Here is a 375,709-nt window from a genome sequence, read left to right as displayed (position 1 = left end):
TCCCGAACTCAGCAGTGAAACGATGCATCGCCGATGGTAGTGTGGGGTTTCCCCATGTGAGAGTAGGTCATCGTCAAGATTAAATTCCGAAACCCCTATCTGCGTATGCAGGTAGGGGTTTTGTTTTGCCTGCAGGAAAGTGGGTGCTCAAACGCTCGGTGCTACACGGCTGCCACAGCCGTCCGACAGTGCTAAGGTTCGACCCTCGCTTTTGCATTTTCCAAGGAAGCCTTTATGCCGGACGCGACGTCCCTCAGTGCTGGTTTTATGGTGGTTCACGGTAACCGTCTGGACGAGTTGCGTAGTCTTGTGGTCAGTTGGATGCGACGCTATCCGCTCGCCCCCTTGGAAAATGAAATCGCCCTGGTGCAGAGCAATGGTATCGCCCAGTGGTTGAAGCTCGCGTTGGCTGAAGACCCGCAAGATGACGATATGGGAGGCTGCGGAATAGCGGCCGCCATCGATGTGCAATTGCCCGGTAGCTTTATGTGGCAGCTCTATCGAATGGTGCTGGGGCGTGATGAAATTCCGGCTAAATCCCTGCTGGATAAAGCCCCGCTGACTTGGCGCCTGATGCGCTTGTTGCCCGAGCTGATTGATCAGCCGCACTTCGAACCCTTGCAACGCTTCCTTACCCACGACACTGATCTACGTAAGCGCTATCAGTTAGCTGAACGCTTGGCGGATCTGTTCGACCAATATCAAGTTTATCGAGCTGATTGGCTGGAAGACTGGGCAGCAGGGCGTCATCAACTGCGCAATGGCAGGGGCGAAGCCAAGGCGCTGACGGCCGCAAATTGCTGGCAGGCTGAGTTGTGGCGCGCGTTGCTGCTGGACGTGGGTGAGCAAGGCATGGCGCAAAGTCGTGCCGGGGTTCACCAACGTTTTATTGAGCGAATCAACAGCCTGGATACAGCTCCCAAAGGATTGCCATCCCGGGTGATCGTTTTCGGCATTTCTTCGTTACCGGCCCAGGCCCTGGAAGCGCTTGCTGGATTGGCGCGTTTCAGTCAGGTTTTGCTTTGCGTACACAACCCATGTCGTCATCATTGGGCCGACATCGTCGCCGATAAAGACCTGTTACGGCACCAATACAAGCGCCAGGCGCGCAAGGCCGGAATGCCCGTAGCGCTTGATCCGCAAACCCTGCATCAACATGCACATCCGTTGCTGGCAGCTTGGGGCAAACAGGGTCGTGACTACATCAATTTGCTCGACAGCTATGACGATCCCAACAGCTATCGCTCGGCTTTTCGTGATGGGCGGATCGATCTGTTCAGCGAAAGCCAGCCGCAGAATATGCTCAACCAATTACAAGACGACATCCTTGAGCTGCGCCCTCTGAATGAGACCCGCGAGCTCTGGCCTGCGGTTGATCTTGCCCAAGACCAGTCGATTCGTTTTCACGTCGCCCACAGCGCCCAGCGTGAAGTCGAAATTCTTCATGACCAACTGCTCGCCCGCTTCAGCGCCGACCCGCAATTGCGCCCTCGCGATGTGATTGTGATGGTCCCGGACATCGACAGTTATGCACCACATATCCGTGCAGTATTCGGCCAACTGGAGCGAGATGACCGACGTTTCGTTCCCTTTACGTTGGCCGACCAAGGCCAGCGAGGCCGCGATCCGCTGCTGATCGCCGTGGAACATCTACTCAAACTGCCCGACAGTCGTTTCCCTGTCAGCGAGATTCTCGATCTGTTGGATGTTCCGGCCTTACGTGCTCGATTCGGCGTAGAGGAGCGCGACCTGCCGACCTTGCATCGCTGGATTGAAGGTGCCGGTATTCGCTGGGGCATAAATGCCGAGCAGCGCGCTGGGCTTGGTCTGCCGGATGAACTGGAGCAAAACAGTTGGCGTTTTGGCCTGCGCAGGATGCTGCTTGGTTATGCCGTAGGCAGCGGAGCGGCTTGTGACGGTATCGAGCCTTACGATGAAATCGGAGGTCTGGACGCAGCGTTGATTGGTCCGTTGGTGGCATTGCTTGATTCGTTGCAGATTGCCCATCAGGAGCTCTCGCTACCTGCGCCGCCGCAGCAATGGGGTGAGCGTCTGCAAGCGTTGGTGCAGTTGTTCTTCCTGGCCAGTAATGAACATGACGACTACCTTTTGGCCCAGCTCGAAGAGTTGCGCGAAAGCTGGTTGGAAACCTGCGAGTCGGTAGGTTTGCAGGATGAGTTACCGCTGACCGTAGTCCGTGAAGCCTGGCTGGCGGGGCTTGACCAGGGCCGCTTATCGCAACGCTTTCTGGCCGGTGCGGTGAATTTTTGTACTTTGATGCCGATGCGTGCCATTCCTTTCAAACTGGTCTGCCTGCTTGGTATGAATGACGGCGACTATCCACGAGCGCAGCCGCCGCTGGACTTCGACCTGATGGGCAGTGATTACCGCCCCGGCGACCGCTCGAGGCGTGAGGATGATCGTTATTTGCTGCTCGAAGCGTTGCTCTCGGCGCGAGATCAGCTCTACATCAGTTGGGTCGGTCGCAGCATTCGCGACAACAGCGAGCGCCCGGCGTCGGTATTGATCGGCCAGTTGCGTGACCATCTGGCCAGCGGTTGGCACCTCTCGAATAGCGATGAACTGCTTCTTGACGCTATGACCCAGGAGCATCCACTGCAACCCTTCAGCGCCCGTTATTTCCACGAAGGTGACGAGCTGTTCAGCTATGCACGTGAGTGGCAGTTACTTCACCAGACACACGATGAAGTCGCTGAGCTTACTGCGCTGGCGGCCTATATTCAGGAAGAACCGCTGAGCCTGAGTCAATTGCAGGATTTTCTGCGAAACCCGGCGCGACATTTCTTCAGCCAACGGCTCAAGGTATTTTTCGAAGCCGCCGAGGTGCCGCTGGCGGATGAGGAACCCTTTGTCCTCGATGCGTTGCAACGCTATAGCCTGAGCGACAGCTTGCTCGAAGCGGCCCTTACCGATCCGGATCAACCCGATCTGGCCTTGGAGGCTCATGCAAAACGCCTACAGGGCAGCGGTCTATTGCCTATGGCCGGGTTTGGTGAGCGTCTGCAACAGGAACTGATCGAGCCATTGCCTGATTTGCTGCAACGCTATCAGCAGTTGTTGGCCTTGTGGCCGACGCCACTCAACAGTGCCTTGCCGGTGAGTCTCGAACAGCACGGTGTCGGCCTGGAAGGTTGGCTCAGTGGTCTGCATCAGCGCAGCGATGGCGGATTGTTGGCTGTCACCACGATTCCCAACAGCATTGGTTCGATCAAGACTCGCAAATGGCATCGGCTGACCCGGCCCTGGGTCAATCATCTGGCGGCTTGTGCGAGCGGGTTGTCGATGACCACCGCGCTGGTGGCCAGTGACGACACTTTGTTGCTGGCTCCCATAGAGCAGAGCGCAGCCCTTCAAGCCTTGGGCGATCTATTGCAGGCCTGGCAATCCGGTATGTGTCAGCCATTGCCGGTAGCGGTGAAGACCGCCTTCGGCTGGCTTGGCCAGACCGATCCGGTCAAAGCCGATGCTGCCGCGCGTAAAGCCTATGAAGGCGACGGTCAGACCACCGACGGAGAGCGTCGCGAAAGCCCGGCCTTGGCTCGGCAATTCCCCGATTACAACGCACTCATCGCTGACGAAACCTTCGCTGATTGGTGCAACGCTCTTTACCGACCATTGCTCGAAGCCCCGTGGCGATCATTGGCCAGCGAGGAGGCTCGCTCATGACAACGAAGACACCTCTAGCGCTGGCTTTCCCCTTGCGCGGCAGTCAACTGATCGAAGCCAGCGCCGGGACCGGCAAAACCTTCACCATCTCTGCACTCTACCTACGTCTGGTGCTTGGCCACGGTGGCGATGCCGCCGGTTTTGGGCGCGAGCTGCTGCCGCCGCAAATTCTGGTGGTGACCTTCACTGATGCCGCGACCAAGGAGCTGCGTGAGCGTATCCGCACTCGTCTGGCCGAAGCTGCGCGGTTCTTCCGCGACGAAACGTCGGCACCGGATGACCTGATCGTCGAGTTGCGCGAGCAGTACAGCCCTGAGCAATGGTCAGGGTGCGCCAATCGCCTGGATATCGCCGCTCAATGGATGGACGAAGCAGCCGTTTCGACGATCCACAGTTGGTGTCAGCGCATGTTGCGCGAGCACGCCTTCGACAGCGGCAGCCTGTTTACCCAGACCCTCGAAACCGATCACAGCGATTTGCTCGGTGAAGTGCTGCGCGATTACTGGCGGCTGTTTTGCTACCCGATGCAAGGTGATGCGCTGAGCTGGGTGCGCGCCAACTGGGGCGGGCCGGCCGCTTTGTTGCCGCGAGTGCGAGCCTTGTTCGCCAGCGAGCGAGGCCATGATGACGGCAAAGATCCTGCCGAGCTGATTACCGCTTGCCTGCAAGAACGGCGCGAGGCCCTTTTGCAACTCAAGACCCCTTGGCTGCAGTGGGCGGCCGAGCTGCGGGATATCTGCCTGCAAGCTGTTGTTAACAAGACCGTCGATGGACGCAAGATGCAGGCGCGTTACTTCGAACCCTGGTTCGAAAAAATCAGCGCCTGGGCCGAGGACGAATCCCAGGAGCAACTGGATATCGGCACTGGCTTCAGTCGCCTGACACCGGATGGCATGGCCGAAGCCTGGAAAGGCCAAGCGCCGAGTCATCCGGGACTGGACGCCATGCCCGGTCTGAAAGCCAGTCTGGATGCCTTGCCAACCCCGGATGCTGCCGTCCTGCAACATGCTGCGCAGTGGGTCGGTACGCGCTTCGAAGAAGAAAAGCGTCGCCGCGCCGAGATGGGCTTCGACGACATGTTGCTGCGGCTCGACGCGGCGCTGCAAGCCGATGGCGGTGAGCGTCTGGCGACCTTGATCCGCGAGCAGTTCCCTGTTGCGTTGATCGATGAGTTTCAGGACACCGATCCGGTGCAGTATCGGATTTTCGAGAGCATTTACCGCATCGAAGACAACAATCCCGAATGCGGTCTGTTCCTGATCGGCGACCCGAAACAGGCGATTTACGCCTTCCGGGGCGCCGATATCTACACCTATTTACGCGCGCGTCAGGCCACCAGTGGACGTCTGCATACGCTGGGCACCAACTTCCGCTCCAGCCATGGAATGGTCAACGCGGTGAACCATGTGTTCGAGCGCGCTGAGTCCCGTGAACTTGGGCGTGGTGCGTTTCTGTTCCGCGAAAAGAACGGCGAGAACCCTGTGCCGTTTCTGCCCGTTGCTTCTCAGGGACGCAAAGAAGTTTTGCAGATCGATGGTCAGCCGCTGCCTGCGCTGAATATCTGGCAGTTGTCCGCCGAACAGCCATTGTCGGGCGTTGTTTACCGGCAACAACTGGCGGGTGCCTGCGCCAGTGAAATTGTCGCGCTGCTTAATGGTGGTCAGCAGGGCCGGGCGGGTTTTGTTCGTGACGGTAAGGCGTTGCGAGGCCTGCTCCCGGCTGATATCGCGATTCTGGTCCGTGACGGCAAAGAGGCCCAGGCGGTACGCGGTGAGCTGTCCGCCCGTGGGGTACGCAGCGTCTACCTATCGGACAAGGACTCGGTGTTCGCCGCTCAGGAGGCGCATGACCTGCTGGCCTGGCTGAAGGCTTGCGCCGAGCCGGATGTCGAGCGGCCATTACGTGCCGCACTGGCCTGTATCACGCTGAACCTGCCACTGGCCGAACTGGAGCGCCTAAATCAGGACGAGCTGGCCTGGGAAGCACGGGTCATGCAGTTCCGTGGTTATCGGGCGATCTGGCGTAGCCAGGGCGTGTTGCCGATGTTGCGTCGTCTGCTGCATGACTTCCAGTTGCCTCAGGCGTTGATTGCTCGCAGCGATGGCGAGCGAGTGCTGACCAATTTGCTGCACCTGTCCGAACTGCTGCAGCAAGCCGCCGCTGAACTGGATGGTGAACAAGCCTTGATCCGGCATTTGTCCGAACATCTGGCGTTGTCCGGTCAGGCGGGTGAAGAACAGATTCTGCGACTGGAAAGTGATGAGCAATTGGTGAAAGTGGTGACCATCCACAAGTCCAAAGGCCTTGAATACCCGCTGGTGTTTCTGCCGTTCATCTGCTCGGCAAAACCGGTGGATGGCAGTCGCCTGCCGCTGCATTACCACGACGCCTTGGGCAAGGCGCAGGTGTCGTTGAAGCCCACCGCCGAGCTGATCGCCCAAGCCGATGAAGAGCGTCTGGCTGAAGACCTACGGTTGCTCTACGTAGCGTTGACCCGTGCGCAACACGCCTGCTGGTTGGGCGTCACCGACCTCAAACGCGGCAATAACAACAGTTCTGTCCTGCATCTATCGGCGCTGGGTTATCTGTTGGGCGGCGGTGCTCTCTTGACCGAGTCGGCTGGCTTGAGTCGCTGGCTGGAAGATTTGCAACAAGGCTGTGAGGCGCTGAACTACAGCGAAATGCCCGCCGCCGGCGAGATCCGTTTCAATCCGCCGCGCAACGAAGCCGTCTTGCTCGCGCCGTTGATTCCCAAACGCAAGGCCGCCGAGAACTGGTGGATCGCCTCGTACAGTGCCTTGCGCATCGGCGAGAGCATGAGTGCCGGTAGCGACGAAGCGCCGGAAAGTCCGCAAGCACAGAAGCTCTTCGACGACGAGCGGCTCGACCCGGATGCACCTCGAGAAGTGCTTGCCAGTGGTGGCGATATTCACCGTTTCCCCCGTGGGCCGAACCCCGGGACCTTTCTCCATGGTCTGCTGGAGTGGGCCGGTAACGAAGGCTTCGCCGCCGATCCGCAAAGCGTCGAAGACGCGATCGCCCGTCGCTGCAATCGCCGTGGTTGGGAAGGCTGGATCGGCACCTTGAACGATTGGTTGCTGCACCTGCTTCAAGCGCCACTGCGCATCGGCGCGGGACAGCCGCCGGTGGTGTTCGAGCAGCTCACCCAGTACCGGGTCGAGATGGAATTCTGGTTCGCCAGCCATAAAGTCGATGTGCTGAAACTCGATGAGCTGGTGCGTCAATACACCCATAACGGCGTTGCCCGGGCGGCGGCCGAACCGGTGTTGCTCAATGGTATGTTCAAGGGTTTTATCGATCTGACGTTCGAGCACGAAGGGCGCTATTACGTCGCCGATTACAAGTCCAACTGGCTGGGCGTCGATGACGCAGCCTATACCGAGCAAGCGATGGAACAGTCGATTCTCGACAACCGCTACGACCTGCAATACGTGTTGTACCTGCTGGCCCTTCATCGCCAACTCAAGGTGCGACTGGCCGATTACGATTACGACCGGCACATGGGCGGGGCGCTTTATCTGTTCTTGCGCGGTACCCGAGCGCCGAGCCAGGGCGTGTATTTCACTCGTCCGCCACGGGAGTTGATCGAGCGACTGGATTGGTTGTTTCAGGGTAAACCGGAGCAACCCAAGGCCGAGCCCGCCTGGGAACAAGGAGTATTGCTATGAGTCGTTCCTTTGCCGATTTACTGCCCACACCGTTGGCCGCCGAAAGCCTGGCCGAGTTGGCACCGCTGAGCCGAGCCGAAGATCTGCTGCTGTTGCTTGAGCGCTGGGTCGAGCGCGGTTGGCTGAGGGCGCTGGACAAAGCCTTTGTGGCCTTCCTTCATGAGCTTGAGCCTCAAGGCGACTCGCTGGTGCTGCTGGCGGCGGCGTTGACCAGTCATCAACTGGGCCACGGCCACGTTTGCCTGGATCTGTTCGAGACACTCAAGGAGCCGGATTTCGCCCTGTCGTTGCCGCCGGAAGGGGATGTGCAGACAAGCTCCATGCTGTTGCCTTCGCAACTGCTCGAAGCGCTGGACGGCGCGCACTGGTGCAAGGTCCTGGCGTCCAGCAGGTTGGTGGCGCTGGCCGCCGATGGTAGTGACGACGCGCAGCAGCGCCCTTTGGTGTTGTCCGGCAAGCGTTTGTACTTGCGTCGTTACTGGGCTTACGAACGGCGCATCGACACCGCGCTGCGCCAGCGGCTAGCGGCCTATGAAGCAACGCCCGATGATCTGCCAGAGCGTTTGAGTGGCTTGTTCGGTGCGGCCAGGAGCGGGGCGCCGATTGATTGGCAGAAACTCGCTTGTGCGCTGGCCACTCGTGGTGCTTTCAGCATCGTTACCGGCGGGCCGGGCACCGGCAAGACCACCACGGTGGTGCGTCTGCTGGCGCTGTTGCAGGCGCCAGCCGTGGAGTCCGGCAAACCGCTCCGAATCCGTCTCGCCGCACCCACCGGCAAGGCCGCCGCACGATTGACCGAATCCATCAGCCAACAGGTTCGTACCTTGGCAGTCGCTGACAATGTGCGGGACAAAATCCCCTCTGAAGTCACCACCGTGCACCGTTTGCTCGGCAGCCGTCCGGGCACCCGCCATTTTCGCCACCACGCGGGTAATCGTTTGCCGCTGGATGTGCTGGTGGTCGACGAAGCCTCGATGATCGACCTGGAGATGATGGCTAACCTGCTCGATGCCTTGCCGGGGCATGCCCGACTGGTGTTGCTCGGCGACAAGGATCAGTTGGCCTCGGTGGAGGCCGGCGCGGTACTTGGTGACTTGTGCCGTGATGCCGAGGCCGGTTGGTACAGCCCGCAGACTCGCGATTGGCTGGAGGCAGTCAGCGGTGAAAGTCTGAGTGCCAGCGGCTTGCAGGAAGATACCGAGGGCGTTCATCCGTTGGCTCAGCAGGTGGTGATGTTGCGCCATTCGCGGCGTTTTGGTGAGGGCAGCGGTATTGGTCAACTGGCGCGCTGGGTCAACCAGCAGCAGGCCGACGAGGCGCGCAAACTGCTGGCCGTTCGCACCCATGCCGATTTGTTCTCGCTGGCGCTCAAGGGTGAGCAGGACCGCGCTCTGGAGCGGCTATTGCTTGAAGGGCACAGCGAGGGTCCGCAGGGCTATCGGCATTACTTGAGTTTGCTGCGCAGTCAGCGACCGGCAGCCGACACAGCGCTCGAGGATCCGCGTTGGACAGAATGGGCGCGCGACGTGCTGCAAGCCTTCGATGCCTTCCAGTTGCTCTGTGCGGTGCGCAAGGGTCCTTGGGGCGTCGATGGCTTGAACCTGCGTATCACCAGCGCGCTGCTCAAGGCCCGGTTGATCGACAGCGATCAGCAATGGTACGAAGGTCGCCCGGTGCTGATGACCCGCAACGATTATGGCCTGGGCTTGATGAATGGCGACATTGGCATCGCCCTGAAACTGCCAGAGCGTGACGGCCCTGATGCGGGTCGCCAGGTACTGCGCGTGGCGTTCCCGCGCAACGATGGCCAAGGCGGTGTGCGTTTTGTATTGCCCAGCCGGCTCAATGACGTGGAAACCGTGTACGCGATGACCGTGCACAAATCCCAGGGTTCCGAGTTCGCCCACACCGCGTTGATCCTTCCGGATGCACTGAATCCGGTACTGACCAAGGAGCTGATCTACACCGGGATTACCCGGGCCAAGGACTGGTTCAGTTTGATTGAGCCAAGGCCAGGTGTTTTCGAAGAGGCCGTGCGGCGCAAGGTCAAACGCTTGAGCGGGTTGATGCTTGAGTTGGGCTGATAGCTGTCAGGGCGAGGAGGCAAGCGCACCCCTGTAGGAGCGAGCTTGCTCGCGAAAAACCTCAAGGCACCGCGGTTATTCAGGCTGAGCGCGTTATCGTTAACGTCCATCGCGAGCAAGCTCGCTCCTACAGGGGGCAGCTCTACACCGCTTTCAGCGTCATTTCGGTCGCAGGCAGGCCCATAAAGCGTCGGACCCGCTCTCCAGTCTGCTCATTGCGTATAGCGTGTGGGCTTGCATCCAGCTGAATATTCCCGCCTTCCATGAAAATTACCCGATCGGAAATCGACATCGCGAAATCCATCTCGTGGGTAACGATCAGCATGGTCATCCCTTCCTTTGCCAAATCGCGGATTACGTTCAATACGTCGCCCACCAGCTCCGGATCGAGGGCCGAAGTCGGTTCGTCGAACAGCATGATCTGTGGCTCCATGGCCAAGGCCCGGGCAATCGCTACCCGTTGTTGCTGGCCGCCGGAAAGCTGATGCGGGTATTTGTGCGCATGTGCCAGTAAACCGACTTTATCCAGCAGCGCATAGGCGCGTTGTTCGCTCAAAACTTTGGGGATGCCGTGGTAGCGCGGCGCCAGGGTGATGTTGTCGATAATGCAGCGATGGGGGAACAGGTTGAAGTTCTGGAAAACCATTCCGATATGCCGCACACCACGACGAATTTGCGCGCTGTTGGGCTTGTCGCCGGCGTTGATGAAGCTTTCGCTGAACAGCATGATCTCACCTTGATCAATGCTCTCAAGGCCGTTGATGGTGCGAATCAACGACGTCTTGCCTGACCCGGACGGTCCGATGATGGAGACCACCTGCCCACTGTTGATCTTCAGCTCGATGCCCTTGAGTACTTCATGGTCGCCGTAGCGTTTATGAATGTCCTGCAAGTGCAGGATGCAGTCCGCACCAGAATTCGATTGGGTGCGAGTCTGAATGACCTGCGAGGAGATGACCGACTTGAGTTCGGCCACGGCGGCATCGTCGAGGGTTTTTGGCTTGCGCTGGTTCAAGTCCAAAGAATGTTCAAGGCGCTGTAACAGCCAACCGAACACGCTGACGATCAGCACGTAATACACCGCCACTGCGGCCAGGGTTTCCATCACCAGGAAGTTTTGCGCGTACAGGCGTTGGCCGACGGTGAGCAGTTCGGTCAGGGAAATCACCGAGATCAGCGACGTCAGTTTCACCACGGTGATGTATTCGTTGATCAGCGTTGGCAAAGAGATACGAAAGGCCTGGGGAATCACGATCAGCCGTTGCAGCCCGATCGTACCAATACCCAAAGCACGTCCGGCTTCTTTCTGGCCCTTGGCGACCGAAATCAGGCCGCCGCGATGGATTTCCGCCATGTACGCCGCTTCAGTCACTACCAAAGCGAGCAGCCCGGAATAGAACGGATTGGACAACACCGAGCCGCTGGCCGGGAACAGCTGCGGTAGGTTGTAAACGAAGACCACTAGCACCAGCAGCGGAATACTGCGAAAAAACCAGATATAAACCGACGCTGGTGTCCTGATCCAGGCTGCGCTGGAGAGTTTGGCCGACGCCAGCAAAAAGCCCAGAAGCATGCCGATGAACCACGCCAGTGCACTGAGTTCAATCACCGTGACACAGGCCTGCCAGAAGCTGGGAAGCGAGAACAGGGTGAAAAAGTAGGACCAATCGAATTGCATAAATACCTCAAGCTGCCTTATGTCGCTGAAATCATGGCGAGCGCTGCATCCGTACCTGGCCCGGCTCGATCACGGGCAAGCCACGCTCCCAAGAGAGACGTGGTTGCCCGCGAAGTTCGTCAGTCGGCTACTGCTTCCAGGTTGTACTTGCTCAGGATCGCTGCGTATTCGCCGCTCTTCTTGCTTTGCGCGAAGGCTTCAAGCAGCGCCTGGTAGGTGGCGTCATTGCCTTTCTTGACGAAGATACCGAGGGTTTGTGGATAGATCAGGTGTTTGGTCGTCACCACCACTCGACCGTTGGTGCGTTCGGCGATCATCTTCGCAGCGCCAGCGATTTCCAACTGGGCCTGGATGTTTTTCGACAGCAGCGCCTGAGTGACTTCTGGTGCGGACGGGTATTCGCTCAGGCTAATGGCGCCCTTGTTGTTCGGCACGCAGTACTCGGCTGAGAGCTTCTGCAATTCGCTGACCCACGTAGTGCCTTGTTCCAACCCGACTTTCAAACCGCAGAGTTCTTCTGGGGTTTGTGGGCTCAGGTCGCTGTCCTTCGGCGTCATGACCGCGGCACCGGTTTTGGCGTAGGCAATGGTCAGGGCCTGGGTCTGGCGCTCCGGGGTGATGTACATGCCGGAGATGATTGCGTCATAGCGCCCGGCATTCAGACCGAGGATCAGGCTAGGGAATTTGGTGTCGACGAACTCGGCCTTCGCTTGCATATGGTTGGCCAGGGAGTGACTGAGTTCAGGGTCGGAACCGACGACGTTTTTCTCGGCATCGTAGGACTCGAAGGGCGGGTAGGTGATTTCCATGCCGATCTTTAACTGGCCCGGTGTCGCGGTGGTTGTGGCAAGGCTGGCAGTGGCGCAGAGCAGGCCGGCGGCAAGCAGGGTCAGGCGCGATGCGGTGTTTTTAGTGATCATGTTCGGTGCCTCAAAAGTAGGGAAGTAGTGGCCGACGACTGGGTTTCAGGAAGGCTGCGCCTGGTTTTTCAAATGTCCGAAGCTCGATGGCTTGCGGGCTTTTTCGGGTAGCTGGATTTCGCCATTTTCTACCCGCTTGCGCAGGTACTGGTATGTCTGCAAGGCCTGGCCGTACATGTGTTCACCAATAGCGATTTGTTCATACTCCTGCTCGGCTTTGGCAAAGCTGGGCAGTGGTTTGATCTGGGTATGGAAGTCGCAGGCGTAGAACAGCGGGAAGGAGTAGCGCTCTTCACTCACTGCGCGCACACGGTGAGCGGTAGCCACGAAAGCGCCCGCGGTCATGACTTCGAGCATGTCGCCGATGTTCACCACGAAAGCGTCTGGAATGGGTGGCGCATCAATCCATTGGCCGAGGTTGTTCATCACCTCCAGCCCCGGCTTGTCAGCCAGCAAAATGGTGAAGCACTCATAGTCGGTGTGCGCACCAATACCAGGTGCATCCTGGACTGCGTCGTCGAAGGGATAGTGGATCAGCCGCAGCTTTGATGGCGGTCGGGTGACCATGCTGTCGAAATAGTCTTCCTCCAGGCCCAATGCCAGGGCGAAGCCACCGAACAGCTGTCGACCGAGGGCGAAGATCGCCGCGTAGTAGGCCTGCACCGCTTCCTTGAAACCGGGTAGCAGCGGCCATTCATTCGGCCCGAGCAGAGGGGTGTTGGCCAGCACCAGAGGGTCGTTTTCCGGGACTTCGAAGCCGATATCGAAGGCTTCTTTGTGATCCGGTTTGCCCTTGGCGTAAACCTCTTCGCCTTCCGGGACAAAACCTTTATGCGACTTCGAGGCACCGATGTAATGCTGCATCTTGGTGTCGAAGGGCTGATCGAAATAGTCCTTGGCGGCCTGGCGCAAGTTGGCGATCAGCTGCGGATCAATGCCGTGGCTGGTGATGTAGAGAAAGCCGACGTCACTGGCAGCCGCCCCGAGCTGCTCAGCGACGGCCAGTCGATGTTCCCGTTCGATGCTGAAAAGGCCGGCGATATCCACCACCGGAATGCTTTTGAAGTTGGCTTGGGCCGGGCTGTTATTGATCTTCTCAGGCATGACGCAAAAACCTCACGGACGGGTTGAGTGGGTAAAACGGTCGAAGTGTTGGCGCTCTGTTTTGGCCATCCAGATATTCAGCGACCACAGGTCGGCGACTGGCACATTGGTGAAGGGCAGGTGATGCAAATAGCCGTCGGCGCCGAACTCTGGCGTCAGGGTGCTGACCTGATAGCCGCGAGCCTGTTGGGAGCGCCAGATGGCTTCCCAGTGCTGTTGATGGAAGGCCAGTTCCCGGGCGTATTCCGGTGCAGCCGGATGGGGAACCTGCGGGCCCTGGTCATAACCGACTCGGGCCTGGATATGGTGCACGCGCTCGACGAAGGCGCTCAGGTCATCCGCCGGGTCATTCAACAAGCGTTCGCAGGTGACGATCCAATGGCTGATATCGCTGGTGAACAATAAGTCGGGCAGCTGCCGGATCAGCTCAAGGGTCAGCCAGGGGTTGAACAGTGAGCGCGAACGGTGGGTTTCGAAGCTGCAGACTTGCCCGTGCTTGCGCGCAAGCGTCATGGCCTGCCCGAAGAACTCCACCTGCTGCGCCAGTGGCCAGCGATCATTACCGGCCAGAACATTGACGAAGCGTGGGTTGAGCTCGGCGGCCCAAGCGAGTTTTTTGTCCAGATCAAGGAGGTGTTCGGCGGGCGGTGCGGATTGTTTCGGCAACACGTCATAGGCGGTAAAAACCGTGCTGATGTACCCGAGTCGATTGGCCCGTAGAAAGGCGCCGAACTCGGCTCGCTCACTGGCTTCCAGCGGCAGGCGGGCCTCCATGCCGTCGAAGCCTGCCTCCAGTAACTCATCGAGTGCCTGAGCCTTGCTCGCGGTATAGCCCCAGAGGGTACGGAATATTTCAAGTTTCATTAGTGAACCTCCACGATTCCTTCAACTACTCAAGGCTCGACGGCGGTACGTGACCGAATCGGGCTGTTATGGCAGTAGTAAAAGGTTTTCATGAGCCGGATCTCTGTGTATCCGTTCTCACTTATATCGCTGTTAATTTTTATTGTTATTACGACCGCTTGCGGTCACAGGTCACGCTGGCATTGATGGTAAGCAGGGTGCGAGGCAGAGAAGAATAGGAAACCTCAAATCGTTACTTCAGGGTTTTCTAAACAAATAGCCGGCTATCAATGAACGCTGTTTCGTGAAGGTTTCACCAGCTGTGCTACCGTTTCCGCATCGCCCTGACGATTGAAGAGAATCCCTGCATGGACGTGGCCGTCTCGACGACAGAACGCAGTGTTGGCTGGAGGCAGTTGCTGCCGTCCGCCATTCTCTGTTGGTTGACCTCCCTCGCTTCTGTCCTGCCAGAAACGCCGATCGGCATGGCGGCCCCATGAGTTTATTCAAGCTCGATAACCGTCCGACCCTGCGCTCGGTCGTTGGTCGCGGGCATTTGATTGTCGCGTTAGTAGCGGTGGCCCTGGCCAGCCTTTCCTTGAGCCTGCTTGGGGGGCTGGCCTTGCGCGTTTATGCCGATCACAACCTGCAATTGATTGCTCGCTCGATCAACTACACCGTGGAAGCCGCAGTGGTGTTCGACGACAAGGTCGCGGCGACTGAAGCGCTGGCGTTGATCGCCTCCATGGAAGAGGTGGCAGACGTGCAGGTTTTCGGTGAGAACGGTCGGTTGCTGGCGCGTTGGCAGCGACCGGCAACCGGGTTGCTCTCTGAGTTGGAAACTCAGATAGCCCAGACCTTTCTGGAAAAGCCGATCAGCCTGCCGATCCTCCATAAGGGCCAGGAAATCGGCAGCATCCTGCTCACCGGTCATGGCGGTAGTCTGTTGCGTTTTTTGCTCAGTGGTCTGGCCGGCATTGTGTTGTGCACGGCCCTGAGTGCTTGGGTTGCCCTGTACCTGGCACGACGTCAGCTTCAAGGAATCACTGGCCCGCTGCGCAGTCTGGCCAGCGTGGCCCACGCCGCGCGTAGCAAACGAGCCTTCGATCAGCGCGTACCGCCAGCCGAGATTGCCGAGCTGAATAATCTGGGTAACGACTTCAATGCCTTGCTCGATGAAATGGAAGCCTGGCAGACGAATCTGCAAAACGAAAACGAAACGCTGGCCCACCAGGCCAGTCATGACAGCCTCACCGGTCTGCCGAATCGGGCGTTTTTCGAGGGCCGGCTGATCCGCGCATTGCGCAGCGCGAACAAACTCGATGAGCGGGTCGCGGTGTTGTTTCTCGACAGTGACCGGTTCAGAGACATCAACGACAATTTTGGTCACTCGGCCGGTGATGCGGTATTGGTTGCCATTGCTACGCGGGTCAGAGCGCAGTTGCGCGAAGATGACTTGATCGCGCGACTGGGCGCAGATGAGTTTGCCGTTCTGCTGACGCCCCTGCACAAGGACGAGGACGCCGAGCGCATTGCCGACAAGATCATTGCCAGCATGGACACTCCGATCCAGGTGCCAGGCAATACCTCAGTCTTAAGCTCACTCAGCATCGGGATTGCCATTTATCCCGATCATGGCGCTACTCCAGGCACTCTGCTCGATGCCGCCGATGCGGCGATGTCTCAAGCCAAATGCCTCGCCCAAGGCGGGCAGCAGACGGCGGGGTCGGAGCATCCTGTCGCACTTGTTCAAACCAGGCGATGAATCCACACCGAAAACCGCCGAGTGTCGATTGTGGTGAGCGCGGATTAATCCGCGAACAGCATCGAGCGGGTTTCCCCCATCAACAAGCGCTGATTCTGCTCGGTCACGCTGCGGATGTAGTCCCACAGCAGGGTAATGCGCTTGAGCTTGCGCAGGTCCTCGCGGCAGTACATCCAGAATTGCCGGGTGATGTTGATTTCTTCTGGCAGCACCGGCAGTAGACGCGGGTCCTGCGCTGCAAGAAAACACGGCAGGATTGCCAACGAGCGCCCCTGTTGGGCGGCGACGTACTGGGCAATCACGCTGGTGCTGCGCAGGTTGGCGCTGGCGCCGGGCAACACGTTGGCCAGGTAAAGCAGCTCCGAGCTGAACGCCAGATCGTCGACATAACTTATGAACTGGTGGTTGACCAAGTCTGCCGGGCGGCGGATTGGTGGGTGTTTGTCGAGGTAGTCCTGGGTCGCGTACAGCTGCAAACGGTAGTCACAGAGTTTGCAGCACACGTACGGGCCGTGCTCCGGGCGTTCCAGAGCGATGACGATATCCGCCTCACGCTTGGACAGGCTGATGAAGTGCGGCAGCGGCAGGATGTCCACCGAGATTGCCGGGTAGGTGTCGACGAAGTGGCTCAGCTGCGGGGTGATAAAGAAGCTGCCGAACCCCTCGGTGCAACCCATGCGAACATGACCCGACAGCGCCACGCCAGAGCCCGAAACCTGCTCGCAGGCCATGTGTAGCGTGCTTTCGATCGACTCGGCGTAACCCAGCAAGCGCTGGCCCTCGGCGGTCAGCACGAAGCCGTTGGTCCGCGACTTTTCGAACAGCAAAGTTCCCAGCGCACCTTCCAGTGAGCTGATGCGCCTCGACACAGTGGTGTAGTCCACCGCCAGGCGTTTGGCGGCCGTGCTGGCCTTGCGTGTACGGGCGACCTCGAGGAAGAACTTCAGGTCGTCCCAGTTCAATGCGCTTAAAGATGTGATGTTTTTTTGCATGTTGGACCGGCTTTTATGTGCGTTCTTATTAGAAGTTTGCACATCTATACTCCAGAAACAGTCCGACAAACAACTCGGGACGCCGCCTCATTTCAAGGCGACAAAACGCCTTGGCTCCCTGCACAGCAACCCACTTCAATAACAAGAAGCCAGGAGACCATCATGAACGCATCTCTCACGCTAGACGAAACCACCTTGCAACGCGTCAAGCTGCTGATCGACGGCGAATGGGTCGAGTCGCAGACCACCGAGTGGCACGACATCGTCAACCCGGCCACCCAGCAAGTGCTGGCCAAAGTTCCGTTCGCTACTGCCTCTGAAGTCGACGCAGCTATCAGTGCCGCCCATCGCGCCTTCCAGACCTGGAAGCTGACGCCGATCGGCGCGCGGATGCGCATCATGCTCAAGCTCCAGGCGTTGATCCGCGAACACTCCAAACGCATTGCCGTAGTGCTCAGCGCCGAGCAGGGCAAAACCATTGCCGATGCCGAAGGCGATATTTTCCGTGGTCTGGAAGTGGTCGAGCACGCGTGCTCCATTGGCAGCCTGCAGATGGGCGAATTCGCCGAGAACGTCGCCGGTGGTGTCGATACTTACACGCTGCGTCAGCCGATCGGCGTCTGTGCCGGGATCACTCCGTTCAACTTCCCTGCGATGATTCCGCTGTGGATGTTCCCGATGGCGATTGCCTGCGGCAACACTTTCGTCCTCAAGCCTTCCGAGCAGGACCCGATGTCGACCATGCTGCTGGTGGAATTGGCGCTGGAAGCCGGGGTTCCGCCGGGCGTGCTCAACGTGGTGCACGGTGGCAAGGATGTGGTGGATGCGCTGTGCACTCACAAAGACATCAAAGCTGTGTCGTTCGTTGGTTCGACTGCGGTCGGTACTCATGTCTACGACCTGGCCGGCAAACATGGCAAACGCGTGCAATCGATGATGGGCGCGAAAAACCACGCGGTGGTGCTGCCCGATGCCAATCGTGAGCAAGCCCTCAACGCTCTGGTCGGTGCCGGTTTCGGTGCGGCTGGCCAACGTTGCATGGCCACCTCTGTCGTGGTGCTGGTGGGCGCAGCCAAGCAATGGCTGCCGGACCTCAAGGCACTGGCGCAGAAGCTCAAAGTGAATGCCGGCAGCGAGCCGGGCACCGATGTCGGCCCGGTGATCTCCAAAAAGGCCAAGGCCCGCGTGCTGGGATTGATCGAAGCGGGCATCAAGGAAGGCGCGAAGCTGGAACTCGACGGCCGCGACGTCAAGGTTCCGGGGTTCGAGCAGGGCAACTTCATTGGCCCGACTCTGTTCTCCGGTGTGACCACCGACATGCAGATCTACACACAGGAAATCTTCGGTCCGGTACTGGTGGTGCTGGAAGTCGATACCCTTGATCAAGCCATCGCTTTGGTCAACAGCAACCCCTTCGGCAACGGCACCGGCCTGTTCACTCAGAGCGGCGCAGCGGCACGTAAATTCCAGAACGAGATCGATGTCGGCCAGGTCGGGATCAACATCCCGATCCCCGTGCCGGTTCCGTTCTTCAGCTTTACCGGTTCCCGTGGCTCCAAGCTTGGTGACCTCGGTCCGTACGGCAAACAAGTGGTTCAGTTCTACACTCAGACCAAGACGGTCACCAGTCGCTGGTTCGACGATGACAGCGTGAACGATGGCGTGAACACCACCATTCACTTGCGCTGATCGAGGAGAAGAACATGAAGATTGCATTTATCGGTCTGGGCAACATGGGCGCGCCGATGGCGCGCAACCTGATCAAGGCCGGCCACGAGCTGAACCTGTTCGACCTGAACCAGACCGTGCTCGCGGAACTGGCTCAGCTGGGTGGCAGCATCAGCGCTTCACCTCGTGAAGCGGCTCAAGGCAGCGAACTGGTCATCACCATGTTGCCGGCCGCCGCCCATGTGCGCAGCGTCTGGCTGGGTGAAGACGGTGTGCTGGCCGGGATCGCCAAGGGTGTGCCTGCGGTGGATTGCAGCACCATCGACCCGCAGACCGCCCGCGATGTGGCGGCCGCTGCGGCCAAGCAAGGCGTGGCGATGGCCGATGCACCGGTCTCCGGCGGCACCGGCGGCGCGCAGGCAGGCACCCTGACTTTCATGGTCGGCGCCACGCCGGAGCTGTTCGCTACTCTGCAGCCAGTGCTGGCGCAAATGGGCCGCAACATCGTGCGTTGCGGTGAAGTCGGCACCGGGCAAATCGCCAAAATCTGCAATAACCTGCTGCTGGGGATTTCCATGGTCGGCGTCAGCGAAGCCATGGCGTTGGGCGACGCACTGGGGATCGACACCCAGGTGCTGGCCGGAGTCATCAACAGTTCGACCGGGCGTTGCTGGAGTTCGGAGATGTACAACCCATGGCCAGGCATCGTCGAAACGGCGCCGGCTTCGCGCGGTTACACCGGCGGTTTCCATGCCGAGCTGATGCTCAAGGATCTGGGGCTGGCCACTGAAGCAGCGCGTCAGGCGCACCAACCGGTGGTGCTCGGCGCAGTGGCCGAGCAGTTGTATCAGGCGATGGGGCAGCGTGGGGAAGGTGGCAAGGACTTCTCGGCAATCATCAACAGCTATCGCAAACCCCAATAAGGGGTTTTCCGAGAGCCCACGTCGGGTGGGCTCTCGGTTTTTTACACTGGACCTGCTACGGGGGAATGCATTGAGCCTGAAATTCCCTAACGTATCGGCATTGATTGATACTGTTTCCTGACGTCGAGCCATTGCCCGACTTGGTTTAGATGCCAGAGTCTTTGGAGACAGCGCATGCGTTGCACACGCACCATCAAACCTCTGTCCTACTTGTTGCTCTCCCTGACAGGTTCCCACCGCACGCTCGCACTTCTGGGTCTGGGATCCGTCATGTGCCTGAGCGTTTTCGCGCCATCCACGGCCTGCGCTGAGTCAATGCCTGGCCATATGGTCTACTTGCGTACGATCGATCCGAGCATTCAGCAGGACATTCGCTATGCCAGTGCTCACAACTTCACGGGGCGCCCGCTCGACGGTTACGCCGCCGCGGAGTGCATCTTGTCGCAAGACGCGGCGAAGGCCATCGCCCGGGTACAAACGGCACTGCGTGCACAGGGTTACGGTTTGAAGGTGTTCGACTGCTATCGACCCAGCCGTGCTGTCGCGGACATGGGGCGCTTCTCGAATGAGCCGGGTGACCCCCTCAAGGTCGAGTTCTACCCGCGCGTGAACAAGACGGACTTCTGGCGTCTGGGTTACGTGGCCCGGGTTTCAAATCACTCGAAGGGGGGCACTGTGGATGTGACGCTCACAGGCCCCGAGGCTTTGCCCGCCGAAATGTGGACGGCCTCGACCGCGCAAGTTGATTGTGCAGCCCCCTATGGCCAGCGGTTACGCGATGGCGCCCTTGATATGGGAACGGGCTTTGACTGCTTCGATGAGCGAGCCCATACCGCCAGCCCGATGATCAGTCCAACGGCCAGGCAGAATCGCCAGCGTCTCACCAACGCCATGCAGAAAGAGGGATTTGTCGGTTACGCGGGCGAATGGTGGCACTTCACCTATATCCGGGATCCTGCGTTGGACAAGGCCCTGGACTTCCCCATTACACCCTTGGAGACCAGCGTTACGGGCCAAGAAGATCATTGATGCCCTCGCGGATTGACTGAATTAAAACGACAATGATGCATATCAAGGGATGATTCACTTTGAAAAGATTATTTAAAATCTGCCCCCTATTGATGCTTCTTTTTTCAAGTCTGGTGCTAGCGCAAGTTCCTGATACCAGTAATCAGTTAATTGTGGTCACAACAAAAAACTGGACTGACTTCAAAGGGACCGCGCAGCGCTATGAACGCCATGGGCAAACGTTTCAGAAGTACGGAGAAGCATTTCCGGTCGTTGTCGGCAAAAGCGGTTTAGCCTGGGGCCGCGGCATCAACCACGACGAACAAGGCCAAGGTCCGGTTAAACGTGAAGGCGATGGAAAAGCACCGGCAGGGATATTCAACATTGGAACGGCTTTTGGTTATGACAGTACGGCCAAAACCAAATTACCTTATACCCCTCTCACTTCGATGACCGAATGCGTGGATGACAGCAACTCCAAACGCTATAACGAGCTTGTCGAGGGGCTGGCTGTCTCAAAGGACTGGACCAGTTCCGAACATATGCGCCGCGATGATGACTTATATCGAAAGGGCATTTTTATCGAACACAATACGCCTGCGTCCCCGGCTTCTGGCTCATGCATCTTCTTCCACATATGGCATGGGCCAACTTCCGCAACGCTTGGCTGCACGGCCATGGATCCAGCGGACATTTCTCATCTGTTCACCTGGCTAGATCCCCGCGAGACTCCTTTGCTGGTGCAAATGCCCGAGGCGGAATACGAGCGCTATCGCGTAAGCTGGAATCTTCCCAAACGTTGAAACAGTCGAATCATGCTGTCTGATGTTGGCCTGCGCCGGAATCGGCAAATATCCGTTAATTGAGGCGGGATGAGGGGCAACGCCAAGTCTGAAAAATTCAAACTTGGCGGGTTGGGGTCGTTAGGGCTGAATTTTTCAACGGCCTGCCAGGGCAAACCCGTCCCCAAAAAGTGGGAACTCAGAATCAGGCGAAAACGAAATACTTGCGCACGGTCTCGACCACTTCCCAGGTGCCTGTCATCCCCGGTTCGATAACGAAAATATCACCCGCCCGCAGATGGATTGGCGCCATGCCGTCCGGGGTGATGACGCAGTAGCCTTCCTGAAAATGGCAGTACTCCCATTTCACATACTCGACTCGCCATTTGCCCGGTGTGCAGATCCAGGTACCCATGATCTTGCTGCCGTCTTCGCTGGTGTAGGCGTTGAGGTTGACGGTGTGCGGGTCGCCTTCGAGCTTTTCCCATTTGCAGGCGTCGAGTACTGGCAATGGGTGGGTATCGCGAAGAACGGTAATCGGTGCGGACATGATAACTCCGGGCGTTAAGGGAGAACTGAAGTCGCACCCTATAGCGCTTGGCGAGGTGTCAGTTGTCTGTACTCGACACTGAGGTATCCAGAAGCGCAGCGGCCGGCGTGCATTCACGCAACGCTCGGAGGATGAAAGCAGACTTTTGAACGGGCTGTTTTTTTCGTTGAAATTTCCACTCAGTAAAAGCCTGATTATTAGCAATATGTGCGAAATATTTGGGCGTTTCCGGAGGTTTTCGCAAGAATATTCACAGGGTTCACTCGTATCATTCACTTCGGAACAGGCCAAGAGCTTTGCAATGAAAAAAACAATGTTGTGGTGGGATATCAGCCCGCCCTTGAGCGCCGCTACACCCACCTGGCCGGGTGACACACCTTTTCAGGAGGAGCGCGTGTGGACGTTTGGGCCGGAGTGTCCGGTGAATGTTGGCCGCATCACTCTGTCTCCTCACACCGGCGCCCATGTCGATGCGCCGCTGCATTACAGCGCTGACGGTGCGGCCATTGGCGATGTGTCGCTCGATGTTTATATCGGTCCCTGCCGGGTGTTGCATTGCCTGGACAGCGGCCAACTGGTGCATCCTGAGCAACTTGACGGTCGCTTGGAAGACCTGCCCGAGCGCGTTCTGCTGCGCACCTATGGACAAGCGCCGCTGACGGCCTGGGATCCGGACTTTACGGCTGTCGCCAAAGAAACCGTCGACCTGCTGGCAAGTCTGGGCGTGCGCTTGATCGGTATCGATACACCGTCGCTGGACCCTCAGCAATCCAAGACCATGGATTCGCACAATGCGGTGGCCCGGCATGGCATGGCCATCCTCGAAGGCATCGTGCTCGATGACGTTCCGGAAGGGGACTATGAACTGATCGCTTTGCCGCTACGTTTTGCCAACCTGGATGCCAGTCCGGTCAGGGCGATTTTGCGTCCACTGGTCCACTGAATAAACCGCAACCGCAACGTGAGGAGCCGACTCAATGAGCCAATGTCCCTATTCACCTGAAAACCAGTCGGCGGAGTGGCATAACGCCGAGCTGAACTTTTCAGACTCCATGAGCTACGGCGACTACCTGGACCTGGGGAAGATTCTCAGCGCTCAGCACCCCTTGTCCCCGGACCATAACGAGATGCTGTTCATCATCCAGCATCAGACGTCCGAGCTGTGGATGAAGCTGATGCTGCACGAGCTCAAGGCTGCTCGCGAACACGTCAGGCTGGGAGAGTTGCCGCCTGCCTTCAAGATGCTGGCTCGGGTCTCGCGGATCTTCGATCAGTTGGTCCATGCCTGGACAGTGCTGGCCACCATGACCCCCACCGAGTACCACGCGATACGGCCGTTTCTGGGGCAGTCATCGGGGTTCCAGTCATTTCAGTACCGTGAGATCGAATTTATTCTGGGCAACAAAAGTGCAACCCTTTTGCGCCCGCATGCGCATCGGCCGGAGCTGTTGGCAGAGCTTGAAAAGGCGATTGCCACACCGTCGCTGTATGACGAAGCGATTCGCTTGCTGGCCAGCGCCGGCCTGACGATCGACCCGCAGCGTTTCGAACGCGACCCGACCAGCCCTACGATGCATGACGCCTCCGTCGAAGCGGCCTGGCGCGAGGTCTATACCGACCCTTCGCGTTATTGGGATCTCTACCAATTGGCAGAAAAGCTGATCGACCTTGAAGATTCGTTCCGTCAGTGGCGCTTCCGCCATGTCACAACGGTTGAGCGGATCATCGGTTTTCAACCGGGAACCGGCGGCACCGAAGGTGTCGGTTACCTGCGCAAAATGCTCGATACCGTGCTGTTCCCGGAATTGTGGCGGGTTCGCTCAACGCTTTGAGCAATGCTGATACGCAAGGCAGCGCTGATCCCTTGTAGCAGCTGCCGAAGGCTGCGTTCGAGCCGGGGTCGCGCTCGACCGAAGTCCTCGCCGTTCGGGCTACTGCTGCTTATCTGAAGAGTTGCGGCGTCAGGATTACGACTGCTGCGCAGCCGGACGCAGCCTGGCGGCAGCTGCTACATAGAGCGCGTCGCACTTGTAAATGCCTCTAACCCGACATACAAAAGCCCCGGCACTCATCGAATGTCGGGGCTTTTTGTCGACTGGCTGAAGGTTATTGAGCGACCGACACCGAGCGAGTCCTGGCTAACCGAATCCGGTAGAAAACGAAGATGATCAATACCCAGGCCGGGATGGCGAAGACCGAGGCGCGTACCCCTGGAATCATCAGCATGACGCAGATGATCATGGCCATGAAGGCCAGGCACAGGTAATTGGTGTAGGGTGACCAGAACGCCTTGAAGCCGGGCACGATGCCGCGTTGGCCCATGGCCTTGCGAAACTTCAGGTGCGTCAGGCTGATCAGCGCCCAGTTGATCATCAGCGAGGCGACCACCAGCGCGAACAGCAACTCGAGCGCTTCATGCGGGGCGACGTAGTTGACCACCACGCACAGCATGGTGACTAACGCCGATACGCCGAGCGCCAGTAACGGCACGCCCTGCTTGTTCAGTTTCATCAGCGCCTTGGGTGCATCGTCCTGTTCGGCCAGGCCGTAGAGCATGCGGCTGTTGCAGTAGACGCCGCTGTTATAGACCGAAAGTGCCGCAGTGAGCACCACAAAATTGAGGATCTGCGCCGCGGTGTTGCTGCCGATCAAGGCGAAGATCTGCACAAACGGACTGCCGCTGTAGGCATCGCCGGAAGCGCCCAGTGTTTGCAGCAGTTGATCCCACGGATACAGCGAAAGCAGCACGGTGAGTGCGCCGACGTAGAAGATCAATACGCGGTAAACCACTTGATTGATCGCCTTGGGAATGACTTTCCTCGGCTCGCTGGCTTCAGCAGCGGTGATGCCGACCAGCTCCAGGCCGCCAAAGGAGAACATGATGAACGCCATCGACATCAGCAAACCGTTGGTGCCGTTGGGGAAGAAACCTCCGTGGCTCCACAGGTTGCTCACCGAAGCCTGCGGGCCACCAGTACCGCTGACCAGCATGTAACAGCCCAGGGCAATCATGCCGATGATCGCCACGACCTTGATGAGGGCGAACCAGAACTCCATCTCGCCAAACACTTTGACGTTCATCGTGTTGATCAGGTTGACCAGCACGAAGAACACTGCCGCGCTGACCCAGGTCGGCACCTCGGGCCACCAGAACTGAACGTACTTGCCAACGGCGGTCAGCTCCGCCATGCCCACCAGCACATACAGCACCCAGTAGTTCCAGCCGGACAGGAAACCGGCAAAGCCGCCCCAGTAGTTGTGGGCAAAGTGGCTGAAGGAACCGGCGACCGGCTCTTCGACAATCATCTCTCCCAGTTGGCGCATGATCAGGAAGGCGATGAACCCGGCAATCGCATAGCCGAGGATCATCGACGGTCCGGCCGACTTGAGTACTCCGGCGGAGCCTAGAAACAGCCCGGTACCAATGGCTCCACCCAATGCGATCAGTTGAATATGACGATTTTTCAACCCCCGCTTGAGCTCGCCTTGTTGCAAGATTTCATCCGCCATCGGGTTCCCTTCTAGTTGTTATGGTCAGGCCTGCTTTGAATACGTCAGGTTATTCAATCGCTGCTCATTTTTGAATGATCAGATATTACTCTCGGTAAATTTTTCGTAATACAGATGAACACTCTCGGGTGCCTGTTCCTGCAACCAGGTCTTGATCGACTCGACCATCGGCGGTGGGCCGCAGACGTACATGTCGACCGCCGCGTCGCGCAGTTCGCTGGTGTCGAAATGCTCGGTGATATAACCGCGCTTTCCCTCCCACGCAGGCGATGGATCGCTGACCACCTCGGTGTAGCGAAACCCCGGAATGCGTTCGGCATAGGCCTTGATGCGCGCGCTTTCGCACAGATCAGCGGCGTCCCGGACACCGTAGTACAAATGCACGGGTTGCTCGCACCCGCGCTCGGCAAGCTCATCGAGCATGCCCAGCAGCGCAGATAGCCCGGTGCCACCGGCGACCAGAATCAGCGGCTTGGCGACATGACGAAGATAGAACGCACCCAGCGGCGCTTCCAGTCCGATTTCGTCGCCCACCCGACAGCGTTCGCGGATGTAGTTGCTCATCACTCCGTCAGGCAGCAGGCGAATCAGGAACTGCAGTTGATTGCTGTTGCTCGGCCGGTTGGCGAACGAGTAGGAACGCTTGCTCTGCGTACCCGGGATCAGCAGCCGGGCGTATTGCCCCGGCAGGAAATCCAGGGGCTGGCCTGCCGTGCCCAAATCCAGATGCAGAATCGCCGTGCTGGCCGAGACCTGCCTGACCTCGGTGACCGTACCGGTGAGTTGGCCGGGACCCGAGGCATTGCACAGGCTGGAGGCGAAGTCGAAGTAAAACGCAGCGTCGGACTTCACTCGGGTCTGGCAGGTAAGCATTTTGCGTTGCTGCAGGTCCTGACTGGAGAGGGCTTCCTCGTCCACATAATCCTGGCTGTAGTCGCCCGATTCGCAGCGGCCCTGGCAGGTTCCACAGACGCCCTCGCGGCAATCCAGGGGAATATTGATGCCGTTGCGCAGGGCGGCGTCGAGCAGTATTTCGTTGGGTTGTACGGGAAAGAACAGCGTTTTGCCGTCGGCAAAGCTGAACGCGACCTTGTGATTCATGCCCCGGTCTCCATGGATTCAGAGGTGGTAGAAATCGAGCACCGAGTTAATGGTGTCGTTGAGCAGCAGGACGTGTTTGCGGGCAATGACCCAGCTGTCTCCGTGAGGCTTGAGACGATAGGTCGCGTTCCCGTAGAACTGCTCGGAAGTGGCCAGGCGATAGAACAGGGTGTGCCAGTTCAGACGCACCTCCAGGTCGCCGCCCTCGAGTTCATCGATGCGCACGTTGTTGATCAGGTGCAGGGTGCGCGGCATTGGAGTCGCGGAAGCGGCTTTGCCGGTGCGCAGGCGGAACACGCGGTCTTCCAGACCCGAACGGTTGGGGTAGTAGATCAGCGACATTTCGCGTTTTGGGTCGCGGGTGTAGACGTGTTCCGAGTCCCATTGCGGCAGGTGGAACTCACTGTGCTCGTCGAACAGCGTGATATAGGCGTCCCAATCCTGGGCGTCGCACAATTCAGACTTGCGATAGAAAAACTGCTCGATCTGGTACTGCAATTGCGGATTCATGTTCACACCTCATGCAGCTTTAGGGATTTCGCTTCCAGGCCATTGAGCAGAAATTTCTGCCAGTTGCTGTGCTGGTTGACGTAAAGCCCTTCGTGGGTGAATTCGGTGCCAGTCATTGCCGGCATGATGCCAATCGACTCGCTGTTGGGTGTGGCGCCGGTCGCCCATTGATGACTGCCGCGAGAAATATCGCTCCAGGGCTCCAGGCGCGCCTGGAAACCACGCTGGGCTTCGCGAAACTCCACCAGGTCATCCGGGGTGCCGAGTCCGGACACGTTGAAGAAGTCTTCGAACTGACGAATCCGGTTCTCGCGATCCGCGTCCGACTCATTCTTGACGCCCAGGCACTGGCTGATGATTTCGGTCTTGTTCCAGGCTATCGGGCGGATGATGCGCAGTTGCGAGCTGATCTGATCGAGGAAAAACAGGCTCGGATAGATGTTCAGGTTGCGCAGGCGATGCATCATCCATTCGGCTTTTTCCTGGCCATGCTCTTCGATCAAACGCGGCATGATCGTGGCGTAACCGGAACGCACCGCCGGGTTGGGCATGTCGCTGAACAACACGCTATGGCCGTTATCGAAGGCGAACCAACCGTCATCGGTATTGGCGTCGCCAGCACCCAGCTTGCTGTAGTCGAGCGTGCCGCTTGAGCGGGTGCCGTTCTCGCTGTTGACCTGCTGGCGGTGTTGCACGGTGGCCACGTAGTTATAGTGGACGGTGCTGACGTGATAGCCGTCGAGGCCGTTTTCGTTCTGCAGTTTCCAGTTGCCGTCGTAGGTGTAGGACGACTTGCCGGGCAGCACTTCCAGCTCACCGGTCGGCGACTGGGCGACCATCATGTCGAAGAACACTTTGGCGTCGCCGAGGAAGTCTTCGAGGCTGTTATCGCCGTGCACGTCCAGGCTGATGAACACAAACCCCTTGTAGCTCTGGATGCGGGCTTTTTTCAGGCCGCGAGTGGCTTTGTCGAAACCTTCCGGGTATTCGCCGGGAGCCTTGACCTTGACCAGGCGCCCGTCACTTTTGTAGCACCAGGCGTGGAACGGGCAGGTGAACGTCGACTGATTGCCCTTGCCGACGCGGGTCAATGTCGTGCCGCGATGTTGGCAGGCATTGATCAACGCGTTGAGCTGACCGTCGCCGTCACGGGTAATGATCATCGGCTGGCGGCCGGCACGCATCGTGATGAAGTCGTGATTATTGGCCAGCTCGCTTTCGTGGCAGGCATAGATCCAGTTCTTTTCGAAGATCAGCTCCATCTCCAGATCGAACAACTGCGGCTCGGTGAAGATGTCCCGGGCGATCCGAAACACGCCGTCTGCCGGACGGAAGTCCAGGCAGCCCTCAATAAACGTTTTCCATTGCTCGACGTTTTTTGCGCCACTCATAATGTGTACCTTTTTTATTCGGGCCAATCGGTACGCTCATTAGAGAGAGTGGGGCGGGCAGGGGTCTATCCGGTTTGTCGGCGAAGGCAGTCCATAAAATTCGATGGCAATTGGTGAGCCAATGGACATTCGGTGGTGCGCTGATCCCGTAGCAGCTGCCGAAGGCTGCGTCCGGCCGCGCAGCGGTCGTAAAATCGGTATGTAGGGTTTTCCTGAAAGATTGCGGTTGCAGACCTTACAACACGACCGCTGCGCGCTCGAACGCAGCCTTCGGCAGCTGCTACGGGGATTTGTACGGACACGCAAAGGGGTAACACCCTATGTATCGAACTGAGCAGCTACTACTCAAGCCCCTGCACCAGGCGATGAACGGCTGCACCTGTTTGCAGCAATGAGGTACTGTTTTGTGGCGCGTCGAACGCTGTTCGATGGCTTGCGTCAGCTTCAAGACAGGTGCTTTATCCACTTAGTCGATGATTGCTATCCACTGGGTTGGCAGGGTGGTTTTGTGGCGTAGAACTTGCTCTTTTCAAGCCTGATACGCGCCGTCAGAGCGCGCTGAAAAAATACAGCCGTGGGTGCGCCGTGATGAGTAGCAACGCTGATCCGCAGTTTCGCGACATTCGTATCGATCGCTATGACCTCGAGGGTGCGAGGACCTGGATGTCCGGTATCTGTGGGCCGCATCGACTCGTGACCTCGACGCCCGAGCGGATCCGCTTCCATCACAGCGCCAATGTATTCAAGTCGATGGCCACGACCCTGGGCACTATCGAATACGGCACCGACGTCACCGTCGATATCGAAGACGCCGAGCACTTCAGCAGTTACAGCCTGAGTTTGCCCCTGGTGGGTGAGCAGGAGTTGAGCAAGAATGGCACGCTGTTGAAGTCCAACCGCGATCAAGGGGTGATCATTTCTCCGAATGAAAGCCAGGTGCTGGCGATCTCCGGCGATTGTCGCAAAGTCCAGGTGGTGATCACCCGCGCTGCCATGAGTGAGTCTCTGGAAGGCATGCTTCAGCGACCACTGGATGCGCCGTTGCGTTTCGAGTCGGTGATGGATGCGGTCGACGGCGCGTCAGCCTCGTGGTGGCGCATGGCACGTTATTTCATCGCCGAGCTGGAACGCAGCAGTGAACTGTACGAACAGGTGGCCTTCACTCGGGACATTGAAAGTTCATTGATCAAAGGTTTGATCCTCGCCCAGCCGAACAATTATTCCGAAGAGCTTCGGGACGTGTTGGGGGTGAAGCTGCCGCACTACCTGATCAGGGCCAAGCAGCACATTCACGACAACGCCCGCGAAGCGTTGCATCTGGAAGACATCGAAGCTGCGGCCGGGGTCTCGCGTTTCAAATTGTTCGAGGCGTTCAAGAAGTACTTCGCCCTGTCGCCGATGGTCTACCTGAAAAAATACCGGTTGAACGCCGTGCGCCAGGAAATCCTTGAGCACGGCTCGGCGCGCAATATTTCGGAGATCGCCATGGGCTGGGGCTTCACCCACCTCGGGCGTTTTTCCGCCGAGTACCGCAAGTTGTTCGACGAATCCCCGAGCATGACCTTGCAGCGTAACGAAGCCCGGCGTATGCGTGGGCTCTGAATATCCTGGCGTTCAGGGTTGAATCAGCAACTCCTCAATCAGTTGCAGGCAGTGATTGAGGCCTGGCGACTGGTCGGCAACGCGCCGACTGAGAATGATCGGCGAGGTGGCCGTGGCCTCGAGCAACGGTGTGTAGCCGATATCGGCGCGGTGCAGCACCTGCACCGACGCCGGCACCAGCGTCGTGCCCATGCCGGCCGCGACCAGACCGATGGCGGTCTGCAACTCATTGGTCCACTGGGACACCTTGATACTCAGCCCATGGGCATCGAAGAGCGCGATCACATGGTCGGCGTAGCTCGGTCTGGGGTTGCCCGGGTAGAGCACGAAAGGCTCCTTGGCCAACTCGGCAAGGGTCGTCGGCCCGGCCAGCAACGGGTGACCGGCGGGAAGGACGGCGACCAGCCGATCCTCGACCAATACCCGTTGTTGAATCGCCGGATCGTCGATCCGGATGCGGCCGAAGCCGACATCGATCCTGCCGGCTTTGAGCGCTTGGACCTGTTGCAGGGTGGTCATCTCCGACAAGCCCAGTTCCAGTTCCAGGGCGTCGTTGTTGCGCAAGCGGCGAATCAGCTCTGGCAGCATGCCGTACAAGGTCGAAGGGGCAAAACCGATGCCCAGCCAGGTCTTCTCGCCCAGCCCGATGCGACGGGTGTTGTCGCAGACCTTGCCCAATTGTTCGAGCAAAACGTTGGAGTGTTCATAAAAATACCGTCCGGCTTCTGTCAGTCGCAGCGGGCGGCCGCGCTCCAGCAGCACCACGCCCAACTCGTCTTCCAGTTGCTGAATCTGTCGGCTGAGGGGCGGCTGAGCGATATGCAAACGCTCGGCGGCGCGGGTGAAGTTGAGGGTTTCTCCCAGTACCTGGAAATAACGCAGATGGCGAAGCTCCATGGGGACTCCTCAAAGAGAGCGGTTCAGTGTGTTGCATACCCTGAAGGTATGGATCGAGACCAATTCTATATTGGAACGGCTAAAAAATGGGGGGCAGAATCGGGTAAAACAAGCAAAGAACCTGACGGGTATCGACATGCACGCTAGCGCCATTGAATCGATCGAGACGATCATCGTCGATCTTCCGACCATCCGCCCGCACAAGCTGGCGATGCACACGATGCAGAACCAGACCCTGGTGATCATCCGTCTGCGTTGCGCCGACGGTATCGAAGGCATTGGTGAATCCACCACCATCGGTGGCCTAAGCTACGGCAACGAAAGCCCGGACAGCATCAAGACCAATATCGACCGCCATTTCGCACCGCTGTTGATCGGCCAGGATGCCTGCAACATCAACGCGGCCATGCTACGCCTGGATCGCAGCATTCGCGGCAACACCTTCGCCAAATCCGGGATCGAAAGCGCATTGCTCGATGCCCAGGGCAAGCGCCTTGGCCTGCCGGTCAGCGAGTTGCTCGGCGGACGCGTGCGTGATGCCTTGCCGGTGGCCTGGACCCTGGCCAGCGGCAACACTGAAAAAGACATCGCCGAAGCTGAGCAGATGCTCGATCTGCGTCGTCACCGGATCTTCAAGCTGAAGATCGGCGCGGGCGAGGTGAGTCAGGATTTGGCCCATGTTATCGCCATCAAAAAAGCCCTGGGCGATCGCGCCAGCGTTCGGGTCGACGTCAATCAGGCCTGGGATGAAGCCGTTGCTCTGCGGGCCTGTCAGGTGTTGGGCGACAACGGCATCGATTTGATCGAGCAGCCAATCTCGCGCAATAACCGTAGCGGGATGGCCCGGCTCAACCTGTCCAGTCCGGCGCCGATCATGGCCGACGAGTCCATCGAATGTGTCGAGGACGCGTTCAATCTGGCCCGCGAAGGCGCGGCCTCGGTGTTTGCCCTGAAGATCGCCAAGAACGGCGGCCCGCGCGCCGTGTTGCGCACTGCAGCGATTGCCGAAGCGGCGGGGATCGGCCTGTACGGCGGCACCATGCTCGAAGGCGGGATTGGCACGCTGGCGTCGGCTCATGCGTTCCTGACCCTGGGCAAACTGGCGTGGGATACCGAGCTGTTCGGTCCGCTGTTACTGACCGAAGACATCCTTGCCGCGCCACTGGTCTACCGCGATTTTCAGCTGCATGTGTCGAACGAGCCGGGCCTGGGCCTGACCCTCGACGAGGAGCGCCTGGCGTTCTTCCGACGCGACAAATCTTCCCCTATCACTTCACACGCCTGAGGACATCAAGCCATGTTGTTCCACGTAAAAATGACCGTGAACCTGCCGGTCGACATGAATCCCGAGCGCGCCGCCCAGCTCAAGGCTGACGAAAAAGCCCTGGCTCAGCGACTGCAACAGCAAGGCAAATGGCGGCACCTGTGGCGGATCGCCGGTCTCTACGCCAACTACAGCGTATTCGACGTCGACAGCGTGCAGGAGCTGCATGACCTGCTGATGCAACTGCCGCTTTACCCGTACATGGCCATCGAAGTGAATGCACTGTGCCGGCATCCTTCGTCGATTCGCGAAGACGATCGCTAACCTTTGTGCTCTAACCTAATAAATACAAGATGAGGAATAAATCATGTCAGTCAGAATTTCCCACACTGCCAGCGTCCAAAAGTTTCTAGAAGAAGCCAGCGGCAACCTGAATGACGGCGGTAACCCACGGGCCAAAGCGTTGATCTACCGGATCCTGCGCGACTCGGTAAACATCATCGAAGACCTGGAAGTGACCCCGGAAGAGTTCTGGAAAGCGGTCAACTACCTCAACGAACTGGGCAAAAACCAGGAAGCCGGTTTGCTCGTGGCAGGTTTAGGCCTTGAGCATTATCTGGACCTGCTGATGGATGCCGCGGACGAGCAGGCCGGCAAGTCCGGTGGCACGCCACGGACCATCGAAGGGCCGCTGTACGTGGCCGGTGCGCCGCTGTCGAAATACGAAGCGCGTCTCGATGATGGTCTGGATCCGGGCGTCCCGTTGTTCATGCAGGGCCAGGTCCGCGACACCGACGGCAAACCGTTGGCCGGCGCTATCGTCGACGTATGGCAAGCCAATACGGGTGGCACCTATTCCTACTTTGATGGCACGCAATCGGAGTTCAACCTGCGCCGCCGTATCGAGACCGATGCCCAAGGTCACTATCGCTTCCGTAGTATCGTGCCGTCCGGCTACGGCTGCCCGCCGACCGGTCCGACCCAGCAGTTGCTGGATCAATTGGGCCGCCACGGCCAGCGTCCGGCGCATATCCACTTCTTCATCTCGGCGCCTGGCCATCGGCACCTGACCACGCAGATCAACCTGTCCGGTGATCCGTACCTGCACGACGATTTCGCTTACGCGACCCGTGATGAGCTGATCGCCGAGATTCGTTTCAGCGAAGATCAGGAAATGGCCCGCGAGCTGGGCGTCGAAGGGCGTTTCGCGCAGATCGACTTTGACTTCACTGTGCAGTCCGCCGCCGAACCGGTTGAACAGAAACGTATGGAGCGGGTCCGCGCCCTGGAAGACTGACCGTCCATCGCCGCAAAGATCGCAGCCTGCGCCGGAAGTCTCTGGGTAACGCCAGTTTCTCTTAACGGCACTGGCCCATCGCCGCAGCGTCGCGAGATAACTGACCGTTTATCTCGCGATGTTTTTTGCAGTGTTGGCTAGCTTAGAATCACGGCTGAAGAACAATAAGAGTGACCGGTTATGGAAAGTCGTCTGCTGAGCGAGCGCAGCATGGTGTTTGAGCGTGCCGACCCCTACGCGGTGTCCGGTTACGTCAATCAGCATGTCGGTGTGCATTGCATCCACCTGCCCAGATCCTCTAGCCCGCAGGCCAGCCTCAATCATCGCAAGTTCGCCAGCCTGGACCTGTGCCGCATCAGCTACGGCGGCAGTGTTCACGTCACCTCACCGGCACTGGAAACCATCTATCACCTGCAAGTCCTGCTCAGGGGCAATTGCCTGTGGCGCGGGCGTGATCAGGAACACTACCTGGCGCCTGGCGAACTGCTGCTGATCAATCCTGATGACCCGGTCGATCTGACCTATTCCGCCGACTGCGAAAAATTCATTCTAAAAATACCGACCAGTCTGCTGGAGTCGGCCTGTCTGGAGCAGCGCTGGCTACACCCAGGGCCAGGTGTGCGCTTTTTGCAGAATCGCTACACCCTGGGAGAGCTGGAAGGCTTCGTCAATTTGCTGGCTATGGTCTGCATGGAAGCTGAAGCGAGCGAACCCATGCTTCAGGTCCAGGAGCATTACGCGCAGATTGTCGCGAGCAAGATGCTCAGCCTGATGCAAACCAACGTCAGTCGCGCTCACTTGAGCTCCCGGGGCGCTACCTTCGAGCACATCGTCGACTACATCGAGCAGAACCTGAAGCAGGACATCGGCAGTGAGGAGCTGGCATTTCAGGCTCGCATGAGCCTGCGTTCGCTGTACTCCCTGTTCGAGCGCCATGCCAGAACCACACCGAACAACTACATTCGCCTGAAGAAGCTGGAGCGGGTGCATGCCTGTCTCGGCGATGAGACGTGCAACGTGCGCAACGTCACGGAGCTGGCCATGGACTATGGCTTCCTGCACCTGGGACGGTTCTCGCAAAGTTATCGCCAGCAGTTCGGCGAATTGCCGTCGGACACCCTCAAGCGTCGTCACTGAACCCCCTCTGAATCCCCCAATCCCCCTGTGCAGAAAACGGATAGCGATCTGCACTCAGCGGATATTGCCGCCTGCGCCACCTCCCTAGCATGAGCCTTGCCTGAACAAAAACAACGGAGGGCTGTGACCATGTCTTTGCGACCTGAATACCTTCATTCACTGCTTGAAGAAGACCCGGAACAAGGCGTCTACCGCTGCAAGCGAGAGATGTTCACCGACCCGCGGTTGTTCGATCTGGAGATGGAACACATCTTCGAAGGGAATTGGCTGTATCTGGCCCACGAGAGCCAGATCCCCAACAAGAACGATTTTTACACCACCACCATGGGCCGCCAGTCGATCTTTATCGCCCGGAACAAGGACGGCGTGCTCAATGCGTTCATCAACGCCTGCAGCCACCGTGGCGCGATGCTTTGCCGACACAAAACCGGTAACAAGGCGTCCTATACCTGCCCGTTCCATGGCTGGACTTTCAACAACTCCGGCAAGCTGCTCAAGGTCAAGGATCCGTCCGAAGCGGGCTATCCGTCGAGTTTCAACTGCGAAGGCTCCCACGACCTGACCAAGGTCGCGCGGTTCGAGTCCTATCGCGGTTTTCTGTTCGGCAGCCTGAATGCTGACGTGTTGCCGCTGGCCGAGCATCTCGGTGAGTCGGCGAAGATCATCGACATGATCGTCGATCAGTCCGCCGACGGCCTTGAAGTGCTGCGCGGTTCGTCCAGCTACATCTACGAAGGCAACTGGAAACTCACCGCTGAGAACGGCGCCGACGGCTATCACGTCAGCTCCGTGCACTGGAACTACGCAGCCACCCAGAACCAGCGTAAACAGCGCGAGGCCGGCGACTGCAATCCGACCATGAGCGCCGGCAGCTGGGCCAAGCAGGGCGGCGGTTTCTACTCCTTCGACAAGGGTCACATGCTGCTCTGGACCCGCTGGTCCAACCCTGAAGACCGTCCGCTGTACGAGCGTCGCGATGAGTTGGCGAAGGACTTCGGTCAGGCTCGCGCCGACTGGATGATCGAAAACTCGCGCAATCTCTGCCTGTACCCCAACGTCTATTTGATGGACCAGTTCAGCTCGCAGATCCGCATCGCCCGGCCGATCTCGGTGAACCGTACTGAAATCACCATCTATTGCATCGCCCCCAAAGGCGAGAGCGATGACGCCCGCTCCAAGCGCATTCGCCAATACGAAGATTTCTTCAACGTCAGTGGCATGGCCACCCCCGATGACCTGGAAGAATTCCGCTCCTGCCAAGTGGGCTATCAGGGCAGTGCTGGCTGGAACGATATGTCTCGCGGCGCCATGCATTGGGTCGAAGGCGCTGATCCGGCCGCACAGGAAATCGATCTGCATCCACTGCTCAGTGGCGTGCGCACCGAAGACGAAGGTCTGTTCGTGCTGCAGCACAAGTACTGGCAGGAAACCATGCTCAAGGCACTGGCCGCCGAACAGTCGAAAACCATCCCTGTGGAGGCCGTGTGATGAGCATTTCCCATGATGCGGTGCGTGACTTCCTCTACCGCGAAGCGCGTTACCTGGACGACAAGGACTGGGACAACTGGCTGGAACTCTACGCTGGCGACGCGACGTTCTGGATGCCGTCCTGGGACGACAACGACGAACTGACCGAAGACCCGCAGAAAGAAATTTCGCTGATCTGGTACGGCAACCGTGGTGGTCTCGAGGACCGGGTCTTTCGGATCAAGACCGAGCGCTCCAGCGCCAGCGTGCCGGACACCCGGACCTCCCACAACATCAGCAATATCGAGTTGCTGGAAGTCGCCGATGGCCAGTGCAAGGTGCGTTTCAACTGGCACACCCTGAGCTTTCGCTACAAGACCGTGGACAGCTATTTCGGGAGCAGTTTCTACACCCTCGACGTGCGTGGCGAGACCCCACTGATCAAGGCCAAGAAAGTCATCCTGAAGAACGATTACGTCCGTCAGGTCATCGACATCTACCATCTGTGAGGCCGCCGCCATGAGCCATCAAATTGCATTGAATTTCGAAGACGGGGTGACCCGTTTCATCGCCGCAGATGTCGGCGAAACTGTCGCCGACGCAGCCTATCGTCAAGGTATCAACATTCCGCTGGATTGCCGCGACGGCGCCTGCGGTACTTGCAAGTGTTTCGCTGAAGCTGGTCGCTATGATCTGGGCGATGAGTACATCGAAGACGCGCTCAGCGAGGATGAGGCAGCACAGGGCTACGTGCTGACCTGCCAGATGCGCGCGCAAAGCGATTGTGTGGTGCGAGTGCCGGTGTCCTCGGACGTTTGTCGCACCCAGCAGACCAGTTACAACGCCGCCATCAGCCAGATTCGCCAGCTCTCCGACAGCACCCTTTCGCTGTCGATCAAGGGTGAAGCGCTGAGCAAACTGGCGTTCCTGCCGGGGCAATACGTCAATCTGCAAGTGCCCGGCAGCGAGCAAACCCGTGCCTATTCCTTCAGTTCGCTGCAACACGACGGCGAGGTCAGTTTCCTGATCCGCAATGTGCCGGGCGGGCTGATGAGCAGTTTCCTTACGGGATTGGCCAAGGCGGGCGACTCGATCAACCTTGCCGGTCCCTTGGGCTCCTTCTACCTGCGGGAAATCCGTCGGCCGTTGCTGCTGCTGGCGGGCGGGACCGGGTTGGCGCCCTTTACCGCGATGCTTGAACGCATTGCCGAGCAGGGCAGCGAATATCCGTTGCACCTGATCTACGGCGTGACCAACGACCACGATTTGGTGGAACTGGAGCGGTTGCAAGCGTTCGCGGCCAGCATTCCAAACTTCAGCTTCAGCGCCTGCGTTGCCAATCCAGACAGCGGCCATCCGCTCAAGGGCTACGTCACCCAACATATCGAACCCCAGCATCTCAACGCCGGTGATGTCGACGTTTACCTGTGCGGGCCACCGCCGATGGTCGATGGGGTCAGCCGTTACCTGGCCGAACAGGGCATTGCGCCAGCGAACTTCTACTACGAGAAATTCGCTGCCAGCGCGGCCTGAATCCAATCCCATGGTTGAGGAGATGACATGAGCATTTCACGTTTCACCGGCAAGGTTGCATTGATCACCGGCGCAGCCCAGGGCATTGGCCGACGCGTGGCCGAGCGCATGGCTGCCGAAGGTGCGCGACTAGTGGTGGTCGATCGTTCGGAATTGATTTTCGAGTTGCGCGATGAGCTGGCGGCTGGCTGCGAAGTGCTGGCGCTGACCGCCGATCTTGAGCAATACACAGAGTGCAGCCGGGTCATGGCCCAGGCTATCGAGCGCTTCGGTCGGCTGGATATTCTGGTCAACAATGTCGGCGGGACGATCTGGGCCAAGCCGTTCGAGCATTACAAACCAGAAGAGATCATGAGCGAGGTGCAGCGCTCGCTGTTCCCGACACTCTGGTGCTGTCATGCCGCCTTGCCGTACATGCTGGAGCAGGGCAGTGGGGCCATCGTCAACGTGTCGTCGATTGCTACCCGCAGCATCAATCGCGTGCCCTACGGCGCGGCCAAAGGAGGGGTGAACGCGCTGACGGCATGCCTGGCCTTCGAGACCGCCGAACGCGGAATCCGGGTCAATGCCACTGCTCCCGGCGGCACTGAAGCACCGCCCCGACGCATCCCGCGCAACAGTGCCGAGCAATCGCCTCAAGAAAAAATCTGGTACCAGCAGATCGTTTATCAAACCAGCGATAGCAGCCTGATGAAGCGCTACGGCACGGTCGATGAACAGGCTGCGGCGATATTGTTTCTGGCCTCGGACGAGGCGTCCTACATCACCGGTATGACACTGCCGGTGGGTGGTGGTGATCAGGGTTGATCACCTGCAAGCACGGGCTTGAGGCAAAGAAAATCCAATGTAGGAGCGAGCTTGCTCGCGATGCGGGCACCGCGGTATATCTGAATGACCGCGGTGATGCTATCGCGAGCAAGCTCGCTCCTACACTCACTTACGCACAACCAGATCCAGCAACTCCTCCCGCTCCTTGATTTTCTGCAGCACGATTTCCGAGCGGATATCGGTGACGCCAGCGGTGCGATTCAGCTGGTTGACGATGAAATCCGAGAAGTGTTTCAGGTTGCGCGCCTGGACCCGCAGCACATAATTGCTCGCCCCGGTAATCACGTACGCAGTGACCACTTCCGGCCACAATTGCACCTTCTTGATGAAGGTCTCGTGCCAGTCCTCGACGTCCTGTCGCAATGACACGTGGACGATGGCTTCCAGTTCGATTCCCAGCCGTTCGGCGTTCAGCACTGCGCGATAGCCGGTGATGATTCCCTCACTTTCCAGCAGGCGCAAACGGCGTAAACAGGCCGACGGCGAGAGTGCGACTTTCTCCGCCAATTCCTGATTGCTGATACGGCCATCCTGTTGCAGGTGATGCAGGATTCGCAGGTCTGTCGAGTCGAGATTCATGGTTGGAATAAATTCGCGTTTATTTGAGTTGGATTCGAATTTTCTTCGAGATAACTACTATATGGCCGCTTACTTTGCACGAAAATTCTCCAATACTTCGTTCATTATCTCCTCACCGTGAAGGCGCAAACAGCGCCTGAAACACGACTCTCACACCCATGCCAGACCCGACCATCGCGATCTGCCCGGACGGCACGTCATTCAAAAAACAGGACACTCAATGACTACAAAAAACGATTGCCTGGCGCTTGATGCGCAGGACCCTCTGGCTCCTCTGCGTCAGCAGTTTGCGCTCCCCGAAGGCGTGATCTACCTCGACGGCAACTCCTTGGGCGCTCGCCCGGTCGCAGCGCTGGCGCGTGCTCAGGCGGTGATCGCCGAAGAATGGGGTAATGGCCTGATCCGCAGTTGGAACAGCGCCGGCTGGCGCGACTTGCCAGAGCGTCTGGGCAATCGATTGGCGGGGCTGATTGGAGCCGGTGACGGTGAAGTGGTGGTGACCGATACCACCTCGATCAACCTGTTCAAGGTGCTCAGCGCCGCCCTGCGCGTGCAGGCCACACGGGCGCCGACGCGGCGGGTGATCGTCACCGAGACCAGCAACTTCCCGACCGACCTGTATATCGCCGAAGGCTTGGCGGACATGCTGCAGCAGGGCTACACCCTGCGTCTGGTCGACAGTCCCGAAGAGTTGCCGCAAGCGATTGACCAGGACACTGCGGTGGTCATGCTCACCCACGTCAACTACAAGACCGGCTACATGCACGACATGCAGGCCCTGACCGCGTTGAGCCATGAGTGTGGCGCGCTGGCCATCTGGGACCTGGCGCACTCCGCAGGCGCGGTGCCGGTCGACTTGCATCAGGCGGGCGCCGACTATGCCATCGGTTGCACCTACAAGTACCTCAATGGCGGCCCGGGTTCGCAAGCTTTTGTCTGGGTTTCGCCTGAGCTGTGCGATCTGGTTGCGCAACCGCTGTCTGGCTGGTTCGGCCATTCGCGGCAGTTCGCCATGGAGTCTCGCTACGAGCCGAGCAGCGGCATTGCCCGTTATTTGTGCGGCACCCAGCCGATCACCTCATTGGCGATGGTGGAGTGCGGTCTGGATATTTTCGCCCAGACCGACATGGCCAGTTTGCGCACCAAGTCCCTGGCACTGACTGACCTGTTCATCCAACTGGTCGAGCAGCGTTGCGCCGCTCACGAGCTGACCCTGATCACCCCGCGCGAACACGCCAGGCGCGGCAGCCATGTCAGCTTCGAACATCCCGAAGGTTACGCGGTGATCCAGGCCTTGATCGCCCGAGGGGTGATCGGTGACTACCGAGAGCCGCGGATCATGCGGTTCGGCTTCACCCCGCTGTATACGACCTTCACCGAGGTCTGGGATGCGGTGCAGATCCTCGGCGAAATTCTCGATCAGAAAACCTGGTCACAACAGCAGTTCCAGATCCGCCATAGCGTCACGTGACGTCAAGGTTTTGTATCCGTGCAATCACAATAAAAAGGGGCACACATAGTGACCACCTCCGAAAAGGGTTTCGAAGCGATTTCCAATCGTGAACACGGCCTCAGGCGCCAGCTCACATCGGGTCAGATGAGCATGATCGCCATTGGCGGTGCGATTGGCACCGGGCTGTTCATGGGCAGTGCCTACGCCATTGGTTATGCCGGGCCGAGCGTTCTGCTCAGCTATGCCATTGGCGCGATCATCACGCTGCTGTTGATGGGCTGTCTGGCGGAAATGACCGTGGCCCACTCGACCTCCGGCTCGTTCGGCGCCTATGCCGAATTCTATGTCAGCCCACTGGCCGGGTTCCTGGTGCGGTATGCCTATTGGGCGGCGATTGTGTTAGCGGTAGGCACGGAAGTGACGGCGGTCGCGATGTACATGAAGTACTGGTTTGCCAACGTGCCTGAATGGATCTGGATCGTCTCGTTCTCGAGCATCCTGATCGTGCTCAATGCCATCAGCGTGAAGACCTTCGGGACCTTTGAGTACTGGTTCTCGACCATCAAGATCGGTGCGATTGTCGGCTTCATCATCCTCGCGGTGTATGTGGTGTTTGGTTCCGGCAACCCGGATTACGGCGTGCACAACTACACGGCCCACGGCGGCTTCTTCCCCAATGGTCTGCAAGGGATGTGGATTGCGGTGATCGTTTCGATCTTCAGCTACTTGAGCGTGGAGATGATCGCGGTGGCGGCCGGTGAGGCGCAGGACCCGGAGCAGGCGGTGAAAAAGGCCTTTCGCGCGACCATCGTGCGGCTGGTGGTCTTCTACTTGCTGACCCTGGCTCTGATGCTGGCGATTGTGCCGTGGGTTCAGGCCGGCCATGCCCAGAGCCCGTTCGTCACCGTCATGCAGACCATTGGTATTCCCGGTGCGACCGGGGTGATGAACTTCGTGATTCTGATCGCCGCGTTGTCGGCGATGAACAGCCAGCTCTACATCACCACGCGCATGATGTTCAGCCTGTCCCGTGGTGGCTATGCACCCAAGTCCATGGGGGCGTTGAGCAAAACCGGGATTCCGCTCAATGCGTTGCTGCTGTCGAGTTCGGGCATTGCGCTGGCAACGTTGCTGAATGTGGTGTATCCGGAAAGCTCCTTCACCTTGATGATGGCGATCTCCATGTTCGGCGCCATCTTCACCTGGTTCATGATCTTCCTGACCCACTACTGTTTCCGTCGTTACCACGAGCGTAACGGCGAGCGGAAGTTGTCCTTCCGCATGCGCCTGTTCCCCTACACCACGTTGCTGGGGCTGGTGCTGATGGGCGCTGTGATGATCACCACCTACTTCACCGATGCCTTCAAGATGACACTGGTATTTGGTGTGCCTTTCCTACTGATTCTCACGGTCGTCTACTGGATCTTCTTTAGAAAACCCAAGGCTGCCGTGGTGTTGAACCCGTTGCCAAAGGTTTAGAAGGAGGAGGCGCGCACTGCTGGACCGGCGGCTTTCAAAGGTTGCCGAGCCGGCATTGATCCTGAGCAGTTTCGAGGCTGGCTTCGAACGCGACCAGCCCGGCGTGGAGCTGTTGCAGGCCGCCGATTTTGTCCATCAGCTCGCGTTTCTTGTCCGCAATAGCGACTTGAGCAAGCTCCCAGGGAAGTGCCTCGCCTCGGTGTTGTTCAAACATCGCCTGCATTTCCTTGAGCTTGAAGCCCAGTTGCTGGGCGCATTTGATGAACAACAGCAGCTCGACGCTTTGCTGGGTGTAGATCCGGTATTTGCCCTGGCGTGCTGCTTGAGGCAACAAGCCGATGTCCTCGTAATGACGGATGCTCTTGACCGTCGTTCCCGACAGCTGCGCGACTTTGCCGATATACATGAAAAATCCCTTTTATGAATGTCCCTGAATGCGCCAAAAAGGCTGGCGCATTATCCGGGAGATTCAACGGCTGGCGATAGCCTGCGCTTGCTTGAGCCACGTTTCCCGTTGCGGTGCTTTCGAACCGAGAATCGGCCCGAAAGTGAGGGTCTTCGTTGGTTTGATACCGCAGAACTCCAGCGTGGTCTTGCGCATCTGGTGTAGCCCGGGCATGCGGTAGACCCATTGGTAATACCAGGGTGGTGTGTCCATGGTCACCAGCAGATGGGCGGTGCGGCCTTGCAGGAGTTTGTCCGGGAAGGCTTTGCCTTCGCGGTATTTGAAGGCGAAGCCCGGCAGGAAAATCCGGTCGAAAAACCCTTTTAGCAACGCCGGAATGCCACCCCACCAGATTGGATAGATAAACGCCAGATGCTCGGCCCAGGTGATATCCGTCTGGGCTTGCAGCAGATCGGCCTCCAGTGGCTGGATTTGGTTGTAGCCTTCGCGCAAAACCGGGTCGAAGCTCAGTTTGCCCAGGCGCAATTGACGTACCTCGTGCCCGGCACTTTGCGCAGCCTGCACGTAGCTGTCGGTGAGCGCGCTACAGAAGCTGTCGCTAGAAGGGTGGCCGAGAATCACCAGTATTCGTTTGCTCATCAGACTGCTCCTGAACGTGAAGCCCTCAGGGTAAAGTCTGCCCGTAAGGGGAGAGTCAAGATTGCCTCACGCAGTGAGTAGCGCCTCAAGCAGGGTTCGGGCATAACCGGGCAGGCTGTCGAATGAGCGTGCGCACAGCAGCAGTTTTCGCTGCGCCCAGTCTTCCTTCAGCGCGAAGCTCTTGAGCCGCTGATCAACGGCCCTGCGCTGGATCGCGGCCAGCGGCACAATGGCTACGCCAGCGCCGCGAGCGACCATGCGGATCACCCCGTCGAAGCCTTCGGCGCGGATGCGGATTTGCATGCGCACACCCGCGTGCAGCGCCTGTTCTTCCAGGTACACCGCCAGTGCGCTATTGGCGGTCAGACCGACGTAATCGTGAAGCAAAGTGTCGCTGAAACCCGGTGGCCCGCCATCGGCCAAGGGATGATCGGGCGGCATGATCAGCACCAGCGGATCATCGCGAAAGGGCCGGGTCTCAAGGTCGTGGGTGTCCACGGCGTCGGAGACGATGCCAAGGTCGGCCGCGCCCTGACGCAGTGCGTGAGTAATACGCTGGCTTGGCAGTTCTTGCAGGTCAATGTCGAGGTTGGGATGGCTGCGCAAAAAATCCGCGAGCAATTCTGGCAGGTACTCGGTGATTGCCGTGGTGTTGCACAACAACCGCACCTGACCTTTGACCCCCTTGGCGTACTCGGCCAGATCCTGTTGCATGCGTTCGGCCTGTTGCAGCAACACGCGGGCATGTTGGGCCAAGGCCTTGCCGGCCGGAGTGGGACTGACGCCACGGCGTCCGCGTTCGAGAAAGGGCGTGCCCAGCGAAGCTTCCAGCGCCCGAATCCGCGCACTCGCCGCCGCCAGCGACAGATGGCTGCGGGCGGCGCCGGCGGTGATATTGCCGGCGTCGAGGATGTTCAGGTAAAGCCGCAGATCGGTCAGGTCGAAGTGCATGTGGGGGCCTGAAAAGTGGGTTGCTGGTCTGGATTGACTGTGGCGGCTCCTATGTCTCGCGGGCAACCTCGCTCCTACAGGGTTTACGGTGTGCCTGTAGGAGCGAGGCTTGCCCGCGAAGAGGCAGGGACATGTGCCGCAGATCTCTGCGAGATTTAAGGCTCTTGCTGCGCAAGAGGCTGCCTCAGTATATGGCAGATTTTCAAGGTCAATCACGGGGTCCAGAATAGCGCCATGAAGACACTTGTCGCGTTCTACCAAAATCTCGGTCTGGCCTTGTCACTATTGGTCATTGGCACATTTCTGCTGGCTGGCACGATCAAAGGCGTCATCGGCCTTGGCCTGCCGACCATCGCCATGGGCCTGCTCGGTCTGGCTATGGTTCCGGCGCAGGCTGCGGCGCTACTGATCATTCCGGCGACCTTGACCAATGTCTGGCAACTGACCTTCGGTGGCCATTTGCGTTCGTTGATCAAACGGCTGTGGCCGATGCTGCTGGCGATCTTTATCGGCACCGGGTTGGGTACGCTGTGGTTGGGTATCGAGGGCGGGAGTTGGGTGGTGCGGGCGTTGGGCGCGGCATTACTGCTCTATGCCCTGAGCGGTTTGTTCTTGCCGACACTGCGCGTAGACGCCCGTACCGAATGCTGGCTCGGCCCGGTCTGCGGCGTACTGACCGGCATCATCACTTCGGCCACCGGAGTCTTCGTGATTCCGGCTGTGCCGTATCTTCAAGCATTGGGTTTGAACAAGGATGAACTGGTGCAGGCGCTGGGCCTGTCGTTCACCGTTTCCACACTGGCGCTGGCCGCCGGCCTGTTTTGGCGCGGGGCGTTGGGCGGCGGCGAGTTGAGTGCTTCGCTGCTCGCCCTCATGCCGGCCGTGCTGGGTATGTTGCTGGGGCAATGGTTACGCCAGCGAATCAGCGCCGTGCTGTTCAAACGGGTGTTCTTCATTGGCCTTGGATTGCTCGGCGGCCATCTGTTGATCAGCGGCTAGCTGACGATGGGCTGAGCATGTCGATGCGGCGGATATCGAAGTCGCGTTCCAGATAATCCATGCGCTGCTCGAAGAACTGCTTCATGTGCGGCAGATTCGAATGCACGTCCAGATGCGACCGGGATTGCCAGATTTCGTAAAAGATAAACAGCGTCGGGTCCTGTTGGTCGCGCAGCATGTGGTACTCGATGCAACCGGGCTCGGCGCGACTCGGTTCGACATACGCGCGAAACAGCGCTTCGAATGCTTCGGCTTTTTCCGGTCTGGTTTTGGCGTGCAAGATAAAACCGTGCAAGTCGCTCATATAGATCTCCTCAAGTCTGGGTTCGAAAAGTCTACGGCAACAATCAAATGAAGATTCGTGCGTATGGGTCAAATGTATTTTGACGACTTCGGGCTTATTCCTTGAGCGCTCCATCGATACCCTGCCGTCATCAACGTTTAACCTTCTCAATCCAGCGACTTATCCACAGCGCTGCGGATTGGACCCTGATGAGGCCCCCCATGAAAAAAGTACTGTTGCTCAACGGCGGCAAGCAATTCGCCCACTCCGACGGCCGCTACAACTCGACGCTGCATGCCGCCGCGTTGAGCGTGCTGGATCGCGGCGGTGTTGATGTGAAAGTCACCCATATCGACGAGGGCTACGACCTTGCTGAGGAAGTGGCGAAGTTTGTCTGGGCCGACGTGATCATTTATCAGATGCCGGGCTGGTGGATGGGCGCGCCGTGGACCGTCAAAAAGTACATCGACGAAGTCTTCACCGAAGGCCACGGCAGCCTGTATGCCAGCGATGGCCGCACTCGCTCCGATGCTTCGCAAAAGTACGGCAGCGGCGGCCTGTTGCAGGGCAAGCAATACATGCTTTCGTTGACCTGGAACGCCCCGCAGCAAGCCTTCGACGATCCGACTGACTTCTTCGAAGCCAAGGGTGTGGATGCGGTGTATTTCCCGTTCCACAAGGCCAACACCTTCCTCGGCATGACCGGTCTGCCGACTTTCCTCTGTGTTGATGTGATGAAGCGTCCGGCCATCGAAGCCGATGTTGCCCGCTACGAGCAGCACCTGACCGAGGTTTTCAACCTGCCGGCGTAAGCGTTCCTTTTGTGTGACATCCGGCTAATATCGGTGGTTACCGCTGAAAAGATTTTGCTGCGCATTGATGCGACAAAGAGGACACACGTGAAAGCCAGATCCGATGAGTTGCAGATTTTTGTCTGCGTGATTGAGTGCGGTTCGATTTCGGCTGCGGCCGAACAGGTCGGGCAAACACCCTCGGCGGTCAGTCGTACGCTGTCGCGGCTCGAGGCCAAGCTCGACACCACGCTGATCAACCGCACCACGCGGCGCATGGACCTGACCGAAGAGGGCAAGTATTTTTTCGAGCACGCCAAGCGGATTCTCGAACAAATGGATCACCTCGAAGAGCGCTTGTCCTCACGCCAGCAAACGCCGTCAGGTCGTCTGCGAATCAACGCCGCCTCGCCGTTCATGCTTCACGCGATCGTGCCGTACATCAGCGAATTTCGCACGCTGTACCCGGACATCCAGCTGGAGCTCAACAGCAACGATCTGATCATCGATTTGCTGGAACAAAGCACCGATATCGCCATTCGTATCGGGCCGTTGGCGGACTCCACCTTGCATGCCCGTTCGTTGGGTTGCAGCCCGTTGCACATCCTCGCCAGCCCTGAGTACCTGGAGAAACACGGCACGCCGGCCACCGTGGCGGAACTGGCCGGGCATTCGTTGCTGGGTTTCACCCAGACCGAAAGCCTCAATCATTGGCCGTTGCGCCATGCCCAAGGTGATCGCTGGCAGATTCAGCCGGGAATATCCGCGTCCAGTGGTGAAACCTTGCGCCATCTGGCGCTGGAGGGGCAAGGTATTGCGTGCCTGTCGCACTTCATGACCATTGATGACATCAAGGCCGGTCGCTTGACGGTGGTGTTGGCCGAAGCCAATAGCGGTTATCGCCAACCGATCAACGCGGTGTACTACCGTAACTCGCAGCTGGCGTTGCGCATTCAGTGCTTCCTCGACTTCATTCAGAGCAAGCTGGCGGCCTATGCCATGACGGTGTTTGAAGGCTGATTCGTGATCTCTGCGCAAGACTGGCCGATGCCGATGCCGAGTGGGGTTATGAAATGGCCAACTACGGCCTGGGCTCCAATAGCCGGGTTCGCGGCAAACATGCCCGTGAATTGCTCGGCTGGGCGCCTAAGCGTACGCCGGTGGTGGAGTGGATTCGCAACGAGATGGTGTGAGGCGTTCGCTCAAAACCGCGGTGAGGCCATCGCGAGCAAGCCCGCTCCCACAGGTATTGCGCTGTCCTTGTGGGAGCGGGCTTGCTCGCGAAGCGGTTTCAATTGCGCCGCTGAAACAACGGGCTAACCCCCAATCAATGCTCCATCAACCGCTCAATTCCGTCCGGCTTGTCATGCACGCCAAAGCGATCCACCAGGGTCGCGCTCGCTTCATTCAATCCCAGCACTTCAACCTCGGCGCCAGCGCTGCGCAACTTGAGCACCACCTTGTCCAACGCAGCGACGGCAGTGATGTCCCAGAAGTGCGCGTGGGTCAGGTCGATGCAGACTTTGGGCAGGGTTTCCTTGAGGTCGAACGCGGCACTGAATTTGTCGGCGGAGCTGAAGAACACCTGGCCGATCACCTTGTAAATGCGCTGATTGTTCGCCGCATCGAGCTGTGATTCCACCTTCAGGTAATGCCCCATCTTGTTGGCGAAAAACATCGCCGCCAGCAACACCCCGGCCAACACGCCATAAGCCAGATTATGAGTGCCAACCACCACGGCGACGGTGACCATCATCACGATATTGGTCGAGAGCGGATAGCGCTTGAAGTTGCGCAGCGAGTCCCAGCTGAAGGTGCCGATGGAAACCATGATCATCACCGCCACCAGCGCGGCCATCGGAATGCGGCTGACCCAGTCACTGAGAAAAACCACCATGAATAACAACCCGACGCCGGCAATCAAGGTTGACAATCGCGTGCGGCCGCCGGATTTCACGTTGATCACCGATTGACCAATCATGGCGCAACCTCCCATGCCGCCGAGTAAACCTGTGGCGATATTGGCCAGGCCCTGGCCTTTGCATTCGCGGTTTTTGTCGCTCGGGGTATCGGTCATTTCATCGACGATGGTCGCGGTCATCATCGACTCCAGCAGACCGACCACCGCCATGGCTGCCGAGTACGGGAAGATGATCTTCAGCGTCTCAAGGTTCAGCGGCACCTCAGGCCAGAGGAAAATCGGCAAGGTGTCCGGCAGCGCGCCCATATCGCCGACGGTGCGGATATCCAGCCCCAGCCACATCGCTACGCCGGTCAGCACCAGAATGCACACCAACGGCGAAGGGATGACCTTGCCGATCTTCGGCACATGAGGGAACAGGTAGATGATCCCAAGGCCGGCGGCGGTCATCGCGTAGACATGCCAGGTGACATTGGTCAGTTCCGGCAATTGCGCCATGAAAATCAGAATCGCCAGCGCGTTGACGAAACCGGTGACCACTGAGCGCGAAACGAAGCGCATCAGCGAACCAAGTTTGAGAAACCCGGCGACGATTTGCAGTGCGCCGCACAGCAGCGTGGCCGCCAGCAGATATTGCAAGCCGTGATCTTTGACCAACGTCACCATCAACAACGCCATGGCGCCCGTTGCGGCGGAAATCATCCCCGGCCGACCACCGGCGAACGCGATCACTACCGCCATACTGAATGAGGCATACAGACCAATTTTTGGATCGACCCCGGCAATGATCGAAAAGGCGATAGCTTCGGGGATCAGCGCGAGGGCGACCACCAGACCCGCCAGCACGTCGGCGCGGATGTTGGAAAACCAGTGTTGTTTAACGGTTGAGAGCATCGAGGTGTCCAGGGCCGAGCGAGGGAGTGCGCAGATTTTTTCAGTAACAAATGCGTGGAGGCGGGAGTTTACGGGAGTGAGTCGGGGCGTGCGACCGGGCGTGAATCGCAATGCACAGGCTTCTTTGTTCGACGCAGTATTTCAGGTCTCAGTCGCTCGAAAAAACGGCTCGGTCTGCCCCCTCGCCCATATGGGGAGAGGGCTAGGGTGAGGGGGCGATTTGATGACTGATCGCACACATTCAGTTCAATCGTTCAAGGCCCAACCAGACTTTCCAGCTCCTGCGCCCGAGTCTTGGTCATTTCCAGGATGCAAGAACTTGCGTTGAGGCTATCGATGGTTCCACCCGTCAGTGTGCTGATAAACCCGTAATTGACGTCGCGTTACTTGATCCACGTCCGCTGGACGGTCTGCAGTCTAAGCCAACCCCCCCAATCCCGCGTTCGGCCGCCCAGTCAATTCCATGTAAGAACACCTGCCGGCGGAAAACCCGTTGGAACGTCAGTTCATCGACCGCGAACCGCGCACTAAACTGCCGAGTTGCGCTGTAACCATGGCGACCATTCTGCTGCCGGTGGTCTGAACCGGATTCTGGTGGACGCAGGCGTGACCGATCAGATCGTCGGCTTGGCCCACGAATTCCATCTGTCGCCGCTGCTGATGGGCTGGCTGTTCGCCGCATTGATGTGCTTGCCACCGAGCTGGCGCTGGCTCAGCCTGAAGACAACCAAGAGCGTTTGCGCAGGATTACACTGGCGCTGGACCACTACCGCGGCGGCGCTGATTGCCTGCCGCTGGGAGACTGAAATGAAGTACGACACGCTGATCCGCAATGCCCTGGTCATCGACGGCACTAACACGCCGGGTTACCTCGCCGACGTGGCGATTCTGGATGGCCGCATTCAACGCATCGGTGACCTGAACGGTGCTTGCGCTGACGAGGAAATCGACGCGACCGGGCGAGTATTGGCGCCGGGGTTTATCGACGTGCACACCCACGACGACACCGTGGTGATCCGTCAGCCGCAGATGCTGCCCAAGCTCAGCCAGGGCGTGACCACGGTGATCGTCGGCAACTGCGGGATCAGCGCCTCGCCGGTCAGTTTACGCGGCGAGCCGCCGGATCCGATGAGCCTGCTGGGTGCCGCCAGCGCTTTCGTCTACCCGAGTTTCAGCGACTACCGCGCCGCGGTCGAAGCGGCCAACCCGACCCTGAACGTGGCGGCACTGGTGGGTCATACCGCGTTGCGCAGCAATCACCTGGACGACCTCTATCGTACCGCCACACCCGGCGAAATCAGCGCTATGCGTGAGCAACTGCGCGAGAGTCTGGAGGCGGGCGCCTTGGGCTTATCCACAGGACTGGCCTATGCGAGTGCCTTTTCGGCCGAGACCGATGAGGTGTTGCAACTGGCCGAAGAGCTGACGGATTTTGGTGCGGTCTACACCACTCATTTGCGCAGCGAATTCGAACCGGTGCTGGAGGCCATGGACGAAGCATTCCAGATCGGCCGTCACGCCAAAGCCCCGGTGATTATCTCCCACCTCAAGTGCGCCGGTGCCGGCAACTGGGGCCGCAGCCCGCAACTTCTCGCATCCCTGGAACGCGCGGCGCTGAGCCATCCGGTGGGCTGTGATTGTTATCCTTATGCGGCGAGCTCTTCGACCCTGGACCTCAAACAAGTCACCGACGCTTTTCGCATCACCATCACCTGGTCGACACCCCATCCTGAAGTGGGCGGCCGTGACCTGATGGACATCGCCGCCGAATGGGGCATGCCGCTGCTGGACGCGGCCCGTCGCCTGCAACCGGCCGGTGCGGTGTATTACGGCATGGACGAGACTGATGTGCGGCGCATCCTGTCGCACCCGTTATCGATGATCGGCTCCGACGGTTTGCCAGAAGACCCATTCCCGCATCCGCGTTTGTGGGGGGCTTTCCCGCGGGTGCTCGGGCATTTCAGTCGCGATGTGGGGCTGTTCCCACTGCACACCGCCGTGCACAAAATGACCGGGCTTTCGGCTGCACGATTCGGCCTGGCCGAGCGTGGCGAAATCCGCGAAGGGCATTGGGCGGATCTGGTGTTGTTTGATCCTGTGCGGGTGCGTGATGTGGCCGACTTCAGCGACCCGCAGCGGGCGGCTGAGGGGATTGATGGCGTATGGGTTAACGGCGTGCGCAGTTATGTGGATGGCCAGGCGACTGGGCGCAGGGAAGGGAAGTTTTTGGCGCGGGAAGGGGATTTGCGGTTGGGGTTTCATTGAGGAATTTGATCGTTCCCACTGCGTGGGAACGATCATTTACCCGCGATCAGGTCAAACCCGGAAATGGCTGACCATCATCTGCAATTGGTTGCCCAACCGCGCCAGTTCAATGCTCGACGCAGCGGTTTCGTCGCTGGCGGCGGCGGTCTGTTCGGACACGTCGCGTACGTTGATGATGCTGCGGCTAATCTCTTCGGCCACGGCGCTTTGTTGCTCGGCGGCAGCGGCGATCTGCTGGTTCATCGACTGGATGTTCGACACCGTGCGGGTGATGTTTTCCAGCGAGGTGCCGGCCTTGCGGGTCAGCTCGACGCTGCTGTCCGTCAGGCTGCGGCTGTTGTTCATCACCACAGCTACTTGCTTGGTACCGTTCTGTAAGCCAGCGATTAGTCCTTCGATTTCTTCGGTGGACTTTTGCGTGCGCTGAGCCAGGCCACGGACTTCATCGGCGACCACCGCGAAACCACGACCGGCTTCACCGGCGCGGGCGGCTTCGATGGCCGCGTTGAGCGCCAGTAGGTTGGTCTGTTCGGCCACGGCTTTGATCACGTCCATGACGCTGCCGATCTTGTCGCTTTCCTGTTGCAGCACGTTCATGGCGTCGGTCGAGCGCTCAACTTCAGTGGCCAGGCGTTCGATCTGCGCGATCGCTTCAGCGACCACTTTGTCACCTTCGCGGGCCTGGCCGTCAGCGTCGGCGGCGGCTTGTGAGGCGTGCTCGGCGTTGCGCGCGACTTCCTGCACGGTGGCGGTCATTTCGTGCATGGCGGTGGCGACCTGATCGGTCTCAATCTTCTGACTGTTAACCCCCGCGCAGGTTTGTTCGGTGACGGCCGACAGCTCTTCGGCGGCGCTGGCGATTTGCGTGACGCCATCGCGAATGCCGCTGATCAGGTCGCGCAGGGTCACGCCCATTCGCGCAATGCCTTGCTGCAACACACCGAGCTCGTCGCGACGGGTGACGCGCACGTCCAGGGTCAGGTCGCCCGAGGCGATGCGCTCGACCACGGCCAGGGTTTCGCGCAGCGGGCGGGTAATCTGCCGGGTGATGATCACGGCGGCCAGAATGCCGACCAGCAACGCCAGCAAGGTGCTGATCAGTTGCAGGCTACGGGCTTGGGCGCTTTCGGCATCGCGGCGGTCCAGCTGGATCTGGTACAGCTCATCGCTGCGGGCAACGATGTCATTGCCTTGCTCGGTCATTTCCTTGCGGGCCTGAACGGCATCGCTGTTAGCGGCTTTATAGGCCAGCAGCGCGCTGCGGTAGCTGGTCATGGCGCTTTCCAACTGACGCAGGGCGTCCTGCTGGGTGCTGCTGAAATGCACGTTGAGATCGTTCAAACCGGCGATGGCTGCGTTCAGTTGGGCGACGGCTTTTTGTTCGGTTTCAGCGTTGGTATTACCGGTGTAGCCGAGTACTTCGTAGCGGGCGAGCTGGAACTCTTCCTTGGCCTGGGTGATGGCCTGGAACTGCTCGAAACGTTGGTCGCTCAATGGCATTTGCTGCACACGGGTGTTGATCGAGGTGATCAGCGTGTTGGCGGTTTCGGCGTTGTCGCCCATGGCCTGGCGAGCGGCGTTGCCGGCGCGGTAGGCGCTGCGCATTTTGTTCAGCGATTGCTGGTAAGCGCCGATGGTCGCGCTCTGCTGTTTGAGCAGCTTGAGGTTTTCCGGGCTCTTGAAACTATTGAGCAGGGATTGTTGCTGGGCAACGAACCCGTCGAGGGTGGTTTGCACATTCTGCGCGGCGGTCTCGTCGCCGTCGGTCAGCATGTACTGCAAACGGCTGACACGCAGTTTGGTCAAACCAGCGTTCAGCTGGGTGATGTCGCTCATCCAGTTGCTGCGATCGATCAGGCTGCCAAGGCTGGTCCAGCCTGTCAGGGCCAGGACCGTGGTGAGCGCCAGTACCAGGCCGAAGCCCAGGCCCAGTTTCAGGTTGACACTGATATTGCCGAACCAGCTATTCATTGAAATTCCTCCAGGAACAGTGCGAGTGTTGGTCGTCAGTTGGCTGGAAGGTTGTTGTTTTTTGAGCCAGCAAGGTTTTGTCGCAGTGATGTATCGGCAGCAAAAGCGAGAGCTGAAACGGTTTTTGTCCTGTCTTCATTGGCGATGACGGCGTGCTGTCTCTATTGCGTGCTACGCATAACCACCTGCAGAGATCCTTAAGGGTTCAAGGAGCGCCTATGGTTGCTCTGTCACGGCGGATAGGGGGCGATAGTTATCGGTGAATAGACGTACTCACCTTTTAATATTTCTTTCACATTCATTTCACCGGGGCCCGATGTCACGCCCTCTATGGTCTTCGGTTGCTTGGGCGCCCGGATCACGGCTCGCTCGTTTTCAGTAGCGCAGTTGCCAAGGGTGCTTTGTACGTTTGGCACGGCTCGCTTATCGATTATTCACCACAGGGGCAGCCTGATCGCGGAACCAAGACTTGGTCGTGGTCGCGATAGGCGCTTACTTGGCTTGAGTGGCACTATGAAATATAGAAATGTTGCCGTCGTACTGTTGTCCGTGCTGTTTGTTATTGCGCTGACTGTTTTTCTTTTTAGACCTGCGTCAATACCCGATCTGGCCCATGGCAACGCCTCTGGGGTAGCGCAACTAAGGGCGGATTGGACCAAGGGCGAGATGATTGTTCTGGTTCGTCACGTTGAGCGTTGTGATCACTCCAGCGCCACTTGCCTTGGCAGTGCCGATGGTATTACCGAACGCGGCCGCGACGTCGCCGTCGCTCTAGGTTCGCAATTTGAACATTTGGGTCTGGACAAGGCTGATATCTATCACAGCCCTTCGACCCGCACGGCGCAGACGTCTTCCTTCATGTTCAATAAGCTCAGCGTGGCCCAGGATTGGCTGATCAACTGCAAAGGTCGCATGTTGAACGATGCCCTGAGCCATAAGGTTGCCGGCCGGAATCTGATTCTGGTGACGCACAGCGAGTGCATGTCGCAACTTGAAAAAGACATGAAGTTTGCGTCACCGACGCCGGGCTATGGCGCATCGCTGTTTATTTCAACTGCGGGGGCTACTGGAAAGCCTCAGATGCTCGGGATTATTGACGCGTCCGACTGGCATTCAGTTGTTACCAACTAACGAGATAGGTTTGTCTCTCCAACCGGTCCGTTGGCTGACGCTCCAAGGCAGGCATCGGATGGCAGGCTGGACGGGTTGGTGAACACCGTCTTTTGTCTGCGTGCCAGGATTTCTTTGTTGAACTGGGTGATGTTAATTGGCTACTAATGCCGTTAGAGTACGCCGGGCTTGAGAAATGAATCCCGAGCTATTCGCCATGGAGTTTCCCCTTGAAGTACGCAAGCAAAGTCGTCGCCTCTCTGTTATTTGCCCTGGCCGTCAGCGGTTGCACGGGCACCGCGATGAAAACCCAGCACCTGGATAGCAGCCAATACACCGTAGTCGGCCACAGCGAAGCGAAAGCCACCGGTCTTCTGTTGTTTGGCGTCATCCCGATTCGGCAGAACGACCGTTTTGTCCGCGCGCAGAATGCTGCGATCGAAGCCAAGGGCGGCGATGCGATGATCAATACTCAGGTTCAGGAAAACTGGTTCTGGGCTTGGGTCCTGACCGGTTACACCACTACGATTTCCGGTGATGTGGTCAAGCTCAAGAACGTTCAGTGATGGATTGATTCGCCAGGAAAAGCGCGTTTGATTCTGGCGAAATCTAAAAAAAACGGCACCTGATGAAGGTGCCGTTTTTTTTGCCTGCAGTTAGCGTGGGGCTGTCGGACTATTGCCCAACGAAATAATAATCCTGTTTCCCCACCTGCATTTTTTTCAGCACTTTCAAGGGGGCTGCTGGTTCAGTATTACTGGCCATGAGCGCCACATGATTAGGTGATACCGTGAGAAATTCACTCAGCTCAGCTTCGGTCTCCAACCCCTTGAGTCGGCTTTGGGTATAAAACACGCTGGCTCCGGCCGTGCGTTCATTGGCCTGGTACAGCGCGACGTCTTGCCCGTTGGCCTGCATTGTTTGAATTTGCGTGGTCAGCGGCAGGAAGGACAATTTGCGGTCTGCGTGGGGCGCAGCCCATTGCGCGGCCGCCAGGTAGATGCAAATCACCAGGCTCAGCACGCCAACCACCAGGCCTTTGCGGTGCCGGGCAAGCTTGCCGATAAACGTCGTAGCGCTGGTGTGTCCGCGCAGACGCTCGTACAGCACCGAACCATACTCGGCCGCCAGCACGGCAGCGGCGGGCGTCAGCGACATCAGGTACACCGTGCGTTTGCTGGACGCGAAGCACAGCAAGGTGAACTGCGCGAGCATCCAAAGGGTGAAAAACAACAGGTAACGATTTTGCATCAAGCTTTTGCGGAAATGCCAAAGGCCCAGGTACACCAGAATGTTCCATGGCAGAAAGGCCTCTGGCAGCTTGGCCAGATAGTAGTAGAACGGTTCGTAGTGTCCGGCCAATTCAAACGAGCCGCCGAAGCGCCCGATGCTGTTGGTCCACAAGACTTCCCCCAGCGCCTGCAAACCGCCTCTCTGGTAGAGCATGTAAAGCCAGATCGCCAAGGGGATCAGACCGATTAAGGTCATTAGGCCCGGGCGTAACCAGTCCGAGAGCTTGAGGCGTTTCTCGATGAAGCTGTCGGCCACCAGATAGCAGAAGATCACCACCCCCGGCATTGCCAGCCCCAGCACACCTTTACTCAAGGTTGCGATGGCGATGCCCAGTGCGAACAGCAACCAGGTCGCCATGGTCGACTGTTGTTCAGCCTGTCGCCGGTTAGCCTGAAAAAACCCCAACAAGGCCATCGTCACGCCAAGGCTAAGTAGCGCATCCTCACCCACCCCGCGAACATTGCTCCAATAACTGGCCATGGTCGCCAGCATAATGGCCGCGGCCCAGGCCACGGTTGTCGGCCGACCAAACTTGCGCAGCATGGTGTACAGCAACATCACGCTAAACAGCCCGGCGAAGGCCGAGGCCAGCCGCACTGCCCAAGGCGTGCCGCCAAACGCACGGATAGCCCCGGCGTCGATCCAGAGGCTCAGCGGCGGCTTTTCCAAAAAGGGTTCGCCAAATAATCGGGGTGTCACCCAGTCGTTATCCAGATGCATTTCCATTGCAATCCCGGCGACCCGGGCTTCGGTAGAGCCTTGCAGCTGGTGATTGCCAAGGGCAAAAAAGAACAACAGGCAAGTGAGTAGGAATAAGAGTGGGGCAGGTCGAGACATAGGCTTCTGGCTACCAAGGAAAGGAATAGGGCCGAAGAACATTCAGGCATTCGGGAAAGTATACGGGAGGAGTTCTCAACAAAGTGTGAACAACTCGTGTGATGTAGTCGCTCGGCCCGTTGACGCCTATGTTCTCAATGCCTTGCCGGCAACGCCCCAGAGTGAACCTTTTCTGATGATCGCACGCTATGCGATACAACCTCCTGGACCCAGGAAGCGCCCGCGCTGGTTGGGGGGATAAATGGGGAAAGACCACGACTAATTGGGTTTTGACTCGATCATCCAAATCAGAAACGTGGCCTGTACCCAATTTCCATCTTGTTTGGCGAGCTGAGGATACGTCGGCATTAGCTTTCCATCACACCTCACTCAATTCCACGGTGTGCTTGAAGTGATGTTGCCAAATCCTGACCTCCAACCCTTCCGTCCGATTCAGCGACGAACCTACCGTCAACTCCGCAATCAACGTCGGCTGAAGACTCGTATCAAACAGCGCAAACCCAGCCGCCAGGCAGCAGCTCTCCGTCTGAAGGCTACACACGAGCGCGCGGTCCACGTTCAGGCTGTTCAGGTATTCGATAGTTTCAGGGGAGGGCGCGTGGGTACGAACGGGAGTTGATAGCAGCGGCGGCATTTTGTAGATGATCTAACGACTTAAATATTTTTTCAGAATTGTCCGATAGTGGCGGACGTCTTTCCATGAAAAGATTAGATGCTTTTGGTGCTCTCCGGCCTGTTCCTGCGGGCTGACAAAAGAGCGGGAAAGCTGGCAGCAGCGTATGACCGATCTCGAATAGCTGGGCTGGCGCGCGAGGCGGCCATACGGCCTTGACCAAATGATCAGCATAGGAAGTCAGTGTGGAAGACCTTAACGAGAAAATTGCGACGTGTGAGCCGCTAGTGCAGCAGGCATTTCAAGCAGTGCGCCGGTATAGCGAAGCGAAAGGAATGAAGCCGGCCGAGGAAGTCGAACGCCTACGCCTCGATGCGGAATTACTCATGGCCGCAGTGCATGAATATAAACGTCGGGTACTGGGCGGCCCCGTGCAAACACTTCATTAATCGGCCGATACCGCCGACGTCAGCAGGGTTCATGACGCCGAATGCGAGAATTCGATTGCAGTATGGGATCGCAGACGAGGCGCTATCTCACCACGGTGAGGTTGGGCGCCACCAGGGTGGAGCCGAAACTGTCGCGGATAGTCTGGCTGAAGTAGCGGTAAGCCTCGCCATTGATGTCGGAAATCGCCGACGGCTCGCGGGCGCCGGGCAAGACCTTGATCGTCACTTGCGGGTCATTGACCGCCGCGATGACGTGATCGCGTACGCTCGCAATGCTGTCGCGTGGATGGATGCGCAGGTTGACAACGGCGTCGGCTTGCGACGGCAAGACATTGTCCTTGATGCCGCCACTGACCAGGGTCGGCGAAATCACCGTGCGCAACTGAGCGGCACTGGCGGGCGCTTGCCCCAGACTGCTAGCCACCAGTGGGCCGAGCAACCAGCGGTTGGCGGGCACCAGGCGTAAGGTGAACCCCTGACCTGGGGCGATGCTGTCAAGGAAGCTCGCCGTCGGACCCTCTAAGTCATTGGTAACCTGCGGCCAAACATGGCGTTCTCCCATGACGTGAAAGGTTACGGGCCGACCTTCCAGTAAGGTAACAAGGCAATAAGCATCTGCCTGAACGCTGACTACCTGTCCAAATACACGGCAACCATCAGCTACACCGACTTCTATGGCGGCGACTTCAACACCAATACCGACCGCGACTTCCTCGCGGCCAGCTTAAATGTGAGTTTCTAAGCCCCAATATCTAGGTGAGGTTATGGCAGTTTCTGCCTACCGGCGCAGGTGCGCTTTGGCACTGTCGGTCGAGCGATGCCGGATAACGAAGTCCGCATCGCCGAGAATGGTGAAATATTGTTTCGCAGCCGTGCTCTGATGACAGGCTATTACCTGGAGCCGGAGAAGACGGCCGAGACTCTGCGCGCCGGCTGGCTGCATACCGGCGACAAGGGCGAGATAGACGCTGACGGCTACCTGCGCATCACCGGGCGGGAGAAAGACATCTTCAACACCAGCAAGGGCAAGTACGTGGCGCCGGCGCCGATCGAGGGCGAGATCGCCAAGAGCAACTGGGTCGAGCAGGTCTGCCTGATGGGCAGTGGGATGGACCAGCCGCTGGCGTTGATCGAACTGACGCCGGCCGCCCGTGCCACCGCGCGAGAGAAGGTCGAAAGCGATCTGGAGAACACCCTGCATGAGTTGAATGCTCGACTGGAGCCGCACGAGCGCATCCGCCATTTGCTGTTGATGCGCGAGCCCTGGACGATCGATAGCGGGTGCATGACGCCGACCATGAAGATTCGTCGCAATGTGCTGGAAACGCGTTTCGCCGAGTGCGCCAGCGGCTTGTCAGGTGACCGGCTATTACATTGGGAGTAACCATAGACTGGATAGAGCGAAGTGAACCTGGCTCTGGCTTTGCCAGGTTCGCTAAATCGGCTTTACTCCGTCTACTTCGCAGGCACGAACGCGGTGCCGAATGCAGCCTCGCTATTTTGATCTGGAGCCGCCATGAAAGGCCCGCTGTCTTCACTGAAAATTCTCGATTTCTCCACATTGCTGCCGGGGCCATTCGCCTCGTTGCTGCTGGCTGACATGGGCGCCGAGGTGCTGCGTGTCGAATCGCCAACGCGGGTGGATTTGCTCCGCGTACTGCCGCCGTATGATGGAGGAACCTCGTCCAGTCATGCCTACCTCAACCGCAATAAGCGCAGCATTGCCCTCGATCTCAAACGACAGGAAGCGGTCGAGGTGGTCAAGCAGTTGGTGGTTGAATACGACATCGTCCTCGAACAATTCCGTCCAGGGGTGATGGACAAACTCGGAGTGGGTTATGAGGCGCTCAAAGCGATCAATCCCAGGCTTATCTACGTGTCGATTACCGGCTACGGGCAGACCGGTCCCTACAAGGACCGTGCCGGGCATGACATCAACTACCTGGCCTTGGCCGGTCTCGCCAGCTACACGGGGCGCCGCGAAACCGGGCCACTGCCGTTAGGAATTCAGGCGGCGGACATTGCCGGTGGCTCCTTCCACGGGGTGATGGGACTGCTGGCGGCGGTGATTCAACGCCAGCAGACCGGTGAGGGCCAGCAGGTCGACATCAGCATGACCGACTGCGTCTTCAGCCTGCATGCCATGTCCGGGGCCGGCTACCTGGCGTGTGGCGTGGAGCCGGAGATGGAGAATCAGGCACTGAACGGCGGTAGCTTCTACGACTACTACCGCACGCGCGATGGTCGCTGGTTCTCGGTCGGCAGCCTGGAACCGCAGTTTATGCAGCAGCTTTGCGCAGGCCTTGGCCGTCCAGAACTGGCCGCGGTGGGTTTATCGCCAAAACTGGAAGAGCAACGCGCGCTCAAGCGAGAGATCCAGAGTGAGTTCGAGAAGCGTGACTTTGCCGAGTGGCGCGAGCGTTTCTCGGCGATGGATGCCTGCGTCGAGCCAATGCTGAGCATGTCAGAGGCCGCAGAACACCCTCAGTTAAAAGCCCGGGGGATGGTCACCCAGGTACCCCGTGACGGCCATGCCCCGCAACAGCAGATCGCCTGTCCAATCAAGTTTTCGGGTGGGCTACCGGCGCCACGGCATATAGGCTCACCGCTCGGTGCTCATACCGAAGAGGTCTTGCAGGCGCTAGGTTATTCGGCGGTGCAGATCACGGAGTTGAACGCGGCCAAGGCTATCGGCTGATGTCCAGGGGGTGGACTCCGTTCTTGATAACCAACTCCCACCCGCTGGATTCTGACGGTGATGGCACTGGTCTGGACCCGCGCGCAACTGCTCGTCACCTTCGCCACCAGCCGCCTGCTGCTGGGTGCCGGTTGCGGGCCAGGAACGGCGGTGACCCAGCATGCCTGTTTCACATGGTATGGGCCACGCGAGCAGGTTTTACCGGCGTCGTTGATTCAGGTAACTGACCACATTCCTCAAGAATGGATCGAGGTTGTAGCCACGCTTGCCGATAAAGCGACGATCCGCCGCCGACGCCCGCCTTCTGACATGGTGCTTTGGCTGGTAGTGGCATGGCGTTCTTTAGAGGCGAGCCGATTGTTGAGGTCGCTCGTCGATTGAATATTTGCGCCGAAGGTTTGGCTTATGAAGTTCTCTTGGCGCAAAAGCGGGCTTTCTCAAGCTAGGCAGCGCCTGGGTGATCAACCCGTAGCCTGGTTGTTTCAGAAGTGCGCGAATGTCTGGGGATATGAACGTTATCCGCAGGATGAGTGGTGCCCCCTGCAAATGTTTTCGACGGCCGGTTTTTTAGGGAGTTGAACTGGCGTCCGGAATGACCGGTTGAGTCAACTGATTTTCTATCGTGGCTGTGTCGATTGACGATGGTCAGGTCGTGTGCGACAGAGTAGGCCGTATCTGTGCCTTAGTTCAGATTAGAGCAAGAGACTGGTTAGCTGTCGAGGCCGTTAGCTGGATGGCTCAGGCATCTATAAGCAGTGATGCTACTTTGCGGCTTGGCGCATTTCTGGCGGATTCCCGGGAGGGGGTACACGCTGACACCATCCAGCGTGCCTCTGAACAGCTCTCGAATCCGTTTACCAAGCCCCGAACTGATTGAGGTTTGAGGCCAGCGGGCTGTCAGGTGATACCTGGCAGCCCGTTTTTTTTGCCTGAAGCTCCTGTTGTGCATCGTTGCTCTCGTAGGAGCACGGCTTGCCGGCGATGGGGCCCGCAGATCGCCATTTCCCACGATTGCCTCAGAAACGATCCAGCCTGTACGGCTCGAGCCCCGGCAACGGATGAGAGGGGGTAACGGTCGCAGGTGAAGCCATCTGGGCGATCAGCTCGGCAGTGACTGCGGCCTGTGTCAGGCCCAGGTGCTGGTGGCCGAAGGCAAGCAGTACCTTGCCGTTGCATACCCGATCGATGATCGGCAGGGAGTCCGGCAAGGACGGGCGGAAGCCCATCCAGGGCGTGGCACCCTCAGCGCTCAAGTCGCGGCTGAACAGGCCTTTGCTCAGCCGGTGCAACTGCCAGGCGCGCTCCATGGTCGGGGGGCGCTCCAGGCCGGCGAACTCGACGGTGCCTGCCAACCTCAGCCCATCGGCCATCGGAGTCATGATGAACTTGCGTTCCAGCGAGGTGACCGCGAAAGGCAGCCGCTCGTGTTCATGAGGCAGCATCAGGTGATAGCCGCGCTCGGTATCCAGGGGGACCTTCTTGCCAGTCAGCTTTGCGGTGAGCTTGGCTGAGTGGGCGCCGCAGGCGATCAGTACCTGGCGGGCAGTCAAACTGCCCTGGTCGGTGTGCAGCGAGACGCCGTTCTCATGCAGGTATCCGTCCTGGACCCGTTGCTTGACGAAGCGCACGCCGCAGGCCTTGGCGGCCTCGACCAGTTCGCAGACGACCTTGTAGGGGTCAAGAAAATGCCCCGTGCTCGGAAAGAACAACCCGCCCTGGATCTGCTCACTCAATTGCGGGGTTACGTCGCGGATGGCCTTGGCCTGCCATACATCGACCGGTACTGCTTGTTGACGCATGCGAGCCTGTAGCGCTTCGATCGCCTGGCGCGACTCGGCGCGCTCGAACACCAGCAACGAGCCGTCTTCCTTCATCAGGTTCGGGCGTTCGATCGACTCCAGCAGCCGGTGCCAGGCACCCAGGCTGCTTTCGTTGAGCGCACGTATGCCGGCCACGGTGCGCTGGAAAGGCGCCGGCCGCAGGTTCAACAACAAGCGCGTGAACCAGGGCATGGCGCGGGGCAGGTATTTCCAGTCCAGGCACAGTGGGCCCATCGGGTCCATGAGCATGGCGGGCAAGCGCTTGAGGATCGACATATCGGCGATGGGGAACACCTGCTCGGTCGCCAAATGCCCGGCATTGCCGAACGAGGCACCGTGGCCGGGCTCCTGCTGGTCGATGACCACCACGCGCTGGCCTTGGCGTGCCAGCTGCAGGGCACAGGCAACGCCGATGATACCGGCGCCGACCACGGCAATGTCAGCGGTGTCGTTCGGGTTGCTGGAATTGAAGGCGTTCGACATTTCCTAGGCTTCTCTCTGGCCGTCGAGCAGGCGGCGCAGCAGCAGCGGATTGCTGTGCTTGAGCGCGGCAGGCAACAAGGTATCCGGGAAGTCCTGGTAGCAGACCGGCCGCAGGAAACGCAGGATGGCGGCGGTGCCGACCGAGGTCGTGCGCGTGTCGGAGGTGGCCGGGAAAGGACCGCCATGGACCATGGCATCACACACTTCCACACCGGTTGGCCAACCGTTGACCAGCAGGCGACCGGCCTTGCGCTCCAGGATCGGCAACAACGCCCTGGCGCTTTCCAGGTCGGCGTCATCCAGGTGCAGGGTGATGGTCAGTTGGCCTTCCAGGTGCTCGGTGACCTGGCGGATTTCGTCGTCATTGGCACATTGCACGATCAGCGACGCTGCGCCGAACACTTCGGCTTGCAGGGCCGGGTCGGCGAGGAAATCCTGTGCCTGGGTGACGAACAGCTGGGCCTGGCATTGGTTCGGGGTTTCGCCCCGCAGGCCTGTGGCCGCCGCCTGTGCGTGGGCGTTTTCGGCCAGTGCGCCGACACCGGCCTCATAGGCGCTGAAGATGCCGGGGGTGAGCATGGTTTGCGCGGGGCTGCGCTGGACGAAGTCCGTGGCCACGCTGATGAAACGATCCAGGGCCGGGCCTTGACGGGCAATCACCAGGCCTGGGTTGGTGCAGAACTGGCCGGCACCCTGGGTCAGGGAAGCGACGAAGCCTTGCGCCAGTGCTTCGCCACGGGCTTGCAGCGCCGCTGGGAAGAGCAGTACCGGGTTGATCGAGCTCATTTCCGCATACACCGGGATCGGCTCGGGACGTGCCTGGGCCGCCTTGCACAAGGCCATGCCACCACTGCGCGAGCCGGTGAAGCCTACGGCCTTGATACGCGAGTCGCTGACCAGGGCGATACCCACTTCACGGCCCGAGCCGAACAACAGCGAGAACACGCCTTCAGGCAGACCGCATTTTTCCACGGCGCGGCCTATTGCACGGCCTACCAGTTCGCTGGTGCCGGGGTGAGCGCTGTGGGCCTTGACGACTACCGGGCAACCGGCAGCCAGTGCCGAGGCGGTGTCGCCGCCGGCGACGGAGAAGGCCAACGGGAAATTGCTGGCGCCGAACACGGCCACCGGACCCAGCGGCACCTGACGCTGGCGCAGGTCCGAGCGCGGCAGGGGTTGACGTTCCGGCAGCGCCGAGTCGACCCGTACATCCAGCCATTCGCCGGCACGCACGGTGCGGGCAAAGGTGCGCAGTTGGTGGCAGGTGCGGCCTCGTTCGCCCTGGATACGTGGGCGCGGCAGGCCGGACTCGGCCACGGCGCGGTCGATCAGCTCATCGCCAAGGGCTTCGATTTCATCGGCGATGGTTTCGAGGAATTCGGCGCGTGCCGCCAATGGCGTCTCGCGATAGCGGTCCAAGGCTGCCCATGCCAAGGCGCAGGCCTGATCTACATGCTCAGCGGTACCGCCAAGATAGGCCGGTTCGAGCGGTTGGTCGGTGGCGGGATTGATCGCTCGGATCGCTTCGCGGCTGCCGGTTATGGCTTGGGTGCCGATCAGCATTTGGCCTGTCAGAGTCATGGCGGTTCCTGGAGAAGTAGGGGAGCTCAGCTGCGAGGCTCGGGGACTTCGCAGTTGGGCGTAAATAGGGGCGGCGCGCATCGAGGCGCCGCCGTGCAGGCGGGTGGTGGGCGGAGCGTCAGGCGACGTTCTGCTCTGCCGACCAGTTGGCGTACCACTGGCGGAACAACGCGTACTGGTTCTCGGCGTAATTGCGCTGGGCATCGCTGAGCACATCAGTTTCGTTGAAGTGCAGGGTGTATTCCTTGTCGCCGTTGAGCACCATCAGGTGCTTGTAGTACAGCACCAGGTCGCAGCCTTCGTCGAAGGACGACAGGACGGCCAGGGCAGCTTCCAGCTCACGGGCCAGGCGGCGAGCCTTGGCGTCGCCTTTGGCGGCCTTTTTGCTCAGGGCTACCAGTTGCAGCACTTCGCGCGGCAGGGCGTTGCCGATGCCGGTGATGGCACCAGTGGCGTTGCAGTTGACGAAGCCATGCACCACCTGGGTATCGACACCGACCATCAGGGTGACGTCATCGTCCTGGGAGGTGATGTTCTCGGCGGCGTAGCGCATGTCGGCAGCACCGCCGAATTCCTTGAAGCCGATCAGGTTCGGGTATTCGCGGCGCAGTTCGAAGAACAGGTCGGCGCGGGTGGCGAAGCCGTAGTAAGGGCTGTTGTAGATTACAGCCGGCAGACCAGGGGCGGCCTCCAGGATCGCGGCGAAGTGAGCTTTTTGCGCGGCGGCAGAGGCGCCACGGGACATCACACGCGGGATAACCATCAGGCCCTGGGCGCCAACTTTGGCTGCATGGGCTGCGTGGGAAACCGCTTCGCGGCTGTTGACGGCACCGGTACCGACGATGGTCGGAATGCCTGCGGCCACCAGGCGCGCCACGCCTTCCTGGCGCTGGGCTTCGGTCAGCAGAGGCCAGTCGCCCATGGAGCCGCAGTACACGACGGCGCTCATGCCGATATCGATCAGTTCCAGGCCCTTGGCAACCAGCGCGTCAAAGTCAGGCTGGCGGTCAGCGGTGCAAGGGGTCATCAGGGCAGGCATGCAGCCAGTGAAAATGTTATCGGTCATTGTTGTAACTCCTGGAAAATTTATTTGGGTCTATTGAAGCTATAAGGGGCCGTCTGGACGGCATCCGACGTGGTGGCTCAAATGCCCCACGCGAAGGGATCTTGTTCGTCGATCAGCAGCGTGCTGTCGGCGGTCATGTAGGCGCGGCCAGTAATGAAAGGGCGGATGCGCTCGCCTTCCCATTCGTAGCTGCCGACGAATTGGCTACCGGTGATGCTGGCCTGGACCCAGCGCTCGCCAGCGGCCAGTTTTTCATCGGCCGCCAGGCACGCCAGCTTGGCGCAGGTGCCGGTGCCGCAGGGCGAACGGTCGTAGGCCTTGCCCGGGCACATGACGAAGTTGCGGCTGTTGGCCTGGTCGTCCTCGGCAAACAGCTCGACATGGTCGATCAGGGCGCCGTCTTCGCCGTGGATGCCTTGGGCCTCCAGGGCCTTGAGCATCGCCCAGGTGAATTCGGTCAGGGCTTCGACGTTGTCGAGCTGCAACACCTTGCCGTGGTCGGACACCAGGAAGAACCAGTTGCCGCCCCAGGCGATATCGCCGTACACGCGGCCGTGGCCAGGGACGTCGACCGGCACCTGTTGGCGGTAGCGGTAGGCGGGCACGTTGCGCAGGGTCACCGCGCCATCTTCATGCAGCGTGGCGCTGACCGGGCCCACTGGCGTATCGATCTTGTGAACACCCGGGCTGATGTGCCCCAGGTGGTGCAACGAGGCAACCAGGCCGATGGTGCCGTGACCACACATGCCCAGGTAGCCGGCATTGTTGAAGAAAATCACGCCACAGGTGGCATCCGGCGAGACCGGCTCGCAGTACAGGGCGCCGACCAGCACATCGTTGCCACGGGGCTCCAGCAGGCAGGCACGACGCCATTGGTCATGCTGGTCGCGCAGGGCATCGCGCTTCTCGGCCATGGTATTGCCGGCCAGCTGGGGAAAGCCTTTCATCACCAGGCGAGTAGGTTCGCCGCCGGTGTGAGAATCAATGATATGTACTTGTTTCATAAACCTATCCTTTAGAAGCGCAAAAAGGCTTTGAATCTCGTTATGGCGCGATCGGCAATCCGCTAAGCCAGCAAACCTTCGATGTCCTGCACCAGGCTGCGGTCCAGCCAGACGCCATCACGTTTCGAGCGCTGCCTGGCCGCGAAGCGGCGTTGCGAGGGCAGGCGGGCGCCTTGATCGGTGATCGCGGCGAACAACTGCTCGGCGCGTTGCTGGCTGTGTTCGAGGTCATCGCCAAGAAACCGTTGTGGATCGAAGGCCAGGAGCAGTTCGCCATGGCAGGGCGTCGCACCGACACCGTCATCGAAGGCCAGGGATTCGGCGCTGGTCATGTCACCAATCAGGGCACCTGCCAGCAGTTCGATCATGGCGGCCAGCGCCGAGCCCTTGTGGCCGCCGAAGGTCTGCATGGCCCCTGCCAGCGCCGCGTGAGCGTCAGTCGTCGGTGCGCCCTCGGCATCCAGGGCCCAGCCCAGGGGAATGGGCTGTTGCTGGCGGGCATGCAACTCGATATCGCCACGGGCAATGGCACTGGTGGCGAAATCGAACACGAAGGGCTCTTCCCGGTTTGGCCGGGGCCAGGCAAATGCCAGCGGGTTGGTGCCGAACACGCCTTTGCTGCCGCCTTCAGGCGCGACCCAGGCATGGCTTGGGGTCATTGCCATGCCCACCAGTCCGTGCCTGGCAATGGCTTCGACTTCGGGCCAGAGCGCCGAAAAATGAAAGCAGTTACGGATGACCAGTGCAGCAACGCCTTGCTTTCGCGCTTGTTCGACCAGAACCGGCAGGCCGGTCTGGAAGGCCAGTTGCGAATAGCCCTGATGGGCATCGACCTTCACGATCGATGGTGCCGGTTGGGTCAAGGTTGGCCGTGCCGCCGGGGCGATCTTGCCCGAGCGCAGAGAGCGAACGCACCCCAGGACGCGATAGAGGCCATGGGAGTGGCATTCGTCGCGTTGCCCCTGGGTGATGACATCCGCAATCGCCTGGGCGTGATCCTCGGCCATGCCGTTGTGAGTCAACGCGCGCAGTGCCAGATCGTAGACTTGATCAAGACTGAGATTGATGCGGTTACTCATGCTCTGTTCTCCGTTTGCCCAGCAGTGAAGCGCTGGTTACCTGAATCTCGGGATTAAGCCCGGGCGTGTGCACCAATGGGACGCTGAGTGTGGGCAGGTGCCTGATGGGCCACCTGTTCATCGTCCTCGTCTTCCAGACGGACCAGATGCGCCGGTACACCGGTCGCCGCGCCCCAGAAATAGATACCCATTGCGCAGGCCGCCACGACCAGGGTGTCGAAGGGGTGAGTGAGTACGCCCATGCCACCGAAACTACCGAGCTTGGACAGTACGATGGTCACGGCATAGAAGCCGATCAACCACAAGGAAGAGCGAACTTGCTGGCCCAGATTCAGGTGCTCGGTCGGTACAAAGCGACCACACAGCAGGTACACCACGAACATCACGATCTGCAGGCCAAGCAGCCAGGACACGGTGTCCCAACCCGACCAGTAGACGATCAGCGCGGCGATGACGAACGACAGCGGGCCCAGTACAGCCATCCACTTGACCCGGAACGGGCGCGGCATATCGGGGGCGTTGCGGCGCAGGGCGGCCACGGACACCGGAGCCACGGCGTAGCTGAGCACCAGCGCAGCGGATACGACGTTGATCAGGGCTTCCCAGGAAGGGAAGGGCATGGTCCAGAACACCGACAGGGCGAAGGTCAGCCACAGCGCAGGGCGCGGGATGCCAGACTTTTCGTCGATGCGGGTGAAGACCTTGAAGAAGGTGCCGGTCTTCGCCCAGCCATAGACCACGCGCGGTGTAGCGTTCATATAGATGTTGCCGCAACCACTAGGCGAGATCACCGCATCAGCGACCACCAGGTAGGCCAGCCAACCCACGCCCAGGGCCAGGGCGATATCGCGATAAGGCAGCGCCAGTTCCTTGGAGACACTCGCCCAACCGTTGACCAGCATCTCGGTGGGCACGCCGCCGAGGAAGGCCGTCTGCAACAGCACATAGATAACGGTGGACAGCAGCACAGACAGGATCAGTGCAATCGGAATGGTGCGTTGTGGGTTCTGTACTTCGCTGGCCACCGAGATGATGGGGGTAAGCCCCAGGAAAGCGAAGATCACACCGCCAGCGGAAACTGCCATCTCGATGCCTGACATGCCGAATGGAGCGAAGCCATGGACCTGGAAGTTTGCCGGTTTGAAGAAGGTGAATAGCACACCGATCACCAACAGCGGAACGATGAACTTGAATACGCTGACCAGGTTATTGGCCTTGGCGAAGGTCTTCACACTGCGATAGTTGAGCATGAAGAACAGGCAGAGCAGGCCGAACTGCATCAGCCAGCCAATCACCGTAGGGGAGTTGGAGCCGGCTTGGGTCAGCCCGGGGAACCAGGCGGCAGCATACTGGCGAGAGGCAACCACTTCGATTGCCACCAGGCTGGAGAACGCGATCAGGGTGATGAAGCCCATCAGGTAGCCGAGCAACGGGCCATGGGAGTACACCGGGTAGCGAACCACACCACCGGCCCGTGGCAGCGCCGCGCCCAGTTCACAGTAAACAATGCCCAGCAGCAGCACGGCAAACCCGCCCAGCAGCCAGGAAAAGATGCCCGCCGGCCCCGCGATAGCGGAAACGTGGCTGGCTGCAAACAACCAGCCCGAGCCAAAGATAGCTCCCAGTCCGATAAACGTAAGGTCTATCAATGAAAGTTGTTTTTTAAACTTGCCTTTGCCAGACATGGCGTCGCCTTCTTGTGGGTTATTGGATAGGCAGGAGTGATGTCATTTGAAAACGCTATCGCCGGGATCGCCGTAGATAACGTTGCGGTCACAAACCGCGCACTTGTTAAAAATCCGGTTTTTTGGAATTGGCGCGTCCAGATCGCCAAGAGCCATTCACTTCCATAGGTCGTGGTGTGTAATTACCGACACCTTCCTGGGCCCGGGCTGACGCTTGCTAGTCAAACCGTCAGAGTTTTCTGACGAGGCACGCAAGGGCTCTAGAATGGACTTATCAGCAATTATGAGATTGATGCTTTTCACTGGCGTCGATGACGAAATCAGCACAATTCGAAATTGCCGACGAGTGGGCTCAAGCGTAGACTTTCGCCTATCGGACCCGTGAGAGAGTGAGACTCATGACGCTAAGCGCGTTTGCGATCCTGGCGCAGGGGAGCGACCAGGGTCGTCCTGAAACCATCGAAGAATTGCTAGCAGGTGTGGCTGTTCTATCGCCAATGCTGGATGTGATTCCGAATGCCGCGATCTTTATCAAAGATATCCAGGCGCGTTATGTGATGGCCAATCGCACCCTGGTTCAGCGCTGTGGGTTGAAACAGTTGCAACCGCTGCTCGGAAAAACCAGCGCCGAGGTATTCCCCGCGCAATTGGGCCCCGGTTATACCGAACAGGATCGACGTGTTCTGGAGCAGGGTTTTGTCCTGGAAGACCAGCTGGAACTGCATTTGTACGGCAGTCGAGAGCCCGGTTGGTGCCTGACCCATAAACGGCCGTTGTATAACCGCAACGGCGAAATCATCGGCCTGGCGGGGATTTCGGTTGACCTGCAATCGGCCAGCGACACGCACCCGGCATACCAGCGCTTGGCCGCGGTCGACGAATACATTCGCGCGCATTTCAACCGCCGCGTCACCTTGGGCGAGCTGACGCGTATCGCCGGCATTTCAGTGGCGCAACTGGAGAGGTACTGCAAGCGAGTCTTCCACCTGACGCCACGGCAGATGATCCAGAAGGTTCGCCTGGAGCACGCCCATCGTTTGCTGCATACCGATATGCCCATCACCGAGGTTGCACTGCAGTGCGGCTATACCGACCACAGTGCGTTCACCCGGCAGTTCAAGGGGTTGACCGGTTTTACTCCGCGTCAGTATCGGCAGGCTACTGGGCATTGAGGTTGTAGGTGTTTGACAATATTTGAGGAGTTTTCCTATAGCGTGAATCGCCCCTTATCTCGGCATGACCCCATCATTGCCTGGAATGCGGCGAGCCAAGGTGATACGCCGGGCCTTGCGCGCTTTGGCCACATCCAGCACGTGGCGGGCCAAGGCCTCGCAGGCGGCACGGCGGATGACCCATTCGACGATGGCAACACCTTCGGGCTACATGTGCTCGCGTCCGCTGTAGAGGCCTTCGCTGTTCTCGCGGAGGATAATCCCCCCGACCGATGTGAGATTCCGGGCCAGTTGCGCACCGGACGCAGGTTGGTGTTGAACTGGAGGGCCTGACGCAGCTGCAGGATGGCGCTGCGGTAGCCGGGAACCCGCTAGCCGGTGGGGGGCGAACAATTACGCGAAGGTGCTGTCCGCGCCGGGTCACAAGCCTGCCCTCAGGCCTCCAACCCGAACGGGTCGTCTACGGAATGGCTCGGCTGGGTAAACCAGCGCGGGCCAGTGGCGGTCATGTAGAAATGATCCTCCAGGCGAATGCCGAACTCGCCCGGCACGCAAATCATCGGCTCATTGGAGAAGCACATGCCCTCGGCCAGCGGCGTCTGGTCACCACGCACCAGGTAGGGCCCTTCGTGAATGTCCAGGCCGATGCCATGTCCGGTGCGGTGCGGCAAGCCGGGTAACTGGTAGTCCGGGCCGAGACCGGCGGCTTCCAGGCTAAGCCGCGCGGCGGCATCCACCACCAGGCAGGGTTCGCCCAGGCGCGCGGCGTCGAAGGCGGCCTGCTGGGCGGTCTTTTCCAGGTTCCACATGGCGCGCTGGCGGTCGCTCGGGGTGCCGAACACGTAACTGCGAGTGATATCCGACTGGTAGCCGTGGAGCAGGCAGCCCGTGTCGATCAGTACCATGTCGCCGTCCTTGAGCACCTGCGCGTGCTTCACCCCATGGGGGAAGGCGCTGGCCTCGCCGAACAGCACGATGCAGAAGGTCGAACCCGGCGCGCCCACCTTGCGGTGCGCCTCGCGGATGAATTCGGCAACCTCGGTGGTACTGATGCCTGCGCGCAGGATGCTGGCGGCAGCCTTTTGCACTTCTATGGTCATGTCTTTGGCGCGCTGCATCAGCGCCAATTCTGTAGCGGATTTGTGATAGCGGCACAGGTTTGTCACGCAAGAAGCGTCTACGAACTCCAAGCCCGATCCGAGGCGGCGGATTCCGTCGAACATGAAGAACGCCAGGGACGGGCACAGACCCACGACTGCGTCGGCGGCGATGCCCATTCCAGTGAGCATGTCGAGCAGCAGGCGGTAGGGACTCTCGTGCTCATGCCAACCATGGATAACCCCATCCACCTCGCGGAAGTCGCGAATGGTGCCCTCTTCGAATGCCGGCGCGATATAGGCCAGTGGGCCATTGGCGGGCAGCACGGCGCCGACCATGCGTTCGCTCGGGCTCCACTTCACCCCGGTGAAGTAGCACAGGTTGCTGCCAGCGTTCAGGTAGAGGGCGGCGATGCCCTGCTCGAGCATCAGGCCCTGGGCCTTGGCAATGCGTGACTGGTATTCGTCGAGGCCGATGGGCTTCATGCCCGCGGTCATCTTCGCCAGGCCGGCCAGAGCCTGTTCCGGAGTTTTGCCACCTACACCTACTGTCATCTCGTTCTCCCGAATTATGTTGCAGTGCTCGAAATTTAAGCATGACTTAAATAATCGTCAATGCATATTTTCAGTGTCACTTAATTTCAGTAACGCAAAAAGCCTTTTCTGCAATGCGCCGCCCGCTATACTGGCGCCTTTTAGAGCACGAGCCACGCCAATGACCGTAGAGCAGATCGGGGAACGGCTGCGCCGCTACCGCCGCGCCGCCAACAAGACCCTGAACCAAGTCGCCACTGAATCAGGCCTCACCGCTAGCTTCCTGTCCCAAGCGGAGCGTAACCTCACTGGCGTGTCCATCTCCTCGCTGGCGAGAATCGCAAAATCCTTAGGCATTCCGCTCAACACCCTGTTCGACCAGCCCGCCCAACCCCAGCCCGACTCCCACCAGGGCCAGCGCGTGCGCTATACCATTGGCAGCCAGCCGCTGGTCTATGAGCGCCTGTCCAGCAACTTCCCCGGCAACCTGGTCAATGCGATGAAGATGACTATGGCGGTGGGCTACCAGTCCGAGCTCATCTCCCACGAAGGCGCAGAGTTTACCTATGTGCTCTCCGGGCAAATCGTCTACGCCATCGAAGGCCACAACTACCCGCTCGGCCCCGGGGGCTCGGTGCATTTCGACTCCACCAAGCCGCATTCCATCGCCAACGCTGGCGACGATGTTGCCGAAGTGCTGGTCGTCACCACCATGGGGGGGCTACTCGACGATCACCCCGCGGCCTGACCGGGCGCACCCAAAAAGTAAGCAGCACTGAATTTAAGTTGAAATTGATTTTAGAATGACTTAAGTTTTCCCTCGGCCGGTGGCGGCGCGAGTATCCCCCCCCTTCAGCGCTACCGCCCGAGCCAGGACGTCGGCCTTCGGCTCCCTGTTCGCAAATGACAGGCAGCCTACGGCCCGTAAAGCCGCAGGATCAGGTGCATCCCCCCAGGAATGGACTACCTGATCTGCCGCCCTCAAAATAATAACAATGAGGTTCGCATGCGCAAAAAAACAACGCTCAAGACCATGATCGCCGCCGGCCTGATCCTCGGTTGCGGCTTCACCCACGCCGCCAGCAACCTGGTGTTCTGCTCCGAAGGCAGCCCAGCTGGCTTCGACCCAGGCCAATACACCACGGGGACCGACTTCGACGCCTCAGCCGAAACCGTATTCAACCGGCTCTCGCAGTTCGAACGTGGCGGCACCAAGGTCATCCCGGGCCTTGCAACCAGCTGGGACCTTTCTCCCGATGGCCTGACCTACACCTTCCACCTGCGTGACGGGGTCAAGTTCCACACCACCGACTACTTCAAGCCGACCCGCGACTTCAACGCCGACGACGTGCTGTTCACCTTCAACCGCATGCTCGACAAGAACATGCCGTTCCGCAAGGCCTACCCCACCGAATTTCCCTACTTCACCGACATGGGGATGAACGAAAACATCACCAAGGTCGAAAAAGTCGACGACCATACCGTCAAGTTCACCCTCAACGGTGTCAACGCAGCCTTCATCCAGAACCTGGCCATGAGCTTCGCCTCGATCCAGTCGGCCGAATACGCCGACCAGTTGCTCAAGGAAGGCAAGGCCCAGGACATCAACCAAAAGCCGATCGGCACTGGCCCGTTCGTGTTCAGCAAGTACCAGAAAGACGCCCAGATTCGCTACAAGGGCAACAAGGATTACTGGAAGCCTGAAGACGTGAAGATCGACAATCTGATCTTCGCCATCACCACCGACGCCTCGGTGCGCATGCAAAAGCTGAAAAAGAACGAATGCCAGATCACCGCCTTCCCGCGCCCGGCCGATATCAAGCCGCTGCAGGAAGACAAGAACATCAAGATGCCTAGTCAACCAGGCTTCAACCTTGGCTACATCGCCTACAACTTCACCCGCAAGCCGTTCGACAAGCTCGAAGTACGCCAGGCGCTAGACATGGCGGTAAACAAGAAAGCCATCATCGACGCCGTTTACCAGGGCGCCGGCCAGTTGGCCGTCAACGGCCTGCCGCCGACCCAGTGGTCCTACGACGAGACCATCAAGGACGCCAGCTACAACCCGGAGAAGGCCAAGGAGCTGCTGAAGGCTGCAGGCGTGAAAGAAGGCACAGAAATCACCCTCTGGGCCATGCCGGTACAGCGCCCCTACAACCCCAACGCCAAGCTGATGGCCGAAATGCTCCAGGCCGACTGGGCCAAAATCGGCATCAAGGCCAACATCGTCAGCTACGAATGGGGCGAGTACATCAAGCGCGCCCACGCCGGCGAGCACGACGCCATGCTGATCGGCTTCACTGGCGACAACGGTGACCCGGACAACTGGCTGGGCACCCTCTACAGCTGCGACGCGGTCAACGGCAACAACTTCGCCAAGTGGTGCGATGCCGACTTCGACAAACTGATCAAGGCGGCCAAGGCCACCTCCGATGTGGCCAAGCGTACCGAGCTGTATAAAGAAGCACAGCACCGCTTGAAGGATCAGGCGCCAATGACCCCGATCGCACACTCGACTATCTACCAGCCGATGCGCGCCAGTGTGAAGGACTTCCATATCAGCCCCTTCGGACTCAGCAGCTTCTACGGCGTCTCCAACGAACAGTGAGTGACAGGGGCCGGCCAAGCGGCCCCTTCGCCTTCCTCGAGCTGGCGCCAGACCAGCGAGGACGTTCTCACCTGCCGCAACGAAAAAAATAAAGCGCCACACCGGGAAACGTCGAGCCGCAGCCTTTACCCACGCTTCCTGAACTGCTGAGAACGGCCAGCACGCTGACCGACATTATAAAAAAGATAAGGAGTGACTCGCCCAAATGCTGAGTTTTATTACCCGCCGACTGGGGTTGTTGATCCCCACGTTCTTCGGCATCACCTTGCTGACGTTCGCGTTGATTCGCATGATCCCTGGCGACCCCGTGGAAGTCATGATGGGCGAACGCAGGGTCGATCCCGAAATGCACGCTCAGGCAATGGAACGCCTAGGTCTGAACAAACCCCTGTACGCCCAGTACCTCGATTACATCGGCAAGCTGGCCCACGGCGACCTCGGGGAATCCCTGCGCTCGCGCACCAGCGTGTGGACCGAGTTCACCACCCTGTTCCCCGCCACCCTGGAGCTGGCTTCGGCCGCCATGCTGTTCGCCGCCATCCTCGGGTTACTGGCCGGGGTCATTGCGGCCCTGAAGCGAGGATCGCTGTTCGACCATGGGGTCATGGGTATCTCCCTGGCCGGGTATTCGATGCCGATCTTCTGGTGGGGCCTGATCCTCATCATGTTCTTCTCGGTTTCCCTGGGCTGGACCCCGGTGTCCGGGCGGATCGACCTGCTGTACGACATCGAGCCGCGCACCGGCTTCATGCTCATCGATACGTTGCTGGCCGATGACGTCAGTGCCTTTTTCGATGCCCTGCATCACCTGATCCTGCCGGCCATCGTGCTCGGCACCATCCCGCTGGCGGTGATCGCGCGGATGACCCGTTCGTCGATGCTCGAAGTACTGCGTGAGGACTACATTCGCACCGCCCGCGCCAAAGGCCTGTCGCCATCGCGCGTGGTGTTCGTCCACGGTCTGCGTAACGCGCTGATTCCGGTGCTGACGGTGGTCGGCCTGCAAGTCGGCACCCTGTTGGCCGGTGCGGTCCTGACCGAAACCATCTTCTCCTGGCCGGGCATCGGTAAATGGCTGATCGAAGCCATTGGCGCCCGGGACTATCCGGTGGTGCAAAACGGCATCCTGTTAATCGCCTGCCTGGTGATTCTGGTCAACTTCGTAGTGGACATCCTCTACGGCTTTGCCAACCCACGCATCCGTCATCAGCGCTGAGGTCCATACCAATGAGCACTCCAATTTCCTCAGTAGCCGCCACCGCCTCCGCCGTGGATCAAAGCCTGCTGTACCCGTCGCCGTACAAAGAATTCTGGCAAGCGTTTTCCAAGAACAAAGGCGCCGTCGCCGGCCTGCTGTTCATGCTGCTGGTGATTTTCTGTGCCATCTTCGCCCCGTGGGTCGCGCCGCATAACCCGAGCGAGCAATACCGCGACTTCCTGCTGAGCCCTCCGGCCTGGCTCGAAGGTGGACAGATGCAGTTCCTGCTCGGTACCGATGAGCTGGGCCGCGACTTGCTGTCGCGCCTGATCCAGGGTTCGCGCCTGTCGTTGCTGATCGGCTTGTCGTCGGTGGTCATGTCGCTGATCCCGGGCATCCTGCTGGGTCTGTTAGCCGGGTTCTTCCCGCGCATCCTTGGCCCGACCATCATGCGTCTGATGGACATCATGCTGGCCCTGCCGTCGCTGCTGCTGGCGGTGGCGATCGTCGCCATCCTTGGCCCTGGCCTGATCAACACCGTGATCGCGATCGCCGTGGTGTCCCTGCCGTCCTATGTTCGTCTGACCCGCGCTGCGGTGATGGGCGAGCTGAACCGCGACTATGTGACCGCCGCGCGCTTGGCCGGTGCAACGCTGCCGCGCCTGATGTTCATCACCGTGCTGCCCAACTGCATGGCGCCGCTGATCGTTCAGGCCACCCTGAGCTTCTCCTCGGCGATTCTCGATGCCGCAGCTTTGGGCTTCCTCGGCCTTGGCGTTCAACCGCCAACCCCTGAGTGGGGCACCATGCTGGCTTCGGCTCGCGACTACATCGAACGCGCCTGGTGGGTGGTAAGCCTGCCGGGCCTGACCATTTTGCTCAGCGTGCTGGCAATCAACTTGATGGGCGACGGCCTGCGCGATGCGCTGGACCCGAAACTCAAGAACGCCGCCTGAGGAGATTCAAATGTCACTGTTAGAAATCAAGAATCTCAACGTTCGCTTCGGCGACAAGAACGCCGTTCCGGTGGTCGACGGGCTCGACATTTCCGTGGACAAGGGTGAAGTACTGGCCATCGTTGGCGAGTCGGGTTCGGGTAAATCCGTGACCATGATGGCGCTGATGGGCCTGATCGAACATCCGGGGATCGTCACTGCCGATGCGCTGAATTTCGACGGCAAGAACATGCTCAAGCTCAGCAACCGTCAGCGTCGGCAAATCGTCGGCAAAGACCTGGCCATAGTTTTCCAGGACCCGATGACCGCGCTGAACCCGAGCTACACCGTGGGCTTCCAGATCGAAGAAGTGCTGCGTCTGCACCTCAAATTGTCTAGCAAGGCCGCCCGCAAGCGCGCCATCGAACTGCTGGAAAAGGTCGAAATCCCGGGTGCCGCCAGCCGTATGGATGCTTATCCGCATCAACTGTCGGGCGGTATGAGCCAACGGGTCGCAATCGCCATGGCGATTGCCGGCGAGCCGAAACTGCTGATCGCCGACGAACCGACCACTGCCCTCGACGTAACGATTCAGGCACAGATCATGGACCTGCTCCTGGCATTGCAGAAAGAGCAGAACATGGGCCTGGTGCTGATCACCCACGACCTCGCCGTCGTGGCCGAAACCGCCCAGCGCGTGTGCGTGATGTACGCCGGCCAGGCGGTCGAAGTCGGTCAGGTGCCACAACTGTTCGACATTCCGGCGCACCCGTACAGCGAAGCGCTGCTCAAGGCGATTCCGGAACACAGCCTCGGCGCCACGCGTCTGTCGACCCTGCCGGGCATCGTTCCCGGTCGTTATGACCGTCCGCAAGGTTGCCTGTTGTCGCCGCGCTGCCCGTATGTGCAAGACAGCTGCCGTGCGCAACGTCCGGCCCTCGACCCGAAAAGCAACAGCCTCGCCCGCTGCTTCTACCCGCTGAACCAGGAGGTGGCGTAATGGCCGTCGTACTTACCGCCCGCGACCTCACCCGTCACTACGAAGTGTCCCGTGGCCTGTTCAAGGGCCATGCGACCGTGCGCGCCCTGAACGGTGTGTCGTTCGAACTGGAAGCCGGCAAGACCCTCGCCGTCGTCGGCGAATCGGGTTGCGGCAAATCCACCCTGGCCCGCGCCCTGACGCTGATCGAAGAGCCGTCCTCCGGTTCCTTGAAAATCGCCGGACAGGAAGTCGCCGGTGCTGACAAGGCTCAACGCAAGCAACTGCGCAAAGACGTGCAGATGGTGTTCCAGAGCCCGTACGCCTCGTTGAACCCTCGGCAGAAAGTCGGTGATCAACTCGCCGAACCGTTGCTGATCAACACCAGCCTCAGCGCCTCGGAACGTCGCGAGAAAGTGCAGGCGATGATGAAGCAAGTGGGTTTGCGCCCAGAGCATTATCAGCGTTACCCGCACATGTTCTCTGGCGGTCAGCGCCAACGGATCGCCCTCGCCCGCGCGATGATGCTGCAACCGAAAGTGCTGGTCGCGGACGAACCGACCTCGGCGCTGGACGTGTCGATCCAGGCACAGGTGCTCAACCTGTTCATGGACCTGCAGCAAGAGTTCAACACCGCCTACGTGTTCATCTCCCACAACCTGGCGGTGGTGCAACACGTCGCCGATGACGTGATGGTGATGTACCTCGGCCGCCCGGTGGAAATCGGTCCGAAGAACGACATCTACGAGCGTCCCCTGCACCCGTACACCCAGGCGTTGCTGTCGGCCACCCCGACCATTCACCCGGACCCCAACAATCCGAAAATCAAGATCGTCGGCGAACTGCCTAACCCACTCAACCCGCCGCCGGGCTGCGCTTTCCACAAGCGCTGCCCCTACGCCACCGAGCGCTGCAAGGTGGAGGTGCCGGAGCAGCGCCTGCTGGACGCCCGTCAGGTGGCCTGCCACAACGCGGAAGACATCAACGACTGAGCCACCGGGGTTGACAGGCCGCGTCCTTGTCCACCCCCACGCCAGCCGGCGGACGCCTATTCATGCCTTGCCAAATTCCGCACGTAATGGCTGTCAGCCATTATCCCGGACCGATATAGCTGGCGAAAGAGACGACCAGCGACAGGGAAAGTCTGTAAGAGGATCTGGTGGGCATCTGCTACGAGTGTGTGCTCGACCCCGACGTCTGGTTCAGGCTGCTTCAGCAACTGATGCAGGCCAACGGCCGCCAGCAGAGCGTGCTGCTTTCCTGGGACCAGAGCAAGCAGGATGGTAACCAGTTCGCGGGCAATGAAATGGGAACCAGCGCAGGCTTCCATCACGACAGTACAGAACAAAGCCCTGACGCCCGAGCAGCAGAAAATCCAGGAGCTGGAAGCCCGGATCGCTCGTCTTGAGCGGGAGAAATCCATTTTAAAAAAGGCTACCGCGCTCTTGATGTCGGAAGAACACGAGCGCATGCGCTGATTGATCAGTTATCCGACTGCCAAATACTGCATTCAAAGAGAATGCGTTGACGGAAGTAACCACTGACATCGTGTTTTTCCAGAAAGCCTCTCCTGCTGAAGAAATCGATAAGCGCTGGATAAATGTCGGCGATATACGAGACCGGGAGTCAGGAGAGCCGATCACAATCAACCAGTATTACTTGGATATTTACCCTTCAGCCAGAGCGGTGGCGCACTGTTATTTCACCTGCTGTCCAAGCTGTACGAGCACACCAGCGTGGCCATCACGACCAACCTCAGCTTCTCGGAATGGTCGAGTGTGTTCGGCGACGCCAAGATGACCACTGCGTTGCTGGATCGGCTGACACACCACTGCCACATCGTCGAAACGGGCAACGAGTCCTACCGCTTGCAACACAGCAGCCTGGCCGCCCAGACAAAGATCAAATCACGTGAACGAAAGCGCAAGGACGATGATGGTACAGAGGACGATGAGCCGTCTTGATCTGCACCGGAAATACCCTGCCGCATGCCTACATGCGGTGGGGCTTGATGCATCTGTCACCGGAACACTGCTGCTAAGCTTATCCACAATTGCTGATGCAAAAATCAGCAATCCGCCCTGGGTCAATTTTCAATCGGCAGGGTGGGGGGTCAGTTTTCAATCAGCGCCAACACCCCCGTCAACCGTGGGATGTCCCGGGATGAGGTGGGAAAACGCGGGCAACAAAAAAGCCGTAAAGCGTTGATTTCTCTAGGCTTTACGGCTTTTCTGGGTCTTCCTGGGAAGACAAATTGGTGGGCCGGGGTAAGTTGAATTGATCTTTTATCTTTTTGAATTTATTAATAATTTTATTTTTTTATTTTTTTATTTTTTTCTGGAATACCAACTGGAATACCGTTCGGTCAACGTGCTTCTCTCATCTTTCGTAGGAGCCCTAGGCCGCCGATCTACTAGATCATGCTGAAAGGACGTTGCAGTTGACCAATAGCCATATCGGGTAGAGGCATTGAGGTGAGCCAATCCATAGCATGCCACTCGGCTTGCGGGAAGATCGGCCGGTGGCAATTGGGAGATTGAGTGCAACGAGGGCAGCAGGAAGCCAGTACCTCTCCTCAACACACGCTTGTCTATTGATGCCGGTACCAGGAGCAGAGATATCTCAGCCCCACCTGACTTTCTACAGTCTCGCCCTTTGAAGCTTTGGCTTGGCCGGGGCTGCCTCATCCTGGGGAATGGGGCCAATTCGGCGTCGGCGTCAGCGCCACGTAAACCAAGCGTTCCCAAATTGGGAACATATCCGCTTGACTCAGGCGAGGCCTCGAGGTAGCTTTGTTCCCAAATTGGGAACAAAGCTACGATCATGAGATTGCTAGGCAGAGAAAAACTACCCCCTCTACAGGTTGAAGGCGAACACATCCGCAAATGGATTTGCGTCTGGGTGAGCGAAATTGGCCATGCGAGATGGAAGGTCCCTGGTGAGCTGCTTGAGCAATACCCGAATGCTCTCGTTACTGGCGAGGACACCTTTCTCTTCTCCGTATGCGGATCGAGCACATTTTTAGAATTGAAAGTCGCATTTGCCCAAGGAATTGCTGTTATCACTGCAATAGTGAAGAAATTATGAATACTCTGATCCCGAAAATTATCAAAACAGAGGAACAGTACCTCGAATACTTCAATGAGGTGCATTCGCTAATAATTGCTTCTCCGAAACTGGGTACAGAAGAAAGCGACAGACTTGAATTGCTCTCGATTCTGATTGAGGATTACGAGAAGCAGAAATATCCGGTTGAAGCTCCAGATCCGATTGATGCAATCCTTTTTAGAATGGCTGAGAAAGGATTGAAGCAGGCTGATTTAGTTCCATATTTTGGAACTAGAAGTCGAGTTTCCGAAATACTTGCTCGAAAACGACCGCTTACAGTACCGATGATTCGGGCGCTCGCCGTTGGTCTAGGAATTTCAGCTGATACATTAGTCGGGCTAGACGAGGTTGGTAGCAGCCCAAAAAAAACTAACGTTGATTGGTCTAAGTTTCCGGTAAAGGAGATGGTCGCTAGAGGATGGATAGATAGCATCACGAGCAAGGCGAAAAAAACCGTCGAGGAAATTGTTCAGGGCTTTATAGTAGATATGGGTTTGCAGGAAGGTGGCGCTTCCTTTCGACGCACATTGTCAGGCGACTCGCCTACGCCTACCACGAGTTACGCGCTTTATGCTTGGCTTGCAAGAGTTATTCAAAGGACTAGGGAAATAAAAAGCCAGTTGCCAGCTTATGAGAAGTCGAAAGTTGGAGACGGTTTTATCAAGCAGGTAGTGCAATTTAGTAGGTTCGAGGAAGGGCCAAGATTGGCCATCGAGTTTCTCAAGCAGCATGGCATTGCAGTGGTTATAGAACCGCAGTTAAAAGGGACGATGCTTGATGGAGCAGCTCTAAAAGATTTAGATGGGACGCCCATAATTGCTCTCACGCTTCGCTATGACAGAGTTGATAATTTTTGGTTTACGTTAGTGCATGAGCTGGTTCATGTGTGGAAACATATCGATGATACCAGTGAAGCTATTCTGGATGACTTGGAACATGCGAGTACGGATAAGCGTGAGTCTGAGGCGAATAGAATTGCTAGAGATGCGTTCATACCGCGATCTATATGGAAGCGTACTGATGCGTACTTAAAACCCAGTAAGGAAACTATTGTTGAGCTTGCTAAGGAGCTAAATATACATCCGGCCATAGTCGCAGGGCGTGTTAGGAAAGAAGTAGGGAACTATAATCAGTTTTCAGATCTTATAGGCCAGGGATTGGTCCGAGTTCAACTTGAAAACCTCTGAGGTGTTAATTATGAATACACAGTATTTTCCAATTGTTCGTGCGAAGGCCGGGGAAATGGAAGCTCTCAAGCGTCTGGATGCATCGACCATCGCTCGTTGCACACCTATATTTGAAGTGACCAAGCTGGACGGAACTGATCTCGAACGTGCGCGTAAACGAAGCAGCACGCCTTACGAAGACTATCTTGATAAGCGTGCGCAGAGTATCGCCGCAGTGTTCAAAGGAAAGCACGTGATATTGGACGCTTCTCAGTGGCCTGTTGGCTTTGCCACTGAGGGAGGGGAGCAGGTTTTAAGCTATGTTTGCTCCGCACTAAGTGAGTTAGGCGTCATCGTATGCCCAGTCATTGGTTATGATCGGTGGGAATCGATTGAATACCAAGAAACCATAAAAAATATGGTCTTGCCTGAAAAAGCGTTTTTTTGTATCAGGTTGGATAGCATAGCAATTGAAGATTTTGGTGACTTGGATCACTTAGATGAAATCATTGAAGACATGGTTGCCAGTGCAGGTTTGAATGAAGCGAGTACTCCGGTGCTTGTCGATATTGGTGACGTGACCAGGTTGCCTGTGCAAGAAGTGATGGAAATTGTGGAAACTGCTTATGGGCACATGAAAGGTTTAGGGTTCGATTACATAATCATGAGCGCCAGTTCAATTCCTGACTCAATTGAAAAAGCAGTGAAAGAACGAGACTCTACTGGGCTGGTGCAAAGAAAAGAAATGATTGTGTGGAAAGGCTTTATGTCGGCTAACCCTAGCGCATCATTGTATTTTGGTGATTATGGGATACGGAATCCGCGAGCGTCCGATATCATTGCTACCAATATGAATGTGAAAATCCGGTATACCATAAGTAATGCCTTCTTTATTGCTCGAGGGCACTCGGTACAGGGTGAAGATGGCTATGCTCAGAGTCAAAAACTATCGAGAGTGATTGTCAACTCCGTTCACTACAGAAAGCCTGAGTTTAGCTGGGGTGATTTGAAGATAATGGAATGTAGCTTGGGAGGGATTACTGGTAGCTCCACAAATTGGATATCATTCGATACTAATCATCATATTAAATCGGTAGCGGCCGAGATATTTGAGTTTACGACGCAGCTAGCTGCTATTTCTGCTCGTGTTTAGCTTGTATGTTCCTTGCAGAATCATATGGGTGGAGGAGCTCTTTCAAGCCAGACGGTACTTTCTGGAAAGTGGGTTACCGTCCTGCTAGAACTGACGTCCAGGCGGTCAGCCGCTTGCCAGACGACGGTCTAGAATGGCGTGGGGTAGCACCCTCACGCACCTATTGGTAGACGACTCTCCAATTAACTGCAGCTTACGCGCTACTGTTGACTGAGAAAAGGACGAATCTATGTGTAGTAGTTATAAGTGTTCGATGTTGGGTTCATAACCCCTTCAACACCAAAATCCGTCAGCCCCTTGCTGAGCGCCTGGTAGATGAAATAGAAGCTAGGGAGTTTTAGAAGTTTTTTGCCGTGAATTTTTTGTTTTCTGAATTCGGTGATAATTTCGCCATGGCTAACATTGAACGGGAAGTTGTGGTCGCGGTTATATCCCCAGGCTTTTAACAATTTTCCGCGAATGTTTACTCCCTTATAAACTGCCGTAACCAGCCAGCCATCTAGCTCCTTCAGCTGGTTCTCGTCATTGATTAATGGGTAGAAGCTCATGATGCCCTTGAAGAATATTCGATTGCTCACTCCGTTTATGTAATTTGCAATCATTTGGTCCGTAAGGTCCCCGTAGAGATATCTTCTGATCTCCATAATGGCACTTACGAGATTTTCATCCTTGTTGTTGGCCGGGATTTTCAGAGCTGCGAGCTTTGTCCCTCTCAAAGGTTGAATTAGGTGTTTGTATAAAATGTAGCTGATTTGTCTCTTTATTTTATTTTCGGATGACTTCTTGATTGAAATGTTTTTGGTTGATATGGAATACCCCAGAAAATCTATAAAGTGAGTACTTTCCATTTCGACTTTCATCTTTTGTTCGCAAAGTAACCTTATGCCTTTAGATTTTTCGGAGTTTATGGCTACGCCGGTGTCAAAAGAGAAGTCGTTTATGATTTGAGAGGCTTTGCTGATTCGATCATAGTCTGTTGACCAGATGATGGTGTCGTCGGCATATCTCGCAAATCGCAGGCCTGCCTGCTCAAGTTCGCGGTCTAATCGCCAGCAGACTAGGTTGGCTAGGAATAATGAAATCGATGTGCCTTGGGGAATACCTTTTCCGTCCTCGCCTAAGAAAGATTTTATTATTTGCTTTTCGGGGGTGCTTATTAAAAAGCCGTTATTTGAGAACTGCTCAAATAAATATTTGTGGTCGATGCTGTCGAAGAATTTAGAAAAGTCAAATTCGGCTACATATATTCTAGAGTTTTGAGCTAGTTCAATGCCGATGTCTTGTATTGCAAAGTGAACATTTCTGTCGTTGCGATAGGCATATGAGAATGAACTAAAACGATGTTTATTTTTTCTGATGAGTTGCTCATATATCATTCTGGAGACGGCGGCGTCAGGAATTTGGTAAATAGTTACCGATCGGGTGCCGCCAGAAGATTTTGGGATTTTCTTTATTTCAGGTTTGTTTGGAGTGTAGGTGCCTGCAATGATTTTTTTTGCAATTGAATGCGCGATTTGTTTTTTGTGTTTTCGGACATAGAATGGATTGAATTTTTTGTCTTTGATCCAATATGCAGGCGTCTTTACATCCTTGACTCCTGGGCTGGACAGCCGTCTGCTCTTCCTCTCATGTTCCAGATGAAGTGCATTGTGATAGGCGTGTTGCCTGTCGGTAAGTTTTAGTCCTTCGAAATCTATAAGGTCAATTAACTTTTTTTCCAGACTCATGACTTTTCTCCATAAAAAAGCCCGACCGAAGTCGGGCTGTCCACGGGCGCAACCACGTAAAAGTAAGTCGCTAGATTCGTTGGCAATAAGCTTTATCTCGCCAACGTCCATCTCTCTAGGTGCATCCCAGAGTACAAGGGCACCCGCTCGCCTCCTGAAGGCATCCCAAGATTCGAGCACCACATTGAGATTCCGTCAAGTCATTTTGACATCATTAGAGCGTTTTGGCTGGAGCCGCTTGGGATGTTTGGCGGGCGCCATCCCAACAATAATCATTTACCTAACCGTTTCCGGATCAATTGGGCGGTAAGTCGATAGTAGTATCGGGTCGCCTCAGAACGATGCCTCAGGTGGTGAACTAGGAACCAGCACACATGCTTGTGCTGCCAGGTCCAGGGGGTATCGTGGTGCCATCTCTGTCGGATGGCCGCTTGCATGATTAGAGCTTGCCGCAGGTGTCGTTGCTGTGTGGCCATCGAGCCAGTCAGGACACCCCTCAGGAACAAAGACATATCAAACGGTCGGCTCATGACCGGCCGCCAATGTATGCGGACACCACATCGATTCTATGGTGTCCGAGCTCATAGCTGATCTGCAGACGCGCCTGTCGATCCAGTTCACGGTCGATGCGATAGCAGTGCCCACCATTGACCGGTGCAGCGTGTCCGGTAAGTTGTTCGTAGCGTTCGCAGGCGAACGAAGCTCGAAGCTCGTGTAACCCTTTCATGCCGTACTCATGGAGGATATCTCGGGCTGGCCGCACGACTTGTCTTAGAAAAGCAGCGTAGCTTTCGTCTCGAGCCAGTATATTGCGGCTACCACTTGGGGAGACGCTTACTGCTAATTGCAGTGCTGCCTTTGCCTCCGCCGTGATGTCGATCCAACGGGGCGCAAAGGCACCTGAGCGGCCACCCTTGGTTCCGTCCTGGATGTTGATGCGGCCCAGCCGGTGGGCCTCGCGTTGCAAGCGCGGTAGGTCAGCGAGAATAGCTTCGCGCAGACGCATTCCGGTCTCTCTTGCCAACAACGCAATCGCGGCTACACGCCCATAGTGGCACTCCGTGAGTTCCTGCATCACACGTTGCACTTGCTGACGATCCTGGCCGTCTGGTGCGCTGGCGCGAAGGGTTGAGCGATGCCGTCCCAAAGCCTGGCTCGGACTTGCGATCCTCACGTCCTGATCACCGCGTAGCGCCGCGAGGGCGCGGTTGACGCTGCTCAGGCGGTTCTGCGCAGTAGCGATGCCGAGTTCGCCTTGCTGGATCTGCTGGCGCAGATATGTGGCGTAGTCTTGCAGCGTCTGTCGATCAATCTGGCGCGCATCGTTGTAACCGGGGCCGTCCTCTGACCGACACCAACGCACGAACGCTTGCCAGCGATCGCTATGCGCTTTGACCGTGGCGAAGTGGCCGCCGCCGAACAGATCCTTGAGCGCTTGTGGGCCGGCGTAACTCAGCTGGCGGCCATAGCCAAAGTTGCGACCCTCACGCCGACCGACCAGGGCCATCGTCATCTCCGTTTTCGTTCGTTTGCAGAAAGAGCAGCAAGGCTTTCCAGTGGGGACTGAGCCTGTCCACCTGCTGCCAGTGTGTAGGACGGATCAGAAGGGCATTCTCGTGGTGCAGCAGCAGTGCCCCTTCCTCGCGCAGCTGTTCGAGCAGCAAGGCGATGTGGGCAGGATCAAGTGGTGGTGTGGCGACAGCGGCGACAGTGGCGACAACCCGCGTGGTTTCTGGCCTGGCGCGTGGCGACAAGGTGGCGACAGAGGCGGCGACACGCCGCGATTCAGGTTGCGAATGATGCTGCGCTTGGTAGCGGCGCACCGCGTCATTGAGGCGGAACATGGCGTACCTCGAATGTGGTGCCGTCGCGGCTGGTCAGCCAGCGAGAAGTGATCAGTTCGACGAATAAAATGGCGGTATGGCGGCTGCTTTTGCGGGCAAAGCGAGGGCCGTTGCGACTGACGTCGCGGACTGTGAACTGGCTCCAACCTTTCTGCACCAGCCAGCGCAGCAGCCGATCCGCCTCTTCGCGTCGGCTATTGACCGGCTCCTGTTCGGTCAGGCGCTGGATCTCAGCCAGGTAATAATCCATCAGCGTGGAGGCGCGCTGGATGTGTGCTTCCTCCAAGACACTGGCCTCCTCAACCAAGGCCAGCACACCTGCGATACGCAGTACATTCGCCGCCGCTTTGCCTGCGACAGGCTGGATGCCGGCCAGTTCACCAAACTCACCAGACTGACATTCGATGGTGTCGTGAATATCGATCCAGACTCGGCGGGCACGGGCCGTCAGCTCCAGTGTGGCGGGATTGAGTGATCCATCCTGGTGAAGTGACCAGGGCTTTTGCAGCAGGGCGGTGATCCGCTGTTGGTAGCGCTGGACCTTGGCATCTCGGGTCAGGTCGATTGCCTTGTAGAGCCGCTGGCCGGCCAGGCGCTCGGGCCAACTGATCAGGCAACGGCCGAGGATGCCTTGACCATTGATTACCGGGTCTTTGAACAACTGGTTGGCCAGATAGGGCTGTAGCATCAGATGCAGGCTGAGGCGGCGGTCATAGGCACGCAGGCTTTCTCCGGCCATGGAGCGCGCCCGGTCGATCGGGCTGCCATCCCATAGGGTCGATAAGGTGGTAATCGCCTTGAGCAGGTTCTCTTTGCTCATGGTGCTGCTGCCCAAGAACTGGCCCCCTTCATCATTGAACAACCCCATGCTGGGTAAGCCCTGGCACAGGCTTTTGACCAGAGCCTCAATAGTCGGCTCGGCGATGATCAGTCTCGGTGGTACCGGCTCTGATAGCTCATTGTTTTCCGCTTCCGCGTGTTTCTTTGAGGTCTTGGGTTTGGCCATGATGCTGGTGGCTGTGCGGTAGGCTTTGAGCTTTTCCGCATACAGGGTCCACTGCTGTCGTTCCCAGTTGCGCGCCGCCTTCAGTGCCAGCTGATCCACCGCGCTTTTGCGATCACCCGAGGACGCCACCGTCAGTAGGTAAAGGGACAGCGGATAGGTTCGGCCGTCGAGTTGAACATTGGCATGAGCCTGGCTCACCAGGGCAGCGCTGGCCAGCACCGATTGTGCCGCCATGGCGCAAGGTACGCCGATCACCTCGGCCAGTCGTTCGACTGCAGGGCTCAACAATTCTCCCAATGCTTCGACCGGGTAGGGCAGTGGCGCCTGTTGGTATTCCAGCAACGGTTGTGGTGGCTCGAACGCTTCGCATGATTGCATCGCAATTCTCCTGGGATTATCGACGTCGTCCTCACTCGTCCCGCCACGGTTGTTGAGTGTTATCAGGGATCAAGGCCCCTGCGACCTGTGAGGTTTGTCCACTCACGCGGGACTGACGGCTCTTTACTACCGGGAGCTTGGGCATTTCATGATCTGGCCTCCTGAACACCGATAGCGGTGGGCGGGTGGAGGCTGCACGGGCTGACGAGACCGGTGCCGCGAGATCCTGAGTCAGGTGAAGGCAGTGATGCGATGATCGGGGCATGCCTGACTGTCAGTCAGGTGCAGTCCATTCCGTGGGCTGCGGCACCATCATCTGCATCGCTGTTGCTGGTGACATCGGTGTTTGTCACGCCGATTGTCACGAGGGGGAATGCCGCAAAGCCCCATGCGAGCAGGGCTGCAGCAGTGTGAGATGCGCCCGTCTCTTTCCAGACGAAAGAGACGGGCGCGAGTTGGCGCATTAATGAGCCAAGCGGTGGAGTTGCTGCAGGGCAGCGAAGTGGAGAGCAGATGCCTCGGAGGGCATTGATGTGTAATAGGCATCCATCACAGCCAAGGCTGTAACCGTGCGAGCTGCCGGACGCTTATCGCACTTGGGGAGAACCACCCACCATGGGGCGTAGCTTTTTAGGTTCGGGCTACCTCTAAGGGTTGCTGTCGATGACAGCGGCTTGCGCATTCACTCGTACACCTGCGAACAAAAGTGGTCAAGCCTTTAACCGATGTCGGTTATAAAGTGGCGACTGTCGCCACTTTTGTCGCCACACTCCAGGCCAGGCAGGGCGTGGCTTGTCGCCGGTGTCGCCGCTGTCGCCATGAAAAGGTCATCTAGCTAAGGACGATAATCGTGAGTAGTGGGGGATGCGCGATTAACTGTTCGTTATCTTTTTAAATGTGAGCCCCTGCGCATGGGAATGCAGAGCCTTCCCATGCGCAGGGGCTTGGTTGGAGGAGCGCAGTCATGCTGAACGTTACGGATTACGAAGTTGTCGCCATCCGGTGCGATGGCCAGCAGATCGATTCGCCCGCCCGGTGCTTTATTGGCAGCCGATCAGCATCCATTCATTCGACAGCAGTTGGGGTGTACATGACGATCATGTCTTCCCGCAACTGCTCGCTTGGCAGAATGGTTTCCTGCAATAGGTCGGCGTTAGCCCAACGCTCCAGACTTCGGTTTTGATTGGCATTCCCTGTTTCCTGGCGCGGGGTGGTCAGAGCTGTCCGCTGCCACAGACGCGAATCTCAATTAGCAAAAAAACTACAATAGTATTTACTTAAATTTCGCATTTTGACTGGATAAATTCAAAGACTGGACGGAAGGGTTCGAAGCAGTCAGCATCCAATGTAGGTACGAAATTCTTAGCAAAAGATACCTTGTCACCAATGAATTCAATTATTTCACCGCCGCCTGAAGTTTCCTTTTTATGGAACCACTGATCAGGTAGGTCTTCCTTGTAGAAAAGCAGCTCAATGGACAGGTGAGAGTCCACACCTTTGCCCCACGGTTTTCCCTTTGGGTCGAGAACTTGCCGTTTCAGTATTTCAATATTAGGGACTGGCAACAGCAAAGCATAATGAGATTTACACTTGAGCTGCTTTGACAAACCTTTGTGGGGGTCAGTAACTAGGTCACATTCCTTTTTGAGACCATTCCAATCATCATAAGCCTCATCAAAATCGAAAAGAGCAAACATGATTCGGCCGGGGAAGTTTTTTTCAAGTTCCTCACGTGAAAATAAATTTCTCAGAAATATTCTGTCGAAAGCATTCTGAATTCCAAAGCTGCACTTCTGTGCTGGGTACAACTTCATCCATGCGGTTTCCAGAATCATTTCATCGGTTATGCCCTCGGTAAACAGAACCGCGCCTGTTGTACTTTTCAGAGCATGATGAATATTAAGGCGAGCCTCGCTCTCAGAGAAGGAAATGAGACCGGCGGAGAGTGACTTGATGACATCTGCTTTGTTGACTTTATTTACTATAACCTTGTCGCCATCAAGCTCGAATAAATTTATGATATTTTCGTTTGCGGTCGTGATGGTCGAAGCGCTGTGGCTGCTCATTAATACATGGCTATTTTTAGCCGCAGTGTCAGTGATTTCTATCACTTGCTTCAAGAACTCGAACTGCCATTCAGGATGTAGAAACGAATCGGGTTCATCCAAGAAGGTGAGGCAGTTTCGGTCTTTGAACAGCTCGACGATGGAATAAATATAGACCGACTGGAACTGGCCATCACTGAAGTTCGCAATGCTGGCGTCCAGGCCGTTGTGGAGTTGGAGTGGTATTGCGATATCCGCTAGCATTCCAAGTGTTTTTAGATTGTCGAGCTGACGGAAAAATTCCTGAGCACTAACGTCGTCAAACTCCCGTTGAATCTTGGCAATATCGAAATATAGAGTGTAGCGATCGTCCGAGGAAAAATAGCCTTCGGCTAACGCCATCTCGCTAGGTTCTTGACTAACACACTTGGTTAAGCGCTCAAGGAACGTTTTGGTAATCCCTGCCGGCTTCCAGTACCGGTCACTCTCATCATTGTTTTCGATGTTGTAGCTGATGCCCTTTGCGTACACCGGGCGCTTGAGTTCAAGTCTGACTACGGGTTGAGTAAGTCCCCGTCCCCCAGGTTTCGTGATTCCGAGCGTGGCTATGCCGAGCTTTTCACAGATGAATTGCTGAGCTTTGTTGTCTGGTTTTTGCATCAGCAGCACCGCTAGCAGGAGAGCTTTGTATTCGGGACCTATTCCGATAAAGCGGCGGCTTTCATTAAAGTCAGCATTTTTGATTCGCTTTCTGAAAGCATCTTCGTAGTCATTTACCACGCCTGAAACGATGTCATTATGACCGGAATAGTAGATCAATACATTGTCTGGCAGCAGTGTTTCTCCGATGGTTGTGCGCTCTCGGCCGTTAATGGTCAGCCTGCCTGCCTCCCAAGTAATATCTGTGGCAATTCCGTTAACTTCATAATTGATGGAGAAGTCGAATTTAGGCTCTGTCTTTTCCCTGCCATATTCGTAGAGATGGCGAAAAATTTCTAGTAGTGCTTCGAATAAGTTTGACTTGCCACTGCCGTTTTTTCCAACAAACACATCAATGAAACTACTACCGTCAAAGCTTAGGCTGAAATTCTTAAGGTTTTTGTAATGACCGATCGAGAGTGACTTTAGGCGCATGTGAATCTCCTACACCTCAGCCATTAAGACGCTGAGCAGCTCGGTCTGCTTGCCGTTGGCTGCAGTTATCTGTTGCTTGAAGGTGTTACATAGATGCATTAGCTGATCAACTTTAGCGACGATACGTTGTTGTTCGGCGAGCGGAGGGAGCGCAATTGGCAAGTTCAGAATCTGTTCGCGTGACACATTTTTCATGGAGCTGCTGGTACCACCGGCTACCTGCGCGTAGTACTGGCGTGCATGTGGTGCACTGTTGACTAGATTTACATAACGCCGATCGCACCGGTCAGTCAACTTGAGTCGTACGATCTTGTCACTTAGCATCAGTCGGCTTGGTGTCTTCTCTACCACGACGCTTCGCGCCACAAGCGCTGCTGTGTTTGCGCGGGAGACAAGAAAGTCACCCTCAGCAACCTCATGCTCGGGGCGAGCTTCTAAATTTGCGGGCAGCGCCTTGTTTTCCTCGGAGTTGTAAGCACCCCACGACACGGCACTAACCTTCAGTACTCCCCATTCGAGGCCCTCTCGGGGCCTCGATTCACAGCTTGGACTCCAGCCTGCTCCACTGTCGATAACCTGGCTACCTAGTCGGCTCCAAACCCAATTCTTCGGTAGTTCGAATGGCTTTTCTTCTTCGCCAATTTCTGCCCGCGGCTTCTGCTTCTTGACCTTACCCTGAGCCACCAAGCGCGACTTTTCCACGGCAATCCGCCTCAGCAACTCACTGGCGGGTTCATCGTCGGGGTCTTGCTGCACCAGTTTGCCCATCACGGCCAGTTGTAGCAGGGTTTGTTTGAGGGCGTCGATGCTGGATTCGGTGGTGAATAGGGTGTGGAAGTGTTCGGCCAGGCGTTGCCAGTTAGCGGCGAAGTCGGTGGGGTCGCTGGTTTGGGTCAGGTTGTCTAGCAGCGCCTGCACCAGTAGGGAGTGGGCGCTTTCGGCGTCGGTCTGCTGGGCTTCCAGGCGGTCGCAAAGGGCCATCAGCTCATCAACTTTGGCAACGATGCGGTGTTGTTCCTCCATGGGGGCGAGCGGGATTAACAGCCCTTTTAGCGCGGTTCCGTTTACATTTGGTTGCCCGGTGCCCATTGAGTTGGCATAAAGCTGCTTCCAATAAAACTGAGAACCCAAAAATACCTTCGTGAAGTCAGGGTACATAGCGTCAAGGCGGCCAATTCGGATCAAATATGAGGCAAACACAGCTGAATGGGTAAGCCCTGAGACAAGATACGACTTACCAATGGTCCCTCCTGTTCGAGCAATAACGATATCGCCATTTTTCAGCTCATAACCGGCAATTTCGCTCGGAGAAATTTCACACCCAGGAACGGTATCCCAGTTGACCCCATCATTTTGGATGTCAGTGATCCTGAGAAGTAAGGGCTCTCCGCTTTGGTGATTAGCGGATGCAGTGAAGCCATATTGAACATCACTAGAAATCCTCCCGAGCTGGGACCACTCCCATCCTGCCGGTAGCTCAAACGGCCTTTCCTCATTAGTAATCTCAGCCAGCGGCTTCTGCTTCTTGAGCTTCCCCTCAGCCACCAACCGCGCCTTCTCCGCCGCAATCCGCTTTAGCAATTCACTGGCCGGCTCATCACTTGGATCTTGCGGCACCAGCTTGCCGCGCACCGCCAGTTCCAGAATCAGCTCGCGCAGCTTCTTAATGCCATTCGGCGCGCCGGCCAGCAGCGGCAGGTTGTCCGTGAGCAACGCGGTCATGCCTGACGCTCCAGCGCTTCGGCCAATACCGCTTTGAGCTGATCACGCAGGTCGCTGATTTCGCCTTGCAGGGCGGCGTAGCTGCGCAGCAGTTTGTCCGGGTCGTGGCTGATCTGTTCGCTGATATGCGGGTTTTTGCAGTCGAGGTTCCAATTGCGTGCTTGAAGCTCTTCGACGCTGACCTTCCAGGCGAATTGGTTTTCCACCCGCGCGGCAAAGCCATCGGTTTCGCTGCCCCACCAGTCTTGCTCCACGGCGAACTCTTCGATACGCATGGGGCGGGTCTTGGAGTAGTTCTTCACCCCGGCCGGGTATTGGTGTTCGTAGAACCACACTTGTTTTGTCGGCGTGCCTTTGGTGAAAAACAGCAGGTTGGTCTTGATGCCGGTGTAGGGGCTGAACACGCCGTTAGGTAGGCGAACGATGGTGTGCAAGTTGCACTCCGTCAGCAGCTTTTCTTTGATGCGGCTTTTGATGCCTTCGCCGAACAGGAAGCCATCGGGCAGCACCACTGCGGCGCGGCCGCCGTCCTTGAGCAAGTGCATGATCAGCACCAGAAATAAGTCGGCAGTCTCGCGGGTGCGGAAGGTAGCGGGGAAGTTGGTTTCGATGCCGTCTTCTTCCATGCCGCCGAACGGCGGGTTAGCGACAATGCAGTGCACACGCTCGCTCGGGCCCCAACTGATCAGAGGTCTACTCAGAGTGTTGTCGTGGCGGATCTGGTTGGGCACCTCAATGCCGTGCAGGATCATGTTGGTAGTGGCCAGCAAGTGCGGCAGCGGCTTTTTCTCCACGCCAAAGATACTGGCCTGTAGGGTGCGTTCGTCTTCGGCGGTTTTTACATAGCGGCTGCGCTTGTGTTCAATGGCACAGGTGAGGAAGCCGCCGGTGCCGCAGGCCGGGTCCATGACCTTTTCGTCCAACTTCGGATCGACCATGCTCACCATAAACTCGGTGACTGGGCGTGGGGTGTAGAACTCGCCCGCGTTACCGGCGTTCTGCAGGTCGCGCAGCAGTTGCTCGTAGAGGTTGCCGAACTCATGGCGTTCCTGAGCTTTGTTGAAGTCCACGCCTTCCTGAATTTTGTTGATCACTTGGCGCAGCAGTTGGCCGGACTTCATGTAGTTGTAGGCGTCTTCGAACACGCTGCGCACTACGAAGGCCGATGGCGTGTTGCTGTACTCGTGCAGGTTCTGCAGCTGCGGGAACAGGTTGTTGTCGATAAAGTCTTTCAGCGCATCGCCGGTCATGCCTTCCGGGTCGGCGGCCCAGGTGCGCCAACGACAGCTCTCGGGGATCGGCGAGCGGTAGCTGTCGTTCATCAATTCCCATTCCAGCTCTCGATCATCGAAGATCTTGAGGAACAGCAGCCAGACCAACTGGCCGATGCGCTGGGCGTCGCCGTCGACGCCAACGTCTTTGCGCATGATGTCCTGGATGGACTTGATGGTGGAGCTAATGGACATGAAGTTCTCTCAACGCATACCGCAAGGGGGCGAAATTCTACCGGATAGTGTGGATAGCTGCTTTGGCATGTCGTCGGTGCTTGGTCTTTAGCTTGCGTAAAGCTCGTCGCCGAGCTCATGGACGGCCTTGCTGTAACCTGCCTTGCCACCAAAGGCTTTGACCAACTCAATGGGGGCGCCGATCTGGCTGAACGGGTCAAGCTGGAGGATTTTGATGTCCTCTATATGCTCGATACCGGTATCGGCGTATTTATCCAGCAACGCCTCCAGCACCTGGCGGGCTGCGCCAGAATACTTGGCGAAATAGTTGCGTTTTTTTACCTGCTCGGCTCGCTCGCGACGTGAGAGGGCGGGCTGATCAAAGGCTACATGGCAGATCAGGTCGAACGGATCGAGAGTTTTACCTTGTTTCTTATCCACTTCCTCTGCCAGGGCTTCCCACATCACTCCCTGAATGGCCATCTCCTCAATGATGGCCTTCTTCTGCTCGGCATCACTCCAGCGGCGCAGGAAGTCATCCAGCGAGGCGAACTGCTTTTGCACGCAGGCGCGGGTGTAGTCGTGCAGCGACTCGGTGATTAGCCGGCCATCCGGGCCGTAATACTGAACGCGCTCAGCAATGACGTAGATCGGGATGTTGTCGATGACGTACTTGATACGCTTCTTGTCGCCATCCTCACCGGTGAATTCCGAATTATCTTCCTCGGTGTCCGGACCGGCGATGATGCCGTCTTCATCGGCTAGCGTGTCATCTGGCGGCACGGGGGAGTCCTCACCTTCTGGCGCGTAGATCACCACCGGCTCGCCGTCGAAGGCCGGGTCGGCAAATAGCTCGGTGGCCTTTTTGAAGTCCATGATGGTGAACCAGTACTTCCCGAAATCCTCATTGATGCGGGTGCCGCGACCGATGATTTGCTTGAACTCGGTCATCGATTTGATGTGCTGGTCGAGCACGATCAGCTTGCAGGTCTGGGCATCGACCCCGGTGGTCATCAGCTTGCTGGTCGTGGCGATAACCGGGTAGCGTTCTTCCGGGTTGATGAAGTTATCCAGCTCGGCCTTGCCTTCCTGGTCATCCCCAGTGATGCGCATGACGTACTTTCGATTTTCGGCCACACGCTCGGGGTTGAGGTTGACCAGGGCCTGGCGCATGCGCTCGGCGTGGTTGATGTCGTCGCAGAAGACGATAGTTTTCTGAAACGGATCGGTGGCCTTGAGGAGCTCGGTAACTTTTTGCGCCACCAGTTGGGTGCGCGCCTCGATAACCAGCGTGCGGTCCATATCTTTAAGGTTGTAAATACGGTCTTCGATCAGCTCGCCGTTTTTGTCGAGCATGCCTTTGGGCGGACGCCAGCCTTGTAGATCTTTATCGAAGTCAATGCGCACCACTTTGTAGGGCGCGAGGAAGCCGTCTTCGATGCCTTGCTTCAAGGTGTAGCTATAAATCGGCTCACCGAAGTAGGTAATGCTAGATACCTCTTTGGTTTCTTTCGGTGTGGCGGTGAGGCCGACGTGGGTGGCATTGGAGAAGTAGTCGAGGATTTCACGCCAGGCGGAATCCTCGGCGGCGCTGCCACGGTGGCATTCGTCGATCACGATCAGGTCGAAGAAGTCGCGGGAGAACTGCTTGTAGGTGTTCATCTCTTCTTCAGTGCCAGTGACGGCCTGATAGAGCGACAAATAAATCTCGTAGGAGGTATCGATCTGGCGTTTGGCGATTTTTGTCATCGCCTGCCCGAAGGGCTTGAAGTCGTTGTTCTTGGTTTGGTCCACCAGAATGTTGCGATCGGCGAGGAACAGGATGCGTTTCTTCTGCTTCGACTTCCACAGCCGCCAGATGATCTGGAAGGCGGTGTAGGTCTTGCCAGTGCCGGTGGCCATGACCAACAGTATGCGATTTTGCCCGCGTGCTACAGCCTCAACCGTACGGTTGATAGCGTTCATCTGGTAGTAGCGCGGCATACGCCCGGAACCGTCGTCATAGTAGGGCGCTTCGATCTTGTGTTGGGCTTGGTCGTCCAAGCCCTTCCACTGGCAGTACCGTTGCCAGAGCTCGCCGGGGCTGGGGAATTGGTCAAGGCGAAGTTCGGTCTCTACCTGCTTGCCGGTTCCGCTGCGGTCATGGAAAAGAAAACCATCGCCATTGCTGGAGAACACGAACGGCACGTCCAGCGCTTCGGCATAACCTAGCGCCTGCTGCATACCTGAGCCAACGGAATGCTTGTTGTCCTTCGCCTCGATTACCGCAAGCGGCAGATTGGCCTGGTGGTAAAGGATGAAATCGGCTCGGCGGGATTCGCCACGGCTATGCAGCTTGCCCCGGACGATGATGCGCCCCTTGGTAAAGCCGACTTCCTCGCGCACCTGCTTATGCATATCCCAGCCAGCTTGCTGGACGGCCGGAGCGATGTACTTACTGCAGATGTCCCTTTCGGAAAGCGACTTTTTGTCCATAACCCCAATTCCCTGTCACGCCGGCATGGTTGCGACATCCCGGCACTGCTGATCGTGCTTGTTGGGCGTAAATGTACCTCGTTTAGCATTCATTACGTATTTTGTTACTGACCGTTTGCTCCGCAGAATGCGAGGTGCTCGGCGACTGTGGCTCCCGTTTTCAATCTTTGGGCCCTCAGCGTATCGGCACGACGTTGCTGTCCCTGATTTGATTGATCGCAGAGGCCGACAGGCTGCCAGTTGCCGCCTTCTGAATATGCTCACTCCACCACGCCATCATCGGCCGACGGCGTTCGATGTAGTTCGCACGGTTGTAGGCACTTCGAACTTCGTCCTTATCGACATGTGCCAGGGCAACTTCGATCAGCTCGGGATCCCAGCCATGCTCATTCAGGATGGTGCTAGCCATGGAGCGCATGCCGTGGCTGACCAAGCGGTCCTGGAAGCCCATGCGTTTTAACGCCATGTTGGCGGTCTGGCTGTTGGCGTGGGTACGTGGATTTCTGTCTGCCGGAAACACGTATTCCCTGTGGCCGCTGTGAGATTTGAGCGTCTCCAGTATTGCGAGTGCCTGGCTACTCAGCGGGATGGTGTGTGCACGACGTTTTTTCATGCGCTCCGGCGGGATGGTCCAGATGCGTTTGTCAAAGTCGATGTCTACCCATCGGGCGGTAGCCGCTTCGGCAGGACGGGTCATAGTGTGCAGTTGCCATTCGATCAGGCAGCGGGTGATCCGCTTGATGCTGGCGTTCGCGATTTCGATCATGAGCTCGGAAAGCTCATCGGGTCGTAGCGCGGCCATGTTCTGTTTCTTGGGTTTCTTGAACACTGCGCGAATGCCACTGAGGGGGTTCGCAAAGATCAGTCCTGAATTGACCCCGTAGGTCATGATCTCGTTGAGCCGTTGGCTCAATCGCTTCACTGTCTCGAGACTGCCTTTGGCCTCAATCGGTCGAAGCAGTTCGATGACAATCGGTGCGGTAATTTTCGAGAGCGGCGTTGTTTTCAGGTCTGGAAATACATGCAGCGTGAGCGATCGCCAAATGTCTTCGGCGTACGCCGGCGTGACGGAGTCCTTCTTCAGCTCGAACCAGGCGGTGGCCACGTTCTCGAACGTATGTTCCGTCTCCGCTCGTTTGGCTTCGTCCTGTGCATTGCGTTGCACCTTGGGATCAATGCCTTGTGCAAGCAGCTCGCGTGCTTCCACCACTTTCTTCCTGGCGTTCGCTAGCGAGAGCTCTGGGTATGTGCCCAGCCCCATATTGATACGATTTTTGGTTACCGGCTCGCGGTAGTTGAAGTTCCACAGCATCGAGCCATTGCTCCTGACTCGGAGCTGAAGGCCGTCACCATCGCTGAGGACGTAATCCTTGTCTTTTGCCTTGACTGCCTTGAGCTGGCGGTCGGAAAGGCGAAGGGCTGGAGCAGGCATGAGAGCTACCTCTGACACCGTTTTGGTATTCCAAAAAATAGCACCGGATGGCTTGGAATACCATTTGGAATACCCAAACGGCTGGAACTCAAAAAACCTCTCCAGCGCCCAGTGGCGCTTAAACCCTTGATTTTGCTGAATTTCAGGCACAAAAAAAGACGTCCGTGGACGTCTTTAGATGATGAAGTGGTGGAGCCGGGGGGATTTGAACCCCCGTCCGCCAGTACTCCGCTGTCGGTACTACATGCGTAGCCGTGTCTATTAAGTTAACCCTCAGCGACCCGACGGGCAGGGTGCTTTGGGCGAGTTGTGTAAGTTTTAGCCGCTTCGTCCACAACGTACTGCACGGCGATTCTGTTCTATATGACAATCACTTCGGGTTTACAGACATCCCCTAGTGATTGCTGGCGCCGAAGCGACCAGGAGGGGGGCTAAGGCAGCTTACGCTGCGAGAGCTTGCCCCTCGTAGTTTTCGTCATTGGCAACTATAAGTAGTTGCAACAGTGGATTTACGAGTTCTGTTACCAACTCGGCATGCACCTAAAGTTTCGCAACCGGCGTCGAATCCTAAACGGCCCCGAACCTGCTGTGTATAACCAGCAGGTAGTCACAGTGTACGCCAATGCGCGCTGCGAGTCGACCATCTGTCCGTGCTTGCGCGTCAGGGGCAACGCTGGATTGGCTCTGGCCCGGCCCTATTGGCTATTCATGTGGCTTTGAATGTCCTGGAGCGCCTGCTGTGTCAGGGAAACACACTCTTTGTCATTGTTTGCGGCGTGGGCGGCCTTGGCTTGTTCGGTTTTGGTTATTGCACCACCTTTGGTGGCGGCGTCCAACGTGGCAGCGCTGGCCAGCTTGTTATTGACTGCTTGAAGGTTCATCACGCATTGATCACTGTCGCTTGAAGCAAACGCGGGGGAGGCCAGCATTGTTGTGATGATGAGCAGTCCAGCCAGGGCAGAACGCTTCATGGGTATCTCCTTGAACAGATTGGCTTTGGGCCACGCTTGTTGGGGCTTAACAAATGGACTGTGGCGGCGCGTAAGGGTTCTGTTTTTGCTTGCGATGAAGTGAAAGAATTTTCCGGGGTCTGGGTACTAAAAAGAGGCCCAAACGCTAATGCCAGTCAGCTAAAGAGTTTCAGGCTCGGCACACTCCCTGTAGCAGCTGGCGAAGCCTGCGTTCGGCTGCGCAGCAGTCGTAAAATCAGACACCGCGGTCTTTCAGGTTAACCGTGGAAGCAGGATTTACGACCGCTTCGCAGCCGAACGCAGCCTGGCGGCAGCTGCTACGGATCGCGTGGCGGCTTAACTTACCGGTATCGGGCTAAAACGCCCCTTTTCCCGTGCGCCGGTTTCAGACCGCTCTGGCCTGAGTGACCCGGTCCACGAGGTAGACCAGCCCGTGATAATCGATCCCGCCGTGCTGAGTCAGACCAATTTCACAGGTGCGACTGGTGGAGATACCTTCGCTGCAGTGCTGTACCGCATCCTTGAGTGTGCGTAGCGAATGAGCATTCAGTTCGGGCGTGGTGAAGCCCTTGTCGCCGGCAAAACCACAGCAGTGTATGCCTTCGGGAATGACCACGTTGTTGCTGCAACGGCGGGCCAGATCGATCAGCGCCTGGCTTTCCCCAAGATGCTGAGTACTGCAGGTGACATGCACCGCGATCGGTTCTTCCTGAGGGGTAAAGTCTAGCCGGTCCATCAAGTGCGTGCGGATAAAGCGCACCGGGTCGTACAGGTCAAGCCGCACATCACCGAGGTCTTGCACCAGGCGCAAGGTGCAGGGGCTGGTGTCGCAGTAGATCGGATCGAGGCCGCCACGGCTGGCGTGCAGCAGAGCTCCGATCAGTTCCTGACGCTTGTGTTCGGCCTGTTCTGCGTAGCCTTTAGAGGCGAACGGCTGACCGCAGCACAGGCTGTCCTGATTGTCCGGGAACACCACTTGGTAACCGGCCTTCTCCAGCAGACTGCGGGTCTTGTCGTAAAGCGACATCTGCTCTTTGTCGCCCGCAGCGGGCCCCATGACTCGTGACACACAGGCCGCCAGATAGACCACCCGAGGACGTTGATCAGTCACCGTCGGACTGAAGCGAATAGCCCGCTCCGGTTGCGGCATGGCGTTGGTCCATTGCGGGACTTTGCCTTTGGACAGCCTGGTCACCGCAGCAGAAATCTTCGCCAATCGCGGTGCGCCCAGCAACATGCGCGCACCGTTGGCGGCATGCAGTGTGAAGCGCGCGCCTTGCAGCACAGTCTTGAAGTTCGTCGCCAGCCATTCGGCGGTTTTGGTGTGGTTAGCGCTGCGGCTGCGCAGTTTTTTCACCAGCTCGCCGGTGTTGATTCCCACCGGGCAGCGTTGCGCGCACAGACCGGTGGCGGCACAGGTGTCGATACCTTGATATTGGTAGGCCTCTTCCAGTTCCGAGGTATCGATGCCGGCGCGTTTTTTCGCCTGGATATCGCGCCAGATCACGATGCGCTGGCGCGGGCTCAGGGTCAGGCCTTTTGACGGGCAGACCGGTTCACAGAAACCGCACTCGATGCACTTATCCACAATCTCGTCGGCGGCGGGCAGTGGCTTCAGGTGCTTGAGATGGATTTGCGGATCTTCGCTGAGGACCACGTCCGGGTTGAGAATGCCGTTCGGATCGAGCAAGCGCTTGAGCTGCCACATCAGTTGGTAAGCGTCGCGGCCCCATTCCAGCTCAACGAAAGGCGCCATGTTGCGCCCGGTGCCGTGTTCGGCTTTGAGCGAGCCGCCGAACTCCACCGCCACCAGGTGCGCGACATCGTCCATGAAGGCCTGGTAGCGCGCGACTTCTTCAGCGCTGTTGAAGCCTTGGGTGAAGACAAAGTGCAGATTGCCTTCCAGCGCATGGCCGAACAGGATCGCTTCGTCGTAGTGATGCTTGTCGAACAGCTCGATCAAACGGTTCACGCCGATGGCCAGTTGTTCTACCGGGAAGGTCACGTCTTCGATGATCACCGTGGTGCCGGTTTTGCGCACCGCGCCGACGGCGGGGAAGGTGTCTTTGCGGATCGCCCAGAGCTTGGCGTTTTCTACAGGGTCTTCGGTGAAGTCGACCTGCTTTTCCACTGGGAACGAGACCAGCGAAGCCATGATCTGCACCAGTTGCTCCTGCAGCAGCTTTGATGTGGCGGCGCGAGACTCGATGAGCAAGGCGCACGCGTTGGCGGACAATTGCTGAACGAACGCCGGCATCCCCGGTTTGTTCTGCACCGAGCGCATGCTGCGGCGGTCGAGCAGCTCAACCGCCGAGACTGGCTGGCTTTTCAGTACGGTGACGGCGTTGCAGCAGGTCTCGACATCGGGGAACACGATCAGCGCCGAGGCTTTGTTCGGATGGTCGATGACGGTGTCGTAAGTCACTGCGCTGATGAAGCCGAGCGTGCCTTCGGAACCCACCAGCAAGTGGCTGAGAATATCCAGTGGCTCGTCGAAATCCACCAGGGCATTGAGCGACAGGCCGGTGGTGTTTTTCAGACGATATTTGTGGCGGATTTTCGCAGCCAGTTCGGTGTTGGCGCGGGTCTCACGGCTGAGTGTTGCAAGTCTTTCCAGCAGGTCGGCGTGACTGTCACGGAAGGCCGCAACGCTGTTTGCGTCTTCGGTATCGAGACAGCTGCCATCGGCCAATACCAGGCGAATGCCGGCCAGGGTGTGATAGGTGTTTTGCGCGGTACCGCAGCACATACCGCTGGCATTGTTGGCGACGATGCCGCCGATTTTGCAGGCATTGATCGAGGCCGGGTCCGGGCCGATCTTGCGCCCGAAGGGTGCCAGCCAGGCATTCGCCTGAGCGCCGATGACGCCCGGTTGCAGACGGATCTGCGTACCCTGGCCGCGAATTTCGCGACTGTTCCAGTTATCGCCAAGGACGATCAGCACCGAGTCGCTGATGGCCTGACCGGAGAGGCTGGTACCTGCTGCGCGGAAGGTCACCGGGACCTGATCTCTTTGCGCCAGTTTGAGCAGCGCGACCACTTCGTCTTCGGACTCGACGCGAATCACCAGTTTGGGAATCAATCGATAGAAACTGGCATCGGTGCCGAACGCCAACGTCGAGAGCGGGTCGTCGAAGCGTCGATCCTGAGGAATCAGTTGCTGTGCATCACGCAGAAAAGCGGCCGGTAGACTCATTGGTCCTCCAGGATCAGCACCACCAGGTCTTTCGGACCGTGGGCGCCGTAAGCCAGGACTTGTTCGATGTCGGCGGTTTTCGACGGGCCGGACACCAACAAGGCATTGGTTGGCATGCCTTGGGCCCATTCGAATTGCTGCTGCACCTGATAGAAGTTGTCATGGATTTCACTGGCCTTGAGCAGGGCGAAATGCACGGGTGGCACCAGGCTCATCAAGCGCGGTTCTTCGCGGGTCGGCCAGATGATCAGGCTCCCGGTGGCGGCGATGGCACCGAGGGTGGTGGTGAGGCTGGCCGGGGTGTCGTTGAACAACTCGGCTTTCCATTCTTCCACGGGGCGATCGTAAGCCTTGAGTGTTGGCAGCGTCGGATTGTGTTCCCAGTGCTCGGTCACGCGCTGGCCGTGTGGCGTTGTTGGCGCGATCAACAGGCTCGGCAGTTGGCGGTCGCGCAGCAGTTGCGCGAGCAGTTCGGGCCAGGCCTGTTCGGATGTCAGGTGGATTTCGGTGTGGACCGCTTCCATCTGTTTGCGCAGTTGGGCGATGCGCTGTTCCGGTGGATAAGTCCACGGCTCGGTCACCAGCGCTTCGTCGAAGTTGTCGGCCACCGGTGTGGTGCCGGTCAGGCTTTTGCGCAGTTTGTTGAGGATGTTCTGCTTGGCGCTCATCAACGATCTCCCTGTTTGGCCAGGTGTTCGCGGGCCATGTCGTGCAGTGAACGGGCGGCAGGTTTCGGTGCGCTGTGATTTTGCGTCCACGGGCCGATGTTGCTTGGCGTAAGGGCGCGCAAGCGGGTAGCGAAGAAAACGAACAGCCGATACAAGGTCGGCGAGCTGTTAAGCCGGGCCCAGGCGTTCCAGATGAAGCGTTCTTTGCGCGAGTACTTGCTGCCTTGGCCGCGCATCACTGGGTTGGGGCTATCCGGAGCTTTGACGTTTTCTTCGCGCAGGCGGCGCAGCAACGCCGGGATGGGAATCTTCACCGGGCAGACTTCACCGCAGGCGCCGCACAACGACGAGGCGCTCGGATGATCCGGGACCTTCGCCAGACCGACCATGTGCGGGGTGATGATTTTGCCGATCGGGCCAGGGTAGACCTCGCCATAGGCATGGCCGCCGATGCGCGTATAAACCGGGCAATGGTTCATGCACGCGCCGCAGCGGATGCAGTTCAGGGTCTGGCGCAATTCGCTGTCGGCAAAGGCCTGACTGCGACCGTTGTCCAACAGCACCAAATGCACTTCTCGCGGACCGTCCAGCTCATGGGCTTTGCGCGGGCCGGAGATCATGTTGACGTAGGTCGTAATCGGCTGACCGAGGGCAGAACGAGTCAGCAGCGAGAGTAGGGGCACCACGTCGCGCAGGTTTTCGACGACTTTCTCGATCCCGGTGACGGCGATGTGCACGGGCGGCACGGTGGTCGACATGCGGCCGTTGCCTTCGTTCTCGACCAGCAGCAAGGTGCCGGTTTCGGCCACGGCGAAGTTGACGCCGGAGACGCCGATGTCCGCTTCGAAGAATTTCTGCCGCAAGACTTTGCGACCGATCTGAATGAGTTGGTCTACGTCCTTGGTGTATTCCACGCCAAGTTTGTCGTGGAACAAGGACGCGACCTGACCGGCATTCTTGTGGATTGCCGGCATAATGATGTGTGAAGGCTTCTCGTGGTCGAGCTGGACGATAAACTCGCCCATGTCCGACTCCAGGCATTCAATGCCTTGAGCCGCGAGGACATGGTTCATCTCCATCTCTTCGCTGACCATCGATTTGCCCTTGATCACTTGCCGCGCCTCGTGAGCCCGGATGATCGAGAGGACGAGGTCATTGGCCTCGTCCACCGTTTCCGCCCAGTGCACTGTCACACCGTTGCGGGTCAGGTTTTGTTCAAGTTGCTCGAGCAGGTCGGGCAACTTGGATAACGCACGAGCGCGGACGGCATTGCCGAGCGTTCGTAAATGTTCTCTTTCGTGGGCATCGCTGAACGACGCCGCACGTTTGCTCATCAGTGAATCCATCGCGCTGCGAAAGTTGTTTCGCAGTTGCGTGTCGGCCAAAGCCTCGTGAGCCCGGGTGCGAAAATCTTCTTCGACGGCTTTTGGCACTTGGTGAACAGGAATCAGCGTTGAGGTGCTCATCTCGCACCTCCGGTACGCTGCCAGAGGAAGCTGGCCAGATGTTGCCCGCGTAACGCTTCTTGCTGTTTTTCCAGCGAGCCATTGATGTTCATCAAGCAGCCACAGTCGGCACTCAGCACCTGGTGTGCACCGGATTCCTTCAATGCACGGGTCTTGTCGGCGACCATCGCGCCGGAGATGTCCGGCATTCGGACGCTGAAAGTCCCGCCAAAGCCACAGCATTCGCTTTCGTGGCTGTGTTCTACCCGCTCCACGTTGCTCAGTTGTGACAACAATTCACGCCCATGCAGGTGGGTGTTCATTTCCCGCCGCGCCGAGCAGGAGGTGTGCAGTGCCACCTTGACCGGCTGGCCGCTGTCCTTGAGCTGCACCTTGCAGACGAACAGCAGGAACTCGGCTAACTCGTAGGTCCGCGCCGCCAAGTCCTGAACCTGTTTCAACGTATCCGGCTCGTCCTTGAACAAGTCGGCGTAGTGTTCACGCAACATTCCTGCGCAGGAACCCGAAGGCACCACCACTGGATAATCCCCGGCGAACAGCGCCAATTGCGAGCGTGCGACCTGCCGTGCCTGTTCTGTGTAACCCGAGGTGTAGGCCGGTTGCCCGCAGCAGCTTTGCCCTTGCGGATACTCGACACGAATACCTTCGCGCTCGAGCAGGTGAATCGCGTCCATCCCGGCTTCGGGATAGAACAGGTCAACCACGCACGTACCGAACAGGTAAACCCTTTGCGGTTTCTCGCCAGGGTATTGGCGCGGTTCGGGCAGCGGTGGTGCGACGCGGGTCGCGTTTGGCACTGCGTTGTAAAAAAGCTCGCTCATCAGGCGCGTCTCCGGGTGGTCCCGGTTATCCGTCTATGCAGCCGCTGAAATATAAGGTGTGAAGCTTTCAGCAGCCTTGCAGACCGGGTTGTGAATAGCTGACGCCGGGGGTGGCCCAGCGTCGGTTTTTACCGTAATGCGTGTGGCTCTTAGTGCACCAGCATGCCGGTGAACCAGTAGGCTTGAGCCAGGGTGATCAGACCGACGATAGTGGCAAAGAATAGGCTGTGCTTGAGCGTGAAGCGGAACAGGTCGGATTCCTTGCCCACCAGACCGGTCGCGGCGCAGGCCACGGCGATCGATTGCGGCGAAATCATCTTGCCGGTTACGCCACCGCTGGTGTTCGCCGCGACCAGCAAGACGTCGCTGACGCCGATCTGGTGCGCGGTCGTCGCTTGCAGCGAGCTGAACAGCGCGTTGGACGAGGTATCGGAACCGGTCAGGAATACACCCAGCCAGCCAAGGAACGGCGAGAAGAAGGGGAACGCGGCGCCGGTCGCGGCGAGTACCAAGGCCATGGTCGAAGACATGCCTGAATAGTTAGTGACGAAGGCAAAAGCCAGCACCATGCCGATCGACAGAATCGGCCAGCGCAACTCGTAGAATGTCTCTTTCAAAGTGGTAAGACCAATTTTGAAATTGATCTTCAGTATCAGCATCGAGATCAGCGCGGAGAAGAAAATCGCTGTGCCGGTCGCCGAAATAGGGTCGAGTTTGAACACGGCCGGAATGGCGGTTGGGGCCGTGACGATTGGCGCGGTCTTGATCACCAGCTGATCAAGATGAGGAATCGCAAAGTTGAACACCCAGGCATACATCGAACCGCCGGCGGCGAACATCGCTTTGAATGGCTTGAGGGTCCAGATGGTGACCAGCACGGTGAGGATCAGGAACGGCGACCAGGCCTTGAGGATTTCCAGCAGGCTGTAAGGTGATGCCTTGGTAACCCGTGGTTGGCCAAAGCCGCCAGCGCTGGAAGTGACCACTGACGCCGAGGTTGCGCCAGCGATCTGCATTCCTGCAGTACGTTTAGGCTGCCAGACTTTGAGGAACAAGGTCAGGCTGACCAGGCTGACCAATGCCGAAGTGATGTCCGGCAGTTCGGGACCGATGAAGTTCGAGGTGAAGTACTGGGTCACGGCGAAGCTCAAGCCCGCCACCAATGCCGCCGGCCAGGTTTCCTTGACGCCGCGCAGGCCGTCCATCATGAACACCAGCCAGAACGGTACAAACACCGACAGCAGTGGCAGTTGGCGACCGGCCATGGCGCCGATCTTGAAGGCGTCGATACCGGTCACTTGCCCGGCAACGATGATCGGAATCCCCAGTGCGCCGAATGCGACGGGCGCGGTGTTGGCGATCAAGCACAGGCCGGCGGCATACAGCGGGTTGAAGCCCAGGCCTACCAGCAGTGCGGCGGTAATGGCGACCGGTGCACCGAAACCGGCGGCACCTTCAAGGAAGGCGCCAAAGCAGAAGCCGATCAGCAGCACTTGCAGGCGTTGGTCGTCGGTAATCGACAGCACTGAGCTGCGGATCACTTCGAACTGGCCGCTTTTGACCGTCAATTTGTAGAGGAACACCGCGGCGACAATGATCCAGGCGATGGGCCACAGTCCGTAGGCAAATCCGTAGCCGGCCGCTGCGAACGCCATGTCGACCGGCATTTGGAAGGCAAAGATCGCCACCAGGATAGCCAGAACCAGGGTAATGCTCCCGGCGACGTGTCCTTTGAGGCGGAACACGGCCAAGGCCAGGAAGAAAAATACAATGGGAATGACTGCCGCGAGGGCGGACAAGCCGAGACTGCCGAGCGGGCTATAAAGCTGTTGCCAGGTTTGCATATGGGGTGGCCCCTAATTGTTGTTGGTCAGGCACTGATCAGCGTTCTTGGATAATTGGTAATACCAATTTACAATCGCTGTGGGCTAGGTTAAAAGCCTTATGAGCGATGTGTCAATTTGTCGCCCTAAAACTTTTGTCGTATGCGCCATACAAATGTCTTCTGATCAGGCCAGTCAAACGCTGTCTGGTAGGTGCTGGCGCGGCGCCAATAGGCCAGAATAGACAGCCCGGCGAGCCGCCGGGATCGTGGAGAATGAGTTATGGGGTTTGATCAAATTCGTCAGCGCCGTTTGTCTGACGATATTGTCGAGCAGTTCGAGGGGATGATCCTCGAGGGCACGCTGAAGTCTGGCGAGCGGCTTCCGGCCGAGCGGGCGCTGGCCGAGCAATTTGGTGTGTCCCGTCCTTCATTGCGCGAGGCGATCCAGAAGCTGGCGGCCAAAGGGCTGTTGGTCAGTCGTCAGGGCGGCGGCAATTATGTGGTGGAATCGCTGGGTTCGACCTTCAGCGATCCGCTGCTGCATTTGTTGGAAAGCAACCCTGAAGCGCAACGCGACCTGCTGGAATTCCGGCATACCCTCGAAGCATCTTGTGCTTATTACGCAGCGTTACGGGCGACCGAAGTCGATCGCGAGCGATTGACCACGGCGTTCGACGAGTTGCAGGACTGCTATTCGCGCTCTGGTGAAGTGAGCCGGTTGGAAGAGGGCGCGGCTGATGCGAAATTCCACCTGGCGATTGCCGAGGCCAGTCATAATGCGGTGTTGCTGCACACCATTCGCGGCCTGTTCGATTTGCTCAAACGTAACGTGGTGACCAACATCGGCGGTATGTACAAGCAGCGTACCGAAACCCGCGACATGCTGATCAGTCAGCACCGGGAATTGTACCTGGCGATTATCGAGGGGCGGGCGGAGCAGGCGCGGGAAGTCTCCAGCCGACACATTCTGTATGTGCAGGAAGTGCTGGAAGAAGTGCGTCAGGAAGTGCAGCGCATGGCTCGGGCGGAGCGACGCAAGGGGATGTAGGTTGGGTTCAGTCAGTTAAATCTTTATCGCTTGTGCGATTGTATTCACGAGCAAGCCCGCTCCCACAAGTCTTAGGTCTGCCACATAAATGTCGGCATCCATAGATCGTGTGGGAGCGGGCTTGCTCGCGATAGCGGTTTCAAGCAGCAGGAAGATTAATCTTCCTTGCCCTTGCTCCGCACTGCACGCTGCAATTCACGATCGGAATCGCGTTCGCGCTCGGTGTGACGCTTGTCGTATTCCTTCTTGCCCTTGCCCAGAGCGATCTCGCACTTGATCAAGTGCTTGCTCCAGTAAATCGCGAGGCAGACGCAGGCGTAACCCTTTTGCTGCACGGCGGCAAACAGCTTTTCCAGCTCGCGCTGGTTGAGCAGCAGTTTGCGACTGCGCGTGGGGTCGGCGATGACATGCGTACTGGCGGTGGTGAGGGGGGAGATATGGCTACCAAGCAGCCAGGCCTCGCCATCCTTAAGCAGCACATAACTGTCGACCAGTTGTGCCTTGCCTGCACGCAGACTCTTTACTTCCCAGCCGGCCAGGACCAGACCAGCCTCGAAACGGGTTTCGATGAAGTAATCGTGACGCGCCTTTTTATTTTGCGCGATGGTCCCTGTTGGGTGTTTCTTTTGCTTAGCCATAGGGGCGGCATTATAGGGAGTTGCACGCTTGTCGGCTACGGTGAAGCTGCGTGCTTGAGCACGTTGAGTGAATCCCGGACAATGCGCCCTCTTTTTTGATCGGTTGGACGTGTTAACGATGTCGACAGACAAGGTTTCTGTCCACGGCGGATGGGCTAGCCGCTGGGTCTTTATACTCGCTGCGACTGGTTCGGCCGTGGGCTTGGGTAGTATCTGGAAGTTCCCTTACATGGTCGGCGTCTACGGTGGCGGTGCGTTCGTGCTGGTGTTTCTGGCTTGTATCGCACTGATCGGCGTACCAGTGATGCTGGCCGAAACCCTGATTGGTCGACGCGCCCGGCAAAGCCCGGCGAATGCCTTGAAGGTGCTAGCGCTTGAGGCGGGACACTCGGCCAAATGGTCCTGGGGCGCTTTTGCCGGGATGGTCACGGCGTTGCTGATCTTGTCTTTCTATAGTGTGGTTGGCGGTTGGTCGCTGGATTACATCATCGACATGGGTCGTGGCGACTTCCAGGGTGTGACGGCGGACCAGGTCGGTGCGTATTTCGGTGGCGTGATTGCCGATCCTTGGCGCCTGACACTTTGGCACACGATTTTCATGCTGCTCTCGGCGGTGGTGATCGCCAGGGGCGTGGTCGCCGGGCTGGAGCGCAGCCTGCGCATCATGATGCCGCTGCTCTTTGTGATGCTGGTGATCCTGTTGGGCTATAGCCTGACCACCGGACATTTCATGGAGGGTGTGCATTTTATGTTCGATTTCGACCCTTCCAGGTTGCTCGACGGCTTGCTGCCCGCCATGGGGCATGCATTTTTTTCGCTGAGCGTCGGTGTCGGCTCGATTATGATCTACGGCGCGTATATGCCGAAGAACTCGTCGATCTCCGGGACCATCGTCGGTGTTGCGCTGCTGGATACGTTTGTCTCGCTGCTCGCGGGGCTGGCCTTATTTCCGATTGTGTTTGCCGCAGGTCTGAACCCGAGCGAGGGGCCTGGGTTGATGTTCGTCAGCCTGCCATTCGCTTTTGGTAACGTGGCGTTCGGCCAGTTGATGGGCGTAGTGTTCTTCATTCTGGTTGCAATTGCGGCCTGGAGTTCGGCGATTTCCCTGCTGGAACCGATGGTGGCTTACCTGGTTGAACGGACTAAAATTCGCCGCGGCTGGGTGACTTTCTGGCTGGCATTTATCTGCTGGTTCGTTGGTTTGGGGACGGTGTTCTCCTTCAATATCTGGCAGAAAGCCAAATTTTTCGTGAACGATGACGCAGGTTTCCATCTCTATCAATGGGGTGCGGCAAGCGGTCTGGACTTCTTTGGCGTGATTGATTTCTTCACCTCGCGCATCATGCTGCCTCTCGGTGGTTTATGTTTCGTGGTGTTTGCAGGATGGGTGATGGGGCGCGACGCTGTACGCGATGAGTTGTCGATGCGCAGTCCGGTTCTGTTTGCTCTGACTTTGTTCTTGATGCGCTATGTGGCGCCAATCGGCATTCTCGTAGTGTTTGCCGCACAGCTGTGGAAGTGACGCTGACATGACGACACATATTCAACGTTCGGCCCTGCTGCCCTATCCGGCGCAAGCGCTCTATGACCTGGTCAATGATGTGGCGCGTTACCCGGAGTTTTTGCCTTGGTGCTCTTCTGCCGAGGTTCTGGAGGCCAGCGGCGAGCACATGCGCGCCAGTCTTGCCGTCGCAAAGGGCGGGCTCAGCCAGCATTTCGTGACGAGCAACACCTTGGTTCCGGGGCATTCGATTGAGATGAATCTGGAAGAAGGCCCGTTCAATCAGTTACACGGGGTCTGGGTGTTCAAACCGTTGGGTGAGAAGGCCTGCAAGATCAGTCTTGATCTGGCCTTTGACTATGCTGGCCCGATTATCCGGGCAACCTTGGGGCCGTTGTTCAATCAGGCCGCCAATACCTTGGTCGATGCGTTCTGCCAGCGCGCCAAGCAGTTGCATGGTTGAGTCATTGATTGAGGTCGAGGTGGTGTATGCCGCCGTAGACCGTCAGGTTTTACTCAAGGCGGCTGTGCCAGCGGGCTCTACTTTGCGTGCCGCCCTGTTGGGGTCGGGGATTGGTGCGCAGTTTCCCGAACTGGATCTGGTGAATTGTCCACTGGGGATCTTTGGCAAGGTGGTGTCTGATCCAGACAGTCGCGCAGTGCAAGCGGGGGATCGAATAGAAATTTATCGTCCGCTCCTGGCTGATCCGAAAGAAGTCCGTCGATTGCGTGCAGCTAAAGCCGCGCAAGCTAAAGCGCGGGATCAATAGCCTTTACTAAACGACGCACAACAAAAAGCCCGGACATGCCGGGCTTTTTGTTGTGTTGCAATTTATTGCGGCGAGGTTCCCATTGGTTCTGGCGTCGGGACCGGAACGGTTTCTACTTGGTCCACGTCCTTCTGGATCTGATCCAGTAGGGAGCCTGGCTTGACCGGTTTCTCTGGTTTCGGCTTCTCGGCGTTTTCCGCTGGAGCAGGAGCAGGAGCAGTCACCGCAGTGCCGCTGTCCTTGCCGAGAATGGCCTCGTCACGGCTTACGCCAGGCTTGAAATCACCTGACAGGCTGGCGAGTTGGTCATTGGAATTGAAGATAACGCTGATGCGTTCCTGTTGGCGTTCACCGCCGCCTGGCTGCAGGCTATACAAATAATCCCAGCGATCGGCATGGAACGTGTCGGTCAGCAGAGGGTTGCCCATAATAAACCGTACTTGCCGGCGGGTCATTCCCGGGCGTAACTGGTCTATCATGTCCTGCGTGACGACATTGCCCTGCTGGATGTCGATTTTGTAAACCCCGGGGAATGAACAACCGGCGAGTGCGAGCAGTCCCACGAGGGTGAAACTGGTTAGCAGGAGCTTGGTGTTTTGCATCGGTGGGCGACTTCCACTATCTTGGCTGGGACAACGTAAACCCCGATCATACCCGCATTAAGAGAAGCTGCGAAGCAGCATCCGCGAGAAAGCTGACCATGGTTGAAAATAGCGAACTACGTAAAGCCGGCCTTAAAGTGACCCTGCCACGGGTCAAAATTCTACAAATGCTCGATTCCGCCGAGCAGCGACACATGAGTGCCGAAGACGTTTACAAGGCGCTGATGGAAGCTGGCGAGGATGTCGGTCTGGCCACGGTTTACCGTGTTCTGACTCAGTTTGAAGCTGCTGGACTGGTGGTCCGTCATAATTTCGACGGCGGTCACGCGGTATTCGAGCTGGATGACGGCAAGCATCACGACCATATGGTCAACGTTGAGACCAGCGAAGTAATCGAATTCTTCGACGAAGAAATCGAGAAGCTTCAAAAGGCGATCGTTGAGAAGCATGGCTTCGAGATGGTAGATCACAATTTGGTGTTGTACGTACGCAAGAAAAAGTAAGCATGTCGCGCGGGGAACCGCGAAACGATCGAAGGCGACCCTAGGGTCGCCTTCGTGCTTTCTATTAGCTTAGATTTTCGCGGTCACGACCATCTTTTTTGCGTGCGCCAAGGATTCCTTGGTGAGATCAATGCCGCCTAGCATGCGCGCTACTTCCTCGATCCGTTCGGTTTTACCTAGCTTGGATACAGCGGTGTGGGTGGCATTGTTGCCGCGTACTTTGTGCACGAAAAGGTGTTGATGACCTTGGGCTGCCACTTGCGGCAAATGGGTGACAGTCAGGACTTGCCCGCGCTCGCCAAGCCGGCGCAGTAGTTGGCCAACAATCTCGGCAGTCGGCCCGCCGATACCGACGTCCACTTCGTCAAACACCAGCGTTGGTATTCGGGATGTTTGCGCGGTAATCACCTGGATTGCCAGGCTGATCCGTGAAAGTTCGCCACCTGACGCCACTTTGGCCAGCGCTTTGAGCGGTTGTCCAGGGTTGGCGCTGACCAGCAGCTCCACCTGTTCCAGGCCATTAGGCAGTAGTTCGTTGCTGGAGTTGGGGCGAAGCTCAATGGTAAAGCGCCCGCCGGGCATACCCAGACGCTGGATCTCCATTTCAACAGCGCTGGCCAGGCTGGCTGCCGCTTGTTGGCGCAAATCGCTCAGCTCTCTGGCTTTCTCCTGATAATGCCGGGCGAAGGACGCCAGCTCGTCACCCAGTCGCTCAATAGATTCGTCGTTGGCGTTCAGCGTTTCGATCTCATCCAGCAGCTTTTGCTGCATATCTGCAACTTCGGTGGGCTGGATGCGGTGTTTGCGGGCGAGGGTGTAAATCGCATCGAGGCGTTCCTCGAGTTGCTGAAGGCGTGCCGGGTCGGCGTCGAAGTGATCGAGAAATCGATTCAGTTCGCCAACGGCCTCTTCAACCTGAATCTGCGCGCTCGTCAGCAGATTAGTTGCTTCGCCCAGTGCACCTACGGAATTGTTCACGCTCGATAGGCGGTTAAGGCTGGCCGTCAGGGCGTTTAGTACATTTCCTGAATCGTTTTCGCTGCACTGCTCGACAACCTGTCGGCAAATGCCCAACAGGGTTTCGGCATTGGTCAGGTTTTTGTGCTCTTGTTCGAGCTGCTCCAACTCGTTCTCGCCAAGGCCGAGGTTTTCCAGTTCTTCGAGCTGGTAGCTGAGCAGCTGATGCCGAGCGCGCTGTTCATCGCCAGAGTTGGAGAGATGCTCCAGCTCTTGGCGTGTCTGGCGCCAACGCTGGGCGGCGAGTTGTACCTGGCGGGCCAGGTCAGTGGCGCCGGCGTATTCGTCGAGCAGGCGACGATGGGTATCGGTTTTCAGCAGGGATTGATGTTCATGCTGGCTGTGAATGTCGATCAGTAGCTCGCCGAGCGCTTTCAGATCGCCGAGTGGGCAGGGGCTGCCGTTGATATAGCCGCGTGAGCGTCCTTCGGCAGTGATTACCCGGCGCAAAATGCACGGGCCGTCGCTGTCGAGGTCGCGCTCGGCCAGCCAGGCGCTGGCTTCTGGAATGTCCACCAGGTCGAAGGTTGCCAGAATATCGGCCTTGTCCGCGCCCGGGCGAACTACGCCGCTGTCGGCTCGGTCACCGAGGGTCAGGCCCAAAGCGTCGAGCATAATCGACTTGCCGGCGCCGGTTTCGCCTGTGATTACGCTCATCCCGCGATCCAGCTCCAGATCGAGATGTTCAACGATGGCGTAGTTATGTACAGACAGGTGCACCAGCATAGAGGCCGCTCCCAGGCTTTAGGTCTGGTTATTTATACAGTGTTTTGTTTCGGGCTGACAATGGCTTCCTTTAGCTCGATTTGCTTGGGTAACGATATTTTTTAGTGCGTCCAGGAATGACTATATCCGGGTGTAACGAAGGGTTAATGTTTTTTTGCCGTGCTGTCAGCCCTTGAACCTGAAATTTGCGACCCCATATACCGGGACAGAAGTGCGAGTCGAGCTCGCGGACGAAATTGAAAGGAGAAAACTATGGCTGACGAACAGACGCTGGATACGCAAAATCTAGACGCCGATCAGGCTCCCGAGGCTTCGGGTGATGACCTGACGGCTCGTGTACAACTGCTCGAAGAGCAACTGGCCAGCGCCCATGATCAGGCTTTGCGTGTTGCTGCCGATCTGCAGAACGTCCGCCGTCGCGCCGAGCAGGACGTGGAAAAAGCCCACAAGTTCGGGCTGGAAAAATTTGCTGGCGATCTGCTGCCGATTATCGACAGCCTCGAGCGTGGTCTGGAGATGTCCAGTCCGGATGACGAAAGCATTCGCCCGATGCGCGAAGGGATCGAACTGACCCTGAAAATGTTCCAGGACACCCTGAAGCGTTATCAGTTGGAAGCGATCGATCCTGAAGGCGAACCCTTCAATGCTGCGCATCATCAGGCGATGGCCATGCAGGAAAGCGCCGATCTTGAGCCGAACAGCGTGCTCAAGGTGTTTCAAAAGGGTTACCAGCTCAATGGTCGTTTGCTGCGTCCGGCAATGGTCGTGGTCAGTAAGGCGCCTGCGGCAGTTTCGCCTTCGATTGACGAGCAAGCTTGAAATTAGCCGCAAGGCCCCCATTTAGAAGTCAAGCGTTTAAGTGCTACCGCAGTTAGCCACCACTGCTGCGGCAACCAAATCCAAAGTTTCGGGAGAGTTAATATGGGCAAAATTATCGGTATCGACCTGGGGACTACCAACTCCTGCGTCTCCGTTCTTGAGAACGGCAAAGCCAAAGTCATCGAAAACGCCGAAGGCGCGCGTACCACGCCGTCGATCGTTGCATATGCCAACGACGGTGAAATTCTGGTTGGCCAATCGGCCAAGCGTCAGGCTGTGACCAATCCGCACAACACCCTGTATGCGGTGAAGCGTTTGATCGGTCGTCGTTTCGACGAAGAAGTCGTACAAAAAGACATTCAGATGGTCCCTTACAAGATCGTCAAGGCTGACAACGGCGATGCATGGGTCGAAGTTAACGGCCAGAAAATGTCTCCGCCTCAGATTTCGGCTGAAATCCTGAAGAAAATGAAGAAGACCGCCGAAGATTACCTCGGTGAGTCAGTGACTGAAGCGGTGATCACCGTTCCGGCCTACTTCAACGACAGTCAGCGTCAAGCCACCAAAGATGCTGGTCGTATCGCGGGTCTGGACGTAAAACGTATCATCAACGAACCAACTGCAGCCGCTCTGGCTTACGGTATGGACAAGGCCAAGGGCGATCACACCGTGATCGTTTATGACTTGGGTGGCGGTACTTTCGACGTTTCCGTGATCGAAATCGCTGAAGTCGACGGCGAGCACCAGTTCGAAGTGTTGTCCACCAACGGTGACACTTTCCTCGGTGGTGAAGACTTCGATATTCGTTTGATCGACTACCTGGTTGACGAATTCAAGAAAGAAAGCGGCATGAACCTCAAAGGTGACCCGCTGGCGATGCAGCGCCTGAAAGAAGCCGCTGAAAAAGCCAAGATCGAGCTGTCCTCCAGCTTGCAGACCGATGTCAACCTGCCGTACATCACGGCAGACGCGACCGGTCCTAAGCACTTGAACGTGAAAATCTCTCGCGCCAAGCTGGAAGCGCTGGTTGAAGACCTGGTTCAGCGCACTATCGAGCCTTGCCGTATTGCGCTCAAAGACTCTGGCATCGAAGTTGGTGCGATCAACGACGTGATCCTGGTCGGCGGTCAGACCCGTATGCCACTGGTTCAGAAGCTGGTTACCGAGTTCTTCGGTAAAGAAGCTCGTAAAGACGTCAACCCAGACGAAGCTGTTGCCATGGGTGCTGCTATCCAAGGCGCGGTATTGGCTGGTGATGTGAAAGACGTTCTGCTGCTCGACGTCAGCCCGCTGACTCTGGGTATCGAAACCATGGGTGGCGTGATGACTGCGCTGATCGAGAAAAACACCACGATTCCTACCAAGAAATCCCAGGTGTTCTCGACTGCCGATGACAACCAGGGCGCAGTGACGATTCACGTACTGCAGGGCGAGCGTAAGCAAGCCGCACAGAACAAGTCTTTGGGCAAGTTCGACCTGGCCGAGATTCCACCAGCTCCACGTGGTGTGCCGCAAATCGAAGTGACCTTCGACATTGATGCCAACGGCATCTTGCACGTAGGTGCCAAAGACAAGGCTACCGGCAAAACTCAGTCGATCGTGATCAAGGCCAACTCGGGTCTGTCCGAGGAAGAAATTCAGCAGATGGTTCGCGATGCTGAAGTCAACGCCGACGAAGATCGCAAGTTCGAAGAGCTGGCTGGCGCCCGTAACCAAGGCGACGCTCTGGTTCACTCGACTCGCAAAATGATCGTAGACGCTGGCGACAAAGTGACTGCTGAAGAGAAAACTGCGATCGAAGCTGCTCTGGTTGCACTTGAGGCCGCTGTTAAGGGCGACGACAAGGCTGCCATCGAAGCCAAGGTTGAAGAGCTGTCCAAGCTGTCTGCTCCGGTTGCTCAGAAAATGTACGCCGAGCAAGCCAATCCGGCAGACGCAGCGGCCAAGCCAGCTGAATCGGCCGAAAAAGCCGACGACGTTGTCGACGCTGAGTTCGAAGAAGTAAAAGACCACAAGTAAGCTAGTTGGTCGGCCGGTTGACTGCGATTAAGCGGTGACTGGTAGGATGTCGCCGCGCGGGAGCTTGCTCCCGCGTTGGCGTGTCTGGAGTAAGCGAATTTTTACAGCATGCGACAACGTTCGGGTGCTGGCGGTACGGTCGGGATGCTCCTGCTTTTCGGTCGATAATTACCGTACCCGATGGCCATTTTTTTGGCTGCAAATCAAAGACCAGGATCGTTGAATTGACGTGAGTTGGGTCCGGGCCTGTATTGGGGCTCAACGAGTTTGGCGAGGCTCAGGAGGGGTTTGCCGAACGTCCTTAAGAGTGCAAAGACTTATGGCAAAGCGTGACTATTACGAAGTGTTGGGTGTAGAGCGCGGCTCCAGCGAGACGGACCTGAAGAAGGCTTACCGTCGTCTGGCGATGAAGCATCACCCGGACCGTAATCCCGATGACAAAGCGTCGGAAGATATGTTCAAAGAGGCCAATGAGGCCTACGAAGTGCTGTCCGATTCCAGCAAGCGTGCAGCCTATGACCAGTATGGTCATGCGGGCGTTGACCCAAGCATGGGTGGCGGCGGTGCCGGTTTTGGTGGTCAGAATTTCTCGGACATCTTTGGTGATGTCTTCAGTGATTTCTTCGGTGGTGGTCGCGGCGGTTCCCGTGGCGGTGCTCAGCGCGGTAGCGATCTGCGCTACACCCTGGAGCTGAATCTGGAAGAGGCGGTGCGCGGTACGACCGTGAATATCCGTGTTCCGACACTGGTCAACTGCAAGCCTTGTGATGGTTCTGGTGCCAAGAAAGGCTCCTCGCCGATCACATGCTCGACCTGTGGTGGTATTGGTCAGGTGCGGATGCAGCAGGGGTTCTTCTCGGTGCAGCAAACCTGCCCGCGTTGTCATGGTCAAGGCAAGGTCATTGCCGATCCGTGCGACTCCTGCCATGGTCAAGGTCGTGTCGAAGAATCCAAAACCCTGTCGGTAAAAGTGCCGGCTGGCGTTGATACGGGCGACCGTATTCGTCTGTCTGGCGAAGGCGAGGCAGGTGCGCAAGGTGGGCCGACTGGCGACCTGTACGTGGTGATCAATGTGCGTGAGCACGCGATCTTCCAGCGCGACGGTAAGCATTTGTTCTGCGAAGTGCCGATCAGCTTCGTTGATGCGGCTCTGGGTGGCGAGCTGGAAATCCCGACCCTCGATGGTCGGGTCAAGCTGAAGATTCCTGAAGGTACACAGACCGGTAAGCAGTTCCGGGTTCGCGGTAAGGGCGTCGCGCCGGTTCGTGGCGGCGGTGCAGGCGACTTGATGTGCCGCGTTGCGGTCGAGACGCCGGTCAACCTGAGTCGCCGTCAGCGTGAGTTGATGGAAGAGTTGCGCGGCTCTCTGGCAGATGACAATACTCATTCGCCAAAAACGACTGGTTGGTTCGAAGGCGTGAAGCGTTTCTTCGGCGATTTGTAAGGAGTCAGGCATGCGACGTATAGCTGTGATGGGCGCTGCAGGGCGCATGGGCAAGACTTTGATCGAGGCCGTGCAGCAGACGCCGGGTGCGGGTCTGACGGCGGCTGTGGATCGCCCTGACAGCACGTTGGTCGGCGCCGATGCCGGTGAGCTGGCCGCGCTGGGTCGTATCGGTGTGCCATTGTCGGGCGATCTGGCCAAGGTAGCTGATGAGTTCGACGTGCTGATCGACTTTACTCACCCGACGGTGACCCTGACGAATTTGGCGTTTTGCCGCAAGGCAGGCAAGGCCATGATCATCGGCACCACCGGTTTCAGTGTTGAAGAGAAGCAGCTGCTGGCTGAGGCGGGTAAAGACATTCCAATCGTCTTCGCTGCCAACTTCAGCGTCGGCGTCAACTTGTGCCTGAAACTGCTCGACACCGCCGCCCGTGTGTTGGGCGACGAGGTCGATATCGAAATCACTGAAGCCCATCATCGGCATAAAGTCGATGCGCCGTCGGGTACGGCGATGCGCATGGGTGAAGTGATTGCCGATGCCTTGGGGCGCGATCTCAAGAAAGTGGCGGTTTACGGTCGTGAGGGGCAAACCGGCGCCCGTGATCGTCAGACCATCGGTTTTGCGACTGTGCGTGCCGGTGACATCGTTGGTGATCACACGGTGCTGTTCGCAGCCGACGGTGAGCGCGTCGAGATCACTCACAAGGCTTCCAGTCGCATGACGTTTGCCAAGGGTGCGGTACGTGCTGCGTTGTGGCTGGAGGGTCGTGACGCAGGCTTGTACGACATGCAGGATGTGCTTGATCTGCGTTGAGAGGCATCCCAAACAGGGCTCGACCAAGCGTTTGAGCCCTGTTTTTTCCCGCTAAGCGATGTTCTGTCGCATTCCTCTGCCTTTAAGGCTCTTTAGCGGTGGACCAAAAAAGCCTTTTTCTGTAAGCTACAGCTTTAGTGTGTCCACTAAAAGCGCGCAGATAATTCGACGAAGAAGCGGGGTGACGTGTCTATACGTCATTCCGCTTTTTTGCAACCTGCGATCGCCCTTTCAGGCTTTATTTACGGGAGGTCTTCTTGACTAAGCCAGCCATACTCGCCCTTGCTGATGGCAGCATTTTTCGCGGCGAAGCCATTGGAGCCGACGGTCAAACCGTTGGTGAGGTGGTGTTCAACACCGCAATGACCGGCTATCAGGAAATCCTTACCGATCCTTCCTATGCCCAACAGATCGTTACCCTGACCTACCCGCACATCGGCAACACCGGCACTACGCCGGAAGATGCTGAGTCGAATCGTGTCTGGTCGGCCGGTCTGGTGATTCGCGACCTACCACTGGTTGCGAGCAACTGGCGTAACACGATGTCCCTGTCCGATTACCTGAAAGCCAACAATGTCGTGGCGATCGCCGGTATCGACACTCGCCGCCTGACACGCATCCTGCGTGAAAAAGGTGCGCAGAACGGCTGCATCATGGCTGGCGACAACATTTCCGACGAAGCGGCTATCGCGGCAGCACGCGGCTTTCCAGGCCTGAAAGGCATGGATCTGGCGAAAGTCGTCAGCGCCAAGGAAAGCTACGAGTGGCGCTCCACTGTCTGGGACCTGAAAACTGACAGTCATGCAACCATTGAAGCCTCCGAGCTTCCGTACCACGTGGTTGCCTACGACTACGGCGTTAAGCTGAACATCCTGCGCATGTTGGTAGAGCGCGGTTGCCGTGTGACCGTGGTTCCAGCGCAAACCTCAGCTAGCGAAGCCTTGGCACTTAAGCCTGACGGCGTGTTTCTGTCCAACGGCCCTGGCGATCCGGAGCCTTGCGACTACGCGATTCAAGCGATCAAGGACGTTCTGGAAACCGAGATCCCGGTATTCGGTATCTGCCTCGGCCACCAGCTGCTGGCCCTGGCCTCCGGTGCCAAGACCATGAAGATGGGTCATGGTCACCACGGTGCCAACCACCCGGTCCAGGATCTGGACACCGGCGTCGTGATGATCACCAGCCAGAACCACGGTTTTGCGGTGGATGAGTCGACGCTGCCGGCCAACGTCCGGGCGACCCACAAATCGCTGTTCGACGGCACCCTGCAAGGCCTCGAGCGCACCGACAAGGTTGCGTTCAGCTTCCAGGGTCACCCTGAAGCGAGCCCTGGCCCGAATGACGTGGCGCCACTGTTCGATCGCTTCATCGACGCCATGGCCAAGCGCCGCTAATCGAGCGCCTTGAGAATGTAGCGAAAAGGCGCCTGAGGCGAGCCCGGTAACCCGGCTGATTTCCCTCAGGCACCTCGGAAAATGTTCAAGGCGGCCTCTCCCTTGGGATTGCCGTCGGACCTGCGGATTTGAGTGACAACTAATGCCAAAACGTACAGATATAAAAAGCATCCTGATTCTCGGCGCTGGCCCGATCGTTATCGGCCAGGCCTGTGAATTCGACTACTCCGGCGCCCAGGCCTGCAAAGCCCTGCGCGAGGAGGGTTACCGCGTCATCCTGGTGAACTCCAACCCAGCGACCATCATGACCGACCCGGACATGGCCGACGCGACCTACATCGAGCCGATCAAGTGGCAGACCGTTGCCAAGATCATCGAGAAGGAGCGTCCAGACGCGCTGCTGCCGACCATGGGCGGCCAGACCGCTCTGAACTGTGCCCTGGACCTGGAGCGCGAAGGCGTTCTGGAGAAATTCGGCGTGGAAATGATCGGCGCCAATGCCGACACCATCGACAAGGCCGAAGACCGTTCGCGTTTCGACAAGGCGATGAAGTCCATCGGTCTGGACTGCCCGCGTTCGGGTATCGCCCACAGCATGGAAGAGGCCAATGTGGTTCTCGAGAAGCTTGGCTTCCCGTGCATCATCCGTCCGTCCTTCACTATGGGCGGCACGGGTGGCGGTATCGCTTACAACCGTGAAGAGTTCGAAGAAATCTGTGCTCGTGGTCTGGACCTGTCGCCGACCAAAGAGCTGCTGATCGACGAATCGCTGATCGGCTGGAAAGAATACGAGATGGAGGTTGTCCGCGATAAGAAGGACAACTGCATCATCGTCTGCTCCATCGAAAACTTTGACCCGATGGGTGTGCACACCGGTGACTCGATCACTGTCGCACCGGCTCAGACCCTGACCGACAAAGAATACCAGATCATGCGTAACGCCTCGTTGGCGGTACTGCGTGAGATTGGCGTTGAAACCGGTGGCTCCAACGTTCAGTTCGGTATCTGCCCGGACACTGGCCGTATGGTCGTGATCGAAATGAACCCGCGTGTATCCCGCTCTTCGGCACTGGCTTCGAAAGCCACTGGTTTCCCGATTGCGCGTATCGCTGCCAAACTGGCGATCGGCTACACCCTGGACGAACTGCAGAACGAAATCACCGGCGGCGCTACTCCTGCGTCCTTCGAGCCGTCCATCGACTACGTTGTGACCAAGCTGCCGCGCTTTGCTTTCGAAAAATTCCCGAAGGCGGATGCACGCCTGACGACTCAGATGAAGTCGGTTGGTGAAGTTATGGCCATTGGCCGGACTTTCCAGGAATCCCTGCAAAAAGCCCTTCGCGGTCTGGAAGTGGGCGTAAGCGGTCTTGATCCAAAGCTCGATCTGAGCAACCCGGAAAGCATGGCCGTGCTCAAGCGCGAGCTGACTGTGCCTGGTGCTGAGCGTATCTGGTACGTGGCTGACGCGTTCCGCGCGGGCATGACCGTTGAAGATATCTTCGGCATGAATATGATTGACCCTTGGTTCCTGGTGCAGATCGAAGATCTGATCAAGGACGAAGAGAAGATCAAGACCATGGCTCTGTCTTCAATTGATCGCGATGCGATGTATCGCCTCAAGCGCAAGGGTTTCTCGGATGCGCGTCTGGCTGTGCTGCTGGGCGTTACCGAGAAAAACCTGCGTCGCCACCGTCACAAGCTGGAAGTGTTCCCGGTTTACAAGCGCGTTGATACTTGCGCAGCCGAGTTTGCTACCGACACTGCTTACATGTACTCGACCTACGAGGAAGAGTGCGAAGCCAACCCTTCGGATCGTGACAAGATCATGATTTTGGGCGGTGGTCCGAACCGTATTGGCCAAGGTATCGAGTTCGACTACTGCTGCGTTCACGCCGCGCTGGCGCTGCGTGCCGATGGTTACGAAACCATCATGGTCAACTGCAATCCGGAAACTGTTTCCACTGACTACGACACATCGGACCGTCTGTACTTCGAGTCCGTAACCTTGGAAGACGTGCTGGAAATCGTTCGTGTCGAGAAGCCAAAAGGCGTGATCGTCCAGTACGGCGGCCAAACTCCGCTGAAGCTGGCTCGTGCTCTGGAAGAAGCTGGCGTGCCGATCATTGGTACCAGCCCTGACGCTATCGACCGTGCAGAGGACCGTGAGCGCTTCCAGCAAATGGTTGAGCGTCTGAATCTGCGTCAGCCGCCAAACGCTACTGTGCGCAGCGAAGACGAAGCCATTCGTGCTGCAGGTAAGATTGGTTACCCGCTGGTTGTTCGTCCTTCCTACGTGTTGGGCGGCCGCGCGATGGAAATCGTTTACGAAGAAGACGAGCTCAAGCGTTACCTGCGCGATGCAGTGAAAGTGTCCAACGACAGCCCGGTGCTGCTGGATCACTTCCTCAACTGCGCCATCGAGATGGATGTCGATGCAGTTTGCGACGGCACTGATGTGGTGATCGGCGCCATCATGCAGCATATCGAACAGGCTGGCGTGCACTCCGGTGACTCCGCTTGCTCGCTGCCACCCTACTCGTTGCCTGCGCACATCCAGGACGAAATGCGCGAACAGGTCAAGAAAATGGCCTTGGAGCTCGGCGTTGTTGGCTTGATGAACGTGCAGTTGGCGCTGCAAGGCGAAGACATCTACGTCATCGAAGTAAACCCGCGCGCATCACGTACCGTTCCGTTCGTGTCCAAGTGCATCGGTGTTTCCCTGGCGATGATCGCTGCGCGCGTCATGGCTGGTAAAACCCTGAAGGAAATTGGTTTCACCAAAGAAATCATTCCGAACTTCTACAGCGTGAAAGAAGCGGTGTTCCCATTCGCCAAATTCCCTGGCGTTGACCCTATTCTCGGCCCTGAGATGAAGTCCACCGGTGAAGTGATGGGCGTTGGCGATACGTTCGGTGAGGCGTTCGCCAAGGCACAAATGGGCGCCAGTGAAGTGCTGCCGACCGGCGGTACTGCGTTCATCAGTGTGCGTGACGATGACAAGCCGCTGGTTGCAGGTGTGGCTCGCGATCTGATCAACTTGGGCTTTGAAGTAGTCGCTACTGCCGGTACTGCCAAGATGATTGAGGCGGCGGGCCTGAAAGTGCGTCGTGTGAACAAGGTGACCGAAGGTCGTCCGCACGTGGTCGACATGATCAAGAATGACGAAGTCACGCTGATCATCAACACCACTGAAGGTCGTCAATCGATCGCTGATTCCTATTCCATTCGTCGCAACGCCTTGCAGCACAAGATCTACTGCACTACCACCATTGCTGCTGGCGAAGCTATCTGTGAAGCGCTCAAGTTCGGTCCGGAAAAGACCGTACGCCGCTTGCAGGATCTACACGCAGGATTGAAGGCATGATCAAATATCCAATGACTGTTCAGGGCGCTCGCGCCCTGGAGGAAGAGCACGCTCACCTGACCAAGGTCGTCCGTCCGAAGCTTAGCCAGGATATTGGTACGGCCCGCGAGTTGGGTGACTTGAAGGAAAACGCCGAATACCACGCAGCCCGTGAGCAGCAAGGCATGGTTGAAGCGCGGATTCGTGATATCGAAGGTCGCATGCAAAACGCGGTCATCATCGACGTCACGACCATTCCTCGCACTGGCAAAGTGATTTTCGGCACCACCGTCGAAATCGCCAACGTCGAAACCGATGAGAGCGTGACATATCACATCGTTGGTGAGGATGAGGCTGACTTCAAGCAGGGCAAGATTTCGGTCGGTTCGCCTCTCGCTCGCGCCTTGATTGCCAAGGAAGAGGGTGATGTGGTTGCAGTCAAAACTCCAAGTGGCGTTATCGAGTACGAGATTGTTGAAGTCCGTCACATCTAAAAGAAGGCTCCCGCTGCATGCGGGCGCCATGCTCTGGCAGCTGGCCCAGATGTTGTGGGTCGGAGGCGTATGGTTGCTGCACATTGGTCTGCTGCCGGTGTTGGGCCAAATTGGCCTGGCGCCGCTGCTGGTCGAAGAAACTGGAAATATGCTGAATGCGTTGCTGGTAGGATTTGCAGCTGCGTGCGGGATTCTGCAGGTTTTGGTGCTGATACAGGCCGAGGGCCTGGCGAGTCTATGGCGGGATATTCGCGGTCAACTGCTGTTGATGGCGCTGTATGCGTGTGCGATGTATTTCGTGGTGCGCGTCAGCTTGCCCGAAGCGGTTCACTGGCAGTTGTTCAGCTATCTTGTTTTGGGTTTTTCTGGCCTTGTACTGGTATTGCAGCCAGTGCCGGGATGGAGCGGCAGGGTGCGCGAAGCGCACCCTTGACCCTTTCGACGTCAGTTGAAGCGATGGACGTTCGACAGTTGCTTGTTTACTTTGGCGTTCTTGCGGTAAATCAACGCCATTTTCCCGATGACTTGCACCAGATCCGCCTTACCAGCCGTGCACAGCTCGGTAATGGCTCCCAGGCGAGATTCGCGTTCGAGGATGTTGAGCTTGATTTTAATCAGCTCGTGATCGCTCAAAGCGCGTTCAAGTTCGGCTAACACACCTTCAGTCAAACCGTTGTCAGCCACAGTCAAAACTGGTTTCAGATGGTGGCCAATGGATTTGTACTGTTTCTTCTGCTCTTGAGTGAGCGGCATAATCTGACCCCTGTGTCTGATCTTGTAAAAAGCGGCGGCCAGTTTACCCGAGCGAGTCCGGGACCGCCCAGTTAATCACGACCCGTTTATTTTTGAGTTTATTTTTGAGGTGGCCCGTGGCCCGTTCCAAGACAAGCCTTAACTGGCTGAAAGAACATTTCAACGACCCATACGTCAAAATGGCGCAAAAAGATGGGTACCGTTCGCGTGCCAGCTACAAACTGCTGGAAATCCAGGAGAGGGACCGCATTATCCGCCCTGGCATGACTGTAATTGACCTTGGAGCAGCGCCGGGTGGATGGTCGCAGGTGACCAGTCGTCTGATCGGTGGCCAAGGCCGGCTGATCGCTTCCGACATCCTGGAAATGGACAGCATCCCTGATGTGAACTTCATTCAGGGCGATTTCACTGAAGATGCGGTACTGGCACAAATCCTCGAAGCTGTCGGAAATACGCAGGTGGACCTTGTGATTTCCGATATGGCCCCCAATATGAGTGGAATGGCGGCTGTCGATATGCCTCGGGCGATGTTTTTGTGCGAGTTGGCACTGGATCTCGCCGGTCGGGTGTTGCGCCCGGGTGGTGATTTTCTGATCAAGGTCTTCCAGGGTGAAGGCTTCGACGAGTACCACAAGGACATCCGCAAGCTGTTTGACAAGGTGCAGATGCGCAAGCCGTTGTCATCGCGTGACAGGTCCCGTGAGCAGTATTTGCTGGGGCGTGGTTTTCGCGGCGTTGAAGGTTCCGAGAGTATTGAGCGTTTCTGATGAGGGCGATAGGTTCTTTGGTATCGCTTTACAGATCCGGCAGAACGAAAATTGTGTAGTCAAAGTTTCACAAAGGGTTACAGACGGTGCCTGCCACATCTGTAGGTTCTGTAGTAAGTTAGGCTGGTGAATATCATGCGAAGCGCGCGCCATTAGCGGAGCTTGCTTCAGAGGGTAGTTAATTGAACGATATGGCAAAGAATCTGATCCTGTGGTTGATCATCGCGGCTGTCCTGGTGACGGTGATGAACAACTTCTCCAGCCCTAATGAGCCACAGACCCTCAACTATTCCGACTTCATCCAGCAAGTGAAGGATGGCAAGGTCGAGCGCGTAGCGGTAGATGGCTATGTGATTACCGGCAAGCGCAATGACGGCGACAGCTTCAAGACCATTCGTCCTGCTATTCAGGACAATGGCCTGATCGGCGACCTGGTGGATAACCACGTAGTCGTCGAAGGCAAGCAGCCTGAGCAGCAAAGCATCTGGACCCAGCTTCTGGTCGCAAGCTTCCCGATCCTGGTGATCATTGCCGTCTTCATGTTCTTCATGCGGCAGATGCAGGGCGGTGGTGGAGGGAAGGGCGGGCCGATGAGTTTCGGCAAGAGCAAGGCGCGTTTGCTATCCGAAGACCAGGTGAAAACCACTCTTGGCGACGTTGCTGGTTGCGATGAAGCCAAGGAAGAGGTAGGTGAGCTCGTCGAGTTCTTGCGCGATCCGGGCAAGTTCCAGCGCCTTGGCGGTCGTATTCCTCGCGGTGTGCTGATGGTCGGTCCTCCGGGTACCGGTAAAACCTTGCTGGCTAAAGCTATTGCTGGCGAAGCCAAAGTGCCCTTCTTCACCATTTCCGGTTCCGATTTCGTCGAAATGTTCGTCGGTGTTGGTGCAAGCCGTGTTCGCGATATGTTCGAGCAGGCGAAGAAGCACGCTCCATGTATCATCTTCATCGACGAAATCGACGCCGTCGGTCGTCACCGTGGCGCCGGTATGGGTGGTGGTCACGATGAGCGCGAACAGACTCTTAACCAGTTGCTGGTAGAGATGGATGGCTTCGAGATGAATGATGGCATCATCGTCATCGCCGCGACCAACCGTCCTGACGTGCTTGACCCTGCATTGCTGCGTCCAGGCCGTTTCGACCGTCAGGTCGTAGTAGGTTTGCCGGACATTCGTGGGCGCGAACAGATATTGAAAGTTCACATGCGCAAAGTGCCGATGGGTGATGACGTCGCCCCGGCAGTGATCGCTCGTGGTACCCCGGGTTTTTCCGGTGCAGACCTGGCCAACCTGGTGAACGAAGCTTCGTTGTTTGCTGCTCGTACAGGTAAGCGCGTTGTCGAGATGAAAGAGTTTGAACTGGCCAAAGACAAGATCATGATGGGCGCAGAGCGCAAATCCATGGTCATGTCCGAGAAAGAGAAGCAGAACACTGCCTATCACGAAGCGGGTCACGCTATCGTCGGTCGCGTTGTGCCTGAGCATGATCCTGTCTACAAGGTCTCGATCATCCCTCGCGGTCGTGCGTTGGGTGTCACCATGTTCTTGCCGGAAGAAGATCGTTACAGTCTGTCCAAACGTGCGTTGATCAGCCAGATTTGCTCGCTTTATGGCGGTCGTATTGCTGAAGAAATGACCTTGGGCTTTGATGGCGTCACAACGGGTGCTTCTAACGACATCATGCGCGCCAGCCAGATTGCGCGGAACATGGTTACCAAGTGGGGGCTGTCCGAAAAACTCGGCCCACTGATGTACGCAGAGGAAGAAGGCGAGGTGTTCTTGGGTCGCGGTGGTGGTCAGCACGCTAGTTTCTCGGGTGAAACCGCGAAGCTGATCGACTCCGAAGTGCGCAGCATCATTGACCAGTGCTACGGTACTGCCAAGCAGATCCTTACCGATAACCGTGACAAGCTCGACGCCATGGCGGATGCCTTGATGAAGTACGAGACTATCGATGCTGAGCAGATCGACGACATCATGGCTGGACGGACTCCGCGTGAGCCTCGCGACTGGTCGGGCGGCACCGGTACTTCCGGAACGCCTCCGGTGGTGCAGGATGAGCGTCCGGAAACTCCAATCGGTGGCGCTGCTGCCGACGTCTAAGGTTTGAAATGACTTCTGTACCGTCCTCGACCCGGTTGCCTTGCGGCAACCGGGTTCTTGATTTGGCCCGCACGCACGTGATGGGTATTCTTAATGTCACTCCTGACTCCTTCTCTGATGGCGGCCGCTTCAGTCAGGTCGATGCGGCTTTGCGTCATGCTGAATCTATGGTTGCGGCAGGTGCGACACTGATTGATGTCGGTGGTGAGTCGACCCGGCCGGGGGCTCGGGTGGTTTCTCCAATCGAAGAGCTTGAGCGCGTGGCGCCCATTGTCGAGCGGATTCATCGCGAACTCGATGTGATTATCTCGGTCGATACTTCGACGCCTGCAGTCATGCGCGAAACTGCGCGACTGGGTGCGGGTCTGATCAATGATGTGCGCTCACTGCGACGCGATGGCGCACTTGATGCCGCGGCGGCCACGGGGCTACCGGTGTGTCTTATGCATATGCTCGGCGAACCAGGTGACATGCAGGACAGTCCGCAGTATCGAAACGTGACAGGCGAGGTTGGCGAGTTTCTGGCGCAGCGTATGGCTCAATGCGCAGCGGTTGGTATCTCTCCCGAGCAGATCATTCTTGATCCGGGCTTCGGTTTTGCGAAAAGCCTGCAACACAACTTGAGTCTGTTCAAACATATGGAAGCCCTGCATGCCTTGGGGCGGCCCCTATTGGTTGGGGTTTCGCGAAAGAGCATGATAGGTCTGGCGTTGAATCGTCCGGTTGGAGAGCGATTGCATGGCGGTCTGGCTCTCGCGGCGTTGGCCGTGGTCAAAGGGGCGCGGATTTTGCGCGTACACGACGTGGCCGAGACAGTAGATGTAGTGCGGATGATCGAGGCAGTAGAATCAGCCGAATAAGAATGATGGAGCATTTATGACTAAGAAATATTTTGGCACTGACGGCATTCGTGGTCGGGTTGGCGAGTTTCCTATTACCCCTGATTTCATGCTCAAGCTCGGTTGGGCCGCGGGCATGGCGTTTCGTAGCATGGGCGCCTGTCGGGTGCTGGTGGGCAAGGATACGCGGATCTCCGGTTACATGTTCGAATCTGCTCTGGAGGCCGGGCTGTCTGCTGCTGGTGCTGATGTGATGTTGTTGGGGCCGATGCCGACACCGGCTATCGCGTATCTGACTCGCACCTTCCAGGCTGAGGCCGGCATTGTCATCAGTGCCTCGCACAATCCGCATGACGACAACGGCATCAAATTCTTCTCCGGGCAGGGCACCAAGCTGCCAGACGAAATCGAGCTGATGATCGAAGAGTTGCTCGATGCGCCGATGACGGTGGTCGAGTCGAGTAAAATCGGCAAGGTTTCGCGGATCAACGATGCGTCGGGTCGTTATATCGAATTCTGTAAAAGCAGCGTGCCAACCGGTACCAGTTTTGCTGGTTTGAATATCGTCATCGATTGCGCGCACGGCGCTACCTATAAAGTGGCTCCGAGTGTTTTTCGTGAGCTGGGTGCGCAGGTAACTGTACTTTCCGCTCAACCTAATGGCTTGAACATTAATGAAAACTGCGGCTCGACCCATATGGGTCAACTGCAGGCGGCGGTGCTGGCTGAGCATGCCGACCTCGGTATTGCCTTCGATGGCGACGGTGATCGGGTACTGATGGTCGATCATACGGGTGCGATAGTCGATGGTGATGAGTTGTTGTTCATCATTGCTCGTGATTTGCATGAGCGTAATAAATTGCAGGGCGGCGTCGTAGGGACTCTGATGAGTAACCTGGGGTTGGAGCTGGCATTGACTGACCTGGGTATTCCATTCGTGCGTGCCAATGTGGGTGACCGCTATGTAATTGCGGACCTGCTGGAGCGCAACTGGCAGGTTGGTGGCGAGAACTCTGGCCATATCGTGTGCTTCCAGCACACCACTACCGGCGATGCGATCATTGCTGCGCTGCAAGTATTGATGGCCTTGAAGCGTCGCAAGGAGGGCCTTGCAGAGTCCCGTAAGGCGTTGCGTAAGTGTCCTCAGGTTTTGGTCAACGTACGTTTTTCGGGTGGCGTGAATCCGGTCGAGCAAGCTGCAGTGAAAGAGGCATGTGCTCGTGTTACAGCGGCTATGGCTGGTCGTGGGCGGGTGCTTTTGCGCAAGTCTGGTACCGAGCCCCTGGTCCGCGTGATGGTCGAAGGCGATGACGAGGCGCAGGTTCGTGGCTATGCCGATGAGCTGGCAAAACTGGTTGCTGAAGTTTGCGCCTGATTTCGGCTTGCCAGTGTTGATGTGGTTGGGTAACATCTGCGCCCACTTTGACCGACGAGGTACAGCATGCGTCGCCCTATGGTAGCTGGTAACTGGAAAATGCACGGTACCCGCGCCAGCGTCGCTGAGCTGATCAATGGCCTTTGTCATCTGGCCTTGCCGAGCGGTGTTGATGTCGCGGTATTCCCGCCTTGCTTGCATATCAATCAAGTGATTGATGGCTTGAAAGGTAAGTCGATTTTGGTCGGCGCGCAGAATTCTGCGGTGGAATCCATGCAAGGTGCTTTGACTGGCGAAACTGCGCCAAGTCAGTTGGTGGATGCCGGCTGCTCCCTGGTGCTTGTGGGGCACTCTGAGCGTCGCCTGATCATGGGTGAGCGTGACGAGGCTCTCAATCGCAAGTTTGCCGCGGCGCAAGCATGTGGTTTGATGCCAGTGTTGTGTGTAGGGGAAACCCTCGAGCAACGCGAAGCCGGGAAGACCCTTGAGGTTGTCGGGCGTCAGCTGGGCAGTATCATCGAGGACTTGGGCATCGGTGCATTTGCAAATGCAGTAATCGCTTACGAGCCGGTCTGGGCCATTGGCACCGGGCTGACTGCTTCGCCGCAACAAGCGCAGGATGTGCACGCAGCCATTCGCGCGCAGTTGGCGGCAGAAAATTCTGAAGTCGCACGAGGTGTACGGCTTCTATACGGCGGCAGCGTGAAGGCGGCCAATGCGGTCGAACTGTTCGGCATGCCGGATATCGATGGGGGGCTCATTGGTGGAGCGTCCCTGAATGCAGATGAGTTCGGTGCGATCTGTCGCGCCGCGGGAAACTGAGAAAATGCTGGAAACAGTCGTAGTCGTTTTTCATCTGTTGGGTGCACTGGGCGTTGTCGCTCTGGTATTGCTGCAACAGGGTAAAGGTGCGGATGCTGGCGCGTCTTTCGGAGCAGGTGCTTCAAATACTGTGTTCGGAAGCCAAGGTTCCTCTACCTTTCTTAGTAAGTTTACTGCTATACTTGCCGCAGGTTTCTTCATAACCAGCTTAGGGTTAGGTTACTTTGCTAAAGAGAAAGCTCACCAGCTGACTCAAGTAGGTTTGCCAAATCCAGCAGTGTTGGAAGTTCCAAAGCAAAAACCGGCTTCTGATGATGTTCCGGTGCTTCAAGAGCAAAAGTCGGCAACCAATGCGACTGACGTACCTCCAGCTCAAGAGCAAAAGTAAGAAGGGTTTCACGCAGTAACGTTGTATTGCCGAGGTGGTGGAATTGGTAGACACGCAACCTTGAGGTGGTTGTGCCCATAGGGTGTAGGGGTTCGAGTCCCCTTCTCGGTACCAATTATCAGGAGAGCCCGCTGTTGCGGGCTTTCTTGTAGGTGGAAGGTTACATTGACCCTGTAAAGGATCGGTCGTATACTTCCGCCCCAGCTTTGTCGCGGGGTGGAGCAGTCTGGTAGCTCGTCGGGCTCATAACCCGAAGGTCGTCGGTTCAAATCCGGCCCCCGCAACCAGTTTTAGCGGAGCCCCTTTTTAGGGGCTTTTTGTTAGCTGGACACTTTCAACGCCGCTGTTCGACGGCGTTTCAAGGATGGGCGTTTCGCCCATTTTTTTATTTTGCACAGCATGCACATACATGCACGAGGGGGTTCAGGTGTCGAGCAAGCTAGAAGAGTTGCAGGCCTTGCTGGCCCCGGTGGTCGTGGCCCTAGGCTATGAATGCTGGGGTATTGAGTTTTCGGCTCAAGGTCGCCACTCAATGTTGCGCGTTTACATTGATAAAGAAGGCGGCGTGCTGGTGGACGATTGTGCCATCGTCAGTCGCCAGATCAGCGGTGTACTGGATGTTGAAGATCCGATCGCCGTTGAATACACCCTTGAAGTTTCCTCGCCTGGCATGGAACGCCCACTGTTCACTCTTGAGCAGTTTGCAAAATTTGCCGGTGAGCAAGTGAAGATCAAGCTGCGCTCGCCCTTTGAAGGTCGACGCAACTTTCAAGGCCTTCTGCGCGGCGTAGAAGAGCAGGACATTGTGGTGCAGGTTGAAGACCATGAGTTCCTGTTGCCGATCGATATGATCGACAAGGCCAACATTATTCCCAGTTTTGACTGAGACGCGGATCCCGCGGATCCAATGGCTTGCGAAAGGCGAGGCGTACGATGAGCAAAGAAGTACTGCTGGTTGTTGAGTCGGTATCCAATGAAAAGGGCGTACCGGCAAACGTTATTTTTGAAGCGCTGGAGCTGGCTCTGGCCACTGCTACCAAAAAACGTTTCGAAGACGAAGTTGACCTGCGTGTGGAAATTAACCGCCATACCGGTGCCTATGAAACTTTCCGTCGTTGGGCGGTAGTCGAAGAAGCAGATCTGGACGATCCGGCTGTCGAGATGTGGGTCGAGCAGGCTCAGGAAACCCAGCCTGGCGCTAAAGCTGGCGACATCGTTGAAGTAAAAATCGACTCGATCGAGTTTGGCCGCATCGCTGCACAGACTGCCAAGCAAGTCATCGTGCAGAAAGTCCGCGAAGCCGAGCGTGCTCAAGTCGTTGATGCCTATCGCGAGCGCCTTGGAGAAATCATCTCCGGCACCGTGAAGAAAGTTACTCGCGATAACGTGATCGTCGATCTGGGCAACAACGCTGAAGCGTTGCTGGCTCGTGAAGACATCATCTCCCGCGAGACTTTCCGTGTTGGCGTCCGTCTTCGTGCGCTGCTCAAGGAAATCCGCACCGAGAACCGCGGTCCTCAGCTGATCCTTTCGCGTACCGCGCCGGAAATGCTGATCGAATTGTTCCGCATTGAAGTGCCGGAAATTGCCGAAGGCCTGATCGAAGTGATGGCAGCGTCCCGCGATCCGGGCTCTCGCGCCAAAATTGCGGTCCGCTCCAAAGACAAACGCATCGATCCGCAAGGCGCTTGCATTGGTATGCGCGGTTCGCGCGTCCAGGCAGTGTCTGGCGAGTTGGGCGGCGAGCGTGTGGACATCGTCCTGTGGGACGACAATCCGGCGCAGTTCGTGATCAACGCCATGTCACCGGCTGAAGTCGCGGCAATTATCGTTGACGAAGATGCCCATGCAATGGACATCGCCGTTGGCGCAGACAATCTTGCTCAGGCCATCGGTCGCGGTGGTCAGAACGTGCGTCTGGCTAGCCAGTTGACTGGCTGGACCCTGAACGTGATGACCGAATCGGACATCCAGGCTAAGCAGCAAGCAGAAACCGGCGACATCCTGCGCAACTTCATCGACGAGCTGGAAGTCGACGAAGATCTGGCACAGGTGCTGGTCGATGAAGGCTTCACCAGCCTGGAAGAGATTGCCTACGTACCGTTGGAAGAAATGCTCAACATCGACGGCTTTGACGAAGATACCGTCAACGAGCTTCGCGCTCGCGCCAAGGATCGTTTGTTGACTAAAGCCATCGCTACTGAGGAAAAGCTGGCAGACGCCCATCCGGCCGAAGACCTGCTCTCGCTTGAGGGTATGGACAAGGATTTGGCGATGGAACTGGCGGTGCGCGGCGTAATTACCCGCGAAGACCTGGCCGAGCAGTCTATTGACGACCTGCTCGACATCGACGGCATTGACGATGATCGTGCCGGCAAGTTGATCATGGCCGCCCGAGCCCATTGGTTCGAGTAATTAGGCGCGGCCTGAGGAGAGAAGTGCATGACGCAAGTCACGGTGAAACAACTGGCCGATGAGGTCAAAACACCGGTAGAGCGCCTGTTGCAGCAGATGCGTGAGGCAGGTCTGCCGCACACCGCCGCCGAGCAAGATGTGACCGACAGTGAGAAGCAGGCTCTGCTGACTCACTTGAAAAGCAGCCACAAGGCGAAAGTGGAAGAACCGCGCAAGATCACTTTGCAGCGTAAAACCACCAGCACCCTGCGTGTTGCTGGCAGCAAAAGCATCAGCGTTGAAGTACGCAAGAAGAAAGTCTTCGTACAGCGCAGCCCGGAAGAAATCGAAGCCGAGCGCAAACGCGAACTGGAAGAACGTCGTGCAGTAGAAAATGCTGCTCGTCAGAAGGCTGAAGAAGAAGCCAAGCGTCGCGCCGAAGAAGAAGCGCGTCGCCAGCCTGCTGCTGCGCAATCGTCTGCAAATGACGCTGTTGCAGCGCCTGCTGCTTTCGTCGCACCTGTGCAAGAGGCCCCTGTAGTGGCGGCTGCACCGGCGGCCGACGCTCGCAAGAGAGATGAGCAACGTCGCCCGGACAAGCCACGCAGTGATGACAGTAGTCGTCGCGGCGATGGCGAGCGCAAGAGCAATGCTCCGCATCGTGCAACCGTTAAAGAGAAGGCTCCGGCTCCACGCGTAGCCCCTCGTACTACCGACGAAGAAAGCGATGGCTTCCGTCGTGGTGGTCGCGGCAAAGCCAAGCTGAAGAAACGCAATGCTCACGGTTTCCAGAGCCCAACCGGTCCTGTGGTTCGTGACGTGCAAATCGGCGAGACGATCACTGTTGGCGAGTTGTCGCAGCAGATGTCGGTCAAGGCTGCTGAAGTTATCAAGTTCATGTTCAAAATGGGCACTCCGGTGACCATCAACCAGGTTCTTGATCGGGAAACCGCTCAGCTGGTTGCTGAAGAACTCGGCCACAAAGTGACCTTGGTCAGCGACACCGCCTTGGAAGACTCCCTGGCAGAATCGCTGAAGTTCGAAGGTGAAGCTTTCTCCCGTGCGCCAGTCGTGACCGTAATGGGCCACGTTGACCATGGTAAAACTTCGCTGCTCGACTACATCCGTCGTGCCAAGGTAGCTGCTGGCGAAGCCGGTGGTATCACCCAGCACATCGGTGCTTACCACGTTGAAACCGATCGCGGCATGGTCACTTTCCTCGACACCCCTGGTCACGCTGCGTTTACTGCAATGCGTGCTCGTGGTGCCAAGGCGACCGACATCGTGATTCTGGTAGTTGCGGCGGACGACGGTGTGATGCCGCAAACCATCGAAGCTGTTCAACATGCTAAAGCCGCCGGTGTACCGCTGGTTGTTGCTGTGAACAAAATCGACAAGCCGGGCGCCGATCTCGATCGTATTCGCAGCGAACTGTCTGTCCACGGTGTTACCTCCGAAGAGTGGGGTGGTGATACTCCGTTCGTTTCAGTCTCCGCGAAAATGGGTACTGGCGTTGACGACCTGCTGGAAGCAGTTTTGCTGCAAGCTGAAGTTCTCGAACTGACAGCAACCCCGTCCGCTCCTGGTCGTGGCGTTGTGGTTGAATCGCGTCTCGACAAAGGTCGTGGCCCGGTTGCAACCGTTCTGGTTTCAGACGGCACGCTGCGTCAAGGCGACATGGTCCTGGTTGGTTCGAACTTCGGCCGTATCCGGGCGATGCTTGACGAAAACGGCAAGCCGATCAAAGAAGCCGGTCCGTCGATTCCAGTCGAGATTCTCGGTCTGGACGGCACGCCGGAAGCTGGCGATGAACTGAGCGTAATGACTGACGAGAAGAAGGCGCGCGAAGTTGCCCTGTTCCGTCAAGGCAAGTTCCGCGAAGTCAAACTGGCTCGTGCTCACGCTGGCAAGCTGGAAAATATCTTCGAGAACATGGGTCAGGAAGAGAAGAAGACGCTTAACATCGTCCTCAAATCCGACGTCCGCGGTTCTCTGGAAGCTCTGCAGGGCGCCCTCGGCGGCCTGGGTAACGATGAAGTGCAAGTGCGCGTAGTCGGTGGCGGTGTCGGTGGTATCACCGAGAGCGACGCCAACCTTGCACTGGCCTCCAACGCTGTACTGTTTGGCTTCAACGTGCGTGCCGATGCTGGCGCTCGCAAGATCGTCGAGCAGGAAGGTCTGGATATGCGTTACTACAACGTGATCTACGACATCATCGAAGACGTCAAGAAAGCCCTCACCGGCATGCTTGGCAGCGACGTTCGGGAGAACATCCTGGGTATCGCTGAAGTCCGCGACGTGTTCCGTTCGCCGAAGTTCGGCGCGATCGCCGGCTGTATGGTTCTGGAAGGTGTGGTTCACCGCAACCGTCCGATCCGTGTACTGCGCGAAGACATCGTTATTTTCGAAGGCGAACTTGAGTCCCTGCGCCGCTTCAAGGACGATATGTCCGAAGTACGTGCCGGCATGGAATGCGGTATCGGCGTCAAGAGCTACAACGACGTCAAGGCCGGTGACAAGATCGAAGTCTTCGAGAAAGTCCAAGTGGCTCGCAGCCTCTAAGTCGCGAGCTTCAAGAGTCATGATGGGGTACTGCGTGCAAATGCGCTGTGCTCATACGGGACTCTAAACGCAACGCCCGGTCCGGCTTCTGCCAGGCCGGGCGTTTGCCGCTTTCAGACCACACGGGTTTCACCGTGGGTCAGTGACAGGTAACAATACATGGCAAAAGAATATAGCCGTACCCAACGTATCGGCGATCAGATGCAGCGCGAGCTGGCACAACTGATCCGTCGTGAAGTCAAAGACCCGCGCGTCGGTCTGGTCACCATTACCGCTGTTGAAGTCAGTCGTGACGTCGGTCACGCCAAGATTTTCATCACTGTGATGGGCCAGGACAGCGCTGATGACATCGCTCAGAGCATCAAGGTGCTCAACTCGGCCGCCGGTTTCCTGCGTATGCAGCTGGCTCGCGAGATGAAGTTGCGCAGCGTTCCACAGTTGCACTTCCACTACGACGAAAGCGTTGTGCGTGGTGCCCACCTTTCGGCGTTGATCGAACGCGCCGTGGCTGAGGACAACCAGCACCCGGTAGTGGCTGATCTAGAAGACACCAAGGAGTAATCGGTGGCTCAGGTCAAACGTATCCGTCGTAACGTCAGCGGCATCATTCTGCTCGACAAGCCGTTGGGGTTCACCTCCAACGCGGCGCTGCAGAAAGTCCGCTGGTTGCTCAACGCCGAAAAGGCCGGGCACACCGGCAGCCTTGATCCGCTCGCCACTGGCGTGTTGCCGTTGTGCTTTGGTGAGGCCACCAAGTTTTCGCAATACTTGCTTGATTCGGACAAGTCTTATGAAACCCTGGCGCAGTTGGGCAAGACCACCACCACGGCAGATGCCGAAGGTGAGGTTTTGCAGACTCGCGAAGTGACCGTTGGTCGCACCGATATCGAAGCGGTTTTACCGGCTTTTCGCGGTCAAATCAGTCAGATACCGCCGATGTACTCAGCCCTCAAGCGTGATGGCCAGCCGCTTTACAAGTTGGCTCGTGCAGGCGAAGTGGTGGAGCGCGAACCGCGTTCTGTTACTATTGCGCGCTTAGAATTGCTGGCCTATGAAGGCGATACTGCGCGCTTTGCAGTGGATTGCAGCAAAGGCACCTATATTCGCACTCTGGTGGAGGATATTGGTGAGCAGCTCGGCTGTGGGGCTTACGTTGCTGAACTGCGACGTACCCAGGCCGGCCCTTTCAGTCTGGCCCAGACGGTCACGCTGGAAGAGTTGGAAGCGGTACATGCCGAAGGCGGCAATGAGGCGGTTGACCGCTTCCTGATGCCATCGGACAGCGGCCTGCTGGATTGGCCACTGTTGCAGTTCTCGGAGCACAGCTCGTTCTATTGGCTCAACGGCCAACCGGTACGAGCCCCGGATGCACCGAAGTTTGGCATGGTACGGGTACAGGATCATAACGGTCGCTTCATCGGTATCGGTGAAGTGAGCGAAGACGGGCGCATCGCGCCACGTCGACTGATTCGGTCAGAATGACCGAAACCAGTCTGTGTAACAGCAGGCTGGAACGAGGGTGGCTGTTAACAGGCACGGTCACTACTCACTTATGAATACAGGGGTTTGTCCCTGGCCTGTTGAAACTGTTCCTCGGAATGGTTTCCTGATAAAAGGATTGCCTCATGGCTCTCGACGTTCAAGAAAAAGCTCAAATCGTAGCTGACTACCAGCAAGCTGTTGGTGACACTGGTTCGCCAGAAGTGCAAGTTGCACTGCTGACCCACAACATCAACAAGCTGCAAGGTCACTTCAAGGCCAACGGTAAAGATCACCACTCCCGTCGTGGTCTGATCCGCATGGTAAACCAGCGTCGTAAGCTGCTGGACTACCTGAAAGGCAAGGACGTGAGCCGTTACAGCGCTCTGATCGCTCGCCTGGGTCTGCGTCGCTAATAAGCGATGTACTAGAGGTTGGTTGTTTGCTGTGCGTCAGCGGGTTCCCCGCAGGCGCATGGCAGGCTCCCAGCCTCAAGTTTTATCTGGACAGTCATCGTTGGGCCGAATCCCGGCACTGCCCAAGAATTTCGCAAGAAAACCAGTTCCCCAAGAGCCACAAAGAAGGTAGGACACCGTGAACCCGGTAATCAAAAAATTCCAGTTCGGTCAGTCGACCGTTACCCTCGAGACTGGCCGTATCGCCCGTCAGGCCTCCGGCGCAGTATTGGTCACCGTTGACGACGATGTCAGCGTGTTGGTGACTGTAGTCGGTTCCAAACAAGCAGATCCAGGCAAGGGTTTCTTCCCTCTGTCTGTTCACTACCAGGAAAAGACTTACGCTGCTGGTAAGATCCCTGGCGGTTTCTTCAAGCGCGAAGGCCGTCCTTCCGAGAAAGAAACCCTGACTTCGCGACTGATCGACCGTCCGATCCGTCCTCTGTTCCCAGAAGGTTTCATGAACGAAGTGCAGGTTGTCTGCACCGTTCTGTCCACCAGCAAAAAGACTGATCCAGACGTTGCTGCAATGATCGGTACTTCCGCTGCGCTGGCAATCTCCGGCATTCCTTTCGATGGCCCGATCGGCGCTGCCCGCGTTGCTTTCCACGAAAGCACCGGCTACCTGCTGAACCCGACTTACGAGCAGCTCAAGGCTTCGAGCCTGGACATGGTCGTTGCCGGTACGTCGGAAGCGGTATTGATGGTTGAATCGGAAGCCAAAGAGCTGACCGAAGACCAGATGCTGGGCGCTGTACTGTTCGCCCACGACGAATTCCAGGTCGTTATCCAGGCTGTCAAGGAACTGGCTGCCGAAGCTGCCAAACCAACCTGGGACTGGCAGCCAAAGCCAGAAGCCACTGCTCTGCTGGGCGCCATCCGTGCAGAATTCGGCGACGCGATCTCCCAGGCTTACACCATCACCGTCAAGCACGAGCGTTATGCGCGTCTGGGCGAGTTGCGTGATCAGATCGTTGCCAAGCTGTCGGGCGAGGAAGGTCAGCCTTCTTCGAGCGATGTCAAAGCTGCCTTCGGCGAAATCGAATACCGCACCGTTCGCGAAAACATCGTTAACGGCAAGCCGCGTATCGATGGCCGTGACACCCGCACCGTACGTCCGCTGAACATCGAAGTCGGCGTTCTGCCGAAGACCCACGGCTCGGCACTGTTCACCCGTGGCGAAACCCAGGCGCTGGTTGTTGCCACTCTGGGTACTGCCCGTGACGCGCAGCTGCTGGACACCCTGGAAGGCGAGAAAAAAGACCCCTTCATGCTGCACTACAACTTCCCTCCGTTCTCGGTGGGCGAGTGTGGTCGCATGGGTGGCGCTGGTCGTCGCGAAATCGGTCACGGCCGCCTGGCTCGTCGCTCGGTTCAGGCCATGCTGCCTGCTGCTGACGTGTTCCCGTACACCATTCGTGTCGTATCGGAAATCACTGAGTCCAACGGTTCCAGCTCCATGGCTTCGGTCTGCGGCGCTTCCCTGGCTTTGATGGACGCCGGTGTGCCGATGAAGGCGCCAGTTGCTGGTATCGCCATGGGTCTGGTTAAAGAAGGCGAGAAGTTCGCCATCCTGACCGACATCCTGGGTGACGAAGACCACCTGGGCGACATGGACTTCAAAGTAGCCGGTACCGCCAAAGGTGTGACCGCGCTGCAGATGGACATCAAGATCAAGGGCATCACCGAAGAAATCATGGAAATCGCTCTGGGCCAAGCCCTGGAAGCGCGCCTGAACATCCTCGGCCAGATGAACCAGATTCTTGCTCAATCGCGTACCGAACTGTCGGAAAACGCGCCGACCATGATCGCGATGAAAATCGACACCGACAAAATCCGTGATGTTATCGGTAAAGGCGGCGCGACCATTCGTGCGATCTGTGAAGAGACCAAAGCTTCGATCGACATCGAAGACGACGGCACGATCAAGATCTTCGGCGAAACCAAGGAAGCTGCAGAAGCTGCTCGTCAGCGCGTTCTGGGTATCACCGCTGAAGCCGAAATCGGCAAGATCTACGTTGGTAAGGTCGAGCGCATCGTTGACTTCGGTGCCTTCGTCAACATCCTGCCGGGCAAGGACGGTCTGGTTCACATCTCCATGCTGAGCGACGCTCGTGTTGAGAAAGTGACCGACATTCTGAAAGAAGGTCAGGAAGTGGAAGTACTGGTACTGGACGTGGACAACCGCGGCCGTATCAAGCTGTCCATCAAAGACGTAGCAGCAGCCAAGGCATCGGGCGTTTAATACTCCCCTCGCTTGACCGCTTCAACGTTGTAAAAAATGCCCCGTAGCGAAAGCTACGGGGTATTTTTTTGTCTGCTGAAAATTGAGTGGTCTCAGCGAGTTGCCTGACCTGAAAGTCGGTGCTAGTTTTAGCCCAGCGCCGGTGTAGCTCAGTCGGTAGAGCAGCGCACTCGTAACGCGAAGGTCGTAGGTTCGATTCCTATCTCCGGCACCAGCAACACCTGTTTTCAAATGATCCCGAATGGTTCTGAAGGCCAGATAAACCGGGTTGTAAGCGGTTTTTTGCGTCAGAGAGATCCTTGATGATCCAGATCCATCTTCCATTCCCCAGATCAGAGAGAACGAAATGACCGTTAAAGAAGAAACACAGCAAGCGAGACACGAAGAAGCCCTCAAGAAGTACATTCTTGATGCGCCTGCGTTGATGGAAGAGATCAAAGACCTGAGCGCCGATGATCAGAAAGATCAGATTCAGTGGGCGTTTGAGGACGAGGCTGAGGCTCAGGGACTCCAACCATGGGAGCTGACCCTCAAGTACACCTCTACTCCAGAAGAGTTCGAAGCCACGCGCCTTGCGCTGCACAAAGAGGCGGCTGAAGTGTTGGGCGTTGGCTGGGAAGAGTATTGCGAGATGAACAACCTGGTTGTCTGATGCCGATCGCCAGCCTCATCGAGGCTGGCATCCAGCTCCATCAGAGGCTTAGTCGCATCGACAGATCGACCGCCTTCACATCCTTGGTCATCGCACCGATAGAGATGTAATCCACGCCGGTTTCGGCGATTGGGCGCAAGGTGCTTTCGTTGATCCCGCCGCTTGCCTCGAGTTTGGCTTTGCCAGCGTTAAGGCGCACAGCTTCGCGCATGTCGTCGTGGCTGAGTTCGTCCAGCATGATGATGTCGGCACCGGCAGCCAGAGCTTCTTTCAATTCCGCAAGACTTTCTACCTCTACCTCCACCGGTTTACCCGGGGCAATTCTGTGCGCAGCGGTGATTGCCTGGGCAATGCCTCCGCAAGCGGCGATATGGTTTTCTTTGATAAGAAAGGCGTCATACAGGCCAATGCGATGGTTGTGGCAACCACCGCAGGTCACCGCGTATTTCTGTGCCAGACGCAGACCAGGCAGGGTCTTTCGGGTATCCAGCAGTTTTACCTGAGTATCCGCAACCAGGTCGGCGTAGTACTGCGCGCGAGTGGCGACCCCGGACAGCAATTGCAGGAAGTTCAGCGCACTGCGTTCACCGCTGAGCAGCGAGCGAGCGGGCCCTTCAAGGTGGAACAACGCCTGATTAGGGCTGACTCGCTCGCCGTCACGCACTTGCCAGTGCACTGCAACCCGGGGGTCTAGTTGCCGAAACACCGAATCGACCCAGGCGGTGCCGCTGATGACGGCTGCGTCGCGAGTGATGATGGTGGCTTTGGCCAAGCGCTCGGCCGGGATCAGTTGTGCGGTGATGTCGCCGCTGCCGATGTCTTCAAGCAACGCACGGCGCACGTTGGCTTCGATTTCGGCGGTCAGGTCGGCGAGGCGTAGATTCGGCATAACGGGCTCCACAAACAAAGTGACTCGATTATAGGGCCATGCCACGGGCTAACCCAAGGCGACAAACACCTTCACTTCGCTCTGAAACATGCATTTGGTCGCTTCAGATGAACAACACAGGCATGAAAGTACTGGAGCGAACCCGCACCTCGCTGGCTCTGGAGTTCGGCTGCGGGGCTGTTCGTAAACTCGATGACACCTTGTTGTTCGACCGGGCGCTGGAGTCGGTACTTGGTAACTTACGTCGACTCAATCGCGGCAAGTGATCGCAACCTGGGCGCTGATCGCGGCATACTGGGCTATCAAAGTCGTTTTTGAAGGAACCTGTATGCAGTTGGACCCCGCTAGCGGCTGGTGTGAAGGCGTTTGTCATTGTCCGTCACCAAACTTCAATGCGCGCCCCACGGGTGAGATTTCCCTGCTGGTGATCCATAACATCAGTTTGCCGCCGGCGCAGTTCGCGACGGGAAAAGTGCAGGAGTTTTTTCAGAATCGTCTGGATGTCACGGAGCATCCTTATTTTGCAGGGATCGCCGATCTTCGAGTGTCTGCGCATTTTTTGATCGAGCGTGACGGCGCCATTACTCAGTTTGTCTCCTGTCTTGAGCGTGCCTGGCACGCGGGTGTCTCACGCTTCGATGAGCGGGAGGGGTGTAATGATTTTTCCTTGGGCATTGAATTGGAAGGCACCGACGAGCTGCCCTTCACCGATGCTCAATATCAGGCGTTGATTGCCTTGACCCGGCAATTGCAGGGGGCCTTCACGGCGATCACTGTGCAGCGCATTTGTGGCCATAGCGATATTGCACCCGGGCGCAAGACCGATCCGGGGCCGGCGTTCGACTGGGCACGCTTTCGCGGGGCCTTGGAAAAAGGGGAAGGACAATGAGTTTTCTGGTGTTACTGCTGGCGGTCTGGATCGAGAAGTTCTCGGCCTTGCGTCACCGGGTCCAGCGCGACAGTGGATGGTTGCGCGAGTTGGCCAAACTTGAGGCCAGCCCACGATTTTCGAATCGGCCCTGGCTGGTGTTGGTGCTGCTGATTCTGCTGCCGGTTGCGGTGCTAGGGTTGCTGCTGGTGGTGCTGGAACCGGTGGCCTACGGTTTGTTGGCCTTACCTGTTCATCTGTTAGTGGTGATTTACAGCCTGGGGCGTGGTGACTTGTTGGCCGGATTGGGGCCGTTTCGCGATGCCTGGCGTCGTGAAGACCTGCAGGCCGCCGCTCATGTCGCCAAGCGTGACCTGGATATCTGCGCCGACAGCGGTGAACAGTTGCTTGAGCGGGTTCAAGGACATTTGCTGTGGGAGGCCTATCAGAGCTTTTTTGCGGTGATTTTCTGGTACTTCCTGCTGGGGCCAGTCGCGGCGTTGAGCTATCGCCTGCTGGCATTGGCCGCTGAACACGGGAAAAACCCGGCGCTGGTCGAGCGCGCCGAGCAACTGCGACATGCCTTCGATTGGTTGCCGGTGCGGTTGTTGGCGGCAAGCTTTGCGCTGGTCGGCAACTTTGTTGCGGTCGGCCGGGTGATGCTGCACGAGTTGCTCAACTGGAACATTAGCGCGGCGCAGTTGGTGGAAAAAGTCGGCCTGGCGGCTGGCGAGATCCCGGCACCGATAGTCGGCGCTGATGGCATTACCAGTCTGGACCGGTTGTGGGAGCTGCTGCTGCGGGCTGCGGTGCTTTGGTATGCGTGCTTTGCACTCTGGACGGTGTTGCCGTAGTCAATTGATCCTGGGTGCATTCAGACGATCTTTTTGCGGTTAACTTTAAGTTACAAAACCTCCCTTCGATTTGAGCTATACAGAAGCGGCGCCGAATAGTGGCTATCTGCCGTCTTCGCGTGCCTGCCAATAAAAATAAAAGAAAAGGGAGACTTCCAGTGAAGAGCTTGCTCTATCCCGCCGTCGCGCTAATGAATCGCTTGAGCTTCGGCATGAAGTTCAGCCTGATCAGTGTTCTGTTTTTCCTGCCAATGCTGGTGACCAACTTCTATCTGGTCCGCGACTCCTATCGCGAATTTCAGGGCACCCAGGTTGAATTGCAAAGCCTTGACCTGCTGGGCAGCAGCCTGACGCTTCGGCGTGATCTGGAAACTCTGAACAATCTGGTGCAGATCAACGTCACCCTTGGCCAATCCGGCAAAGCGGGGGATATCGAGCCGAAGATAAGCGCCCTTGAACAGAACATCCTGGAACGCATGCAGGGGCTGGCGGCGGTGACCATCGCCCCTGAACAGATCAGCGTTTTCGATGGCAAGCGCGATGAAATGATTACGGCCTTCAAGGCTCAGCAAGCCGAAAACTCATTGCAAAGCAAAAGCGCGTTGATCGGCAAGTTACTCGGCAGTGCGCAAATTTTCAGTCAGATTGTTGCCAGTCAGTCCGGCTTGAGCCGCGACAATCGAAGTGACATGCGCCAGTTGAGTGAGCTGATCACCAGTGTCACCCCGCAAGTCACGCAAATCCTGGGCGAAGGCCGGGCCATAGGCAGCTATTCCCTGGGGCTAGGTTTTCTTAATTCGGCCTCGAGCACTCGCTTCGATGAGCTGTTACAGCAGATTGAAAAGCTCCAGGCCGAGTACGGTTTGAAGTTGCAGGATGCATTGGGTTCGAGCAAAGCGGCCCTCGACGCTCTGGGCCCATTGGCCAGCGCCAGCAGAGCCACGCTCAAACAAGGCAGCGAACTGTTCGAAGAGCAGGTAGTGATGGCTGATACCCTCGATGCTCCCTGGCAAGCCTTTTACGATCATGTCAGCGGACTAATGGCACAGACCTACCAACTGAATGAGGCCACGCTGAAGTTCCTTGGTGTGGAATTGCAGCACCGTCTGGAGCAGAACCGCACGCACATGGTGTTGTTGGTGGTCGCACTGGCCGCTGTGTTCTTATTGATCGTTTACCTCTACGGCGGTTTCTACGCCTCGACCCGTACCACCCTTAAACGTCTGGGGGCGGTGATGGACAAGGTCGCGGCGGGGGACATGACCGTCACCTTCACCGCCCACAGTCGCGATGAGTTGGGTGAATTGGGCAATGTGTTCAACGGTACGGTGGCGAAAATCCATGACCTGATTGAGCTGGTGGGAAAGACCGTCAGTGAAGTCGAGCGTCAGGCCGGTCAGGTGGAATCGGTATCGGCCCGGAGCAATCAGGCGGTAGCCGGTCAGCGCAGCCAGATTGAACAGGTCGCCACGGCGATGAATCAGATGTCGGCGACTGCCCAGGAAGTGGCCCGCAGCGCAGCGGCGGCGGTCAGTAGCGCCCACAGCGTCAACGAAGAAACGGTCAGCGGCCGTGGTTTGGTGGCGTCACAGCAGGGCAGCATTGCCCAGTTGGCCAGCGAGATCGACCAGTCAGTGTTAGTGATCAATCAATTAGCCAATGACAGCCAATCCATCAGCCGTGTACTTGAGGTGATCAAAAGTATTGCCGAGCAGACCAACCTGTTGGCGCTCAACGCGGCCATCGAGGCCGCGCGCGCCGGTGAGCAAGGACGCGGTTTTGCGGTGGTGGCCGATGAAGTCCGGACGTTGGCCAAACGTACTCAGCAATCGACTGAAGAAATCGAGCAAATGATTGCCAAGCTGCACAGCGGCGTCGGCGCGGCGGTGAAAGCCATGGGCGTCAGCCATCAGATGGCCAATGGAACGGTCAGTCAGTCGGAAAAGGTTCAGCAGGCGCTGGAAAACATCCTCGGTGCTGTGGGGATGATCGTCGATCAGAACCAGCAGATCGCTGCGGCAGTCGAGCAGCAAACCGCGGTGGCCCATGATATTGATCAAAATATCGTCGAGATCAACCGCGCCGGAGAGCGCACCGCCGAAGGCGCGCACCAGACCGAAGATGCCAGTCGTCAGCTCTCCGCGCAGGTGGTTCAGCTGAAACAGTTGATCAGCGCGTTCCGGGTTTGACGCAGGGAAACCAACATTCAGTCGACGGTATCTACGCCATGCTGCAAGCGAGCGTGATTCTGCAGTTCGCCAAGGTTCATGCCAACTGATTACCAGTTGAACAACTCACAGGCGTTGGCAGTGCTGGCAGCGGCCAGTTGCTGCGGGCTGACCGCCATGATTTCGGCCAGCGCCGAACAAATCGCCGGCAAGTGCCGCGGGCTGTTGCGTTGGCCTGGATACATGACGGGCGCCATATCCGGCGAGTCGGTTTCCAGCACCACGGCATCCAGTGGTAACCCTTTGAGGACTTTGTGCATGCGCAGCGCCTGCGGCCAGGTCGCGGCGCCGCCCAGGCCCAGTTTGAAACCGAGTTTGATGTATTCGCGGGCCTCTTCCTGACTGCCGGCAAAGGCATGGACGATACCACTACGTTTGAGTCGAATGCGCTTCAGTGTGGCGATCACGGCTGCATGGCTACGACGGACATGCAGCAGCGCCGGTAACTGAAAGTCTGCCGCCAGTTTTAACTGCGCTTCAAACAGCGTTTGTTGGCGTTCGCGGTCGAGCTGTTCGAGAAAATAATCCAGACCGATCTCGCCCACCGCGCATAGCTGCGCATGACCGGCCAGACGCGACAGCCAGTCACCCAGTTCAGTCAGGTCCGCGGGGCGATGCTCATCGAGATAGACCGGGTGCAAGCCGAACGCGGCATGCAGGTCCGGGTCGCTTTGCACCAAATCCCAGACTCGCTGCCAATTTCGCTGATAAACCCCCAGCACCACCATTCGCCGCACCCCGAGGGCGCGGCTGTCAGCCAGCAGCGCCTCGCGATCTTCGTCGAAATCCGGAAAGTCCAGATGGGTGTGGGTGTCGATCAGCTCCACGTTCAGGCCTCGTGAATGCGCTGCTTGAAGGTCCGCGCAATGGCCTGCACGCCGGGTTGGTAATGCTGTTCTTCAATCGCCGCCAGTGCCAGTTGCAGGGCTTTGTCCGCGATCAGTTGATGTTGCTGGGCCATGGCATTCACCGGCAGCGGCAGGAAGTCCAGCAACTGCGTGTCGCCGAACGTACCAAGGCGCAGCGGTCGGGATTTGAGCGGGAAGTCATGCAAGGCATCGAACACGCCTTGGAGCAGCACGTAGGACGTGGTCACCAGCGCATCCGGCAGATGGCCGAGGCGTTGTAGTAACTCCTCCATCAACTGCCGTCCGCAGTCGCGACTGAAGGCTTCGCCGTGCTCGATCAGGATCTCGCCTTCGAACCCGGACAAAGCCTGTTTGAAGCCGGCGGCGCGCTCCTGGCTGATGCTCAGCTCGGGCCGCGCACCGATCAGCGCAATCTGCCGAGGTACGGGCTGTAGCAGGCTGCGGGTGAGTTGCAGGCTAGCCTCTTTATCATCGCTGATCACCGAGCAGAAATGCTCAGGCTCCATGACCCGGTCGATGGCGATGATCGGCAAGCCTTTGGCCTGTAGCTGGCGATAGCTGTCATCATCGGGCGGCAGGCAGCTGGCGACGAACAAGGCATCGCAACGCCGGGCGCGGAACAGTTGCAGCAATTGCCGCTCGCTGTCCGGCGCATCGTCGGAGCTGGCGATCAGCAGTTGATAGCCACGAGCGCGGGCGCCTTGTTCGAGTAGTTTGGCGATCCGTGCATAACTGGGGTTTTCCAGGTCTGGCAGGATGAAGCCTAATGTGCGCGTGTGTCGGCTGCGTAGCCCGGCCGCTTGTGGGTTAGGCGTGAAGCCATGTTGTTCGACCACCGCCTGCACACGCTCGACGGTGCTGCGGCTGATCCGTTGTTGTTCGGCCTTGCCGTTGATGACATAGCTGGCGGTGGTAACAGACACACCGGCCAGTTGGGCGATATCACTGAGTTTCAACCCGGGATTTCCTTGTTGTTTTGGAGCTTGCCCCGACATTTTGTCCAATCGTAACCGATATGGGGAGAGGACCCTTGTCGCAACTGCAACCGACGGGTAGGGCTTCAAGGGTGAGCGATAATCGAGTAACGTGCCAAGTATTCTAGATTAAACGTTTCAGCAAGCGTATTTTCAAGGGTATAAAGAAATTGGGCCGGTTCTGCCGAGAAGCCGCCCGAGGTTGTTCTGACAATAAGCCTAAGCTGATTCATTCAAAACAATACCTAGCGCAAACTTGCGCTAAATAGGAGAAAGCATGCTCGAGCTCACCATAGAGCAGATATCCATGGGCCAGTCGGCTGTGGATAAGTCCGCGGCACTGCACCTGCTCGCCGAAAATCTTGTCGCTGATGGCCTGGTCGAAGAGGGTTACCTCAGTGGCTTGCAGGCGCGAGAAGCCCAGGGCTCGACCTTTCTCGGTCAAGGTATTGCGATCCCCCACGGTACTCCCGAAACCCACGATAAAGTGTTTGCCACCGGCGTGCGGCTGTTGCAGTTTCCCGAAGGGGTGGACTGGGGTGATGGTCAGATCGTCTATCTGGCGATCGGCATTGCCGCCAAATCCGATGAGCACCTGCGCCTGTTGCAATTGCTCACCCGCGCGCTCGGTGAAACCGATCTGGGCCAGGCCCTGCGCCGCGCCAGTTCCGCCGAGGCCTTGCTGAAGTTGTTGCAAGGTGCGCCGCAAGAGCTGGCGCTGGATGCGCAGATGATCGGTTTGGGCGTGTCCGCCGACGATTTTGAAGAGCTGGTTTGGCGTGGCGCACGGTTGCTGCGTCAGGCCGACTGTGTGAGCAATGGTTTTTCCGCGGTACTGCAACAGGTTGAAGCACTGCCACTGGGCGACGGCCTGTGGTGGTTGCACAGCGAACAGACGGTCAAACGTCCGGGCCTGGCCTTCGTCACGCCGGACAAGCCGATCCGCTACCTTGGTCAGCCGCTGAGCGGTCTGTTCTGTCTGGCCAGCCTGGGGGAAGCTCATCAAGCCTTGCTCGAACGCCTCTGCGCTTTGCTGATTGAAGGTCGTGGCCATGAATTGGGTCGCGCTACCAGCAGTCGTGCGGTCCTGGAAGTACTCGGCGGCGAATTGCCAGCCGACTGGCCGAGCGCTCGCATCGCCTTGGCCAACGCTCACGGCTTGCATGCACGCCCGGCGAAAATTCTGGCGCAACTGGCGAAAAGCTTTGAAGGCGAAATTCGCGTGCGGATCGTCGACGGTCAAGGCAGCGCGGTGTCGGTGAAGAGTCTGAGCAAGCTGCTCAGCCTCGGTGCCCGTCGCGGCCAGATTCTGGAATTCATCGCTGAACCGAGCATCGCTGCCGACGCCTTGCCAGCCTTGCTGGCGGCCATTGAAGAGGGGCTTGGCGAAGAAGTCGAGCCGTTGCCTGCGGTCAGTGCACCCCGTGAAGTCGTTGTTGAAGTGGAGCCGTTGTTGGTGGCTCCGGCTTCGGGCAGCCTGATTCAGGCGATTGCCGCATCGCCCGGGATTGCCATTGGCCCGGCCCACATTCATGTACTGCAGCCGATCGATTACCCGTTGCGTGGTGAGTCCGCTGCCATTGAGCGTGAGCGTCTGAAGCAAGCGCTGACCGATGTCCGTCGTGACATTGAAGGGCTGATCCAGCGCAGCAAGGCCAAGGCGATCCGCGAGATTTTCATTACCCACCAGGAAATGCTCGATGACCCGGAGCTGACCGACGAAGTCGACACCCGCCTCAAACAAGGTGAAAGCGCCGAGGCTGCATGGATGGCGGTGGTCGAGGCCGCGGCCAGACAACAGGAGTCGCTGCAAGACGCCTTGCTGGCTGAACGTGCGGCGGACTTGCGGGATGTCGGTCGCCGGGTGTTGGCGCAGCTGTGTGGCGTCGAATCCCTGGTCGAACCTGAGCAACCGTACATTCTGGTGATGGATGAGGTCGGTCCGTCGGATGTGGCGCGTCTCGACCCGGCGCGAGTCGCGGGGATACTGACCGCCCGTGGTGGCGCCACCGCCCACAGTGCGATTGTCGCCAGGGCCTTGGGCATTCCAGCGCTGGTCGGTGCTGGCGCTGCGGTATTGCTGCTGGCGCCGGGCACGCCGCTGCTGCTCGACGGTTTGCGCGGTCGCCTGCATGTGGACGCCGATGCGGCGACCTTGCAGCGCGCCACCGAAGAACGCGACACCCGCGAGCAACGTCTGCAGGCCGCTGCAGCGCAACGTCACGAACCGGCGCTGACCACCGATGGCCACGCCGTCGAAGTGTTCGCCAATATTGGTGACAGCACAGGTGTCATCAGCGCAGTGGAACAGGGCGCCGAAGGCATCGGCTTGCTGCGTACCGAATTGATTTTCATGGCCCATTCGCAAGCGCCGGATGAGGCGACCCAGGAAACCGAATACCGCCGCGTGCTCGACGGCTTGGCCGGTCGTCCGTTGGTGGTGCGCACGCTGGATGTGGGCGGCGACAAGCCGCTGCCTTACTGGCCGATCGCCAAGGAAGAAAACCCGTTCCTCGGTGTTCGCGGTATTCGTCTGACCCTGCAACGTCCGTTGATCATGGAAGCCCAGCTGCGTGCCCTGTTGCGCGCTGCGGACAACCGGCCGCTGCGGATCATGTTCCCGATGGTCGGCAGCGTCGATGAATGGCGTCAGGCCAGGGACATGACCGAACGCCTGCGTCTGGAAATTCCGGTGGCCGACCTGCAACTGGGGATCATGATCGAAGTGCCGTCGGCGGCGCTGCTCGCCCCGGTACTGGCCAAGGAAGTCGACTTTTTCAGCGTCGGCACCAACGACTTGACCCAATACACCCTGGCCATCGACCGAGGCCATCCGACCTTGTCGGCGCAGGCTGATGGCTTGCATCCCGCAGTGTTGCAACTGATCGACATTACCGTGCGCGCGGCCCATGCCCATGGCAAATGGGTCGGCGTTTGCGGAGAACTGGCGGCGGACCCGTTGGCGGTCCCGGTGCTGGTGGGCCTTGGTGTGGATGAATTGAGTGTGTCGGCGCGCAGCATTGCCGAGGTCAAGGCGCGGGTTCGCGAACTCAGCTTGAGCCAGACAAAAGTTCTCGCTCAGCAGGCCTTGGCCGTGGGCAGCGCCAATGAAGTGCGCGCTTTAGTGGAGGCGCTGTAATGGCGAGGATTCTTACCCTGACCTTGAACCCGGCGCTGGACCTCACCGTCCAGTTGGCACGCCTGGAACCCGGTGAGGTCAACCGCAGCGACGCCATGCACACCCATGCCGCCGGCAAGGGCTTGAATGTGGCGCAGGTGCTGGCCGATCTCGGGCATCAGTTGACCGTCAGCGGTTTTCTCGGTGAAGACAATCCACAGGCTTTCGAAGCGCTGTTTGCCCAGCGTGGTTTTGTCGATGCATTCATTCGCGTGCCCGGAGAAACCCGCAGCAATATTAAGCTGGCTGAAAGCGATGGGCGTATCACTGACCTGAACGGTCCGGGCCCGCAGGTCAGCGAAGCCGCTCAACAAGCGCTGCTTGATCGCCTCGATCAAATCGCCGCCGGGCATGACGCGGTGGTGGTCGCCGGTAGTCTGGCGCAGGGTGTCAGCCCGCAGTGGTTTCAAGTGCTGCTGATCCGGCTGAAAAACCTCGGGTTGAAAGTTGCCCTGGACACCAGCGGCGAAGCCTTGCGGGCAGGGCTCGCGGCAGGTCCATGGTTGGTCAAACCTAATGCTGAAGAGCTGGCCGAAGCGCTGGATAACCCGGTTGCGTCGGTGGCTGCACAAGCTGAGGCGGCGAACCGGTTAAGGGCGCAAGGCGTCGAGCATGTGGTGATTTCCCACGGTGCCGACGGGGTGAACTGGTTCAGCGTCGGTTGCGCCTTGCAGGCACTGCCACCGCGGGTTCGCGTCGCCAGCACGGTCGGTGCTGGCGATTCATTGCTGGCCGGAATGCTGCACGGTTTGCTCAGTGCTCATACCCCTGAGCGGACCTTGCGCACCGCCACTGCTATCGCCGCCATGGCCGTGACCCAGATCGGTTTCGGAATCAGTGATGCCGCGCAACTGGCGCAGCTCGAACAGGGTGTGCGTGTTCACCCCCTGACAGAACAATAAGAGGGTTTGTAATGAAGTTAGCCATTGTTACTGCCTGCCCGAATGGCATGGTCACCAGTGTGCTCTGCGCGCGGTTGCTCGATGCGGCGGCGCAACGCCAGGGCTGGAGCACCAGCGTTGAAGTGCACGATGCCGCGCATCCGGAACGCCAGTTGTCGGCCGCAACGATCGAGGTCGCTGAGTGGGTGCTGGTGGTCAGCAGCGCGCCTGTGGATATGTTGCGTTTTGTTGGCAAACGGGTGTTCCAGAGCACGCCGGCGCAGGCTTTGCAGGATGTCGAAGCGGTGCTGCGCCGTGGTGCCGAAGAGGCGCAGATCTACGTCGCGCCCGAAGCGGTCGCCACGCCTGCCGCTGTCAGCAAAAGTGCGCCGCGACTGGTTGCCGTGACCGCTTGCCCGACCGGTGTCGCTCACACCTTTATGGCCGCCGAAGCGTTGCAGCAAACGGCCAAGCGCCTGGGCTATGACCTGCAAGTGGAAACCCAGGGCTCGGTCGGTGCGCGCAATCCTTTGAGTGCAGCGGCGATTGCCGACGCTGATGTGGTGTTGCTGGCGGCGGATATCGAAGTCGCCACCGAGCGCTTTGCCGGCAAGAAAATTTATCGCTGTGGCACGGGTATCGCCTTGAAACAGGCCGAAGCCACGCTGAATAAAGCGCTGGCCGAGGGTCAGCAGGAAAGCGTTTCGACCGGTACCAAAGGCCCGGTCAAACAAGAGAAGACTGGTGCCTACAAACACCTGCTGACCGGCGTGTCGTTCATGTTGCCGATGGTGGTGGCGGGCGGATTGATGATTGCGCTGTCGTTTGTCTTTGGCATCACCGCGTTCAAGGAGCCAGGGACTCTGGCCGCGGCGCTGATGCAGATCGGTGGTGAGACCGCGTTCAAACTCATGGTGCCATTGCTCGCCGGTTACATTGCCTACTCGATCGCCGACCGTCCGGGCCTGGCGCCGGGGATGATTGGCGGCTTGCTGGCCAGTACCCTGGGCGCGGGTTTTATCGGCGGGATCATTGCCGGGTTCATCGCCGGTTACGCTGCCCAAGCGATCAATCGCTGGGCGCGCTTGCCGCAAAGTCTCGAAGCGTTGAAGCCGATCCTGATCATCCCGTTACTGGCGAGCCTGTTCACCGGTCTGGTGATGATCTACGTGGTGGGTAAACCGGTTGCAGGAATGCTCGCAGGTCTGACCCACTTCCTCGACAGCATGGGCACTACCAACGCGATTCTGCTCGGTGTGTTGCTCGGCGGCATGATGTGCGTCGACCTTGGCGGGCCGATCAACAAAGCCGCTTATGCGTTCTCGGTGGGTCTGCTGGCGTCGCAAAGTTATGCACCGATGGCCGCGACCATGGCTGCCGGTATGGTGCCGCCGATTGGTATGGGCATCGCCACTTTCATCGCCCGCCGCAAGTTCGCCCAGACCGAGCGTGAAGCCGGCAAAGCGGCATTCGTGCTCGGCCTGTGCTTTATCTCCGAAGGGGCCATTCCATTTGCCGCCAAAGACCCGTTGCGAGTGATCCCGGCGAGCATCGCAGGCGGCGCATTGACCGGCGCGCTGTCGATGTATTTCAGCTGCAAACTGATGGCACCCCACGGTGGGCTGTTCGTGATGCTGATCCCGAATGCGATCAACCATGCATTGTTGTATCTGATGGCGATTGTTGCCGGGAGTTTGCTGACGGCGGTGACGTATGCGCTGATCAAGCGGACTGAAGTGGTCGAGTTGGCTCTCGAACCGGTCAAGGCCTGAATGTAGGAGCGAGCTTGCTCGCGATGGACTTAAGGGCGACGCGTTTATTCAGACAACACGCGTTATCGTTAACGTCCATCGCGAGCAAGCTTGCTCCTACAGCTGTAACACCCCATTCATCGCTCCATGCCTAAGCTTCCCTTTTAGATTGACGAGGGAAAACATCATGAGCGAATTCGACCTGGGACGTCGTCGGGTGATGCAGGCCGTTGGCGCCGGGCTCTTGTTACCCGGCTTGGCACCGGCGGTGATCGCCTCGGTCAAGGATCGCCCGCAACTCACCGATGGCGTGCAGTCTGGTGACTTGCTGGGTGACCGGGCGATGATCTGGAGCCGTTGCGACCGCCCGGCGCGGATGGTGGTGGAGTGGGATACTCGCAGTCTGTTCAACAACCCTCGACGCTTCGTCTCGCCATTGGCCGATGCCCGCAGCGACTTCACCGCCCGCGTCGAACTGACCGGATTGCCCGCCGATCAGGCGATCTTCTATCGCGTGCAATTCGAAGATGCCCAGACCGGTGTCGCCAGCGAACCCTGGTTCGGCCACTTGCGCAGCGTGCCGCAGCAGCGGCGAGATATTCGTTTTGTCTGGAGCGGCGACACCGTCGGCCAAGGCTTCGGTATCAACCCAGACATCGGCGGCATGCGCATCTATGAAGCCATGCGCTTGCGTCTGCCGGACTTCTTTATCCACAGCGGCGACACCATTTACGCCGACGGTCCGGTACCGGCGCAAATCACCACCGAGAGCGGCCGTATCTGGCGCAATCTCACCACCGAAGCCAAAAGCAAAGTCGCCGAAACCCTCGACGAGTATCGCGGCAATTACCGCTACAACCTGATGGATGAAAACATTCGCCGGTTCAACGCCGAAGTGCCGCAGGTTTGGCAGTGGGACGATCACGAAGTGGTCAACAACTGGTCACCTGGCAAACAACTGGATGAGCGCTACAAAAGCAAAGATATCCACAGCCTGGCAGGGCGCGCCCGTCAGGCCTGGCTCGAGTACGCACCGATGCGTTTACAGAGCGCTGATGACGGTGGGCGGATCTATCGCAAGTTGAGTTACGGACCATTGCTGGATGTGTTCGTGTTGGACATGCGCAGCTATCGCGGTGCCAACGACGACAACCTTGGTGGTGAAAAACCCTTCCTCGGGCGCGAGCAACTGGATTGGCTCAAGCGCGAGTTGAAGGGCTCCAGCGCGCAGTGGAAAGTCATCGCCGCTGACATGCCTATCGGCCTCGGTGTGCCGGATGGCGAGGTCAGTCCCGGTGTGCCGCGCTGGGAGGCGGTGGCCAACGGTGACCCTGGCCCGGCTCAGGGCCGAGAACTGGAAATCGCTGAGCTACTGGGTTTTCTAAGGGCGCAGCAGGTGCGCAACTATGTGTGGCTGACGGCCGATGTGCACTACTGCGCAGCGCATCATTACCATCCGGACCGCGCGGCGTTTCAGGACTTCGAACCCTTCTGGGAGTTTGTCGCAGGTCCCTTGAACGCTGGCAGTTTCGGACCTGACCCACTGGACAAAACCTTCGGCCCCGAAGTGGTCTTCGAAAAAGCCCCGCCGACGCAGAACACTTCACCGTTTGCCGGGTTTCAGTTCTTTGGGGAAGTGCAGATCGACGGCTTGAGTGGCGAGATGAGCGTTATCTTGCGCGATCTGGATGGGATGGCGGTATTTGAGCAGAAGTTGCAGCCGGTTTGATGGCGCTGAAGATGTGTTCGAGAACATCGTTCATTTGCTGGAGGATTTCCAGGTTGCTGAAACGTAGAACCTGGATTCCTTGTTGCTGAAGGTGGAGTGTTCGTCGTTGGTCATGGATCTGCTGAGGTGTTGCGTAGTGCTGGCCGCCGTCGAGTTCGATGGCCAGTTTCAGCTCGGCGCAATAGAAGTCCAGGATGTAGGGCGGGCAGGGGAATTGGCGGCGGAATTTCAGGTTGGCAATTTGTCGGGAGCGGAGTTTTTGCCAGAGCAGGTGTTCGCAGTCGGTTTGGTTTGTTCGTAGTTGTCTGGCGAATTGGCGTTGGTTGGGTGTCGGGCGTGGGGTTCCGTTGGGCATGCTTCACCTCCGTGTGAAGTTTTGGTTTTTTGAGGTTTTAACTGTAGCTGCAAATTGGGCATTGGGCTGAAATCGACCCCTCACCCCAGCCCTCTCCCCAAGGGGGAGAGGGGGAGAGGGGGAAAGGGAGCCGATCTCTGTTGTTTTCAAAAGATACATTCAACTCGAAGTTTCAGGTCGCAGTATTTCGGAAAGTAGACGCGGTCAGCTCCCTCGCCCCTTTGGGGAGAGGGCTGGGGAGAGGGGTGGTTTTAAAACACGGCACAGAGATACCGAAAACCCACAAAACCAGCCCCTCAATACACATCTCGTCGATAGCGCCCTTGCTCAATCAGCTTCTCAACCTCTTCAGCACCCAGTACCTCATTGAGCACCTGATCCACGCCCGCGGCCATCCCTTGCAGGCTGCCGCAGATGTAAATCGCGGCACCGTCGGCCAGCCATTTTTTCAATTCGTCGGCGGCATTACGCAGTCGATCCTGCACGTAGATCTTCTCTGCCTGATCCCGCGAGAACGCCAGGTCCAGACGTACCAGATCGCGGCACGCCAGCCATTCGTGCAGCTCGTCCCGGCAATAAAAGTCATGTTCGATGTTGCGTTCACCAAACAGCAGCCAGTTGCGTTGCTGGCCGTCGGCGATTCGTGCCTTGAGCAGGCTGCGCAGCCCCGCCAGTCCTGTGCCGTTGCCCAGCAGGATCAACGGCCGAGGTTCGGCAGGCAGGTGGAAACCACTGTTGCGCCGTACTCGCAGGCTGATGGCCGCGCCCAGGGGCACATGTTCGGTCAGCCAGCCAGAGCCCAGGCCCAGGCTGCCGTCGGCATGACGTTCCTGACGCACGATCAGTTCTAACAGGCCGTCGCTGGCGATCGAGGCAATCGAGTATTCGCGCATGGCCAGCGGCACCAGCGCATCGACCAATGCCTGGGCATGCAGGCCGACCAGATGGGCACGATTCTCTGGTAACTGGCGACCCGCCAACGCCTGCGCCAGGGTTTCCTGCAAACCATCGAGTTGTACGGGAGTGGTCGCTGCGAGGCCCAGCCCCTTCAGAAAATACTCGACGGCAGCGCTGCTGTTACGTGGCAGTACCTCCACCAGATCACCGGCCAACCAGCTGCAGGCGGTTGGCGCGGTCAGACCGAGCAAATACACGCCTGAACCATTGCTGTCGGGGTTGAGCAGTTTGCGCTGGCTCAGCGTCCAGTTGTCGAAACTCGGCGCTTGCCAGGTGTCCACCGGTGCATGCCCGGTCAGCTGACCGAGTTGCTGTTGCCAGTGCCGCAGGGCGTAGGGGTCGCCACTGTCGACTTCAATCGGCGCGAACAACGTGGTGCCGCCATGCTCTGCGAGCCTGGCATGCAGACGACGAGCAAATCCACAGAAGTGCTGATACTGCCGATCGCCGAGGCCCAGCACCGCGTAATTAAGGCTGTCCAGCGTCAACGCCCGCCCCAGCACTTTGCGCTCGAAGCCGCGTGCGCTGTCTGGTGCCTCGCCGTCGCCGAAGGTACTGATCACGAACAATGCGTGGTTTGACTCGCGCAAATCCCGCTCGCTGACGTCTGCCAGTGGCTGCACCTTGACCGGCACTCCTGCCGCCTGCAATTGACCGGCGGTCTGCCATGCAAGCTGTTCGGCAAAGCCGCTTTGGCTGGCAAAACCGATCAGCCATGCCGGTGCGTCGCTGCTGTTTTGAACCCAACCTTTGCGAGCGTCTTTGACCTGATGTTTCTTGCGTCGACGATCCAGATAAAGCAGCCAGCCCGTGATAAAAAACAGCGGCATGGTCAGGGTAGCGAGGGTCAGCAAAATACGACCGACGATCCCGAAGTAACTGCCGACATGCAGGGCATAGATGCTGGCCAGCAGTTGCGCTTTGAAGCTTTTGTCGGCGTAACGATCATGTTTGCTGACCGCGCCTGTTGTCGGGTCAAGCATGATCTGGTTCAGCGCACGGTCGTGGGGCGAATTTTTCAGCAGATAGAACACCGTGGCCGGTTGTCCGGCCACTGGTGGCATGCGGATGTTGTAGGCGCTCAGGCCAGGGCCAGCGGCGCTGTAGACACTGCTCCACATCGCGCGGTAATCGGCGGTCGGTGCCGGACCTGACGGCGGGGCACCGCGACCACCCTTGACCCGCTCGTTTTGCGGCGCGTCGGAGAGGAGCTTGTTCAGCCCTTTGTTGTACCACTCATAAGACCAGGACAACCCGGTCAACGCTGCCAGTAAATAGAAAATCAGGCACCAGGTGCCCGCCACCGAATGCAGGTCCCAATTGAAGCTGCGGCCTTTTTTTGCCCAGTCGAGGGTCAGCCAGGCGCGCCAGCTTGCGACCTGACGCGGCCAGCGCAGATAGAGGCCGGACAGGCAGAAGAAAATCAGAATCAGCGTACAGGCACCGGTGATTTGCCGACCGGTATCGCCCATCGCCAGAAAGCGGTGCAGCTGCAGCATCAGGCCAAAGAAGTCCTGGCCCGTGGCATCTCCCATGAAGTCGCCGGTGTAGGGGTCGAAGTAACGCATCTGCCCACGGCGTTCGCCAGCGGGTGGGGTGAAAAACACCCGCGCGGCGTTGTCGCTGTCGGTTTCGACCCAGAGCATCGAGACCTTTTTGCCCTCAGCGGCCTCGATTTTCTCTACCAGCTCAGCAGGCGGCAGCACACCGGCAGTGCGCTTCTCGACGTGCAGGACCGAGGGGTTCAGCGCGCGCAGGATCTCGTCCTGAAACGACACTGCGGCTCCGGTGATGCCCATCAAGGCCAGGATCAGCCCGGCGCTGATGCCGAAAAACCAGTGCAGCTGGAACAGGGTTTTCTTCAACACGTCGATCGCCTTACTTATTCAAAAATAATCATTACGGCGCGCAGTATGCCGTGTGTTGTCGGGAAGCATTCGCCATTACGGACAAAAGCCCCGCACATGAACATGAGCGGGGCTTCTTGAACTTCCGACTCTAATTAGAAGTGGAAGTTGGTGCTTAGCAGCGCCGTACGACCTGGCGCCTGGTTGGCGAAGTGGGTCGCGAAGGCTTTGTCGTAGTACGTCTCGTTGGTCAGGTTCTGCACATTCAATTGCAGGTCGACATTTTTAGTCAGTTTATAACTGGCCATGGCGTCGTAGCGGACGTAGGAGTCAACCATCGTGGTGTTGGCCACACTGCCGAACACGTCGTCGACATAGAACGCACCGCCGCCAACGGTCAGCTTTTGAGTGACGGCGTAGGTTGTCCACACACTGGCGCTGTTTTTCGGGGTGTTAGGCAGTTGATTGCCATCGGTGGCCTCGTTCAGCGGGCCGCCATCCACTTGCTTGCCGTCGAGGTAGCTGTAACCGGCGAAGACCTGCCACTTGTCGGTGAGCTTGCCGGTGGCCGACAGTTCAAAGCCGTCAACACGGGTCTTGCCAACGTTTTGGAAGGATGTGGTGTCGACCTGAACCCGGGCGTTTTCCTTTTCGGTGCGGAAAATGGCGGCGGTCAGCGACAAGCGGTCATTGAGCAGGTCCCACTTGGTACCGATTTCGTAGTTGCTGGTTTCTTCCGGCTCCATGTCGCTGCTCAGCAGATTCCCGTTACGGTCCGTCGTACCTGACAATGGATTGCCTTCCATGCCTTCGCCCAAGGTGTTACCCGGTGGGGTGGCTGAGGTGGCGTAGGAGGCATAGATGCTGCCGTTCTCCGCCGGTTTCCAGACCAGGCCCAACTGACCGGTGACGAACTCGCTGACGTCGTTGCCTTTGGCGGTAGTGACTGAAGCGGCGTCGAAGGTCTTGAACTGGGTGTCGAAGTGGTCGTAACGCAGGCCCATGTTCAACAGCCACTGCGGCGACAGTTCTAGAGTATCGAATACATAGAGCGCACGAGTGGTACTGGAGGTGTCGGTGCCGGCGTAGTTGCGCGAAATCGCACCGTTCCATGGATCGTCAGGGTTTGGGTTGGACAGCGAGGTGCAGTTGTAGCCGCTTGATGAACCGATCATGGACGGCGTGCAGTTAGTGGTCACTGCGGCCGTTCCCGGCGTGGTATCGGTGTTGACGTTGTACGAAGATTTTTTACTTTTCTCGCGGCTGAACTCAACTCCGGTGGAGAAGCTGTTCTTGAACCCGGCCACGTAGAAGTCGCCAAACAGGTCAGTCTGGTTGGTGGTGGTGTCGGTGTTGCTGACCCGGCTGTTGGCGCGGCGCCAGACGCTACCGTTGTTGACGTTGCCCTTGCTGTCGTCCGGCTGGGTCAGGATGTAATCCTGCATGCTGGTGCCGTGCCGCAAGGTGTTCTTGATGGTCAGCGCGTCGGTCAGGTCGTGTTCGATGGCGAAGGTCGCGGTGTCGGTACGGCCTTTACGGAAGTCGCGGTCAGTCAGGCCGTAGAAGTTGTTGCTATCACCGCCGGCGTTAGGTTTGTCCGGATTGCTCTTGGTGCGATCAGCAGTTTTACCCGAAGCTGGCACGGTGTACGGAATGCCCGAGTCCGGCAGGTCGTTGCTTTGCAGGTGGTAGTAGTCGAGGTTGACCCGGGTATCAGTGCCCAGCCCGAACGCCAGCGACGGAGCGATGCCCCAGCGGTCGTAATCAACCTTGTCACGCCCGGCGACGTTGCTTTCATGGCTCATCAAGTTGAGACGGCCCGCGGCGCTATCGGTGAACTGATAGTTGCTATCCAGGGTATAGCGCTGGGTCTGATCCGAGCCCCAGGTAAAGCCGCCATCAAACGAGTCGCCCAAGTGAGCCTTTTTGCTGACCAGATTGATGGTGCCGCCGGCTGCGCCACGGCCACCAATGGCCGAGTTAGGGCCCTTGCTGACCTCGATCGACTCAACGGCAAAAATCTCGCGGCTCTGGGAGCCAGTGTCGCGCACACCATCCAGATAGGTGTCGCCTTGCGCGTCGAAGCCACGAATGAACGGTCGATCGCCCTGCGGGTTGCCGCCTTCTCCGGCACCGAAGGTAATGCCGGGCACTGTGCGCAGCGCATCCTGCATGGAAAGGGCACCGGTGTCCTTCAGGACTTGCTGTGGAATCACTGTCACCGAACGCGGGGTGTCCACCAGTGGTGCGGTGTATTTAGGCGAAGAGGCTTTCTCGACCTGATAGGAGGTCTGGTCCTGGGCTTCGCCAGTGACGCTGGTGGCATCCAGCGAAATAGCATTACGTGGTGCTTTTTTGTCGGTGTTTTCAGCTGCGTGAGCCATGTGGGCTGCGGAGGTGGCGGTGATGGCCACGCCAATAGCGGATGCGAGCAGACGCGGTGAGCTGACAGGTAACTGTGGTTGTTGGCGTGACATGTGAATTCCCCTCCCCAAGGATTTGAGGTCGCGGAATATAGGGTAAATACGTATTTGTATCAATTGCGACATATTGCTATTCGCACCAAATTTACATTCTTTACACTTTAGCTTTACGGTTTTTACCTCCTCATTCGTCTATGGGGTTTTACACAGTCAATAAGAATCAATACCATTGCGATCCTTTCGCTCTCAGGTATCGCCCCCATGCTGCTGCATATTCCCGGCTTGTTTTCCCGTGAAGAGGTGTTGCGCATTCGTGAGGCGTTGGAGCAGGCGGATTGGGCGGACGGCAAGATCACAGCCGGCTACCAATCGGCCAAGGCCAAGCACAATCTGCAGTTGCCGGAAGGCCATCCGCTAGCGAAGGAAATCGGTGCGGCAATGCTGGAGAGACTGTGGAAAAATCCGCTGTTCATGTCGGCGGCGTTACCGCATAAGGTGTTTCCGCCGCTGCTCAATTGCTATACAGCGGGTGGCAGTTTCGACTTTCATATCGACAACGCAGTGCGCCAGCCCAAGGGCAACCCGGAGCGAGTGCGCACCGATTTGTCGTCGACCCTGTTCTTCAGCGACCCCGATGAATACGACGGCGGTGAGCTGGAGATCCAGGACACGTTCGGCACCCGCCAGGTGAAACTGCCGGCCGGCGACATGGTCCTGTACCCGGGCACCAGCCTGCACAAAGTCAACGCCGTCACTCGCGGTACGCGCTACGCCTCGTTCTTCTGGACTCAAAGCCTGGTGCGCGAAGACAGCCAGCGCGCGTTACTGTTCGAGATGGACGGCGCGATTCAGCAACTGACCCAGGACATGCCCGATCATCCGTCGCTGATTCGCCTCACCGGCACTTATCACAACTTGTTGCGCCGCTGGGTCGAGGTGTAAGCCGTGGACTTTCATTTGCGTCGCGAGGAAATCCTGGATGGGGATCGGCTCAAGGCCATGCTCGAAGAAAGCCCGTCCCGCGCGGCTCAAGCGATTCTGATCGCGGCGAAAGAAGGCATTCTCGATGCCCAGGCCTTACTCGGACAGATTCTTCTCGAAGGGCAGGGCATTGCAAAGGATCCGGTGTTGGCCTTGCGCTGGTTCGAAATCGCCGCCAACGGCGGGCACCTGATGGCGCGCAACATGCTCGGGCGTTGTCACGAACATGGCTGGGGTTGCGTGGCAAACCCCACCGGCGCTGCGCAACAATACCGTCTGGCCGCCGAGGCGGGGCTGGATTGGGGGTTGTACAATTACGCCAACCTGCTCGCTACCGGGCGCGGTGTGGTCGAAGATCATGGGAAAGCACTTGCGTGCTATCAACGCGCCGCCGAACTTGGGCATGCGAAATCAATGAACTTGCTGGGGCGTTATCTGGAAGAAGGACGGTTTTGTCCTGCTGACTCGATAGCTGCTTTTGAGTGGTATCGGCGCTCCGCCGAGGGCGGGGATTTCCGCGGGCAGTTTAGTCATGCCGGTGTGTTGGCTGATCGGGGGCAGATTGAAGAGGCGTTGGTCTGGCTGCGCAAGGCGTTGGCGGGCGGTAATCTGAATTTCTTGTGGGTAAGCAGCCAAGCGCTGTGGCAGGCTGCTCATCCCGATATCCAGGCATTGGCGCAGACCTATCAGCAACGCGCAGCGCAGTTGCTGATGGAGAACACCTGCGCCAGGCGCAGGTGATGCCGTCCCAGCCTTGCCCATAAGGGGAGCGAGAGGAGAGCGCTGCTCGCTTCTTCGCTCGCTCCAACATGATTTTTAAACGCTCAACTGGATTGAACCTTCCACGTCTCTAACATGTTTAGCTGCGCCATTCCTGGCGGAGAGTATTCAAAAGTTTGCTGAATGCTTTTGACTGTTCAATGAATGTTTTGACAATAGGACCCCATTCGTCAGAAGCGCCATAAGTGTTAATTTCCAAGAACTTATTTAAGGCGTCAGCAAGGGTGTTTATTTCTTGAGTGTAGATGTCTCTCGGCGTGCCTACGGTCTGCGCTTCCATTAATTGATCTTTGCGTTCCTGAGACTCTTTAATGCTTTTGTTTATTCTACCCAGATTGTTGCGGCGATCATCTAGCCGTGTGTGCACCTGTTTCCTTGCAGTGATCAGTTTGTCATATTTAATGGCGTCGCTGGCCAGACCCAAAAGCTTGCCAGTGACGGCAATTCCTGCCTTGATAAGCTCAACTTGAGGCGCGGACAAATTTAGTCCCGCGAGTGCATCGGCGCTGAGCAGCAGATCTTTGATCAGGGCGAAGGTGTCAGTCGATTCAAGGATCTTGATTGCCTCGTTCAAGGCGGTTTCATCTTTCACTAACAGCTCGATAGCCTTTTCTTCGCCGGGAAGTTTCGAGGAAATAGTTTCAATGGTTTTTTCAAGCTCTTTGATTCTATATTGGTTGTCGCTGAGCGTGACCGATTTCAAATTTGTCAGGCTGTTGTTTAGTTCGGTGGAATATTTCAGTGTACTGGACAAGCTATTGTCAATCAACGATTTAATTTCGGCGTAGTAACTGAGCAGCGCCTCTTTCTGTTCTTCTGTCGGATCGCCGACTTGCAGCGTTTGAATGATGCTGTAATATTGATTTATTTCACTGGTTTGCAAGGCTGTTGGTACTAAGGTCAACGCTCTGAGTGCTTTGGAATCGGTTGTGTCGACTTCTATTTGTAGACCTTTAAGCTCTTCAGCGAGGACGGGTAAATAAAAACTGCTCAGGGTGCGAATTTTATAGTTGAGTTCTGTCCTGCTTTTCTGGATTTTGCTCATGTCAGGCACAGGGTATTGGAATGAAGTGTCGATAGTGTGTACGGTCATGGTGATCTCGATTTTATAAGATGATTGCTTGATTTAAAGAGGCAACGATGATGCTGTGTGTTTTTCAGGTGCTAACGTTCACTGGAAACATTGTTAAATGCAGTCAATAAATCACCTGCCTGTTTTTTTATAGTGACCCAGTTTTCCATCATCGTGTTAAGTCTGGAAACGAACGACACCAGGTACATGGCGTTGGTGATGCCGTCGAGCTTTTTGCTGGATGAGTCGACGTAGGCCTGGATAAGCTCCCACAGGCTTTCGAGGCTCGACGAACCGCCAGCAGCACCTTCAACTCGAACTTGCAGGTCCTGTAGGTTGGTTTCGAATGTTCGCAATGAGCTGAGCAGGGCATTGGTTGTTGCAATCCTTTTTTCAATGTCGCGCTTCTCGTGGGTCAATTGCTCTAGCTCATTTCGTGCTTGCTGGACTTTGCTACCGAAAATCGAAGACGTGACGGCGAAACCAACCAGCCCGCCGAATAATCCCCACCATTTGCTGTCGGAGTAATGCTCGATCTCCGCGTTTTTTTCGTTGATTCGTCGATTGATTAAATCGAGCTTTTCGTTGAACTCAATAATGCTCGAGTTGAAATCATGGCTGGCGCAGAGGGCGATTTTTACGCCCAATGCTGGTTTTATAATGTTGGTGATGCCATGTTTGAATATGGTTATTTTCGTTTTTACATCTTGAGTACTTTGGCTGTGGTCAGAGATAACAGTTTTCAATTCGCTAACCAGTTCCAATAGGGCCGGGATTTTTTGTTTCTCTTCTCTCGTCAAGAGTATTTCCGGTAGGTTGTCGATTTCTTCGGGGGGCAGGTTGCCGATTTTCCCCACTCCACTGAGATAACTGGGCAGGCTCTTCAGGTAGTCAATGATTGATTTACTGCTGTTGGTGAAATTGTCGGCAAAGACATGAAGGTCAGAACCAACGGTTTTCATGTTGGATTCAAGTGCTGACCAGGTTCCAGCATGATCTTTCATCGTTTTATACAGAATTTGTATGTCTGCTGACTTAAGTCCTGCGATATTTAATTGGTCGTACTTGAATATTTGTTCGATTTCCTTAAGTTCGGTAGGGAGTTCGAGCCCTGATTTGATATAGCGTTTTATTTTCCTGATATCGTCATTGGTGACCAATAATCCTTGTTCACGCTCGACTCCGGGGAGGCTTCCGGAGACGGCCTTGAAGTAATCGGATATCAGTAAATTGAAGTTTGCGGAGGTAACGTTTAGAACTTGATGGATTAACATAAAAATCCTTTTTATGTTTATTTTTGTGGGGTGATAATATTTTTGTGTTTTGCACGTACAAAAAATAGCGGTGATTGTGAATAAAGTTAAGTGCTGAAAGTTTTCAATATGTTTCGAGTGGTCGATTTTAAATAGTGCAGAATTAAGAAGGGTGTCTATCTGGAGGGTGTGCTATGTTTTTGTTTTATGGCATTTGGCGTTTTAATAAAATAACTTTGTAGGGTTCTATTGGGTTGGGCGTAGGTCGAGCTTAGCGTTCAGTTCCAATAAACTGCGGCCTTATATCAACCTATGGAAGTGGGTCAAGGCGATTGTGTGGGCTATCACCAGAAACGAAAAAAGGCCCGTGAAAACTCACGGGCCTTTTCGGTACAACGAGCGAGGACTTACAGGTAGTACGACTTCAACGGCGGAAAGCCATTGAACTCAACAGCGCTGTAGCTGGTGGTGTAGGCGCCAGTGGACAGCCAGTACAGGCGATCGCCGATGGCCAGGTTCAGTGGCAGGCCGTACTTGTAGTTCTCGTACATGATGTCGGCGCTGTCGCAGGTGGGGCCGGCGATGACCACTTCTTCCATCTCGCCTTTTTTCTCGGTCCAGATCGGGAACTTGATGGCTTCGTCCATGGTTTCGATCAGGCCGGAGAATTTGCCCACATCAGTGTAGACCCAGCGCTCGACGGCGGTGCGCGATTTACGCGCGACCAGTACCACTTCGCTGACCAGAATGCCGGCGTTGGCGATCAACGAACGACCTGGCTCAAGGATGATTTCCGGCAGGTCATCACCGAAGTCTTCCTTGAGGAAACGGATGATTTCTTCAGCGTAGGTTTCCAGGCTGTTGGTGCGGGTGATGTAGTTGGCCGGGAAGCCGCCGCCCATGTTGATCAGCTTGAGGTGGATACCGTCTTCTTCTTTCAAACGCTCGAAGATCACTTTGACCTTGGCGATCGCCGCGTCCCAAACGCTGATGTCGCGTTGCTGAGAGCCGACGTGGAAGGAGATGCCGTAAGGCACCAGGCCCAGGTCGCGAGCAAGGATCAGCAGGTCCATAGCCATGTCGGTCTGGCAGCCGAATTTGCGCGACAACGGCCAGTCAGCCGTGGTCGAGCCTTCAGTCAGGATGCGGACATAGACTTTCGAACCTGGCGCGGCCTTGGCGATGTTGCGCAGGTCGGCTTCGGAGTCGGTGGAGTACAGGCGCACGCCCTTCTCGTAGAAGTAGCGGATGTCCTTGGATTTCTTGATGGTGTTGCCGTAGCTGATGCGATCCGGGCTGACGCCCTGGTTCAGTACTTTGTCCAGTTCGTAGATCGACGCGATGTCGAAGCTCGAGCCTTTGTCGCGCAGCAGGTTGATGATTTCAACGGCCGGGTTGGCCTTGACGGCGTAATACACTTTGGCGAATTCAAAGCCTGCACGCAGGTCGTCGTAGGCTTTGCTGATCATCGCGGTGTCGATGACCACGAAAGGGGTTTCTTGCTTGTCAGCGAACGCCTTCATTTTTTCGAAGGTTTCGCGCGCGTAATAGTCTTCGACCTGGATCGACATGCTGGGAACTCCTACTGGCAAACTGAAATTATCAATGGGTGCAAATGAACGTCCTCCGTATCCCCACTTTGGTTCGCCTACTTCCCAAGGCATGTCCGCCGAAAGCAAAAAAGGTCAACCGTGCAGAGCGCTACGGGTGACCTTGCTGTCTCGTCGTCAGTACTTGAGCCGGATGGATCGTTTCCAGCATGGACGTTCGGCGCGAACTTTAGGACGTGAGAGGCTTGAGATCAACAAAAAATGTCGCGTTTTTGCACACGTCCGTCGCGTGGCCTCGGACAGCTACTGATGTAACCGACCTGCATGACAGTGTGATGTTCCCGTAGGAGGGGTATTTGAGGTGTTTCAGTGGAGGTTTGTGGTGCCTCCAATCGCGAGCAGGCTCGCTCCCACAGTAGATTTGTGTTGCTGCACATATTGCATGCAGACCACAGATCAAATGTGGGAGCGAGCCTGCTCGCGATAGCGTCAGTCAGGCCGCCGCTGTCTCGGCCGGAGAAACAATACTGGTCTTGCCCCCACGAGACTTGCCGGAACTCAGGTACTCGGCAATCGACTCCTGCGTCACCTCACCAAGGAACACCCGCTCGGCATCCATCACCGGTAACCACGAACGGTTGAACTCGTACATCCGCGACAACAGGATGCGCAAATGCTCGTCGTAGGCTGCGGTGGCGTTGAATTCGCGCAGGTACTGCACACAGGCGCCGGTCTGGCGGTGCAGGTCGCGGCGACGCACGTAACCCAGGGCTTTGTTATCGGCGCAGGTGACCACCACGTAACGACGGTCCAGTTCGTCCATCAACTCCAGCGCCTCGGCTACCGGAGTTTCCGGGCTCACCGACGGCGCGTTGTCCGCCGCGTCTTCGGCTTTGACCAACAGCAGGCGTTTTAGGGTGCTGTCCTGGCCGACGAAGTTGCTGACGAAGTCATCTGCCGGATGCGCCAGCAGGGTGTCCGGATGATCGATCTGAATCAGTTTGCCGCCACGGAAGATCGCAATCTTGTCGCCGAGTTTGATCGCTTCGTCAATGTCGTGGCTGACCATGATCACGGTCTTGCCCAGCGCCCGCTGCATTTCGAAGAACTCGTTCTGGATCATTTCGCGGTTGATCGGGTCGACCGCGCCAAACGGTTCGTCCATCAACAACAGCGGAGCGTCGGCCGCTAAAGCGCGAATCACGCCAATTCGTTGCTGCTGACCGCCGGACAATTCACGCGGGTAGCGGCTCAGGTACTGCTTGGGTTCGAGCTTGATCATGCTCATCAGCTCGCGGGCGCGGTCGTGGCATTTCTGTTTGTCCCAACCGAGCAGGCGCGGAACGATGGTGATGTTCTCCTCGATGGTCATGTTCGGGAACAGACCAATCTGCTGGATCACATAGCCGATGTTGCGGCGCAGCGTCACAGCGTCGAGGTCGGTGGTGTCTTCACCGTTGATCAGGATTTTGCCCGACGTCGGTTTGATCAGGCGGTTGATCATCTTCAGCGTGGTGCTTTTGCCGCAACCCGATGGCCCGAGGAACACACAGATTTCGCCTTCATTGACGGTCAGGTTTACCGAGTCCACGGCTTTCACATCTTTGCCGTTGCTTTGGAAGGTCTTGCTGAGGTTTTGAAGTTCGATCATTTGAGCAGTCCAGGTAGGGGGTGTTCACCGCAAATGACAGCTCCAACCCGTAGGGCCGTGCCCCACAAAGCGCAATCCGTCGTTGCTCGTCGTTCATTTGAAGAAACCAAACTTCTCTCCTCGCGCCTAGTCTTGCGCTTTGTGGGGCGACGGCGCGCCCGTCATTTGCGGTGAACACCCCCTACTCGTCAGCGTGCGTTGCAGCCATTGCAAAAGCAGGTCGGCGAAGATGGCCAGGAGACTGACCAGCACGGTGCCGACGATCAGCATCGACATGTCACTGCGGCTGATTGAAGCGAGAATAAGTACACCCAGGCCACCGGCGCCGATGGTCGCGGCAATGGTCATGACACCAATGTTCATCACCACGGCAGTACGGACACCGGCGAGAATCACCGGCACCGCGATGGGCAGCTCGACCATGCGCAAGCGCTGGCCGAAGGTCATACCGATGCCGCGAGCGGCTTCGCGGATGCCCGGATCGACGCCGGTCAGCGCCAGGTAGGTGTTACGCATGATCGGCAGCAGGGAATAGAGAAACACTGCAGTAATAGCCGGCATCGGCCCCAGGCCCTGACCGAACCTGGAGTAGAACGGCAACAGCAGGCCGAACAGCGCGATCGACGGGATGGTCAGCAGGACCGTGGCACTGGCTTGCAAGGGACCGGCAAGCGACGGGAAACGCGTCATCAAAATGCCCAACGGCACGCCGACCAGAATCGCCAGGGTTACCGCGATGCCAACCAGGGTGATGTGCTGCCAGGTCAGGTGCAGAACCAATGGCCAGTCGAGATGGGAAAAGGCGTTTAGAAATTCCATGTCTTTTCCTCCGGTTTACTTGATAGGGGGCAGTGGATGCTGGCGCAGAAAATCTGCAGCAACGGCCGAAGGGCTTTCGTGATCGACATCGACCCGTGCGTTCAGTTGGCGCATGGATTGATCGTCGAACAGCTCGGCCAGGGGTTTGAGTTCCTCGGCCAGTTTCGGATGAGCGTCGAGGTACGCCTTACGAATGACCGGCGCGGCGGTGTAGTCGGGGAAGTAGTGCTTGTCGTCTTCAAGCAGCTTGAGCTTGAACGCGTTCAGTCGACCGTCGGTGGTATAGACCAGCCCGGCGAACACCTGGCCATTGCGCAGTGCGGTGTAAACCAGCCCGGCATCCATTTGGCGGATGTTCTTGCGGGTCAGGTTCATGCCGTACAGCTTGACCATACCTCCCAGACCGTCGGAACGGTTGGCAAACTCGGTGTCCAGCGCTACCAGATGATTCTGCTTCACCTCAGCCTGCATCACCGTGTTCAGCTCGCTGATGGTGTTGATCTGCGGGTATTCCTTTGCGGTGGTTTCCGGTAGGGCTAGGGCGTAGGTGTTGCTGAACCTCGACGGCGTGAGCCAGATCAGGCCTTTTTTTGCATCGAGTTCTTTGACTCGGGCGTAGGACTGTTCGCTGTCGAGTTTTTCGGTGACGTGGTTGTAAGCCACCAGCGACACGCCGGTGTATTCCCACATCAAGTCCAGCTGCCCGCTTTCGTGGGCGCTGCGGGCCAGATTGCTACCCAGACCACCGGTCACGCGGGCGTCATAGCCTTTGCTGCTCAGGTATTGGGAGGTGATTTCGGCGAGCAGAGTTTGCTCGGTGAACACCCGGGCACCGATGCGGATGACCGGTTTGTCGGCGGCTTGGGCGATTCCTGCGAACAGCAGGATGCAGCCCAGTATCAAGCTTAGTTTTTTCATGTGAGTTCCTTTGCTCAACCTGACGTTAAGTAGGTTGCAGACCGCGTTCCAGCCAGACGCGGCTGGCGAGTGTCACCAGACCGTCGAGCAGTAACGCCAACAGGGCGGTGCAGGCCGCGCCGAGGATCAGTTGCGGCTGATTGTTCAGGGCAATGCCGGGGAAAATCAGGCTGCCCAGACTGTTGGCGCCGATCAGGAATGCCAGCGGTGCGGTACCGACGTTGATCGCCAGCGCCACGCGCACACCACCGATGATGATCGGCACGGCGTTCGGCAACTCCACTCGCCAGAGCACCTGACGCGGTGTCATGCCGATGCCGACGGCGGCTTCTTTGAGTGAGCCCTGAACGTTTTTCAGGCCTTCGTAGGTATTGCGCACGATGGGCAACAGAGAGGCGAGGAACAAAGCGAAGATTGCCGGACCGCTGCCGATCCCGAGAATCCCCAGGGCGATGGCCAGTACGGCGAGAGGTGGAACGGTGTTGCCGATGTTGAAGATCTGCATGAAGCGTTCGGCGCGAGCGACCATGTTCGGTCGGCTGAGCAGGATACCGGCGGGGATGCCCACGACGAGGGTGGCTAGCATGGAAGCGAGGACAAGAATCAGATGAGCTTGCAGGTAAAACAACAAATCGTCGCGGTAGTGTTCGATCGTGTCGATGCCGATCCAGTGGACCAGCAGGGCCAGGAGGGCGATGACAACCGCGCACCCCATTAGCCCTTTGCCATAGCGAATAGCCACAGGCGGACTCCTTTATTTCAGTCGGCGAACACTTTCTCGTGTGGCTATGCCATTCCTGGCTGCCGAAAGGTGTTCGCGAAAAGCAGCTCGCAGATGCCGGCAAAGCGGCATGAGTCGAGCCATAAGCGCAGCCCCGTCAGGCTAACTTGCTGATATTTCAGCCCCTGGTACGAGTGCAGTAACAGGGGAGTGGACGTCTGCACCTTTTAAAAGGTTCCATATTTAGCAGCATTTAGCCACCCCGCATCTCGTTTTGCCCCTGTAGCAGCTGCCGAGCCTCGCAGGCTCGGCAGCTGCTACAGGGCGAACGGTGGTCCGTGGCACCGTGTTTACGCTATACTCGCCGCCCTTTTTTGAATCACCTGCCAGGCGATTTCCCATGACCAAACAGGCCGCCGAAGTCGCGAAACGCCGCACTTTCGCCATTATTTCCCACCCCGATGCGGGTAAGACCACCATCACCGAGAAACTCTTGCTGATGGGCAAGGCCATTGCTATTGCCGGTACGGTGAAATCCCGAAAGTCGGACCGTCATGCCACCTCCGACTGGATGGAAATGGAAAAACAGCGTGGTATTTCCATTACCACGTCGGTCATGCAGTTCCCGTATCGCGATCACATGATCAACCTGCTCGATACCCCGGGCCACGAAGACTTCTCGGAAGACACCTACCGCACCCTGACCGCGGTCGACTCGGCGCTGATGGTGCTCGACGGCGGTAAAGGCGTCGAACCGCGGACCATCGCTCTGATGGACGTCTGCCGTTTGCGTGACACACCGATTGTCAGCTTCATCAACAAACTCGACCGGGACATCCGTGACCCGATCGAACTGCTCGACGAGATCGAGGCAGTCCTGAAGATCAAAGCTGCACCGATCACCTGGCCGATCGGTTGCTACCGCGACTTCAAAGGTGTGTACCACCTCGCCGACGACTACATCATTGTCTACACCGCTGGCCACGGCCACGAGCGCACCGATGTGAAAATCATCGAGAAGCTCGACTCCGATGAAGCCCGCGCACACCTGGGTGATGAATACGACCGTTTCGTCGATCAACTGGAACTGGTGCAGGGCGCTTGCCACGAATTCAATCAACAGGAATTCCTCGACGGCCAACTGACTCCAGTGTTTTTCGGAACCGCGCTGGGCAACTTCGGCGTCGATCACGTGCTCGATGCCGTAGTCAACTGGGCACCCAAGCCGCTGGCCCGTGTCGCCAACGAGCGCACGGTGGAGCCGGATGAAGAAAAATTCACCGGTTTCGTGTTCAAGATCCAGGCGAACATGGACCCTAAACACCGCGACCGGATTGCCTTTATGCGTATCTGCTCCGGCAGGTACGACAAGGGCATGAAAATGCGCCACGTACGGACCGGCAAAGACGTGCGGATCGGCGATGCGCTGACGTTCTTCTCCTCCGAGCGTGAGCAGCTGGAAGAAGCCTTTGCCGGCGATATCATCGGTTTGCACAACCACGGCACGATCCAGATCGGCGACACCTTCACCGAAGGCGAAGCGTTAGGTTTCACCGGGATCCCGCACTTCGCTCCGGAACTGTTCCGTCGCGTGCGCCTGAAGGATCCGCTCAAGTCCAAGCAACTTCGCCAAGGCCTGCAACAGCTGGCCGAAGAAGGCGCGACTCAGGTGTTCTTCCCGACACGCAGCAACGACATCATCCTCGGCGCCGTCGGTGTGCTGCAGTTCGATGTGGTCGCCAGTCGTTTGAAAGAGGAATACAAGGTCGAATGCGCTTACGAGCCGATCACCGTGTGGTCCGCTCGCTGGATCGATTGCAGCGATAAGAAGAAGCTTGAAGAGTTCAGCGTCAAGGCTGTGGAAAACCTCGCGGTCGACGGTGGCGGTCACCTGACCTACCTGGCCCCGACCCGGGTCAACCTGGCACTGATGGAAGAGCGCTGGCCGGACGTGAAATTCCGCGCGACCCGTGAGCATCACTAAGGGTTAGCGAAGCAGCACAACACAGGCGAAGCTCATTGGGCTTCGCCTTTTTTATTGACGATCTTTTGATCTTAGGGATAGTCGAAATAGATCTAACGAAGCCCTCAATGGAGGACTAGGTTCAGACAGATGCATGGTCGCTAAAAACACGACCGGGCACTCCGTGATTCACCTACGAAAGGATGGAATCGGCTATGAAAATCTTTCAACGCATTGTGTTGCTGATCAAAGTGCTGGTCATGCTTTCGCTGGGCACTTCAGCGGCGTGGGCCAGTTATCCGGCGCAGGGTCACGGCGCGGGCTTCTCGACGGGCATGGCGGGAAGTGGATTTCATGCGGTCTACGCAGATGACTCCAACCCTAGCGGCCAAGACGAAGGCAAGGGCGGTACCGAGGGCGATGATGATCCAAATCCCGATGACGAGGGTGACAGTCAGGGTTGATCTGCTTGGACTCAGGTAAAAGAAAACCCCTCCTGCTGGACTGATGCGCAATCCGGCAGGAGGGGTTGGTTAACGCGTGAAAGACGCTTTTGAGCAACTCTCGGGAGCGTTTTTGCCCTGTTTAAACGACGAATTGCTCGGCGTAGTGGCAGGCTACCTGGCGGTTGTCGAGTAAACGCAGGGCCGGCTCCTCAGTGCTGCACCGCTCGGTCGCGTACGGGCAGCGCTTGTGGAAAGCACAGCCGGACGGTGGATTGAGTGGGTTAGGCAGTTCGCCGACGATCTTGATTTTCGGCTTGGTCGGATCCGGATGGATCGTCGGTGTGGCCGACAATAGCGCCTGGGTGTACGGGTGCAGAGGACGGGTGTAGATGTCTTCTTTAGGGCCCATTTCCACCGGACGGCCGAGGTACATCACCAACACCTGATCGGCGACGTGGCGCACCACCGACAGGTTGTGGGAGATGAACACGTAGGCGGTGTTGAACTCTTGCTGCAGGTCCATGAACAGGTTCAGCACCTGTGCCTGGATCGACACGTCCAGCGCCGAGGTCGGTTCGTCCGCGACCAGCACTTTCGGTTGCAGCATCATCGCGCGGGCGAGGGCGATCCGTTGGCGCTGACCGCCGGAGAACATGTGCGGGTAACGCTGATAATGCTCTGGGCGCAAACCCACTTGCTTCATCATCGCCTGCACTTTCTCGCGACGCTCTGCAGCAGACAACGTAGTGTTGATCAGCAACGGTTCAGCGAGCTGATCGCCGATTTTCTGCCGTGGATTCAACGAAGCGTAGGGGCTTTGGAACACCATCTGCACGTCTTTGCGCAGTTGCTTGCGTTCGGCCTTGTTGGCGCCGGTCACTTCCTGGCCGGCGATTTTCAGCGAACCGGAGGAGGGCTCTTCGATCAGCGTCAGGGCACGGGCCAGGGTCGACTTGCCGCAACCCGACTCACCTACAACGGCAAGGGTCTTGCCGGCTTCCAGTTCGAACGACACGCCGTTGAGGGCGCGAACCAGTGCGGTGCCTTTGAACAGGCCACGGGACACTTCATAGTGACGGGTAAGGTCGCGGGCGGTGAGAACGACGCTCATTACGCCACCTCCTGATTCAAGGGGTAGAAGCAGCGGGCGAGGCTGTGGGCTTTAGGGTCGAGGCCCGGGCGTTGCTGGCGGCATTTGTCTTGCACATACGGGCAGCGCGGCGATAACAGGCAACCTTGCGGACGGTCATAGCGACCGGGAACGATGCCTGGTAATGTCGCCAGACGCTCGGCACCCAGGCTGTGTTCCGGAATCGCTGCCAGCAGTGCTTCGCTGTACGGGTGCGCTGGCACGTCGAACAGACCGGGCACTTGCCCGACTTCCACGGCTTGGCCCGCATACATTACGCACACCCGTTGCGCGGTTTCGGCAACCACTGCCAGGTCGTGAGTGATCAGCACCAAGCCCATGTTCTGCTCTTGTTGCAGGTTGAGCAGCAGCTCCATGATCTGCGCCTGAATGGTCACGTCCAGGGCGGTGGTCGGTTCATCGGCGATCAGCAGTTTCGGCTCACCGGCAATTGCCATGGCAATTGCCACGCGCTGGCTCATACCGCCGGACAGTTGATGCGGATAAGCATCCATACGGCTCGCGGCACCCGGGATTTCGACTTTTTCCAGCAGTTCGATGGCGCGCTTGCGGGCAGCCTTACTGGACAGTTTGAGGTGCAGACGTAGCACTTCTTCGATCTGAAAACCCACGGTGTAGCTCGGGTTCAGCGCGGTCATCGGGTCCTGGAAAACCATCGCCAGGTCTTTACCGACAATGCGTCGGCGCTGGCGCGCGCTGAGTTTGAGCATGTCCTGGCCGTCGAAGATGAGGGAATCAGCGGTGACGATGCCGGGATGCTCGATCAGCCCCATCAGCGCCATCATGGTCACGGACTTGCCGGAACCTGATTCGCCAACGATGGCCAGTACTTCGCCCTTGTCCACGGAAAGGTCGAGACCGTCGACCACCGGTACGGCATTGGCGTCGCCAAAGCGGACATTGAGATTCTTGATTTCTAGCAGTGACATGGGAATCTCCTCAGGCGGCATTCTTGAGTTTCGGGTCCAGCGCATCGCGCAGACCGTCGCCCATCAGGTTGATTGCCAGCACGCTGAGCAAAATGGTCAAACCAGGCAGGCTCACCACCCACCAGGCGCGTTCGATGTAGTCGCGAGCCGAGGCCAGCATGGTGCCCCACTCAGGGGTTGGCGGTTGTACGCCAAGGCCGAGGAAGCCCAGGGCGGCGGCATCGAGAATCGCCGAGGAGAAGCTCAAGGTCGCCTGAACGATCAACGGCGCCATGCAGTTAGGCAGCACGGTGATGAACATCAGGCGTGGCAGACCGGCACCGGCCAGGCGCGCGGCGGTGACGTAGTCGCGGTTCAGTTCGCCCATCACCGCAGCGCGAGTCAGACGGACATAGGACGGCAACGAAACCACGGCAATGGCGATGACGGTGTTGATCAGGCCAGGGCCGAGGATGGCGACAATCGCCACAGCCAGCAGCAAGGACGGCAGGGCCAGCATGATGTCCATCAGACGCATGATGGTCGGGCCGAGCAGGCGCGGGAAGAACCCGGCGAACAGACCCAGCATGATGCCGGGGATCAACGACATGACCACCGACGACAAACCGATCAGCAGCGACAGGCGTGAACCGGTGATCAGCCGTGACAGCAGGTCACGCCCCAGCTCATCGGTGCCGAGCAGGAATTGCAGTTGCCCGCCTTCCAGCCAGGCCGGCGGAGTCAGCAGGAAGTCGCGGAATTGCTCACTCGGGTTATGCGGTGCGACCCAAGGGGCGAACAGCGCGCAAAACACCACGATGATCATGAACAGCAGTCCGGCAACAGCGCCTTTGTTCTTCGAGAAGGCTTGCCAGAACTCTTTGTACGGCGATGGATAAAGCAGGCTTTGATCGACTGCTACTGAGGTAGTTAGAGTGCTCATTAGTATGATCTCAGCGCTGGTGACGGATGCGTGGGTTGGCAAAGCCGTAGAGGATGTCCACCACGAAATTGACCATAATCACCAGGCAGGCGATTAACAGGATGCCGTTTTGCACCACCGGATAGTCCCGGGCGCCAATGGCTTCAATCAGCCATTTGCCGATACCGGGCCAGGAGAAAATGGTTTCGGTCAGAACCGCACCGGCCAACAGAGTGCCGACTTGCAGGCCGACCACGGTCAGCACCGGAATCAAGGCGTTACGCAGGCCGTGAACAAACACCACACGCGCCGGCGACAGGCCTTTGGCCCGGGCGGTACGAATGTAGTCTTCACGCAGCACTTCGAGCATCGAGGAACGGGTCATCCGGGCGATCACCGCCAGTGGGATGGTACCGAGCACGATAGCCGGCAGAATCAGGTGATGCAGGGCGTCGAAGAAGGCGCCGGTGTCATCGGCCAGCAGGGTGTCGATCAGCATGAAGCCGGTTCGGGGCTCAATGTCGTAAAGCAGGTCGATCCGCCCGGAGACTGGCGTCCAGCCCAGGGATACCGAAAAGAACATGATCAGGACCAGGCCCCACCAGAAGATCGGCATCGAGTATCCCGCCAGGGAGATGCCCATCACCCCATGGTCGAACAGGGATCCTCGCTTCAGGGCAGCGATCACCCCGGCCAGTAGCCCGAGGACGCCGGCGAACAGCAGGGCGGCCATGGACAGTTCCAGGGTCGCGGGAAACAGCGAGGTGAACTCGGTCCATACGCTGGTGCGGGTGCGCAGGGATTCACCCAGGTCGCCGTGGGCGAGTTTGCCGACGTAGTCCAGATACTGGGCATACAGTGGTTTGTTCAGACCAAGGCGTTCCATTGCCTGGGCATGCATCTCAGGGTCGACCCGACGTTCGCCCATCATCACTTCCACGGGGTCGCCGGGGATCATGCGAATCAACGCGAAAGTCAGCAAGGTGATGCCGAAGAAGGTGGGGATCAATAACCCCACGCGGCGGGCAATAAAACTAAACATCTTCTGGTGTACCTCATCAGCCGGTTAGGCGTGCCCGGCATCATCGGGATAAACGATGCCGGGAGTTTCTTATCTACTTCACTTGGGTGGTAGCGAAGTTATTAGTGGTGAGGGGGCTAATGTGATAACCCTCTACGTTCTTGCGCATTGCGGTGAACATTTTCGGGTAGGCCATGGGGATCCATGGTTGGTCCTGATCGAACGTCACCAAAGCTTTTTCATAAAGCGCCGCACGTTCTGTCGGTTCAGTGCCCGCGCGGGCCTTGTCGATCAAGTTCTGAAACTCTTTGTTACACCAACGGGCGTAGTTTTCGCCGTTTTTCGCTGCATCGCAACTCAGGTTCGGGGTCAGGAAGTTATCCGGGTCACCGTTGTCGCCTGCCCAGCCGGCCGAGACCATGTCATGTTCGCCATTCTTGGCGCGTTTGAGCATTTCGCCCCACTCCATGACGCGGATGTCGAGCTTGATGCCGACCCTTGCCAGGTCCGACTGCATCATCTGTGCGCCGAGCAGCGGGTTGGGGTTGGTCGGGCCGCCGCCGTTGCGGGTGAACAGGGTGAGGACTGTCCCTTCAGCCACACCGGCCTCCTTGAGCAGCGCACGGGCCTTGTCCAGGTCGCGAGGCGGGTTTTTCAATGTGTCGTTGAAGCCTAGCAGGGTTGGCGGATAAGGACCGGTGCCGACAACGGCATTGCCCTTGCCATACAGGCTGTTGACGTAGGCTTCCTTGTCGAAAGCGATATTGATCGCCTGCCGGACTCGCACGTCGCTCATGTATTTACGGGTGGTATTCATGGCGGTGTAGCTAGTGGTCATGGCCGCCAGTTCGTCGACCTTCAGGTTTGGGTCGGCCTTGATGCTCGGGATGTCATCCGGTTTTGGATACAGCGCGATCTGACACTCGTTGGCCTTGAGCTTCTGCAACCGTACGTTGTTGTCGGTGGCGATGGCCAGGATCAGGGTGTCGGCCGGTGGTTTGCCACGGAAGTAATCCGGGTTGGCCTTGAAGCGCACCTGGGCGTCTTTGGCGTAGCGCGTAAAGATGAATGGGCCGGTGCCGATGGGTTTGCTGTTCAGGTCGTTGGTCTTGCCGGCCTTGAGCAACTGGTCAGCGTATTCGGCCGGGAAAATCGAGGAGAAGGCCATGGCCAGGTCGGCCAGGAACGGTGCTTCGCGACGGGTCAGGGTGAATACAACAGTGTGGTCGTCGATTTTCTCGACGCTTTTCAGCAGTTCTTTGAAACCCATGCTTTCGAAATATGGGAAGCCCACGCTGGACTTGTCATGCCACGGGTGCTTTGGGTCCAGCTGACGCTGGAAACTCCAGACCACGTCGTCGGCATTCATGTCACGGGTCGGCGTGAAGTAATCAGTGGTATGGAACTTGATCCCGGGTCGTAGGTGGAAGGTGTAGCTCAGCCCATCCGGGCTGATTTCCCAAGACTCGGCAAGTGCGGGTATCACTTCGGTGGTACCTGGTTTGAAGTCCACCAGACGATTGAAGATGGTTTCGGCCACCGCATCGCCTGTGACTGCAGTCGTGTACTGGACCATATCGAAGCCTTCGGGGCTGGCTTCGGTGCAGACCACCAAGGGCTTGGCCGAAATACCGACAGCGATACTCAACAGCGCGGTGGCGATGGCGACTTGTAAGGGGAGCATCTTCATAAGGAACCCTCTGCTATCAATTGAACAGACTAGCTTGAAGGGCTGATTCGTCATGAATCAGCCCTTCAACTGGCGCTTTAGAGAATGTTGAATGGAATGGTGGTGACCAGACGGAATTCGTTGATGTTGCCGTCACCCTGGTTCTCGCTGGCGCGGTGCGTGGTGTAGGTGGCACGAATGGCGGTGGCTTTCAGCGGGCCACTCTGTACGGCGTAGGAAGTACCAATGCCGTATTCATAGTGGTGCTCGCCATCCAGGCTCTTCACGTCATAGGCCGTGCCGGTGTAGTGAGTACCGTCGATGCCCCAGCCGCGGGCCTGGTAGATGTTGAACTTCAGGCCAGGCACGCCGTATTCAGCCATGTTGAGGCCGTAGGCAATCTGGAAGGACTTCTCGTTCGGGCCGTTAAAGTCCGACAGCAGGGAGTTGGCCAGGTAGATGCCGTTGGTTTCGTGCAGGTAGTCGAAGTACTCGTCACCGGCAATTTGCTGGAACGAGAAGGTCAGGCTGTGGGCCTGGTGGGTCAGGCCGAACGACAGGGAGTAGGCGTCGTTGTCGATTTCACCCATTTTCTTTTTGCCGGTGTCGACGGTCTTGTAGTAGTTCAGGCCGGAAGTCAGGCTCAGCACCGAGCTGTCGCCCAGTTCATGAACTGCACCGAAGTAGTACTGATTCCAGAAGTCTTCGACATTCGAGGCGTACAGGCTGGTCTTCAGGCTTTTGAACGGCTGATAGTTGAGACCTGCGATGTTTACATGGTCGGATTCAACATCAATGTTTGAATATTCAGAGCGGAATTTCGCCAGGCTTTGCTCGGTTCGTGGAGACACACGGTCGAAAGTGCCAATGTCGAAAGACAGGTTATTGAACTCTTCGCTGTGGATGCTCACGCCTTCGAAACTTGAAGGCAGAGGACGGTTGCCGATGACATCGACAATCGGTGAGCTGAAGTTCTGGCGACCGGCGGTCAGGGTGGTGTTGGAAACACGTGCCTTGACGTTCGCCAGACCGAGCTTGCTCCATTGATCTACCGGATCACCGCTGCTGTCAGTCAGCGTACGGTTGCTCCCGCTAGCGCCGCCGTTGCCAGCAGCAACGTCGTGGCGGCTGCCATCCAGAGCAATCGCGTTGTAGGCCGCGACCTCAGTACTGAAACCTACAGTGCCTTGGGTAAAGCCCGAGGTGTAATTGAGGATCGTGCCTTGAACCCAGTTGATACGACGTGGGGTCGTGGTGAGCGCGCCGTCTTTTTGATATTTGAAGCGGTCGTCACGACGCTTCAACTCGTTGGCATACCAGTTACGAGTAGTCCCCGACAGGCTTTGCCCTTCGATAAACCCCTTGGTGTCGGCCTGTGCGCTGGTGCTGTTCAGCTGGGTTGGGAAAAAGTCCTGGCTTGCGCTTTCTGCATGGGCGGTAGCCGTAATGCTGCTGATGGCCAAGGCTAATAGCGCGGTGCTGCTCAGTTTCATGGGTGAAGCTCCTTTCTTTCTTTTTTTAGATGCCGGTTATTGATAGTCCGGCTATTGGTTTTTAACTCAAACAAAGCATCGCAAACGTTTGCTGATGGCCAATTCGCCGAATTCAGGCTGCACGCTTGCGGGAGAGCGGCATTCGCTCTCCTGAATTTGATTACGTGTTTATGGCGTGATGCCGACACCCGAAAAGACGCTACGGCCGAAGGGGTTGACCTTGAAACCTTCGACTTTGGCGTTCAACGGCTGGTTGACCGTTGAGTGGGCGATAGGTGTGATCGGTCCTTGCTGCTTGAGCAGCAAGGCGGATAAAACCAAGGTATGGCGCATGACGCTCCCTCTCTCTAATTAGTGTCTTGATCAGCGGGCAATCGTCCCGTCCGTGGGGCGTGCGGGTATCACTGATCCCAAACCATCGCGTGCAGCAGTGCCGGCCAAAATCGCAGAACTGCCATGCCTCGACGGTATGAGTCGCAGGCTAGGCAGTAAATGCGTGAGACCTGAAGGGCGCGTAGCAAAAGGCAATACGTCCTAAAGCCAATGCTGTAGTACGCAGTGGTTTTGGATGTAAGCGAATTCTGCGGTCCTGGCAGGTAAAGCAACGGCGACGTCAGAGACGCCGCCGTTACCAGACCTTATTTGCTGACGCTGACGCCGTAGAAGGAGTTCAAGCCAAATGGGCTGATCTTGAAATCCTGCACGGACGTGCGCATGGGTTGAAACACCGTCGAGTGTGCGATAGGTGTCATCGGGACTTGGTCTTTGAGGAGGTGTTGCGCCTGCTTGTACAGTTCGGTGCGCTTAGCCTGGTCAGGGGTTGCTTTGGCGGTTTTGACCAACTTGTCGAAGTCGGCGTTGCACCATTTGGAGAAGTTGTTGCCGTTCAGGGCATCACAACCAAACAGAGTGCCGAGCCAGTTGTCCGGATCACCATTGTCGCCGCTCCAGCCAATCAGCATCGCGCCGTTTTCGCCGCCTTTGGAACGCTTGATGTACTCGCCCCATTCGTAGGTGACGATCTTGGCTTTGATACCGACTTTGCCCCAATCGGACTGCAGCATCTCGGCCATCAACTTGGCGTTCGGGTTGTACGGACGTTGAACCGGCATCGCCCACAGGGTGATCTCGGTGCCTTCCTTGATCCCGGCTTCCTTGAGCAGCTCGCGGGCTTTCTCAGGGTTGTACGGCTGATCCTTGATGGTGGTGTCGTAGGACCATTGGGTTGGTGGCATGGCGTTGACGGCCAGTTGACCAGCACCTTGGTACACGGAGTCGATGATCTGCTGCTTGTTCACCGCCATGTCCAGCGCCTGACGCACTTTGAGCTGGGACATAGGGTTTGGCTGGTCGCTGCCCTTGATCTTGTCCATCACGTTGTAGGCGATGTAACCAAGGTTGAAGCCTGCCTGATCCGGCATCTTCAGGTCTTTGTCTTCTTTCAACGCCTTCAGATCGGCTGGACGTGGGAACAGAGTGATCTGGCACTCGTTCTTCTTCAGCTTCTGCATGCGCACCGACGGGTCGGTGGTGATGGCGAAAATCAGGTTGTCGATCTTGACGTCTTCAGGCTTCCAGTAGTCCTTGTTACCCGTGAACCGGATGTTGGAGTCTTTCTGGTAGCTCTTGAACACGAACGGGCCAGTGCCGATAGGCTTCTGGTTGATGTCCTGGGCCTTGCCTTCCTTGAGCAGCTTGTCGGCGTACTCGGCGGATTCGATGGAGGCGAAGCTCATGGCCATGTTCTGGATGAACGCCGCATCAACGGTTTTCAGGGTGAACTTGACGGTGTGGTCGTCGATCTTCTCGATCTTGGTGATGTTGGTGTCCATCCCCATGTCGGTGAAGTACGGGAATTCGGTCGGGTACGCTTTGCGGAACGGCATGTCCTTGTCAATCATGCGATTGAAAGTGAACAGCACGTCGTCGGCGTTGAAATCACGAGTCGGCTTGAAGTACGGCGTGGTGTGGAATTTCACCCCTTCGCGCAAATGGAAGGTGTAAGTCAGCACGTCCGGGGAAATGTCCCAGCTGGTCGCCAGGCCAGGAACAACGGCGGTGCCGCCACGTTCGAACTGGCTGAGGCGGTTGTAGATGGTTTCTGCAGAGGCGTCGAAGTCGGTTCCGGTGGTGTACTGACCAGGATCAAAACCGGCCGGGCTCCCTTCGGAGCAAAACACCAGGTTAGTCGCCGCTTGGGCGAAAGGTGCGCTAGCTAATAAGCCTGCGCCGACTAAAAACGGAATGACCGCGTGTTTAAGCATGGTGGCCTCATGATTTGTTGTCATTTTTGGAATTAGAGGACGACCTCGTGAGTCGACCTGCGGATACTTATGCAGGGCCCATACCCAATGCAAGATCCAGAGCGGCCACAAGCCTCAAACAGTGGCACGAACGTACACGAATGTCGCATATGTATAAAAGCTGGCGCATTTAACCGTTTGCGAGCGGTTTTTTCGGTGCGTTCGACGCACCGAATGAGGGCGGCCAGAGCGTCTGGCGCACCCGGTTGGAGCGAAGGTGTTACTTATTTATACCCTGTGGGAACGGGCTTGCTCGCGATGGCGGCCTGACAGCCGGCCTATTTTTTGATGGTGTACATATCCATTCCTGCGGTAACGGCTGCTAATGGTTTCGCTCTTACAGCGAGTCACTTTTTCAGACGCCAAAAAGTAACCAAAAGACTTCGCCCCGAGCGTACGGCACCTCGCTACGGCTCGGCGTTCCCTCGCTTCGGTGCCCATCATGGGGCGCCGCAATGCGGCGGAGTCAGCTTCGCTGACAGCGCTTCGCGCCACCCCCCTGATAAACACCTCCACTCGGCCTTCCGAAGGGGCGGGTAGATCAAGATCAAAAGCGAGGCGGCCAACCGGCCGGCCTGTTTGTAGGGTGTACGCGTTCCCCCTGTAGGAGCTGCCGAAGGCTGCGATCTTTTGATCTTCGTTCGCGCAACAACTTCGGTGCCTATGAAACAGCCAAGATCGCGGCCTTCGGCAGCTCCTACAGAAAACACTGTCGGCTGAGGCTGCGTGGGAGAAGTTTCTGATGAGTTTTGGCAGTTGCGTTGGGTTTGGGCGGACATCTAATCTTTGGCCGTCGCTGCAGGTCGGCGATCAGGCGTGGGATCTTGAAATCAGTAGGCGCATAGCCTCGCCACCATAACGGCAAGTGACGACTCCATTTAGATTAGGAGCAGATACATGGACAAAATAATTCCAGAGCTAGCCTTCAATAAAACTACCCCCCTTTGCGATGTCCAGAGCGCCGAAGACCTGCTCAAGGACCGTGCCGCGGCGGATCGAGCCCCTGATCACTACTTGGCGCCGCCACTCGACAAGTCCAGACCCCAGACACCCAGCCGGTGAATATCTTCACCGTAGCCTGCGACCTCGACACCGAAATGCTGCTGGCCAACGCCTCCGAGACGCTTGCCAGCGCCAATGCCATCGCCTGCGACCTGGCCTTCGATCTCGAAGACTCGCAGCGCGGCGTGGTGTTGGGGATTTATCAGATGATCAAGTTGAGTAAGTTGTTGGTGGATAAAGCGCTGGATGACGGCGGTACAGTCAACACAAAGGCTGACTGACTCACCGTCGATTCAAGGCATCAACACTTCAATCGCACCATCAGCCGTCATGCTGACCTGGCTGGTGCCGGCTTCGACTTGCGGGGTTACCGGCGCTGAATCCATGCTGGCGGCTTTCATCATCATGGGAGCGCGCATGTACGGTTGCGGATAGCCGTTGCTGTTGAGGTTCAGGTTGACGATTTTGTAACCCTTGCCGCCCAGCGCTTCTGTGGCCAGTTGCGCGCGGGCCTTGAAGGCCCCGACGGCTTCTTTGAGCAACGCATCTTCGCTGGCCTTGCGGGTCGGATTGGCGATGGCGAAATCCATGCCGCCCATTTTCAGATCCGTCAGCAATTCGCCGGTCAATTTCGACAGAGCGGCAAAGTCCGAGCTTTCCAGGCGCAGTTCGGCACGTTCGCGCCAGCCGGTGATTTTCTGGCCCTTGGTGTCGTAGATCGGGTAGCTGTTGCGACTGCCCTGACGCAAGGTCACTTCCTTGACCTGTTTGGCCTGGGCGAGCGCCTTGTTCATGGTGGTGCTGATGTCAGCGGCGAGTTTGGCCGGGTCGGCGTTCTGCTCTTCGCTGTAGAGGGTCACGATCATCAGGTCGCGGGCCACTTCCTGGCTGACTTCGGCGCGCAGGGAAATCTGGTTGTAATGAAGTTCATCGGCGGCCAGCGTTGGCAGGCTGGCGAGGGTGCCAGCGCTGAGAGCGAGAAGGGCGGCGCTGCGACTGAATGTATGCATGAAAACTCCTTGAGTGCGATCCGCAGGGATTAGGGTCCGAACCTGCGTGAAACCATCAGACTGTAGCTTTTATTGTCCGGTTCACCCGGTTACAACTTCTATACATGTGAAACCGAGGTGACTGCTTCGCGGGCAAGCCCGCTCCCACAAGAACCCCACAAACCAGTGGGAGCGGGCTTGCCCGCGAAGGCGGCATCACATTCACCACAGACCTCATCGCCATGTGGCCGTTTGCCGCAGTTTGCCTGTGCAGGGCGCTGCTTGGTTATACTCGTCGCGATCCGCCTGGAGCGCTCATCAGGAGAGCTCATGCTCGCCCCCGTTCAACTACTTTCCGCCACTCGCCAGAACCTTTGGCGTCTGACCTTCATCCGCACTTTGGTACTGGCCGCCCAAGCCGGTTCGGTGGGGCTCGCCTACTGGTTCGATCTGCTGCCCCTGCCTTGGTTTCAACTGGCGGCGACCCTCGGTTGCTCGATGTTGCTGTGTGCTTTCACTGCCATTCGCCTGCGTACCACGTGGCCGGTGACGGAGCTGGAATACGCCGTGCAGCTGGCCTGCGACCTGTTTATCCACAGTGCCTTGCTGTATTTCTCCGGTGGTTCGACCAACCCCTTCGTTTCCTATTACCTGGTGCCGCTGACCATCGCCGCAGTGACCTTGCCATGGCGCTATTCAGTGATCCTTTCCGGCATCGCTCTGGCGATGTACACCTTGCTGCTGGCGCAGTTCTACCCGCTGGAGACCTTCCCGATCGCCCGGGAAAAGATGCAGATCTACGGCATGTGGTTGAGCTTTGCCCTCGCCGCGGCGGTGATCACCTTTTTTGCGGCGAGGATGGCCGAGGAACTGCGTCGTCAGGAAGAGTTGCGGGCGATCCGCCGTGAAGAAGGCCTGCGCGATCAGCAACTGCTGGCCGTGGCCACTCAAGCCGCTGGTGCCGCCCATGAGCTGGGCACACCGCTGGCGACCATGAGTGTACTGCTCAAGGAGATGCGCCAGGACCATCACGACCCGCTGCTGCAGGACGATTTGAGCGTGCTCCAGGACCAGGTCAAGCTGTGCAAAGAGACCTTGCAGCAATTGGTCCGCGCCGCCGAAGCCAATCGCCGTTTGGCGGTGGACATGCAGGACGTCACCGATTGGCTTGACGAAGCGTTGAACCGCTGGCACCTGATGCGACCGGAGGCCAGTTATCGCCTCCAGCGCCTGGGCCAGGGCGCGGTGCCGCGTCTGGCGCCGCCGCCGGACCTGACCCAGGCCTTGCTCAATCTGTTGAACAACGCCGCCGATGCCTGTCCCGAAGGCCTGGAAGTGCATCTGGACTGGGATGCCGAAAACCTCACCATCAGTATTCGTGACCACGGCGCCGGTGTGCCGTTGGCAATTGCCGAGCAGATCGGCAAGCCATTTTTTACCACCAAGGGCAAAGGCTTCGGCCTGGGCCTGTTTTTGAGCAAGGCCAGCGTGACACGCGCCGGTGGCTCAGTGAAACTCTACAGTCATGAGGAAGGCGGTACGCTCACCGAGCTGCGCCTGCCCCGTGTCGCCCGAGGAGACGAACATGAGTGACGAGATCCAAGTCGAAGGCGAAGAACTGCCGCATTTATTGCTGGTAGACGACGACGCTACCTTTACCCGCGTCATGGCACGCGCCATGAGCCGCCGCGGTTTTCGCGTAAGCACCGCAGGTTCCGCTGAAGAGGGCCTGACCATCGCCCAGCAGGACATTCCGGACTACGCGGCGCTGGATCTGAAAATGGACGGCGATTCGGGATTGGTGCTGCTGCCCAAGCTGCTCGAGCTCGACCCGGAAATGCGTGTGCTGATCCTGACCGGCTATTCGAGCATCGCCACTGCCGTCGAGGCCATCAAGCGCGGCGCCTGCAATTACCTGTGCAAACCGGCGGACGCCGATGACGTGCTGGCCGCGCTGCTTTCCGAGCATGCCGACCTCGACACTCTGGTGCCGGAAAACCCGATGTCGGTGGATCGCCTGCAATGGGAACACATCCAGCGCGTGCTGACCGAGCACGAAGGCAACATCTCCGCCACTGCGCGCGCCTTGGGTATGCACCGTCGCACCCTGCAGCGCAAACTGCAGAAGCGTCCCGTTCGCCGCTGAACGGGCGCTGAACGACTATCTCCAGACTCGCGGTAACCCGGGCCGATCATCTATGATCGGTTCGACGCGTGTTCTTTTCCCTATAGAGCCTGAACAATGAATCAGAACGCTGAATATTCTGCGGTCAACGATGCTGTGCGTGGGCAATTCCTGCGCCGGGTCTGGCGCATGACTACGCCGTACTGGCGCAGTGAGGAGAAGGTCAAAGCCTGGACGCTGCTGATAGCCGTGATCGCACTATCGCTGTTCAGCGTGGCGATTTCGGTATGGATCAACAGTTGGTACAAAGACTTCTATAACGCGCTGCAAAAGAAGGACGACGCTGCGTTCTGGCAGTTGATTCTGTATTTCTGCGGGATCGCCGCGGTGGCCATTCTCGGGGCGGTGTATCGGTTGTACCTGACGCAGATGCTGACCATTCGCTGGCGGGCCTGGCTGACCGAACAGCATTTCGCCCGCTGGCTCGGCCAGAAGAACTATTACCAGTTGGAGCAGGGCGGTTACACCGATAACCCGGACCAACGGATATCCGAAGACCTCAACAGTTTTACCTCCAACACGTTGAGCCTTGGGCTGGGGTTGATCCGCACGGTGGTCAGTCTGGTGTCGTTCTCGATCATTCTCTGGGGTGTGTCGGGCAGTATCGAGGTCTTCGGCTACACCATTCCCGGCTACATGTTCTGGTGTGCGCTGGTGTATGCGGTGGTCGGCAGTTGGCTGACTCATCTGATCGGCAAGCGCCTGATCAGCTTGAACAACCAACAACAACGCTTCGAAGCTGATCTGCGTTTTTCCCTGGTCCGGGTTCGTGAAAATGCTGAGAGCATTGCGCTGTATAACGGCGAACCGAACGAGAACAAGCGGCTGAGTACTCGTTTCGGCATGGTCTGGCACAACTTCTGGGACATCATGAGGGTGTCAAAACGGCTGACATTCTTCACGGCCGGTTATGGGCAGATCGCAATTATCTTCCCGTTCATTGTCGCGGCACCGCGTTACTTTACCGGCAAGATCGAGCTCGGCGAGCTGATGCAAATCAACTCGGCGTTCAGCAACGTTCAGGAGAATTTCAGCTGGTTCATCACCGCTTACTCCGAGCTCGCAGCGTGGCGCGCCACCTGTGACCGGTTGCTGAGCTTCCACCAGGCCATGACTGACAACGAAGACCGGCCGCCGGCAATCGATGTACAGAGCCAGGGCGATGAGCTGAAAGTGCACAACCTGGGGCTGGACCTGGCTGACGGCCGTCATTTACTGGCCGGCGCCAACATGAGTGTTGCGGCGGGTGAGCGACTGATGCTCAGCGGCCGTTCCGGTAGCGGCAAAAGTACCTTGTTGCGTGCCATGGGCCACCTCTGGCCCAACGGTCACGGCAATATCCGCGTGCCGGCCCAGCGTTATCTGTTCCTGCCGCAAAAGCCTTATCTGCCCATTGGCAGCCTGCGCGAAGCACTGAGTTATCCACAGCCGGGTGACGTTTATCCTCACGAGCGTTACGTGCAAGTGCTGGAGACCTGCCGTTTACCGCACCTGATCCCGCGCCTGGATGAGAGCAATCACTGGCAGCGCATGTTGTCACCGGGCGAACAGCAACGCTTGGCCTTTGCCCGCGCGCTGCTCTATGCCCCGCATTGGCTGTACATGGATGAAGCGACCTCGGCGATGGATGAAGAGGACGAAGCGGCGCTCTATCAAGCCTTGATTCATCAGTTGCCGGGCTTGAGCATCGTCAGCGTAGGGCATCGCAGCAGCCTCAAGCGTTTCCACCCACGGCATGTGCGCATCGAGGGTGGTCACTTGGTTGAGCAAACAGTAACGGCGTAGGAGCTGCCGCAGGTTCGGGCTGCGTTCAGACGATCTTTTGATCTTGAAAGATCGTCGCCTACGGGATGGTGGTTCACAGGGGCAGTGATCGTACAACTCAGGTGAGCTATGATGCGAATCCAGCCGTTTGCCGAGAAAGATGTTCACCATGGAAAACCAGATCGACGCGCCACGCCTTCCACGCAAGCGCCGCAGCCTCGCGCAGGAACTGGTGACGGTACTGTCCGAGCAGATTCGTGACGGTCAGCTGCAGCGTGGCGACAAGTTGCCCACCGAGTCGGCGATCATGGAGGCTCATGGCGTCAGCCGCACGGTGGTGCGCGAAGCGATTTCCCGCTTGCAGGCCGCAGGGCAGGTCGAGACTCGTCACGGTATCGGCACCTTTGTGCTGGACACACCGAGCCCGAGCGGTTTCCGTATTGATCCGGCGACCGTGGTGACCTTGCGCGATGTATTGGCGATTCTTGAACTGCGCATCAGTCTGGAAGTGGAGTCAGCAGGCCTCGCGGCGCAACGTCGCAGCACCGAGCAATTGGCGGCCATGCGAGCGGCACTGGATGCGTTGAACGAAAGTGCAGCCCGTGCCGGTGATGCGGTGGCGTCGGATTTTCAGTTTCATCTGCAGATCGCGCTGTCGACTGGCAACCGTTACTTCACCGACATCATGACTCACCTTGGCACCAGCATCATTCCGCGTACGCGGCTGAACTCGGCACGTCTGGCCCATGATGACCAGCAGCACTACATGAGTCGTTTGAGTCGTGAGCACGAAGAAATTTATGAAGCGATTGCTCGCCAGGATTCGGACGCAGCCCGTGCGGCCATGCGCCTGCACCTGACCAACAGCCGAGAACGCCTGCGCCATGCCCATGAAGAGGCAGAGGCGCAGCGGGGGTAGGTGGGAGAGAGCACTGATCATTCCCACGCTCTGCGTGGGAACGATCATCAGCCAGTCTTTAGAATCGAACGATCCACTCTCACCGCCAGCGCTCCTGCGCCTGGCTTGGCGTTGAACGCCACATTCCCTTGCTCATCCACGCTCGCCCGGGCAATCGGTACGCCGTTGGCAAGCAGTTCCAGTGGTGCACCTTTGAGGGATTGGCCTGAGGCCAGTTCGAGGGTCAGATTAATAGTCATCAGTGATTTCCTTATCACGCGTTGCGGTCAATGAAGAGGGTGGTTTGCTTGTCGAGTGAGCCGATCAGCTCCGGTGAACCGCCTCTGAACTGCCGAAAGATATTACGGCCGGTAGCGTTGATAGCCGTATCCGCCGGCACGCTCAGTGTCGGCTGAAAGCTCTCGTTCAACTCCGCAAAAGCCGACCACGGGCCGATATAGGACTCGTTCAAGCCATTGGTGAAGCTGAAGGCATAACGCACGGCGTTGCCCGGCAACCAGTTGGGTTCGCTGGGTGTATGGCTCTGCCAGCCATCGGCCATGATGGTCGGCGCGACAGTAGGTGACTCCAGGTAGCCAGAAGGTTTGTTCGGTTTGTAGTCCTTGAGCAGCAGATAAGTGCTCCAGCCCCACCAATCACTGATCAGACGGGTGTCGTTGAGGTTGTTGACGTCGTTGCGGCGCATCACTTTGTCCCCGTCCATGACGAACAGTGGTGAGAAATTTCCGGACGGGTTTTGCGCGGCTTTCAGGTCTGGAATGTACTTCAACGCAACGTAGTTGGCAGGCTGCGGCGCAATACCACTGATGAATGCGTCGAAGACTTCGTCCGCCGAATGTTGCACGGCCAGTTTGACCAGTTTGCGGTTGGCGCCATCGAGTGTGTCGAAGTAGCGTTTATCGCCGTAGGCATGCCATTTATCACCCTGGATATTGCCCACATTCAGCCCGAATTTGCTGTCTTCATCGTGCATGAAACGGGTGATCAACGAACCCAGATCGCTCGGAGTGACGACAGCCGCCAGCTGTTTACGGGGAGCGCGAATGTGGCCGGCGGAAAACAGATCGGTCAAGAAGTGATCGGCAAAGGCGTTCATGGCGTAGGCCAATTCCAGTTGCGTGTCGTCGCCGCTGTTGTGGGCCAGCACCGCAAATTGAAGCGCTGCAGTATGCCCGGCGGTATAAGCCAGAAGTGCCCATTCACCAAAGTGGTCGGCGTTGTTCGCCGCTAGCTTGAGGTAGCGCCCCAGAGGAAACAGCGCCGAAACGAAACTGCCGCCACCGGTAATTTTGTTCCACTCCTCGGACAACGTATCACCTAGGGCGTCGTAGACTTCGTGCGGCTGCTTGCCGTCTTTGATTGCCTGGTTGGCGGCGACGATTTCCTTCTGCATGACGCTCAGGATTTGCCTGGCTTCGTCCTTTGCAGCAGGTAGTGCCGCCAGAGAGTTGAACGCTGCCAGAAAACGCTGAAGCCGATCGGCAGGTGTCGCACCCTCGCAAATCGGTTGGTCCGGGATGCCGTAGAAATCACCCCCCAATGCAACGATTTGTCCGTAGGTCAGCGCCAGACCATTGGGCAGGTGCAATTGCACCTGCCAGGCAGGAATGCCTGGTGCATCTTTAACGAAGTGGAGCAGGGTGCTGTCGCCGATAGCGGTGTGCTCGCCGCCCTCGAACCTTAGCGGTGGCGAGCCTTTGAGGCCATTGGTTGGCAGATTAGGGATCAGTCCCGATTTGTGAGACTTGATGCTGTGGTGGCCGGCGGCGATCAGCATCAAAGCGTCACCATCGCCCAAAACGGGAATGCCGCTCTCGGTAAAAAGGCCTTCCAGATCAGCAACGATTTTGCCGTCGTATTTCAAATGTTCCTGCGAATGGGCGTGTAGACCTGACATTTCTAGCTCCTTGATATGTCGTAGGTGTTTTCTCGATTAACTGTATGAATATACAGTTAATATTGATCATAGATGAAAACTTTCCTACGTCAAGAAGGTAATTTTTCCTACCTCGATCTCATATTCGACGATGAAATGCAGTTGACGATTATATTTTTAGTTGTACGATGACGTACGACATCAGCCAAGGCTGGCGTACTTTTTCATCACAAACTGCTTCCCAGGGTGTTCGAATAATGAATCCACAAGAACTGAAGTCCATCCTCTCTTCCGGTCTGCTGTCTTTCCCGGTTACCGATTTCAATGCCCAGGGTGATTTCCACCGCGAAGGCTATATCAAGCGTCTCGAATGGCTGGCCCCGTATGGCGCCTCGGCCTTGTTCGCGGCGGGCGGCACCGGTGAGTTCTTCTCCCTGGCGGCCAGCGAGTATTCGCAAGTGATCAAGACTGCCGTCGACACCTGCGCCACCAGCGTGCCGATCCTTGCCGGTGTCGGCGGTGCCACTCGCCAGGCCATCGAATACGCTCAAGAAGCCGAGCGCCTGGGCGCCAAAGGCTTGCTGCTGTTGCCGCATTACCTGACCGAAGCCAGCCAGGACGGCGTTGCCGCCCACGTTGAGGCAGTGTGCAAATCGGTAAACATCGGTGTGATTGTTTACAACCGCAACGTCTGCCGTCTGACCGCGCCGCTGTTGGAACGCCTGGCTGAGCGCTGCCCGAACCTGATTGGCTACAAGGATGGCTTGGGCGATATCGAGTTGATGGTGTCGATCCGTCGTCGCCTCGGTGATCGCTTCAGCTACCTCGGCGGCCTGCCGACCGCAGAGGTCTACGCCGCGGCTTACAAAGCACTGGGCGTGCCGGTTTACTCCTCGGCGGTGTTCAACTTCATCCCGAAAACCGCGATGGATTTCTATCACGCCATCGCCCGCGAAGATCACGCCACCGTCGGCAAGATCATCGATGACTTCTTCCTGCCGTACCTGGACATCCGCAACCGCAAGTCCGGTTACGCGGTGAGCATTGTCAAAGCCGGAGCAAAAATTTCCGGTTACGACGCAGGCCCCGTTCGCACCCCGCTGACTGATCTGCTGCCAGAAGAGTACGAAGCTCTGGCGGCCTTGATCGACAAGCAAGGTCCGCAGTAAAAAATTGACCAGGGCCGCTGAGCAATCAGCGGCCTTCGCGTGAGGAGATTGCCCGTGTCAGATACCAAACGATTCGATAACTACATCGGCGGCCAATGGGTCGCTGGCGCCGACTACTCGACCAATATCAATCCGTCCGAGTTGTCCGATGTCATCGGCGAATACGCCAAGGCCGATCTGGCCCAGGTACATGCCGCGATCGACGCCGCTCGCGCTGCGTTCCCGGCCTGGTCGATGTCCGGCATTCAGGCACGCAGTGACGCGCTGGATAAAGTCGGCAGCGAGATTCTCGCCCGTCGTGAAGAACTCGGCACATTGCTGGCACGGGAAGAGGGCAAGACCCTGCCCGAAGCCATTGGTGAAGTGTCCCGCGCCGGTAACATTTTCAAGTTCTTTGCCGGTGAATGCCTGCGCTTGTCAGGTGATTACCTGCCGTCGGTGCGTCCGGGCGTCAACGTCGAGGTGACCCGCGAAGCGCTGGGTGTGGTCGGCCTGATCACGCCATGGAACTTCCCGATTGCGATTCCTGCCTGGAAGATTGCTCCGGCGTTGGCCTACGGCAATTGCGTGGTGCTCAAACCGGCCGAACTGGTACCGGGTTGTGCCTGGGCGTTGGCAGAAATCATCTCCCGCGCAGGCTTCCCGGCCGGCGTGTTCAACCTGGTGATGGGCAGCGGCCGAGTGATCGGCGACGCCATGGTCAACAGCCCGAAAGTCGACGGCATCAGCTTCACCGGTTCGGTCGGCGTTGGTCGGCAGATCGCGGTCAACTGCGTATCGCGCCAGGCCAAAGTGCAACTGGAAATGGGCGGCAAGAACCCGCAGATCATTCTCGACGATGCCGACCTCAAGCAAGCAGTCGAGCTGTCGGTACAGAGCGCGTTCTACTCCACCGGCCAGCGCTGCACGGCGTCCAGCCGCTTTATTGTCACCGCTGGCATCCACGACAAGTTCGTCGAAGCCATGGCCGAGCGCATGCGTTCGATCAAGGTCGGCCATGCGTTGAAGTCCGGTACTGATATCGGCCCGGCGGTCTCGCAAGCGCAGCTTGAACAGGATATGAAGTACATCGACATCGGCCAGTCCGAAGGTGCGCGACTGGTCAGCGGCGGTGGCTTGGTGACCTGCGATACCGAAGGTTACTTCCTCGCACCGACGCTGTTTGCCGACAGCGCCGCCGAGATGCGCATCAGCCGTGAAGAGATTTTCGGTCCAGTGGCCAATATCGTTCGGGTGGCGGATTACGACGCGGCGCTGGCGATGGCCAACGACACCGAATTCGGTCTGTCAGCAGGCATTGCTACTACCTCGCTGAAGTACGCCAACCACTTCAAACGCCACTCCCAGGCCGGGATGGTGATGGTCAATCTGCCGACCGCCGGCGTTGATTACCACGTGCCGTTTGGTGGTCGAAAAGGTTCATCCTATGGTTCTCGTGAGCAAGGTCGCTACGCGCAGGAGTTCTACACCGTTGTAAAAACGGCCTACGTCGGTTCGTAATACGCACTACCCGTGTAGGAGCGAGCTTGCTCGCGATGCACTCGCAAACACCGCGGCATTCCTGATGCCCCGCGTTATCGTTGACGACCATCGCGAGCAAGCTCGCTCCTACACGGAAATACAAGATTCACCCGCGCATAAAAATAATCAGTGGGAGTACATCTACATGCAAGCGACCAAGCCGACGCATGTCCGCTATTTGATTTTGCTCATGCTGTTTCTGGTGACCACGATCAACTACGCCGACCGCGCCACCATCGCGATCGCGGGCTCCAGCCTGCAAAAAGATCTCGGCATCGACGCCGTCACTCTCGGCTATATCTTCTCCGCATTCGGCTGGGCCTACGTGGCCGGACAAATCCCCGGCGGCTGGCTGCTCGACCGTTTCGGCTCGAAAAAAGTCTATGCCCTGAGCATCTTCACCTGGTCGCTATTCACCGTGCTGCAAGGCTATGTGGGTGAATTTGGTGTTTCCACCGCGATCGTTGCATTGTTCATGCTGCGCTTTCTGGTGGGCCTGGCCGAAGCGCCGTCGTTCCCCGGTAACGCGCGCATCGTCGCCGCCTGGTTCCCTACTGCCGAGCGCGGCACGGCGTCGGCGATCTTCAACTCGGCGCAATACTTCGCCACGGTGATTTTTGCGCCGTTGATGGGCTGGATCGTCTACCGCTTCGGTTGGCAGCATGTGTTCGTGGTGATGGGCGGGATCGGTGTGGTGTTCTCGCTGATCTGGCTGAAAGTTATCCACAGCCCGCGCCAGCACCCGATGATCAACGAGGCCGAGTTCAAGCACATCGCCGACAATGGCGGTCTGGTCGACATGGATCAGGACAAGGGCAAAGGCAAGCGCACCGACGGTCCAAAGTGGGATTACGTACGCCAGCTGCTGAGCAACCGCATGATGCTCGGCGTGTACCTGGGCCAATACTGCATCAACGGCATCACTTACTTCTTCCTGACCTGGTTTCCGGTGTACCTGGTTCAGGAACGCGGCATGACGATCCTCAAGGCCGGTTTCATCGCCTCCTTGCCGGCGATCTGCGGCTTTATTGGTGGCGTGTTGGGCGGAATTATTTCTGACTACCTGCTGCGCAAAGGCCATTCCCTGACCTTCGCCCGCAAGGCACCGATCATTGGCGGTTTGCTGCTGTCCACCAGCATCGTCGCCTGCAACTATGTCGATATCGAATGGATGGTGGTGGGCTTCATGGCTCTGGCGTTCTTCGGTAAAGGTGTTGGCGCGCTTGGTTGGGCGGTGGTGTCCGACACCTCGCCGAAACAGATTGCCGGCCTCAGTGGCGGCCTGTTCAACATGTTCGGCAACATCGCTTCGATCACCACGCCGATTGTGATTGGCTACATCATCAGCTCCACCGGCTCGTTCAAATGGGCGCTGGTGTTTGTCGGTTGCAACGCGCTGGTGGCGGTGTTCAGTTACCTGGTGATCGTCGGCCCGATCAAGCGTGTGGTGCTCAAAGAGCCGCCGAGTAACGGTCCGGAACTTACCAAACTTTCTCAAGCTCACTCCTGAGGAGCGGCGTCATGCAGTTGATTGAACATTCCGACTCGCCGCGCTACATCCGTCTGCACGAGCGGGATAACGTGGTGATCGTGGTTAACGACCAAGGTGTGCCGGCCGGCACCGAGTTTCCAGACGGCCTGGTCACCGTGGACTTCGTCCCGCAGAGCCACAAGGTGACGCTGGTGGACATTCCAGAAGGCGGCCAGGTGATTCGTTACGGCCAGACCATTGGCTATGCCTTGCAGCCGATTCCGCGCGGCAGTTGGGTCAAGGAAGATCAACTGCGCATGCCCACCGCGCCACCGTTGGACAGCTTGCCGCTGTCCACCGATGTGCCCGCTGCGCAGGCGCCGCTTGAGGGCTTCACCTTCGAGGGCTATCGCAACGCCGACGGCACCGTCGGCACGCGCAATATTCTCGGTATCACCACCACCGTGCAGTGCGTGACCGGCGTACTGAATCATGCGGTCAAGCGTATCCGCGACGAGCTGCTGCCCAAATATCCGCATGTCGATGATGTCGTGGCGCTGACCCACAGCTACGGCTGCGGTGTGGCGATCACTGCGACCGATGCCTACATCCCGATCCGCACCGTGCGCAATCTGGCGCGCAACCCGAATCTGGGTGGCGAAGCGTTGGTCATCAGTCTGGGCTGCGAGAAGTTGCAGGCCGGGCAGGTGATGCATGAGAACGACAGGTCGGTGGACCTCAGTGAGCCGTGGCTGTATCGCTTGCAGGACTCCAGTCACGGTTTCAACGAGATGATCGAACAGATCATGGAGCTGGCCGAAACCCGCTTGAAGAAACTCGATCAACGTCGCCGCGAAACCGTGCCGGCGTCCGAGTTGATTCTCGGCATGCAGTGCGGCGGCAGTGATGCGTTTTCCGGCATCACCGCCAACCCCGCGTTGGGTTATGCCTCGGACTTGTTGTTAAGGGCGGGCGCGACGGTGATGTTTTCTGAAGTGACCGAAGTGCGTGATGCCATCTACTTACTGACCTCGCGCGCGCAAACCAAGGAGGTGGCTCAGGAGCTGGTGCGCGAGATGGACTGGTACGACCGTTACCTGGCCAAGGGCGAAGCGGACCGCAGCGCCAACACCACGCCGGGCAACAAGAAGGGCGGGTTGTCGAATATCGTCGAGAAGTCGTTGGGCTCCATTGTCAAATCCGGCAGCAGTGCGATTAACGGGGTGCTCGGCCCTGGCGAACGCTTCAAGCGCAAAGGCCTGATCTTCTGCGCGACGCCAGCGAGTGATTTTGTTTGTGGCACTCTGCAACTGGCGGCAGGGATGAACCTGCATGTGTTCACCACCGGGCGCGGCACACCGTATGGTCTGGCGATGGCGCCGGTGGTGAAGGTTTCGACCCGCACTGAACTGGCCCAGCGCTGGCCGGACCTGATCGACATCGATGCCGGACGTATTGCGACGGGGCGAGCTTCTATTGAAGAGCTCGGCTGGGAGTTGTTCCACTTCTACCTGGACGTGGCCAGCGGCAAGAAACAGACCTGGGCTGAACAGCACAAACTGCATAACGACATTACGCTGTTCAATCCGGCGCCGATTACCTGAGACCTGATGGGCGAGTTGCGTCTACCGGGAGTTAGCGGACAAGTTCGAAAACCACCCCTCACCCCAGCCCTCTCCCCAAGGGGGAGAGGGGAAAGGGAGCCGTTTTGTGGTGTTCCTAACGTTTCCGTTCAGCTCGACATCCCAGGTCGTAGCATGTCGAGAGGAACTCGCGGTCAGTCCCCTCGCCTCTTTGGGGAGAGGGCTAGGGTGAGGGGTGGATCTTTCTGATGTCGAAGATCTCCATATCTGACGTTGCTGCTATCTAGGTATTCAAATGGAATACGGTTTTTGAGCCTCTGCTGGCTTATCATTAGCCCCCTAACGACAGGCATAAGGTTCACCCGGCATGCTGGCAATTTTTCTCGAAACGTTGAACATCACCGCGCCGGTGTTTGCCATGTTGTTTTTGGGCGTATTGCTCAAACGCATTGATTGGATCAACGACAACTTTATCCACACCGCGTCGGCACTGGTGTTCAACGTCACCATGCCGGCGTTGTTGTTTCTCGGCATCTTGCATGCCGATCTGCATTCGGCGTTGCAGCCGTCACTGCTGATCTATTTCGCCATCGCCACGCTGGACGGTTTTGCCATTGCCTGGGGTTGGGCTATCTGGCGTTGTCCGCTGGAAGACCGTGGGATCTACACCCAAGGTGCGTTTCGCGGCAATAACGCCGTCATCGGTCTCGCCTTGGCTGCGAGCATGTATGGCGACAATGGGATTTCCCTCGGGGCGATTCTCGCGGGGCTGGTGATCCTGCTCTACAACACCCTCTCGACCATTGTGCTGGCGGTCTACAGCCCGGTGATCAAGACTGATCCATGGAGCATCTTTAAAAGCGTGCTCAGCAACCCGCTGATCATCAGCGTAATTGCCGCCGCGCCGTTCGCCTGGTTCCAGATTGGTTTGCCTCGCTGGCTGGAAACCTCCGGTGGGTATCTGGCACAGACAACGTTGCCACTGGCGTTGATCTGCATCGGCGGCACACTGTCGCTGGCGGCGTTGCGCAAAAGTGGTGAGCTGGCGTTGAGCGCTAGCCTGGTGAAGATGATAGGCCTGCCGATACTGGCAACCTTCGGCGCCTGGCTCTGCGGTTTTCGCGGGGCGGAATTGGGGATTCTGTTTCTGTACTTCGGCAGCCCGACTGCCGCTGCCAGCTTCGTCATGGCCCGGCAGGCCAATGGCAATCACGAATTGGCGGCAGCGATCATTGTGATCACCACGCTGATGGCGGCGGTGACCACCAATATCGGGATATTTGTGTTGCAGTGGGGTGGGTGGATCTAGGCGATAGATCTTCATTGTTCCTCAGGCCCAATCGCGAGCAAGCTCGCTCCTACAGAGTTACGCGGTCATTGTAGGAGCGAGCTTGCTCGCGATTGCGATGGGGCTGCCAAAACAGATTTTGGCTACTTACTCCGCTTTCTGATACTCATCAATCACTTCCTGCGCTGCACGGAACGCATCGATTGCTGCTGGCACACCGGCATACACCGCGCAGTGCAGCAGCGCTTCACGAATCTCTTCCACGGTGCAGCCGTTGTTCAGTGCACCGCGCACATGGCCTTTCAACTCCTGCGGGCACTTCAACGCTGTGAGGGCGGCGAGGGTGATCAGGCTGCGGGTTTTCAGCGGCAAGCCTTCGCGATTCCAGACACTGCCCCAGGCATGCTCGTTAACGAAATCCTGCAGCGGCTGGGTGAACTCGGTGGCATTGCCCAGCGCACGGTCGACGAAGGCATCGCCCATTACTTGGCGGCGCATTTCAACGCCGGCCGTTCTTGAAGGTGCAGGCTTGTTATCGGTCATTGCGATTCCCTCTTGTGTTGGCGACGCCAGGCGCGCAGTGACGTGAACAGCAAAAACGCCACCAGTGCCGGCAGGACGAAAAACAGCATCACGTGTTCAAGCTTGCCGGCCAGTGGCATACCGGTTGTAAACGACACCACGTGCAGCCCGTAAGCCAGGTACAAGCTCAGAAATAGCAAACCTTCGGCGCGGGTAATCCGGTAGCCCGAATAGAACACCGGCAGGCACAGCACGGCGACCCCGAGCATCACCGGCAGGTCGAAATCCAGCGCATTGGGTGACACGGATAAAGGTGTTGGCGCCACGAGTGCGGTGACGCCAAGAACCCCCAGCAGGTTGAACAGGTTGCTGCCGACCACATTGCCTACGGCAATATCGCGCTGACCGCGCAAGGCGGCGATCAGTGAGGTAGCGAGCTCCGGTAGCGAGGTACTGATCGCAATGATGGTCAGCCCAATGATCCGCTCCGATAACCCCAGGTCGGTAGCGACTTCGACCGCTGCACTGAGTAGCAGATGGCCGGCGTACACCAGCAGGGCCAACCCGCACAGCATCATCACCAGGCTGCTGAACCAGGGGGCGTGAGCCTTGGCCGTTCCATTGTCGTGGGTGTGTTGAGGGCGAGCGGAATGCCGGGACTGGCGCAGCAACAGCCCGAGATACAGCACCAGTGCCGTCAGCAACACCACCCCATCCAGCGGCGTCAGCTTTTCGTTGTAGGCCAGTACAAACACCAGCAGGCTGGCGCCGATCATCAACGGAATGTCCAGCCGCACCAGATGCCGAGAAACCCGCAGTGGAATGATCAGGGCTGACAGGCCAAGGGTGACAAGGACGTTGAATATGTTGCTGCCGATCACGCTGCCGACGGCGATGTCGGTGTTTTCCGACAAGGTCGCTTGCAGGCTCACGGCCATTTGTGGCGCGCTGCTACCGAAGGCGACGATGGTCAGGCCGATGATCAGCGGGCGGACTTTCAGCCGGGCGGCCAGGCGAACGGCGCCGCGGACCAGCAGTTCAGCGCCGGCGATCAATAGCACCAAGCCACAGAGCAACTGGATCACGCTGAGCAGCGGTAAATTGGTTAATCCGAAAATGGTCGGGGCTCCAGGGTCAATCGCTGAGGCTTTGCACTCGAACCCGCGCGGTGCCGCTGTGCAGCATCCCCAGTTGTCCGGCAGCATCGCGTGACAAGTCGATCAAGCGGCCGCGGACATGCGGCCCACGGTCGTTGATACGTACCACCACGGTCTTGTCGTTACTCAGGTTGGTGACTTTCACTCGTGTGCCGAACGGCAGTTGGCGATGAGCAGCGGTCAGGGCGTGCTGGTTAAAGGGCTCGCCACTGGCGGTACGTTTGCCCTGATGCTTGGCACCGTAAAAGGACGCGCCGCCCGTTTCGTCATAGCCGCGCGGATCGATGTCATGGCTGGCACAACCGGCCAGCAGAGAGAGCAGGGCACAAGCGCTAAAAAGACGCTTCATAGGGGGATCCCGATTTAGATGTGGTAAGGGGGCTTGCCCCCGTTCGACCGCGTTACGGTCGCAAAATCCGCAAATGCATTCCTTCTGAGAGAATGCGGTTGCAGATGATGGGTCCGCGTCGCAGACCAACGGGGACAAGCCCCCTCGCCACAAGGGTTGCGCCAGGCTTTAAGCCTGACATCGAACCCATTGACCGCTATCAGCCTTCGAGCTTGCTTTTCAGCAGTTCGTTGACCTGCTGCGGGTTGGCTTTGCCTTTCGAGGCTTTCATCGCCTGACCGACGAAGAAGCCGAACATCTTGGCGCGTTTGGCTTCATCAGCCGCGCGGTATTGTTCGACCTGTTCGGCGTTGGCCGCGAGCATCTCGTCGAGCACTTTGGAGATTTCGCCGCTGTCGGTCACTTGCTTCAGGCCGCGCTTCTCGATGATCTCGTCCGCGCTACCTTCGCCGTTGGCCATGCCTTCGAAGACCATCTTGGCGATTTTGCCGGAGATAGTGTTGTCCGTGATGCGCAGCAGCATACCGCCCAACTGCTCGGCTGACACCGGCGCTTCATCGATTTCCAGGCCCTGTTTGTTCAACAGGCTGCCCAGCTCGACCATGACCCAGTTGGCCGCCAGTTTGGCGTCGCCACCGATGCTCACGACTTTCTCGAAGTAATCCGCTTGCTCACGGCTTGAAGCCAACACGCTGGCGTCGTAGACCGACAGACCGAACTGCTCCTGGAAGCGCTCACGTTTCTGCGGTGGCAATTCCGGCAAGGTGGCGCGGATGTCGGCGAGGAACGAATCCTCGATGACCACCGGCAACAAGTCCGGATCGGGGAAGTAACGGTAGTCGTTGGCTTCCTCTTTGCTGCGCATGGCGCGGGTTTCGTCTTTGTTCGGATCGTACAGACGGGTCTGCTGAATGACCTTGCCGCCATCTTCGATCAGCTCGATCTGGCGACGCACTTCAGTGTTGATCGCCTTTTCGATGAAGCGGAACGAGTTGACGTTCTTGATCTCGCAGCGCGTGCCGAACTCAACCTGGCCTTTGGGGCGGATCGAGACGTTGCAGTCGCAACGCAGCGAACCTTCGGCCATGTTGCCGTCGCAGATACCCAAGTAACGCACCAGCGCGTGGACTGCCTTGACGTAAGCCACGGCTTCCTTGGCGCTGCGCATGTCCGGCTCGGAGACGATCTCCAGCAGCGGCGTGCCAGCGCGGTTCAGGTCGATGCCGGTGGCACCGTTGAACTCTTCATGCAGGCTCTTGCCGGCGTCTTCTTCCAAATGCGCGCGGGTGATGCCGACGCGTTTGACCGTGCCGTCTTCCAGCGGGATGTCCAAATGGCCTTTGCCGACGATCGGCAACTCCATCTGGCTGATCTGGTAGCCCTTGGGCAGATCCGGGTAGAAGTAGTTTTTGCGGGCGAACACGTTGTGCTGGCCGATCTCGGCATCAATGGCCAGGCCGAACTTGACCGCCATGCGCACCGCTTCCTGGTTCAGCACCGGCAGTACCCCGGGCATGCCCAGGTCTACCAGGCTGGCCTGGGTGTTGGGCTCGGAGCCAAACGTGGTGGCGCTACCGGAGAAAATCTTCGATTGGGTGGCGAGCTGGGTATGAATCTCCAGCCCGATCACGACTTCCCATTGCATGTGTTTCTCCTCAGAAGCCTGTTGGGGTGCGCGTGTGCCAGTCGGTGTTCAGCTGGTACTGATGCGCAACGTTGAGCAGGCGGCCTTCCTGGAAATACGGGGCGAGCAATTGCACGCCGACCGGCAAGCCATCGACAAAACCGGCTGGCATGGACAAGCCCGGCAGACCGGCGAGGTTGGCGGTGATGGTGTAGACGTCTTCCAGATACGCAGCGACCGGATCGTCGTTCTTGGTGCCGATTTTCCAGGCCGGGTTAGGCGTGGTTGGGCCGAGGATGATGTCGACCTCATTAAAGGCTGCCATGAAGTCGTTCTTGATCAGACGACGGATCTTTTGCGCCTTCAGGTAGTAGGCGTCGTAGTAACCGGCCGACAGCGCGTAGGCACCGACCATGATCCGGCGCTGTACTTCAGGGCCGAAACCTTCACCGCGCGAACGCTTGTACAGGTCGGTCAGGTCTTTCGGGTCTTCGCAGCGATAGCCGAAACGTACACCGTCAAAGCGCGACAGGTTGGAGGACGCCTCTGCCGGAGCGATCACGTAGTACGCAGGGATCGCGTGCTGCATGTTCGGCAGGCTGATTTCTTTGATCACCGCGCCGAGCTTTTCCAGCTCTTTGACACTGTTGTGGATCAGCTCGGCGATGCGCGGGTCGAGACCGGCGCTGAAGTATTCTTTCGGCACGCCGATACGCAGGCCTTTCAGCGAACCGTTAAGGCTGGCGCTGTAGTCCGGCACGGGCTCGTCGATGCTGGTGGAGTCCTGTGGGTCGAAGCCGGCCATGCCTTGCAGCATGATTGCGCAGTCTTCAGCGGTGCGCGCCAACGGGCCACCCTGATCGAGGCTGGAGGCGTAAGCGATCATGCCCCAGCGCGAAACGCGACCGTAGGTCGGTTTCAGGCCGGTGAGGTTGGTCAGTGCCGCCGGTTGGCGAATCGAGCCGCCAGTGTCGGTGCCGGTTGCCGCTGGCAACAGGCGAGCAGCCACTGCGGCGGCCGAACCACCGGACGAACCGCCGGGTACGTGTTCGAGGTTCCACGGGTTTTTCACAGCGCCGTAGTAGCTCGATTCGTTGGCCGAACCCATGGCAAATTCGTCCATGTTGGTCTTGCCCAGGGTCACAGCCCCGGCAGCGGCCAGCTTGGCAACTACAGTAGCGTCGTACGGCGCCTTGAAGTTGTCGAGCATCTTCGAGCCGCAGCTGGTGCGAATGCCCAGGGTGCAGAACAAGTCTTTATGGGCGATCGGCGCGCCGAGCAGGGCGCCGCTCTCACCGTTCGCGCGGCGTACGTCAGCGGCCTTGGCCTGCGTGAGCGCGAGATCTTCGGTGAGGCTGATGAAACTGTTGAGCTGAGGATCGAGCTGGGCGATACGCGCCAGCAGAACTTTGGTCAGCTCTTCGGAGGAAAACTTTTTGTCGGCGAGTCCGCGGGCGATCTCGGCCAGAGTCAATTGATGCATTGCAGGCTCTTTCCCTTTAGTCGATGACTTTCGGAACCAGATACAGGCCGTTTTCGACCGCTGGTGCGATGGACTGATAGGCCTCGCGATGATTGGACTCAGTCACGACGTCTGCGCGCAGGCGTTGGCTGGCTTCCAGTGGGTGGGCCAGAGGCTCGATACCGTCGGTATTCACAGCCTGCATTTCATCGACCAGGCCGAGAATACTGTTCAGGGCGGAGGTAATATGTGGAAGATCGGCATCATTAAGGCCAAGGCAGGCCAAATGAGCGATTTTTTCCACGTCGGAGCGTTCAAGCGCCATGGGATTCTCCAGTGGAAAACAGAACGGATGCTGTCCGTGTGTTAGATTGTCGGAACACTACCGCATTTCTACGGTCATAAGGCCGCGATTGTGGGGGTTGGTGCACAGAAAAGCGGTCAATTTAACATATTGGCGCCTTGCCCAAAATCCCTGTCGTTGTTAGAGTTTGCCGCACTTTTTTACCCACGCGTTGCCTAGGGTCCTTTCCCCATGTTCAAGAAACTGCGTGGCATGTTTTCCAGCGATCTTTCCATTGACCTGGGCACTGCCAACACCCTTATTTACGTGCGCGAGCGCGGTATCGTCCTGAATGAACCATCGGTTGTGGCCATTCGGACGCACGGTAATCAGAAAAGTGTCGTTGCCGTCGGCACCGAGGCCAAGCGCATGCTCGGCCGTACACCAGGTAATATTGCTGCCATTCGTCCGATGAAGGACGGCGTGATCGCCGACTTCAGCGTCTGCGAAAAGATGCTGCAGTACTTTATCAACAAAGTTCACGAAAACAGCTTTCTGCAACCTAGCCCTCGCGTGCTGATCTGCGTTCCATGCAAATCCACCCAGGTTGAGCGTCGTGCCATCCGTGAATCGGCGCTCGGTGCCGGTGCCCGTGAAGTGTTCCTGATCGAAGAACCAATGGCTGCTGCCATCGGTGCCGGTCTGCCGGTTGAAGAAGCTCGCGGTTCGATGGTCGTCGATATCGGTGGTGGTACCACCGAAATCGCGCTGATCTCCCTGAACGGCGTGGTTTACGCTGAATCCGTACGGGTTGGCGGCGACCGCTTCGACGAAGCGATCATCACTTATGTGCGTCGTAACTACGGCAGCCTGATCGGTGAGTCCACTGCAGAGCGCATCAAGCAGGAAATCGGTACTGCCTACCCGGGCGGCGAAGTCCGTGAAGTCGACGTTCGCGGCCGTAACCTGGCTGAAGGCGTTCCACGTGCATTTACCCTGAACTCCAATGAAGTGCTGGAAGCTCTGCAAGAGTCCCTGGCAACCATCGTTCAGGCTGTGAAAAGCGCTCTGGAGCAATCGCCTCCGGAACTGGCTTCCGATATCGCCGAGCGTGGTCTGGTACTGACCGGTGGTGGCGCCTTGCTGCGTGACCTGGACAAACTGCTGGCCCAGGAAACCGGTCTGCCGGTGATCGTCGCCGAAGATCCGTTGACCTGCGTTGCTCGCGGCGGTGGCCGTGCATTGGAAATGATGGATAAGCACACCATGGATCTGCTCTCCAGCGAGTAATTTCGCGGGATGCATCTATGCTGTTCCGCTCACAGGCAGCACTTTGCAGTGCTGCCTGTTGGCGTTTATCTTCTGTCAATCTGCTCCAGGCCGGTTTGATGCCGTATGAATAACGAGAACATTTGCCTGGGAGGAGCGGCTTATTAAACCGCTTTTCACCAAAGGCCCCTCACTGGGCGTGCGCTTGTTGGTGCTGGTCGTGCTATCGGTCGCGCTGATGGTGGTCGATGCCCGCTTCACACTGCTCAAGCCAGTGCGTAGCCAAATGTCGCTGGTGCTGATGCAGTCTTACTGGATCACTGACCTGCCGCAGCGGCTATGGCAAGGTGTTGCCAGTCAATTTGGCAGCCGCACCGAACTGGTCGCCGAAAACGAAAAACTCAAGACCGAAAATCTGCTGTTACAAGGCCGCATGCAAAAGCTGGCTGCCTTGACCGAGCAGAACGTTCGGCTGCGCGAGTTGCTCAACTCTTCCGCGCTGGTCAACGAGAAGGTCGAAGTGGCTGAGTTGATCGGCATGGACCCCAATCCGTTCACCCATCGCATCATCATCAACAAAGGTGAGCGCGACGGTGTGGTTCTCGGCCAACCGGTGCTCGATGCCCGTGGGTTGATGGGCCAGGTGGTCGAGTTGATGCCATACACTTCTCGTGTACTGCTGTTGACCGACACCACCCACAGTATCCCCGTCCAGGTGAACCGTAACGGCCTGCGGGCCATCGCCAGCGGTACCGGTAATCCGGAACGTCTGGAGTTGCGCCATGTAGCGGACACGGCGGACATCAAGGAAGGCGACCTGCTGGTCAGCTCCGGCCTCGGTCAGCGTTTCCCTGCGGGCTACCCGGTGGCGACGGTCAAGGAAGTGATTCATGACTCCGGCCAGCCATTCGCAATTGTTCGGGCAGTTCCGACCGCCGCTCTGAACCGTAGTCGTTATCTGTTGTTGGTGTTCAGCGATAACCGTACCGCCGAAGAGCGCGCCAACGCCGCCGCACAGGCTCAGGAAACGCAAGATCAGCAAAGCGGTGCAGCTCCGATAATTCCGGCAACCGTTCCCAAACTTGTCACGCCGCCGCCAGCCGCCGCCGTAGCTCCGGCTGCTGCAACGCCAGCGCCTGCTACCGTGCCAGCCAAACCGGTTGCTCATACCCGCTCGCGTCCCGTTAAACCGGCTACCCCGGCAGTGGCGAAACCACCTGCTGCGGCTCCGGCGACCACCACTCGGGAGAGGCAGTAATGGTAGGTACTTATTCGCGCAATGGCTGGATGGTCTGGCTGACCTTCGCCATTGGCCTGTTACTCAGCGTTTCACCGCTGCCGCAGTTCATGGAGATTCTCCGTCCACTGTGGCTGGCGCTGCTGTTGGCGTTCTGGGCCCTGGCGCTGCCGCACAAGGTCGGTATGGTCACGGCCTGGTGTCTCGGTCTGGCGGAAGACGTGCTGTACGGCACGTTGCTTGGGCAGAACGCCTTGATTCTGACCTTGATCACTTTCCTGGTGCTGTCATTGCAGCAGCGCTTGCGCATGTTCCCGATGTGGCAGCAAAGTCTGGTCATACTGGTGATTTTCGGCTTGGCCCAGCTGGTTCAGCTGTGGCTGAGTGCTCTGACGGGTAACCGCCAGCCGACTCTGGCGCTGGTATTGCCAGCATTGGTCAGTGCTTTGCTCTGGCCGTGGGTCAGCTTCGGTTTGCGTGGGTTGAGTCGCCGCTACAAAATCAATTGATCCGGTCAGGCTTAGGGTCTGTTGACGTTGGCATCGCAACGCGGTTCGTCACCAAACGTCAACAGACCCTACCCACACCTCGACAGGGAGATGTCTTGATGTATCCGCTCTATCTAGCCTCTGGCTCACCACGCCGACGTGAACTGCTGACGCAGATCGGCGTGCCTTTTTCCGCCATCAGCGCGGACATCGATGAAACGCCTCTGATTGATGAATCCCCCGCGGCCTATGTCGAGCGTCTGGCGCGTGGCAAGGCCGAAGCCGGGCACGCAGTGCTGGCAGTCAGCGAATCCGGCGCACCGATTTGTGTTTTGGGTGCCGACACCGCCGTGGTGCTCGATGGGCAGATTCTCGGTAAGCCGGTTGATGAAGCAGATGCCTTGGCTATGCTCATGACCCTCTCCGACCGTGAACATGAAGTCCTGACCGCGATAGCCGTGCTTGATGGCCAGCGTTGTGAATCGCGCGTGGTCCGAAGCCTGGTGCGTTTTCGGCCGATCAGCCGTGAAGAGGCGGCTGCCTACTGGGCCAGCGGCGAGCCGCAGGATAAGGCCGGTGGTTACGGGATTCAGGGGTTGGGGGCGGTGTTTGTCGCGGGGCTCAATGGCAGTTATTCAGCGGTCGTTGGCCTGCCTGTGTGCGAAACCGCAGAACTGCTCGGCCATTTCGGCATACCCTGTTGGCAAAACCTTACAGTGCGCTAAGCGCCGTACCTGACTGACGCGGCCATTATCGTGAATATGCCTGAGCGAGACCCTGCCATGAGTGAAGAGATTCTGATCAACATCACGCCGATGGAATCGCGCGTGGCGGTGGTTGAAAACGGTGTTTTGCAAGAGGTTCATGTCGAACGTACCCAGAAGCGCGGGATCGTCGGCAATATCTATAAAGGCAAAGTGGTCCGGGTTCTGCCGGGTATGCAGGCGGCGTTCGTCGATATCGGTCTGGACCGCGCAGCATTTATTCACGCTTCGGAAATCTCCATGCGTGAAGGCCCCGCAGTGGAAAGCATCAGCGCCCTGGTCCATGAAGGGCAGAGCCTTGTCGTGCAAGTCACCAAGGATCCGATCGGTTCCAAGGGCGCACGCTTGACCACTCAGTTGTCGATTCCGTCGCGTTATCTGGTGTACATGCCGCGCACCGCCCACGTCGGCATTTCCCTGAAAATCGAAGACGAAGCCGAGCGCGAGCGTCTCAAGCAGGTGGTCAGCGACTGCGTGGCTAAGGAAGGCATCAAGGAAGCCGGTGGTTTCATTCTGCGTACGGCCGCTGAAGGCGCCGGGGCCGATGAGATTCTGATGGACATCCGCTACCTGCGAAGACTGTGGGATCAGATCGCGGAGCAGATCAAGACCATCAGTGCGCCGAGCGTCATTTATGAAGATCTGGGCCTGGCCTTGCGCACCTTGCGCGACCTGGTCAGCCCAAAGATTGAGAAAATTCGCATCGATTCCCGGGAAACCTTCCAGAAAACCACGCAGTTTGTCGCCGAACTGATGCCGGAAATCGCTGACCGCCTGGAACACTATCCGGGAGAGCGGCCGATTTTTGATCTGTACGGTGTCGAAGACGAGATCCAGAAGGCTCTGGAGCGCAAAGTGCCGCTCAAATCCGGCGGCTATCTGGTGGTCGATCCGGCGGAAGCCATGAGCACCATCGACGTCAATACCGGGGCTTTTGTCGGCCATCGCAACCTCGAAGAGACGATCTTCAAGACCAACCTCGAGGCCGCGACAGCGATCGCCCGTCAACTGCGCCTGCGCAATCTTGGCGGGATCATCATCATCGACTTCATTGACATGGAAGATGAAGAGCACCAGCGTCAGGTGTTGCGCACACTGGAGAAGCAGCTGGAGCGTGATCACGCCAAGACCAACATTATCGGCATTACCGAGTTGGGCCTGGTGCAGATGACCCGCAAGCGTACCCGCGAAAGCCTTGAGCAGGTGCTGTGTGAACCGTGCAGCAGTTGTCAGGGCCGCGGCAAGTTGAAGACTCCGGAAACAGTGTGCTATGAAATTTTCCGCGAGATCCTGCGCGAGGCCAGGGCTTACGAGGCCGTGGGCTATAGAGTGCTGGCCAATCAAAAAGTGGTTGATCGGTTACTCGACGAAGAGTCAGGTAACGTTGCGGAGCTGGAAGGGTTTATCGGACGGACCATCCGTTTTCAGGTCGAAACCATGTACTCCCAGGAACAATATGACGTGGTGCTGCTCTGAATCGGCGTGCTTTACTTTTATTGGAAGCGGCTGGCTTCAGCGTTTGCATGACTATCGCCATGGGAGCCACCTGACATGGAGCGTCTGATACGCTTTTTCATTGCTCTGATTCGCTGGGGTTTGGGACTTTGCGCGTTGTTGTTGGTGTTGACTGCGCTGTATGTCAGCCTTGGTCGCGAATTCATTCCGCTGGTCGCCGAGTATCGCGGTGATGTCGAGACCAAGGCCCGCGAAGCGACGGATATGCCATTGAGCATCGGCAGCCTCGAAGGCAGCTGGAGCGGTCTGGCGCCGATTCTGCTGGCCCACGATGTGATGGTCGGCGAGGGCGCCAATGCTTTGCGCCTGGATCATGTGCGGGTAGTGCCGGATGTCTGGGCCAGCCTGCTGGCTCGCGAAATCCGTATTGCTCATCTGGAACTCAATGGCCTGAAACTGAGCTTGAAGGAAGACCAGGATGGCCATTGGGCACTTGAAGGGTTGCCGGTTCATCAGGGGCAGCCCGTCGATCCCGAGCAACTGCTCAATCGCATGCAAATGGTTTCTCAGCTGTCGGTGCTGGACAGCCAGGTCACTTTGCAGCCGTTCAATGAAACCCCGCTGACCCTGACGTATGTTGGCCTGAACCTTAAAACCAGCGCGACCCGCCAGCGTCTCGATGCCCGCTTGACCCTGCCTGATGGTCAACCCCTGGCCCTGAGCCTGCGCACTCGTCTGGGTGCCAGCCAATGGCGCGATGCTGAAACGGATGCTTACCTGAGCCTGCCGCAAAGCGATTGGGCGCGCTGGTTGCCGGTGCGGTTGACCCAACAATGGAAGTTTTCCGAGCTCAAGGCCGGTGGCGAGTTTTGGCTGAGCTGGAGCAAGGGCACTGTGCAAAGCGCTGTCGCCCGCCTCAATGCTCCGCAATTGAAAGGCGCCTACGCCGAGCGTAAACCGCTGAAGATTGAGAATCTGGCGCTCAACGCCTATTTCCAGCGCAGCGGCGAAGGCTTCAACGTACTCCTCGATTCGTTGGCCATGAACCTCGGCGAAACCCGCTGGGAGTCGCATGTGCAGCTCCAGCAGTTCGCCGCGACTGATAAAGCCCAAGAGCGCTGGCATGTCCAGGCTGATCGCCTTGATCTCACCTCGATCACGCCGGTGCTGGATGCCTTGGTACCGATTCCGGCCAATGTCGCGGTGGTGATCGACAACCTTAAGGTCACTGGCACCCTGCGCAACGTCCTGCTCGACTACCGTCCGCAGGCGACCGACGACCAGCGCGTCAGCTTCGCCGCTAATCTTGAACGGGTGGGTTTCAACGCCTATCACGGCGCCCCGGCGGCTCGAAATGTCACAGGTAGCATCAGTGGCGACCTTGGTCAGGGCGAGCTGCGTATGGACAGCAAGGACTTTTCCCTGCACCTGGACCCAATCTTCGTCAAGCCCTGGCAGTACATCCAGGCCAATGCACGCCTGACCTGGAAGCTCGACAAAGAAGGCTTCACGCTGATCGCACCGTACCTGAAAGTACTCGGCGAAGAGGGCAAGATTGCTGGCGACTTCCTGATCCGTCTGCACTTCGATCACACCCAGGAAGATTACCTGGATCTGCGGGTCGGCCTGGTCGACGGCGACGGTCGTTACACCGCCAAATACCTGCCTGCGGCCCTCAGCCCGGCCCTGGATGAGTGGTTACGCACGGCAATTCTCAAAGGCGCGGTGGACGAAGGTTTCTTCCAGTACCAAGGCTCGCTGAACCACGGCGCCGTCGATGCAGCACGCAGCATCAGCCTGTTCTTCAAGGTTCACGACGCCGAGCTGGCGTTCCAGCCAGGTTGGCCACACGTCAGCAAGGTCAGTGGTGAAGTGTTCGTCGAAGACAGCGGCGTAAGGATTCTGGCCAGCAAGGGCCAATTGCTCGACACCCATGTTCGTGATGTCTACGTCAATATTCCCCATGTACCTTCCGGTCAAACCAGTCGTCTGTTCCTTGATGGTGAGTTCGCGGGTGGCCTGGGCGATGGTTTGAAAATTCTGCAAGAAGCGCCGATAGGCACCGCCTCAACCTTTGCCGGTTGGCAGGGTGACGGTGATTTGCAGGGCAAGTTGAAACTGGATATTCCTCTGGCCAAAGGCGAGTTGCCGAAAATTCTGGTGGATTTCAAGACCGCCAAGGCTCGGCTGAAGCTGAGCGAACCAGAGCTTGAACTTAGTCAGCTCAAGGGCGATTTCCGCTTTGACAGCAGCAAAGGGTTGAGTGCTCAGGGCATCACTGCGCAGGCGTTCGACCGGCCGATTACCGCGCAGATTTTTGCCGACGGCAAAGCGGGCAGCCTCAACACTCGTGTCGTCGCCAAGGGCCAGGTGGCGGTGAAGAAACTCACCGACTGGCTGAAATTCAACCAGTCGCTACCCATTTCCGGCGACGTGCCTTATCAGTTGCAGCTGAAGCTCGACGGCTCCGACAGCCAGCTAATGGTCAATTCCAGCCTCAAGGGCGTTGTGGTGGATCTGCCTGCGCCTTTCGGCATGCGAGCCAGTGAAGGCCGCGACACCGTATTTCGTATGACTCTGCAAGGGCCTGAGCGGCGTTATTGGGTCACCTACGGCGACCTCGCCAACTTCACCTTCGCAGCGCCCAGCGGCAACATTGCCGATGGGCGGGGCGAGCTGGTTCTGGGTGTCGGCGATGCAGTGTTGCCGGATGCCAAAGGCTTGCGTGTGCGAGGCTTGCTGTCCGAGCTGGATATAGAACCCTGGAAAGCCTTGGTCGATCGCTATGCAGGGCAAGACCCCGGCGGTAGCGCCAAGCAACTGCTGAGCAGTGCCGACTTCCAGGTGGGCAAGCTCATCGGGTTTGGCAGCACCCTCGATAAGGTCTCGCTGCAGTTGAATCGCAAACAGGCCGCCTGGGCGTTGCAGATCGATAGCCAACAAGCCAAAGGCAGTGTCGGGATACCCGATGCCAAGGCCGCGCCGGTGGCGATCAATCTGCAATATGTGCGTTTGCCTGCGGTAGATCCGACTGTTCAGGCCGACGAAAACTCTCCAGACCCTCTGGTGTCAGTCGATCCTACGAAAATTCTGGCGCTGGATATCTCAATAGGCCAGTTGTTCCAGGGCAATGATCTAATCGGCGCCTGGTCGCTCAAGGTGCGTCCTACTGCTAAAGGTATCGCACTCAACAGCCTTGATCTGGGCCTCAAGGGCATGGTATTGCAGGGCACCGGCGGCTGGGAAGGCCGTCCAGGGGCTAGTAGCAGTTGGTACAAGGGCCGGCTGGGCGGCAAGAATCTTGCGGATGTGCTGAAGGGCTGGGGTTTTGCTCCCACCGTGACCAGCGAAGATTTCCATATGGATGTGGACGGTCGTTGGCCCGGCTCTCCGGCCTGGGTCGGGCTCAAGCGCTTCTCCGGCAGCCTCGATGCAACGTTGCGAAAAGGTCAGTTCGTTGAAGTAGAGGGCGGTGCACAGGCCCTGCGGGTGTTTGGCCTGCTCAACTTCAACTCGATTGGTCGGCGTCTGCGCCTGGATTTCTCTGACTTGTTCGGAAAAGGCTTGAGTTACGACCGGGTAAAAGGCCTGTTGGTGGCTAGTAACGGTGTGTACGTAACGCGTGAACCGATCATGCTGACCGGACCATCGAGCAATCTGGAGATCAATGGCACGTTGGATCTGGTTGCCGACCGTGTCGATGCCAAGCTGTTTGTGACGTTGCCGCTGACCAACAACCTGCCGATCGCCGCCTTGATCGTCGGTGCGCCGGCGATTGGCGGGGCATTGTTCCTGATCGACAAACTGATCGGTGACAGCGTGGCGCGTTTTGCCAGTGTGAAATACAACGTCAAAGGTCCGTGGAAGGACCCGAAAATCACCTTCGACAAGCCTTTTTGAAAAACCACGCCGGGGGCTATGGGAGTAGCATGACCCCATGCGTTTTTGTAGCAGTTGCCGCTAGGCTACGTCCGGTCGCGAAGCGGTCGTAAAATCTGACACTGCGATTCTTCTGGTTAACCGCGCGCACCGGATTTGCGACTGCTACGCCCGAACGCGGACCGAGCCTGACGCAGACTTCGCCAGCTGCTACAGGGTTTTGCAGAGCCTGCATCGGGTGTGCAGAACCAACCGAAAAAAGGAATACGCCATGTCTCTTGCGGTGATTCAAATGGTCAGCCAGAGCGATATTCTGGCCAATCTGGCCCAAGCCCGGCGCTTGCTGGAGCAAGCCGCGGCTGGCGGTGCCCAGCTTGCGGTGCTGCCAGAAAACTTTGCTGCCATGGGCCGCCGGGATATCGCCGACATTGGGCGCGCCGAAGCCATGGGTGACGGCCCGATCCTGCCCTGGTTGAAACAGACCGCCCGCGACCTCACCTTATGGATAGTGGCTGGCACATTGCCGTTGCCGCCCAAGAATCAACCCAACGGTAAGGTCAACGCCTGCTCCTTGTTGATCGACGAACATGGCGAGACGGTGGCGCGTTACGACAAACTGCATTTGTTCGATGTGGATGTTGCCGACAATCGCGGTCGATATCGCGAGTCGGATGACTATGCTCATGGAGACACTGTAGTGGTTGCGGACACGCCAGTCGGCCGAGTGGGCCTGACGGTGTGCTACGACTTGCGTTTCCCGGAGTTGTACAGTGAGTTACGCGCAGCGGGTGCTGAATTGATCACCGCACCCTCTGCATTTACCGCGGTGACCGGTGCGGCTCATTGGGACGTGCTGATTCGCGCACGGGCAATCGAGACCCAGTGTTATGTGTTGGCGGCCGCCCAGGGTGGGACCCACCCGGGACCGCGAGAAACTTTTGGCCACGCCGCGATTATTGACCCTTGGGGGCGTGTGCTGGCTGAACAGGATCAAGGCGAGGCCGTGCTGCTGGCCGAACGCGATAGCAGCGAACAGGCGTCCATCAGGGCGCGGATGCCGGTGGCGAGCCATCGGCGCTTTTTCTCGCAGGGCGCGCAGCGACCTGCCTCAGAACGATGAATTTAAGGCGCAAAGCATATGAGCGAGTTGTTGTCCTCAGTCAGTGAACACCTTTTAGCGCCCGGTGGCGTGACCATCGAAAGCCTGCAAGCAGTGCTTGGCGATCTGGCCGGGCCGGGCATCGATGCCGCCGACCTGTATTTCCAGGGGCAGATTTCCGAGTCCTGGGCGCTGGAAGACGGCATCGTCAAGGAAGGTAGCTTCAATCTTGATCAAGGCGTCGGCGTGCGCGCGCAGTCGGGCGAGAAGACCGGTTTTGCTTACAGCAATGCCATTACCCTCGAAGCCCTGGGTCTGGCCGCCCGTGCCGCCCGCTCGATCTCCCGTGCCGGGCAGAATGGCACCGTGCAGGCATTCACCACCCAGGATGTCGCCCAGCTGTATGCTCCGGATAACCCGCTGGAAGTCATCAGCCGCGCCGAAAAGGTCGAGCTGCTCAAGCGCATCGATGCCGCGACCCGGGCACTGGATTCGCGCATTCAACAAGTCACCGTGAGCATGGCCGGGGTCTGGGAACGGATTCTGGTAGCGTCCACCGACGGCAGCCTGGCGGCGGATGTGCGTCCCTTGGTGCGTTTCAATGTCAGCGTCATCGTCGAGCAGAATGGTCGCCGCGAACGCGGTGGTCACGGCGGTGGCGGCCGTACCGATTACCGTTATTTCCTGGGAGAGGACCGCGCCATGGGTTATGCCCGTGAGGCGTTGCGTCAGGCGCTGGTCAATCTCGAAGCGATTCCGGCACCCGCCGGTACTTTTCCGGTGGTCCTCGGTTCCGGCTGGTCTGGCGTACTGCTGCATGAAGCGGTAGGTCACGGTCTGGAAGGTGACTTCAACCGTAAAGGCAGTTCGGCTTACAGCGGCCGCATGGGCGAAATGGTTGCCTCCAAGCTCTGTACCATCGTCGACGACGGCACGCTGGCTGGTCGCCGTGGCTCCTTGAGCATCGACGACGAAGGTACTCCGACCGAGTGCACCACGTTGATCGAGAATGGTGTGCTCAAAGGTTATATGCAGGACAAGCTCAATGCCCGCCTGATGGGCGTGGCCCGCACTGGCAACGGTCGTCGTGAGTCTTACGCGCACCTGCCGATGCCGCGCATGACCAACACCTACATGCTCGCTGGCGAAAGCGATCCGGCAGAAATCATTGCCTCGGTGAAAAGGGGTATCTACTGCGCCAACCTCGGCGGCGGTCAGGTGGACATCACCAGTGGCAAATTCGTGTTCTCCACCAGCGAGGCCTATCTGATCGAAGACGGCAAGATCACCGCGCCGGTCAAAGGCGCGACACTGATCGGCAATGGCCCGGAAGCCATGAGCAAAGTGTCGATGGTTGGTAACGATCTGGCGCTGGACAGCGGGGTAGGGACGTGTGGCAAGGACGGGCAGTCGGTGCCGGTGGGTGTCGGCCAGCCAACGTTGAAAATTGATGCGATCACCGTGGGTGGCACGGGCGCTTGAGAGGGAGCCTTGGGTGGGCGAACCGCAATGCGGTGCAACCCACCCGGGGTCGAAAACTAACGCAGACCGCGTTGTGTCTCGTCCAGCTCACGGATGTACTTGAAGATTTTTCGGCTGGCAGCAGGTGGCTTGCTTTGCGCAAGTTCATGCTGGGCCTGACGGATCAAGGAGCGCATTTGCTGGCGATCCGCGTCCGGGTAGTCGATGACGAACTTCTCCAGGACGCCGTCATCGCCCGCGATCAAACGATCGCGCCAGCGTTCCAGGCCGTGGAAACGTTCGTTGTACTGCCGAGTGGAGGCATCGAGTTGATCAAGCAACATCAGAATGGCGTCAGTGTCCTGATCGCGCATCAGTTTGCCGATGAACATGAGGTGCCGTTTACGCGCGATATTCGCGGTGTGCTTGGGCGCATCGTTCAGAGCCCGGCGCAAGGCGTCGGTCAATGGCAGTTTTGCCAGCAAGTCAGGCTTGAGTGTTGTAAGGCGCTCGCCAAGATCAACCAGAGCATGCAGCTCACGTTTGACCTGGGATTTGCTTTTCTCCCCATCGAGGGAGTCGTCGTAAGAATCAACCATGGTGGCAGTCCGCAAAGAAACGCCGCCATGATAACCAGTCGGGGGCCGCTTGTCCGGCCCGGTCGCTCGAAGGCCTTAACCGAAAGCAGAATTTGAGTGGAGAACACCATGAGTGCAGCAGAAAGCGTCGGCCCAAAGGCTTTGCCGGCACTGCAAGAGCAAGTCGAGCAGATCATCGCTGAGGCCAAGCGCCAGGGCGCCAGCGCCTGCGAAGTCGCGGTATCTCTGGAACAGGGCCTGTCGACCTCGGTCCGCCAGCGGGAAGTCGAAACCGTTGAGTTCAACCGTGACCAGGGCTTTGGCATCACCTTGTATGTAGGCCAACGCAAAGGATCGGCCAGCACCTCGGCCAGCGGTCCGGAGGCGATTCGCGAAACCGTCGCCGCTGCTCTGGCCATTGCCAAGCACACCTCCGAAGACGAAAGCTCAGGTCTGGCCGATGCCGCCTTGATGGCCAAGGATTTGCCGGATTTCGACCTGTTCCACGCTTGGGACATCACTCCGGAGCAAGCCATCGAACAGGCATTGGCCTGTGAAGCGGCGGCGTTTGCAACTGACAGCCGGATCAAGAATGCCGATGGCACGACCCTGAGTACCCATCAGGGCTGCCGCGTGTATGGCAACAGCCACGGGTTTATTGGTGGTTATGCGTCGACCCGTCACAGCCTGAGCTGCGTGATGATCGCCGAAGCCGACGGTCAGATGCAGCGCGACTATTGGTATGACGTGAATCGCCAGGGCGAATTGCTCACCGATCCGGTCACCATCGGCCAGCGTGCTGCGCAACGGGCGACTAGCCGTCTGGGCGCGCGTCCGGTTCCAACCTGCGAAGTGCCGGTGCTGTTTTCCGCAGAACTGGCGGGTGGTTTGTTTGGCAGCTTTCTCGGGGCGATCTCTGGCGGCAATCTGTACCGAAAGTCGTCGTTCCTCGAAGGTACGCTGGGTCAACGTCTGTTCCCTGAGTGGCTGACCCTGGATGAACGGCCGCACCTGATGCGCGCCCTGGGCAGCTCGGCGTTCGATGGCGACGGTCTGGCAACTTACGCCAAGCCTTTCGTCGAGAACGGTCATTTGGTTTCTTACGTGCTGGGCACTTACTCCGGTCGCAAACTGGGCATGCCAAGCACCGCCAACTCTGGTGGCGTGCATAACCTGTTCGTTACCCATGGCGACGAAGACCAAGCTGCGTTACTGCGGCGTATGGGACGCGGGCTGCTGGTCACCGAGTTGATGGGCCAGGGTTTGAACATGGTGACTGGCGACTACTCCCGTGGTGCCGCGGGTTTTTGGGTGGAAAACGGCGAGATTCAGTTCGCCGTACAAGAAGTGACCATCGCCGGCAATATGCGCGACATGTTCCAGCAGATCGTCGCGGTCGGTAATGACCTGGAAATGCGCAGCAATATTCGCACGGGTTCGGTGCTGATCGAGCGGATGACTGTGGCGGGTAGTTAAACCCTTACCGATAAACAAAAAGGCGTGCCACCCATTGAGGTGGCGCGCTTTTTTTGAGCGTTGCACAGCCCCCTGTAGGAGCGAGCTTGCTCGCGAAAGCGGTGTAACAGTCAATGCAGGATGTGCCGGAAGGCTTGGTGATCGCTTTGGTATTGGCCGGGGCGGGGATGTCGCGGGTCAAGGCGTTCTTGATCGGCGCGGCGTCAGGTTTGGTTGAGCCCGTCTTCGCACTGCTGTGTGCCTGGCTGGTGAGCCTGGCTGAAATGCTCTTGCCGCTGGGTCTGGCGTTAGCCGCGGGCGCCATGCTGCTGGTGGTGACTCATGAGGTCATCCCGGAGTCGCGGCGCCATGGCCATGACAAGCTGGCGAGTCTGGGGCTGTGTATCGGGTTCTGTCTGATGATGGTCATGGATACGGCACTCGCCTGAATGCCTCTCGGCAGGCGTGCCCTGCCGATGTTTACTCGCCTTCGTCGAAGAAGTTATTGATCAGCTTGATCAGCGCATCCAATGCTTCCTGCTCTTGCTCGCCTTCAGTGGACAGATGGATTTTAGTGCCTTTGCCGGCAGCCAGCATCATCATGGCCATGATGCTTTTGCCATCGACCATCGATTCAGGCGTGCGTCCGGCTCTGATCTGGCACGGATACTGACCTGCAACCCCAACGAACTTGGCAGACGCTCGGGCATGTAAACCCAACTTGTTGATGATTTCAATTTCCAGAGCGGGCATCGCGGTGTGGATCCTTTAGCTTAGGTCGCGGTGGCGAACCTGGACGTTCTTCAGGGACGTTTGCAGGGCCTGGCCCAGACGTTCGGTCAGGTAGACGGAGCGGTGATGCCCGCCGGTGCAGCCAATGGCGATGGTGACGTAAGCGCGGTTGCTGGCAGCGAAACGAGGTAGCCACTTCAGCAGATATGCAGAGATATCCTGGAACATTTCTTCGACGTCCGGTTGGGCGGCCAGATAGTCGGCAACCGGCTGATCCAGCCCGGACTGTTCGCGTAATTCTGGTTTCCAGTACGGATTTGGCAGGCACCGCACATCGAACACCAGGTCGGCATCGACCGGCATGCCGCGCTTGAAGCCAAACGACTCGACAAGGAACGCCGTGCCCGATTCTGGCTGGTTCAACAGACGCAGTTTGATCATATCGCGCAGTTGATACAGGTTCAGATTGGTGGTGTTGACCTTCAGATCAGCGAGGTCGGCAATCGGCCCAAGCAGGTTGGTTTCATCGTCAATGGCTTCGGCGAGCGATCGATTGGCGTTGCTCAGGGGATGGCGCCGACGGGTCTCGGAGAAGCGCTTGAGCAGGGTTTCTTCGTCGGCGTCCAGATACAGCACGTCGCATTGGATGTGCCGGCTGCGTACCTCTTCCAGAAGTTCGGGAAAACGCGACAAATGGCTGGGCAAGTTACGGGCGTCAATAGACACCGCGACTAGCGGTTGCGCCAGTTCAGTGTGAATCAACGCGCGCTCGGCCAGCTCCGGAAGCAGGCCGGCCGGCAGGTTGTCAATGCAGTAGTAGCCGTTGTCCTCCAGTACATCGAGGGCGGTGCTTTTACCTGAGCCGGAACGGCCGCTGACGATGATCAAACGCATGATTAGTGACCGTTCTGCTCGACCAGGACAACCTGATACAGGGCTTCATTGGTTGCGGCGCTGCGAAGCTTTTCGCGCACTTCCTTGCGGTCAAGCATGCTGGCAATCTGCCGGAGCAGTTCCAGGTGCGCATCGGTAGCGGCTTCCGGGACCAGCAGAACGAACAGCAGGTCAACCGGCGCACCATCGATGGCGTCAAAATCTATGGGGGCGTCCAGGTGCAGTAGCGCACTGACTGGAGACGTGCAGCCCTTGAGGCGGCAGTGGGGGATGGCGATGCCGTTGCCAAAACCGGTGGAGCCAAGTTTTTCACGGGCAATCAGACTCTCGAAGACATCTTGCATCTCCAGATCCGGCACTTCGCGGCTGATCAGGTTGGCAATTTGCTCGAGGGCGCGCTTTTTACTGCCGCCCGGCACGTTCACCAAAGAACGGCCGGGGGTCAGGATGTTTTCAAGTCGAATCATGGGTTGGGAGTGTTAACGACCTGTTGCGCCCTGGAGGACACTTTGGGTCTTTTCCTTATGCTTTTTGAGTTGGCGATCCAGCTTGTCGGTCAGCAGGTCGATCGCGGCATACATGTCTGAATGCTCAGCGTTGGCGACTACTTCTCCGCCGGGGATATGCAGCGTGGCTTCGATTTTCTGCAGCAGCTTCTCGACGTTCATCGTGACCTGCACGTTGGTGATCTTGTCGAAATGCCTTTCCAGTCGTTCGAGTTTTTCGCCGATGTAGGCGCGTAAAGGTTCGGTCACTTCCAGTTGGTGTCCACTGATGTTGACTTGCATACAGCTTCTCCTTCGTTGCCAGTGCATAAGGCGGCAGGCTGGTTTGCCTGCCACTAGGCTGTGCCCGAAAACTGCCTGTGAGTTTTCAAACACAACCTGGAACGCTGTGGCGTGGCCCGTTACATCAACCGCTTGCGTTCGCTCGAAGGCGCGATCCCAAGGGATTCGCGGTACTTGGCGACGGTGCGGCGGGCTACCTGAATGCCTTGTGCCTCCAGTAAACCAGCGATCTTGCTGTCACTCAACGGCTTTTTCTGATTTTCCGCGGCAACCAGTTTTTTGATGATCGCGCGGATCGCTGTGGACGAGCATTCACCGCCTTCAGAGGTGCTTACGTGGCTGGAGAAAAAGTACTTCAGTTCGTAGATGCCGCGTGGGGTATGCATGAATTTCTGGGTGGTGACCCGGGAAATCGTCGATTCGTGCATGCCGACCGCTTCGGCGATGTCATGCAGCACAAGCGGTTTCATCGCCTCATCGCCGTACTCGAGGAAGCCCCGTTGATGCTCGACGATCTGGGTAGCGACTTTCATCAGGGTTTCGTTGCGGCTTTGCAGGCTTTTGATGAACCAGCGCGCTTCCTGCAACTGGTTGCGCATGAAGGTGTTGTCGGCGCTGGTGTCGGCACGACGCACGAAACCGGCGTACTGCGGATTGACCCGCAGGCGCGGCACAGATTCCTGATTCAACTCCACCAGCCAGCGCTCGTTGTCCTTGCGCACGATCACGTCAGGTACGACGTATTCGGCTTCGCTGGACTCGATTTGCGAGCCTGGGCGCGGGTTGAGGCTTTGCACCAGCTCGATGATCTGCCGAAGCTCGTCTTCCTTGAGTTTCATGCGGCGCATCAGCTGGCTGTAATCACGGCTGCCAAGCAGGTCGATGAAGTCGGTGACCAGTCGTTTGGCCTCGGTCAGCCAAGGTGTTTTGGCTGGCAGCTGACGCAGTTGCAGCAACAGGCATTCGCTCAGATTGCGCGCACCGATACCGGCCGGCTCGAATTGCTGGATGCGATGCAGGACGGCTTCAATCTCGTCCAGTTCGACGTCCAGTTCCGGGTCGAAGGCTTCGAGGATTTCCTCGAGGGTCTCGTCCAGGTAGCCCTGATTGTTGATGCAATCGATCAGGGTCACGGCAATCAGGCGATCGGTGTCGGACATCGGTGCCAGGTTCAGTTGCCAGAGCAAATGACTCTGCAGGCTTTCACTAGCCGATGTGCGGGTGGTGAAGTCCCACTCGTCGTCATCGTTGCTCGGCAGGCTGCTGGCGCTAGTCTGGTAAACATCTTCCCAAGCCGTGTCGACGGGCAGCTCGTTGGGGATGCGCTCGTTCCAGTCGCCTTCCTCGAGGTTATCCACCGTCGGGGCCGTTTCCTGGTAGGAGGGTTCCTGAACATCGGTATTGGGTTTCTGCTCGACGTTGTCGGCCAGAGGGTCGGCGTTATCGAAGTCGTCGCCTTCTTCCTGGCGTTCGAGCATCGGATTGGACTCCAGTGCCTCCTGGATTTCCTGTTGCAGGTCCAGGGTCGACAATTGGAGCAGGCGGATGGCCTGTTGCAGCTGCGGTGTCATCGTCAGCTGCTGGCCCATTCTCAAGACTAGCGATGGTTTCATGGCAGGGGCTTAACACCTTATTCGCCGGCGCACATGCGCCATCCACTACAGGGCGCCTAAGCGCCAAACATAAGCAAATTATATGCCTGAAACTGAAGTGTTTGCCTAGAGCGCGGTAACAATAAAAATTTACAGGATCTTATTGCTGCTGGCGCTCTGACTATTGGCTGAACACCTGAGGGCGCGTGTTTGCCTAAAGCGCGGTAACAATAAAATTTATAGGGTTTTATTGATGCAGCCGCTCTGGCAGCTAGCCAAACACCTCAGCACTTACAGGCGGAACTCATGACCCAGGTACACTTCCTTGACCAGTTCGTTGGCCAGGATAGTGGCGGAGTCACCTTCGGCGATCAGTTGGCCGTCGTTGACGATGTAGGCGGTCTCGCAGATATCCAGGGTGTCACGGACGTTGTGGTCTGTGATCAGCACGCCGATACCCTTGGCCTTCAGGTGATAGATGATCTGCTTGATGTCACCCACCGAGATCGGGTCCACACCGGCAAAAGGCTCATCGAGCAGGATGAACTTCGGTGCGGTAGCCAGGGCTCGGGCGATTTCCACGCGACGACGTTCGCCGCCGGAGAGGCTCATGCCGAGGTTCTCGCGGATATGGTTGATGTGGAACTCCTGCAGCAGGCTTTCCAACTCCTTGCGACGCTCGGTCTTGTCGAGTTCCTTGCGAGTCTCAAGAATGGCCATGATGTTATCGGCGACCGACAGTTTGCGGAAGATCGACGCTTCCTGCGGCAGATAGCCGATACCGGCCCGTGCACGACCGTGCATCGGCTGGTGGCTGACGTCCAGATCGTCGATCAGTACACGGCCCTGATCGGCCTGGACCAGTCCGACGATCATGTAGAAACAGGTGGTCTTGCCGGCGCCGTTAGGACCGAGCAAGCCGACGATCTGACCGCTGTCGATGGACAGGCTGACGTCACGCACGACCTGACGGCTCTTGTAGCTCTTGGCCAGATGCTGAGCTTTCAGAGTTGCCATTACTGGGCCTTCTGCTCGTCAGTTTTCTTTTTCGGCTGGATCACCATGTCGATCCGCGGACGTGGCGCGGTGACGGTGTTACCGTTGGCGCGACCGGCGTTGGCGACCTGCTTGACGGTGTCGTAGATGATTTTCTCGCCTTCGGTGGTATTGCCGTCGTTGATCACTTTGGCGCGGTCAATCAGTACGATGCGGTTTTGCGCGGCATGGTACTGAATGGTCACGCCATAGGCCTGAACCGGCTTCGGATCACCGACCTTCTGCAGTTGTTCGAAATACGCCAGGTTGCCCACCGAGGTCACCACGTCGATTTCGCCTGCGTGGGTGCGAGTGATGGTCACGGTATTGCCGGTGATCTTCATCGAGCCTTGGGTGATGATGACGTCGCCTTTGTAAGTGGCAATGCCTTGCTTGTCATCCAGTTGAGCGTCGTCGGCCTGAATGCGGATGGGTTGCTGGCTATCAGTCGGCAGAGCCCAGGCGCTCACGCTTCCCAGTGCTGCGCTCAGGCTGAGCAAAATAGGGAGGGTTTTAACGAGCCTCATACTGTCCTCTTACGTTCGATAGCAGGTGCATCCTGCTTTCTTCCAAATACGCTTTCATTCCCTTGCCCGTAGTCACACCACCGGCGCCGTCGATTCTAACGGCTTGCTCGGTCTGCGCATATTGCTTCTGGGGGAATACAGTCATACGACTACTGGTAATAATCGTCGCGCGATTCTTCTCGTCAGTACGTGCAATACGTACCGAGTCAATCAGTTCTACTTCAGTGCCGTCCGGATTGACCTCTCCGCGTTCGCTCTGGACATGCCAGGGGAACGTCGTGCCGCGATACATTTGCAAGTCGGGTTTGGTCAGCAATGTCACATCGGTCGCTTTCAGGTGTTCGACCTTGTCGGAAGTCATTTCGTACTGCAACTTGCCATCGGGCAGAAACTGCACGCTGTGGGCGTTGATGGCGTAGTAGTCGATGGCGCTTTCGTCGACGACCGCCGGTAGCCTCTCCAGAAAGCGTTCCGGGCTGATATTCCAGTAGCCAACGGCCGCGAACAGAGCGGCGATGACTCCGAAAATCAAAATACTGCGAATTTTTTTGCTCAGCATAGATGGCTCTACAGGTAGGCGGCGTTGGCCGCTTCAAGACTGCCTTGGGCTCGCAGGATCAACTCGCAAAATTCACGTGCAGCCCCTTCGCCGCCGCGGGCCTGGGTAATGCCGTGCGCATGTTCACGGACGAAGCTGGCGGCGTTGGCGACCGCCATACCCAAGCCGACACGACGAATCACCGGCAGGTCGGGCAGATCGTCGCCCAGATAGGCGACTTGTTCATAGCTTAGGTTGAGTTGAGCAAGAAGCTCGTCGAGTACGACCAGTTTGTCTTCGCGGCCCTGATAAAGGTGGGGGATGCCGAGGTTTTTCGCGCGACGCTCGACCACTGGGGTCTTGCGGCCGCTGATAATGGCCGTCTGCACACCAGTGGCCATCAGCATCTTGATGCCTTGGCCGTCGAGAGTGTTGAAGGTTTTGAATTCGCTGCCGTCTTCGAGGAAGTACAGGCGGCCATCAGTCAGCACGCCGTCGACGTCGAATACCGCCAGTTTGATGTTTTTGCCGCGTTGCAGAAGGTCCGCGCTCATTACATTACTCCCGCACGCAGCAAGTCGTGCATATTCAAGGCGCCAACCGGGCGATCATCGCTATCGACCACCACCAGCGCGCTGATTTTATTGTCTTCCATTATTTTCAGGGCCTGGGCTGCGAGCATCTCTGCACGCGCGGTCTTGCCATGAGCGGTCATCACTTCATCGATGGTGGCGCTGTGGATGTCAATGGTGCGATCCAGTGTGCGGCGCAAATCGCCGTCAGTGAAGATCCCGGCCAGACGTCCGTCGGCCTCGAGAACCATTGTCATACCAAGGCCTTTGCGGGTCATTTCCATTAATGCGTCTTTCAGTAAGGTGCCGCGCGGCACTTGAGGCAGTTCCGTGCCCGAGTGCATGACATTTTCCACTTTCAGTAGCAGGCGACGACCCAAGGCACCGCCTGGATGGGAAAAGGCGAAGTCTTCAGCGGTAAAGCCCCGTGCTTCAAGCAAAGCGACCGCCAGCGCGTCCCCCATTACCAGAGCAGCAGTGGTAGAGGAAGTCGGTGCCAGGTTCAGCGGGCAGGCTTCGTGCTCGACGTGAACATTGAGATTGACCTCGGCGGCCTTGGCCAGCGCCGACTCGGGATTGCCGGTCATGCTGATCAACTGAATGCCCAGGCGCTTGATCAGTGGCAGCAGGGTGACGATTTCATTGGTAGAGCCGGAATTGGACAGCGCGAGGATGATGTCATCGCGGGTAATCATGCCCATATCGCCGTGGCTGGCTTCGGCCGGGTGTACGAAAAACGCCGTGGTACCGGTGCTGGCCAGGGTCGCGGCAATTTTATTGCCGATGTGCCCTGACTTGCCCATGCCGACCACAACCACACGGCCTTTGCTGGCCAGAATCATCTCGCAAGCGCGTACGAAATCTGCGTCGATATGGGCCAGCAAGCTTTCTACGGCTTCAATTTCGAGGCGGATGGTACGTTGTGCTGATTGAATCAGGTCGCTGGATTGGCTCATATCAGAAATCGTATACCCAGATGAAAAGGCGGCGATTATAACGGTAATGATCAATTCCCTCACATAAGTTCGTCAGACTTTGCGTGATTTGCCTGTCTTGATCCTGAACAGGCACGGCTTCGGCCTTGGGCGCTCTGCATCAGCAGTGATATAGTTCGCCGCCAGTTCGGCCTGCCCAGGATGTATGTGCTTTCGGTAGAGAGCCAGGCGTCCGAGTGAGAGGCTGCATCGCAAGGAGTTTAGATGAGTGCCGATAACGCCTACGCGGTCGAGCTGAAGGGACTGTCCTTCAAGCGCGGTACGCGCAGCATCTTCAATAATGTTGATATTCGCATTCCGCGGGGTAAGGTCACCGGCATCATGGGACCTTCCGGCTGCGGCAAAACCACGCTGTTACGCTTGATGGGCGCGCAGTTGCGGCCCAGCGGCGGCGAAGTCTGGGTCAACGGTCAGAACCTGCCGAAGCTTTCGCGCAGCGATCTGTTCGACGCGCGCAAGCAAATGGGCGTGTTGTTTCAAAGCGGTGCATTGTTCACGGATCTGGACGTTTTCGAGAACGTTGCCTTTCCCCTGCGCGTTCATACCCAATTGCCGGATGAAATGATCCGCGACATCGTTTTGCTGAAATTGCAGGCGGTGGGGCTGCGTGGCGCCATCGATCTGATGCCCGACGAGTTGTCGGGGGGCATGAAGCGTCGCGTCGCGTTGGCGCGAGCCATTGCCCTCGATCCGCAGATTCTCATGTATGACGAACCCTTTGTCGGGCAGGACCCTATCGCCATGGGCGTGTTGGTGCGCCTGATCCGTCTGCTCAACGACGCTCTGGGGATCACCAGTATCGTGGTTTCCCACGATTTGGCCGAAACCGCGAGCATTGCCGACTATCTGTATGTGGTCGGCGATGGACAGGTGTTGGGGCAAGGGACTCCTGAGGAGTTGATGAACACCGACAATCCGCGCATCCGTCAATTCATGACAGGCGATCCAGACGGCCCGGTCCCGTTCCACTTTCCGGCGCCGGATTACCGCGCAGATCTTCTGGGGAAGCGCTGATGCGCAAGAAATCACTAATAGATAGGGTTCGCCTCTTCGGTCGCTCGGCTATCGACATCGTCGAGGTGCTGGGGCGTTCAACGCTGTTTCTGTTTCATGCACTGCTCGGTCGCGGCGGCATCGGCGGCGGGTTCGGCTTGCTGGTCAAGCAGCTGCACTCGATAGGCGTGATGTCCTTGGTGATCATCGTGGTCTCCGGGATATTCATCGGCATGGTGCTGGCGCTGCAAGGCTTCAATATCCTGTCCAGCTACGGTTCGGAGCAGGCGGTCGGGCAGATGGTTGCGCTGACGTTGCTGCGTGAGCTGGGACCTGTGGTCACTGCCTTGCTGTTCGCTGGGCGTGCCGGTTCGGCACTGACCGCCGAAATTGGCAACATGAAGTCCACCGAGCAGCTCTCCAGTCTGGAAATGATTGGTGTGGACCCGCTCAAGTACATCATTGCCCCGCGCCTCTGGGCCGGCTTCATTTCCCTGCCGCTGCTGGCGATGATTTTCAGCGTGGTGGGGATTTGGGGCGGCTCCTGGGTGGCTGTCGACTGGCTTGGAGTGTATGAAGGCTCCTATTGGTCGAACATGCAAAATAGTGTGACGTTCAACGGCGACGTGCTCAATGGTGTTATTAAAAGCATTGTCTTCGCCTTTGTTGTGACCTGGATTGCCGTTTTTCAAGGCTATGACTGTGAACCCACATCCGAGGGGATCAGTCGTGCCACCACCAAGACCGTGGTGTATGCCTCATTGGCCATTCTCGGCCTCGACTTTATTCTGACTGCCTTGATGTTTGGAGATTTCTGATGCAAAACCGCACCCTGGAAATCGGTGTCGGCCTCTTCTTGCTGGCTGGCATCCTGGCTTTGCTGTTGCTTGCCTTGCGGGTCAGTGGCCTGTCCCCGAACGCGAGCGGCGACACGTATAAACTTTATGCGTATTTCGACAATATCGCCGGTTTGACGGTCAGATCCAAAGTGACCATGGCCGGTGTAACCATCGGCAAGGTCACGGCTATCGATCTGGATCGCGACAGTTTCACGGGTCGGGTCACGTTGCAGCTGGAAAAACGTGTAGATAATCTGCCGACTGACTCCACTGCATCTATCCTGACCTCTGGCCTGTTGGGCGAGAAATACGTCGGCCTCAGCGTGGGCGGGGAGGAGGCCCTGCTCAAGGATGGTGCCACCATCCATGACACCCAGTCGTCGCTGGTGCTCGAAGACCTGATCGGTAAGTTCCTGCTCAATACCGTTAGCAAAGAAGCCAAATGAGGAGTTTTTTCATGATCTCTACCTTGCGACGTGGCCTGTTGGTATTACTCGCAGCGCTGCCGTTGATGGCTAACGCCGTGGCTGCGCCTTCTGCACACGATCTGGTGCAGGACACTACTAACCGGTTGCTTGCCGATCTGGCGACGAATAAAGCGAAGTACAAGCAAAGTCCAAGTGCGTTCTACGATGCCTTGAACGGTATTGTCGGCCCGGTGGTCGATGCTGACGGCATTTCGCGCAGCATCATGACCGTCAAGTTCTCGCGTAACGCCACGCCTGAGCAGATGGCGCGTTTTCAGGATAACTTCAAGCGCAGCCTGATGCAGTTCTATGGCAACGCCTTGCTCGAATACAACAACCAGGGCATTACTGTTTCCCCTGCCAAGGACGAGGGCAAGGACCGCACTACCGTCGATATGCAGGTCAAAGGCAGTAACGGCTCGATCTACCCGGTTTCCTATACTCTGACCAAAATCCAGGGTGAGTGGAAAGTCCGCAACGTGATCATCAACGGCATCAACATTGGCAAGCTGTTCCGTGATCAGTTCGCTGACGCGATGCAGCGCAATGGTAACGATCTGGACAAGACCATTAATGGTTGGGCCGGTGAAGTCGCCAAAGCCAAGGAAAAAACTGCCGCAGCTGGCGATAAGGCTTCGCAACAATGAGTGAGTCGGCCGTCCGATTGGGTGTAGCCGGCGAGCTTTTGCTCAGTGGTGTGCTGGATTTCCGCACCGGCCCTGGGCTGCGCAAAGAAGGCCAGGCCTTGATCAAGTCCAGCACTGCGACTGCTCTGGTGGTCGATTGTTCGGCGGTGGTGAAGTCCAGCAGCGTCGGTTTGTCGCTGCTACTGGCCTTCATGCGTGATGCCGCAACTGCAGGCAAGGCGCTGAGCATTCGTGCGTTGCCCGATGACATGCGTGAAATTGCTCAGGTTTCCGGTTTGACCGAGCTATTGGCGCACCCTTAACTACCATCTATAAAGAGGCCCCCCGTCAGAGTCCTGCTTAGCGGGGTTCGCAGGCGCGGGGCTTTTTTGTATGATGTGCGACCCGCGCGCACAGAGCGCCGATTGAGGTTGAGCATGCAGTCCGTAGAAGTGAAGAGCTTCCTTGAGGGGAAACTGCCCGGAACTCAGGTAGAAGTTGAGGGCGAAGGCTGCAACTTTCAGCTGAACGTGATTAGTGACGAACTGGTGGCTTTGAGCCCGGTTAAGCGTCAGCAGAGCATTTATGCCCATTTGAACCCATGGATCGCCGATGGCAGCATCCACGCGGTCACTATGAAATTTTTCAGCAGCGCGGCCTGGGCCGAGCGCACCTGAGCCCAAGGGCGTCGAGATTCTTATGGATAAATTGATTATTACCGGCGGCATTCGTCTTGATGGCGAAATCCGCATCTCCGGGGCAAAGAACTCTGCCCTGCCGATTCTGGCTGCAACCTTGCTGTGCGACGGCCCTGTAACAGTCGCCAACCTGCCGCACCTGCACGACATCACCACCATGATCGAGCTGTTCGGTCGCATGGGCATTGAGCCGGTGATTGATGAAAAACTCAGCGTCGAAATCGATCCACGTACCATCAAGACCCTGATCGCGCCGTACGAACTGGTGAAAACCATGCGTGCCTCGATCCTGGTGCTGGGCCCGATGGTTGCCCGTTTCGGTGAAGCCGAAGTTGCACTGCCTGGCGGTTGCGCCATTGGTTCTCGTCCGGTCGACCTGCACATCCGTGGCCTTGAAGCCATGGGTGCAACCATCGACGTCGAAGGCGGCTACATCAAGGCCAAGGCACCTGAAGGCGGCCTGCGCGGTGCGCACTTCTTCTTCGATACCGTCAGCGTGACCGGTACCGAAAACATCATGATGGCTGCCGCGTTGGCCAAAGGCCGCAGCGTGCTGCAAAACGCTGCCCGCGAACCTGAAGTCATCGACCTGGCGAACTTCCTGATAGCCATGGGTGCCAAGATCTCTGGCGCCGGCACCGACACCATCACCATCGATGGCGTGGAACGTCTGCACCCGACGACTTTCAAGGTGATGCCTGACCGTATCGAAACCGGTACTTACCTGGTAGCTGCCGCTGTCACTGGCGGCCGTGTGAAGGTCAAGGACACCGATCCGACCATCCTTGAAGCCGTACTGGAAAAACTCCGGGAAGCCGGTGCTGAAATCACCTGCGGTGTAGACTGGATCGAGCTGAATATGCACGGCAAGCGGCCAAAAGCCGTCAACATCCGTACTGCTCCGTACCCGGCGTTCCCGACTGACATGCAGGCGCAGTTCATCTCGCTCAACGCGATTGCCGAAGGCACAGGCGCTGTGATCGAGACCATCTTCGAAAACCGCTTCATGCACGTGTATGAATTGCACCGCATGGGCGCGAAGATCCAGGTCGAAGGCAACACCGCGATCGTTACCGGTACCGAGAAACTTAAAGGCGCGCCAGTCATGGCCACAGACTTGCGGGCTTCGGCCAGTCTGGTCATCTCGGCATTGATCGCCGAAGGCGATACGCTGATCGACCGCATCTACCACATCGACCGTGGTTACGAGTGCATCGAAGAGAAACTGCAGATGCTCGGCGCGAAGATCCGCCGCGTACCCGGCTAGTTTTTGCGTCATGGGCACAAGGATGTGCCCGACAATTGGTTTCGTTTCAAGTCGAGCCTGTAATGTTCAGGCTCGATGTTTGTCCGGCGCCGTTTGCGACCGGGCATAAGTATCCTGATAAGGACTTACGTTTCCCATGTTGACCATCGCACTGTCCAAGGGCCGCATCCTTGACGACACTTTGCCGCTTCTGGCTGAAGCGGGCATTGTGCCGACCGAGAATCCGGACAAGAGCCGCAAGCTGATCATCCCCACGACCCAGGCCGATGTGCGCCTGTTGATCGTGCGCGCCACCGACGTGCCGACCTACGTCGAGCATGGTGCCGCCGACCTCGGCGTCGCCGGTAAAGATGTGCTGATGGAATACGGTGGCCAGGGCCTGTACGAGCCGCTGGACCTGCGAATTGCCCTGTGCAAGCTGATGACCGCCGGCCGTATTGGTGACGTCGAGCCCAAGGGCCGCTTGCGAGTGGCGACCAAGTTCGTCAACGTCGCCAAGCGTTATTACGCCGAGCAGGGCCGTCAGGTCGACATCATCAAACTCTACGGCTCGATGGAACTGGCGCCGCTGATCGGTCTGGCAGACAAGATCATCGACGTGGTCGATACCGGCAATACCCTGCGCGCCAATGGCCTGGAACCCCAGGACTTCATTGCCGACATCAGCTCCCGGCTGATCGTCAACAAGGCCTCCATGAAAATGCAGCACGCCCGTATCCAGGCGTTGATCGACACCCTGCGCAAGGCAGTGGAGTCTCGACACCGCGGCTGATTCACCTGCGCGACCTTGAGTCGCGCCCGTCTATCCGCCTCATAGCCAGAATTCTCAGGTGCCCAAGCGGATCGACTGCTAGTTTAGGGCACCTGAGTTTTTGCCAATCCTATGAGGCTCTCGCTATGACCGCACCGACTGCAATTCGCCGACTCAACGCTGCTGCCCCGGATTTCGCGCATCATCTGGATCATCTGCTGAGCTGGGAAAGTGTGTCTGACGACTCGGTCAATCAGCGGGTGCTGGATATCATCAAAGCCGTGCGCGAACGCGGCGATGCGGCGCTAGTAGAGTTCACCCAGCGTTTCGACGGCCTTGAAGTGGCGTCGATGGCGGATCTGATCCTGCCCCGCGAGCGTCTGGAGCTGGCCCTGACCCGGATCACCGCGCCCCAGCGTGAAGCCCTGGAAAAGGCCGCTTCGCGAGTACGCAGCTACCACGAAAAACAGAAACAGGATTCCTGGAGCTACACCGAAGCCGACGGCACGGTACTGGGCCAGAAGGTCACGCCGCTTGATCGCGCGGGTCTGTACGTACCCGGAGGCAAGGCTTCCTATCCGTCTTCAGTATTGATGAACGCGATCCCGGCCAAGGTAGCGGGCGTGACCGAAGTGGTCATGGTCGTACCGACCCCGCGCGGTGAAATCAATGAGCTGGTGCTGGCTGCGGCCTGCATTGCCGGTGTCGACCGGGTGTTCACCATCGGTGGCGCCCAGGCGGTTGCCGCGTTGGCTTACGGGACCGAAAGTGTGCCCAAGGTCGACAAAGTCGTCGGCCCGGGCAATATCTATGTGGCCACGGCCAAGCGCCACGTATTTGGTCAGGTCGGTATCGACATGATTGCCGGCCCGTCCGAGATTCTGGTGGTCTGCGATGGTCAGACCGATCCAGACTGGATCGCCATGGACTTGTTCTCCCAGGCCGAGCACGACGAAGATGCCCAGGCAATTCTGGTCAGCCCGGATGCCGAATTCCTCGACAAGGTGGCGGCGAGCATCGCCAAATTGCTGCCGACCATGGAACGCGCCGAAATCATCGAGACCTCGATCAACGGCCGTGGTGCGTTGATTCAGGTTCGCGACATGCAGCAGGCCATCGAGGTGGCCAACCGCATTGCCCCGGAACACTTGGAGCTGTCGGTCGCTGACCCGCAAGCCTGGCTGCCGCAGATTCGCCACGCAGGTGCGATCTTCATGGGCCGTCACACCTGCGAAGCTTTGGGTGATTATTGCGCCGGTCCCAACCACGTGTTGCCGACTTCCGGCACTGCGCGTTTCTCCTCGCCACTGGGGGTGTATGACTTCCAGAAACGTTCGTCGATTATTTTCTGCTCGGAGCAGGGGGCGTCCGAACTGGGCAAGACCGCTTCAGTGCTGGCCCGCGGCGAGTCATTGACCGCCCATGCCCGTAGCGCGGAATACCGGATTGTTGCCGACGAAGAGGGGAAAAAAGCATGAGTAAATTCTGGAGTCCTTTCGTCAAGGATCTGGTGCCTTACGTGCCGGGTGAGCAGCCGAAGCTGGCGAAACTGGTCAAACTCAATACCAACGAAAACCCTTACGGCCCATCGCCCAAAGCCTTAGCGGCGATGCAGACCGAGTTGAACGACAATCTGCGCCTGTACCCGGACCCGAACAGCGACCTGCTCAAGCAGGCGGTTGCCAAGTACTACGGCGTGCAGAGCAACCAAGTGTTCCTCGGCAACGGCTCCGATGAAGTACTGGCGCATGTTTTCCATGGCTTGCTCCAGCACGGTCAGCCGTTGTTGTTTCCGGACATCAGCTACAGCTTTTATCCGGTGTATTGCGGCCTGTATGGCATTACGTTCGAAACGGTCGCGCTGGATGAGCAGTTCCAGATTCGCGTTTCGGACTACGCCAAGCCTAACGGCGGGATTATTTTCCCCAACCCGAACGCACCCACCGGTTGTCTGCTGGCGCTGGACGCGGTTGAGCAAATCCTCAAGGCCAGCCCGGATTCAGTCGTGGTTGTCGACGAGGCCTATATCGACTTCGGCGGTGAGACGGCGATCAGCCTGGTGGATCGTTATCCGAATCTGCTGGTGACTCAGACGTTGTCCAAATCGCGTTCCCTGGCAGGTCTGCGGGTCGGCTTGGCGGTCGGTCATCCGGACCTGATCGAGGCGCTGGAGCGGATCAAGAACAGCTTTAACTCCTACCCGCTGGATCGTCTGGCGATCGTCGGCGCGGCAGCTGCGTTCGAGGATCGTGAGTACTTCGACAAGACGTGCAAACTGGTTATCGACAGCCGTGAGCACGTGGTTGAACAACTGCAGGCGAAGGGGTTTGAAGTGCTGCCGTCGGCGGCGAACTTCATCTTCGCTCGTCATCCGCAACACGACGCTGCCGGCCTGGCGGCCAAGTTGCGTGAGCAAGGCGTGATCGTGCGCCACTTCAAGCAGGAGCGGATTGCCCAGTTCCTGCGCATTACCATCGGCACGCCGGAGCAGAATCAGGCGTTGATCGACGGGTTAGGCGATCTCTAAGCCATCCCCGATCCTGTGGGAGCGAGCCTGCTCGCGATAGCGGTTTGGCATTCGGCATCAATGCTGAATGTTACGGCCTCATCGCGAGCAGGCTCGCTCCCACAAGGGTTTTGTGTATTACTCGTGATGCGGTTCCCCCAGGAACGTCAGAGAACTGAACAGTCCCCGCGAGGCTACATCGGCACGGTCCTTCAGCGGGATCTCCACCTGCGCCACAATCACATTCAACCCTTCATTTCGCACCAACACCTGCGCTCGACCTTCGGCATCTGTCTCGGTGCTCAGGGTGTTCGGCGCGTTGCGATAATCGCCAATCAACTAGGTTGAGCTGTGGCGAACGAATTCGCTTTCCACCAGCAGGCCGGTATCCGGACTGAGTTGCCAACTGAGCGACGGCGCGACGAACGCCCGCTTGCTGTCAACGTGATCACGGAAGCTGTGGTTGTCCTCCACCGCGAGGTTGATCCGGGACAGCACATCACCCTGCTCGTCGATCGGAGTGTTGACGTCCAGAGCGGTGCGGTAGCGATCCCAACTGCCGGCGCTGGTTTGCAAGGTAGTGAAGGGGCGCGGTTCTTCGGCGAAGACCGGATCCCCCGGCAGGCCAAGGGCCAGGCCTGCCAGGGAAACAATTGTGCGAGTCGGTATGACATCGTTCCAATAACAATACTGAAACAATATAACGTGTCTAGTGGGAGTATATGCTTTTAGCCCGGCGAGCCGGGCTGGCGCTTACTCTTCTTCTTTGACGGGGGCTGGCGGTGGGCGCAAGCCGACTTCTGCCGTGAGCTTGAGATCTTTGCCGTTGCGTATGACCTGAATGGTGACCTTGTCAGTTGGCTTGATCCGCGCCACCTGGTTCATCGAGCGACGTCCGTCACCGGCCGGTTCGCCGTCAATGCTGAGGATCACATCACCCAATTGCAGTCCGGCTTTCTGCGCCGGGCCGTCACGGAAAATCCCTGCGACCACGATGCCCGGACGTCCGGAGAGGCCGAAGGACTCTGCCAGTTCCTGGGTTAACGGCTGCACTTCGATGCCGAGCCAGCCACGGATCACCTGGCCATGCTCGATGATCGACTTCATCACTTCCATGGCCAGTTTGATCGGGATGGCGAAACCGATGCCCTGGGAGCCACCGGATTTGGAGAAGATCGCCGTGTTGATCCCGGTCAGGTTGCCATTGGCGTCTACTAGCGCACCGCCCGAGTTGCCAGGGTTGATCGCGGCGTCGGTCTGGATGAAATCTTCGTAGTTGTTCAGGCCGAGCTGGTTACGCCCGGTGGCGCTGATGATGCCCATGGTGACAGTCTGGCCGACGCCGAACGGATTGCCGATCGCCAGCGCGACGTCGCCAACGCGGATATTTTCGGAGCGGCCAACGGTGATCGACGGCAGGTTTTTCAGATCGATTTTCAGCACCGCAAGGTCGGTCTCCGGATCGCTGCCGATCACCCGGGCCAGGGTTTCGCGGCCATCCTTGAGCGCCACCACAATCTGGTCAGCACCGGTGGTGACGTGGTTGTTGGTCAGCAGGTAGCCTTCCGGGCTCATGATCACGCCCGAGCCGAGGCTGGACTCCATGCGCTTTTGCTTGGGCGAGTTGTCGCCGAAAAAGCGCCGGAACTGCGGATCCTCGAACAGCGGATGAGCGGGTTTGTTGATCACCTTGGTGGTGTACAGATTGACCACCGCAGGCGCGGCGATGACCACTGCATCGGCGTAGGACACTGGCCCCTGCTGATTGCTGGTGGTTTGCGGAGCTTGCTGCAGGTTGACGTCAAGGCTCGGGAGCCCGACCCATTGCGGGTAACGCTGAATAACCAGCAACGCGATAAGCACGCCGGCCAACAGCGGCCAGCCAAAAAAACGCAGCGCCTTGAGCATTAAGCAAGTCCTGAGAGGTTACGAAGGGCCGCATACGGCCCATAATGTCGCGCATTATAGAGGCGCGCGAGCGCCTCTGAACGGGATATTTAGGAGTCTTTTATGGCCGTTGCCCTGAGCACCTTGGTTGAAGAAGCGGACCGTTACCTCAGCAGTCAACGGATTGCCGATTACTGCCCCAACGGTTTGCAGGTCGAAGGCCGTCCGCAGGTCATGCGCATCGTCAGCGGCGTCACCGCCAGCCAGGCATTGCTGGATGCCGCCGTGGAGGCCAAGGCTGATCTGGTGCTGGTGCATCACGGTTATTTCTGGAAGGGCGAGAATCCGTGCATCACCGGGATGAAGCAGCGCCGGCTGAAAACCTTGCTCAAGCACGACATCAGCCTGTTGGCGTATCACCTGCCACTGGACCTGCATCCGGAGGTTGGCAACAACGTGCAGCTGGCGCGCCAACTGGATATCACCGTTGAAGGCCCGCTGGACCCGGAAAACCTCAAGGTTGTCGGTCTGGTTGGCTCATTGACCGAACCCATGACGCCGCGTGATTTTGCTCGTCGCGTGCAAGAAGTGATGGGTCGCGAGCCGCTGCTGATTGAAGGCAGCGAGATGATTCGTCGTGTTGGCTGGTGCACCGGCGGAGGCCAGGGTTACATTGATCAAGCGGTATTGGCCGGTGTCGATCTGTACCTGAGCGGTGAAGCTTCGGAGCAGACTTTCCACAGTGCCCGGGAAAACGACATCAGTTTTATCGCCGCCGGCCACCACGCCACCGAGCGCTACGGCGTTCAGGCACTGGGGGATTATCTGGCGCGACGCTTTGCCCTCGAGCACATCTTTATCGATTACCCGAATCCGATTTGAATCAACCTACATTCACTGTGGGAGCGAGCCTGCTCGCGAAGAGGTCGTGTCAGACGACATCAACATTGACTGACCCACCGCTTTCGCGAGCAGGCTCGCTCCCACAGGAGGTTGTGGCCCAAACGGGCAGGTATATTCATATACCGTTTCGATCTATTTGGGGCCCTCAATAGAAGAGGACGCTGTGCTAGCATTCCCCGCTCGAACACGGCCCGCTGGCCGTCCATAAGATCGTTTTCGTGAGTAGCCATGGTCGACAAACTGACGCATCTGAAACAGCTGGAGGCCGAAAGCATCCACATCATCCGCGAGGTCGCCGCCGAGTTCGATAACCCGGTGATGCTGTACTCCGTCGGTAAAGACTCCGCCGTGATGCTGCACCTTGCGCGCAAGGCGTTCTTCCCGGGCAAGCTGCCGTTCCCGGTGATGCACGTCGACACCCAGTGGAAGTTCAAGGAGATGTACACGTTCCGCGACCGCATGGTCGAAGAACTGGGCCTGGACCTGCTGGTGCACGTCAATCCGGAGGGCATCGAGCAGGGGATCAACCCGCTAACCCACGGTAGCGCCAAGCACACTGATATCATGAAGACCGAAGGCCTCAAGCAGGCTTTGGACAAGTACGGCTTCGACGCCGCTTTCGGTGGCGCTCGTCGCGACGAAGAGAAGTCCCGCGCCAAAGAGCGCGTGTATTCCTTCCGCGACAACAAGCACCGCTGGGATCCGAAAAACCAGCGCCCCGAGTTGTGGAACGTCTACAACGGCAACGTCAACAAAGGCGAGTCGATCCGGGTATTCCCGCTGTCGAACTGGACCGAGCTGGACATCTGGCAATACATCTACCTCGAAGGCATCCCGATCGTGCCGCTGTACTTCGCTGCCGAGCGTGATGTCATCGAGATGAACGGCACCTGGATCATGATCGACGACGAGCGTCTGTTGAATCATCTAAGCGATGAAGACAAGGCGCGCATCGTCAAGAAGAAGGTCCGTTTCCGTACACTTGGCGACTACCCGTTGACGGGCGCGGTCGAGTCCGAGGCCACCAGCCTTACCGACATCATTCAGGAAATGCTCCTGACGCGAACTTCCGAGCGCCAGGGCCGGGTCATCGATCACGATGGCGCAGGCTCCATGGAAGAAAAGAAACGTCAGGGTTATTTCTAAACAGGGTGTCTCACATGTCGCATCAATCTGAATTGATCAGCGAGGACATTCTCGCCTATCTGGGCCAGCACGAACGCAAGGAAATGCTGCGCTTTCTCACCTGTGGCAACGTCGACGACGGCAAGAGCACCCTGATCGGGCGCCTGCTGCACGACTCCAAGATGATCTATGAAGACCATCTGGAAGCCATCACCCGCGATTCGAAAAAAGTCGGCACCACGGGCGATGATATCGACCTGGCGTTGCTGGTAGACGGCCTGCAGGCCGAGCGCGAGCAGGGCATCACCATCGATGTCGCTTACCGCTATTTCTCGACCGCCAAGCGCAAATTCATCATCGCCGATACCCCTGGCCATGAGCAATACACCCGCAACATGGCCACCGGCGCATCGACCTGTGACCTGGCGATCATTCTGGTGGACGCTCGCTACGGTGTGCAGACCCAGACACGCCGTCACAGCTTTATCGCCTCGTTGCTGGGCATCAAGCACATCGTCGTCGCCATCAACAAGATGGACCTCAACGGCTTCGATGAAAATGTGTTCGAGTCGATCAAGGCCGATTACCTGAAGTTCGCCGAAGGCATCGCGTTCAAGCCGAGCACCATGGCATTTGTACCGATGTCGGCGCTCAAGGGCGACAACGTGGTGAACAAGAGCGAGCGTTCGCCTTGGTACACCGGCCAGTCGTTGATGGAGATTCTCGAAACCGTCGAGATCGCCAACGACCGCAACTACACCGATTTGCGTTTCCCGGTGCAGTACGTCAACCGTCCGAACCTGAATTTCCGTGGCTTCGCCGGTACCTTGGCCAGCGGCATCGTGCACAAAGGCGATGAAGTCGTGGTTCTGCCGTCGGGCAAGACCAGCCGCGTCAAATCCATCGTTACCTTTGATGGTGAACTGGAACACGCAGGTCCTGGCCAGGCAGTGACGCTGACCATGGAAGACGAGATCGATATCTCTCGTGGCGACTTGCTGGTGCATGCCGATAACGTGCCGCAAGTGACCGACGCTTTCGACGCCATGTTGGTGTGGATGGCTGAAGAACCGATGCTGCCGGGCAAGAAATACGACATCAAACGCGCGACCACTTACGTGCCGGGTTCGATCACCAGCATCGTCCATCGCGTCGATGTGAACTCCTTGGCCGAAGGCCCTGCCAGTGCGTTGCAGTTGAACGAGATCGGTCGGGTCAAGATCAGCCTCGATGCCGCTATCGCGCTGGACGGTTACGACAGCAACCGCACCACCGGTTCGTTCATCGTTATCGACCGGTTGACCAATGGCACTGTCGCAGCGGGCATGATCATCGCCCAGCCATTGATTCACGGTAGCGTCACTCACCACGGCAAGCTCGCTCATGTAGCGACTGAAGAACGCGCCCAGCGCTTCGGTCAGCAACCGGCTACCGTGTTGTTCAGCGGGCTGTCCGGCGCTGGCAAAAGCACGCTGGCCTATGCGGTTGAACGCAAGTTGTTCGACATGGGTCGTGCGGTGTTTGTACTCGACGGCCAGAACCTGCGTCATGACCTGAACAAAGGTCTGCCGCAGGATCGTTCCGGACGTACCGAGAACTGGCGTCGTGCGGCTCATGTCGCGCGCCAGTTCAACGAAGCCGGCCTGCTGACTCTGGCTGCGTTCGTTGCACCGGATGCCGAAGGCCGCGAACAGGCCAAGGCGCTGATCGGCAGCGATCGTTTGCTGACCGTCTATGTCCAGGCTTCGCCGACGGTCTGCGCCGAACGTGATCCGCAAGGTTTGTACGCGGCGGGCGGGGATAACATCCCTGGCGACTCCTTCCCGTACGACGTGCCACTGGACGCCGACCTTGTGGTCGACACCCAGTCGCTGTCGCTGGAAGACTGCGTCAAGCAAGTGCTGGAACTGCTGCGTAACCGCGGCGCGATCTAAGCGTTAGCTGCAAATAAAAAACCCGCCGATGAGTGATCATCGGCGGGTTTTTTTGTGTCCTTGAAATAGCTATCGTCGGAACGCCGCCCGGAGCAAGCTCGCTCCCACATTGGTTCTCTATTGAATACAAATTTGGTGTTCACTAAAAATCAACTGTGGGAGCGAGCCTGCTCGCGATGGGGCCGGCACAGGCACTTGTTTACTTCGCCGGATACTCCCGATGCATCTGCGCCAGCAACGCGTCCTTGTTTTCCCACAGCACATTGATCCACTGCTGAAACTCCAGGCGGTATTTATCATCCTGGTCGTAGTTCTTGCCAATGAACTGCGGCGGAATCCGTACTTCTTCGAAATGCACTACCACCTCGTTCACTTTGCCGCACAGCAAATCCCAGTAACCGGGACGCCCGGACGGGTAGTGGATGGTGACGTTGACGATCGATTCCAGCTGTTCACCCATGGCGTCCAGGACAAAGGCGATACCGCCGGCCTTGGGCTTGAGCAAGTAGCGGAACGGTGAATTCTGCTGCGCATGTTTGCCTTCGGTGAAGCGCGTGCCTTCGACAAAATTGAAAATGCCGACTGGGTTGTTGCGAAACTTCGCGCAAGTCTCGCGGGTGGTTGCCAGGTCTTTGCCTTTCTTCTCCGGGTGCTTGGCCAGGTAGGCCTTGGAATAGCGCTTCATGAACGGGAAGCCCAGCGCCCACCAGGCCAGACCGATCACCGGGACCCAGATCAGTTCCTGCTTGAGGAAAAACTTCAGCGGGCGGATGCGCCGGTTGAGCACGTATTGCAGCACCATGATGTCGACCCAGCTCTGGTGGTTGCTGGTGATCAGATACGAGTGCTGGTAGTCCAGACCGTCAAGGCCGCTGAGGTGCCAGCGAGTCCGGCGCAGCAGGTTCATCCAGGCTTTGTTGTTGCTGATCCAGGCTTCGTGGATATGGCTCATCAGCCAGTCGGTGAAGCGTTGGGCGGCCGGGAATGGCAGTAGCAGTTTGAAGATCGCCACGACGAACAGCGGGGTACAGCAGACGATTGTGTTCAGCGCCAACAACAGCGAGGCGATAACGCCGCGCACCGGTGCAGGTAGAAAATCCAGCATTTAAAGATCCATAGGTCGGTTGGCGGCTTGAATCGCGGTCAGGGCGATGGTGTAAACAATGTCGTCAACTTGCGCGCCGCGCGGCAGGTCGTTCACTGGTTTGCGCAGGCCTTGCAGCATCGGCCCGAGGCTGACGCAATCGGCGCTGCGCTGTACTGCCTTGTGGGTGGTGTTGCCGGTGTTCAGATCCGGGAACACAAACACCGTGGCACGGCCTGCGACCTGACTGTTGGGCGCCAGTTGTTGGGCGACGGTTTCGTTGGCGGCCGCATCGTATTGCAGCGGACCATCGATCAGCAGTGAGTTTTGCGCTTCATGAGCCAGCAACGTCGCTTCGCGGACCTTCTCGACTTCTTCGCCACTGGCCGATTCACCGCTGGAGTAACTGATCATCGCCACCCGTGGGGTGATACCGAACGCTGCTGCCGAATCGGCGCTTTGCAGGGCAATCTCGGCCAGTTCAGAGGCGCTTGGATGTGGGTTCATCACGCAGTCGCCGTAAACCAGAACCTGCTCCGGGAACAGCATGAAAAACACCGACGACACCAAGGTGCAGCCCGGCGCGGTCTTGATCAGTTGCAGGGCTGGGCGGATGGTATTGGCGGTGGAATGGATCACCCCGGACACCAGGCCATCGACTTCATCCAGCGCCAGCATCATGGTGCCAATCACCACGGTATCTTCCAGTTGCTGCTCGGCCATTGGCGCGTTGAGGCTTTTGGTTTTGCGTAGCGCCACCATCGGCTCGACATAGCGCCCGCGAATCAGATCCGGATCGAGAATTTCCAGGCCTTCAGGTAACTCGATGCCTTGGGCTCGGGCCACCGCTTGCACATCGTCGGGTTTGGCCAGCAGCACGCAACGGGCAATGCCTCGGGCCTGGCAGATGGCTGCGGCCTGCACGGTCAGAGGGTCACTGCCTTCTGGCAGAACAATGCGCTTGTTGGCGGCCTGGGCGCGCTGAATCAGTTGATAGCGGAACACCGCGGGGGTCAGGCGCATTTCTCGCGGTGTGCCGCAGCGTTGATGCAGCCATTTGGCATCCAGATGGCTGGCGACGAAATCGGTGATGATTTCCGCACGTTCGCGGTCATCGATCGGGATTTCCTTGTTCAACCCGTTCAACTGATTGGCGGTGTCGTAGGAACCGGTGCTCACCGACAACACTGGCAGGCCCGCCTGCAAGGCGCCACGGCAGAGGTCCATGATGCGCGGGTCGGGCAGGGTGTCGCTGGTCAGCAATAGGCCTGCCAGCGGTACGCCATTCATCGCCGCGAGGCTGACGGCGAGGATGATGTCGTCGCGATCACCGGGGGTCACCACCAGCACGCCGGGCTTGAGTAACTCGACTGTGTTGCGCACCGTCCGGGCGCAGATGATGATTTTGCTCATGCGCCGGGTTTCGTAGTCACCGGCATTGAGTACCTGAGCGCCGAGCAGCTCAGCCACATCGCGGGTGCGCGGGGCGTTCAGTTCAGACTGGAAAGGGATGCAGCCGAGCAGACGGAAATCGCCGCTGCGCAGTAACGGCGAATGTTCCTTCAGGCGAGCGGCGAAGGCCTCCATGCTTTCATCGGTGCGGACCTTGTTCAGGATCACCCCGAGGACTTTCGGGTCTTTCGGCCCACCGAATAACTGCGCCTGCAACTCGACCCTTCCGGACAGTTCGGTGAGCACTTCGTTTTCCGGCGCGGAGACCAGAATCACCTCGGCATCCAGGCTTTTCGCCAGGTGCAGATTGACCCGCGCGGCATAGCTGGCGCTACGGGTCGGGACCATGCCTTCAACAATCAGCACATCTTTGCCGATGGCCGCTTCCTGGTACAGGGCAATGATTTCTTCCAGCAGTTCATCCAGCTGACCGTCGCCGAGCATTCGTTCGACATGGGCCAGGCCCAGCGGCTTAGGCGGTTTCAGGCCATGGGTGCGGGCCACCAATTCAGTGGATCGCTCAGGACCCAGGTCGCCCGGGTGAGGCTGGGCAATCGGTTTGAAAAAGCCGACTTTCAACCCGGCTCGCTCAAGGGTACGCACCAGCCCGAGGCTGATGGAGGTCAGACCCACACCAAAATCGGTGGGTGCAATAAAAAAAGTTTGCATGCGAGATTCTCAGAATGTGCGCAAGGGTGACGGCCTACGTCTGGTCATCTACCGGATATCAATCGCTAAGGTTATCGCTATCCGGGCCTTGAGCACACCAACCTCAGTCAAAGGGCTGGCCTATTTTTTCCTGACGTTGCGCAGGGTCTGTCACCCAGGCCCGGGATTGCCACGGTGGCTGGTGGCGCAGGTGCTGGGTATGGCCGCAAGAAAGCACGACAACCCAGTGCCCGTCTTCATCTTGACGAAAGCCTGTGATCGTCGAACATTTCGAAGCGACCCGTCCGTCCGGGTTCTGTTCGCTTTCGGGCGTTTGCTTCGCTAAACTTGACCATTCTTCATTCTTTTGCAAAAGGTCTCGCCCCATGCTGATCGCCGCCAATAAGGCTGTCTCCATCGACTATACCCTGACCAACGACGCTGGTGAGGTCATCGACAGCTCCGCCGGCGGCGCGCCGCTGGTCTACCTGCAAGGCGCAGGTAACATCATCCCGGGCCTGGAAAAGGCTCTGGAAGGCAAGAAAGTCGGTGACGAACTGACTGTTGCCGTAGAACCTGAAGATGCCTACGGTGAATACGCTGCCGAACTGGTCAGCACCCTGAGCCGCAGCATGTTCGAAGGCGTCGACGAACTGGAAGTGGGCATGCAGTTCCACGCATCCGCTCCGGACGGCCAAATGCAGATCGTCACCATCCGTGATCTGGACGGCGACGACGTTACCGTCGACGGCAACCACCCGTTGGCTGGCCAGCGTTTGAACTTCCAGGTCAAAATCATTGATATCCGCGACGCCAGCCAGGAAGAAATCGCTCATGGTCACGTCCATGGCGAAGGTGGCCATCACCACTGATTTTCTGCGCTAAGCTCAGATAACTGGAGAGGCGCCCGAGGGCGCCTTTTTAGTCCGCGGCTGTTCCTGGCTGCAAAGCGGTTGTATTGTCGAGTGGCTATTTCGAGAAGAACACGGGAAATTTGGAGTTCGTCATGAGTGCTTTTCACGACCTAAAATTGAAAGCTCTGGATGGCCAGGACCTACCTCTCGCACCGTTGAAAGGGAAAGTCGTGCTGGTGGTCAACGTCGCCTCCAAGTGTGGCTTGACGCCGCAATACAAAGAGCTCGAAGCGCTTTATCAACGCTACAAGGATCAAGGTTTCAGCGTGCTGGGCTTGCCGTGCAATCAATTTGCCGGACAGGAACCAGGTACCGAAGAAGAAATTCAGCAGTTTTGCAGCCTCAACTACGGCGTGACGTTCCCGTTGAGCAGCAAGCTCGACGTCAACGGTCATGATCGTCACTCGTTGTATCGCCTGTTGGCGGGCGAGGGTGCGGAGTTTCCGGGTGACATTACCTGGAACTTCGAGAAATTCCTGCTGGGTAAAGACGGACGTGTTCTGGCGCGTTTCTCGCCACGCACAACACCCGATGATCCGACAGTGATTCACGCAATCGAAAAAGCGCTCAGCTAGATAGGGGGCCGCGGGCGCCTCAAAAGATCGCAGCCTGCGGCAGCTCCTACAGGATTGCGTACACCCTCTGCGATTTTTTGACTTTCCCCGAACGCATACACCTCTCACCCTTCCCGACTTTTAAACCTTAATCACCGCAATCAATAGTGCTATCCAAGCCGCTGCACTCTCAATATTATGCTCGTCATAAAGCGTTGGTTCACTCGTTTCCCGTGCACCAAGGTTGTCATCCCTTCGAGCCCTTTTTCCGGTGGAGTGCCGCATGCCTGTTCAAGCCTTGTTCAAACCTTTTCAGCTCGGAACCCTGGAGCTGCCGACCCGTGTGGTGATGGCGCCAATGACCCGTTCGTTTTCTCCGGGTGGCGTGCCAAATTCGAAAGTGATCGAGTACTACCGTCGCCGCGCCGCCGGGGGGGTGGGTCTGATCATCACCGAAGGCACCACCGTCGGTCACAAGGCTTCCAACGGTTACCCCAACGTTCCGCATTTCTACGGTGAAGCGGCGTTGGCTGGCTGGAAGAAAGTCGTCGATGCCGTTCACGCTGAAGGTGGCAAGATTGTTCCGCAACTGTGGCACGTCGGTAGCGTTCGACGTATCGGCACTGAGCCAGATGCCAGCGTGCCGGGCTATGGCCCTTCGGAAAAACTCAAGGACGGTCAGGTCGTCGTTCACGGTATGACCAAGCAAGACATCCAGGACGTCATCGCCGCGTTCGCCCTGGCCGCCAAAGATGCTCAGAGCATCGGCATGGACGGTGTGGAGATTCATGGCGCCCACGGTTATCTGGTGGACCAGTTCTTCTGGGAAGGCAGCAACCAGCGCACTGACGAGTACGGTGGCAGCCTGGCCAATCGTTCACGTTTCGCCATCGAGCTGATCCAGGCTGTGCGCGCTGCGGTCGGCCCGGGCTTCCCGATTATCTTTCGTTTCTCCCAGTGGAAGCAGCAGGATTACACTGCTCGTTTGGTGCAAACCCCAGAGGCTTTGGGTGAGTTCCTCAAGCCGCTGTCCGACGCCGGTGTGGATATCTTCCATTGCTCGACGCGACGTTTCTGGGAGCCGGAGTTCGATGGTTCCGAGCTGAACCTGGCCGGCTGGACTCGCAAGCTCACTGGCAAGCCGACCATCACCGTGGGCAGCGTTGGCCTGGATGGCGAGTTCCTGCAGTTCATGGTTAACACCGATAAAGTCGCGCAGCCGGCCAGTCTGGAAAAACTGCTGGAGCGTCTGAACAACGATGAGTTCGACCTGGTTGCCGTCGGCCGCGCGTTGTTGGTCGACCCGGACTGGGCGTTGAAGGTGCGCGAAGGCCGCGAGCAGGACATCCTGCCGTTTAGCCGTGATGCGTTGATGAGTCTGGTTTAAGCGACGACCGGGCCGACGCCATCGCGGGCAAGCCACGCTCCTACGGGATTTGGGTCGATCACAATAATTTTGATCTCACCGAACCTTGTAGGAGCGAGGCTTGCCCGCGATGCTCTTCCTGACAAGCCCCACGCAATTGACCCTCAAACTGCTCGATGACCGCTGCCCAGCCTTGTCGGCTGGCATGCTGGCGGGCATTAAGGCGTACCCGACGCAAGTTTTCCTGTTCTTCCAGCAACCAACACGCGGCATCGCAGAATGCGTCTTCGTCGCCGGGCATGGCCAGTACGCCGTTGTAACCATGTCGAATGTGTTGGGCTGCCGCTGCTTGATCGTAAGCCACCACACCCAATCCCGATGCCAAGGCTTCGAGCACTACGTTGCCGAACGTTTCGGTCAGGCTCGGGAACAGGAAAAGGTCCCCTGACGCATAGTGGCTGGCTAATGCTTCCCCACGTTGCGAGCCGCAGAAAATCCCTTCGGGCAATTCCTTCTCCAGTACAGCTCGTTGCGGACCATCACCGACCACGATCAACTTCATCCGCCGCTGTGGATAAGTTGCCTGCAAGGCCTCGAAACTACGCTTGAGCAAACCGAGGTTTTTTTCCGGTGCGAGGCGTCCTACGTGGATGACGGCTATATCGCCGGACTCCAGGCCCCAGGTTTCCCGCAGAGCATTCAGGCGCTTGGCCGGATTAAACAGCTGGCTGTCCACGCCACGGGAAAGCAGCGCCAGGCGCTCAAAATGCCGACGTTCCAGCTCCAGGCGCTGGCTGGCGCTGGGCACTAAGGTCAATTTTGTACGGTTATGAAACCAGCGCAGGTAATGGGTCAGTAGCCGGGTCAACAGAGCCAGGCCGTACTGGTTGGAGTACTGCTGAAAATTAGTATGAAAGCCACTGACCACCGAGATACCCAAGCGTCGAGCGGCCCGCAATGCAGACAAGCCCAGCGGACCTTCGGTGGCGATGTACAGCACATCGGGACGCTGGCGCTGCCAGCGACGCAGTAACTTGTGCATCGAGGAGTGTCCCCATTGCAGGCCGGGGTAGCCGGGCAGCGGCCAACCGCGACAGAGCAGCAGTTGCTCGTCACTCAGCCGGTCCTGGTCACAGCCTTGACGCGGCCGAACCAGTTCGACCTGATGCCCGCGTGCGCGCAAGCCATCGTAAAAGCGGCCAAGAGTATTGGCCACGCCGTTGATTTCCGGAGGGAAGGTTTCGGTGATCAGAGTGATACGTAGCGCTGTCGTCATGGCCTCAGTGTCGGCTGAGGCCATGTCGTCATTGTGTCATTGGGATGATGGATTTGTGACGGTGATCAGACTTGCTTGGCCACCAGATTTTCAGCCCCGCGCTCACGTACCCAGAACAGCGTCGCCCCAGCCACGGCCGCCGGCATCATCAGGATGTTGACCACCGGAATCAGCAGCGCCAGATAAACGATGCCGCCAAAGCTCATGCTCTGCCAACGCTTTTTCCGCAGCCAGGCGAGCATCTCGTTCCAGCCCAGCTTGTGGTTGTCCGCCGGGTAATCGATGTATTGGATAGCCATCATCCACACCCCGAACAGCAGCCACAGTGGTGCGGCGACCAAGTTGACCACGGGGATGAACGAGAGGATGAGCAGGCCAATGGCTCGCGGAAGGAAATAGCCGAGCTTGCGCATTTCCCGGGCGAAGGTGCGCGGGACCATGGCGATCAACTCTCCCCAGCTGAACGTCGGAAAGTCGTCGGTGCCGCGCACCACCACTTCAACTTTCTCGGCTAGAAAACCGTTGAACGGTGCGGCAATGACGTTGGCCAGCATGGTGAAGGTGAAAAATACCATCAACACCACCAGCACCACGAACAGCGGCCAGAGGATGTAGCTGAGGAAACTCAGCCAATCCGGCAGTGATGGCATCAAGGTATCGACCCACAGGCTGAACTGATGGCCGGCCAGGTAGATCAATCCGACGAACAGCACCAGGTTGATTGCCAGCGGCAACAGGACGAATAAACGCAGGCCGGGGCTTAAGACCAGCTTCAGGCCTTCGCGCAGGTATTGCGGGCCGGACAGAACGGGGGCGGGCATAGCGTGTTCCTTGCGATGAGAAAACTCGCCGACCTTAACGGCTTTGTCCTACAGGCGAAAGCGCAGGAATGGTGTCGACATTAACTGTAACAAAGGCGTCCTGAAATCAGCCTCTTAGGGATAGAGACCGCCTATGAGCTGGATTGTTAATCCGTATTTCCTTAATCTTCGCCCCCTCGATACGCTGCACCCATTATTTTCAGGACTGTCTCGCTTCCCCAAGTGCTTTCGCAGTCCTTTTTTTATTCCAGCCGGTTTTCCGGCGTTCCGCGCCAGATGCCCAGGGCCGGTCAATAGGAGTGAGTCATGTCTGATGTACGTCATTCGCGAGTGATTATTCTCGGTTCCGGCCCTGCCGGTTACAGCGCAGCGGTCTATGCCGCTCGCGCTAACCTCAAGCCTTTGCTGATCACCGGCATGCAGGCCGGCGGCCAACTGACCACCACCACCGAAGTCGACAACTGGCCGGGCGATGTCCATGGTCTGACCGGCCCGGCGTTGATGGATCGTATGCGTGAGCACGCCGAGCGCTTTGAAACCGAAATCGTGTTCGACCACATCAATGCAGTCGACTTCGCGGCCAAGCCTTACACCCTGACCGGCGATAGCGGCACCTACACCTGCGACGCGCTGATCATCGCCACCGGCGCCAGTGCCCGTTATCTGGGCCTGCCTTCGGAAGAAACCTTCATGGGCAAAGGCGTTTCGGCCTGTGCTACCTGCGATGGTTTCTTCTACCGCAACCGTGAAGTTGCAGTCGTCGGTGGCGGCAACACCGCCGTTGAAGAAGCGCTGTACCTGGCCAACATTGCCAGCAAAGTCACGCTGATTCACCGTCGCGAAACCTTCCGCGCCGAGAAAATCCTGATCGACAAACTGCACGCGCGGGTTGCCGAGGGCAAAATCGTCCTCAAGCTGAACTCGACTCTCGACGAAGTGCTGGGCGACAAGATGGGCGTGACGGGTGCGCGCCTGAAGAACAACGACGGCAGCTTCGACGAGCTGAAAGTCGACGGCGTGTTCATCGCTATCGGCCACACACCGAACACCTCGTTGTTCGAAGGTCAGCTGACATTGAAAGATGGCTACCTGGTGGTTCAGGGCGGCCGTGAAGGCAACGCCACCGCGACCAGCCTGGAAGGTATCTTTGCGGCCGGTGACGTGGCTGACCACGTTTACCGTCAGGCAATCACTTCGGCGGGCGCCGGCTGCATGGCTGCACTGGACGCGGAGCGTTATCTGGACGATCTGCAGAACGCTAAGTTCTGAGTCTGATGAAATGAAAAAACCGGCGAAAGCCGGTTTTTTTTGCCTGCAATTTCATTGGCGCCGATGTCCTCTGTAGGAGCGAGCTTGCTCGCGATGACCGACTAGCATTCAACAGTGATGTCGATTGTTAGACCGCTATCGCGAGCAAGCTCGCTCCTACAGAGATAAGCGGCGCTGTAACGGCTGAGCTTCGAACTTCACACCCGCCAGACCATGCGCTATCAACGCCCGGATATTGCTGTGGTCGCTGCCCTCTGGCGTGGCAACCACCGAACGGTAGTGCTCGCCGAACGCCAGCAAGGCTTCTTCATCGCTCAAGCCTTCCAGCAGCGCCAGACCCAGGGTCTTGCACGAGCCTTCGTTCTGCCCGGCGGCGTTTTCGACGCCGCCGTTGTTGAAGGCCTGGGGCTGGTAATCGTAGCCAGCGGCGATAAACGCCAAGGTCTCGGCAAAGGCGTGGTTACCGCTTTTGAGGCTGGCGCGCAGGGTGTTCAGATCAGTCATGGGGTTTTCCTTTGGCAAACGCCGCTTGCTGTTCGGCATTGGCTTCTTGCTGGTATTGGGCTTTCCACTCGGCGTATGGCATGCCGTAAACCACTTCGCGTGCGTCATCGAGGCTGACCTCGATCTGGCGATCGTCGGCCTCGGCCTTGTACCACTTGGACAGGCAGTTGCGGCAGAAGCCGGCGAGGTTCATCAGGTCGATGTTCTGCACATCCTTGCGGCTGTCCAGGTGCGCGACCAGGCGGCGGAAGGCGGCGGCTTCGAGTTCGAGGCGTTGTTGCTCGGTCATGGGGTCTCTCTGAGACAGCTTCAAGCTACAAGCTTCAAGCTGCAAGATGGATTGCGGTGACTTGAAGCTTACAGCTTGTAGCTTGTCGCTTCTACAAAGCAGGCCGGCTCGCGGCGAGGGTGACCGACACCGACTCGGCGAAACGCAGGGCATGGGGTTTGTCGACTTCGACTTCGGCGTACAGCACCGATTCGTTGGTCATCACCAGATCGAGCAATTCCTGAGTCAGGCGTTCGAGCAAGGCAAAACGATTGCCCTCGACGTGGGCGATGATCGCCTTGGTGATGGTGCGGTAATTCAGTGCGTGGTCGATGTCGTTGTCGCGCACGGCGTCCTGCGCGGCATAGAGGATGGTCAGGTTGATCAACACATCCTGCTTGTTGAGGATTTCGTCCTCATTGATTCCGATGAAGGTCCGCAGACACAGGTCCTTGACCCGGATACGTGCCATTCCTGGCTGAAGTTGTGGCATTGCTACTTGCTCCGTCCAATCAATTGCAGGAATTCCTGGCGGGTGGTGCTCGACTCGCGGAAGGCGCCGAGCATCACCGAGGTGTTCATGGTTGAATTCTGCTTCTCGACGCCGCGCATCATCATGCACATATGCTTGGCCTCGATCACCACCGCGACACCGGCGGCCTGGGTCACTTGCTGAACCGTGTCGGCGATTTCCCGGGTGAGGTTTTCCTGAATCTGCAGGCGGCGGGCGAACATGTCGACAATCCGCGCGATCTTCGACAGACCCAGAACCTTGCCGGTTGGAATATAAGCCACATGGGCCTTGCCAATGAAGGGCAGCAGGTGATGTTCGCAGAGTGAGTAGAGTTCGATGTTGTCGACGATCACCATCTCGTCGTTATCGGAGTCGAACAGCGCACCGTTGACGATCTCCTCGACGCTTTGCGCATAGCCATGGCAGAGGTACTGCATCGCCTTGGCGGCGCGTGCGGGCGTGTCGATCAAACCTTCGCGATCCGGATTTTCACCCAGGCCGAGCAAAATTTCGCGGTAGTTTTGTGGCAGGGATAACGTCATACAACATCCTCGCGGGGCGGCTTATTTGACGTGCCGTCCGCCGTTGACTGTCAGGGTCGTTCCAGTGACATAAGGGTTGTCCAGCAGATAGCGCAGACTCTGGTAAATCACCTCGCTGCCGGGTTCGATACCCAGCGCGGACTTCGCCAGTGCCTTGGCGCGATACGCCGCGTCGTCGTCTGGGTTGAACATCAGCAGGGCCGGGGCGATGCCGTTGACCTTGACCCGCGGCGCATACTTCGCCGCGAAAGACAGCGTCAGGCTGTCCAGTCCGGCTTTGCTGGCGCAGTAGGCAATGTGCTTGCTGCTGCCCCTGCGGGTCACATCGTCGCTGATATGCACGATGTCCGCCGGGCTGGAGCGCTCCAGCAAGTCAGCACAATGCAGGTTGATCAGATAGGGCGCAAGCATATGCACGCTGAACATCTGGGTGAATGCGGCCGTTTCGCTGCCAGGCGTTTCAGCCAGCCAGGCTGAAGCGTTGTGAACAATCGCCCGCAGGCTATGGGTGTGAGTTTTCAGTTCGGCAATGAACGCCAGGATGCCGGCTTCGCTGGAGAAGTCGGCAAACAGCGCAATCGCGCCACGTTCACGCAGGGTCTGCACGCCTGGGCGCTCGCTGCGGTAGGTGATAATGACCGAATGACCTTCCTCCAGCAGCCGCAATGCGCAATGCAGGCCAACGCGCTGGCTGGCGCCAGTGATCAGGATCGGTGCAGGAGAAAGAGTCATGGAAAGCTCGCATCGAGGTATAGGCAAAACTATACCAGCGACTACGGGTGCACAGCCATGGAGCCTATGAGCCCGCAATCTTTGTAGGAGCAGCCGGTCGACGCTCGATTGGTCCGGGCGGCGTTCCGACGATGGACTCAAGAGCGGCGCGTTTATTCAGAGAACACGCGTTATCGTTAACGTCCATCGCGAGCAAGCTTGCTCCTACAGGGGGGCCGGCGTACGGGCGTGCCGTTCAGCCAGCCGGATAAAAGATGGGTCGACAGTGGAATGAAGAAATACACCATCAATGGCGTCAAGGCCAGGGTGCTGAAGAACACCCGATTCAACAGCCCCAGCTCGCCCAGCAAAGGACCCAGGAGCAGGTTGAAGAGCAGCGAGACTGGAAAGAACGCCAGCCAGATCGCCACAGCCTGCTTCCAGCGAGGAGGGCGGTGACCGGCTGCGCCAAACCAGCCATCGATGCCGCTGACCCGATGTTCCGAAGGATGAGCGAACAAATCGCTGCCCCGTGCCAGCCAGGCACTGCGCGAGGCAGAGTATTCCCAAGCATGCAGGGTCTGTTCATTGGCAAAGCGGAAGATGATCTGGAATTCGTCATCATCGGGCGGCGGAGCAAGTACGCCAGAGCCGAGATAGCCGGGGAAGTCGGTGGCCAGTTGTTCGCCTTCGCCAAGCCAGGCGATCAAATCCTGATAACGACCGTTGGCAACGCGGCGCGCCACCATCAGAGTGACGGGTGAGGTAGACATTGTGTATCTCCGAATTACTAGCGCAGCCCCGGATAGGGGACGCACTGCACGCAGCTCCGGGGTGATGGGCTGCGTTTAAGTACAAGCAAGGATTATTCCTGATTTTGCCAAATACACCAGCGACGGTGGTCGACTATCTACATCTTGAATGAGAGGTGTTTATGATGCATAAAATGGGATCCAATTCATTAGCCGGTACGTTCTGCTCAGATGCCCGTCATTACTGAATTTGCTCGTACATCACCTATTTCTCGCCCACTGGAGCAGGAAGAATTGTTCCCGATCCGGGAAGTGGCGCGGCTAACGGGCGTCAACCCGGTGACCCTGCGTGCCTGGGAGCGTCGCCACGGTTTGATTCTTCCCACACGCACCGACAGTGGGCATCGGTTGTATTCAATGACCGATATCGAGACGGTGCACAGCATCCTCAGCTGGATCGAGCGCGGCGTCGCGGTCAGTAAGGTCGGCAGTCTCCTGACCAAAACCAGCGCAGTTCAGGCGCAGTCCAACGCTATTGCTGGTGAAGATGCCCAAAGCGAATATGCGCAATGGCAGACGCAATTCAAGACGGCGGTCAGCGAGTTTGATGACCTGCAACTGGAGCGGCTGTATGGCCACGTGTATTCACGCTATGAACTGAGCGTTGTGTTCCAGGGCATCCTGATGCCGCTCTGGAAACAATTACTGCAACGGCAGGAGATGTTTGGTCAGACCAGCGAGTGGCTGTTCCTGGATGGCTTTTTGCGCGCTCGGGTCTCGCAACGTCTGGTGTTGCTACGCGGCTCGCAAGCGCGGCGGGTGCTGGTGACGGCCATGGCCGGACAGTGCCGTGAGCTCGAATTACTGGTGGCTGCCTTGTTTATGGGAAGCATGGAGGTTGGTGTCAGGGTGCTGACGGTGGGGCAGCCGTTCGATGAGCTGAGCCTGGTCTGCGAAAAAATCAAACTCCAGGCGCTTGTGCTGTTCTCCAACCATGCACCTGCTCCCGAGTTACTCAGACGCTTGAATCGTCTGGCCATTACCCTGAATTGTCCGGTAATGCTGGCTGGCGATGCGGCGAATCTGGCGCAGGAGAGTCTGGCGGGGTCGTCGATTGGGTGTCTGGGCAGCGATGTTCAATTGATGCCACAGCGCCTGCGGCGACTCCTGGCCAGTACGCTGGATACCTGAGAAGGAAAAGCCCTCAGGCATGCATTGCGGGATGGGTCAGGCGGTGCTGCTGAAGAATGAACTGGCGCAGACGTTCGGTTTCGTCCTTATCACTCTGGTTTAGACAATAAGCGAAGTAGCCGTGCTCGGTTTCGCGTTCGAAGGTGCCGCGCAGAGCGATGCGCTCGTAACCCGAAGGGCTGAACCAAAGAGCGAAATGCTTCGGTGGTTTGGTTCGGTTGCGAATTTCCAGCAACACCCCTTTGAACGACACTTCATGGACCCACAAAGCACCTGGCTGGCCCTTTGCGTTTTCCAGCGCAACCGGCTCTTCGAGCATCAAGCGCCATGGTCGAACCAAAGGCCCATCTTCATAAATGCTGGGTACACCGAGTCGCAAATGCAACGCATGAAACTCATCTTCCACCAGGTGCAGCGGAAAAGTGATTTGCTGGTTTTCGAATTGTGCCTGGATGGTGACTTGCTCATGTGCGGCAAGGCGGGTGAGCAGATCGCGAATCTGTGAGCCACCGTTGACCAACAGGCTCGACGTCGCATCCCGCACGTTGAGTTGCGGGTTGTGATGCATGGCCTGGATGAAGTCCAGCTCATCCTGAGTCAGGAGGGTGTCGCGCTGCATGATGTGCTCGAAAAAATAGTTACAAAGTCAGTGGTGATTGTAGTTAATGACAATTAATTCGAAGATCTGTTTGAACCGTTCGTCGCTTTTAGCGATTCGAGTCTGGTTTTAACCTCGGCCAATTGTGCTTCCAGATGTTCTACGCACTGCTGTAGCCAGTCAGGCGTTCAAGTGGCGGGTTCAACATAAATCGGGATATTGTCTTCGCCCTCCTATAAGCGATCACAACTCCATCGCTGGAGGCATTGATCATCGATAGACGCCATTCTGCTTCCTGTTTAGAACGCTGTATTTTAAGACAACATCGTGAGCCGTCCACTTGCCCTCAGCGGTTATTGAGGAGCAGTCACAGGTTTTTTGCTTCAGCTGTTAATATCCCGGTCTTTTACTCAGCTTCAGGATCAGATTGATGAAAGTCGCCATCCTTTCCGGTTCGGTATACGGCACGGCTGAAGAAGTCGCCCGGCATGCCGCAAACATTCTAAACGCAGCGGGTTTCCAGGCGTGGCACAAACCACGTGCGAGCCTGGCCGATGTCCTGGCATTTGGCCCCGAGGCGTTTCTTGCCGTGACCTCGACCACGGGCATGGGTGAGTTGCCGGATAACCTGCAACCGCTGTATTCGATGATTCGTGATCAATTGCCAGCTGCCTGGCGCGGTCTGCCCGGTGCGGTGATCGGTTTGGGCGATGCGAGTTACGGCGATACCTTCTGCGGCGGCGGCGAGCAGATGCGAGAACTGTTCGCCGAACTGGGTGTGCGCGAAGTCCAGGAAATGCTGCGTCTGGACGCCAGTGAAAGCGTCACCCCGGAAACCGACGCCGAGCCTTGGCTGGCGCAGTTCGCTAGCGCTCTGCGCAGCTGACAGGGCGTTCGCGCAGCAGCGCCAGCCAGGCCTGTGCGGCCTTCGATAAATAGGCGCCCTGGCGCCAGATGAAGACGATGTCCCAGCGTAGATAGCTGGGCGCCTTCAGCGTCAGGCGTACGACGCCTGGCCTGACCAAACCGCGTGCGACGACCCTGGGCAGCAACACCACTCCTTGCCCCGCGGCCACCAGTGCTGCGAGGAAATCCGCCTGACCGCTGCGTCCGCCTTCCTTCGGCGTGAAGCCCATTTGTTGGCACGCCTGGAGCAAACGGTCGTTGAGCACAAAACTGCGCTGATAGAGCAGAAACGGCGTGTCCGCCAACTCTTCCAGTCCAATCTCTGCCTTTGTGGCCAGTGGATGATCGGCTGGCAGCAGTGCGTCCAGCGGTTCGTCGCAGAACGGCTGAAAAGCAAATAGCGGATCCTTGGGCAGCAAACTGCCGCCCAGCTCCAGCTCACCACTCAATACGGCTTGCTCGATATTCAGGCTGCCACCTTCGAGCAGTTGCACGGTGATGTTCGGGTAACGCCGTCGGTATTCGGCAATCAGATTGGCGAACAACGCGTCGCTGCCGAGCAGCGGCAGCCCCAGTCGCAACTCCCCCCGGGCCAATTGGCTCAGATCATCCAGCTCGCTGAGCAACTCGTTACGTAGACGCAGCATGCCTTCAGCGCGCTGCAAGACCACGCTGCCGGCAGCGGTCAGGCGAATCTGCGAACCCAGCCGCTCCAGCAATGGCGTGCCGAGGCTGTGTTCGAGGTGCGCGACTTGTTTGCTGACGGCCGACTGGCTGATGTGCAGGGTCTTGGCTGCTTGGGTGAATCCGCCTTGGTGAATCACTTCGACGAAACTGCGCAGTTGTTTGAATTCCATGTTTGTAATTCCAGTTTGGAATGGTTTCCAGTCTAACAATTCGCTTCGGGGATGGTAGGTGCTTCTCTAAAATGAATGCCTGCGAGGACCGAAAGAAAATGAAACGTTCCACCTTGAAGCATGTGGGTCGACTGCTGTGCGAGCTGGCCATTCTGTTGGCTATTTATCTGCTGGGCTGTCAATTGGCGCTCTGGTTGTCCTGGCCAATTCCCGGTGGCGTCATCGGGCTGGCGCTATTGCTGCTGGCGTTTGCCTTTGGCTGGGTCAAACCGGCGGCGTTGCAATTGGGCGCTGGGCTACTGATGGCAGAAATGCTTTTGTTCTTCATTCCGGCACTGATGAGCCTGCTCAATTACGGCGGTCTGCTGCGCCAGGACGGTTGGCGGATCCTGCTGGTAATTGGCGTCAGTACGCTGATGGTGATGCTGGTCACGGCGTTTACCGTGGAGTTGGCCTGCCGGTGGAGGATGCGTCATGAAGCTTGAACTGATGCCGATGTTCTGGCTGGCCTTTACGCTCTCGGCCTATTTGTTCAGTCGCTGGCTCTATCGGCGTACGGGTCGCTACTTGCTGTCGCCGCTGATTCTGGTGCCCGCGTTGTTGCTGGCTCTTGCCGTGCCACTGCACACGGCCTATGCGGAGTATTCGACCGACACTCATTGGCTGATGCTGGTGTTGGGGCCAGTAACGGTGGCTTTCGCGGTACCGATCTGGCAGCAGCGGCAGTTGTTGGTTCGTCATTGGTCGGCGTTATTGCTCGGCATGCTGGCCGGCAGCATAGCGTCCATCGGCAGCTCCTATGGTCTGGCCAAGGCGCTGGCGCTGGACAGCTCAGTGACTATGTCGCTGGTGCCGCGCTCGATCACCACGCCCTTCGCCATGCCGTTGGCCCATGACTTGGGCGGCGTGCCGGAATTGACTGCAGTGTTTGTGATGTTTACCGGCGTCTTCGGCGCCATGCTTGGCGGCATTCTGCTCAAGTGGCTGCCGCTGCGCAGTGCCTTGGCCCGTGGCGCGCTGTTTGGCGTCGGCGCTCACGGTGCGGGCGTCAGTCGCGCTCATGAAGTGGGGGGCGAAGAAGGCTCGGTGGCCGGGTTAGTCATGGTCCTGACGGGGCTGTTGAATCTGTTCGCGGCCCCTCTACTGGCGTCTCTGCTTTGATATTAACTTGAACTGATTGATACAAAACTCAGCTCTGACTCGCTAGGCCAGTAAGCTGGCTGCCAATGCAACTACCCCAAGCCCGGTGGCTGACTAGACTGATCGGAGGTTAGCAAAAATAATAAAAATCGAAACATTCCGAGGTCATTTCCGTGAACGTAGTCCCCGTTCAATCGACACAAAATGTGAAAGACCAGGTCAGCGCCGCTGAGTGGCAGACCAGGGTGGATTTGGCAGCCTGTTATCGGCTGGTGGCGATGCATGGTTGGGACGATCTGATCTTCACCCACATCTCGGCCAAGGTGCCGGGTACTGAAGATTTTCTGATCAATCCCTTTGGCTTGATGTTTCACGAAATCACCGCGTCCAGCCTGGTGAAGGTCGATCAGGCCGGCAACAAGCTGATGGACAGTCCCTACGAGATCAATCCCGCGGGCTACACCATCCATAGTGCTGTGCACGAAGTGCGTCACGATGTGGTGTGCGTCCTGCATACCCATACTGCTGCTGGCGTGGCGGTTTCGGCGCAGAAGCAAGGCGTGTTGCCGATCAGCCAGCAATCGCTGTTCGTGCTGTCCAGCCTTGCCTATCACGGCTATGAAGGTGTGGCGCTGAACCACGAAGAGAAGGCGCGACTGCAAGCCGATCTTGGTGAGAACAATTTCCTGATGCTGCACAACCATGGTCTGCTGACCTGTGGCGGCACGATTGCCGATACCTTCCTGATGATGTTCACCTTCCAGCGAGCCTGCGATATCCAGGTGATGGCGCAGAACGGCGCGGCGGAACTGATCTCCATCGAACCGCAGATTCTGGCAGGGGCCAAGGCCATGATCGCCGGCGTTACGAAAAGTGCTCAAGGGATGGGTGGCGCGTTGGCTTGGCCGGCGCTGCTACGCAAACTCGATAAACAAGACTCGGGGTACAAACTCTAATGCAACTCGCCGAGATCCCTCTTTGCGTCTGGCGCAAACGCGGGCAGAGCTTTCTGTTTCGCGGCCAGACCATTCGCTACTGGATGGCGGGGCAGGGTGAACCGCTGTTGCTGATTCATGGCTTCCCGACCGCCAGTTGGGATTGGCATTATCTTTGGCAGCCGCTGACCCAGCGCTACCGGGTGATTGCCTGCGACATGCTCGGCTTCGGCGACTCGGCCAAACCGCTGGATCATGAGTACAGCCTGCTGGAGCAGGCTGACCTGCAACAGGCGCTGCTGGAACATTTGAGTATTGAGCAACCGGTGCATGTGCTGGCCCATGATTATGGCGATAGCGTTGCCCAGGAGCTGCTCGCCCGTCATTACGAAGCCAGTACCCATATCGCCAGTTGCGTGTTTCTCAACGGTGGGCTGTTTCCGGAAACCCATCGTCCAGTGCTGATGCAAAAACTCTTACTTAGCCCCTTGGGGTGGATGATTGGCCGGGCGTTCAGTCGTGAGAGGCTGGTTAAAAGCTTCAGTCAGATCTTCGGTCCTCAGACCCGACCCAGCGAAAGTGCGCTGGATGACTTCTGGAGCCTGATCAATAACAACCATGGGCAGCGAGTCCTGCACAAATTGATCAGCTACATTCCGGAGCGTCGGGTGCAGCGCGAGCGCTGGGTCAGCGCCATGCAGCGAGGTGACGTGCCGCTGCGGGTCATTGATGGCGAAGTCGATCCGATTTCCGGCGCGCACATGGTCGAGCGTTACCGGGAATTGATCCCTGAGCCGGACACCGTACTGCTGGCGGGTATCGGCCATTACCCGCAGACCGAAGCACCGTGTCAGGTGCTCAAACATTATCTGGATTTTCGTGACCAGATTATTTCCTCGCCTCGGGAAATGGCCTGTTTCTGAAATAGCTGCTCCTACATCTATGGTTACTCCCTCGCCACAGGTTTTTCGTTAGCCGCCAACTATCCCCCTGCCTTATCGCGCACCATTCAGCCTGCACCGTGTTTATTGTGACCAGCAAGCCTGTGCCTGACACTCAACATATTGTCCATTGGCCCTGCTGGAGTTCTGTATGAATGAGTCTGTGCGCTTCGAAGATAAAGTCGTGATCGTCACGGGGGCCGGCGGTGGCCTCGGACGGGCCCACGCGCTGCTGTTCGCCAAACATGGTGCAAAAGTGTTGGTCAACGATCTTGGCGGATCGGCTCAGGGCGAAGGCGCCAACGCTTCAGCGGCAGACCGGGTAGTGGCAGAGATTCGTGAGGCTGGCGGCATAGCCCAAGCCAACCACGACTCGGTGACCGACGGCGACAAAATCGTCCAGAACGCTCTGGACGCATTCGGCCGTATTGACGTAGTCGTTAACAACGCTGGAATCCTGCGGGACAAAACCTTCCACAAAATGGACGACAGCGACTGGGACCTGGTTTATCGCGTGCATGTCGAAGGCGCCTATAAAGTCACCCGCGCCGCCTGGCAGCATATGCGTGAGCAAAACTATGGACGGATCATCTTCACCGCCTCGACCTCAGGCATCTATGGCAACTTCGGCCAGTCCAACTATGGCATGGCCAAACTCGGCCTTTATGGGCTGACCCGCACCCTGGCCATCGAAGGCCGCAAGAGCAACATTCTGGTCAACGCCATCGCCCCCACCGGCGGCACGCGTATGACCGAAGGCCTGATCCCGCCGCAAGTCTTCGAACAACTCAAACCGGAACTGGTCAGCCCGCTGGTGGTGTACCTGGCCAGCGAAAACTGTCGGGAAACCTCCGGCCTGTTTGAGGTGGGCGGTGGCTGGATGGGCAAAGTACGTTGGGAACGCAGTCTTGGTGCCGGGTTCGATCCCCGTGCAGGTTTTGCCCCTGAAGACGTGGCAGCCCATTGGCAACAAATCTGCGACTTTGAAGGCGCGGCGCATCCGAAAGATAACATTGAAGCGCTGAAGGAAATGATGGGGAACTTGCAGAAGTATTCACTTTGATTCTGCAGTAAACATCGCGTTGTTATCGGGCTTTCCTTTGGTTTTCCCAATCATCAGGCATAAAAAAAGCCGCTGTATAAGCAGCGGCTAAAGTAAGACGTTAGATCAAGGAGCTATAAATCTACGTCAGTGAACTCGGTGGTGACACATTGAATAATGTTTTTTCAATCTGTCTAAAAGCTGTCGATCAGAAGTGGCATATTCACACTTCGGAGTTTGCTCTTTCTGGCGGTTTGCCGTGAGAGCCCAGCAATAATAAGTACTTATCGCCCCATGAAAAATAGCGATTCGGGACAATAACTGTTACAGCTTGAGTAACAGTCGCCGTTCAGACCCGCGCTCCAATCCTGTAGCAGCGGGTTAACCATTTTTTTTACGGCTGGTAGCCCATTCGCCAGCTCACCGCCTGCGTTGCCGCCAACAAACGCTGCGCTGCCGGGCCATTCTCATCGGCATGAAACAACGACGTTGGTCCGACCACTGTCAGCACTGCAGCCACATTCCCGACCGCGTTGAACACCGGTGCCGACAGTGCGTCCACCCCCGGCATCAGCAAGCCGTGCACATGATGCAGGCCGCGTCGACGAATCTGCTCGCACACTGCCGCGTAAACCTTCTCATCGGCCAGCAGATGGTTATCGCTCGCCTTCAGTTCCTGCTCACGCAACTCGACGGTTTCACGGTTTGGCAAGAAAGCGCTGAACACCAACCCGGTCGATGAACTGAGCAATGGCAACACTGAACCCAATTGTGTGACCACCGTTATCGCGCGCACTGCCGGTTCGATATGCACCACGGTCGCGCCCTGATTACCCCATACCGCGAGGAAGCAGGTTTCGTTCAGTTCATCGCGCAACTCGGCCAACGGCAGCGCGGCGACTTTCAGCACGTCCATACTGTTTAGAGCGGCCAAACCCACGCGCAACGCTTCACGGCCCAGGCCGTAATGGTTGGTGGCGGTATTTTGCTCGGCAAACCCGCTGGCAATCAGTGCCTGCAAATAGCGATGGACCTTGCTCGCCGGCATCTGCACGTGTTCGGCCAGACGCGACAAAGAAGTGGACGGCGACAGTTGCGCCAAGGCCTTGAGGATGTCAGTACCGACCTCGGCCGAGCGGACTTTCTGTTTACCGTTGCTGTCACTGGTGTTGCGCGGCTTTTCCATGGAGGCGGTGTGATCCCGAGACGAATGGGCGTCTTTATAGCTTGACGGTCAATACCAATCAAATTACGTTATGCGTAATTGAATTACGATAAAAATAACGCAGCGTGCTGAGACTTCTTGATCGGAAGGTGCAGCCCTCTGCCCACTCCACTCAGGAGGCTCCATGACCCTCGATTCCTCGGCGCCAGCGCTGGTTTATCAGTCAGGCTTTGGCAACGAATTCAGCAGTGAAGCGCTGCCCGGCGCATTGCCCGTCGGCCAGAACTCCCCGCAAAAAGCACCCTACGGTCTCTACACCGAACTGTTCTCCGGCACCGCGTTCACCATGGTTCGCAGCGAAGCGCGGCGCACCTGGATGTACCGCATACAGCCATCGGCCAATCACCCGGCGTTCGTCAAGCTGGATCGGCAACTGGCTGGCGGTCCGTTGGGTGACGTCACGCCTAATCGTCTGCGCTGGAATCCGTTGGACATCCCCTCCGAGCCGACCGATTTCATCGATGGTCTGGTCAGCATGGCCGCCAACTCTGCGGCGAATAAGCCCGCCGGGATCAGCATCTACAACTACCGCGCCAATCGCTCGATGGAGCGGGTGTTCTTTAACGCTGACGGCGAGTTGCTGGTGGTGCCGGAGCAGGGCCGTTTGCGCATCGCCACCGAACTGGGCGTGCTGGAGCTGGAACCGCTGGAAGTCGCCGTGCTGCCTCGGGGCCTGAAATTTCGTGTTGAACTGCTCGATGCCCAGGCTCGCGGCTACATCGCCGAGAACCATGGCGCGCCATTGCGCTTGCCGGACCTGGGGCCGATTGGCAGCAACGGCCTGGCCAATGCGCGGGACTTCCTGACGCCGGTCGCCCATTACGAAGACCTCAAGCAGCCCACCACCCTGGTGCAGAAATTCCTCGGCGAACTCTGGGGCTGCGAGCTCGATCATTCGCCGTTGAACGTGGTCGCTTGGCACGGCAACAACGTGCCGTACAAATATGACCTGCGGCGTTTCAACACCATTGGCACGGTCAGCTTCGACCATCCTGATCCGTCGATTTTCACCGTCCTCACTTCGCCGACCAGTGTCAACGGTCTGGCCAACCTCGACTTCGTGATCTTTCCGCCACGCTGGATGGTGGCCGAGAACACCTTCCGTCCACCGTGGTTCCATCGCAACTTGATGAACGAGTTCATGGGCCTGATCCAGGGCAGCTACGACGCCAAGGCCGAAGGCTTCCTGCCGGGCGGCGCGTCCCTGCACAGCTGCATGAGCGCCCACGGGCCGGACGGCGAAACCTGCAGCAAAGCGATTGTCGCTGAGCTCTCACCGAGCAAGATCGACAACACCATGGCCTTCATGTTCGAGACCAGCCAAGTGCTGCGTCCGAGCCGCTTCGCCCTCGACTGCCCGCAGTTGCAGAACAACTACGATGCTTGCTGGGCTTCGTTGCCCGCTACCTTCAATCCGAACCGGAGATAACCCATGAATCAGCCAACCATCACTCGTAGCTGGGTTGCCTCCGCCAACGACCACGCCGACTTCCCGCTGCAAAATCTGCCGTTGGGTGTGTTCAGCATCAACGGTTCTGCACCTCGCAGTGGCGTGGCGATCGGTGAGCACATCTTTGATCTGGAAGCGGCGCTGGACGCCGGTCTGTTTGACGGTGCGGCACGCGCGGCAGTCGAAGCGACTCGCGGCGGTCAGTTGAACGCGTTTTTTGACTTGGGCCGAGGCGCTCGTGTCGCGTTGCGTGAACGCCTGCTGGAACTGTTCGCCGAAGGCAGCACCCTGCACGGCAAGATCGAAGCCCAAGGCGCAAAATTGCTGCCACTGGCTGCGAACTGCCACATGCACCTGCCAGCAAAAATCAATGACTACACCGACTTTTACGTCGGTATCGAGCACGCACAGAACGTCGGCAAACTGTTCCGTCCCGACAATCCACTGCTGCCGAACTACAAATACGTGCCGATTGGTTACCACGGCCGCGCGTCGACCATTCGCCCGTCCGGCACTGACGTGCGTCGGCCAAAAGGTCAGACCCTGCCGGCCGGTCAGACCGAGCCAACTTTCGGCCCGTGCGCGCGCCTGGACTATGAGCTGGAGCTGGGCATCTGGATCGGTCAGGGCAACGCCATGGGCGACTCGATTGCCATTGGCGATGCAGCAGAGCACATCGCAGGTTTCTGCCTGCTCAACGACTGGTCGGCGCGGGACATTCAGGCGTGGGAGTACCAGCCGCTGGGTCCATTCCTGTCGAAAAGCTTCATCACCAGCATCTCGCCGTGGGTGGTGACGGCCGAAGCGCTGGAACCGTTCCGTCGTGCCCAGCCAGCTCGTCCGAAAGGTGACCCACAGCCGCTGCCGTACCTGTTCGACAAGCGTGATCAGGCCGCCGGTGCCTTCGATATCGAACTGGAAGTGTTGTTGCTCACCGAAGCCATGCGCGAGCAAAACCTGCCAGCCCATCGTTTGACCTTGAGCAATACCAAGCACATGTACTGGACCGTGGCGCAGATGGTTGCGCACCACAGCGTCAACGGTTGCCAGTTGCAGGCCGGCGATCTGTTCGGTTCGGGCACCTTGTCGGGGCCTGAGAATGGTCAGTTCGGCAGCCTGCTGGAAATCACCGAAGGCGGCAAAAAGCCGATCGAACTGGCCTCGGGCGAAGTGCGTAAATTCCTCGAAGACGGTGACGAAATCATCCTGCGTGCTCGCTGCAGCGCTGACGGTGTCGCCTCCATCGGTTTCGGCGAATGCCGCGGCAAAATCCTGCCAGCCCATTAAGAGGTTCGCGCCATGGAACTCTATACCTACTATCGCTCGACCTCGTCCTATCGGGTGCGTATTGCGCTGGCACTCAAGGGGCTGGATTACCAGGCGTTGCCGATCAATCTGATCGCCGCCCAAGGTGGCGAACATCGGCAGTCGGCGTACCTGAGCGTCAACCCGCAGGGCCGCGTGCCGGCCTTGCGCACCGATGAAGGCGACTTGCTGATCCAGTCGCCGGCGATCATCGAGTACCTCGAAGAACGTTATCCACAGGTGCCGCTGCTGTCCAAAAATCTGGTCACCCGCGCCCACGAGCGTGGGGTGGCGGCGTTGATCGGTTGCGATATTCATCCGTTGCACAACGTCAGCGTGCTCAACCTGCTGCGCCAATGGGGCCACGACGAGGTTCAGGTGGTGCAGTGGATCAGTCACTGGATCACCCAGGGGCTGGTGACGGCCGAGCACTTGATCGGCAATGAGGGTTACTGCTTCGGCAGCGAGCCGGGGTTGGCGGATGTCTACCTGATCCCGCAGTTGTATGCGGCTGAGCGGTTCAACATTTCCCTTGAGGTCTATCCCCGGATTCGCCGGGTGGCCGCGTTGGCTGCTCAGCATCCGGCGTTTCTCAAGGCTCACCCGGCACAGCAGCCCGATACCCCGCAATAAAGCTGATCGGACGCAGAGCATCCATGGCGGCATTCCCACGCAGAGCGTAGGAATGCCGCCATGTATCTGTGATTTGCGGGTTTACACGGTTGGCATAGGAGCTGGCGCAGCCTGCGATCTTTTGGGCCTCAATGCCCAATCGAATTGGGCAGCAAGTACCGTGATGAAGTTTGATCTGGCCCAGTGTCAGGAGGCGCTGGCCCGGATCAAACGCAGCCCCCATCTGGTAGGGATAGAGCCGTCTTCCCGTTGCAGATGATTGATTGAAGCTTTGAAGCGTTCCTTCAGCTGAGCTTTGGCGGCTGACGTTAGCCGATCCACATCGTAGGTTTCGCTAAGTGATTCCCACAGTTCGTCGAAGTGCGGATGCCACTCAACATCCAGATCTTCAAACTCGACGCAGGTAAAACCTTCGCGGAGTAACTCGAGCCACCCCTCCTGGGTTCGAGTGCGTGGATCGCCCATCGGCAAATGCGCAAGTGCATCTTGTTGGGCGACAGGTCGAAAAACCTCCAGGTACAACTTGCCAACCTCTCCCAGCAAGAAGCCTCGTCCGACGATCGCCGCCAGTTTCCCGTCATCACGCAAGACGCGGCGAATCTCAACGAGGACCTGTTCGATGTCATCCATCAACATCAGGGCCAGATGCGACAGGACAAAATTAACGCTACCAGTCGCCGTCGACAGCGTCTGTGCCCGTTCTTTCAGCAGGACCACACTTTCAGGAAGCGTTGCGCGCGCTGCGTCCAGTTCTGCCTGGCTCATGTCCACGCCGATCAACTGCAATGCCGGTTGCTGCCGATTGGCCAGCAACGTGAGCAAGTGTCCGTCCCCGCACGCGAGGTCCAGTACGGTCAGTGCAGCGCTTGAGGTAGGTATAAGCGATGCCAACACTGCATACGAAGAGGCCTGGCTCGACGTCCTCAGATGGGCAAATGCGGCGCTGGTCGTCCCGGTACGGCGTTGGTGAAAGTCCTGCAGAAATCGTTCAGCGGGGGAAATAACGTACATGACGACCTCATCCATGGGGTGGACGGGCAGTGTACGGAAAAGCGGTCGGGGCGATGACGCAGTACTCAATGAACAGTATTGATCATTCAGGTGTACGCAACCCCTGTAGGAGCTGCCGCCAGGCTGCGATCTTCTCGCTTCAATGCACAATCGAGTTCGGTGGCAAATGCCCCAACCGCTCGGTCAGCCGTAACCGCTGGATAGGGTCTTCACTGAGCAGCAACGCATGCTCCAGATCGAAGCGTTCGGCATTCGGGCAGTCGAGGCGTTGATACAGGCTGGCGCGGGCCAGGTAATCGGCTGCGCTGGCGTTACCGAGTTCCAGCACGCGTTCGGCGTCGATCAGCGCGCCGAGGTTGTCGTCATTGGCAAGGTGCAACTGCCGCAGGTTGCGCGACAGGCGCTGCAGCATGTGAACCGGCTCGGCGGTGAGCAAATGCTCTGCACTCAGCTTCATGTTCGGGCCATATTGGCGTTGCAGCAGTTCACGGCAATCATTGGGATACAGCCGCCGTCCGCCGCATGGGTCGAGCAGATGGTCGGCGCCCGGCACACACAGCAGGAAATGCCCCGGAAAGTTGACGCCGACCATGGGGATCTCCAAGCGCCTGGCCAGCTCCAGGGCGATCAGCCCCAGCGCCAGCGGTTGTCCGCGTCTGCGTTCCAGTACTTTATTGACCAGCGCAGCCTGGGGCCGCAGCGGAGTGGAGTCATCCTGCGCAAAGTTCAGGTCATTCATTCGGCGCAACAAGGGCTGCCCGAGCTCACTCACCGGCAACATCGGCAAACCGGAGCTGACCCGTTGTTCCAGCTCTTTGAAGTTGTGCAATAACACCTCTGGATCTACCGCCGGATCGTGCTCGACAGCGATCCACACTGTCGCGTCAAAGAGCGCCGGTGGAGAGCGTTGCAGGCAGGCGAAAAAAGCTTGGCGGGGCGTCATCAAAATCTCCGGTGAATGCCTCGTTTTAGCCCCGTCGCCGGCTTTCGTCCAGTGCTGTACACATGACGTTGCAGGTTATGTCTTAAAGCCTGCAAACAGCCTCGGCTTATTCCCGTGCGCTTCAGCAATCTTCCGCCGCAAGACTATACTGGCGACATAAGCTTGATTCGGGAGCCCGATGATGTTTGCTCTCATGCAAAGCACCCGCCTTGAATCGCTGCACCTTAGCGTCGACCCAAAGACCGGGTTGAAAGCGGTGATTGCTATCCATTGCAGTCGCTTGGGGCCTGCCCTGGGCGGTTGTCGTTACCTTGCCTATCCCGACGATGAAAGTGCTGTGGTCGACGCTGTGCGTCTGGCTCAGGGAATGAGTTACAAGGCTGCATTGGCCGGTCTGCCCCAAGGCGGCGGCGTAGCAGTGATCGTTCGCCCGCCCCATGTCGAAAGTCGCGCCGCCTTGTTTGAATCCTTCGGCCGCTGCATCGAACAGCTTGACGGTCGCTACATCACCGCCATCGACAGTGGCACCTCGGTTGCCGACATGGATTGCATTGCCCAACAGACCCAGCATGTCACCAGCACCACCGCGGCGGGCGACCCTTCGCCGCACACTGCCATGGGCGTGTTCGCGGGGATCCGCACCACCGCCATGGCCCGTTTGGGCAGCGATAACCTCGAAGGTTTGCGCATTGCCATTCAAGGTCTGGGCAATGTCGGCTTCGCGCTTGCCGAGCAGTTGCACGCGGCAGGTGCCGAATTGCTGGTCAGTGACATCGACCCCGGTAAAGTGCAGTTGGCCATGGAGCTATTGGGTGCCCATCCGATTGCCAATGATGCGTTGCTCAGCACCCCGTGCGACATCCTCGCGCCTTGTGGTCTGGGCGGTGTGCTCAACAGCCACAGCGTCGCCCAATTGCGTTGCGCGGCGGTAGCCGGTTCCGCGCACAATCAACTGACCAACCTGCAAGTCGCCGATCAACTGGAAAATCGCGGGATTCTGTATGCACCAGACTACGTGATCAATTCCGGCGGGCTGATTTACGTCGCGCTGAAACATCGCGGTGAAGAGCTGACGACCATTACGGCTCACCTCTCGAAAATCGGCGCGCGGCTGACCGAAATCTTCGCCCACGCCCAGGCCGAAAAACGCTCCCCGGCGCGGGTAGCGGACGAGTTGGCGGAGCGCCTGCTATACCCATAGGAGAGAGCAAAGGCCCCACCACGGTTACTTGCTCGAAAGGCCCGCGCCATAAGCGCCGGGCTCATCAGCATCACGCTTACCCGGCGTGCAAGGAACTGTGCCATGCCCCAAAAGGTTAACCTCCCCTATACCCGCTACTTATCCCCCGAAGGCCACCTGCTCGGAGAACTTCCCGCCTGGGCGGATAATTTCAATCTGCTGACGCGCCTCTACCGGCAGATGGTCCTGACCCGTCTATTCGATCAGAAAGCCGTCGCCCTGCAACGCACCGGGCGCATCGGGACCTACGCACCGACCCTCGGCCAAGAGGCGATCGGTGTGGCGATTGGTAGCCTGATGCAACCCGAAGATGTGCTGGTGCCGTATTACCGCGACACCGCCGTGCAATTGATGCGCGGGGTACGCATGGAAGAAATTCTTTTGTACTGGGGCGGCGACGAGCGCGGTAGCGACTACGCCGAGCCGGCGGTGGCTCAGGACTTCCCCATCTGCGTGCCGATTGCGACTCAGGCGCTGCATGCCTGCGGCGTGGCCAGTGCATTCAAGATCCGTGGCGAACACCGGGTGGTAGTGACCACGTGCGGCGACGGCGCCACCAGTAAAGGCGATTTCCTCGAAGCCCTCAACGTGGCTGGCGCTTGGCAGTTGCCGGTGGTGTTCGTGATCAACAACAACCAATGGGCGATCTCGGTGCCGCGGCGAATTCAGTGCGGCGCGCCGACGCTGGCGCAGAAGGCGATTGGCGCCGGGTTCCACGGCGAGCAGGTCGACGGCAATGACATGCTCGCGGTGTATGAGCGCATACAAATTGCCCTGGAACGGGCGCGCCAGGGCAAAGGCCCGGTGCTGCTGGAATGCCTGAGTTATCGGCTTGGCGACCACACCACTGCGGACGACGCCACACGCTATCGACCCGCCGATGAGGTCAAGCAAGCCTGGCTTGAAGAGCCGATCAAACGCTTGCAACGTTTCATGGCCGGGCAGGGCGTCTGGGATGAAGGCCGCGAGCAGGCGCTGATCGCTGAATGCCAAGGGCTGGTGCAGCGTGCTGTGGATAACTTCGACGCGGCCGGCAATCAGCCGCCGGAATCAGTGATGCAATACGTCTATGCCCAGTGGCCGGCAGCGTTGGCTGAGCAGCGCGAATGGCTTCTCGAACGGGTAGCGCGGCGCGCGGGAGGTTCGGCTCATGAGTAACGAAAAAGTCAGCCTCCTGGAAGCGGTGAATCTGGCCATGCATCGAGCCATGAGCGAAGACGAAAATGTCATCGTCCTTGGCGAAGACGTCGGTGTGAACGGCGGGGTGTTCCGCGCCACCCAAGGGCTGCGGGACAGCTTCGGCTTCAAACGCGTGATCGACTCGCCGCTGGCCGAAACCATGCTCGGCGGACTGGTGGTGGGCATGGCCGCCCAAGGCTTGAAGCCCGTGGTGGAAATCCAGTTCATGGGCTTTATCTACGCCACCATGGAGCACTTGGTGTCCCACGCCAGCCGCATGCGCAACCGCACCCGGGGGCGGATCACTTGCCCGATGGTATTGCGCTCGCCGATGGGTGCCGGGATTCGTGCGCCGGAACATCACAGCGAAAGTACCGAAGCATTGTTTGCGCATATTCCTGGGCTGCGGGTGGTGATTCCCTCATCGCCCGCCAGAGCCTATGGCCTGCTGCTGGCGGCCATTGATGATCCTGATCCGGTGGTGTTTCTTGAGCCAACCCGGCTCTACAGAATGAACCCGCAACCGCTAATCGATGACGGCAAACGCCTGCCGCTGGATACCTGTTTTACCCTGCGCGAAGGCAGCGACATCACCTTGATCAGTTGGGGCGCCAGCGTCATGGAAACCCTGCAGGCCGCCACGCTTTTGGCGGAACAGGGCATTTCGGCAGAGGTGATCGATGTCGCCTGCGTCAAACCCTTGGACCTTGACACTCTGGAAGCCTCGGTACGCAAAACCGGTCGTTGCGTGATCGTCCATGAAGCGCCGCGCTCCTGCGGGGTCGGCGCAGAAATCGCTGCCAGCCTCTACGAGCGGGCCTTGCTGGAGTTGCAGGCACCGATCCAGCGCGTCACGGCGCCGGACATCCCGCCGCCGCTGTATCGGCTTGAAAACCTGTATATCCCCAACGTTGAAGACATCCTGCACGCCTGCGATACCGCACTGAATTTCGCCTGAGGAGGCCGTGATGAAATATTTCAAACTGCCCGATCTGGGTGAAGGTTTACAGGAAGCGGAGATCGTCGAGTGGCACGTCAAGGTCGGCGATACGGTGAAGGCCGATCAACTGCTGGTCTCGGTGGAAACCGCCAAAGCGCTGGTGGATATCCCTGCGCCTTATGATGGCGTGGTGGCCAAAACCTACGGTGGCGAAGGTGACATCCTGCATGTTGGCGAGCCCTTGCTCGGCTATGAAGGCGAAGCGGACGCAGGCACCGTGGTCGGGCGGCTTGAAGGTGGCGGCAACAGCCAGGACGATCAGTTTTTTGTCGGCGCCGCGCCCTCGACTCGCGAACACATGACTACCCGCGCCACTCCGGCAGTGCGGCAATTGGCACGGCAACTGGGCGTCGACTTGAGTGCACTGAGCGGTTCCGGCGCTGATGGCCTGATCACTCGCAGCGATGTCGAAGGCGCGTCCCAGACTGAGCGCGACAAATTCGGCGGCGAAAAGCTGCGCGGTGTGCGTCGCAGCATGGCGCTGAACATGGCCAGGTCCCATGCCGAAGTAGTGCCTGTGACGATCTTCGGTGATGCCGATTTGCACCGCTGGGGTCAGGCCCGGGATCCGTTGATTCGCCTGGCCAAGGCCATGGCAGCCGCGTGTGCGGTGGAGCCGGTGTTGAACAGCGGGTTCGACGGCAAGTCGCTGTCAATCAAACAGCACCCAACACTCGACCTGGGGATCGCCGTGGACACGCCAGACGGTCTGTTTGTGCCGGTCCTGCGCGATGTCGGCAATCGAGCGTCAGCAGACCTGAAAGAAGGCATGAGTCGATTGCGAGCCGACGTGCAGGCCCGCTCGATACCGCCCCAAGAGATGATGGGCGCGACCCTGACACTGTCCAATTTCGGCACCTTGTTCGGGCGTTACGCCAACCCGGTAGTGGTGCCGCCGCAAGTGGCAATTCTCGCCGCCGGCGGAATTCGCGAAGAACCGGTCGCCATGAACGGCAAAGTGGTGGTGCATCCCGTCTTGCCGCTGTCGTTGACCTTCGATCATCGGGCGGTGACCGGTGGCGAGGCGGCGCGGTTTTTCAAGGCGTTGGTCGAGGCCCTGGAAAAGCCTGAGGACTAGACTTTTCATTCGCCCATGAAAAAGGCCCTGAGCCATTTGACTCAGGGCCTATTCAATTCGGGCGTTGCTTACTTGACGGACTTGGCGGCTTTCGCGGGCTTAACCGGCTCAGCTGCTTCAGGCGCTTCAACCGGTTCGGCTACTTCAACTACTTCAGCCGGCACGTTGAGCAACTCGGACAATGCATCCGGTTGGCTCTTGAATGCCTTGGCGAACACATCGCGGTTTTTCGCCATGTAGATCCCGGCTTCTTCCACTTGCTGCTCAGTCAGTGACGGAACAGCTTTTTGCAACACTTCGGCCAGCAATTCAGCCAGTTCGAGCATTTTGTCATGACGGTCAGCTTCGGCTTTATCCATGAACAAACGCTCCAGATCTCGGCTGCTGCGGTATACCACTTCGACGGCCATTCACCACCTCACATGCCTTTACGAAAGTTGTCTTTTGCGACTACTGTATTTTTATACAGCTAAAAGGATAAGCGAATCCCTGCGCTTTGGGTAGTGGCTTTTTAATGTAGCTGGGAATTGGGGTTTGTCAGGTAGGTCGAGGCGCCTGAATCGCGGGCAAGCCTCGCTCTTACAGAATTTGCGCGGACCTTGTGGAGCGAGCGGTGCGGCGATCCGACTTGCCCGCGATAGCGTCAGTACAGGCACCACAGAAAAGTGCCTCATATCAGCCAGCCATCATCTTACTTCTCAGCCTCTGGCCTTTTTTCTGCATGCAGATCAACCGTCACGTCAACATCCGGTCTAACCGACCTAAGGAAATAGCATCGTGAAAATCAATTGGGCCGAAAATCTTCGCCAAAACGTTCATCAGTTGGCCGAGTCGCTGGGCAATCTGTTCGTCGAAACGTTCCACTACCTGGCGCTGTTCGCCATTGGTGCGGTGACGGCCTGGGCTGCGGTGATGGAATTTTTGCAGATGATCGAGGCGGGTCACATCAAGATCGATGACATTCTGCTGCTGTTCATCTACCTCGAACTGGGGGCGATGGTCGGGATTTACTTCAAGACCAATCACATGCCAGTACGCTTCCTGATCTACGTGGCGATCACCGCGCTTACGCGCCTGCTGATCTCCAACGTCTCGCACCACAATCCGCCAGACGTGGGCATTATTTATCTGTGCGGTGGGATTTTGCTGTTGGCATTTTCGATTCTGGTGGTGCGTTACGCTTCTTCGCAGTTCCCTTCCGTGAAGATCGCCCACCCGAAACGCAAGGTCGATGCGGGTTCCAGCGATCATCCGGAAGTCGAGGAGGAGGGCGAGCGTTAAATCCTCACCGCGAGATGGGGTTGGCCGGTCGGCCAGCCCTTGCGTGGAGGTGACAGCAGCTTGAGGTTGCCGCTGTCGGTCATGGCCTCGAGAATCGCCATGGCGCTGTGACCCTGTTCGATGGCGATGCCAAACTGAATACTTTGCACCAACCGTTTCAACCGCTGCGGGTCGTTGCGTTGCTCGGTGCTGATCATGCGTTTGGCCACCACATGGCCTGCGTTGGAAAGGGTCAGCATGATGCTGCCGTCAAGCCCTTGAATGCTCAGGTTGACCTGATACTGCGGGGAAAAGGCGTCAGTAATGATCTGAAAAGGATTGTCCATAATGCGTCACCGCGTGATTGGATCGTGCAGTCATTGACCGGTCGTGGTCGGAATTAGTTCGTGTTTCCAGACCATCGGCAGGCCGTTCGCTGAGGTTTCATAAGTCCATTTTCCTCATGACCGACAAAGCAAAGGGCATGCCGGGCAAGTGCTCAGGCAATAGACCGGCAATAAAAAGGCGGGCTCACGGGCCCGCCTTCAAATCACTGCCCGTTTCAGGGCATGAACGAGAAGATGATCGCCGAAAGCGCCACCAAACCGATCACGACTACGAACACGTTCGACAGCTGCCCGGAGTACTGGCGTAGCGCCGGTACCCGGTGAATTGCATACATCGGCATCAGGAACAGCAGACAGGCGATGATTGGCCCGCCCAGGGTCTCGATCATCCCGAGGATGCTCGGGTTGAAGGTTGCCACGGCCCAGCAGGTGAGCACCATGAACAGTGCGGTCGCACGGTTCAGCCAGCTCGCTGACAACGTCCGGCCACGGCTGCGCAGGCTTTTTACGATCAGCCCTTGAAAGCCTTCGCTGGCGCCGATGTAGTGGCCGAGGAAGGATTTGGTGATTGCTACCAAAGCGATCAACGGCGCGGCGTAGGCGATCACCGGGGTCTGGAAGTGGTTGGCCAGGTACGACAGGATCGAGATGTTCTGCGACTTGGCAGCCGCCAGGTCAGCTGGCGACAGGGCCAGCACGCAGCTGAAGCAGAAGAACATCACCGTCAGCACCATCATGCTGTGGGCGATCGCGAGGATGCCACTGCTTTTGCGCTCGGCCTGAGCGCCGTAACGCTGCTTCTGATCGACCGCGAATGCGGAAATGATCGGCGAATGGTTGAACGAGAACACCATCACCGGAATCGCCAGCCACAGCGTCTTGAAGAACAGCGGCAATGGCATGCCTTCGCTGGCAGAGGCGAAGAACGCGCCGTTCCAATTTGGGATCAGGCTCAAGCCAAGCAGCAGCAACGCGGCGACAAAGGGATAAACCAGAACGCTCATGGCTTTGACGATCACGCCTTGGCCGCAACGCACAATAGTCATCAAACCGAGAATCAACAGCAGCGAAAGGATCGCCCGTGGTGGCGGTGTGATGTGCAACTGGTGTTCCATGAAACTGGTGAGGGTGTTGGTCAGCGCCACGCTGTACACCAGCAGGATCGGGAAGATCGCGCAGAAATACAGCAGTGTTATCAGCTTGCCAGCACCGACCCCAAAATGTTCTTCAACCACTTCGGTGATGTCGCCGGAGCGCCCGGACAGCACGAAACGGGTCAGGCCACGGTGGGCGAAGAAGGTCATCGGGAAGGCCAGCAGCGCCAGCACCAGCAGTGGCCAGAAACCGCCCACGCCAGCATTGATCGGCAGGAACAATGTACCGGCCCCGATGGCCGTGCCGTAGAGGCCGAGCATCCAGGTGGTGTCGTGTTTGCTCCAGCTTTTGCTGGTCGCGCGAGCCTCTCGTGAAACGTCTATAACGGGATTATCGGCAGCAGGTGTACGTACATCGGTCATCGGTATCGCCTCATTATTGTTTTTACTGGGGCTCACGGAGAAAGGACGGTTAAGAAATGCTCGTTAGCATTCCACCCAGCTCACAGCCAGGCCGCCTCGTGAAGTTTCTTTGTATTTGTCATGCATATCGGCGCCGGTATCGCGCATGGTGCGGATCACCCGGTCCAGGGAAATGAAGTGTTTGCCATCGCCGCGCAGGGCCATTTGCGTGGCGTTGATTGCCTTCACGGCAGCAATCGCGTTGCGCTCGATGCACGGCACTTGAACCAGCCCGCCGACCGGGTCGCAGGTCAGCCCAAGGTTGTGTTCCAGGCCAATCTCTGCGGCGTTTTCCAGTTGTTCGGGGGTGGCGCCGAGGATGTCGGCGAGCCCGGCTGCGGCCATGGCGCAGGCAGAACCGACTTCACCCTGACAACCGACTTCAGCACCGGAAATCGAGGCGTTTTTCTTGCACAGAATCCCCACCGCTGCCGCGCCGAGGAAGAACGCCACGACATCGTCATCGCAGGCTTCTGGATTGAATTTCATGTAGTAATGCAGCACTGCGGGGATGATCCCGGCAGCTCCGTTGGTAGGCGCGGTGACCATGCGCCCGCCGGCGGCGTTTTCTTCGTTCACGGCCAGGGCGAAGAGGTTGACCCACTCCATCGCCGACAACGTCGAAGTGATGACATTCGGCTTGCCGATTTCCAGGAGGCTGCGATGCAATTTCGCCGCTCGACGCGGCACATCCAGACCACCCGGCAAGATGCCTTCGTGGCGCAGGCCTTGCTCGACGCACTCGCGCATCACCGACCAGATGTGCAACAGCCCGCTGCGAATTTCAGCGTCGCTGCGCCAGGCCCGTTCGTTGGCCATCATCAGTTCGGAAACCCGCAGACCATGCTGCTTGCAGAGGGAGAGCAACTCAGCGGCGCTGGAGAAATCGTAGGGCAACTCGACATCGCTGGCAGGAGGGACGCCGGATTCAGCTTCGGTCGCTTCGACGATAAAACCGCCACCGACCGAGTAGTACGTTTGTTCCCAGAGCTCAGCGTTTTCGCCAAAAGCACTGAGGGACATGGCGTTGGGATGGTAGGGCAGGCTTTCGTCGAGCAGCAGCAGATCGCGCTGCCAGTCGAAGGCGATCGACGAACGGCCGGCCAGCAATAGCTCGCCGGACTCACGTAACTGCTGAATGCGCGGGCCGATGCTGGTCGGATCAATACTGTCTGGCCATTCGCCCATCAGCCCCATCACGCAGGCACGGTCGGTCGCATGGCCGATGCCGGTGGCGGACAACGAACCGTACAAGCGGATTTCTACCCGCCGGACGTCCTCCAGCAAGCCTTGGTCAAACAGGGATTGGGCGAAGGTCGCAGCGGCCCGCATAGGGCCGACGGTATGAGAGCTGGACGGCCCGATACCGACCTTGAATAGATCGAAAACACTGATAGCCATGCTAAACCCTTACAAGCAATGGAGTAGGAATCGCTGCCATTTTTTGTAGGACGAGCGCAATGTCGGCGATACTGCCTCCCTCGGTCAGCACTGACCAACGAAACTTCCTAAGACAGCCTTTAGCAGGACTAAACGATGAGTCGTCAACTTCATGCCCAGACCTACGTCTGGCTGCATGTGTTCTCTTGTGCCGCGCGGCACTTGTCGTTCACCCGATGCGCGGAAGAGCTGCACATCACCCCAGGGGCGGTTAGCCAACAGATTCGGCAGCTGGAGGAACGCTTGGGTTTTCGACTTTTTCATCGTCGCGCCCGAGGCGTGGAGCTAAGCGCTGAAGGTCAGCGCCTGGCCATTACCGTCAACGAGGCCTACGGCAGCATCGATGCCGAATTGCGGCGCCTGGATGCGGGGCAGATCAGCGGGACCTTGCGGCTACGTTCGATTCCGTCGTTTCTCAGTAAATGGCTGACGCCGCGCTTGCCGCGTTTGCAGCAGCGCTTCCCGGATATCCAGTTGCGGCTGGTGGCCGAGGACAGCAGCGTGGCGTTGCACGAGGGCGACTTTGATCTGGCCATCGACCTTAACGACGGCAGTTATCCCGGTTTGTTATCCACAGCCCTGCTCGATGAGCAGATTTTCCCGGTTTGCTCCCCGAACCTGTTGCGCGGCCGACCGCCCCTGCACGGGCCGGCGGACCTGGTGCATTTTCCGCTGTTGCACGACATCACCGCCTGGCGCGGCAGTTACGAATATGCGGAATGGGAGTTCTACCTGAATGCTATCGGCTTCGAAGGCGCGGATGTGCGGCGTGGACATACCTTCAATCGCAACCATCTGACGATTGAGGCGGCGATTGCCGGCATGGGCGTGGCCATTGCCCGGCGTACGCTGCTCAATGACGAACTGGAGCGCGGCACCTTGATCGTGCCATTTGGCCTTGCGGTGCCCAATCACAAGCGTTATGTGCTGCTTTATGCGCCGGGCGCGCTAAGCCATCCGGGCGTGCGGGCTGTGCATGACTGGCTGGTGGAAGAAGCGGGAATTTTTCGCAGCATGCACCCGCTGGGCGAGGGGCAATTGTAAGGATTGGAGAGGGGAGAGCGGTGCGACCTGACTCCCGACCATAACAGCGCTTTTACCGGTTGTCCGGCTTTATTTACGAATGAATATTTATCTTTGAAAAGGGCTTGAATTGTTTGTCTGGCTGCCCAACTCTGTAAGTAAGAGGTCACAGTGATTGCGCCTAAGGGCCAGCTGGGGAACCTCTCGCGAGCTAGCTGAAATAAGGGATGAACTATGCAAATCCAAGTCAATAGCGATAACCATATTCAAAGCAGCATCCGACTGGAGGAGTGGGTACGTACTACCATTGAGAGCACGCTCGAACGTTATGAAGAGGACCTGACACGGGTGGAGGTCCACCTGCGGGACGAGAACGGCGACAAGCCAGGTCCCCACGATATGCGCTGCCAACTTGAAGCGCGGCCAAAAGGCCATCAACCGATTTCGGTCACCCATAAAGCCGATACGCTGGATCAGGCGGTCGAAGGTGCAGCCACCAAGCTCGAACATGCGCTGGAACACATGTTCGGCAAACTGCGCAGCAAACGCGCCGTAGCGGCGTCAAATGAGGGCGGCGGTCAGGCAGACGCACTGCTTGAAGAAGAATTTCTCGAAAATGAACAGGCAGCGCTCAATAGCTAACGCCTGACATACTTTTACCACCCAATGAAAACGGGCCTGCAATTGCAGGCCCGTTTTGTTTTGGGCGTTCGATGACTGATCGCAAGGGACGCATTGAAGGCACTTCGGCGATACTTTTTGTATATGAGAATATTTATCATTAGCATTGATGGCTTGTTGATCCAGGTTCGGCAATAGTCCGCCGCTGGATGCCTCTCTAATTGAGTCAGCTTTTGATGATCACCAGGCCCCCTGAATCCCGGGACGCTGACAGCGCCGAAGCGTTGGGCGGTCGCGCGCATTTCCTGCAGGTGTTTTTGTCCCAGCGTTCACAGATGGAAGCGCTGGTCAGTCGCCGGGTAGGTTGCCGGGCGACGGCGGCGGATCTGGTGCAGGATTTGTTCCTGCGTTTCTGGCGCCGGCCCTTGGTGCAGGTCGAAGAGCTCAGTACCTATTTGCTGCGCTGCGCCGGCAACATCGCCATCGACCATTTACGCAGCGAAGGCGCGCGAGTGCGGGTCAACGAAGGGTGGCTGCCGGAGCAGCAGGACAATCAAGGCACCGAACCGCAAGCGGCGCTGGAAGCCGGGAATGACCTGCGCCACGTCGAAGCCGCGTTGCGCCGTTTGCCGGAGCGTACGCGGCAGATTTTTCTGCTCAACCGCATTCATGGTCGCAAGTACGCCGAGATCGCCAAGGCCATGGGGCTGTCCCAAAGCGCCGTGGAAAAAAACATGATGCGCGCCCTCGAAGCCTGCAAAGCGAGCCTGCGGGAACCGTCGACACCGCGTACGCCAGGGAAAGCACCGTGATGAACTCCTCAGCAAGCGTCACTCCGACGCCCGCCCAGGAACAGGCCGCACTGGCTTGGTTGAGTCTGTTGCATGACCAGCCGCGCAGTGGCGATCAGGCCACGTTCAGTCGCTGGTTGCAGGCCGATCCGGCTCATGTCGAAGCCTATGCCCAGGCTCGGGTGGTCTGGGAACTGAGTGAAGTGCCGGCGAGCAAGCTGGCGCAGGAAGAGGCCCTTGCCTTGCAGGGTTATCTCAACACCATGAACCGATCCCGGCGCACCACGCTTCGACGTTGGACGGGCGTGCTGACCATGGCCGCCTGTCTGCTGTTGATGATTTCGCTGGGTGCCGGTTGGCAGCCTTCGCGCTTGATTGATGATTTGGGCGCGGACTATGTTTCGGCGCCGGGTAAAGTGCGTACCGTCACCCTGGCCGATCAATCGCAAGTCACCCTGGATGCCGACAGCGCTATCGCCGTGGATTTCAGCCGGGGAGAGCGACATATCCAGCTGCGTCGCGGCGCCGGATTTTTCAGCGTGACCCATACCGGTGAGCCGTTCGTGGTTGAAGCTGACAGTGGTGAGGCGCGAGTACTCGGCACCCAGTTCGAAGTGCGACTGCAATCGGCGGGTGCGCAGGTGACAGTACTGTCCGGGCGGGTTGGGGTAACCGCGAGCAAAGACGCTGCACAACAAGTGCTCAGCGCCGGCCAGCAAGTGGTCTATGCCTCGGGCACTGCCGGCAGTTTGTATCCGGTCAACAGCGAAACGCAGTTGGCTTGGCGTCAGGGTTGGCTGAATTACTACAAGGCACCGCTGGCCGATGTGGTGAAAGACCTCGGGCGTTATTACCCGGGACGGATTGTTCTGCTCAACGACGAACTGGGCGCCCGCCGGGTCAGTGGCAGCTTCCCCAGTAAAGATCCGCAGCTGGCGCTCAATTCCCTGCAGGGGGTGTTGGGGTTTGAGCAGCATCACGTTTTGGGGCATTTGATTATTTTGCGCTAAAGCTTCTGGCCCCTTCGCGAGCAAGCCCGCTCCCACATTTGATCGCATTTCCCTGAGAGAACTCGGTCGAATGTGGGAGCGGGCTTGCTCGCGAAGGCGTCAGATCAAACACCACATCACTCCCAGCAAAAATATTTTCAACTATCCAGTGAGGTAAACCCGGCCGCCATTCGTGTAGTGCTTGAAAGTGCGATTCATTCGCATCCGCATCAGTTCTACACACAGGTCATGAGCATGAAGTCCAGGGCAAAGTCGGCGGCAAGCGGTTCGGTCAAACAGTGGTTCGGTGTTGGGGCACTGGCCATTTCGGGTTTGGCCCTGTTGCCGTTGAGTGTGGCGTTGGCCGCAGACGCAGGCAGTGCGCAACACAGTGCGCTGTTCAACTTCGCGGTGGCGGCCAAACCGCTGCCTCAGGCGTTGAGTGATTTCAGTCGGGTCACGGGCATTAGCGTGGTCTATACCGATGAAGCGCCTTACGGCATCACAGCGCCTGCGGTCAGCGGCCAGTTGAGCGCCGAGCAGGCCATGCAGCGTTTGTTGAGTAACTCCGGCTTCACTTTCCGCCGTACCGACACCCATACCCTGGCGCTCGAACCGCTGCCTGGCAAAGGCGCGTTGAATCTGGGCGCGACCACCATCACCTCGGTTGTACAGCAACCGATGAGCTATCAACCGCCGCCCACCAGTTCCGTGATGCGCTCCCAAGCGTTGCTGCAAGAAATTCCACAGACCGTCAACGTGATCCCGGCCCAGGTAATCCGCGACCAGGCGCCGCGCAATCTCGACGACGCGCTGGCCAATGTCAGCGGTATCACTCAGGGCAACACGTTGGGCAGTACTCAAGACTCGGTGATGACTCGCGGCTTCGGTGACAACCGTAACGGCTCGATCATGCGCGATGGCATGCCGGTGGTGCAGGGCCGTGGCTTGAACGCCTCGGTGGATCGCGTCGAAGTGCTCAAGGGCCCGGCTTCGCTGCTCTATGGGATTCAAGACCCGGGCGGGGTGGTGAACATGGTCAGCAAGAAGCCCGAGCTTGCACAATACAACGCGCTGACCCTGCGTGGTTCGACCTACGGTTCCGGCAAGAACGGCAGCGGTGGCAGCCTCGACAGCACCGGCGCGCTGGGAGAATCGGGGTTGGCTTACCGGATGGTTCTGGACCATGAAGACGAAGATTACTGGCGCAATTTCGGTACCCACCGCGAGACTCTGATCGCGCCGTCCCTGGCCTGGTTCGGCGAAAGCACCACGCTGCTATTCGCCTATGAACACCGCGAGTTTCTCTCGCCGTTCGACCGTGGGACCGCCATCGACCCCAACACCAATCACCCACTGGACATCCCCCGTGGCCGGCGTCTGGACGAGCCGTTCAACAACATGGAAGGGCGCTCGGACCTGTATCACTTCGAAGCCGACCACGACCTGAACGACAACTGGAAAGCCCATTTCGGCTACAGCTGGAACCGCGAAACCTACGACGCCAGCCAGGTTCGAGTGACGGCCATCGACACCCAAAAGGGCACGCTGACCCGCAGTATGGATGGCACCCAGGACGCCATCAGCACCGACCGTTTCGCCACGGCCAGTCTTGAGGGCAAGGTCGAGGTAGCAGGGATGCAACATGATTTGGTGTTTGGCCTCGATGACGAATACCGCAAGATCTACCGTGCCGACCTGATCCGCCAGAAGAGTCTGACTAACTTTAGCTACACCAACCCGGTCTACGGTCGAGAGGTTGCAGGCACCACCGTCAGCCCGGCCGACAGCGCCCAGACGGATGTGCTGCGCAGCGATTCGTTGTTCTTGCAGGACTCGATTCACCTCACCGATCAGTGGATCCTGGTGGGCGGCGCGCGCTTCCAGGAGTACGACCAGTACGCCGGCAAGGGCCGCCCGTTCAAGGCCAATACTGACAGCAACGGACAGAAATGGGTGCCGCGCGCAGGCCTGGTGTATCGCTACACCGATGAGCTGTCGTTCTACGGCAGCTATACCGAATCGTTCAAACCCAACTCGACCATCGCGCCGCTCAGCGGCAGCACCGTGGTCCTCGACGGCACCATCGCGCCGGAAGAAGCCAAGTCCTGGGAACTGGGGGCCAAGCTCGACATGCCAGGCCGTGTGACCGGTAATGTCGCGCTGTTCGACATCAAAAAGCGCAATGTACTGGTGGCCAACTCCGAAGGGCCGACGACGATTTACAGCGCCGCCGGAGAGGTGCGTTCCCGTGGTCTGGAAGTGGACCTGAGCGGTCAGCTGAGTGATCGCTGGAGCATGATCGGCAGCTACGCCTATACCGATGCTGAAGTCACCGAAGACCCGACCTACAAAGGCAAACGTCTGCAAAACGTGGCGAAGAACAGCGGCTCCCTGTCGGCGGTCTACGACTTCGGGACCATCGTCGGCGGTGACCAGCTACGGGTCGGTGCCGGAGCGCGGTATGTCGGTGAACGGGCCGGTAACGCAGTGAACGACTTCGACCTGCCGAGCTACACCGTGGCCGATGTCTTCGCCACCTACGACACCAAAGTCGAAGGGCAAAAGGTCAAGTTTCAGCTCAACGTGAAGAACCTGTTTGACCGCACTTACTACACCTCTGCGGCCAGCCGGTTCTTCGTGTCCATGGGGGATTCGCGGCAGGTGTCGGTGTCCAGCACGTTGGAGTTTTGAAGGTAGACCGCGTCATCGTTCATCGCTTGCTCCGGGCGGCGTTCCGACGATGGCGGCCTCCCAGACACCCACAACCTTGAGGGTCGCCGCACTACCGCAAAAACGCCTGCCGATATTCCCCAGGTGTTCCACCAACCGCTTGCCGGAAGCGATTGGTGAAATGGCTGGCGCTGGCAAAACCACAGGCCAGCGCAATCTCGCCCAGCGGCTGCGAAGTCGTGCGTAGCAGCTGACGCGCATGGGCGAGGCGTCGGGCCAAGACGTATTGATGAGGCGGCAAACCAAAGCTTTCACGGAACATCCGTGCGAAGTGGTATTCCGACAGCGCACACAAACCGGCCAGTTGCCCAAGGCTGATCGGCTCGGCCAACTGGCTGTCGATGTATTCCACCAGTTGCCGCCGCTGATGCCCGGCCAGGCCGCCCTTGAGGCGCAAACCCTGGCGCATACCGACCTGGCTGAGCAAGGTGTGGCTGAGCAGCTCGTGGGCCAGGCTGCTGGTCAGCAGGCGTTCGCCGGGTTCGTTCCAGTTCAGCTGGATCAACTGCCGAAACCGTCGGGCCTGCACCGGATCGTCGAGGAAGGTACTTTCCTGCAATTGCAGTTCACGAGGTTCGCGGTCCAGCAGGGTGACGCAACCCAACGCAAATTGCTCCGGGCTGAAGTACAGGTGGGCCAGGCGGATTTCGCCGTTGATCACCCAGGCTGACTGGTGTTCGGCGGGCAAGATACAGAGTTTGTCCGGGCCGCCCTTGGTGCCGGGATGTTCACGGCGAAAGGTGCCAGTGCCGCCGGCGATGTAGCAGGACAAGGTGTGATGGCTCGGCGCCTCGTAATCCTGGGCGTCGTGATGGTTGCTCCACAGGGCTGCAGCCATGCCGTCACCGAGCTCGGCGCTGTGCTCAAGACGAGCATTGGGCGAGCGGTTCAGGGCTTGAAAGACTTGCAGGTTTTCCAGTGTGGGCATTTTCGTTCTCTCCAACGCCTTGCATCCTACGCCGTAGCCTTGGCGCTGTGAGCGGGCGATCCGACAAAAGCGCAAGTTTATGCAAGCGCGTCGAGGCGTTGCGGGCTGAGACTGGTAGCCATATTCAGGAGTCCTCACCATGAACATCACGCTATACCTGCTCACCGTTCTGATCTGGGGCACCACCTGGATCGCCCTCAAGCTGCAATTGGGCGTGGTGGCGATTCCGGTGTCGATTGTCTATCGCTTCGCCCTGGCGGCGCTGGTGCTGTTCGTCCTGCTGCTGCTCAGCCGGCGTCTGCAAGTGATGAATCGTCGCGGTCACCTGATCTGCCTGGCCCAGGGCTTGTGCCTGTTCTGTGTGAACTTCATGTGCTTCCTGTACGCCAGCCAATGGATTCCCAGCGGTCTGGTTGCCGTGGTGTTTTCCACTGCGACATTGTGGAATGCCCTGAATGCCCGGGTGTTCTTCGGCCAGAAAGTTGCGCGTAATGTGTTGATGGGCGGCGCGCTGGGCCTGCTGGGTTTGGGCTGCTTGTTCTGGCCAGAACTGGTCGGCCACACGGCCAGCCCGCAAACCTTGCTCGGTCTGGGGTTGGCGCTGCTCGGGACCATGTGCTTCTCGGCCGGCAATATGCTGTCGAGCCTGCAACAAAAGGCCGGTCTCAAACCATTGACCACCAACGCCTGGGGCATGGCCTACGGGGCTGCGATGTTGTCGGTCTATTGCCTGGTCAAAGGCATTCCCTTCGACGTGGAATGGAACACGCGCTACATCGGTTCGTTGCTGTATCTGGTGATTCCAGGCTCGGTGATTGGCTTCACCGCCTACCTGACCCTGGTCGGGCGCATGGGCCCGGAGCGGGCGGCGTATTGCACGGTGTTGTTCCCGGTAGTGGCGCTGAACGTTTCGGCGTTTGCTGAGGGCTACCAGTGGACCGCGCCAGCGCTGGCCGGGTTGGTGCTGGTGATGCTCGGTAACGTACTGGTCTTTCGTAAACCCAAGCCGCTGGCGGTGACGACCCCCGGCAAACTGGCCTGACCCGTTTTTGTAGGAGCAGCCGGTCGACGCTCGATTGGTCCGGGCGGCGTTCCGACGATGCGGCCAACGCGGTTTACCTGCCGCACCGCGTCATCGTTCATCGCGAGCAAGCTTCGCTCCTACACACAGCACATTCCTGTATCTGTAGGAGCGAGCTTGCTCGCGATGGGCGCGCCGAGGTTTTGTGCCGGGCGGGATTAACCCTTCCACACCTGCGGATTGACCAGATCTTGCGGTCGCTTACCCAGCAATGCGCTGCGCAGGTTGTCCAGGGCGCGGTTCGCCATGGCTTCGCGGGTCTCAAAGGTGGCCGAGCCGATGTGTGGCAAGGTCACGGCGTTTTTCAGTTGAAACAACGGCGACTCGGCCAGCGGTTCCTTCTCGTAAACATCCAGCCCGGCACCGCGAATCCTGCCGTTTTGCAGGGCTTCGATCAGCGCCGGCTCGTCGACCACCGGTCCCCGGGAAATATTCACCAGAATCGCGCTCGGCTTCATCAGTGCCAGTTCGCGATGGCTGATCAGGTGTTTGGTTTTTTCGCTGAGGGGCACTACCAGACAGACGAAATCGGCTTCGCTCAGTAACTGATCGAGGCTGCGCAACTGTGCGCCGAGTTCTTGTTCCAGTTCGGTCTTGCGGCTATTGCCGCTGTAGATCACCGGCATGTTGAAACCTAAACGCCCACGACGGGCGATGGCTGCGCCGATATTGCCCATGCCGACGATGCCCAGGGTTTTGCCATGCACATCGCAGCCAAACAACGGCGCACCGACGGTGGCCTGCCATTGCCCGGCTTTGGTCCAGGCGTCCAGCTCAGCGACGCGCCGGGCGCTGCTCATCAACAGGGCGAAGGCCAGGTCGGCAGTGCTTTCGGTGAGCACATCCGGGGTGTTGGTCAGCATGATCCCGCGTTCGTTGAAATAGGCCAGGTCATAGTTGTCATAGCCGACCGAAACGCTGGAGACCACTTCCAGTTTTGTGGCGTTTTCGAGCTGCGCCCGACCGAGCTTGCGCCCGACGCCAATCAAACCATGGGCATCAGGCAGGGCTTCGTTGAACTGCGCATTGATGTCGCCGAGCTTGGGGTTCGGCACGATCACATTGAAGTCCAGCTGCAGGCGCTCGACCATTTCGGGCGTGACACGGCTGAAGGCAAGTACGGTCTTTTTCATCGCAGGAAGCTCATCGGGCTGAGGAGAATGCCAAGCAAGCTATCATTTTTGGCAGGGTTTGCGGCCACATAACTCTAATTCGCCAACCGCGCCCCATTCATGCTCCCGCTCAACTCATACGCCGCCAGCTCTGCCTGATGCGCCGCGAGGATTTCTGGCAGCGAACCGCGCAGGTACTCGACCCAGGTTTTGATCTTGGCATCCAGGTACTGGCGCGATGGGTAGATGGCGTACAGGTTCAATTCTTGCGAGCGGTAGTTGGGCATCACTCGCACGAGGGTGCCGTTGCGCAGACCTTCGATGGCCGCGTAGACCGGCAGCACGCCAACTCCCATGCCGCTGGTGATGGCGGTTTTCATCGCATCGGCCGAATTCACCAGAAACGGAGAACTGTTGATGGTGACCATTTCCTGACCTTCGGGGCCGTCAAACAGCCACTTCTCCAGCGGAATCACCGGGCTCACCAGGCGCAGGCAGGCGTGGTTGAGCAGATCGCTGGGTTTCTGCGCACAGCCATTGGCTTTGACGTAGGCCGGCGAGGCGCAAACGATGCTGTAGGTGATCCCGAGGCGTTGCGAGACGAATCCCGAGTCCGGCAGCTCGCTGGCAAGCACGATGGACACGTCATAACCCTCGTCCAGCAAATCCGGCACGCGGTTGGCCATGGTCAGGTCGAAGGTCACGTCCGGGTGGGTTTTGCGATAACGCGCAATGGCGTCGATCACAAAGTGCTGACCGATCCCGGTCATGGTGTGCACTTTCAACTGCCCGGCCGGGCGCGCGTGGGCGTCGCTGGCCTCGGCTTCGGCTTCCTCGACATAGGCGAGAATCTGCTCGCAGCGCAGCAAATAGCGTTTGCCAGCCTCGGTCAAGGCGATGCGCCGGGTGGTGCGGTTGAGCAAACGGGTTTGCAGATGGGCCTCAAGGGTGGAGACCGCGCGCGAGATATTGGCAGTCGTTGTATCAAGCTGCACGGCGGCGGCGGTGAAGCTACCGGCCTCGGCGACACAACTGAAGGCGCGCATATTTTGCAAAGTGTCCATGGGGTGCTCTCAAGGGAGATAGCAAATTGTGACACGAAGTAACGGGTTCTTGTGACCCGACCAAGGGATTATCGCGTTAACGGTAACAAAGATTCACAGGAATGCCGGCTTATCGGCATCCCGGCCGGCCCCTAGAATTGCGCCATTGTGGGAGCGGGCTTGCTCGCGATGGCATCACCGCGGTCATTCAGGCACACCGCGGTGGCCGCATCGCGAGCAAGCCCGCTCCCACAGGATCTCGTACCTCCCCCTATATCAGGAAATTGCAGCAGTGCCGCGTCGCATCAGCAGAGAGCTGAAGACTCTCAGTGTTTGGGCCTTATCGTTAGCAATCAGCGGCTGCATCGGAACCGGAGGTATTGCCCCTCAGGGCAAGACACTCGCCGCCAACGCATTGGCCACCGACGAGGCGATTCAGAGCGCCGCGCAGGACGCTCACTGGCCGACCGCCCAGTGGTGGCTGGCCTATGGCGACCCGCAACTGAATCGTTGGGTCGACCTCGCCGTGCAGGGCAGCCCGAGCATGGCCATGGCCGCCGCGCGAGTGCGCCAGGCCCGGGCGATGGCCGGGATTGCCGAGTCTGCCGAGTCGTTGCAGATCAATGGCAACTCCACACTTAAACGCCACAATTGGCCCACCGACCAGTTCTATGGTCCCGGTGAGCTGGCCAATACCACCACCTGGGACAACAATGCCGCGCTGGGTTTCAGCTATGCCCTCGACCTCTGGGGCCGCGAAAGCAATGCCACCGAGCGCGCCGTGGACATAGCCCACATGAGCGCCGCCGAAGCGCGCATGGCCCAGCTCGAACTGCAAAACAACGTTGTTCGCGCCTATATCCAGCTGTCCCTGCATTACGCTCAGCGGGATATCGTCGACGCGACCCTGAAGCAGCAACAGCAGATCCTCGACCTGGCGCAGAAGCGTCTGGACGGCGGCATTGGCACGCACTTCGAAGTCAGCCAGGCCCAGACCCCGTTGCCGGAAACCCATCGGCAACTGGATGCGCTGGACGAAGAAATCGCCCTGAGTCGCAACCAGCTTTCCGCCCTCGCAGGCAAAGGCCCGGGGGAGGGTGCGCAGTTGCAACGACCGACTCTGTCGCTGGGCGCTGCATTGAAGTTGCCGTCAGCGTTGCCCGCCGAACTGCTCGGTCAGCGTCCAGACGTAGTGGCCAGTCGCTGGCAAGTGGCGGCTCAGGCGCGGGGTATCGATGTCGCTCACGCCGGTTTCTATCCCAACGTCGATCTGGTCGGCAGCCTTGGTTATATGGCTACCGGCGGTGGCGCGCTGGAGTTCCTGACGGGCAAGAAGCTTAACTACAGCGTCGGCCCGGCGATCTCTCTGCCGATCTTCGACGGCGGCCGTTTGCGCTCGGAGCTGGGTGAAGCCTCGGCCGGTTATGACATCGCGGTGGCCAAGTACAACCAAACCCTGGTCAACGCGCTGAAAAGTATCTCCGACCAGTTGATTCGCCGCGAGTCGATGGACAAGCAACAAGGCTTCGCCGCCGAGTCGGTGGCTTCGGCGCAGAAGACCTACGACATCGCGATGATCGCCTTCCAGCGCGGGCTCACCGACTACCTCAACGTGCTCAATGCCCAGAGCCTGTTGTTCCATCAGCAGCAGATCCAGCAGCAGGTTCAGGCCGCACGCTTGAGCGCCCACGCTGAATTGGTTACCGCGTTGGGCGGTGGACTTGGCGCAGGCAAAGACGCACCTGATGACAGCAAAACCGTGCCAAGCAGGACCCCGGCAGTCCTCGCCGTCTTTGATCACTGACGCGCGACTATAGAGAACGACGCAATGACTCCCTTGCCCGCACCGCTGCGCTGGCTGTATTCCCTTGAATGGCGCCGTGGTTTTTTTGACTGGGCACGCAGCGATGGCGTGACCTGGGTCTACATCTTCAAGGTGTTGATCGCGGCGTTTCTGACCTTGTGGCTGGCCATGCGCCTGGAATTGCCGCAACCGCGTACGGCGATGATCACGGTATTTATCGTGATGCAACCACAGAGCGGCCAGGTATTCGCCAAAAGCTTCTATCGCTTCCTCGGTACCCTGACCGGGTCGGCGGTGATGGTCGCGCTGATCGCCCTGTTTGCACAGAACACTGAGTTGTTCCTTGGCTCGCTGGCGATCTGGGTCGGCATCTGCTCGGCGGGCGCGGCGCGCTATCGCAACTTTCGCGCCTATGGTTTTGTGCTGGCCGGCTACACCGCAGCGATGGTCGGTTTGCCCGCGTTGGCTCATCCCGACGGTGCCTTTATGGCCGCCGTGTGGCGGGTGCTGGAAATCTCCTTGGGGATTCTCTGCTCCACACTGGTCAGCGCCGCGATCCTTCCGCAAACCGCCAGCGCCGCCATGCGCAACGCTTTGTACCAGCGCTTTGGAGTGTTTGCGCTGTTCGTCACCGATGGCCTGCGCGGCCGCAGCCAGCGCGATGCGTTCGAAAGCAGCAACGTACGCTTTATCGCTGAAGCGGTTGGCCTTGAAGGGCTGCGCAGCGTCACCGTGTTCGAAGACCCGCACATGCGTCGGCGCAACGGTCGGCTCAGTCGGCTGAACAGCGAATTCATGGGCATCACCACGCGCTTCAACGCCTTGCACCAATTGCTCGAACGTTTGCGCAGCAGCGGCACTGAGCATGTGGTGGCGGCGATCAAACCCGGTTTGCAGGACCTCGCCGAATTGCTCGACGGCTTTTCCGGTCGGGCGCTGACCAGCGCCGATGCGGCACGCCTGGCAGAGCAACTGGCGAGCTATAAAGAAGGTTTGCCGGCGCGAGTGCGCAGCCTGCGGGCGACCTTTCAGGAGAGCACCCCGAGCGACGCCGAGCAGCTGGATTTCCACACCGCGTATGAGTTGCTCTATCGCTTCGTCGACGATCTGCACAGTTATGCACAGACCCACGCCTCGCTGGCCGAACACAGTCACCAGCGCGAGCAATGGGACGAACCCTACACACCGCAAACCAACTGGCTGGCCTCGGCGGCCTCGGGGATTCGTGCAGCGTTCATTCTGGTAGTGCTCGGCAGTTATTGGGTGGCCACTGCCTGGCCCAGCGGCGCCACCATGACGTTGATCGCCGCCGCCACCGTCGGCCTGTCAGCCGCCACACCTAACCCCAAACGCATGGCGTTTCAGATGGCCTGCGGCACGATGATCGGTGCGCTGGTGGGCTTCGTCGAAATGTTTTTTGTGTTTCCCTGGATCGACGGTTTCCCGTTGCTCTGCATGATGCTCGCGCCGGTGATTGTGTTTGGATCGTTCCTGTCTTCACGGCCTCAATACGCCGGGGTCGGCCTGGGCTTGCTGATCTTTTTCAGCACTGGTTCCGTGCCCGACAACCTGACCGTCTACAACCCCTACGCGTTCATCAACGACTACATCGCCATGGTCATCGGCATGCTGGTGTGCGCCGCCGCCGGGGCAATCATTCTGCCGCCCAACAGCCGCTGGTTGTGGCGTCGACTGGAACAGGATTTGCGCGGGCAAGTGGTGTACGCCATCAGCGGAAAACTAAAGGGGCTCGGTTCGAGCTTCGAAAGCCGCACCCGTGATTTGCTGCATCAAGCCTATGGCTTGGCGGCGGGGCAACCGCAGGTGCAGCGTGATCTGTTGCGCTGGATGTTCGTGGTGCTGGAAGTCGGCCACGCGATCATCGAGTTGCGCAAGGAGCAGGCGATTCTCCCGGTGCATCCGGCCTACGCCGAATCCCAGCCGTGGCGTCAGGCGATTCGGGTCATGGGCCGCTCGTTGGTACGGCTGTTTATTCAGCCGAGCCAAAGCAACATCGAGCGCGCCTTGATCGCGGTCGACCACGCCATTAGCCGGGTGCAGGCCACCGACGAACCCTTTGCACCGCACTTCGATACCTCGGCTCTGCGTCGAGTGAAGAGCTACCTGCATTTTATCCGCACCTCATTGCTCGATCCGCAATCACCGCTGGCGGCATTCGCTGCTCCCGCCGAGCCGCAAGGACTAAAACATGCCTCGTGAAATCGCCTTCCACGGCGTGTACATGCCGACCATGACCCTGATGTTTTTTATCGCCGCTCTGCTTGCCTGGGCTCTGGATCGGTTTTTGGCAGGCTTGGATTTGTACCGTTTTTTCTGGCACCCGGCGCTGCTGCGTCTGAGCCTGTTCACCTGTATTTTCGGCGCCTTGGCGCTCACTGTTTACCGTTGAGAACGACCTGATGAAAAAGCTCTTCAGCCTGCTCGCCACCTTGCTCGTGCTGGCCCTCGCCCTGTGGATCGGCCGGACCCTTTGGGTGCATTACATGAACACGCCCTGGACCCGTGATGGCCGTGTGCGCGCCGACGTCATCAACGTCGCGGCCGACGTCACCGGCGAGGTGGTCGACGTCCCGGTGCGCGATAACCAACTGGTGAAAAAGGGTGATCTGCTGATGCAGATCGACCCTGAGCACTACCAGATCGCGGTGAAACAGGCGCAGTCGCTGGTGGCCTCACGCAAAGCCACTTGGGAGATGCGCAAGGTCAACGCCCATCGGCGCGCCGACATGGACAGCCTGGTCATCTCCAAAGAAAACCGCGATGACGCCAGCAACATCGCAGACTCCGCCCTGGCCGATTACCAACACGCCCAAGCGCAGCTGGAAGCGGCGCAGCTGAACCTTAAACGTACGCAGGTGTTGGCGGCGGTGGACGGTTATGTCACCAACCTCAACGTCCATCGCGGCGACTACGCGCGCATCGGTGAGGCGAAAATGGCCGTGGTCGACATGAACTCGTTCTGGGTTTATGGCTTCTTCGAAGAAACCAAACTGCCCCATGTGCGGGTCGGTGATAAAGCCGATATGCAGTTGATGAGCGGCGAAGTGCTCAAGGGCCACGTCGAAAGCATTTCTCGCGGCATCTACGACCGCGACAACCCCGAAAGCCGCGAACTGATCGCCGACGTCAACCCGACCTTCAACTGGGTGCGCCTGGCGCAACGGGTGCCGGTGCGCATTCATATCGATGAAGTGCCCGACGGCGTGCTGCTGGCGGCGGGGATTACCTGCACGGTGGTGGTGAAGCAGGAGGCTGAAAAATGATCGAAATGCGTTGACGGTACTGACGCCTAGTCCTTGCCCGCGAAGAATACAACCCGGGTTTCCAGGCAGACCTCGATCTGCTTCAGTCCTCGCAAAACGTCTCCTGCAAATGCCGCCACAGCAGCGCGCCGGACGCCAATTTCTCAAAGACCACCGTAGACAACCGCTCGGTTCGCACACCCGTCCCGTCGATCTGCTGTTCGCGATAGCTGACGGTTGCCCCCCGAGCGTGTCGGTCGATCCCACGCAATTCACTCAGGCTGATCTTGAAGCCCGGGCGCCGTCCGCCAGCTTGTCGAAACAACGCACTCAATGCATCGAAATTCAGCTGTTTGCCGCTCGGTGTCACCATCGAAAACTGCGGTGAGAAGCGCTCCAGTAACAATTCCAGCGCGCCTTCAGTTGCCGTGCCGGCAAACCACTGTTCAATGGCGACATGCGCCTGGATCACTTCTTCAAAATAGTCGCTGTAGTCAGTCATGCGGTTTCCTTTAGTGGTGAGGGCGAGGTAACAAGTGCCAATACCTTGCGTGCATCGAAACGCAGCACGACCAGGATCGGTAGCAGTGTCAGGAGTGCGGCGACCATAAAGCAGAGTTCGAAGGCCAGTGGCGATTGCGTGCCCAGTGCCGCCAGCAGCGCACTTAAAAACGCCGCGCCGAGGCAAAAACTCAGTTGCCGATTGATGTTCCACAGGGCGCTGGCGTGGCTCATGCGATCAGCGTGTACGTCGACGAATGCCAGGGTTTGCGCGCAGCTGCTGCACAGGCTGCCACCCAGCCCCATCAAAATGTAAGCGGTCATCGGCAGCAGCCCTTGCGGCTTATCGATGAACATCAGCAATACCAGACCAAGGCTTTGCAATAGCATACCGATGATCAGCAATGGTTTAGGCCCGAACCGGTTGAAACCGCGTTTGCCGATGGCAATGGCGATGCCCGAACCCACCGCCCAGGGCAACATCAATGCGCCGGTTTGTGCGGCACTGAAGCCCAGTTGATGCAGGAACAACACCGCGATCAGGCTGGTGCCGATGAACACGCCGGGAACCAGCAGATACACCAGCATTGCCAATCGCAGCGAGGGGCTTTTCAGCAGTTGCAGGTCGAGTAGCTTTGCGCGGCCTTCACCTGTCGGACGACCCTGCGCTGCTGCCTCGGTTTTCAGCCACAGTACCGCGAGCAATAGCGCCAGCAATATCAGCGGCAGGTTGGCGTAAAACACCCAGCGCCAGGACAAAGCCTGCACGATCAGGCCACCCGCCGCGGGCGCCAATGCCGGCACTAGCAACGCCACCAGCATTACCCACGTGGTCAAGCGACTACGCTCCGCCGGCGGGCAATGACGATAGGCCAACGCCTGACCAATCGGGATCAACAATCCACCACTGAGTCCTTGCAGCAAGCGCCAGCCGATCAATGTATCGATAGAGCCCGCCTGCGCGACCAGCAAGGAGAAGACGGCGAACAGCCCGAGCGAGCCGATGATCAAACGCCGCTCACCCAGACGCTCGGCCAGCCATACACTCAATGGAATGATCAGCGTCAGCCCGAGCATGTAGGCATTGCTGATCCACGCCAACTGAGTGACCGAGGCCTGCAGTTCCAGCGCAATCTGCGGGTAGGCGATGTTCGCGACAAACATGTTCAACAGGTCGAGGGCAAATCCCAGCAGGTACACAAAGGTGACTTTTGAGCGATAGGCCATGGCAGCCTCCGGATAGACAGAGGCGCAGGGTAGGGCGTTTTGAGTGCTGGAGAAACGCTGGTTTGGCTGCTAGTTTGTCAAAAATATTTTGACAAAAGGTCAGCGCATTCATGGTCAGTCTTGATCGATTCGACACCTTCAAAGCCGTGGTCGAGGCCGGATCGCTGACGGCCGCCGCCGATCTGCTCGGTCAGACTCGAGCGGTGGTGAGCTTCAATCTCAAGCGCCTGGAGGCGGAACTCGGCGTCACCTTGCTGACCCGCAACACCCGTCAACTGGCGCTGACCGATGCCGGCGAGCGCTTTTACCAGCGCTGCCTGCGCACGCTGGACGAAGCGCGGTTGGCCATCGAAGAGGCGCGTTCGGAACATTCCCAGCTGCGCGGCACCTTGCGCATCACCACTACTGTGGAATACGCAGTCGCCAGTGTGGTGCCGGCGCTGGAAGCGTTTCGTCAGCAGCACCCGTTGCTGAATATTCATCTGTCGACGTCATCGACCCACGCCGACCTGATTTCCGAGCGCTTCGATCTGGCGATTCGTCTGGGCCGTTTACTCGACTCCAATCTGCGCGCGGTGCAGTTGTCGACCTTCGAAATTTTCGCCGTAGCGGCGCCTTCGCTGGTCGCTCGTCATGGGCCGGTCAGCACGCTGGAAGCGCTGGCGGCGTTACCAAAACTTGGCCACGCGAGGGTGCCGGAGCTGACGGTCACCGATGCCCACGGGGCAGAGCATCTGTACCTGCCGATACCAGGGGAAATCACTATCGTCGCCGACAATTCGACGACCTTGCGCGCGCTCGCAGTCTGCGGACACGGCGTGGCGATCCTGCCGCAATGGCTGATTCAGGAAGACCTCGATTCGGGAGCGCTGCAACGTTTGTTGCCCGACCACCCCTTCACCCGCCAAGGCGTTTACGCGCTGTACCCCGACACGCGACACCTGCCGCTGAAGGTGCGGGCGTTTATTGATTTTATGAAGGGTCTGGATTAGCCAGGTTGAACATTTGGTGCCTGAGCTGTCGCCATCGCGAGCAAGCCCGCTCCCACACTAAATCAGCGTCGAACCGCTGAATTGTGATCGACATACTTCTAATGTGGGAGCGGGCTTGCTCGCGATAGTGTCGACGCGGTCTTAGAGCTGTCCACTCAACCCAAACCGCTTCATCAACCCCGATTCCAACAAGCCCTTCGGTACCAACGCCACCAACAACGGCAACGCTCGGCTGCCATTGCCCAGGCGTAGCAAACGCGGTGGTTTGCTCTGCTGTACAGCCTTGAGCAAATCAGTCGCAAACTCGCTGGCCGGTGTCGGGTTGTCTTGCGAGGCTTTAGCTCTTGCACGGATGCCCTCGCGCAGAGGCCACCAAGGCGATTGTTCGCTGATCAATTGTTCGGCCTCATGCCCTGCATTTTTGGCGAAACTGGAAGCGATGGCGCCGGGCTGAACTTCCATTACGCGGACACCGAACGGTGCCAGTTCCATGCGCAGGGCATCGCTCAAGGCATGTACGGCGGCTTTTGAGGCGCAGTAGGCGCCAGCAAACGGTGTCACCAATATGCCGGACACACTGCCGATATTCACCACCAAGCCTTTGCAGCGGCGCAGTACCGGGAACATTGCACGGGTCACGCCGACCACCGCGAACACGTTGGTTTCGAACTGGCGCTGCATCGCCTCCACACCGCCGTCGAGCAGTGGCCCCATGGCGCCATAGCCGGCGTTGTTGATCAGCACATCCAAACCGCCGTGTTGTTGATTGATGCGCTCGCTTAACGCTTCCAATGCAGGCCCGTCGTTGACGTCCAGTTGCACGGCGATGAACCCGGCGGCGGCCAATATTGCTACATCATCAGCCTTGCGCGCAGTCGCCCAGACCTCGTAACCGGCAGTTTTGAACACATCGGCCAGCGCACGGCCGATGCCGCTGGAACAACCGGTGATTAACGCGAGAGGCATGGCGCGGTCCTTGTGCAAGAGGGGGGAGGTGATGGATCAGTCAGAGAAACTACCCTGCAAACGCTCTGCGCGAAACTCCAGGGTTTGCGGGCGATAACCGGGACGCAGCGGTGGCAGCGGCAAACAGTCTTCCCACGAGGCGCCAGCCTGTAACTCGCCGGGGCCACGGTAGCGCGGGGCGGCGTAGAGGTTGTCCGCAAGGTTCACTGTGTCGCCGGGCGCATACGCGGCAATCCGCCAACGTAGCTCGGTCAGTGGCACGTCATTGCCGTTGTTCATTATAAGTTTCAGCGGACGGTCCGCCGGGCAGTGCTCGGGCGCATAACTGATGCGCAACTCCAGCCGCGCCAGCTGCTTGACCTCGCGGTTGTCCAGCCAGAACACCCATGTTGCTACCAGGGCCAGGCCAATCGCCGCCGCCAGCGACACCGGCAACGCTTTGGCCGGATAACGCAGCAACAGGACCAGCCAGGTAATGACCAGCAAGACGCCGATGAACATGAAGCGAAACCTCGGAAGGGAAGAGAACCATCGTACCTAAGCGTAGGTGCGATTGACCATGGGCGAAAATCAGCGGTGAATTCTCGGGCCCCATCGCGAGCAAGCTCGCTCCTACACTGGACTGGCGGTGAACACAAAATTGATGCTCGACGCGATCCAATGTAGGAGCGAGCTTGCTCGCGATGGGGGCATGCCAGCCAACACAATTATCCAGCATGCAATTCGGGAATAAAAAAGCCCCCGACCCACCCACTGCGAATAGGAACGCAGTGGGCTGGACGGGGGCTTCTTGTTTGCCTGGTGCTACAGGTCAATCACTGCGCGATGGTTTTCACCGACACGCCGCGTTCGATCGGGGTGGAGCGACCGTAGATATCTTCAAAACGCTCGATATCGTCCTCGCCCAGGTAGCTGCCCGATTGCACTTCGATGATTTCCAGCGCGATCTTGCCCGGGTTGCGCAAGCGGTGGACCGAAGCGATCGGGATGTAGGTGGACTGGTTTTCAGTGAGCAGGAACACGTTTTCGTCGCAGGTTACTTCGGCGGTGCCGCTGACCACGATCCAGTGTTCGGCGCGGTGGTGGTGCATCTGCAAGGACAGGCAGGCACCCGGCTTGACCGAAATGTGCTTGACCTGGAAGCGGCCGCCCATGTCCACCGAGTCGTAGGAGCCCCATGGCCGGTAGACCTCGCAGTGGTTCTGGGTTTCGCTGCGACCCTGTTCGTTGAGGGTGTTGACCATCTGTTTGACGCCCTGAACCTTGTCCTTGTGAGCGATCATCATGGCGTCTTTGGTTTCGACCACGACGATGTTTTCCAGGCCGATCACCGACACCAGTTTGCCGTTGCCGTAGACCATGCAGTTGCGGCTGTCCTGGATCACCACGTCGCCTTTGGTGACGTTGCCGTTGCTGTCCTTTTCGTTGACCTCCCACAGCGACGCCCAGCAGCCGACGTCGCTCCAGCCGGCAGTCAGCGGCACCACGCAGGCGCGCTGGGTTTTTTCCATCACCGCGTAGTCGATGGAGTTGTCCGGGCAGCAGGCGAAGGTGGCTTCGTCGAACTCGATAGTGTCGGCATCTTGTACGCTGCGCTCCAGGGTCAGCATGCAGGTGTCGTAGATGTCCGGGTCGTGCTTTTTCAGCTCTTCGAGGTAACGGCTGGCGCGGAACAGGAACATGCCGCTGTTCCAGAAATAGCCGCCGGCCTGGACGAACTCGGTGGCGCGTTTTACATCAGGTTTTTCGACGAAGTGCGACACGCGGCTGACGCCTTCGGGCAGCAGCGAATCGTCGGTCGACTTGATGTAGCCGTAGCCGGTTTCCGGTTTGGTGGCGGGTACGCCGAACAGCACCAACTCGCCATTCTCCGCAGCCACGGTGGCCAGGGCCAGGGCGCGTTGCAGGGCTTTCTGGTCGTCGATCACGTGGTCGGCCGGCAGCACCAGCATCAACTCGTCGCGGCCTTCGTTGACCAGCATCATCGCGGTCAGGGCCACGGCCGGCGCCGTATTGCGACCGAACGGTTCCATCAGGATGCGCTGGGTTTCCAGCTTGCGGTTGCTCAGTTGCTCGTTGACGATAAAGCGATGGTCCTTGTTGCAGACCACGATCGGCGTATCCATACCGTCGAACACCAGGCGTTCCAGGGTTTGCTGGAACAGCGTGTGCTCGCCGGTCAGGGCGAGGAACTGCTTGGGAAATTGCTTGCGCGAAAGCGGCCAAAGACGTGAGCCACTACCACCTGACAAGATTACCGGAATCATGTTGTTTCTCCTTGAATCGAAATGGGTCAGAGCTACTGCGTTCTGTCGTTTCACTCTTGTTTTTGTCTCGGTCCAGGCTGGCCTTTGTAGGAGCAAGCTTGCTCGCGATGGAGGCTAACGATGACGTGGGGCACCAGAAGAAATGCGGTGCCCTTGAGTTCATCGCGAGCAATCGAGCGTCGACCGGCTGCTCCTACAGGGTTCGTGGTCAGCCTGAGAAATCCATTAGCGCGTCGAGACCGGGCGCTTTACCCAGACTGGCGACAGGCTGCTGCCGCTGCCGGTGACGTAGAGCACTGCGGCTTCACCGCGTTCCAGGGCGACCGGTTTTACGTCGCCGACTTTTTTGTCGCCTTCATAGAGGGCCAGGCTGACTTTCACCGGGTTGATTTCACGCTCGCCACGGCCCTTGGCGGCGACGGTCGGGATCACTTCGGTCTTGCCGTCAGCGGTTTTCAGGGTCAGCGGTTTGTCGCTGAGGTTCTGTACGCGTACCAAGGACTTTTGTTTGTTCTTGAACGGCGGTTCTTCGATCAATTGTGGCTGGCCGGTGGCGTTGTTGACCAGCGTGTAATAGTGGTCACCGGCCAGCTTCACTGGCAGCGTCTGGCTGCCGACCTTGGCGCTGTAGTCGCCGCCGGGCATGAAGCTGAAGTCACTGCTGGCCAGCGGCGCGACGTCGCTGAGGTTGGAGGTGCCAACGGTGGCGCTGACTTCCTGGTTGCTGGCGTTGTAGATGCGCACGAAGGTTGAGCCTTTCGGTGCTGTCGGGCCGTAGAGGGCGGCGTCACCACCGGCCCAGGCTTGCATCGACAGCAAGCTGACGCCGGCAACCAGGGCGACCGTTTTCAAGGAGCGAGCAGCGAGACGACGAGGAGTAGTCGTGAAAGTCATAGGGTGTACCTCTTTCAGTTTTGCGCCCGGTCGGGCGTCTCGGATTTGGTGTTTGCAGCCAGGTTTTGTTGGCGAGCACCGGCTTTTTTGAGTTCTGCGACCCACTGTGGGTCGGCGTCGCCGATTTCGTTGTTCACAGGCAGATAACGTTCAGGAAATTCCCAGATCAGCACTTGTGGCGGACTGTCTTTGAAGGCATCGCTTTTCAGGTAGCTGAGCATGGGCAGGATTGGGCCGTGGCCGTCTTCCGAGTAGTTCACCACGTCGCTTTGCAGAGCCTCTTTCAAGGCGCCGACAAAGTTCCAGTTGGGATTGGCGCTGTAGCTGGTGCCGATCAGTGCCACCGGAACTTCGTTGTCGGCGAACAAGGCGTCGTCACCTGCAGGCTTGTCTTCAGCCACGCGCGTGGTGCGTTTTTCCAGCGGCTCTTGCGCCGGCATCAGGTTGCTGAACAGCGGGTCCAGCGGCAGGAACAGCGTCAAGTCGCCTTTATGCTGTTCGGGTTTTTCGATTTCGGTGACAAAGCGTTGCGGCGCTCCACTGAGCGGGGCTTTCTTGGCAATCGCCTTGGCCAATTGCCTGGCGGCGATTTCAGCGCCGGTCGGGGTCCAGTGAGTGTCGGTGCGCAGGAACACTTGCTGACCGTTTTGCTTGGCCTGTTGCAGCGGGCCGAGCAGGTCGGGAGCGAGGATCTTGTCGGCCGCGACATGGTCGTGGAAATCCTTGTACAGATCGGCGTGGATGCTGGCCGGGCGTACATCGCCCAGGTGTTCCGGGTACAGGCGAACCTTGGCCGGGACAATCGCCATCACCAGTTTTACGCCGTGCTTTTTCAAGGTCTGGCGCACGCCTTCGACCAGCGCGTAGTTGCCTTGCAGGTTCAGCTCTTCGTTGACGATCGGGTTGAACTCTTCATCGCTGTACAACCACTGGTCGCGACCGAGCACGACGCCCGGACGACCTTCGTTGAACAGTTTGAAATCCAGCGCCGCCCAGAGGTTGGTGCCCAGGCGTTTGATTGGAAACTCGTCGTCGTAATGGGTCTCGACGGCTTTGGTCCAGCGACCGTTGAGCACGGTCGCCTCGTTGTTGGTGCTGAAGCCGAAGAAGCTGCGCATCGACCAAGCGCCCAAGGCGAGCAGCACGGCCAAAAACAGCGCAATGTAGAGGATGCGTAATGAGCGGGTCATGGTCGGCTCCCTCAGAACTGGAAGTAAAGGAACGGCGAGAAGCTTTGCGCCGAGAGTTTGAGAATCGAAGCCACAAACAGCAGCAGTACCAAGGTGCGCATTGCATAACGCGGCCAATCGGCAACCCAATAGGCAGGCTGCACGAGTGCCTCGGTGCCGACGATGTAGCCCGGTTGGTGAATGCTGTTGGCGGCATCACCCGGTACGGCTTTGATCAGGCCTGGTTGCGCGGTGGCTGGGCCATCGGCTTGGGTATCGATAGCTGGCTTGGCTTTCGGCCGGTTGCTGTAGAAGTCCCGCAGGCCGAAGAACGCCAGGGTTGCGTAAGCCACCACCAGAGTCGCCACTTGCAGGCCGGTGAGGCTGGCGCGGTTGAGTTCCGACAGCGACCATTCGCTGAAGCTAAACATGGCGCCGTACATACGACCGGCAACGTGCAGGTTTTCCGAGCGGAAGATCACCCAGCCCATCACCACCAGCAGGAAGGTCAGTGCCCAGCGGATCGGGTTGAAACTGTGTGGCGAGGTGTTCAGACCCAAGGCTTTTTCAATGGCCAACCACATGCCGTGCCAGGCACCCCAGACGATGTACGTGATGTTCGCGCCGTGCCACAGACCGCCGAGCAACATCGTCAGGAACAGGTTGCGGTAGGTGGTGAGCGTGCCTTTACGGTTACCGCCCAGGGTGATGTACAGGTAGTCACGCAGCCAGGTGGAGAGGCTGATGTGCCAACGACGCCAGAACTCGGTGATCGACTGGCTGATGTACGGCTGTTTGAAGTTTTCCATGAAGCGGAAACCCATCATCAAGCCCAGGCCGATGGCCATGTCGCTGTAGCCGGAGAAGTCGAAGTACAGCTGCGCGGTGTAGGCCAGCGCGCCGAGCCAGGCGTCACCCGTGGTCGGGTGTTGCAGGGCGAAGCAATGGTCGGCCACGACCGCCAGGGTGTCGGCGATGAAGACCTTTTTGATGAAGCCCTGCATGAACCGCGTGGCACCTTCGGAGAACTTGTCGAGGGTGTGGGTGCGGTTGTTGAACTGGTCGGCCAGGTCGCGGAAACGCAACACGGGGCCGGCGATCAAGTGAGGAAAAATCGCCACGAACGCCGCGAAGTCGATCAGGTTGCGGGTCGCCGGGGTGTCGCCACGGTAGACGTCGATGATGTAGCTGATGGACTCGAAGATGTAGAACGAGATCCCGATCGGCAACAGCACGTGGGTCAGGATGAACGGCGAAAGACCGACCGAGGTCATCATCGCGTTGATGCTGTCCACGCCGAAGTTGGCGTACTTGAAGTAGCCGAGGATGCACAGATCCACCGCCACGCCGAGCAGCAGCCAGCGTTGCGCAGGTTTGGTGCGTACACCGGCGGCGCCGACTTTCAGGCCGATCCAGTAGTTCCACAGCGTGACGGCGATGAACAGCGCAAGGAAGTCCACCCGCCACCAGGCGTAGAACGCGTAGCTTGCAAGCAATAAAAGCAGGTTGCGATAGCGTTGCCCGCTTAAGTAGTACAAGCCGAGAAAAATCGGCAAGAACAAAAACAGGAACACATTGGATGAGAAAACCATCCCGACCTCTCCATGTTTAACCAACAGTTAAGGGCCAGAGCCCCCCCCAAACCCCCCCGTGAAAACCGGAGGGTTGTAATACATTCAGTGTGGGAGCGGGCTTGCTCGCGAAGGCGGTGTATCAGTCGACATCATTGGTGAATGTCAGACCGCTTTCGCGAGCAAGCTCGCTCCTACAGGGATCGGATCAGCTGCCCTTGTTACCCTTCTCATGCGATGGGTCGTAGACCTTGGTCAGGTCGCCGCCCAGGCGGAAGGTCTTGAACGGTTGCATCTGGTGTTTACGTTCGAGCACATCCGGCGCACAGGTGTAGAGGCTGCAGAAGGGTTCGAGCCAGGCGAATTTCGAGTCGACCTTGAGGTCGGTCATGTCCTGCTCTTTACCGTTTTTGGCTTCGAACTCTGCAGGGTCTTTCACCCCGGCCAGCACTCGATCACCCAGACGTTTCAGTGCGCCGTTGTTTTCCTGACGCAAATCCACACCGTTGACCTGAGCGAAGCTGGCGATCATGGCCAGCGGCGGCAGGGCGTAGTTGTGGTAGGCGAGGGCGCGTTGCTGGCGCTTGAGTTCGTTGGGCAAGAAGCCTTGCGCGTCGACTTGATTAGCGCCGACTTTGTATTCCTTCACGGCCCAGTCGAACAGATCGCGGCGGTCGGTGGCGACGGAGGTGGCCATGACCGACCAGGCAGCCCAGTACGAGTGGTTGTTGGTTTGTTCCAGCGGCAGGTTGTCCCAATCGCTGACCACTTGATCGGCCATTTTGCTGAACCAGGCTTCGATCAATTGCGACTCTTGTTGATGGGTCGCCAACGGATGGGAGTCAGAGAATTTCAAACGGATGTAGGCCGAGGCCATGCTACCCAGCGCCCATTTGCGCATGGACTTGCCGGTGTGGTTGAAGTCCTTGGACATCAGCGCATCAGCCTTGGCCCAGGAGGTCAACCAGCTCAGGGTGCACTCGAGTTGTTCCGCACGACCGTCACGCATGAATTGCATCACCCGCTTGCTGGTGCCGCGCTCCAGTTTTGTGATGTCTGCGGTGGTGTCGCGGAAGGCTTTTTCCGACTCTACGTTGAGGGTCGAACGGGCCTTGTCGGAACCTTCGTATTTGCTGCGAAATTGCAGGGCGCCGGTGTACGGCGTGGGCATCGCGTCGCAGCCCTCGCTGTTGTCACCACTTTTGAACTTATCCACAGGCGCGAAATAGCCCTGAGGTGGGCGCAGCGGCGCGGCGGCCTGTGCGCTACCGGCGAAAATGGCCAGCCCCAACAGGGTGGGTGCCAGAAGCGTTCGAACGTTCAGTCTGCGAGATTGCATAGAAGACCTCATTGCCCGGCCTGAGCGGTACGTTGCCCGGCGCTTGGGAATACGTTGCGTTTGCAGATTTTCGCTTCGACTTTCTGCGCAGCGGCGCCGGCTTCCGGGCCCTGGACTTCAACGGCCAACAGGTTTTGCGAGGCCCAGTCTTCGTCGCTGCGCAGTTCAAAGGCGAAACGCCCGTCAGTGTCGGATGTTTGCGGTTTGTCGATCTTGATGTCCTCGTGGCGCCCGTTCATGTACCAGAGGGTGGCTTGCAAGGTTTTCACCGACGGGTCGGCGAAGCGGATGTCGACCTGATGGTTGCTGTTGCGCAGGTCCATATTTTTGCTGTTGACCATCAGCTCGTTCTTGCCGGGCTTGAGGGTGGTGCTGCCGGTCATCTGTGCATCTTTGCCTTCGCAACCGTTGTCGAGCAGCGCCATCATCTGCCGGTAGATGGTTTCCTGATCGAGGCGATACAGCGGCGAGAATTCCCAGATGAGGATCTTCGGCGGCTTTTTCTGGAACTCGTCGCTGCCCAGATACTGCAGCATCGAACCTTCCAGACCACCGCCGGGGAAGGCGACGTTGAGAATGTCAGCGCCGATGGCTTCTTCCAGGAACCCGGCGAAGTTGTAGTTCTTGCCGCTGTGGCTGGTGCCGACCAAGGTGATTTCCGGGTTACCGGAATCGCCGAACAGATCGCCGTCTGCCGCCTCGCCTTTAGGCTCGGTGGTGAACTGATCCATGTACTGGATCGCATAGCTGGTGCCACAGAGTTGACCGGCCATGTTGTGTAACGTTCCGGTCTTGCCCATACGACCTGACTTATGGCTTTCGAATTCACGCTTGGGAATGTCGGCGAAGGCCGGGATTTGCTTGACCTTCTCGCCGACGATTTTCGCTGTACGCTGGGCGCCGTAAGGGGTCCAGTGCTGGTCGCCACGGAAGTAAAAATCGTGGGCCGGCAGTTCGTCGCCCAATTGCTCGTTGGTCAACGGCGACAGGTCTGGCACGACATAACCCATGGCGGCGAAACGCCCGAGCATGGTTTTGTAGTTGTTCAGCGCCTTGTCGAAATCGAATTTGGCTTTGTCTTCCGGGTTCAGTTTGTTGCGGTTCACCAGACCACGGGTCGGCTGATAAACCACCACCAGTTCCACACCTTTGCTCTTGAACGCATCGTGCAGTTCTTTCATGCGTCGATAGCCGGCGGGCGAGGTGTCGAACTCGGTGCGCAGATCTTCCTGGGACCGGAACAGCCAGTCGCCCTGGGCTTGTACCAGGGTGGTGAAGTTCTGTTGATAACGGGTGGTGTAGTTCTTTGCGTCGTGAGCCTCCGGGCACAGGTTGCAGCACGGCTCGGCGGTGAAGTTCGGTTTCTGGGCGTCGGCTGCTTGCGCACCGCCGCTGGCGGCGAGAATGGCCGCAGTCAGGCCCGAAAGGCTGAGTAGTTTGATCAAGTGTGGGTGCATAAAGGTCATCCTCAGTCCCGCATTTCGGTCTGGCGTTCGACGGGGTCGATCAGCACGGCTTTCTGCTGGCGCACCAGCAGGTCGAGAATTTCATCCTGGCGCTCGCCCAGAATCCCCGAGAAGCTGATGCCGCTGGATTTGGTCGGAGCGAGCATCGATACCCGGTACAGCTCAACGCTCAGTGGCGAGTCGATGGACAGCGGCCCACTGCCGTTGGCGGCCAGTTCGCCACCGACTACGATCAGCGAGACCTGGGCATCGAACGGATCGAGCTTGATGTCACGGTCGGTGTCGGAGAGGTCTTTGATGTGGCCGTAGACGCCGGTCAGGCCATTGGCCATGGCGATGTTTTCGTAGAGGCGAATGTTCACGCTGTTGCGAATCCGAATGCCGTGACGTTTGTTGCTGATCACCTTGTTGCCCCACAGCAGGTTGTCAGCACTCTCGTAGAGGGTGATGCCGTCAGTGTGGTTCTTGTAAATCTCGTTGTAGGCGATCAGGTTGTTGACGCTGTTACGGTCGATCACCAAGCCCGACAGGTTGTTGTCGTAGCTGCGGTTGTTGAAGATGAAGCTGTCATTCACTTCGCGGGAAATGATGATCCCATGCTTCTTCTTGGTCCCGTGCACCGTGTTGTCGGTAATGATCAGACCGTGGGAGCGGTCATGGGGATCGATGCCGTAGACGATGTTGTCGCGGTAGGTGTTGCCTTTGATCACGAAGTCGCGGGTCTCGTAGCAGTAGAAGCCGTACCACATGTCCGAGAACTCAGAACCGATGATCCAGCCGGTGGGTTCCGGGCGCTTGAGCACCTTGGCCATGTTCGGCGTGTACTGGGAAATACTCACACCGTAGGACTTACTGTTGGCATAGCCGAAGCTGGCCATTTTGCTGTTGACGATGTAGGTCTCGGTGCCGCCCCAGGCCAGCAGGAACGGGCGGAACTCCTTCGGCGAACGAAAAGTCGCCGGGCCATTGTCTTTCTCGCGCCAGCCAGTGATTTTGGTGTCACGTACGAACAGCTGACCATCGTTGACCATGAATGAACCGGCTTCTTCGGACAGGCGCAACTCTTGGGTCTGTTTGTCGATTTCGAGGATGCCTTTACGGCCGACCACGATTGGCAATCTGGCCAGGAACACACCGGGCGAGGTCTCGCTGATGTACTGCTTTGGCAAGTGTTTGGTCAGGTCCTTGAGATTGACGTAACCGTCGTCGATAAAGATCGCCTGGGGGATACCGTGTTGGCGCACCACCCACTCGGCCATCTTGTTATCGCCGCCGATGAAGTCCTTCAGCGCGTCTTCCTGCATCATCCTGCGTACGCTGACCTTGCCCGCTTTGCTGCGAACGATCTTCGCCGCAGCTGCTTGGGCGGTGTAGCCGGAAAGGTCTGGCAGCTTGGGTTTGGCCAGCTCTAGCGACGCGGTCGGCGCGCTGGTGACGGTGTAGGTTTTAGCCTGTTGCAGCCCCTTGGCCACGATCTCCGGTTTGCTCTTGTCGTTTGAAACACCAGGTTCGACGCTGGCAAACACTGCGCTGCTGGCCAGCAACATCGCGCCGGCCAACAGGCTGATCGAGCCTTTGATGGCTTGACTGTTCATCTCACGCACTCCCTTCGTGCCTCGCATCAGAAGCGCCAGATCACGTCGATAAAGGCGCGATGCATGTACGAGTCGACTTCTTTGCCATAGGCGTCGCCGGGTTTGAACACGCCACCGCGAAAACGCACCAGCGCCGAAGGCTCATCGATGGACTGGCTCAACGCGGCTGGCAGCAGGCCTTGCTTGAAGTACTTGGTGACCACCAGATCCATTTCCTGGCCAAGGTCTGTCTTGCCGTCTACGAGCGGTAGGGATGTGCTGGAAAGCACGGCATCGGTGGTGTTGTCGTAGGTGTTTTCGACGGCGTTGATACCGTTGTTGCCGATCTGTTTGTTGCCATCGACGCGCCAGAATTTGTGGTAGATCAGGCTGGCGTCGTAGTCATCACGCAGCATCCAGGAACCAAACAGAGTGGCGGTCTGCATGTTGCTCATTTCACCGCGAAAGGCTTCGCCGAAACGGTGAACCCGCGAGCGGGTGCCGGTGTAGGTCGAGCGGTTACTTTCCAGGCCGTTCTGCTCGTAGTCGCCGCTGGCGCGGGCATAGGCCGCACCGACTTGCCAGTTCGGATCCAGACGCAGACGGACACCCAGGTCAGTGGCCCAGCCGTTGACGCTGCCGCTGTTGTTGGCGTCGACCGGTGGCGTGCCTTGGGCGGTCAGCGGGTTGACGGTGTCGCGGTTACCACTGAGACCTGTGACGCTGCCCCAGTAGTTGACGGTGTTGGTGTTGCGATAGTTGTAAGCATCGCTGTTGGCTTCCAGGCCGATCCAGGTCAGGTCGCCGTTCTGTTTCTTGGCCAGCGAGTCGGCCGCTTCACCGGGTACTGGATAGTCGAGCTTACCGTCATCGTGAGTGTGATGAGCGCGCACGCCGACCCATTGACCCGGTGTCCATTGGGTGGATACGTCGCCGTAGATATGCAGGCGATCCTTGTCTTTGGGGGCCAGTTCGGTGAGGTCGGTACGGTACTCGCTGAAGCGTTCGGCGGCGCCGACGTTGGCCCGCAGCAAGGTGGTGTCGAAGGTCCAGTTCAGCGCTTCGATGTTGGTGTCGCGCCATTGGCCGTCGTCATTGCGCAGGCGTTGGCGACCGAGTTTCAGCTGCTCGCCGGGGTAGGGCGTCAGGCCGCTGTAGCCGACCCAGAATTCGCGCATCGCCAGGTAATTCTTTTTGCTGGTGCGACCATTGCTGTTGCTGTTCTGCGTGCCGCTGCTATCAGACTGTTGCAGGGTGTCGGTCTCGACGATGTCAGTCGAGGTCACGGCCTGGCCCATGGCGTAGGCGCTCCAGTTACCACTTTCGCCATAGACCCACGGGCGCAGGTCGAGGCCGACACCGTTGACGTCGCCTCCGGGACGGGTGCCCAGATCGCTGTCAGCTTCCGATTGGCCGGTGGCTTTCACTTCCAGGCCATAGTTTTTGGTGTCGGTCAGGGCTGCCAATGTCGGGCAAGACCACAGCAGCGCAAATGTCAGGCCAATGCCGGCCTGAACGAATGGATTCAACTTCATAGGGATTCCTCGCCGTCTTCTTGTTGCAGGGCGTGCAGTGCCGTTGGGTTCTGGCTCAAGGCGCCACGCATGGCCTGTTCTTGTTGCAACAGACGTTGGGCCTCCGCGTGCTGGGCAGGCGGCAGTTGGGCTTCGAGTGTTTGCGCAAGCTCATTGGCTAGCGGGGTGTCCTGGGCCTTGGCCAGTTGGCTGAAGACATAGGCATTGACCGGGTCGGGCTTGGTGCCCTTGCCTTGGGAGAACAGCTGTGCAATCGCAAAGTCAGCGCTGTTCTGGCCATTGCGGGCAGCAGTCAGCAGGTGATCCAGAGCCTTCTGCGGATAGACCTTGCCGAGGTAGCCACGGCGGTAGATCTGACCGAGGTAGTAATCGGCGGCGACTTCCTTGCCGAGGGCTTTCTGGAAATGCGCTTCGGCCTGTTTGGCGTCGGCCGGGACCCATTTGCCCTCGTAGTAGAGCTTGCCGAGTAGCAGTTCGGCCCGTGGTTGGTCGGCGGCGCGGCCGTTGTTCAGATACTTCATCATCTTGTCTACGTCGCCCAGTTCCGGGAAGTCGTAGAGCAACTGCGCCAGGCTGACCCAGGAAGCGGGGTAGCCGGGGGCGATGTGTTCGAGCATGGTCTGTGCGGTTTTTTCGTCGGTCTTGCCGAGCGTGGCATCGCCGAGTACGCGAGCGACACTGTCCATTCGTTGAGCAGAAACGCTGCCACGGCTGTAGGCGGCTTGCAGCTGCTTGAGCAGCTCGGCCTGTTGCTCAGGCTGGGCGCGTTTCTGGTAGACGGTGGCCAGTTCGACATAGCAGATGTCGGTGGTGTTGAGCGCCGCTTTGCAGATGCTTTCGACCTCGCCCAGATGCTGGTCGTAGGTGCCTTGGGTGCGATAGAGCAGCACTTGCGCCAGACCGGCTTGCGGGTAACCGGCAGCGCGCCATTTGCTGACCTGTTGCTGGGCGTTGATGTTCGGGAAACTGTGGGGGTATTGCAGATAGAGCATCGCCAAGGGGATAAGGGTATTGCCTTCCCCATTGGCGAACGCTTTTTTCAACAAGCCTTCGGCTTCGTGCTGCTCGGCTTCGGTGGAGCCGGGTTTGGCCACCAGCAGACGCCCCAGACGTGCCTGAGCACGCGGCGAGGTATCGACGGCCGCGCGGTAAGTCGCTTCGGCCTGTTTGATCTGTGCCGGGTCGTGGCTGTCCACCTGGATATCGGCCAGACCCACCTGTGCTTCGCTGTAACCCAGGTTCGCCAGCTGCTGGTAGTTTTGCGCCGCCATGGAGGTGTCGCCGCGCTTGAGGGCTTCATTGGCCAGGCGCTGGTCTGGCAGACCGGCGCAACCGGCCAGGGCGATGGCGGTGGCCAGCGCACACAGGTAGGTGCGGCCGCTACGCGACCGATCGCGAGCAAGCTCGCTCCTACAGGTCATTGCGTCGCTCTTGTAGGAGCGAGCTTGCTCGCGATCGAGTGCGCAGCACTCGTCAATGGAAAGGCTCGTCACAGGCATGTCCTCCGCTTAAAGGCCAGCGGCCATGGCTTTATCGATCAGCCAGTTCAGGGATGGGCCGCGATCGCTGCTCACTTCCACCGGGCGACCGGCGAGTGCGCTGTCCAGCGGTGCGTCGGGTTTGATCTGCACGCGGATGTCAGACGACAGGTCGCTGCTGTTCAGGCTGGCGCTGCTGACGATCGTGCCGCGGCGAATGTTGTCTTCACCGGCGATCTGGAAGTTCACAGGGGTACCCGGACGCACGTCGCGGAACTGGCGATAGGAGAAGCGTGCTTCAACGTTGGCCAGGCTGCCCCGCGGGATCAGTTCGAAGATCACATCGCCTTTGCTGGCGTACTGACCGTCGGCGACCATTTGCTGGCCCACGGTGCAGTCACACGGCGAAGTCAGGGTGCCGGTCATTTGCTTGCCGAACAGTTCTTCAACCTTGGCCGGTTGCAACTGGTCTTCGTCCAAGTGGCCCTTGAGCACGTCGAGCATGCTGGTACTGAAGGTCGCCAGCGGTGCACCTTTGGCGGCGATGCCGTCAGGTTTGATCAGGCTTTGCACGGTACCGTCGCGGGGCATGGTGACGTTCATGCCGGGCACGCTGACCAGACCGGCCTGGGCGTGGCTGATGAAGTACATGCCGTACACCGACTTGAAGATGAAGCCGAAAGCCGCCAGGCCGACGATAAAAATCGCCAGGCTGAAGGTCACCGCACGCAGTCGGGCGAATGCTGACATGCCGCTGCCGCCGTCCTTGACCTTGCGCGCCTTGGTGAAGTTGTCGCGCTGCAGGGTGGCGAGCACTTCGCCCATGGTGACGATGTCACCGCTCAGGTGCGAGGTGATCAAGTGGCGCAGGGTCGAGATGTCTTGTTGATCCAGGTTCTGGAACTGGCAACCGGTGCGACCGGTCTGGCGGTCGTAAGAGCGGATCATCAGCTCGACGTCCATGGCAAGACCCAGGTTGTCGATGACGAATTGCAGACGACCCTGGTGTACTTCGCCGACAGTCAGGGCCTTTTGCGGCCCTGCGTTGAAGCTCAGACCCCCGGCGGAAAGGTCTTCGACCCGCGCTATCAGCGGGGTGCCGCTGGCATCGACAAAGCGCAGCCGGGCCGGGATTTTGACCCGGGCGTGTTGGCGCTGGGCTTCGGACTCATGCACTACGTTGGTGTTTGCGGTGGTATTCATTGGGCTGTTCATCGATGTAGTTCCTAGTTAATTCAGGCGAGGCAGGTCAGACCATCGTCAGCAGCACGGCAACGAACACGCTGCCGGCGGAGAAGGTCATGGTCCGAGACGACCAGGTATTGAACCAACGTTGAAAGCTGGCGAGATCACGGGTCAGTTTGGTGTCCTGGCGAGTCCAGGACTGTTGATCGAGGCGGAAGAACACGTAGATCTTCACCAGCGCGCCGACGATCTGGTTGTAATAGAGAATCACCGGATAGGCCGGGCCGATTTTGTGCCCCGAGCAGGACAGCAACAGGGTCAGAATCAACCGGGTGATGCCGATCCACAGCAGGTACGCCAGGATGAAGACGGCGCCGTATTTGAAGCTGGCAATGATTGCGACCGTCAATCCGAGCAAGGAGGTCCACATCGACACCCGCTGGTCGAACAGCACCACGCTGGTGAACAGGCCGAGGCGTCCCATGCCCAAACCCAGCGCACGCGAGTTCTGCCGCAGGTTGTTGCCGTACCAGCGGAACATCAGTTTGCGACTGGCCTTGATGAAGCTTTTCTCTGGCGGGTGTTCAACGGTGTTGATCGCTGCGTCCGGCACGTAGAAGGTGTCGTAACCCAGACGCATCAAGCTGAACCAGCTGGACTTGTCGTCGCCGGTGAGGAACTTGAAGCGGCCCAGGCGCCAGTGTTGCAGGGAGTCGCTTTCGACGTCGGCGATGAAGTCCGGATCGGTGACCACGGTGGCGCGGAATACCGACATACGCCCGGTCATGGTCAGCACGCGCTTGGACAGGGCCATGGAGCACATGTTGATGTGGCGTTGGGCAAAGCGCAGTTTGTGCCACTCGCTCATGATGTAGCCGCCGCGCACTTCGCAAAACTCGTTGGTGGTCAGGCCGCCGACGTTGCCGAACAACTGGAACCACGGCACGGTTTTACGCACCACGCCTGGGGCGAGCACGGTGTCGCCATCGATCACCGCAACCACTGCACGATCATCCGGCAGGTGGCGGGAGATGGCGCGGAAACCGAAGGCCAGACCATCACGTTTGCCAGTACCGGCGATACGCACGAAGTCGAGCTTCACATGGTCCGGCGGGTTCATTTTTGCCCAGAGGCTTTTCACCAGCAGCTCATCGGACATTTCCACCAGCGAACAGACCACGGTGGTCGGGAAACCGCACTCGATGGCTTCGCGGATGACCGAGCTGTAGACCTGAGCGGTGGTCAGCGCATCGATACGAAAGCTGGTGACCATCAGGAACACGTGGGACGGGTCAGCCGTTTTACCCAGCTTGCGCACTTTGCGCCGCAGGTGCGGGTAGACCACGTACAGAAACAGCATGCCGCGCAGAAAGTGCGTGGCACCCATGGAGTAGCGCCAGATGCCCACGGCGCCAATCAGGAAGATGAAGTCCTTCGACTCGGAGTCGAACGTGGACGTAGGCAACGCAGTGGCGATGCCCATCAATAAACTTAGGTAAAACAGCCAACCGGCGGCCTGAAGTAGGCCGTGCTTTAGCCTGTGCATAATCGGTATCCTAAAGTCAGTTGCAAGCCCCAAGCTTCAAGCCCCATGCGAGGAGCTTTGACTTGCGGCTTGAAGCTTGAAGCTTGCGGCTGCCTTACCAGCAGATGCCTTCAGTCCGGCCACTCACGCTGGTGGCTTTGGACATGAACCCGACCAGGTCGACGACCTGTTTGCCGTGTGGAGCGTTCTCGGCGAGGGCGCGGAACTTCTCGTCGCGGTTGCCGAGGATGATCACGTCGGAGTTGTTGATCACTTCGTCGAAGTCCGAGTTGAGCAAGGACGAGACGTGAGGGATCTTCGACTCGATGTAGTCCTTGTTCGCACCGTGAACGCGGGCGTATTCGACGTTGCTGTCGTAGATGCTCAGGTCGAAGCCTTTGCCGATCAGCATTTCCGCCAGCTCTACCAGCGGGCTTTCGCGCAAGTCATCAGTGCCGGCCTTGAAGCTCAGACCGAGCAGGGCGACTTTGCGTTTTTCGTGGCCGGAGATGATGTCGAAGGCGTTCTGCACTTGGGACACGTTGCTGCGCATCAGCGAATTGAGCAGCGGCGCATCGACGTCCAGGGTGCTGGCGCGGTAGGTCAGGGCGCGGACGTCTTTTGGCAGGCAAGAGCCGCCGAACGCAAAGCCCGGGCGCATGTAGTACTGGGACAGGTTGAGGGTCTTGTCCTGGCAGACCACTTCCATCACTTCGCGACCATCGACGCCGACCGCTTTGGCGATGTTGCCGATCTCGTTGGCGAAGGTCACTTTGGTCGCATGCCAGACGTTGCAGGTGTACTTGATCATCTCGGCGACTTCGATGTCCTTGCGGATGATCGGGGCATCGAGCTCTTCGTACAGCGATTGCAGAACATCACCGGAGGCTTTGTCGAACTCGCCGATCACCGTCATCGGTGGCAGATCGTAGTCCTTGATCGCGGTGCTTTCACGCAGGAACTCAGGGTTGACCGCGACACCGAAGTCGATGCCGGCTTTCTTGCCTGAGCAGTCTTCGAGAATCGGGATCACTACGTTTTTCACGGTACCCGGCAACACGGTGCTGCGTACCACGATGGTGTGGCGGGTGGTTTTGTCACGCAGAACAAAACCGATCTCGCGGCACACCGATTCGATGTAGTTGAGTTCCAGGTCGCCGTTCTTTTTGCTCGGCGTACCGACGCAGATCATCGACAGGTCGGTGTCGCGAATCGCTTCGGCGAAATTGGTGGTGCCACGCAGACGACCGGTTTGAATACCCCGGGTCAGAAGTTCGCCCAGACCTGGTTCTACGATCGGTGATTTGCCGGCGTTGATCAGGTCGATTTTGTCTTTGGAGATATCTACGCCAATGACTTCATGGCCCCGTGCAGACAGGCAACCGGCACATACTGCACCGACGTAACCCAAACCAAATATGCTGATGCGCATCGCATTTACCTCTGTATTTATTACGCCATTAGATGGCCGGAATTAATGATGTTCAACGGTCATAGTGCACTCGCAAATGTGCGGTGCAGACGCCACAATGCCGTGTGCAGGCATACTAAGTTCCGAGTGTCTAAAGAGTGCACTCAAGGTGTTCGTAACTTGGCCTTGTTGTAATGACGTGCCCTGATATGCAGCCGGTCTTCCTCGGGAAGACATTCGTGCAAAGGTTGTCTCGCACTCGATAGTTTACTTAAATCCAGTAATATCAAGTGGTTATGCACTAAGGTGAGCGCAATTATAGGGGCGCGGCCTTGGCCTTGTAGGGGATAGTTATGGTGCGTTATCTCCCGTCCTTCACGTTTATTCCACATCAGTGACCTGAGTATCGAATGGTATATGACAACTTCGCTACTTGATCACCTCTCTGCGTAAGTTATCTCGTACACACCTGAAGATAATCGTTACCGGTGGTATGAGCGGCGTATGTGGACATAGTTCCAGTCAGCCCATCCTGAATATTGAAATTTCTTGAAATATTACGAAAGATGGCACTGCTCTCATATTGATAGCACTTGCCATATGGCCCTTTATTAACGGGGAATTAATCGGGTTAGATGGGTATGTGCCACTACTCACAAAAAAAATAAGTGCCACTACTTAAAAAAATCACTTTTGTCGAGTGAAAGAAAATTCATAAAACTATAGGTTGGGTTTTTGACGCCAAGATAATGGCGATCTGGGCGAGAAAATGCTGAGCTGAAGCACAGTTCGACGCACGTGCCTGATTCATGACGTGCGCCGAAAGAGTGTTCTATTCGGGGGCGTGGTCGCGCAGAAAAACCAGTGTGTCGGGTTTGGACTGTTCGACACTGAAGCGATAACCCTGCGCATCAAATTGCTTGAGTGCGGCGGGGTCGTTGATGCGTTCCTGGATCACGAAGCGGCTCATCATGCCGCGGGCCTTTTTCGCGTAGAAGCTGATGATTTTGTACTGACCGTTTTTCAGGTCCTTGAACTCGGTATTAATAATCCGCGCGTTCAGGGCCGGGCGTTTGACCGCCGAGAAGTATTCGTTGGAGGCCAGGTTCAGCAGCATGTCATCACCCTGGTCAGCCAAGGCTTCGTTCAGCCACTCGCTGATCCGGGTGCCCCAAAAGGCGTACAGGTCTTTGCCGCGGGCGTTGGCCAGTTTAGTGCCCATCTCCAGTCTATATGGCTGCATCAAGTCCAGCGGGCGCAGGAGCCCGTACAGACCCGACAGCAGACGCAAATGTTGCTGGGCGTAATCGAAGTCCGCCTCGCTGAAGGTTTCGGCATTCATGCCGGTATAAACGTCACCTTTAAAGGCCAGCAATGCTTGCTTGGCGTTGGTTTGGGTGAAAGCCGGAGTCCAGCTGCCAAAGCGCGCGGCGTTGAGGCCGCCGATCTTGTCGGACACGTGCATCAATTCACTGATCTGCGCCGGGTTCAGCTCGCGTAACTGCAGGATCAACTCCTGGGAGTGATCGAGGTACTGCGGCTGGGTGAAGCGTTGGGTCACCGGTGGGGTTTGGTAATCGAGGGTCTTGGCTGGGGAAATCACCATCAGCATGAAGTCGTCTCCTGTAATCGTGGGGGGATTCTAGGGGGTTGTCCGAGTTGACTCCAGTAATGGAGGTTATAGAGGGATCAGTGGCGATCGCGGTCCCACAGGGAACCGCTCAGCAGATCAGCTATAGTGCCGCGCGGGTTTTGTTATGGAGACATCCCTTTGCGTATCGCTTTTCTTTTCTCGGCCTGGCTGTTCAGTCTCAGCGCCATGGCCGCGCCCAATGACGTCGCCACGCTGGACCGCAGCACCTGGCCAGAGCAGCTGACCAGCCCGACCCTGTTCGACGTCGCGTCGCGGGCGGAAATCCTTACCTTCGCTCGCGCCTTGCTCGTCAGTGAGACGCTGGACGAGGCCGCTTTAAAGCAGCGCCTGGGGCTGCGCACGATCAATCTGGAGTCGATCAAACGCCTGCGTCAGCGGATGTGGCAGCGTTTGCTCGCCAACTACAATTTCGCCCAGCAAAGCTGCGATCAGGACGCCTCCTTCTGTTATCTGGTCGAAGACATGGACACCCTGCGCGAGCAGGCCGGCAAGTTTCAGGTCGGCGCAGATTCCTACTACATACGCTGGGCTGAGCCGAGTCGGATCTTCCATGAGCGTTATCTGGACGAGCAACTGCGCAAGGCGGCGTTGTTTCCGCAAACCAGCAGCGAGGTCGAGCGCTTCGGCGATTACGAGCGCAACGGTGATGAACTCAACGACCGGCTGTTTTTGCTGACCTTCGACAGCGCTGCCGCAGCCTCGCCGGATAACACCGCGTGGCTCACTGAATACCTGCGTAAAGCGAACATGAGCGGGACCTTTTTTGTGCTGGGCAGCGATATTCAGGCGCGGTTGGCTCAACGCTCGGTGGCTGATTTACAAGCGTTGTACTCAAAGCAGTGCGTCGGGGTGCAGGGGTGGGAATACCGCTCTCACAGTCATTGGCAAGACTGGCAATACTCGATTGGGCACAGTGTTGAACTGGTGAACAGCAAATTACCGGAAAACTACGTGCCGCTGTTTCGCCCGCCCTACGGCCAGCGTCGCGCCGACGGCGAAGGGTTTTTCAAGGCTCAGGGTTTGCAGGTCGCCTTGTGGGACATCGATCCTCAGGACGCCGGCGGCAAGCTCAAGCCTCAAGAGAGCGGCCAGAGAGCATTGACGCTGATGTTGCTGTGGCGGCACGGGGTGATCAATTTCAATGTCAAACAGGACGCGGTAAAAACGGCGATGCCTTGGCTGGTCACACAAACCGCGCAAAGCGGGATCGGCTGGGAGGATTGTCAGGACGCTTTTCGCTGAAAAGGCAAAGTGCCAGCAATCATTGGAGGGAAGGGTTGAACGGGGAGATTTTCAGCGTGATTTCCATGCAGGCGGACTTCTGACTGTAACGGGGTGATGGCAGTCCGCCAAGTGCTATTGGTCACTCAGAAAAATAAACTTCAAAAAGTGTCAAAGTGCTTTTTTCTGTCACACGTTTTGGAGTATTACGAAGACAGACCGCCGAAACCTGCAACACAGGTGGCGTCTTCCAAGACCCAGCGTGTGCAGTTCACTTGAGTCCTGCTGTTTTGAGTACTGCGGGGTGAATTCGGTGGCCACTTCGAGGCGCAGCACTGTAACGGTATTGCGTCGACTGGCTCCCACAAAGGTGACCGAGTATGGATGATCACGGACGTAGCCCTTCTTCCAACCTGCCAATCCTTTATGTACTCGATACCAACGTATTGATTCACGATCCAAACGCGCTGCTTAACTTCGAAGAACACCACGTAGCCATCCCGATGACCGTGCTTGAGGAGCTCGACAAGCTCAAGAGCGGGCATCACAGCGTTGCTGCGGAATGCCGCCAGGCGATTCGGCTGATCGACAAGACTCTGGGCGACGCCAGCCCGGAAGATGTTGAGCTTGGCGTACCGATCCAGCGTGGCAAAAGTGGGCCAAAGGGTTTGCTGTCAATTCTGATGAGCAAGCGTGCCGAGCCGAACATCATTCTTCCCGAACATCTGAACGACAACATCATCATCAATCAGTTGATCGACCTGCACGCGCGCGACAAGGAATTGCGACTGGTACTGGTGACCAAAGACATCAACATGCGCCTCAAGGCCCGGGCTTGTGGGATCGCGGCCGAGGACTACAGCACCGACCAACTGGTCGACGATGTGTCGCTGCTACCCAACGGTTACCACAACATGACGGGGTCGTTCTGGGATCGTGTGAGCAAGGTTGAAACCCGTCAGGACCACGGTCGCACCTGGCACCAGGTGCAGCTGATCGACAACCTGCCGGCCGTGCATATCAATGAGTTCATCATCGACGAACAGGGTTTTGTCGGATGGATCAAGGAAATCCAGGTCGACAAGCTACTGATTCTCGACCTGCATCAGGAACCGCTGATGCACCAGGAAGCCTGGGGTCTGAAACCGCGAGACGTCTATCAAAGCCTGGCGCTGTTCGCCTTGCTCGATCCGGACATTCACTTGGTCAACCTGTCCGGCGCAGCCGGTTCCGGGAAAACCATCCTGGCATTGGCTGCCGCCATCGAGCAGACCATGGTCAGCAAGCGCTACCGGCGCATCATCGCCACCCGTAGCGTACAGGGGCTGGACCAGGAGATTGGCTTTTTGCCGGGTACCGAAGCGGAAAAAATGGAGCCTTGGCTGGGCGCCATTACCGACAACCTCGAAGCCTTGCACATGGATGACGAGAGCACCCATGGCAGCGTGGATTACATCCTCAGCAAAGTGCCGTTGCAGTTCAAATCCCTCAACTACATTCGAGGCCGCAGCTTCCAGCAGAGTCTGATTCTGATCGATGAATGCCAGAACCTCACCCCGCACCAGATGAAAACCATCATCACCCGTGCTGGTGCCGGTTCCAAAGTGGTGTGCCTGGGCAACCTGGCGCAGATCGACACTCCTTACCTGTCCGCGACCAGTTCCGGGCTGACTTACCTGACCGAACGCTTCAAAGATTTCCCCAACGGGGTGCACATCACCCTGCAAGGGGTGCCACGTTCGATTCTGGCTGAATACGCCGAATCCCATCTGTAAAACCTCTGAACCGGGCGGCCCAAAGCCGCCCGGTTTTTTATGCCCGGCGAATAACCCTTGTGGGAGCGAGCCTGCTCGCGATAGCGGTCTGACATTCAGCATTGATGTCGACTGTCACGCCGCCATCGCGAGCAGGCTCGCTCTCACAGAGGATTGTGGTGATCCGATAATCAAACGTGCGAAAAATTGACCCGCAGGTTTACAATCGACGCTCCTGATCAGGAGTAACCCCGTGCTGACTCATCTCGATTCCCAAGGTCGCGCCAATATGGTCGACGTCACCGAAAAAGCCGTGACGTCCCGTGAAGCCACGGCCGAAGCGCTTGTGCGCATGCTTCCCGAAACCCTGCAGATGATCGTCAGCGGCGGTCACCCCAAGGGTGATGTGTTCGCCGTGGCGCGAATCGCCGGCATTCAGGCAGCGAAGAAAACCTCCGATTTGATCCCGTTGTGCCATCCGTTGATGCTCACCAGTGTCAAAGTCGAACTCAGTGCCGAAGGCGAGGATGCGGTGCGTATCGTCGCCCGCTGCAAGCTCGCCGGGCAGACGGGTGTCGAGATGGAAGCGCTGACCGCCGCCAGCGTCGCCGCGCTGACTATCTACGACATGTGCAAGGCCGTGGACCGTGGCATGACCATCGAAAACGTGCGTTTGCTGGAAAAACTGGGTGGCAAGAGCGGCCACTATCAGGTGTCTGAATAATGAAAGTGACGGTGAAGTTTTTTGCCCGCTACCGTGAGGCGCTGGGTGTGGATTCGCTGAACATCGAAGGTGATTTCACCTCGGTCGATGATGTGCGTTTGCTGCTGGCGCAGCGCGACGGTGCCGAGGTACTGAGCGAACAGAACCTGATGTGCGCCCGTAATGAGGACCTGTGTCAGCTCGACGAACCGCTGACCGACGGCGATGAAGTAGCGTTCTTCCCCACTGTGACCGGAGGCTGAGCATGGCGATTCGCGTGCAATCCGCGGCGTTCGACCCAGGCGCTGAAGTCAACGCGATGCATGCGGCGAATGTCGGCGTCGGTGCGGTGGTGAGTTTTGTCGGCTACGTGCGTGATTTCAACGATGGACTCGACGTTGCCGGAATGTTTCTTGAGCACTATCCCGGCATGACCGAAAAGGCCCTCGGCAAGATTGCAGTCGAAGCCGAGCAGCGCTGGCCGCTGCTCAAACTTGAAGTGCTGCACCGGATCGGCGCCCTGGAACCGGGCGAACCGATCGTCTTCGTCGGCGCCGCCAGCGCCCACCGCCAGGCGGCGTTCGACGCCTGCGCCTTTGTCATGGATTACCTGAAAACCCGCGCGCCGTTCTGGAAGAAAGAAAACACCAGCGATGGGCCTCGGTGGGTGGAAGGGCGTGACAGTGATCATGCGGCGGTGGAGCGCTGGGAGAAGTAAGCGGGCTGCCTATTCTCTGTTGGCTGTAAGTCAGCCATCGCGAGCAAGCTCGCTCCTACATTTAGATCGCGTACCCCTGTAGGAGCGAGCTTGCTCGCGATGGCGCCATCCACAGCACCTTCTATCTCCCTTCTTCACCCCAATTCATCCTCGCGACCAAAGGCCACACGAAGTGTGGACAGTCGATTGACGATTTGTACGTAAAAGTCCAATATGGAATTATAAGTACAAAAAAGCGCGTCACGTTTCATTTTTTCTTCTGTCTTGCTAAACCAACAACAACCCGCGAGAGAACAAACATGAAGAAGCTCACCCTCATCAGTGGTCTGGCCCTCAGTCTGTTAGCGTGCAGCAGCCTGTTCGCCGCTGAGAAAACCCTGCGTATTGGTATTGAAGCGGCGTACCCGCCGTTTGCGTTCAAAACGGAAGAAGGAAAAATCAACGGCTTCGACTACGACATCGGCAATGCGCTGTGCGCGCAGATGCAGGTCAAGTGCGAGTGGATCGAAGGCGAGTTCGACGGCCTGATTCCGTCCTTGAAGGTCAAGAAAATCGATGCGGCGCTGTCTTCGATGACCATCACCGCAGAGCGCAAGAACTCGGTCGACTTTACCCACAAGTACTACTTCACGTCATCGCGTCTGGTGATGAAGGAAGGCGCAGTGGTTGATGACCAATACGCCAGCCTCAAAGGCAAAACCGTTGGCGTGCAGCGCGCCACCACCACTGACCGTTACGCCACCGAAGTCTTCGAACCCAAGGGCATCACGGTCAAGCGTTATGGCAACAATGAAGAGATCTACATGGATCTCGCGGCCGGTCGCCTGGACGCCATTTTTGCCGACACCATTCCTCTGGATGATTTCCTGTCGATGCCCCGTGGCAAGGGTTACGCCTTTGTCGGCCCGGAACTCAAAGACCCGAAATACGTGGGTGAGGGTGCCGGGATTGCCGTGCGCAAGGGCAATACCGAACTGGTGAGCCAGCTGAACAAAGCCATCGACGACATTCGCGCCAATGGCGAATATCAGAAGATTGAGTCCAAGTACTTCAAGTCGGATATTTACGGCGACTGATCAATCGCCATCGCGAGCAGGCTCGCTCCCACAGTAGATCTTTGTTGTACACAGAATCTGTGTTCACTGAAGATCCAGTGTGGGAGCGAGCCTGCTCGCGATAGCGGTGTGTCAGTCGACATGAATGCTGGATGTTAAACCTCAATCGCGAGCAAGCGAACGTCGCCCGGCCCGACCTACAGGGTCAGTCCTTCAGCTCCTTCAATTCTTTCAAATGCTTGTACACCGTCGCCCGCCCCATGTTCAGCACATTTGCCACGTAATTGGACGCGCTTTTGCCCTTGAAGGCGCCTTCAGCGTGTAGGGCCAGCACCAGCTCGCGTTTATGCTCGCGGGTCAGCAGGTTGAGGCTCAGCTGGCGTTCTCGCAGCCACGCATGCAGGAAAGTGTTGATTCGCTCCTGCCAGTCATCACGAAACAGTGAGTCCGGTTGCGCAATCAGCTTGCTCGGCGACAGGAACAAATCCAGCGCCGCTTTGGCATTTTCGAACAACGAGATATTCAGGTTGATGCACAGCACGGCCAGCGGCTGGCCGTCGCTGTCGCGCATTACGCTGCTCAGGCTGCGGATTTTCTGACCGTCCCAGTTGAGCTTTTCATAAGGGCCGATGTTCCGTTCGCTGACATCTTCGCTGAGCATGTCTTCCAGTGCGGCATCGTCGCCGATTTCGCGCTTGGACAGATTGTTGGCGATGTAGTCGATCTTTTGCGTGCGCAGGTCGTGCAGCACCACCTCGGCGTGGGGATAAAAAAGCGTGGCGATGGCGTCGGCAATCGCCCGGAAGTTATCCAGGGCGGGATCTTGTCGAGGTGGTGTCATAGGGTGTTGCTCCAGGCAGCGTCAGCGCCCTATCGAAAAGGGCGCTGTGAGTTTGCCGCAATCGAGGCGGGTCGTCACCTGAGGGTGCTTTAACCGAGGCGTGCGGGGGAGAGCATTTCGGCGCTCAGACCAAAGCGTGTCAGTTGTTCAGGCAAGGCTTCGCCGCGTACCAGCGCGGCACCGGCCTGGCCCATGGCGGGTGAGGTCTGGATGCCATAACCGCCTTGGGCCGCGACCCAGAACAGGCCTGGTACCTGCAGATCAAAACCGCACAGCAGATCACCGTCGCTGACAAAGCTGCGCAACCCGGCCCAGGTTCGGGTCGGACGGCGGATGGTCAGTGTGGTGGCTTCTTCGATCTGGTAAATGCCCATGGCGATGTCCAGCTCTTCGGGCTGCACGTCGTGGGGTTCGACCGGGTCGGCGTTGGCCGGTGAGCCGAGGAACATTCCGGCATCCGGTTTCATGTAGAACGACTCGTCGAGACTGACCAGCATCGGCCAGTCGTGGATATCCACCCCTTCAGGACCGGCGAAGATAAAGGCCGCACGACGCTTGGGTTGCAGGCCGAGCGGCTTGGCCCCGGCCATCCCACCGACTTTGTCAGCCCAAGCCCCTGCCGCATTGATCACCACCGGAGCGCTGAAGGTCTGTTTGGCGGTTTTAACCTGCCAATTACCTTGGGCATCACGGCTCAGGCCCTGGACCTCGCTGTCGGTATGAACTTCACCCTGATTGCGTCGGATGCCGCGCAGATAGCCTTGGTGCAGGGCGTCGGTATCAATATCGCTGGCGCTCGGGTCATAAATTGCACCGTGTACTTTTTCCCGGCGCAGGATCGGCAGCCTGGTGCAGGCTTCGTCGGCGCTGAGCAATTGCATCTCCGGTACGCTGGCCTTGGCGCTCAGGTATCGGTTATTCAGTTCTGTCGGGTCGCCGGTGAAGTCCACGGTCATTTCACCACGCGGAGTCAGCAATGGGTGTTCGCAGAAACCGGTTGGTGGCGCATCGAAGAAGTCCCGGCTGGCCAGGGTCAATGCGCGGACCTGAGGTGTGCCATAGGCAGCGGTGTATAAGGCGGCGGAACGCCCGGTGGAGTGATAGGCCGGATGCGATTCACGCTCCAGCACGATCACTCGAGCGTGGCGCGAAAGCCAGTAACCGATGGACGCACCGGCGATACCGCCGCCGATGATGATGAAATCTGCCTGGGGCATAAAACTCTCCTGCGAGGGCATGTAGGAGCGAGCTTGCTCGCGATGGACTCAAGGGCGGCGCGTTTATTCAGAAAACACGCGTTATCGTTAACGTCCATCGCGAGCAAGCTCGCTCCTACAGGTATTGGTATTAGCCGATGCGTTTTTGTAGAAGGTAGAGAGCATTGGCGAGCGCGATGTCTTCCAGACCCAAACCGATGGAGCGGAAAAACACATGGCGGTCGTAGGCTGGCCGCGGTGCCTTATCGCTAAGCAGCTCAGGCAGATCGCCGAGGATCGCGCTTTTATCCCAGCCATGCTGCTCGCTGGCGATCAGCATTTCTCCGGCCGAGCCTGGGGTGGTTTGACGATAGTCGCAATAGACCTGCATTTCATTCAAGGCTTGTGGTGGCACTTCGTGAGCCCGTGGCGCGTTGGTGCTGATTGAGGTGATCAGTGCCGGTTTGCTGAGGGTGCGCGGGTCGATCACCGGGCCTGCAGAGGAAGTGCAGAGCATGATCACGTCGGCCTCCAGAAGCGCGTCCTCGCGGCTGGCAACAATCTGCAGGCGCGGGTCAATGGCGTTGATTGGCGCAAGCGCCTCAAGGCTTTTGCCCGTCAGGGCTGGCGAGTAGAGGCTGATGTTTTGCCAGTCGCGCAGCGTCTTCACATAGCGTAGGTGAGCCAGAGCCACCGGGCCGCTGCCGATAATCGCGAGGCGCTTGGCGTGCGGCTCAGCCAGGGCATCGATGGCCACTGCGGTGGCGGCAGCGGTGCGGGCGACCGTCAGTTCGCCAGCATCGCAGAGCAACAGCGGCTGACCGTTGTCCATCGACATCAGCAGCGTCCAGGCAGTCACCAGTGGACCTTCACTGCGCACGATGTAGGGCGAGGTTTTTACACCGTACACGCGGTCTTCAGCCAACACGCCGAAGTAGTTGATGAAATCGCCGTCGCCGTGGGGGAACTCCACCAACTTCTGGGCCGGTTGCACGGCATTCCCGGCGGCCAGGTCACGGAACAGCTTGCGCAGAATCTGCGGCACGTCGACCTGTTCGAGTAGCTGGCGGGCTTGGGCTTTGGCGATCACATAAGGCGTGCTGGACATACGAAGGCTCCCGTGGGGGTTAGCTATAAACTAATTTGTCCATTATGGACTTATAATTCCAGACGACAATATCCAGACGAAAAAAAACGCAGACCGTTTCCGGGCTGCGTTTTTTTTGTTGCGCCGGGTTTTAAGGGCGCTTGCGCTCTACCGCGCGTAGCAGATGCGTCGAAGGGGTTTCGCAACTGATCTTGCGGCCCAGCAGCGCCTCGATAGACGGTAACTGGTAAGAGTCATCTTCACCGGCAAAGCTGATCGACACGCCGCTGGCACCGGCCCGACCGGTACGGCCGATGCGGTGGACATAATCGTCCGGCATTTCCGGCAGGGTGAAGTTGATCACGTGGCTGATGCCGTCGATGTGGATCCCGCGGCCGGCAACATCGGTGGCGACCAGTACGCGGATCTTTCCTTCGCGAAAGCCTTCCAGAGTCTTGATGCGCTTGTGCTGCGGCACGTCGCCGGAGAGCTGCGCAGCGTTGACGCCGTCACGTACCAGGCGTTCTTCGATGCGCCGTACTTCATCCTTGCGGTTGGCGAAGACCATCACCCGTTCCCAGCCGTTGTCGTTCACCAGGTTGTAGAGCAGCTTGTATTTATCACTGCCGGCGACGGCATAGATGTGCTGCTCGACCATGTCGCTGGCAACGTTGATCGCTTCGATTTCGACGATGGCAGGGTCGGTGGTCCATTGCTTGGCCAGGTTCATCACGTCTTCGGTGAAGGTCGCGGAGAACAGCAGCGTCTGACGCTCATTTTTCGGCGGGGTCTGGCGAATGATCTGACGCACTTGCGGGATAAAGCCCATGTCGAGCATGCGGTCAGCTTCGTCGAGCACCATCACTTCGACCATGTCGAGGTGGACGTCACCGCGCTGGTTGAAGTCCAGCAGGCGGCCGGGGGTGGCCACGAGGATGTCGCAGTGGCGGGCTTCGAGGTGTTTGAGCTGCTTGTCGAAGTCCATGCCACCAACGAACGTCATCACGTTCAGACCGGTGTATTTGGTCAGATCAGCCGCGTCCTTGGCGATCTGGACTACCAGCTCGCGGGTCGGGGCGATGATCAGCGCCCGCGGCTCACCCATGTAACGCTCTTTGGGCGGTGGGGTTTGCAGCAGTTGGGTGATGATCGAGATCAGGAACGCGGCAGTTTTACCGGTACCCGTTTGGGCGCGACCAATGGCGTCCATACCCTTCAGGGTGAAGCCCAGTACTTGTGCCTGGATCGGCGTGCAGTAGGGGAAACCCAGGTCCTGGATCGCGTGCATCAATTCTGGCGAAAGCTTGAAATCGTGGAAACGGGTTTTGCCTTCCTGGGGTTCGACGACGAAATCTTCGAGTTTCCAGGGGGTGACTGGCGGTTTCGGCGCGCGTTCGCGGCGAGGTTGCGCAGGTTTGGGCGTCTCGCTGCGCGGTTGCTCGCTGGCAATGGCCGCTACCGGTTGAGCGTCGGGAGTGTTCACCGGCTCTTTTTTTGGCGCGGTGGCGGGCACTGCGCGACCCGGCTGATTACCGTCGGTGCGGTTGCTGGGGCTGTGGGAAGGTGCAATGGAGCCAGGCGCGAGCTGCTCAGCCTCGCTTTTACCGAACATTTTCTTGAGTGCTTTGAGCACGGTCATCTCATCAATTGGTTAAGGAATGTACGCCGGGCAGTGTAATGCAAGAATCGGGCGCGGCGTAGTGGATTGCTTAAAGGGCTACAGGAAGTTTCGATTTCAACGCAAACGGTCGGCGATCCAGACGCCAATGTCGCGAATCTCTTCGGGTAACACTTCATGACCCATTGGGTATTCCTGCCATGTCACGGTGACATCAAGTCGCTTCAAATGCTCGTAGGCGGTTCGCCCCATCGAGTTTTGTACTACTTCATCGTAGTGACCGTGCAGGCAATACACCGGAATCCGCTGTTGGCTGGCCGACAAGTGCAGTTCGTCACTGAACGTCGGTGCATAAGTAGAGAGGGCAAGTACGCCACCCAGGGGGCCTTGCCACTTCAAGAACGCAGTGTGCAAAACCACCGCGCCGCCTTGGGAAAAACCGGCAAGAAAAATTCGCGAAGCGTCTATTCCGCTGGCGCGTTGCTCTTCGATCAAATCGGTGAGCACCTGCGCGGACTCCTCCAGCTGCTCGCGGCTGATTGCCCGAGCCGGGCTCATGGCCAGAATGTCGTACCAGCTCGGCATCTCGTAACCGCCGTTGATGGTCACGGCGCGAGTCGGTGCTTGAGGCAAAACAAAGCGTGTGGTCAGCAGACTTTCTTGTAGCGCCTCGGCCACCGGCAGGAAATCGTAGCGGTCGGCACCCAAGCCGTGCAGCCAGATCACGCAGGCGTCGACGGGCTTGCTGGGCTGAAGAATCAGGGTCTGGGTCATGTCTGCTCCATTATTGTGCGCGCGCTCTCATTGTGTGCTCGGTGGGCGTGCGCTTCTGGTTAATCAGTTAAGAAGATGTCGCAAGGCTGCAAGTTTTGCTATTGACCTGCCGCTGAAACGCTTTAGCGGTCGGTGTGGTACGGGCTTTGCTATGAGAAAACCTGTGCACGTAATCCTGCGCCGAGCGGTAACACTATCAGTCTACCTTCGGTTGTGGGATAGCAAAAAAATCCGGTGATGGACGTTCGCCCGGGGCCGCTACGGGCTTCGCGAACATGAAAGGGCTACAGCCCGTTCGGCCGATTGGTGAGAAGTGAGTTTTCCATTCTATGGATTTTCTCCTACTAGACTCATAGCTAAGGTCTGACGCCGCTTGACCCTAAAAAAAGCCAACACGGGTCAACAGCGCCTCATAAGGGTGCGGCAAGACTCAAGCTCCGACACAACAAGAGTAAAACTGGAGGTTTGAATGAAGATGTTGAAATCCACCCTGGCCATCGTGACTGCGGCCGCAGTACTCGGTGTCAGTGGGTTCGCTCAGGCGGGTGCAACCCTGGATGCGGTGCAGAAGAAAGGCTTCGTACAGTGTGGCGTGAGTGATGGTCTGCCGGGTTTCTCGGTGCCGGACGCAACGGGCAAGATCCTCGGGATCGACGCTGACGTCTGCCGTGCTGTGGCCGCTGCCGTATTCGGCGACGCGACCAAGGTCAAATTCAGCCAGTTGAACGCCAAGGAGCGTTTCACCGCGCTGCAATCCGGCGAAATCGACGTGCTGTCGCGTAACACCACCTGGACCAGCTCCCGCGATTCGGGCATGGGTCTGGTGTTCGCCGGCGTGACTTACTACGACGGCATCGGCTTTTTGGTGAACAAGAAACTGGGCGTGAAGAGTGCTAAAGAACTCGACGGCGCAACCATCTGCATTCAAGCCGGTACCACTACCGAGCTGAACGTTTCCGACTACTTCCGCGGCAACGGTCTGAAATACACCCCGATCACCTTCGATACCTCCGATGAAAGCGCCAAGTCGCTGGAATCCGGACGTTGCGACGTGCTGACCTCCGACAAATCCCAGCTCTACGCACAGCGCAGCAAGCTGGCGACCCCAGGCGACTACGTCGTTCTGCCGGAAACCATCTCCAAGGAGCCTCTGGGCCCGGTCGTGCGTAAAGGCGACGAAGAGTGGTTCAGCATCGTCAAGTGGACCCTGTTCGCCATGCTCAATGCTGAAGAAATGGGCATCACGCAGAAAAACGTTGAAGCTGAAGCCAAAGCCACCAAGAATCCGGACGTTGCACGTCTGTTGGGCACTGACGGCGAATACGGCAAGGACCTGAAACTGCCGAAGGACTGGGTTGTGCAGATCGTCAAGCAAGTGGGCAACTACGGCGAAGTATTCGAGCGCAACCTGGGCAAAGGCACTCCGCTGGCCATCGACCGCGGGCTCAACGCTCTGTGGAACAACGGCGGCATTCAATACGCACCACCAGTGCGCTGATGGTTCTATCACCCGGTGGGCCAACCACCGGGTGATGTTCTGTTCCATTATTTCTGGGGCACTTCATGCAAAATTCAATCGGCGCACCAAAGCAGAGGCTCAGCCTCAGCGATCCAAAAGTGCGTGCGTGGCTATTTCAGATCATCACCATTGTGGCGGTGGTCTCGATGGGCTGGTATCTGTTCGATAACACGCAGACCAACCTTCAACACCGGGGCATTACCTCCGGTTTCAGCTTTCTCGAGCGCAGCGCCGGTTTCGGTATTGCTCAGCACCTGATCGACTACACCGAATCGGACACCTATGCCCGAGTGTTTGTCATCGGTCTGCTCAATACCCTGTTGGTGACCTTCATCGGCGTCATCCTGGCGACGATCCTGGGCTTCATCGTCGGCGTTTCCCGACTGTCGCAGAACTGGATCATCAGCAAAATGGCGACCGTCTACGTTGAGGTCTTCCGCAACATTCCGCCACTGCTGCAGATTCTTTTCTGGTACTTCGCGGTGTTCCTGACCATGCCAGGGCCGCGCAACAGTCATAACTTCGGCGACACTTTCTTCGTCAGCAGTCGTGGCTTGAACATGCCGGCAGCCCTGATCTCCCACGGTTTCTGGCCGTTCGTGGTCAGCGTCGTGGTGGCCATTGTCGCCATCGTGCTGATGTGCCGGTGGGCCAACAAGCGATTCGAAGCGACCGGCGTGCCGTTCCACAAGTTCTGGACCGGCCTGGCAATGTTTCTGGTGATTCCTGCGTTGTGCGCGCTGATCTTCGGCGCTCCGCTGCATTGGGAAATGCCCCAGCTGCAAGGCTTCAACTTCGTCGGTGGCTGGGTGTTGATCCCGGAACTGCTGGCCTTGACCTTGGCCCTGACGGTGTACACGGCGGCATTTATTGCCGAGATCGTGCGCTCGGGCATCAAGTCGGTCAGCCATGGCCAGACCGAAGCAGCCCGTTCCCTCGGCCTGCGCAACGGTCCGACCCTGCGCAAGGTGATCATTCCGCAAGCGCTACGCGTGATCATTCCACCGCTGACCAGCCAATACCTGAACCTGGCGAAGAACTCCTCGCTGGCCGCCGGTATCGGTTATCCGGAAATGGTGTCGCTGTTTGCCGGGACGGTGCTGAACCAGACCGGGCAGGCGATCGAGGTTATTGCCATCACCATGAGCGTGTACCTGGCGATCAGCATCAGCATTTCCCTGCTGATGAACTGGTACAACAAGCGCATTGCGCTGATCGAACGGTGAGGAAGCGCACATGACGACTCATATTTTCAAACCTGACCTGCCAGCGCCGAGCAGCAGCATCGGTATCGTGGCGTGGATGCGCGAGCACATGTTCTCCAGCTGGATCAACACCCTGCTGACGCTGTTCGCGTTTTACCTGATCTATCTGATAGTACCGCCGATCCTACATTGGGCGATTCTCGACGCCAACTGGGTCGGCACCACGCGCGCCGATTGCACCAAACAAGGCGCCTGCTGGGTGTTCATCGAGCAGCGCTTCGGCCAGTTCATGTATGGCTACTACCCGGTGGATTTGCGCTGGCGTGTCGACCTGACTGTGTGGCTGGCGGTGATTGGCGTGGCGCCATTGTTCATCGCCCGCGTCCCGCACAAGGCGATCTACGGCCTGAGCTTTCTGGTGCTCTATCCGATCATTGCCTACTTCCTGCTGCATGGCGGTATTTTTGGCCTGGCCAACATAGCAACCAGCCAATGGGGCGGCTTGATGCTGACCCTGGTGATCGCCACTGTCGGGATCGCCGGCGCCTTGCCGCTGGGGATCGTGCTGGCGCTGGGTCGGCGTTCGAACATGCCGGCGATTCGTGTGGTCTGCGTGACCTTCATCGAGTTCTGGCGCGGCGTACCGTTGATCACCGTGCTGTTCATGTCCTCGGTAATGCTGCCGCTGTTCCTGCCTGAAGGCATGAACTTCGACAAGTTGCTGCGGGCACTGATCGGGGTGATTCTGTTCCAGTCGGCCTACGTGGCCGAGGTGGTGCGCGGTGGTCTGCAAGCGATTCCCAAAGGTCAGTACGAAGCCGCTGCAGCGATGGGCCTCGGTTATTGGCGCAGCATGGGCCTGGTGATTCTGCCGCAGGCCTTGAAGCTGGTGATTCCGGGTATCGTTAACACCTTTATTGCGCTGTTCAAGGACACGAGCCTGGTGATCATCATCGGCCTGTTCGACCTGCTCAACAGCGTCAAGCAAGCCGCCGCCGACCCAAAATGGTTGGGCATGGCCACTGAAGGCTATGTGTTCGCGGCCCTGGTGTTCTGGATTTTCTGTTTTGGTATGTCCCGCTATTCCATGCATTTGGAACGTAAGCTGGATACTGGCCACAAGCGCTAAGTCGGTACCTAATTTAGGAAGTTTTGTGATGAGTGAAGCGATCAAACAGCCGATGAGCCCTGAAGGCATTATTCAGATGCAGGGCGTGAACAAGTGGTACGGCCAGTTCCACGTATTGAAAGACATCAACCTGAACGTCAAACAAGGCGAGCGTATTGTCCTGTGCGGCCCGTCGGGTTCTGGTAAATCGACCACCATTCGTTGCCTTAATCGTTTGGAAGAACACCAGCAGGGCCGCATTGTGGTCGATGGCGTGGAGCTGACCAACGACCTCAAACAGATCGAAGCGATCCGTCGTGAAGTCGGCATGGTGTTCCAGCACTTCAACCTGTTCCCACACCTGACCATCCTGCAGAACTGCACGCTGGCACCGATGTGGGTGCGTAAGCTGCCCAAGCGCAAAGCTGAAGAAATTGCCATGCATTACCTGGAGCGCGTGCGTATTCCAGAGCAGGCGCACAAGTTTCCGGGTCAGCTTTCCGGTGGTCAGCAACAGCGTGTGGCGATTGCCCGTGCGCTGTGCATGAAGCCGAAAATCATGCTGTTCGATGAGCCGACTTCGGCACTCGATCCGGAGATGGTGAAAGAGGTGCTCGACACCATGATCGGCCTGGCCGAAGACGGCATGACCATGCTCTGCGTGACCCACGAGATGGGCTTCGCCCGTACCGTGGCTAACCGGGTGATCTTCATGGACAAAGGCGAAATCGTCGAACAGGCTGCACCGAACGACTTCTTCGACAACCCGCAGAATGAACGGACCAAGCTGTTCTTGAGCCAGATCCTGCATTGATGGGTTAGCAACAACACTAATAAACCCGGCCGTGTGCCTATTGCCAGTCAGTTAAGCGAACGCAGCCTTTTGTAGGAGCGAGCTTGCTCGCGATATGGACGTTAACGATGACGCGTGTTTGCTGGATAAACGCGTCGCCCTCAGATCCATCGCGAGCAAGCTCGCTCCTACACATACCCTTACTGACTGGCATTAGGTCATGTGCCGGGTTTATTTTTGTCTGGAATTTATCATGCCGGGTTTCAGCAACCTTGAGCGGTCTGACGTTCCAGTTCCTTCGCCGCCAGAAGGTGGCTCATATCTGCGTCTTTGCTGATTTCCAACAGGTCGTTGACCAACTCAGGGTGACGATCAAGCAGGCGCATCAGAATGAACAAGGGTTTGGGCGGTTCGATTTCCGCGCGTTCATAACGCGAGAAGGCATTGTGGCCACCGCCTGAAAGTAATTGAACCGCGGTTTTTTGCGTGAAGTGCAGTTTGCGACGAATGCGCTTCATCTCATCCGCCATCACCCTTTTTGAATCTTCAATGAGTTGATCGCCTGCCTGGGAATAACGTACGGCGCTTTGCGGATCGAACTCGATCTCGTCGCACACCTGACATTGCCAACCCGACAGGTCGCGAACTTCCCTATTTAACTGTTTGAAATCCACGGTAAAACCGCGGGCCTCAAAATGCTGCATCCCGTTTTGGGCGCCGCAGCTGGCGCAATCCTGTTTGTTCATGAGTCCTTCTCCTTGAAGGAGATCACCGGAGGCCCACCACTGAGGCGATAGGTCACTTTTATATAGATCAGAAGGCCTGAGCTGTTGGAGTGGTAAACGTCTTGCCAAGTCCTGTGGTCTGCGTAAGTGGTCATCGATTTATAAAGCATCTTCCTGTGCAGTAGGGCGATGACCTGTTGCATCTGGAACAAGGTAAGGCCGAGTTTTCGAGCTCCATCAAGTGCGCTTTTGGTGAACGCTGCGGCTCCAAGCCTTGCGACATCAGCCTTCATGATGGAAAGGTCGTAATGAGGTGTTTTCTTTTCCATAAGACACCTTGAATCAGCGAATTAAAAATACCCTTAAAGGGTAATTTAATCAATTATTGAGAACCTTTCATTTGTTATCGGTAACCGTAGCGCGTTGTGCTCGCCGCAGAAGCTGACTAACATGTCAGAAAATTCATCCTATGATTGGATGAAAGGGCGAATCCTATGTCAGATATTTCTCCATTAATTAAGCGATCTTTGGTCGATCAGGCCCTGGAACAGTTGCGTCTGCGCATCAACGACGGCACCTGGACGGTCGGCCAACGTTTACCCACCGAGCCGGAGCTGGCGATCGAGTTGGGCATCAGCCGCAACACCGTGCGTGAGGCCATGCGGGTGTTGGCGTTTTCCGGACTGATCGAGATTCGCCAAGGCGACGGCAGTTACCTGCGGGCGGTGGTCGATCCGTTGGACACCATGAAGGCGTTGTCGCGCTGCTCTCATGAGCAAGCCCGTGAGACCCGGCGCATTCTTGAAGTCGAGGCCATTGGCCTGGCGGCTTTGCGGCGCACGGATGAAGACCTCAAAGCGCTGCGTGAAGCGCTTGGCGTCAGTGGCAGCCACTACCACGGCGATCTGGACAGCTACATCGCGTGCGATTTGGTGTTTCACCGACGGCTGGTGGATGCCGCACATAACCCGACCTTGAGCGAGCTGTACCGCTACTTTTCCAGCATCGTCGGCGTGCAACTGCGCCAGACCCTGAACGTTACGCCGCGGCGTCAGGAGGTGTTCGATCTGCACATCGAACTGCTCGACGCCGTCGAGCAACGCGACCCGGAACGGGCCAAAGCCATTTCCCGGAAGCTGATCAATGAGCCTTGAAACCGAGAACCCCATGTCCAGCCCACAGGCTACCCCTAGCAGCATGACGCAACCCAAACGCACGGCGGAGCTTGAAGAGCTATTGATCGACGCCGAAGCCGATGACGAAGAAGTTCAGCAAAGCCATCCGGTGTTGCGCCGCCCCTGGCTGTTGTTGCTGGGATTGATTCTGGTCGCGTTGAACCTGCGTCCGGCGCTGTCGAGCATGGCGCCATTGCTCAGCGAAGTATCCAAAAGCCTCGGCCTGTCGGCGGCGCAAGCGGGTCTGCTGACCACGTTGCCGGTACTTTGTCTCGGTCTGTTCGCTCCGCTGGCGCCGATTCTGGCGCGACGTTTCGGTGCCGAGCGAGTGGTGCTAGGCATCCTGCTGACCCTGGCCTGCGGGATTATCCTGCGCAGTTCGTTCGGCGAAACCGGCTTGTTTGCTGGCAGCATTCTGGCGGGTGCCAGTATCGGTGTGATTGGTGTGTTGCTGCCGGGCATCGTCAAACGCGATTTTGCCAAGCATGCGGGAACGATGACGGGCGTCTACACCATGGCGCTGTGCCTGGGTGCGGCCATGGCCGCGGGGGCCACGGTGCCGCTTAGCCAGCATTTCGAGGGCAGCTGGGCCATGGGCCTGGGGTTCTGGATCCTGCCGGCACTGGTGGCGGCATTATTCTGGTTGCCGCAAGTCGGCCACAAACACGGTGCCCACAATGTGGCCTATCGCGTACGTGGTTTGCTGCGTGATCCGCTGGCTTGGCAGGTGACCTTTTACATGGGCTCGCAATCCTCGCTGGCCTATATCGTCTTCGGTTGGTTGCCATCGATCCTCATCGGTCGTGGCCTGACGCCGACTCAGGCGGGCCTGGTGTTGTCAGGTTCGGTGATCGTTCAGTTGGCCAGCTCGCTTGCCGCGCCTTGGCTGGCAACCCGTGGCAAGGATCAGCGCCTGGCGATTGTGGTGGTGATGTCGTTGGTGATGGCGGGCCTGTTTGGCTGTTTATATGCGCCGCTCGAAGGCCTGTGGGGTTGGGCGATTCTGCTCGGTCTGGGGCAGGGCGGTGCGTTCAGCCTAGCGCTGACCTTGATCGTTTTACGCTCGCGCGATGCCCATGTGGCGGCGAATCTGTCGGGTATGGCTCAAGGCATCGGTTACACCCTGGCGTCCATGGGGCCGTTCGCGGTTGGGCTGGTGCATGACCTGACTGGTGGCTGGACTGCACTGGGCTGGATCTTCGGTGTGATTGGCATTGGCGCAATCATCGCCGGCCTCGGCGCCGGGCGTTCGCTGTACGTTCAAGTCGAAAGCGAGAAGGTCTGAGGCAAGCGCACTGTCGGTATTCCTGCCACGAATGCCGATAGTTTTCGCCGCGTTTGCAGACTATCGTGCAGGTATCCTTTCGATTCTTCGGAGCCTGTCCATGAGTGATGCCCACAGCGCATTGATCACTGAGTTCTACACCGCTTTTCAACGGCTGGATGCCGAGGCCATGAGCGCCTGCTACACCGAGGATGTGGTGTTCAGTGACCCTGCGTTTGGCGAGTTGCACGGCCGCGATGCTGGCGACATGTGGCGCATGCTGAGCACTCGGGCCAAGGACTTCTCTCTGACCTTCGACAATGTCCGTAGCGACGAGCTCACGGGCGGTGCTCATTGGGTGGCGACCTACCTGTTCAGCCAGACCGGCAACACCGTGGTCAACGATATTCAGGCGCGGTTCGTTTTTCGCGATGGCAAGATCTGCGAACACCACGACCACTTCGATTTGTGGCGCTGGTCGCGGCAGGCGCTGGGTACCAAGGGCTTGTTGCTGGGCTGGACACCGTTGGTGAGAAACGCCGTCCGGACCCAGGCCTTGAAAGGTTTGAGGGCTTTCCAGGCCAGTCGTTAAAGGCTGACCTCTGATAAGATCGCCGCTCGTTTTCTGCAAGCCAAGATCGTCACGTGAACAGCAACCTTGAAGCCCCCATCAACAGCGTCGAGCCAGAGCCCGCGGTGAGCAAGCCGTGGTTCGTCTATCTGGTTCGCGCGGCCAATGGTTCGCTCTATTGCGGCATCAGCGATGATCCCGTGAGACGTTTCGCGACCCACCAAAGTGGCAAAGGCGCACGCTTCTTTCTTTCCAGCCCGGCAGTGGCGCTGGTTTACACGGAGGTCTGTCGTGACAAAGGTGAAGCCCTTCGTCAGGAACGCTTGATCAAAAAACTCAAAAAAAGCGCCAAGGAATGCCTGGTGGCAAGCGCGCCTGCGGGCTTATCAATCTGACTGATAAGTTCCCATTAGGCAGATGGGTAGGCTGCTCACCCGTTGCGCGCTAAGCTGGTTGTTCCTACTCGCCCGGCGGACTCCAGCATGTCAGAGTTGATTCTTCACCATTACTCCACGTCGCTCTTTGCGGAAAAAGCCCGTCTGTTGCTGGGTTTCAAGGGACTGTCCTGGCGCTCGGTAAATATCTCCCCGGTGATGCCAAAGCCGGACCTGACGGCGTTGACTGGCGGCTATCGCAAGACCCCTGTGCTGCAAGTGGGTGCCGACATCTACTGCGACACCGCGCTGATCGCCCGTCGTCTCGAACAGGAAAAATCCACGCCGGCGCTGTTCCCGGAAGGCAAGGAGCTGGTTGTCTCGGCATTCGCTGCCTGGGCTGATTCGGTGGTTTTCCAGCATGCGGTGAGCTTGGTGTTCCAGCCGGAATCGATAGCCGTGCGCTTCGCCAAGATGGCGCCCGAAGCGATCAATTACTTTGTCGCTGACCGCGCCGGTTTATTCGCGGGCGGCAGCGCCACCCGATTATCAGCGGAGCTGGCCAAGCATCAATGGCCAACGATCATGGGGCGGTTTGAGCAGCAGCTGCAAAGAGAAGAGGGGGATTTCCTGTTTGGAGAGCCGTCGATTGCCGACTTCGCCCTGGCGCACACATTGTGGTTCCTCAAAGCCACCCCGGTGACCGCACCTTATGTCGACGCATACCCGGCGGTCTCCGCCTGGCTTGGTCGCGTCTTGAGTTTTGGTCATGGTGCATCAAACGAGATGAGTTCGACCGAGGCTCTGGATATCGCACGCCAGGCCACGCCGGCCGCTTTGCCGGATGAGCAGTTCGAAGATCCGAATGGCTTCAAGGCTGGTCAGCAGGTAGTGATTGCCGCGACGGACTATGGCGTTGATCCGGTGGCCGGTGAATTGCTGTTTGTCGGCAGTGAAGAGCTGATTCTGCGCCGCGAGGATGAGCGGGGCGCAGTGGTGCATGTGCACTTCCCGCGGTTCGGGTTTCGCATCGAAGCACGCTGACGTACAACTGTGGGAGCGAGCCTGCTCGCTCCCACCGTTATTTCAAAGCGGCAAGAATCTCATCCGGGTCATACCCGCGAATCAAGGTGCCGTTCACGTCCAGCAACGGAATCCCTCGTCCACCGAGTGCCTCGTAGGCTTTGCGTGCTTCGGTATTTTTCTCGATGTCGAACTCCTTGAACGGAATGCCTTTCTGGTCGAGAAAACGCCGGGTCAGTTTGCAGTAGCCGCACCAGTCGGTGGCGTAGAGCACGACCTTGGCGTTGGCCTGGGTCTGCTCGGACACCACCGCTTGCGGGTTGAACACCCGCTCGATCTTGCCCCAATTCTGGTAGACCACGACCACCAGCAGGATCAGCAGGAACTTCTTCAGAATCCCGTTCAGCATCAGTTGCGACGCTTGAGCTGGTCAGTCAGCTGGGTCGGCAAGCCCTTGATGATCAGCGTGCCGGCTTCTTCGTCGTATTCAATCTTCGAGCCCAGCAGGTGTGCTTCGAAGCTGATGGACAAACCCTCGGCGCGCCCGGTGAAGCGGCGGAATTGATTGAGGGTGCGTTTATCTGCCGGGATTTCCGGTGACAGGCCATAGTCCTTATTGCGAATGTGGTCGTAGAACGCTTTTGGGCGCTCTTCGTCGATCAGCTCGGACAATTCCTCCAGGCCCATCGGCTCGCCCATTTTTGCCTGGCTGCTGGCGTAGTCCACCAAGGTTTTGGTCTTCTCTCGGGCGGACTCTTCCGGCAGGTCTTCGCTTTCGACGAAGTCGCTGAAAGCCTTGAGCAGCGTACGGGTCTCGCCGGGGCCGTCGATGCCTTCCTGGCAGCCGATAAAGTCGCGGAAGTACTCCGAGACCTTCTTGCCGTTCTTGCCTTTGATAAAGGAGATGTACTGTTTGGACTGCTTGTTGTTCTGCCACTCTGAGACGTTGATTCGCGCCGCGAGGTGCAACTGGCCCAGATCAAGGTGGCGCGAGGGGGTCACGTCCAGCTCGGCGTTCACCGCCACGCCTTCACTGTGGTGCAGCAGGGCGATGGCCAGGTAGTCGGTCATACCTTGTTGGTAATGAGCGAACAGCACGTGTCCGCCGACCGAGAGGTTGGATTCTTCCATCAGCTTTTGCAGGTGCTCGACCGCGACTCGGCTGAAGGCAGTGAAATCCTTGCCACCGTCGAGGTATTCCTTCAGCCAGCCGCTGAAAGGATGCGCCCCGGACTCAGCATGGAAAAAGCCCCAGGCTTTGCCTTGTTTGGCGTTGTAGCTCTCGTTGAGGTCGGCGAGCATGTTCTCGATGGCCGCAGACTCAGCCAGTTCGGAGTCGCGAGCGTGGAGAACTGCAGGTGTGCCGTCGGGTTTTTTGTCGATCAGGTGGACGATGCAATGACGGATCGGCATGGGCTTCTCGGCTGGTTGGATGGGGGAGGGCGAGCTCCCCAAAAAAGTGCCCAGTGTACCGCACCTGTTGGTTTTGGCGGTGTCCGACGGCCGTTTCGAGGCCGTCTGACCGGCGTTATGCATTTTTTTACGGTTTTAGAGCGATAAAGCTGACCAAATGGGTAGGTAGAGGCGGATATTTCCCCGTCGCTGTGCTAGTTTTGCCCCGTCTTACGCGCAGTAATGGCGTTAAGCGTGCATTCAGCATTTGTCAGGTCGAACCAAACCCTGTTTTCGGTATCTATAACCCCGATCTGTCGTGGTTGTAGCCGGGGGTGCCAAGTCCTGAAGATCTGGCTCGATGGCTGACACTGCACTCTGCAATCCAAATGAATTTGATAGGGAAGGAACACCACAATGGCTATTACTAAAGACCAACTGATCGCTGATATCGCTGAAGCTATCGACGCGCCGAAAACCACCGCGCGTAACGCTCTGGACCAACTGGCCCAAATCGTTGCTGATCAATTGGAAAATGGCGGCGAAATCACTCTGCCAGGTATCGGCAAACTGAAAGTGACCGAGCGTCCTGCCCGTACTGGCCGTAACCCATCGACTGGCGCTGCCATCGAAATCGCTGCCAAGAAAGTTATCAAGCTGGTCGTGGCTAAAGGCCTGACTGACGCTGTTAACAAGTAAGACGCAGTAAAAAAACCGTGCTCCGGAACATTCCGGGCACGGTTTTTTTGTGCCTGCGATTCAAGCGATTGACCCAGCGGCAATCGCTGTTTCAGCCGCGACTCAGCCCTTGCGAACCCAGCGTTCGCGCCAGACCTGCTGCTCGGATTTAGTCTGGAAGGTCCAGGCGACGAAGCGGCTTTTCTTCTGCCCCTGGGACATCTCCACGACCTGGCTTTCCAGTACGCCGGCTTTTTTCAGCGCCGTCTGGATCGCAGGCAGGTTTGAGGCTTTCGAAACCAGGGTGCTGAACCAGAGCACTTTGTGCTGAAAGTGCGCGCTCTCGGCGATCAGTTGCGTCACAAACCGTGCTTCGCCACCTTCACACCACAGTTCTGCCGATTGACCGCCAAAGTTCAGCACCGGCAGTTTGCGTTTCGGGTCGGCGCGACCCAGCGCGCGCCATTTACGCTCGCTGCCCTTGGTTGCCTCGTCCATCGAGGCGTGGAACGGCGGATTGCACATGGTGAGGTCAAAGCGTTCGCCGGGTTCGAGCAGGCCCAGCAGAATGTGCTTGGGATTGCTTTGCTGGCGCAACTGGATGGCTTTGTTCAGCCCGTTGGACTGCACGATGGCTTTGGCGGCAGCCACGGCCGTCGGGTCGACTTCCGAGCCGAGGAAGTGCCAGCGGTAGTCGCTGTAGCCGATCAACGGGTAGACGCAGTTGGCGCCCATGCCGATATCGAGCACCTTGACCGGCGCGCCGCGAGGGATCTCGCCGTCGTTGACGCTGGCCAGCAGGTCGGCCAGAAAGTGCACGTAGTCCGCACGCCCCGGCACCGGTGGGCACAGATAGTCGGCCGGGATATCCCAATGGGCGATGCCGTAGAACGACTTGAGCAGCGCCCGGTTGAACACACGCACCGCATCAGGGCTGGCGAAATCGATGCTTTCCTTGCCGTACGGGTTGATGATCACGAACTGCGCCAATTCAGGCGTGTTTTTGATCAGCGCCGGGAAGTCGTAACGACCCTGGTGGCGATTGCGCGGGTGAAGGGTGGCCTTCTCGCGCGGCTCTACGGCCTTGGCCGCTGTCGCTGGCTGAGGCTTTTTGTGCGGGGTTCTGGGTGTTCTGGGGGTGGTCATGGGCAAGGTCGATTCGGGAGATGGCTCAAAGTGGCGAGCATTGTCCCACATCTACAGCCACTTCGCGGCTGACTCCTGTAGGAGCGAGGCTTGCCCGCGATGAAGACAACGCGGCGCATCTGAAACAACGCGTCATCGTTCATCGCGGGCAAGCCTCGCTCCTACGGGGTTTTGGTGATTTTTGGACAAAAAAAGGGAGGCCTTGCGGACCTCCCTGTTTCATTGCGATTTGCCGTTACAAACTGGCAATCCGCGCGTGCTGCTCAGCCAGCTTGCCCAGAGCCTGTTCGGCTTCGGCCAGTTTGGCGCGTTCTTTGTCGATGACTTCGGCCGGAGCCTTGTCAACGAACGCGGCGTTGGACAGCTTGCCGCCGACCCGCTGCACTTCGCCTTGCAGGCGCTGGATTTCCTTGTCCAGGCGCGCAAGCTCGGCTGCCTTGTCGATCAGACCGGCCATTGGCACCAGCACTTCCATCTCGCCGACCAGAGCAGTGGCGGACAGTGGTGCTTCGGCGCCTGGGGTGAGAATCGTGATCGATTCAAGCTTGGCCAGCTTCTTGAGCAGTGCATCATTTTCGTTCAGGCGACGCTGATCTTCGCTGCTGACGTTTCTCAGGAACAGCTGCAATGGCTTGCCGGGACCGATATTCATCTCGCCGCGGATGTTACGCGTGGCGAGCATCAGGCCCTTGAGCCATTCGATATCGTCTTCGGCCGCCTGATCAATGCGCGCCTCGTTCGCCACTGGCCACGGTTGCAGCATGATGGTTTTGCCTTCGATACCGGCTAGCGGCGCCAGGCGCTGCCAGATTTCTTCGGTGATGAACGGCATGAACGGGTGCGCCAGACGAAGGGCGACTTCCAATACGCGAACCAGTGTGCGACGGGTGCCGCGCTGACGTTCGATCGGCGCGTTCTCGTCCCACAGCACAGGCTTGGAGAGTTCCAGGTACCAGTCGCAATACTGGTTCCAGATGAACTCATACAGCGCCTGCGCAGCCAGGTCGAATCGGAACTGATCGAGTTGGCGGGTCACTTCGGTTTCGGTGCGTTGCAGCTGCGAAATAATCCAGCGATCGGCCAGGGACAGTTCGACTTCTTCGCCGTTCTGACCGCAGTCTTCGCCTTTATCGAGCACGTAGCGCGCGGCGTTCCAGATCTTGTTGCAGAAGTTGCGATAGCCTTCGACGCGGCCCATGTCGAACTTGATGTCGCGGCCGGTGGAGGCCAGCGAGCAGAAAGTGAAACGCAGGGCATCGGTGCCGTAGCTGGCGATACCGTCGGCAAACTCGTCGCGGGTCTGCTTTTCGATTTTCTTCAGCAGTTTTGGCTGCATCAGACCGGTGGTGCGTTTTTCGACCAGTGCTTCGAGTTCGATACCGTCGATGATGTCCAGCGGGTCCAGGACGTTGCCCTTGGACTTGGACATTTTCTGGCCCTGGCCATCGCGGACCAGACCGTGCACGTAGACCGTCTTGAACGGAACCTGTGGCGTGCCGTCTTCGTTTTTCACCAGGTGCATGGTGAGCATGATCATCCGGGCGACCCAGAAGAAAATGATGTCGAAGCCAGTCACCAGCACGTCGGTGGAGTGGAACTTCTTCAGAAACTCAGTCTGCTGCGGCCAACCCAGGGTAGAGAACGTCCACAGGCCCGAGCTGAACCAGGTGTCGAGAACGTCGTTGTCCTGTTGCAGCGCTACGTCCGGGCCAAGGTTGTTTTTGGCACGCACTTCAGCTTCGTCGCGACCTACATAAACTTTGCCCGATTCGTCGTACCAGGCCGGAATCCGGTGACCCCACCACAGCTGACGGCTGATGCACCAATCCTGGATATCGCGCATCCAGGAGAAGTACATGTTTTCGTACTGCTTGGGCACGAAGGCAATCCGGCCGTCTTCAACGGCGGCAATCGCAGGTTCCGCCAGCGGCTTGGTGGAGACGTACCATTGGTCGGTCAGCCACGGTTCGATGATGGTCCCGGAACGGTCGCCTTTCGGTACTTTCAGGGCGTGATCGTCGACGCTGACCAGCAGGCCCGCAGCCTCGAAGGCAGCGACGATTTCCTTACGTGCCTGGAAACGGTTGAGGCCGGCGTATTCGGCGGGCAGTGTGCCGTCGATCTGCTCGTTGAGGGTGCCGTCAAGGTTGAACACCTGAGCGGCCGGCAATACATCGGCGTTCTTGTCGAAGATGTTCAGCAGCGGCAGGTTGTGACGCTTGCCGACTTCATAGTCGTTAAAATCGTGGGCCGGGGTGATTTTCACGCAGCCGGTGCCGAATTCAGGGTCGCAGTAATCGTCGGCGATGATCGGGATGAGACGGCCAACCAGCGGCAGCTCGACAAACTTGCCGATCAGGGCTTTATAGCGCTCATCTGCAGGGTTCACCGCGACGGCGGCGTCGCCGAGCATGGTTTCCGGGCGCGTAGTGGCAACGATCAGGTAATCCAGACCTTCAGCGGTCTTGGCGCCGTCGGCCAGCGGGTAGCGCAGATTCCACAGGAAGCCTTTCTCGTCATGGTTTTCCACTTCGAGGTCAGAGATCGCTGTGTGCAGTTTGGTATCCCAGTTGACCAGACGCTTGCCGCGGTAGATCAGGCCGTCTTCGTGCAAGCGCACAAAAGCTTCTTTAACAGCTTCCGACAGACCGTCGTCCATGGTGAAGCGCTCGCGGCCCCAGTCCACGGACGAGCCCAGGCGACGGATCTGGCGGCTGATGTTGCCACCGGACTGATCCTTCCATTCCCAGATCTTTTCGAGGAATTTTTCTCGGCCCAGGTCATGGCGACTCTGGCCTTGGGCTTCGAGCTGACGTTCCACCAGCATTTGCGTGGCGATACCGGCGTGGTCGGTGCCCGGCTGCCACAGGGTGTTGCGACCCTGCATGCGGCGGAAACGGATCAGGGCGTCCATGATTGCGTTGTTGAAGCCATGGCCCATGTGCAGGCTGCCAGTGACGTTCGGCGGCGGAATCATGATGGTGTAGGAATCGCCCGCGCCTTGCGGAGCGAAATAATTCTCGGACTCCCAGGTGTTGTACCAGGAAGTTTCAATGGCGTGCGGCTGGTAGGTCTTATCCATGCGCGGCGGGACCCTATTGGCATTTATTCAGGAAAGCCGACAAGTATAACGGGGCGTGGAGCGAAGGGCGAGTTGAACGCGGGGAAGCTGAGTCTGTACAGATCAACTGTGGGAAGAGCCGGGAGGCGCTCCCACAGGGTATCTGTGTCAATCAGAACTGATATTGGCTCAACAACCGTTCCATCCGTGCGTCGAGACGGCGTTTGATTTCGGTTTCGATGTGCGGGGCGAAGTCGTCGATCACGTCTTGCATGATCAGTTGTGCGGCGGCGCGCAGTTCGCTGTCCAGGTGCAACAGGGCGTCGGGACCTTTGTTGACGACCGGTGCTGCTGCCAAAGCTGGGACGGGCGCCGGCTCTGCTATCGGCGCTGGCGTTGGTTGCGCAGTGACGTGCTCGACGGTTTCGGCAGGCTTTTTGCCACCGACCATGTCAAATAGCAGGGGGATCTGTACATCGCTGGCAACCGTTTCGGTCAGCAGTGGTGGTTGCAGGTCGTCATCGCCGAGCAATTGGCGGATCGACTCAAGGTCATCCAGCAGGTGCGCGGACTTTTGCTGCGGGTTTGGAGTGTCCATCGGGTGCTCAGAGTCGCTGTAGGCGGTGATCTTGCAGAGGATAGCCCTGTTCGCGGTAGAAACGGAAACTCTCCCGCGCGGCCTGACGAATAGTAGGGTCTTCGACCACGACTTCTGCCACACGGGCAAAGCGCCGGGCAAATGCCGGGACTTTCAGGTCCAGATTGACCAGCAGGTCCTGATGTTGTCCGCAGTCTTCGCCAAGCCCCAGAACAATCAAGCCGTCCGGTTCGTTTTCGGCGGGACCATGGGGCACAAAGCTTTCGCCTTTGAAACTCCACAAACGAGCGTCGAGATCGTCACGCTGGGCCGCGTCGCTGCAATGCAGGTAGATCCGATGGCCCATGCGCCAGGCTTTTTCGGTGAGTTTGCAGGCGAAGTCCAGGCGCGCGGAGGGATCGGCGCTGGGCAAAATATAAAAATCGACTTTGGTCATTGCAGGTCCTGACGCCTGCGCTGCGTCATCTGTGGATGACACAGCGCAGAGTCTTCAGTTTCAGGCTTTGGCGCGGTCCAGCAGGTATTGGGTCAGCAACGGGACCGGACGGCCAGTGGCGCCCTTGTCTTTGCCGCCGCTGGTCCAGGCAGTCCCGGCGATGTCCAGGTGCGCCCAGTTGTATTGCTTGGTGAAGCGCGACAGGAAGCAGGCAGCGGTGATGGTGCCGGCTTTCGGGCCACCAATGTTGGCGATGTCGGCGAATGGGCTGTCCAGCTGTTCCTGGTACTCATCGAACAGCGGCAGCTGCCAGGCGCGGTCGTCAGCCTGAACGCCTGCGCTCAGCAGTTGGCCGATCAGCTCGTCGTTGTTGCCCAGCAGGCCGGACGTGTGAGCGCCCAGTGCGACGACGCAAGCACCGGTCAGGGTGGCGATATCGATGACCGCTTGTGGCTTGAAACGCTCGGCATAGGTCAGGGCATCGCACAGCACCAGACGGCCTTCGGCGTCGGTGTTGAGGATTTCCACGGTCTGGCCGCTCATGGTGGTGACGATGTCGCCCGGACGGGCCGCGCCGCCGCTCGGCATGTTCTCGGCGCAGGCCAGGATGCACACCAGATTGATTGGCAGCTTGAGTTCGAGTACAGCATGCAGGGTGCCGAAGACGCTGGCCGAGCCGCCCATGTCGTACTTCATCTCGTCCATGCCGGCGCCAGGCTTGAGGCTGATGCCACCGGTATCGAAGGTGATGCCTTTACCGACCAGAACGTAAGGCTTCTCGGATTTCTTGCCGCCCTGGTAGTGCATGACGATCAGACGAGGCGGTTGATCGCTGCCCTGGCCGACGGCGTAGAACGCGCCCATGCCCAGTTCTTTGATTTTCTTCTCGTCGAGAATCTCGACTTTCAGGCCTTTGTGCGCCTTGCCGAGGTTTTTCGCTTGTTCGGCGAGGAAGCTCGGGTGGCAGATGTTCGGCGGCAGGTTACCCAGGTCGCGGGTAAAGGCCATGCCGGTGGCGATCGCTTGTGCGTGGGTCACGGCGCGTTCGACTTCGGCTTGCGCAGCCTTGATGGTCAGCAGGGTGATTTTTTTCAGGGCGCGCGGTTCGGTTTTCTGGCTCTTGAACTGCTCGAAGAGGTATTCGCCATCCACCAGGGTTTCGGCCAGCAGACGCGTCTTGCCATAGCTGTCACGACCTTTGACGATCACTTCGTCCAGGGCCAGAACTGCGTCGCTGCCGCCCAAGCCTTTGAGGGTGTTCAGCACGCCGCTGATGATTTTGCGGAAAGGACGGTCGCCCAATTCGGCGTCTTTACCGATGCCCACCAGCAGTACGCGTTCGGCTTTGAGGTTCGCCAGGCTGTGTAGCAACAGGCTCTGGCCCACTTTGCCGGCCAGGTCGCCACGCTTGAGGACTGCGCTGATGGCGCCGCCGCTGAGTTCGTCGAGTTGTTTGGCGACAGTGCCGAGCTTGCGGTCTTCGCCGACGGCGACCACCAGAGTGGCGGTCTTCAACGTTTCTGGGCTAACGCTTTTTACAACCAGTTCCATGTCCGGGTCCCTGAATAAATGGTCAAAGTGCACATCGCTCAAAAGCGTGCGCCTGGCTTCTCTATATGAAGCCTGTTTTATAAAAAGAAAGGCGCCGGTACATGCCAGCGCCAAAGCAGCCAGTTTGAACCTCGCCGCCCGAGGCTGACAACCCTCCCATGAGCGATCTTCACCGCTTTGCGTGCCAGCTTGAGCGTGCGCAGTGACAGGCACGCTCAATCACAGGATAATGCGCCATCTTTTTCGGCTGCTCAGCTCCACGAGCCAGCTCGATACGTTTGCTTGTTTGGCCGCCTTAGCCTGACAACCCTGGAGTGTCTGGTTTGATCGTCTTCCGTTATCTATCCCGCGAAGTCCTGTTGACCCTGAGCGCCGTCAGCGCTGTGTTGTTGGTCATCATCATGAGCGGACGCTTCATTAAATTCCTGGCTCAGGCAGCTTCCGGCGCCCTGGATCCGGGTTCGCTGTTCCTGATCATGGGTTTTCGCCTGCCGGGCTTCCTGCAACTGATTCTGCCTTTGGGCCTGTTTCTCGGGATCCTGCTGGCTTACGGCCGTCTGTACCTTGAAAGTGAAATGACCGTGCTCTCGGCCACGGGCATGAGCCAGCAGCGTTTGCTGGGCATGACCATGGTTCCGGCTGCATTGGTTGCTCTGGTGGTTGCGTGGCTGAGCCTTAGCCTGGCACCGCAAGGGGCGAACCAATTCCAGTTGCTGCTCAATAAGCAGGATGCGATGACCGAGTTCGACACCCTGGTGCCGGGTCGCTTTCAGGCCCTGCGTGACGAGACGCGTGTGACCTACACCGAGCAATTGTCCGATGACCGTGCCAATTTGGGCGGCGTATTCATTTCGGAAAAGCGCATCTCCACTGACAAGAAGGATCGCGGCATTTCTGTGCTGGTTGCGGAGAAGGGGCGCCAGGAGATCAAAGCGGACGGCAACCGCTACCTGATCCTCGACAACGGCTATCGCTACGACGGTAATCCAGGGCAGGCCGACTACCGCGCCATCAAGTACGACACTTATGGAGTGCTGCTGCCCAAGCCGGATGTGAGTGACGAAGTAACCGATCGCGATGCAATGCCGACCCGCGATCTGTGGGGTAATCCGGAGCTTCGTGCGCGTGCCGAGCTGGAATGGCGTATCTCCCTGCCGTTGCTGGTGTTTATCGTGACCCTGATGGCGGTGCCGTTGTCGCGAGTCAATCCGCGACAAGGTCGTTTCCTCAAGCTACTTCCAGCGGTTCTTCTTTATATGGCATATCTGACCATCCTGATCGCCGCCCGTGGTGCTTTGGAAAAAGGCAAGATTCCGGTAGCGCTGGGCTTGTGGTGGGTTCACGCACTCTTCCTGGTCATTGGCCTGGGGTTGCTGTACTGGGAACCGTTGCGCTTGAAAATGGCGAGTCGCCGCACTGTGCTGGAGGTGGCTCGTGGATAAGCTGGATCGCTACATTGGTAGAAGCGTGTTTGTAGCCATTGTGGCGGTGTTGGGGATTATTCTCGGCCTGGCGTCATTGTTTGCCTTCATTGACGAAATGACCGACGTCACCGATACCTACACCTTGGTCGACGTCTTGAACTTCGTGTTGTTGACCGCGCCGCGGCGTGTCTACGACATGTTACCAATGGCGGCCTTGATCGGCTGTCTCATTGGGCTGGGCAGTCTGGCCAGCGCCAGCGAGCTGACCATCATGCGCGCCGCTGGCGTATCCATCGGACGTATCGTCTGGGCAGTGATGAAGCCGATGCTGGTACTGATGCTGGCGGGTGTGCTGGTCGGCGAGTATGTAGCTCCGGCCACGGAAAACATCGCGCAGGCCAATCGTTCCCTGGCTCAAGGCAGCGGTGATGCACAAAGTGCCAAGCATGGCTTGTGGCACCGTCAGGGCGACGAGTTCATTCACGTCAACTCCGTGCAACCCAATGGCCTGCTCTACGGTGTGACTCGTTATCGCTTCGACGATCAGCGTCACATGCTCAGTTCGAGCTTCGCCAAACGTGCGGAATTCGATAAGGATCATTGGCAGTTAAACGATGTAACCACCACGCTGTTCCATGACGGCAGCACCGAAGTCGTGACGCTTCCTGTGGAGCGTTGGGATGTGGCCTTGAGCCCGCAGCTGCTCAATACGGTCGTGATGGCGCCGGAAGCACTGTCGATCAGCGGGTTGTGGAGCTACATCCACTATCTGGCCGATCAGGGCTTGAACAACGGTCGCTACTGGCTGGCGTTCTGGGTCAAGGTGCTGCAACCCCTGGTCACCGTCGCGCTGGTGCTAATGGCTATTTCGTTCATATTCGGCCCATTGCGCTCGGTGACTCTCGGTCAGCGGGTATTCACGGGTGTGTTGGTGGGCTTTACCTTCCGTATCGCCCAGGATTTGCTGGGGCCATCGAGCCTGGTGTTCGGTTTCTCGCCGTTGTTTGCGGTGTTGGTGCCGGCCGGCGTCTGTGCGCTGGCTGGGGTCTGGTTGTTGCGACGAGCCGGTTGATAGCGGGTTTTGCCCTGCACTGGCTGGATAAAAACGCCCCTGTCGAAAGACCGGGGCGTTTTTTTGTAAAGCCTGAAATCCCCGGGCTACAGCCCTGCCAATGGGGCCGGATTTACGACTGCTACGCAGCCGGACGCAGGCTTCGCCAGCTGCTACACAGGCAAACGTGACGCTTGCGCCGTGTATCAGGTACAATTCCCGGCTATTTTTCGGCGGGCTATGCCTGCAGCCTTTTTGAGTGTTGATCCGTGAGTGATTTGAGTCATATCCGCAATTTCTCCATCATCGCCCACATTGACCATGGCAAGTCGACTCTGGCCGATCGCTTCATCCAGATGTGCGGCGGCCTGGCCGAGCGCGAAATGGAAGCCCAGGTTCTGGATTCCATGGACCTGGAGCGTGAACGCGGGATCACCATCAAGGCCCATAGCGTCACCCTGTATTACACAGCCAAAGACGGTATCAAGTACCAGCTGAACTTCATTGACACCCCGGGCCACGTCGACTTCACCTATGAAGTCAGCCGGTCGCTGGCGGCTTGTGAAGGTGCGTTGCTGGTGGTCGATGCCGGTCAGGGCGTAGAAGCCCAGTCGGTCGCCAACTGCTACACCGCGATCGAGCAGGGCCTTGAAGTCATGCCGGTGCTGAACAAGATCGACCTGCCGCAGGCCGATCCAGACCGCGTGAAGGACGAAATCGAGAAGATCATTGGCATCGACGCCACTGATGCCGTGACCTGCAGCGCCAAGACTGGCCAGGGCGTCGATGAGGTGCTCGAACGTCTGGTGAAGACCATTCCTGCCCCGACCGGCAATATCGAAGATCCGCTGCAAGCGTTGATCATCGACTCCTGGTTCGACAACTACCTGGGCGTTGTTTCCCTGGTTCGCGTGCGCCACGGCCGCGTGAAAAAGGGCGACAAGATTCTGGTCAAATCCACCGGCAAGATCCATCTGGTGGACAGCGTCGGTGTATTCAATCCGAAACACACCGCTACCGTTGACCTGAAAGCCGGTGAAGTAGGTTTCATCATTGCCGGCATCAAGGACATTCACGGCGCGCCGGTGGGCGATACCCTGACCTTGAGCTCGACCCCGGACGTCGACGTGCTGCCAGGCTTCAAGCGTATTCAGCCGCAGGTTTACGCCGGTTTGTTCCCGGTCAGTTCCGACGACTTCGAAGACTTCCGCGAAGCCCTGCAAAAGCTGACGCTGAACGACTCCTCCTTGCAGTACACGCCGGAAAGCTCCGACGCGCTGGGCTTCGGCTTCCGTTGCGGGTTCCTCGGCATGCTGCACATGGAAATCATCCAGGAGCGCCTGGAGCGCGAGTACGACCTGGACCTGATCACCACAGCGCCGACGGTAATTTTCGAACTGTTGCTCAAGAACGGTGAAACGATTTACGTCGATAACCCGTCCAAGCTGCCAGACCTGTCGGCCATCGAAGACATGCGCGAGCCGATCGTGCGCGCGAATATTCTTGTGCCGCAAGAGCACCTGGGCAACGTCATTACCCTGTGTATCGAAAAGCGTGGCGTGCAGCACGACATGCTGTTCCTGGGTAGTCAGGTCCAGGTGACCTACGATTTGCCGATGAACGAAGTGGTTCTGGACTTCTTTGATCGTCTGAAATCCACCAGTCGCGGCTATGCTTCGCTGGATTACCATTTCGATCGTTATCAATCAGCTAATCTGGTCAAACTGGATGTGCTGATCAACGGTGAAAAGGTCGATGCCCTGGCGTTGATCGTGCACCGTGACAACGCGCACTACAAAGGGCGTGCGTTGACCGAGAAAATGAAAGAACTGATTCCGCGGCAGATGTTTGATGTGGCAATTCAGGCCGCCATTGGCGGGCAGATTATTGCGCGGGCATCCGTCAAGGCACTCAGAAAGAACGTGCTGGCCAAATGCTACGGTGGTGACGTTAGCCGTAAGCGCAAGCTGTTGGAAAAGCAGAAGGCCGGTAAAAAACGCATGAAGCAAGTGGGTAATGTGGAAATTCCACAAGAAGCCTTCCTTGCTGTGCTCAGGTTGGATAGTTAGGTCCTATGTCACTAAATTTCCCGCTGTTGCTGGTCATCGCTGTCGCCGTTTGCGGTCTGTTGGCGTTGCTCGATCTGGTCTTTCTGGCGCCGCGCCGGCGTACAGCTATTGCCACCTATCAGGGCAGCGTCAGCCAGCCTGATGTGGTCGTGGTCGAGAAACTGAACAAAGAACCGTTGCTGGTTGAATACGGCAAGTCGTTCTTTCCTGTGTTGTTCATCGTGTTGGTGCTGCGTTCGTTCCTGGTGGAGCCGTTCCAGATTCCTTCGGGCTCGATGAAACCAACCCTGGATGTCGGCGACTTTATTCTGGTGAGCAAGTTTTCTTACGGGATCCGCTTGCCGGTGATCGACAAGAAAATCATCGAAGTCGGTGATCCGCAGCGCGGCGATGTGATGGTGTTCCGCTACCCAAGCGATCCGAACGTCAACTACATCAAACGCGTGGTCGGCCTGCCGGGTGACGTGATTCGCTACACCGCCGACAAACGACTGTTCGTCAACGGTCAATCGGTCGCCGAGCAGTTGGTGGGCTCCGAGCCAGGTACGTTGGGCAGTGCAGAGCTCTATCAGGAAAAACTCGGCGCTGCCGAACACCTGATCCGCAAGGAAATGAGCCGCTTTCGTGCGACCCCGGACCATCAGTGGAGCGTACCCGCTGGGCATTACTTCATGATGGGCGACAACCGCGACAACTCCAATGACAGTCGCTACTGGGATGACCCAAGTATTCCCAAGGACCTGCTAGGCATGGTTCCCGACAAGAATATTGTCGGCAAGGCCTTCGCAGTCTGGATGAGCTGGCCCGAACCAAAACTCAGTCACCTGCCGAATTTCTCGCGGGTTGGCCTGATCAAGTAATCACACGCGGCGCTGTTGAACACAGCGCCGAATGCTTTTCTGGGTCTTGTAGAATGCTTTACGGCAGCGGGTTTCACCGCCGCCAGTGATCTTTACAGTCATGTCGCCAGAAGCATGCAGTCAACGATATTCAGGATGTGGATTTGAACACAGCGTTAATTGTCGAGGGCCATCGGTGCCTCGCCCCTATGGTGGTGATAGTCGACCACGAATTCAGTGTGGGTAAACCGTGAGCGTCTCTTTAAGCCGTCTCGAGCGTCAGCTCGGCTACACCTTCAAAGATCAGGACCTGATGGTCCTGGCCCTGACTCACCGCAGTTTTGCCGGGCGCAACAATGAACGCCTGGAGTTTCTCGGTGACGCCATTCTCAACTTCGTCGCCGGAGAAGCGCTGTTCGATCGCTTTCCGCTCGCTCGCGAAGGTCAGTTGTCGCGTTTGCGCGCACGGCTGGTGAAAGGCGAAACCCTGGCCGTACTGGCGCGTGGTTTCGATCTGGGCGAGTACCTGCGACTGGGCTCTGGCGAGTTGAAGAGCGGTGGCTTTCGTCGCGAGTCGATCCTTGCTGATGCGCTGGAAGCGCTGATCGGCGCCATCTACCTGGATGCTGGCATGGACATGGCGCGCGAACGCGTGCTGGCCTGGCTGACGTCCGAGTTTGAAGGCCTGACGCTGGTCGACACCAACAAAGATCCAAAGACCCGGCTGCAAGAGTTCCTGCAGTCGCGTGCCTGTGACCTGCCGCGTTACGAAGTGGTGGATATCCAGGGTGAGCCGCATTGCCGGACGTTCTTCGTCGAATGCGAAATCACCTTATTGAATGAAAAAAGCCGAGGTCAGGGTGTGAGTCGTCGTATTGCCGAACAGGTAGCGGCCGCCGCAGCACTGATAGCCCTGGGCGTGGAGAATGGCCATGACTGATTCAACTGCAACTCGCTGTGGCTATGTCGCCATCGTCGGCCGCCCCAACGTGGGCAAATCCACGCTGCTGAACCATATTCTCGGGCAAAAGCTGGCGATCACGTCGCGCAAGCCGCAGACCACCCGCCACAACATGCTCGGGATCAAGACTGAAGGCACCGTTCAGGCTGTCTACGTCGACACCCCTGGCATGCACAAAGGTGGCGAAAAAGCGCTTAACCGTTACATGAACAAGACCGCTTCGGCGGCGTTGAAAGACGTCGACGTAGTGATCTTCGTGGTCGACCGCACTCGCTGGACCGACGAAGACCAAATGGTGCTCGAGCGCGTTCAGTATGTCCAAGGCCCGGTCATCGTGGCGTTGAACAAGACCGACCGCATCGAAGACAAAGCTGAACTGATGCCGCACCTGAGCTGGTTGCAAGAGCAGTTGCCAAACGCGCAGATCATGCCGATCTCAGCGCAGCACGGTCACAACCTCGAAGCGCTGGAACGTGTGATCGCCGAGCACTTGCCGGAAAACGATCATTTCTTCCCGGAAGACCAGATCACTGACCGCAGCAGCCGTTTCCTCGCAGCAGAACTGGTGCGCGAGAAAATCATGCGTCAGATGGGCGCTGAATTGCCGTACCAGATCACCGTGGAAATCGAAGAGTTCAAGCAGCAGGGCAAGACCTTGCATATCCATGCCTTGATCCTTGTCGAACGCGATGGTCAGAAGAAAATCATCATTGGTGAGAAGGGCGAGCGGATCAAACGTATCGGCACCGAGGCACGCAAGGATATGGAGCTGCTGTTCGACTCCAAAATCATGCTCAACCTGTGGGTCAAGGTCAAAGGCGGCTGGTCCGACGACGAGCGCGCCCTGCGTTCGCTGGGTTACGGCGACCTGTAAATCGTCTGGCAGCACATCGATCCATTGTGGGAGCGAGCCTGCTCGCGAAGAGGATGTAACATTCAGCATTGATGTTGACTGTCACACCGCTTTCGCGAGCAGGCTCGCTCCCACATTGGTTTTGGGTTGTTTGTAGAGCTGCGCTCCTTCAATGAGATCTGCGATTCCCATGTCCCAACCCATCGGCCAACCCGCCTACGTGCTCCACAGCCGTGCCTATCGCGAAAGCAGCGCGCTGGTGGACTTCCTCACGCCTCAAGGTCGGCTGCGGGCGGTGTTGCGTAGTGCGCGGGGCAAGGCAGGGACCCTGGCTCGACCGTTCGTGTCACTGGAAGTTGAATTTCGTGGTCGTGGTGAGCTAAAAAACGTCGGGCGGATGGAAAGCGCCGGCGTTTCAAATTGGCTCAACGGTGAGGCGCTGTTCAGCGGTCTCTACCTGAACGAATTACTGATTCGCCTGTTGCCTGCCGAAGATCCTCACCCAGCCGTTTTCGATCATTACGCCGCGACTTTGCTTGCCCTTGCCGAAGGCCGCCCGCTCGAGCCGTTGCTGCGGGCGTTCGAATGGCGGCTGCTGGATGATCTCGGTTACGGATTCGCGCTGGACACCGACATTCATGGCGACCCGATAGCTACCGACGGCCTGTATCGCTTGCAGGTCGACGCCGGGCTGGAGCGGGTCTACCTGCTGCAGCCGGGCTTGTTCAACGGCACCGAGCTGCTGGCCATGGCTGAAGCCGACTGGACGGCCCCCGGCGCACTCTCCGCCGCCAAGCGTCTGATGCGCCAGGCGTTGGCCGTGCACCTTGGTGGTCGGCCATTGGTCAGTCGCGAGTTGTTTCGCAAGCCCTGATCAACCCGTATGCTGTGCGCCGAACTCTCAATTTCTCAGGAGCGCTTCCGTGACCACCAGCAATCGCATTCTTCTTGGCGTGAACATCGACCACGTTGCCACTCTGCGCCAGGCCCGGGGCACCCGTTATCCTGATCCGGTCAAGGCGGCGCTGGACGCGGAAGAGGCGGGCGCTGACGGGATTACCGTGCATTTGCGTGAAGACCGCCGACACATCCAGGAGCGTGACGTACTGCTGCTCAAGGATGTGCTGCAAACCCGCATGAACTTCGAAATGGGCGTCACCGAAGAGATGATGGCGTTTGCCGAGCGCATCCGCCCGGCGCATATCTGCCTGGTCCCGGAAACCCGTCAAGAGCTGACCACTGAAGGTGGTCTTGATGTGGCGGGGCAGGAAGCGCGGATCAAGGCCGCGGTAGAGCGCCTGGCCAAAATCGGCTGTGAGGTCTCGCTGTTTATCGACGCCGATGAGCGGCAGATCGAGGCGTCCCGGCGCGTCGGTGCACCGGCGATTGAATTGCACACTGGCCGTTACGCCGATGCGCAAACGCCAACCGAAGTCGCAGAAGAGTTGCAGCGGGTGGCGGATGGTGTGGCCTGCGGCCTGGCGCAAGGCCTGATCGTCAACGCGGGTCACGGTCTGCACTATCACAACGTCGAAGCGGTCGCGGCGATCAAAGGCATCAATGAATTGAACATTGGCCACGCGTTGGTGGCACATGCGCTGTTCGTCGGCTTCAAGTCGGCGGTGGCGGAGATGAAGGCGTTGATTCTGGCGGCTGCTGCAAAAGCTTAAAGTCAAAAGATCGCGGGCTGCGCCAGCTCCGGGATTTGTGTACACCAGCAATATTGCGGTGGACACGATCAATGAGCTGGCGCAGCCTGCGATCTTTTGCAGGCGCAGCGATTTAAAACGGTGATGTTTCTTCGGTCGGCTTGGTCTTGTCCACGCCGGGTACATGCAGGTTGCCCTCGGCCACCTGGTTGCCTTCCAGCTGCGGCTGTGTGACCCAGGTCAGGATGTCGTAGTAACGACGGATGTTGGCGACAAAGTGCACCGGCTCGCCGCCACGGGCATAGCCATAACGGGTCTTGCTGTACCACTGTTTCTGCGCCAGACGCGGGAGCATTTTCTTCACGTCGAGCCACTTGTTCGGATTCAGGCCTTCTTTCTCGGCCAGTTTGCGCGCGTCATCGAGATGGCCGCTGCCAACGTTGTAGGCCGCAAGCGCAAACCAGGTGCGATCCGGCTCTTCGATTTTGTCGTCCAGTTGCTCCTTCATATACACCAGGTACTTGGCCCCGCCACTGATGCTTTGTTTGGCGTCGAGGCGGTTGGACACGCCCATGGCCTGGGCAGTGTTCTGAGTCAGCATCATCAAGCCGCGAACGCCGGTCTTGGAGGTGACTGCCGGTTGCCACAACGACTCTTGATAACCAATAGCGGCGAGCAACCGCCAGTCGACTTTTTCGTCTTTGGCCGACGCCTTAAAGTGCTTCTCGTACTTGGGCAGGCGTTGCTGCAAGTGCTGGGCGAAGGTGTAGGCGCCGACATAGCCGAGTACGTCTACATGCCCGTAATAGCGGTCTTTAAGGCGTTGCAAGGTGCCGTTCTTCTGCACCTTGTCGAGGAATGAGTTGATCTCGTTCAGCAGGCTATTGTCGTCGCCGGCGGCCACGGCCCAGCTCTGGTTGCTGGCATCACCCAGGTCGAAGGCGACCCGCACATTGGGGAAGTAGACCTGGTTCATTGCCACTTCGTTGGAGTCGACCAGCGTCAGATCAATCTGGCCTTCATCGACCATGCGCAGCAGGTCAACCACTTCAACGGCGTCGGACTCTTCGTATTCAATACCGGGATATTTCAACTTCAGATCCGCCAGCTGCTCGGCGTGGGTGCTGCCCTTGAGCACGATGATGTGCTTGCCCACCAGGTCGGCAGCGTTGGTCGGGCGTGCATGGCCGTTGCGGTAGATGATCTGTGGAGTGACTTCCAGGTAGGTATGGGAAAACCTGACTTGTTGCTTGCGCTTCTCGCTGCTGACCAGACCGGCAGCAGCCAGCACCGGGCCATTGGGTTTGCCTACTTGACCGAAAAGGTCGTCGAGGTTGTCAGCGGTTTCGATCTTCAGCTCGACGCCCAGATCTTCGGCGAAACGTTTCACCAGCTCGTATTCGAAGCCGGTTTCGCCGTTGCGATCCTGAAAGTAAGTGGCGGGGCTGTTACGGGTGATCACCCGCAGTACGCCATCCTCCTTTACGCGCTCGAGTGTGCTGGGTTTATCAACACAGGCACTAAGCATCAGGAAGAGTCCGGTTGCGATGAGCCATTTGGCACAGCGCGGACGGAAAGCCGTTTGGGAAAACATCTGCGCAGTATACGCAAAGGACCACGACCGCCATATCTCGACAGCGAAGGGCATGTCTGCTAGCGATTGAAAAACCTGGCTGAAGGCCTCAAGAACAGGCTCTGTGGCATAAATGTGACGGCTAAAATAACCCGTCACAACAGCCTTAAGTGCCATTGGTAATAGGCTGTGGACCATAGGCCGACGTTCGGCCAAAGTCTGGCATGCCGTTTCGGGTGCCGTCGCGGGCGCTTTAGGCTAGAATGCACGGCCTCAAAGCACACCCCTTCCCGAGGCTGTCCCGAAGATGTTGATCCTGCGCGGCGCTCCTGCCCTTTCTGCCTTTCGCCACAGCAAACTTCTTGAGCAACTGAGCCGATGCGTTCCGGCTGTCAGTGGCTTGTATGCTGAATTCGCTCACTTCGCCGAAGTCACCGGCGTCCTGACCGGCGACGAACAGCAGGTGCTAGCGCGCCTTCTGAAGTACGGCCCAAGCGTACCGGTACAAGAGCCGACCGGCCGACTGTTTCTGGTGTTGCCGCGGTTTGGCACCATTTCTCCATGGTCGAGCAAGGCCAGTGATATCGCCCGTAACTGTGGCCTGGCGAAAGTCCAGCGCCTGGAACGCGGTATTGCTTTCTATGTAGCGGGTGAGTTCAGCGACGCCGAGGCCGAGCTGATCAGCAGCAGCCTGCACGATCGCATGACTCAGCTGGTGCTGGGCAATCTGGAGCAGGCCGCGGGCTTGTTCAGGCATGCCGAACCCAAGCCACTGACGGCCATTGACGTGCTGGGTGGCGGTCGCGCCGCGCTGGAAAAAGCCAACAGTGAGTTGGGTCTGGCCCTGGCCGAAGACGAAATCGACTACCTGGTGGACGCATTCGTTGATCTGGGGCGCAACCCGCACGACATCGAGCTGATGATGTTCGCCCAAGCGAACTCTGAGCACTGCCGCCACAAGATCTTCAACGCTAGCTGGGATATCGACGGCGAAAACCAGGAAAAAAGCCTGTTCGGCATGATCAAGAACACTTACCAGATGCATAGTGAGGGCGTTCTTTCTGCTTATAAGGACAACGCCGCGGTTATCGTCGGTTCGGTCGCCGGTCGTTTCTTCCCGAATCCTGAAACCCGCCAATACGGTGCGGTGCAGGAACCGGTTCACATCCTGATGAAAGTCGAAACTCACAACCACCCGACTGCGATTGCCCCGTTTCCGGGCGCATCCACCGGTTCCGGTGGTGAGATTCGCGACGAAGGTGCAACCGGTCGTGGCGCCAAGCCGAAAGCCGGCCTCACCGGTTTCACCGTTTCCAACCTGCAGATCCCGGGCTTCGAACAGCCATGGGAAGTGCCTTATGGCAAACCCGAGCGCATCGTCACCGCGCTGGACATCATGCTTGAAGGCCCATTGGGCGGCGCTGCGTTCAACAACGAATTCGGCCGTCCGGCACTGACCGGCTATTTCCGTACCTTCGAACAATCCATCACCACCCCGCGTGGCGATGAAGTGCGTGGTTACCACAAACCGATCATGTTGGCCGGCGGCATGGGCAACATCCGCGCCGAACACGTACAGAAAGCCGAAATTACCGTTGGCTCCAAGCTGATCGTACTCGGTGGCCCGGCGATGTTGATCGGTCTGGGCGGCGGCGCTGCTTCCTCCATGGCCACCGGCACCAGCTCGGCGGACCTGGACTTTGCTTCGGTACAGCGCGAAAACCCGGAAATGGAACGCCGTTGCCAGGAAGTCATCGACCGTTGCTGGCAGTTGGGTGAACACAACCCCATCAGCTTCATCCATGACGTCGGCGCGGGCGGTTTGTCCAACGCCTTCCCGGAACTGGTCAATGACGGTGGCCGTGGCGGCCGCTTCGAACTGCGCAATATTCCAAACGACGAGCCGGGCATGGCCCCGCACGAAATCTGGAGTAACGAATCTCAGGAACGTTACGTTCTGGCGGTTGGCGTTGCTGATTTCGAGCGCTTCCAGGCGATCTGTGAGCGTGAGCGTTGCCCGTTCGCGGTCGTCGGCGAAGCCACTGCCGAGCCGCAACTGACCGTCACCGACAGCCACTTCGGCAACAGCCCGGTGGACATGCCGCTTGAAGTGCTACTGGGCAAAGCCCCGCGTATGCACCGTTCGGCCGTTCGCGAAAGCGAGATGGGCGATGACTTCGATCCAAGTACCCTGGAAATCGCTGAATGCGTCGAGCGCGTTCTGCATCACCCGGCCGTGGCCAGCAAGAGCTTCCTGATCACTATCGGTGACCGGACCATTACCGGTCTGGTCGCTCGCGATCAGATGGTTGGCCCGTGGCAGGTTCCAGTGGCTGACGTCGCCGTGACCGCTACCAGCTTCGACGTCTACACCGGTGAAGCGATGGCCATGGGCGAGCGCACTCCGCTGGCATTGCTGGACGCTCCTGCTTCCGGTCGTATGGCCATCGGCGAAACCCTGACCAACATCGCTGCCTCGCGCATCGGGAAAATCTCCGACATCAAACTGTCGGCCAACTGGATGTCCGCTGCCGGCCACCCAGGCGAAGACGCCCGTTTATATGACACGGTCAAAGCTGTGGGTATGGAACTGTGCCCTGAGCTGGGCATCACCATCCCGGTCGGTAAAGACTCGATGTCGATGGCCACCCGCTGGAGCGATGAGGGCGTTGATAAGAGCGTAACCTCACCGCTGTCGTTGATCGTGACCGGTTTCGCACCAGTGACTGACATCCGTCAGACCATGACGCCGGAACTGCGCATGGACAAAGGCGTTACCGACCTGATCCTGATCGATCTGGGCCGTGGTCAGAACCGCATGGGCGCTTCGATCCTTGCGCAGGTTCACGGCAAGCTCGGCAGTCAGGCACCGGATGTCGATGATCCGGAAGATCTGAAAGCCTTCTTCGCAGTGATTCAGGGCCTCAACGCCGACGGTCATCTGCTGGCTTACCACGACCGTTCCGACGGTGGTCTGCTGACCAGCGCCGTGGAGATGGCTTTCGCCGGCCATTGCGGTCTGGACCTGAACCTCGACGGTCTGGCGGAAACCTCGGCCGACATCGCTGCGATTTTGTTCAACGAAGAGCTGGGTGCAGTTATCCAGGTTCGTCAGGACGCCACCCCGGACATCCTCGCGCAGTTCAGCGCTGCCGGCCTGGGCGACTGCGTCTCGGTAATCGGTCAGCCGCTCAACAATGGCGAAATCAGCATCAGTTTCAATGGCGAGACCGTGTTTGCCGGCCAGCGTCGTCTGCTGCAACGTCAGTGGGCTGAAACCAGCTACCAGATTCAGCGTCTGCGCGACAACGTGGAGTGCGCCGAGCAAGAGTTCGACGTGCTGCTGGACGAAGACAACCCTGGCCTGAGCGTCAAACTCAGCTTCGATGTGAACCAGGACATTGCTGCGCCCTACATCAAGAAAGGCATTCGTCCTCAGGTGGCGGTACTGCGCGAGCAGGGCGTCAACGGTCAGGTGGAAATGGCTGCGGCGTTCGACCGTGCCGGCTTCAACGCGATCGACGTGCACATGAGCGACATCCTCGCCGGTCGTGTTGACCTGAACGAGTTCAAAGGTCTGGTGGCTTGCGGTGGTTTCTCCTACGGCGACGTTCTCGGCGCCGGTGAAGGCTGGGCCAAGTCGGCACTGTTCAACAGCCGCGCACGGGATGCCTTCCAGGGCTTCTTCGAGCGTAACGACAGCTTCACCCTCGGTGTGTGCAACGGTTGCCAGATGATGTCCAACCTGCATGAACTGATCCCGGGGAGCGAGTTATGGCCGCACTTCGTGCGTAACCGTTCCGAGCAGTTCGAAGCCCGCGTGGCGATGGTGCAGGTGCAGGAGTCGAACTCGATCTTCCTGCAAGGCATGGCCGGTTCGCGTATGCCAATCGCCATCGCTCACGGTGAAGGCCATGCCGAATTCGAAAGCGAAGAAGCACTGCTTGAAGCCGATCTGTCCGGTTGCGTGGCGATGCGTTTCGTCGACAACAACGGCAAGGTCACTGAGAAGTATCCGGCCAACCCGAACGGTTCGCCGCGCGGGATCACCGGGCTGACCAGCCGCGACGGTCGTGTGACCATCATGATGCCGCACCCTGAGCGGGTGTTCCGTGCCGTGCAGAACTCCTGGCGCTCGGAAGACTGGAACGAAGACGCTCCATGGATGCGTATGTTCCGTAACGCTCGCGTCTGGGTGAACTAAGTGCGGGTTAACTAAGCGCCATGTACAAGCTCAGCTTTTTCGTGCCTGTGAGCCATGTCGACGTGGTCAAAAGCGCCGTATTCGCCGCCGGTGGCGGGCGGATCGGTGCTTATGATCAGTGTTCATGGCAGGTGCTGGGCCAGGGTCAGTTTCGTCCACTGGACGGCAGTCAGCCGTTTCTCGGGCAAACCGGTCTGGTCGAGCAGGTGGAGGAGTGGAAGGTTGAGCTGGTGGTGGCCGATGAGTTGATCCGCTCGGTGGTGATGGCGCTCAAGCAAAGCCATCCCTATGAGACGCCAGCTTATGAAGTGTGGCGGTTGGAAGATTTCTGATCTGATCTGATCTGATCGCCGCCAAATAAAAAACCCGCTGAATCGGTAACGGTCAGCGGGTTTTTTGTTGCTCGTTCTGGCGCCTCGCCGGCAAGGACTTGGCATCCCCTCAGCTCCTACAGTTGATCGCACTTTCCTAATGGAACGTACCCCCGCCCCCACCCTGTGAAAGCTTGGTGGGCGTTCACAGGGTGGGGGGGTTGCCATAGATGTAGCTGCCGGAGGCTGCGATCTTTTGATCTTTTTTTTAATTACGGACGAATTTCGATCATCGTCCCGTCCGGGACCAAGCCCCATACTTCGCGCATGTCGACGTTGCGCATGGCGATACAGCCGTCGGTCCAGTCCAGGGTGTGGAAATAATCTTCCGGGTAATCCTCGGTATCCGGGGTGCCGTGGATCATGATCATTCCGCCTGGCGCTACCCCTTCACGACGCGAGCGCACGGAGTCGCTGATGTTCGGGTAGGAGATGTGTATGGCCAGGTTGAAGTGGTCACTGGTCTTGCGCCAGTCCAGCCAATAGAGACCTTCCGGTGTGCGTTTGTCGCCTTCCATGAGCTTCGCGCCTCTGGGCTGTTTGCCCAGGGAGATGCGATAAGTCCTGAGGGGCTTGCCGTCGTTGAGCAATTGCAGTTGGTGGGCGGACTTGAGAACCAGCACTTTTTCGATGACTTTGCCGTCCAGGGTTACCACCGTAGAGGCGGTGGCCTGGGATACGGCAACGAACGATAGACAGAAGAGGGCGAGCAACCAGCGCATTGAAACGATATCCCTGAGAGTACGGCGTACTTTTATTGTTTAAGTGTAATCGCTGGTTGCGCGAGTGGTGGAACTGACTCGGACCGGACAGGAAAATCCTGTGTTTTCCGGTCAGCGAAGAAGCATTCTAAGGTACGACCGACGGTGCGGAAAGCCAGCTCGGACCAAGGGATGTCGGCTTCTTCGAAAAGCCGCACTTCCAGGCTCTCTTCGCCAGCGGCAAAGTCGAGGTCCACCAGCTCCGCGCGAAAGAACACATGCACCTGGTTGATATGTGGCACGTCGATCAAGGTGTAGATGCTCAGGTTGCGCACCCGTGCGCAGGCCTCCTCGCTGGTCTCGCGAATGGCGGCTTGCTCTACGGTTTCGCCGTTCTCCATGAAGCCCGCCGGCAACGTCCAGTAACCGCGTCGCGGTTCAATGGCGCGGCGGCACAGCAGCACCTGAGTACCCCAGGCCGGCACGCAACCGGCGACAATATTCGGGTTCTGGTAATGAATGGTATGGCAGTGATCGCAGACAAAACGCAGGCGTGAGTCGCCTTCGGGAATGCGCTGGGTGACCGGATTGCCGCAGTGGCTGCAGAATTTCATGCTGGGTTTCCTGAATGCTGCGCCTATCTTGGCGTGCGAGGCCCTTTGTCGGCAAGTTGTCGTTAAGCGACATGCCGTGGATCAGGGGTTGGGCGGGGGATTTCTTTGGTGCATGATGCAAAGTAGCCAACAGATCGAGATGACTCATGCTGGACGAGCTACTTCATCGCGTAAGTAACCATACCCCACGTACGCTGGAAACGGATCGACGCTTTCCAGAAGCTGCAGTGCTGGTGCCGATCACCCGCAGTGACGAACCGGAGCTGGTCCTGACCCTGCGTGCCAGCGGGCTCTCAACCCATGGTGGGGAGGTGGCTTTCCCGGGTGGCCGGCGCGACCCGGAAGATCCCGACCTGATCTTTACCGCGCTACGCGAAGCCGAAGAAGAAATTGGCCTGCCGCCCGGTCTGGTGGAAGTGATCGGCCCGCTCAGTCCGTTGATCTCATTGCATGGCATCAAGGTCACGCCTTACGTCGGGGTGATTCCGGATTTCGTCGAGTACCGGGCCAACGATGCCGAAATTGCCGCGGTGTTCAGCGTGCCGCTGGAGTTCTTCCGCGAGGACCCGCGCGAGCATACCCACCGTATCGACTATCAAGGCCGCAGTTGGTATGTGCCCAGCTATCGCTACGGTGAGTATAAAATTTGGGGTTTGACGGCGATTATGATCGTCGAGTTGATCAACCTGCTCTATGACGCGAAAATCAGCCTGCACCACCCGCCTAAAAGTTTTATCAATATTTGAAGCCATCGCTCGTATGGCCTGAACCCGTGGCACCGTGAGCCTTGAGGATAACTAGATGAAATACCGCCTGGGCGACGCCCGAGTCGAAACCCATCCGCAGAGCTGGGTCGCACCCAATGCGACGTTGGTGGGCAAGGTCAAATTGGAAGAGGGCGCCAACGTCTGGTTCAACGCGGTATTGCGCGGTGACAACGAACTGATCCTGATTGGGAAGAACAGCAACGTGCAGGATGGCACCGTCATGCACACCGATATGGGTTACCCGCTGACCATCGGTACCGGCGTAACCATTGGCCATAACGCCATGCTGCACGGCTGCACCGTCGGCGATTACAGCCTGGTCGGTATTAATGCGGTGATCCTTAATGGGGCGAAAATCGGCAAAAACTGCATCATTGGTGCCAATTCGCTAATCGGCGAAGGCAAGGAAATTCCCGATGGCTCGCTGGTGATGGGCTCGCCGGGCAAGGTGGTACGCGAGTTGACCGAGCCGCAGAAAAAAATGCTCGAAGCCAGCGCCGCGCACTATGTACACAACTCCCAGCGTTACGCCCGGGATCTGGTTGAGCAGGAAGAATGAGCACGATCGAAAGACCTGTCGCCTCACCCTGCGTGAACATCTGCGCCCTCGATGAGGACGACATCTGCACCGGCTGCCAGCGTACCGTCGATGAAATTACCCGCTGGAGCCGGATGGACAACACCGAGCGCCGGGAGGTGCTGGGGTTGTGTCATGAGCGGGCGAAATCCAGTGGGCTGATCTGGATGATTGGGGCCAAACCAGGCCATTGAGTAGGTTTTTGCGAGTGCTTCGCACTCGTTCGCGAGCAAGCTCGCTCCCACATTGATCGATGTTGCCCGCACTTTTGTGATCGACGCTGAGTTAATGTGGGAGCGAGCTTGCTCGCGATGAGGCCATTACAGACCCCCGAACCTTCCTTGGCCCAACCCCATCCCCTGAAGTACCCTGTGCGCCTTATTTATAGGTATCCCGCGCGCCATGCTCTTCCTGATCGCTTACATCAGCAGCGTCGTGCTGATCAACTACGCCTTTTCCACCGCTCCACACCTGGACATCATCTGGTCGGCTTGGGGCGGGCTGGTGTTCGTGCTGCGGGACATGGTGCAAACCCGTTTCGGCCACGGCGCCATTCTCGCGATGTTGGCCGCGCTGGTGCTGTCCTACATCACCTCCGACCCATCGATCGCTCTGGCCAGCGCCACCGCCTTCGCGGTTTCGGAGTGCATCGACTGGTTGGTGTTCAGTATCACCAAGCGCCCGTTGCACGACCGCCTGTGGATAAGTTCGGCGTTGAGCATTCCGCTGGATACCTTGATCTTTTTCGGCCTGATCGGCGCCTTGACTCCGGGTGTGATGCTCACCGCCCTGGGTTCGAAATTTGCCGGTGTGACCGTCGTCTGGCTGGCCATGGCCTGGCGTTTGCGCAAGAACGCTGTTGCTGTCTGAAGCCAAACCGCCCGGTTCATGTAAAATGCCGCGCTTTCTCCCCATGGGACGCCCGCTCAGCGCGCGACCCTCGATGATCCGCTCCTTTGAGGACCTGAGATGACCCGTATCGGAACTCCATTGTCGCCAACCGCGACCCGCGTTTTGCTGTGTGGCTGTGGTGAGCTGGGCAAGGAAGTGGTAATCGAGCTGCAACGCCTGGGCGTTGAAGTGATTGCTGTGGATCGCTACGCCAACGCACCGGCCATGCAAGTGGCCCACCGTAGCCATGTGATCAACATGCTCGACGGCGCTGCGCTACGTGCGGTGATCGAAGCTGAGAAGCCGCACTTCATCGTGCCGGAAATCGAAGCCATCGCCACCGCCACTCTGGTGGAGCTGGAATCCGAAGGTTTCACCGTGATTCCAACCGCTCGCGCCGCTCAGTTGACCATGAACCGCGAAGGTATCCGCCGTCTGGCCGCAGAAGAGCTGGACCTGCCGACTTCGCCGTACCACTTCGCCGACACTGTTGAAGACTATCGCAAGGCGGTCGAAGACCTCGGCTTCCCGTGTGTGGTCAAGCCGGTAATGAGTTCGTCGGGCAAAGGCCAAAGCCTGCTGCGCAGTGTCGACGACGTTCAGAACGCCTGGGACTACGCGCAAGAAGGCGGCCGTGCCGGCAAAGGTCGGGTGATCATCGAGGGCTTCATCGACTTCGATTACGAAATCACGCTGCTGACCGTGCGTCATATCGGCGGCACTACTTTCTGCGCGCCGGTCGGTCATCGTCAGGAAAAGGGTGATTACCAGGAGTCCTGGCAGCCGCAGGCTATGAGCCCGATCGCTCTGGCTGAGTCCGAGCGCGTTGCCAAAGCGGTCACTGAAGCGTTGGGTGGTCGTGGTCTGTTTGGCGTTGAGCTGTTCATCAAGGGCGATCAGGTGTGGTTCAGTGAAGTGTCGCCGCGTCCGCATGACACCGGCCTGGTAACCCTGATTTCTCAGGACTTGTCGCAGTTCGCCCTGCATGCGCGGGCGATCCTGGGTTTGCCGATTCCGTTGATCCGTCAGTTCGGCCCATCGGCTTCGGCGGTGATTCTGGTGGAAGGGCAGTCGACCCAGACTGCTTTCGCCAACCTGGGCGCTACGTTGAGCGAGCCGGATACTGCGTTGCGTCTGTTCGGTAAGCCGCAAGTGAATGGCCAGCGCCGCATGGGCGTTGCCCTGGCCCGTGACGAGTCGATCGAGGCCGCAAGGGCCAAGGCGACCCGTGCCTCTCAAGCAGTTGTTGTAGAGCTGTAACCGAGTTGCGGCCATCGCGAGCAAGCTCGCTCCTACACTGGATCGTCGGTGTCCACACTATTTGTGACCACCACAGATCAAATGTAGGAGCGGGCTTGCTCGCGATGCGATCTATCAGGCGACCCGATCCAGGTCGTTATTCCTTGTCTCTTTCAAGCACAGCACAGCAATCAAGCTGAGCACCGCTGCGCCTGACACATAGCCGCCAACCCAACTCAAACCGCCCATCGCCACCAGCTTCTGCGCAAAGAACGGCGCGGCGGATGCGCCGACAATACCGCCGAGGTTGTAGGCGCTGATGCACCGGTGTAGCGCACATGCGTGGGAAACAGCTCCGGCAGCAAGGCGCCCATCGGTGCGAAAGTAATGCCCATCAAAAACAGCTCAATGCACAGGAATAGTGCAACACCCCAGGTCGAGCCCTGAGTCAGCAGCGGTTCCATGGTGAAGCCGGAAAGAATCGCCAGCACGCCGCCGATGATCAGCACCGGTTTGCGCCCGTAACGGTCACTGGCCCAGGCCGCCAACGGTGTCGCCGCGGCCATGAACAGCACGGCGAAGCACAGCAGGCCGAGAAAGGTTTCGCGGCTGTAGCCGAGGGTCGAGACGCCGTAGCTCAGCGAGAATACCGTCGAGATATAGAACAATGCGTAGCACACCACCATCGCCGCAGCGCCCAGCAGCATCGGCGCCCAGTATTGGCTCAAGAGCTCGACCAGCGGGATCTTCACCCGCTCCTGACGGGCGATGGCGTTGGCGAACACCGGGGTTTCATGCAGTTTCAGTCGCACATACAGGCCGACCATCACCAGCGCCGCACTGAGCAGGAACGGAATGCGCCAGCCCCATGAACGAAATTGTTCGTCGTTCAGGGTCATGGCCAAGGTCAGAAACAGTCCGTTGGCAGCGAGGAAGCCGATTGATGGGCCAAGCTGCGGAAACATGCCGAACCACGCGCGTTTACCCTTGGGTGCGTTCTCGGTGGCCAGCAACGCCGCGCCGCCCCATTCTCCACCCAGGCCAAGCCCCTGACCGAAGCGCAGCACGCACAGCAGGATCGGTGCCCAGGGGCCAATGCTGTCATAGCCAGGCAGCACGCCGATCAGCGTGGTGCAGACGCCCATCAACAGTAAGGAGGCGACCAGTGTCGATTTGCGCCCGATGCGATCACCGAAGTGACCGAACAGCGCCGAACCCAAAGGTCGGGCCAGAAAGGCGATGCCGAACGTGAGGAAGGCCGAAAGCATCTGCGCAGTGCCGGAGGTCTGCGGGAAGAACACCGGGCCGATGACCAGCGCTGCAGCCGTGGCGTAGACATAGAAGTCGTAGAACTCGATGGCGGTGCCGATGAAGCTGGCGGTGGCCACGCGGGTGGCGGAGTTCGTCGGTTGGGCGGGCGCAGTGTCGCTATACGTGGTGCTGGTAGTCATGCGGTTATCCCTGACAGTCATGTGCTCCATTGGAGCGAATTATTATGGTCGAACACCCAGGGATGTGGGTTTTACGCGAGTGCGACTCGGGATTGGAGTCGGCACCAGACAGGCGCGGGCAATGCGGGGACGGAACTCGCTGAGTGCGGGTAGCACGCGGTCCGGCAGGGCTTGGGTAAGCGGGTTCGATTATAGGAAGGGGGTTGTCGATCAAACAAGGGGGAACGTCCCAGTCGTAGTGCGCACCCGTAGCAGCTGCCGAGCCCGCGAGGCTGCGTTCGGCCCGGGCCGCGTTCGGACGAAGCGGCCGTCGTTCGTTAAAGACGATGTATCTGATACGGCGCTGTTGCAGGTTTTACGACAGCTTCGCGGTCGAACGCAGGCTCGCGGATTCGCCGGTTGCCACATGCCAGATCAGCACGCGGCTAACCCGATTGTCTTCGGTTTCGAGGATTTCCAGGCGATAGCGGCCAATCTTCAGGCATACCGAGCTGTCCGGGATGGTTTCCAGTGCTTCGGTGACCAGCCCGTTGAGGGTTTTCGGGCCGTCGCTGGGCAGGTGCCAACCGAGACTCTTGTTCAGCTCGCGGATCGATGCCGCGCCGTCGATCACCAATCGGCCGTCGGCCTGAGGATGAATATGTGGATTGTCGATGCTTTGCTCGCTTTCGAACTCGCCGACGATTTCTTCGAGAATATCTTCCAGGGTGACAATGCCGAGCACTTCGCCATATTCGTCAACCACCATGCCCAGACGGCGCTGCTGTTTGTGAAAATTCAGCAATTGCAGCTGCAGCGGGGTGCTTTCCGGAACGAAATAAGGTTCGTGGCAGGCCGCCAGGAGTGCGTCCTTGGTCAGGCTGGCGTCTGGCAATAAGTGGCGAATCTGGCGGGTGTTGAGTACCGCCTCAACCTGGTTGATATCGCTGTGGAACACCGGCAGGCGGGTGCGTTTGGAGATTCGTAGCAGTTCGATGGTCTCTTCGATCGGATCGTCCAGATTGATTCCGTCGACTTCACTGCGTGGTACCAGAATGTCGTTGACCGTGATGTTGTCCAGCGCATGAATGCCTGACAGCAAGTGCGGCCGGCAGGCGGCGTGCTCGCGGTCCGATTCGCGGTCAAGGGCTGGCGGCGACTCATCATCGCTCTGCTTGACGCTGGCAGATTTGACGCTGAGCGGGCGCAGTAACAATTGGGCGAGGCTGTTGAATAGCCACGCGGCGGGATAGAGGATCTTCAGTGGCACGCCAAACAAGGCATTGCCGAAGCCAAGGATTGCTTCGGGATAACGTGTGGCGAGGGTTCGCGGCAGGTAGTCGGCGAACACCAACAGAATACCGGTGGCACTCAGGCAGGCCAGCAGCGGTCCGTTCTCATGCCAGTAACCCACCGCCAGCAAGGTGCCGATAATCACCACCAGCACCCGGCTCAGAGTGTTGCAGAAAATCAGGCTCTCGCGCGGGAAGCTCAGCCTGGCCAGTGGCTTGTCGCCCGAGCGCGACGCAGTGCGCTGGGCCAGCAGATGCTGCTGAGCGGCTTCGATGGCGGTAAACAGCCCCGACCATAAGACCAGCAGGACCAATACCACGAGCATCGGCCCCAAGGGCAAGTTGTCCATTATGGTTGCCCGTCAGATATGCAGGATGTATTCACGGACCAGCTTACTGCCGAAGTACGCCAGCATCAGCAGGCAGAAGCCGGCAAGGGTCCAGCGAATGGCCTTGTGTCCACGCCAGCCGAGGTGGTTACGGCCCCACAGCAGCACACTGAAGACGATCCAGGCGAGGCACGCCAACAGGGTCTTGTGCACCAGGTGTTGGGCGAACAGGTTCTCGACGAACAGCCAACCGGAGATCAGCGACAGCGACAGCAGTGTCCAGCCAGCCCAGAGGAAGCCGAACAGCAAGCTTTCCATGGTTTGCAGTGGCGGGAAGTTCTTGATCAGACCGGAGGGGTGTTTGTGCTTGAGCTGATGATCCTGCACCAACAGCAGCAACGCCTGGAACACCGCGATGGTGAACATGCCATAGGCCAGGATCGACAGCAGAATATGCGCAAGGATTCCTGGCTCTTCATCGATCACTTGCACGGTGCCTGAAGGCGCGAACTGCGCCAGTAACACCGTGGCCATCCCTAGCGGGAACAGCAATAACAGCAGGTTTTCCACCGGGATCCGCGAGCAGGCCAGCAGGGTCAGGGCAATCACCGCGGCGGCGATCAGGCTGGCGGCGCTGAAGAAGTCCAGGCCCAGGCCGACTGGTGTCATCAGATGGGTAAAGAGGCTGGCGCTGTGAGCCAGCACCGCGAGGATGCCGAGCGTGACCAGCAGGCGTTTGTTCGCCTTGGCGCCGTTGGCCAGGCGAGTGCCTTGATAGAGAGTCGCAGCGGCATATAAGCAGGCGGCGGCGAGGGTGGTTAGCAAGCTGGGTGACAAGGGGAGCATAAATCCTGTTAGGCAAGCCCGAAAGGCACTGAGTTTGGCATAGAACCCACATGACACGAAAGACCACACAACCAGACGGCGAGGTGTCCGCCGAGCCCAGTCTTCGCTATAATCCGCGACCTGCCCACGCCGCAGGCTCGCCGAGCGTATATTTTTCACGGGCTGGGCCGCCATTACCTCGGTCTACAATAGGGCCTGAAAGGATCGCGCATGTTTGAAAACCTAACCGACCGTCTCTCGCAGACGCTGCGCCATGTCACCGGCAAGGCCAAGCTGACCGAAGACAACATCAAAGACACCCTGCGCGAAGTGCGCATGGCGTTGCTCGAAGCTGACGTCGCCTTGCCGGTGGTCAAAGACTTCGTCAATGCGGTCAAGGAGCGCGCTGTCGGCACCGAGGTGTCGCGCAGCCTGACGCCGGGCCAGGCCTTCGTGAAGATCGTTCAGGCCGAACTCGAAAGCCTGATGGGCGCGGCCAACGAAGACCTGAACCTGAGTGCCGTGCCGCCAGCCGTGGTGCTGATGGCCGGTTTGCAGGGTGCGGGTAAAACCACCACTGTCGGCAAACTTGCGCGCTTCCTTAAAGAGCGCAAGAAGAAAAGCGTCATGGTGGTTTCGGCGGACGTCTATCGTCCGGCGGCGATCAAACAGCTGGAAATGCTCGCTGGTGAAGTCGGCGTAACCTTCTTCCCGTCCGACCTCAGCCAAAAGCCAGTGGCGATCGCTGAAGCGGCGATTAAAGAAGCCAGACTCAAATTCATTGATGTGGTGATCGTCGATACCGCCGGTCGTCTGCATATCGACGCCGAGATGATGGGCGAGATCCAGGCTCTGCATGCTGCGATCACGCCTGTAGAAACACTGTTCGTGGTCGACGCCATGACCGGTCAGGACGCCGCCAACACCGCTAAGGCCTTTGGTGATGCGCTGCCGTTGACCGGTGTGATCCTGACCAAAGTCGACGGTGATGCCCGTGGCGGTGCTGCGCTATCGGTACGTGCGATTACCGGCAAGCCGATCAAGTTCATTGGTATGGGCGAGAAGAGCGATGCGCTCGAACCGTTCCACCCTGAGCGGATCGCCTCGCGAATCCTCGGCATGGGCGACGTGCTCAGCCTTATCGAGCAGGCCGAACAAACCCTCGATAAAGACAAAGCCGACAAGCTGGCGAAAAAGCTCAAGAAAGGTAAAGGTTTCGATCTCGAAGACTTCCGTGATCAACTGCAGCAGATGAAGAACATGGGTGGCCTCGGTGGCCTCATGGACAAACTGCCAAATATCGGCGGTGTGAATCTGGCGCAGATGGGCAATGCCCAGGGCGCAGCAGAGAAACAGTTCAAGCAAATGGAAGCCATCATCAACTCCATGACCCCGGCCGAGCGCCGTGACCCTGAGCTGATCAGTGGTTCGCGCAAACGTCGGATCGCCATGGGTTCCGGTACTCAGGTGCAGGACATCGGTCGCTTGATCAAGCAGCACAAGCAGATGCAGAAGATGATGAAAAAATTCTCCGCCAAAGGCGGAATGGCAAAAATGATGCGCGGCATGGGCGGAATGTTGCCCGGCGGCGGTATGCCGAAAAGGTAAAAGTTTTGCGTCGACAGTCATGTCGGCGCTGCCCCACACGGACGTGGGATCTCCAGCAAACCCGCACTTGGCGGGAGCTGACCTGCCGTTGTTCGCGACGGCTCTATAGCAAATCTTGATGGCATGCCGATAGGCGCCGGAAAAAGACATTTGCAAAAGTCCGGATATTCCTTAGAATATGCGGCCTTTCGGGCACCTATGCCCGCTGTGCATTTAGATTTGCAGCACCGACTACAGGAACGATGTTCACATGCTAACAATCCGTCTTGCCCTTGGCGGCTCCAAAAAGCGCCCGTTTTACCACTTGACCGTGACCGACAGCCGCAACCCACGCGACGGTTCGCACAAAGAACAAGTTGGTTTCTTCAACCCGATCGCTCGTGGTCAAGAAGTCCGCCTGTCCGTGAACCAAGAGCGCGTAGCCTACTGGCTGAGCGTTGGTGCACAACCTTCTGAGCGCGTTGCTCAGTTGTTGAAGGATTCGGCTAAGGCTGCGGCCTGAGCAATATGAACGCGACGCCTGCCATTGCTGATGATTTGATCGTTATCGGCAAGATTTACTCAATACATGGCGTTCGCGGCGAAGTGAAGGTCTTTTCCTTTACTGATCCGATTGGAAACCTGTTGGATTACAAAACCTGGACGCTCAAGCGCGAAGGTGATGTACGACAGGTAGAGCTGGTCAGCGGCCGTGTACATAACGGCAAGTTTCTGGTCATAAAGCTCAAAGGTCTCGATGACCGTGAAGAAGCTCGTCTTCTGGCCGGTTTTGAAATCTGCGTGCCGCGTAACCTGTTTCCTGATCTGACCGACGGCGAGTACTACTGGTACCAGCTGGAAGGCCTCAAGGTCATCGACCAACTTGGGCAATTGCTCGGGAAAATCGATCACCTGCTAGAGACCGGCTCGAACGATGTAATGGTGGTCAAGCCTTGCGCTGGCAGCCTGGATGATCGCGAACGCCTGTTGCCCTATACAGAGCAATGTGTGTTGGCCGTCGACCTGGCAGCGGGCGAGATGAAGGTGGATTGGGATGCGGACTTCTAAGCGACATGCCTAGCCTGCGCGTAGAAGTGATCAGTTTGTTTCCCGAGATGTTTTCCGCCATCAGCGACTACGGCATAACCAGCCGCGCGGTGAAACAGGGGCTCTTGCAGCTCACTTGTTGGAATCCGCGAGACTACACAACGGATCGACATCACACTGTGGATGATCGCCCATTTGGCGGTGGTCCGGGCATGGTGATGAAGATCAAGCCCCTGGAAGATGCTCTGGTTCAGGCCAGGCAGGCAGCCGGGGAGGCGGCGAAGGTAATTTACCTGTCGCCCCAAGGCCGTCAACTGACTCAGTCGGCGGTACGCGAGTTGGCGAATGAGGAAGCATTAATCCTGATTGCCGGTCGCTATGAAGGCATTGACGAGCGATTTATTGAAGCTCATGTCGATGAAGAGTGGTCGATTGGGGACTATGTTCTGTCTGGCGGCGAGCTGCCAGCGATGGTCCTGATAGATGCGGTTACACGACTGCTGCCTGGAGCTTTAGGGCATGCAGACTCCGCGGAGGAAGATTCCTTCACGGATGGTTTGCTGGATTGCCCGCACTACACCCGGCCGGAGGTGTATGCGGATCAGCGTGTTCCCGACGTGTTGCTAAGTGGCAACCACGCACACATCCGGCGTTGGCGTTTACAGCAGTCCCTCGGGCGGACCTATGAACGACGCGCCGATCTTCTGGAAAGCCGCTCGCTTTCTGGAGAAGAGAAGAAGCTGCTCGAGGAATACATCCTCGCGCGGGACGATAGTTAACAACGTATCGATGGTAAATCCGACGATTTACCTTAGGAGCACAGCATGACTAACAAAATCATCCTTGCACTCGAAGCAGAGCAGATGACCAAAGAGATCCCTACCTTTGCCCCGGGCGACACTGTTGTCGTTCAGGTGAAAGTGAAGGAAGGCGACCGTTCGCGTCTGCAAGCGTTCGAAGGCGTGGTAATTGCCAAGCGTAACCGTGGTGTGAACAGTGCTTTCACTGTTCGTAAAATCTCCAATGGTGTCGGCGTAGAGCGTACTTTCCAGACCTACAGCCCGCAAATCGACAGCATGGCCGTTAAACGTCGCGGTGACGTACGTAAAGCCAAGCTGTACTACCTGCGTGACCTGTCCGGTAAAGCAGCTCGCATCAAGGAAAAACTGGCTTAAGTCCAGCTTCTCCGATGCAGAAAAAAGCAGCCTACGGGCTGCTTTTTTGTTGCCCTTTTTTTGTCTTTTCCGATCCTTGACGACTTGCCCAGAGATTTCAGCGCGTGCGCGTTCGGACGATCTTTTTGGGGGCGCTCCCTGTTCCTTGAAATAGCGGGCTATGAAAGACTAGTGACCATCACCGGTTCACTATTTATTTAAGCGCGGCCTTGAGCTTGCGAATCCTGAGTGCTCATGCCTGCCATCGACCATCCCCTGATAGACCAGTTTCTCGATGCCTTATGGCTGGAAAAAGGCCTTGCCGAAAATACCCGGGACGCCTACCGCAGTGACCTGGCGCTGTTCAACGGCTGGCTGCAAGAGCAAAGCCTGGAGCTGGCGAGCGCCGGTCGCGAGCTGATTCTCGATCATCTGGCCTGGCGCCTGGAGCAAGCCTATAAGCCGCGTTCCACTGCGCGTTTTCTCTCGGGTGTACGTGGCTTTTATCGTTACTTGCTGCGGGAAAAATTGATTGCGGTCGACCCGACGTTGCAGATCGATATGCCGCAGCTGGGTAGGCCATTACCCAAGTCCTTGTCAGAAGCCGACGTTGAAGCGCTGCTGATGGCGCCGGACCTGAGTGAGGTCATCGGTCAGCGTGATCGCGCGATGCTCGAAGTGCTGTATGCCTGTGGTTTACGCGTGACTGAACTGATCAGTCTGACCCTGGAGCAGGTCAACCTGCGTCAGGGCGTGCTGCGGGTGATGGGCAAGGGCAGCAAGGAGCGGCTGGTGCCGATGGGCGAGGAGGCGATCGTCTGGGTCGAGCGCTACATGCGCGACGCTCGTGGCGAGCTTTTGGCCGGGCGACCCAGCGATGTGCTGTTCCCCAGTCTGCGAGGTGAACAGATGACCCGGCAAACGTTCTGGCACCGGATCAAGCATCAGGCAAAAGTCGCCGGGATCGGAAAATCCTTGTCCCCTCACACCTTGCGCCATGCCTTTGCGACTCACTTGCTCAATCATGGTGCCGATCTGCGGGTGGTACAGATGCTGCTCGGTCACAGCGATCTGTCGACCACGCAGATCTACACCCACGTGGCGCGAGCACGGTTGCAAGACCTGCACGCCAAACACCATCCCCGCGGGTGATTAGCGGCCGTTTGTAGGGGCGATTTTGATGTGTTGCCTGAGCAGCTGTCGGCCCCGCAGGCCAACTGTGGTAGGCTTTGCCGGTTTGCACAGTGGGCGGTTAAAACCCGATGTTCCAGTATCGGCGTTCTACCCGTTCCATTTGTCCGCCTTCAGGAGTTCCCATGCGCGTGACCCAGATTTTCGCCGCCGCAGCCATTGCGTTGGTCAGTACCTTTGCCGTGGCCGATGACGCCGCCGAGCAGGCTATTCGTAAAAGTCTAGAAAACCTTCATCTGGACGTGCCGGTAGAAACCATTAGTGCCAGCCCATTGGCCGGTCTGTACGAAGTTAAACTCAAAGGCAGCCGCGTGTTGTATGCCAGCGCCGACGGCCAGTTCGTCATGCAGGGTTACTTGTTCCAGCTCAAGGACGGCAAGCCGGTCAATCTGACCGAAAAAGCCGAACGCCTGGGCATTTCCAAGCTGATCAACAATATTCCGGTCGCCGAAACCGTGGTCTATCCGGCTATCGGCGAAACCAAATCGCACATCACTGTATTCACCGACACCACGTGCCCGTACTGCCACAAGCTGCACGCCGAAGTGCCTGAGCTGAACAAAATGGGCATCGAAGTACGCTATGTTGCTTTCCCGCGTCAGGGACTGGGTTCGCCGGGTGACGAGCAACTGCAAGCGGTCTGGTGCTCAAAAGACAAGAAAGCCGCCATGGACAATATGGTCGACGGCAAGGAAATCAAGGCGGCTAAATGCGCCAACCCGGTTTCCAAACAGTTCGCCCTCGGTCAGTCTATTGGTGTGAACGGTACACCGGCCATCGTTTTGGCCGACGGCCAAGTGATTCCGGGCTATCAGCCTGCGCCACAAGTCGCCAAACTGGCGCTGGGCGCGAAATAATCCTGCGTCGTCACGGTAAGCCTTTGACGATCATGGTGCGGCGACAGCAGTCGTCGTTCCATTAAATAGAGAGCCGCTCGCTTGCGGCTGTTTTCACGGCCGACCTTGAGTCGGCCGTTTTATGGGGAGTTCAGAGTGAATCCGGTCAAAGTAGGCATCTGTGGGTTAGGTACCGTCGGTGGCGGCACCTTCAACGTACTTCAGCGTAACGCCGAGGAGATTGCCCGCCGTGCCGGGCGTGGAATCGAAGTGGCTCAAATTGCCATGCGTACGCCAAACCCTCAGTGTGAGATTGCCGGTACCCCCATTACCAACGATGTCTTCGCTGTCGCGACCAACCCTGAAATCGATATTGTCATCGAGCTGATCGGTGGTTATACCGTGGCCCGTGAGCTGGTGCTCAAGGCTATCGAGAACGGCAAACACGTGGTCACCGCGAACAAAGCGCTGATCGCCGTTCACGGCAACGAAATTTTCGCCAAGGCTCGTGAGAAGGGCGTGATCGTCGCTTTTGAAGCCGCCGTGGCCGGTGGCATCCCGGTAATCAAGGCGATTCGTGAAGGTCTGTCGGCAAACCGCATCAACTGGGTCGCCGGGATCATCAACGGCACCGGCAACTTCATCCTCACCGAGATGCGTGAAAAAGGTCGGACCTTTGAAGACGTGCTGGCCGAAGCGCAAGCCCTGGGCTACGCAGAAGCCGATCCGACCTTCGACGTTGAAGGCATCGATGCGGCGCACAAGCTGACGATCCTGGCGTCCATCGCCTTCGGTATTCCGCTGCAGTTCGACAAGGCCTACACCGAAGGCATCACCAAGCTGACCACGGCTGACGTGAACTACGCCGAAGCCCTGGGCTATCGCATCAAGCATCTCGGTGTGGCACGCAGCACGTCAAGCGGCATCGAGCTGCGCGTACACCCAACGCTGATTCCGGCTGATCGTCTGATCGCCAACGTCAACGGTGTGATGAACGCAGTCATGGTCAACGGCGACGCCGCGGGCTCGACGCTGTTCTACGGCGCTGGTGCCGGCATGGAGCCGACGGCCTCCTCGGTGATCGCAGATCTGGTGGACGTGGTTCGTGCCATGACCTCGGACCCGGAAAACCGTGTACCGCACCTGGCCTTCCAGCCAGACTCGCTGTCGGCCCATCCGATCCTGCCGATCGAAGCCTGCGAAAGCGCCTACTACCTGCGTATCCAGGCCAAAGACCATCCGGGCGTGCTGGCTCAGGTCGCAAGCATCCTGTCGGAGCGTGGCATCAACATCGAATCGATCATGCAGAAAGAAGTCGAAGAACACGACGGTCTGGTGCCAATGATCCTGTTGACCCACCGTGTGCTGGAGCAGCGCATGAACGATGCGATCACCGCTCTGGAAGCGTTGCAGGATGTGGTGGGGCCTGTCGTGCGGATCCGCGTCGAGCATTTGAACTAAGCCCGTTATTGTTCCGAGGGCTTTTTGCCAAAGCCCTCGTATGAGAACTCTTTTTAGAGGAGCCAGTCATGCGCTATATCAGTACCCGCGGCCAGGCACCGGCCCTGAATTTCGAAGATGTGCTGCTGACCGGTCTGGCCAGCGATGGCGGCCTGTACGTGCCAGAAAACCTGCCGCGTTTCACTCAGGAAGAAATCGCTTCCTGGGCCGGCCTGCCGTATCACGAGCTGGCTTTCCGGGTGATGCGCCCGTTTGTCACCGGCAGTATCCCTGATGCTGATTTCAAGAAAATCCTTGAAGAAACCTATTCTTCGTCAGAGCAGGGCGTATTCTCCCACGGTGCCGTGGCGCCGTTGCGTCAGCTGAACGGTAACGAATGGGTGCTTGAGTTGTTCCATGGCCCGACCCTGGCGTTCAAGGATTTTGCCCTGCAACTGCTCGGTCGCTTGCTTGATTACGTGCTGGAAAAGCGCGGCGAGCGTGTGGTGATCCTCGGTGCCACTTCGGGTGATACCGGTTCGGCGGCGATCGAAGGCTGCAAACACTGCGACAACGTCGACATCTTCATTCTGCATCCGCACAACCGTGTTTCCGAAGTTCAGCGTCGGCAGATGACAACCATCTTCGGCGAGAACATCCACAACATCGCCGTTGAAGGCAACTTCGATGATTGCCAGGAAATGGTCAAAGACAGTTTCGCCGACCAGAGTTTCCTCAAGGGCACTCGTCTGGTCGCGGTGAACTCGATCAACTGGGCGCGGATCATGGCCCAGATCGTTTACTACTTCCACGCATCCCTGCAGTTGGGCGGCCCGGCGCGTTCGGTATCGTTCTCGGTGCCGACCGGTAACTTTGGCGATATCTTCGCCGGCTACCTGGCGCGCAACATGGGCTTGCCGATCAATCAGCTGATCGTCGCCACCAACCGCAACGACATCCTGCACCGCTTCATGAGCGGCAATCAGTACGTCAAGGAAACCCTGCACGCGACCCTGTCGCCGTCGATGGACATCATGGTCTCGTCGAACTTCGAGCGTCTGCTGTTCGACATGCACGGTCGCAATGGCGCAGCGCTGGCCGGGCTGATGGAGACCTTCAAGCAGGGCGGCGGTTTCAGCGTCGACGAGGATCGCTGGACTGAAACGCGCAAGTTGTTCGATTCGCTGGCGGTCGACGATGAGCAAACCTGCGAAACCATCGCTGAAGTCTTTGCACAATGCGGCGAGTTGCTGGATCCGCATACGGCTATCGGCGTCAAAGCGGCCCGTGAATGCCGTCGCAGCCTGGATATTCCGATGGTGATTCTGGGGACGGCCCACCCGGTCAAGTTCCCGGAAGCCGTAGAAAAAGCTGGCGTAGGCAAAGCACTTGAGCTGCCTGCACACCTTGCCGATCTGTTTGAGCGAGATGAGCGCTGCACGGTCCTGGCCAATGACCTGAAGGCCGTACAAGCCTTTGTCAGCCAGCATGGCAATCGCGGCAAACCGCTTTGAACGTGTAGGTCCGCCCTGTATAGAAGCCCGTCTCCTGACGGGCTTTTTCTTTCTGGCGGATTACATTTGATGAGGTTCGTCCTTCAAGGACGGACTCGGTGATGACCGTTAAGGAAGACTACGCGGTGTTGCTATCGCCCCGACGGATTCTATGGGGCTTAGTGTTGTTCGGGGCGCTGCTGAGTATCGCTCCGTGGGGCAGCTCGCCCAGAGTCTGGCCTTCAAGCTGGTACCGGCCACGCACCATCCGAGTGTGATCCGGCGCTTCTAGCCTGATACAGACTGTTTTCTATCTGTCATCTTTCCCGTGCATGCTCGGTTGACTCAGGTCGGCAGCAGCTTGTCGTTACGAACTTACTTCTCTGGGCGATGGTCACTTGAATGTCAGCGCAATTCCGACATTTTTGTTTTCGAACCTTTTCGAATTATTGAGTGGTGATCGAGATGGAAAGTATCAGCCTATTGTTGGGTGAGGCTTTGAGCCCGTATCAGGTCGCTCTGACCCCGTCGGGTGCCCATGGTGAATGCCAGGTGACGCTGAAGAACGCGGCCGGGGCCATTGTGGTCGAGCGGGAGTTCATTCAGGCTCAGCTGACCGATAAACGTTTACTGACAGACGTCGTCGACGGTCTGCACCGTGATGTGCTGATTGCTGAAGGGCGTCTTGAACCCAGTGTCATCGCCGCTTTGCGCAACGCCGCACAAGACAAGGCTTTCGCCAGCAGGAATTGATTTTATTTTTTGGGGAACCTTAACGCTGTTGGACAAGTCAGATTTATTACAACAGGATCAAGCATTGTGCTCCGGTGCTTGTAGCTTGTTGTACTGGTCTTTGTAGGCCATGTTTAACCCCGAGTCGTCTCCCCACTTCTCGGGGTTTCTTTTGTGTGCGCCAGGCATGGCGCGTTGCGCGCAAGCGCAACCAGTTTGGCTGTGGTGGCCACGCTGGTGACTTGGAGGTGAAAGTCCTCTACACACCCGGCAAGGGGAAGTGTTAGCCAGAGGCAAGGGTGT

General features: G+C 58.2%; 329 protein-coding genes, 3 tRNA genes, 1 rRNA gene, 1 other RNA gene and 15 pseudogenes. 194 read left to right on the top strand and 155 right to left on the bottom strand.

The window, feature by feature from the left end; genetic code table 11:
• From rrf to recD, 4 genes are all read left to right on the top strand, one after another.
• Positions 1 to 79 (top strand): 5S ribosomal RNA (gene rrf / locus ACZYSM_RS03560); the annotation flags it as partial.
• Between the two features lie 155 nt (positions 80 to 234).
• Positions 235 to 3,687 (top strand): exodeoxyribonuclease V subunit gamma, encoded by a 3,453-nt coding sequence (recC, locus tag ACZYSM_RS03555; protein ID WP_489068896.1) that lies wholly within the window; start codon positions 235 to 237, stop codon positions 3,685 to 3,687.
• Complete coding sequence (gene recB, locus ACZYSM_RS03550; RefSeq protein ID WP_489068894.1) at positions 3,684 to 7,376, top strand: exodeoxyribonuclease V subunit beta; 3,693 nt, start codon at positions 3,684 to 3,686, stop codon at positions 7,374 to 7,376. The genes recC and recB overlap by 4 nt, the downstream gene beginning before the upstream one ends.
• On the top strand, positions 7,373 to 9,460 hold the full coding sequence (gene recD, locus ACZYSM_RS03545) for an exodeoxyribonuclease V subunit alpha (protein WP_489068892.1): 2,088 nt from the start codon (positions 7,373 to 7,375) through the stop codon (positions 9,458 to 9,460). The genes recB and recD overlap by 4 nt, the downstream gene beginning before the upstream one ends.
• Before the next feature lie 142 nt (positions 9,461 to 9,602).
• Here recD and ACZYSM_RS03540 read toward each other — a convergent pair whose 3' ends face one another.
• The 4 genes from ACZYSM_RS03540 to ACZYSM_RS03525 all read right to left on the bottom strand — a co-directional run bounded on the left by ACZYSM_RS03540 (position 9,603) and on the right by ACZYSM_RS03525 (position 14,026).
• Positions 9,603 to 11,138, bottom strand: coding sequence for an amino acid ABC transporter permease/ATP-binding protein (locus ACZYSM_RS03540; RefSeq protein WP_489068890.1), 1,536 nt, complete (start codon positions 11,136 to 11,138; stop codon positions 9,603 to 9,605).
• A 119-nt stretch (positions 11,139 to 11,257) separates the two neighbouring features.
• Positions 11,258 to 12,058 (bottom strand): ABC transporter substrate-binding protein, encoded by an 801-nt coding sequence (locus ACZYSM_RS03535; protein ID WP_489068888.1) that lies wholly within the window; start codon positions 12,056 to 12,058, stop codon positions 11,258 to 11,260.
• A 45-nt stretch (positions 12,059 to 12,103) separates the two neighbouring features.
• Positions 12,104 to 13,162: an isopenicillin N synthase family dioxygenase gene (locus ACZYSM_RS03530; RefSeq protein ID WP_489068886.1), complete on the bottom strand. Its 1,059-nt coding sequence runs from the start codon at positions 13,160 to 13,162 to the stop codon at positions 12,104 to 12,106.
• A 12-nt stretch (positions 13,163 to 13,174) separates the two neighbouring features.
• Positions 13,175 to 14,026: a sugar phosphate isomerase/epimerase family protein gene (locus ACZYSM_RS03525; protein ID WP_489068884.1), complete on the bottom strand. Its 852-nt coding sequence runs from the start codon at positions 14,024 to 14,026 to the stop codon at positions 13,175 to 13,177.
• 475 nt (positions 14,027 to 14,501) lie between these two features.
• On the opposite strand from ACZYSM_RS03525, the gene dgcN reads away from it, so the two are divergent.
• A complete protein-coding gene (gene dgcN, locus ACZYSM_RS03520; protein WP_489068882.1) occupies positions 14,502 to 15,770 on the top strand; it encodes a diguanylate cyclase DgcN/YfiN in 1,269 nt (422 codons plus the stop codon).
• A gap of 44 nt (positions 15,771 to 15,814) precedes the next feature.
• On the opposite strand, the gene ACZYSM_RS03515 is transcribed toward dgcN, so the two are convergent.
• A complete protein-coding gene (locus tag ACZYSM_RS03515; protein ID WP_489068880.1) occupies positions 15,815 to 16,762 on the bottom strand; it encodes a LysR family transcriptional regulator in 948 nt (315 codons plus the stop codon).
• 162 nt (positions 16,763 to 16,924) lie between these two features.
• On the opposite strand from ACZYSM_RS03515, the gene ACZYSM_RS03510 reads away from it, so the two are divergent.
• From ACZYSM_RS03510 to ACZYSM_RS03495, 4 genes are all read left to right on the top strand, one after another.
• Positions 16,925 to 18,451, top strand: coding sequence for a CoA-acylating methylmalonate-semialdehyde dehydrogenase (locus ACZYSM_RS03510; RefSeq protein ID WP_489068878.1), 1,527 nt, complete (start codon positions 16,925 to 16,927; stop codon positions 18,449 to 18,451).
• A gap of 14 nt (positions 18,452 to 18,465) precedes the next feature.
• On the top strand, positions 18,466 to 19,353 hold the full coding sequence (gene mmsB, locus ACZYSM_RS03505; RefSeq protein WP_489068876.1) for a 3-hydroxyisobutyrate dehydrogenase: 888 nt from the start codon (positions 18,466 to 18,468) through the stop codon (positions 19,351 to 19,353).
• A 174-nt stretch (positions 19,354 to 19,527) separates the two neighbouring features.
• A complete protein-coding gene (locus ACZYSM_RS03500; RefSeq protein ID WP_489068874.1) occupies positions 19,528 to 20,382 on the top strand; it encodes a M15 family metallopeptidase in 855 nt (284 codons plus the stop codon).
• A 59-nt stretch (positions 20,383 to 20,441) separates the two neighbouring features.
• Positions 20,442 to 21,164, top strand: a complete 723-nt coding sequence (locus ACZYSM_RS03495; RefSeq protein ID WP_489068872.1) for a L,D-transpeptidase family protein — start codon at positions 20,442 to 20,444, stop codon at positions 21,162 to 21,164.
• 184 nt (positions 21,165 to 21,348) lie between these two features.
• On the opposite strand, the gene ACZYSM_RS03490 is transcribed toward ACZYSM_RS03495, so the two are convergent.
• Positions 21,349 to 21,693, bottom strand: coding sequence for a cupin domain-containing protein (locus ACZYSM_RS03490; protein ID WP_158830155.1), 345 nt, complete (start codon positions 21,691 to 21,693; stop codon positions 21,349 to 21,351).
• 301 nt (positions 21,694 to 21,994) lie between these two features.
• Between ACZYSM_RS03490 and kynB the strand changes: the two genes are divergently transcribed.
• Entirely contained in the window at positions 21,995 to 22,636 is a 642-nt protein-coding gene (gene kynB, locus ACZYSM_RS03485; protein ID WP_489068869.1) for an arylformamidase, read from the top strand.
• A 34-nt stretch (positions 22,637 to 22,670) separates the two neighbouring features.
• Entirely contained in the window at positions 22,671 to 23,525 is an 855-nt protein-coding gene (gene kynA, locus ACZYSM_RS03480; RefSeq protein ID WP_489068867.1) for a tryptophan 2,3-dioxygenase, read from the top strand.
• Between the two features lie 274 nt (positions 23,526 to 23,799).
• Here kynA and ACZYSM_RS03475 read toward each other — a convergent pair whose 3' ends face one another.
• From ACZYSM_RS03475 to antA, 4 genes are all read right to left on the bottom strand, one after another.
• Entirely contained in the window at positions 23,800 to 25,203 is a 1,404-nt protein-coding gene (locus tag ACZYSM_RS03475) for an amino acid permease (protein ID WP_489068865.1), read from the bottom strand.
• A 78-nt stretch (positions 25,204 to 25,281) separates the two neighbouring features.
• Positions 25,282 to 26,304: an anthranilate 1,2-dioxygenase electron transfer component AntC gene (gene antC, locus ACZYSM_RS03470; RefSeq protein WP_489068863.1), complete on the bottom strand. Its 1,023-nt coding sequence runs from the start codon at positions 26,302 to 26,304 to the stop codon at positions 25,282 to 25,284.
• 18 nt (positions 26,305 to 26,322) lie between these two features.
• Positions 26,323 to 26,814, bottom strand: a complete 492-nt coding sequence (gene antB / locus ACZYSM_RS03465; protein ID WP_489068861.1) for an anthranilate 1,2-dioxygenase small subunit — start codon at positions 26,812 to 26,814, stop codon at positions 26,323 to 26,325.
• A gap of 2 nt (positions 26,815 to 26,816) precedes the next feature.
• Positions 26,817 to 28,205: an anthranilate 1,2-dioxygenase large subunit gene (antA, locus tag ACZYSM_RS03460; protein ID WP_489068859.1), complete on the bottom strand. Its 1,389-nt coding sequence runs from the start codon at positions 28,203 to 28,205 to the stop codon at positions 26,817 to 26,819.
• A 588-nt stretch (positions 28,206 to 28,793) separates the two neighbouring features.
• Here antA and ACZYSM_RS03455 point away from each other — a divergent pair.
• Entirely contained in the window at positions 28,794 to 29,807 is a 1,014-nt protein-coding gene (locus ACZYSM_RS03455; protein WP_489068857.1) for an AraC family transcriptional regulator, read from the top strand.
• 12 nt (positions 29,808 to 29,819) lie between these two features.
• On the opposite strand, the gene ACZYSM_RS03450 is transcribed toward ACZYSM_RS03455, so the two are convergent.
• Complete coding sequence (locus ACZYSM_RS03450; protein ID WP_489068855.1) at positions 29,820 to 30,704, bottom strand: LysR family transcriptional regulator; 885 nt, start codon at positions 30,702 to 30,704, stop codon at positions 29,820 to 29,822.
• Between the two features lie 136 nt (positions 30,705 to 30,840).
• Here ACZYSM_RS03450 and ACZYSM_RS03445 point away from each other — a divergent pair, with 136 nt between their 5' ends.
• The 8 genes from ACZYSM_RS03445 (at position 30,841) to ACZYSM_RS03410 (ending at position 38,209) form a co-directional block, all read left to right on the top strand.
• The gene (locus ACZYSM_RS03445) at positions 30,841 to 31,989 is read left to right on the top strand and encodes a muconate cycloisomerase family protein (RefSeq protein ID WP_489068853.1); all 1,149 of its coding nucleotides are present in this window, start codon (positions 30,841 to 30,843) and stop codon (positions 31,987 to 31,989) included.
• Positions 31,990 to 32,001: 12 nt separating this feature from the next.
• Positions 32,002 to 32,292, top strand: coding sequence for a muconolactone Delta-isomerase (catC, locus tag ACZYSM_RS03440; RefSeq protein WP_489068851.1), 291 nt, complete (start codon positions 32,002 to 32,004; stop codon positions 32,290 to 32,292).
• A 43-nt stretch (positions 32,293 to 32,335) separates the two neighbouring features.
• Positions 32,336 to 33,265 (top strand): catechol 1,2-dioxygenase, encoded by a 930-nt coding sequence (gene catA / locus ACZYSM_RS03435; RefSeq protein ID WP_489068849.1) that lies wholly within the window; start codon positions 32,336 to 32,338, stop codon positions 33,263 to 33,265.
• Between the two features lie 180 nt (positions 33,266 to 33,445).
• Positions 33,446 to 34,402 (top strand): AraC family transcriptional regulator, encoded by a 957-nt coding sequence (locus ACZYSM_RS03430; RefSeq protein WP_489068847.1) that lies wholly within the window; start codon positions 33,446 to 33,448, stop codon positions 34,400 to 34,402.
• 129 nt (positions 34,403 to 34,531) lie between these two features.
• Positions 34,532 to 35,890: a benzoate 1,2-dioxygenase large subunit gene (benA, locus tag ACZYSM_RS03425; protein ID WP_489068845.1), complete on the top strand. Its 1,359-nt coding sequence runs from the start codon at positions 34,532 to 34,534 to the stop codon at positions 35,888 to 35,890.
• On the top strand, positions 35,890 to 36,378 hold the full coding sequence (benB, locus tag ACZYSM_RS03420; protein ID WP_489068843.1) for a benzoate 1,2-dioxygenase small subunit: 489 nt from the start codon (positions 35,890 to 35,892) through the stop codon (positions 36,376 to 36,378). The genes benA and benB overlap by 1 nt, the downstream gene beginning before the upstream one ends.
• Positions 36,379 to 36,388: 10 nt before the next feature.
• Positions 36,389 to 37,402 carry a benzoate 1,2-dioxygenase electron transfer component BenC gene (gene benC, locus ACZYSM_RS03415; protein ID WP_489068841.1) on the top strand — a complete coding sequence of 338 codons (1,014 nt, stop codon included), beginning with the start codon at positions 36,389 to 36,391 and terminating at the stop codon, positions 37,400 to 37,402.
• 27 nt (positions 37,403 to 37,429) lie between these two features.
• Positions 37,430 to 38,209, top strand: a complete 780-nt coding sequence (locus ACZYSM_RS03410; RefSeq protein WP_489068839.1) for a 1,6-dihydroxycyclohexa-2,4-diene-1-carboxylate dehydrogenase — start codon at positions 37,430 to 37,432, stop codon at positions 38,207 to 38,209.
• Positions 38,210 to 38,335: 126 nt separating this feature from the next.
• Here ACZYSM_RS03410 and ACZYSM_RS03405 read toward each other — a convergent pair whose 3' ends face one another.
• The gene (locus ACZYSM_RS03405; protein ID WP_489068837.1) at positions 38,336 to 38,809 is read right to left on the bottom strand and encodes an Lrp/AsnC family transcriptional regulator; all 474 of its coding nucleotides are present in this window, start codon (positions 38,807 to 38,809) and stop codon (positions 38,336 to 38,338) included.
• A 220-nt stretch (positions 38,810 to 39,029) separates the two neighbouring features.
• Here ACZYSM_RS03405 and kynU point away from each other — a divergent pair, with 220 nt between their 5' ends.
• On the top strand, positions 39,030 to 40,280 hold the full coding sequence (gene kynU / locus ACZYSM_RS03400) for a kynureninase (protein ID WP_489068835.1): 1,251 nt from the start codon (positions 39,030 to 39,032) through the stop codon (positions 40,278 to 40,280).
• A 48-nt stretch (positions 40,281 to 40,328) separates the two neighbouring features.
• Positions 40,329 to 41,741, top strand: coding sequence for an amino acid permease (locus ACZYSM_RS03395; RefSeq protein WP_489068833.1), 1,413 nt, complete (start codon positions 40,329 to 40,331; stop codon positions 41,739 to 41,741).
• Between the two features lie 34 nt (positions 41,742 to 41,775).
• On the opposite strand, the gene ACZYSM_RS03390 is transcribed toward ACZYSM_RS03395, so the two are convergent.
• The 3 genes from ACZYSM_RS03390 to ACZYSM_RS03380 form a co-directional block, all read right to left on the bottom strand.
• On the bottom strand, positions 41,776 to 42,147 hold the full coding sequence (locus ACZYSM_RS03390) for a MerR family transcriptional regulator (RefSeq protein ID WP_489068831.1): 372 nt from the start codon (positions 42,145 to 42,147) through the stop codon (positions 41,776 to 41,778).
• Positions 42,148 to 42,210: 63 nt separating this feature from the next.
• A complete protein-coding gene (locus ACZYSM_RS03385) occupies positions 42,211 to 42,786 on the bottom strand; it encodes an NAD(P)H-dependent oxidoreductase (protein WP_489068829.1) in 576 nt (191 codons plus the stop codon).
• A 66-nt stretch (positions 42,787 to 42,852) separates the two neighbouring features.
• Positions 42,853 to 43,737, bottom strand: coding sequence for a LysR family transcriptional regulator (locus ACZYSM_RS03380; RefSeq protein WP_489068827.1), 885 nt, complete (start codon positions 43,735 to 43,737; stop codon positions 42,853 to 42,855).
• A gap of 234 nt (positions 43,738 to 43,971) precedes the next feature.
• Between ACZYSM_RS03380 and ACZYSM_RS03375 the strand changes: the two genes are divergently transcribed.
• Positions 43,972 to 44,736 (top strand): sulfite exporter TauE/SafE family protein, encoded by a 765-nt coding sequence (locus tag ACZYSM_RS03375; RefSeq protein ID WP_489068825.1) that lies wholly within the window; start codon positions 43,972 to 43,974, stop codon positions 44,734 to 44,736.
• Here ACZYSM_RS03375 and ACZYSM_RS03370 read toward each other — a convergent pair.
• Positions 44,726 to 45,040: a putative quinol monooxygenase gene (locus ACZYSM_RS03370; protein ID WP_489068823.1), complete on the bottom strand. Its 315-nt coding sequence runs from the start codon at positions 45,038 to 45,040 to the stop codon at positions 44,726 to 44,728. The genes ACZYSM_RS03375 and ACZYSM_RS03370 overlap by 11 nt on opposite strands.
• A gap of 200 nt (positions 45,041 to 45,240) precedes the next feature.
• Here ACZYSM_RS03370 and mdaB point away from each other — a divergent pair, with 200 nt between their 5' ends.
• The 3 genes and pseudogenes from mdaB to ACZYSM_RS03355 all read left to right on the top strand — a co-directional run.
• Positions 45,241 to 45,831: an NADPH:quinone oxidoreductase MdaB gene (gene mdaB, locus ACZYSM_RS03365; protein WP_489068821.1), complete on the top strand. Its 591-nt coding sequence runs from the start codon at positions 45,241 to 45,243 to the stop codon at positions 45,829 to 45,831.
• A gap of 87 nt (positions 45,832 to 45,918) precedes the next feature.
• Positions 45,919 to 46,830 carry a LysR substrate-binding domain-containing protein gene (locus ACZYSM_RS03360; RefSeq protein ID WP_489068819.1) on the top strand — a complete coding sequence of 304 codons (912 nt, stop codon included), beginning with the start codon at positions 45,919 to 45,921 and terminating at the stop codon, positions 46,828 to 46,830.
• A 20-nt stretch (positions 46,831 to 46,850) separates the two neighbouring features.
• A pseudogene (locus ACZYSM_RS03355) lies at positions 46,851 to 47,003 on the top strand (NAD-dependent epimerase/dehydratase family protein); the annotation flags it as partial.
• Between the two features lie 134 nt (positions 47,004 to 47,137).
• Here ACZYSM_RS03355 and ACZYSM_RS03350 read toward each other — a convergent pair.
• Positions 47,138 to 48,625 (bottom strand): SulP family inorganic anion transporter, encoded by a 1,488-nt coding sequence (locus tag ACZYSM_RS03350; RefSeq protein WP_489068817.1) that lies wholly within the window; start codon positions 48,623 to 48,625, stop codon positions 47,138 to 47,140.
• 254 nt (positions 48,626 to 48,879) lie between these two features.
• A pseudogene (locus ACZYSM_RS03345) lies at positions 48,880 to 49,044 on the bottom strand (lysozyme inhibitor LprI family protein); the annotation flags it as partial.
• Positions 49,045 to 49,231: 187 nt separating this feature from the next.
• Here ACZYSM_RS03345 and ACZYSM_RS03340 point away from each other — a divergent pair.
• Entirely contained in the window at positions 49,232 to 50,890 is a 1,659-nt protein-coding gene (locus tag ACZYSM_RS03340; protein WP_489068815.1) for an N-acyl-D-amino-acid deacylase family protein, read from the top strand.
• Positions 50,891 to 50,941: 51 nt separating this feature from the next.
• Here ACZYSM_RS03340 and ACZYSM_RS03335 read toward each other — a convergent pair whose 3' ends face one another.
• A complete protein-coding gene (locus ACZYSM_RS03335) occupies positions 50,942 to 51,646 on the bottom strand; it encodes a methyl-accepting chemotaxis protein (RefSeq protein ID WP_489068914.1) in 705 nt (234 codons plus the stop codon).
• A gap of 201 nt (positions 51,647 to 51,847) precedes the next feature.
• Positions 51,848 to 52,726 (bottom strand): annotated as a pseudogene (locus tag ACZYSM_RS03330) (methyl-accepting chemotaxis protein); the annotation flags it as partial.
• A gap of 648 nt (positions 52,727 to 53,374) precedes the next feature.
• On the opposite strand from ACZYSM_RS03330, the gene pmrG reads away from it, so the two are divergent.
• Both pmrG and ACZYSM_RS03320 read left to right on the top strand, forming a co-directional pair.
• Positions 53,375 to 53,992 (top strand): lipopolysaccharide core heptose(II)-phosphate phosphatase PmrG, encoded by a 618-nt coding sequence (gene pmrG, locus ACZYSM_RS03325; RefSeq protein ID WP_489068912.1) that lies wholly within the window; start codon positions 53,375 to 53,377, stop codon positions 53,990 to 53,992.
• Between the two features lie 209 nt (positions 53,993 to 54,201).
• The gene (locus tag ACZYSM_RS03320) at positions 54,202 to 54,537 is read left to right on the top strand and encodes a hypothetical protein (protein WP_489068813.1); all 336 of its coding nucleotides are present in this window, start codon (positions 54,202 to 54,204) and stop codon (positions 54,535 to 54,537) included.
• A gap of 109 nt (positions 54,538 to 54,646) precedes the next feature.
• On the opposite strand, the gene ACZYSM_RS03315 is transcribed toward ACZYSM_RS03320, so the two are convergent.
• Positions 54,647 to 56,101, bottom strand: coding sequence for an ArnT family glycosyltransferase (locus tag ACZYSM_RS03315; protein WP_489068811.1), 1,455 nt, complete (start codon positions 56,099 to 56,101; stop codon positions 54,647 to 54,649).
• Positions 56,102 to 56,459: 358 nt separating this feature from the next.
• Positions 56,460 to 56,702 (bottom strand): annotated as a pseudogene (locus ACZYSM_RS03310) (hydrolase); the annotation flags it as partial.
• Positions 56,703 to 56,959: 257 nt separating this feature from the next.
• Between ACZYSM_RS03310 and ACZYSM_RS03305 the strand changes: the two are divergent.
• A complete protein-coding gene (locus ACZYSM_RS03305; protein WP_489068809.1) occupies positions 56,960 to 57,163 on the top strand; it encodes a hypothetical protein in 204 nt (67 codons plus the stop codon).
• 82 nt (positions 57,164 to 57,245) lie between these two features.
• Here ACZYSM_RS03305 and ACZYSM_RS03300 read toward each other — a convergent pair whose 3' ends face one another.
• Complete coding sequence (locus ACZYSM_RS03300; RefSeq protein ID WP_489068807.1) at positions 57,246 to 57,725, bottom strand: peptidase dimerization domain-containing protein; 480 nt, start codon at positions 57,723 to 57,725, stop codon at positions 57,246 to 57,248.
• On the opposite strand from ACZYSM_RS03300, the pseudogene ACZYSM_RS03295 reads away from it, so the two are divergent.
• The 4 genes and pseudogenes from ACZYSM_RS03295 to ACZYSM_RS03280 form a co-directional block, all read left to right on the top strand.
• A pseudogene (locus tag ACZYSM_RS03295) lies at positions 57,696 to 57,905 on the top strand (DUF1302 family protein); the annotation flags it as partial. The gene ACZYSM_RS03300 and the pseudogene ACZYSM_RS03295 sit on opposite strands and share 30 nt — an antisense overlap.
• Positions 57,906 to 57,980: 75 nt before the next feature.
• Complete coding sequence (locus tag ACZYSM_RS03290; RefSeq protein WP_489068805.1) at positions 57,981 to 58,547, top strand: hypothetical protein; 567 nt, start codon at positions 57,981 to 57,983, stop codon at positions 58,545 to 58,547.
• A 132-nt stretch (positions 58,548 to 58,679) separates the two neighbouring features.
• A complete protein-coding gene (locus tag ACZYSM_RS03285; protein WP_489068803.1) occupies positions 58,680 to 59,861 on the top strand; it encodes a CaiB/BaiF CoA transferase family protein in 1,182 nt (393 codons plus the stop codon).
• Positions 59,862 to 59,921: 60 nt separating this feature from the next.
• Positions 59,922 to 60,431, top strand: a pseudogene (locus tag ACZYSM_RS03280) (transposase domain-containing protein); the annotation flags it as partial.
• Positions 60,432 to 60,877: 446 nt separating this feature from the next.
• Here ACZYSM_RS03280 and ACZYSM_RS03275 read toward each other — a convergent pair.
• From ACZYSM_RS03275 to ACZYSM_RS03250, 6 genes are all read right to left on the bottom strand, one after another.
• Positions 60,878 to 62,164, bottom strand: a complete 1,287-nt coding sequence (locus tag ACZYSM_RS03275) for an NAD(P)/FAD-dependent oxidoreductase (RefSeq protein ID WP_489068801.1) — start codon at positions 62,162 to 62,164, stop codon at positions 60,878 to 60,880.
• Between the two features lie 3 nt (positions 62,165 to 62,167).
• Positions 62,168 to 63,745, bottom strand: coding sequence for an aldehyde dehydrogenase (NADP(+)) (locus ACZYSM_RS03270; protein WP_489068799.1), 1,578 nt, complete (start codon positions 63,743 to 63,745; stop codon positions 62,168 to 62,170).
• A gap of 118 nt (positions 63,746 to 63,863) precedes the next feature.
• A complete protein-coding gene (locus tag ACZYSM_RS03265; protein ID WP_368990479.1) occupies positions 63,864 to 64,811 on the bottom strand; it encodes a dihydrodipicolinate synthase family protein in 948 nt (315 codons plus the stop codon).
• A 77-nt stretch (positions 64,812 to 64,888) separates the two neighbouring features.
• Positions 64,889 to 65,815, bottom strand: a complete 927-nt coding sequence (locus ACZYSM_RS03260; protein ID WP_489068797.1) for a 4-hydroxyproline epimerase — start codon at positions 65,813 to 65,815, stop codon at positions 64,889 to 64,891.
• A 62-nt stretch (positions 65,816 to 65,877) separates the two neighbouring features.
• The gene (locus tag ACZYSM_RS03255) at positions 65,878 to 66,894 is read right to left on the bottom strand and encodes an Ldh family oxidoreductase (protein WP_489068795.1); all 1,017 of its coding nucleotides are present in this window, start codon (positions 66,892 to 66,894) and stop codon (positions 65,878 to 65,880) included.
• A 53-nt stretch (positions 66,895 to 66,947) separates the two neighbouring features.
• Entirely contained in the window at positions 66,948 to 68,579 is a 1,632-nt protein-coding gene (locus ACZYSM_RS03250) for an APC family permease (protein ID WP_489068793.1), read from the bottom strand.
• A gap of 398 nt (positions 68,580 to 68,977) precedes the next feature.
• On the opposite strand from ACZYSM_RS03250, the gene ACZYSM_RS03245 reads away from it, so the two are divergent.
• Positions 68,978 to 69,751, top strand: coding sequence for a PAS domain-containing protein (locus ACZYSM_RS03245; protein ID WP_489068791.1), 774 nt, complete (start codon positions 68,978 to 68,980; stop codon positions 69,749 to 69,751).
• A 434-nt stretch (positions 69,752 to 70,185) separates the two neighbouring features.
• On the opposite strand, the gene ACZYSM_RS03240 is transcribed toward ACZYSM_RS03245, so the two are convergent.
• Positions 70,186 to 71,403 (bottom strand): M24 family metallopeptidase, encoded by a 1,218-nt coding sequence (locus ACZYSM_RS03240; RefSeq protein ID WP_489068789.1) that lies wholly within the window; start codon positions 71,401 to 71,403, stop codon positions 70,186 to 70,188.
• Positions 71,404 to 71,563: 160 nt separating this feature from the next.
• On the opposite strand from ACZYSM_RS03240, the gene ACZYSM_RS03235 reads away from it, so the two are divergent.
• From ACZYSM_RS03235 to ACZYSM_RS03185, 11 genes and pseudogenes are all read left to right on the top strand, one after another.
• Positions 71,564 to 72,130 carry a helix-turn-helix domain-containing protein gene (locus tag ACZYSM_RS03235; protein ID WP_489068787.1) on the top strand — a complete coding sequence of 189 codons (567 nt, stop codon included), beginning with the start codon at positions 71,564 to 71,566 and terminating at the stop codon, positions 72,128 to 72,130.
• 258 nt (positions 72,131 to 72,388) lie between these two features.
• Entirely contained in the window at positions 72,389 to 73,990 is a 1,602-nt protein-coding gene (locus tag ACZYSM_RS03230) for an ABC transporter substrate-binding protein (protein ID WP_489068785.1), read from the top strand.
• 205 nt (positions 73,991 to 74,195) lie between these two features.
• Positions 74,196 to 75,206: an ABC transporter permease subunit gene (locus tag ACZYSM_RS03225; protein WP_489068783.1), complete on the top strand. Its 1,011-nt coding sequence runs from the start codon at positions 74,196 to 74,198 to the stop codon at positions 75,204 to 75,206.
• Between the two features lie 11 nt (positions 75,207 to 75,217).
• Complete coding sequence (locus tag ACZYSM_RS03220; RefSeq protein ID WP_489068781.1) at positions 75,218 to 76,144, top strand: ABC transporter permease subunit; 927 nt, start codon at positions 75,218 to 75,220, stop codon at positions 76,142 to 76,144.
• A 10-nt stretch (positions 76,145 to 76,154) separates the two neighbouring features.
• Positions 76,155 to 77,123, top strand: coding sequence for an ABC transporter ATP-binding protein (locus ACZYSM_RS03215; RefSeq protein ID WP_489068779.1), 969 nt, complete (start codon positions 76,155 to 76,157; stop codon positions 77,121 to 77,123).
• Entirely contained in the window at positions 77,123 to 78,094 is a 972-nt protein-coding gene (locus tag ACZYSM_RS03210; RefSeq protein WP_489068777.1) for a peptide ABC transporter ATP-binding protein, read from the top strand. The genes ACZYSM_RS03215 and ACZYSM_RS03210 overlap by 1 nt, the downstream gene beginning before the upstream one ends.
• Before the next feature lie 167 nt (positions 78,095 to 78,261).
• Positions 78,262 to 78,510 (top strand): hypothetical protein, encoded by a 249-nt coding sequence (locus ACZYSM_RS03205; RefSeq protein WP_489068918.1) that lies wholly within the window; start codon positions 78,262 to 78,264, stop codon positions 78,508 to 78,510.
• Positions 78,434 to 78,597, top strand: a pseudogene (locus ACZYSM_RS03200) (IS3 family transposase); the annotation flags it as partial. The gene ACZYSM_RS03205 and the pseudogene ACZYSM_RS03200, both read left to right, overlap by 77 nt.
• Before the next feature lie 163 nt (positions 78,598 to 78,760).
• Positions 78,761 to 79,066: pseudogene (locus ACZYSM_RS03195) on the top strand (ATP-binding protein); the annotation flags it as partial.
• Between the two features lie 1,119 nt (positions 79,067 to 80,185).
• The gene (locus tag ACZYSM_RS03190) at positions 80,186 to 81,397 is read left to right on the top strand and encodes an ImmA/IrrE family metallo-endopeptidase (protein ID WP_489068776.1); all 1,212 of its coding nucleotides are present in this window, start codon (positions 80,186 to 80,188) and stop codon (positions 81,395 to 81,397) included.
• A gap of 10 nt (positions 81,398 to 81,407) precedes the next feature.
• A complete protein-coding gene (locus tag ACZYSM_RS03185) occupies positions 81,408 to 82,529 on the top strand; it encodes a beta family protein (RefSeq protein WP_489068775.1) in 1,122 nt (373 codons plus the stop codon).
• Between the two features lie 227 nt (positions 82,530 to 82,756).
• On the opposite strand, the gene ACZYSM_RS03180 is transcribed toward ACZYSM_RS03185, so the two are convergent.
• The 17 genes from ACZYSM_RS03180 to ACZYSM_RS03100 form a co-directional block, all read right to left on the bottom strand.
• Complete coding sequence (locus ACZYSM_RS03180; RefSeq protein WP_489068773.1) at positions 82,757 to 84,439, bottom strand: reverse transcriptase domain-containing protein; 1,683 nt, start codon at positions 84,437 to 84,439, stop codon at positions 82,757 to 82,759.
• 89 nt (positions 84,440 to 84,528) lie between these two features.
• On the bottom strand, positions 84,529 to 84,786 hold the full coding sequence (locus ACZYSM_RS03175; RefSeq protein WP_489068771.1) for a hypothetical protein: 258 nt from the start codon (positions 84,784 to 84,786) through the stop codon (positions 84,529 to 84,531).
• Positions 84,783 to 85,763 (bottom strand): integrase domain-containing protein, encoded by a 981-nt coding sequence (locus ACZYSM_RS03170; RefSeq protein WP_489068769.1) that lies wholly within the window; start codon positions 85,761 to 85,763, stop codon positions 84,783 to 84,785. The genes ACZYSM_RS03175 and ACZYSM_RS03170 overlap by 4 nt, the downstream gene beginning before the upstream one ends.
• Positions 85,741 to 86,100 (bottom strand): hypothetical protein, encoded by a 360-nt coding sequence (locus ACZYSM_RS03165; RefSeq protein ID WP_489068767.1) that lies wholly within the window; start codon positions 86,098 to 86,100, stop codon positions 85,741 to 85,743. The genes ACZYSM_RS03170 and ACZYSM_RS03165 overlap by 23 nt, the downstream gene beginning before the upstream one ends.
• Positions 86,084 to 87,484: a YfjI family protein gene (locus ACZYSM_RS03160; protein ID WP_489068765.1), complete on the bottom strand. Its 1,401-nt coding sequence runs from the start codon at positions 87,482 to 87,484 to the stop codon at positions 86,084 to 86,086. The genes ACZYSM_RS03165 and ACZYSM_RS03160 overlap by 17 nt, the downstream gene beginning before the upstream one ends.
• Positions 87,485 to 88,761: 1,277 nt before the next feature.
• Positions 88,762 to 90,663, bottom strand: coding sequence for an AAA family ATPase (locus ACZYSM_RS03155; RefSeq protein ID WP_489068763.1), 1,902 nt, complete (start codon positions 90,661 to 90,663; stop codon positions 88,762 to 88,764).
• A 9-nt stretch (positions 90,664 to 90,672) separates the two neighbouring features.
• Positions 90,673 to 92,385, bottom strand: a complete 1,713-nt coding sequence (locus ACZYSM_RS03150) for a restriction endonuclease subunit S (RefSeq protein WP_489068761.1) — start codon at positions 92,383 to 92,385, stop codon at positions 90,673 to 90,675.
• A complete protein-coding gene (locus ACZYSM_RS03145; RefSeq protein ID WP_489068759.1) occupies positions 92,382 to 93,851 on the bottom strand; it encodes a type I restriction-modification system subunit M in 1,470 nt (489 codons plus the stop codon). Before ACZYSM_RS03145 ends, ACZYSM_RS03150 begins: the two co-directional genes overlap by 4 nt.
• 87 nt (positions 93,852 to 93,938) lie before the next feature.
• Positions 93,939 to 96,305, bottom strand: a complete 2,367-nt coding sequence (gene hsdR / locus ACZYSM_RS03140) for an EcoAI/FtnUII family type I restriction enzme subunit R (RefSeq protein ID WP_489068757.1) — start codon at positions 96,303 to 96,305, stop codon at positions 93,939 to 93,941.
• Between the two features lie 175 nt (positions 96,306 to 96,480).
• Positions 96,481 to 97,737 (bottom strand): integrase domain-containing protein, encoded by a 1,257-nt coding sequence (locus ACZYSM_RS03135; protein ID WP_489068910.1) that lies wholly within the window; start codon positions 97,735 to 97,737, stop codon positions 96,481 to 96,483.
• Between the two features lie 187 nt (positions 97,738 to 97,924).
• Positions 97,925 to 98,316: a transfer-messenger RNA gene (gene ssrA, locus ACZYSM_RS03130) on the bottom strand.
• Positions 98,317 to 98,432: 116 nt separating this feature from the next.
• Positions 98,433 to 98,708: a hypothetical protein gene (locus ACZYSM_RS03125; protein WP_489068755.1), complete on the bottom strand. Its 276-nt coding sequence runs from the start codon at positions 98,706 to 98,708 to the stop codon at positions 98,433 to 98,435.
• A 385-nt stretch (positions 98,709 to 99,093) separates the two neighbouring features.
• Positions 99,094 to 101,904 (bottom strand): FAD-binding and (Fe-S)-binding domain-containing protein, encoded by a 2,811-nt coding sequence (locus tag ACZYSM_RS03120; RefSeq protein ID WP_489068753.1) that lies wholly within the window; start codon positions 101,902 to 101,904, stop codon positions 99,094 to 99,096.
• A complete protein-coding gene (locus ACZYSM_RS03115) occupies positions 101,901 to 102,572 on the bottom strand; it encodes a LutC/YkgG family protein (protein WP_489068751.1) in 672 nt (223 codons plus the stop codon). Before ACZYSM_RS03115 ends, ACZYSM_RS03120 begins: the two co-directional genes overlap by 4 nt.
• Positions 102,572 to 104,038, bottom strand: a complete 1,467-nt coding sequence (locus ACZYSM_RS03110) for a LutB/LldF family L-lactate oxidation iron-sulfur protein (protein ID WP_489068749.1) — start codon at positions 104,036 to 104,038, stop codon at positions 102,572 to 102,574. The genes ACZYSM_RS03115 and ACZYSM_RS03110 overlap by 1 nt, the downstream gene beginning before the upstream one ends.
• Positions 104,035 to 104,859: a (Fe-S)-binding protein gene (locus ACZYSM_RS03105; protein ID WP_489068747.1), complete on the bottom strand. Its 825-nt coding sequence runs from the start codon at positions 104,857 to 104,859 to the stop codon at positions 104,035 to 104,037. The genes ACZYSM_RS03110 and ACZYSM_RS03105 overlap by 4 nt, the downstream gene beginning before the upstream one ends.
• A gap of 149 nt (positions 104,860 to 105,008) precedes the next feature.
• On the bottom strand, positions 105,009 to 106,703 hold the full coding sequence (locus tag ACZYSM_RS03100; protein ID WP_489068745.1) for a lactate permease LctP family transporter: 1,695 nt from the start codon (positions 106,701 to 106,703) through the stop codon (positions 105,009 to 105,011).
• A gap of 261 nt (positions 106,704 to 106,964) precedes the next feature.
• On the opposite strand from ACZYSM_RS03100, the gene ACZYSM_RS03095 reads away from it, so the two are divergent.
• Complete coding sequence (locus tag ACZYSM_RS03095; protein WP_489068743.1) at positions 106,965 to 107,732, top strand: FCD domain-containing protein; 768 nt, start codon at positions 106,965 to 106,967, stop codon at positions 107,730 to 107,732.
• A 155-nt stretch (positions 107,733 to 107,887) separates the two neighbouring features.
• Here ACZYSM_RS03095 and smpB read toward each other — a convergent pair whose 3' ends face one another.
• Positions 107,888 to 108,370: an SsrA-binding protein SmpB gene (gene smpB / locus ACZYSM_RS03090; protein ID WP_489068908.1), complete on the bottom strand. Its 483-nt coding sequence runs from the start codon at positions 108,368 to 108,370 to the stop codon at positions 107,888 to 107,890.
• Between the two features lie 118 nt (positions 108,371 to 108,488).
• Here smpB and ACZYSM_RS03085 point away from each other — a divergent pair, with 118 nt between their 5' ends.
• The 3 genes from ACZYSM_RS03085 to ACZYSM_RS03075 are packed head-to-tail and all read left to right on the top strand — an operon-like array spanning position 108,489 to position 110,641.
• Entirely contained in the window at positions 108,489 to 109,892 is a 1,404-nt protein-coding gene (locus tag ACZYSM_RS03085; RefSeq protein WP_489068741.1) for a sodium-dependent transporter, read from the top strand.
• A 7-nt stretch (positions 109,893 to 109,899) separates the two neighbouring features.
• Positions 109,900 to 110,334: a type II toxin-antitoxin system RatA family toxin gene (locus ACZYSM_RS03080; protein WP_489068739.1), complete on the top strand. Its 435-nt coding sequence runs from the start codon at positions 109,900 to 109,902 to the stop codon at positions 110,332 to 110,334.
• Positions 110,327 to 110,641, top strand: coding sequence for an RnfH family protein (locus ACZYSM_RS03075; RefSeq protein WP_489068737.1), 315 nt, complete (start codon positions 110,327 to 110,329; stop codon positions 110,639 to 110,641). Before ACZYSM_RS03080 ends, ACZYSM_RS03075 begins: the two co-directional genes overlap by 8 nt.
• A gap of 62 nt (positions 110,642 to 110,703) precedes the next feature.
• On the opposite strand, the gene ACZYSM_RS03070 is transcribed toward ACZYSM_RS03075, so the two are convergent.
• Positions 110,704 to 111,243 (bottom strand): outer membrane protein assembly factor BamE, encoded by a 540-nt coding sequence (locus ACZYSM_RS03070; RefSeq protein WP_489068735.1) that lies wholly within the window; start codon positions 111,241 to 111,243, stop codon positions 110,704 to 110,706.
• A gap of 98 nt (positions 111,244 to 111,341) precedes the next feature.
• On the opposite strand from ACZYSM_RS03070, the gene fur reads away from it, so the two are divergent.
• Positions 111,342 to 111,746, top strand: coding sequence for a ferric iron uptake transcriptional regulator (fur, locus tag ACZYSM_RS03065; RefSeq protein WP_150641005.1), 405 nt, complete (start codon positions 111,342 to 111,344; stop codon positions 111,744 to 111,746).
• 69 nt (positions 111,747 to 111,815) lie between these two features.
• On the opposite strand, the gene recN is transcribed toward fur, so the two are convergent.
• Positions 111,816 to 113,489, bottom strand: coding sequence for a DNA repair protein RecN (gene recN, locus ACZYSM_RS03060; RefSeq protein WP_489068733.1), 1,674 nt, complete (start codon positions 113,487 to 113,489; stop codon positions 111,816 to 111,818).
• A 252-nt stretch (positions 113,490 to 113,741) separates the two neighbouring features.
• Between recN and grpE the strand changes: the two genes are divergently transcribed.
• The 8 genes from grpE (at position 113,742) to ACZYSM_RS03020 (ending at position 124,249) form a co-directional block, all read left to right on the top strand.
• Positions 113,742 to 114,308, top strand: coding sequence for a nucleotide exchange factor GrpE (gene grpE / locus ACZYSM_RS03055; RefSeq protein WP_489068731.1), 567 nt, complete (start codon positions 113,742 to 113,744; stop codon positions 114,306 to 114,308).
• A gap of 102 nt (positions 114,309 to 114,410) precedes the next feature.
• Entirely contained in the window at positions 114,411 to 116,327 is a 1,917-nt protein-coding gene (dnaK, locus tag ACZYSM_RS03050; RefSeq protein ID WP_489068729.1) for a molecular chaperone DnaK, read from the top strand.
• A 319-nt stretch (positions 116,328 to 116,646) separates the two neighbouring features.
• A complete protein-coding gene (gene dnaJ / locus ACZYSM_RS03045) occupies positions 116,647 to 117,771 on the top strand; it encodes a molecular chaperone DnaJ (RefSeq protein WP_489068727.1) in 1,125 nt (374 codons plus the stop codon).
• A gap of 10 nt (positions 117,772 to 117,781) precedes the next feature.
• Positions 117,782 to 118,585, top strand: a complete 804-nt coding sequence (gene dapB / locus ACZYSM_RS03040) for a 4-hydroxy-tetrahydrodipicolinate reductase (protein WP_489068725.1) — start codon at positions 117,782 to 117,784, stop codon at positions 118,583 to 118,585.
• Positions 118,586 to 118,842: 257 nt separating this feature from the next.
• Positions 118,843 to 119,979: a glutamine-hydrolyzing carbamoyl-phosphate synthase small subunit gene (gene carA, locus ACZYSM_RS03035; RefSeq protein ID WP_489068723.1), complete on the top strand. Its 1,137-nt coding sequence runs from the start codon at positions 118,843 to 118,845 to the stop codon at positions 119,977 to 119,979.
• 142 nt (positions 119,980 to 120,121) lie between these two features.
• Positions 120,122 to 123,343 carry a carbamoyl-phosphate synthase large subunit gene (gene carB, locus ACZYSM_RS03030; RefSeq protein WP_489068720.1) on the top strand — a complete coding sequence of 1,074 codons (3,222 nt, stop codon included), beginning with the start codon at positions 120,122 to 120,124 and terminating at the stop codon, positions 123,341 to 123,343.
• The gene (greA, locus tag ACZYSM_RS03025) at positions 123,340 to 123,816 is read left to right on the top strand and encodes a transcription elongation factor GreA (RefSeq protein ID WP_489068718.1); all 477 of its coding nucleotides are present in this window, start codon (positions 123,340 to 123,342) and stop codon (positions 123,814 to 123,816) included. The genes carB and greA overlap by 4 nt, the downstream gene beginning before the upstream one ends.
• A 28-nt stretch (positions 123,817 to 123,844) precedes the next feature.
• A complete protein-coding gene (locus ACZYSM_RS03020) occupies positions 123,845 to 124,249 on the top strand; it encodes an MFS transporter (protein ID WP_489068906.1) in 405 nt (134 codons plus the stop codon).
• An 11-nt stretch (positions 124,250 to 124,260) separates the two neighbouring features.
• Here ACZYSM_RS03020 and ACZYSM_RS03015 read toward each other — a convergent pair whose 3' ends face one another.
• Positions 124,261 to 124,569, bottom strand: coding sequence for a YhbY family RNA-binding protein (locus ACZYSM_RS03015; protein ID WP_489068716.1), 309 nt, complete (start codon positions 124,567 to 124,569; stop codon positions 124,261 to 124,263).
• A 116-nt stretch (positions 124,570 to 124,685) separates the two neighbouring features.
• Here ACZYSM_RS03015 and rlmE point away from each other — a divergent pair, with 116 nt between their 5' ends.
• The 17 genes from rlmE (at position 124,686) to ACZYSM_RS02930 (ending at position 140,646) form a co-directional block, all read left to right on the top strand.
• On the top strand, positions 124,686 to 125,336 hold the full coding sequence (gene rlmE / locus ACZYSM_RS03010) for a 23S rRNA (uridine(2552)-2'-O)-methyltransferase RlmE (RefSeq protein WP_489068714.1): 651 nt from the start codon (positions 124,686 to 124,688) through the stop codon (positions 125,334 to 125,336).
• 191 nt (positions 125,337 to 125,527) lie between these two features.
• Complete coding sequence (gene ftsH, locus ACZYSM_RS03005) at positions 125,528 to 127,435, top strand: ATP-dependent zinc metalloprotease FtsH (RefSeq protein WP_489068712.1); 1,908 nt, start codon at positions 125,528 to 125,530, stop codon at positions 127,433 to 127,435.
• A gap of 8 nt (positions 127,436 to 127,443) precedes the next feature.
• A complete protein-coding gene (folP, locus tag ACZYSM_RS03000; protein ID WP_489068710.1) occupies positions 127,444 to 128,295 on the top strand; it encodes a dihydropteroate synthase in 852 nt (283 codons plus the stop codon).
• Positions 128,296 to 128,311: 16 nt separating this feature from the next.
• Positions 128,312 to 129,649: a phosphoglucosamine mutase gene (glmM, locus tag ACZYSM_RS02995; protein WP_489068708.1), complete on the top strand. Its 1,338-nt coding sequence runs from the start codon at positions 128,312 to 128,314 to the stop codon at positions 129,647 to 129,649.
• A gap of 66 nt (positions 129,650 to 129,715) precedes the next feature.
• Positions 129,716 to 130,471, top strand: coding sequence for a triose-phosphate isomerase (tpiA, locus tag ACZYSM_RS02990; protein ID WP_489068706.1), 756 nt, complete (start codon positions 129,716 to 129,718; stop codon positions 130,469 to 130,471).
• A gap of 4 nt (positions 130,472 to 130,475) precedes the next feature.
• Positions 130,476 to 130,859: a preprotein translocase subunit SecG gene (secG, locus tag ACZYSM_RS02985; protein ID WP_054594060.1), complete on the top strand. Its 384-nt coding sequence runs from the start codon at positions 130,476 to 130,478 to the stop codon at positions 130,857 to 130,859.
• Between the two features lie 28 nt (positions 130,860 to 130,887).
• Positions 130,888 to 130,973 (top strand) — tRNA-Leu (locus ACZYSM_RS02980).
• Between the two features lie 96 nt (positions 130,974 to 131,069).
• Positions 131,070 to 131,146, top strand: a tRNA-Met gene (locus ACZYSM_RS02975).
• A 140-nt stretch (positions 131,147 to 131,286) separates the two neighbouring features.
• A complete protein-coding gene (gene rimP / locus ACZYSM_RS02970) occupies positions 131,287 to 131,745 on the top strand; it encodes a ribosome maturation factor RimP (protein ID WP_259499261.1) in 459 nt (152 codons plus the stop codon).
• Between the two features lie 47 nt (positions 131,746 to 131,792).
• The gene (nusA, locus tag ACZYSM_RS02965; RefSeq protein ID WP_489068704.1) at positions 131,793 to 133,274 is read left to right on the top strand and encodes a transcription termination factor NusA; all 1,482 of its coding nucleotides are present in this window, start codon (positions 131,793 to 131,795) and stop codon (positions 133,272 to 133,274) included.
• Positions 133,275 to 133,301: 27 nt separating this feature from the next.
• On the top strand, positions 133,302 to 135,815 hold the full coding sequence (gene infB, locus ACZYSM_RS02960; protein WP_489068702.1) for a translation initiation factor IF-2: 2,514 nt from the start codon (positions 133,302 to 133,304) through the stop codon (positions 135,813 to 135,815).
• A gap of 159 nt (positions 135,816 to 135,974) precedes the next feature.
• Entirely contained in the window at positions 135,975 to 136,376 is a 402-nt protein-coding gene (gene rbfA / locus ACZYSM_RS02955; RefSeq protein WP_489068700.1) for a 30S ribosome-binding factor RbfA, read from the top strand.
• 3 nt (positions 136,377 to 136,379) lie between these two features.
• Positions 136,380 to 137,297, top strand: coding sequence for a tRNA pseudouridine(55) synthase TruB (gene truB / locus ACZYSM_RS02950; protein ID WP_489068698.1), 918 nt, complete (start codon positions 136,380 to 136,382; stop codon positions 137,295 to 137,297).
• Between the two features lie 143 nt (positions 137,298 to 137,440).
• Positions 137,441 to 137,710 (top strand): 30S ribosomal protein S15, encoded by a 270-nt coding sequence (gene rpsO, locus ACZYSM_RS02945; RefSeq protein WP_003197723.1) that lies wholly within the window; start codon positions 137,441 to 137,443, stop codon positions 137,708 to 137,710.
• 178 nt (positions 137,711 to 137,888) lie between these two features.
• Positions 137,889 to 139,994 carry a polyribonucleotide nucleotidyltransferase gene (gene pnp / locus ACZYSM_RS02940; RefSeq protein WP_489068696.1) on the top strand — a complete coding sequence of 702 codons (2,106 nt, stop codon included), beginning with the start codon at positions 137,889 to 137,891 and terminating at the stop codon, positions 139,992 to 139,994.
• Between the two features lie 138 nt (positions 139,995 to 140,132).
• Positions 140,133 to 140,208 (top strand) — tRNA-Thr (locus ACZYSM_RS02935).
• 132 nt (positions 140,209 to 140,340) lie between these two features.
• A complete protein-coding gene (locus ACZYSM_RS02930; RefSeq protein WP_489068694.1) occupies positions 140,341 to 140,646 on the top strand; it encodes a DUF6388 family protein in 306 nt (101 codons plus the stop codon).
• A 40-nt stretch (positions 140,647 to 140,686) separates the two neighbouring features.
• On the opposite strand, the gene nadC is transcribed toward ACZYSM_RS02930, so the two are convergent.
• Positions 140,687 to 141,535: a carboxylating nicotinate-nucleotide diphosphorylase gene (gene nadC, locus ACZYSM_RS02925; RefSeq protein WP_489068692.1), complete on the bottom strand. Its 849-nt coding sequence runs from the start codon at positions 141,533 to 141,535 to the stop codon at positions 140,687 to 140,689.
• A 107-nt stretch (positions 141,536 to 141,642) separates the two neighbouring features.
• Between nadC and ACZYSM_RS02920 the strand changes: the two are divergent.
• From ACZYSM_RS02920 to ACZYSM_RS02900, 5 genes and pseudogenes are all read left to right on the top strand, one after another.
• Positions 141,643 to 141,801, top strand: a pseudogene (locus ACZYSM_RS02920) (hypothetical protein); the annotation flags it as partial.
• Positions 141,802 to 141,863: 62 nt separating this feature from the next.
• Positions 141,864 to 142,424 carry a 1,6-anhydro-N-acetylmuramyl-L-alanine amidase AmpD gene (gene ampD, locus ACZYSM_RS02915; protein ID WP_489068690.1) on the top strand — a complete coding sequence of 187 codons (561 nt, stop codon included), beginning with the start codon at positions 141,864 to 141,866 and terminating at the stop codon, positions 142,422 to 142,424.
• Positions 142,421 to 143,257 (top strand): regulatory signaling modulator protein AmpE, encoded by an 837-nt coding sequence (gene ampE, locus ACZYSM_RS02910; protein ID WP_489068688.1) that lies wholly within the window; start codon positions 142,421 to 142,423, stop codon positions 143,255 to 143,257. The genes ampD and ampE overlap by 4 nt, the downstream gene beginning before the upstream one ends.
• Positions 143,258 to 143,448: 191 nt before the next feature.
• Positions 143,449 to 144,540 (top strand): annotated as a pseudogene (locus ACZYSM_RS02905) (methyl-accepting chemotaxis protein); the annotation flags it as partial.
• On the top strand, positions 144,517 to 145,446 hold the full coding sequence (locus tag ACZYSM_RS02900; RefSeq protein ID WP_489068904.1) for a methyl-accepting chemotaxis protein: 930 nt from the start codon (positions 144,517 to 144,519) through the stop codon (positions 145,444 to 145,446). The pseudogene ACZYSM_RS02905 and the gene ACZYSM_RS02900, both read left to right, overlap by 24 nt.
• A gap of 89 nt (positions 145,447 to 145,535) precedes the next feature.
• Here ACZYSM_RS02900 and ACZYSM_RS02895 read toward each other — a convergent pair whose 3' ends face one another.
• Both ACZYSM_RS02895 and cra read right to left on the bottom strand, forming a co-directional pair.
• Positions 145,536 to 146,312 carry a TatD family hydrolase gene (locus ACZYSM_RS02895; RefSeq protein WP_489068686.1) on the bottom strand — a complete coding sequence of 259 codons (777 nt, stop codon included), beginning with the start codon at positions 146,310 to 146,312 and terminating at the stop codon, positions 145,536 to 145,538.
• A 2-nt stretch (positions 146,313 to 146,314) separates the two neighbouring features.
• Entirely contained in the window at positions 146,315 to 147,310 is a 996-nt protein-coding gene (gene cra / locus ACZYSM_RS02890) for a catabolite repressor/activator (RefSeq protein ID WP_489068684.1), read from the bottom strand.
• 295 nt (positions 147,311 to 147,605) lie between these two features.
• Between cra and ptsP the strand changes: the two genes are divergently transcribed.
• The 4 genes from ptsP (at position 147,606) to ACZYSM_RS02870 (ending at position 154,867) form a co-directional block, all read left to right on the top strand.
• Positions 147,606 to 150,467 (top strand): phosphoenolpyruvate--protein phosphotransferase, encoded by a 2,862-nt coding sequence (ptsP, locus tag ACZYSM_RS02885; protein WP_489068682.1) that lies wholly within the window; start codon positions 147,606 to 147,608, stop codon positions 150,465 to 150,467.
• A complete protein-coding gene (pfkB, locus tag ACZYSM_RS02880) occupies positions 150,467 to 151,408 on the top strand; it encodes a 1-phosphofructokinase (protein WP_489068680.1) in 942 nt (313 codons plus the stop codon). The genes ptsP and pfkB overlap by 1 nt, the downstream gene beginning before the upstream one ends.
• A gap of 11 nt (positions 151,409 to 151,419) precedes the next feature.
• The gene (locus tag ACZYSM_RS02875; RefSeq protein ID WP_489068678.1) at positions 151,420 to 153,159 is read left to right on the top strand and encodes a PTS fructose-like transporter subunit IIB; all 1,740 of its coding nucleotides are present in this window, start codon (positions 151,420 to 151,422) and stop codon (positions 153,157 to 153,159) included.
• Positions 153,160 to 153,325: 166 nt separating this feature from the next.
• Complete coding sequence (locus tag ACZYSM_RS02870) at positions 153,326 to 154,867, top strand: alkaline phosphatase D family protein (RefSeq protein ID WP_489068676.1); 1,542 nt, start codon at positions 153,326 to 153,328, stop codon at positions 154,865 to 154,867.
• Here the strand turns inward: ACZYSM_RS02870 and ACZYSM_RS02865 are convergent.
• The 3 genes from ACZYSM_RS02865 to ACZYSM_RS02855 form a co-directional block, all read right to left on the bottom strand.
• The gene (locus tag ACZYSM_RS02865; RefSeq protein WP_489068674.1) at positions 154,809 to 155,222 is read right to left on the bottom strand and encodes an endonuclease domain-containing protein; all 414 of its coding nucleotides are present in this window, start codon (positions 155,220 to 155,222) and stop codon (positions 154,809 to 154,811) included. The two genes, ACZYSM_RS02870 and ACZYSM_RS02865, sit on opposite strands and share 59 nt — an antisense overlap.
• Before the next feature lie 296 nt (positions 155,223 to 155,518).
• Entirely contained in the window at positions 155,519 to 158,047 is a 2,529-nt protein-coding gene (locus ACZYSM_RS02860; RefSeq protein ID WP_489068672.1) for a PepSY domain-containing protein, read from the bottom strand.
• A 134-nt stretch (positions 158,048 to 158,181) separates the two neighbouring features.
• Positions 158,182 to 160,503: a TonB-dependent receptor gene (locus ACZYSM_RS02855; protein WP_489068670.1), complete on the bottom strand. Its 2,322-nt coding sequence runs from the start codon at positions 160,501 to 160,503 to the stop codon at positions 158,182 to 158,184.
• A 207-nt stretch (positions 160,504 to 160,710) separates the two neighbouring features.
• On the opposite strand from ACZYSM_RS02855, the gene ACZYSM_RS02850 reads away from it, so the two are divergent.
• Positions 160,711 to 161,391, top strand: a complete 681-nt coding sequence (locus ACZYSM_RS02850; protein WP_489068668.1) for a Fe2+-dependent dioxygenase — start codon at positions 160,711 to 160,713, stop codon at positions 161,389 to 161,391.
• 3 nt (positions 161,392 to 161,394) lie between these two features.
• Complete coding sequence (locus ACZYSM_RS02845; RefSeq protein ID WP_489068666.1) at positions 161,395 to 162,171, top strand: tetratricopeptide repeat protein; 777 nt, start codon at positions 161,395 to 161,397, stop codon at positions 162,169 to 162,171.
• Between the two features lie 118 nt (positions 162,172 to 162,289).
• Here ACZYSM_RS02845 and ACZYSM_RS02840 read toward each other — a convergent pair whose 3' ends face one another.
• From ACZYSM_RS02840 to ACZYSM_RS02810, 7 genes are all read right to left on the bottom strand, one after another.
• Positions 162,290 to 163,303: an alpha-xenorhabdolysin family binary toxin subunit B gene (locus ACZYSM_RS02840; protein ID WP_489068664.1), complete on the bottom strand. Its 1,014-nt coding sequence runs from the start codon at positions 163,301 to 163,303 to the stop codon at positions 162,290 to 162,292.
• A gap of 71 nt (positions 163,304 to 163,374) precedes the next feature.
• Positions 163,375 to 164,556, bottom strand: coding sequence for an alpha-xenorhabdolysin family binary toxin subunit A (locus ACZYSM_RS02835; protein WP_489068662.1), 1,182 nt, complete (start codon positions 164,554 to 164,556; stop codon positions 163,375 to 163,377).
• A gap of 386 nt (positions 164,557 to 164,942) precedes the next feature.
• On the bottom strand, positions 164,943 to 166,106 hold the full coding sequence (locus ACZYSM_RS02830) for a type III PLP-dependent enzyme (protein WP_489068660.1): 1,164 nt from the start codon (positions 166,104 to 166,106) through the stop codon (positions 164,943 to 164,945).
• Positions 166,107 to 166,578: 472 nt separating this feature from the next.
• A complete protein-coding gene (locus ACZYSM_RS02825) occupies positions 166,579 to 167,736 on the bottom strand; it encodes an osmoprotectant ABC transporter ATP-binding protein OsmV (RefSeq protein ID WP_489068658.1) in 1,158 nt (385 codons plus the stop codon).
• A gap of 126 nt (positions 167,737 to 167,862) precedes the next feature.
• Positions 167,863 to 168,555, bottom strand: a complete 693-nt coding sequence (locus tag ACZYSM_RS02820) for an ABC transporter permease (RefSeq protein ID WP_489068656.1) — start codon at positions 168,553 to 168,555, stop codon at positions 167,863 to 167,865.
• A 15-nt stretch (positions 168,556 to 168,570) separates the two neighbouring features.
• Positions 168,571 to 169,473 (bottom strand): glycine betaine ABC transporter substrate-binding protein, encoded by a 903-nt coding sequence (locus tag ACZYSM_RS02815; protein ID WP_489068655.1) that lies wholly within the window; start codon positions 169,471 to 169,473, stop codon positions 168,571 to 168,573.
• Between the two features lie 25 nt (positions 169,474 to 169,498).
• Complete coding sequence (locus ACZYSM_RS02810) at positions 169,499 to 170,188, bottom strand: ABC transporter permease (protein ID WP_489068902.1); 690 nt, start codon at positions 170,186 to 170,188, stop codon at positions 169,499 to 169,501.
• 406 nt (positions 170,189 to 170,594) lie between these two features.
• Here ACZYSM_RS02810 and ACZYSM_RS02805 point away from each other — a divergent pair, with 406 nt between their 5' ends.
• A complete protein-coding gene (locus ACZYSM_RS02805) occupies positions 170,595 to 172,178 on the top strand; it encodes a peptide chain release factor 3 (protein ID WP_489068653.1) in 1,584 nt (527 codons plus the stop codon).
• A 194-nt stretch (positions 172,179 to 172,372) separates the two neighbouring features.
• The gene (locus tag ACZYSM_RS02800) at positions 172,373 to 172,621 is read left to right on the top strand and encodes a hypothetical protein (RefSeq protein WP_489068651.1); all 249 of its coding nucleotides are present in this window, start codon (positions 172,373 to 172,375) and stop codon (positions 172,619 to 172,621) included.
• Positions 172,622 to 172,742: 121 nt separating this feature from the next.
• Here the strand turns inward: ACZYSM_RS02800 and ACZYSM_RS02795 are convergent, their stop codons facing one another.
• From ACZYSM_RS02795 to ACZYSM_RS02760, 8 genes are all read right to left on the bottom strand, one after another.
• Positions 172,743 to 173,714 carry a peptide ABC transporter ATP-binding protein gene (locus tag ACZYSM_RS02795; protein ID WP_489068649.1) on the bottom strand — a complete coding sequence of 324 codons (972 nt, stop codon included), beginning with the start codon at positions 173,712 to 173,714 and terminating at the stop codon, positions 172,743 to 172,745.
• Positions 173,714 to 174,682, bottom strand: coding sequence for an ABC transporter ATP-binding protein (locus tag ACZYSM_RS02790; RefSeq protein WP_489068648.1), 969 nt, complete (start codon positions 174,680 to 174,682; stop codon positions 173,714 to 173,716). Before ACZYSM_RS02790 ends, ACZYSM_RS02795 begins: the two co-directional genes overlap by 1 nt.
• 10 nt (positions 174,683 to 174,692) lie before the next feature.
• A complete protein-coding gene (locus ACZYSM_RS02785) occupies positions 174,693 to 175,604 on the bottom strand; it encodes an ABC transporter permease subunit (RefSeq protein ID WP_489068646.1) in 912 nt (303 codons plus the stop codon).
• Between the two features lie 10 nt (positions 175,605 to 175,614).
• On the bottom strand, positions 175,615 to 176,625 hold the full coding sequence (locus tag ACZYSM_RS02780) for an ABC transporter permease subunit (RefSeq protein WP_489068644.1): 1,011 nt from the start codon (positions 176,623 to 176,625) through the stop codon (positions 175,615 to 175,617).
• A 73-nt stretch (positions 176,626 to 176,698) separates the two neighbouring features.
• On the bottom strand, positions 176,699 to 178,294 hold the full coding sequence (locus tag ACZYSM_RS02775) for an ABC transporter substrate-binding protein (RefSeq protein ID WP_489068642.1): 1,596 nt from the start codon (positions 178,292 to 178,294) through the stop codon (positions 176,699 to 176,701).
• A gap of 77 nt (positions 178,295 to 178,371) precedes the next feature.
• Positions 178,372 to 179,766, bottom strand: a complete 1,395-nt coding sequence (locus ACZYSM_RS02770) for an OprD family porin (RefSeq protein WP_489068640.1) — start codon at positions 179,764 to 179,766, stop codon at positions 178,372 to 178,374.
• Positions 179,767 to 179,934: 168 nt separating this feature from the next.
• Complete coding sequence (locus ACZYSM_RS02765) at positions 179,935 to 180,099, bottom strand: hypothetical protein (RefSeq protein ID WP_489068916.1); 165 nt, start codon at positions 180,097 to 180,099, stop codon at positions 179,935 to 179,937.
• Between the two features lie 305 nt (positions 180,100 to 180,404).
• Positions 180,405 to 182,030, bottom strand: coding sequence for an ABC transporter substrate-binding protein (locus tag ACZYSM_RS02760; RefSeq protein ID WP_489068638.1), 1,626 nt, complete (start codon positions 182,028 to 182,030; stop codon positions 180,405 to 180,407).
• A 936-nt stretch (positions 182,031 to 182,966) separates the two neighbouring features.
• On the opposite strand from ACZYSM_RS02760, the gene ACZYSM_RS02755 reads away from it, so the two are divergent.
• Both ACZYSM_RS02755 and ACZYSM_RS02750 read left to right on the top strand, forming a co-directional pair.
• A complete protein-coding gene (locus tag ACZYSM_RS02755; RefSeq protein WP_489068636.1) occupies positions 182,967 to 183,131 on the top strand; it encodes a hypothetical protein in 165 nt (54 codons plus the stop codon).
• Positions 183,128 to 183,352: a DUF6124 family protein gene (locus tag ACZYSM_RS02750; protein ID WP_489068634.1), complete on the top strand. Its 225-nt coding sequence runs from the start codon at positions 183,128 to 183,130 to the stop codon at positions 183,350 to 183,352. The genes ACZYSM_RS02755 and ACZYSM_RS02750 overlap by 4 nt, the downstream gene beginning before the upstream one ends.
• 12 nt (positions 183,353 to 183,364) lie before the next feature.
• On the opposite strand, the gene ACZYSM_RS02745 is transcribed toward ACZYSM_RS02750, so the two are convergent.
• Positions 183,365 to 184,081 carry an SIMPL domain-containing protein gene (locus tag ACZYSM_RS02745; protein ID WP_489068632.1) on the bottom strand — a complete coding sequence of 239 codons (717 nt, stop codon included), beginning with the start codon at positions 184,079 to 184,081 and terminating at the stop codon, positions 183,365 to 183,367.
• 309 nt (positions 184,082 to 184,390) lie between these two features.
• Here ACZYSM_RS02745 and ACZYSM_RS02740 point away from each other — a divergent pair, with 309 nt between their 5' ends.
• The 4 genes from ACZYSM_RS02740 to ACZYSM_RS02725 all read left to right on the top strand — a co-directional run bounded on the left by ACZYSM_RS02740 (position 184,391) and on the right by ACZYSM_RS02725 (position 188,928).
• Positions 184,391 to 185,653 (top strand): ATP-binding protein, encoded by a 1,263-nt coding sequence (locus ACZYSM_RS02740; RefSeq protein WP_489068630.1) that lies wholly within the window; start codon positions 184,391 to 184,393, stop codon positions 185,651 to 185,653.
• Positions 185,646 to 186,206, top strand: a complete 561-nt coding sequence (locus ACZYSM_RS02735; RefSeq protein ID WP_419118086.1) for a response regulator transcription factor — start codon at positions 185,646 to 185,648, stop codon at positions 186,204 to 186,206. Before ACZYSM_RS02740 ends, ACZYSM_RS02735 begins: the two co-directional genes overlap by 8 nt.
• Before the next feature lie 96 nt (positions 186,207 to 186,302).
• Positions 186,303 to 188,030, top strand: coding sequence for an ABC transporter ATP-binding protein/permease (locus ACZYSM_RS02730; RefSeq protein ID WP_489068628.1), 1,728 nt, complete (start codon positions 186,303 to 186,305; stop codon positions 188,028 to 188,030).
• Positions 188,031 to 188,178: 148 nt separating this feature from the next.
• Positions 188,179 to 188,928 carry a FadR/GntR family transcriptional regulator gene (locus tag ACZYSM_RS02725; RefSeq protein WP_489068626.1) on the top strand — a complete coding sequence of 250 codons (750 nt, stop codon included), beginning with the start codon at positions 188,179 to 188,181 and terminating at the stop codon, positions 188,926 to 188,928.
• Positions 188,929 to 188,975: 47 nt separating this feature from the next.
• On the opposite strand, the gene ACZYSM_RS02720 is transcribed toward ACZYSM_RS02725, so the two are convergent.
• Positions 188,976 to 189,167, bottom strand: a complete 192-nt coding sequence (locus ACZYSM_RS02720; protein WP_489068624.1) for a hypothetical protein — start codon at positions 189,165 to 189,167, stop codon at positions 188,976 to 188,978.
• 14 nt (positions 189,168 to 189,181) lie between these two features.
• A complete protein-coding gene (locus ACZYSM_RS02715) occupies positions 189,182 to 190,825 on the bottom strand; it encodes a phospholipase (protein ID WP_489068623.1) in 1,644 nt (547 codons plus the stop codon).
• A 236-nt stretch (positions 190,826 to 191,061) separates the two neighbouring features.
• Here ACZYSM_RS02715 and kdgD point away from each other — a divergent pair, with 236 nt between their 5' ends.
• The 5 genes from kdgD (at position 191,062) to ACZYSM_RS02690 (ending at position 197,857) form a co-directional block, all read left to right on the top strand.
• On the top strand, positions 191,062 to 191,973 hold the full coding sequence (gene kdgD / locus ACZYSM_RS02710; RefSeq protein ID WP_489068621.1) for a 5-dehydro-4-deoxyglucarate dehydratase: 912 nt from the start codon (positions 191,062 to 191,064) through the stop codon (positions 191,971 to 191,973).
• Between the two features lie 54 nt (positions 191,974 to 192,027).
• On the top strand, positions 192,028 to 193,473 hold the full coding sequence (locus tag ACZYSM_RS02705) for an aldehyde dehydrogenase family protein (protein WP_489068619.1): 1,446 nt from the start codon (positions 192,028 to 192,030) through the stop codon (positions 193,471 to 193,473).
• A gap of 64 nt (positions 193,474 to 193,537) precedes the next feature.
• A complete protein-coding gene (locus ACZYSM_RS02700) occupies positions 193,538 to 195,004 on the top strand; it encodes an MFS transporter (protein ID WP_489068617.1) in 1,467 nt (488 codons plus the stop codon).
• A gap of 11 nt (positions 195,005 to 195,015) precedes the next feature.
• The gene (garD, locus tag ACZYSM_RS02695) at positions 195,016 to 196,569 is read left to right on the top strand and encodes a galactarate dehydratase (RefSeq protein ID WP_489068615.1); all 1,554 of its coding nucleotides are present in this window, start codon (positions 195,016 to 195,018) and stop codon (positions 196,567 to 196,569) included.
• 346 nt (positions 196,570 to 196,915) lie between these two features.
• Positions 196,916 to 197,857, top strand: coding sequence for an AEC family transporter (locus ACZYSM_RS02690; RefSeq protein ID WP_489068613.1), 942 nt, complete (start codon positions 196,916 to 196,918; stop codon positions 197,855 to 197,857).
• A gap of 126 nt (positions 197,858 to 197,983) precedes the next feature.
• Here ACZYSM_RS02690 and ACZYSM_RS02685 read toward each other — a convergent pair whose 3' ends face one another.
• The 6 genes from ACZYSM_RS02685 to gatC form a co-directional block, all read right to left on the bottom strand.
• A complete protein-coding gene (locus tag ACZYSM_RS02685) occupies positions 197,984 to 198,379 on the bottom strand; it encodes a carboxymuconolactone decarboxylase family protein (RefSeq protein ID WP_489068611.1) in 396 nt (131 codons plus the stop codon).
• A complete protein-coding gene (locus ACZYSM_RS02680; RefSeq protein ID WP_489068609.1) occupies positions 198,376 to 199,443 on the bottom strand; it encodes a calcium/sodium antiporter in 1,068 nt (355 codons plus the stop codon). Before ACZYSM_RS02680 ends, ACZYSM_RS02685 begins: the two co-directional genes overlap by 4 nt.
• A gap of 49 nt (positions 199,444 to 199,492) precedes the next feature.
• A complete protein-coding gene (locus ACZYSM_RS02675) occupies positions 199,493 to 199,864 on the bottom strand; it encodes a septal ring lytic transglycosylase RlpA family protein (protein WP_489068607.1) in 372 nt (123 codons plus the stop codon).
• 199 nt (positions 199,865 to 200,063) lie between these two features.
• A complete protein-coding gene (gatB, locus tag ACZYSM_RS02670) occupies positions 200,064 to 201,509 on the bottom strand; it encodes an Asp-tRNA(Asn)/Glu-tRNA(Gln) amidotransferase subunit GatB (RefSeq protein ID WP_489068605.1) in 1,446 nt (481 codons plus the stop codon).
• Between the two features lie 10 nt (positions 201,510 to 201,519).
• The gene (gatA, locus tag ACZYSM_RS02665) at positions 201,520 to 202,971 is read right to left on the bottom strand and encodes an Asp-tRNA(Asn)/Glu-tRNA(Gln) amidotransferase subunit GatA (protein WP_489068603.1); all 1,452 of its coding nucleotides are present in this window, start codon (positions 202,969 to 202,971) and stop codon (positions 201,520 to 201,522) included.
• A 16-nt stretch (positions 202,972 to 202,987) separates the two neighbouring features.
• Entirely contained in the window at positions 202,988 to 203,275 is a 288-nt protein-coding gene (gene gatC, locus ACZYSM_RS02660) for an Asp-tRNA(Asn)/Glu-tRNA(Gln) amidotransferase subunit GatC (protein WP_007915356.1), read from the bottom strand.
• Between the two features lie 210 nt (positions 203,276 to 203,485).
• On the opposite strand from gatC, the gene mreB reads away from it, so the two are divergent.
• The 8 genes from mreB (at position 203,486) to tldD (ending at position 214,906) form a co-directional block, all read left to right on the top strand.
• Complete coding sequence (gene mreB, locus ACZYSM_RS02655) at positions 203,486 to 204,523, top strand: rod shape-determining protein MreB (RefSeq protein ID WP_002555108.1); 1,038 nt, start codon at positions 203,486 to 203,488, stop codon at positions 204,521 to 204,523.
• A gap of 142 nt (positions 204,524 to 204,665) precedes the next feature.
• Positions 204,666 to 205,760, top strand: coding sequence for a rod shape-determining protein MreC (mreC, locus tag ACZYSM_RS02650; RefSeq protein ID WP_489068900.1), 1,095 nt, complete (start codon positions 204,666 to 204,668; stop codon positions 205,758 to 205,760).
• The gene (mreD, locus tag ACZYSM_RS02645; protein WP_489068601.1) at positions 205,760 to 206,248 is read left to right on the top strand and encodes a rod shape-determining protein MreD; all 489 of its coding nucleotides are present in this window, start codon (positions 205,760 to 205,762) and stop codon (positions 206,246 to 206,248) included. The genes mreC and mreD overlap by 1 nt, the downstream gene beginning before the upstream one ends.
• 98 nt (positions 206,249 to 206,346) lie before the next feature.
• Positions 206,347 to 206,952 (top strand): Maf family protein, encoded by a 606-nt coding sequence (locus ACZYSM_RS02640; RefSeq protein WP_489068599.1) that lies wholly within the window; start codon positions 206,347 to 206,349, stop codon positions 206,950 to 206,952.
• 57 nt (positions 206,953 to 207,009) lie between these two features.
• Positions 207,010 to 208,467 carry a ribonuclease G gene (rng, locus tag ACZYSM_RS02635; RefSeq protein WP_489068597.1) on the top strand — a complete coding sequence of 486 codons (1,458 nt, stop codon included), beginning with the start codon at positions 207,010 to 207,012 and terminating at the stop codon, positions 208,465 to 208,467.
• A 75-nt stretch (positions 208,468 to 208,542) separates the two neighbouring features.
• Positions 208,543 to 212,346, top strand: a complete 3,804-nt coding sequence (locus ACZYSM_RS02630; RefSeq protein WP_489068595.1) for a YhdP family protein — start codon at positions 208,543 to 208,545, stop codon at positions 212,344 to 212,346.
• A gap of 250 nt (positions 212,347 to 212,596) precedes the next feature.
• On the top strand, positions 212,597 to 213,445 hold the full coding sequence (locus ACZYSM_RS02625) for a carbon-nitrogen hydrolase family protein (RefSeq protein WP_489068593.1): 849 nt from the start codon (positions 212,597 to 212,599) through the stop codon (positions 213,443 to 213,445).
• Positions 213,446 to 213,463: 18 nt separating this feature from the next.
• Complete coding sequence (gene tldD, locus ACZYSM_RS02620; protein WP_489068591.1) at positions 213,464 to 214,906, top strand: metalloprotease TldD; 1,443 nt, start codon at positions 213,464 to 213,466, stop codon at positions 214,904 to 214,906.
• Positions 214,907 to 214,962: 56 nt separating this feature from the next.
• Here the strand turns inward: tldD and yjgA are convergent, their stop codons facing one another.
• Complete coding sequence (gene yjgA / locus ACZYSM_RS02615; protein WP_489068589.1) at positions 214,963 to 215,484, bottom strand: ribosome biogenesis factor YjgA; 522 nt, start codon at positions 215,482 to 215,484, stop codon at positions 214,963 to 214,965.
• 108 nt (positions 215,485 to 215,592) lie between these two features.
• On the opposite strand from yjgA, the gene pmbA reads away from it, so the two are divergent.
• On the top strand, positions 215,593 to 216,939 hold the full coding sequence (gene pmbA / locus ACZYSM_RS02610; protein ID WP_489068587.1) for a metalloprotease PmbA: 1,347 nt from the start codon (positions 215,593 to 215,595) through the stop codon (positions 216,937 to 216,939).
• Between the two features lie 110 nt (positions 216,940 to 217,049).
• A pseudogene (locus ACZYSM_RS02605) lies at positions 217,050 to 217,367 on the top strand (ZIP family metal transporter); the annotation flags it as partial.
• A gap of 31 nt (positions 217,368 to 217,398) precedes the next feature.
• Here the strand turns inward: ACZYSM_RS02605 and ACZYSM_RS02600 are convergent.
• The 10 genes from ACZYSM_RS02600 to ACZYSM_RS02555 all read right to left on the bottom strand — a co-directional run bounded on the left by ACZYSM_RS02600 (position 217,399) and on the right by ACZYSM_RS02555 (position 224,552).
• Positions 217,399 to 217,671: an HPr family phosphocarrier protein gene (locus ACZYSM_RS02600; RefSeq protein WP_489068585.1), complete on the bottom strand. Its 273-nt coding sequence runs from the start codon at positions 217,669 to 217,671 to the stop codon at positions 217,399 to 217,401.
• 15 nt (positions 217,672 to 217,686) lie between these two features.
• Positions 217,687 to 218,544, bottom strand: a complete 858-nt coding sequence (gene rapZ / locus ACZYSM_RS02595; RefSeq protein WP_489068583.1) for an RNase adapter RapZ — start codon at positions 218,542 to 218,544, stop codon at positions 217,687 to 217,689.
• A 2-nt stretch (positions 218,545 to 218,546) separates the two neighbouring features.
• Positions 218,547 to 219,011, bottom strand: coding sequence for a PTS IIA-like nitrogen regulatory protein PtsN (gene ptsN, locus ACZYSM_RS02590; protein WP_489068582.1), 465 nt, complete (start codon positions 219,009 to 219,011; stop codon positions 218,547 to 218,549).
• 12 nt (positions 219,012 to 219,023) lie between these two features.
• On the bottom strand, positions 219,024 to 219,332 hold the full coding sequence (hpf, locus tag ACZYSM_RS02585) for a ribosome hibernation-promoting factor, HPF/YfiA family (RefSeq protein ID WP_489068580.1): 309 nt from the start codon (positions 219,330 to 219,332) through the stop codon (positions 219,024 to 219,026).
• A gap of 119 nt (positions 219,333 to 219,451) precedes the next feature.
• Entirely contained in the window at positions 219,452 to 220,945 is a 1,494-nt protein-coding gene (locus tag ACZYSM_RS02580; RefSeq protein ID WP_489068578.1) for an RNA polymerase factor sigma-54, read from the bottom strand.
• 270 nt (positions 220,946 to 221,215) lie between these two features.
• Positions 221,216 to 221,941, bottom strand: a complete 726-nt coding sequence (gene lptB, locus ACZYSM_RS02575) for an LPS export ABC transporter ATP-binding protein (protein ID WP_489068576.1) — start codon at positions 221,939 to 221,941, stop codon at positions 221,216 to 221,218.
• Positions 221,941 to 222,486, bottom strand: a complete 546-nt coding sequence (gene lptA / locus ACZYSM_RS02570) for a lipopolysaccharide transport periplasmic protein LptA (RefSeq protein ID WP_489068574.1) — start codon at positions 222,484 to 222,486, stop codon at positions 221,941 to 221,943. Before lptA ends, lptB begins: the two co-directional genes overlap by 1 nt.
• Positions 222,473 to 223,045, bottom strand: coding sequence for an LPS export ABC transporter periplasmic protein LptC (gene lptC / locus ACZYSM_RS02565; RefSeq protein ID WP_489068572.1), 573 nt, complete (start codon positions 223,043 to 223,045; stop codon positions 222,473 to 222,475). Before lptC ends, lptA begins: the two co-directional genes overlap by 14 nt.
• Before the next feature lie 8 nt (positions 223,046 to 223,053).
• Positions 223,054 to 223,578 (bottom strand): KdsC family phosphatase, encoded by a 525-nt coding sequence (locus ACZYSM_RS02560; RefSeq protein WP_489068570.1) that lies wholly within the window; start codon positions 223,576 to 223,578, stop codon positions 223,054 to 223,056.
• Positions 223,578 to 224,552, bottom strand: coding sequence for a KpsF/GutQ family sugar-phosphate isomerase (locus ACZYSM_RS02555; protein ID WP_489068568.1), 975 nt, complete (start codon positions 224,550 to 224,552; stop codon positions 223,578 to 223,580). Before ACZYSM_RS02555 ends, ACZYSM_RS02560 begins: the two co-directional genes overlap by 1 nt.
• Positions 224,553 to 224,795: 243 nt before the next feature.
• Between ACZYSM_RS02555 and ACZYSM_RS02550 the strand changes: the two genes are divergently transcribed.
• From ACZYSM_RS02550 to hisC, 10 genes are all read left to right on the top strand, one after another.
• Positions 224,796 to 225,605 carry an ATP-binding cassette domain-containing protein gene (locus ACZYSM_RS02550; protein WP_489068566.1) on the top strand — a complete coding sequence of 270 codons (810 nt, stop codon included), beginning with the start codon at positions 224,796 to 224,798 and terminating at the stop codon, positions 225,603 to 225,605.
• Positions 225,605 to 226,402, top strand: coding sequence for a lipid asymmetry maintenance ABC transporter permease subunit MlaE (gene mlaE / locus ACZYSM_RS02545; RefSeq protein WP_489068564.1), 798 nt, complete (start codon positions 225,605 to 225,607; stop codon positions 226,400 to 226,402). Before ACZYSM_RS02550 ends, mlaE begins: the two co-directional genes overlap by 1 nt.
• A complete protein-coding gene (gene mlaD, locus ACZYSM_RS02540; RefSeq protein WP_489068562.1) occupies positions 226,402 to 226,869 on the top strand; it encodes an outer membrane lipid asymmetry maintenance protein MlaD in 468 nt (155 codons plus the stop codon). The genes mlaE and mlaD overlap by 1 nt, the downstream gene beginning before the upstream one ends.
• A gap of 11 nt (positions 226,870 to 226,880) precedes the next feature.
• A complete protein-coding gene (locus tag ACZYSM_RS02535; RefSeq protein WP_489068560.1) occupies positions 226,881 to 227,537 on the top strand; it encodes an MlaC/ttg2D family ABC transporter substrate-binding protein in 657 nt (218 codons plus the stop codon).
• Complete coding sequence (locus ACZYSM_RS02530) at positions 227,534 to 227,839, top strand: STAS domain-containing protein (RefSeq protein WP_489068558.1); 306 nt, start codon at positions 227,534 to 227,536, stop codon at positions 227,837 to 227,839. The genes ACZYSM_RS02535 and ACZYSM_RS02530 overlap by 4 nt, the downstream gene beginning before the upstream one ends.
• Before the next feature lie 114 nt (positions 227,840 to 227,953).
• Positions 227,954 to 228,193 (top strand): BolA family protein, encoded by a 240-nt coding sequence (locus ACZYSM_RS02525; RefSeq protein WP_489068556.1) that lies wholly within the window; start codon positions 227,954 to 227,956, stop codon positions 228,191 to 228,193.
• A gap of 22 nt (positions 228,194 to 228,215) precedes the next feature.
• Entirely contained in the window at positions 228,216 to 229,481 is a 1,266-nt protein-coding gene (gene murA, locus ACZYSM_RS02520; RefSeq protein WP_489068554.1) for a UDP-N-acetylglucosamine 1-carboxyvinyltransferase, read from the top strand.
• A gap of 136 nt (positions 229,482 to 229,617) precedes the next feature.
• Positions 229,618 to 230,253, top strand: a complete 636-nt coding sequence (gene hisG, locus ACZYSM_RS02515; protein WP_150805872.1) for an ATP phosphoribosyltransferase — start codon at positions 229,618 to 229,620, stop codon at positions 230,251 to 230,253.
• Positions 230,254 to 230,378: 125 nt separating this feature from the next.
• Complete coding sequence (gene hisD / locus ACZYSM_RS02510; protein ID WP_489068552.1) at positions 230,379 to 231,710, top strand: histidinol dehydrogenase; 1,332 nt, start codon at positions 230,379 to 230,381, stop codon at positions 231,708 to 231,710.
• A complete protein-coding gene (gene hisC, locus ACZYSM_RS02505) occupies positions 231,707 to 232,759 on the top strand; it encodes a histidinol-phosphate transaminase (RefSeq protein WP_489068550.1) in 1,053 nt (350 codons plus the stop codon). Before hisD ends, hisC begins: the two co-directional genes overlap by 4 nt.
• A gap of 117 nt (positions 232,760 to 232,876) precedes the next feature.
• Here hisC and ACZYSM_RS02500 read toward each other — a convergent pair.
• From ACZYSM_RS02500 to algW, 3 genes and pseudogenes are all read right to left on the bottom strand, one after another.
• Positions 232,877 to 233,077 (bottom strand): annotated as a pseudogene (locus tag ACZYSM_RS02500) (DUF4198 domain-containing protein); the annotation flags it as partial.
• A gap of 3 nt (positions 233,078 to 233,080) precedes the next feature.
• Positions 233,081 to 233,326: pseudogene (locus tag ACZYSM_RS02495) on the bottom strand (TonB-dependent siderophore receptor); the annotation flags it as partial.
• Between the two features lie 165 nt (positions 233,327 to 233,491).
• Positions 233,492 to 234,646 (bottom strand): Do family serine endopeptidase AlgW, encoded by a 1,155-nt coding sequence (algW, locus tag ACZYSM_RS02490; protein ID WP_489068548.1) that lies wholly within the window; start codon positions 234,644 to 234,646, stop codon positions 233,492 to 233,494.
• Between the two features lie 102 nt (positions 234,647 to 234,748).
• Here algW and ACZYSM_RS02485 point away from each other — a divergent pair, with 102 nt between their 5' ends.
• The 3 genes from ACZYSM_RS02485 to cysN all read left to right on the top strand — a co-directional run bounded on the left by ACZYSM_RS02485 (position 234,749) and on the right by cysN (position 238,587).
• A complete protein-coding gene (locus ACZYSM_RS02485) occupies positions 234,749 to 235,507 on the top strand; it encodes a Nif3-like dinuclear metal center hexameric protein (RefSeq protein WP_489068546.1) in 759 nt (252 codons plus the stop codon).
• A 249-nt stretch (positions 235,508 to 235,756) separates the two neighbouring features.
• Positions 235,757 to 236,674, top strand: a complete 918-nt coding sequence (gene cysD / locus ACZYSM_RS02480) for a sulfate adenylyltransferase subunit CysD (RefSeq protein WP_489068544.1) — start codon at positions 235,757 to 235,759, stop codon at positions 236,672 to 236,674.
• Positions 236,675 to 236,688: 14 nt separating this feature from the next.
• On the top strand, positions 236,689 to 238,587 hold the full coding sequence (gene cysN, locus ACZYSM_RS02475; protein WP_489068542.1) for a sulfate adenylyltransferase subunit CysN: 1,899 nt from the start codon (positions 236,689 to 236,691) through the stop codon (positions 238,585 to 238,587).
• A 199-nt stretch (positions 238,588 to 238,786) separates the two neighbouring features.
• On the opposite strand, the gene yihG is transcribed toward cysN, so the two are convergent.
• From yihG to ACZYSM_RS02460, 3 genes are all read right to left on the bottom strand, one after another.
• Positions 238,787 to 239,692, bottom strand: a complete 906-nt coding sequence (gene yihG, locus ACZYSM_RS02470; protein WP_489068541.1) for a 1-acylglycerol-3-phosphate O-acyltransferase, YihG family — start codon at positions 239,690 to 239,692, stop codon at positions 238,787 to 238,789.
• Positions 239,693 to 241,792 (bottom strand): phosphate acetyltransferase, encoded by a 2,100-nt coding sequence (pta, locus tag ACZYSM_RS02465; RefSeq protein ID WP_489068539.1) that lies wholly within the window; start codon positions 241,790 to 241,792, stop codon positions 239,693 to 239,695.
• A 103-nt stretch (positions 241,793 to 241,895) separates the two neighbouring features.
• Positions 241,896 to 242,189: a DUF3565 domain-containing protein gene (locus ACZYSM_RS02460; protein WP_489068537.1), complete on the bottom strand. Its 294-nt coding sequence runs from the start codon at positions 242,187 to 242,189 to the stop codon at positions 241,896 to 241,898.
• On the opposite strand from ACZYSM_RS02460, the gene ACZYSM_RS02455 reads away from it, so the two are divergent.
• The 3 genes from ACZYSM_RS02455 to ACZYSM_RS02445 all read left to right on the top strand — a co-directional run bounded on the left by ACZYSM_RS02455 (position 242,158) and on the right by ACZYSM_RS02445 (position 244,626).
• A complete protein-coding gene (locus ACZYSM_RS02455; RefSeq protein WP_201195774.1) occupies positions 242,158 to 242,643 on the top strand; it encodes an FKBP-type peptidyl-prolyl cis-trans isomerase in 486 nt (161 codons plus the stop codon). The genes ACZYSM_RS02460 and ACZYSM_RS02455 overlap by 32 nt on opposite strands.
• Before the next feature lie 134 nt (positions 242,644 to 242,777).
• Positions 242,778 to 243,260, top strand: a complete 483-nt coding sequence (locus ACZYSM_RS02450) for a glutathione peroxidase (protein ID WP_489068535.1) — start codon at positions 242,778 to 242,780, stop codon at positions 243,258 to 243,260.
• 262 nt (positions 243,261 to 243,522) lie between these two features.
• Positions 243,523 to 244,626, top strand: a complete 1,104-nt coding sequence (locus ACZYSM_RS02445; protein ID WP_489068533.1) for an NADH:flavin oxidoreductase — start codon at positions 243,523 to 243,525, stop codon at positions 244,624 to 244,626.
• Between the two features lie 58 nt (positions 244,627 to 244,684).
• Here the strand turns inward: ACZYSM_RS02445 and ACZYSM_RS02440 are convergent, their stop codons facing one another.
• Positions 244,685 to 245,905 (bottom strand): glycosyltransferase family 4 protein, encoded by a 1,221-nt coding sequence (locus tag ACZYSM_RS02440; protein WP_489068531.1) that lies wholly within the window; start codon positions 245,903 to 245,905, stop codon positions 244,685 to 244,687.
• A gap of 41 nt (positions 245,906 to 245,946) precedes the next feature.
• On the bottom strand, positions 245,947 to 246,702 hold the full coding sequence (cysZ, locus tag ACZYSM_RS02435) for a sulfate transporter CysZ (RefSeq protein ID WP_489068529.1): 756 nt from the start codon (positions 246,700 to 246,702) through the stop codon (positions 245,947 to 245,949).
• A 306-nt stretch (positions 246,703 to 247,008) separates the two neighbouring features.
• On the opposite strand from cysZ, the gene trxB reads away from it, so the two are divergent.
• The gene (trxB, locus tag ACZYSM_RS02430; protein WP_489068528.1) at positions 247,009 to 247,971 is read left to right on the top strand and encodes a thioredoxin-disulfide reductase; all 963 of its coding nucleotides are present in this window, start codon (positions 247,009 to 247,011) and stop codon (positions 247,969 to 247,971) included.
• Positions 247,972 to 248,127: 156 nt separating this feature from the next.
• Here the strand turns inward: trxB and ACZYSM_RS02425 are convergent, their stop codons facing one another.
• The 6 genes from ACZYSM_RS02425 to ACZYSM_RS02400 all read right to left on the bottom strand — a co-directional run bounded on the left by ACZYSM_RS02425 (position 248,128) and on the right by ACZYSM_RS02400 (position 251,283).
• Positions 248,128 to 248,475 (bottom strand): HopJ type III effector protein, encoded by a 348-nt coding sequence (locus ACZYSM_RS02425; protein WP_489068527.1) that lies wholly within the window; start codon positions 248,473 to 248,475, stop codon positions 248,128 to 248,130.
• Positions 248,468 to 248,764, bottom strand: coding sequence for a DUF1244 domain-containing protein (locus ACZYSM_RS02420; protein ID WP_489068525.1), 297 nt, complete (start codon positions 248,762 to 248,764; stop codon positions 248,468 to 248,470). The genes ACZYSM_RS02425 and ACZYSM_RS02420 overlap by 8 nt, the downstream gene beginning before the upstream one ends.
• A gap of 91 nt (positions 248,765 to 248,855) precedes the next feature.
• Positions 248,856 to 249,236 (bottom strand): dihydroneopterin triphosphate 2'-epimerase, encoded by a 381-nt coding sequence (gene folX / locus ACZYSM_RS02415; protein WP_489068523.1) that lies wholly within the window; start codon positions 249,234 to 249,236, stop codon positions 248,856 to 248,858.
• A gap of 2 nt (positions 249,237 to 249,238) precedes the next feature.
• Entirely contained in the window at positions 249,239 to 249,799 is a 561-nt protein-coding gene (folE, locus tag ACZYSM_RS02410) for a GTP cyclohydrolase I FolE (protein ID WP_489068521.1), read from the bottom strand.
• A 21-nt stretch (positions 249,800 to 249,820) separates the two neighbouring features.
• Entirely contained in the window at positions 249,821 to 250,531 is a 711-nt protein-coding gene (folM, locus tag ACZYSM_RS02405; RefSeq protein WP_489068519.1) for a dihydromonapterin reductase, read from the bottom strand.
• 176 nt (positions 250,532 to 250,707) lie between these two features.
• Positions 250,708 to 251,283: an antibiotic biosynthesis monooxygenase gene (locus tag ACZYSM_RS02400; protein ID WP_489068517.1), complete on the bottom strand. Its 576-nt coding sequence runs from the start codon at positions 251,281 to 251,283 to the stop codon at positions 250,708 to 250,710.
• Between the two features lie 210 nt (positions 251,284 to 251,493).
• Here ACZYSM_RS02400 and ACZYSM_RS02395 point away from each other — a divergent pair, with 210 nt between their 5' ends.
• Entirely contained in the window at positions 251,494 to 252,453 is a 960-nt protein-coding gene (locus ACZYSM_RS02395) for a MerR family transcriptional regulator (protein WP_489068515.1), read from the top strand.
• Positions 252,454 to 252,466: 13 nt separating this feature from the next.
• Here ACZYSM_RS02395 and ACZYSM_RS02390 read toward each other — a convergent pair whose 3' ends face one another.
• Positions 252,467 to 253,072, bottom strand: coding sequence for a hypothetical protein (locus ACZYSM_RS02390; RefSeq protein ID WP_489068513.1), 606 nt, complete (start codon positions 253,070 to 253,072; stop codon positions 252,467 to 252,469).
• Positions 253,073 to 253,481: 409 nt separating this feature from the next.
• Here ACZYSM_RS02390 and ACZYSM_RS02385 point away from each other — a divergent pair, with 409 nt between their 5' ends.
• Positions 253,482 to 253,937, top strand: coding sequence for a flavodoxin (locus ACZYSM_RS02385; RefSeq protein ID WP_489068511.1), 456 nt, complete (start codon positions 253,482 to 253,484; stop codon positions 253,935 to 253,937).
• Here the strand turns inward: ACZYSM_RS02385 and ACZYSM_RS02380 are convergent.
• Positions 253,918 to 254,814, bottom strand: coding sequence for a LysR family transcriptional regulator (locus ACZYSM_RS02380; protein WP_489068510.1), 897 nt, complete (start codon positions 254,812 to 254,814; stop codon positions 253,918 to 253,920). The two genes, ACZYSM_RS02385 and ACZYSM_RS02380, sit on opposite strands and share 20 nt — an antisense overlap.
• A 98-nt stretch (positions 254,815 to 254,912) precedes the next feature.
• Here ACZYSM_RS02380 and ACZYSM_RS02375 point away from each other — a divergent pair, with 98 nt between their 5' ends.
• The 5 genes from ACZYSM_RS02375 (at position 254,913) to ACZYSM_RS02355 (ending at position 258,893) form a co-directional block, all read left to right on the top strand.
• On the top strand, positions 254,913 to 255,299 hold the full coding sequence (locus tag ACZYSM_RS02375; RefSeq protein WP_489068508.1) for a CidA/LrgA family protein: 387 nt from the start codon (positions 254,913 to 254,915) through the stop codon (positions 255,297 to 255,299).
• Positions 255,289 to 255,975 carry an LrgB family protein gene (locus ACZYSM_RS02370; protein WP_489068506.1) on the top strand — a complete coding sequence of 229 codons (687 nt, stop codon included), beginning with the start codon at positions 255,289 to 255,291 and terminating at the stop codon, positions 255,973 to 255,975. The genes ACZYSM_RS02375 and ACZYSM_RS02370 overlap by 11 nt, the downstream gene beginning before the upstream one ends.
• A 152-nt stretch (positions 255,976 to 256,127) precedes the next feature.
• The gene (locus ACZYSM_RS02365; RefSeq protein WP_489068504.1) at positions 256,128 to 256,910 is read left to right on the top strand and encodes a class II aldolase/adducin family protein; all 783 of its coding nucleotides are present in this window, start codon (positions 256,128 to 256,130) and stop codon (positions 256,908 to 256,910) included.
• Positions 256,910 to 257,812 carry an alpha/beta fold hydrolase gene (locus tag ACZYSM_RS02360; RefSeq protein WP_489068502.1) on the top strand — a complete coding sequence of 301 codons (903 nt, stop codon included), beginning with the start codon at positions 256,910 to 256,912 and terminating at the stop codon, positions 257,810 to 257,812. Before ACZYSM_RS02365 ends, ACZYSM_RS02360 begins: the two co-directional genes overlap by 1 nt.
• A gap of 169 nt (positions 257,813 to 257,981) precedes the next feature.
• Positions 257,982 to 258,893, top strand: a complete 912-nt coding sequence (locus ACZYSM_RS02355) for an SDR family oxidoreductase (protein ID WP_489068500.1) — start codon at positions 257,982 to 257,984, stop codon at positions 258,891 to 258,893.
• Positions 258,894 to 259,266: 373 nt separating this feature from the next.
• On the opposite strand, the gene ACZYSM_RS02350 is transcribed toward ACZYSM_RS02355, so the two are convergent.
• Positions 259,267 to 260,058, bottom strand: a complete 792-nt coding sequence (locus ACZYSM_RS02350) for an IclR family transcriptional regulator (protein ID WP_489068498.1) — start codon at positions 260,056 to 260,058, stop codon at positions 259,267 to 259,269.
• A gap of 163 nt (positions 260,059 to 260,221) precedes the next feature.
• Here ACZYSM_RS02350 and hmgA point away from each other — a divergent pair, with 163 nt between their 5' ends.
• From hmgA to maiA, 3 genes are read left to right on the top strand one after another with little or no spacing between them, the layout of a single operon-like run.
• The gene (hmgA, locus tag ACZYSM_RS02345; RefSeq protein WP_489068496.1) at positions 260,222 to 261,526 is read left to right on the top strand and encodes a homogentisate 1,2-dioxygenase; all 1,305 of its coding nucleotides are present in this window, start codon (positions 260,222 to 260,224) and stop codon (positions 261,524 to 261,526) included.
• A gap of 3 nt (positions 261,527 to 261,529) precedes the next feature.
• Complete coding sequence (fahA, locus tag ACZYSM_RS02340) at positions 261,530 to 262,834, top strand: fumarylacetoacetase (RefSeq protein ID WP_489068494.1); 1,305 nt, start codon at positions 261,530 to 261,532, stop codon at positions 262,832 to 262,834.
• A 12-nt stretch (positions 262,835 to 262,846) separates the two neighbouring features.
• Positions 262,847 to 263,485 (top strand): maleylacetoacetate isomerase, encoded by a 639-nt coding sequence (gene maiA / locus ACZYSM_RS02335; protein WP_489068492.1) that lies wholly within the window; start codon positions 262,847 to 262,849, stop codon positions 263,483 to 263,485.
• Positions 263,486 to 263,671: 186 nt separating this feature from the next.
• On the opposite strand, the gene ACZYSM_RS02330 is transcribed toward maiA, so the two are convergent.
• Both ACZYSM_RS02330 and ACZYSM_RS02325 read right to left on the bottom strand, forming a co-directional pair.
• The gene (locus ACZYSM_RS02330) at positions 263,672 to 264,496 is read right to left on the bottom strand and encodes a class I SAM-dependent methyltransferase (RefSeq protein WP_489068490.1); all 825 of its coding nucleotides are present in this window, start codon (positions 264,494 to 264,496) and stop codon (positions 263,672 to 263,674) included.
• A gap of 139 nt (positions 264,497 to 264,635) precedes the next feature.
• A complete protein-coding gene (locus tag ACZYSM_RS02325) occupies positions 264,636 to 265,439 on the bottom strand; it encodes a SirB1 family protein (RefSeq protein ID WP_489068488.1) in 804 nt (267 codons plus the stop codon).
• 181 nt (positions 265,440 to 265,620) lie between these two features.
• On the opposite strand from ACZYSM_RS02325, the gene ACZYSM_RS02320 reads away from it, so the two are divergent.
• The 4 genes from ACZYSM_RS02320 to ACZYSM_RS02305 all read left to right on the top strand — a co-directional run bounded on the left by ACZYSM_RS02320 (position 265,621) and on the right by ACZYSM_RS02305 (position 269,936).
• Positions 265,621 to 266,640: a Leu/Phe/Val dehydrogenase gene (locus ACZYSM_RS02320; protein ID WP_489068486.1), complete on the top strand. Its 1,020-nt coding sequence runs from the start codon at positions 265,621 to 265,623 to the stop codon at positions 266,638 to 266,640.
• A 102-nt stretch (positions 266,641 to 266,742) separates the two neighbouring features.
• Positions 266,743 to 267,837 carry a pyruvate dehydrogenase (acetyl-transferring) E1 component subunit alpha gene (pdhA, locus tag ACZYSM_RS02315; RefSeq protein WP_489068484.1) on the top strand — a complete coding sequence of 365 codons (1,095 nt, stop codon included), beginning with the start codon at positions 266,743 to 266,745 and terminating at the stop codon, positions 267,835 to 267,837.
• Positions 267,830 to 268,816, top strand: a complete 987-nt coding sequence (locus ACZYSM_RS02310; protein ID WP_489068483.1) for an alpha-ketoacid dehydrogenase subunit beta — start codon at positions 267,830 to 267,832, stop codon at positions 268,814 to 268,816. The genes pdhA and ACZYSM_RS02310 overlap by 8 nt, the downstream gene beginning before the upstream one ends.
• 10 nt (positions 268,817 to 268,826) lie before the next feature.
• On the top strand, positions 268,827 to 269,936 hold the full coding sequence (locus ACZYSM_RS02305) for a dihydrolipoamide acetyltransferase family protein (protein ID WP_489068481.1): 1,110 nt from the start codon (positions 268,827 to 268,829) through the stop codon (positions 269,934 to 269,936).
• Positions 269,937 to 270,106: 170 nt separating this feature from the next.
• Here the strand turns inward: ACZYSM_RS02305 and ACZYSM_RS02300 are convergent.
• Positions 270,107 to 270,346 (bottom strand): annotated as a pseudogene (locus ACZYSM_RS02300) (YebG family protein); the annotation flags it as partial.
• A 367-nt stretch (positions 270,347 to 270,713) separates the two neighbouring features.
• On the opposite strand from ACZYSM_RS02300, the gene ACZYSM_RS02295 reads away from it, so the two are divergent.
• Positions 270,714 to 271,217, top strand: a complete 504-nt coding sequence (locus tag ACZYSM_RS02295) for a phosphate-starvation-inducible protein PsiE (RefSeq protein ID WP_489068479.1) — start codon at positions 270,714 to 270,716, stop codon at positions 271,215 to 271,217.
• On the opposite strand, the gene ACZYSM_RS02290 is transcribed toward ACZYSM_RS02295, so the two are convergent.
• The 3 genes from ACZYSM_RS02290 to ACZYSM_RS02280 form a co-directional block, all read right to left on the bottom strand.
• Positions 271,214 to 271,543, bottom strand: a complete 330-nt coding sequence (locus ACZYSM_RS02290) for a DUF3509 domain-containing protein (protein WP_489068477.1) — start codon at positions 271,541 to 271,543, stop codon at positions 271,214 to 271,216. The genes ACZYSM_RS02295 and ACZYSM_RS02290 overlap by 4 nt on opposite strands.
• Before the next feature lie 215 nt (positions 271,544 to 271,758).
• Positions 271,759 to 273,060 (bottom strand): serine/threonine transporter, encoded by a 1,302-nt coding sequence (locus tag ACZYSM_RS02285; RefSeq protein WP_489068475.1) that lies wholly within the window; start codon positions 273,058 to 273,060, stop codon positions 271,759 to 271,761.
• A 63-nt stretch (positions 273,061 to 273,123) separates the two neighbouring features.
• The gene (locus ACZYSM_RS02280; protein WP_489068473.1) at positions 273,124 to 274,500 is read right to left on the bottom strand and encodes an L-serine ammonia-lyase; all 1,377 of its coding nucleotides are present in this window, start codon (positions 274,498 to 274,500) and stop codon (positions 273,124 to 273,126) included.
• Between the two features lie 135 nt (positions 274,501 to 274,635).
• On the opposite strand from ACZYSM_RS02280, the gene ACZYSM_RS02275 reads away from it, so the two are divergent.
• The 5 genes from ACZYSM_RS02275 (at position 274,636) to ACZYSM_RS02255 (ending at position 280,657) form a co-directional block, all read left to right on the top strand.
• Entirely contained in the window at positions 274,636 to 275,583 is a 948-nt protein-coding gene (locus tag ACZYSM_RS02275; RefSeq protein WP_489068471.1) for a LysR substrate-binding domain-containing protein, read from the top strand.
• A gap of 213 nt (positions 275,584 to 275,796) precedes the next feature.
• Positions 275,797 to 276,204 carry an HPF/RaiA family ribosome-associated protein gene (locus ACZYSM_RS02270; protein ID WP_489068469.1) on the top strand — a complete coding sequence of 136 codons (408 nt, stop codon included), beginning with the start codon at positions 275,797 to 275,799 and terminating at the stop codon, positions 276,202 to 276,204.
• Positions 276,205 to 276,419: 215 nt separating this feature from the next.
• Positions 276,420 to 276,995 (top strand): RNA polymerase sigma factor, encoded by a 576-nt coding sequence (locus ACZYSM_RS02265; RefSeq protein WP_489068467.1) that lies wholly within the window; start codon positions 276,420 to 276,422, stop codon positions 276,993 to 276,995.
• The gene (locus tag ACZYSM_RS02260) at positions 276,995 to 277,984 is read left to right on the top strand and encodes a FecR family protein (RefSeq protein WP_489068465.1); all 990 of its coding nucleotides are present in this window, start codon (positions 276,995 to 276,997) and stop codon (positions 277,982 to 277,984) included. Before ACZYSM_RS02265 ends, ACZYSM_RS02260 begins: the two co-directional genes overlap by 1 nt.
• Before the next feature lie 234 nt (positions 277,985 to 278,218).
• Entirely contained in the window at positions 278,219 to 280,657 is a 2,439-nt protein-coding gene (locus ACZYSM_RS02255) for a TonB-dependent siderophore receptor (protein WP_489068463.1), read from the top strand.
• Between the two features lie 91 nt (positions 280,658 to 280,748).
• Here ACZYSM_RS02255 and ACZYSM_RS02250 read toward each other — a convergent pair whose 3' ends face one another.
• Positions 280,749 to 281,624, bottom strand: coding sequence for a helix-turn-helix domain-containing protein (locus ACZYSM_RS02250; RefSeq protein WP_489068461.1), 876 nt, complete (start codon positions 281,622 to 281,624; stop codon positions 280,749 to 280,751).
• Positions 281,625 to 281,763: 139 nt separating this feature from the next.
• Here ACZYSM_RS02250 and ACZYSM_RS02245 point away from each other — a divergent pair, with 139 nt between their 5' ends.
• Entirely contained in the window at positions 281,764 to 282,666 is a 903-nt protein-coding gene (locus ACZYSM_RS02245; RefSeq protein WP_489068459.1) for a DMT family transporter, read from the top strand.
• Between the two features lie 197 nt (positions 282,667 to 282,863).
• Here ACZYSM_RS02245 and ACZYSM_RS02240 read toward each other — a convergent pair whose 3' ends face one another.
• Positions 282,864 to 283,838, bottom strand: coding sequence for a 2-hydroxyacid dehydrogenase (locus ACZYSM_RS02240; protein ID WP_489068457.1), 975 nt, complete (start codon positions 283,836 to 283,838; stop codon positions 282,864 to 282,866).
• 74 nt (positions 283,839 to 283,912) lie between these two features.
• Positions 283,913 to 284,881 carry a LysR family transcriptional regulator gene (locus tag ACZYSM_RS02235; RefSeq protein ID WP_489068455.1) on the bottom strand — a complete coding sequence of 323 codons (969 nt, stop codon included), beginning with the start codon at positions 284,879 to 284,881 and terminating at the stop codon, positions 283,913 to 283,915.
• A gap of 271 nt (positions 284,882 to 285,152) precedes the next feature.
• On the opposite strand from ACZYSM_RS02235, the gene ACZYSM_RS02230 reads away from it, so the two are divergent.
• The 4 genes from ACZYSM_RS02230 to ACZYSM_RS02215 are packed head-to-tail and all read left to right on the top strand — an operon-like array spanning position 285,153 to position 289,948.
• Complete coding sequence (locus tag ACZYSM_RS02230; RefSeq protein ID WP_489068453.1) at positions 285,153 to 286,664, top strand: efflux transporter outer membrane subunit; 1,512 nt, start codon at positions 285,153 to 285,155, stop codon at positions 286,662 to 286,664.
• 24 nt (positions 286,665 to 286,688) lie between these two features.
• The gene (locus tag ACZYSM_RS02225; protein ID WP_489068451.1) at positions 286,689 to 288,884 is read left to right on the top strand and encodes an FUSC family protein; all 2,196 of its coding nucleotides are present in this window, start codon (positions 286,689 to 286,691) and stop codon (positions 288,882 to 288,884) included.
• A complete protein-coding gene (locus tag ACZYSM_RS02220) occupies positions 288,874 to 289,074 on the top strand; it encodes a DUF1656 domain-containing protein (RefSeq protein ID WP_489068449.1) in 201 nt (66 codons plus the stop codon). Before ACZYSM_RS02225 ends, ACZYSM_RS02220 begins: the two co-directional genes overlap by 11 nt.
• 10 nt (positions 289,075 to 289,084) lie before the next feature.
• A complete protein-coding gene (locus ACZYSM_RS02215) occupies positions 289,085 to 289,948 on the top strand; it encodes an efflux RND transporter periplasmic adaptor subunit (RefSeq protein WP_489068447.1) in 864 nt (287 codons plus the stop codon).
• A gap of 82 nt (positions 289,949 to 290,030) precedes the next feature.
• Here ACZYSM_RS02215 and ACZYSM_RS02210 read toward each other — a convergent pair whose 3' ends face one another.
• A complete protein-coding gene (locus tag ACZYSM_RS02210) occupies positions 290,031 to 290,429 on the bottom strand; it encodes a DUF4440 domain-containing protein (RefSeq protein ID WP_489068445.1) in 399 nt (132 codons plus the stop codon).
• Positions 290,426 to 291,655 carry an MFS transporter gene (locus ACZYSM_RS02205; protein ID WP_489068443.1) on the bottom strand — a complete coding sequence of 410 codons (1,230 nt, stop codon included), beginning with the start codon at positions 291,653 to 291,655 and terminating at the stop codon, positions 290,426 to 290,428. The genes ACZYSM_RS02210 and ACZYSM_RS02205 overlap by 4 nt, the downstream gene beginning before the upstream one ends.
• Before the next feature lie 110 nt (positions 291,656 to 291,765).
• On the opposite strand from ACZYSM_RS02205, the gene ACZYSM_RS02200 reads away from it, so the two are divergent.
• The gene (locus ACZYSM_RS02200) at positions 291,766 to 292,647 is read left to right on the top strand and encodes a LysR family transcriptional regulator (RefSeq protein WP_489068441.1); all 882 of its coding nucleotides are present in this window, start codon (positions 291,766 to 291,768) and stop codon (positions 292,645 to 292,647) included.
• Positions 292,648 to 292,788: 141 nt separating this feature from the next.
• Here ACZYSM_RS02200 and ACZYSM_RS02195 read toward each other — a convergent pair whose 3' ends face one another.
• The 15 genes from ACZYSM_RS02195 to yaaA all read right to left on the bottom strand — a co-directional run bounded on the left by ACZYSM_RS02195 (position 292,789) and on the right by yaaA (position 312,639).
• On the bottom strand, positions 292,789 to 293,613 hold the full coding sequence (locus ACZYSM_RS02195; RefSeq protein ID WP_489068439.1) for an SDR family oxidoreductase: 825 nt from the start codon (positions 293,611 to 293,613) through the stop codon (positions 292,789 to 292,791).
• Between the two features lie 36 nt (positions 293,614 to 293,649).
• Entirely contained in the window at positions 293,650 to 294,114 is a 465-nt protein-coding gene (locus ACZYSM_RS02190; RefSeq protein WP_489068437.1) for a multidrug transporter, read from the bottom strand.
• A gap of 314 nt (positions 294,115 to 294,428) precedes the next feature.
• Positions 294,429 to 295,880: a mannose-1-phosphate guanylyltransferase/mannose-6-phosphate isomerase gene (locus ACZYSM_RS02185; protein ID WP_489068436.1), complete on the bottom strand. Its 1,452-nt coding sequence runs from the start codon at positions 295,878 to 295,880 to the stop codon at positions 294,429 to 294,431.
• A gap of 225 nt (positions 295,881 to 296,105) precedes the next feature.
• Positions 296,106 to 296,774: an alginate O-acetyltransferase AlgF gene (locus ACZYSM_RS02180; RefSeq protein ID WP_489068434.1), complete on the bottom strand. Its 669-nt coding sequence runs from the start codon at positions 296,772 to 296,774 to the stop codon at positions 296,106 to 296,108.
• A gap of 14 nt (positions 296,775 to 296,788) precedes the next feature.
• Positions 296,789 to 297,964 (bottom strand): alginate O-acetyltransferase, encoded by a 1,176-nt coding sequence (locus ACZYSM_RS02175; protein WP_489068432.1) that lies wholly within the window; start codon positions 297,962 to 297,964, stop codon positions 296,789 to 296,791.
• An 11-nt stretch (positions 297,965 to 297,975) separates the two neighbouring features.
• Positions 297,976 to 299,535 (bottom strand): MBOAT family O-acyltransferase, encoded by a 1,560-nt coding sequence (locus ACZYSM_RS02170; protein WP_489068430.1) that lies wholly within the window; start codon positions 299,533 to 299,535, stop codon positions 297,976 to 297,978.
• Positions 299,536 to 299,722: 187 nt separating this feature from the next.
• Entirely contained in the window at positions 299,723 to 300,853 is a 1,131-nt protein-coding gene (locus tag ACZYSM_RS02165) for a mannuronate-specific alginate lyase (protein ID WP_489068428.1), read from the bottom strand.
• An 8-nt stretch (positions 300,854 to 300,861) separates the two neighbouring features.
• Entirely contained in the window at positions 300,862 to 302,310 is a 1,449-nt protein-coding gene (locus ACZYSM_RS02160) for an alginate O-acetyltransferase (protein ID WP_489068426.1), read from the bottom strand.
• Positions 302,311 to 302,321: 11 nt separating this feature from the next.
• Entirely contained in the window at positions 302,322 to 303,914 is a 1,593-nt protein-coding gene (algG, locus tag ACZYSM_RS02155; protein ID WP_489068424.1) for a mannuronan 5-epimerase AlgG, read from the bottom strand.
• 26 nt (positions 303,915 to 303,940) lie between these two features.
• Positions 303,941 to 305,428 carry an alginate export family protein gene (locus tag ACZYSM_RS02150; protein ID WP_489068422.1) on the bottom strand — a complete coding sequence of 496 codons (1,488 nt, stop codon included), beginning with the start codon at positions 305,426 to 305,428 and terminating at the stop codon, positions 303,941 to 303,943.
• Positions 305,425 to 306,849 carry an alginate biosynthesis TPR repeat lipoprotein AlgK gene (gene algK / locus ACZYSM_RS02145; protein WP_489068898.1) on the bottom strand — a complete coding sequence of 475 codons (1,425 nt, stop codon included), beginning with the start codon at positions 306,847 to 306,849 and terminating at the stop codon, positions 305,425 to 305,427. Before algK ends, ACZYSM_RS02150 begins: the two co-directional genes overlap by 4 nt.
• Positions 306,850 to 306,936: 87 nt before the next feature.
• Positions 306,937 to 308,109 carry a PilZ domain-containing protein gene (locus tag ACZYSM_RS02140; protein WP_489068420.1) on the bottom strand — a complete coding sequence of 391 codons (1,173 nt, stop codon included), beginning with the start codon at positions 308,107 to 308,109 and terminating at the stop codon, positions 306,937 to 306,939.
• A gap of 46 nt (positions 308,110 to 308,155) precedes the next feature.
• On the bottom strand, positions 308,156 to 309,637 hold the full coding sequence (gene alg8 / locus ACZYSM_RS02135) for a mannuronan synthase (protein ID WP_489068418.1): 1,482 nt from the start codon (positions 309,635 to 309,637) through the stop codon (positions 308,156 to 308,158).
• A gap of 94 nt (positions 309,638 to 309,731) precedes the next feature.
• Complete coding sequence (locus tag ACZYSM_RS02130; protein ID WP_489068416.1) at positions 309,732 to 311,048, bottom strand: nucleotide sugar dehydrogenase; 1,317 nt, start codon at positions 311,046 to 311,048, stop codon at positions 309,732 to 309,734.
• Positions 311,049 to 311,859: 811 nt separating this feature from the next.
• Positions 311,860 to 312,639, bottom strand: coding sequence for a peroxide stress protein YaaA (gene yaaA, locus ACZYSM_RS02125; protein WP_489068414.1), 780 nt, complete (start codon positions 312,637 to 312,639; stop codon positions 311,860 to 311,862).
• A 159-nt stretch (positions 312,640 to 312,798) separates the two neighbouring features.
• Here yaaA and ACZYSM_RS02120 point away from each other — a divergent pair, with 159 nt between their 5' ends.
• The 6 genes from ACZYSM_RS02120 to ACZYSM_RS02095 all read left to right on the top strand — a co-directional run bounded on the left by ACZYSM_RS02120 (position 312,799) and on the right by ACZYSM_RS02095 (position 318,153).
• A complete protein-coding gene (locus tag ACZYSM_RS02120; protein ID WP_489068412.1) occupies positions 312,799 to 313,923 on the top strand; it encodes a polysaccharide deacetylase family protein in 1,125 nt (374 codons plus the stop codon).
• A gap of 359 nt (positions 313,924 to 314,282) precedes the next feature.
• Positions 314,283 to 315,677: a PhoH family protein gene (locus ACZYSM_RS02115; RefSeq protein WP_489068410.1), complete on the top strand. Its 1,395-nt coding sequence runs from the start codon at positions 314,283 to 314,285 to the stop codon at positions 315,675 to 315,677.
• A gap of 232 nt (positions 315,678 to 315,909) precedes the next feature.
• A complete protein-coding gene (moaC, locus tag ACZYSM_RS02110) occupies positions 315,910 to 316,380 on the top strand; it encodes a cyclic pyranopterin monophosphate synthase MoaC (protein ID WP_489068408.1) in 471 nt (156 codons plus the stop codon).
• Positions 316,380 to 316,622 (top strand): MoaD/ThiS family protein, encoded by a 243-nt coding sequence (locus tag ACZYSM_RS02105; protein WP_489068406.1) that lies wholly within the window; start codon positions 316,380 to 316,382, stop codon positions 316,620 to 316,622. The genes moaC and ACZYSM_RS02105 overlap by 1 nt, the downstream gene beginning before the upstream one ends.
• Before the next feature lie 2 nt (positions 316,623 to 316,624).
• Positions 316,625 to 317,077 (top strand): molybdopterin synthase catalytic subunit MoaE, encoded by a 453-nt coding sequence (gene moaE / locus ACZYSM_RS02100; protein ID WP_489068404.1) that lies wholly within the window; start codon positions 316,625 to 316,627, stop codon positions 317,075 to 317,077.
• 299 nt (positions 317,078 to 317,376) lie between these two features.
• A complete protein-coding gene (locus tag ACZYSM_RS02095; protein ID WP_489068402.1) occupies positions 317,377 to 318,153 on the top strand; it encodes an ABC transporter substrate-binding protein in 777 nt (258 codons plus the stop codon).
• Positions 318,154 to 318,337: 184 nt separating this feature from the next.
• On the opposite strand, the gene ACZYSM_RS02090 is transcribed toward ACZYSM_RS02095, so the two are convergent.
• The 5 genes from ACZYSM_RS02090 to ACZYSM_RS02070 form a co-directional block, all read right to left on the bottom strand.
• On the bottom strand, positions 318,338 to 318,973 hold the full coding sequence (locus ACZYSM_RS02090) for a helix-turn-helix transcriptional regulator (RefSeq protein WP_489068400.1): 636 nt from the start codon (positions 318,971 to 318,973) through the stop codon (positions 318,338 to 318,340).
• A gap of 89 nt (positions 318,974 to 319,062) precedes the next feature.
• Positions 319,063 to 320,190, bottom strand: a complete 1,128-nt coding sequence (locus ACZYSM_RS02085; RefSeq protein ID WP_489068398.1) for an NAD(P)/FAD-dependent oxidoreductase — start codon at positions 320,188 to 320,190, stop codon at positions 319,063 to 319,065.
• A 130-nt stretch (positions 320,191 to 320,320) separates the two neighbouring features.
• Positions 320,321 to 321,277 (bottom strand): ornithine cyclodeaminase family protein, encoded by a 957-nt coding sequence (locus ACZYSM_RS02080; RefSeq protein WP_489068396.1) that lies wholly within the window; start codon positions 321,275 to 321,277, stop codon positions 320,321 to 320,323.
• A gap of 130 nt (positions 321,278 to 321,407) precedes the next feature.
• Positions 321,408 to 322,895 carry an ATP-dependent RNA helicase RhlB gene (gene rhlB, locus ACZYSM_RS02075; RefSeq protein ID WP_489068394.1) on the bottom strand — a complete coding sequence of 496 codons (1,488 nt, stop codon included), beginning with the start codon at positions 322,893 to 322,895 and terminating at the stop codon, positions 321,408 to 321,410.
• Between the two features lie 96 nt (positions 322,896 to 322,991).
• Positions 322,992 to 323,648, bottom strand: a complete 657-nt coding sequence (locus ACZYSM_RS02070) for an alpha/beta hydrolase (RefSeq protein WP_489068392.1) — start codon at positions 323,646 to 323,648, stop codon at positions 322,992 to 322,994.
• A 469-nt stretch (positions 323,649 to 324,117) separates the two neighbouring features.
• Here ACZYSM_RS02070 and ACZYSM_RS02065 point away from each other — a divergent pair, with 469 nt between their 5' ends.
• The 4 genes from ACZYSM_RS02065 (at position 324,118) to ACZYSM_RS02050 (ending at position 328,294) form a co-directional block, all read left to right on the top strand.
• Entirely contained in the window at positions 324,118 to 325,146 is a 1,029-nt protein-coding gene (locus tag ACZYSM_RS02065) for an amino acid ABC transporter substrate-binding protein (protein ID WP_489068390.1), read from the top strand.
• A gap of 65 nt (positions 325,147 to 325,211) precedes the next feature.
• A complete protein-coding gene (locus tag ACZYSM_RS02060; RefSeq protein WP_489068388.1) occupies positions 325,212 to 326,393 on the top strand; it encodes an amino acid ABC transporter permease in 1,182 nt (393 codons plus the stop codon).
• A 10-nt stretch (positions 326,394 to 326,403) separates the two neighbouring features.
• Positions 326,404 to 327,501, top strand: coding sequence for an amino acid ABC transporter permease (locus tag ACZYSM_RS02055; RefSeq protein WP_489068386.1), 1,098 nt, complete (start codon positions 326,404 to 326,406; stop codon positions 327,499 to 327,501).
• 28 nt (positions 327,502 to 327,529) lie between these two features.
• Positions 327,530 to 328,294: an amino acid ABC transporter ATP-binding protein gene (locus ACZYSM_RS02050; protein ID WP_419119223.1), complete on the top strand. Its 765-nt coding sequence runs from the start codon at positions 327,530 to 327,532 to the stop codon at positions 328,292 to 328,294.
• Between the two features lie 242 nt (positions 328,295 to 328,536).
• Here ACZYSM_RS02050 and ACZYSM_RS02045 read toward each other — a convergent pair whose 3' ends face one another.
• A complete protein-coding gene (locus ACZYSM_RS02045) occupies positions 328,537 to 329,019 on the bottom strand; it encodes a type II toxin-antitoxin system MqsA family antitoxin (RefSeq protein WP_489068384.1) in 483 nt (160 codons plus the stop codon).
• Entirely contained in the window at positions 329,016 to 329,327 is a 312-nt protein-coding gene (locus ACZYSM_RS02040) for a type II toxin-antitoxin system MqsR family toxin (protein ID WP_489068382.1), read from the bottom strand. Before ACZYSM_RS02040 ends, ACZYSM_RS02045 begins: the two co-directional genes overlap by 4 nt.
• 165 nt (positions 329,328 to 329,492) lie before the next feature.
• Between ACZYSM_RS02040 and ACZYSM_RS02035 the strand changes: the two genes are divergently transcribed.
• The 5 genes from ACZYSM_RS02035 to ACZYSM_RS02015 all read left to right on the top strand — a co-directional run bounded on the left by ACZYSM_RS02035 (position 329,493) and on the right by ACZYSM_RS02015 (position 333,426).
• Complete coding sequence (locus ACZYSM_RS02035; RefSeq protein WP_489068380.1) at positions 329,493 to 330,152, top strand: FadR/GntR family transcriptional regulator; 660 nt, start codon at positions 329,493 to 329,495, stop codon at positions 330,150 to 330,152.
• Positions 330,142 to 331,458 carry a CynX/NimT family MFS transporter gene (locus ACZYSM_RS02030; protein WP_489068378.1) on the top strand — a complete coding sequence of 439 codons (1,317 nt, stop codon included), beginning with the start codon at positions 330,142 to 330,144 and terminating at the stop codon, positions 331,456 to 331,458. Before ACZYSM_RS02035 ends, ACZYSM_RS02030 begins: the two co-directional genes overlap by 11 nt.
• A gap of 100 nt (positions 331,459 to 331,558) precedes the next feature.
• Positions 331,559 to 332,029 (top strand): nuclear transport factor 2 family protein, encoded by a 471-nt coding sequence (locus tag ACZYSM_RS02025; RefSeq protein WP_489068376.1) that lies wholly within the window; start codon positions 331,559 to 331,561, stop codon positions 332,027 to 332,029.
• Between the two features lie 53 nt (positions 332,030 to 332,082).
• On the top strand, positions 332,083 to 332,403 hold the full coding sequence (locus tag ACZYSM_RS02020; protein WP_489068374.1) for a GIY-YIG nuclease family protein: 321 nt from the start codon (positions 332,083 to 332,085) through the stop codon (positions 332,401 to 332,403).
• An 87-nt stretch (positions 332,404 to 332,490) separates the two neighbouring features.
• The gene (locus ACZYSM_RS02015; protein WP_489068372.1) at positions 332,491 to 333,426 is read left to right on the top strand and encodes a glutathione S-transferase family protein; all 936 of its coding nucleotides are present in this window, start codon (positions 332,491 to 332,493) and stop codon (positions 333,424 to 333,426) included.
• Between the two features lie 37 nt (positions 333,427 to 333,463).
• On the opposite strand, the gene ACZYSM_RS02010 is transcribed toward ACZYSM_RS02015, so the two are convergent.
• The gene (locus ACZYSM_RS02010) at positions 333,464 to 333,814 is read right to left on the bottom strand and encodes a glutaredoxin family protein (RefSeq protein ID WP_489068370.1); all 351 of its coding nucleotides are present in this window, start codon (positions 333,812 to 333,814) and stop codon (positions 333,464 to 333,466) included.
• Positions 333,814 to 334,818, bottom strand: coding sequence for a nucleoid-associated protein YejK (gene yejK / locus ACZYSM_RS02005; protein ID WP_489068368.1), 1,005 nt, complete (start codon positions 334,816 to 334,818; stop codon positions 333,814 to 333,816). The genes ACZYSM_RS02010 and yejK overlap by 1 nt, the downstream gene beginning before the upstream one ends.
• Positions 334,819 to 335,214: 396 nt before the next feature.
• On the opposite strand from yejK, the gene ACZYSM_RS02000 reads away from it, so the two are divergent.
• A complete protein-coding gene (locus tag ACZYSM_RS02000; RefSeq protein ID WP_003440137.1) occupies positions 335,215 to 335,496 on the top strand; it encodes an HU family DNA-binding protein in 282 nt (93 codons plus the stop codon).
• 102 nt (positions 335,497 to 335,598) lie between these two features.
• On the opposite strand, the gene rlmF is transcribed toward ACZYSM_RS02000, so the two are convergent.
• The 5 genes from rlmF to ACZYSM_RS01975 all read right to left on the bottom strand — a co-directional run bounded on the left by rlmF (position 335,599) and on the right by ACZYSM_RS01975 (position 342,267).
• Positions 335,599 to 336,621, bottom strand: coding sequence for a 23S rRNA (adenine(1618)-N(6))-methyltransferase RlmF (rlmF, locus tag ACZYSM_RS01995; protein WP_489068364.1), 1,023 nt, complete (start codon positions 336,619 to 336,621; stop codon positions 335,599 to 335,601).
• 235 nt (positions 336,622 to 336,856) lie between these two features.
• Positions 336,857 to 339,703, bottom strand: coding sequence for a valine--tRNA ligase (locus ACZYSM_RS01990; RefSeq protein ID WP_489068362.1), 2,847 nt, complete (start codon positions 339,701 to 339,703; stop codon positions 336,857 to 336,859).
• A 151-nt stretch (positions 339,704 to 339,854) separates the two neighbouring features.
• Complete coding sequence (locus ACZYSM_RS01985; RefSeq protein WP_489068360.1) at positions 339,855 to 340,280, bottom strand: DNA polymerase III subunit chi; 426 nt, start codon at positions 340,278 to 340,280, stop codon at positions 339,855 to 339,857.
• Between the two features lie 7 nt (positions 340,281 to 340,287).
• Positions 340,288 to 340,716, bottom strand: coding sequence for a DNA polymerase III subunit chi (locus ACZYSM_RS01980; RefSeq protein WP_489068358.1), 429 nt, complete (start codon positions 340,714 to 340,716; stop codon positions 340,288 to 340,290).
• A 60-nt stretch (positions 340,717 to 340,776) separates the two neighbouring features.
• A complete protein-coding gene (locus ACZYSM_RS01975) occupies positions 340,777 to 342,267 on the bottom strand; it encodes a leucyl aminopeptidase (RefSeq protein ID WP_489068356.1) in 1,491 nt (496 codons plus the stop codon).
• Between the two features lie 323 nt (positions 342,268 to 342,590).
• Between ACZYSM_RS01975 and lptF the strand changes: the two genes are divergently transcribed.
• From lptF to pdxJ, 8 genes are all read left to right on the top strand, one after another.
• Positions 342,591 to 343,709 (top strand): LPS export ABC transporter permease LptF, encoded by a 1,119-nt coding sequence (gene lptF / locus ACZYSM_RS01970; protein WP_489068354.1) that lies wholly within the window; start codon positions 342,591 to 342,593, stop codon positions 343,707 to 343,709.
• Positions 343,702 to 344,763 (top strand): LPS export ABC transporter permease LptG, encoded by a 1,062-nt coding sequence (lptG, locus tag ACZYSM_RS01965; RefSeq protein WP_489068352.1) that lies wholly within the window; start codon positions 343,702 to 343,704, stop codon positions 344,761 to 344,763. The genes lptF and lptG overlap by 8 nt, the downstream gene beginning before the upstream one ends.
• Before the next feature lie 248 nt (positions 344,764 to 345,011).
• A complete protein-coding gene (lepA, locus tag ACZYSM_RS01960; protein ID WP_489068350.1) occupies positions 345,012 to 346,811 on the top strand; it encodes a translation elongation factor 4 in 1,800 nt (599 codons plus the stop codon).
• Positions 346,812 to 346,816: 5 nt separating this feature from the next.
• Positions 346,817 to 347,671: a signal peptidase I gene (gene lepB, locus ACZYSM_RS01955; RefSeq protein WP_489068348.1), complete on the top strand. Its 855-nt coding sequence runs from the start codon at positions 346,817 to 346,819 to the stop codon at positions 347,669 to 347,671.
• 229 nt (positions 347,672 to 347,900) lie between these two features.
• Entirely contained in the window at positions 347,901 to 348,590 is a 690-nt protein-coding gene (gene rnc, locus ACZYSM_RS01950) for a ribonuclease III (RefSeq protein WP_489068346.1), read from the top strand.
• Positions 348,583 to 349,485: a GTPase Era gene (gene era, locus ACZYSM_RS01945; RefSeq protein ID WP_489068344.1), complete on the top strand. Its 903-nt coding sequence runs from the start codon at positions 348,583 to 348,585 to the stop codon at positions 349,483 to 349,485. The genes rnc and era overlap by 8 nt, the downstream gene beginning before the upstream one ends.
• 169 nt (positions 349,486 to 349,654) lie before the next feature.
• Positions 349,655 to 350,338 (top strand): DNA repair protein RecO, encoded by a 684-nt coding sequence (recO, locus tag ACZYSM_RS01940; RefSeq protein ID WP_489068342.1) that lies wholly within the window; start codon positions 349,655 to 349,657, stop codon positions 350,336 to 350,338.
• A 49-nt stretch (positions 350,339 to 350,387) separates the two neighbouring features.
• A complete protein-coding gene (gene pdxJ / locus ACZYSM_RS01935) occupies positions 350,388 to 351,134 on the top strand; it encodes a pyridoxine 5'-phosphate synthase (RefSeq protein ID WP_489068340.1) in 747 nt (248 codons plus the stop codon).
• Between the two features lie 112 nt (positions 351,135 to 351,246).
• Here the strand turns inward: pdxJ and mltF are convergent, their stop codons facing one another.
• Positions 351,247 to 352,707 carry a membrane-bound lytic murein transglycosylase MltF gene (mltF, locus tag ACZYSM_RS01930; protein ID WP_489068338.1) on the bottom strand — a complete coding sequence of 487 codons (1,461 nt, stop codon included), beginning with the start codon at positions 352,705 to 352,707 and terminating at the stop codon, positions 351,247 to 351,249.
• 286 nt (positions 352,708 to 352,993) lie between these two features.
• Between mltF and purL the strand changes: the two genes are divergently transcribed.
• Positions 352,994 to 356,890, top strand: a complete 3,897-nt coding sequence (gene purL / locus ACZYSM_RS01925) for a phosphoribosylformylglycinamidine synthase (RefSeq protein ID WP_489068336.1) — start codon at positions 352,994 to 352,996, stop codon at positions 356,888 to 356,890.
• A 20-nt stretch (positions 356,891 to 356,910) separates the two neighbouring features.
• Positions 356,911 to 357,222, top strand: coding sequence for an NGG1p interacting factor NIF3 (locus tag ACZYSM_RS01920; RefSeq protein WP_489068334.1), 312 nt, complete (start codon positions 356,911 to 356,913; stop codon positions 357,220 to 357,222).
• Positions 357,223 to 357,473: 251 nt separating this feature from the next.
• On the opposite strand, the gene ACZYSM_RS01915 is transcribed toward ACZYSM_RS01920, so the two are convergent.
• The gene (locus ACZYSM_RS01915; protein WP_489068332.1) at positions 357,474 to 357,983 is read right to left on the bottom strand and encodes a L,D-transpeptidase family protein; all 510 of its coding nucleotides are present in this window, start codon (positions 357,981 to 357,983) and stop codon (positions 357,474 to 357,476) included.
• A 32-nt stretch (positions 357,984 to 358,015) separates the two neighbouring features.
• A complete protein-coding gene (locus ACZYSM_RS01910) occupies positions 358,016 to 358,576 on the bottom strand; it encodes an NUDIX hydrolase (protein ID WP_489068330.1) in 561 nt (186 codons plus the stop codon).
• A 146-nt stretch (positions 358,577 to 358,722) separates the two neighbouring features.
• Between ACZYSM_RS01910 and ACZYSM_RS01905 the strand changes: the two genes are divergently transcribed.
• The 5 genes from ACZYSM_RS01905 (at position 358,723) to purT (ending at position 362,071) form a co-directional block, all read left to right on the top strand.
• On the top strand, positions 358,723 to 359,322 hold the full coding sequence (locus tag ACZYSM_RS01905; RefSeq protein WP_489068328.1) for a CoA pyrophosphatase: 600 nt from the start codon (positions 358,723 to 358,725) through the stop codon (positions 359,320 to 359,322).
• A gap of 55 nt (positions 359,323 to 359,377) precedes the next feature.
• Positions 359,378 to 359,902: a gamma carbonic anhydrase family protein gene (locus ACZYSM_RS01900; RefSeq protein ID WP_489068326.1), complete on the top strand. Its 525-nt coding sequence runs from the start codon at positions 359,378 to 359,380 to the stop codon at positions 359,900 to 359,902.
• Positions 359,899 to 360,114: a DUF1289 domain-containing protein gene (locus ACZYSM_RS01895; RefSeq protein WP_489068324.1), complete on the top strand. Its 216-nt coding sequence runs from the start codon at positions 359,899 to 359,901 to the stop codon at positions 360,112 to 360,114. The genes ACZYSM_RS01900 and ACZYSM_RS01895 overlap by 4 nt, the downstream gene beginning before the upstream one ends.
• A 208-nt stretch (positions 360,115 to 360,322) precedes the next feature.
• Positions 360,323 to 360,790, top strand: coding sequence for a VUT family protein (locus ACZYSM_RS01890; protein WP_489068322.1), 468 nt, complete (start codon positions 360,323 to 360,325; stop codon positions 360,788 to 360,790).
• Positions 360,791 to 360,889: 99 nt separating this feature from the next.
• The gene (gene purT / locus ACZYSM_RS01885; protein ID WP_489068320.1) at positions 360,890 to 362,071 is read left to right on the top strand and encodes a formate-dependent phosphoribosylglycinamide formyltransferase; all 1,182 of its coding nucleotides are present in this window, start codon (positions 360,890 to 360,892) and stop codon (positions 362,069 to 362,071) included.
• A gap of 114 nt (positions 362,072 to 362,185) precedes the next feature.
• Here purT and ACZYSM_RS01880 read toward each other — a convergent pair.
• The 3 genes and pseudogenes from ACZYSM_RS01880 to ACZYSM_RS01870 form a co-directional block, all read right to left on the bottom strand.
• Positions 362,186 to 363,501, bottom strand: a pseudogene (locus ACZYSM_RS01880) (MFS transporter).
• 355 nt (positions 363,502 to 363,856) lie between these two features.
• The gene (locus ACZYSM_RS01875; protein WP_489068318.1) at positions 363,857 to 365,122 is read right to left on the bottom strand and encodes a transporter associated domain-containing protein; all 1,266 of its coding nucleotides are present in this window, start codon (positions 365,120 to 365,122) and stop codon (positions 363,857 to 363,859) included.
• Positions 365,123 to 365,134: 12 nt separating this feature from the next.
• On the bottom strand, positions 365,135 to 365,947 hold the full coding sequence (locus tag ACZYSM_RS01870) for a cytochrome C assembly family protein (RefSeq protein ID WP_489068316.1): 813 nt from the start codon (positions 365,945 to 365,947) through the stop codon (positions 365,135 to 365,137).
• A 210-nt stretch (positions 365,948 to 366,157) separates the two neighbouring features.
• Between ACZYSM_RS01870 and ffh the strand changes: the two genes are divergently transcribed.
• The 10 genes from ffh to ACZYSM_RS01820 all read left to right on the top strand — a co-directional run bounded on the left by ffh (position 366,158) and on the right by ACZYSM_RS01820 (position 375,427).
• The gene (ffh, locus tag ACZYSM_RS01865) at positions 366,158 to 367,534 is read left to right on the top strand and encodes a signal recognition particle protein (RefSeq protein ID WP_489068314.1); all 1,377 of its coding nucleotides are present in this window, start codon (positions 366,158 to 366,160) and stop codon (positions 367,532 to 367,534) included.
• Between the two features lie 250 nt (positions 367,535 to 367,784).
• On the top strand, positions 367,785 to 368,036 hold the full coding sequence (gene rpsP, locus ACZYSM_RS01860; RefSeq protein WP_025854836.1) for a 30S ribosomal protein S16: 252 nt from the start codon (positions 367,785 to 367,787) through the stop codon (positions 368,034 to 368,036).
• 5 nt (positions 368,037 to 368,041) lie between these two features.
• Positions 368,042 to 368,581, top strand: a complete 540-nt coding sequence (gene rimM / locus ACZYSM_RS01855; protein ID WP_489068312.1) for a ribosome maturation factor RimM — start codon at positions 368,042 to 368,044, stop codon at positions 368,579 to 368,581.
• Positions 368,582 to 368,586: 5 nt separating this feature from the next.
• Positions 368,587 to 369,339 carry a tRNA (guanosine(37)-N1)-methyltransferase TrmD gene (gene trmD / locus ACZYSM_RS01850; RefSeq protein WP_489068310.1) on the top strand — a complete coding sequence of 251 codons (753 nt, stop codon included), beginning with the start codon at positions 368,587 to 368,589 and terminating at the stop codon, positions 369,337 to 369,339.
• A gap of 45 nt (positions 369,340 to 369,384) precedes the next feature.
• The gene (gene rplS / locus ACZYSM_RS01845) at positions 369,385 to 369,735 is read left to right on the top strand and encodes a 50S ribosomal protein L19 (RefSeq protein WP_063322826.1); all 351 of its coding nucleotides are present in this window, start codon (positions 369,385 to 369,387) and stop codon (positions 369,733 to 369,735) included.
• Positions 369,736 to 369,969: 234 nt separating this feature from the next.
• A complete protein-coding gene (gene xerD / locus ACZYSM_RS01840) occupies positions 369,970 to 370,866 on the top strand; it encodes a site-specific tyrosine recombinase XerD (RefSeq protein WP_489068307.1) in 897 nt (298 codons plus the stop codon).
• 164 nt (positions 370,867 to 371,030) lie between these two features.
• On the top strand, positions 371,031 to 371,762 hold the full coding sequence (gene dsbC / locus ACZYSM_RS01835) for a bifunctional protein-disulfide isomerase/oxidoreductase DsbC (protein WP_489068305.1): 732 nt from the start codon (positions 371,031 to 371,033) through the stop codon (positions 371,760 to 371,762).
• Between the two features lie 135 nt (positions 371,763 to 371,897).
• On the top strand, positions 371,898 to 373,202 hold the full coding sequence (locus ACZYSM_RS01830) for a homoserine dehydrogenase (RefSeq protein WP_489068303.1): 1,305 nt from the start codon (positions 371,898 to 371,900) through the stop codon (positions 373,200 to 373,202).
• A 68-nt stretch (positions 373,203 to 373,270) separates the two neighbouring features.
• Complete coding sequence (gene thrC, locus ACZYSM_RS01825; protein ID WP_489068301.1) at positions 373,271 to 374,695, top strand: threonine synthase; 1,425 nt, start codon at positions 373,271 to 373,273, stop codon at positions 374,693 to 374,695.
• A gap of 444 nt (positions 374,696 to 375,139) precedes the next feature.
• On the top strand, positions 375,140 to 375,427 hold the full coding sequence (locus ACZYSM_RS01820; protein WP_489068299.1) for a DUF3509 domain-containing protein: 288 nt from the start codon (positions 375,140 to 375,142) through the stop codon (positions 375,425 to 375,427).
• Positions 375,428 to 375,709 lie beyond the last annotated feature (282 nt).

The sequence above is a fragment of the Pseudomonas sp. F220 genome (assembly GCF_057813935.1).
Note: the sequence above shows the minus strand (reverse complement) of the source record. Positions and strands in the feature narration are given on the sequence as shown.

What these genes read in the sequence shown, in the direction of transcription:
- recC (WP_489068896.1), top strand. Translation starts at nt 235, where the DNA reads ATGCCGGACGCGACGTCCCTCAGTGCTGGTTTTATGGTGGTTCACGGT.
- recB (WP_489068894.1), top strand. Translation starts at nt 3,684, where the DNA reads ATGACAACGAAGACACCTCTAGCGCTGGCTTTCCCCTTGCGCGGCAGT.
- recD (WP_489068892.1), top strand. Translation starts at nt 7,373, where the DNA reads ATGAGTCGTTCCTTTGCCGATTTACTGCCCACACCGTTGGCCGCCGAA.
- ACZYSM_RS03540 (WP_489068890.1), bottom strand. Translation starts at nt 11,138, where the DNA reads ATGCAATTCGATTGGTCCTACTTTTTCACCCTGTTCTCGCTTCCCAGC.
- ACZYSM_RS03535 (WP_489068888.1), bottom strand. Translation starts at nt 12,058, where the DNA reads ATGATCACTAAAAACACCGCATCGCGCCTGACCCTGCTTGCCGCCGGC.
- ACZYSM_RS03530 (WP_489068886.1), bottom strand. Translation starts at nt 13,162, where the DNA reads ATGCCTGAGAAGATCAATAACAGCCCGGCCCAAGCCAACTTCAAAAGC.
- ACZYSM_RS03525 (WP_489068884.1), bottom strand. Translation starts at nt 14,026, where the DNA reads ATGAAACTTGAAATATTCCGTACCCTCTGGGGCTATACCGCGAGCAAG.
- dgcN (WP_489068882.1), top strand. Translation starts at nt 14,502, where the DNA reads ATGAGTTTATTCAAGCTCGATAACCGTCCGACCCTGCGCTCGGTCGTT.
- ACZYSM_RS03515 (WP_489068880.1), bottom strand. Translation starts at nt 16,762, where the DNA reads ATGCAAAAAAACATCACATCTTTAAGCGCATTGAACTGGGACGACCTG.
- ACZYSM_RS03510 (WP_489068878.1), top strand. Translation starts at nt 16,925, where the DNA reads ATGAACGCATCTCTCACGCTAGACGAAACCACCTTGCAACGCGTCAAG.
- mmsB (WP_489068876.1), top strand. Translation starts at nt 18,466, where the DNA reads ATGAAGATTGCATTTATCGGTCTGGGCAACATGGGCGCGCCGATGGCG.
- ACZYSM_RS03500 (WP_489068874.1), top strand. Translation starts at nt 19,528, where the DNA reads ATGCGTTGCACACGCACCATCAAACCTCTGTCCTACTTGTTGCTCTCC.
- ACZYSM_RS03490 (WP_158830155.1), bottom strand. Translation starts at nt 21,693, where the DNA reads ATGTCCGCACCGATTACCGTTCTTCGCGATACCCACCCATTGCCAGTA.
- kynB (WP_489068869.1), top strand. Translation starts at nt 21,995, where the DNA reads ATGAAAAAAACAATGTTGTGGTGGGATATCAGCCCGCCCTTGAGCGCC.
- kynA (WP_489068867.1), top strand. Translation starts at nt 22,671, where the DNA reads ATGAGCCAATGTCCCTATTCACCTGAAAACCAGTCGGCGGAGTGGCAT.
- ACZYSM_RS03475 (WP_489068865.1), bottom strand. Translation starts at nt 25,203, where the DNA reads ATGGCGGATGAAATCTTGCAACAAGGCGAGCTCAAGCGGGGGTTGAAA.
- antC (WP_489068863.1), bottom strand. Translation starts at nt 26,304, where the DNA reads ATGAATCACAAGGTCGCGTTCAGCTTTGCCGACGGCAAAACGCTGTTC.
- antB (WP_489068861.1), bottom strand. Translation starts at nt 26,814, where the DNA reads ATGAATCCGCAATTGCAGTACCAGATCGAGCAGTTTTTCTATCGCAAG.
- antA (WP_489068859.1), bottom strand. Translation starts at nt 28,205, where the DNA reads ATGAGTGGCGCAAAAAACGTCGAGCAATGGAAAACGTTTATTGAGGGC.
- ACZYSM_RS03455 (WP_489068857.1), top strand. Translation starts at nt 28,794, where the DNA reads ATGAGTAGCAACGCTGATCCGCAGTTTCGCGACATTCGTATCGATCGC.
- ACZYSM_RS03450 (WP_489068855.1), bottom strand. Translation starts at nt 30,704, where the DNA reads ATGGAGCTTCGCCATCTGCGTTATTTCCAGGTACTGGGAGAAACCCTC.
- ACZYSM_RS03445 (WP_489068853.1), top strand. Translation starts at nt 30,841, where the DNA reads ATGCACGCTAGCGCCATTGAATCGATCGAGACGATCATCGTCGATCTT.
- catC (WP_489068851.1), top strand. Translation starts at nt 32,002, where the DNA reads ATGTTGTTCCACGTAAAAATGACCGTGAACCTGCCGGTCGACATGAAT.
- catA (WP_489068849.1), top strand. Translation starts at nt 32,336, where the DNA reads ATGTCAGTCAGAATTTCCCACACTGCCAGCGTCCAAAAGTTTCTAGAA.
- ACZYSM_RS03430 (WP_489068847.1), top strand. Translation starts at nt 33,446, where the DNA reads ATGGAAAGTCGTCTGCTGAGCGAGCGCAGCATGGTGTTTGAGCGTGCC.
- benA (WP_489068845.1), top strand. Translation starts at nt 34,532, where the DNA reads ATGTCTTTGCGACCTGAATACCTTCATTCACTGCTTGAAGAAGACCCG.
- benB (WP_489068843.1), top strand. Translation starts at nt 35,890, where the DNA reads ATGAGCATTTCCCATGATGCGGTGCGTGACTTCCTCTACCGCGAAGCG.
- benC (WP_489068841.1), top strand. Translation starts at nt 36,389, where the DNA reads ATGAGCCATCAAATTGCATTGAATTTCGAAGACGGGGTGACCCGTTTC.
- ACZYSM_RS03410 (WP_489068839.1), top strand. Translation starts at nt 37,430, where the DNA reads ATGAGCATTTCACGTTTCACCGGCAAGGTTGCATTGATCACCGGCGCA.
- ACZYSM_RS03405 (WP_489068837.1), bottom strand. Translation starts at nt 38,809, where the DNA reads ATGAATCTCGACTCGACAGACCTGCGAATCCTGCATCACCTGCAACAG.
- kynU (WP_489068835.1), top strand. Translation starts at nt 39,030, where the DNA reads ATGACTACAAAAAACGATTGCCTGGCGCTTGATGCGCAGGACCCTCTG.
- ACZYSM_RS03390 (WP_489068831.1), bottom strand. Translation starts at nt 42,147, where the DNA reads ATGTATATCGGCAAAGTCGCGCAGCTGTCGGGAACGACGGTCAAGAGC.
- ACZYSM_RS03385 (WP_489068829.1), bottom strand. Translation starts at nt 42,786, where the DNA reads ATGAGCAAACGAATACTGGTGATTCTCGGCCACCCTTCTAGCGACAGC.
- ACZYSM_RS03380 (WP_489068827.1), bottom strand. Translation starts at nt 43,737, where the DNA reads ATGCACTTCGACCTGACCGATCTGCGGCTTTACCTGAACATCCTCGAC.
- ACZYSM_RS03375 (WP_489068825.1), top strand. Translation starts at nt 43,972, where the DNA reads ATGAAGACACTTGTCGCGTTCTACCAAAATCTCGGTCTGGCCTTGTCA.
- ACZYSM_RS03370 (WP_489068823.1), bottom strand. Translation starts at nt 45,040, where the DNA reads ATGAGCGACTTGCACGGTTTTATCTTGCACGCCAAAACCAGACCGGAA.
- mdaB (WP_489068821.1), top strand. Translation starts at nt 45,241, where the DNA reads ATGAAAAAAGTACTGTTGCTCAACGGCGGCAAGCAATTCGCCCACTCC.
- ACZYSM_RS03350 (WP_489068817.1), bottom strand. Translation starts at nt 48,625, where the DNA reads ATGCTCTCAACCGTTAAACAACACTGGTTTTCCAACATCCGCGCCGAC.
- ACZYSM_RS03335 (WP_489068914.1), bottom strand. Translation starts at nt 51,646, where the DNA reads ATGACCGCCACCGTGCAGGAAGTCGCGCGCAACGCCGAGCACGCCTCA.
- pmrG (WP_489068912.1), top strand. Translation starts at nt 53,375, where the DNA reads ATGAAATATAGAAATGTTGCCGTCGTACTGTTGTCCGTGCTGTTTGTT.
- ACZYSM_RS03315 (WP_489068811.1), bottom strand. Translation starts at nt 56,101, where the DNA reads ATGTCTCGACCTGCCCCACTCTTATTCCTACTCACTTGCCTGTTGTTC.
- ACZYSM_RS03300 (WP_489068807.1), bottom strand. Translation starts at nt 57,725, where the DNA reads ATGGGAGAACGCCATGTTTGGCCGCAGGTTACCAATGACTTAGAGGGT.
- ACZYSM_RS03290 (WP_489068805.1), top strand. Translation starts at nt 57,981, where the DNA reads ATGCCGGATAACGAAGTCCGCATCGCCGAGAATGGTGAAATATTGTTT.
- ACZYSM_RS03285 (WP_489068803.1), top strand. Translation starts at nt 58,680, where the DNA reads ATGAAAGGCCCGCTGTCTTCACTGAAAATTCTCGATTTCTCCACATTG.
- ACZYSM_RS03275 (WP_489068801.1), bottom strand. Translation starts at nt 62,164, where the DNA reads ATGTCGAACGCCTTCAATTCCAGCAACCCGAACGACACCGCTGACATT.
- ACZYSM_RS03270 (WP_489068799.1), bottom strand. Translation starts at nt 63,745, where the DNA reads ATGACTCTGACAGGCCAAATGCTGATCGGCACCCAAGCCATAACCGGC.
- ACZYSM_RS03265 (WP_368990479.1), bottom strand. Translation starts at nt 64,811, where the DNA reads ATGACCGATAACATTTTCACTGGCTGCATGCCTGCCCTGATGACCCCT.
- ACZYSM_RS03260 (WP_489068797.1), bottom strand. Translation starts at nt 65,815, where the DNA reads ATGAAACAAGTACATATCATTGATTCTCACACCGGCGGCGAACCTACT.
- ACZYSM_RS03255 (WP_489068795.1), bottom strand. Translation starts at nt 66,894, where the DNA reads ATGAGTAACCGCATCAATCTCAGTCTTGATCAAGTCTACGATCTGGCA.
- ACZYSM_RS03250 (WP_489068793.1), bottom strand. Translation starts at nt 68,579, where the DNA reads ATGTCTGGCAAAGGCAAGTTTAAAAAACAACTTTCATTGATAGACCTT.
- ACZYSM_RS03245 (WP_489068791.1), top strand. Translation starts at nt 68,978, where the DNA reads ATGACGCTAAGCGCGTTTGCGATCCTGGCGCAGGGGAGCGACCAGGGT.
- ACZYSM_RS03240 (WP_489068789.1), bottom strand. Translation starts at nt 71,403, where the DNA reads ATGACAGTAGGTGTAGGTGGCAAAACTCCGGAACAGGCTCTGGCCGGC.
- ACZYSM_RS03235 (WP_489068787.1), top strand. Translation starts at nt 71,564, where the DNA reads ATGACCGTAGAGCAGATCGGGGAACGGCTGCGCCGCTACCGCCGCGCC.
- ACZYSM_RS03230 (WP_489068785.1), top strand. Translation starts at nt 72,389, where the DNA reads ATGCGCAAAAAAACAACGCTCAAGACCATGATCGCCGCCGGCCTGATC.
- ACZYSM_RS03225 (WP_489068783.1), top strand. Translation starts at nt 74,196, where the DNA reads ATGCTGAGTTTTATTACCCGCCGACTGGGGTTGTTGATCCCCACGTTC.
- ACZYSM_RS03220 (WP_489068781.1), top strand. Translation starts at nt 75,218, where the DNA reads ATGAGCACTCCAATTTCCTCAGTAGCCGCCACCGCCTCCGCCGTGGAT.
- ACZYSM_RS03215 (WP_489068779.1), top strand. Translation starts at nt 76,155, where the DNA reads ATGTCACTGTTAGAAATCAAGAATCTCAACGTTCGCTTCGGCGACAAG.
- ACZYSM_RS03210 (WP_489068777.1), top strand. Translation starts at nt 77,123, where the DNA reads ATGGCCGTCGTACTTACCGCCCGCGACCTCACCCGTCACTACGAAGTG.
- ACZYSM_RS03190 (WP_489068776.1), top strand. Translation starts at nt 80,186, where the DNA reads ATGAATACTCTGATCCCGAAAATTATCAAAACAGAGGAACAGTACCTC.
- ACZYSM_RS03185 (WP_489068775.1), top strand. Translation starts at nt 81,408, where the DNA reads ATGAATACACAGTATTTTCCAATTGTTCGTGCGAAGGCCGGGGAAATG.
- ACZYSM_RS03175 (WP_489068771.1), bottom strand. Translation starts at nt 84,786, where the DNA reads ATGAGCCGACCGTTTGATATGTCTTTGTTCCTGAGGGGTGTCCTGACT.
- ACZYSM_RS03170 (WP_489068769.1), bottom strand. Translation starts at nt 85,763, where the DNA reads ATGGCCCTGGTCGGTCGGCGTGAGGGTCGCAACTTTGGCTATGGCCGC.
- ACZYSM_RS03165 (WP_489068767.1), bottom strand. Translation starts at nt 86,100, where the DNA reads ATGTTCCGCCTCAATGACGCGGTGCGCCGCTACCAAGCGCAGCATCAT.
- ACZYSM_RS03160 (WP_489068765.1), bottom strand. Translation starts at nt 87,484, where the DNA reads ATGCAATCATGCGAAGCGTTCGAGCCACCACAACCGTTGCTGGAATAC.
- ACZYSM_RS03155 (WP_489068763.1), bottom strand. Translation starts at nt 90,663, where the DNA reads ATGCGCCTAAAGTCACTCTCGATCGGTCATTACAAAAACCTTAAGAAT.
- ACZYSM_RS03150 (WP_489068761.1), bottom strand. Translation starts at nt 92,385, where the DNA reads ATGACCGCGTTGCTCACGGACAACCTGCCGCTGCTGGCCGGCGCGCCG.
- ACZYSM_RS03145 (WP_489068759.1), bottom strand. Translation starts at nt 93,851, where the DNA reads ATGTCCATTAGCTCCACCATCAAGTCCATCCAGGACATCATGCGCAAA.
- hsdR (WP_489068757.1), bottom strand. Translation starts at nt 96,305, where the DNA reads ATGGACAAAAAGTCGCTTTCCGAAAGGGACATCTGCAGTAAGTACATC.
- ACZYSM_RS03135 (WP_489068910.1), bottom strand. Translation starts at nt 97,737, where the DNA reads ATGCCTGCTCCAGCCCTTCGCCTTTCCGACCGCCAGCTCAAGGCAGTC.
- ACZYSM_RS03125 (WP_489068755.1), bottom strand. Translation starts at nt 98,708, where the DNA reads ATGAAGCGTTCTGCCCTGGCTGGACTGCTCATCATCACAACAATGCTG.
- ACZYSM_RS03120 (WP_489068753.1), bottom strand. Translation starts at nt 101,904, where the DNA reads ATGAGTCTACCGGCCGCTTTTCTGCGTGATGCACAGCAACTGATTCCT.
- ACZYSM_RS03115 (WP_489068751.1), bottom strand. Translation starts at nt 102,572, where the DNA reads ATGAGCGCCAAGCAGAACATCCTCAACAAACTGCGCAAAAGCCTGACC.
- ACZYSM_RS03110 (WP_489068749.1), bottom strand. Translation starts at nt 104,038, where the DNA reads ATGAGCACCTCAACGCTGATTCCTGTTCACCAAGTGCCAAAAGCCGTC.
- ACZYSM_RS03105 (WP_489068747.1), bottom strand. Translation starts at nt 104,859, where the DNA reads ATGAGCGAGCTTTTTTACAACGCAGTGCCAAACGCGACCCGCGTCGCA.
- ACZYSM_RS03100 (WP_489068745.1), bottom strand. Translation starts at nt 106,703, where the DNA reads ATGCAAACCTGGCAACAGCTTTATAGCCCGCTCGGCAGTCTCGGCTTG.
- ACZYSM_RS03095 (WP_489068743.1), top strand. Translation starts at nt 106,965, where the DNA reads ATGGGGTTTGATCAAATTCGTCAGCGCCGTTTGTCTGACGATATTGTC.
- smpB (WP_489068908.1), bottom strand. Translation starts at nt 108,370, where the DNA reads ATGGCTAAGCAAAAGAAACACCCAACAGGGACCATCGCGCAAAATAAA.
- ACZYSM_RS03085 (WP_489068741.1), top strand. Translation starts at nt 108,489, where the DNA reads ATGTCGACAGACAAGGTTTCTGTCCACGGCGGATGGGCTAGCCGCTGG.
- ACZYSM_RS03080 (WP_489068739.1), top strand. Translation starts at nt 109,900, where the DNA reads ATGACGACACATATTCAACGTTCGGCCCTGCTGCCCTATCCGGCGCAA.
- ACZYSM_RS03075 (WP_489068737.1), top strand. Translation starts at nt 110,327, where the DNA reads ATGGTTGAGTCATTGATTGAGGTCGAGGTGGTGTATGCCGCCGTAGAC.
- ACZYSM_RS03070 (WP_489068735.1), bottom strand. Translation starts at nt 111,243, where the DNA reads ATGCAAAACACCAAGCTCCTGCTAACCAGTTTCACCCTCGTGGGACTG.
- fur (WP_150641005.1), top strand. Translation starts at nt 111,342, where the DNA reads ATGGTTGAAAATAGCGAACTACGTAAAGCCGGCCTTAAAGTGACCCTG.
- recN (WP_489068733.1), bottom strand. Translation starts at nt 113,489, where the DNA reads ATGCTGGTGCACCTGTCTGTACATAACTACGCCATCGTTGAACATCTC.
- grpE (WP_489068731.1), top strand. Translation starts at nt 113,742, where the DNA reads ATGGCTGACGAACAGACGCTGGATACGCAAAATCTAGACGCCGATCAG.
- dnaK (WP_489068729.1), top strand. Translation starts at nt 114,411, where the DNA reads ATGGGCAAAATTATCGGTATCGACCTGGGGACTACCAACTCCTGCGTC.
- dnaJ (WP_489068727.1), top strand. Translation starts at nt 116,647, where the DNA reads ATGGCAAAGCGTGACTATTACGAAGTGTTGGGTGTAGAGCGCGGCTCC.
- dapB (WP_489068725.1), top strand. Translation starts at nt 117,782, where the DNA reads ATGCGACGTATAGCTGTGATGGGCGCTGCAGGGCGCATGGGCAAGACT.
- carB (WP_489068720.1), top strand. Translation starts at nt 120,122, where the DNA reads ATGCCAAAACGTACAGATATAAAAAGCATCCTGATTCTCGGCGCTGGC.
- greA (WP_489068718.1), top strand. Translation starts at nt 123,340, where the DNA reads ATGATCAAATATCCAATGACTGTTCAGGGCGCTCGCGCCCTGGAGGAA.
- ACZYSM_RS03020 (WP_489068906.1), top strand. Translation starts at nt 123,845, where the DNA reads ATGCTCTGGCAGCTGGCCCAGATGTTGTGGGTCGGAGGCGTATGGTTG.
- ACZYSM_RS03015 (WP_489068716.1), bottom strand. Translation starts at nt 124,569, where the DNA reads ATGCCGCTCACTCAAGAGCAGAAGAAACAGTACAAATCCATTGGCCAC.
- ftsH (WP_489068712.1), top strand. Translation starts at nt 125,528, where the DNA reads ATGGCAAAGAATCTGATCCTGTGGTTGATCATCGCGGCTGTCCTGGTG.
- folP (WP_489068710.1), top strand. Translation starts at nt 127,444, where the DNA reads ATGACTTCTGTACCGTCCTCGACCCGGTTGCCTTGCGGCAACCGGGTT.
- glmM (WP_489068708.1), top strand. Translation starts at nt 128,312, where the DNA reads ATGACTAAGAAATATTTTGGCACTGACGGCATTCGTGGTCGGGTTGGC.
- tpiA (WP_489068706.1), top strand. Translation starts at nt 129,716, where the DNA reads ATGCGTCGCCCTATGGTAGCTGGTAACTGGAAAATGCACGGTACCCGC.
- secG (WP_054594060.1), top strand. Translation starts at nt 130,476, where the DNA reads ATGCTGGAAACAGTCGTAGTCGTTTTTCATCTGTTGGGTGCACTGGGC.
- nusA (WP_489068704.1), top strand. Translation starts at nt 131,793, where the DNA reads ATGAGCAAAGAAGTACTGCTGGTTGTTGAGTCGGTATCCAATGAAAAG.
- infB (WP_489068702.1), top strand. Translation starts at nt 133,302, where the DNA reads ATGACGCAAGTCACGGTGAAACAACTGGCCGATGAGGTCAAAACACCG.
- rbfA (WP_489068700.1), top strand. Translation starts at nt 135,975, where the DNA reads ATGGCAAAAGAATATAGCCGTACCCAACGTATCGGCGATCAGATGCAG.
- rpsO (WP_003197723.1), top strand. Translation starts at nt 137,441, where the DNA reads ATGGCTCTCGACGTTCAAGAAAAAGCTCAAATCGTAGCTGACTACCAG.
- ACZYSM_RS02930 (WP_489068694.1), top strand. Translation starts at nt 140,341, where the DNA reads ATGACCGTTAAAGAAGAAACACAGCAAGCGAGACACGAAGAAGCCCTC.
- nadC (WP_489068692.1), bottom strand. Translation starts at nt 141,535, where the DNA reads ATGCCGAATCTACGCCTCGCCGACCTGACCGCCGAAATCGAAGCCAAC.
- ampD (WP_489068690.1), top strand. Translation starts at nt 141,864, where the DNA reads ATGCAGTTGGACCCCGCTAGCGGCTGGTGTGAAGGCGTTTGTCATTGT.
- ampE (WP_489068688.1), top strand. Translation starts at nt 142,421, where the DNA reads ATGAGTTTTCTGGTGTTACTGCTGGCGGTCTGGATCGAGAAGTTCTCG.
- ACZYSM_RS02900 (WP_489068904.1), top strand. Translation starts at nt 144,517, where the DNA reads ATGACCGTCACCTTCACCGCCCACAGTCGCGATGAGTTGGGTGAATTG.
- ptsP (WP_489068682.1), top strand. Translation starts at nt 147,606, where the DNA reads ATGCTCGAGCTCACCATAGAGCAGATATCCATGGGCCAGTCGGCTGTG.
- pfkB (WP_489068680.1), top strand. Translation starts at nt 150,467, where the DNA reads ATGGCGAGGATTCTTACCCTGACCTTGAACCCGGCGCTGGACCTCACC.
- ACZYSM_RS02875 (WP_489068678.1), top strand. Translation starts at nt 151,420, where the DNA reads ATGAAGTTAGCCATTGTTACTGCCTGCCCGAATGGCATGGTCACCAGT.
- ACZYSM_RS02870 (WP_489068676.1), top strand. Translation starts at nt 153,326, where the DNA reads ATGAGCGAATTCGACCTGGGACGTCGTCGGGTGATGCAGGCCGTTGGC.
- ACZYSM_RS02865 (WP_489068674.1), bottom strand. Translation starts at nt 155,222, where the DNA reads ATGCCCAACGGAACCCCACGCCCGACACCCAACCAACGCCAATTCGCC.
- ACZYSM_RS02855 (WP_489068670.1), bottom strand. Translation starts at nt 160,503, where the DNA reads ATGTCACGCCAACAACCACAGTTACCTGTCAGCTCACCGCGTCTGCTC.
- ACZYSM_RS02850 (WP_489068668.1), top strand. Translation starts at nt 160,711, where the DNA reads ATGCTGCTGCATATTCCCGGCTTGTTTTCCCGTGAAGAGGTGTTGCGC.
- ACZYSM_RS02840 (WP_489068664.1), bottom strand. Translation starts at nt 163,303, where the DNA reads ATGACCGTACACACTATCGACACTTCATTCCAATACCCTGTGCCTGAC.
- ACZYSM_RS02835 (WP_489068662.1), bottom strand. Translation starts at nt 164,556, where the DNA reads ATGTTAATCCATCAAGTTCTAAACGTTACCTCCGCAAACTTCAATTTA.
- ACZYSM_RS02830 (WP_489068660.1), bottom strand. Translation starts at nt 166,106, where the DNA reads ATGTCGATCCAGGTCGAAGACTATTACGCGCGCGAAACCTTCGAAAAA.
- ACZYSM_RS02825 (WP_489068658.1), bottom strand. Translation starts at nt 167,736, where the DNA reads ATGATCGAACTTCAAAACCTCAGCAAGACCTTCCAAAGCAACGGCAAA.
- ACZYSM_RS02820 (WP_489068656.1), bottom strand. Translation starts at nt 168,555, where the DNA reads ATGGAATTTCTAAACGCCTTTTCCCATCTCGACTGGCCATTGGTTCTG.
- ACZYSM_RS02815 (WP_489068655.1), bottom strand. Translation starts at nt 169,473, where the DNA reads ATGAAAAAACTAAGCTTGATACTGGGCTGCATCCTGCTGTTCGCAGGA.
- ACZYSM_RS02810 (WP_489068902.1), bottom strand. Translation starts at nt 170,188, where the DNA reads ATGGGGTGCGCGGTTGTCATCGCCCTCCTGGCCCTGCTGGTCCACTGG.
- ACZYSM_RS02805 (WP_489068653.1), top strand. Translation starts at nt 170,595, where the DNA reads ATGACCAAACAGGCCGCCGAAGTCGCGAAACGCCGCACTTTCGCCATT.
- ACZYSM_RS02800 (WP_489068651.1), top strand. Translation starts at nt 172,373, where the DNA reads ATGAAAATCTTTCAACGCATTGTGTTGCTGATCAAAGTGCTGGTCATG.
- ACZYSM_RS02795 (WP_489068649.1), bottom strand. Translation starts at nt 173,714, where the DNA reads ATGAGCGTCGTTCTCACCGCCCGCGACCTTACCCGTCACTATGAAGTG.
- ACZYSM_RS02790 (WP_489068648.1), bottom strand. Translation starts at nt 174,682, where the DNA reads ATGTCACTGCTAGAAATCAAGAATCTCAATGTCCGCTTTGGCGACGCC.
- ACZYSM_RS02785 (WP_489068646.1), bottom strand. Translation starts at nt 175,604, where the DNA reads ATGAGCACTCTAACTACCTCAGTAGCAGTCGATCAAAGCCTGCTTTAT.
- ACZYSM_RS02780 (WP_489068644.1), bottom strand. Translation starts at nt 176,625, where the DNA reads ATGTTTAGTTTTATTGCCCGCCGCGTGGGGTTATTGATCCCCACCTTC.
- ACZYSM_RS02775 (WP_489068642.1), bottom strand. Translation starts at nt 178,294, where the DNA reads ATGAAGATGCTCCCCTTACAAGTCGCCATCGCCACCGCGCTGTTGAGT.
- ACZYSM_RS02770 (WP_489068640.1), bottom strand. Translation starts at nt 179,766, where the DNA reads ATGAAACTGAGCAGCACCGCGCTATTAGCCTTGGCCATCAGCAGCATT.
- ACZYSM_RS02765 (WP_489068916.1), bottom strand. Translation starts at nt 180,099, where the DNA reads ATGCGCCATACCTTGGTTTTATCCGCCTTGCTGCTCAAGCAGCAAGGA.
- ACZYSM_RS02760 (WP_489068638.1), bottom strand. Translation starts at nt 182,030, where the DNA reads ATGCTTAAACACGCGGTCATTCCGTTTTTAGTCGGCGCAGGCTTATTA.
- ACZYSM_RS02755 (WP_489068636.1), top strand. Translation starts at nt 182,967, where the DNA reads ATGGACAAAATAATTCCAGAGCTAGCCTTCAATAAAACTACCCCCCTT.
- ACZYSM_RS02745 (WP_489068632.1), bottom strand. Translation starts at nt 184,081, where the DNA reads ATGCATACATTCAGTCGCAGCGCCGCCCTTCTCGCTCTCAGCGCTGGC.
- ACZYSM_RS02740 (WP_489068630.1), top strand. Translation starts at nt 184,391, where the DNA reads ATGCTCGCCCCCGTTCAACTACTTTCCGCCACTCGCCAGAACCTTTGG.
- ACZYSM_RS02735 (WP_419118086.1), top strand. Translation starts at nt 185,646, where the DNA reads ATGAGTGACGAGATCCAAGTCGAAGGCGAAGAACTGCCGCATTTATTG.
- ACZYSM_RS02730 (WP_489068628.1), top strand. Translation starts at nt 186,303, where the DNA reads ATGAATCAGAACGCTGAATATTCTGCGGTCAACGATGCTGTGCGTGGG.
- ACZYSM_RS02725 (WP_489068626.1), top strand. Translation starts at nt 188,179, where the DNA reads ATGGAAAACCAGATCGACGCGCCACGCCTTCCACGCAAGCGCCGCAGC.
- ACZYSM_RS02720 (WP_489068624.1), bottom strand. Translation starts at nt 189,167, where the DNA reads ATGACTATTAATCTGACCCTCGAACTGGCCTCAGGCCAATCCCTCAAA.
- ACZYSM_RS02715 (WP_489068623.1), bottom strand. Translation starts at nt 190,825, where the DNA reads ATGTCAGGTCTACACGCCCATTCGCAGGAACATTTGAAATACGACGGC.
- kdgD (WP_489068621.1), top strand. Translation starts at nt 191,062, where the DNA reads ATGAATCCACAAGAACTGAAGTCCATCCTCTCTTCCGGTCTGCTGTCT.
- ACZYSM_RS02700 (WP_489068617.1), top strand. Translation starts at nt 193,538, where the DNA reads ATGCCCCGCGTTATCGTTGACGACCATCGCGAGCAAGCTCGCTCCTAC.
- garD (WP_489068615.1), top strand. Translation starts at nt 195,016, where the DNA reads ATGCAGTTGATTGAACATTCCGACTCGCCGCGCTACATCCGTCTGCAC.
- ACZYSM_RS02690 (WP_489068613.1), top strand. Translation starts at nt 196,916, where the DNA reads ATGCTGGCAATTTTTCTCGAAACGTTGAACATCACCGCGCCGGTGTTT.
- ACZYSM_RS02685 (WP_489068611.1), bottom strand. Translation starts at nt 198,379, where the DNA reads ATGACCGATAACAAGCCTGCACCTTCAAGAACGGCCGGCGTTGAAATG.
- ACZYSM_RS02675 (WP_489068607.1), bottom strand. Translation starts at nt 199,864, where the DNA reads ATGAAGCGTCTTTTTAGCGCTTGTGCCCTGCTCTCTCTGCTGGCCGGT.
- gatB (WP_489068605.1), bottom strand. Translation starts at nt 201,509, where the DNA reads ATGCAATGGGAAGTCGTGATCGGGCTGGAGATTCATACCCAGCTCGCC.
- gatA (WP_489068603.1), bottom strand. Translation starts at nt 202,971, where the DNA reads ATGCATCAATTGACTCTGGCCGAGATCGCCCGCGGACTCGCCGACAAA.
- gatC (WP_007915356.1), bottom strand. Translation starts at nt 203,275, where the DNA reads ATGGCGCTTGAACGCTCCGACGTGGAAAAAATCGCTCATTTGGCCTGC.
- mreB (WP_002555108.1), top strand. Translation starts at nt 203,486, where the DNA reads ATGTTCAAGAAACTGCGTGGCATGTTTTCCAGCGATCTTTCCATTGAC.
- mreD (WP_489068601.1), top strand. Translation starts at nt 205,760, where the DNA reads ATGGTAGGTACTTATTCGCGCAATGGCTGGATGGTCTGGCTGACCTTC.
- ACZYSM_RS02640 (WP_489068599.1), top strand. Translation starts at nt 206,347, where the DNA reads ATGTATCCGCTCTATCTAGCCTCTGGCTCACCACGCCGACGTGAACTG.
- rng (WP_489068597.1), top strand. Translation starts at nt 207,010, where the DNA reads ATGAGTGAAGAGATTCTGATCAACATCACGCCGATGGAATCGCGCGTG.
- ACZYSM_RS02630 (WP_489068595.1), top strand. Translation starts at nt 208,543, where the DNA reads ATGGAGCGTCTGATACGCTTTTTCATTGCTCTGATTCGCTGGGGTTTG.
- ACZYSM_RS02625 (WP_489068593.1), top strand. Translation starts at nt 212,597, where the DNA reads ATGTCTCTTGCGGTGATTCAAATGGTCAGCCAGAGCGATATTCTGGCC.
- tldD (WP_489068591.1), top strand. Translation starts at nt 213,464, where the DNA reads ATGAGCGAGTTGTTGTCCTCAGTCAGTGAACACCTTTTAGCGCCCGGT.
- yjgA (WP_489068589.1), bottom strand. Translation starts at nt 215,484, where the DNA reads ATGGTTGATTCTTACGACGACTCCCTCGATGGGGAGAAAAGCAAATCC.
- pmbA (WP_489068587.1), top strand. Translation starts at nt 215,593, where the DNA reads ATGAGTGCAGCAGAAAGCGTCGGCCCAAAGGCTTTGCCGGCACTGCAA.
- ACZYSM_RS02600 (WP_489068585.1), bottom strand. Translation starts at nt 217,671, where the DNA reads ATGCCCGCTCTGGAAATTGAAATCATCAACAAGTTGGGTTTACATGCC.
- rapZ (WP_489068583.1), bottom strand. Translation starts at nt 218,544, where the DNA reads ATGCGTTTGATCATCGTCAGCGGCCGTTCCGGCTCAGGTAAAAGCACC.
- ptsN (WP_489068582.1), bottom strand. Translation starts at nt 219,011, where the DNA reads ATGATTCGACTTGAAAACATCCTGACCCCCGGCCGTTCTTTGGTGAAC.
- hpf (WP_489068580.1), bottom strand. Translation starts at nt 219,332, where the DNA reads ATGCAAGTCAACATCAGTGGACACCAACTGGAAGTGACCGAACCTTTA.
- ACZYSM_RS02580 (WP_489068578.1), bottom strand. Translation starts at nt 220,945, where the DNA reads ATGAAACCATCGCTAGTCTTGAGAATGGGCCAGCAGCTGACGATGACA.
- lptB (WP_489068576.1), bottom strand. Translation starts at nt 221,941, where the DNA reads ATGGCAACTCTGAAAGCTCAGCATCTGGCCAAGAGCTACAAGAGCCGT.
- lptA (WP_489068574.1), bottom strand. Translation starts at nt 222,486, where the DNA reads ATGAGGCTCGTTAAAACCCTCCCTATTTTGCTCAGCCTGAGCGCAGCA.
- lptC (WP_489068572.1), bottom strand. Translation starts at nt 223,045, where the DNA reads ATGCTGAGCAAAAAAATTCGCAGTATTTTGATTTTCGGAGTCATCGCC.
- ACZYSM_RS02560 (WP_489068570.1), bottom strand. Translation starts at nt 223,578, where the DNA reads ATGAGCGCGGACCTTCTGCAACGCGGCAAAAACATCAAACTGGCGGTA.
- ACZYSM_RS02555 (WP_489068568.1), bottom strand. Translation starts at nt 224,552, where the DNA reads ATGAGCCAATCCAGCGACCTGATTCAATCAGCACAACGTACCATCCGC.
- ACZYSM_RS02550 (WP_489068566.1), top strand. Translation starts at nt 224,796, where the DNA reads ATGAGTGCCGATAACGCCTACGCGGTCGAGCTGAAGGGACTGTCCTTC.
- mlaE (WP_489068564.1), top strand. Translation starts at nt 225,605, where the DNA reads ATGCGCAAGAAATCACTAATAGATAGGGTTCGCCTCTTCGGTCGCTCG.
- mlaD (WP_489068562.1), top strand. Translation starts at nt 226,402, where the DNA reads ATGCAAAACCGCACCCTGGAAATCGGTGTCGGCCTCTTCTTGCTGGCT.
- ACZYSM_RS02535 (WP_489068560.1), top strand. Translation starts at nt 226,881, where the DNA reads ATGATCTCTACCTTGCGACGTGGCCTGTTGGTATTACTCGCAGCGCTG.
- ACZYSM_RS02530 (WP_489068558.1), top strand. Translation starts at nt 227,534, where the DNA reads ATGAGTGAGTCGGCCGTCCGATTGGGTGTAGCCGGCGAGCTTTTGCTC.
- ACZYSM_RS02525 (WP_489068556.1), top strand. Translation starts at nt 227,954, where the DNA reads ATGCAGTCCGTAGAAGTGAAGAGCTTCCTTGAGGGGAAACTGCCCGGA.
- murA (WP_489068554.1), top strand. Translation starts at nt 228,216, where the DNA reads ATGGATAAATTGATTATTACCGGCGGCATTCGTCTTGATGGCGAAATC.
- hisG (WP_150805872.1), top strand. Translation starts at nt 229,618, where the DNA reads ATGTTGACCATCGCACTGTCCAAGGGCCGCATCCTTGACGACACTTTG.
- hisD (WP_489068552.1), top strand. Translation starts at nt 230,379, where the DNA reads ATGACCGCACCGACTGCAATTCGCCGACTCAACGCTGCTGCCCCGGAT.
- hisC (WP_489068550.1), top strand. Translation starts at nt 231,707, where the DNA reads ATGAGTAAATTCTGGAGTCCTTTCGTCAAGGATCTGGTGCCTTACGTG.
- algW (WP_489068548.1), bottom strand. Translation starts at nt 234,646, where the DNA reads ATGCTCAAGGCGCTGCGTTTTTTTGGCTGGCCGCTGTTGGCCGGCGTG.
- ACZYSM_RS02485 (WP_489068546.1), top strand. Translation starts at nt 234,749, where the DNA reads ATGGCCGTTGCCCTGAGCACCTTGGTTGAAGAAGCGGACCGTTACCTC.
- cysD (WP_489068544.1), top strand. Translation starts at nt 235,757, where the DNA reads ATGGTCGACAAACTGACGCATCTGAAACAGCTGGAGGCCGAAAGCATC.
- cysN (WP_489068542.1), top strand. Translation starts at nt 236,689, where the DNA reads ATGTCGCATCAATCTGAATTGATCAGCGAGGACATTCTCGCCTATCTG.
- yihG (WP_489068541.1), bottom strand. Translation starts at nt 239,692, where the DNA reads ATGCTGGATTTTCTACCTGCACCGGTGCGCGGCGTTATCGCCTCGCTG.
- pta (WP_489068539.1), bottom strand. Translation starts at nt 241,792, where the DNA reads ATGCAAACTTTTTTTATTGCACCCACCGATTTTGGTGTGGGTCTGACC.
- ACZYSM_RS02455 (WP_201195774.1), top strand. Translation starts at nt 242,158, where the DNA reads ATGCTGATCGCCGCCAATAAGGCTGTCTCCATCGACTATACCCTGACC.
- ACZYSM_RS02460 (WP_489068537.1), bottom strand. Translation starts at nt 242,189, where the DNA reads ATGGAGACAGCCTTATTGGCGGCGATCAGCATGGGGCGAGACCTTTTG.
- ACZYSM_RS02450 (WP_489068535.1), top strand. Translation starts at nt 242,778, where the DNA reads ATGAGTGCTTTTCACGACCTAAAATTGAAAGCTCTGGATGGCCAGGAC.
- ACZYSM_RS02445 (WP_489068533.1), top strand. Translation starts at nt 243,523, where the DNA reads ATGCCTGTTCAAGCCTTGTTCAAACCTTTTCAGCTCGGAACCCTGGAG.
- ACZYSM_RS02440 (WP_489068531.1), bottom strand. Translation starts at nt 245,905, where the DNA reads ATGGCCTCAGCCGACACTGAGGCCATGACGACAGCGCTACGTATCACT.
- cysZ (WP_489068529.1), bottom strand. Translation starts at nt 246,702, where the DNA reads ATGCCCGCCCCCGTTCTGTCCGGCCCGCAATACCTGCGCGAAGGCCTG.
- trxB (WP_489068528.1), top strand. Translation starts at nt 247,009, where the DNA reads ATGTCTGATGTACGTCATTCGCGAGTGATTATTCTCGGTTCCGGCCCT.
- ACZYSM_RS02425 (WP_489068527.1), bottom strand. Translation starts at nt 248,475, where the DNA reads ATGACTGATCTGAACACCCTGCGCGCCAGCCTCAAAAGCGGTAACCAC.
- ACZYSM_RS02420 (WP_489068525.1), bottom strand. Translation starts at nt 248,764, where the DNA reads ATGACCGAGCAACAACGCCTCGAACTCGAAGCCGCCGCCTTCCGCCGC.
- folX (WP_489068523.1), bottom strand. Translation starts at nt 249,236, where the DNA reads ATGCCACAACTTCAGCCAGGAATGGCACGTATCCGGGTCAAGGACCTG.
- folE (WP_489068521.1), bottom strand. Translation starts at nt 249,799, where the DNA reads ATGACGTTATCCCTGCCACAAAACTACCGCGAAATTTTGCTCGGCCTG.
- folM (WP_489068519.1), bottom strand. Translation starts at nt 250,531, where the DNA reads ATGACTCTTTCTCCTGCACCGATCCTGATCACTGGCGCCAGCCAGCGC.
- ACZYSM_RS02400 (WP_489068517.1), bottom strand. Translation starts at nt 251,283, where the DNA reads ATGTCTACCTCACCCGTCACTCTGATGGTGGCGCGCCGCGTTGCCAAC.
- ACZYSM_RS02395 (WP_489068515.1), top strand. Translation starts at nt 251,494, where the DNA reads ATGCCCGTCATTACTGAATTTGCTCGTACATCACCTATTTCTCGCCCA.
- ACZYSM_RS02390 (WP_489068513.1), bottom strand. Translation starts at nt 253,072, where the DNA reads ATGCAGCGCGACACCCTCCTGACTCAGGATGAGCTGGACTTCATCCAG.
- ACZYSM_RS02385 (WP_489068511.1), top strand. Translation starts at nt 253,482, where the DNA reads ATGAAAGTCGCCATCCTTTCCGGTTCGGTATACGGCACGGCTGAAGAA.
- ACZYSM_RS02380 (WP_489068510.1), bottom strand. Translation starts at nt 254,814, where the DNA reads ATGGAATTCAAACAACTGCGCAGTTTCGTCGAAGTGATTCACCAAGGC.
- ACZYSM_RS02375 (WP_489068508.1), top strand. Translation starts at nt 254,913, where the DNA reads ATGAAACGTTCCACCTTGAAGCATGTGGGTCGACTGCTGTGCGAGCTG.
- ACZYSM_RS02370 (WP_489068506.1), top strand. Translation starts at nt 255,289, where the DNA reads ATGAAGCTTGAACTGATGCCGATGTTCTGGCTGGCCTTTACGCTCTCG.
- ACZYSM_RS02360 (WP_489068502.1), top strand. Translation starts at nt 256,910, where the DNA reads ATGCAACTCGCCGAGATCCCTCTTTGCGTCTGGCGCAAACGCGGGCAG.
- ACZYSM_RS02355 (WP_489068500.1), top strand. Translation starts at nt 257,982, where the DNA reads ATGAATGAGTCTGTGCGCTTCGAAGATAAAGTCGTGATCGTCACGGGG.
- ACZYSM_RS02350 (WP_489068498.1), bottom strand. Translation starts at nt 260,058, where the DNA reads ATGGAAAAGCCGCGCAACACCAGTGACAGCAACGGTAAACAGAAAGTC.
- hmgA (WP_489068496.1), top strand. Translation starts at nt 260,222, where the DNA reads ATGACCCTCGATTCCTCGGCGCCAGCGCTGGTTTATCAGTCAGGCTTT.
- fahA (WP_489068494.1), top strand. Translation starts at nt 261,530, where the DNA reads ATGAATCAGCCAACCATCACTCGTAGCTGGGTTGCCTCCGCCAACGAC.
- maiA (WP_489068492.1), top strand. Translation starts at nt 262,847, where the DNA reads ATGGAACTCTATACCTACTATCGCTCGACCTCGTCCTATCGGGTGCGT.
- ACZYSM_RS02330 (WP_489068490.1), bottom strand. Translation starts at nt 264,496, where the DNA reads ATGTACGTTATTTCCCCCGCTGAACGATTTCTGCAGGACTTTCACCAA.
- ACZYSM_RS02325 (WP_489068488.1), bottom strand. Translation starts at nt 265,439, where the DNA reads ATGACGCCCCGCCAAGCTTTTTTCGCCTGCCTGCAACGCTCTCCACCG.
- ACZYSM_RS02320 (WP_489068486.1), top strand. Translation starts at nt 265,621, where the DNA reads ATGTTTGCTCTCATGCAAAGCACCCGCCTTGAATCGCTGCACCTTAGC.
- pdhA (WP_489068484.1), top strand. Translation starts at nt 266,743, where the DNA reads ATGCCCCAAAAGGTTAACCTCCCCTATACCCGCTACTTATCCCCCGAA.
- ACZYSM_RS02310 (WP_489068483.1), top strand. Translation starts at nt 267,830, where the DNA reads ATGAGTAACGAAAAAGTCAGCCTCCTGGAAGCGGTGAATCTGGCCATG.
- ACZYSM_RS02305 (WP_489068481.1), top strand. Translation starts at nt 268,827, where the DNA reads ATGAAATATTTCAAACTGCCCGATCTGGGTGAAGGTTTACAGGAAGCG.
- ACZYSM_RS02290 (WP_489068477.1), bottom strand. Translation starts at nt 271,543, where the DNA reads ATGGACAATCCTTTTCAGATCATTACTGACGCCTTTTCCCCGCAGTAT.
- ACZYSM_RS02285 (WP_489068475.1), bottom strand. Translation starts at nt 273,060, where the DNA reads ATGACCGATGTACGTACACCTGCTGCCGATAATCCCGTTATAGACGTT.
- ACZYSM_RS02280 (WP_489068473.1), bottom strand. Translation starts at nt 274,500, where the DNA reads ATGGCTATCAGTGTTTTCGATCTATTCAAGGTCGGTATCGGGCCGTCC.
- ACZYSM_RS02275 (WP_489068471.1), top strand. Translation starts at nt 274,636, where the DNA reads ATGAGTCGTCAACTTCATGCCCAGACCTACGTCTGGCTGCATGTGTTC.
- ACZYSM_RS02270 (WP_489068469.1), top strand. Translation starts at nt 275,797, where the DNA reads ATGCAAATCCAAGTCAATAGCGATAACCATATTCAAAGCAGCATCCGA.
- ACZYSM_RS02265 (WP_489068467.1), top strand. Translation starts at nt 276,420, where the DNA reads ATGATCACCAGGCCCCCTGAATCCCGGGACGCTGACAGCGCCGAAGCG.
- ACZYSM_RS02260 (WP_489068465.1), top strand. Translation starts at nt 276,995, where the DNA reads ATGAACTCCTCAGCAAGCGTCACTCCGACGCCCGCCCAGGAACAGGCC.
- ACZYSM_RS02255 (WP_489068463.1), top strand. Translation starts at nt 278,219, where the DNA reads ATGAAGTCCAGGGCAAAGTCGGCGGCAAGCGGTTCGGTCAAACAGTGG.
- ACZYSM_RS02250 (WP_489068461.1), bottom strand. Translation starts at nt 281,624, where the DNA reads ATGCCCACACTGGAAAACCTGCAAGTCTTTCAAGCCCTGAACCGCTCG.
- ACZYSM_RS02245 (WP_489068459.1), top strand. Translation starts at nt 281,764, where the DNA reads ATGAACATCACGCTATACCTGCTCACCGTTCTGATCTGGGGCACCACC.
- ACZYSM_RS02240 (WP_489068457.1), bottom strand. Translation starts at nt 283,838, where the DNA reads ATGAAAAAGACCGTACTTGCCTTCAGCCGTGTCACGCCCGAAATGGTC.
- ACZYSM_RS02235 (WP_489068455.1), bottom strand. Translation starts at nt 284,881, where the DNA reads ATGGACACTTTGCAAAATATGCGCGCCTTCAGTTGTGTCGCCGAGGCC.
- ACZYSM_RS02225 (WP_489068451.1), top strand. Translation starts at nt 286,689, where the DNA reads ATGACTCCCTTGCCCGCACCGCTGCGCTGGCTGTATTCCCTTGAATGG.
- ACZYSM_RS02220 (WP_489068449.1), top strand. Translation starts at nt 288,874, where the DNA reads ATGCCTCGTGAAATCGCCTTCCACGGCGTGTACATGCCGACCATGACC.
- ACZYSM_RS02215 (WP_489068447.1), top strand. Translation starts at nt 289,085, where the DNA reads ATGAAAAAGCTCTTCAGCCTGCTCGCCACCTTGCTCGTGCTGGCCCTC.
- ACZYSM_RS02210 (WP_489068445.1), bottom strand. Translation starts at nt 290,429, where the DNA reads ATGACTGACTACAGCGACTATTTTGAAGAAGTGATCCAGGCGCATGTC.
- ACZYSM_RS02205 (WP_489068443.1), bottom strand. Translation starts at nt 291,655, where the DNA reads ATGGCCTATCGCTCAAAAGTCACCTTTGTGTACCTGCTGGGATTTGCC.
- ACZYSM_RS02200 (WP_489068441.1), top strand. Translation starts at nt 291,766, where the DNA reads ATGGTCAGTCTTGATCGATTCGACACCTTCAAAGCCGTGGTCGAGGCC.
- ACZYSM_RS02195 (WP_489068439.1), bottom strand. Translation starts at nt 293,613, where the DNA reads ATGCCTCTCGCGTTAATCACCGGTTGTTCCAGCGGCATCGGCCGTGCG.
- ACZYSM_RS02190 (WP_489068437.1), bottom strand. Translation starts at nt 294,114, where the DNA reads ATGTTCATCGGCGTCTTGCTGGTCATTACCTGGCTGGTCCTGTTGCTG.
- ACZYSM_RS02185 (WP_489068436.1), bottom strand. Translation starts at nt 295,880, where the DNA reads ATGATTCCGGTAATCTTGTCAGGTGGTAGTGGCTCACGTCTTTGGCCG.
- ACZYSM_RS02180 (WP_489068434.1), bottom strand. Translation starts at nt 296,774, where the DNA reads ATGACTTTCACGACTACTCCTCGTCGTCTCGCTGCTCGCTCCTTGAAA.
- ACZYSM_RS02175 (WP_489068432.1), bottom strand. Translation starts at nt 297,964, where the DNA reads ATGACCCGCTCATTACGCATCCTCTACATTGCGCTGTTTTTGGCCGTG.
- ACZYSM_RS02170 (WP_489068430.1), bottom strand. Translation starts at nt 299,535, where the DNA reads ATGGTTTTCTCATCCAATGTGTTCCTGTTTTTGTTCTTGCCGATTTTT.
- ACZYSM_RS02165 (WP_489068428.1), bottom strand. Translation starts at nt 300,853, where the DNA reads ATGCAATCTCGCAGACTGAACGTTCGAACGCTTCTGGCACCCACCCTG.
- ACZYSM_RS02160 (WP_489068426.1), bottom strand. Translation starts at nt 302,310, where the DNA reads ATGCACCCACACTTGATCAAACTACTCAGCCTTTCGGGCCTGACTGCG.
- algG (WP_489068424.1), bottom strand. Translation starts at nt 303,914, where the DNA reads ATGAACAGTCAAGCCATCAAAGGCTCGATCAGCCTGTTGGCCGGCGCG.
- ACZYSM_RS02150 (WP_489068422.1), bottom strand. Translation starts at nt 305,428, where the DNA reads ATGAAGTTGAATCCATTCGTTCAGGCCGGCATTGGCCTGACATTTGCG.
- algK (WP_489068898.1), bottom strand. Translation starts at nt 306,849, where the DNA reads ATGACCTGTAGGAGCGAGCTTGCTCGCGATCGGTCGCGTAGCGGCCGC.
- ACZYSM_RS02140 (WP_489068420.1), bottom strand. Translation starts at nt 308,109, where the DNA reads ATGAATACCACCGCAAACACCAACGTAGTGCATGAGTCCGAAGCCCAG.
- alg8 (WP_489068418.1), bottom strand. Translation starts at nt 309,637, where the DNA reads ATGCACAGGCTAAAGCACGGCCTACTTCAGGCCGCCGGTTGGCTGTTT.
- ACZYSM_RS02130 (WP_489068416.1), bottom strand. Translation starts at nt 311,048, where the DNA reads ATGCGCATCAGCATATTTGGTTTGGGTTACGTCGGTGCAGTATGTGCC.
- yaaA (WP_489068414.1), bottom strand. Translation starts at nt 312,639, where the DNA reads ATGCTGATGGTGATTTCCCCAGCCAAGACCCTCGATTACCAAACCCCA.
- ACZYSM_RS02115 (WP_489068410.1), top strand. Translation starts at nt 314,283, where the DNA reads ATGGATGATCACGGACGTAGCCCTTCTTCCAACCTGCCAATCCTTTAT.
- ACZYSM_RS02105 (WP_489068406.1), top strand. Translation starts at nt 316,380, where the DNA reads ATGAAAGTGACGGTGAAGTTTTTTGCCCGCTACCGTGAGGCGCTGGGT.
- moaE (WP_489068404.1), top strand. Translation starts at nt 316,625, where the DNA reads ATGGCGATTCGCGTGCAATCCGCGGCGTTCGACCCAGGCGCTGAAGTC.
- ACZYSM_RS02095 (WP_489068402.1), top strand. Translation starts at nt 317,377, where the DNA reads ATGAAGAAGCTCACCCTCATCAGTGGTCTGGCCCTCAGTCTGTTAGCG.
- ACZYSM_RS02090 (WP_489068400.1), bottom strand. Translation starts at nt 318,973, where the DNA reads ATGACACCACCTCGACAAGATCCCGCCCTGGATAACTTCCGGGCGATT.
- ACZYSM_RS02085 (WP_489068398.1), bottom strand. Translation starts at nt 320,190, where the DNA reads ATGCCCCAGGCAGATTTCATCATCATCGGCGGCGGTATCGCCGGTGCG.
- ACZYSM_RS02080 (WP_489068396.1), bottom strand. Translation starts at nt 321,277, where the DNA reads ATGTCCAGCACGCCTTATGTGATCGCCAAAGCCCAAGCCCGCCAGCTA.
- rhlB (WP_489068394.1), bottom strand. Translation starts at nt 322,895, where the DNA reads ATGACCGTGCTCAAAGCACTCAAGAAAATGTTCGGTAAAAGCGAGGCT.
- ACZYSM_RS02070 (WP_489068392.1), bottom strand. Translation starts at nt 323,648, where the DNA reads ATGACCCAGACCCTGATTCTTCAGCCCAGCAAGCCCGTCGACGCCTGC.
- ACZYSM_RS02065 (WP_489068390.1), top strand. Translation starts at nt 324,118, where the DNA reads ATGAAGATGTTGAAATCCACCCTGGCCATCGTGACTGCGGCCGCAGTA.
- ACZYSM_RS02060 (WP_489068388.1), top strand. Translation starts at nt 325,212, where the DNA reads ATGCAAAATTCAATCGGCGCACCAAAGCAGAGGCTCAGCCTCAGCGAT.
- ACZYSM_RS02055 (WP_489068386.1), top strand. Translation starts at nt 326,404, where the DNA reads ATGACGACTCATATTTTCAAACCTGACCTGCCAGCGCCGAGCAGCAGC.
- ACZYSM_RS02050 (WP_419119223.1), top strand. Translation starts at nt 327,530, where the DNA reads ATGAGTGAAGCGATCAAACAGCCGATGAGCCCTGAAGGCATTATTCAG.
- ACZYSM_RS02045 (WP_489068384.1), bottom strand. Translation starts at nt 329,019, where the DNA reads ATGAACAAACAGGATTGCGCCAGCTGCGGCGCCCAAAACGGGATGCAG.
- ACZYSM_RS02040 (WP_489068382.1), bottom strand. Translation starts at nt 329,327, where the DNA reads ATGGAAAAGAAAACACCTCATTACGACCTTTCCATCATGAAGGCTGAT.
- ACZYSM_RS02035 (WP_489068380.1), top strand. Translation starts at nt 329,493, where the DNA reads ATGTCAGATATTTCTCCATTAATTAAGCGATCTTTGGTCGATCAGGCC.
- ACZYSM_RS02030 (WP_489068378.1), top strand. Translation starts at nt 330,142, where the DNA reads ATGAGCCTTGAAACCGAGAACCCCATGTCCAGCCCACAGGCTACCCCT.
- ACZYSM_RS02025 (WP_489068376.1), top strand. Translation starts at nt 331,559, where the DNA reads ATGAGTGATGCCCACAGCGCATTGATCACTGAGTTCTACACCGCTTTT.
- ACZYSM_RS02015 (WP_489068372.1), top strand. Translation starts at nt 332,491, where the DNA reads ATGTCAGAGTTGATTCTTCACCATTACTCCACGTCGCTCTTTGCGGAA.
- ACZYSM_RS02010 (WP_489068370.1), bottom strand. Translation starts at nt 333,814, where the DNA reads ATGCTGAACGGGATTCTGAAGAAGTTCCTGCTGATCCTGCTGGTGGTC.
- yejK (WP_489068368.1), bottom strand. Translation starts at nt 334,818, where the DNA reads ATGCCGATCCGTCATTGCATCGTCCACCTGATCGACAAAAAACCCGAC.
- ACZYSM_RS02000 (WP_003440137.1), top strand. Translation starts at nt 335,215, where the DNA reads ATGGCTATTACTAAAGACCAACTGATCGCTGATATCGCTGAAGCTATC.
- rlmF (WP_489068364.1), bottom strand. Translation starts at nt 336,621, where the DNA reads ATGACCACCCCCAGAACACCCAGAACCCCGCACAAAAAGCCTCAGCCA.
- ACZYSM_RS01990 (WP_489068362.1), bottom strand. Translation starts at nt 339,703, where the DNA reads ATGGATAAGACCTACCAGCCGCACGCCATTGAAACTTCCTGGTACAAC.
- ACZYSM_RS01985 (WP_489068360.1), bottom strand. Translation starts at nt 340,280, where the DNA reads ATGGACACTCCAAACCCGCAGCAAAAGTCCGCGCACCTGCTGGATGAC.
- ACZYSM_RS01980 (WP_489068358.1), bottom strand. Translation starts at nt 340,716, where the DNA reads ATGACCAAAGTCGATTTTTATATTTTGCCCAGCGCCGATCCCTCCGCG.
- ACZYSM_RS01975 (WP_489068356.1), bottom strand. Translation starts at nt 342,267, where the DNA reads ATGGAACTGGTTGTAAAAAGCGTTAGCCCAGAAACGTTGAAGACCGCC.
- lepB (WP_489068348.1), top strand. Translation starts at nt 346,817, where the DNA reads ATGTCACTAAATTTCCCGCTGTTGCTGGTCATCGCTGTCGCCGTTTGC.
- era (WP_489068344.1), top strand. Translation starts at nt 348,583, where the DNA reads ATGACTGATTCAACTGCAACTCGCTGTGGCTATGTCGCCATCGTCGGC.
- recO (WP_489068342.1), top strand. Translation starts at nt 349,655, where the DNA reads ATGTCCCAACCCATCGGCCAACCCGCCTACGTGCTCCACAGCCGTGCC.
- mltF (WP_489068338.1), bottom strand. Translation starts at nt 352,707, where the DNA reads ATGTTTTCCCAAACGGCTTTCCGTCCGCGCTGTGCCAAATGGCTCATC.
- purL (WP_489068336.1), top strand. Translation starts at nt 352,994, where the DNA reads ATGTTGATCCTGCGCGGCGCTCCTGCCCTTTCTGCCTTTCGCCACAGC.
- ACZYSM_RS01920 (WP_489068334.1), top strand. Translation starts at nt 356,911, where the DNA reads ATGTACAAGCTCAGCTTTTTCGTGCCTGTGAGCCATGTCGACGTGGTC.
- ACZYSM_RS01915 (WP_489068332.1), bottom strand. Translation starts at nt 357,983, where the DNA reads ATGCGCTGGTTGCTCGCCCTCTTCTGTCTATCGTTCGTTGCCGTATCC.
- ACZYSM_RS01910 (WP_489068330.1), bottom strand. Translation starts at nt 358,576, where the DNA reads ATGAAATTCTGCAGCCACTGCGGCAATCCGGTCACCCAGCGCATTCCC.
- ACZYSM_RS01905 (WP_489068328.1), top strand. Translation starts at nt 358,723, where the DNA reads ATGCTGGACGAGCTACTTCATCGCGTAAGTAACCATACCCCACGTACG.
- ACZYSM_RS01900 (WP_489068326.1), top strand. Translation starts at nt 359,378, where the DNA reads ATGAAATACCGCCTGGGCGACGCCCGAGTCGAAACCCATCCGCAGAGC.
- ACZYSM_RS01895 (WP_489068324.1), top strand. Translation starts at nt 359,899, where the DNA reads ATGAGCACGATCGAAAGACCTGTCGCCTCACCCTGCGTGAACATCTGC.
- ACZYSM_RS01890 (WP_489068322.1), top strand. Translation starts at nt 360,323, where the DNA reads ATGCTCTTCCTGATCGCTTACATCAGCAGCGTCGTGCTGATCAACTAC.
- purT (WP_489068320.1), top strand. Translation starts at nt 360,890, where the DNA reads ATGACCCGTATCGGAACTCCATTGTCGCCAACCGCGACCCGCGTTTTG.
- ACZYSM_RS01875 (WP_489068318.1), bottom strand. Translation starts at nt 365,122, where the DNA reads ATGGACAACTTGCCCTTGGGGCCGATGCTCGTGGTATTGGTCCTGCTG.
- ACZYSM_RS01870 (WP_489068316.1), bottom strand. Translation starts at nt 365,947, where the DNA reads ATGCTCCCCTTGTCACCCAGCTTGCTAACCACCCTCGCCGCCGCCTGC.
- ffh (WP_489068314.1), top strand. Translation starts at nt 366,158, where the DNA reads ATGTTTGAAAACCTAACCGACCGTCTCTCGCAGACGCTGCGCCATGTC.
- rpsP (WP_025854836.1), top strand. Translation starts at nt 367,785, where the DNA reads ATGCTAACAATCCGTCTTGCCCTTGGCGGCTCCAAAAAGCGCCCGTTT.
- rimM (WP_489068312.1), top strand. Translation starts at nt 368,042, where the DNA reads ATGAACGCGACGCCTGCCATTGCTGATGATTTGATCGTTATCGGCAAG.
- trmD (WP_489068310.1), top strand. Translation starts at nt 368,587, where the DNA reads ATGCCTAGCCTGCGCGTAGAAGTGATCAGTTTGTTTCCCGAGATGTTT.
- rplS (WP_063322826.1), top strand. Translation starts at nt 369,385, where the DNA reads ATGACTAACAAAATCATCCTTGCACTCGAAGCAGAGCAGATGACCAAA.
- xerD (WP_489068307.1), top strand. Translation starts at nt 369,970, where the DNA reads ATGCCTGCCATCGACCATCCCCTGATAGACCAGTTTCTCGATGCCTTA.
- dsbC (WP_489068305.1), top strand. Translation starts at nt 371,031, where the DNA reads ATGCGCGTGACCCAGATTTTCGCCGCCGCAGCCATTGCGTTGGTCAGT.
- thrC (WP_489068301.1), top strand. Translation starts at nt 373,271, where the DNA reads ATGCGCTATATCAGTACCCGCGGCCAGGCACCGGCCCTGAATTTCGAA.
- ACZYSM_RS01820 (WP_489068299.1), top strand. Translation starts at nt 375,140, where the DNA reads ATGGAAAGTATCAGCCTATTGTTGGGTGAGGCTTTGAGCCCGTATCAG.